General features: G+C 71.4%; 387 protein-coding genes, 17 pseudogenes and 1 riboswitch (2 of these 405 cut by a window edge). Of the genes and pseudogenes, 208 read left to right on the top strand and 196 right to left on the bottom strand.

The genetic code is table 11. The features are described 5' to 3' along the window. Positions 1-452, bottom strand: partial view of a pyridoxamine 5'-phosphate oxidase family protein gene (locus ACQEWB_RS02805; RefSeq protein WP_432826633.1) — the 5' portion only. It extends 19 nt beyond the left edge of the window; only the first 452 of its 471 coding nucleotides appear in the window; it begins with the start codon at positions 450-452; its stop codon lies off the left edge, out of view. A gap of 121 nt (positions 453-573) precedes the next feature. Next, positions 574-1,158 carry a CBS domain-containing protein gene (locus ACQEWB_RS02800; RefSeq protein ID WP_432826631.1) on the bottom strand — a complete coding sequence of 195 codons (585 nt, stop codon included), beginning with the start codon at positions 1,156-1,158 and terminating at the stop codon, positions 574-576. 345 nt (positions 1,159-1,503) lie between these two features. Here ACQEWB_RS02800 and ACQEWB_RS02795 point away from each other — a divergent pair, with 345 nt between their 5' ends. From ACQEWB_RS02795 to ACQEWB_RS02745, 11 genes and pseudogenes are all read left to right on the top strand, one after another. Beyond that, positions 1,504-2,196 (top strand): response regulator, encoded by a 693-nt coding sequence (locus ACQEWB_RS02795; protein ID WP_432826629.1) that lies wholly within the window; start codon positions 1,504-1,506, stop codon positions 2,194-2,196. A gap of 121 nt (positions 2,197-2,317) precedes the next feature. Beyond that, positions 2,318-3,346: a type I glyceraldehyde-3-phosphate dehydrogenase gene (gap, locus tag ACQEWB_RS02790; RefSeq protein WP_432826627.1), complete on the top strand. Its 1,029-nt coding sequence runs from the start codon at positions 2,318-2,320 to the stop codon at positions 3,344-3,346. Positions 3,347-3,466: 120 nt separating this feature from the next. Next, a pseudogene (locus ACQEWB_RS02785) lies at positions 3,467-5,193 on the top strand (sensor histidine kinase). Between the two features lie 304 nt (positions 5,194-5,497). After that, complete coding sequence (locus ACQEWB_RS02780) at positions 5,498-6,634, top strand: GAF domain-containing protein (protein ID WP_432826625.1); 1,137 nt, start codon at positions 5,498-5,500, stop codon at positions 6,632-6,634. Positions 6,635-6,675: 41 nt separating this feature from the next. Next, positions 6,676-8,199, top strand: a complete 1,524-nt coding sequence (locus ACQEWB_RS02775; protein WP_432843621.1) for an aldehyde dehydrogenase family protein — start codon at positions 6,676-6,678, stop codon at positions 8,197-8,199. A gap of 15 nt (positions 8,200-8,214) precedes the next feature. Further along, positions 8,215-8,583: a DUF779 domain-containing protein gene (locus tag ACQEWB_RS02770; protein WP_432826623.1), complete on the top strand. Its 369-nt coding sequence runs from the start codon at positions 8,215-8,217 to the stop codon at positions 8,581-8,583. An 11-nt stretch (positions 8,584-8,594) separates the two neighbouring features. After that, complete coding sequence (locus tag ACQEWB_RS02765) at positions 8,595-9,608, top strand: zinc-dependent alcohol dehydrogenase (RefSeq protein WP_432826621.1); 1,014 nt, start codon at positions 8,595-8,597, stop codon at positions 9,606-9,608. Between the two features lie 38 nt (positions 9,609-9,646). Further along, positions 9,647-10,762: an NAD(P) transhydrogenase subunit alpha gene (locus ACQEWB_RS02760; RefSeq protein WP_432826619.1), complete on the top strand. Its 1,116-nt coding sequence runs from the start codon at positions 9,647-9,649 to the stop codon at positions 10,760-10,762. Beyond that, the gene (locus tag ACQEWB_RS02755) at positions 10,759-11,070 is read left to right on the top strand and encodes an NAD(P) transhydrogenase subunit alpha (RefSeq protein ID WP_432826617.1); all 312 of its coding nucleotides are present in this window, start codon (positions 10,759-10,761) and stop codon (positions 11,068-11,070) included. The genes ACQEWB_RS02760 and ACQEWB_RS02755 overlap by 4 nt, the downstream gene beginning before the upstream one ends. Before the next feature lie 5 nt (positions 11,071-11,075). Beyond that, on the top strand, positions 11,076-12,488 hold the full coding sequence (locus ACQEWB_RS02750) for an NAD(P)(+) transhydrogenase (Re/Si-specific) subunit beta (protein WP_432826615.1): 1,413 nt from the start codon (positions 11,076-11,078) through the stop codon (positions 12,486-12,488). Between the two features lie 199 nt (positions 12,489-12,687). Continuing rightward, the gene (locus tag ACQEWB_RS02745) at positions 12,688-13,551 is read left to right on the top strand and encodes a nuclease (protein ID WP_432826613.1); all 864 of its coding nucleotides are present in this window, start codon (positions 12,688-12,690) and stop codon (positions 13,549-13,551) included. A 4-nt stretch (positions 13,552-13,555) separates the two neighbouring features. Here the strand turns inward: ACQEWB_RS02745 and ACQEWB_RS02740 are convergent, their stop codons facing one another. From ACQEWB_RS02740 to ACQEWB_RS02710, 7 genes are all read right to left on the bottom strand, one after another. Beyond that, entirely contained in the window at positions 13,556-15,181 is a 1,626-nt protein-coding gene (locus ACQEWB_RS02740) for an NAD(P)-binding protein (RefSeq protein ID WP_432826611.1), read from the bottom strand. Continuing rightward, entirely contained in the window at positions 15,178-16,185 is a 1,008-nt protein-coding gene (locus ACQEWB_RS02735; RefSeq protein ID WP_432826609.1) for a thiamine pyrophosphate-dependent enzyme, read from the bottom strand. The genes ACQEWB_RS02740 and ACQEWB_RS02735 overlap by 4 nt, the downstream gene beginning before the upstream one ends. Continuing rightward, entirely contained in the window at positions 16,182-17,423 is a 1,242-nt protein-coding gene (gene porA, locus ACQEWB_RS02730; RefSeq protein WP_432826607.1) for a pyruvate ferredoxin oxidoreductase, read from the bottom strand. Before porA ends, ACQEWB_RS02735 begins: the two co-directional genes overlap by 4 nt. After that, positions 17,407-17,985 carry a 2-oxoacid:acceptor oxidoreductase family protein gene (locus tag ACQEWB_RS02725; protein WP_432826605.1) on the bottom strand — a complete coding sequence of 193 codons (579 nt, stop codon included), beginning with the start codon at positions 17,983-17,985 and terminating at the stop codon, positions 17,407-17,409. The genes porA and ACQEWB_RS02725 overlap by 17 nt, the downstream gene beginning before the upstream one ends. 41 nt (positions 17,986-18,026) lie before the next feature. Continuing rightward, on the bottom strand, positions 18,027-18,911 hold the full coding sequence (locus ACQEWB_RS02720; RefSeq protein ID WP_432826603.1) for a universal stress protein: 885 nt from the start codon (positions 18,909-18,911) through the stop codon (positions 18,027-18,029). A gap of 160 nt (positions 18,912-19,071) precedes the next feature. Then, positions 19,072-19,986, bottom strand: a complete 915-nt coding sequence (locus ACQEWB_RS02715; RefSeq protein ID WP_432826601.1) for a SpoIIE family protein phosphatase — start codon at positions 19,984-19,986, stop codon at positions 19,072-19,074. Next, on the bottom strand, positions 19,986-21,098 hold the full coding sequence (locus ACQEWB_RS02710) for a PAS domain-containing protein (RefSeq protein WP_432826599.1): 1,113 nt from the start codon (positions 21,096-21,098) through the stop codon (positions 19,986-19,988). Before ACQEWB_RS02710 ends, ACQEWB_RS02715 begins: the two co-directional genes overlap by 1 nt. Positions 21,099-21,269: 171 nt before the next feature. On the opposite strand from ACQEWB_RS02710, the gene ACQEWB_RS02705 reads away from it, so the two are divergent. From ACQEWB_RS02705 to ACQEWB_RS02670, 8 genes are all read left to right on the top strand, one after another. Next, positions 21,270-21,992 carry a CBS domain-containing protein gene (locus ACQEWB_RS02705; protein ID WP_432843619.1) on the top strand — a complete coding sequence of 241 codons (723 nt, stop codon included), beginning with the start codon at positions 21,270-21,272 and terminating at the stop codon, positions 21,990-21,992. 139 nt (positions 21,993-22,131) lie between these two features. Then, positions 22,132-22,554, top strand: a complete 423-nt coding sequence (locus ACQEWB_RS02700; RefSeq protein WP_432826597.1) for an Hsp20/alpha crystallin family protein — start codon at positions 22,132-22,134, stop codon at positions 22,552-22,554. A gap of 520 nt (positions 22,555-23,074) precedes the next feature. After that, positions 23,075-23,950, top strand: coding sequence for a universal stress protein (locus ACQEWB_RS02695; protein ID WP_432826595.1), 876 nt, complete (start codon positions 23,075-23,077; stop codon positions 23,948-23,950). A gap of 2 nt (positions 23,951-23,952) precedes the next feature. Then, positions 23,953-24,726 (top strand): HAD family hydrolase, encoded by a 774-nt coding sequence (locus ACQEWB_RS02690; RefSeq protein ID WP_432826593.1) that lies wholly within the window; start codon positions 23,953-23,955, stop codon positions 24,724-24,726. Beyond that, complete coding sequence (locus ACQEWB_RS02685; RefSeq protein WP_432826591.1) at positions 24,723-27,092, top strand: glycoside hydrolase family 65 protein; 2,370 nt, start codon at positions 24,723-24,725, stop codon at positions 27,090-27,092. Before ACQEWB_RS02690 ends, ACQEWB_RS02685 begins: the two co-directional genes overlap by 4 nt. 137 nt (positions 27,093-27,229) lie before the next feature. Continuing rightward, positions 27,230-27,490, top strand: a complete 261-nt coding sequence (locus ACQEWB_RS02680) for an SHOCT domain-containing protein (RefSeq protein WP_432826589.1) — start codon at positions 27,230-27,232, stop codon at positions 27,488-27,490. A gap of 32 nt (positions 27,491-27,522) precedes the next feature. Continuing rightward, positions 27,523-28,512, top strand: coding sequence for an Acg family FMN-binding oxidoreductase (locus ACQEWB_RS02675; RefSeq protein ID WP_432826587.1), 990 nt, complete (start codon positions 27,523-27,525; stop codon positions 28,510-28,512). Between the two features lie 179 nt (positions 28,513-28,691). Next, positions 28,692-29,495 (top strand): universal stress protein, encoded by an 804-nt coding sequence (locus ACQEWB_RS02670; protein WP_432826585.1) that lies wholly within the window; start codon positions 28,692-28,694, stop codon positions 29,493-29,495. A gap of 22 nt (positions 29,496-29,517) precedes the next feature. Here ACQEWB_RS02670 and ACQEWB_RS02665 read toward each other — a convergent pair whose 3' ends face one another. After that, positions 29,518-30,219, bottom strand: coding sequence for a response regulator (locus tag ACQEWB_RS02665; RefSeq protein WP_432826583.1), 702 nt, complete (start codon positions 30,217-30,219; stop codon positions 29,518-29,520). A gap of 211 nt (positions 30,220-30,430) precedes the next feature. On the opposite strand from ACQEWB_RS02665, the gene ACQEWB_RS02660 reads away from it, so the two are divergent. After that, the gene (locus ACQEWB_RS02660) at positions 30,431-31,027 is read left to right on the top strand and encodes an Rv1733c family protein (protein ID WP_432826581.1); all 597 of its coding nucleotides are present in this window, start codon (positions 30,431-30,433) and stop codon (positions 31,025-31,027) included. Positions 31,028-31,049: 22 nt separating this feature from the next. Here ACQEWB_RS02660 and ACQEWB_RS02655 read toward each other — a convergent pair whose 3' ends face one another. After that, the gene (locus ACQEWB_RS02655; protein ID WP_432826579.1) at positions 31,050-31,709 is read right to left on the bottom strand and encodes a CBS domain-containing protein; all 660 of its coding nucleotides are present in this window, start codon (positions 31,707-31,709) and stop codon (positions 31,050-31,052) included. A 43-nt stretch (positions 31,710-31,752) separates the two neighbouring features. Further along, the gene (locus tag ACQEWB_RS02650) at positions 31,753-32,217 is read right to left on the bottom strand and encodes a cyclic nucleotide-binding domain-containing protein (RefSeq protein WP_432826577.1); all 465 of its coding nucleotides are present in this window, start codon (positions 32,215-32,217) and stop codon (positions 31,753-31,755) included. 200 nt (positions 32,218-32,417) lie between these two features. On the opposite strand from ACQEWB_RS02650, the gene ACQEWB_RS02645 reads away from it, so the two are divergent. Continuing rightward, positions 32,418-32,630 carry a hypothetical protein gene (locus ACQEWB_RS02645; protein ID WP_432826575.1) on the top strand — a complete coding sequence of 71 codons (213 nt, stop codon included), beginning with the start codon at positions 32,418-32,420 and terminating at the stop codon, positions 32,628-32,630. Between the two features lie 6 nt (positions 32,631-32,636). On the opposite strand, the gene ACQEWB_RS02640 is transcribed toward ACQEWB_RS02645, so the two are convergent. Further along, positions 32,637-34,331 carry a SulP family inorganic anion transporter gene (locus ACQEWB_RS02640; RefSeq protein ID WP_432826573.1) on the bottom strand — a complete coding sequence of 565 codons (1,695 nt, stop codon included), beginning with the start codon at positions 34,329-34,331 and terminating at the stop codon, positions 32,637-32,639. A gap of 335 nt (positions 34,332-34,666) precedes the next feature. Here ACQEWB_RS02640 and ACQEWB_RS02635 point away from each other — a divergent pair, with 335 nt between their 5' ends. From ACQEWB_RS02635 to ACQEWB_RS02625, 3 genes are read left to right on the top strand one after another with little or no spacing between them, the layout of a single operon-like run. Then, positions 34,667-35,572 carry a universal stress protein gene (locus tag ACQEWB_RS02635; RefSeq protein ID WP_432826571.1) on the top strand — a complete coding sequence of 302 codons (906 nt, stop codon included), beginning with the start codon at positions 34,667-34,669 and terminating at the stop codon, positions 35,570-35,572. Between the two features lie 25 nt (positions 35,573-35,597). After that, a complete protein-coding gene (gene adhP, locus ACQEWB_RS02630) occupies positions 35,598-36,620 on the top strand; it encodes an alcohol dehydrogenase AdhP (RefSeq protein ID WP_432826569.1) in 1,023 nt (340 codons plus the stop codon). 5 nt (positions 36,621-36,625) lie between these two features. Then, positions 36,626-37,498 (top strand): universal stress protein, encoded by an 873-nt coding sequence (locus tag ACQEWB_RS02625; RefSeq protein WP_432826567.1) that lies wholly within the window; start codon positions 36,626-36,628, stop codon positions 37,496-37,498. A 14-nt stretch (positions 37,499-37,512) separates the two neighbouring features. On the opposite strand, the gene ppk2 is transcribed toward ACQEWB_RS02625, so the two are convergent. Next, positions 37,513-38,316 (bottom strand): polyphosphate kinase 2, encoded by an 804-nt coding sequence (ppk2, locus tag ACQEWB_RS02620; RefSeq protein ID WP_432826565.1) that lies wholly within the window; start codon positions 38,314-38,316, stop codon positions 37,513-37,515. A gap of 50 nt (positions 38,317-38,366) precedes the next feature. On the opposite strand from ppk2, the gene ACQEWB_RS02615 reads away from it, so the two are divergent. Beyond that, complete coding sequence (locus tag ACQEWB_RS02615) at positions 38,367-40,751, top strand: phosphoketolase family protein (protein ID WP_432826563.1); 2,385 nt, start codon at positions 38,367-38,369, stop codon at positions 40,749-40,751. 25 nt (positions 40,752-40,776) lie between these two features. Here the strand turns inward: ACQEWB_RS02615 and ACQEWB_RS02610 are convergent, their stop codons facing one another. Beyond that, a complete protein-coding gene (locus ACQEWB_RS02610; protein ID WP_432826561.1) occupies positions 40,777-41,211 on the bottom strand; it encodes a PASTA domain-containing protein in 435 nt (144 codons plus the stop codon). Between the two features lie 436 nt (positions 41,212-41,647). On the opposite strand from ACQEWB_RS02610, the gene ACQEWB_RS02605 reads away from it, so the two are divergent. The 5 genes from ACQEWB_RS02605 to ACQEWB_RS02585 all read left to right on the top strand — a co-directional run bounded on the left by ACQEWB_RS02605 (position 41,648) and on the right by ACQEWB_RS02585 (position 47,412). After that, positions 41,648-44,338, top strand: a complete 2,691-nt coding sequence (locus tag ACQEWB_RS02605; protein WP_432826559.1) for a GNAT family N-acetyltransferase — start codon at positions 41,648-41,650, stop codon at positions 44,336-44,338. Between the two features lie 12 nt (positions 44,339-44,350). Further along, a complete protein-coding gene (locus ACQEWB_RS02600) occupies positions 44,351-45,082 on the top strand; it encodes a CBS domain-containing protein (protein WP_432826557.1) in 732 nt (243 codons plus the stop codon). A gap of 16 nt (positions 45,083-45,098) precedes the next feature. Continuing rightward, entirely contained in the window at positions 45,099-45,608 is a 510-nt protein-coding gene (locus ACQEWB_RS02595) for a flavodoxin domain-containing protein (RefSeq protein ID WP_432826555.1), read from the top strand. A 212-nt stretch (positions 45,609-45,820) separates the two neighbouring features. Then, positions 45,821-46,816, top strand: a complete 996-nt coding sequence (locus ACQEWB_RS02590) for an Acg family FMN-binding oxidoreductase (RefSeq protein ID WP_432826553.1) — start codon at positions 45,821-45,823, stop codon at positions 46,814-46,816. Between the two features lie 2 nt (positions 46,817-46,818). Next, entirely contained in the window at positions 46,819-47,412 is a 594-nt protein-coding gene (locus tag ACQEWB_RS02585) for an Rv1733c family protein (protein WP_432826551.1), read from the top strand. A gap of 91 nt (positions 47,413-47,503) precedes the next feature. Here ACQEWB_RS02585 and hypE read toward each other — a convergent pair whose 3' ends face one another. From hypE to ACQEWB_RS02525, 12 genes are all read right to left on the bottom strand, one after another. Beyond that, positions 47,504-48,538 (bottom strand): hydrogenase expression/formation protein HypE, encoded by a 1,035-nt coding sequence (hypE, locus tag ACQEWB_RS02580; protein ID WP_432826549.1) that lies wholly within the window; start codon positions 48,536-48,538, stop codon positions 47,504-47,506. Next, positions 48,535-49,638 (bottom strand): hydrogenase formation protein HypD, encoded by a 1,104-nt coding sequence (hypD, locus tag ACQEWB_RS02575; protein ID WP_432826546.1) that lies wholly within the window; start codon positions 49,636-49,638, stop codon positions 48,535-48,537. The genes hypE and hypD overlap by 4 nt, the downstream gene beginning before the upstream one ends. Beyond that, a complete protein-coding gene (locus ACQEWB_RS02570) occupies positions 49,635-50,255 on the bottom strand; it encodes a CBS domain-containing protein (protein ID WP_432826543.1) in 621 nt (206 codons plus the stop codon). Before ACQEWB_RS02570 ends, hypD begins: the two co-directional genes overlap by 4 nt. Further along, on the bottom strand, positions 50,248-51,621 hold the full coding sequence (locus tag ACQEWB_RS02565; protein ID WP_432826541.1) for a Ni/Fe hydrogenase subunit alpha: 1,374 nt from the start codon (positions 51,619-51,621) through the stop codon (positions 50,248-50,250). The genes ACQEWB_RS02570 and ACQEWB_RS02565 overlap by 8 nt, the downstream gene beginning before the upstream one ends. Next, on the bottom strand, positions 51,618-52,385 hold the full coding sequence (locus ACQEWB_RS02560; protein WP_432826539.1) for an oxidoreductase: 768 nt from the start codon (positions 52,383-52,385) through the stop codon (positions 51,618-51,620). Before ACQEWB_RS02560 ends, ACQEWB_RS02565 begins: the two co-directional genes overlap by 4 nt. 1 nt (position 52,386) lies before the next feature. Continuing rightward, complete coding sequence (locus tag ACQEWB_RS02555; RefSeq protein WP_432826538.1) at positions 52,387-53,193, bottom strand: FAD/NAD(P)-binding protein; 807 nt, start codon at positions 53,191-53,193, stop codon at positions 52,387-52,389. Further along, on the bottom strand, positions 53,190-53,654 hold the full coding sequence (locus ACQEWB_RS02550; RefSeq protein WP_432826536.1) for a Crp/Fnr family transcriptional regulator: 465 nt from the start codon (positions 53,652-53,654) through the stop codon (positions 53,190-53,192). Before ACQEWB_RS02550 ends, ACQEWB_RS02555 begins: the two co-directional genes overlap by 4 nt. Beyond that, a complete protein-coding gene (locus ACQEWB_RS02545; RefSeq protein ID WP_432826534.1) occupies positions 53,654-54,784 on the bottom strand; it encodes a 4Fe-4S dicluster domain-containing protein in 1,131 nt (376 codons plus the stop codon). Before ACQEWB_RS02545 ends, ACQEWB_RS02550 begins: the two co-directional genes overlap by 1 nt. 195 nt (positions 54,785-54,979) lie before the next feature. Then, complete coding sequence (locus ACQEWB_RS02540; RefSeq protein WP_432826532.1) at positions 54,980-55,237, bottom strand: HypC/HybG/HupF family hydrogenase formation chaperone; 258 nt, start codon at positions 55,235-55,237, stop codon at positions 54,980-54,982. A 6-nt stretch (positions 55,238-55,243) separates the two neighbouring features. Next, positions 55,244-57,532 carry a carbamoyltransferase HypF gene (hypF, locus tag ACQEWB_RS02535; RefSeq protein WP_432826530.1) on the bottom strand — a complete coding sequence of 763 codons (2,289 nt, stop codon included), beginning with the start codon at positions 57,530-57,532 and terminating at the stop codon, positions 55,244-55,246. After that, on the bottom strand, positions 57,529-58,038 hold the full coding sequence (locus ACQEWB_RS02530; RefSeq protein WP_432826528.1) for a hydrogenase maturation protease: 510 nt from the start codon (positions 58,036-58,038) through the stop codon (positions 57,529-57,531). Before ACQEWB_RS02530 ends, hypF begins: the two co-directional genes overlap by 4 nt. Before the next feature lie 79 nt (positions 58,039-58,117). Further along, a complete protein-coding gene (locus tag ACQEWB_RS02525; protein ID WP_432826526.1) occupies positions 58,118-58,948 on the bottom strand; it encodes a universal stress protein in 831 nt (276 codons plus the stop codon). Positions 58,949-59,113: 165 nt separating this feature from the next. Between ACQEWB_RS02525 and ACQEWB_RS02520 the strand changes: the two genes are divergently transcribed. Together ACQEWB_RS02520 and ppdK are read left to right on the top strand one after the other, a co-directional pair. After that, positions 59,114-60,016 (top strand): universal stress protein, encoded by a 903-nt coding sequence (locus tag ACQEWB_RS02520; RefSeq protein WP_432826524.1) that lies wholly within the window; start codon positions 59,114-59,116, stop codon positions 60,014-60,016. A 9-nt stretch (positions 60,017-60,025) separates the two neighbouring features. Continuing rightward, a complete protein-coding gene (ppdK, locus tag ACQEWB_RS02515; protein ID WP_432826522.1) occupies positions 60,026-62,713 on the top strand; it encodes a pyruvate, phosphate dikinase in 2,688 nt (895 codons plus the stop codon). Positions 62,714-62,848: 135 nt separating this feature from the next. Here the strand turns inward: ppdK and ACQEWB_RS02510 are convergent. Further along, positions 62,849-63,127: pseudogene (locus ACQEWB_RS02510) on the bottom strand (DUF6479 family protein); the annotation flags it as partial. A gap of 73 nt (positions 63,128-63,200) precedes the next feature. Here ACQEWB_RS02510 and ACQEWB_RS02505 point away from each other — a divergent pair. After that, positions 63,201-63,572, top strand: a complete 372-nt coding sequence (locus ACQEWB_RS02505) for a ferredoxin (RefSeq protein WP_432826520.1) — start codon at positions 63,201-63,203, stop codon at positions 63,570-63,572. Positions 63,573-63,575: 3 nt separating this feature from the next. On the opposite strand, the gene ACQEWB_RS02500 is transcribed toward ACQEWB_RS02505, so the two are convergent. Beyond that, positions 63,576-64,148 (bottom strand): histidine phosphatase family protein, encoded by a 573-nt coding sequence (locus ACQEWB_RS02500; protein WP_432826518.1) that lies wholly within the window; start codon positions 64,146-64,148, stop codon positions 63,576-63,578. 119 nt (positions 64,149-64,267) lie between these two features. Further along, positions 64,268-64,397, top strand: a riboswitch (cobalamin riboswitch). A 35-nt stretch (positions 64,398-64,432) separates the two neighbouring features. Here ACQEWB_RS02500 and ACQEWB_RS02495 point away from each other — a divergent pair. From ACQEWB_RS02495 to ACQEWB_RS02450, 10 genes are all read left to right on the top strand, one after another. Next, complete coding sequence (locus ACQEWB_RS02495; RefSeq protein WP_432826516.1) at positions 64,433-64,654, top strand: CbtB domain-containing protein; 222 nt, start codon at positions 64,433-64,435, stop codon at positions 64,652-64,654. Between the two features lie 24 nt (positions 64,655-64,678). After that, entirely contained in the window at positions 64,679-65,434 is a 756-nt protein-coding gene (locus ACQEWB_RS02490; RefSeq protein ID WP_432826514.1) for a CbtA family protein, read from the top strand. 156 nt (positions 65,435-65,590) lie between these two features. Beyond that, positions 65,591-66,769: an acyl-CoA dehydrogenase family protein gene (locus ACQEWB_RS02485; protein ID WP_432826512.1), complete on the top strand. Its 1,179-nt coding sequence runs from the start codon at positions 65,591-65,593 to the stop codon at positions 66,767-66,769. A gap of 9 nt (positions 66,770-66,778) precedes the next feature. Next, positions 66,779-67,723, top strand: coding sequence for an oxygenase MpaB family protein (locus ACQEWB_RS02480; RefSeq protein ID WP_432826510.1), 945 nt, complete (start codon positions 66,779-66,781; stop codon positions 67,721-67,723). Beyond that, positions 67,705-69,939, top strand: coding sequence for a tetratricopeptide repeat protein (locus tag ACQEWB_RS02475; protein ID WP_432826508.1), 2,235 nt, complete (start codon positions 67,705-67,707; stop codon positions 69,937-69,939). The genes ACQEWB_RS02480 and ACQEWB_RS02475 overlap by 19 nt, the downstream gene beginning before the upstream one ends. Before the next feature lie 148 nt (positions 69,940-70,087). Continuing rightward, positions 70,088-71,656: a phytoene desaturase family protein gene (locus ACQEWB_RS02470; protein WP_432826506.1), complete on the top strand. Its 1,569-nt coding sequence runs from the start codon at positions 70,088-70,090 to the stop codon at positions 71,654-71,656. 176 nt (positions 71,657-71,832) lie between these two features. Continuing rightward, positions 71,833-74,484, top strand: a complete 2,652-nt coding sequence (locus ACQEWB_RS02465) for a LuxR C-terminal-related transcriptional regulator (RefSeq protein ID WP_432826504.1) — start codon at positions 71,833-71,835, stop codon at positions 74,482-74,484. Positions 74,485-74,550: 66 nt separating this feature from the next. Then, the gene (locus ACQEWB_RS02460; RefSeq protein WP_432826502.1) at positions 74,551-76,182 is read left to right on the top strand and encodes an MFS transporter; all 1,632 of its coding nucleotides are present in this window, start codon (positions 74,551-74,553) and stop codon (positions 76,180-76,182) included. Positions 76,183-76,197: 15 nt separating this feature from the next. Continuing rightward, positions 76,198-76,716, top strand: coding sequence for a hypothetical protein (locus ACQEWB_RS02455; RefSeq protein WP_432826500.1), 519 nt, complete (start codon positions 76,198-76,200; stop codon positions 76,714-76,716). A gap of 126 nt (positions 76,717-76,842) precedes the next feature. Next, on the top strand, positions 76,843-77,040 hold the full coding sequence (locus tag ACQEWB_RS02450; protein ID WP_432826498.1) for a hypothetical protein: 198 nt from the start codon (positions 76,843-76,845) through the stop codon (positions 77,038-77,040). Positions 77,041-77,055: 15 nt separating this feature from the next. Here ACQEWB_RS02450 and ACQEWB_RS02445 read toward each other — a convergent pair whose 3' ends face one another. Then, a complete protein-coding gene (locus ACQEWB_RS02445; protein ID WP_432826496.1) occupies positions 77,056-78,465 on the bottom strand; it encodes a DUF2252 domain-containing protein in 1,410 nt (469 codons plus the stop codon). Positions 78,466-78,792: 327 nt separating this feature from the next. Here ACQEWB_RS02445 and ACQEWB_RS02440 point away from each other — a divergent pair, with 327 nt between their 5' ends. The 6 genes from ACQEWB_RS02440 (at position 78,793) to ACQEWB_RS02415 (ending at position 84,942) form a co-directional block, all read left to right on the top strand. Continuing rightward, positions 78,793-80,160, top strand: coding sequence for a hypothetical protein (locus ACQEWB_RS02440; protein WP_432826494.1), 1,368 nt, complete (start codon positions 78,793-78,795; stop codon positions 80,158-80,160). A 79-nt stretch (positions 80,161-80,239) separates the two neighbouring features. Then, positions 80,240-80,710, top strand: coding sequence for an SHOCT domain-containing protein (locus ACQEWB_RS02435; RefSeq protein WP_432826492.1), 471 nt, complete (start codon positions 80,240-80,242; stop codon positions 80,708-80,710). Between the two features lie 31 nt (positions 80,711-80,741). Further along, the gene (locus tag ACQEWB_RS02430; protein ID WP_432826490.1) at positions 80,742-81,182 is read left to right on the top strand and encodes a DUF7144 family membrane protein; all 441 of its coding nucleotides are present in this window, start codon (positions 80,742-80,744) and stop codon (positions 81,180-81,182) included. A 122-nt stretch (positions 81,183-81,304) separates the two neighbouring features. Beyond that, complete coding sequence (locus ACQEWB_RS02425) at positions 81,305-82,414, top strand: nitronate monooxygenase (RefSeq protein ID WP_432826488.1); 1,110 nt, start codon at positions 81,305-81,307, stop codon at positions 82,412-82,414. Beyond that, positions 82,411-83,964 carry an acyl-CoA synthetase gene (locus ACQEWB_RS02420; RefSeq protein WP_432826486.1) on the top strand — a complete coding sequence of 518 codons (1,554 nt, stop codon included), beginning with the start codon at positions 82,411-82,413 and terminating at the stop codon, positions 83,962-83,964. The genes ACQEWB_RS02425 and ACQEWB_RS02420 overlap by 4 nt, the downstream gene beginning before the upstream one ends. Before the next feature lie 96 nt (positions 83,965-84,060). Then, positions 84,061-84,942, top strand: a complete 882-nt coding sequence (locus ACQEWB_RS02415; protein ID WP_432826484.1) for a hypothetical protein — start codon at positions 84,061-84,063, stop codon at positions 84,940-84,942. A gap of 20 nt (positions 84,943-84,962) precedes the next feature. Here ACQEWB_RS02415 and ACQEWB_RS02410 read toward each other — a convergent pair whose 3' ends face one another. Beyond that, the gene (locus tag ACQEWB_RS02410) at positions 84,963-87,371 is read right to left on the bottom strand and encodes a penicillin acylase family protein (protein WP_432826482.1); all 2,409 of its coding nucleotides are present in this window, start codon (positions 87,369-87,371) and stop codon (positions 84,963-84,965) included. Between the two features lie 106 nt (positions 87,372-87,477). Between ACQEWB_RS02410 and ACQEWB_RS02405 the strand changes: the two genes are divergently transcribed. Next, entirely contained in the window at positions 87,478-88,980 is a 1,503-nt protein-coding gene (locus ACQEWB_RS02405; RefSeq protein WP_432826480.1) for an acyl-CoA synthetase, read from the top strand. A gap of 126 nt (positions 88,981-89,106) precedes the next feature. Beyond that, the gene (locus ACQEWB_RS02400; protein ID WP_432843617.1) at positions 89,107-90,627 is read left to right on the top strand and encodes a metallophosphoesterase; all 1,521 of its coding nucleotides are present in this window, start codon (positions 89,107-89,109) and stop codon (positions 90,625-90,627) included. A gap of 439 nt (positions 90,628-91,066) precedes the next feature. On the opposite strand, the gene ACQEWB_RS02395 is transcribed toward ACQEWB_RS02400, so the two are convergent. Both ACQEWB_RS02395 and ACQEWB_RS02390 read right to left on the bottom strand, forming a co-directional pair. Further along, on the bottom strand, positions 91,067-92,809 hold the full coding sequence (locus ACQEWB_RS02395; RefSeq protein ID WP_432826478.1) for a DEAD/DEAH box helicase: 1,743 nt from the start codon (positions 92,807-92,809) through the stop codon (positions 91,067-91,069). 87 nt (positions 92,810-92,896) lie between these two features. Beyond that, positions 92,897-93,100 (bottom strand): cold-shock protein, encoded by a 204-nt coding sequence (locus ACQEWB_RS02390; protein ID WP_432826476.1) that lies wholly within the window; start codon positions 93,098-93,100, stop codon positions 92,897-92,899. 285 nt (positions 93,101-93,385) lie between these two features. Between ACQEWB_RS02390 and ACQEWB_RS02385 the strand changes: the two are divergent. Both ACQEWB_RS02385 and ACQEWB_RS02380 read left to right on the top strand, forming a co-directional pair. Beyond that, a pseudogene (locus ACQEWB_RS02385) lies at positions 93,386-93,814 on the top strand (alpha/beta fold hydrolase); the annotation flags it as partial. Positions 93,815-93,938: 124 nt separating this feature from the next. Continuing rightward, a complete protein-coding gene (locus tag ACQEWB_RS02380) occupies positions 93,939-94,640 on the top strand; it encodes an alpha/beta fold hydrolase (protein ID WP_432826474.1) in 702 nt (233 codons plus the stop codon). A gap of 11 nt (positions 94,641-94,651) precedes the next feature. Here ACQEWB_RS02380 and ACQEWB_RS02375 read toward each other — a convergent pair whose 3' ends face one another. The 3 genes from ACQEWB_RS02375 to ACQEWB_RS02365 form a co-directional block, all read right to left on the bottom strand. After that, on the bottom strand, positions 94,652-95,023 hold the full coding sequence (locus tag ACQEWB_RS02375; protein WP_432826472.1) for an excalibur calcium-binding domain-containing protein: 372 nt from the start codon (positions 95,021-95,023) through the stop codon (positions 94,652-94,654). Between the two features lie 91 nt (positions 95,024-95,114). Continuing rightward, entirely contained in the window at positions 95,115-96,980 is a 1,866-nt protein-coding gene (locus tag ACQEWB_RS02370; RefSeq protein ID WP_432826471.1) for a sulfatase, read from the bottom strand. A 186-nt stretch (positions 96,981-97,166) separates the two neighbouring features. Next, positions 97,167-98,777 carry an acyl-CoA synthetase gene (locus ACQEWB_RS02365; RefSeq protein WP_432826469.1) on the bottom strand — a complete coding sequence of 537 codons (1,611 nt, stop codon included), beginning with the start codon at positions 98,775-98,777 and terminating at the stop codon, positions 97,167-97,169. 189 nt (positions 98,778-98,966) lie between these two features. Between ACQEWB_RS02365 and ACQEWB_RS02360 the strand changes: the two genes are divergently transcribed. From ACQEWB_RS02360 to ACQEWB_RS02325, 8 genes and pseudogenes are all read left to right on the top strand, one after another. Beyond that, positions 98,967-99,767 carry a crotonase/enoyl-CoA hydratase family protein gene (locus ACQEWB_RS02360; RefSeq protein ID WP_432826467.1) on the top strand — a complete coding sequence of 267 codons (801 nt, stop codon included), beginning with the start codon at positions 98,967-98,969 and terminating at the stop codon, positions 99,765-99,767. A gap of 21 nt (positions 99,768-99,788) precedes the next feature. Further along, positions 99,789-100,730 carry a Zn-ribbon domain-containing OB-fold protein gene (locus ACQEWB_RS02355; RefSeq protein WP_432826465.1) on the top strand — a complete coding sequence of 314 codons (942 nt, stop codon included), beginning with the start codon at positions 99,789-99,791 and terminating at the stop codon, positions 100,728-100,730. Then, a pseudogene (locus ACQEWB_RS02350) lies at positions 100,727-101,775 on the top strand (thiolase domain-containing protein). Before ACQEWB_RS02355 ends, ACQEWB_RS02350 begins: the two are co-directional and overlap by 4 nt. Then, positions 101,772-102,938 carry a thiolase domain-containing protein gene (locus tag ACQEWB_RS02345; RefSeq protein WP_432826463.1) on the top strand — a complete coding sequence of 389 codons (1,167 nt, stop codon included), beginning with the start codon at positions 101,772-101,774 and terminating at the stop codon, positions 102,936-102,938. Before ACQEWB_RS02350 ends, ACQEWB_RS02345 begins: the two are co-directional and overlap by 4 nt. Positions 102,939-103,031: 93 nt before the next feature. Continuing rightward, on the top strand, positions 103,032-103,274 hold the full coding sequence (locus tag ACQEWB_RS02340; RefSeq protein ID WP_123962873.1) for a DUF397 domain-containing protein: 243 nt from the start codon (positions 103,032-103,034) through the stop codon (positions 103,272-103,274). Between the two features lie 116 nt (positions 103,275-103,390). Beyond that, positions 103,391-104,296 carry a universal stress protein gene (locus ACQEWB_RS02335; RefSeq protein WP_432826461.1) on the top strand — a complete coding sequence of 302 codons (906 nt, stop codon included), beginning with the start codon at positions 103,391-103,393 and terminating at the stop codon, positions 104,294-104,296. A gap of 184 nt (positions 104,297-104,480) precedes the next feature. Next, positions 104,481-107,363, top strand: coding sequence for an AAA family ATPase (locus ACQEWB_RS02330; RefSeq protein WP_432826459.1), 2,883 nt, complete (start codon positions 104,481-104,483; stop codon positions 107,361-107,363). A 117-nt stretch (positions 107,364-107,480) separates the two neighbouring features. Then, positions 107,481-107,978, top strand: a complete 498-nt coding sequence (locus tag ACQEWB_RS02325) for a hypothetical protein (RefSeq protein ID WP_432826457.1) — start codon at positions 107,481-107,483, stop codon at positions 107,976-107,978. A 6-nt stretch (positions 107,979-107,984) separates the two neighbouring features. Here the strand turns inward: ACQEWB_RS02325 and ACQEWB_RS02320 are convergent, their stop codons facing one another. Together ACQEWB_RS02320 and ACQEWB_RS02315 are read right to left on the bottom strand one after the other, a co-directional pair. Continuing rightward, on the bottom strand, positions 107,985-109,964 hold the full coding sequence (locus tag ACQEWB_RS02320) for an N-acetylmuramoyl-L-alanine amidase (RefSeq protein ID WP_432826455.1): 1,980 nt from the start codon (positions 109,962-109,964) through the stop codon (positions 107,985-107,987). Between the two features lie 285 nt (positions 109,965-110,249). Continuing rightward, positions 110,250-111,392, bottom strand: coding sequence for an aminoglycoside phosphotransferase family protein (locus tag ACQEWB_RS02315; protein ID WP_432826453.1), 1,143 nt, complete (start codon positions 111,390-111,392; stop codon positions 110,250-110,252). A 247-nt stretch (positions 111,393-111,639) separates the two neighbouring features. On the opposite strand from ACQEWB_RS02315, the gene ACQEWB_RS02310 reads away from it, so the two are divergent. Continuing rightward, complete coding sequence (locus ACQEWB_RS02310) at positions 111,640-113,133, top strand: DNA-binding protein NsdB (protein ID WP_432826451.1); 1,494 nt, start codon at positions 111,640-111,642, stop codon at positions 113,131-113,133. Between the two features lie 72 nt (positions 113,134-113,205). Here ACQEWB_RS02310 and ACQEWB_RS02305 read toward each other — a convergent pair whose 3' ends face one another. Next, positions 113,206-114,633 carry a PP2C family protein-serine/threonine phosphatase gene (locus ACQEWB_RS02305; protein ID WP_432826449.1) on the bottom strand — a complete coding sequence of 476 codons (1,428 nt, stop codon included), beginning with the start codon at positions 114,631-114,633 and terminating at the stop codon, positions 113,206-113,208. A gap of 517 nt (positions 114,634-115,150) precedes the next feature. Here ACQEWB_RS02305 and ACQEWB_RS02300 point away from each other — a divergent pair. Further along, on the top strand, positions 115,151-115,564 hold the full coding sequence (locus ACQEWB_RS02300) for an SsgA family sporulation/cell division regulator (RefSeq protein ID WP_432826447.1): 414 nt from the start codon (positions 115,151-115,153) through the stop codon (positions 115,562-115,564). Positions 115,565-115,703: 139 nt separating this feature from the next. Beyond that, a complete protein-coding gene (locus ACQEWB_RS02295) occupies positions 115,704-117,728 on the top strand; it encodes a phosphocholine-specific phospholipase C (protein ID WP_432826445.1) in 2,025 nt (674 codons plus the stop codon). A gap of 49 nt (positions 117,729-117,777) precedes the next feature. Here the strand turns inward: ACQEWB_RS02295 and ACQEWB_RS02290 are convergent, their stop codons facing one another. Continuing rightward, complete coding sequence (locus ACQEWB_RS02290; RefSeq protein WP_432826443.1) at positions 117,778-118,875, bottom strand: chemotaxis protein; 1,098 nt, start codon at positions 118,873-118,875, stop codon at positions 117,778-117,780. 87 nt (positions 118,876-118,962) lie between these two features. Here ACQEWB_RS02290 and ACQEWB_RS02285 point away from each other — a divergent pair, with 87 nt between their 5' ends. Next, entirely contained in the window at positions 118,963-120,381 is a 1,419-nt protein-coding gene (locus tag ACQEWB_RS02285) for a basic amino acid/polyamine antiporter (RefSeq protein ID WP_432826441.1), read from the top strand. Positions 120,382-120,409: 28 nt separating this feature from the next. Further along, positions 120,410-121,666 (top strand): arginine deiminase, encoded by a 1,257-nt coding sequence (locus ACQEWB_RS02280; RefSeq protein ID WP_432826439.1) that lies wholly within the window; start codon positions 120,410-120,412, stop codon positions 121,664-121,666. On the opposite strand, the gene ACQEWB_RS02275 is transcribed toward ACQEWB_RS02280, so the two are convergent. Next, positions 121,663-122,085 (bottom strand): PaaI family thioesterase, encoded by a 423-nt coding sequence (locus ACQEWB_RS02275; RefSeq protein ID WP_432843615.1) that lies wholly within the window; start codon positions 122,083-122,085, stop codon positions 121,663-121,665. The two genes, ACQEWB_RS02280 and ACQEWB_RS02275, sit on opposite strands and share 4 nt — an antisense overlap. Before the next feature lie 79 nt (positions 122,086-122,164). Here ACQEWB_RS02275 and ACQEWB_RS02270 point away from each other — a divergent pair, with 79 nt between their 5' ends. Continuing rightward, a complete protein-coding gene (locus ACQEWB_RS02270; RefSeq protein ID WP_432826437.1) occupies positions 122,165-122,590 on the top strand; it encodes a MarR family winged helix-turn-helix transcriptional regulator in 426 nt (141 codons plus the stop codon). Between the two features lie 2 nt (positions 122,591-122,592). Here the strand turns inward: ACQEWB_RS02270 and ACQEWB_RS02265 are convergent, their stop codons facing one another. Further along, positions 122,593-124,173 carry an alpha/beta hydrolase gene (locus ACQEWB_RS02265; RefSeq protein WP_432843613.1) on the bottom strand — a complete coding sequence of 527 codons (1,581 nt, stop codon included), beginning with the start codon at positions 124,171-124,173 and terminating at the stop codon, positions 122,593-122,595. Between the two features lie 299 nt (positions 124,174-124,472). Here ACQEWB_RS02265 and ACQEWB_RS02260 point away from each other — a divergent pair, with 299 nt between their 5' ends. Continuing rightward, a complete protein-coding gene (locus ACQEWB_RS02260) occupies positions 124,473-125,147 on the top strand; it encodes a chaplin (RefSeq protein WP_432826435.1) in 675 nt (224 codons plus the stop codon). A gap of 16 nt (positions 125,148-125,163) precedes the next feature. Here ACQEWB_RS02260 and ACQEWB_RS02255 read toward each other — a convergent pair whose 3' ends face one another. The 4 genes from ACQEWB_RS02255 to ACQEWB_RS02240 all read right to left on the bottom strand — a co-directional run bounded on the left by ACQEWB_RS02255 (position 125,164) and on the right by ACQEWB_RS02240 (position 132,083). Then, the gene (locus tag ACQEWB_RS02255; protein ID WP_432826433.1) at positions 125,164-125,892 is read right to left on the bottom strand and encodes a class I SAM-dependent methyltransferase; all 729 of its coding nucleotides are present in this window, start codon (positions 125,890-125,892) and stop codon (positions 125,164-125,166) included. A gap of 7 nt (positions 125,893-125,899) precedes the next feature. Then, positions 125,900-130,195, bottom strand: coding sequence for an aminotransferase class I/II-fold pyridoxal phosphate-dependent enzyme (locus tag ACQEWB_RS02250; protein ID WP_432826431.1), 4,296 nt, complete (start codon positions 130,193-130,195; stop codon positions 125,900-125,902). Positions 130,196-130,333: 138 nt separating this feature from the next. After that, positions 130,334-130,819, bottom strand: coding sequence for a nucleoside deaminase (locus ACQEWB_RS02245; protein WP_432826429.1), 486 nt, complete (start codon positions 130,817-130,819; stop codon positions 130,334-130,336). Positions 130,820-130,859: 40 nt separating this feature from the next. Next, the gene (locus ACQEWB_RS02240) at positions 130,860-132,083 is read right to left on the bottom strand and encodes an MFS transporter (protein ID WP_432826427.1); all 1,224 of its coding nucleotides are present in this window, start codon (positions 132,081-132,083) and stop codon (positions 130,860-130,862) included. A gap of 59 nt (positions 132,084-132,142) precedes the next feature. Between ACQEWB_RS02240 and ACQEWB_RS02235 the strand changes: the two genes are divergently transcribed. The 3 genes from ACQEWB_RS02235 to ACQEWB_RS02225 all read left to right on the top strand — a co-directional run bounded on the left by ACQEWB_RS02235 (position 132,143) and on the right by ACQEWB_RS02225 (position 134,358). Beyond that, complete coding sequence (locus ACQEWB_RS02235; RefSeq protein WP_432826425.1) at positions 132,143-132,517, top strand: MerR family transcriptional regulator; 375 nt, start codon at positions 132,143-132,145, stop codon at positions 132,515-132,517. 74 nt (positions 132,518-132,591) lie between these two features. Continuing rightward, entirely contained in the window at positions 132,592-133,368 is a 777-nt protein-coding gene (locus tag ACQEWB_RS02230) for a GNAT family N-acetyltransferase (protein WP_432826423.1), read from the top strand. A 60-nt stretch (positions 133,369-133,428) separates the two neighbouring features. Then, positions 133,429-134,358 carry an NAD-dependent epimerase/dehydratase family protein gene (locus ACQEWB_RS02225; protein WP_432826421.1) on the top strand — a complete coding sequence of 310 codons (930 nt, stop codon included), beginning with the start codon at positions 133,429-133,431 and terminating at the stop codon, positions 134,356-134,358. 294 nt (positions 134,359-134,652) lie between these two features. Here the strand turns inward: ACQEWB_RS02225 and ACQEWB_RS02220 are convergent, their stop codons facing one another. Further along, positions 134,653-134,916, bottom strand: coding sequence for a GlsB/YeaQ/YmgE family stress response membrane protein (locus tag ACQEWB_RS02220; RefSeq protein ID WP_432826419.1), 264 nt, complete (start codon positions 134,914-134,916; stop codon positions 134,653-134,655). Between the two features lie 296 nt (positions 134,917-135,212). Between ACQEWB_RS02220 and ACQEWB_RS02215 the strand changes: the two genes are divergently transcribed. Then, the gene (locus ACQEWB_RS02215; RefSeq protein WP_432826417.1) at positions 135,213-136,643 is read left to right on the top strand and encodes a hydrolase; all 1,431 of its coding nucleotides are present in this window, start codon (positions 135,213-135,215) and stop codon (positions 136,641-136,643) included. Here the strand turns inward: ACQEWB_RS02215 and ACQEWB_RS02210 are convergent. Then, entirely contained in the window at positions 136,630-139,365 is a 2,736-nt protein-coding gene (locus ACQEWB_RS02210; protein WP_432826415.1) for a glycoside hydrolase family 2 protein, read from the bottom strand. The genes ACQEWB_RS02215 and ACQEWB_RS02210 overlap by 14 nt on opposite strands. A 103-nt stretch (positions 139,366-139,468) precedes the next feature. Continuing rightward, entirely contained in the window at positions 139,469-140,656 is a 1,188-nt protein-coding gene (locus tag ACQEWB_RS02205) for an ROK family transcriptional regulator (RefSeq protein WP_432843611.1), read from the bottom strand. 141 nt (positions 140,657-140,797) lie between these two features. On the opposite strand from ACQEWB_RS02205, the gene ACQEWB_RS02200 reads away from it, so the two are divergent. The 4 genes and pseudogenes from ACQEWB_RS02200 to ACQEWB_RS02185 all read left to right on the top strand — a co-directional run bounded on the left by ACQEWB_RS02200 (position 140,798) and on the right by ACQEWB_RS02185 (position 144,494). Next, positions 140,798-142,252, top strand: a complete 1,455-nt coding sequence (locus ACQEWB_RS02200) for an APC family permease (RefSeq protein WP_432826413.1) — start codon at positions 140,798-140,800, stop codon at positions 142,250-142,252. A 130-nt stretch (positions 142,253-142,382) separates the two neighbouring features. Beyond that, positions 142,383-142,865 (top strand): annotated as a pseudogene (locus ACQEWB_RS02195) (GNAT family N-acetyltransferase); the annotation flags it as partial. Next, entirely contained in the window at positions 142,851-143,618 is a 768-nt protein-coding gene (locus ACQEWB_RS02190; RefSeq protein ID WP_432843609.1) for a phosphotransferase, read from the top strand. The pseudogene ACQEWB_RS02195 and the gene ACQEWB_RS02190, both read left to right, overlap by 15 nt. Before the next feature lie 108 nt (positions 143,619-143,726). Next, a complete protein-coding gene (locus tag ACQEWB_RS02185; RefSeq protein WP_432826411.1) occupies positions 143,727-144,494 on the top strand; it encodes an ArsR/SmtB family transcription factor in 768 nt (255 codons plus the stop codon). Between the two features lie 80 nt (positions 144,495-144,574). On the opposite strand, the gene ACQEWB_RS02180 is transcribed toward ACQEWB_RS02185, so the two are convergent. Both ACQEWB_RS02180 and ACQEWB_RS02175 read right to left on the bottom strand, forming a co-directional pair. Next, complete coding sequence (locus ACQEWB_RS02180) at positions 144,575-145,015, bottom strand: SPW repeat protein (protein ID WP_432826409.1); 441 nt, start codon at positions 145,013-145,015, stop codon at positions 144,575-144,577. Between the two features lie 88 nt (positions 145,016-145,103). Further along, positions 145,104-145,670, bottom strand: coding sequence for a sigma-70 family RNA polymerase sigma factor (locus ACQEWB_RS02175; RefSeq protein WP_432826407.1), 567 nt, complete (start codon positions 145,668-145,670; stop codon positions 145,104-145,106). A gap of 69 nt (positions 145,671-145,739) precedes the next feature. On the opposite strand from ACQEWB_RS02175, the gene ACQEWB_RS02170 reads away from it, so the two are divergent. Then, a complete protein-coding gene (locus ACQEWB_RS02170; protein WP_432826405.1) occupies positions 145,740-146,681 on the top strand; it encodes a MerR family transcriptional regulator in 942 nt (313 codons plus the stop codon). A 20-nt stretch (positions 146,682-146,701) separates the two neighbouring features. On the opposite strand, the gene ACQEWB_RS02165 is transcribed toward ACQEWB_RS02170, so the two are convergent. Next, complete coding sequence (locus ACQEWB_RS02165; RefSeq protein ID WP_432826403.1) at positions 146,702-148,075, bottom strand: cryptochrome/photolyase family protein; 1,374 nt, start codon at positions 148,073-148,075, stop codon at positions 146,702-146,704. A 158-nt stretch (positions 148,076-148,233) separates the two neighbouring features. On the opposite strand from ACQEWB_RS02165, the gene ACQEWB_RS02160 reads away from it, so the two are divergent. Further along, positions 148,234-148,398 carry a hypothetical protein gene (locus ACQEWB_RS02160; RefSeq protein ID WP_432826401.1) on the top strand — a complete coding sequence of 55 codons (165 nt, stop codon included), beginning with the start codon at positions 148,234-148,236 and terminating at the stop codon, positions 148,396-148,398. 3 nt (positions 148,399-148,401) lie between these two features. Here the strand turns inward: ACQEWB_RS02160 and ACQEWB_RS02155 are convergent, their stop codons facing one another. Continuing rightward, complete coding sequence (locus ACQEWB_RS02155) at positions 148,402-149,319, bottom strand: LysR family transcriptional regulator (protein WP_432826399.1); 918 nt, start codon at positions 149,317-149,319, stop codon at positions 148,402-148,404. Positions 149,320-149,456: 137 nt separating this feature from the next. Between ACQEWB_RS02155 and ACQEWB_RS02150 the strand changes: the two genes are divergently transcribed. The 7 genes and pseudogenes from ACQEWB_RS02150 to ACQEWB_RS02120 all read left to right on the top strand — a co-directional run bounded on the left by ACQEWB_RS02150 (position 149,457) and on the right by ACQEWB_RS02120 (position 155,949). Then, positions 149,457-149,540 (top strand): putative leader peptide, encoded by an 84-nt coding sequence (locus ACQEWB_RS02150; RefSeq protein WP_432843607.1) that lies wholly within the window; start codon positions 149,457-149,459, stop codon positions 149,538-149,540. A gap of 128 nt (positions 149,541-149,668) precedes the next feature. Beyond that, on the top strand, positions 149,669-150,790 hold the full coding sequence (sfnG, locus tag ACQEWB_RS02145) for a dimethylsulfone monooxygenase SfnG (protein WP_432826397.1): 1,122 nt from the start codon (positions 149,669-149,671) through the stop codon (positions 150,788-150,790). A 29-nt stretch (positions 150,791-150,819) separates the two neighbouring features. Continuing rightward, a pseudogene (locus ACQEWB_RS02140) lies at positions 150,820-152,092 on the top strand (acyl-CoA dehydrogenase family protein). A gap of 62 nt (positions 152,093-152,154) precedes the next feature. Next, entirely contained in the window at positions 152,155-152,709 is a 555-nt protein-coding gene (gene ssuE, locus ACQEWB_RS02135; RefSeq protein ID WP_432826395.1) for an NADPH-dependent FMN reductase, read from the top strand. Positions 152,710-152,713: 4 nt separating this feature from the next. Then, positions 152,714-153,898 carry an SfnB family sulfur acquisition oxidoreductase gene (locus tag ACQEWB_RS02130; protein WP_432826393.1) on the top strand — a complete coding sequence of 395 codons (1,185 nt, stop codon included), beginning with the start codon at positions 152,714-152,716 and terminating at the stop codon, positions 153,896-153,898. Positions 153,899-153,949: 51 nt separating this feature from the next. After that, positions 153,950-155,095 carry an LLM class flavin-dependent oxidoreductase gene (locus tag ACQEWB_RS02125; RefSeq protein ID WP_432826391.1) on the top strand — a complete coding sequence of 382 codons (1,146 nt, stop codon included), beginning with the start codon at positions 153,950-153,952 and terminating at the stop codon, positions 155,093-155,095. Between the two features lie 113 nt (positions 155,096-155,208). After that, positions 155,209-155,949, top strand: coding sequence for a class I SAM-dependent methyltransferase (locus tag ACQEWB_RS02120; RefSeq protein WP_432826389.1), 741 nt, complete (start codon positions 155,209-155,211; stop codon positions 155,947-155,949). 46 nt (positions 155,950-155,995) lie between these two features. Here ACQEWB_RS02120 and ACQEWB_RS02115 read toward each other — a convergent pair whose 3' ends face one another. After that, a complete protein-coding gene (locus ACQEWB_RS02115) occupies positions 155,996-156,904 on the bottom strand; it encodes a class I SAM-dependent methyltransferase (protein WP_432826387.1) in 909 nt (302 codons plus the stop codon). 73 nt (positions 156,905-156,977) lie between these two features. Then, positions 156,978-158,024, bottom strand: a complete 1,047-nt coding sequence (locus ACQEWB_RS02110; RefSeq protein WP_432826385.1) for an acyl-CoA dehydrogenase family protein — start codon at positions 158,022-158,024, stop codon at positions 156,978-156,980. 99 nt (positions 158,025-158,123) lie between these two features. Between ACQEWB_RS02110 and ACQEWB_RS02105 the strand changes: the two genes are divergently transcribed. The 8 genes from ACQEWB_RS02105 to ACQEWB_RS02070 all read left to right on the top strand — a co-directional run bounded on the left by ACQEWB_RS02105 (position 158,124) and on the right by ACQEWB_RS02070 (position 166,062). Continuing rightward, positions 158,124-158,474 (top strand): YciI family protein, encoded by a 351-nt coding sequence (locus ACQEWB_RS02105; protein WP_432826383.1) that lies wholly within the window; start codon positions 158,124-158,126, stop codon positions 158,472-158,474. Next, on the top strand, positions 158,474-159,670 hold the full coding sequence (locus tag ACQEWB_RS02100) for an RNA polymerase sigma factor (protein WP_432826381.1): 1,197 nt from the start codon (positions 158,474-158,476) through the stop codon (positions 159,668-159,670). The genes ACQEWB_RS02105 and ACQEWB_RS02100 overlap by 1 nt, the downstream gene beginning before the upstream one ends. 59 nt (positions 159,671-159,729) lie before the next feature. Continuing rightward, a complete protein-coding gene (locus ACQEWB_RS02095) occupies positions 159,730-161,124 on the top strand; it encodes an aldehyde dehydrogenase family protein (RefSeq protein WP_432826379.1) in 1,395 nt (464 codons plus the stop codon). 99 nt (positions 161,125-161,223) lie between these two features. Then, a complete protein-coding gene (locus tag ACQEWB_RS02090; RefSeq protein ID WP_432826377.1) occupies positions 161,224-161,586 on the top strand; it encodes an ArsR/SmtB family transcription factor in 363 nt (120 codons plus the stop codon). Beyond that, positions 161,583-162,221, top strand: a complete 639-nt coding sequence (locus ACQEWB_RS02085) for an SRPBCC family protein (protein WP_432826375.1) — start codon at positions 161,583-161,585, stop codon at positions 162,219-162,221. The genes ACQEWB_RS02090 and ACQEWB_RS02085 overlap by 4 nt, the downstream gene beginning before the upstream one ends. A 238-nt stretch (positions 162,222-162,459) precedes the next feature. Further along, positions 162,460-163,824 (top strand): phospholipase, encoded by a 1,365-nt coding sequence (locus ACQEWB_RS02080; RefSeq protein ID WP_432826373.1) that lies wholly within the window; start codon positions 162,460-162,462, stop codon positions 163,822-163,824. A gap of 40 nt (positions 163,825-163,864) precedes the next feature. Continuing rightward, complete coding sequence (locus ACQEWB_RS02075; protein ID WP_432826371.1) at positions 163,865-164,770, top strand: aldo/keto reductase; 906 nt, start codon at positions 163,865-163,867, stop codon at positions 164,768-164,770. 269 nt (positions 164,771-165,039) lie between these two features. Beyond that, positions 165,040-166,062, top strand: a complete 1,023-nt coding sequence (locus tag ACQEWB_RS02070; RefSeq protein ID WP_432826369.1) for an alcohol dehydrogenase — start codon at positions 165,040-165,042, stop codon at positions 166,060-166,062. Between the two features lie 9 nt (positions 166,063-166,071). Here the strand turns inward: ACQEWB_RS02070 and ACQEWB_RS02065 are convergent, their stop codons facing one another. Beyond that, positions 166,072-166,530 (bottom strand): pyridoxamine 5'-phosphate oxidase family protein, encoded by a 459-nt coding sequence (locus tag ACQEWB_RS02065; protein ID WP_432826367.1) that lies wholly within the window; start codon positions 166,528-166,530, stop codon positions 166,072-166,074. A 211-nt stretch (positions 166,531-166,741) separates the two neighbouring features. Next, the gene (locus ACQEWB_RS02060) at positions 166,742-167,857 is read right to left on the bottom strand and encodes a sodium-dependent transporter (protein WP_432826365.1); all 1,116 of its coding nucleotides are present in this window, start codon (positions 167,855-167,857) and stop codon (positions 166,742-166,744) included. 263 nt (positions 167,858-168,120) lie between these two features. On the opposite strand from ACQEWB_RS02060, the gene ACQEWB_RS02055 reads away from it, so the two are divergent. Further along, the gene (locus ACQEWB_RS02055; protein WP_432826363.1) at positions 168,121-168,516 is read left to right on the top strand and encodes a VOC family protein; all 396 of its coding nucleotides are present in this window, start codon (positions 168,121-168,123) and stop codon (positions 168,514-168,516) included. A 43-nt stretch (positions 168,517-168,559) separates the two neighbouring features. Further along, positions 168,560-169,630, top strand: a complete 1,071-nt coding sequence (locus ACQEWB_RS02050) for an adenosine deaminase (RefSeq protein WP_432826361.1) — start codon at positions 168,560-168,562, stop codon at positions 169,628-169,630. Here the strand turns inward: ACQEWB_RS02050 and ACQEWB_RS02045 are convergent. Then, positions 169,612-170,127, bottom strand: coding sequence for a mycothiol transferase (locus ACQEWB_RS02045; RefSeq protein WP_432826359.1), 516 nt, complete (start codon positions 170,125-170,127; stop codon positions 169,612-169,614). The genes ACQEWB_RS02050 and ACQEWB_RS02045 overlap by 19 nt on opposite strands. Positions 170,128-170,144: 17 nt before the next feature. After that, the gene (locus ACQEWB_RS02040; protein ID WP_432826357.1) at positions 170,145-171,038 is read right to left on the bottom strand and encodes a LysR substrate-binding domain-containing protein; all 894 of its coding nucleotides are present in this window, start codon (positions 171,036-171,038) and stop codon (positions 170,145-170,147) included. Between the two features lie 136 nt (positions 171,039-171,174). On the opposite strand from ACQEWB_RS02040, the gene mgrA reads away from it, so the two are divergent. Beyond that, entirely contained in the window at positions 171,175-172,167 is a 993-nt protein-coding gene (gene mgrA, locus ACQEWB_RS02035; RefSeq protein ID WP_432826355.1) for an L-glyceraldehyde 3-phosphate reductase, read from the top strand. On the opposite strand, the gene ACQEWB_RS02030 is transcribed toward mgrA, so the two are convergent. After that, a complete protein-coding gene (locus ACQEWB_RS02030) occupies positions 172,157-173,143 on the bottom strand; it encodes an oxidoreductase (RefSeq protein WP_432826353.1) in 987 nt (328 codons plus the stop codon). The two genes, mgrA and ACQEWB_RS02030, sit on opposite strands and share 11 nt — an antisense overlap. Before the next feature lie 101 nt (positions 173,144-173,244). On the opposite strand from ACQEWB_RS02030, the gene ACQEWB_RS02025 reads away from it, so the two are divergent. Further along, entirely contained in the window at positions 173,245-174,162 is a 918-nt protein-coding gene (locus ACQEWB_RS02025) for an AraC family transcriptional regulator (RefSeq protein WP_432826351.1), read from the top strand. On the opposite strand, the gene ACQEWB_RS02020 is transcribed toward ACQEWB_RS02025, so the two are convergent. Both ACQEWB_RS02020 and ACQEWB_RS02015 read right to left on the bottom strand, forming a co-directional pair. After that, complete coding sequence (locus tag ACQEWB_RS02020; RefSeq protein WP_432826349.1) at positions 174,107-174,439, bottom strand: DUF1905 domain-containing protein; 333 nt, start codon at positions 174,437-174,439, stop codon at positions 174,107-174,109. The two genes, ACQEWB_RS02025 and ACQEWB_RS02020, sit on opposite strands and share 56 nt — an antisense overlap. A gap of 71 nt (positions 174,440-174,510) precedes the next feature. Further along, positions 174,511-174,912, bottom strand: a complete 402-nt coding sequence (locus ACQEWB_RS02015; RefSeq protein WP_432826347.1) for a nuclear transport factor 2 family protein — start codon at positions 174,910-174,912, stop codon at positions 174,511-174,513. A 326-nt stretch (positions 174,913-175,238) separates the two neighbouring features. Between ACQEWB_RS02015 and ACQEWB_RS02010 the strand changes: the two genes are divergently transcribed. The 4 genes and pseudogenes from ACQEWB_RS02010 (at position 175,239) to ACQEWB_RS01995 (ending at position 179,591) form a co-directional block, all read left to right on the top strand. Next, entirely contained in the window at positions 175,239-175,649 is a 411-nt protein-coding gene (locus tag ACQEWB_RS02010; protein WP_432843605.1) for a hypothetical protein, read from the top strand. A 61-nt stretch (positions 175,650-175,710) separates the two neighbouring features. Continuing rightward, a pseudogene (locus ACQEWB_RS02005) lies at positions 175,711-178,049 on the top strand (FHA domain-containing protein). An 8-nt stretch (positions 178,050-178,057) separates the two neighbouring features. Then, on the top strand, positions 178,058-178,603 hold the full coding sequence (locus tag ACQEWB_RS02000; protein ID WP_432826345.1) for a hypothetical protein: 546 nt from the start codon (positions 178,058-178,060) through the stop codon (positions 178,601-178,603). Beyond that, entirely contained in the window at positions 178,593-179,591 is a 999-nt protein-coding gene (locus ACQEWB_RS01995) for a serine/threonine-protein kinase (protein ID WP_432826343.1), read from the top strand. Before ACQEWB_RS02000 ends, ACQEWB_RS01995 begins: the two co-directional genes overlap by 11 nt. 183 nt (positions 179,592-179,774) lie before the next feature. On the opposite strand, the gene ACQEWB_RS01990 is transcribed toward ACQEWB_RS01995, so the two are convergent. Further along, on the bottom strand, positions 179,775-181,043 hold the full coding sequence (locus tag ACQEWB_RS01990) for a streptophobe family protein (protein ID WP_432826341.1): 1,269 nt from the start codon (positions 181,041-181,043) through the stop codon (positions 179,775-179,777). A 162-nt stretch (positions 181,044-181,205) separates the two neighbouring features. Here ACQEWB_RS01990 and ACQEWB_RS01985 point away from each other — a divergent pair, with 162 nt between their 5' ends. Continuing rightward, on the top strand, positions 181,206-182,438 hold the full coding sequence (locus ACQEWB_RS01985; RefSeq protein WP_432826339.1) for a DUF6777 domain-containing protein: 1,233 nt from the start codon (positions 181,206-181,208) through the stop codon (positions 182,436-182,438). A gap of 106 nt (positions 182,439-182,544) precedes the next feature. Continuing rightward, a complete protein-coding gene (locus tag ACQEWB_RS01980; protein WP_432826337.1) occupies positions 182,545-183,000 on the top strand; it encodes an ATP-binding protein in 456 nt (151 codons plus the stop codon). Between the two features lie 55 nt (positions 183,001-183,055). Here ACQEWB_RS01980 and ACQEWB_RS01975 read toward each other — a convergent pair whose 3' ends face one another. Further along, a complete protein-coding gene (locus ACQEWB_RS01975; protein ID WP_432826335.1) occupies positions 183,056-183,943 on the bottom strand; it encodes an RNA polymerase sigma factor SigF in 888 nt (295 codons plus the stop codon). Between the two features lie 95 nt (positions 183,944-184,038). Further along, on the bottom strand, positions 184,039-184,818 hold the full coding sequence (locus ACQEWB_RS01970) for a class I SAM-dependent methyltransferase (RefSeq protein WP_432843603.1): 780 nt from the start codon (positions 184,816-184,818) through the stop codon (positions 184,039-184,041). 87 nt (positions 184,819-184,905) lie between these two features. On the opposite strand from ACQEWB_RS01970, the gene ACQEWB_RS01965 reads away from it, so the two are divergent. Next, positions 184,906-185,313 (top strand): helix-turn-helix domain-containing protein, encoded by a 408-nt coding sequence (locus tag ACQEWB_RS01965; RefSeq protein WP_432826333.1) that lies wholly within the window; start codon positions 184,906-184,908, stop codon positions 185,311-185,313. Between the two features lie 21 nt (positions 185,314-185,334). Here ACQEWB_RS01965 and ACQEWB_RS01960 read toward each other — a convergent pair whose 3' ends face one another. From ACQEWB_RS01960 to ACQEWB_RS01950, 3 genes are all read right to left on the bottom strand, one after another. Beyond that, positions 185,335-185,937 (bottom strand): ClpP family protease, encoded by a 603-nt coding sequence (locus ACQEWB_RS01960; RefSeq protein ID WP_432826331.1) that lies wholly within the window; start codon positions 185,935-185,937, stop codon positions 185,335-185,337. Position 185,938: 1 nt separating this feature from the next. Further along, positions 185,939-186,577, bottom strand: a complete 639-nt coding sequence (locus ACQEWB_RS01955) for a ClpP family protease (RefSeq protein WP_432826329.1) — start codon at positions 186,575-186,577, stop codon at positions 185,939-185,941. Positions 186,578-186,685: 108 nt separating this feature from the next. Beyond that, positions 186,686-187,894, bottom strand: a complete 1,209-nt coding sequence (locus tag ACQEWB_RS01950) for an epoxide hydrolase family protein (RefSeq protein ID WP_432826327.1) — start codon at positions 187,892-187,894, stop codon at positions 186,686-186,688. A 124-nt stretch (positions 187,895-188,018) separates the two neighbouring features. Between ACQEWB_RS01950 and ACQEWB_RS01945 the strand changes: the two genes are divergently transcribed. Continuing rightward, a complete protein-coding gene (locus ACQEWB_RS01945) occupies positions 188,019-188,501 on the top strand; it encodes a VOC family protein (RefSeq protein ID WP_432826325.1) in 483 nt (160 codons plus the stop codon). Positions 188,502-188,533: 32 nt separating this feature from the next. On the opposite strand, the gene ACQEWB_RS01940 is transcribed toward ACQEWB_RS01945, so the two are convergent. Next, the gene (locus ACQEWB_RS01940) at positions 188,534-189,292 is read right to left on the bottom strand and encodes an ABC transporter ATP-binding protein (RefSeq protein ID WP_432826323.1); all 759 of its coding nucleotides are present in this window, start codon (positions 189,290-189,292) and stop codon (positions 188,534-188,536) included. Positions 189,293-189,376: 84 nt separating this feature from the next. Between ACQEWB_RS01940 and ACQEWB_RS01935 the strand changes: the two genes are divergently transcribed. Genes ACQEWB_RS01935 through ACQEWB_RS01925 form a run of 3 tightly spaced genes read left to right on the top strand, consistent with a single transcriptional unit; the run spans position 189,377 to position 191,977 of the window. Further along, positions 189,377-190,414, top strand: a complete 1,038-nt coding sequence (locus ACQEWB_RS01935) for an ABC transporter substrate-binding protein (RefSeq protein WP_432826321.1) — start codon at positions 189,377-189,379, stop codon at positions 190,412-190,414. A 7-nt stretch (positions 190,415-190,421) separates the two neighbouring features. Then, positions 190,422-191,222 carry a class I SAM-dependent methyltransferase gene (locus tag ACQEWB_RS01930; protein WP_432826319.1) on the top strand — a complete coding sequence of 267 codons (801 nt, stop codon included), beginning with the start codon at positions 190,422-190,424 and terminating at the stop codon, positions 191,220-191,222. Further along, positions 191,219-191,977, top strand: a complete 759-nt coding sequence (locus ACQEWB_RS01925; protein WP_432826317.1) for an ABC transporter permease — start codon at positions 191,219-191,221, stop codon at positions 191,975-191,977. Before ACQEWB_RS01930 ends, ACQEWB_RS01925 begins: the two co-directional genes overlap by 4 nt. On the opposite strand, the gene ACQEWB_RS01920 is transcribed toward ACQEWB_RS01925, so the two are convergent. The 3 genes from ACQEWB_RS01920 to ACQEWB_RS01910 form a co-directional block, all read right to left on the bottom strand. Next, entirely contained in the window at positions 191,967-192,881 is a 915-nt protein-coding gene (locus ACQEWB_RS01920) for an SGNH/GDSL hydrolase family protein (RefSeq protein ID WP_432826315.1), read from the bottom strand. The genes ACQEWB_RS01925 and ACQEWB_RS01920 overlap by 11 nt on opposite strands. An 82-nt stretch (positions 192,882-192,963) precedes the next feature. Beyond that, entirely contained in the window at positions 192,964-194,625 is a 1,662-nt protein-coding gene (locus ACQEWB_RS01915) for an ATP-binding protein (protein ID WP_432826313.1), read from the bottom strand. 30 nt (positions 194,626-194,655) lie between these two features. After that, the gene (locus tag ACQEWB_RS01910) at positions 194,656-195,330 is read right to left on the bottom strand and encodes a response regulator transcription factor (RefSeq protein ID WP_432826311.1); all 675 of its coding nucleotides are present in this window, start codon (positions 195,328-195,330) and stop codon (positions 194,656-194,658) included. 235 nt (positions 195,331-195,565) lie between these two features. On the opposite strand from ACQEWB_RS01910, the gene ACQEWB_RS01905 reads away from it, so the two are divergent. Then, the gene (locus tag ACQEWB_RS01905) at positions 195,566-195,961 is read left to right on the top strand and encodes an anti-sigma factor antagonist (RefSeq protein ID WP_432826309.1); all 396 of its coding nucleotides are present in this window, start codon (positions 195,566-195,568) and stop codon (positions 195,959-195,961) included. A gap of 7 nt (positions 195,962-195,968) precedes the next feature. Here ACQEWB_RS01905 and ACQEWB_RS01900 read toward each other — a convergent pair whose 3' ends face one another. The 4 genes from ACQEWB_RS01900 to ACQEWB_RS01885 all read right to left on the bottom strand — a co-directional run bounded on the left by ACQEWB_RS01900 (position 195,969) and on the right by ACQEWB_RS01885 (position 200,584). Then, positions 195,969-196,838, bottom strand: coding sequence for a geranyl diphosphate 2-C-methyltransferase (locus tag ACQEWB_RS01900; protein WP_432843601.1), 870 nt, complete (start codon positions 196,836-196,838; stop codon positions 195,969-195,971). 44 nt (positions 196,839-196,882) lie between these two features. Next, positions 196,883-197,932 carry a family 2 encapsulin nanocompartment cargo protein terpene cyclase gene (locus ACQEWB_RS01895; protein WP_432826307.1) on the bottom strand — a complete coding sequence of 350 codons (1,050 nt, stop codon included), beginning with the start codon at positions 197,930-197,932 and terminating at the stop codon, positions 196,883-196,885. A 16-nt stretch (positions 197,933-197,948) separates the two neighbouring features. Further along, the gene (locus ACQEWB_RS01890; protein WP_432826305.1) at positions 197,949-199,388 is read right to left on the bottom strand and encodes a family 2B encapsulin nanocompartment shell protein; all 1,440 of its coding nucleotides are present in this window, start codon (positions 199,386-199,388) and stop codon (positions 197,949-197,951) included. 188 nt (positions 199,389-199,576) lie between these two features. Further along, complete coding sequence (locus ACQEWB_RS01885) at positions 199,577-200,584, bottom strand: zinc-binding alcohol dehydrogenase family protein (protein WP_432843599.1); 1,008 nt, start codon at positions 200,582-200,584, stop codon at positions 199,577-199,579. Positions 200,585-200,769: 185 nt separating this feature from the next. Here ACQEWB_RS01885 and ACQEWB_RS01880 point away from each other — a divergent pair, with 185 nt between their 5' ends. Continuing rightward, the gene (locus ACQEWB_RS01880) at positions 200,770-201,567 is read left to right on the top strand and encodes a VOC family protein (protein ID WP_432826303.1); all 798 of its coding nucleotides are present in this window, start codon (positions 200,770-200,772) and stop codon (positions 201,565-201,567) included. A 31-nt stretch (positions 201,568-201,598) separates the two neighbouring features. Then, positions 201,599-202,297 (top strand): ribonuclease H family protein, encoded by a 699-nt coding sequence (locus ACQEWB_RS01875; RefSeq protein WP_432826301.1) that lies wholly within the window; start codon positions 201,599-201,601, stop codon positions 202,295-202,297. On the opposite strand, the gene melC2 is transcribed toward ACQEWB_RS01875, so the two are convergent. Both melC2 and melC1 read right to left on the bottom strand, forming a co-directional pair. Further along, the gene (gene melC2 / locus ACQEWB_RS01870) at positions 202,298-203,119 is read right to left on the bottom strand and encodes a tyrosinase MelC2 (protein WP_432826299.1); all 822 of its coding nucleotides are present in this window, start codon (positions 203,117-203,119) and stop codon (positions 202,298-202,300) included. It lies immediately after the preceding gene. Between the two features lie 34 nt (positions 203,120-203,153). Beyond that, complete coding sequence (melC1, locus tag ACQEWB_RS01865) at positions 203,154-203,522, bottom strand: apotyrosinase chaperone MelC1 (protein ID WP_432826297.1); 369 nt, start codon at positions 203,520-203,522, stop codon at positions 203,154-203,156. A 351-nt stretch (positions 203,523-203,873) separates the two neighbouring features. Between melC1 and ACQEWB_RS01860 the strand changes: the two genes are divergently transcribed. The 3 genes from ACQEWB_RS01860 to ACQEWB_RS01850 all read left to right on the top strand — a co-directional run bounded on the left by ACQEWB_RS01860 (position 203,874) and on the right by ACQEWB_RS01850 (position 207,256). Beyond that, a complete protein-coding gene (locus ACQEWB_RS01860; protein ID WP_432826295.1) occupies positions 203,874-205,091 on the top strand; it encodes an FAD-dependent monooxygenase in 1,218 nt (405 codons plus the stop codon). 93 nt (positions 205,092-205,184) lie between these two features. Then, positions 205,185-206,666 (top strand): MFS transporter, encoded by a 1,482-nt coding sequence (locus ACQEWB_RS01855; protein ID WP_432826293.1) that lies wholly within the window; start codon positions 205,185-205,187, stop codon positions 206,664-206,666. Next, positions 206,663-207,256, top strand: a complete 594-nt coding sequence (locus ACQEWB_RS01850; protein WP_432826291.1) for a TetR family transcriptional regulator — start codon at positions 206,663-206,665, stop codon at positions 207,254-207,256. Before ACQEWB_RS01855 ends, ACQEWB_RS01850 begins: the two co-directional genes overlap by 4 nt. Here ACQEWB_RS01850 and ACQEWB_RS01845 read toward each other — a convergent pair. Beyond that, on the bottom strand, positions 207,253-208,983 hold the full coding sequence (locus ACQEWB_RS01845) for a cholesterol oxidase substrate-binding domain-containing protein (RefSeq protein WP_432826289.1): 1,731 nt from the start codon (positions 208,981-208,983) through the stop codon (positions 207,253-207,255). The genes ACQEWB_RS01850 and ACQEWB_RS01845 overlap by 4 nt on opposite strands. Positions 208,984-209,119: 136 nt before the next feature. On the opposite strand from ACQEWB_RS01845, the gene ACQEWB_RS01840 reads away from it, so the two are divergent. Further along, positions 209,120-210,103 (top strand): aldo/keto reductase, encoded by a 984-nt coding sequence (locus ACQEWB_RS01840; RefSeq protein WP_432826287.1) that lies wholly within the window; start codon positions 209,120-209,122, stop codon positions 210,101-210,103. Positions 210,104-210,170: 67 nt separating this feature from the next. Then, the gene (locus tag ACQEWB_RS01835; protein ID WP_432826285.1) at positions 210,171-210,656 is read left to right on the top strand and encodes a DUF6328 family protein; all 486 of its coding nucleotides are present in this window, start codon (positions 210,171-210,173) and stop codon (positions 210,654-210,656) included. On the opposite strand, the gene ACQEWB_RS01830 is transcribed toward ACQEWB_RS01835, so the two are convergent. Together ACQEWB_RS01830 and ACQEWB_RS01825 are read right to left on the bottom strand one after the other, a co-directional pair. Continuing rightward, complete coding sequence (locus ACQEWB_RS01830) at positions 210,616-211,287, bottom strand: DUF2238 domain-containing protein (protein WP_432826283.1); 672 nt, start codon at positions 211,285-211,287, stop codon at positions 210,616-210,618. The genes ACQEWB_RS01835 and ACQEWB_RS01830 overlap by 41 nt on opposite strands. 92 nt (positions 211,288-211,379) lie before the next feature. Then, positions 211,380-212,435 (bottom strand): hypothetical protein, encoded by a 1,056-nt coding sequence (locus ACQEWB_RS01825; protein WP_432826281.1) that lies wholly within the window; start codon positions 212,433-212,435, stop codon positions 211,380-211,382. 172 nt (positions 212,436-212,607) lie between these two features. Here ACQEWB_RS01825 and ACQEWB_RS01820 point away from each other — a divergent pair, with 172 nt between their 5' ends. Next, positions 212,608-214,056: a serine hydrolase domain-containing protein gene (locus tag ACQEWB_RS01820; protein WP_432826279.1), complete on the top strand. Its 1,449-nt coding sequence runs from the start codon at positions 212,608-212,610 to the stop codon at positions 214,054-214,056. On the opposite strand, the gene ACQEWB_RS01815 is transcribed toward ACQEWB_RS01820, so the two are convergent. The 7 genes and pseudogenes from ACQEWB_RS01815 to ACQEWB_RS01785 form a co-directional block, all read right to left on the bottom strand. Next, on the bottom strand, positions 214,048-215,679 hold the full coding sequence (locus ACQEWB_RS01815) for a serine/threonine protein kinase (protein ID WP_432826277.1): 1,632 nt from the start codon (positions 215,677-215,679) through the stop codon (positions 214,048-214,050). The genes ACQEWB_RS01820 and ACQEWB_RS01815 overlap by 9 nt on opposite strands. 187 nt (positions 215,680-215,866) lie before the next feature. Further along, complete coding sequence (locus tag ACQEWB_RS01810; RefSeq protein WP_432826275.1) at positions 215,867-216,826, bottom strand: threonine/serine dehydratase; 960 nt, start codon at positions 216,824-216,826, stop codon at positions 215,867-215,869. 380 nt (positions 216,827-217,206) lie between these two features. Continuing rightward, on the bottom strand, positions 217,207-218,241 hold the full coding sequence (locus tag ACQEWB_RS01805) for a polyprenyl synthetase family protein (RefSeq protein ID WP_432826273.1): 1,035 nt from the start codon (positions 218,239-218,241) through the stop codon (positions 217,207-217,209). Further along, positions 218,241-219,281, bottom strand: coding sequence for a tetratricopeptide repeat protein (locus ACQEWB_RS01800; protein ID WP_432826271.1), 1,041 nt, complete (start codon positions 219,279-219,281; stop codon positions 218,241-218,243). The genes ACQEWB_RS01805 and ACQEWB_RS01800 overlap by 1 nt, the downstream gene beginning before the upstream one ends. Before the next feature lie 204 nt (positions 219,282-219,485). Continuing rightward, entirely contained in the window at positions 219,486-220,163 is a 678-nt protein-coding gene (locus ACQEWB_RS01795; RefSeq protein ID WP_432826269.1) for an AIM24 family protein, read from the bottom strand. Between the two features lie 85 nt (positions 220,164-220,248). Beyond that, a pseudogene (locus tag ACQEWB_RS01790) lies at positions 220,249-221,795 on the bottom strand (CAP domain-containing protein). Between the two features lie 105 nt (positions 221,796-221,900). Next, the gene (locus ACQEWB_RS01785) at positions 221,901-222,575 is read right to left on the bottom strand and encodes a polysaccharide lyase family 7 protein (RefSeq protein ID WP_432826267.1); all 675 of its coding nucleotides are present in this window, start codon (positions 222,573-222,575) and stop codon (positions 221,901-221,903) included. Positions 222,576-222,771: 196 nt separating this feature from the next. On the opposite strand from ACQEWB_RS01785, the gene ACQEWB_RS01780 reads away from it, so the two are divergent. Both ACQEWB_RS01780 and ACQEWB_RS01775 read left to right on the top strand, forming a co-directional pair. Continuing rightward, positions 222,772-224,688 carry a glycoside hydrolase family 97 catalytic domain-containing protein gene (locus ACQEWB_RS01780; protein WP_432826265.1) on the top strand — a complete coding sequence of 639 codons (1,917 nt, stop codon included), beginning with the start codon at positions 222,772-222,774 and terminating at the stop codon, positions 224,686-224,688. Positions 224,689-224,716: 28 nt separating this feature from the next. Continuing rightward, positions 224,717-226,045 (top strand): MarR family transcriptional regulator, encoded by a 1,329-nt coding sequence (locus tag ACQEWB_RS01775; RefSeq protein WP_432826263.1) that lies wholly within the window; start codon positions 224,717-224,719, stop codon positions 226,043-226,045. 22 nt (positions 226,046-226,067) lie between these two features. Here the strand turns inward: ACQEWB_RS01775 and ACQEWB_RS01770 are convergent, their stop codons facing one another. From ACQEWB_RS01770 to ACQEWB_RS01735, 8 genes and pseudogenes are all read right to left on the bottom strand, one after another. Further along, complete coding sequence (locus tag ACQEWB_RS01770; RefSeq protein ID WP_432843597.1) at positions 226,068-226,553, bottom strand: GNAT family N-acetyltransferase; 486 nt, start codon at positions 226,551-226,553, stop codon at positions 226,068-226,070. Next, positions 226,522-227,193 (bottom strand): annotated as a pseudogene (locus tag ACQEWB_RS01765) (alpha/beta hydrolase); the annotation flags it as partial. The pseudogene ACQEWB_RS01765 and the gene ACQEWB_RS01770, both read right to left, overlap by 32 nt. A gap of 139 nt (positions 227,194-227,332) precedes the next feature. Continuing rightward, a complete protein-coding gene (gene nagZ / locus ACQEWB_RS01760; RefSeq protein ID WP_432826261.1) occupies positions 227,333-228,790 on the bottom strand; it encodes a beta-N-acetylhexosaminidase in 1,458 nt (485 codons plus the stop codon). Further along, complete coding sequence (locus ACQEWB_RS01755) at positions 228,787-229,857, bottom strand: ABC transporter ATP-binding protein (RefSeq protein ID WP_432826259.1); 1,071 nt, start codon at positions 229,855-229,857, stop codon at positions 228,787-228,789. Before ACQEWB_RS01755 ends, nagZ begins: the two co-directional genes overlap by 4 nt. After that, positions 229,854-230,867 (bottom strand): ABC transporter ATP-binding protein, encoded by a 1,014-nt coding sequence (locus ACQEWB_RS01750; protein WP_432826257.1) that lies wholly within the window; start codon positions 230,865-230,867, stop codon positions 229,854-229,856. The genes ACQEWB_RS01755 and ACQEWB_RS01750 overlap by 4 nt, the downstream gene beginning before the upstream one ends. Further along, positions 230,864-231,799, bottom strand: coding sequence for an ABC transporter permease (locus ACQEWB_RS01745; protein ID WP_432826255.1), 936 nt, complete (start codon positions 231,797-231,799; stop codon positions 230,864-230,866). Before ACQEWB_RS01745 ends, ACQEWB_RS01750 begins: the two co-directional genes overlap by 4 nt. Further along, complete coding sequence (locus ACQEWB_RS01740) at positions 231,796-232,854, bottom strand: ABC transporter permease (RefSeq protein WP_432826253.1); 1,059 nt, start codon at positions 232,852-232,854, stop codon at positions 231,796-231,798. Before ACQEWB_RS01740 ends, ACQEWB_RS01745 begins: the two co-directional genes overlap by 4 nt. A gap of 25 nt (positions 232,855-232,879) precedes the next feature. Then, entirely contained in the window at positions 232,880-234,484 is a 1,605-nt protein-coding gene (locus tag ACQEWB_RS01735; RefSeq protein ID WP_432826251.1) for an ABC transporter substrate-binding protein, read from the bottom strand. 236 nt (positions 234,485-234,720) lie between these two features. Here ACQEWB_RS01735 and ACQEWB_RS01730 point away from each other — a divergent pair, with 236 nt between their 5' ends. Beyond that, a complete protein-coding gene (locus ACQEWB_RS01730; RefSeq protein ID WP_432826249.1) occupies positions 234,721-236,001 on the top strand; it encodes an alpha-L-fucosidase in 1,281 nt (426 codons plus the stop codon). A gap of 64 nt (positions 236,002-236,065) precedes the next feature. Here the strand turns inward: ACQEWB_RS01730 and ACQEWB_RS01725 are convergent, their stop codons facing one another. Together ACQEWB_RS01725 and ACQEWB_RS01720 are read right to left on the bottom strand one after the other, a co-directional pair. Further along, complete coding sequence (locus ACQEWB_RS01725) at positions 236,066-239,623, bottom strand: NACHT and WD repeat domain-containing protein (RefSeq protein ID WP_432826247.1); 3,558 nt, start codon at positions 239,621-239,623, stop codon at positions 236,066-236,068. 225 nt (positions 239,624-239,848) lie between these two features. Continuing rightward, complete coding sequence (locus ACQEWB_RS01720) at positions 239,849-240,928, bottom strand: LacI family DNA-binding transcriptional regulator (RefSeq protein WP_432826245.1); 1,080 nt, start codon at positions 240,926-240,928, stop codon at positions 239,849-239,851. A gap of 229 nt (positions 240,929-241,157) precedes the next feature. Between ACQEWB_RS01720 and ACQEWB_RS01715 the strand changes: the two genes are divergently transcribed. Genes ACQEWB_RS01715 through ACQEWB_RS01700 form a run of 4 tightly spaced genes read left to right on the top strand, consistent with a single transcriptional unit; the run spans position 241,158 to position 246,803 of the window. Beyond that, on the top strand, positions 241,158-242,339 hold the full coding sequence (locus ACQEWB_RS01715; RefSeq protein WP_432826243.1) for an extracellular solute-binding protein: 1,182 nt from the start codon (positions 241,158-241,160) through the stop codon (positions 242,337-242,339). After that, positions 242,336-243,253 carry a carbohydrate ABC transporter permease gene (locus tag ACQEWB_RS01710; protein ID WP_432826241.1) on the top strand — a complete coding sequence of 306 codons (918 nt, stop codon included), beginning with the start codon at positions 242,336-242,338 and terminating at the stop codon, positions 243,251-243,253. The genes ACQEWB_RS01715 and ACQEWB_RS01710 overlap by 4 nt, the downstream gene beginning before the upstream one ends. An 8-nt stretch (positions 243,254-243,261) precedes the next feature. After that, positions 243,262-244,128 (top strand): carbohydrate ABC transporter permease, encoded by an 867-nt coding sequence (locus ACQEWB_RS01705; protein WP_432826239.1) that lies wholly within the window; start codon positions 243,262-243,264, stop codon positions 244,126-244,128. Positions 244,129-244,154: 26 nt separating this feature from the next. Next, a complete protein-coding gene (locus ACQEWB_RS01700; RefSeq protein WP_432826237.1) occupies positions 244,155-246,803 on the top strand; it encodes a discoidin domain-containing protein in 2,649 nt (882 codons plus the stop codon). Here ACQEWB_RS01700 and ACQEWB_RS01695 read toward each other — a convergent pair. Then, a complete protein-coding gene (locus tag ACQEWB_RS01695; protein ID WP_432826235.1) occupies positions 246,703-247,944 on the bottom strand; it encodes a serine hydrolase domain-containing protein in 1,242 nt (413 codons plus the stop codon). The genes ACQEWB_RS01700 and ACQEWB_RS01695 overlap by 101 nt on opposite strands. A gap of 273 nt (positions 247,945-248,217) precedes the next feature. Here ACQEWB_RS01695 and ACQEWB_RS01690 point away from each other — a divergent pair, with 273 nt between their 5' ends. After that, on the top strand, positions 248,218-250,014 hold the full coding sequence (locus ACQEWB_RS01690; protein WP_432826233.1) for a M4 family metallopeptidase: 1,797 nt from the start codon (positions 248,218-248,220) through the stop codon (positions 250,012-250,014). 55 nt (positions 250,015-250,069) lie between these two features. Here the strand turns inward: ACQEWB_RS01690 and ACQEWB_RS01685 are convergent, their stop codons facing one another. Continuing rightward, the gene (locus ACQEWB_RS01685; RefSeq protein WP_432826231.1) at positions 250,070-250,798 is read right to left on the bottom strand and encodes a hypothetical protein; all 729 of its coding nucleotides are present in this window, start codon (positions 250,796-250,798) and stop codon (positions 250,070-250,072) included. 95 nt (positions 250,799-250,893) lie between these two features. Here ACQEWB_RS01685 and ACQEWB_RS01680 point away from each other — a divergent pair. From ACQEWB_RS01680 to ACQEWB_RS01665, 4 genes and pseudogenes are all read left to right on the top strand, one after another. Further along, positions 250,894-252,063, top strand: a pseudogene (locus tag ACQEWB_RS01680) (ROK family transcriptional regulator); the annotation flags it as partial. Between the two features lie 43 nt (positions 252,064-252,106). After that, positions 252,107-253,903 carry an alpha-galactosidase D gene (locus ACQEWB_RS01675; protein ID WP_432826229.1) on the top strand — a complete coding sequence of 599 codons (1,797 nt, stop codon included), beginning with the start codon at positions 252,107-252,109 and terminating at the stop codon, positions 253,901-253,903. A 20-nt stretch (positions 253,904-253,923) separates the two neighbouring features. After that, positions 253,924-256,290, top strand: coding sequence for a glycosyl hydrolase family 95 catalytic domain-containing protein (locus ACQEWB_RS01670; RefSeq protein WP_432826227.1), 2,367 nt, complete (start codon positions 253,924-253,926; stop codon positions 256,288-256,290). Then, the gene (locus ACQEWB_RS01665; protein WP_432826225.1) at positions 256,287-257,516 is read left to right on the top strand and encodes an SGNH/GDSL hydrolase family protein; all 1,230 of its coding nucleotides are present in this window, start codon (positions 256,287-256,289) and stop codon (positions 257,514-257,516) included. Before ACQEWB_RS01670 ends, ACQEWB_RS01665 begins: the two co-directional genes overlap by 4 nt. Here the strand turns inward: ACQEWB_RS01665 and ACQEWB_RS01660 are convergent. From ACQEWB_RS01660 to ACQEWB_RS01640, 5 genes are all read right to left on the bottom strand, one after another. After that, positions 257,513-260,467 (bottom strand): ATP-binding protein, encoded by a 2,955-nt coding sequence (locus tag ACQEWB_RS01660; RefSeq protein WP_432826223.1) that lies wholly within the window; start codon positions 260,465-260,467, stop codon positions 257,513-257,515. The two genes, ACQEWB_RS01665 and ACQEWB_RS01660, sit on opposite strands and share 4 nt — an antisense overlap. Positions 260,468-260,556: 89 nt before the next feature. After that, positions 260,557-260,910, bottom strand: a complete 354-nt coding sequence (locus tag ACQEWB_RS01655; RefSeq protein ID WP_432826221.1) for a UBP-type zinc finger domain-containing protein — start codon at positions 260,908-260,910, stop codon at positions 260,557-260,559. Then, positions 260,907-262,364, bottom strand: a complete 1,458-nt coding sequence (locus ACQEWB_RS01650; protein WP_432826219.1) for an ATP-binding protein — start codon at positions 262,362-262,364, stop codon at positions 260,907-260,909. Before ACQEWB_RS01650 ends, ACQEWB_RS01655 begins: the two co-directional genes overlap by 4 nt. Beyond that, positions 262,361-264,037 (bottom strand): FAD-dependent oxidoreductase, encoded by a 1,677-nt coding sequence (locus ACQEWB_RS01645; protein WP_432826217.1) that lies wholly within the window; start codon positions 264,035-264,037, stop codon positions 262,361-262,363. Before ACQEWB_RS01645 ends, ACQEWB_RS01650 begins: the two co-directional genes overlap by 4 nt. Before the next feature lie 132 nt (positions 264,038-264,169). Beyond that, positions 264,170-264,526, bottom strand: coding sequence for a VOC family protein (locus ACQEWB_RS01640; RefSeq protein WP_432826215.1), 357 nt, complete (start codon positions 264,524-264,526; stop codon positions 264,170-264,172). A 61-nt stretch (positions 264,527-264,587) separates the two neighbouring features. Between ACQEWB_RS01640 and ACQEWB_RS01635 the strand changes: the two genes are divergently transcribed. Then, complete coding sequence (locus tag ACQEWB_RS01635) at positions 264,588-265,475, top strand: universal stress protein (protein WP_432826213.1); 888 nt, start codon at positions 264,588-264,590, stop codon at positions 265,473-265,475. Here ACQEWB_RS01635 and ACQEWB_RS01630 read toward each other — a convergent pair. The 10 genes from ACQEWB_RS01630 to ACQEWB_RS01585 form a co-directional block, all read right to left on the bottom strand. Further along, complete coding sequence (locus ACQEWB_RS01630; protein ID WP_432826211.1) at positions 265,462-266,697, bottom strand: DUF4032 domain-containing protein; 1,236 nt, start codon at positions 266,695-266,697, stop codon at positions 265,462-265,464. The two genes, ACQEWB_RS01635 and ACQEWB_RS01630, sit on opposite strands and share 14 nt — an antisense overlap. A gap of 41 nt (positions 266,698-266,738) precedes the next feature. Further along, positions 266,739-268,067, bottom strand: a complete 1,329-nt coding sequence (locus tag ACQEWB_RS01625) for an MmgE/PrpD family protein (RefSeq protein ID WP_432826209.1) — start codon at positions 268,065-268,067, stop codon at positions 266,739-266,741. Between the two features lie 20 nt (positions 268,068-268,087). Further along, a complete protein-coding gene (locus ACQEWB_RS01620; RefSeq protein ID WP_432826207.1) occupies positions 268,088-269,695 on the bottom strand; it encodes a thiamine pyrophosphate-binding protein in 1,608 nt (535 codons plus the stop codon). 1 nt (position 269,696) lies between these two features. After that, positions 269,697-270,704, bottom strand: a complete 1,008-nt coding sequence (gene tcuB, locus ACQEWB_RS01615; RefSeq protein WP_432826205.1) for a tricarballylate utilization 4Fe-4S protein TcuB — start codon at positions 270,702-270,704, stop codon at positions 269,697-269,699. Further along, complete coding sequence (gene tcuA / locus ACQEWB_RS01610) at positions 270,691-272,079, bottom strand: FAD-dependent tricarballylate dehydrogenase TcuA (RefSeq protein WP_432826203.1); 1,389 nt, start codon at positions 272,077-272,079, stop codon at positions 270,691-270,693. Before tcuA ends, tcuB begins: the two co-directional genes overlap by 14 nt. Continuing rightward, positions 272,076-273,116, bottom strand: a complete 1,041-nt coding sequence (locus ACQEWB_RS01605) for an ABC transporter substrate-binding protein (RefSeq protein WP_432826201.1) — start codon at positions 273,114-273,116, stop codon at positions 272,076-272,078. The genes tcuA and ACQEWB_RS01605 overlap by 4 nt, the downstream gene beginning before the upstream one ends. Then, positions 273,113-273,973 (bottom strand): ABC transporter permease, encoded by an 861-nt coding sequence (locus ACQEWB_RS01600; RefSeq protein WP_432826199.1) that lies wholly within the window; start codon positions 273,971-273,973, stop codon positions 273,113-273,115. Before ACQEWB_RS01600 ends, ACQEWB_RS01605 begins: the two co-directional genes overlap by 4 nt. Next, positions 273,970-274,731, bottom strand: a complete 762-nt coding sequence (locus ACQEWB_RS01595) for an ABC transporter ATP-binding protein (RefSeq protein ID WP_432826197.1) — start codon at positions 274,729-274,731, stop codon at positions 273,970-273,972. Before ACQEWB_RS01595 ends, ACQEWB_RS01600 begins: the two co-directional genes overlap by 4 nt. Before the next feature lie 2 nt (positions 274,732-274,733). Continuing rightward, positions 274,734-275,678, bottom strand: coding sequence for a DUF6282 family protein (locus ACQEWB_RS01590; protein ID WP_432826195.1), 945 nt, complete (start codon positions 275,676-275,678; stop codon positions 274,734-274,736). A gap of 85 nt (positions 275,679-275,763) precedes the next feature. Then, positions 275,764-276,453, bottom strand: a complete 690-nt coding sequence (locus ACQEWB_RS01585) for a GntR family transcriptional regulator (protein WP_432826193.1) — start codon at positions 276,451-276,453, stop codon at positions 275,764-275,766. 103 nt (positions 276,454-276,556) lie between these two features. On the opposite strand from ACQEWB_RS01585, the gene ACQEWB_RS01580 reads away from it, so the two are divergent. Continuing rightward, positions 276,557-277,348 (top strand): DUF1932 domain-containing protein, encoded by a 792-nt coding sequence (locus tag ACQEWB_RS01580; RefSeq protein ID WP_432826191.1) that lies wholly within the window; start codon positions 276,557-276,559, stop codon positions 277,346-277,348. Between the two features lie 13 nt (positions 277,349-277,361). On the opposite strand, the gene ACQEWB_RS01575 is transcribed toward ACQEWB_RS01580, so the two are convergent. The 5 genes from ACQEWB_RS01575 to ACQEWB_RS01555 all read right to left on the bottom strand — a co-directional run bounded on the left by ACQEWB_RS01575 (position 277,362) and on the right by ACQEWB_RS01555 (position 283,644). Beyond that, a complete protein-coding gene (locus ACQEWB_RS01575; protein WP_432826189.1) occupies positions 277,362-279,101 on the bottom strand; it encodes a tannase/feruloyl esterase family alpha/beta hydrolase in 1,740 nt (579 codons plus the stop codon). A 35-nt stretch (positions 279,102-279,136) separates the two neighbouring features. After that, entirely contained in the window at positions 279,137-280,594 is a 1,458-nt protein-coding gene (locus ACQEWB_RS01570) for a hypothetical protein (protein WP_432826187.1), read from the bottom strand. Positions 280,595-280,887: 293 nt separating this feature from the next. Then, complete coding sequence (locus ACQEWB_RS01565; protein ID WP_432826185.1) at positions 280,888-281,664, bottom strand: MBL fold metallo-hydrolase; 777 nt, start codon at positions 281,662-281,664, stop codon at positions 280,888-280,890. 92 nt (positions 281,665-281,756) lie between these two features. Then, positions 281,757-282,908, bottom strand: coding sequence for an acyltransferase family protein (locus ACQEWB_RS01560; RefSeq protein ID WP_432826183.1), 1,152 nt, complete (start codon positions 282,906-282,908; stop codon positions 281,757-281,759). A 109-nt stretch (positions 282,909-283,017) separates the two neighbouring features. Next, positions 283,018-283,644, bottom strand: a complete 627-nt coding sequence (locus tag ACQEWB_RS01555) for an alpha-ketoglutarate-dependent dioxygenase AlkB (protein WP_432826181.1) — start codon at positions 283,642-283,644, stop codon at positions 283,018-283,020. A gap of 109 nt (positions 283,645-283,753) precedes the next feature. On the opposite strand from ACQEWB_RS01555, the gene ACQEWB_RS01550 reads away from it, so the two are divergent. Continuing rightward, positions 283,754-284,395, top strand: coding sequence for a TetR/AcrR family transcriptional regulator (locus tag ACQEWB_RS01550; protein WP_432826179.1), 642 nt, complete (start codon positions 283,754-283,756; stop codon positions 284,393-284,395). A 13-nt stretch (positions 284,396-284,408) separates the two neighbouring features. Further along, complete coding sequence (locus tag ACQEWB_RS01545; RefSeq protein ID WP_432826177.1) at positions 284,409-286,079, top strand: FAD-binding dehydrogenase; 1,671 nt, start codon at positions 284,409-284,411, stop codon at positions 286,077-286,079. 1 nt (position 286,080) lies between these two features. On the opposite strand, the gene ACQEWB_RS01540 is transcribed toward ACQEWB_RS01545, so the two are convergent. Further along, on the bottom strand, positions 286,081-286,431 hold the full coding sequence (locus ACQEWB_RS01540; RefSeq protein WP_432826175.1) for a DUF488 domain-containing protein: 351 nt from the start codon (positions 286,429-286,431) through the stop codon (positions 286,081-286,083). A gap of 156 nt (positions 286,432-286,587) precedes the next feature. Between ACQEWB_RS01540 and ACQEWB_RS01535 the strand changes: the two genes are divergently transcribed. Genes ACQEWB_RS01535 through ACQEWB_RS01520 form a run of 4 tightly spaced genes read left to right on the top strand, consistent with a single transcriptional unit; the run spans position 286,588 to position 291,365 of the window. After that, entirely contained in the window at positions 286,588-288,012 is a 1,425-nt protein-coding gene (locus ACQEWB_RS01535; protein ID WP_432826173.1) for a M1 family metallopeptidase, read from the top strand. Positions 288,013-288,060: 48 nt separating this feature from the next. Next, positions 288,061-288,819, top strand: a complete 759-nt coding sequence (locus tag ACQEWB_RS01530; RefSeq protein WP_432843595.1) for a L,D-transpeptidase family protein — start codon at positions 288,061-288,063, stop codon at positions 288,817-288,819. 18 nt (positions 288,820-288,837) lie between these two features. After that, positions 288,838-289,545, top strand: coding sequence for a response regulator transcription factor (locus ACQEWB_RS01525; protein WP_432826171.1), 708 nt, complete (start codon positions 288,838-288,840; stop codon positions 289,543-289,545). Further along, positions 289,542-291,365 carry a HAMP domain-containing sensor histidine kinase gene (locus tag ACQEWB_RS01520; RefSeq protein WP_432826169.1) on the top strand — a complete coding sequence of 608 codons (1,824 nt, stop codon included), beginning with the start codon at positions 289,542-289,544 and terminating at the stop codon, positions 291,363-291,365. Before ACQEWB_RS01525 ends, ACQEWB_RS01520 begins: the two co-directional genes overlap by 4 nt. An 11-nt stretch (positions 291,366-291,376) precedes the next feature. Here ACQEWB_RS01520 and ACQEWB_RS01515 read toward each other — a convergent pair whose 3' ends face one another. Continuing rightward, positions 291,377-291,631 carry a WhiB family transcriptional regulator gene (locus ACQEWB_RS01515; protein ID WP_432826167.1) on the bottom strand — a complete coding sequence of 85 codons (255 nt, stop codon included), beginning with the start codon at positions 291,629-291,631 and terminating at the stop codon, positions 291,377-291,379. A gap of 109 nt (positions 291,632-291,740) precedes the next feature. Next, the gene (locus tag ACQEWB_RS01510) at positions 291,741-292,955 is read right to left on the bottom strand and encodes a saccharopine dehydrogenase family protein (protein WP_432826165.1); all 1,215 of its coding nucleotides are present in this window, start codon (positions 292,953-292,955) and stop codon (positions 291,741-291,743) included. Between the two features lie 103 nt (positions 292,956-293,058). Between ACQEWB_RS01510 and ACQEWB_RS01505 the strand changes: the two genes are divergently transcribed. The 3 genes from ACQEWB_RS01505 to ACQEWB_RS01495 all read left to right on the top strand — a co-directional run bounded on the left by ACQEWB_RS01505 (position 293,059) and on the right by ACQEWB_RS01495 (position 297,705). Next, entirely contained in the window at positions 293,059-293,766 is a 708-nt protein-coding gene (locus tag ACQEWB_RS01505; protein WP_432826163.1) for a TetR/AcrR family transcriptional regulator, read from the top strand. A gap of 127 nt (positions 293,767-293,893) precedes the next feature. After that, positions 293,894-295,639 (top strand): esterase, encoded by a 1,746-nt coding sequence (locus ACQEWB_RS01500; protein WP_432826161.1) that lies wholly within the window; start codon positions 293,894-293,896, stop codon positions 295,637-295,639. Positions 295,640-295,836: 197 nt separating this feature from the next. Continuing rightward, positions 295,837-297,705, top strand: a complete 1,869-nt coding sequence (locus ACQEWB_RS01495; protein WP_432826159.1) for an endo alpha-1,4 polygalactosaminidase — start codon at positions 295,837-295,839, stop codon at positions 297,703-297,705. Between the two features lie 7 nt (positions 297,706-297,712). On the opposite strand, the gene ACQEWB_RS01490 is transcribed toward ACQEWB_RS01495, so the two are convergent. From ACQEWB_RS01490 to ACQEWB_RS01475, 4 genes are read right to left on the bottom strand one after another with little or no spacing between them, the layout of a single operon-like run. After that, positions 297,713-298,918, bottom strand: a complete 1,206-nt coding sequence (locus ACQEWB_RS01490; protein ID WP_432826157.1) for an ABC transporter permease — start codon at positions 298,916-298,918, stop codon at positions 297,713-297,715. Next, a complete protein-coding gene (locus tag ACQEWB_RS01485) occupies positions 298,915-299,625 on the bottom strand; it encodes an ABC transporter ATP-binding protein (RefSeq protein ID WP_432826155.1) in 711 nt (236 codons plus the stop codon). The genes ACQEWB_RS01490 and ACQEWB_RS01485 overlap by 4 nt, the downstream gene beginning before the upstream one ends. Then, positions 299,622-300,860, bottom strand: coding sequence for a hypothetical protein (locus ACQEWB_RS01480; protein ID WP_432826153.1), 1,239 nt, complete (start codon positions 300,858-300,860; stop codon positions 299,622-299,624). The genes ACQEWB_RS01485 and ACQEWB_RS01480 overlap by 4 nt, the downstream gene beginning before the upstream one ends. Further along, on the bottom strand, positions 300,847-301,398 hold the full coding sequence (locus ACQEWB_RS01475) for a hypothetical protein (RefSeq protein WP_432826151.1): 552 nt from the start codon (positions 301,396-301,398) through the stop codon (positions 300,847-300,849). The genes ACQEWB_RS01480 and ACQEWB_RS01475 overlap by 14 nt, the downstream gene beginning before the upstream one ends. 92 nt (positions 301,399-301,490) lie before the next feature. Between ACQEWB_RS01475 and ACQEWB_RS01470 the strand changes: the two genes are divergently transcribed. Together ACQEWB_RS01470 and ACQEWB_RS01465 are read left to right on the top strand one after the other, a co-directional pair. Further along, positions 301,491-302,189: a response regulator transcription factor gene (locus ACQEWB_RS01470; RefSeq protein ID WP_432826149.1), complete on the top strand. Its 699-nt coding sequence runs from the start codon at positions 301,491-301,493 to the stop codon at positions 302,187-302,189. Continuing rightward, complete coding sequence (locus ACQEWB_RS01465; protein ID WP_432826147.1) at positions 302,179-303,966, top strand: sensor histidine kinase; 1,788 nt, start codon at positions 302,179-302,181, stop codon at positions 303,964-303,966. Before ACQEWB_RS01470 ends, ACQEWB_RS01465 begins: the two co-directional genes overlap by 11 nt. A 47-nt stretch (positions 303,967-304,013) precedes the next feature. Here the strand turns inward: ACQEWB_RS01465 and ACQEWB_RS01460 are convergent, their stop codons facing one another. Further along, positions 304,014-304,925, bottom strand: coding sequence for a LysR family transcriptional regulator ArgP (locus ACQEWB_RS01460; RefSeq protein ID WP_432826145.1), 912 nt, complete (start codon positions 304,923-304,925; stop codon positions 304,014-304,016). Between the two features lie 66 nt (positions 304,926-304,991). Between ACQEWB_RS01460 and ACQEWB_RS01455 the strand changes: the two genes are divergently transcribed. Next, complete coding sequence (locus tag ACQEWB_RS01455; RefSeq protein WP_432826143.1) at positions 304,992-305,609, top strand: LysE/ArgO family amino acid transporter; 618 nt, start codon at positions 304,992-304,994, stop codon at positions 305,607-305,609. 120 nt (positions 305,610-305,729) lie between these two features. After that, positions 305,730-307,028 carry an MFS transporter gene (locus tag ACQEWB_RS01450; protein ID WP_432826141.1) on the top strand — a complete coding sequence of 433 codons (1,299 nt, stop codon included), beginning with the start codon at positions 305,730-305,732 and terminating at the stop codon, positions 307,026-307,028. Between the two features lie 15 nt (positions 307,029-307,043). On the opposite strand, the gene ACQEWB_RS01445 is transcribed toward ACQEWB_RS01450, so the two are convergent. Beyond that, on the bottom strand, positions 307,044-307,499 hold the full coding sequence (locus ACQEWB_RS01445; RefSeq protein ID WP_432826139.1) for a cyclic nucleotide-binding domain-containing protein: 456 nt from the start codon (positions 307,497-307,499) through the stop codon (positions 307,044-307,046). A gap of 266 nt (positions 307,500-307,765) precedes the next feature. Next, positions 307,766-307,999, bottom strand: coding sequence for a hypothetical protein (locus tag ACQEWB_RS01440; RefSeq protein WP_432826137.1), 234 nt, complete (start codon positions 307,997-307,999; stop codon positions 307,766-307,768). Positions 308,000-308,126: 127 nt separating this feature from the next. Here ACQEWB_RS01440 and ACQEWB_RS01435 point away from each other — a divergent pair, with 127 nt between their 5' ends. The 5 genes from ACQEWB_RS01435 to ACQEWB_RS01415 all read left to right on the top strand — a co-directional run bounded on the left by ACQEWB_RS01435 (position 308,127) and on the right by ACQEWB_RS01415 (position 311,275). Next, the gene (locus tag ACQEWB_RS01435) at positions 308,127-308,567 is read left to right on the top strand and encodes an ATP-binding protein (RefSeq protein ID WP_432826135.1); all 441 of its coding nucleotides are present in this window, start codon (positions 308,127-308,129) and stop codon (positions 308,565-308,567) included. A gap of 204 nt (positions 308,568-308,771) precedes the next feature. Next, positions 308,772-309,632 carry a SigB/SigF/SigG family RNA polymerase sigma factor gene (locus ACQEWB_RS01430; protein WP_432826133.1) on the top strand — a complete coding sequence of 287 codons (861 nt, stop codon included), beginning with the start codon at positions 308,772-308,774 and terminating at the stop codon, positions 309,630-309,632. Positions 309,633-309,660: 28 nt separating this feature from the next. Next, the gene (locus tag ACQEWB_RS01425; RefSeq protein ID WP_432826131.1) at positions 309,661-309,936 is read left to right on the top strand and encodes a DUF5133 domain-containing protein; all 276 of its coding nucleotides are present in this window, start codon (positions 309,661-309,663) and stop codon (positions 309,934-309,936) included. Continuing rightward, entirely contained in the window at positions 309,933-310,799 is an 867-nt protein-coding gene (locus ACQEWB_RS01420) for an ANTAR domain-containing protein (protein WP_432826129.1), read from the top strand. Before ACQEWB_RS01425 ends, ACQEWB_RS01420 begins: the two co-directional genes overlap by 4 nt. Before the next feature lie 44 nt (positions 310,800-310,843). Continuing rightward, positions 310,844-311,275, top strand: coding sequence for a hypothetical protein (locus ACQEWB_RS01415; RefSeq protein WP_432826127.1), 432 nt, complete (start codon positions 310,844-310,846; stop codon positions 311,273-311,275). A 6-nt stretch (positions 311,276-311,281) separates the two neighbouring features. Here ACQEWB_RS01415 and ACQEWB_RS01410 read toward each other — a convergent pair whose 3' ends face one another. From ACQEWB_RS01410 to ACQEWB_RS01365, 10 genes and pseudogenes are all read right to left on the bottom strand, one after another. Then, the gene (locus ACQEWB_RS01410) at positions 311,282-313,525 is read right to left on the bottom strand and encodes an FUSC family protein (protein WP_432826125.1); all 2,244 of its coding nucleotides are present in this window, start codon (positions 313,523-313,525) and stop codon (positions 311,282-311,284) included. An 80-nt stretch (positions 313,526-313,605) separates the two neighbouring features. Then, a complete protein-coding gene (locus ACQEWB_RS01405) occupies positions 313,606-314,979 on the bottom strand; it encodes an NAD(P)/FAD-dependent oxidoreductase (protein ID WP_432826123.1) in 1,374 nt (457 codons plus the stop codon). Between the two features lie 159 nt (positions 314,980-315,138). Continuing rightward, a complete protein-coding gene (locus ACQEWB_RS01400) occupies positions 315,139-317,046 on the bottom strand; it encodes an AMP-dependent synthetase/ligase (RefSeq protein ID WP_432826121.1) in 1,908 nt (635 codons plus the stop codon). Between the two features lie 139 nt (positions 317,047-317,185). Continuing rightward, on the bottom strand, positions 317,186-317,398 hold the full coding sequence (locus ACQEWB_RS01395) for a hypothetical protein (protein ID WP_432844407.1): 213 nt from the start codon (positions 317,396-317,398) through the stop codon (positions 317,186-317,188). Positions 317,399-317,493: 95 nt separating this feature from the next. Further along, a pseudogene (locus tag ACQEWB_RS01390) lies at positions 317,494-317,987 on the bottom strand (glutamate-cysteine ligase family protein); the annotation flags it as partial. Between the two features lie 96 nt (positions 317,988-318,083). Next, on the bottom strand, positions 318,084-320,288 hold the full coding sequence (gene glgB / locus ACQEWB_RS01385) for a 1,4-alpha-glucan branching enzyme (RefSeq protein WP_432826119.1): 2,205 nt from the start codon (positions 320,286-320,288) through the stop codon (positions 318,084-318,086). Between the two features lie 4 nt (positions 320,289-320,292). Then, positions 320,293-321,615, bottom strand: a complete 1,323-nt coding sequence (locus ACQEWB_RS01380) for a maltokinase N-terminal cap-like domain-containing protein (RefSeq protein ID WP_432826117.1) — start codon at positions 321,613-321,615, stop codon at positions 320,293-320,295. Positions 321,616-321,643: 28 nt separating this feature from the next. After that, entirely contained in the window at positions 321,644-323,362 is a 1,719-nt protein-coding gene (gene treS, locus ACQEWB_RS01375) for a maltose alpha-D-glucosyltransferase (RefSeq protein ID WP_432826115.1), read from the bottom strand. 25 nt (positions 323,363-323,387) lie between these two features. Further along, positions 323,388-325,355 carry an alpha-1,4-glucan--maltose-1-phosphate maltosyltransferase gene (locus ACQEWB_RS01370; RefSeq protein WP_432826113.1) on the bottom strand — a complete coding sequence of 656 codons (1,968 nt, stop codon included), beginning with the start codon at positions 325,353-325,355 and terminating at the stop codon, positions 323,388-323,390. A 72-nt stretch (positions 325,356-325,427) separates the two neighbouring features. Next, positions 325,428-325,727 carry a DUF5133 domain-containing protein gene (locus tag ACQEWB_RS01365; protein ID WP_432826111.1) on the bottom strand — a complete coding sequence of 100 codons (300 nt, stop codon included), beginning with the start codon at positions 325,725-325,727 and terminating at the stop codon, positions 325,428-325,430. Between the two features lie 246 nt (positions 325,728-325,973). On the opposite strand from ACQEWB_RS01365, the gene ACQEWB_RS01360 reads away from it, so the two are divergent. Next, positions 325,974-326,477 carry a pep a2 gene (locus tag ACQEWB_RS01360; protein WP_432826109.1) on the top strand — a complete coding sequence of 168 codons (504 nt, stop codon included), beginning with the start codon at positions 325,974-325,976 and terminating at the stop codon, positions 326,475-326,477. Continuing rightward, entirely contained in the window at positions 326,474-328,621 is a 2,148-nt protein-coding gene (glgX, locus tag ACQEWB_RS01355) for a glycogen debranching protein GlgX (protein ID WP_432826107.1), read from the top strand. The genes ACQEWB_RS01360 and glgX overlap by 4 nt, the downstream gene beginning before the upstream one ends. Before the next feature lie 12 nt (positions 328,622-328,633). Here the strand turns inward: glgX and ACQEWB_RS01350 are convergent, their stop codons facing one another. After that, positions 328,634-329,428: a VOC family protein gene (locus ACQEWB_RS01350; RefSeq protein ID WP_432826105.1), complete on the bottom strand. Its 795-nt coding sequence runs from the start codon at positions 329,426-329,428 to the stop codon at positions 328,634-328,636. 161 nt (positions 329,429-329,589) lie between these two features. Here ACQEWB_RS01350 and ACQEWB_RS01345 point away from each other — a divergent pair, with 161 nt between their 5' ends. Next, on the top strand, positions 329,590-329,931 hold the full coding sequence (locus ACQEWB_RS01345) for an ANTAR domain-containing protein (RefSeq protein WP_432826103.1): 342 nt from the start codon (positions 329,590-329,592) through the stop codon (positions 329,929-329,931). Positions 329,932-329,946: 15 nt separating this feature from the next. Here ACQEWB_RS01345 and ACQEWB_RS01340 read toward each other — a convergent pair whose 3' ends face one another. Beyond that, positions 329,947-330,741, bottom strand: coding sequence for an RNA polymerase sigma factor SigF (locus tag ACQEWB_RS01340; RefSeq protein ID WP_432826101.1), 795 nt, complete (start codon positions 330,739-330,741; stop codon positions 329,947-329,949). A gap of 226 nt (positions 330,742-330,967) precedes the next feature. Here ACQEWB_RS01340 and ACQEWB_RS01335 point away from each other — a divergent pair, with 226 nt between their 5' ends. The 4 genes from ACQEWB_RS01335 to ACQEWB_RS01320 all read left to right on the top strand — a co-directional run bounded on the left by ACQEWB_RS01335 (position 330,968) and on the right by ACQEWB_RS01320 (position 333,799). Next, complete coding sequence (locus tag ACQEWB_RS01335; protein WP_432826099.1) at positions 330,968-331,420, top strand: MarR family winged helix-turn-helix transcriptional regulator; 453 nt, start codon at positions 330,968-330,970, stop codon at positions 331,418-331,420. Then, positions 331,417-332,268, top strand: coding sequence for an ABC transporter ATP-binding protein (locus tag ACQEWB_RS01330; protein ID WP_432826097.1), 852 nt, complete (start codon positions 331,417-331,419; stop codon positions 332,266-332,268). Before ACQEWB_RS01335 ends, ACQEWB_RS01330 begins: the two co-directional genes overlap by 4 nt. Next, on the top strand, positions 332,228-333,082 hold the full coding sequence (locus tag ACQEWB_RS01325; protein ID WP_432826095.1) for an ABC transporter permease: 855 nt from the start codon (positions 332,228-332,230) through the stop codon (positions 333,080-333,082). The genes ACQEWB_RS01330 and ACQEWB_RS01325 overlap by 41 nt, the downstream gene beginning before the upstream one ends. Before the next feature lie 192 nt (positions 333,083-333,274). Continuing rightward, a complete protein-coding gene (locus ACQEWB_RS01320) occupies positions 333,275-333,799 on the top strand; it encodes a hypothetical protein (protein ID WP_432826093.1) in 525 nt (174 codons plus the stop codon). 25 nt (positions 333,800-333,824) lie between these two features. Here ACQEWB_RS01320 and hemC read toward each other — a convergent pair whose 3' ends face one another. From hemC to ACQEWB_RS01305, 3 genes are all read right to left on the bottom strand, one after another. Further along, on the bottom strand, positions 333,825-334,760 hold the full coding sequence (hemC, locus tag ACQEWB_RS01315; RefSeq protein ID WP_432826091.1) for a hydroxymethylbilane synthase: 936 nt from the start codon (positions 334,758-334,760) through the stop codon (positions 333,825-333,827). Positions 334,761-334,822: 62 nt separating this feature from the next. Further along, entirely contained in the window at positions 334,823-335,680 is an 858-nt protein-coding gene (locus ACQEWB_RS01310) for a hypothetical protein (RefSeq protein WP_432826089.1), read from the bottom strand. Between the two features lie 41 nt (positions 335,681-335,721). Further along, complete coding sequence (locus ACQEWB_RS01305) at positions 335,722-336,906, bottom strand: MFS transporter (RefSeq protein ID WP_432826087.1); 1,185 nt, start codon at positions 336,904-336,906, stop codon at positions 335,722-335,724. 110 nt (positions 336,907-337,016) lie between these two features. Between ACQEWB_RS01305 and ACQEWB_RS01300 the strand changes: the two genes are divergently transcribed. From ACQEWB_RS01300 to icmF, 3 genes are all read left to right on the top strand, one after another. Beyond that, positions 337,017-338,006 (top strand): DUF5937 family protein, encoded by a 990-nt coding sequence (locus tag ACQEWB_RS01300; protein WP_432826085.1) that lies wholly within the window; start codon positions 337,017-337,019, stop codon positions 338,004-338,006. Between the two features lie 93 nt (positions 338,007-338,099). Then, a complete protein-coding gene (locus ACQEWB_RS01295; RefSeq protein WP_432826083.1) occupies positions 338,100-339,524 on the top strand; it encodes a phytoene desaturase family protein in 1,425 nt (474 codons plus the stop codon). A gap of 114 nt (positions 339,525-339,638) precedes the next feature. Further along, positions 339,639-342,869, top strand: coding sequence for a fused isobutyryl-CoA mutase/GTPase IcmF (gene icmF, locus ACQEWB_RS01290; RefSeq protein ID WP_432826081.1), 3,231 nt, complete (start codon positions 339,639-339,641; stop codon positions 342,867-342,869). Between the two features lie 63 nt (positions 342,870-342,932). Here the strand turns inward: icmF and ACQEWB_RS01285 are convergent, their stop codons facing one another. Beyond that, on the bottom strand, positions 342,933-343,901 hold the full coding sequence (locus tag ACQEWB_RS01285; RefSeq protein ID WP_432826079.1) for a formylglycine-generating enzyme family protein: 969 nt from the start codon (positions 343,899-343,901) through the stop codon (positions 342,933-342,935). Between the two features lie 75 nt (positions 343,902-343,976). Further along, positions 343,977-344,561, bottom strand: a complete 585-nt coding sequence (locus ACQEWB_RS01280; protein WP_432826077.1) for a TetR/AcrR family transcriptional regulator — start codon at positions 344,559-344,561, stop codon at positions 343,977-343,979. A gap of 111 nt (positions 344,562-344,672) precedes the next feature. Here ACQEWB_RS01280 and ACQEWB_RS01275 point away from each other — a divergent pair, with 111 nt between their 5' ends. Then, positions 344,673-345,104, top strand: coding sequence for a tautomerase family protein (locus ACQEWB_RS01275; protein WP_432826075.1), 432 nt, complete (start codon positions 344,673-344,675; stop codon positions 345,102-345,104). Then, positions 345,097-346,107: a zinc-dependent alcohol dehydrogenase gene (locus tag ACQEWB_RS01270; protein ID WP_432826073.1), complete on the top strand. Its 1,011-nt coding sequence runs from the start codon at positions 345,097-345,099 to the stop codon at positions 346,105-346,107. Before ACQEWB_RS01275 ends, ACQEWB_RS01270 begins: the two co-directional genes overlap by 8 nt. A gap of 682 nt (positions 346,108-346,789) precedes the next feature. On the opposite strand, the gene ACQEWB_RS01265 is transcribed toward ACQEWB_RS01270, so the two are convergent. The 6 genes from ACQEWB_RS01265 to ACQEWB_RS01240 all read right to left on the bottom strand — a co-directional run bounded on the left by ACQEWB_RS01265 (position 346,790) and on the right by ACQEWB_RS01240 (position 353,278). Continuing rightward, positions 346,790-347,806: a questin oxidase family protein gene (locus tag ACQEWB_RS01265; RefSeq protein ID WP_432826071.1), complete on the bottom strand. Its 1,017-nt coding sequence runs from the start codon at positions 347,804-347,806 to the stop codon at positions 346,790-346,792. Between the two features lie 71 nt (positions 347,807-347,877). Next, a complete protein-coding gene (locus ACQEWB_RS01260) occupies positions 347,878-349,434 on the bottom strand; it encodes an MGH1-like glycoside hydrolase domain-containing protein (protein WP_432826069.1) in 1,557 nt (518 codons plus the stop codon). Between the two features lie 78 nt (positions 349,435-349,512). After that, positions 349,513-350,289: an NPP1 family protein gene (locus ACQEWB_RS01255; RefSeq protein ID WP_432826067.1), complete on the bottom strand. Its 777-nt coding sequence runs from the start codon at positions 350,287-350,289 to the stop codon at positions 349,513-349,515. 143 nt (positions 350,290-350,432) lie between these two features. After that, complete coding sequence (locus tag ACQEWB_RS01250) at positions 350,433-351,413, bottom strand: ATP-dependent DNA ligase (RefSeq protein ID WP_432826065.1); 981 nt, start codon at positions 351,411-351,413, stop codon at positions 350,433-350,435. Between the two features lie 133 nt (positions 351,414-351,546). Further along, entirely contained in the window at positions 351,547-352,449 is a 903-nt protein-coding gene (locus ACQEWB_RS01245) for an SDR family NAD(P)-dependent oxidoreductase (protein WP_432843593.1), read from the bottom strand. Positions 352,450-352,528: 79 nt separating this feature from the next. Continuing rightward, positions 352,529-353,278, bottom strand: coding sequence for an SDR family oxidoreductase (locus ACQEWB_RS01240; protein ID WP_432826063.1), 750 nt, complete (start codon positions 353,276-353,278; stop codon positions 352,529-352,531). 113 nt (positions 353,279-353,391) lie between these two features. On the opposite strand from ACQEWB_RS01240, the gene ACQEWB_RS01235 reads away from it, so the two are divergent. After that, positions 353,392-354,093, top strand: coding sequence for a TetR/AcrR family transcriptional regulator (locus tag ACQEWB_RS01235; RefSeq protein ID WP_432826061.1), 702 nt, complete (start codon positions 353,392-353,394; stop codon positions 354,091-354,093). Positions 354,094-354,128: 35 nt separating this feature from the next. On the opposite strand, the gene ACQEWB_RS01230 is transcribed toward ACQEWB_RS01235, so the two are convergent. The 3 genes from ACQEWB_RS01230 to ACQEWB_RS01220 form a co-directional block, all read right to left on the bottom strand. Next, entirely contained in the window at positions 354,129-354,812 is a 684-nt protein-coding gene (locus tag ACQEWB_RS01230; protein ID WP_432826059.1) for a response regulator, read from the bottom strand. Between the two features lie 50 nt (positions 354,813-354,862). Continuing rightward, on the bottom strand, positions 354,863-356,050 hold the full coding sequence (locus ACQEWB_RS01225) for a sensor histidine kinase (protein WP_432826057.1): 1,188 nt from the start codon (positions 356,048-356,050) through the stop codon (positions 354,863-354,865). Positions 356,051-356,168: 118 nt separating this feature from the next. Further along, on the bottom strand, positions 356,169-358,379 hold the full coding sequence (locus ACQEWB_RS01220; protein ID WP_432826055.1) for an MMPL family transporter: 2,211 nt from the start codon (positions 358,377-358,379) through the stop codon (positions 356,169-356,171). A 268-nt stretch (positions 358,380-358,647) separates the two neighbouring features. Between ACQEWB_RS01220 and ACQEWB_RS01215 the strand changes: the two genes are divergently transcribed. Further along, the gene (locus ACQEWB_RS01215) at positions 358,648-358,830 is read left to right on the top strand and encodes a hypothetical protein (protein ID WP_432826053.1); all 183 of its coding nucleotides are present in this window, start codon (positions 358,648-358,650) and stop codon (positions 358,828-358,830) included. A 41-nt stretch (positions 358,831-358,871) separates the two neighbouring features. On the opposite strand, the gene ACQEWB_RS01210 is transcribed toward ACQEWB_RS01215, so the two are convergent. Continuing rightward, a complete protein-coding gene (locus tag ACQEWB_RS01210; protein WP_432826051.1) occupies positions 358,872-360,353 on the bottom strand; it encodes an MFS transporter in 1,482 nt (493 codons plus the stop codon). 126 nt (positions 360,354-360,479) lie between these two features. Between ACQEWB_RS01210 and ACQEWB_RS01205 the strand changes: the two genes are divergently transcribed. Both ACQEWB_RS01205 and ACQEWB_RS01200 read left to right on the top strand, forming a co-directional pair. Next, the gene (locus tag ACQEWB_RS01205; protein WP_432826049.1) at positions 360,480-361,700 is read left to right on the top strand and encodes a cytochrome P450; all 1,221 of its coding nucleotides are present in this window, start codon (positions 360,480-360,482) and stop codon (positions 361,698-361,700) included. Continuing rightward, positions 361,694-362,356 (top strand): TetR/AcrR family transcriptional regulator, encoded by a 663-nt coding sequence (locus ACQEWB_RS01200; RefSeq protein WP_432826047.1) that lies wholly within the window; start codon positions 361,694-361,696, stop codon positions 362,354-362,356. The genes ACQEWB_RS01205 and ACQEWB_RS01200 overlap by 7 nt, the downstream gene beginning before the upstream one ends. A 209-nt stretch (positions 362,357-362,565) precedes the next feature. Here ACQEWB_RS01200 and ACQEWB_RS01195 read toward each other — a convergent pair whose 3' ends face one another. Next, the gene (locus tag ACQEWB_RS01195) at positions 362,566-363,630 is read right to left on the bottom strand and encodes an SGNH/GDSL hydrolase family protein (protein WP_432826045.1); all 1,065 of its coding nucleotides are present in this window, start codon (positions 363,628-363,630) and stop codon (positions 362,566-362,568) included. A gap of 76 nt (positions 363,631-363,706) precedes the next feature. On the opposite strand from ACQEWB_RS01195, the gene ACQEWB_RS01190 reads away from it, so the two are divergent. From ACQEWB_RS01190 to ACQEWB_RS01165, 6 genes are all read left to right on the top strand, one after another. After that, the gene (locus tag ACQEWB_RS01190; RefSeq protein ID WP_432826043.1) at positions 363,707-364,447 is read left to right on the top strand and encodes a response regulator transcription factor; all 741 of its coding nucleotides are present in this window, start codon (positions 363,707-363,709) and stop codon (positions 364,445-364,447) included. A gap of 321 nt (positions 364,448-364,768) precedes the next feature. Beyond that, complete coding sequence (locus ACQEWB_RS01185; protein WP_432826041.1) at positions 364,769-366,004, top strand: cytochrome P450; 1,236 nt, start codon at positions 364,769-364,771, stop codon at positions 366,002-366,004. A 52-nt stretch (positions 366,005-366,056) separates the two neighbouring features. Then, complete coding sequence (locus ACQEWB_RS01180) at positions 366,057-366,251, top strand: ferredoxin (RefSeq protein WP_432826039.1); 195 nt, start codon at positions 366,057-366,059, stop codon at positions 366,249-366,251. Further along, complete coding sequence (locus ACQEWB_RS01175) at positions 366,248-367,432, top strand: NAD(P)/FAD-dependent oxidoreductase (RefSeq protein WP_432826037.1); 1,185 nt, start codon at positions 366,248-366,250, stop codon at positions 367,430-367,432. Before ACQEWB_RS01180 ends, ACQEWB_RS01175 begins: the two co-directional genes overlap by 4 nt. 16 nt (positions 367,433-367,448) lie before the next feature. Continuing rightward, complete coding sequence (locus ACQEWB_RS01170; RefSeq protein ID WP_432826035.1) at positions 367,449-368,279, top strand: SDR family oxidoreductase; 831 nt, start codon at positions 367,449-367,451, stop codon at positions 368,277-368,279. A 158-nt stretch (positions 368,280-368,437) separates the two neighbouring features. Then, positions 368,438-368,965: a MarR family winged helix-turn-helix transcriptional regulator gene (locus ACQEWB_RS01165; RefSeq protein WP_432826033.1), complete on the top strand. Its 528-nt coding sequence runs from the start codon at positions 368,438-368,440 to the stop codon at positions 368,963-368,965. A gap of 12 nt (positions 368,966-368,977) precedes the next feature. Here ACQEWB_RS01165 and ACQEWB_RS01160 read toward each other — a convergent pair whose 3' ends face one another. Beyond that, positions 368,978-370,159, bottom strand: coding sequence for an MFS transporter (locus ACQEWB_RS01160; protein ID WP_432826031.1), 1,182 nt, complete (start codon positions 370,157-370,159; stop codon positions 368,978-368,980). Between the two features lie 54 nt (positions 370,160-370,213). Between ACQEWB_RS01160 and ACQEWB_RS01155 the strand changes: the two genes are divergently transcribed. The 4 genes from ACQEWB_RS01155 (at position 370,214) to ACQEWB_RS01140 (ending at position 374,328) form a co-directional block, all read left to right on the top strand. Next, positions 370,214-370,987 carry an AraC family transcriptional regulator gene (locus tag ACQEWB_RS01155; RefSeq protein ID WP_432826029.1) on the top strand — a complete coding sequence of 258 codons (774 nt, stop codon included), beginning with the start codon at positions 370,214-370,216 and terminating at the stop codon, positions 370,985-370,987. Between the two features lie 74 nt (positions 370,988-371,061). After that, positions 371,062-371,442: a DoxX family protein gene (locus tag ACQEWB_RS01150; protein ID WP_432826026.1), complete on the top strand. Its 381-nt coding sequence runs from the start codon at positions 371,062-371,064 to the stop codon at positions 371,440-371,442. After that, positions 371,439-371,906: a peroxiredoxin gene (locus ACQEWB_RS01145; RefSeq protein ID WP_432826024.1), complete on the top strand. Its 468-nt coding sequence runs from the start codon at positions 371,439-371,441 to the stop codon at positions 371,904-371,906. Before ACQEWB_RS01150 ends, ACQEWB_RS01145 begins: the two co-directional genes overlap by 4 nt. Positions 371,907-371,982: 76 nt before the next feature. Further along, positions 371,983-374,328 (top strand): SpoIIE family protein phosphatase, encoded by a 2,346-nt coding sequence (locus ACQEWB_RS01140; protein ID WP_432826022.1) that lies wholly within the window; start codon positions 371,983-371,985, stop codon positions 374,326-374,328. On the opposite strand, the gene ACQEWB_RS01135 is transcribed toward ACQEWB_RS01140, so the two are convergent. Next, on the bottom strand, positions 374,329-374,763 hold the full coding sequence (locus ACQEWB_RS01135; RefSeq protein WP_432826020.1) for a cupin domain-containing protein: 435 nt from the start codon (positions 374,761-374,763) through the stop codon (positions 374,329-374,331). Between the two features lie 112 nt (positions 374,764-374,875). Continuing rightward, positions 374,876-375,739 (bottom strand): helix-turn-helix transcriptional regulator, encoded by an 864-nt coding sequence (locus tag ACQEWB_RS01130; protein ID WP_432826018.1) that lies wholly within the window; start codon positions 375,737-375,739, stop codon positions 374,876-374,878. A 181-nt stretch (positions 375,740-375,920) separates the two neighbouring features. Here ACQEWB_RS01130 and ACQEWB_RS01125 point away from each other — a divergent pair, with 181 nt between their 5' ends. Continuing rightward, on the top strand, positions 375,921-376,697 hold the full coding sequence (locus ACQEWB_RS01125; protein ID WP_432826016.1) for an SDR family oxidoreductase: 777 nt from the start codon (positions 375,921-375,923) through the stop codon (positions 376,695-376,697). A 3-nt stretch (positions 376,698-376,700) separates the two neighbouring features. Here the strand turns inward: ACQEWB_RS01125 and ACQEWB_RS01120 are convergent, their stop codons facing one another. Beyond that, positions 376,701-377,531, bottom strand: a complete 831-nt coding sequence (locus ACQEWB_RS01120; RefSeq protein WP_432826014.1) for an aldo/keto reductase — start codon at positions 377,529-377,531, stop codon at positions 376,701-376,703. A gap of 97 nt (positions 377,532-377,628) precedes the next feature. On the opposite strand from ACQEWB_RS01120, the gene ACQEWB_RS01115 reads away from it, so the two are divergent. Then, on the top strand, positions 377,629-378,693 hold the full coding sequence (locus ACQEWB_RS01115) for a LacI family DNA-binding transcriptional regulator (protein WP_432826012.1): 1,065 nt from the start codon (positions 377,629-377,631) through the stop codon (positions 378,691-378,693). Here ACQEWB_RS01115 and ACQEWB_RS01110 read toward each other — a convergent pair whose 3' ends face one another. The 4 genes from ACQEWB_RS01110 to ACQEWB_RS01095 are packed head-to-tail and all read right to left on the bottom strand — an operon-like array spanning position 378,694 to position 383,304. Further along, a complete protein-coding gene (locus ACQEWB_RS01110; protein ID WP_432826010.1) occupies positions 378,694-380,079 on the bottom strand; it encodes a GH32 C-terminal domain-containing protein in 1,386 nt (461 codons plus the stop codon). Next, a complete protein-coding gene (locus tag ACQEWB_RS01105; protein ID WP_432826008.1) occupies positions 380,076-380,930 on the bottom strand; it encodes a carbohydrate ABC transporter permease in 855 nt (284 codons plus the stop codon). The genes ACQEWB_RS01110 and ACQEWB_RS01105 overlap by 4 nt, the downstream gene beginning before the upstream one ends. A 14-nt stretch (positions 380,931-380,944) precedes the next feature. After that, positions 380,945-381,898, bottom strand: coding sequence for a carbohydrate ABC transporter permease (locus ACQEWB_RS01100; RefSeq protein WP_432826006.1), 954 nt, complete (start codon positions 381,896-381,898; stop codon positions 380,945-380,947). Beyond that, positions 381,895-383,304 carry an extracellular solute-binding protein gene (locus ACQEWB_RS01095; RefSeq protein ID WP_432826004.1) on the bottom strand — a complete coding sequence of 470 codons (1,410 nt, stop codon included), beginning with the start codon at positions 383,302-383,304 and terminating at the stop codon, positions 381,895-381,897. The genes ACQEWB_RS01100 and ACQEWB_RS01095 overlap by 4 nt, the downstream gene beginning before the upstream one ends. A 169-nt stretch (positions 383,305-383,473) precedes the next feature. Here ACQEWB_RS01095 and ACQEWB_RS01090 point away from each other — a divergent pair, with 169 nt between their 5' ends. Next, a complete protein-coding gene (locus ACQEWB_RS01090; RefSeq protein WP_432826002.1) occupies positions 383,474-385,021 on the top strand; it encodes a glycoside hydrolase family 32 protein in 1,548 nt (515 codons plus the stop codon). Between the two features lie 56 nt (positions 385,022-385,077). Here the strand turns inward: ACQEWB_RS01090 and ACQEWB_RS01085 are convergent, their stop codons facing one another. Next, on the bottom strand, positions 385,078-386,301 hold the full coding sequence (locus ACQEWB_RS01085; RefSeq protein WP_432826000.1) for an RNA-guided endonuclease InsQ/TnpB family protein: 1,224 nt from the start codon (positions 386,299-386,301) through the stop codon (positions 385,078-385,080). A gap of 24 nt (positions 386,302-386,325) precedes the next feature. On the opposite strand from ACQEWB_RS01085, the pseudogene tnpA reads away from it, so the two are divergent. The 3 genes and pseudogenes from tnpA to ACQEWB_RS01070 all read left to right on the top strand — a co-directional run. After that, a pseudogene (gene tnpA / locus ACQEWB_RS01080) lies at positions 386,326-386,616 on the top strand (IS200/IS605 family transposase); the annotation flags it as partial. A gap of 279 nt (positions 386,617-386,895) precedes the next feature. Beyond that, positions 386,896-387,441, top strand: a complete 546-nt coding sequence (locus ACQEWB_RS01075; RefSeq protein ID WP_432825998.1) for a HEAT repeat domain-containing protein — start codon at positions 386,896-386,898, stop codon at positions 387,439-387,441. An 87-nt stretch (positions 387,442-387,528) separates the two neighbouring features. Further along, on the top strand, positions 387,529-388,512 hold the full coding sequence (locus ACQEWB_RS01070; RefSeq protein ID WP_432825996.1) for a TauD/TfdA dioxygenase family protein: 984 nt from the start codon (positions 387,529-387,531) through the stop codon (positions 388,510-388,512). Positions 388,513-388,827: 315 nt separating this feature from the next. Here the strand turns inward: ACQEWB_RS01070 and ACQEWB_RS01065 are convergent, their stop codons facing one another. The 5 genes from ACQEWB_RS01065 to ACQEWB_RS01045 form a co-directional block, all read right to left on the bottom strand. Beyond that, complete coding sequence (locus ACQEWB_RS01065) at positions 388,828-389,433, bottom strand: DUF305 domain-containing protein (protein ID WP_432825994.1); 606 nt, start codon at positions 389,431-389,433, stop codon at positions 388,828-388,830. A gap of 86 nt (positions 389,434-389,519) precedes the next feature. Then, positions 389,520-389,921, bottom strand: a complete 402-nt coding sequence (locus ACQEWB_RS01060) for a DUF6153 family protein (protein ID WP_432825992.1) — start codon at positions 389,919-389,921, stop codon at positions 389,520-389,522. A gap of 78 nt (positions 389,922-389,999) precedes the next feature. Further along, positions 390,000-390,212 (bottom strand): hypothetical protein, encoded by a 213-nt coding sequence (locus ACQEWB_RS01055; protein ID WP_432825990.1) that lies wholly within the window; start codon positions 390,210-390,212, stop codon positions 390,000-390,002. Positions 390,213-390,320: 108 nt separating this feature from the next. Next, entirely contained in the window at positions 390,321-390,830 is a 510-nt protein-coding gene (locus ACQEWB_RS01050) for a permease (protein WP_432825988.1), read from the bottom strand. Then, complete coding sequence (locus ACQEWB_RS01045; protein WP_432825986.1) at positions 390,827-391,474, bottom strand: DUF2218 domain-containing protein; 648 nt, start codon at positions 391,472-391,474, stop codon at positions 390,827-390,829. Before ACQEWB_RS01045 ends, ACQEWB_RS01050 begins: the two co-directional genes overlap by 4 nt. A 115-nt stretch (positions 391,475-391,589) precedes the next feature. On the opposite strand from ACQEWB_RS01045, the gene ACQEWB_RS01040 reads away from it, so the two are divergent. The 4 genes from ACQEWB_RS01040 to ACQEWB_RS01025 all read left to right on the top strand — a co-directional run bounded on the left by ACQEWB_RS01040 (position 391,590) and on the right by ACQEWB_RS01025 (position 394,732). After that, positions 391,590-392,165 carry a TetR/AcrR family transcriptional regulator gene (locus ACQEWB_RS01040; protein ID WP_432825984.1) on the top strand — a complete coding sequence of 192 codons (576 nt, stop codon included), beginning with the start codon at positions 391,590-391,592 and terminating at the stop codon, positions 392,163-392,165. A gap of 145 nt (positions 392,166-392,310) precedes the next feature. After that, the gene (locus tag ACQEWB_RS01035) at positions 392,311-392,643 is read left to right on the top strand and encodes a hypothetical protein (RefSeq protein ID WP_432825982.1); all 333 of its coding nucleotides are present in this window, start codon (positions 392,311-392,313) and stop codon (positions 392,641-392,643) included. A 1-nt stretch (position 392,644) separates the two neighbouring features. After that, a complete protein-coding gene (locus ACQEWB_RS01030; protein WP_432825980.1) occupies positions 392,645-393,646 on the top strand; it encodes a tyrosinase family protein in 1,002 nt (333 codons plus the stop codon). A 165-nt stretch (positions 393,647-393,811) separates the two neighbouring features. Beyond that, positions 393,812-394,732, top strand: a complete 921-nt coding sequence (locus ACQEWB_RS01025; RefSeq protein WP_432825978.1) for a LysR family transcriptional regulator — start codon at positions 393,812-393,814, stop codon at positions 394,730-394,732. Here the strand turns inward: ACQEWB_RS01025 and ACQEWB_RS01020 are convergent. Together ACQEWB_RS01020 and ACQEWB_RS01015 are read right to left on the bottom strand one after the other, a co-directional pair. Beyond that, positions 394,729-395,760, bottom strand: coding sequence for an LLM class flavin-dependent oxidoreductase (locus ACQEWB_RS01020; protein ID WP_432825976.1), 1,032 nt, complete (start codon positions 395,758-395,760; stop codon positions 394,729-394,731). The two genes, ACQEWB_RS01025 and ACQEWB_RS01020, sit on opposite strands and share 4 nt — an antisense overlap. A 94-nt stretch (positions 395,761-395,854) precedes the next feature. Beyond that, the gene (locus tag ACQEWB_RS01015; protein WP_432825974.1) at positions 395,855-397,360 is read right to left on the bottom strand and encodes a metallophosphoesterase family protein; all 1,506 of its coding nucleotides are present in this window, start codon (positions 397,358-397,360) and stop codon (positions 395,855-395,857) included. A 120-nt stretch (positions 397,361-397,480) separates the two neighbouring features. Between ACQEWB_RS01015 and ACQEWB_RS01010 the strand changes: the two genes are divergently transcribed. Further along, a complete protein-coding gene (locus ACQEWB_RS01010) occupies positions 397,481-399,745 on the top strand; it encodes a zinc-dependent metalloprotease (RefSeq protein WP_432825972.1) in 2,265 nt (754 codons plus the stop codon). An 890-nt stretch (positions 399,746-400,635) separates the two neighbouring features. On the opposite strand, the gene ACQEWB_RS01005 is transcribed toward ACQEWB_RS01010, so the two are convergent. After that, positions 400,636-402,213 (bottom strand): Na+/H+ antiporter, encoded by a 1,578-nt coding sequence (locus tag ACQEWB_RS01005; protein ID WP_432825970.1) that lies wholly within the window; start codon positions 402,211-402,213, stop codon positions 400,636-400,638. Positions 402,214-402,448: 235 nt separating this feature from the next. Between ACQEWB_RS01005 and ACQEWB_RS01000 the strand changes: the two genes are divergently transcribed. After that, on the top strand, positions 402,449-404,953 hold the full coding sequence (locus ACQEWB_RS01000; protein ID WP_432825968.1) for an ATP-binding protein: 2,505 nt from the start codon (positions 402,449-402,451) through the stop codon (positions 404,951-404,953). Further along, positions 404,953-405,759, top strand: a complete 807-nt coding sequence (locus tag ACQEWB_RS00995; protein ID WP_432825966.1) for a DUF4118 domain-containing protein — start codon at positions 404,953-404,955, stop codon at positions 405,757-405,759. Before ACQEWB_RS01000 ends, ACQEWB_RS00995 begins: the two co-directional genes overlap by 1 nt. Before the next feature lie 3 nt (positions 405,760-405,762). Here ACQEWB_RS00995 and ACQEWB_RS00990 read toward each other — a convergent pair whose 3' ends face one another. After that, positions 405,763-406,305 (bottom strand): hypothetical protein, encoded by a 543-nt coding sequence (locus ACQEWB_RS00990; protein ID WP_432825964.1) that lies wholly within the window; start codon positions 406,303-406,305, stop codon positions 405,763-405,765. Between the two features lie 260 nt (positions 406,306-406,565). Here ACQEWB_RS00990 and ACQEWB_RS00985 point away from each other — a divergent pair, with 260 nt between their 5' ends. The 8 genes and pseudogenes from ACQEWB_RS00985 (at position 406,566) to ACQEWB_RS00950 (ending at position 416,561) form a co-directional block, all read left to right on the top strand. Further along, entirely contained in the window at positions 406,566-408,407 is a 1,842-nt protein-coding gene (locus ACQEWB_RS00985; protein WP_432825962.1) for an APC family permease, read from the top strand. Between the two features lie 71 nt (positions 408,408-408,478). Beyond that, a complete protein-coding gene (locus ACQEWB_RS00980) occupies positions 408,479-408,667 on the top strand; it encodes a hypothetical protein (RefSeq protein WP_432825960.1) in 189 nt (62 codons plus the stop codon). Continuing rightward, positions 408,664-408,753, top strand: coding sequence for a K(+)-transporting ATPase subunit F (gene kdpF / locus ACQEWB_RS00975; protein WP_016434100.1), 90 nt, complete (start codon positions 408,664-408,666; stop codon positions 408,751-408,753). Before ACQEWB_RS00980 ends, kdpF begins: the two co-directional genes overlap by 4 nt. A gap of 8 nt (positions 408,754-408,761) precedes the next feature. Beyond that, positions 408,762-410,426, top strand: coding sequence for a potassium-transporting ATPase subunit KdpA (gene kdpA, locus ACQEWB_RS00970; RefSeq protein WP_432825957.1), 1,665 nt, complete (start codon positions 408,762-408,764; stop codon positions 410,424-410,426). Next, positions 410,423-412,555: a potassium-transporting ATPase subunit KdpB gene (kdpB, locus tag ACQEWB_RS00965; RefSeq protein ID WP_432825955.1), complete on the top strand. Its 2,133-nt coding sequence runs from the start codon at positions 410,423-410,425 to the stop codon at positions 412,553-412,555. The genes kdpA and kdpB overlap by 4 nt, the downstream gene beginning before the upstream one ends. 3 nt (positions 412,556-412,558) lie before the next feature. Beyond that, on the top strand, positions 412,559-413,191 hold the full coding sequence (locus tag ACQEWB_RS00960; RefSeq protein ID WP_432825953.1) for a potassium-transporting ATPase subunit C: 633 nt from the start codon (positions 412,559-412,561) through the stop codon (positions 413,189-413,191). Positions 413,192-413,324: 133 nt separating this feature from the next. Beyond that, the gene (locus ACQEWB_RS00955; RefSeq protein WP_432825951.1) at positions 413,325-414,008 is read left to right on the top strand and encodes a response regulator; all 684 of its coding nucleotides are present in this window, start codon (positions 413,325-413,327) and stop codon (positions 414,006-414,008) included. 1 nt (position 414,009) lies between these two features. Then, positions 414,010-416,561 (top strand): annotated as a pseudogene (locus ACQEWB_RS00950) (DUF4118 domain-containing protein). Here ACQEWB_RS00950 and ACQEWB_RS00945 read toward each other — a convergent pair. Beyond that, positions 416,473-416,849 (bottom strand): annotated as a pseudogene (locus ACQEWB_RS00945) (ABC transporter permease); the annotation flags it as partial. The pseudogenes ACQEWB_RS00950 and ACQEWB_RS00945 sit on opposite strands and share 89 nt — an antisense overlap. Between ACQEWB_RS00945 and ACQEWB_RS00940 the strand changes: the two are divergent. Together ACQEWB_RS00940 and ACQEWB_RS00935 are read left to right on the top strand one after the other, a co-directional pair. Then, a pseudogene (locus tag ACQEWB_RS00940) lies at positions 416,849-417,223 on the top strand (diaminopimelate decarboxylase); the annotation flags it as partial. The pseudogenes ACQEWB_RS00945 and ACQEWB_RS00940 sit on opposite strands and share 1 nt — an antisense overlap. Positions 417,224-417,392: 169 nt before the next feature. Then, positions 417,393-418,814: a DEAD/DEAH box helicase gene (locus tag ACQEWB_RS00935; RefSeq protein WP_432825949.1), complete on the top strand. Its 1,422-nt coding sequence runs from the start codon at positions 417,393-417,395 to the stop codon at positions 418,812-418,814. Positions 418,815-418,839: 25 nt separating this feature from the next. On the opposite strand, the gene ACQEWB_RS00930 is transcribed toward ACQEWB_RS00935, so the two are convergent. The 12 genes and pseudogenes from ACQEWB_RS00930 to ACQEWB_RS00875 all read right to left on the bottom strand — a co-directional run bounded on the left by ACQEWB_RS00930 (position 418,840) and on the right by ACQEWB_RS00875 (position 439,111). Then, entirely contained in the window at positions 418,840-419,475 is a 636-nt protein-coding gene (locus tag ACQEWB_RS00930; protein ID WP_432825947.1) for a sugar phosphate isomerase/epimerase family protein, read from the bottom strand. Positions 419,476-419,735: 260 nt separating this feature from the next. After that, positions 419,736-420,530: an SDR family NAD(P)-dependent oxidoreductase gene (locus tag ACQEWB_RS00925; RefSeq protein ID WP_432825945.1), complete on the bottom strand. Its 795-nt coding sequence runs from the start codon at positions 420,528-420,530 to the stop codon at positions 419,736-419,738. A gap of 123 nt (positions 420,531-420,653) precedes the next feature. Then, positions 420,654-421,744 (bottom strand): annotated as a pseudogene (locus ACQEWB_RS00920) (class I SAM-dependent methyltransferase). A 26-nt stretch (positions 421,745-421,770) separates the two neighbouring features. Further along, complete coding sequence (locus ACQEWB_RS00915; protein ID WP_432825943.1) at positions 421,771-422,949, bottom strand: glycosyltransferase; 1,179 nt, start codon at positions 422,947-422,949, stop codon at positions 421,771-421,773. Beyond that, positions 422,946-423,752: an alpha/beta fold hydrolase gene (locus ACQEWB_RS00910; protein ID WP_432825941.1), complete on the bottom strand. Its 807-nt coding sequence runs from the start codon at positions 423,750-423,752 to the stop codon at positions 422,946-422,948. Before ACQEWB_RS00910 ends, ACQEWB_RS00915 begins: the two co-directional genes overlap by 4 nt. Then, positions 423,752-424,072: an acyl carrier protein gene (locus tag ACQEWB_RS00905; RefSeq protein ID WP_432825939.1), complete on the bottom strand. Its 321-nt coding sequence runs from the start codon at positions 424,070-424,072 to the stop codon at positions 423,752-423,754. The genes ACQEWB_RS00910 and ACQEWB_RS00905 overlap by 1 nt, the downstream gene beginning before the upstream one ends. Next, positions 424,069-428,527, bottom strand: a pseudogene (locus tag ACQEWB_RS00900) (type I polyketide synthase). Before ACQEWB_RS00900 ends, ACQEWB_RS00905 begins: the two are co-directional and overlap by 4 nt. A gap of 1 nt (position 428,528) precedes the next feature. Continuing rightward, positions 428,529-434,726, bottom strand: coding sequence for an SDR family NAD(P)-dependent oxidoreductase (locus tag ACQEWB_RS00895; protein WP_432825937.1), 6,198 nt, complete (start codon positions 434,724-434,726; stop codon positions 428,529-428,531). Further along, on the bottom strand, positions 434,627-435,388 hold the full coding sequence (locus tag ACQEWB_RS00890; RefSeq protein WP_432825935.1) for a nitronate monooxygenase: 762 nt from the start codon (positions 435,386-435,388) through the stop codon (positions 434,627-434,629). Before ACQEWB_RS00890 ends, ACQEWB_RS00895 begins: the two co-directional genes overlap by 100 nt. Before the next feature lie 388 nt (positions 435,389-435,776). Then, the gene (locus ACQEWB_RS00885) at positions 435,777-437,102 is read right to left on the bottom strand and encodes a lipase family protein (RefSeq protein ID WP_432825933.1); all 1,326 of its coding nucleotides are present in this window, start codon (positions 437,100-437,102) and stop codon (positions 435,777-435,779) included. 207 nt (positions 437,103-437,309) lie between these two features. After that, the gene (locus tag ACQEWB_RS00880) at positions 437,310-438,158 is read right to left on the bottom strand and encodes an amidohydrolase family protein (protein ID WP_432825931.1); all 849 of its coding nucleotides are present in this window, start codon (positions 438,156-438,158) and stop codon (positions 437,310-437,312) included. Continuing rightward, positions 438,155-439,111: a hypothetical protein gene (locus ACQEWB_RS00875; RefSeq protein WP_432825929.1), complete on the bottom strand. Its 957-nt coding sequence runs from the start codon at positions 439,109-439,111 to the stop codon at positions 438,155-438,157. The genes ACQEWB_RS00880 and ACQEWB_RS00875 overlap by 4 nt, the downstream gene beginning before the upstream one ends. Positions 439,112-439,325: 214 nt before the next feature. Here ACQEWB_RS00875 and ACQEWB_RS00870 point away from each other — a divergent pair, with 214 nt between their 5' ends. From ACQEWB_RS00870 to ACQEWB_RS00860, 3 genes are read left to right on the top strand one after another with little or no spacing between them, the layout of a single operon-like run. Next, positions 439,326-440,189: a DUF1932 domain-containing protein gene (locus ACQEWB_RS00870; RefSeq protein ID WP_432825927.1), complete on the top strand. Its 864-nt coding sequence runs from the start codon at positions 439,326-439,328 to the stop codon at positions 440,187-440,189. A gap of 17 nt (positions 440,190-440,206) precedes the next feature. Continuing rightward, positions 440,207-442,120 carry an NAD(P)/FAD-dependent oxidoreductase gene (locus tag ACQEWB_RS00865; protein WP_432825925.1) on the top strand — a complete coding sequence of 638 codons (1,914 nt, stop codon included), beginning with the start codon at positions 440,207-440,209 and terminating at the stop codon, positions 442,118-442,120. Positions 442,121-442,173: 53 nt separating this feature from the next. Continuing rightward, positions 442,174-443,520: a cation:proton antiporter gene (locus ACQEWB_RS00860; protein ID WP_432825923.1), complete on the top strand. Its 1,347-nt coding sequence runs from the start codon at positions 442,174-442,176 to the stop codon at positions 443,518-443,520. Positions 443,521-443,527: 7 nt separating this feature from the next. On the opposite strand, the gene ACQEWB_RS00855 is transcribed toward ACQEWB_RS00860, so the two are convergent. Further along, a complete protein-coding gene (locus ACQEWB_RS00855) occupies positions 443,528-446,035 on the bottom strand; it encodes a zinc-binding dehydrogenase (protein WP_432825921.1) in 2,508 nt (835 codons plus the stop codon). A 254-nt stretch (positions 446,036-446,289) separates the two neighbouring features. Between ACQEWB_RS00855 and ACQEWB_RS00850 the strand changes: the two genes are divergently transcribed. Further along, on the top strand, positions 446,290-447,150 hold the full coding sequence (locus ACQEWB_RS00850) for a LuxR C-terminal-related transcriptional regulator (RefSeq protein ID WP_432825919.1): 861 nt from the start codon (positions 446,290-446,292) through the stop codon (positions 447,148-447,150). A gap of 122 nt (positions 447,151-447,272) precedes the next feature. On the opposite strand, the gene ACQEWB_RS00845 is transcribed toward ACQEWB_RS00850, so the two are convergent. The 4 genes from ACQEWB_RS00845 to ACQEWB_RS00830 all read right to left on the bottom strand — a co-directional run bounded on the left by ACQEWB_RS00845 (position 447,273) and on the right by ACQEWB_RS00830 (position 450,969). Further along, positions 447,273-448,031: an SDR family NAD(P)-dependent oxidoreductase gene (locus ACQEWB_RS00845; protein WP_432825917.1), complete on the bottom strand. Its 759-nt coding sequence runs from the start codon at positions 448,029-448,031 to the stop codon at positions 447,273-447,275. 32 nt (positions 448,032-448,063) lie between these two features. Continuing rightward, positions 448,064-449,428, bottom strand: a complete 1,365-nt coding sequence (locus ACQEWB_RS00840) for a cytochrome P450 (protein ID WP_432825915.1) — start codon at positions 449,426-449,428, stop codon at positions 448,064-448,066. Between the two features lies 1 nt (position 449,429). After that, complete coding sequence (locus ACQEWB_RS00835) at positions 449,430-449,981, bottom strand: hypothetical protein (protein ID WP_432825913.1); 552 nt, start codon at positions 449,979-449,981, stop codon at positions 449,430-449,432. A gap of 85 nt (positions 449,982-450,066) precedes the next feature. Then, entirely contained in the window at positions 450,067-450,969 is a 903-nt protein-coding gene (locus ACQEWB_RS00830; RefSeq protein ID WP_432825911.1) for a hypothetical protein, read from the bottom strand. Positions 450,970-451,651: 682 nt separating this feature from the next. Between ACQEWB_RS00830 and ACQEWB_RS00825 the strand changes: the two genes are divergently transcribed. From ACQEWB_RS00825 to ACQEWB_RS00810, 4 genes are all read left to right on the top strand, one after another. After that, a complete protein-coding gene (locus ACQEWB_RS00825) occupies positions 451,652-452,338 on the top strand; it encodes a DUF1996 domain-containing protein (RefSeq protein WP_432825909.1) in 687 nt (228 codons plus the stop codon). Between the two features lie 103 nt (positions 452,339-452,441). Beyond that, positions 452,442-453,014 (top strand): sigma-70 family RNA polymerase sigma factor, encoded by a 573-nt coding sequence (locus ACQEWB_RS00820; RefSeq protein WP_432825907.1) that lies wholly within the window; start codon positions 452,442-452,444, stop codon positions 453,012-453,014. After that, positions 453,011-453,475 carry a zf-HC2 domain-containing protein gene (locus ACQEWB_RS00815; RefSeq protein ID WP_432825905.1) on the top strand — a complete coding sequence of 155 codons (465 nt, stop codon included), beginning with the start codon at positions 453,011-453,013 and terminating at the stop codon, positions 453,473-453,475. Before ACQEWB_RS00820 ends, ACQEWB_RS00815 begins: the two co-directional genes overlap by 4 nt. Beyond that, entirely contained in the window at positions 453,436-453,726 is a 291-nt protein-coding gene (locus ACQEWB_RS00810; RefSeq protein ID WP_432825903.1) for a hypothetical protein, read from the top strand. Before ACQEWB_RS00815 ends, ACQEWB_RS00810 begins: the two co-directional genes overlap by 40 nt. Before the next feature lie 67 nt (positions 453,727-453,793). On the opposite strand, the gene ACQEWB_RS00805 is transcribed toward ACQEWB_RS00810, so the two are convergent. Further along, positions 453,794-454,753 carry an MHYT domain-containing protein gene (locus tag ACQEWB_RS00805; RefSeq protein WP_432825901.1) on the bottom strand — a complete coding sequence of 320 codons (960 nt, stop codon included), beginning with the start codon at positions 454,751-454,753 and terminating at the stop codon, positions 453,794-453,796. Positions 454,754-455,104: 351 nt separating this feature from the next. Beyond that, the gene (locus ACQEWB_RS00800) at positions 455,105-455,677 is read right to left on the bottom strand and encodes a GNAT family N-acetyltransferase (protein ID WP_432825899.1); all 573 of its coding nucleotides are present in this window, start codon (positions 455,675-455,677) and stop codon (positions 455,105-455,107) included. 242 nt (positions 455,678-455,919) lie between these two features. Here ACQEWB_RS00800 and ACQEWB_RS00795 point away from each other — a divergent pair, with 242 nt between their 5' ends. After that, on the top strand, positions 455,920-457,728 hold the full coding sequence (locus ACQEWB_RS00795; protein WP_432825897.1) for a prolyl oligopeptidase family serine peptidase: 1,809 nt from the start codon (positions 455,920-455,922) through the stop codon (positions 457,726-457,728). Positions 457,729-457,914: 186 nt separating this feature from the next. Further along, positions 457,915-459,718, top strand: the 5' portion of a protein-coding gene (locus ACQEWB_RS00790) for a M4 family metallopeptidase (protein WP_432825895.1). It continues 593 nt past the right edge of the window; only the first 1,804 of its 2,397 coding nucleotides appear in the window; its start codon is at positions 457,915-457,917; its stop codon lies beyond the right edge, outside the window.

Genomic DNA, 459,718 nt, shown 5'->3' with positions numbered 1-459,718 from the left:
TTCGCGTCCCGGTCCGTGAGCCGGATCCCGGTGATCAGGTCGGGCCGGATGCGCACGGCGTAGTCCATGGTCCGCTCCACCCAGGGATGCAGCAGGCGTTGATAGCGGGCCAGGTCCCGTGGGTCCGTCACCAGCCGGGCGTAGCCCGTGACGACGACGCTCCAGCCGAGGTGCGTGTCCGGGTCGATGGTGTCGGCCTCGTAGGCCACGACCACGCCCGCGGACGCCGAGTCGCGCGTGTGGGAGGTGAGAGCCGCCCCCTCGTGCGTGCGGATGACGATGTCACCCTGGTCCAGGATGTGGTTGACGGGCCGCACGGTGGGCAACGCGTGCCGGGTGAAGACGACTCTTCCCACCGAGACGCTGCCCAGCAGTCGCAGCGCTTCGTCGCTGTCGAGCTGGACGCTGCGGCGCGGCCCGACCGGGGCCGGCTGGGTGTGATCGAGGCGCATGGGCGGTTTCCGTAGGGCTCGGTGGTCGGTGTCGTCCGGCCATTGGAACCGTGCCGTCACGCTCGCGGTACGGGCCGTTCGGCCCTCGTGCGCGTCCGTCCGGCCCTGCCCGCCGACCGCGTCAGGTCGGCCTGCTCACCACGCCGACCACGCCGTCCACCCGCCACGTCAGCCGGATCAGCGACGTCAGGTCGCTCGGCTGTGCCGAACTGCCGGAGAGCGTGACGACGCCGTCCCGGACCGAGACGTCCAGCGCGCGGCCCGGCCGTCGCGGCGCGCCGCCCAGTACGTCGTCGTAGATCTCCCGGCGGATCTCCTCGTCCGTGCGCAGGAAGACACGCAGCAGGTCGCGGCGGGTGGCGATGCCGATGAGGCGGTCCTCCTCGTCCACCACGGGCAGACGCTCGACACCGTGGCGCTCCATCACGCGCGCGGCCTCCGGGACGCGCTGCTCCGGATGGACCGTGATGGCCGGCGTCGACATCAGGTCTCCGGCGGTCGGGGCGCGCCCGGTCACGGGCCGGGCCGCCTGGCGGCGGATCAGGTCGGTGCCGGAGATCACGCCCACGACCTTGTCGTCGTGGTCGACCACGGGCAGCCCGCTGATCCGGTGCTCGTCCAGCAGCCGTGCCACGTCCTTGAACGGTGTGTCCCGGTGGGCCCCGACGACCTCCCGGGTCATCACCTCGCCGACGATACGGGTCATCACACCCACTCCCTTCCTCGTCCGCCGCGCCGGTGCCCTGTGCGGCAGGACGCCGCCGGACAGGGCACCGGTCCGCTGGTCAGGACAGCCTGCCGAGAGAAGGGGCGCCGGGGGCAGGGGCCGAGTGTCCCGTCGCCGAGGGCCGATCCGCGGGGTCGGCGAGGCGAATGGGCGTCCTGACGGCAGGGACGGCTGGGCGACGGGGCGAGGCACCCCGGAACCAGGGAGTGATGCCGGGGGATCGGGGCCGACCGGCCCTGGCCCTTCGGCCCGCGACTGTGGAGGATCTCGAATCCGAAGCCGGTGTCCGGGATCCGGCGCGGAGCGCACGAGAAGGAGCATCCGATGGCGGACGGCGAACGACCGGGATCCGAAAGCCCGATCCGGGTCTTCCTGTTGGACGACCACGAGGTGGTACGGCGGGGGGTGCGCGACCTCCTCGACGACGAACCGGACATCACCGTGGTCGGCGAGGCCTCCACGGCCGAGCAGGCCATGGTCCGCGTCCCGGCGCTGCGCCCGCGGGTGGCTGTCCTCGACGTCCGCCTGCCCGACGGCGACGGGGTCGGCGTCTGCCGGGAGCTGCGTTCGGCCATGCCCGACCTGGCCTGCCTCATGCTGACCTCGTTCGACGACGAGGAGGCCCTGCTGGACTCGATCATGGCGGGCGCGTCGGGCTACGTCCTCAAGCAGATCCAGGGCTCGGACCTGGTGTCGGCCGTACGCACGGTCGCCGCGGGCCAGTCCCTGCTGGACCCCAGCGCCACCACGAGGCTGATGGCCCGGCTGCGCGGCGGGCAGCAGCAGGAGGAGGAGCCGGACGCGCTGCCCGGTCTGACCGACCGGGAGCGGGAGATCCTGGCCCTGATCGGTGAGGGCCTGACCAACCGGCAGATCGGCCAGCGGCTGTTCCTCGCCGAGAAGACGGTGAAGAACCACATCTCCCGCCTGCTGGCCAAGCTCGGTGTGGAACGCCGCATCCAGGCCGCCGTGATCGCCACCCAGGCCCAGGACCGGCAGCGGCACGAAGGCCACTGAGCCGCCGGGGCCGAACGGCCTCGGTTGGCCCCCGTCCGGCCCAAGCCCCACCCGCCCCGCCGTCAGCAGGCTGGCGGCAGACCCCGGACAGCGCCGGGCATCGATCGGGAGGGCGACGGACATGACTGTGCGCGTGGGCATCAACGGCTTCGGCCGTATCGGACGCAACTACCTGCGCTGTGTGCTGGAGCGGGCGGAGAGCGGCACCGGCACGCCGGTCGAGGTCGTGGCGGTCAACGACATCACCTCGCCGGCCACGCTGGCCCATCTGCTGGAGTTCGACTCCACGTACGGGCGACTGCACCGCACCGTGGAACACGACGACAGCTCCCTCACGGTCGACGGCCACCGCATCGCCGTGACCGCCGAGCGCGACCCGGCCGCGCTCGCCTGGGGCGAGTTCGGCGTGGACGTCGTCATCGAGTCCACCGGCCGCTTCCGCACCCGGGAGCAGGCCGGTGCGCACCTGAAGGCGGGCGCCCGCAAGGTGCTGCTGTCGGTGCCCGGCAAGGAGGTCGACGCCACCCTCGTCATGGGCGTCAACGAAGGCACGTACGACCCGGACGGCCACCACGTCGTCTCCAACGCCTCCTGCACCACCAACTGCGTGGCGCCCATGGTCAAGGTTCTCGACGAGCACTTCGGCATCGTCAAGGGCCTGATGACCACCATCCACGGCTACACCAACGACCAGGTCGTGCTCGACGGCCCGCACAAGGACCTGCGCCGCGGCCGCAGCGCCGCCGTCAACATCATCCCCACCAGCACCGGGGCCGCGCGTGCCGTCGGCCTGGTCCTGCCGGAGCTCGCCGGAACCCTAGACGGCATCGCCGTGCGCGTCCCCGTGGAGGACGGCTCGCTGACCGACCTGAGCGTGGTCCTGGAGCGGCCCGTCACCGTGGAGGAGGTCAACGCCGCGTACCGCGAGGCCGCCGACGGGCCGCTGAAGGGCGTCCTGCGGGTCTCCGACGCCCCGATCGTCTCCCGCGACGTGGTCGGCGACCCCGCCTCGTGCGTCCTGGACGCCCCGCTGACCCAGGCGCACGGCGAACTGGTCAAGGTGTTCGGCTGGTACGACAACGAGTGGGGCTACACCAACCGCCTCCTCGATCTCACCGAGTACGTCACCGCCCGCCTGCCCGGCGCCTGACCAAGGCAGGTGCCACCGGATCTTGCCCCTTCCCGTACCGCCCGCCGCCCTGGAGCGGATAGTTTGGTCACGGCCGATGCGGTCGGCCGACGGCGGTGCGAGGGAGCTGGAGGAACACCGGTGGGAAGCCCCGACGAGTCCCGGGACGCACGCGTACGACTGCCCCAGCTGAGGCTCGACGAACTGCTGGGGGAGCTCCAGGCCCGCCTGGACGCGGCCCGTGGCACGCGAGACCGGGTGCACAGTCTCCTGGAGGCCGTGCTCTCGGTCGGCCGGGAGCTCGACCTCGAGGAGGCGCTGCACAGCATCGTGGAGGCCGCGGCCGCGCTGGTCGACGCCGAATACGCCGCCCTCGGTGTGATCGGCCCCGACGGCAAGCGGCTGTCGGCCTTCCACACGGTCGGGGTCAGCGAGGAGGAGATCGCCAGGATCGGACCGTTTCCCGAGGGGCACGGCATCCTCGGCGAGCTCATCCGCAATCCCGAGCCGCTCCGGCTGGCCAAGATCTCCGAGCACGCCGCTTCCTACGGCTTCCCGGCCCACCATCCGCCGATGAACACCTTCGTCGGCGTCCCCATCCGGGTACGCGACCAGGTCTTCGGCAACCTGTACCTGACCGAGAAGCGCGGTGGCGTGCAGTTCGACGAGGAGGACGAGTCCGTCCTGGCGACGCTGGCCGTGGCGGCCGGTGTCGCCATCGACAACGCGCGCCTGTACGAGGAGTCCAGGCTGCGCGAACGGTGGCTGCGGGCCAACGCGGAGATCACTCACAACCTGATGTCCGGCGGTGCGAGCAGCCGGGTTCTGGGCCTGATCGCCGAGCAGGCCGCGCAGATCACCGGATCCGCCCTGGGGGCGGTCGCGCTGCCCATGGAGGACACCGGCTCGCTCGCCGTGGAGATCGCCGTCGGGATGGACGCCGAGGCGCACCGCGGCCTCGTGCTGCCCATGGACACGAGCCTCATGGGACTGGCCTTCTCCGCGGCCACTCCGGTCACCAGCGAGGACGTCGGCCACGACGAACGGATCTCCCCCGAGCCGCCGCGCTTCCAGGGACTCGGCCCCGCCGTCGCCGTGCCCATCGGCACCGGTGAGACGGGCGCGCGGGGCGTCGTCCTGCTGGCCCGCAAGGCCGGTCAGCCGGCGTACACCGGCAAGGAGACCGAGCCCCTCCAGGCCTTCGCCGCGCAGGCCGCCATCGCGATGGAACTGGCCGAACGCCGACGGGACGCCGAGGAGATCGCGGTGCTCAAGGACCGCGACCGGATCGCCCGCGACCTGCACGACCTGGCGATCCAGCGGCTGTTCGCCACCGGCATGACCCTGCAGAGCGCGGGTCGCTTCATCGAGCACGAGGAGGCCGCCGACCGGGTGGTACGGGCGGTCGACGACCTGGACGAGACCATCAAGATCATCCGCTCGACGATCTTCGGCCTGCGGGCGCGCGAGGGCGGAGCCGGGACGGGACTGCGGGCTCGTGTCGTGCGCGCGGTGGGCGAGGCGGCCCAGGTGCTCGGGTTCGCGCCCAGCGTGCGGATGGAGGGCCTGCTCGACACCGACGTACCGCGGGACGTCGCCGACCACGTCGTCGCCGTACTGTCCGAAGCCCTGACCAACGTCGCCCGGCACGCGCGGGCCGACCGCACCGACGTCGCCCTGGAGACGGACGGCCGGGAGATCCGGCTGACGGTGACGGACAACGGCGTGGGCATCGCGCCCGGAGGGCGCCGCAGCGGGCTGGGCAACATGGCCGAGCGGGCCGAGCAGCTCGGCGGGGCCCTGGAGCTGGGCAGCGGCCCGAGGGCGGCACCGTGCTGCTGTGGCGCGCGCCGCTGACCCAGGAGTAGAAGCCTGCGCCCTGTCGTGACGCGACCCTCCTGACGCCGAGCCCAGGCGGCCCTGCCGCAGGGACGTTCGGCCTCTGCAGCCTTCCGCACGCGCGGGTGAGGCTGATGCTGTCGGCCCGGGAGGACGGCATGCAGGAGGTGACATGAATGCTTCCACAGCGGCCTCGGTGTCCGCGCAGCGCACCGCACACGAGCGGTTCGTGACCGAGCCCGAGGCGGCACGGCAGGTGCGCGGTCTGGTGGCCGACTCGTGGCGGCGCTGCGCCGCCACGGACGTACGGGCGGAGGGGGCCTACTGCCCCCATTGCGCAGGACGCCGGAGGAACTGGCCGCGTGGCGCGGCTCCCATCCGCTGGCCGCGGCACTGCCCCTGTTCCGGGAGCTGCTCGGCGCCGGCGCCGCCGACGACGGGCACCTCTTCGCCGTCGGTGACGCCGACGGCACCCTCCTGTGGGTGGAGGGGGACGGCGCGGCCCTGCGGCGGGCCGAGTCCATGCACTTCGTCGAGGGCGCCGTGTGGTCCGAGGCGCAGGCGGGGACCAACGCTCCGGGCACCGCCCTGGAGTTGGCCCGCCCCGTCCAGATCGTGACCGGCGAGCACTACAACAGCGTGGTCCACGACTGGTCCTGTGCCGCGGCGCCCGTCCGCGACCCGGACACCGGCCGGGTCCTGGGCGTCGTGGACCTCACCGGCGGCGCCAGCATCGCCACACCGCCCGCGTTCGCCGCGGTGCGTGCGGCCGCGCTGGCCGCGCAGGCGGAGCTCGCGCGCCGTCCGGCCGCGCTGCTCGGCCCCGACGCACGGGCACCTTCGGCACGCCTGACCGCGCTCGGCCGGGACAGTGCCGTGCTGGAGACCGATGGCCGCCTGCTCCGGCTCAGTCCGCGGCACAGCGAGATCGTCGCCGCGCTCGCTCTGGCCGGCCACGGGGTGAGCGGAGAACGGCTCGCCGTCGACCTGTCGGAGCGGGAAGTGCCTCCCTCGACACTGCGCGCCGAGATGACCCGGCTGCGCGCCGCGCTCGGCCCCGCCCTGCTCGGCTCGCGCCCGTACGCCCTGCTGTGCACCGTCCACACCGACTTCGGCGAGGTCGCCGACCTGCTGGCGGCGGGCCGGGTGGCCGAGGCCCTGGCCCGCTACCCAGGACCGCTGCTGCCGCGCTCCGACGCGCCCGTCGTGGTCGAGCAACGGCGGGCCCTGGAACAGCAGTTGCGCGGCGCCGTGCTGGCCGCCGGAGACCCCGTGTTGCTGCGCCGCTGGGTCGGCGCCGAGTGGGGAGCCGCCGACGCCGGCGCCTGGCTGACTCTCGCCCACCGGCTGCCGGGCGGCTCGGCACAGCGGGCGGCCGCCGCGGCCCGGGCCCGCGCCCTGGACTCCCGTCTGACCGTCCCACCGCAGGTCACGCCGCGTGCAGCGTGGTTGCAGCGTTCCCACTCCTAGCGTTCGAGCATGACCCGATCATCGTGTCCGGAAAGGGGACGATCATGAAGTACGAGGTTCCCGGCAGGCCCGGCAGTCCGGTGGACGTCGCGCCCCGGTACGAGAACTTCATCGGCGGCAAGTGGCAGGCGCCCAGCACCGGCCAGTACTCCGTCAACCTGTGCCCCGCGACAGCGAAGCCGGTCTGCGAGGTCCCGAAGTCGGGCGCCGAGGACATCGAACTCGCCCTGGACGCCGCCCACTCCGCCAAGGACGCCTGGGGAGAGGCCTCCGCAGCCCAGCGCGCGGCCGTCCTGAACAAGGTCGCCGACGCCATCGACGCCCACCGCGAGGAACTCGCCGTCGCCGAGAGCTGGGACAACGGCAAGCCGGTCCGCGAGACCCTGGCCGCCGACATCCCCCTCGCCGCCGACCACTTCCGCTACTTCGCCTCCGCGATACGCGCCGAGGAGAGCGAGATCACCGAGATCGACAAGGACCTGATCGCCTACCACTTCCACGAGCCCCTCGGAGTGGTCGGCCAGATCATCCCCTTCAACTTCCCGCTCCTGATGGCCGCGTGGAAGCTGGCCCCGGCGCTCGCCGCGGGCAACACCTCGGTGCTCAAGCCCGCCTCCCCGACACCGTGGTCGATCCTGAAGCTGATGGAGGTCGTCGGCGACATCCTGCCGCCCGGCGCGGTCAACGTCGTCAACGGACCCGGCGCCGAGATCGGCAAGGCGCTCGCCACCAACAAGCGCATCGCCAAGGTCGCCTTCACCGGAGAGACCACCACCGGCCGCCTGATCATGCAGTACGCGGCGCAGAACATCATCCCGGTCACCCTGGAGCTGGGCGGCAAGTCGCCGAACATCTTCTTCAACGACGTGGCCGCGAAAGACGACGACTTCCTGAACAAGGCCGTCGAGGGACTGGTGCTCTACGCGTTCAACAAGGGAGAGGTCTGCACCTGCCCCTCCCGCGCACTGATCCAGGAGGACATCTACGAGGAGTTCATGGCCCGCTGCCTGGAACGCATCCGCGCCATCAAGCAGGGCGACCCGCTCGACACGGCGACCATGATCGGCCCCCAGGTGTCGAAGCAGCAGGTCGAGAAGATCGCCTCGTACGTGGAGATCGGCATCGAGGAAGGCGCCGAACTCCTGACCGGCGGCCACCGGCCCACGATCGGCGGCGAACTCGCGGACGGCTACTTCTACGAGCCGACCGTCCTCAAGGGCCACAACAAGATGCGGGTCTTCCAGGAGGAGATCTTCGGACCCGTCCTCGCCGTCACCACCTTCAAGGACGAGGCCGAGGCCCTGGAGATCGCCAACGACACGCTCTACGGCCTCGGCGCCGGCGTGTGGAGCCGCGACGGCGCCCTCGCCTACCGCATGGGCCGCGCCATCAAGGCGGGCCGCGTCTGGACGAACTGCTACCACCAGTACCCGGCGGGCGCGGCGTTCGGCGGCTACAAGGTCTCCGGCATCGGCCGCGAGACGCACAAGATGATGCTCGAGCACTACAGCCAGACCAAGAACCTCCTGGTCAGCTACGGCGACAAGCCGCTCGGGCTGTTCTAGGAGGGGTGCGGCGACATGTCCGAGCAGGCGGAGCAGGACACCGCAGGGCGCGTCACCGCCACGCGTGCGGCGCGCAGGGCCATCGCGGCCCTGTGTGCCGCCCACGGCGGGCCGGTGATGTTCGTCCAGTCGGGCGGCTGCTGCGACGGCAGCGACCCGATGTGCTTCCCCGGAGGTGAACTCACCCTGGGAGACGGCGACATGCTCGTCGGCGTGGTGGACGGCTGCACCTTCCACATGGATGCCCAGCAGTACGAGGCGTTCGGCCGCCCCTCCTACGTCCTGGACGTCGAAGAGGGCACACCGGGCGGATTCTCCCTCGCAGCCGGGGACGGGCTGCACTTCGTGACCCGGGTCAAGGCGCCCCGGAACCAGACCAGTTGAGGAGCTGAACGATGAAGGCAGCAGTCGTCACCGACTTCGGCAAGCCCCTGGAGATCCAGGACCTGCCGACCCCCGAGCCCGGCCCCGGCCAGGTGCTCGTCAAGATGGAGGCCTCCGGCCTCTGCCACACCGACATCCACGCCGCGCACGGCGACTGGCCGGTCAAGCCGCGGCCGCCGTTCGTCCCCGGCCACGAGGGCATCGGCCCCGTCACGGCCGTCGGCGCCGGCGTCCCCGCCGACCTGGTCGGCAAGCGGGTCGCCGTCCCGTGGCTCGGCTCGTCCTGCGGCACCTGCCGCTACTGCGTCTCGGGCTGGGAGACCCTGTGCGAGTCGCAGGTCAACTCCGGTTACTCCGTCGACGGTTGCTACGCCGAGTACGCCGTCGCCGACGCGGGCGCGGTCGTCCGGGTGCCCGACGGCGTGTCGTCCTTCGACGCGGCGCCGCTGACCTGCGCGGGCGTCACCACCTACAAGGCGATCAAGGTCGCCCGCGTGGTCCCGGCCGAGCGAGTCGCCGTCTTCGGCGTCGGCGGCCTCGGCCACCTGGCGCTGCAGTACGCACGCCTCGTCGGCGGCCTGGTCACCGCCGTCGACCTGGAACCCGACAAGCTGGGCCTGGCCCACCGGCTCGGCGCCGACCAGACCGTCAACGCCCGTACGCACGACCCGGTCGAGGAGATCAAGAAGGCCGGCGGCGCGGACGTGGCGGTCGTGCTCGCCGCCGCTCCGAAGGCCTTCGAGCAGGCGTACCGGTCGCTCAACCGCGGCGGACGCCTCGTCATGGTCGCCCTGCCCGCCGACAACGCGGCCATCAACGTGCCGATCTTCGAGACCGTCCTCGGCGGCATCTCGGTCATCGGCTCCATCGTCGGCACCCGCCAGGACCTGACCGAGGTGTTCGCGCTGCACGCGGCCGGACGCACCCAGGTCATCGCCGAGACCCGGCGCCTGGACCAGGTGAACGACTCCTTCGACGAGGTCCTCGGCGGACGGGCCGAGGCACGGCTCGTCTTCGAGTTCTGAGGTCCGGTACCGCCGGACCCAGGGAGAGGCAGCAGATCATGGCAACCGTCACCGTAGGTGCCGTACGGGAGCGTGCGCCCGGCGAACGTCGCGTCGCGCTCGTACCCGAGGCCGTAACCCTTCTGCGCCGTACCGGAATCGACGTGCTGATCGAGGCAGGGGCCGGATCCGGCGCCTGGTTCACCGACGCCGAGTACATCGGGGCCGGCGCGAGCGTCGTGAGCCCCGAAGAGCTGTACGCGCGCGCGGACGTCGTGCTGTGCGTCGGCCCGCCCGACCCGGGGGCCATCGGGCCACTGCGTGCCGGGCAGACCCTGATCGGCCTGCTCGAAGCATTGCACCACCCCGCCCTCGTACAGGAGCTGTACCAGCGCGGAGTGCGTACGGTGAGCCTCGATCTGCTGCCCCGCACCCTCAGCCGCGCCCAGTCCATGGACGCGCTGACCTCCCAGGCGAGCGTCGCCGGCTACAAGGCGGCCGTACTGGCGGCCGACTCCTACGACCGCTTCTTCCCGATGCTGACCACCGCGGCGGGCACCATGCGCCCCGCGCAGGTTCTCGTCCTCGGTGCCGGAGTGGCCGGGCTGCAGGCCATCGCCACCGCGCGCCGCCTCGGCGCCGTCGTCACGGCGTATGACGTACGCCCCGAGTCGCGAGAGGAGGTGGAGTCGCTCGGCGCCCGATTCCTGGACATCCAGCGTCCGCCAGGCACCGAATCGGGCGCCGGACAGGGCGGCTACGCAAGGGAGTTGTCGGCGACTGAGCAGATGGCCCAGCAGGAGGCGCTGGACGCCCACGTCGCCCGTACGGACATCGTCATCACCACCGCCCAGGTACCCGGCCGCAAGCCACCGCTGCTGGTGACCGCGGCGGCCGTCGAGGCCATGAAGCCCGGCTCGGTCGTCGTCGACCTCGCCGCGAGCGAACTCGGCGGCAACGTCGAGGGATCCGAACCCGACAAGACCGTCGTCCTGGACAACGGCGTCACGCTCATCGGTGCCGGACGCCTGCCGTCCGCGATGGCGACCGCCGCGTCCACGGCCTACGCCCGCAACCTCGTGGCACTCCTGCGCCACCTCGTGCCCGACGGTGAACTGATCCTCGATCCGGCCGACGAGATCACGGCCGCGCTCACGGGAGGAGCGTCATCATGAACAACCTCGATCTCCTCACCGCGATCACCGTCTTCGTGCTGAGCGTCCTGGTCGGCGTCGAGGTCATCAGCAAGGTCCCCGCGACCCTGCACACGCCCCTGATGTCCGGCTCGAACTCGGTGCACGGCATCGTCGTCATCGGCGCCATGCTGATCGCGGCCGAGTCGCACACCTGGCTCGGCTACGTCCTCGCCTTCCTGGCCGTGGTGTTCGGGGCCATGAACGTCGTCGGCGGGTACGTCGTCACCGACCGGATGCTGGAGATGTTCAGGGCCAGGCCCCGCAACGACTACAAGGCGGAGGTGTGAGCGCCATGGACACCGTCTCCAACGCCGTGCACTACGTCTTCCTGGCCGCGGCCGTCTGCTTCGTGCTCGGCCTCCACCTGATGAACCACCCCCGTACGGCCCGCCGTGGCAACGCGATCTCCGCCGGAGCCATGGCCGTCGCGATCGCGGCCACGGTGTGGCTGGTGGCCCACGAGGGGACGATCACCACGACCGGCTGGCTCGTGCTGGTCTCCGGCGGTCTCGTCGGCGCCGCGCTCGGCCTCTACGCCGCGCGCGAGGTCAAGATGACCGCCATGCCCCAACTGGTCAGTCTCTTCAACGCGGTTGGTGGCGGGGCGGCCGCTCTCATCGCCGTAAACGATCTGCTCCAGGCCGGCAACCCCGGTGCGCTCGGGGCGCGGGTGTCCGTGCCGGGAGCCCTGGACATCGTCATCGGCGCCGTCACCTTCTCCGGATCGCTGATCGCCGCCGGCAAGCTCCAGGGCGTGGTCTCGGGCGCGCCGGTGGTGTTCCCGGGAGCGCGGCTGCTGAACGTGGTGCTGCCGCTCTCCTTCGTCGCCGGCACGGTCTGGCTGGTGCTGGTACCCGACTCCCGTACCGCCCTGTACGGGCTCGTGGCCGTCGCCCTGCTCTTCGGTGTGACGATGGTGCTGCCCATCGGCGGCGCGGACATGCCGGTGGTGATCGCCCTGCTGAACGCCTTCACGGGATCGGCGGTCGCGATGGCGGGCTTCGTCCTCAACGAGACCGCGCTGATCATCGCCGGCATGCTCGTCAGCTCCTCGGGCGGCATCCTGACCAAGCTGATGGCCGACGCCATGAACCGGTCGATCGCCAACGTGGTGATCGGCGGCTTCGGCACCGGGGACGGCGCGCCGGTCGCGGCGGGGGGAGCACCGGCCCAGGTGCGGTCGGTGTCCGCGGACGACGTGGCGATCCAGCTGGCGTACGCGAGCAAGGTCGTCCTCGTCCCGGGCTACGGCCTCGCCGCCGCCCAGGCCCAGCACGAACTCGGTGCGCTGGCACAGCTGTTGACCGACCACGGCATCGACGTCAGCTACGCCGTCCACCCGGTCGCCGGCCGGATGCCGGGGCACATGAACGTGCTGCTGGCGGAGGCCAACGTGCCCTACACCCAGCTGAAGGAGATGGACGAGATCAACCCGGAGTTCCCACAGGCCGACGTCGCCCTCGTCATAGGCGCCAACGACGTCACCAACCCGATCGCCCGCCGCCCCGGCAACGCCATCTCGGGCATGCCGATCCTCGACGTCGACAAGGCCAGGAGCATCGTCGTCATCAAGCGGTCGATGGGCCACGGATACGCCGGAGTCGACAACGAGCTCTACACCGATCCGAAGACCGGGATGTTCTTCACGGACGCGAAGAAGGGACTGACCGAACTGAAGGCGGCGGTCGGCGAGTTCGTCGGCTGACGCCCGGCCCGGTAAACGCACGGGAGGCCCCCGACGCGGGGGCCTCCTCCTCGTGTCCGCGGGGAGCGACCGGCGTACGACATATCCGAGCGCCCCGTCCGTTGGATGCATGACCTTTGGCCCGCTTACCGCTACGAGCCGGAGCCCCCCGACGAGCCCCCGGTCACAGTGGGTTCACCGCGACCGACAGGGGGACGTCATGCCGATGCTGCTGATCAGGGGCGCATACAAGATCGTCGGAGCGAGCCCGGACGGGGACTCGGTGCGCTTCTACCCGGACGACCCGAACGAGTGGGACCTGCTGCCGGGCCGGAAGGTACGGCGCAACCGGACGGGCGGGGCCCAGCTGCGGCTGGACGGCATCGACACCTTGGAAACGCACTACCGGCCACCGCACGGACCCGAACTCCACCAGCCGGCCCCGTTCGCCGGGCAGGCGGCCCAGGAACTGCTCGACGAGATCGGCTTCCAGAACGTGCAGCGCAACGACCGCGGCATCGTCGTGGCCGCCGCGCCCGAGTCCGTGCCCGGTTACGTCTTCACCCGCAGCGCGGACGTGCACGGGCGGTGCGTGGCCTTCGCGGGCGTCGGCCCGGCGCCGGCCACGAGCGGCACCTTCGTGCGGGTGGAAGTGTCCGACCTGCTCAACACGGTGAACCACCACCAGCTCTCGATGGGCATGGCCTACCCCACGTACTACCGCCAGTTGTTCGTGGACCTGCGCGAGGAGATGACCTCCGCGGCCGGGAAGGCCCGGGACAAGGGCATGGGGCTTTGGGCCGCCGACGCGACACAGGCAGGCGCGAAGATCGCCGGTCTGGGTTCACTGACCGACACCGCGGTGCTGCTGCCCAAGCTGTTCCGCCGACTGGCCGACTACCTCGTACTCGGCGACGGCGACCCCGATCTGGCGGGCTTCCCCGCCTACCTGGCCCAGCGCGACGACCGCCTGCTGATCCTTTCGTCCGGCCAGTGGACGGGCTTCGACACCGTTGTGGACGTCACGGGCGACACCGTGAAACTCACCCACGCGCCCGAGGATCTGGTGTTCGACGAGAGGTAGTCCGTCACTCCTCCGGCACCATGTCGATCGCCCCGCACGGGCACTCGGCGGCGCACAGCCCGCACCCCTTGCAGTAGTCGAGGTCGATGGTGAAGCCCTTGCCCGGCCCCAGCTTGATGATGGCGTTGTCCGGGCAGACGCCGTAGCAGTTGTCGCACTCGAAGCAGTTCCCGCACGACATGCAGCGCCGGGCCTCGAACAGGGCGGTGGACTCGTCGAGTCCCTGCACCACCTCGTCGAACGTCGAGACCCGCCGGGCCACTTCGAGCCTCGGCCGCACGGAGGCCGGGGCGTCGGAGTAATACCAGGTGTTGAGCCGGTCGGCGGAGGCGGGGCCGTGCTTGGGGCCGGGCTCGTACGCGCCGCCACGCAGATACGCGTCGATGTGCCGGGCCGCCTTCTTGCCGTGCCCCACGGCCACGGTGACCGTACGCTCGGCGGGAACCATGTCGCCGCCCGCGAAGATGCCCGCGTGCCCGGTCGTCAGCCCGTCGGCCACCTGCACCATGCCGTGGTCGACGGCCAGGTCCGGCACGTCCTTGAGGAGCGACAGGTCGGAGTCCTGGCCGAGCGCCAGCACCACCGTGTCCGCGTCCAGCTCCTCGAACTCGCCCGTGGGCCGCGGGAATCCGGTCTCGTCGAGCTCCATCCGCTCGATGGTCAGCCGGCCCTCGTCGGCGTGCTTGATGGTGGACAGCCACTTCATCCGCACGCCCTCCTCCAGGGCTTCCTCGACCCCCTCGTCGTGCGCGGGCATCCGGTCACGGTTGCGCCGGTAGACCACCACGGCGTCGGTGGCTCCGAGCCTGCGGGCGGTGCGGGCCGCGTCCATGGCCGTGTTGCCGCCGCCGTAGACCGCGACCCTGCGGCCCAGCAGGGGCGGCCCCTCGCTTTCCATGCTGCCGAGAAGTGCCGCCGCGTCCAGAATGCGGGCACTGTCGCCGGCCGGGATGTAGGTCCGTTTGCCGATGCCCGCTCCCACGGCCAGGAACACGGCGTCGAAGCCGCCCTCCCGCTGCGCGGCGAGCACGTCGTCGACCCGTGTGCCGGTTTCGAGGACGACGCCGAGCGCGCGGATACGGTCGATCTCCGCGTCCAGCACCTCGCGCGGCAGGCGGTAGCGGGGGATGCCGTACCGCATCATCCCGCCGAGCCGGTCCTGGGCCTCACGGACCGTCACCTCGTGGCCGAGCAACCGCAGATGGTACGCGGCCGACAGTCCGGCCGGTCCGGAGCCGACGACCAGAACCCGTTTCCCGGAAGTGGCCGTGGGCGGTGCCACGGTCCAGCCGCGCCTGATCGCCTCGTCGCCCAGGAAGCGCTCGATCGAGTTGATGCCGACGGCGTTGTCGACCTGGACGCGGTTGCAGGCGGTCTCACACGGGTGGTAGCAGACCCGGCCCATCACCGCGGGCAGCGGGTTGTCCCGCATCAACTGGCGCCAGGCGGCCTCGTAGTCGCCGCTCTCCGCGTGGTAGAGCCACTGCTGGATGTTCTCGCCCGCCGGGCACGCCTGGTTGCACGGCGGCAACCGGTCGACGTACAGCGGCCGTTCGGTGCGCCAGGCGCCGGTGTGGTTGGCCAGGCTGGAGCCGACGTTCAAGGTGATCGCGAACGGTTTGTTCTTCACGGCACGTCCTCCTGTGCCAGCAGCCCGAAGCGGGCGATGTTGCGGTCGGCCGCCCGTTGCAGCCGGGCGATGACATCGGTGCGGAGCTCCGGTTCGAAGAGGTGCGCGTACCGCTTCTGCGGGCGCAGGTACTCCTCCACCGGCAGCCGCCGCCGGATCGGTGTGACGTCGGTGACCCCGCCGTCCACGGCCTCGAACACCGGGAAGAGACCGGTCTGTTCGGCCAGCCGCGCGATGCGCACCGTGTCGTGCGACGCCGTGCCCCAGCCCAGCGGGCAGGGCACCAGGACGTGCAGATAGCGGGCACCGCGCACGGTCATCGCCCGGTGTACCTTCGCCTCCAGGTCGCGCAACCCCGCGACGGTTGCCGTGGCGACGTACGGGATCTCGTGCGCCATCGCGATCAGCGGCAGGTTCTTGCCCTGGCCGAAGGGGGCGCCCGGCTGTTCGCCGACCGCCTGCGTGGTCGCCGTACGAGCCGTCGGGGGAGTGGCCCCGGAGCGCTGCACGCCGGTGTTCATGTAGGCCTCGTTGTCGTAACAGACGTACAGGACGTCGTCGTTGCGCTCGAACATGCCCGACAGGCAGCCGAGGCCGATGTCGACGGTGCCGCCGTCGCCGCCCTGGCCGACCACCCGGATGTCGGTGCGGCCCTTGGCGCGCAGGGCCGCGGCCACGCCGGCGGCGACCGCGGGGGCGTTGCCGAACAGGGAGTGCAGCCAGGGCAGTTGCCACGAGGTCTCCGGGTACGGCGTCGAGAACACCTCCAGGCAGCCCGTGGCGTTGACCGCGATCACCTTGCCGTCGGCCGCCCGCCCGGCCGCGTCCAGGATGTAACGGGCGCCGAGCGCCTCGCCGCAGCCCTGGCAGGCGCGATGGCCGCAGGTGAGCGCGTTGGAACGGCCCGGGTCGGCCTGGTCGGACTGCGACTCGGGCCCCAGCAGCCGGTTTCCGGCGGCGAAGCTGCCCACCTGGTAGAACTTGACCTGCTGGACGGTGCTCATCGGTTGCTCCCCACATCACGCAGGATGTTCTCCGCGGACGGACCGGACTGCCTGGACTCGGCCATCCGCGCCAACTCCCGGTCCACCAGCTCGTGGTTGAGGTCCAGGAAGGTCAGCTCCCCGAGCCGCCCGGCGATCGCGTCCTCGAACAGCCGGTGCAGTGACTCCTTGGTGATCGGCCGGCCGCCGAGCCCCGCGACCACGGTGTGGCCGTCGAGCAGGATCCCGGACAGCGCGGTGCGCACGTTCGCCGACACGATCCCGCCGATGCCCACCGCGAACGCCCGCTCCAGCACGACCACTTGGCGCGCCCGGCCGAGCACGGTCCGCACCGCGTTCAGCGGGAACGGCCGGAACGAGGTGATCGCCAGTGCCCCGATCCGCACCCCGCTCTCCCGCATCTCGTCGACGACGTCGCACACCGTGCCGAACACCGAGCCCAGCGCCACGACGACGATGTCGGCGTCCTCGCAGGCGTACGGGTGCACCAGGCCGCCGCTGGTCCGCCCGAAGGCCTGCCGGAACTCGTCGGCCACCCGCGGGATCACCTCCAGCGCCTGCATCTGCTTGGCGTGCGCCAGATAGCGCACCTCGGTGAACGCGTCCGGCCCCACCATCGCGCCGATCGACACGGGGTCGTCCGGGTCCAGGACCTGACGCGGCTCGTACGGCGGCAGGAACGCGTCGACCTGCGCCTGCTCGGGCACCTCGATCCGCTCCCAGGCATGGGTGAGGACGAAGCCGTCCATGCACACCATCACCGGCAGCGACAGCTCCTCGGCCAGCCGGAAGGCCTGCGGATGCAGGTCGGCGGCCTCCTGGTTGTCACGCGCGTACAGCTGGATCCAGCCCGAGTCGCGCTGCGACATGGAGTCGCTGTGGTCGTTCCAGATGTTGATCGGCGCGCCGATGGCCCGGTTGGCGACCGTCATCACGATGGGCAGGCCGAGTCCGGAGGCGTTGTACAGCGCCTCCACCATGTACAGCAGGCCCTGGCTGGCGGTCGCCGTATAGGTGCGGGCGCCCGCGGCGGACGCGCCGATGCACATCGACATCGCGGCGAACTCCGACTCGACGTTGACGTACTCGCACGGCTTCAGCGCCCCGGACTTCACCAGACGGCTGAGCTCCTCGACGATGTGCGTCTGCGGAGAGATCGGATAGGCCGCGATCACCTCGGGCCGGCAACAGGCGACGGTCTCGGCGACCGCGCGCGACCCCTCAGTCTGCTTGAGCATGCGCCTGTTCCTCCCGCTGTGCGTTCTGGACGTGGTCGTACGCCTCGCGGGCCGCGGCGGCGTTGGCCCGCCCCAGTTCGCCCGGGAAGCGCTCGCGGACGGCGGCGGCGAGCGAGTCGATCGTCACGCAGCCGGTGAGCGCGGCGAGGCCGCCCAGCAGGACGGCGTTCGGCACCGGCCGGCCGAAGTGACGTACGGCGAACGCGGTGGCCGGGACGGTGAGGACCGGGCCGGAGAGCCCGGTAAGGCCCAGTTCCGCCGCGGAACGGGGCGAGTTGACCAGTACGGAGCCGCCGGTCCGCAGGCCTTCGAAGACGTTCACCTGATGCAGCAGTGTGGGGTCCTGGACGACCAGCGCGTCGGGCCGCATGACGGGCTCGCGCACCCGGATCGGCCGGTCGTCGATCCGGCAGAAGGCCACCACCGGCGCCCCCGTCCGCTCCGATCCGAAGCTCGGGAACGCCTGCGCGTGGCGGTCCTCCATGAACGCCGCCACCGACAACAGCTCGGCGGCCGTGACGGCTCCCTGGCCGCCACGGCCGTGGATACGAACCTGGAACACGGCACCTTCCCTTCCGGACGGGATCCGCGTCTACGGATGAGTCACTCGTGCGGGACGACGGCGACCGGGCAGCGGACGTGGTGCATCACCGCGTGCGCCACCGGACCGGTGTGGGCGCCGAGCCGGGCCGGACGGTCCCTGCGGCCGACGACCAGCAGGGCCGCCTCCCGCGTGGCCTGGAGCAGCAGCTGGGCCGGGCGCTCGTGCTCCACCCGCGTGCGGACCTCCACCGCCGGGTACTTGTCCCGCCACGGCTGGAGCGCGCCGGCCAGGGCCTGCTCGGCGGTCCGCCGAGCAGCGAGGCTCATCGTGGCCGTCGGCGGGGCGTACGGACTGTGCCACGCGTGCACCACCAGCAGTGGCGCCGAACGCAGCGCCGCGCTCTCGAAGGCGAACGCGAGCAGCTCCTCGCAGGGATGCGCGATGTCCACGCCGACCACGACGTCGCGGTACGTCGTGCGTGTGGACGGACGGCCCTCCGGGTCCGGCAGATGGTCGTCCTCGGCGGACCGGTCGGCCCGCACCAGAACCACCGGCCGGCTCACACGGGCCACCGTCGCGAGTGCGACCGAACCGGCCATGAAGCCGCCGAAGCCACTGAACGCCCGGCTGCCCAGAACCAGCAGCTCGGCCTGCGCACCCTCCTCGATCAGCGCGTCCGCCGCGGGGCGGGCGATCTGCTCGGCGCTCAGGTACACCTGTGGATGGCGCTCGTTGAGCTGGTCCATCGCACCGCGCAGGATCCGCCGCGCCCAGTAACGCGGCGCCTCCAGCTCGGGCAATTGCGACGCGTCGGGGGACAGACCCTCCCACGCGTGCACGAGACGCAGCGGCACGCCGCGCCTGAGTGCCTCCCCGGCCGCCCAGTCGGCGGCGGCGAGGCTCTCACGTGAACCGTCCAGACCTACGACAACGGGGCGAAGCACGGCCGACACCTCCCCGGATCGTTGCCCGCCCACTTACCGGCGGACCTCCGCATCACCAGCTTCCTGGTGGGCGCGCCCTTCCGGGCAGGGGCTGCGTGGCCTCGGACAGGGGCCGAACGTCCCGGTGTCCGGCCGGGTTCGGGAGCCGGCCGGTGCACGCTCACAGTTTCAGCGTGAACCAGGTGGTCTTGCCCTCGTCGGTGGGACGGACACCCCAGTCGGCGGCCAGCGCGCGGACGAGGATCAGACCCCGGCCGGACTCCTCGTCGTCGGCCGCGAGACGGGGCTGGGGGAGGTGCGGGCTGTGGTCGCTGACCTCGACGGTGAGGCCGGTGTCGGTGCGGCGCAGGTGCAGGCCGATCGGGCCGACGGCGTGCTGGACGGCGTTGGTGAGGGTCTCCGACAGCAGCAGGACGGCGTCGTCCCTGGCCGCGGTGCAGTCCCAGGAGGCGAGCGCCTTGTGGAGGAACGCGCGCCCCTCGGGCACGGAGGACGGCACGGCGTCCAGGTCGGTGCTCATGGACGCGAGCGGTGCGGCGGGGAGCTGGGCCAAGAGGAGCGTCACGTCGTCGTTGTGGCTGTCGGCGTCGGGCAGCAGGCCCGCCAGCACGCGGTCGGCGACGGTCTCCAGACAGGCGGTATCGGTGAAGGACTGGTCCAGGACGAGGGCGAGTTCGCTGACCCGGCCCTCGATGTCGCTGCCCGGAGTCTCGATGAGACCGTCGGTGTACAGGACGAGAGTGGCGCCGGGCGGTATGGCCGTGCAGGACTGCTGGTAGAGGACGCCCCCGACGCCCAGGGGAGCGTTGACGGGGGAGTCGAGGCCGCTGACGTCCGCCCCGGGAGCGGCGACGAGGGTCGGCAGATGGCCGGCCGAGCAGACGGTCACCGTGCCGGTGTCCGGGGCGATCACCAGGTAGCAGCAGGTCACGAGCTGGTCGGGGACGTCGAGGTCGGCCACACAGGTGTCCAGAGCCTGCATCAGCTGGCGTGGCTGCATGCCGGTCTTGGCCAGGGCGTGCGCCGCCGAACGCAACTGCCCCATGACCGCGGCGGCTTCGAGACCGCGGCCCATCACGTCCCCATCAGCACACCCACCCGGTCTGCCCCCAGCGGAATGAGGTCGAACCAGTCGCCGCCCACTCCGGCGCCCTGGGTGGCCGGGCGGTAGCGGCTCGCCGTGGCCAGACCGGGGATGGCCGGCGGGGCACCCATGAGGCTGCGCTGCAGCGTGAGGGCGATGTGACGTTGCTGCTCGTACAGCGCGGTGAGTTCGGCCTCGGCGCGCTTGCGGTCGCTGATGTCGCGCACGATGGCGCACGCGCCGACCACCGTGCCCTCGGTGTCCCGGGTCGGCCACAGCGTGACGTCGACGTCCAGCAGCCCACCGGTCTTGGTGACCCGCAGCGTCTCGAAGTGCTCGACCTTCTCGCCACGCCTGAGCCGGTCCTGGAGCGAGTCGATCTCGCCCCGCAGGTCGGGCGGGGCGAGCAGCGAGACGTGTCGGCCGATGACCTCCTCGGCCGTGTAGCCGTACAGACTCTGGGCGGCGGCGTTCCAGTAGGTGATGAACCCGTCGAGGGTCTTGGCGAGGATCGCGTCCTGGGACGACTCGACGAGCGCGGCGAGTTCGTTGATCCGCGCCTCGGCGGCCTTGCGGTCGCTGACGTCCCGCACGGCGGCGGACACCAGGAGCCCGTCCGAGGTCTCCAGCGGGCTCAGGCTGATCTCGACGGGGAACTCGGTGCCGTCCTTGCGCAGCCCGTGCAGATCGAGTCCGGCGCCCATCGGGCGGACCTGGCGGTTGGCGGCGTAGCCGTCGCGGTGCAGGGTGTGCTGGGCGTGGAAGCGGTGCGGCATCAACAACTCGACCGGGTGGCCGAGCAGTTCCTCGCGCCGGTAGCCGAAGAGAGCCTCGGTCTGGGCGTTGACCAGCCTGATCGTCCCGGTGTCGTCGACGATCACCATGGCGTCCGGAGCGGCCTCCAACAGGCCTCTGAACCGCTCCTCGGCGGCCCCCGGCCCGCTCTCCCGCGGTGGCGCTCCGCAGCGGCAGCGACCGGCGTCGCCCACTCCCGCCGATGCGGTCGGTTGCACTCCCACGAAGCTGCCCATGGCCACCCCCAGTTCACCGCGCACGGCGATCCCGGACATCTCAGCGCTCGCGGGCCAGCGGTGCCACCACATGTCACCTACTGTCCGTCACTGCCCGAAACTTTCCGTCGTCGACCCTGGAAAGGTCGACCGGAACCCCTGTAACGGCCCATTCGGCCCATGGCGACGGCGAGCGGGTGCCCGACGCTGAAGGTGTCACGCGGCACGACCATGCCGCGCGGCACGAGCATCCGGGAGGACGCCATGCACGGCACTCCGCACATCGTGAGCGATGTGATGACCCGCACCGTCGTTGCCCTCGGCCGCGGAGCGACGTTCAAGGAGATCGTGAAGACCATGCAGCAGTGGAAGGTCAGCGCCATGCCCGTGGTGGAGGGCGCCAACCGGGTCGTCGGAGTGGTCTCCGAGGCCGATCTGCTGCCCAAGGAGGAGTTCCGCGACGGGGATCCCGACCGGTACACCCAGCTGCGCCGTCTCGCCGACCTGGTCAAGGCCGGTGCCGTGACCGCCGAGGAACTGATGACCGCGCCGGCCGTCACCGTGCCCGCTGACGCCTCCCTCGCCCAGACCGCCAGGATCATGGCCCTGCACAAGGTGAAACGGCTGCCGGTTGTCGGGGACGAGGGCGTCCTGGTGGGCATCGTCAGCAGGTCCGACCTGCTGAAGGTCTTCCTCCGCGACGACGAGGACATCGCCGAGGAGGTGCGGCGCGAGGTCGTCGCCCACGTGTTCCCCAACCCGGTCGAGCCGATCCGGGTCGAGGTGCGCGACGGTGTCGTGCGGCTCACCGGACGGATCCCCGACACCACCCTGGTGCCCGTCGCCGCACGCCTGGTGCGCGCCGTGGAAGGGGTGGTCGACGTGGACTGCGCGCTCATGGGACCGCGCCGCCGTCCGGCCCTCGACCCGGACCTGCCGGATCGTGAGATCACCGCGCCGCCGTCGGGAGTCGGCGGCGCGGCATGAGCCGGCGTCCCAACCGGCGGCTGTCAGGGGGACGTTGGGGCGCCAGGGCCGGTCGGGTCCGGTACGGGTCCGGCCGGCCCACGCGCGCCGCGCGAGGGCGCGGGACGCTGGAAGCAGGGAACAAGAGGAGGAGGGAGACATGACTGGCATGATCGAGCGGCTGCCGGGCTGGCCGACCCTGCCCGACCTGTTCGGCTGGGTCGAGTCCGGCTTCCCGGGGGCGCACACGGTCCCCGGTCTGCACGGTATCCGGATCGAGGAGCACCTGGCGGACGAGAAGTACGTGCTGCGGGCAGAACTCCCGGGCATCGACCCCGCCAAGGACGTCGAGATCACCGTCACGGAAGGCGTTCTGACCCTGCGGGCCGAGCGCAGTGAGGAGACGACACAGAAGCACCGTACGGAGTTCCACTACGGCTCCTTCGCCCGCTCCGTCCGGCTGCCGGCCGGGGCCAAGGGCGACGAGGCCACCGCCGAGTACAAGGACGGCGTCCTGGCCGTCACGATCCCGGTGCCCGAGACGAAGACGGGCACGAAGACCATCCCGGTGCGGCAGGGCTGAGCGCGGGTGGGCGCTCGGTCGGTCCGCGGTGCGCGGCCGGTACGCCGGCCGCGCACACGTCTGCCGGGACCCGCGTACCGGGGAGCAGAGGGAACGGCCATGTCCAGAACAGTGGGCGAGGGGACATGAGAGGCGGGGAGGGCCATCCGCTTCTCGCGGATCCTGATTGCGCGGTGCACGGCCGCCGGCCGTTTCTCCGCGCCCTTAGTCGGGCCCTCCCCGTCACCTCCACCACACCATGTGCGCACCGGACGCACCAGGGCCGTTCGGCCCCCGATCCCGGTCCGGGCCGTACGTACGTCGCGGGTGGTGTCGGGACGGTCACCGGAAGCAGCCCATGTCCTGCCGCGCCGCCGGTGCACCGACCGGCACAGAGACCGAGTGGGCACCGGCCTGGGCCGGGTGGCCCGGGACCCGGGGCCGAACCACCCCTGCTGAAGCCCGGCCGCCGGTGCCACGGTGAGGTCGGAGCTGTGTGCCCGAGCTCTCGCGCGGACCGAAACGAAAGGTGGTGGGGACGATGGAGCTCCCCCTGGTCGTGGGCGTCGACGGATCGGCCGGGAGCCTCGCGGCGGTCGACTGGGCCGTGGCCGAAGCGGTCCGGCACGGCCTGCCGTTGCGGCTGGTGTACGCGTCGCTGTGGGAGCGGTACGAGGGCGCAGTGCCGTCCGACAGCCAGGACCGGCCGTCCGAACAGGCGATGGCGGAGCAGGTCGTGGCAGACGCCGCGGAGCGTGCCCGGCGACGTGCTCCCGAGGTGAAGGTCACCACCGAGGTGATCCCCGAGGAAGCGGTTGCCGCGCTGCTGAGCGAGGGCAACAACGCCTCCGTCCTGGTAACCGGTTCGCGCGGCCGCGGTGAGCTGGCGGGCCTGCTCCTCGGCTCGGTCGGACTGGCCGTGGCGGCGCGCGCCCACGGTCCGGTGATCGTGGTCCGCGGCGACAAGGCGGGGCTGGCCGGCACACACGAGCGGATCCTGCTCGGCGCCGGAGACCCGGCGACCGGCGCGGAGGCGGTGCGCTTCGCCTTCCGCGAGGCCGAGGCCCGTGGCTGCACCCTGGACGTGGTGCGCACGTGGCGCTGCCCCGCGCACGAGAGCGCCGACCACCCGAAGCTGGCCCAGGACCCGGCGCACCGCCACGAGGAACAGGCGTCCGAACTGCTCGACCGGCTGGTCGCGGAGGCGGTCGCGGATCACCCGAAGGTCCGGATGCGCCTTGTCACCGTCGAGGGACCGGCCCGCAAGGTGCTGCTGAACCGCTCGGCCGCCGCCGACCTGGTGATCGTCGGAGCGCAGCGCCGAAAGGGCCACGTCGGTCTCCAACTCGGCCGGGTGGCGCACACGCTGCTGCACCACGCCGACTGCCCCGTGGCGGTCGTGCCCCAGCAGGCGTGAGCATGCGCCACCCCGACGAACCTACGACGTCCCATGACACGCTCGCACCGGTGCTGCGCGACGTCACGGCCGTCGTCTTCGACACCGACGGCGTCATCACCGACTCGGCCCGGGTGCACGCGGCGGCCTGGAAGACGGCATTCGACGCCTTCCTGACGGCCCGTCCGCCCAAGGACCCCGACGCGCGCCGCCCGTTCGACGCCCGGGACGACTACCTGCGGTACGTCGACGGCAAGTCCCGCCTGGACGGTGCCGCGGCCTTCCTCCGAGCCCGAGGCGCCGACGCCTCGGAGGAGATCGTGCGGGCCGTCGCCGCGGACAAGGAGCGGCTGTTCACCGAGCGGCTGCGTGCGCACGGCGTCGACGCCTACCCGGGCACGGTACGGCTGGTGCGTGCCCTGCGCGGCGCCGGGATACCCCGGGCCGCGGCCTCCGCGTCCCGGCACGCCGGTGAACTGCTCGACCGGGCCGGGGTGCTCGACCTGTTCGACGTGCTCGTGGACGGTGGCGAGGCGGCCCGCCTGGGACTGCCGGGCAAACCCCGCCCCGACCTCTTCCTTGAGGCGGTCCGCCGCCTCGGCGCCCCCGCGGGCCGCGCCGCCGTGGTGGAGGACGCGCTGGCGGGCGTGGAGGCGGGTCGCCGGGGCGGCTTCGCCCTGGTGATCGGCGTGGACCGCACGGCCGGCCGGGACACCAGCGGCCGGCTGCTGCGGCACGGCGCCGACATCGTCGTGTCGGACCTCGGAGAACTGGTCGCGGAAGGGGAGCCGAAGTGACGGGCTGGACCTGGGAGTACGAGGGTTACGAACCGGCCGACGAACGCCTTCGCGAAGCGCTGTGCACCCTGGGCAACGGCTGCTTCGCCACCCGGGGCGCGCTGCCCGAGTGCGCCGCGGACGAGGTGCACTACCCCGGCACCTATGTGGCGGGCTGCTACAACCGGCTCACCTCCGACGCGGCCGGCCACCAGGTCGACAACGAGGACATGGTCAATGTGCCCAACTGGCTGCCGCTGCGCTTCCGCCTGCCCGGCGGACCGTGGCTCACCCCCGACACCGCGACCGTGCTGGAGCACCGCCTGACCCTGCACCTGTCCGCCGGGATGCTGGAGCGCCGGACACGTTACGGCCTCGGCCACAGACGGAGCCTGGTGGTGCGTCAGCAGCGGCTGGTGCACATGGCGGACTCCCATCTGGCCGCGCTGCGCACCGAGTTCACCGCCGAGGGCTTCGCCGGCCGGCTCGACGTGGAGGCGGCCCTCGACGGCTCCGTGACCAACGCGGGCATACCCCGCTACCGGGACCTGGACGGCCGTCACCTCACGCACGTGCACACCGGAACCGCCGCGCCGGACACCGTGTGGCTGCGCTGCCGCACCCGCACGTCCGACATCCGTATCGCCATGGCGGCCCGGCTGGACGCCGGAGCGTCCGCCGCGATCAGCCACGAGGATCCGCGTGTCGTCCAGCGGCTGAGCCTCGACCTGGCGCCCGGACGCACCGTCGCCGTCGACAAGACGGTTGCCCTGCACACCTCCCGCGACCCGGCGATCAGCGACCCGCTGTTCGCCGCCGTCGACCGGGTCGGCCGGGCGCCGGGCTTCGACGAACTCCTGGAGTCGCAGCTCACGGCCTGGGACCAGCTCTGGCGCCGGGCCGACCTCCATGTCGCCGGGGAAGCGGGCCGCATCCTGCGGCTGCACCTCTTCCACGTCCTGCAGACGCTCTCCCCGCACACCGCCGACCTCGACGTCGGCGTGCCCGCCCGCGGACTGCACGGCGAGGCCTACCGCGGCCATGTCTTCTGGGACGAGCTGTTCGTACTGCCCTATCTCAACCTGCACTTCCCCGAGGTCTCGCGCGCCCTGCTCCGCTACCGTCACCGCCGCCTCGAACAGGCCTGCACGGCCGCCCGCGCCGCGGGCCGAAAGGGCGCGATGTACCCCTGGCAGAGCGGCAGCGACGGACGCGAGGAGACCCAGCGACTGCACCTCAACCCCCGCTCGGGACGCTGGCTGCCCGACCACTCCCGGCTCCAGCACCACGTCGGTTCGGCCGTCGCGTACAACGTGTGGCAGTACTGCGAGGCGAGCGGCGACGCCGAGTTCCGCGACACCAAGGGCGCCGAGATGCTGCTGCAGATCGCCCGCTTCTGGGCCGACTCGGCCGTCTACGACGAGACCCTCGGCCGCCACCGCATCAAGGGCGTGGTCGGTCCCGACGAGTACCACGACGCATACCCCGATGCGGCGGAGCCCGGCCTCGACGACAACGCGTACACGAATGTCACGGCCGCCTGGGTGCTCACGCGCACCCTGGAACTGCTGCGCACCCTGCCCGAACCACGGCGGCGCGAACTCGCCGAGCGCACCGGGCTGGACGCCGGCGAGATCGAACAGTGGGAGGACGTCTCCCGGACCCTGCACGTGCCCTTCCACGACGGCGTGATCAGCCAGTTCGAGGGCTACGGCGACCTCGCCGAGCTCGACTGGGACGGCTACCGCGAGCGCTACGGCGACATCCGGCGCCTCGACCGGATCCTGGAGGCGGAGGGCGACACCGTCAACCGCTACCGGGCCTCCAAAGAGGCCGACGTGCTGATGCTCGGCTACCTCTTCGCCCCCGCCGAACTGCAGGGCCTGTTCCGCCGGTTGGGGCTCAGGCTGGACGAGGACACTTGGCAGCGGACCGTCGACCACTACCTGCGGCGCACCAGCCACGGCTCCACGCTCAGCGGGCTGGTCCACGGCTGGGTGCTGGCCCGCGCCCGGCGGGCCGAGGCCTGGAAGTTCTGCCTGGAGGCACTGCGGGGCGACATCGCCGACGTCCAGGGCGGCACCACCGGCGAGGGAATCCACCTCGGCGCCATGGCAGGCACCCTCGACCTCGTACAGCGCGGCCTGACCGGTCTGGAGACCCGGGGCCGCGCCCTGTGGCTCGATCCGGTGCCGCTGCCGGAACTCTCCTCGTACGGGTTCGCGCTGCGCTACCAGGGCCACTGGGGCATCCGACTACGGCTGGAACGCGGGCTGTTGGAGATCGAGGTGCCCGCGTCCGACGGCTCGCCGATCGACGTACGGCTGCCGGACCGGGCGGTCTGCCTGCATCCGGGTCAGACGGGCCGACTCGTGCTCGGGGAGTGAGGGCGGGCGGGGCCGCATGGACCCGGACCGAGACCGTACGGCCCATGCCCGCCCGTCGTGGCGGGTGTGAGGCTGACGGTGACGAGGACCGCAGCGTACGAGCCGTCGTGCGCGAGGAGTGACAGGAGGCTGACTCCATGTACTGGAACGGGCACGACATGAACGGCTGGGGCTGGTTCACGATGTCGGTCGGCACCGTCCTGCTGTGGGCCCTGATCATCACGATGGCCGTGCTGCTCTTCCGCACCCTGAACCGGCCCACCGAGCCCCGCCACACCCCTGCCTCCCCCGAGCAGACGCTCGCCGAGCGCTTCGCCCGCGGGGAGATCGACGAGGAGCAGTACCGCCGGGGCCTGGCCGTGCTGCGTGGCGAAGGCCCCACCCTCACCAAACACTGACCCGACCCGCCACCCGAGGGGAGGTGCGCCCCATGCCGGCGCTCCCACTCTCCACCACCCACATCACGGCCCTGGTAGCCGCAGCCACGGCCGCGCCGTCCATGCACAACGCGCAACCGTGGCGGTTTCGCCACCACCGCGCGAGCGGCACTCTCGAACTCCGCGCGGACCTCGGCCGGGCCCTGCCGCACACGGACCCCGGCAACCGCGCCCTCCACCTCGGCTGCGGCGCGGCACTCCTCAACCTCCGGGTCGCGGCGGCCGACAGCGGGCTGCACACCGACGTCCTGCTGCTTCCCGAGCCGGCCGACAAGGATCTGCTCGCCGTGGTGCGGCTCACGGGGACCGACCGTCCCGACGGCGACCTGGCGAGGCTGTTCCCCGCGATCGCCCGACGGCACACCAGCCGCCATCCCTTCGAGGAACGGCCTGTGCCGGACGCCGTCCGGGACGCGCTGAGCAACGCCGCCGACCGGGAGGGCGGGCGGCTGGTCTTCCCGGACCGGTGGCACGTGGAGGCCCTCCTGGAGCACATCCGTGACGTCGAGGGGCGCGACAGCCTGGAGCCCGAGCGCCTTGCGGACGTACGTCGGTGGACCCGGGTCGGAACGGCGGCGGCCGGTCCGGTCGTCGACGGGATCCCCGAGGACGCCTTCGGGCCGAGCGGACGGGGCGGGCTTGCTCCCGTCCGTGACTTCGCGGGCCGCCGTGCCGTGCCGGGCCGTCCCACGGCCGTCTTCGAGACCATCCCGCACCTGGCCCTGCTGGGCACGAGCCGGGACCGCCCCGAGGACTGGCTGCGTGCGGGACAGGCCCTGGAACGGGTCCTGCTGCTGGCCACGCTCGACGGCCTGGCCACCTCCCTCACCTCCCACTCCCTGGAGCGGGAGGACCTGCGCGAACTGGCCCGTGACCCGCGGTCGGCCCTGGGCTTCGTTCACATGGTGCTGCGCCTCGGCTACGGCCCCGCGGGCACCACCACCCCACGACGCCCCGTGCACGAGGTGCTGGACATCCTGTGAACCGCCCGGCGCCGCCCGGCGGGACCGCCGGCCCGACCCGAGGGCCGGTCGGTGGGCGCCCGGGGTCCCTCGGCCCAGTGCGGTACGGGGACGGCAGGCGAAGGCTGGACACCGTAGAGACCGAGAACAGGGAGGGCGGCGGCCGTGTCCGGCCACCCGTCCGGATGAGGAGAACAGCGATGAACGGTCCGGTCGTGGTGGGAGTGGACGGCTCGGCGGTGGGCCTGGCTGCCGTGGAGGCCGCGGCCCGGGAGGCCGAACGACGGGGTGTGACCTTGCGGTTGGCGCACGCGCTGACCTGGCCCACGGAGCAGGTGCCGCCCGGTGTGGCGCCATGGGACCCCGACGGCGCCGGGCTGCGGGACCGGGTCAACGAGGCCCTGGCCGACGCCGAGTGGCGGGCGCGCCGGGTGTCACCGGATCTGGCGATCACCCGTGAGGTCCTCGTCGGTGAGCCCGTGACCGTGCTGGAGTCCGAGTCGCGCGCCGCCTGCCTCGCCGTGGTCGGCAGCCACCGGACGGACGGGATGCGCGGTCGGCTGCACGGCTCGGTCGCCGGGCACCTCACCGCTCACGTGGGGTGTCCCGTGCTGGTGGTGCGGGGCAGGGCCGTCCGGACAGGTCCCGTCGTACTGGCCGACGACGCCTCACCCGCGGCCCGGGTGGCCGCCGAGTTCGCCTTCGCCGAGGCCGCGGACCGGGGCGCCGACCTGGTCGTCCTGCACCTGGCACGCGACCGGCACCATGCTTCGGACGACCTGACCGACCTTCGTGAGAAGTACCCGGACGTCAGGGTGACCGCCCGCTTCGTACGGGGCCGCCGGCACCGGGCCCTCCTGGAGGCGAGCTTCGGCGCTCAGCTCGTCGTGGTGGGGGTACGGCGGCGGGGCGGCACCTCGGCCGCGCTGTCGACCCCCGACGGCCGGTTGATCGTGAGGTCCGCGCACTGCCCCGTGGCCCTGGTCCCCTCCGGCGAGCGGTGACGCCCCCGTGGACGGGCGGTCGTCACCGCGCCGGACGGTCGTCCGGCGCCGGCTGCTCCAGGTGACTCGCGATCACCGCGGCCTGCACCCGGCGCTGGACGCCCAGCTTGGCCAGCAGCCGTGAGATGTGGTTCTTGACCGTCTTCTCCGACAGGTACAGCCGCTTGCCGATCTCACGGTTGGTGAGTCCGTCCCCGATCAGCGCGAGGATCTCCCGCTCGCGCGGGGACAGGCCGGCGAGTTCGGGCGCGACGGCCGGCTCCTCGGTGGGTTCGGCCCGCAGGGAGCGCATCAGTCGGGCCGTCGTGGCCGGGTCCAGCATCGACTGGCCCGAGGCGACGGTGCGCACCGCCGAGACCAGGTCCGAGCCTCTGATCTGCTTGAGCACGTAACCCGACGCACCGGCCATGATCGCGTCGAGCAGGGCGTCCTCGTCGTCGAACGACGTCAGCATCAGCACAGCCAGTTCCGGCATCCGGCTGCGCAGCTCACGGCAGACGGAGATGCCGTCCCCGTCCGGCAGACGCACGTCCAGGACGGCGACGTGCGGTCGCACGGCCGGTGCCCGGACCAGGGCGTGCTCGACGTTCTCGGCGTCGCCGACGACGGAGATGTCCGATTCCGCGTCCAGCAGGTCGGCCAGTCCGCGCCGGACGACCTCGTGATCGTCGAGCAGGAAGACGCGGATCGGATCCTGCGCCGTGAAGGTGCGTGCCTCGGTCATGTCGACCCCTTGTTCCCGGATGTATGACGCACGGACTGCGGGCCGCACGTCACGACGATCATCACTCGCAGGGGCCGAACGCACTAGGGCCGACCGGCCCCACTGGTCGCTGCGGCGCACAGTTCCGTACGGTCACCCCTCCCGCCGGGGGTGATCCGGTGAGACCGTTGATGGTGTCCGTCCTCATCGCGCCCGTGAGGGGGTGTGACCGATGCGGAAGGTCGGCCGAACCAGGGTAGTGGGATGGCGCTGGCGCAGCAATGAGCTGCGGCGGCGCAGCGATGTGGTGGAGGCGTGGATCGTCCTGGGCGCCTGGACGCTCGCGACCGGTGGAGCCGTCGCCGCCGGGATCGTCGGCGCGCAGGCCGCGCAGCACGCGGTGGACGAGGACCGGGCGGGCCGTCGACCCGTCTCCGCTGTACTGGTGAAGACGGTGCCCGGCAGTGGCCGGGACGTCGTCACCGGCATCAGGTACGACAGGGTCCGGGCGACAGTGCGCTGGACCGAGCCCGGCGGCGGGAAGCCCGTCGTGCACATGGGTACGACCGAGGTGAAGCCCACGGCCGAGCCGGGCAGCACGGTGCGGGTGTGGACGGACGGGCGGGGCCGGCTGGTGGCGGCACCCGCGAGTCCCGCCGAGGCGGCGACCCGCGTGGTGCTGGCCGGCAGCGGAGTCGCGCTGGCCGCCGGGCTGACGGTCCTGGGCGGCGGGAGTCTGGTACGGCTGCGGGTGCAGCGGCGGGCCACCGAGGAGTGGGGCGTCGAATGGGAACGGGTCGGACGGGAGTGGGGGCACACGACCGGTTGAAGCGCCCCGGCCCCGCCATGGTTCAGCTCGCGGACCGGTCCGGTCCGTCGAGCGCGAACCGCACGTCCACGACCCCTTCGACCGCCCGCACCAGGCGCGCGGCCACCGGCACCAGCGAGGTGTCGTGGACGCGGCCGCCGAGCGTCACGACCCCGTCTTGGACCTCGACCAGCACGGCCGACGCCGGTGTGGGGAAGAGATAGGCGACGGTCTCCCGCCGGACCTCCTCGGCGATCTCCTCGTCCTCCCGCAGGAACACCTTGAGCAGGTCGGCCCGGCTGACGATGCCCTCCAGACGTCCGTCCTCGTCGACGACGGGCAGCCGCTTGACCCGCGCCCGCGCCAACTCCCGCGCGGCCTGCGCCAGCGTGGCGTCCGGGCGGACGGTGAGGGCGGGGGAGGTCATCAGCTCACCGGCGGCGACCGAACCGGCCTTGGCGAGGTCGGACAGCCGCCGAAGCTGCGTGTAGCGGTCGGGGTCGCTGTCGCGGAACTCCTCCTTCGGCAGCAGATCGGCCTCGGAGACGAGCCCCACCACCCGGTTGCCGCCGTCGACCACGGGCACCGCACTGACCTTGCGTTCCTGCATGGTGCGCACGATGTCCTTGAAGGCGGCCCGGCGGTCCACGGAGGCGACCTCCCGGGTCATCACGTCACTCACGATGTGCGGTGATGCGTGCACGACGCCTCCTCGCCAGGCCGGATCCACGCGGCGGCTGCACGGGTCATCGCGCACTGCCGCTGCCGTACGGGGCGTACAGGTCCAGCAGCCGCACACGGGCGGCCTGTAGCCGGTGGGCCACCACCTCGCCGACCCACTGGGCCAGCGTGCGGCCGAACTCGGGGTCTCGCCGGGCCAGCTCCCGCACGGCCGTGGCGTCGAACTCGTACGCCCGCAGCGGTGAAGCCGCCTCGGCGCCGAGGTGCCAGGTGTGCGGGGTGAACAGCCAGGACCAGCCGACGAGTTCGTTGTGCCCGAGGGACTCGATGACGGCCGCCCGGCGGCCGGGCACGCGCATGTCGAGTTCGACGGTGCCGGTGCGGATGATCCAGAACCGGTCGGCGTGACCGCCCTCCTCGAACAGCCGGCTGCCCTGGGGGAACGACACCTCCCGGGCGATCTCCATCAGCCGCTGCCGGTGCTCGGCGGGCAGGGCCCGCGGCAGGCTCGTGGTTGCCGGAGCGTTCATGGCGTGCCTCCCGTAAAGGCGTACTGGGCTACCGCTCCCAGCGTGGGCGTCCGACGGACGACGGGCCAGGGGCCACCCGGCCCCAGGAACGGGCCGGCCGGCGACCTGCGGCACCCCAGTGGCACCCTGTGCCACCCGGCGTCCGGCGGTTCGATGGTGGTGAGAGAGCCACTCGACACAGCGGAAAGGGGTGGAACACCATGGGTACGACCCTGACTCCGGAGTTCTGGCGGCAGTTCGCCGCCCTCCTGGTGATCGCCATGGCCGTCACCTTCGTGCTCAGCACGGCGCTCGACGCGCTGTACCTGCGTGCGCAGCGCAAGCGCGCCGCGCGGCGGACGGCGTACACCGGGACGACCGGTACGCCGCATCGCCCGCAGCGGACCGCCGGACGCCCGCTGGTGAGGCACTGACGGGTGCTAACTCCCGCGGCTCCACTTCCGGTACGCCGCCACCGCCGTCGGCAGGGTGGGGAAGATGAGATCCCGGCCCACCGCCTCGGCCAGCCCGTACGCCTCCAGGTCGTCCAGCAGGTCCTGCTTCACCCGGGCCAGTGCGAACACGATCCCGCGGTGGGTGAGTTCCCGGCGCAGTGCGTCGACCGCGTCCAGCGCGGTGATGTCCACCTCCACGTTCGCCTCGGTGTTGAGGACGAACCAGCGGACCGGGCCGCGCTGTTCGTCGACGGCGGCCAGCGCCCGGCGGTGGAAGTCCTGGGCGTTGGCGAAGAAGAGCGGTGAGTCGTAGCGGTACACCAGCAGGCCAGGAATGGTGCGGGCCTGCGGGTAGTCGTCCACGTCGTGCATACCGGCCACGCCGGGCACCACGCCCTCGACGGCGTCGTGCGGCCGGGCCACGCGGCTCAGCAGCTCGGCCACCGACAGGCCGACGGCCACCAGCACCCCGTACAGGATGTCGAGGGTGAGCACCCCGGCCAGGCAGCCGAGCGCCAGCAGCAGTTCGCGCCTGCGGAACGAGGCCAGCCGGCCGAAGCCCGCGAGGTCGATCATGCGGACGGCCGCGTACACCACCAGTGCACCCAGCACGGCCGACGGGGTGCGGGTCAGCAGTGGACTGAGGAAGAGCAGGACGGCGAGCACCGCCACGCCCGCGACCAGCGAGTACGCCTGGCTGCGAGCGCCGGCCGAGGAGGCGAGCGCGGTGCGGCTGGCGCTGCTGCTGACCGGGAAGCCGTGCAGACATCCCGCCCCGATGTTGGCCGCGCCCAGCGCCAGGAACTCCTGATCGGCGTCGAGCGGTGGGCCCTCGTCGCCGCCGGTGAAGGCGCGCGCGGTGAGGATGAAGTCGGTGTAGGCGACGATCAGGATGCCCAGGGCCGGCAGCACCAGGCGGGGCAGCTCGGTGAGATCCGGCAGTTCGAGGGCGGGCAGTCCTGCCGGGATCTCGCCGATCACCTTGATGCCGTACTTGTCGTCGAGGTCGAAGGCGACCACGGCGGCCGTGCCCAGCACCACGGCCAGCAGCGGGCCGGGCACCGCGCGGTTCAGCCGGGCCACCGTGAACAGGAAGGCGAGCACGGCGGCGGCGAACAGCACGGTGGCCGGGTGCGCCTGGCCCAGGTGCCGTACGAAGGACCAGAGCTGCGGGAAGAAGGCCGAGCCGGACGTGGGGACGCCGGTCAGCTTGGGCAGCTGGTCCACGATCATGATCAGCGCGACCCCCGCCAGATAACCGATCAACACCGGTCGGGAGAGCAGGTCGGCGACGAACCCCAGGCGCAGGGCCCGGGCCGCCAGGCACAGCAGGCCGACCGTGACGGCCAGACTCGCGGCCATGGCGGCGTAGCGGCCGGGATCGGAGCCCACGAGCGGGCCCACCACCGTCGCCGTCATAAGCGCGGTGGTCGACTCGGGGCCGACGGAGAGCAGCCGCGAGGAACCGAACAGGGCGTAGAGGGCGAGGGCGGGCAGGATGGCCCAGAGCCCGGCGACCGGCGACAACCCGGCCACGCCCGCGTACGCCATCACCTGCGGCACGAGATAAGCGGCCACCGTCACGCCCGCCAGCAGGTCGCCGCGCAGCCATGAGCGGCGGTAACCGGACAGCCAGGCGATCCCGGGCACCGTACGACGCCACCACGAGGCGTGGGACATGGAACTCCTCTCCCTGAGTGCCCCAAGAATCCACCGATCCGCCCTGGTCCGCGAGACCTTGCCGTCCCCGGCGGCCCACCCGTCCCCGCGGAAGGGGCCCTTCACACCCCGGGGAGAGCGACCTTCGGCATCGCGCGGCCGGCGGCGGCAGCGAGCGGAGTGCGGGCAGTCGGCCGCAGATCCTGCCGCCGCGGGAGCGTGGCGGACCCCGTACGCCGGGGCCCGACAGGCGACTGCGTTGGGCCGGTCGGTCCCGGCGGGGGAAATGCGGCCCCTGCGGCAGCGGCCACCCGAGGGCCGACGCTGGAAGCAGATCCCGATCAGGAGGCGGAACCATGGTGCGCACAGTTGTCGCAGGCCTGGACGGCTCGGCCGAGAGCCGTGCCGCGGTGGAGTGGGCGGCGCGTGAAGCGCAGCTGCGCGGCCTGCCGTTGACCATCGTCCACGTGTGGGAGCCCGTCCCCGACCCCATCGCCCAGGCGCCGCTGCTCGGCGCCGAGACCCAGCAGCACTGGAGCGAGCGCATTCCGCGCGAGAGTGCCGAGGGCGTCCGGCTGCGCCACCCCGGTCTCCAGGTGACCATGGAGCAGCCGAGCGGCCGACCCGCCGACGTGCTCGCCAAGACGGCCGAGGACGCCGAACTGCTCGTCCTCGGCTCCCGCGGACTGAGCGGCGTCGGCGGATTCCTGGTCGGCTCCGTCGGCCTGGCCACCATCGCGCACGCCATGCGTCCCGTGGTGCTGGTCCGGGCCGGAGAACAGGCCGCCGACGAGCACGAGCCGGACCCGGCGGGCATCCCGTCGGCCGCCGCGCCGTACCGGCCGGTCGTCCTCGGCCTCGACCCCGCCGCCCCCGACGACTCGGTGATCGAGTTCGCCTTCGACGCCGCCACGCGGCGCTCCACCGTGCTGCGCGTCCTGTACGGCTGGAACCTGCCGCCGTACTACACCTACGGTCTGGCCGGCGACCCGGAGTACCACGACGAGATCGCCCGGCAGCAGTCCGCGGCGCTGGCCGCGGCCCTGCTCCCGTGGCGCCAGAAGTACCCGGACCTGGAGGTCGTCGAGGAGTCCCGCGCGGGCAGCGCGGCCAACTTCCTGGTCGACGTCTCCCGGGACGCCTCGCTGGTCGTCGTCGGCCGCCGCGTCCGCCGCAGTCCGGTCGGCTTCCACATCGGCCCCGTCACCCATGCCGTCCTGCACCACGCCGCTGCCCCGGTCGCGGTCGTCGCCCACAACTGACGTCCATCCCTGAGGAGTTGAACCCATGAAGGCAGCGGTCGTACGAGCCTTCGGCGAGCCCCTGGTCATCGAGGAGCGCCCCGATCCCGAGCCCGGTCCGGGCCAGGTGCGGGTGCGCCTGGAGGCCTCCGGGCTGTGCCACACCGACATCCACGCCGCCCACGGAGACTGGCCGGTCAAGCCGAACCCGCCGTTCGTACCCGGCCACGAGGGCGTCGGCCTGGTCGAGAAGCTCGGCGCCGGCGTCACCCACCTGAGCGTGGGGGACCGGGTCGCCGTGCCCTGGCTCGGCAAGGCCTGCGGACGCTGCGAGCACTGCCTGTCCGGCTGGGAGACGCTGTGCGAGCAGCAGATCAACACCGGCTACGGCTGCGACGGCGGGTACGCCGAGAAGATGCTGGCCTGGGCCGACTTCGCGCAGCCCGTGCCCGAGGGCGTCAGCGCCGTCGAGGCGGCCCCGCTGACCTGCGCCGGCGTCACCACGTACAAGGCGCTCAAGGTCGCCGAGGTCGGGCCGGCCCAGCTCGTCGCGATCTCCGGCGTCGGCGGGCTCGGCCACCTGGCCGTGCAGTACGCGAAGATCGCCGGGGCAACCGTCGCCGCGATCGACGTCACCGACGAGAAGCTCGAACTGGCCCGGGAACTCGGCGCCGACATCACCATCGATGCCCGCAAGGAGGACGTCGGCGAGGTGCTCAGGCGGCACGGCGGTGCCCACGCGGCGATCGCCCTGGCCGTGAACGAGGCCGCGTTCGCCGCCGTCAACTCCGGGCTGCGGCGCGGCGGCAGGCTCGTCATGGTGGCGCTGCCCGCGCACGGCACGATCCAGGTCCCGATCTTCGACACCGTCCTGAACGGGACCAGCGTGATCGGCTCGATCGTCGGCACCCGGCAGGACCTCGCCGAGGTCTTCCAGCTGCACGCGGCGGGCCGCACCAGGGTCATCCACGAGACGCGTCCGCTCACCGCCGTCAACGAGGCCATCGACGAGGTGCTGCGCGGCCAGGTCAAGGCCCGGATCGTGTTCGACCTCGGCACGGGACGGTGAGGACGGTGGAGCTTCCTCTCGTCGTGGGCGTCGACGGCTCCGAGCCGAGCCTGCGCGCCGTCGACTGGGCGGCCGACGAGGCCGTGCTGCGCGGCACACCGCTGCGCGTGGTGTACGCCTCGCTGTGGGAGCGCTACGAGGGCGGCGCGCTCTCGGCGGACCTCGGCAAGCCGTCCGAGGAGGTGCTCGCCGAGGACGTCGTCGACAGCGCCGTCCGGCGGGCCCGCGAGCGCCGGCCGGACCTGAAGGTGACCGGCGAGGTGCTGCCGGAGGAGCCCGAGTACGCCCTCGTACGCGAGAGCCGGCAGGCCTCCGCGCTGGTGGTGGGCAGCCGTGGCCGCAGCGGGATCGCCGAGTTCTTCCTCGGCTCCGTCAGCCTGACCGTGGCCGCGCACGCCGAGTGCCCCGTGATCGTGCTGCGAGGCAGCCACGACAAGCAGGCGGCGCCCGGAATCCAGGGACGGGTCGTGGTGGGCGTGGGGGAGGACGGCACGGAGTCGCCGGCCGTGCGCTTCGCACTCGACGAGGCGCGCCGTCGCGGGGTGGCGCTGGAGGCCGTACGGGCCTGGCGGTGCCCCGCGCACGAGACGACCGACCATCCGCTGATGGCGGGCGAGCCCGCCCGGCTGCACGAGGAGCGCGCGGTGGAGGCGCTGGAGGGAGCGCTGAAGGAGATCCCGGCCGAAACCGACGTGCACCGCCGCACCGTGGAGGGGCACGCCCGCCGGGTGCTGGCGGACGCCTCCCACCGGGCCGACCTGCTGGTCGTCGGGGCCAAGCGCCGCGACGGGCACTTCGGGCTCCAGCTCGGCCGGGTCGCCCACGCGGTGCTGCACCAGTCATCCTGCCCGGTTGCCGTCGTACCGCAGCGGGTGTGAACTCGATGACCGGCTTACAGGCTCGCCGCGTGGTCGGGGACGTAGGTCTGCAGATCACGCGGCGGGCGCTGGTAGCCGGTCGACGCCGGGCGGTCCGGCAGCTTCAGTACGGGCGGCGGGACCTCGTGATAGGGCAGGGAGCCCAGCAGATGCGCGATCATGTTCAACCGCGCCCGGCGCTTGTCGTCGCTCTCCACCACGAACCACGGCGCCTCACGGATGTCCGTGTGCACCAGCATCTCGTCCTTCGCCCGGGAGTACGCCTCCCAATGGGTGATCGACTCCAGGTCCATCGGCGAGAGTTTCCAGCGCCGCACCGGGTCGTCCAGCCGGCGCCGGAAACGGTCCTGCTGCTCGGTGTCGCTCACCGAGAACCAGTACTTGCGCAGCAGGATCCCGTCCTCCACCAACATCCGCTCGAAGATCGGGCACTGCCGCAGGAAGAGCTGGTGCTCCTCCTTGGTGCAGAAGCCCATCACGTGCTCGACCCCGGCCCGGTTGTACCAGGACCGGTCGAACAGCACGATCTCCCCGCCGGCCGGCAGATGCTCCACGTACCGCTGGAAGTACCACTGGGTGGTCTCCCGCTCGGTCGGTTTGGGCAGCGCCGCGATCCGGGCCACGCGCGGGTTCAGGTGCTCGGCGACCCGCTTGATGGTGCCGCCCTTGCCCGCCGCGTCCCGTCCCTCGAAGACGACGACAAGGCGGGCGCCCTCCGCGCGCACCCACTCCTGGAGCTTGACCAACTCCGTCTGCAGACGCAGCAGTTCCTTCTCGTACGTCCTGCGCGGCAGCGTTGCCGCCTTCTTGCCGGCCATGCCGCCTCCACCGCCCGATGAACCCACGTCGATGACTTCCGGAGCCCCTGATGCCCAAGGCCGAACACCAGGACAGCAGCACCGTACTGACCGATGAAGAACTGCGCACCCTGGACCTGCACTGGCGCGCCGCCAACTACCTGTCCGCCGGACAGATCTACCTCATGGCCAACCCGCTGCTGCGTGAACCCCTGCGGCCGGAGCACATCAAGCCGCGGCTGCTCGGCCACTGGGGTACCTCGCCCGGCCTCAACCTCGTCTACACCCACCTCAACCGCGTCATCAAGGCCCGTGGCATCGACGCCCTGTGCGTGTGGGGGCCCGGCCACGGCGGCCCGTCCGTCGTGGCCAACTCCTGGCTGGAGGGCACGTACAGCGAGACGTATCCGAGCGTCGGCCGGGACGGGGCCGGCATGGAGCGGCTGTTCCGCCAGTTCTCCTTCCCCGGCGGGGTGCCCAGCCACGTGGCACCGGAGACCCCCGGCTCCATCCACGAGGGCGGCGAGCTGGGCTACTCCCTGTCGCACGCCTACGGAGCGGCCCTCGACAACCCGGACCTGCTGGTCGCCTGCGTGATCGGCGACGGCGAGGCGGAGACCGGCCCGCTGGCCGCGTCCTGGCACTCCAACAAGTTCCTCGACCCGGTCCACGACGGCGCCGTACTGCCGATCCTCCACCTCAACGGCTACAAGATCGCCAACCCGACCGTGCTGTCCCGGCTGCCCGAGCACGAACTGGACGAGCTGCTGCGCGGCTACGGCCACTCGCCGATCCACGTCACCGGTGACGACCCGGCCACCGTCCACCGGGCGATGGCCGAGGCGATGGACACGGCCCTGGACCGCATCGCCCTGCTGCAGCAGTCGGCCCGGGAGGACGGCGTGGCGGAGCGCGTCCACTGGCCCGTCATCGTGCTGCGTACCCCCAAGGGCTGGACCGGTCCCGCCGAGGTCGACGGGGTGCCGGTCGAGGGCACCTGGCGTGCCCACCAGGTCCCGCTGGCCGGGGTGCGCGAGAACCCGGAGCACCTGCGGCAGCTGGAGACCTGGCTGCGCTCGTACCGCCCCGAGGAGCTCTTCGGGGCCGACGGCCGGCCCGTCGCCGACGTGCTCGCCTGCGTCCCCGACGGCACCCGGCGTCTGGGCGCCACCCCGCACGCCAACGGCGGACTGCTCGTACGCGACCTGCCCGTGCCCTCCCTCGACCGGTTCGCCGTGCCCGTCGACAAGCCCGGCACCAGCCTCCACGAGCCGACCCGCGTCCTCGGCGACCTTCTCGAAAGGGTGATGGAGGACACCGCGGCCCGCCGCGACTTCCGCGTCGTCGGCCCCGACGAGACCGCGTCCAACCGGCTGCAGGCTGTCTTCGACGCCAGCGGCAAGGCGTGGCAGGCCCAGCACCTCCCGGTGGACGAACACCTCGACCGGCACGGCCGGGTGATGGAGATCCTCTCCGAGCACACCTGCCAGGGCTGGCTGGAGGGCTATCTGCTCACCGGGCGGCACGGGCTGTTCTCCTGCTACGAGGCCTTCGTCCACATCGTCGACTCCATGGTCAACCAGCACATCAAGTGGCTGAAGACGTCGAGGCAGTTGCCGTGGCGCGCCCCGATTGCCTCCCTCAACTACCTGCTCACCTCGCATGTGTGGCGCCAGGACCACAACGGCTTCTCGCACCAGGACCCGGGCTTCGTCGACCACGTCCTGAACAAGAGCCCCGAGGTCGTACGGGTGTACCTGCCGCCGGACGCCAACACCCTCCTCTCGGTCGCGGACCACGCGCTGCGCAGCCGGGACTACGTGAACGTGATCGTCGCGGGCAAGCAGCCCTGCTTCGACTGGCTGTCGATGGACGCCGCCCGGGCCCACTGCGCCCGCGGAGCCGGCATCTGGGAGTGGGCGGGCACCGAGAACGGAGGCGAGCCGGACGTGGTCCTCGCCTGCGCCGGCGACGTACCCACCCTGGAGGTCCTCGCCGCCGCTCAGCTCCTCCGCCGCCACCTGCCCGACCTCGCCGTCCGCGTGGTCAACGTGGTCGACATGGCCCGGCTGATGCCGCGCGAGGAACACCCGCACGGCATGAGCGACTTCGAGTACGACGGACTGTTCACCCAGGACAAGCCGGTGATCTTCGCCTACCACGGCTACCCGTGGCTCATCCACCGGCTCGCCTACCGCCGCACCGGCCACCGGAACCTGCACGTGCGCGGCTACAAGGAGTCCGGGACCACGACCACGCCCTTCGACATGGTCGTCCGCAACGACCTGGACCGCTACCGGCTGGTCATGGACGTCATCGACCGGGTGCCGGGCCTGGCAGTGCGGGCGGCGGCCGTACGCCAGCGCATGGAGGACGCACGCCAACGCCACCACGACTGGATCCGCGAGCACGGCACGGACCTGCCGGAGGTGGCGGACTGGACGTGGAACGGCTGAGCAATTTCAATTTCCGCGGTGCGCGTCACTGGGATGCCGGTGACTGCGAATTCTCGGTCTGAAAGGCGACGCGCACCGATGAACCCTTCTGAACGTAGGCGCCCGCCGCGGGGTCCTGAGTCGTTATCGACGCCGACGGATCAGCGGGTCGGCTCTCGGGCGCGATCTCCATTTTGAGGGACGTCCTGCCAAGTATTCGTACCGCCTCGTCCTCCGTCTTTCCGGTGACATCCGGAACGACCTCTGTGCCACCGGCCAACGCGGTGATGACGTCCTGCCTGGCCTGGTCGGCGGACTTGGTCGAGAAGTAGAAGGCGACGGCCGATCCGACCGCGGAGGCGAGCGCGCCGATCAGTGTGCTGCGTGTCCTGGCGTCGTTCACCCCGAACGCCGCCACACAATAGGCGAGAAGCCCGGTGACGAGCGCCAGCGCGATCCAACTGCGGACCAGCGACTTCACCTTCGACCATGTGAGGATCAATCCGATCAGGATGACGGCCCGAGCACGGTGGCGAGGAAAATCGTCGTGTGACTCCAGTTGAGAGTACTGGGTGCGGCCGACGACGCGGCCGGAGTGACGAACATGGCGTGCCTCCTGCGTTCCTGGCGCAGCACAGGATGGAGCCGAATCCGAGAGGTCACCAGACAGGGCGGAACCGAATCTCGAATTCCGAGTGAAGTATCGCTGGATATGCTTAGGGAATTCCTCGTTCCGCCCCTTGCCGCTGTATTTCCGCTACGTCGCCCGTATGGCGCCCGGATATGCCATGGTGCACCGCATCCCGTGATACCGACTTGGGGCCGACCGGCCCTCATGCCGCACCCGGTCAGCCCATGGGAGCCGGGTGCGGCGCGCTGGACGCTTGGAGTGTGAAGACGTCTGGAGGAGATCCGCGATGACGGACGACAAGCCCGGTGCGCCCCCGGTCCACGCCCTGCTCGCCGACGGCACCACCGTGTGCATCCGTCCCGTAGTGGCGGGTGACCACGAGCAACTGCAGGGACTGTACGAGGAGATGGCCCCGGAGAACCTGCGGCTGAGGTTCTTCGGCGCGAGCCGGCGCTCCGCCGAGATGGCGGCCGACCGCGCCTGCGCCGCACCGCACCCCGGATACCGGGCGCTGCTGGCCGAGCGGCAGGGCCAGGTGATCGGGCTCGCCGAGTACGACACCGGCGGCGCCGGAACCGAGGCCGAGATCTCGATCGCGGTCGCCGACGGACTGCATCACCGCGGCGTCGGCACCCTGCTCGTCGAACACCTCGTCTCCGCCGCGTGCGCGGAGGGCATCACGGCCTTCACCGCCGACGCGCTCAGCGAGAACCGCGAGGTGCTCCGGCTCTTCGCCGACCTCGGCCTGCGCACCGCCCGGCGCTTCGAGGGCCCCGAGGTGCGCTGCACCATCGAACTCACCGAGGACGACGGCTACCTCTCCGCGGTGGAGGCACGCGGCCGGGCCGCCGACGTGGCCAGCCTCGAACCCCTGCTGCGGCCGCATGCCGTGGCGGTCGTCGGCGCCGGCCGCAAGGCGGGCTCGGTGGGCCGGGCGATCCTGCACCAGCTGCACGCGGGCGGGTTCGTCCGGCGCCTGTTCGCGGTGAACCCCGCGGCCGGCGCGATCCTCGGCGTGCCCTGCTACCCGTCCATCGCCGCGCTGCCCGTCACCCCCGACCTCGCGGTCCTCGCGGTGCCCGCCGCCAAGGTCCCGGAGACGGCCGAGGAGTGCGGCAAGGCGGGCGTACGCGCCCTCCTCGTCGTGACCGCCGGCCTCGACGCCGGCCAGGCCCGGTCGCTGACCGCGGCCTGCCGCACGCACGGCATGCGCCTCGTCGGCCCCAACTGCCTCGGCGTCGTCAACACCGACCCGGCACTGCGGCTCGACGCCACCTTCGCTGCCGGCCACCCCCGCCCCGGAACGGCGGGCGTGGCCGTGCAGTCCGGGGGAGTGGGCATCGCCCTGCTCGACGGCATGTCCCGGCTCGGCATCGGCGTCTCCACGTTCGCCTCGCTCGGCGACAAGTTCGACGTCAGCGGCAACGACATGCTCCAGTGGTGGGAGAGCGACGGCCGCACCGACCTCGCCCTGCTGCACCTGGAGTCCTTCGGCAACCCGCGGGCGTTCTCCCGCACCGCCCGCCGGGTGACCCGCCGCATGCCGGTGCTGACCGTCGACGCGGGCCGCACCGACGCCGGCCGGCGCGCCGCCGCCTCGCACACCGCGGCCGCCGCCACCCGCACCATGACCCGTGGCGCGCTGTTCACCCAGGCAGGGATCACCGCCACCCGCTCGGTCGGTGAACTCCTCGAGACCGCCGCCCTGTTGCACGCCCAGCCGCTGCCCGCCGGATCCCGCGTCGCGATCGTCACCAACGCGGGCGGAGCGGGCGTGCTCGCGGCCGACGCCTGCGCCGAGGCCGGGCTGGCACTGCCGACACCCACCCCTGAACTGGTCGACGACCTGCTCGCCGTACTGCCCGACGGGGCGGCCGTCGGCAACCCCGTCGACGCGACCGCGGCCGTCACCGAGGAACAGCTCGCGAGCGCCGTGGAGCGGATCATGCGGCACGGCGGCGTGGACGCCGTGCTGGTGGCCCTCGTCCCCACGGCGGTCGCCGCGGCGACCGGCGACGACCTCGTGCGGGCCGTCACCCGCGCTCCGGCCCGGCGGACCAAGCCGGTCGCCGTGATACGACTCGAACAGGCGCTGCCCGTCGAACTGCTCCCGGCCGAGGGCGGCACCGTCCCGTCGTACGCCGAACCCCAGGCGGCGGCGCGGGCCCTCGCCCACGCGGTGCAGCGCGCCGCCTGGCTGGCCCGGCCCAACGGGACCGTTCCAGCCCTCGACGGAGCCGACACGGCCCGCGCCCACGCCGTCGTGGAGACCTATCTGGAGGCGCACCCGGACGGCGGCTGGCTCGACCCGAGGACCTGCGCCGAACTCCTCGGCTGCTACGGCATTCCGCAGTCGCCGTGGGCCTGGGCGGAGACCGAGGACGACGCCGTCCTCGCCGCCGACCGGCTGCGCGGCGCCGACGGCCGGGTGGTCATGAAGGGGTACTGGCCGGGGCTGCTGCACAAGAGCGCCGAGCACGCCGTCCACCTCGACCTGCGCGGCGACTCCCAGATCCGGGCCGCTTTCCGGGACCTGGAGACCCGGTTCGCCGGCCTGCTGACGGGGGTCGTGCTGCAACCGCTCGCCGACCGTGGCACCGAACTGTTCGCGGGTGTCGTCCAGGACGAGGTCTTCGGGCCGCTGGTCCTGTTCGGACTCGGCGGCACCGCCACCGAGGTCCTCGCCGACCACGCCGCCCGGCTCGCTCCGCTCACCGACCACGACGTGCACGACCTGATCACGGCCCCGCGCTGCGCCCCGCTCCTGTTCGGTGCGAACGGGGCGCGGCCCGTCGACCTCGAAGGCCTCGAACAGCTGCTGCTGCGGCTGTCCCGGATGGCGAGCGACCTGCCGCAGGTCGCCGAGGCCGACTTCAACCCCGTACTCGCGACACCGGGCGGAGTCAGTGTGCTCGATGCCCGCGTGCGCCTGCTGCCCCGCAGGCCGCAGGACCCGTATCTGCGCCGGCTCCGCTGAGGAGGAGACACCATGAGGCACAACAAGGTCGGCTCCGTGATGACCACGGAGGTCGTCCGGGCCGAGTACGGCACCCCGTTCAAGGAGGTGGCGCGCCGGCTCGGCGAGCACCGCATCAGCGGACTGCCGGTGGTCGACGAGGACGACAAGGTCATCGGAGTGATCTCCGAGACGGATCTGATGATACGTCAGGCGGACACGCCCGACCCGTACGAACCCAAGAAGCGCTCGCAGCTGGCGAGCATGATGCCGAGTGCCAGGCGGCAGGCCGCGAAGGCCAGGGCGCGCACCGCGGGGCAGTTGATGACCGAGCCGCCCGTCACGGTGCACGCCGACGACACGATCGTCGAGGCCGCCCGGACCATGGCCCAGCACCGTGTGGAGCGGCTGCCCGTGCTCGACGAGGCGCACCGGCTCGTCGGCATCGTCACCCGCCGCGACCTGCTGACGGTCTTCCTGCGGCCCGACGCGGACATCCGCACCGAGGTCGTCGAGGAGGTGCTGGTACGCGCCCTGTGGCTGCCACCGCGCAGCATCGACGTCTCGGTGACCGAAGGCGTGGTCACGCTCACCGGCCACATGGAACGCAAGAGCGAGAAGGAGATCGCCGTCTCCATGACCCGGCAGATCGACGGAGTGGTCGCCGTGGTCGACGGGCTCACCTACCGACTGGACGACGCCAGGATCCAGCCCGACGAACAGGTCGTGCACGGCGTGGCCGACGACTGGCTGCGCAGGATGTGAGAGGAGGCGGACCGTCATGCCCGGCAACGTGCTGGTCGCCTACGGAAGCACGAACGGATCCACCGCGCAGATCGCCGAAGCCGTGGCTGCGGTGCTGTGCAAGGAGGGACTCACCGCGGAGGCGCTCCCGGCCGGGTCCGTCCCCGATGTGACACGCTACGACGCCGTCGTGGTGGGCGGCGGGCTGTACGCCGGACGCTGGCAGAAGGACGCCCGCCGCTTCGTGCGCAGCAACCGCCGCGCCCTGGCCGAGCGCCCGCTGTGGCTCTTCAGCAGCGGCCCGCTCGACGCCTCGGCGTCCGAGAAGGACATCCCGCCCGTGCACGGAGTACGCCGCGCCATGGCCCGGCTGGACGCCAGGGGCCACGTCACCTTCGGCGGCTGCCTGGAGGAGGGCGCCAAGGGCCGGATCGCCCGGTCGATCGTCCGCAACGGAAAGGGCGGCGATTTCCGCGACTTCCCCGAGATCGAGGCGTGGGCGGCGCGGGTCGCCGGCGAACTGCTGGACGAGCAGGCGAAAAACTGACTGCATGCCACCACCTCCCTGAGGGAGGCACATCACGAACATCCGTCGGATTCCCGAGATCATGGCCGAGACGGCGCTCCACCTGACCGCCGTGATCCTGCTGGTCCTCTGCCTCGGCCACCACCCTCCCGCCGCCAGGGCGTAGCCCTCTGATGTCCTGGAGGAAGGCGCGGAGGCTGGAGGTGAACGGTTCCCGAAAGGTGGGATGCACTATGTCGGTCACCTACGAGCAGCCCGGTCGCGCCGCGCTCCATCTGGCGCGCGCCGCCTCCCTCGCCCCATCGCCGCACAACAGCCAGCCCTGGCTGTTCACCGAGGAGGGCCAGGACCACGGCTTCGAGGTCCATCTGGACGGCGGGCGGCGGATGGTGCGGACCGATCCCTCGGGCAGGCAGGCCGTCATCGCCTGCGGGGCGGCGCTGTTCAACGTGCGGCTCGCCGTACGGCGCCTCGGCTTCCGGCCGGTCGTCGACGTCCTGCCGGAACCCGGGAACCCCGATTACCTGGCCCGCGTCGGCTACGCGGCCCATGCCCCGAGCACCCCTGAGGAGGCGCTGCTGGCCGGCGCGATGATCCACTGGCACACCCACCGGGGCCAGTTCGGGGCCGAGCCGGTCGCGCAGTCGACGCTCGACGAACTGTACGAGCAGGCACGGGTGGAGGGCGCCGACCTCCAGGTCGTCGACGCCCCGGAGCAACTGCAGCTCCTCGCCGAGCTGGTGCGCACTGCGGAGGACACGCACCGTGCGGACCACGGGTACGTCGCCGAACTGGCGTGCTGCGTCGGCCCGCAGGGGATACCCGTCCAGGCCTGCCGTCACCACCCCGACGCCACCCTGCTGGCCGGCCGCGACTACCTGGGCATCTCCCACCGGTACCTCGTCCCGGCCCGCAACCGCGGCGGGGGCACCGGTACCGTCGCCGTACTGTGCACGGCCTATGACCGCCGCCCGGACTGGCTGCGGTCCGGACAGGCGCTGCAGCGGGTACTGCTGTACGCGGCGGCCCACGGCGTCATGGCGGCCTTCCACACCCAGCCGCTGGAACTGCCCGCGGTGCGGGCCCGGTTGCGGTCGGAGCTCACCGCCGGCCGGTACCCGCAGATGGTCCTGAGGCTCGGACACGTGCCGCAGCCGCAGACGTGGAGCACGCCCCGGCGTGGGCCCGCTCAGGTCCTCGTCCACGACGACGCCCGGGCACGGTGGTGACGATGGGCCGGAGCGGGAGTGCGACGCCGGGCAGGGTGCGGTGGTGGCGGCTGCGGAGCAATCCGCTCCGGCGCACCGGCCACCTCGTCGAAGCCTGGCTGATCCTGGTGACCTGGACCCTCGCTGTGGTGGCGGCGGTCGTCGCGGGCGCGCTGACCGCGGGTGCCGTCGAACGGGATCTCGACGGCCTGCGCACCGAACGGCACGCCGTGCCGGCCGTGCTCACCGAGGACGCGGACCGGGTGACCAGTGGGGCCGACGGCACGGACGGCGACCACGCGTGGGCCACCGTGCGCTGGACCGCCGCGGACGGCACGACCCGGACGGGTGTCACCCGGGTCGCTTCCGTGAGCCGGGCGGGCAGCACCACCCGCGTGTGGCTGGACGCCAAGGGCCGGCTCGTGCCGGCGCCCGCGACGGCCGAACAGGCGGAGTTCCAGGGGGCCGTGCTCGGCGTCCTGGCCGCCCTGGGTGCCGGCGCGGTGGTGCTGCTCGCAGGACTGGGTGTCCGCGCACGGCTGGAGCGCCGGCTGCTGGAGGAGTGGGACACCGAGTGGGCCCTGATCGATCCGCAGTGGGGCCGGAAGGCCGGGTGACCGGCCCCGAGCGGGATGACGATGACCGGGTGACCGGCTTCGAGTGGTCGGCGGACCCGGCAGATCCGGATTGAATTGAGCAGATCCGGACTCAGCAAATCCGAGGAAGCTGCTCACCCAGTGGCATCTCCACGATCCGCCGGGCACCGACCAGCGTCCGCAGGGTGACCCGCCCGCGCGGCCCGTCCGTCGACACCGCGCCGATCCGTACCGCCTGCGTCCCCTCGGCGACCGACCGCAGCGCGGTGAGCGCCTCCTCGGCGACCGCGGCCTCGACGAAGGCCACCAGACAGCCCTCGTTGGCCACGACCATCGGGTCCAGGCCGAGCAGGTCACAGGCGGCGGCCACCGCCTGGGGCACCGGAACGGCGCTCTCCTCGATCTCCACGGAGACGGACGAGTCCCGGGCGATCTCGTTGAGGGCGGCCGCCAGCCCGCCCCGGGTCGGGTCGCGCAGCACATGGACCGCGGAGCCGAACGGCGCCAGGGCACGCACCAGCCGGTGCAGCGGCCGGCTGTCCGAGGCGATGTCGCTCTCGAAGCCGAGCCCCTCACGGGTGCTCAGCACGGTCGTACCGTGCAGCCCGATCGGCCCGGACAACAGGACGACGTCTCCCGGCCGGGCCAACGCGGCCGACGGGCACAGGAGTTCGTGGCGCTGTCCGACGCCCGTGGTGTTGATGAAGAGACGGTCGGCCGCGCCACGGCCCACGACCTTGGTGTCGCCGGTGACGACGGGCACGCCCACGTCCTGGGCCGCCTTGCCCAACGAGGCCATCACGGACCGCAGTTCGGCCAGTGGCAGTCCCTCCTCGACGATCAGCGACACGGAGAGGGCGAGTGGCCACGCGCCGCGCATGGCGAGGTCGTTGACCGTGCCGTGCACGGCGAGGGACCCGATGTCCCCGCCGGGGAAGAACAGCGGGCTGACGACGAAACTGTCGGTGCTCATCACCAGGCCGGGATGGCCGGGCAGCAGCGCCGCGTCCTCCAGCGGGCCCGTGTCACCGCCCACGGCGGGCAGTACCAGCCCTTCGAGCAGCTCGGCCGTGAGCCGTCCGCCGGCACCGTGGCCAAGGAGCACGACCTCTTCCTCGTGCTTCGGGGTGGGGCATTGGATGCTCATGCCGTGCTCCTCGTCGGAGTGCGTCCGGCCGCGTGGAAGGCGGCGCAGGTGCCCTCGGACGACACCATCGGCGCGCCCAGGGGGTGTCGGGGGGTGCAACGGGTGCCGTACGCCGCGCAGTCGGTGGGCAGCTTCGCGCCGGTGAGGATGGCGCCCGCGATGCACTCGGCGTCCTCGACGGGGCACAGCCCGCCCACGTCGAAGCGGCGGGCCGCGTCGAAGTCCCGGTATTCCGGGGCGAGTTCGAGTCCGCTGTCGGGCAGTGCCCCGATGCCGCGCCAGGCCCGGTCGGTGACCCGGAAGGCGGTGCGCACGGCGTCCTGGGCGTCGGTGTTCCCGGACCGGCGCACGGCCCGTGCGTACTGGTTCTCCACCTCGAACCGGCCGGCCTCCAGTTGCCGTACGGCCATCAGGATGCCCTCCAGCAGGTCCAGCGGCTCGAAGCCGGTGACCACGATGGGCACCTCGTAGCGGGCGGCGATCGGCTCGTACTCCGTCCAGCCCATCACCGCGCACACATGCCCGGCCGCGAGGAAGGCCTGCACCTCGCAGTCGGGGTCCTCCAGCAGCGCCGTCATGGCCGGCGGCACGAGGACATGGCTGACCAGCATCGAGAAGTTCTTCAGCCCCAGGCGTGCCGCGTGCAGCACGGCCATCGCGTTGGCCGGCGCGGTCGTCTCGAAGCCCACGGCGAGGAAGACCACCTCCCGGTCGGGGTGGGCGGCGGCCAGGCGTACGGCGTCCATCGGGGCGTACACCACCCGCACGTCAGCGCCCCGCGCCCGCAGCGACAGCAGGTCGGTGTCCGTGCCGGGTACGCGCAGCATGTCGCCGAAGCTGGTGAGGATCACGCCGGGCCGGGCGGCGATGGCCATGGCCCGGTCCAGGGTCTCCAGCGGGGTCACGCAGACCGGGCAGCCGGGGCCGTGGATCATCCGCATGCCGGCGGGCAGCAACTCGTCGATGCCCTGGCGGACCAGGGTGTGGGTCTGGCCGCCGCACACCTCCATGATCCGCCAGGGCCGGGTTGCCGTCTGCCGCAGCTCGTCCAGCAGGCGCCGGGCGAGGACGGGATCGCGGTACTCGTCGAGGTACTTCATCGGTGCGTGAGATCGAGCCGGATGTCCACGACCCCCTCCACCGCCCGCACCGCCCGCGCCACCACGGGCACGAGCATCCGGTCGGGCAGGGACCCGCCCAGGGTGACCACGCCCTCGGACACGCTCACCGTCAGGGGAGTGGTGACCGGGAGCTGGCCGAGCACGCTGTGCCGGATCTCCCCGGCGATCTCCTCGTCCTCCCGCAGGAAGACCTTGAGCAGATCGCTGCGGCTGACCACGCCCTGCAGCAGGCCGACGGCGTCCACGACGGGCAGCCGCTTGACGTGCCGGCGGGCCATGATGCGGGCCGCCTCGGCCAGCGAGGCGTCCGCGTGCACGGTCACGGCGGGGGCGCTCATCAGTTCGCCCGCGGTCACCGCGCCGGCCTTCTTCCGGGCGGCCGGATCACCCTCCTCGGTGTCCCGGAACTCCTCCTTGGCCAGCAGATCGGCCTCGGAGACCACCCCCACGACCCGGCCCTCGCCCGCCAGCACCGGCAGGGCGCTGACCTTCCACTGGTCGAGCAGTTCGACGATCTCCTTGAAGGGCGCCTCACTGCCGACGGCGACGACGGTGTGCGTCATCACATCGCTCACGGTGTACGGAGATTCAGGCATCGCAGCCTCCCGAAGTGGCTCCCGAGGTGTCTGCCGCCGTACGGACGACGGTCAGGTCGAGGAAGTGGGTGGAGCACGAGATGCACGGGTCGTGGTTGCGGATCGCCCGCTCGCACAGGGCCGTCAACTCGGCGTCGTCCGGGTCGCGTTCGGTGATCGCGCGCTGGGCCAGCCGGCGCAGGTCGTCCTCGATCGCACCCTGGTTCTGAGCCGTAGGCGGCACCATCCGGGCGTCCCTCACGATGCCGTCGGCGTCGAGTTCGTAGCGGTGGTAGAGCATCCCGCGGGGTGCCTCGGTGGCGCCGTGCCCGACGCCCGCGACCGGGGGCACCTCCGTGTACGGGTGCTCGGGTGGCTCGTACGCCTCGATGATCCGCAGCGACTCGGCGACGGCGTACACGCTCTCCACCGCCCGGACCAGGATCGACCGGAAGGGGTTGCGGCACACGGCGCCCTCGCGCGGATCGCCGAGCCCCGCCGCCACGGCCGCCTCCAACGCCACCGGCGACAACCGTGCGCCGCCGATCGCGAACCGGGCCAGGGATCCGGTCAGATGCAGCCGTCCGTCCAGCCGCGAGTGCAGCGCGGTCGAGTGCTCGACATGGGTTTCGACGACGTGCTCGGTGAACTCCCGCACCGGGAAGGACGCGGTGCTGCCGTCCGCGCGCAGCACGGTCGGGGTGCCGCCCTCGATGGCGTACGTGTCCGGGTCGGCCAGCGCCAGCAGGTCGGCCTCGACGTGGCCGTCCGGGAACTCGAAGCCGGCCACCCAGCGCACGGTCTCCCACGCGTCGTCCAGCGCCTGCTTCAACTGCTCGTGCAGCGGGCGCAGTTCCGCCCGCGTCGGGACCCGGTGGAAGCCGCCGAGGCGGACGTTGACCGGATGCACCGCCCGGCCGCCGATCAACTCCATGACGGAGTTGCCGGCCTTCTTCAGCCTGAGCCCCCGCTCCACCTCGGCGCGGTGGGTGCGGGCCAGGTCGATCGCGCTCGCGCGGCCCAGGAAGTCCGGCGCGTGCAGCAGGTAGATGTGCAGGACCTGGCTCTCGATCCACTCGCCGCAGTACAGCAGCCGGCGCAGATCCCGGATCACCGGGTCGACCGTCACCCCGCACGCGTCCTCCAGCGCCGCGCACGCGCTCATCTGGTACGCCACCGGGCAGATCCCGCACACCCGCGCCGTGATGTCCGGCGGCTCGGTGTAGGACCGGCCGCGCAGGAACGCCTCGAAGAACCGGGGCGGTTCGTAGATCTCCAGCCGGGCGTCGGTGACACTGCCGTCGTGCACATGCAGGCGCAGCGCACCCTCGCCCTCGACCCGGGCCAGCGAGCCGACGTGCAGCACTCGGGATCCGCGGTGCGTCACTTGCCCAACTCCTTCTCGAAGGCGGCGGTGTTGAAGGTGTGCAGGAATCGCCCCACGGAGTCCTCGTCGAGGCCGTCGCGGCGCAGCAGCGGGATCAGTGCGGGCAGGTTCACCGAACTCGACGGGCCGAAGCAGCCGAAGCAGCCGCGGTGGTACGCCGGGCAGAGCGCCCCGCACCCGGCGTGAGTGACCGGACCCAGGCACGGCGTGCCGTGGGCGACCGTGACGCACACCGTGCCGCGCCGCTTGCACTCGAAGCACACGCTGTGGTTCGGCACGTCCGGCTTGCGGCCGGCCAGGAAGGCGGTGATCACCTCGATGAGCTGACGGCGGTCGATCGGGCAGCCGCGCAGCTCGAAGTCGACGTCCACATGGGCCGATACGGGGGTGGAGGTGGAGAGCGTGGAGATGTACTCGGGATGCGCGTAGACGGTACGGCGGAACTCGTCGACGTCCGCGAAGTTCCTCAGGGCCTGGATGCCGCCGGCCGTGGCGCACGCCCCGATGGTCACCACGTGACGTGAGACGGCGCGAATGGCCCGGATCCGCTCGGCGTCCGCGGCCGTGGTGATCGAACCCTCGACCAGGGAGAGGTCGTAGGGACCGGGCGCTACCGCGCTGGACGCCTCCAGGAAGTGCGAGATGTCCACCTCGCCCGCCAGCGCCAGGAGTTCGTCCTCGCAGTCCAGCAGGGTGAGCTGGCAGCCGTCGCAGGAGGCCAGCTTGAACACGGCCAGCTTCGGCTTGGTCCTCGTGCCGGCCATCTCACAACTCCCTTACGGAGAGCAGGGGTTCGGCGCTCGCCCAGTCCGCGACGGGGCCCGCCCGGCACACCAGCAGCGACCCGAGCTGACAGTGCCCGCAGTGCCCGGTCGCGCACCGCATGTTCCGCTCCAGCGACACCTGGATCCGGTCACGGGGCACACCGTGGTGCGCGAGTTCGCGGGACGTGGCCCGGATCATCGGCTCGGGACCGCACACGAACGCCGTGGTCTCCTCCGGTTCGAACTGCGCCCGCCCCAGCAGCTGGGTGACCACGCCGACGTCCCCGCGCCAGTCCACCTCGGGCTGGTCCACCGTCACCCCGGTGTAGGCCGTGGCCCAACTCGCCACCTCCGCGCGGGCGATCAGGTCGCTCGGGGTACGTGCCCCGATCAGTATGTTGATCCGCCGGTACGCGTCCGGCTCGGCCAGCACGGCGAGGATCAGTGGCCGCAGCGGGGCGAAACCGATGCCGCCCGCCACGATCAGGACGTCCCGGCCACGCGCCCGCGCCGGCTCCCAACTGGTGCCGTAGGGACCGCGGATGCCGATCACGTCGCCGACCCGTGCCGCGCACAGCCCGGCGGAGACCGCCCCCACCGAGCGGACGGTGTGCGCCAGACCGCCCGTGGCCTGCACCGAACTCACCGACACCGGGATCTCGCCGCGTCCGAAGGAGTGCACCATCGCGAACTGCCCGGGCCGGAACTCGGGGAGCGCGGGCCCCACCGGTTGGAAGCGCAGCGTGACCGTGTCCGCGGTCTCCGCCCGCCGGGCGACCACCCGATGAGGTACGGGGACGGCCGTCATCGCTCGTCCTTCGTCTCGTAGATCCCGTACAGGTCGACCAGCCGGGCGCGGGCCGCGTTCAGCCGGTGGGCCAGCACCCGGCCGACCCAGTGCTCGATCGCGCGCCCGAACTCGGGGTCGTCGAGGCACATCAGACGTATGGCGACCGCGTCGAACTCGTAGGCCTGCAAGCGGGTGACGGCCACCGCGCCGAGCTGCCACACGAACGGCTCGTACAGCCAGGACCAACCGAGCAGGTCGCCGATGCCGAGCGTCTCGACGACCGGCGGGCGACGGCCCGGCACATGCATGTCGAGGGCGGCCGTACCGCCGCGCAGGATCCAGAACCGGTTCGCGTTCCCGCCTTCCTCGAACAGCCGGGTGTCCTGCGGGAATTCGGCCTCGCGGCCGACGCGCAGCAGCCGCTCGCGGTGTTCGGGGGGCAGTGCGTGGTTCATGCGCAGGGCTATCGAGGGAGGCATCAGTCCGACTCCGTTCCGCGTTCGGCCTCCAGCGCGGCCACTTCCTCCGTGATGTCGATGCCGGCCGGGCACCAGGCGATACAGCGCCCGCAGCCGACGCATCCGGAGGTGCCGAACTGGTCGTGCCAGGTGGAGAGTTTGTGGGTGAGCCACTGCCGGTAGCGGCTGCGGGGCGAGCGGCGCACCGAGCCCCCGTGCAGATACGAGAAGTCCAGATCGAAGCAGGAGTCCCAGCGCTGCCAGCGCTCGGTGTGGTCACCGGTCAGGTCGGTGACTTCCTCCGTGGTGGTGCAGAAGCAGGTAGGGCAGACCATCGTGCAGTTGCCGCAGGTCAGACAGCGCTCGGCGACGTCGTTCCAGCGCTCGGCGTCCAGACTCGCGCCCATCAGGTCGCGCAGGTCGACCGGGGGCAGCGAACGGCCCATCCGGTCGCGGGCCGCGTCCACGGAGGTACGGGCGGCATGCTCGGTGGCCAAGTCGCCTGCGCTGCTGGGCACTTGGGCGAGCAACCGGGCACCTTCCTCGCTGCCGGGCCGCACCAGGAACCGGTGCCCGTCCCCGTCCACCACCTCGGTCAGCGCGAGGTCGTAACCGGGATCCGCCGCGGGCCCGCCGCCCATGGAGACGCAGAAGCAGGTAGCACCCGGCTCGGTGCACTCGGCGGCGATCAGCAGCGCACCCCGGCGCCGCTTCCCGTAACCGTCGTCCGCGTACTGTCCGCCGGTGAGCACCCGGTCCTGGATGGCGATGGCCCGCAGATCGCAGGGCCTGACACCGAGAAAGGCGTACGACGGCGCCGCGCTCTCGTGCGCGGTGAAGGACACCTCACCGTCCGCCGTCCGGTCGGCGCTCCACAACTTCTCCCGGGACGGGTGCAGGAAGTTCTTCCAGGACTGCGGCCCCGCGCTGTGCGCGAACGCGGCCCCGTCCTCGCGAGGCACGAGCCGGTACCGCCCGGCCTCCAGCTCGACGCCCCACCCGTAGGGCAGCTCCTCCGCCGAGGCCAGCTCGGCCAGCACGACGGCGCCGTCCCGCACGGTCGGCCCGACGACGGTCCACCCGTCCGCCACGAGCACCTTCACCAGGGCACCGAGCCCATCCCGATCGAGCACGGCCGGGGCTCCACTCATGTCGCTCCTCCTCGTCGCTCGTTCCACACCCACCCTCACCCCCGCCCCCACGGCAGGGCATGGGCCAACCGGCCCCGCCCCATAAGCCGACCGGATCCGCAGCGCGCCCGAAGGGGCGCGGGGAACTGCGCGACAAGCCACGACGAACCCGCAGTCAGGACACGACGAGCAGCCCCCGAAAAAGCCCACCCCGCATCAGGGCAGAGGCTCACCCAACTCCCCCTCCACCGCCCCCGCCATCGCCCGCAGCACATCGAGCGTCCGCCGAGCCTCCCCCTCATCCACCACCGTGATCGCGAATCCGACGTGCACGATCACGTACGACCCCACATCGGCCTCCGGAGTACAGCTCAGACACACCTCACGCCGTATCCCTCCGAAGGAGACCGTCGCCATCCGCAGCCCCGCGTCCTCATGGACCTCCTCGACCCGCCCCGGAATGCCCAGGCACATGCGTCCTCACCTCTCCCCAGCCAGCCGCGCCGCCGCGACCGCCGCCTGCCCGTAACTGATGCCGCCGTCCCCGACCGGAACCTGACCGCCGACCAGCACCCGCAGCCCCTGCGCGTGCAGCCGCCGCTTGACCTCCGTGACCAGCCGCCGGTTGACGAAGCAGCCGCCGCCGAGACAGACGGTCCGCGGCGCGCCCTCGGCCACCGCGCGAGCCACCAGCTCCGCGGTCACGATCCCGAGCGTCAGATGGAAGGCCGCCGCCAGCCGCTGCACCGGCTCCCCGTCCAGCTGCCGTGACAGCAGGTCGGCCAGTGTCGGCGCGGAGTCGTACACCCACAGGCCCTGCGCCCGCACCACCCGATGAGCCAGTGCCGCGGCGTGCTCGGCGCCGGCCGCCGCCTCCAGCAGTACGGCCGCCTCACCCTCGTAACTCACCCGGTCGCACAGGCCGAGCAGCGCGGCGACCGTGTCGAAGAGCCGGCCGGCACTCGACGCCCGGGGGCAGTTGACGCCCCGGGCGACCATGGCGCGCACCGCGGTGACCTCGGCCGGGTCGAGCCGGTCCGTGAAGGGCCGGGCGAGCCACGGATACGGGTGCGGGGAGCCCAGTGTCTCGCCGCCGAACAGCTGCCCGAGCGCCGTACGGGACGGATGCCGCACCGCCGCGTCGCCGCCGGGCAGCGGCGCGGTCGCGAACCGGCCCACGCGACGGTAGCCGCTGAGATCGGCGAGAAGGATCTCGCCGCCCCACAGGGTGCCGTCGTCGCCCAGGCCCAGTCCGTCGTAGGCGACGCCGAGGAAAGGGCCCTGCACTCCGTGTTCGGCCGCACAGGCCGCCACATGGGCGTGGTGGTGCTGCACCGGGATCCGGCGCACCGGCTGTGCCTCGGCCCACTGGGTGGACAGGTAGCCGGGGTGCAGGTCGTGGGCGAGGACCGTCGGCTCGATGCCGGTGAGCCGCTTGAGGTTCGTGTACGACGCCAGGAAGGCGTCGTACGCCGACGCGTCGGCCAGGTCGCCGGTGTGCGGGCCGAGGTGGGCGCGGCCGTCCGCGGCCAGGGTGAACGTGTGCTTGAGCTGGGCACCCGCCCCGGCGACCGGCGTGTTCACGGCGAGCGGTAGCGGGGCGGGGGCGAGTCCGCGCGCGCGTCGGACCGTGATCCGGGTGCGCCCGGCGAACTGCACCACCGAGTCGTCGTAGCGCGACCGGATCGGCCGGTCGTGGGTGAGGAAGCCGTCCGCGACCCCGGCCAGGGTGCGACGGGCCTCGGTGTCGTCGATGGCGATGGGCTCGTCGCTCCGGTTGCCGCTGGTGACCACGAGCGGGCGGGCCAGCTCGTCGAGGAGGAGGTGGTGCAGGCCGGTGGTGGGCAGGAAGAGACCGACCCGGGCCAGGCCCGGGTGCACCTGCGGGGCGAGCGGATCCGCGCCGCGCCGCCGGCGGCGGGCCAGCAGCACCACCGGGCGCTCCGGCGAGGTCAGCAGCTGCTCCTCGGCGGCTCCGACGCGGGCCAGCCGGGCGGCCGCGCCGACGTCGGGGACCATGACGGCGAATGGTTTCGCCGGACGCCTCTTGCGGCGCCGCAGCTCGGCCACGGCCGCCGCGTCGCCCGCGGCGCACACCAACTGGTAGCCGCCGATACCTTTCAGCGCGACGATCCGGCCTGCCTCGACGGCCTCCACCGCGGCCCGCAGCGCCTCCTCGCCCCGCAGGTCGTCCCAGGCCAGCCGAGGACCGCAGACGGGGCAGGCGACCGGTTCGGCGTGGAAGCGTCGGTCCGCCGGATCGGCGTACTCGGCCGCGCACCGGGGGCAGAGGGGGAAGCGGCGCATGGTCGTGCGGACCCGGTCGTACGGCAGATCCTCGATGATCGTGGCGCGCGGCCCGCAGTCCGTGCAGTTGATGAACGGATAGCGGTGGCGACGGTCGCGGGGGTCGCGCAGCTCGGCCAGGCAGGCGGCACAGATCGCCGCGTCCGGCGGGATCTCCCGCGGCGCCGTGTCCGGGCCCGCGGGGGCGCTGTGCCGTACCAGGAAACCCGGACCGTACTCCGGCCGCGGGGCGCCGTCGGTCAGCCGGACGCGGCGGACCCGGGCGAGGGCCGGGGCGTCGGTCCGCAGTCGGGCGGCGAACTCGTCGACGGCGCGGGCCGGTCCGGCGACCTCGCCCTCCACATGCCCGTTGACATTGGCCACCCAGCCGTCCAGGCCGAGGGCGGAGGCGGTGCGGTACACGAACGGCCGGAAGCCGACCCCCTGGACGATCCCCTCCACATGGAAGCGGCGCGCGGTCATGCCGGCCTCCTGCGCCCCGCGCTCTCACCGTGCCGGGCGAGCTCGGACTCGACGGCTCGCACGAGCGGTTCCACGGCCGCCTCGACCGCGGGGGAGAGCCCGGTGCCCAGCGCGCTGTCGGCGCCCTCCACGGCGTACACGACGAGGCGGTCCGGCAACACCCCCAGCGCGCGGGCGAGTTCGACGGCCTCACCGAGGCCCAGTCCGTGCGAGCTGGTCGTCGGCGGCTGCGCCAGGTGTCCGGAGTCGAGTTCGAGGCGGTGCACCCGGCCCGGCGTGCCCGGGTGCGCGTGGGCCGCGTCCACGACCAACGCGAGGCCGACGCCCTCCCACAGTCCGATCAACCGCCCGGGGTCCCCGTCGCAGGTGGCCAGCACCGTGCCCGGTGGCAGCGGTCGCCGCTCGGCGCGCTCCCGCAGCCGGGCGAGCACGGTCCAGCCCACACCGTCGTCACGCCGGAACTCGTTGCCGACGCCGATGACGGCGATGCGTGTACGGGTCCTCATGGTCCTCACGCTGCGCCGGCCCCGTCCGGCACCGCATGGGCCGAACGACCCAAGCGCCGGGGCCGACCCTCCCCGGGAGTCACGCGGGGACGACGGCGAGCGGGCACCGGCAGTTCTCCAGCAGCTCCCGGAACACGGCGTCCGGAGCGGACCGCCGCCCGACCACGACCAGTTCGGCGCCCTCGGAGGCGTGCGTCAGGGCCTCCGCCGGGGTGAACAGCACGACGTCCTCCAGCACCTCGACGTCCGGGTACCGGGTGCGCCACGGCCGCAGCGCGTCGGACAGCAGCTGCACCTCCTGGTCCTCCCAGGTGGCACGGTCCTCCTCCAGGACCGGGAAGGGCGAGGCGACGGCGTGCGCGGGCAGTCTCCAGGCGTACACCGCGTGCAACCGGGCGTCGCGCAACCGGGCCTCCTCGAAGGCGAAGTCGAGCGCGGCGCCGGCCGGATCGCGGACGTCGATCCCCACGGCCACCCCGGCGGACGAGCGCGGCGGACCCTCGTCGGGCGACGCGCCCGGCACCAGGACCACGGGCCCGGCCGAGTCCAGGGCGAGCGCGGCCGCCGTCGACCCCAGCGCGACCCCGGCTCCGCCCCCTTCGCCGCGTCGGCCGAGCACGACCAGCTCGGCATCCTTGCTCGCGGCGCGCAGGACCGGAACCGGAGCTCCGGTGAGGCTCTCGCCCCGCAACCGCAGGGCCGGGTGCCGCTCGACGAGTTCGGCCACCACGTGGTCCGCCACGGCCGTGGGGCGGTACGGCCACTGCTCCACCGGGTCCAGGGACTGCGGCGGTGCCACGTGCACCACGCGCAGGGGCAGGGCGCGCATCAGCGCCTCCCGGGTTGCCCAGTCGGCGGCGGCTCGGCTGCGCGCGGACCGGTCGACTCCGGCGATGATCTCTCGCTGCATGGCATGCCGCCTTCCGGGCCGTGGGCATTCCACGCTCCCGGTGCGGGCCCGGCGAACGCAGGGGCCGAACGGGCCCGGGTTCGAACCCTGGCGGCCCATACCCACCGGTAGGGCGCGGGACGACGCTGGCGGTGAGGAGCAGACCGAGCGCTGGAGGTGCGCATCATGCTTGCGCCTGTCATGGCCGGAGTCGACGGATCGGCCGAGAGCTACGCCGCCGCGGAGTGGGCCGCCCATGAGGCGGTACGCCGGGACCGGCCACTTCGGCTCGTGCACGCCTGGAACTGGCATCCCCGTCGGCAGGACGGCGAAATCGCCACCGCTGCCCAGCGGTACCTCGCGCGGCGGTCGCTGCGCGAGGCGGAGGACCGCATCCGCCGGCACTGCCCCGGTGTCCGCCTGGAGGACGAGCAGGTCGAGGGCCCGGCGACCGGAGCCTTGCTGAAGGCGGCCGGACAGGCCGACATCCTGGTGCTCGGATCGCGCGGACTGAGCGGATTCACCGGATTCCTGGTCGGTTCGGTCGCGCTGGGCGTGGTGGCACGGGCCACCCGGCCCGTCGTCCTCGTCCGGGCCGCCGAGGAGGGGACCGACGGGCACCTTCCGGACGACGGCACAAGCGGATCCGTCGATACCGGACAGCGGGACGTCGTCCTGGGTATCGACCTTGGCGACCCGTGCGACGAGGTGATCGAGTTCGCCTTCGAGGCGGCCCGCTCGCGCGGGGCACGCCTGCGGGCCGTGCACGCCTGGCAGCAGCCGTCCGCGATCGGGCTCGGCCCCGGCGACGTCGCCCTGGTGGACCCTCCGGAGCGGGCCGTGGAATGGCGCGGCTTCCTGGACGCCGTCCTCGAGGTGTGGCGCGAGAAGTACCCCGAGGTCGAGGTCGTCGAGACCGTCACCGAGGGACGCCCGCAGTCCGTGCTGGTACGGGCCGCCTCGGGAGCGGGCCTGCTCGTCGTCGGCCGCCGGATCACCGAACGGCCCGCCGGCCCGCGCACCGGCCCCGTCGCGCACGCCGCCATCCACCACGTCGGCTGTCCCGTGGCCGTCGTACCCCACGAGTGAGAGGCCGACATGAGCAAGCCGACGAAGTACGTGTACGCGTTCGCCGAGGGCGGCCGGGACATGGCCGCCCTGCTCGGAGGCAAGGGCGCCGGTCTCGCCGAGATGACGAGGATGGGCCTGCCGGTGCCGCCCGGGTTCACCGTCACCACCGACGCCTGCAAGGTCTACCTGGCCACGGGTGAGGAGCCGCCCGAACTCGGCGTCGAGGCGGCCCGTGCCCTGGCCGGTCTGGAGCGGGCGATGGGCCGCACCCTCGGCGCGCCCGAGGACCCCCTCCTGGTGTCCGTCCGCTCGGGTGCCCGCTTCTCCATGCCCGGCATGATGGAGACCATCCTCGACATCGGGCTCAACGACCGGTCCGTCACCGGGCTGGCCAAGGCCTCCGGGCAGGAGAGGTTCGCCTGGGACTCCTACCGCAGGCTCATCCAGATGTTCGGGCACACCGTGATGGGCGTGGACTCGGACCTGTTCGAGCGGGCCATCGCCGAACACAAGGCCCGGCGTGCGGTGGCCGACGACCACCTCCTCGACACTAGCGAACTCGCCTTGATCACCGAGGAGTTCAAGGAGATCATCCGCAAGGAGACGGGCGAGGACTTCCCGCAGGACCCGGCCGAGCAGCTCTCCCGCGCCGTCCGTGCGGTCTTCGACTCCTGGAACACCGAGCGCGCCCACGTCTACCGGCACCGCGAACACATCCCCGAGGACCTCGGCACCGCCGTCAACGTCCAGGCGATGGTCTTCGGCAACCTGGGCGACGACTCCGGCACCGGCGTCGCCTTCACCCGGGACCCCGCCACCGGCGAACGCGGCACGTACGGCGACTACCTGCCCGACGCGCAGGGTGAGGACGTCGTCGCCGGCGTGCGCGACGCGCTGCCCCTCAGCGAGCTCAGGACTCTCGACCCGCGCGCCTACGTCGAACTCGGCGACCACCTGCGCACGCTGGAGAGCCACTACCGCGACCTGTGCGACGTCGAGTTCACCGTCGAGCGCGGCAAGCTGTGGATCCTGCAGACCCGCGTCGGCAAGCGCACCGCCGAGGCCGCCTTCCGCATCGCCCACGACCTGCGCGAGGAGAACACGATCACCGCCGACGAGGCGCTGACCCGGGTGGACGGCGCCGGACTGACCCGGCTGATGTTCCCCCGCTTCGACGTGAAGGCCACCGACCAGCCGCTGGCCCACGGTGTGCCCGCCTCACCGGGCGCGGCCGTCGGCGCCGTCGTCTTCGACTCCGCCGAGGCGGTACGCCGTGCCGCCACCGGCGAGCACGTGGTCCTGGTCCGCCGGGAGACCACCCCCGACGACCTGCCCGGCATGATCGCCGCACAGGCGGTGCTCACCAGCCGGGGCGGCAAGACCAGCCACGCCGCCGTCGTCGCCCGGGGCATGGGCAAGGTGTGCGTGTGCGGCGCCGAGACCCTCGCCGTCGATCCGGCCGGCCGCCGCTTCACCACCCCGTCGGGAGTGGTCGTACGCGAGGGTGACACGGTCTCCGTCGACGGCACCGCGGGCACCGTCCACCTCGGCGAGCTCCCGCTCACCGTGTCCGAGGTCGGCCGCGCCCTGGAGACCCGCGCCGCGGCCGGTCCGCTCACCGAGGCCGTGCTCGGCGCGCTCGACCACGCCGACTCCGTACGCCGCCTCCAGGTCCGGGCCAACGCCGACACCCCCGAGGACGCGGCCCGCGCCCGCGGCCTCGGCGCACAGGGCATCGGCCTGTGCCGCACCGAGCACATGTTCCTCGGCGAACGCCGGGCGCTGGTCGAGGCGATGATCCTGGCCCGCGACGACACCGCGCGCGAGGCGGCCCTCGCGGCCCTGCTGCCGCTGCAGCGCGCGGACTTCACCGGAATCCTCGAGGCCATGGACGGGCTGCCGGTGACGATCCGACTCCTTGACCCGCCGCTGCACGAGTTCCTGCCCGACCGTACGGAACTCGCCGTACGCCTGGCCGAGGCCGCCGACCCCGACCCGCGTGACCGTGAACTCCTCGCCGCCGTCGAGCGCATGCACGAGCAGAACCCGATGCTCGGCCTGCGCGGAGTACGGCTGGGCCTCGCCGTGCCCGGCCTGATGGCCATGCAGGTACGTGCCGTCGCCGAAGCGGTCACGGCCCGTCTGCGCGCCGGTGGCGACCCGAAGGCCGAGATCATGATTCCGCTCGTGGGCACGGTCGAGGAACTCCGCCTGGCCCGCGCCGAGACGGAACGCGTCCTCGCCGAGGTCGCGTCCGAGACCGGCACCGAACTCGACTGTCCCATCGGCACGATGATCGAGCTGCCGCGAGCCGCGCTCACCGCCGCACGCATCGCCGAGGCCGCGGACTTCTTCTCCTTCGGCACCAACGACCTCACCCAGACGACCTGGGGTCTCTCCCGGGACGACGCCGAGGCCTCGTTCTTCCCGCTGTACCTGGAGAAGGGCGTCTTCGCGGTGTCGCCGTTCGACTCGATCGACCAGGAAGGCGTCGGACGTCTGGTGGAGCTGGCGACCCGGGCCGGACGCGCGGTCAACCCGCGCCTGGAGACCGGCGTGTGCGGCGAGCACGGCGGCGACCCGGACTCCATCCACTTCTTCCACCGGATCGGCCTGGACTACGTCTCCTGCTCGCCGTTCCGGATCCCGGCGGCCCGGCTGGAGGCGGGCCGAGCGGCACTCGCGCAGGCCACCGAGCGCAGCGACAGCAGGTGACCGGCGCCGCCCGCGCTCAGGTGCGGTCGCCCTTGGGCTTGCCCCTTTGGTCCAGGGCGCCGTGCCGGGGCGCCCGACGTCGGCTCGGCGCCCGTGCGCAGTTGCTCCAGGCGCCCGGGCGCTCCGGGGGGGCGAGTTGGCGTGGCCCGGAAGCTCGTGCGGTGTCAGTCGGTCATCGCCGCGGGGCACCTCGTCGGGCTCGCGTCCCTCCCGTACCTCGCGCACCGGTCCGCCGTCCGGCAGCCTCGGCCGCTCCTTCGGGCCGGGCGGGGTCAGCTCCTGGCGGCGCACCCGGGCGCCGAGCCAGAACGCGCCGAGCAAGAGGGCGACGACCACCACCCCCGCCACGACCAGGCCGCTCCCGAGTGCGCCGCGGCCCGTACGCGTGGGCCTCCATGTGCACCTGCCATCAATGACAGGACGCCGTTCCCGCGACAGACCGTCGTTCCCGGTGTTTGACGCGGTCGGCCCCGGCTACCCGCCCCTTGTGACTACGACGACCCAGCAGGAGCTCTTCCGGTTCCTGGAGGACCGCTTCGCTTGCGCCCAGGCGTGTACCGACTGCGCACGCGCGTGTGCGTTGCGCGCGAGCCTCCTGGATCCGGACGGGACACAGCACCAGGAACTCGCACGACGCAAGGGCATCATGGCCGCGGAGGTGTGCGACGCGACCTGCCGAGTGCTGTCGGAGCAGAACCGGCTGGACGAGGCCGGCCTGCACATGCAGGTGGAGTGGTGCCGCACCGTGTGCCTGGAGAGCGCGCATGTCTTCGACGCGCAGCCGGGTGCCGAGGACGGCGCGAAGGCCTGCCGGGAATGCGCCCAGGCCTGCACGGACTTCCTCGCCACCCTGAACTGACGCTCAGGGGGCTTCGCCACCGAGGGGTCGGCCGAGCCGCACGTTCCAGCGTCCCGACCTGCCGCTGAGTTCGACGGCGGTCAGCGGCGGGACGTCGGTGCGCCAGAAGGCCGACTCCGGTGCCCCGAGCGCCCGCACCACCGCGGCCCGTGCGACCTCGGGTTCGACCACGGCGAGGGTCCGCCCCGGAACGGCCGACCCCAGCCAGCCCTCGACCCGGTCGCACAGGGCCGCCACCGGCTCCCCGCCGTGCGGGGCGGAGCCGGGATCCGACAGCCAGCGGGCCAGCGCCTCCGGCTCCCGCCCGCTCACCTCCGCCAGCGTCTCCCCGCGCCAGCGCCCCGCGTCCAGCCCCGCCAACTCCGGTGCGTCCACGGCGTCGAGGCCGAGCGCGTCGGCCGTCTCACGGCAGCGCACGGTGGGGGAGGACACGGTGTGTACGGCCGCCGGGAGCGTGCCGGCGGCCGCCCGGGCCTGCCGCAACCCGGCGGCGTCCAGGGGGCAGCCGTCGTCGAAGCGGGCCTCCCTGAGGGCCGCCGTGATCGCGGGTGAGATCAAGATCACTCGGCTCGTCATACGTCCATCCCGCGCTCGACATCCCTTCAAGTCCCTTGATCCACCGGCGAAAACGGCTCCCCAAGGGCGCTCACGCCGGTTTCATGCGCTCTTGGCCGCACCCCCGCTTCGCGGTACCTTCTCGTGGATATTGACGACGGCACAGCGGAAGCCGGTGGAATTCCGGCACGGTCGCGCCACTGTATGCCGGGCACGCACCCTGGGTGCGTGCCGGGCGAGTCAGACCCGCCCGTCGTCCTGTTGCACCACCGAGACGGGACGCGAGTTCCCCAGGAGGGCCTGCCATGGCGCAGTCTGTCGCTCAGCCGACCACCACTCCCACCGCCGTACCGGCGAAGCTGCCGATCGGCGCGATCGTCCCCTGGGCGGTCTTCTTCGGCATCCTGATGCTGGTCCTGCTCTACTTCGTCGGCGCCGAGCAGGGCGCCACTTCCGTGATGAGCGGATCCGACGTGCACGAGTGGGTGCACGACGCCCGCCACCTGCTCGGCTTCCCCTGCCACTGACGGCCGGGGAGAACGTACGAGCCCATGAACTCGGCAACCGTCCGCAACCTCCTGGTGCGTGGCATGCTCGCGGGACTCGCCGCGGGCCTGCTCGCCCTCGTCGTCGCCTACTTCCTCGGTGAACCGCGCGTCGACGCGGCCATCGCCTTCGAGGAGGCGCACTCGCACGAACACGGCGTCGAAACCGTCAGCCGCACGATGCAGTCCACCGCGGGCCTGTCCACCGGTGTCCTCGTCTACGGCATCGCGTTCGGCGGCATCGCCGCCCTCGCGTACTGCTTCGCGCTGGGCCGCATCGGCCGCTTCGGGCCGCGCGCGAGCGCGCTGCTCCTGGCGGCCGCCGGCCTGATCGCCGTGTACGTCGTGCCGTTCCTGAAGTACCCGGCCAACCCGCCGTCCGTCGGCGACCCCGACACCATCGGCAAACGGACCTCGCTGTACTTCCTGATGGTCCTGCTCAGCGTCCTGCTCGCGGTCGCCACCGTGATCCTCGGCAAGCGCCTCGCGCCGCGCCTGGGCAACTGGAACGCGACCCTTGCGGCCGGGGCGTTCTTCCTCCTCGTGGTCGGGCTCGCGTACGCGTTCCTGCCCTCCTTCAACGAGGTTCCGAAGACCTTCCCGGCCACCCTGCTCTGGCAGTTCCGGCTGGCGGCCCTGGCCGTCCAGGCGACCCTGTGGACCACCTTCGGGCTGGTCTTCGGACTGCTGGCGGAGCGCGTGCTGGCTCCCGAGCCGGCGCGCGCCACCGCTGCGGCACAGGCAACACCCGTCGCCCACTGAGCACTTCACCGGCCAGGGCCCCCGGAACCGTCGAGATCCGGGGGCCCTGGCCGTTTTGCGCCTACTCCCGTTTCCGTCCGCGACGCCATTCCCAATTTCTGGAACACGTTCTACCGTGTGCGCCGTCAGGACCGGCCTGCGAAGCCTGGAGGCGCCGTGCACCTCGAATACACGCCCGAGCAGCAGCGGCTGCGCACCGAACTGCGCTCGTACTTCGCCGGGTTGGTGCCCGACAACGCCTACGCCCGGCACGGCGACCCGGCCGCCCAGAAGCGCTTCTACCGCGAGACCATCCGCCGCCTCGGCACCGACGGCTGGCTCGGCGTGGGCTGGCCGAAGGAGTACGGCGGGCGCGGCCTGACCGCGATGGAGCAGTTCATCTTCTTCGACGAGGCCGCCCAGGCGGGTGTCCCGCTGCCCTTGATGGCGCTCAACACCGTCGGGCCCACGATCATGCAGTTCGGCACCGACGAGCAGAAGGCGTACTTCCTGCCCAAGATCCTCGCCGGCCGGATCGACTTCGCGATCGGCTACAGCGAGCCCGACGCCGGCACGGATCTGGCGTCCCTGAAGACACGGGCCGTGCGCGACGGCGACGAATACGTCGTCAACGGCCAGAAGATCTGGACGACGAACGGCGACACCGCGGACTGGGTGTGGCTCGCGACCCGCACCGACCCGGAAGCCCCGCCGCACAAGGGCATCACCATGCTCCTCGTCCCCACCACCGACCCCGGCTACTCCTGCACCGTCATCCGCACTCTCGCCTCGCACGACACCACGGCCAGCTACTACGAGAACGTCCGCGTCCCCGTCGCCCGCCGGGTCGGCGCCGAGAACCAGGGCTGGCGGTTGATCACAAACCAGCTCAACCATGAACGCGTCACCCTCGCCGCCCACGGCACCATGGCGATCCGCGCCCTCCAGGACGTACAGCGCTGGGCGATGGAGACCAAGCTCGCCGACGGCCGCCGGGTCGTCGACCTCCCGTGGGTGCGCCGCCGCCTCGCCCAGACCCACACCAGGCTCGACGCGATGAAGCTCATGAACTGGCGCATGGTGCACGCCGTCCAGAACGGCACCCTCACCCCCCAGGACGCCTCCGCGGTCAAGGTCTACGGCTCCGAAGCCCGCCGGGACGCCTACGCCTGGCTGATGGAGATCGTCGGCGCGGCGGGCGAGCTGAAGGAGGGCTCGGCGGGCACGGTCCTGCACGGCGAGCTGGAGCGCGGCTACCGCTCGGCGGTCATCTTCACCTTCGGCGGCGGCAACAACGAGATCCAGCGGGAGATCATCTCGTGGATCGGTCTGGGGATGCCGCGGGTACGGCGTTAGCCTGCCGGTATGGGTGATCCGGGGCTGTTCACACCGAAGTCGGTCACATGGCAGATGCACGCCGACCCCATGATGTGGGTCGCCGGCGTCCGCGCGCTCTACCTCCAGGCGCTGCATCCCCGCGCGGTGCGCGGAGTCATGCAGAACTCCACTGCGTTTAATCGTCAAAAGAGGGGCCGCAAGGACGCCTGGGGCCGGCTGATGCGGACCGCCGACTTCGTCGGCACCACGACGTACGGGACGACCGAGGCCGCCGAGCGCGCGGGGGCCCGGGTGCGGAAGATCCACAGCATGCTCGGGGCGACCGACCCGGACACGGGGGAGCGGTACGGCGTCGACGAGCCCGAGCTGCTGCTGTGGGTGCACTGCGCCGAGATCGACTCCTATCTCCAGGTCGGGCGGCGCTCGGGTTTGAGGCTCACGGACGCGCAGGCCGACCGTTACATAGGTGAACACCGCGTCAGCGCCCGCCTGGTGGGCCTCGACCCCGACGCCGTACCCGCGAACCAGGAGGAGATGGCCGCCTACTTCGAGAAGGTGCGGCCCGAACTGGCCGCCGGGCCCGAGGCACGTGAAGTGGACGACTTCCTGCTCCGCCCGCCGACGCACCCCCTCCTCGTCCCGGCGCGCGAGGTGCTGTGGCGGCGCGTGGCGCAGCTGGCGTACGCCGCCCTGCCGCCGTACGCCCACGAGCTGTACGGCAGACCGGCCCCGAAACCCGACACCGTCACCCTGCAACTGCGTGCCACGGGCAACGTGCTGCGCTGCGTTCCCGCACGTGTGCGTTGGCAACTCCCGCCCAAACACATCATCCGCGCCATGTCACGGCTCGGCCCCGGCTCGCGCCCGGCACCGTACAAACTCGGACGACAGCTCGCCATACTGGACGAGCCAGGGGTGGGCGGGTCGGACAGTTACGGGGGCGATCGCGGGAGATGGGGGACAGCAGGCTGATCCAGGGCCGGTACCGGCTGCTCGATCTGATCGGGCGGGGCGGTATGGGCGAGGTGTGGCGGGCCCGGGACGAGTCGCTGGGCCGGCACGTCGCCGTGAAGTGCCTCAAACCCCTCGGCCCGCACCACGACCAGGCCTTCACCCGAGTCCTGCGCGAACGCTTCCGCCGCGAGGCCCGCGTGGCCGCCGCCCTGCAACACCGCGGGGTGACCGTCGTCCACGACTTCGGCGAGTCCGACGGCATCCTCTACCTCGTCATGGAACTCCTGGACGGCCGCAACCTCAGCCAACTCCTGGAGGACAACAAGCACCACCCGCTCGCCGTCGGCGAGGTCGTCGAGATCGCCGACCAGGTCTCCGCCGCCCTCGCCTACACCCACCAGCAGGGCATCGTGCACCGCGACCTCAAGCCCGCCAACATCATGCGGCTCACCGACGGCACGGTGAAGATCTGCGACTTCGGCATCGCCCGGCTCGGCGCGGACATCGGCTTCACCTCCCGGCTCACCGGCACCGGCATCGCCATGGGCACCCCGCACTACATGTCCCCGGAGCAGATCGGCGGCTCCGAGGTCGACCAGCGCAGCGACCTGTACTCGCTGGGGTGCGTGCTGTACGAGATCGCCACCGGCGCCCCGCCCTTCGACCTGGAGGACGCCTGGGCGATCCTCGTCGGTCACCGCGACACCCCGCCCCAGCCGCCGCGCAGCAGGCGGGCGGAGATCCCCGAGTACCTCGAGAAGGTCATCCTGGACCTGCTGGCCAAGCTGCCGGAGCAACGCCCGCACGACGCCCGGGAGTTGGGCCGCAGGATCAGCATGGGCCGTACGACGCCCATGTACGTGCCGACCGTCGTGACCCCGCAGCCGAACCTGCGTCCGCCGGAGACCTCGCGCGAGGCCCGCCTGCCGTCCTGGACCCGGGGCATGACCACCGGCCACAAGGCCACCGGCGCCGGCCTCGGCACCACGCCTCCCGACGCCGGGGCCGGACTCACCGGCGAGTGGATCCCCCGGCCCGCCGCCGGCCGCGCCGACGAACCCGCGCCCGACCAGCCCGCCGCCCCCTCCCAGCAGGCGATCACCGCACTCGCCGGACGGCACAACGCGGGCCTCAGCCTGGGCCGGCTGGGCCGCTGGGCGGAGGCCGGCGAGGTGCACCGCGGGGTGGCCGCCGAACGGGCCCACCTCCTGGGCCCGGACCACCCCGACACCCTCGCCAGCCGCTACGAGGTCGCCTTCACCCTCAGCCGCACGGGTCGCGCCGCCGACGCGCTGCAGGAGTACAAGCACGTGGCCGCCGCCAGGACCCGCGCGCTGGGCGCCGACCACCCCGACACGCTCGCCGCCCGCCAGGAAATGGCGTACGTACTGGGCCAGTTGGGCCGCCACTTCGACGCCCACCAGGTGTACACGTCGGTGCTCACGGCCCGAGAGCGCGGGATGGGCCCCGACCACCCCGACACCCTGCGCTGCCGCCACAACCTCGCCTTCAACCTCTCCCGGCTCGGCCGCCTGGAGGACTCGTACCGCATGGCCTGCGACGTGGCCGCCGCGCGCGCCCGCGTCCTCGGCGCCGAGCACCCGGACACCCTGGTCACCCGCTACGAAGTCGCCTATGCGCTGGGCCAGTTGGGCCGCTGGCCGGAGGCCCTCCAGACCTATCGCGAGGTCGCCGACGCCCGCGCCCAGGCCCTCGGCCCCGACCACGCCGACACCCTCGCCGCCCGCTACGAGGTCGGCATCAGCCTCGGCCGCCTCGGCCGCAGCGCCGAGGCGCTCGCCCTCTACCGCGAACTGATCGAGGACCGCGCCCGGGTCCAGGGCCCCACCCACGCCGAGACCCTGCGCGCCCGCCACGGCCTCGGCGTCAACCTCGGCCGACTGGGCCGCTGGGAGGAGGCCCTCGCCGAGTCCCGCGACGTCTGCGCCATCCGCGAGCGCGTCCTGGGCCCCGACCACCCCGACACCCTGGTCAGCCGACGCGAGGTCGCCGTCGGCCTGGGCTGGCTGGGCCGCTGGCCCGACGCCCTCACCGAGTACCGCCGGGTCGCCGCGGCCCGCGAGCGCGTTCTGGGCCCCGACCACCCCGACACCCTCGCCAGCCGCAACGACGAGGCCCACTGCCTGGAACAGCTCGGTCGCGGCGCCGAGGCCGTCGAGCTGTACCGCAGGGTCGCGGTACTGCGCCAGCAGCGGGCGACCGGCGGGCGCTGATTGCTCCGCCGGATGTGCCGTCGATCGGCGGCACCACGCAGCGGGACGCTCCGTAAGGGCGTTGCCCAACCGCAGCGGACTGCGCCCTTCCCGGCCCCGCCGCCCCCCACCCCTGGCCGCTGACGATCATCACGTGTTACCAAGAACCATGACCGCACACGAGGGACACCGGACATACGACGCCGTGATCGTCGGCGGCGGCCACAACGGCCTGGTCGCCGCCGCCTACCTGGCCCGCGCCGGACGCTCCGTGCTGGTCCTGGAGCGGCTTGACCACACCGGGGGCGCCGCGATCTCCACCCGCCCCTTCGCCGGCGTCGACGCACGCCTCTCGCGCTACTCGTACCTGGTCAGCCTGCTGCCGAAGAAGATCGTGCGCGACCTCGGCCTGGACTTCCGCGTCCGTACCCGGACCGTCTCGTCGTACACGCCGGTGGAGCGGGACGGCCGGTCGACGGGCCTCCTCGTCGGCGGCGGCGACCGGCGCACCCGGGAGGCCTTCGCACGGCTCACCGGCTCCGACCGCGAGTTCGAGGCCTGGCAGCTGTTCTACGGCATGACCGGCCGCGTCGCCGAGCGCGTCTTCCCGACCCTCACCGAGCCGCTGCCGACGCGCGACGAGCTGCGCCGGCGGGTCGACGACGAGGAGGCCTGGCGGGTGCTGTTCGAGGAGCCGATCGGGGTCGCGATCGAGGACCGTTTCGCCGACGACCTCGTGCGGGGCGTCGTCCTCACCGACGGCCTCATCGGCACCTTCGCCGACGCCCACGACCCCTCGCTGGCGCAGAACCGCTGCTTCCTCTACCACGTGATCGGCGGCGGCACGGGAGCCTGGGACGTCCCGGTCGGCGGCATGGGCGCCCTGACCGACGCCCTCGCCGACGCGGCCCGGAACGCGGGAGCCGTCCTCGCCACCGGTCACGAGGCCGTGCACATCGCCACGGACGGCCGAACCGCAGAGATCACCTATCGCACGGCCGACGGCGAGGGCACCGCCACCGCCCGCCACGTCCTGGTCAACGCCTCCCCGCAGGCGCTCGCCGAACTGACCGGCGACACCCCGCCCGACCCCGCCGAAGGCGCCCAGCTCAAGGTCAACATGCTGCTCAAGCGGCTGCCGAAGCTCCGCGACAGCTCGGTCGACCCGCGCGAGGCCTTCTCCGGCACCTTCCACATCGCCGAGGGTTACCAGCAGCTCGCCACCGCCCACGCCCAGGCCGACGCCGGTGAACTGCCCGCCGCGCCGCCCTCCGAGATCTACTGCCACTCCCTCACCGACCCGACGATCCTCGGCCCGGACCTCGTCGACCAGGGCTACCAGACCCTGACCCTCTTCGGCCTCCACACCCCGGCCCGTCTCTTCGACCGGGACAACGACGCCGTACGCGAGGAGCTTCTCAAGTCGACCCTCGCCCAGCTCGACGCCCACCTCGCCGAGCCCCTCGCCGACTGCCTCGCCGTCGACGCCGACGGCCGCCCCTGCATCGAGGCGAAGACCCCGCTCGACCTGGAGCGCGACCTGCGCCTGCCCGGCGGCAACATCTTCCACCGCGAACTCGCCTGGCCCTACGCCCAGGAGGAGACCGGCCGCTGGGGCGTCGAGACCCGGCACCCGAACGTGCTGCTGTGCGGGGCGGGCGCGGTGCGCGGCGGGGGAGTGAGCGGGGTGCCGGGGCACAACGCGGCGATGGCGGTGCTGGAGTCGGCCGAGGAGTGACCGACGGTCACGGCGCGGCGAACGGCTCCGACGCGTCGGTGAGCTCGTGAGGCAGGACACCTGACCCCGGGCGATAGGGACCATTGGGCCCTGTGCGGTATACGCGTTCGCGAGAAGACTGAGATCCTTGGTGAAAGCAGCGCTGCCCAGGATCACAGACAGTGGCGGTGAGTCTTATGGCTGCGAGCGTCGAGAGAGTTTCGGGACCTGCCCCCGTAGGGGCCGATCCGCTCGGGGACCCGTTCCTGCGGACCCGGTTCGTCGCGCCGCGCCGGCCCGCCACCTTTCTGCGCCGGAAGCGCCTGGTCAGGCATCTCGACCGTGCCCTCCTGACGCCCCTCACGGTGGTCAACGGATCCGCCGGCGCGGGCAAGACCATGCTCGTCGCCGACTGGGCCGAGGGGCTGGCACTGCCGGTCGTCTGGCTCACGGCGGACATGGCCGAACAGGGCCCCGGCATGTTCTGGGCGTACCTGCTCGAGGCGCTGCGCGTCCGCGGTGTGCCGCTGCCGGGAGAGGTCGGCCGCCCCGTGGTGGCCGGCCAGGTCGACGACGCGCTGCTGGCCCGCCTGGCCGCGGGACTGAGCGCCCGTGACCGGCCGGTACTCGTCGTGCTCGACGAGTACGACCGGGTGACCGCCGCGCAGACCGCCGAACAGTTGGAGTTCGTCCTGCACCACTCCGGGGAGGGCATGCACCTGGTCCTCGTCACCCGCAGCGAGCCACCGCTGCCCCTGCACCGCCACCGGGCGGCCGGCGACCTGACCGAGATCCGGAACGCCGAGCTCGCTTTCACCGTCGAGGAGGCGGCGGCCCTCCTGGAGCTGCATGGCCTGCGTCTGCCACAGCAGGCCGTGTCCGCGCTCGTGGACCGCACCGGGGGCTGGGCGGCGGGCCTGCGGCTGTGCGCCCTGGCCGCGCAGGAGAGCCCCGACCCGGAGATCTACCTGAAGGAGTTCGAGGCCGGCCGGAGCGCGGTCGCCGACTTCCTGCTGGCCGAGGTCCTCAAGCGCCAGACGCCCGAGACACAGGACCTCCTGCTGCGGGTCAGCGTTCTGGAACGGTTCCGCCCCGACCTGGTGGACGCCCTGACGGGCCGGACGGACGCCGAGCCCATCCTCGCCCGACTGCACGAGGAGAACGCCTTCGTCGAGGACCTCGGACACACCTGGTACCGCCTCCATCCGCTGTTCGGGGAGATCCTGCGAACGCATCTGCACGTGCGCTGCCCCGGTCTGGAGCCGGAACTCCACCGTCGGGCCGCCCGGTGCCTGCGGCGCTCCGGATCCCTTCCCGAGTCCCTGTCACACGGCGCCGCAGCCGGTGACTGGGAGTTCACCGCCCGCACACTGGTCGACGACCTGGCGATCGGGCAGCTCTTCACGGGACCGGGCTCCGCGGAACTCACCGAACTGTTCTCGCACATGGAAGCCGAGTCCAGCAGCCCGGCGACCGACCTCGTCCGCGCGGCTCACGACCTGTCCCGCAACGACATCGAGCGAGGGCAGGCCCATCTCCACCAGGTTCAGGAGCGGCTGGCCACCGACGCGGACCGGCCGGCCGCGGCACGGCTGAGCTGTGTCCTGCTGGAAGCACTGGCGGCCAGGCTGAGCGGCTCGCCCGAGGAAGCGGAGAGAGCCGCCGAGGCGGCCGAGCGACTACAGCAGGAAGTCCCCGCCCACCTGCTGGACCGACACCCGGAACTCCCGGCCCTGCTCCTCACCCACCTGGGCTCGGCACGTCTGTGGGCCGGGCGCTTCGAGCACGCGCGCACCGCCCTGTCGACCGTGGTCGGCTGCACCCGTGCGGCGTCCACCGCCCTCGCCCGCGAGGAGTCCCTCGGACACCTGGCGCTGATCGACTACCTGAACGGCTGGCCGGGCAGGGCCGAGCACAAGGCACTGGCGGCCCTGACCGAGACGGAGCGGTTCGGTCTGCCCGCGGGGTCCGGTTCCGGCATCGAGCGCCTGGTCCTGGCCGCCGTGGCCGTGGACCGCAACGAACTCGCCCAGGCCCAGTCCTTCCTGGACGAGGCGGCCGACTGCGCGATCCGGGACCCCGTCACAGCGGTGGGCCGCTCCCTCGCGTCCGCACGCCTGCTGCTCGCGCGTGGGGACGCCAAGGCCGCTCTGGCCGCCGCCGACCCGGACGTCCGTGCCGAGATGGACTCGCCCTGGGCGGAGGACCATGTGGCGTTGGTCGCCTCGACCGCCCACCTGGCCGAAGGCCGGCCGGAGGCCGCCGCCGAGGTGCTGCGGAGAGTGTCCGGGGACCAGCCGGCCGGCGCCGTCGGGGCCGCCCGGGTCCAGCTGGCCGCGGGGAACCGCGCCGCGGCGGTACGTCTGCTCGACGAGGTGCGCGCCGCCGGGCGGACCGGACCGGCGGTGACCGTGCGGGCCGCACTGGTGCGGGCGCAGGCGGCGGAGGACGCGGGCGACCCCGTCGCCGCCCGCAGACTGGTCGCGCAGGCACTCGTCGAGGCCCGGCGCGAAAGGCTGCGCCGTCCCTTCCTCGAAGCCACCCCGTGGATCCGGCATCTGCTGGCGGTGCCGCACCTTCAGCAGCTGGCCGCGGGCTGGCTCACGTCGGGTCCGCCGCCGGTTCCGGTCGTGGACCGGACGGCGCCGCTCGTGGTGGAGGAACTGAGCGAACGCGAACACGAGGTACTTGAACGGCTGTCCAGGATGATGTCGACACAGGAGATCGCCGCCGACCTGTTCCTCTCCGTGAACACGGTCAAGACCCACCTCAAGAGCGTCTACCGGAAGCTGGCCGTGAACCGGCGCACCGACGCGGTGCGCCGCGCCCGCGAACTGCACCTGCTGTGACCTCCGCCGACGCCTCACCCGTCATGGGCGAAGCGCCGACGGAGGTCCTCGGGTGCCATGGTGACCATGAGACACTGGCGCGCTCTGATCGTGTTGGGGACGGCCCAGTTCCTGATGGTGCTGGACACCTCGGTCATGAACGTCTCCATCAGCCAACTGGTGGAGGACTTCGACACCGAGGTCACCGCCATCCAGGCCGTCATCACGCTCTACGCCCTCGTCATGGCCGCATTCATGATCATCGGCGGCCGGCTCGGGGACATGCTGGGCCGCCGCCGGGTGTTCCTGCTCGGCATGACGGTCTACGGCATCGGGTCGGCCCTGACCGCGGTGGCACCCACCCTGTGGGTCCTCGCGGTGGGCTGGTCGGTGATCGAAGGGCTCGGCGCGGCCATGGTGCTGCCGGCCATGGCGGCCCTCGTCGCGGAGGCGTACCGCGGGCGGGAGCGGGCCGTGGCATACGGGGTCATCGGCGGACTCGCGGGCGCCGGAATCGCCGTCGGCCCGCTGCTGGGCGGCTGGGTGACGACGTATCTGACCTGGCGGCTGGTCTTCGCCGGCGAGGTCGTCGTCGTGGCCGGTGTGCTGCTCTTCCGCAAGGCGATCGTGGAGGTCCCCCGGGTCGGGCCGCGTCCGCGGCTGGACACGGTCGGCGCGGTGCTCTCGGCGGGCGGGCTGGCGCTGTGCGTGCTCGGCGTGCTGCAGAGCGGCTCCTGGGGCTGGGTGCAGCCCCGCAACGCGCCCTTCACCGTCCTGGGATTCGCACCGACGCTGTTCGTCGTCGCCGCCGGTGCGGCGGTCCTCGCCCTCTTCGCGCACTGGGAGCGCAGGCGGGACGCCCGCGCCGAGGATCCCCTGGTCCACCTGTCCCTGCTGCGCCGGCCCGCACTTCGGTCCGGGCTGCTCACACTGCTGAGCCAGAACCTCATCCTCCTGGGCCTGTTCTTCGCCATCCCGCTGTATCTACAGGTGGTGCAGGGCTTCGACGCCTTCCAGACCGGGCTGCGGCTGCTGCCGGTCTCCATCACCATGCTGGCGGCCTCGACGGTCGCCTCCCGGCTGGGACGGGCAGTGGGGCCGCGCCTGGTGGTACGGCTGGCCCTGCTGACCCTCACGGCGGCGATCGTGTGGCTGCTGGCCACCATCGACCCGGTCATCGACGACGCCCAGTTCGCCGGCGCCATGGCCGTACTCGGGGTGGGCATGGGCCTGCTCGCCTCCCAGCTGGGCAACGTCGTGCAGTCCACCGCCGGGGAGGAGGAACGCAGCGAGGTCGGCGGGCTCCAGTTCACCGCCCAGAACCTGGGTTCCGCGCTGGGCACCGCGCTCATCGGCTCGCTCCTCATCGGCGCCCTGGCGCACGCCTTCACCGCCCAGGTGGAGAGCAACCCCCAGCTGTCGGAGGAGGCGCGCGCGCAGACCAGTGTGGCCCTCGAGGCGGGCATCAGCTTCGTCCCCACCGAGCAGGTGCGCACCGCGGCCGAGCAGGCCGGCCTGCCGCCCTCCGAGGTCGACGCGCTGACCGATTCGTACGCCTCGGCCCAGCTCGACGGTCTGAAGGCGGGGATCCTCGCCGCCGGCGGCATCACCCTCGCCGGCTTCCTGGTCACCCCGGGGCTGCCGGCCGGCCGGACGGGCGGTTCGAAGAAACAGGCGGGTGCCGGTGCGTCGGCCGACGCCCTCGGACCGGTGGGCTGAGCGGGGGAGGCCGCGATGGCACGGACCGACCAAGTCCCGGCTCGGGCGCGGCGCGCCGAGCGCCGGGCCCATGCCGACTACACCGGCGGCGTCTACGGCTCCATGCTCGCCGCTTCGGTGGTGGTCGGGGCGGGCACCCTGGGGTCGTTCCCGCGCCTGGAGCTGGTGCTGCTGCTCCTGCTGACCGGGCTGGTGTTCTGGATCGCCCATGTGCATGCCCAGCTGTTCGGCGCCCGTCTGGCCCGGCAGACCCTGGACCGGCAGGTCGTACTGCGCGTCTGCCGGGAGGAGTGGCCGATCGTCAAGGCCGCCGTGCCGTCGGCGGCCGCCGTGGCCGTCAGCCCACTGCTGGGCCTGGACACCCAGGGTGCCGTCTGGCTGGCGCTCTGTGTCGCCGTGGCCGGTCAGATCGGCTGGTCGGTGGCGGCCGCCCGGCGGGCCGGCGCCGCCTGGCGGCTGGTGGCCACGACGGCCTCGGTCAACCTGATCCTCGGCCTGTTGATCATCGCGTTCAAGATCTTTCTGAAGCACTGAGTCCCGTGGTCGGGTGCGGTGCCGGGGTTCACCTGCACAGGGTGAGGCCCTTCCGGCACCCGTCCACGGACGATGCGTGAGGGGACCCGGACCACGCGTCCCAGGTCGCGCGGGAGAGAGCAGCTCATGCGCTACGAGATCCGCATCGACGGTCATATGTCGACGACCCTGGCTGCGGCCTTCCCCGAGCTGGATCACGTGGTGATGTCCGGTCAGACCGTCCTGTTCGGCCCGGTCGTGGACGAGGCACAGCTGTACGGACTGCTGGAGCGCTGCCAGTCGCTCGGGCTGCGCGTGGTGGAGATGCGCCAGGTGCCCGAGTGACCGGCCCCCCTCGTGTCAGAGCTGCTCCGCGGCGACCCGGCCGGAGTCCACGGCGGCCCGCAGCGCCTCGAAGTCCCGCTCGTTCTGGTCGGCGTAGGACTGGGCGAACCGGACGAGCGCCCCGTCGAAGCGGTCGCTGCGCCCCAGGTACGCGGAGATGGCGACGGGATCACCGGAGCGGGCGTGGGCCCGGGCGAGCGAGCCCCCGCACAGCCGCGCGAACAGGTTCAGCAGGTCCGGCCCCATGGTGTCGGGCCGTGCGATGCCCTTCCAGTCGCGCAGCTGGCGTACGTAGAAGTCGCGGCCCTGCCCGTCGAGTCCGACCACGTGGGTGTGGCCGAGGAAGATGTCGCTGGTCGTCTGGATGAGCCGCTGCCCGGTCACCACCCGGCGGCCCTGGTTGTCGTACGTGTCGCCGCCCGTCTGGGCGGCCAGGACCGACTCCTGCGCCTCTTTGGCCTGCAGCAGCAGGGGATCGTCGTCGTCCCGGCCGAGCAGCAGCAGGATCCAGCAGCGGGTGCCGACGCTGCCGACGCCCACCACCTTCCTGGCCATGTCGACCAGGCGGTAGTGGCGCAGCAGGTGCCGGCGTTCCGAGGACAGCGTCTGCGCGTAGTCGTCCAGCAGCGTCTGGAGTTCCTTCTCGCGGCCCTCCTCGCCCGGGTCCGTCTGCAGGTCGGCCAGCGGTGTGATCAGCGGTGGGTCAGGCGCGATACGGCGGCCCTCGGCGGTGTCCCTGGTGAGCTTCGAGAACGCCTGCATGTAGGTGCGGGTGCGGGCCTGTTCCGTCGCCTGCGCGGTACGGCGCCGGGCCTTCTTGTCCATCGAGGAGGCCAGGAGCTCACGCAACCCGTCGACGTCGTCCTGTGCGTACCAGACGTCCAGCGTGCGCATGCCGGCGAACTCCCGCATCCGCTCCCGGTAAGCCGCTACGCACGTCCGCACGGCTACGTTCTGCTCCTTGGCAGGGAAGCCGTTGGCCCGGGCCGCGATCACGAAACTGGCTGCGAGCCGCTTGACGTCCCACTCGAAGGGCCCGGGAAACGTCTCGTCGAAGTCGTTGATGTCGAAGACCAGATGCCGTTCCGGAGAGGCCAGCAGCCGGAAGTTGAGCAGATGGGCGTCACCGCACAGCTGTACCCGCAGGCCGCTGTTCGGCAGTGCCCCGAGGTCGGTCGCCATGATCGCGGCCGCTCCGCGGTAGAAGCGGAACGGCGACTCCAGCATGCGCCCGTAGCGGATCGGTACCAACTCGGGTACCCGTGTGGCCGACTGATGATCTATCACCGCGACGGGATCCGGCCGCTCCGGCAGCTCCGTGAACCGGCCGTGGACCGAACGGGGCGTCCGTGCGCGCGCGTTCCTGCCGTAAGCCGCCCTTTCCTGTACCGACAGGGCGGGCGTGAACATGGTCGGTGTGGACATGGTTCCACCTCCCGGGTGAAGGCCTCCGACCCCACCCCAACCCGACCCCGGTGGGTGTGGACCACCCGCCGGGGGTGACCCGTCGGCCGACGACGGGGGGCACGCTGGCTCGGTGGGGCCCCGCGCACGGATCGTCGGCGGTCGAGGACCGGCGCCGATCATGCGAGGTGGAGCCATGACCACCGGGTCCGCGGGGCCCCTCCGGCATCGGGTGGGGGTGTCGGGTCGGCCGTTTCCGCCCTCGGCGGGAGCCACGGCCGTCCGCCCCGCCTGCCTGCGGCACCGGCCGTCTCCGGCGGTCGGCCCACACGAGGGGGGGAAGGACCCATGGACCCCAGCAAGGCCTCCGCAGTGCCCGCCTCCGGTGGCTCCACGGCCGCCCCCCATGTCCTGACCGCCGAAGAGCACGCCGAGTTCCAGCGGCTGCGGCGGGCGGCCGGCGTCCGCCATCGGCGCCTGCGCCGCGTCGCCGCCACTCTCCTCCTGCTGCTGACCATGCTGCTCACGCCGCCGGCTCTCGTCGCGGCCTGGGTGCACGACGAGGTGGCCGACACCGACCGGTACGTCGAGACCGTCACACCGCTCGCTGCCGATCCGGCCGTCCAGAAGGTCGTCACCGACCGGTTGACCGACCGCGTGGTGTCCAACATCGACGTCGACGCGATCGCGGCCTCGCTCACCAAGGCACTGGAGGACTCCGGCGCTTCGCCACGTGTCGTGGCCGGCTCCACGGCCATGGCAGGGCCGCTGCGCTCCGCCGTGACGAGCGTCGTCCACCGCAACGTCACCCGGGTGATCACCAGCGATGCCTTCCAGCAGGCCTGGGAGGGCTCCAACCGCCGGGCCCACGCCGCCGTCGTGCACATGCTGACCGGCGACAGGAGCGGCGCCGTGCGTGCCGAGGGCGACACCGTCAGGCTGGACCTCGGCACGGTCGTCGACCAGGTGAGGCAACGCCTCGTCGACGCGGGCTTCGAGAAGGCCGCGGCCATCCCGGACAGCGACCGGTCGATCACCCTGTTCCGCACCGATCAGCTCGGCAGGGCCCAGGACGGTATGCGGCTGCTGGACGTGGTCGGCACCTGGCTGCCCGTGCTGACCGTCGTCCTGGCCGGCTGCGCCGTGTGGGCCGCGCCCGCACACCGGCTGATGCTGCTGATCACGGCATCCGGCATCGGCTTCATGGCGGTGGTGCTGCTCGTCGCGCTGGCCGTCATGCGACGCGTCTACCTCGGTGCCGTCCCACCGGCCACGCTCCCGTCCGACGCCGCCGCGGCGATCTACGACACCTTCGTCCGCTTCCTGCGCGACAGCACCCGTACCCTCCTGGTCGTCGCGGTGATCACGGCGCTCGCCGCCTATCTGTACGGCCCGGGCCGCGTGGCCCGTCGGCTGCGGGCGCTCGCGGGCCGTGGCAGCGCGGCGACGGGCCGGGCGCTGACCAGGACGGGAGTCCACACGGGCGGAGCGGGACGCCGGCTGGACGCCCACCGGTCGTGGACGACCGGAGCCGTGATCGCCGCCGGGGCGCTGGCCCTGGTGTTCTGGAATCACCCCACGGTCGGTGGGGTGGTGCTCGTCCTGTGCCTCGTCATCGTCGTCCTGTTCGGTCTCCAGGTGGCCGCGTCCGCCAGTGAACGGCCCTCGGCCCCAGGGACGCCGGCCCCGCGCTCGGGTCTCACCCGCCCCGGGTGAGGTCATCCGGACTTGCCGTGCGCACGCTGAAAGAGGCAGAAACCGGCTGCCGGGCGGGTGCCCGGGACGGAGGAGAGACATGAGCGCGCAGACCTATCTCGCGTACGACTATCCGCTGCTGAGCGTCTTCTGGTCCATGCTGTGGTTCTTCCTGTGGATCATGTGGTTCGTCCTGCTCTTCCGGATCGTCGTCGACATCTTCCGTGACGACGCCATGAGCGGCTGGGCCAAGGCGGGCTGGCTGGCGTTCGTGATCCTGCTGCCCTTCCTGGGTGTCTTCGTCTACGTGATCGCCCGCGGGAAGAACATGGGCCGCCGGGAGATCGCGCAGGCGCGTGCCCAGCAGGAGGCCTTCGACACGTACGTCCGCGAGACCGCCAAGGGCGGCGGCGCCGGTGGCAGCAGCGTCGACGAGCTCGCCAAGCTCTCCGAGATGCGCTCCCGGGGCGACCTCACGGACGAGGAGTTCCGCACGGCCAAGGACCGGGTTCTGAGCGGCTCCGGTGCATCCGCCGGCTCGGGCTCCCTCAGCTCCTCCTCCAGCCGCTGAGGCGCTGGACGACACGAATCGAGACAGCACCATGACTGCGACACACACGGCACACGCACACACCGCAAAGCAGGGCTGGGCCGGCGGGCTGATGGTCTTCGGGGCCGTGATGCTCCTGCTCGCCGGAATGCTCGACGTGTTCCGGGGCATCATGGCGATCGCCGAGGACGATGTCTTCGTCACGACGCGCAACTACGTATTCCAGTTCGACCTGACCAGCTGGGGCTGGATCCACCTGGCACTGGGCGTGATCGGGATGCTCGTCAGCGTCGGACTCTTCCAGGCGGCGACCTGGGCACGCGTCGCCGGTGTGGCGATCGCAGGCCTCATCATCATCGCCAACTTCCTCTCCCTGCCCTACTACCCGGTCTGGTCGGTCGTGATGATCGCCTTCTCCGGGTTCATCATCTGGGCCCTGTGTGTGGTCAAGCGGGACGACTACAAGGACTCCTTCGGCCAGTCGGGGGCGTGACCTGTAATCACCCCCGTGCACGACCGGCGTCGGCACACCCCGGGTGGGACGGCGCCGCAGAAATCTGATGGAGCGTCAGAAAAAGTCTTCCGTCGGTGGGAGGACTGCGGCATTCTGCGCCCATGCAGACGGAGTTGAGCAAGAAACTGGGAGTCGAGCACGCCATCTTCGGCTTCACGCCGTTCCCCGCCGTCGCCGCGGCCATCAGCCGGGCCGGCGGTTTCGGAGTGCTCGGCGCGGTCCGCTACACCGCCCCCGACGACCTCAAACGCGACCTCGACTGGGTCGAGGCCCATGTCGACGGAAAGCCGTACGGCCTCGACGTCGTCATGCCGGCCAAGAAGGTCGAGGGCGTCACCGAGGCCGACGTCGAGGCGATGATCCCGGAGCAGCACCGGCAGTTCGTACGCGACACCCTCGCCAAGTACGGGGTGCCCGAGCTGGCCGAGGGAGAGGCGTCCGGGTGGCGCATCACCGGATGGATGGAGCAGGTCGCCCGCAACCAGCTCGACGTCGCCTTCGACTACCCGATCCGGCTGCTCGCCAACGCCCTCGGCTCCCCGCCCGCCGACGTGGTGGCCCGCGCCCACGAGCAGGACGTGCTCGTCGCCGCGCTCGCGGGCAGCGCCCGGCACGCGGTCAAGCACAAGGAAGCCGGCATCGACATCGTGGTCGCCCAGGGGTACGAGGCCGGTGGGCACACCGGCGAGATCGCCTCCATGGTCCTCACGCCCGAAGTCGTCGACGCCGTGCACCCGTTGCCCGTCCTGGCCGCGGGAGGCATCGGCAGCGGACAGCAGGTGGCCGCCGCGCTCGCCCTCGGCGCCCAGGGTGCGTGGCTCGGCTCCCTCTGGCTGACCTGCACCGAGGCCGAGCTCACCTCCTCCGCGGTGACCCGGAAACTGCTCGCCGCCGGCTCCGCCGACACGGTCCGCTCCCGCGCCCTCACCGGGAAGCCCGCACGCCAGCTGCGCACCGAGTGGACGGACGCCTGGGACGACCCGAGCGGCCCCGGCACCCTCCCCATGCCGCTCCAGGGTCTGCTCGTCGCCGAGGCCCTCACCCGCATCCAGAAATACGAGGTCGAGCCGCTGCTCGGCACCCCGGTCGGCCAGATCGTCGGCCGGATGACCAGCGAACGCAGCGTCCAGGCCGTCTTCGACGACCTCACCCGAGGCTTCGAACAGGCCGTGGACCGCATGATCCGCATCGCCGGAAGGAGCGGCAAGTGACCAGCACGCCCCCCGCCGGATTCTGGGCCCAGGCCACCAGCGACCCCGACCGCCCGGTGCTCATCGCACCCGACGGCGAGGAATGGACCGCCGGACGCCTGCACGCCGCCGCCAACCGCCTCGTCCACGGCCTGCGCGCCGCGGGGCTCACGCGCGGGGACGCCTTCGCGGTCGTCCTGCCCAACGGCATCGAGTTCTTCACCGCCTATCTCGCCGCCAGCCAGGCCGGCTTCTATCTCGTGCCGATCAACCACCACTTCGTCGGCCCGGAGATCGGCTGGATCGTCGCCGACTCCGGCGCCAAGGTGCTGATCGCGCACGAGCGCTTCGCCGAGCCCGCCCGGCACGCCGCCGACGAGGCCGGCCTGCCGGCCACCCACCGGTACGCCGTCGGCGAGGTCGAGGGCTTCCGGCCGTACACCGAACTCCTCGACGGACAACCGGAGTCGGCGCCCGCGGACCGCGAACTCGGCTGGGTCATGAACTACACCTCGGGCACCACGGGCCGCCCGCGCGGCATCCGCCGCCCGCTGCCCGGCAAGCGTCCCGAGGAGGCCTACCTCGGCGGCTTCCTCGGTATCTTCGGCATCAAACCGTTCGACGACAACGTCCACCTGGTCTGCTCGCCGCTCTACCACACCGCGGTGCTCCAATTCGCGGGCGCGTCCCTGCACATAGGCCACCGGCTCGTCCTGATGGACAAGTGGACGCCCGAGGAGATGCTCCGCGTCATCGACGCCCACAGGTGCACCCACACGCACATGGTCCCGACCCAGTTCCACCGGCTGCTGGCACTGCCGGAACCGGTCCGACGGTCGTACGGCGTCTCGTCCATGCGGCATGCCATCCACGGCGCCGCCCCTTGCCCGGACCACGTCAAGCGGGCGATGATCGACTGGTGGGGCGACTCGGTCGAGGAGTACTACGCGGCCAGCGAGGGCGGTGGCGCCTTCGCCACCGCCGAGGACTGGCTGAAGAAGCCCGGCACCGTCGGCAAGGCCTGGCCCATCAGCGAACTCGCGGTCTTCGACGACGACGGCAACCGGCTGGCGCCCGGTGAACTCGGCACCGTCTACATGAAGATGAACACCGGCGGCTTCGCCTACCACAAGGACGAGGCCAAGACGAAGAAGAACCGCATCGGCGACTTCTTCACCGTCGGCGACCTCGGCTACCTCGACGAGGACGGCTACCTCTTCCTCCGCGACCGCAAGATCGACATGATCATCTCGGGCGGGGTCAACATCTACCCGGCCGAGATCGAGTCCGCCCTGCTCGCCCACCCCGCCGTCGCCGACGCCGCCGTCTTCGGCATCCCGCACGACGACTGGGGCGAGGAGGTCAAGGCGGTCGTCGAGGCGGCCCCCGGCCACGAGCCGGGACCCGACCTGGCCGCGGCGATCCTGGAGCACTGCACCGAGCAACTCGCCGGCTACAAGCGGCCGAAGAGCGTGGACTTCATCGCCGAGATGCCCCGCGATCCCAACGGGAAGCTCTACAAGCGGCGGTTGCGGGACCCGTACTGGGAAGGACGCACCCGTCCCGTGTGACCCCGGGACCCACTGTCGGCCGACGGATTCGAACGCGGCGCGGTGCCGCGGCGTCACAGGAACGGCACCGCAGTCACCGTCGGCCCTGGGGGACCCATGCGCAGGCACACCGCACGCTCCGTCAAGCCGTTGATCCCCATCGCCCTGCTCGCCGGCGGTCTCATCGTCGGCTGCGGCGGCGAGCAGGCCGGCAGCCATGGCACCGACTCCGACTCGACGAGGCACGCCAGGGCCCGCGCGGTCGCCGACGCCTGGGCGGGCTCCCAGGCCGCCCAGCTGTGGGCGAAGGGCTACTTCCCGCTGGCAGAGGTGATCCAGCTGCCCGACAACGCCTTCCACACCGGAGCCGACAAAGAGGCGTACGCGACCCAGAACTTCGTGCTGGACGCCACCCTCCCCACGACCGGGCAGCGCGAGGGCGAGGCGAAGTGGAAGGGCGGCGGCTCGCTGCGGCTGCCGCTGATGAGCGCACGCGAGGCGTACGACAGCGTGGCCCGCGGGGGCAACGACGGACCCCATCTCACCGTGACCGCCGCGAAGTTGGGCGAGACGACCCTGCTCACCAGCCGCGGCCCGGCGACCGTCCCGGCCTGGCTGTTCACGCTGAAGGGGTACGACACCCCGCTCAAGCGGGTCGCCCTCAGCGCGATGAAAGCCCCCAAGGCGCCCATCGCCCCGGCCGCGGAGTCCCCCAGCGACGAACTGTGGCCGCTCCAGCACCTGGTGGAGGTGTCCGACGACGGACGCTCCGTCACGGTGCTCGCCGGGCACGGCGCGTGCGACGACGGCCCCGCCGTGGACGTACTGGAGACGGACGCAACCGTCGTGCTGTCCGCGTCGATCACCGGCGCGAAGGACGGCTCCTGCACCGCCCAACTGCTCTACAAGAAGGTGCCGGTGAAGCTCGCCCGGCCGCTGGGCGACCGCATCCTCCTGGACGCGTTCACAGGCGCGCCGATACCGCCCGGTCGGTCGTGAACCGGACGGTATCGCAACGGTCAGCCGTGCTCGCCGACCCGGACGATCCTCAGCGCGGGCGAGGACAGGACGTCCTTCTCGCAGAAGCGGGCCGTGACCCACTTCTCCTGGGAGAACAGTCGTGTCTGGTCGCTGTAGTGCGGTGAGTCGGGGTTCTCGGACTGGCTGTACGTCAGCAGGGTGCGGGCCACCGGGCAACGGCCGCCGTCCCAGCCGACGGCCTGGATGTGGCTGGAGCCGGTGGTGATCTCCGTGTAGCCACCCTGGGCCGCGTTCCACACCGGCTCGACCTTGTTCCACACGCCGAGCGCCTCCGTGCCGCCCGGAATCGGGATGCGCTGCCCGTTCCGTACGACGAACTGGTGGTCCCCGAGCCGGGAATCGAGCGCGATGCCCGCCGCGCGCAGCTCGCTCACCGTGTCCGCGAGGGCCGTCGCGAAGCCGGGCGCAGCGGTGTTGAGGGTGTTCGGCGTCCGGATCGGGTCCGCCGCCGAGAACGGGACCTTCCAGCGTTGGCCGGGCGACACCGAGGCGTTGAACTTCCGCCAGAAGCGGTCGAAGAGCAGCGCGCCCTTGCTGTCGGTGTCCATGGTCCGGCCCCAGGACGCGAGCACCGGACAGGCCGCCGAGACGTCAACCGCCTTGCCGTCGCTGCCCGTTGCCGTACCACCGGCCAGCGCGGCACACGCCTTCGCCGCGTCGGCCGCGGCCAGGTCGCCCGCCGGCGCCCGGTTGGTGAACTCCTGCTGCTGGAGGTCCTTCACCGTCAGACCACCGCGCTCGGCCATCGCGGACACGTCCTCGATGGCGCCCCGGGTCCGCACCGAGCGCTGCGTGCCGATGCTGCCGAAGATCCGCTCGTAGCCGGTGAGCGGCCGGTCGGCGTTGGTCAGCCAGGCGCTGTCGTTGGAGTTCTCCGCGTACGGGGCGTCCTTGAGCGTGGGCATGCGCGAGGGGCCGAAGATGCCCGGCTGGACGGCGTCGGAGTCGTCGCCGGGAGTGCATTCGGCACGGGAGCCGTCCAGGACCGCGAGGCCCACCGCCGGGTAGGTGAGCTTGCCCAGGTCGGTCGAACACCGGGCCACGAGGTCATCGGTGATCCGGGGCAGCACCTGCGACTGGGAGTACAGGGAGTGGCCCGAGGAGTCCGCGGCGATGGTGTTGACCCACGGGAGCCCCTGGTACTTCTTCAGCGAGGCGAGGACGTCCGCCGTCGAGCGGGCCTTGCTGAAGCCGAGCGAGGTGTCCGCGAACCGCATGTTGGTCGCGTTGGGGTCGTTGAACGCGTACGCCGTCGTGGCGGTCCAGGGCAGCGGCGGATCGCCCTGCGGATCGGCGACGACCGGGCCGTAACGCGTCCACCACTGCGTACGGGTCACGGACGAGCCGTCCTTGACCGCCACCGTCACCGTCCGCTTCGTCATCCGCTCCGGCTTGCCGTCGACCAGATAGACGGTCGGGTCGGACGGGTCGAGGGTGAGCCGGGTGAGGTTGAACGGCACCCCGGTCGCGACGGTGTGGCTCCACGCGACACGGGAGTTGTAGCCGATGGAGATGGTCGGCGAGCCGAGCAGTGACCCGCCGGCGACGTCGAGCTCGCCCGGGATGGTCTGCTGCGACTGCCAGAAGCGGCGCCCGCCGTGCCAGGGATAGTGCGGGTTGCCCAGCAGCAGACCGCGGCCGTTCGCCGTGGTGGCGCCGCTGAAGGCGACCGCGTTCGAGCCCATGTCCGCGTCGGCGGTACGGGCCTGCACGGACTTGATCAGGGCCTCGGCGTCGACGCCCTGAGTCCCGGTCGTCGCACCGGTGGGCGGCTGGGCCCCGGTGATCTCGTCCACGGAGCCGCCCTGGCCGCCGATGACGGAGATGGCGTAGAAACGGGCGGCCACGTCGACCGCGCTGATCGGCTGCACCCAGGCGGCGCCCTTGCACGCCGGGTCGGAGATCCGGTTCTGCTTCAGCCAGGCGTCGTACCCGGCGGCGAAGCCCCGCATCAGGTCCTTCACGTCCCGGCTCGGGCCCAGCGGCACGGGCTGCGCGAGCAGCTTCTCCACCGTGCGGGTTTCTCGGACTCCGCGGAAGTAGAGGTCGCTGGCGAGGTTGGTGGAGGCCGACGACAGCGAGAAGTCGGTCTGCCCGTCGGGCCCGAAGAAGCGCGAGCGGTCGCCGCGGACGGTCGTGAAGCCGTCGGCGAGCGTGCACACCTGGTCGGCGGCCTGCGCCCAACCGGTGCCGAAGCCGAGATTCGCGTAGTCCTTGGCGACGATGTGCGGAATGCCGTACTCGGTGTAGCGGATGACGGCGGACAGTCCGCCGTGCGAGGGGTGTTCCTGGCGGCTCTGCTGCCCGGCCGCGGCTGCCGGCAGCGCGGTCGAGGCGGTGAGTAAGGCGACGGCCGCAACGACCAGTCGTCTCAGGCGGGTGCGCATGGTGCCTCCCAACGTCATTGAGGGAAGGGGCGGTTGAGCGTACCTGTACGGGGTGACCCGCCCAGGTGCTTGACCTGCCTCGGTGACGGACCGAGGATCATGAGTCATGACGCAGGGACAGGGCAGCACGGTTGACGGGGTGCTGCGGCGCAGCGCTCGGCGCACCCCGGCGCGGGTCGCGGTGGAGTACGGCGAGCGCACATGGACGTACGAGGAACTCGACCTGGCGGTCGGCCGCGCGGCGAGTGTTCTGCTCGGTGCGGGCCTGGCCCCGGGCGACCGGGTCGGCGCCTACGGCCACAACTCGGACGCCTACCTGATCGCCTTCCTGGCCTGCGCCCGCGCGGGCCTGGTCCACGTCCCGGTCAACCAGAACCTGACCGGCGACGACCTCGCCTACATCGTGGGCCAGTCCGGCAGCTCCCTGGTCCTCACCGACCCCGACCTGGCGGGCCGACTCGCCGCCGACGTCCGTACGTTGCCCCTGCGCGACGCCGACGACTCACTGCTGGCACGCCTCGCGACGGCTCCCGCCCACGACGGTCCCGAACCGCGCACCGAGGACCTGGTGCAGCTGCTGTACACCTCCGGTACGACCGCCCTCCCCAAGGGCGCGATGATGACGCACCGTGCGCTGGTCCACGAGTACCTGAGCGCGATCACGGCCCTCGACCTCAGCGCCGGCGACCGTCCCGTGCACTCACTGCCGCTGTACCACTCGGCGCAGATGCACGTGTTCCTGCTGCCGTATCTCGCGGTCGGCGCGACCAACATCATCCTCGACGCCCCCGACGGCGACCGGCTCTTCGACCTGATCGAGGCGGGGCGTGTGGACAGCCTGTTCGCGCCGCCGACGGTCTGGATCGGGCTGTCCAACCGCCCCGACTTCGCCGACCGCGACCTGAGCGGCCTGCGCAAGGCCTACTACGGCGCGTCGATCATGCCGGTGCCGGTCCTTGAACGGCTGCGCGAGCGCCTGCCGAAGCTCGGCTTCTACAACTGCTTCGGGCAGAGCGAGATCGGCCCCCTCGCCACCGTCCTGGCCCCCGACGAGCACAAGGGCCGCATGGACTCCTGTGGTCGCCCCGTCCTCTTCGTCGACGCCCGGGTGGTCGACGAGGACGGCAAGGACGTCCCCGACGGCACGCCCGGCGAGATCGTCTACAAGTCCCCGCAGCTGTGCGAAGGCTACTGGGACAAGCCCGAGGAGACCGCCGACGCATTCCGTGACGGCTGGTTCCACTCCGGCGACCTCGCGGTGCGCGACCCGCACGGCTACTACACGATCGTCGACCGGGTGAAGGACGTGATCAACTCCGGTGGCGTGCTGGTCGCCTCACGCCAGGTCGAGGACGCCCTCTACACGCACGAGGGCGTCGCCGAGGTCGCCGTGGTCGGCCTGCCCGACGAGCGCTGGATCGAGGCCGTCACCGCGGTCGTCGTCCCGCGCGGCGAGGTCACCGAGGAGGAGCTGATCGCCCACGCCCGCGAGAAACTCACCGCCTTCAAGGCGCCGAAGCGGGTGGTCTTCGTGGACGGACTGCCGCGCAACGCCAGCGGGAAGATCTTGAAAAGAGAGCTGCGGGACCGGTTTGCGAACGGCGAGTGACAAACGCCACAAGAACAGACGTCATACCCCATGACGTGGCATGACGTCGCAAGAAGCCGCGTTCCGTACCCGATCCTGCCGTCCGTGCTGCCGCCATAGTTCACCGCGCCCTGGAACATGGCTGACATGCGTTGCTGCCTCCCCGCTCCCCTGGCGGCGCTGCCGGACCCCTGTGAAGTGCTCCGCGCCGGCGCGCTGCTCGCGCTGCGCGCCGCCTCCGCCGCCGCCCAGCGCACGCGTCCCCACCCCAGCCACGTCGCCGCCGTCAACCTCGAACTGGTCACCCTCACCGAGGACCGCGCCGTCATCACCTGGTTCACCGGGATCCCCGGCTCCGACGACGGACTCGGCCACATGCTCCCCGCCATCAGCGACGGCGAGGTCGTCTACGGCACCCACCCGGGCCGCCTGAACCGCGTCGCCGGCGAGCACCGGCCCACCGCCCACCACCACGTCGAGCTGACCGGCCTGGAGCCGGGGCAGACGTACTACTACCAGGCCCGTTCCCGGGGCGTGGCCGCCACGGCCACCGCGCTGCACTTCGCGCGCGGCAACGCGGCCGGTACCTCCCGGCACGGTTTCGGCTCGCGCGGCGGCCCGTACGCCTTCACCACGCCGCAGCCCCCGCCCGGCCGCCATCTGATGTCGATCGCGCTCTGCAACGACCTGCACCTCGGCGAGACCACCGCCGGACTGGTGACGGGCATCCCGCTGTTCCGCGGGGTGTCGCAGCGGGCCGGTCTCGCCCCCTACCCGGAGGTCATGAGCCTGGCCATGGTCGAGGAGGCCCGCCGCCGCGGCGCCGACCTGCTGCTGGCCGCCGGCGACATCTCGGCGGGCGGCGCACCGCAGGACCTGGCCGACGCGAGACGCATCCTGGACCGCTTCGGCGATCACGGCCGCGACTACTTCGTCGTACGCGGCAACCACGACCGTCCCGGACCCGAGCACGGCGACAGCGGCGACGCCTTCCGCCGCGGCTTCGCCGGGGACGGCGGGCCCGGGTACTTCGCCCACGACGTGGGCGGACTGCGCATCGTCGGCCTCGACACCTATGAGAAGCGGGGGAACGGCGCCGACTCGGGCGGCCTGGGGGAGGACCAACTCTCCTGGTTCCGCCGCCGGTTGCGGGACAACCGGGAGCAGCCGACGGTCGTCTTCGGCCACCATCCGCTGACCGTCCGGGACTCCGTCTTCCCCGTCGCCGCGGGCCAGCGCCTCAACCGTCGCCAGGCCCGAGCGATCCTCGAGGCCTACGCCGCCGCCCCGGGCGTCTTCCTGCACCACGCGGGCCACACCCACCGCAACAAGCGCACGATCCTGTCGCGGGCCCCGCACGTCACCCTTCAGGAGGTCAGCGCGATCAAGGAGTACCCCGGCGGCTTCGGCCTCCTCCGGATCCACTCCGGCGGCTACGCCCTGAACTTCTACAAGGTCCGCGGCGCGGAGGCCCTGGAATGGGGCGAACGCAGCCGCCGCCTGGCCGGCGGCCTCTGGCCCCACCATGCCCTGGGCCGCGCGGTGACCGACCGCAACACCATGACCCCCCACGACTTCTCCGGCGTCACCCGCCCGATCCCGGCCGCAGCCGGGAGAGACACACAGGGGAGCCCGGTGCTCCCGGTGCAGCGGTCGGCATCCGACTGACCATCAGACCTCGGACGGAACCCGCCACCTCCGCGAGGGCAGGGACACGAGAGCCGCCCCGGGGCTCGTGCCGACATGAGCCGACGGAGCCGGGACGGTTGCCCCGGGCTTCGTGCCGACACAATCTCGTGGAGTTGTGGCGGCTGCCTCGGAGTTCCTGCTGGGGCGAGCCGGGGGAGCTGACGTGGCTGCCCGGGGCCCCGCGCCGACACGAGCCGGTCGACTTGCGACGGCTGCCCCAGAGCCTCGTGCCGGCGCGAACTGAGGGAGCTGTGACGGCAGCCTCGGGGCCTCCGGTTGGGCGAGCTGGGGGAGCTCAGACGGCTGCCTCGGGCCCCCGGCGCTGCCGCGAGCCGGTGGAGCTGCGACGGCCGCCTCGTGGTTCGTGCCGGCACGAACCGGCGGAGTCGGGACGGCCGCCTCGAGGCCCGCGTGAGCGCTAGCCGGCGGAGCTACGGCGGCCACCCCGGCGGTCGGAGGTGCGGCCGCCAGTGCCTGCCGCACCCCGTGTGGCACCGCCGGTCCCGGCAGCCCCACGCGCACCGGATCCGCTCGCCGAGCCCCGACCCGATCCGCGGACGGCCTTGCCGGCACCGGATGCGGAGCCGGACCGGGCGCCTGAGCCGGAGCGGGTGCCCGTGCCGGTGTTTGAGCGGGTGCCGGTGCTTGAACTGGAGCGGGTGGTGGTGCTGGCGGAGCGGGTGCCGGATGTGTTCGACGCAGCGTCCGCGGACCGGCGGGCGGAGCCCCGGCCTCCCGTTCCGGTGGCAGTGCCCGTCGGCGCTCCGGACCCGGTCCCGCTTCGGCGCCGGCGGCTGGACCGCCTGCCGGCATCCGTGGCCGCCTTCGGGCCCTGACGGGACGCCGCGGGCGTCGCCGGCTGCGGAACCTCGATCGTGACCGGCACGCCGGAGGGCTCGCGGGCGCCGGTGATGGTGGCCAGCTCCGTGTCGCTCGACGTGACGCGGGACGTCCGGGGACGGATGCCCGCGTCCGACATCAGCCGGGTCACGTCCCGCTTCTGGTCGGGAAGGACCAGCGTGACCACGCTGCCGGAACCGCCGGCCCGGGCGGTACGACCGCCCCGGTGGACGTAGTCCTTGTGGTCGGTCGGGGGATCGACGTTCACGACCAGGTCCAGGTCGTCGACGTGTATGCCCCGGGCCGCGACGTTCGTCGCCACCAGCGCGGTGACCTGCCCGTTCTTGAACTGCTCCAGCGTCCGGTTGCGCTGCGGCTGCGAGCGGCCTCCGTGCAGCGCCGCCGCGCGCACACCGACCGCAAGGAGCCGCTTGGCGAGTCGGTCCGCCGACCTCTTGGTGTCGAGGAAGAGGATGACCCGGCCGTCACGGGCCGCGATGCGCGTGGTGACGGCCTTCTTGTCGGTCTCGTCCAGGACGTGGAGCACATGGTGCTCCATGGTCGTCACCGCGCCCGCGGACGGATCCACGGAGTGCACCACGGGATCCGTCAGGAACCGCTGCACCAGCCGGTCGATGTTGGCGTCCAGCGTGGCCGAGAAGAGCATGCGCTGTCCGTCGGGCCGTACCCGCTGGATCAGCTTGGTGATCTGCGGCAGGAAGCCCATGTCGGTCATCTGGTCGGCCTCGTCCAGCACCGTGATGCGGACGTCGTCGAGCACACAGTCGCCCTGGTTCACGAGATCGTTGAGCCGGCCCGGGGTCGCCACGAGCACCTCGGAGCCGCGGCGCAGCGCGGCCGCCTGCCGGGTGATGGAGAGCCCGCCGACGACGGTCGTCAGCCGGAGGTTCACCGCCGTCGCGTACGGGGTCAGCGCGTCCGTCACCTGCTGGGCCAGTTCGCGGGTGGGCACCAGCACGAGGGCAAGGGGCGCCTTGGGCTGTGCGCGCATTCCGGCCGTACGGCCAAGGAGCGCGAGCCCGAAGGCAAGTGTCTTGCCGGAGCCGGTTCGTCCGCGGCCCAGCAGGTCACGGCCGGCCAGCGAGTTGGGCAGCGTGGCGGCCTGGATGGGGAAGGGAGTCGTGACGCCTTGCGCGGCCAGCGTCTTGAGCAGGGCCGCGGGCATGTCCAGACCGGCGAAGTCCTCGACGGCGGGGAGTGGGGGAGTCGTGCTTTCCGGCAGCCGGAATTCCCTCGTCGACGGCGCGGACGGGGCAGGCGACGAGGCGCGCCGGTTGGACTTCTGGGGTCTGCGGGACATGCAGGTGTATGCCTTCCTGAAAACAGCACAAACCGGGGTCCGCACCGTGACGGTGCGGACCCCGGCAAGCGGATACGCGTCCGGCGATCAGGCGGGGGTGATGTTCTCCGCCTGCGGGCCCTTCTGGCCCTGCGTGACGTCGAAGGAAACCCGCTGGCCCTCCTGGAGCTCACGGAAGCCCTGGGTGGCGATGTTCGAGTAGTGGGCGAAGACGTCCGGGCCGCCGCCGTCCTGCTCGATGAAGCCGAAACCCTTTTCCGAGTTGAACCACTTGACGGTTCCCTGTGCCATGACTTTCTCCTTCTGATGGCAGAGGCCCCATCCGGAGATGCCGGAAAACAAATAATGCGCCTGCAGGAGGAACATTCCCGTCAGGCGCACATAGTTTCATGGGTACCACAACTGCAACGAGAAAAAGGTAGCACAGTCAGGGGCCCGTTGGCGATCTTGCGAGGTCCCTCGGATCGGCGATTCGCCGGATCTTGCCCACCGCCCGCCCGTGAACCTGGAGACGAGAACTCCGTTGCGCTCTGTTGCCGCCGCCCAGCAGGATCGCCCGTGTGTCGATCTTCAGCACGCCCGACCGGACCCAGCTTGGAGGATCCGGCGACCTACTGGTGCGATCGGCTGGTGGACGACGTGGAGGCGTTGCGCGGGCACCTCGGGCTTGAGCGCATGGACGTTCTCGCGCACTCCGCCGGCGGCAGTCTCGCCCTGCTGTACGCCGCCCGGCACCCGGAGCGGGTGGCGCGGCTGAGGAGCGGCGAGCCGTGGTTCGAGGCGGCCGCTCCCGTCTTCGAGGACTGGCTGGCGGACAAGGCCGACTACGGTCTCGCCATCGCCCCCTTCTTCTACGGCCGCTGGGACGAGACGGCCCGGGAGCAGGAGGTATGTGCCGGTGCGGATGCTTTCCCCAACGCCGAGTTCAGCGTCCAGCCCGGCGTCGGCCACTATCCGTGGCTGGACGACCCCGAGTGGTTCGTGGGACGGGTCGCCGGCTTCCTGGACGGGCAGGTGGAGGCTCCGCCCTGGACCAAGCAGGGACCCGGAACCGTGTCGCGCTTCCGCCCGCGTCTGCCCTCGGCAGATCCGGCACCAGGCCCGCGGCCGCGCCGGTTACCGTCCCCGCATGGCCACCCCACCCCGCACCGTCAAAGCGAACGGCATCACCCTCGCGTACCGCACCTGGGGCCCGGAGGCCGCGCCGCCACTCCTCCTGCTCCACTCCCGCGGCACCGACGGCGCGGACTGGACCCCCGTGGCCGAACGCCTTGCGACGGGCCTGTCCCCGCGCCGTGTGTACGCCCCCGACCTGCGGGGTCACGGCTGTAGCGACTGGCCGGGCGAGTACACGTACGAGGCGATGCGGGACGACGTCCGTGCGTGCCTCGACGCGCTCCGCATCGAACGCGCCGACGTCGTGGGCCACTCGCTGGGCGGCGCGGTCGCGTACCTCCTCGCGCAGCAGGACCCCGACGTCGTACGACGCCTCGTCCTGGAGGACGTACCGGCACCGATCCCTCTCGACCCGCCCCGGCCACTCGCCGAACGGCCCGATGGAGACCTGCCGTTCGACTGGGCGATGATCCGCGAGACGGACGGGCAGCGGAATGCCCCCGACCCTGTGTGGTGGGACCACATGGGGCGGATCACCATGCCGACCCTTCTCATCGGGGGTGGGCCCGGCAGTCTCGTCCCGCAGGAGCAGATCGTGACCCTGGCCGGACTGATCCCGGACGCCCGGCTGGTGACCATCGACGCCGGACATCTGGTGCACGAGAACCGGCCGGAGGAGTTCCTGGCGGTGGTGGAGGGCTTTCTCGCGGATTGAGGGTGCCGCCCTCAACGCCTCCGGAGCCCGGCGGCCCGGCGCCGTCGGCGCAGCATCAGATGACCGGTGGCCAGGCCGAGGCCGAGGACCGTCAGCCCGACCCCGCCCACCACCTCGAAGTCCGCGGGACCGGTGCTGCCACCGAGGCCCGCGTTGACGCCCCGCAGCGGGGCCGCGGTGGAGGTGACGGTGGATGTCGTCGACGATCTGTGCGGGAGCCATTCGCAGGCGATGCCGTCGTTGTCCTCGTCCAGGCGATAGGGGTCGCCGGGGAGACGGTTGAACTCAGCCTGCGCGTCCTCCTGGTAGGTGAAGTCGCTGCAGTCGAGGTCGGCCTTCGCGTGGGCGGCTACGGCCCCTTCAGGCACGGTGAACTCGATCACCGTGCCTGAGACCCTAGGGACGGCGTCCCGTCCGGGCGCGTTCTGATACGCCGTCCGAAGCCCCCCGCGGAACAGCCGTCAGCCGATCGGCTCACCCGCCCTGGGGGCCGTATGCCGTCATGAAACGGTCCCGGAACTGGTTCATGCTCCACTCCGGGGCGTTGGCCGCGGGTTTGAGACCCTCCGTCCAGCCCCAGTCGGAGACGCGGTCCAGCACCTTCGGGTCGCGGGCGACGATGGTGACCGGCACGTCCCGGTTGGCGCTGCCTCCGGTGACCGTCGGGACGGGCTGGTGGTCGCCGAGGAAGACGAGGACGGTGTTCTTGTCGCCGTAGCGCTGCATCCACTCGGTCAGGCTGTCCAGGGAGTACTGGATGGCCTTGCGGTACTCGGTGCGTACGCGCTTCGCGCTCTTCCAGACCTGCGTCGGGTTCGTGCCCTCCTTCTTGATCTTGTAGAAGACCTTGCCGTCCCCGAGGTCCTTCCAGTCGATCATGTGCGCGATGGGGGACCAGGGGTTGTGGCTGGAGGCCAGGATGATCTCCGCCATGATCGGGTTGCGGTTCTTCTTCCCGTGCTCCAGCTTCTGGAAGGCCTCCAGGCTGAACTGGTCCGGCACCGGCGTCCAGCTGAAGTACGGGCCCTGGTAGCCGAGGTGGGTCGAGTCGTAGATGTGGTCGAGGCCGAAGTACTTGCCCTCGGGCCAGGCCTTGCGGACGCCCGGGACGATGCCGACCGTGCGCCAGGCGCCGGTCTTCTGGAAGTAGCTGGTGAGCGTCGCGCGGTCGCTGGTGGTCACGGTCCGGTACCGCTGCTGGTTCTTGATCCACAGGCCGGACAGGAACGTCGAGTGGGCCAGCCAGCTGCCCGCGCCCGTCACCGGCGACCGGAGCCAGCCGCTGCGGGACGCGAAGCCGGCCGCCTTGAGCCTGGCGTCGCCCGCCTTGAGGGTCGCGTCGATCTCCGGTGCCATCGTCGGATCGTCGATGGCCACCCGGCCGTAGCTCTCGATGAAGGTGAACATGACGTCCTTGCCGCGCAGTCCGGTCAGCAACTGGTCGGAGGGGGTGTTGGCGAAGGCGTCGACATCGAGCTGCTTCTTGAAGACGTCGGCGTCCCCGAGGCCCTCACGGACGTACTTCACACGGTTGGTGAGGTACTGGGCGTACCCCTTCGTGGCGAAGGTGACTCCGCCGAACTGCACCCCCACGGTGAAGCAGATGATCCACGCGACGCCCAGGACCAGCGTGGTGCGTACGGCCACCGGGCGGTGCCGGGCCAGTACGTCAGCCATCCGCACCATCGCGAGCGCGCTCACCACGAGCACGGCGACGGCCAGGACGATCACCCCGATGATCGCGAGCAACTCGCCGGAGCGTCCGAACGAGTCCTTCACCCAGTCCGCACCGTCGCTCAGCAGAACCCAGTCGAAGACCAGGTCGAACGGCCGGGCCAGCGTCTGGCGGAAGCCCATGTCGAGACACTTGAGGATGGCGGACAGTCCGAGGAACGCCCCGAGGACCACGGCCGTGATCCGCCGCGCCTTCGACGGCAGCGCGAGCAGTACGGCCGCGAGGAAGATCGCCTCGACGGGGAGGCGGAGGAAGGACTGGACGGTGATCCAGTCGAGGCGGTTGGGCACGAGCAGCACGGCGAGCACCAGCGCCCCGGCCAGGACGGTGGTGCAGATGCGGACACCCGTCGCGACCCGGGGGTACTTGCGCCGCCAGCCGAACCAGCCGGGGCGCGTGGGACGGACGGGGTGAACGGGGGGAGTGGGGCCGGAGGGTTCAGCCGGTTCTGCGGGCGCAGCGGGCTCAACGGGTTCGGGGGCCGCCGACGACTCCGTGTCCTCGGTGTCCCTGGGCTCGGCATCCACTCCCTCAGTGTCCCCGGGATCAGGGCCGTCGCCACCGTCCGCGTCCGGTAGTTGTCGAGGGGGCGTGAGGTGCGACACCCGTAGGTCCTTCCGTGCGAAGCCCGGTGCTGGCGCGGCGGCCCGGGCCTGCAGATTCGGGCCGCCAACCTCGCGTACGGCCCGACGTAACCCTCTGTTCAAACACCCGGGTCAACCGCGCGCAAAGAGTACGCCCGCCGGACTCCGCCCCGCTGCCCCGGCGGGGTCGTGTCCCTGCCGAGGCCCCTACCGGTCGGCGGCCGCCGCCACGTCCTTGGCCCACCGGTAGTCCGCCTTGCCGCTCGGCGACCGCCGTATCGCCTCGGCGATCACCAGCTGACGCGGGATCTTGTACCCGGCGAGATGGCTGCGGCAGTACGACTGGATGTCCGCCAGCGACGGACGTGCCGCACCCTCGCGCAGCTGCACGACCGCCGCCACATGGTTGCCCCACTTCGCGTCCGGCACCCCGGCCACCAGCGCGTCGTACACGTCGGGATGCCCCTTGAGGGCCTGCTCGACCTCCTCCGGGTACACCTTCTCGCCCCCGGTGTTGATGCACTGCGAGCCCCGGCCGAGCACCGTGACGATGCCTTCGTCGTCCACCGTCGCCATGTCGCCGAGCAGGACCCACCGTCGGCCGTCCTTCTCGAAGAAGGTCTCGGCGGTCTTCTTCGCGTCGTTGTAGTAGCCGAGCGGGACGTGACCGCACTGCGCGACCCGGCCCACCTCGCCCACGGCGACCGGCTCGTACGTGGCCGGATCGACCACCTGGGTACGGGAGTTGACGCGGATCCGGAAGGTCTGCCCGGCGCCGGAGTCGGCCGTCGCCGTGCCGTTGAAGCCGGACTCGGACGAGCCGTAGTTGTTGAGCAGCATCGTGCCCGGCAGCAGCTCCTGGAACTGCCGGCGCACGGTCTCCGACATCACCGCGCCCGAGGACGACACGCTGAACATCGAGGAGCAGTCCGTGCCCTTCATGGGCCCGTTCAGCGCGTCGATCAGCGGCCGCAGCATCGCGTCGCCGACCAGCGACATGGCGGTGACCTTCTCCTTCTCGATCGTCCGCAGTACTTCCTCCGGTGCGAACTTCCGGTGCAGTACGACCCGTTGGCCGAAGTTGAACCCGATGAGGGAGGTGAGGGTCGAGGTGCCGTGCATCAGCGGGGGGGTGGGGAAGAAGGTGATGCCGGAGCCGCCGGCCGCGACCCGCTCGGCGAGCTCCTGCGGCTTCCTGACCGGCTCACCGGTCGGCGCGCCACCGCCCAACCCCGAGAAGAACAGGTCCTCCTGACGCCACATCACACCCTTGGGCATCCCGGTGGTCCCGCCGGTGTAGATGATGAACTGGTCGTCGCCCGACCGCACGGGGAACCCGCGTTCCGGCGAACCGCCCGCCTCCGCCTCGGTGAAGGGTACGGCGGCGGCTCCCTCGCCGTCGCCGCCGACCCGCACCAGGTGCCGCAGCTTCGGACACTGCGGCAGCGCGGCCGCCACCCGCCCGTCGAACTCCGCGTCGAAGACCAGGGCCACCAGATCGGCGTCCCGGTAGAGGTACACCAACTCGTCCTCTACGTAACGGTAGTTGACGTTGACCGGCACGATCCGCGCCTTCAGGCAGCCGAACACCGTCTGGAGGTACTCGATCCCGTTGTAGAGGTGCAGCCCGAGATGCTCGCCGGGGCGGATCCCGGCGTCGATCAGATGGTGGCCGATCCGGTTCGCCGCCGCGTCCAGCTCCGCGTACGTCAGCCGGCGTTCGGCCCCCGTGCCCGGATGGTCGACGTACACCAGGGCCTCGCGGTCGGGCACCACGTCGACTACCGACTCGAACAGGTCCGCAAGGTTGTACTCCACCGCTCCTCCTGACCCCGGCAGCCATGAACGAAGACAGACGCGCATCCATCGGTTCGCCGGTCATCAGAGCAAAGGGCACGGCAAGTGGGAAGGGTTCGCGCGAAGAAATCTGACTGTCTGTCAGAAAACTCTTGAAGTGCCTCCCCGGCTACTGCAACCTGTTCTCGTTCCAGGAGAGGGGAGACGGCAATGGGTGGGACGGAACACCTCACCGTGCGGCGCGAGGGCGCCACACTGGTGCTCACGCTCAACAGGCCCGAAGCCAAGAACGCGCTCTCGCTGTCGATGCTGGTCGGTCTGTACGACGGCTGGGTCGAGGCCGACGAGGACGACGAGGTCCGCTCGATCGTGCTGACCGGGGCGGGCGGTGCCTTCTGCGCCGGTATGGACCTCAAGGCCCTGGCCGGAAAGGGCATGGAGGGCGAGCACTACCGGGACCGCCTGAAGGCCGACCCGGACCTGCACTGGAAGGCGATGCTGCGCCACCATCGCCCCCGCAAACCGGTGATCGCCGCCGTCGAGGGCTACTGCGTGGCGGGCGGCACGGAGATCCTCCAGGGCACCGACATCCGGGTGGCGGGGGAGTCGGCGACCTTCGGGTTGTTCGAGGTCAAGCGCGGACTGTTTCCCATCGGCGGTTCGACGGTCCGTCTGCAACGCCAGATCCCGCGCACCCACGCCCTGGAGATGCTGCTCACCGGGCGCCCCTACACCGCCCGCGAAGCCGCCGACGTCGGCCTGATCGGCCATGTCGTCCCCGACGGCACCGCTCTCGCGAAGGCCCTGGAGATCGCCGAACAGGTCAACAGCTGCGGCCCGTTGGCCGTCGAGGCCGTCAAGGCGTCCGTCTACGAGACGGCCGAGATGACGGAGACGGACGGCCTCGCCTCCGAACTCAAGCGCGGCTGGCCGATCTTCGACACCGCCGACGCCAAGGAGGGGGCCCGAGCCTTCGCGGAGAAGCGACCGCCCCAGTACAAGCGTGCCTGATCCTCGAAGGAGGCAGCCCCGATGCCCGAAGTCCTCAAAGCGCCGCTCGCCGTCGAGTTCCCCTTCACCCGCTCCCTCGGCCCCGTCCAGAGCGCCTTCCTCACCGGCCTGCGCGAGCAGGTCGTGCTCGGGGTGAAGACCCGCGACGGCCGCGTCCTCGTCCCACCCGTCGAGTACGACCCCGTCACCGCCGAGGAGATACGCGACCTCGTCGAGGTCGCCCCCACCGGCACGGTCACCACCTGGGCCTGGAACCACGAACCCCGCCGCGGCCAGCCCCTCGACACCCCCTTCGCCTGGGTCCTGGTCCGCCTCGACGGCGCCGACACCGCCCTCCTGCACGCCCTCGACGCCGAAGGCCCCGACGCCGTACGGACCGGAATGCGCGTCCGGGTCCGCTGGGCCGGGGAACGCTCCGGCGCCATCACCGACATCGCCTGCTTCGAGCCGTACGACGGCGAAGCGGTCCAGCCGGAGGGCCACAGCGGCGAGTTCGCGGACGCGATCACCGGCATCGTGGCGCCTGCCCGGCTCGACTACACCTACTCGCCGGGCCGCGCCCAGTCCGCCTACATCCACGCCCTCGGCGACCGGCGGACGGTCGGCGAGCGCTGCCCCTCCTGCCGGAAGGTGTACGTGCCGCCGAGGGGCGCGTGCCCCACGTGTGGTGTCGCCACCGCGGAACAGGTCGAGGTGGGCCCGCGCGGGACGGTCACCACCTTCTGCATCGTCAACATCAAGGCGAAGAACCTCGACATCGAAGTGCCGTACGTGTACGCCCACATCGCCCTCGACGGCGCCGACCTCGCGCTGCACGGCCGGATCGGCGGCATCCCGTACGACCAGGTGCGCATGGGGCTGCGGGTCGAGGCCGTGTGGACCGACGGGGCCCGGTATCCCGACCACTACCGGCCGACCGGGGAGCCGGACGCGGAGTACGAGGCCTACAAGGAGCTGCTGTGATATGTGACATAGCACTGGTCGCCTTCGCCCAGACCGACCACCGGCGCACCACCGACGACCTCTCCGAGGTCGAGATGCTCATGCCGGTCCTGCACGACGTCCTCGGCCAGACCGGCCTCAAGACCGCCGACATCGGCTTCACCTGCTCCGGCTCCAGCGACTACCTGGCCGGCCGCGCCTTCTCCTTCACTCTCGCCCTCGACGGCGTCGGCGCCTGGCCGCCGATCTCCGAGTCGCACGTCGAGATGGACGGCGCCTGGGCCCTGTACGAGGCGTGGACGAAACTCCTCACCGGCGAGGCGGAGACCGCCCTCGTCTACTCCTACGGCAAGTCCTCACCCGGCTCCGTACGCGACGTCCTGACCCGCCAGCTCGACCCGTACTACGTGGCCCCGCTCTGGCCCGACTCCATCGCCCTGGCGGCCCTCCAGGCGCAGGCCCTCATCGACGCCGGCGAGACGGACGAGCCCGCTCTGGCCGCCGTCGGCGCCCGCAGCCGCGCGGACGCCACCGCCAACTCCCATGCCCAGCTGCGGGGTTCGGTACCACAGGGCGACTACCTCGTACGACCCCTCCGTACCGGTGACTGCCCGCCCATCGGCGACGGCGCCGCCGCCGTGATCCTTGCCGCGGGGACCGGGCCCGGGAGCTGTGCGAGCGGCCCGCCTGGATCCGGGGCATCGACCACCGCATCGAGGCGCACAGCCTCGGCGTGCGCGACCTGACCGACTCGCCGTCGGCCCGGCTGGCCGCCGAGAAGGCCGGTGCCTTCGAACGGCCCGTGGATCTCGCCGAGTTGCACGCTCCCTTCTCCTCGCAGGAGGTCGTGCTGCGCAAGGCGCTGCGGCTGGGCGACGAGGTGCGGGTGAACCCCTCGGGCGGGGCGCTCGCCGCCAACCCGATGATGGCCGCCGGACTGATCCGGCTCGGTGAGGCCGCCGCCGCGATCCACCGCGGCGAGTCCGACCGGGCGCTCGCCCACGCCACCTCCGGGCCCTGTCTGCAACAGAACCTGGTCGCCGTACTCGAAGGGGATCCGCGATGAGCAAGGAGCCCGTGGCCGTCGTAGGCATCGGCCAGACCAAGCACGTGGCGGCGCGCCGGGACGTCTCGATCGCCGGGCTCGTGCGGGAGGCGGCCGGGCGGGCGCTGGACGACGCCGAGTTGACGTGGGCCGACATCGACGCCGTCGTCATCGGCAAGGCGCCCGACTTCTTCGAGGGTGTCATGATGCCCGAGCTCTACCTCGCCGACGCGCTCGGCGCGGTCGGCAAGCCGATGCTGCGGGTGCACACCGCGGGCAGCGTCGGCGGCTCCACCACCCTTGTCGCCGCCAACCTGGTCGCGGCCCGCGTCCACGGCACCGTGCTGACCCTCGCCTTCGAGAAGCAGTCCGAGTCCAACGCCATGTGGGGGCTGTCCCTGCCGATCCCCTTCCAGCAGCCGCTGCTGGCCGGGGCCGGCGGGTTCTTCGCGCCGCACGTGCGCGCCTACATGCGGCGCACGGGCGCTCCCGACACCGTCGGCTCCCTGGTGGCGTACAAGGACCGGCGCAACGCGCTCAAGAATCCGTACGCGCATCTGCACGAGCACGACATCACCCTGGAGAAGGTCCAGGCCTCGCCCATGCTGTGGGACCCGATCCGGTACTCGGAGACCTGCCCGTCCTCCGACGGCGCCTGCGCGATGGTGCTGACGGACCGGGCGGGAGCGGCTCGGGCGCCCCGGCCGCCCGCCTGGATGCTGGGCGGGGCCATGCGGAGCGAGCCGACCCTCTTCGCCGGGAAGGACGCCGTGTCGCCGCAGGCAGGCAAGGACTGTGCCGCCGACGTGTACCGGCAGGCCGGCATCGCCGATCCGCGGCGGGACATCGACGCGGTCGAGATGTACGTGCCGTTCTCCTGGTACGAGCCCATGTGGCTGGAGAACCTCGGCTTCGCCGACGAGGGCGAGGGCTGGAAGCTCACCGAATCGGGGGTGACCGAGCTGGACGGTGATCTCCCGGTCAACATGTCGGGCGGGGTCCTGTCGACCAATCCGATCGGCGCCTCCGGCATGATCAGGTTCGCCGAGGCGGCCCTCCAGGCGCGCGGCCAGGCCGGAGAACACCAGGTGGAAGGGGCGCGCCGGGTCCTCGGACACGCCTACGGCGGCGGCTCGCAGTTCTTCTCCATGTGGCTCGTGGGCAGCGAACCCCCGGACTCGTGAGGGTCTCCGGAAAGGTCCCCCTCACGTGGCCTGTTGGCAACAGAAACCGATCGCTAGGCTGGCCGCGGACGACGAATCGGGAGGAGCACGGACGTGGCCGAGAGCACCATCCAGCAGCACCCGCTTGCGGGCTGGGACAAGCCTGAGCTGGACCTCAGCAGCGCCGACTGGCACTCGAGCAGCCGTGGCCTGGGGGATGTCCAGATCGCCTTTGTCGAGGGATTCATCGCGATGCGCAACAGCGGCCGCCCGGAAAGTCCTTCTCTGATCTTCACGCCCGCGGAATGGGGCGCGTTCGTGTCGGGGGCGCGGGAAGGGGAATTCGACCTGACGTGATCCGGAGGTGTCTCACCTGTTTTTCCGGACACGCGACCTTGAACGCCCCTCCGGGGCCGAAGCCTGAGCGAGGCTGACCCTGGGGGGAAGGTCGTATTCCGGAGGTGAGGAACCCCATGAACACCCTGCCGGTCATCGCTGCGGTCGACGGTTCGGACGACAGCCTGCGCGCACTGGACTGGGCCCTGGACGCCGCCCGCAGACGCGGGACGGCGCTGCGGGTGGTCCACGTACGGCAGTACGCCCCCTGGGTTCGGCCCGACGTCCTGGTCGCCGGGCCGCCGGACCTCGACGAGGACCCGGTGCTGGAGCAGGTGCGCGCCCATCTGGCGAGCGTGGCCGACCGGCCGGTCATGGAATACCTCGGTCTGGAGGGCGCTCCGGCCGCGATGGTGCCCGAACTGGGCTCCGCCGCCCAGCTGTTGGTGCTCGGCTCCCGGGGGCGCGGCGGCTTCGCCAGCCTGCTGCTCGGCTCCAACGGCATGGCTGCCGCGCGCGACGCCGAGTGCCCGGTGGTGATCGTGCCCCGGCCCGGCCGCGAGGTCCACGGCGACGACGTGCCGGCCGAGCCCGGCCCGCGCGTGGTCGTCGGCCTCCAGGTGGACGGTCCCGACGAGGCGACCCTCGACTTCGCCTTCGCCGAGGCCGCCCTCCGCGGCGCCCGCCTCCAGGTGGTGGCCGCCTACGCCTGGCCGCTGCAGAGCTGGGCCGCACCCGGCGAACTCGTGCCGATGATGATCGACCAGGACGCCGTCGAGAACGAGACCCGGACCCTCGCCGAGGGCTTCCTCGCCCCGCACCGCAAGAACCACCCCGACGTCCGCGCCGACGCACACGCGATGCCGGGCGACGCGGCCGGCCTGCTGGTCGCGGCCTCCAAGGACGCCGAACTGGTCGTCGTCGGCCGCCACCGCCGCCGCCTGCTCGCACCGGTCCGCATGATGGGCTCGGTCACTCAAGCGGTACTGCTGCACGCGGCGAGCCCGGTGGCGGTGGTTCCGCCGACGCCGGGGGAGGGGTGAAACGGCCCCACACCCTGCGGACCCGGCATCGTGAACAGCCCCGGAACACCACCTCGAACCAGGGTCGGTCAGTAATGGGCGAACCGGGTCGCGCGACCTCGTCGAGGCGTACGCTGAGGTGCCTGTAGGTCACGGTGCGCGCTCGCTCCCCGCGTGGGCGTTCCACCGTGGCAGGGGGTACACCATGGTGCAGCGCATCGTTCGGAGCAGAAGGACGCTCTTCGAGCGTGAGAGCGAACTCGCCGCGGTCGACGAGGCGTTGGGGGAGCTCACCGGTCTGCGCATGGACGGGGCCGAGCCCTCCGACCGCCCGCGCGGCGCCCTGCTCGCGTTCGCCGGACGCGCCGGCATCGGGAAGACCACCCTCCTCGCCGAGGTCCGCCGCCGCGCCGCGACCAGGGGCTGCACCGTGCTGTCCGCCCGCGGCGGCGACCAGGAGCAGCGCGTCGCCTTCCATGTCGCCCGCCAGCTGCTGCAACCCCAGTTCGCCGGCGCCGCCGAGACGGATCTCCGTGCCTCGCTGGGCAGTTGGTACGACATCGTCGGCCCCGCCCTCGGCCTGTGCGCCCCCACCGCCGGCGCCCCGCCCGACCAACAGGGCCTGCGCGACGGCCTGGACTGGGTGCTCACCCATCTCGCCGCGCTGCGCGCCCCGATGGTGCTGGTGCTGGACGACGCCCACTGGGCCGATCCCGAATCCCTGCGCTGGCTCGCCGCGTTCGCACCGCGGGCCGAACAGCTCCCGCTGCTGGTCGTCGTCGCCTATCGGCCCGACGAACTCCCGGACCACGCCGAGTCGTTCAGGGGCCTGCCCGGCCGGGCAGGCGGCCGACCCCTCGACCTGGAGCCGCTCAGCGCCGTCGCCGTCGCCCGGCTCGTCCGCGAGACGCTCGGCGCCCACGCGGACGACGCGTTCTGCCGCGAATGCTGGGCCGTCACCGCCGGAAGCCCCTTCGAGACCGTCGAGTTGATCGCCAAGGTGCGCGACCGCGGCGTCTCCCCGACCGAGGCGGGAGCCCATCTGCTGCGCGACCTGGCCGCCGCGGTCAAGGGCAGCGGCCTCATCGCCCGCCTCGAACGCCTCGGCACCTCCACCGTCCGCTTCGCCTGGGCCTGCGCCGTCCTCGGCACCGAGATCCATCCCCTGCTGGCCGCCGCGGTCGCCGGCCTCGGCCACGAGGAGGCCGCCGACGCGGCCGACGCCCTGCGCGGCGCCCGTGTCCTCACCGGCGCCGACACCCTGGAGTTCGTCCACCCGCTGATCGCCACCGCCGTCTACCGGGCCATCCCGCCCGCCACCCGGGTCGCCCTGCACGGACAGGCCGCCTGGTGCGTGATCAACGACGGCCAGGGCCCCTCAGCCGCCGGCCGCCACCTCCTCGAGACCCACCCCGACGGAGACAACTGGGTCGTGCAGCAACTGCGCGCCGCCGCCGAGGAGACCCTCCGGGCGGGCGCACCCGACGCCGCCCGCAGCTACCTCGCCCGTGCCCTGCGCGAACCCCCGCCCTTCGAGGACCGGGCCGCCGTCCTCTACGAACTCGGCTCGGCCTCCCTGCTAACCGAACCGGCGACCACCGTCAACCACCTCCGCGCCGCCCTCGAAGAACCCATCGCCGACGCCGGCCTGCGCCAGCACATCGTCTACCGGCTCTCCCAGGTCCTCGCCCACAGCGACCGCCTCGCCGAGGCCTCCGACACCCTCGCCCGCGAGATCCCCGTCACCGAGGACGCCCGGGTCAGGCTGCGCATGGTCGCCGAACAGTTCATGTGGGACGCCTTCCGCGCCGACGAACCCGACCACCCCTCCCGCAGCCGCCGCCTCACCAAACTCGCCGACCGCCTCAAGGGCCGCGACCTCACCGAGCGCTACATCATCGGCCTGCGCACCTGGGACGCGGTGCTGCGCGGCGAACCCGCCCACGTCGCCCTCCACCACGCCGAACGCGCCCTCGCCGGCGGCCTCGGCTGGGCCGAGCCCGACCGCGGCTTCGAGGTACCCGTCCTGGTCGCGCTGGCCTTCATGTACGCCGACCGCCCGGGCCGGACCGAGGAACTCTTCGCGGCCGGCATCGCCGACTTCGAACGACAGGGCTGGCGCGGCGCCCACCTCTCCTTCGCCTACACGCTCCTCGCCTACGTCCGCTACCGCCGCGGCCGCCTCGCGGAGGCCGAGGACTTCGTCCGCGCCGGACTCAGGCTCGCCGAACGCGTCGGCCCCGGCACCCCCGCCCACTGGTACGCGGTCGGCATCCTCATCGAGGTCCTCCTGGCCCGCGGCCGCGTGACCGAAGCCGCGCAGACCGCCGAGGACTACTCCTTCTGCGCCCCCTTCCCGGCCGCCGTCGTCTTCCCCGACGCGCAGACCGTGCACGGCGAGCTCCTGCTGGCCCGCGGCCTCACCAAGGAAGCGACCGAGGAACTCTCCGCCGCCGGCCGCCGCCTCGACCCACGCGGCATCCGCAACCCCGCCTGGTGCCCCTGGCAGCTCCACCTGGCCCGGGCCGAGGCCCACGAAACCCCCGAACGCGCGGTCACCACAGCCCTCGAAGCCCTCTCCCGCGCCCGCCAGTTCGGCACCCCGTCAGCCGTCGGCCAGGCCCTGCGCACAGCGGCCGAGGTCTCCTCGGGCTCGGCCCGCGCCAAGTTCCTGGAGGAGTCCGTAACCCACCTGGAACGCTCCCCGGCCGCCTACGAACTCGCCTGCTCCCTGGTGGCCCTCGGCACGGAACTCCGTCGTACCGGACGGCCCGGGGAGGCCGCCGAACACCTCTACCGGGGCCTCGACGCGGCGGTGCAGTGCGGAGCCGACGGCCTGGTCGATGCGGCCCGAGACGAACTCGCCGCGGCGGGCCTACGCCCCCGCCGCCTCCACAGCACGGAGACGGACACGCTGACGGCGCGGGAGCGCACGGTCGCCCACCTGGTCACGGAGGGGCACACGGAGTCGGAGATAGCGAGGCACCTACGCATCGACGAGCCCACGGTCGTACGCCTCCTGTCCGCGGTCTACCGAAAGGTGGGCACGGAGAGCACAGGTCTGGCGGCCGCATTGAAACCCACGTAGCGATGACCCACCTAGGGGCGCGGGGCTGTATCGACTTGCGGCTCCGCCGCGTGGGCGCGACAAGCCCTCGCCAACCCGCACCCGCAACACAACCCCCCGGCCCCGTACCATTGCGGCATGTCGTTCCTCCGCCGCCGCAGCGCAACCCCCGCCGGTCCAGACTTCGACGTCCTGGCCATGGACCCGGGCGACTGGCCCGGCAACCTCGGCGCCGGCCTCCTCCCCGCCCCCGACGGCTCCTGCCAGGGCGTCTTCCTGCGCTACGACCTCTTCGGCGGCCGCGGCCCCGCGATGATCATCGGCAACCTCCCCGAGGGCTCCCCGGCCCGCGAGGTCGCCGAGGGCGAGATCCCCTTCGAGGTCGCCCAGCTGCTGCTCGCGCTGGAGAACGAGGAGGAGGTGACCGTCGTCGGCGTGGAGGACATGCCGGTGATGCAGGGCGACAACCTCATGATCGTGCGCCGCCTGAAGCTCTCCGAGAGCCGGATCTCCTGCGTCCAGTTCGACCGCAGCGACAACGTGCTGGTCACCATCGCCGCCTGGGACCGCCCCATCACCGACGACCTGTACGCCCTGCTGAAGCCGCTCCCGGCGGAGCTTTTCCAGCAGGGCTGATCCGGTCTAGGACACCGACGGCAGCACCCGCACGTCAGCGGCGCGCACGAACTCCACCCGGTGCCCGTACTGGATCTCGTAGTACAGGTCCTTGCCGACCACGACCCTGTGCGAGTCGGTGGTGAAGGTGACCGCGTAGTAGTACTCGCCGGGCACCTTGCCACCGACCACGTAGCGCTGACCCGCCGGGAGCGTGTACGGCAACGGGGACACCGCCTGCACGGGCACTCCCGTCGGGTACGCCGAGGCCTCCGGGTAAGCGCGCCCGTACACCGGAACGCTCTCCAGACCCGCCTTGGGCGTCACCACCAGGCCCTTCGCGGAGACCGCCGTCGGGTCGTTCTTCGGGTTGCGGAACCAGGCCTTCTGGCCGAGGTACCAGATCGCCGTCCAGCCTTTGTAGGTGCCGGCGACCGCGTACTGCTGACCGGTCGAGGCCCGCGAGCCCACGTCGTTCACGTCGATCGTCGAGTCGGCGCCCTTGTGCAGGCCGACGTCCTTGATCAGGGCCGAGCTCTCGTCGTGGTCGGAGTACAGCCGCACCTCGCTCGAACCGTGGGCCGCGCACGGCTCGCCACCGGTGACGCAGCCCGTGTACGTCGGCTGGTTCGTCGCGTAGTCCGGCAGGATCGTCACCAGCCCGCCCTTCTTGCCGGCGGTGCGCTCGAAGGGGTGGCCCAGCAGTTCGAAGTAGTGCCGCCAGTCCCAGTAGGGGCCGGGGTCGGTGTGCATGCCCGGGACGGTCGACGTCGTGGGGCCCGGGACGTTGTCGTGGCCCAGGATGTGCTGCCGGTCGAGCGGGATGCGGTACTTCGCGGCCAGGTACCGCACCAGCCGCGCCGAGGACCGGTACATCGCCTCCGTGTACCAGGCGTCCGGCGCCGCGAGGAAGCCCTCGTGCTCCAGGCCGATCGACTTGGCGTTGACGTACCAGTTCCCCGCGTGCCAGGCCACGTCCTTGGCCTTCACGTGCTGGGCGATCAGACCGTCCGTGGAGCGCAGGGTGTAGTTCCACGACACATAGGTGGGGTCCTGGACCAGCTTCAGTACGCCGTCCCAGGCGCCCTCCGTGTCATGGATGACGATGTACTTGATGCTCTGCGAGGCCGGCCGGTCGCCCAGGTCGTGGTTGCCGTAGTCGTTGTCCCCGAACTCCTCGTAGGGCGCCGGGATCCACTCGCAGGACACCGACTTCGGACACTCGGTGCCGTCGGCGGAGACCGTACGCAGACCGGCCCCCTTGATCTGCGCGGTGTCCGGGGCGAGGCCCGGCTGGGCGGCCAGGGCGACCTGCTGGCCGGCGTCGGTGGTGCGCTCCTCGCCGGTGCGCAGGACGTCGTAGACATCGTTGGCATAGACCGCCGCGGTCGCCGTGTCGTCCGCACCCGAGAAGCGGGCCACCGCCCCGTACCAGTCCGCCGGGTCGTCGCTCAGCGGTTCGCCCAGGTCCTTCTGCGCGGCGGCGAGGAGTGCCGCACCGCCCGCCACGTTGGCGGTCTCGTCGGTACGCAGCTGCTCCGCCGGGATCCCGGTCAGCTCGGCCGCCTTCGGCAAGGTCTTGAGGCGGGCCGGGAGCTGGGAGTCCGTCGGCACCTTGGTGTCGGGGTGCAGGGCCGCGCGGGCGCCGTCGCCGCGGGCGTCCTCCGTGCCCTCGCTGTGGTGCGAGGCGGCGGTGGCGAGCGCGGTGCGGGCGTCGGTGAGGTGCATGGGACCGTAACCGCCGGTCACGCTCGGCGCGCCCGCGTGACCGTCCCAGCGGGACTGGAGATAGGAGACGCCGAGGAGAACACTCTGCGGCACGTGGTACTCGGCGGCCGCGGCGGCGAACGCCCGCTGGAGTGAGCTCGCGGAGGACCCGGCGGTGTTCGCGGCCGGGGCCGCGCCGAGCAAGGGAAGCAGCAGGGCCGCCGAGGCGAGGGCGCCGGCGGTGCGGCGGGTGCGTCTGTGGCCGGGGGCGGACGTGGGGGCGGTGGCGGATCCTCGCAATGCAGCCTCCAGGGACGGACGAGCGTGGCGGGGCGTGCGGGGCCGTGCGGTGGGTCAGTGGTACCGGCTGGCCGACGATCCGTCAATCATGCCCAGAGACAGGCGATTTCCCATGTCAACACGAGGATGGAGGAGTTTCGTGGCGGCGGCTTTCGGGCCTGCGGGGCGTCAGTGGCGTACACCAATGGCCCGTGCAACGACGCAGGTACGAGGAGATACAGGAGCCCGGACATACGAAGGTCCGCGGTGCGCCGCCGTTCTGGCGCACCGCGGACCTTCGCCCCCTCAGCGAGTACCGACCGCCGCGCGTACGGCCCGGCGGGCCAGCTGGCAGTCGTCGTGCAGCCGCCTCAGCAGCAGCCGCTGTTCCTCGCCGGACGGCGCAGCACCCTGGTGGGCCACTCCCGGTGCCGCCGGGGTCGAGTCGTGCATCGAACGCTGCACGGCCGTCTCGTAGGTACGGATCTCGCGGGTCAGCACGAGCATCAGGTTCACCAGGAACGCGTCGCGGGAGGCCGGGCCCGCCGACTGGGCGATCTGGCTGATCTGACGGCGGGCCACCGGGGCGTCCCCGAGGACCGACCACAGCGTCGCCAGGTCGTAGCCCGGCAGGTACCAGCCCGCGTGCTCCCAGTCCACCAGCACTGGACCGGCCGGTGAGAGCAGGATGTTCGAGAGCAGCGCGTCGCCGTGGCAGAACTGGCCCATGCCGTGCCGGCCCGCGGTCGCCGCGATGCCGTGCAGCAGCTTCTGGAGGTCGCCCATGTCCCGGTCGGTGAGCAGACCCAGCTCGTGGTACCGGGAGATCCGGGACGCGTAGTCCAGCGGGGCGTCGAAGGTGCCGGCCGGCGGCCGCCAGGCGTTCAGCCGGCAGATCGCGCCCAGCGCCGCCCTGATGTCGGCGCGCGGCGGGGCCTCGGCCGGGTGCCGCTGGAGCGCCGCCACCCGTCCCGGCATCCGCTCGATGACCAGGGTGCAGTTGTCCGGATCCGCCGCGATCAGCCTCGGCACCCGCACCGGAGGGCGGTGCCGGACGAACGAGCGGTAGGCCGCTATTTCATGGCGGATCCGCTCGGACCACACCGGGGAGTGGTCCAGTAAACACTTGGCGACGGCCGTGCTGCGCCCGGTCGTACCGACCAGGAGCACGGACCGTCCGCTGCGGCGCAGCACCTGGACCGGAGCGAACTCCGGACAGATCCGGTGCACCGACGCGATGGCCGTGCGCAGTTGGGCGCCCTGAGGGCCGGACAAGTCGAGTCTCCCGCTGAGCGGTTGGGTGCCGAGCCCCGGAACGCGCCGGGTCCGGCCCGCACCGAGCACGGGAGCGGCCGCGGGACGCGCGGGGTCGAGGTATGGGCCGCTGCCGCCCGGGCGGGGGTGCAGCGACCGGGGCGGGGCGGACACGGAGGACGATGCTGCGTACATGGGCGAAACAGATCCCTTCGTGTGCCTGCGACGTCAGTGCGCTACCCGGCCCGGCCCCCTCGGGAGCACCCTGGGGAATGGTCCCGTTCCTTCGAAAAAGGCGACCGGGTCGGGGTGGCGCGTTCCTACCTGACACCCGATGACCAGTGGCACACCATCTGGCGCACCCTGGCGAAGCCTGGCGAATAGTCCCGCGGCAACTCTCCCGGAGCTACTGTCAACTCAGCCGAGAACCTGGGGGCTTGACGTGAGCGGACAACCCAACACCCGACTCTCGGACCTGTTCGGTATGGCCGGCTGGTCCAAGGGGGAACTCGCGAGGCTGGTCAACCGGCAGGCGGCGGCCATGGGCCACCCCCAGCTGTCGACCGACACCTCCCGGGTGCGGCGTTGGATCGACATGGGGGAGATCCCCCGCGATCCGGTGCCGCGGGTGCTGGCGGCTCTGTTCACCGAGCGTCTCGGCCGTGTCGTGACCATAGAGGACCTCGGTCTGGTCCGGCACGGGCGTACGGGGAAACGGCAGGACGCCGGGAGTGTGGAACATCCCGACGGTGTGCCGTGGGCGCCCGAGCGGACAGCTGCGGTCCTCACCGAATTCACGGGAATGGACCTCATGCTCAACCGACGCGGCTTGGTGGGCGCGGGTGCCGCGCTCGCCGCGGGATCCGCACTCAGCAGCGCAATGTACGACTGGCTGCACACCGACCCGACTCTCTCCGCCGATGCCCCCCAGTTCGAAGACCCCCTGCACGCCGACCCCGCTGGGTTCGACCGTTACGAGGCCGCCCCCATCGGGTCGCAGGAGATCGAGGAACTGGAGCGCTCGGTGGAGGTGTTCCGGGCCTGGGACGCGGCCCGCGGCGGCGGGTTGCAACGCAAGGCGGTCGTAGGCCAGCTCAACGAAGTGGGCGGCATGCTCGCCTACCGACACCCCGACCATCTCCAGCGGCGCCTGTGGGGCGTCGCCGCCAACCTCGCCGTCCTCGCGGGCTGGATGTCGCACGACGTCGGCCTCGAACCCACGGCCCAGAAGTACTTCGTCATCGCCGCCCACGCGGCCCGAGAGGGCGGCGACCGGCCTCGTGCGGGGGAGGCGCTCTCCCGGGCGGCTCGCCAGATGGTGCACCTGGGCCGGCCCGACGACGCACTCGACCTCATGAAGCTCGCCAAGTCCGGCTCCGGCGAAGAGGTGCTGCCGCGCACCCGCGCCATGCTGTACACCATCGAGGCCTGGGCACAGGCCTCCATGGGCAAGGGCCAGGCGATGCGCCGCACCCTCGGCCAGGCGGAGGACCTCTTCGTCTCCGACCGGGGCGACGTACCGCCGCCGAGCTGGATGCAGATGTTCAAGGAGGAGGACCTGTACGGCATGCAGGCCCTGGCCTACCGCACGCTGGCCGAGCACGAGCCGGGAGCGGCCGCGCACGCCCAGCACTACGCGGAGAAGGCCCTGGCCCTGCGGGTCGACGGACGCCAGCGGTCGAAGATCTTCGACTTCCTGTCCATGGCCTCCGCCTGCTTCATCGCCGACGACCCCGAACAGGCGGACCGGTACGCACGTCTGGCCCTGATGTCGATGGGATCCAACTCCTCCCACCGCACCTGGGACCGGCTGCGCCAGATGTACCGGCTCACCGCCGAGTACTCCAGCTATCCGAAGATCCACGAGCTGCGGGAGGAGATCAAACTGGCGCTGCCCAAGCCGACGTCGAAGGGTGGCAGGAGCGCACGCGCATAGGGGGCTCGTGCGGCTGTCGTCGCTTCACCCGGGGTTGCCCGCGGGGTCAGCCGCTCGCACGGGGTGACTCGCTCACACCACCCTGGCGACGAGCACGCAGGCGTCGTCCTCGCGCTCGGCCTCGCCGAACTCCTCCACGACCATCCGCACGCAGTCCTGTGCGGTCCGCGCCGTAGCGAAGCGCGGGGCCAGGTCGAGGAGCCGGTTCGCCGCTTCCGTGCGGCCACGCCTGGGCACCAGCCCGTCCGTGTGCAGCAGGAGGAGGTCGCCCGCCTCGAGGGTCTCGTGGACCTGCTCGTAGGTGGCGCCCGAGGTCGCGCCCAGCAGGACGCCGTCCGCCGCGTGCAGCCTGCGCCCCGTCCCGCCGCGGAACAGCAGCGGGGCGGGGTGTCCGGCCTGCGCCCAGGTCAGCGTGCGGGTCTCCGGCCGGTAGCGGCAGCAGACGGCGCTGCCCAGGGCCGGTTGCACGGTGGCGTCGAGTAACTGGTTGAGCAGCGACAGCAGTTGACCGGGCTCGGTGCCGGCCATCGCCATGCCCCGCAGGGCGCCGAGCAGCATCGCCATGCCCGAGGTGACGGCTACACCGTGTCCGGTCAGGTCACCGACGCTCAACAGGGTCTGTCCGTCGGACAGTTCGAGCGCGTCGTACCAGTCGCCGCCGATGAGCGCGCTCGTCGACGACGGCAGATAGTGCGCCGCGAGGTCGAGGGACTCGGGGCCCTGGTGCGGGAGCCGCAGGGAGCCACGCCACGGCGGCAGCACGGCCTCCTGCAGCTCGACCGCGAGCCGGTGCTCGGTCTGCGCGCGGTGCTGGTGGCGCTGGAGCGAGTCACGGGTCTCGCTCACCGCCCTCTGGCTGCGGCGCAGTTCGCTGACGTCCCGCAGCACGGCCCACATCGAGGCGGTGCCGCCGTCGGCGTCGAGCACGGGCTCGCCCATCATGTGCACGGTCCGCACCTCGCCGTCCGGGCGCACGATGCGGAACTCGCCGTCGATGGGCTTGGCGTCGACGAGGCAGTCCGTGACCATCGCCGTCAGCTTCACCCGGTCCTCGTCCAGTACCAGGGACGGGAGTTCGTCGAGGGTCAGCGGGGGAGCGGTGGGGGTGCGGCCCAGGATCTGGTAGAGCTCGCCGGACCAACTCGCCTCGTCCGTGAGGAGGTTCCACTCCGCGCTGCCGACCCTGCTGAGCAGTGAGCCGCGGCGGGGAGCGGGGAGTACTGCGCGGGTGGCCGGCGCCGTCTCGACCTCCACCGGCGCGGGCGGCGGTCCGTCCCGCAGCTGCGCCAAGTGGGCGTCCAGGTCGTTGAGTTGATGCAGGGCGAGATCGCACAGCGCGCGCTGCCACCGCTCCTCGGGGTCCGAACCGTCGCCGTGCGCGTCCCGTCGTACGGCGTCCACGTCGCCCCTGAGCCGCCGCGTCTGCGATATCAGCGCATCGACCGAGCCGCGCCCTGGCGGCTGGGCGGCTGGGTGATCCGCAGAGAGGTGGGACGGCATGAGCACTCCGATGCGGGGACGGTTCGACCGGGGCTGAGGGCTTCAGGGACCGTTACGACTGTTGCACAGCCCGCGACGCCCTGTAAGTGATTTGGCAACACACGATCCGGTGGTGCTTCTGGCATATGTCAGCGTCTTCACGGAGTGGTCCGACTGCGCGCATCGCCTACGCGACCTCGTGGGTCAAGTCGTAGGTGAGGTACGTGACTTGGCGCATCGTAGCCGAGGTCGGACACTGGTTCAGCTGTGTGTTCGACGGGTGTTTGTTCTAGGGCGCTTGGTATGTGTAGATCGGGCCGATCCAGCGCTGACGGACGGGTCGGCGGGGTGGTGGGCCCGGGAGCGGGATCCGCGGGGGGTTCTTCCTCGTTCGTAAGCCCAAATCGCAAATGTTCCCTTCGCGGGTGATGCAGGTCACACAAAATGGAAAGCGCTTCCGCGTAATGCGAACGGTGTCTGCGGGGTCGTAACAGCATCGGCAATCGCGCCGACGTCCGACCAAACGGGGAGAACGACCATGGACATCACCCTCGAGCAGCCCGCGCGGGGCCGCCTGATCACTGCCGACGAGCAGGAGCTGCCCGCTCCGGCCACCTTGCGTTACGTCTCCACCGACCCGCTGGCCGTGCACCTCGACTTCCCACCCGACGTGTCACTCGACGGCACGGGCGTCACCTGGACCTTCGGCCGCGCCCTGCTGGAGGAGGGGCTGCGCGGGCCGGCCGGCGGCGGGGACGTGCACATCTGGCCGTGCGGCCGGGCCCGCACGGTTCTGGAGTTCCACTCGCCCTACGGACTGGCCCTGCTCCAGTTCGACACCGCGACGCTGCGCCGCTTCCTGCTGCGCACGTACGCGGTCGTGGCGGCGGGCGAGGAGGAGCTGGGTGACGCCGTCGACCGCGGGCTGAGCGCCCTGTTCGGCAACGTCTGAGCGCGATTCGCCCCACGGAGACCGGCTTTGACTTTTGTTCATCTCCGGGTCGTCCCGCAGGTATGGACCTTGACGATCACTCCGTGCAGCCTTGCGCGCGGTGTGCCGCAGGGGCACTCCTGTGACGAGGACGGGGCGAATGACACCGATCAGCCGAAGAGGCTTCGTTGGGCTCGGCGCCACCGTGGCGGCGGGCATGGCAGTGGGTGCCGGTACTCGTACCGCGGCCGCTGCCCAGAGCGCGGCGACCGGCACGATCTCCGACGTGAAGCACGTGGTGATCCTCATGCAGGAGAACCGCAGCTTCGACCACTACTTCGGGCGCCTCAAGGGCGTCCGCGGCTTCGACGACCGCAGCGGCATCACGCTCGGCGGCGGGTACTCCGTCTTCAACCAGCCCAGTGGCTCGGGCCGGCAGTACCCGTGGAAGCTCAGCGCCACCCCGGCCGCGGGCGGCAAGGACGGCGAGACCCTCGCCCAGTGCAATGGCGACCTGCCGCACTCCTGGTCCTCGCAGCACTCCGCGTGGAACAAGGGCCGTCTCGACAACTGGGTTTCGGGTGTGGGCAACGTGCGCTCGCTCGGCTACCTGGACCGCTCCGACATCCCCTTCCACTACGCGCTCGCGGACAACTACACCATCTGTGACGCCTACTTCTGCTCCACACTCAGCGCGACCGGCCCCAACCGCACCTACCTGTGGAGCGGCAAGGTCGACTCCGCCAGCTACGACGGCGGCGACGAGTCCGGCCTGACCTGGCAGAACTACGCCGAGGCGCTACAGGCCGCCGGAGTGACCTGGAAGGTCTACCAGAACGCCGCCGACAACTACGGCGACAACGGCTGCGCCTACTTCAAGAACTTCGCGAACGCCAAAGCGGGCAACCCGCTCTACGACCGGGGCATGTCGTCCGTCCCCAAGACGACCGGCTCGACCCCCGACGACATAGCCGCCGCGATCAAGGCGGACGTCCTCGCCGGAACCCTCCCGCAGGTCTCCTGGATCGTCCCCAACCAGGCCTTCTCCGAGCACCCCTACGCCCCGCCCGGCGACGGCGCCCACTTCGTCGGCCTCGTCTACCAGGCACTGGCCGCCGACCCGGACGTCTTCGACTCCACCGTCCTGTTCCTCAACTACGACGAGAACGACGGCTACTTCGACCACGTCCCGCCCCCTGCCCCGCCCGCGGGAACGGCCGGCGAGTTCCTGAGCGGAGTCCCGTACGGCTTCGGCTTCCGGGTCCCGATGGTCGTCATCTCGCCCTGGACGCGCGGTGGTTGGGTCTCCTCGGAGGTCTTCGAGCACACCTCGGTCCTGCGTTTCCTGGAGACCTGGACGGCCGCACTCGGCAAGCCCGCCAACTGCCCCAACATCAGCACCTGGCGCCGCAAGGTCAGCGGCGACCTGACCGGCGTCTTCGACTTCGCCAACCCGGTCTACGGCGCCGTGTCGCTGCCCGCGACGAGCGTCATCGGCTACGACACCTGCGGACCGCTGCCCAACCCGGTCCCCACGAACAACGCCCTGCCCGTCCAGGAGTCCGGCACCCGGCCCGCCCGCGCGCTGCCGTACCAGCCGAACGGCTATCTGGACCGGCTGGAGTTCGGCACCTCCGGCAAGATCCTCGCCTGGTTCGCCATGGCCAACCAGGGAGGCGCCGCCCAACGCGCCGCGCACCTCTCCATCCACCCCAACGCCTACCGTGACACCACACCGTGGCAGTACACGGTCGACCCGGGTGGCACGGCCTCCGACTACTTCAACATCGGCTCGGGGTACGGCGACGGCAAGTACGACCTCACCATGGTCGGCCCCAACCGATTCCTCCGCCGCTTCCAGGGCGATGCGACGAAGGCGGGCAAGTCGGTGGAGGTGAGCACCCGTTACGCAGTCGAGCCGGGTACGGGCAAGCTCGCGATCTACTTCAGGATGGTCAACTCCGGCTCCGCGTCGGTGAAGTTCACCATCACCGCCAACCACTATCGCGGCGACGGTCCGTGGACGTACACCGTCGCCGCGGGCGGTTCGACGGAGGACTTCTTCAACGCGGTGGCCTACCAGAGCGGTTGGTACGACTTCACTGTCACCGTCGACTCCGACACGACCTGGTCACGCCGGTTCACCGGGCACCTGGAGTCGGGCACGGCGAGCGTCAGCGGCTGATGTCGAGGGACCGGGGCGCGGCGGCCGTGGAGGACCGCCGCGCCCCCGTTCAGTACCGCAGCACCCCGGCGATCCCACTCGCGTCGCCGAGCATGCCGTCCGGTACGAAGCGGACGTCCGCGCCCGTCTCCAGGCACTGCTCGACGATCTCGTCCACGATGTCCTCGCGCGAGTCGAGGTCTCCGGTGTCGGCCGGGATCAGATGGCCGTCGAGGATGTCCCGTACCGTCACGCGGTAGTTCTCCTCCACGGCGAGCAGCCGTACCCGGCCCTCGCGGGCGCTCTGCCAGACCTCGTCGACGCCGGCCGCGAAGGCCTTGCGGCCCCGGGCCGTTTCGAGCTCCCGGGCGACGGCGTCACTGCTTCTGCGGGCCTCGGCCGCCACCATCGGCCGCACCGCGTGCCACACCGCGTCGGGCGTGCCGTGCGCGAGGCCGCCGTGCGGTACGTGCATGGCCTCCTTGGTGGCGCCGCCGACCTCGTCGAGCAGGGACAGCGCGGCCTGTTCGCCGGTGATGTACAGCGGCCGCGGGTGTTGGCGCAGGACCGTGCCCAGCGCGGCGTCGGCGTCCCGCAGGAAGTGCCGGGTGCCCTCGTCGCGGAAGGCGCTCGGTATGTCGCCGATCTGCTCCTGCCGCTCTGCGTCGAAGTTGTCGAGGGTCCGGGTCAGCGGGAAGCCGCCGGAGTGGTCCTCGACGACCCGGTCGATGCCGCCGCTCCACAGGGTGGCCCGGTCGGGGGAGACCGAGAGCACCCAGAACGGCCGCTCGGCGGCCTGCGCGGAGACGAGATTGCGGGTGAGGAAGGTGTCGGAGAGCACCACGCGCTCCGGCACGCTCCGGGCCAGCGACCAGACCTGGTGCTCACCCGGAGCGGCGAAGATCACCAGACCGTCCTCGGCATGCGCCAGATCCACCTCCGCGAGGGCCTGGTCGAGCTGACGGACCACGTCGGAGCGCCGTTCGCGGCTCACCGCGGGATCGGACTCCAGCTGTTTCTTGGCCTCGGCCACCACATTGCGCAGCCGGACCGGATCCTGGGCGTTTTCGGGCTCTCGGCGGTGCGTCGGCGTCAGTACGGACACGGCGGGATAGGGCCGCGGGCGCCGGAGCTCGGACAGGGTTGAGGGACTCAGGTCGTGCTCCATAACAAGCACGATAGGACTGATTCGCCGATCAGGCATTCGGGGCAATCTCGCCAGGAAATCGGTATAAAACGTTGTTAACGTCACCGGGTGACGCAGGTCGAGAAGGAAACCCGGGCCCCCGAGGCAGCCAAGCTCTCCCTGCCGACGCTCACCACCATGGTGGTCGGCTCGATGGTCGGAGCCGGCGTCTTCTCCCTGCCGCGCCGCTTCGCCGACGAGACAGGTGTGGCCGGCGCACTCATCGCCTGGGCCGTGGCCGGCACCGGCATGCTGATGCTCGCCTTCGTCTTCCAGACCCTCGCCGTGCGCAGACCCGACCTCGACGCCGGTGTCTACGCCTACGCCAAGGCCGGATTCGGCGAATACCTGGGCTTCTTCGCGGCGTTCGGCTACTGGGCGAGCGCCTGCGTCGGCAACGTCACCTACTGGGTGCTCATCATGTCGACGATCGGCGCGATCGCCCCCGCGCTCGGCGACGGCGACACCGTGCTCGCGGTGGTCCTCTCCTCGGTCGGCCTCTGGCTGTTCTTCGCGCTCATCAGCCGTGGCGTCAAGGAGGCGGCGGCGATCAACCGGATCGTCACGGTCGCCAAGGTCGTGCCGATCCTGGTCTTCGTCGTCCTCGCGCTCTTCTACCTCAAACCCCATGTCTTCGCCGAGAACTTCGGCGGCGCCGACTACGCGGGCTCCCTCTTCAGCCAGGTCAGGGGCACGATGCTGGCCACGGTCTTCGTCTTCCTGGGCGTCGAGGGCGCCAGCGTCTACTCCCGGCACGCCAGACGCCGCGAGGACGTCGGACGCGCCACGATCCTCGGCTTCCTCAGCGTCTTCGCGGTCTTCGCCTCGGTGACGATCGTGTCGTACGGCCTGATGCCGATGGAGGAGATCGCGAAGCTGCGCCAGCCGTCCATGGCCGGCGTCCTGGAACACGCCGTCGGCACCTGGGGCAAGGTCTTCGTCAGCGTCGGCCTCATCGTGTCCGTCCTGGGCGCCTACCTCGCCTGGACGCTGATGGCCGCCGAAGTGCTGTTCGTCGCCGCCAAGGACGACGACATGCCGCGCTTCCTCAAGCGCGCCACGGCAGCCGACGTACCCCTGCCCGCCCTGGTGATGACGACCCTGCTCAGCCAGGTCGTGCTGGTCGTCACGATGTTCTCGGACGACGCCTTCGACTTCGCCCTCGACCTGACCAGCGCCCTGACCCTGATCCCCTTCTTCCTCGCGGCCGCCTTCGCCGTGCGCATCGCCCTGCGCGGCCGCCGCGGGGAACTGGCCGTCGCCGTCCTGGCGACCGTTTACACCGCGTTTCTCGTCTACGCGGCCGGCTTCAAGTTCGTCCTCGTCTCGTTCATCGTCTACGCCCCCGCCACCGTCCTGTTCGTGATGGCCCGCAGGGAACAGGGCAGACGGCCGTTCTCGCCGCGTGAACTCGTCGTCCTGGCCGTGTCGGTGGCCGGCGCGGTGCTGGGGATCCTCGCCCTGGCACTGGGCTGGATCAGCCTCTGACCCGCCTCGGCCTTCGGAAAGGTGCACCGTGACCAGTCAAGACACCCGCCCCGCGTACGGCGTCCACTCCGAGGTCGGCAGGTTGCGCAAGGTGCTGGTCTGCGCGCCCGGGCTCGCCCACCGCAGGCTCACCCCGACCAACTCCGACGACCTGCTCTTCGACGACGTCATGTGGGTGGAGAACGCCCAGCGCGACCACGCCGACTTCGTCAACAAGCTGCGCGAACGGGACGTCGAGGTGGTCGAGTTGCACGACCTGCTCGCCCAGACGCTGGCCGTGCCGGGCGCCCGGGACTGGCTCCTGGACCGGAAGATCGTCGCGGGCGAGGTCGGCGTCGGCCTCATCGACTCCACCCGCGCCTACCTGGAGTCCCTGGAGCCCGAGCGGCTCGCCAAGTACCTGATCGGCGGCCTCGCCACCGGCGACCTGCCCGAGGAGTACCGCACCGGATACCTCGCGCTGGCCCGCGAGTCGACCGGTGTCCGCGAGTACCTGATGCCGCCGCTGCCCAACACCCTGTACACCCGGGACACGACCTGCTGGCTCTACGGCGGCCTCACCCTCAACCCGCTGTACTGGCCCGCCCGGCACGACGAGACCCTGCTCATGAAGGCGATCTACACCTTCCACCCCGACTACGCCGGCTGCACCGTGTGGTGGGGAGACCCCGAACTCGACTGGGGACAGGCGACGTTCGAGGGCGGCGACATCATGCCGGTCGGCAACGGGGTCGTCCTGATGGGCATGAGCGAACGCACCTCGCGGCAGGCCATCACCCAGGTCGCCAAGGCGCTCTTCGAGGGCGGTGCCGCCGAGCACGTCGTGGTCGCCGGGATGCCCAGGCTGCGGTCCGCGATGCACCTCGACACCGTGTTCACCTTCGCCGACCGCGACCTGGTGACGCTCTATCCGACCATCATGGACGGCGTCCACACCTTCTCCCTGCGGCCGAGCGACAGGGCGCCCGGCTTGGAACTCACCGACGAGGGCTCGACTCCGTTCGTCGACGTCGTCGCCAAAGCGCTCGGCCTGCCCGAACTGCGGGTCGTGGAGACCGGCGGAGATGTGTACGCCTCCGAGCGCCAGCAGTGGGACAGCGGCAACAACGCGGTCGCCCTGGAGCCGGGTGTGGTCTTCACCTACGACCGCAACACCCAGACCAACACACTGCTGCGCAAGGCCGGCATCGAGGTCGTCACCATCGTGGGCGCCGAGCTGGGCCGCGGGCGCGGCGGCGGGCACTGCATGACCTGCCCGATCGTGCGCGACCCCGTCGAGTTCTAGCCCTTCTCGCCGACCGGCTCGATCACCGCGATGTTCCCCTGCGCGACGGCACACAGGGTCTCCGTACCCGCGCCGTCGACGGTGACGACATCGCAGCGGGTCACCACGCGGGTGCGGCCCGCCCGCACCACCTGGCCGTGGGCGCGCAGGAGTTCACCGGTGGCCGGGCGCAGGTAGTCGATGGTGAAACCGGACGTGATCAGCCCCGCCCCGACGACCGTGCCCGCGGCCAGCGTCAGCGTGTTGTCGGCCGCATAGGAGAGCACCCCGCCGTGCACGAAGCCGTACTGCTGGAGCAGGTCCTCACGGATGTCCAGTTCGAGGGTGGCCGCGCCGGTCCCGAACGCCGTGATCCGGGCGCCCAGCAGCCTGCTGAAGGGCTGTTCCGCCAGGATCTTCCGGGCGAGCTCCAGATCCATCGTCCCGCTCACTCCCTCACCTCACTTCACTGGTGAAGTGAGGGTGGCGCGGCCGGGTGTCCTCTGTCAAGATCGGCCCATGTCCGAGCCCGACCAGCGCCTCTACTTCCTGTTGCAGCGGGCGGCCCACCGGCTGCGTACGGCACAGGACCGCCGCTGTGTGGCCGCCGCCGGCGTCACCACCGCCCAGGTCGGCGCGCTGTTCGCCGTGAAGGACCAGCCGGGCGTCACCCAGCAGGAGCTGGCCCGCACCCTCGGGCTCCGTGAGTCCGCGGTCACCGCGCTCGTCGCCCGACTCACCGCGGCGGGGCTGGTCACGAAGGAGCCGCACCCGCTGCAACACCGGGCCGTGGTGCTGGAGTTGACGGACGCCGGGGCCGAGGCCCTGCGCGCGGCGCAGCCGGAGATCGACCGCTTCAACGCCGAACTGCGGGAGCTGCTTGGCGACGAGGGCTTCGTACGGACCGCGGGGGCGCTGCACCGGCTCGCCTACTGGGAGTCGTGAGCTCACTCCTCGTCGTCCGGCCCGCACGAACTGCCCGTCGGCGGCAGCGAGCCGTACAGCAGGAAGTCGTCGACCTTGCCGTGCACGCACTTCGAGGAGGCGTAACCGGTGTGGCCCTCGCCCTTGTTGTCGAGGACCACGGCCGAGGAGCCGAGCCGCTTCGCGGTCTCCACGGTCCAGCGGTACGGCGTCGCCGGGTCGCCGCGGGTGCCGACCAGCAGCATCTTCGCGGAGTGCACGTCACGCACCTTGTCGCGGATGAAGTCGGTGCCCTTCGGGCGGCCGTAGCACATCAGCAGTTCGGTGAGCCGGTAGCGGCCGAACACGGGGGAGGCCTCGTCGTACTCGGCGCGCAGCCGACCGAGGCCCTTGGTGATCTGGTCGGCGGAGGGGCGGTCGGGGTCGTCGGCGCAGTTCACGGCCATCAGCGCCGCCGGGAGGTTGTCGAGCGGGACGTCGTCGGCGTCGACCAGACCGCCACCGCCGTCGGTCTCGCCCCGGCCGGCCGGCGCCATCCCGCCGGTGGCGAAGCCCATGACCCCGCGGGTGTCGCCGTCCTCGACGAGTTGGGCGAGGGCGCGCTCCAGTGAAGGCCACAACTCCTCGCTGTACAGCGCCTGTCCGATGGCACCCACCAGGTCCTGCCCGGTGAACTGCTGTCCGAAGTCGGTCGGTACGGGGTCCTCGTCGAGCGAGTGGACGAGCTGGACCACCTGGTCCCGGGCGTCCCGCGCGTCCTGGCCGAACGGGCAGGCGATGTCCTTCACGCACCAGTCGACGAAGTCGTCCAGCGCCGTCTGCTGTCCCTCGGCGCCCGCGATGCCCTGCTCGGACATCGGCTCGGTCAGGGTGTCGACCCCGTCGAGCACCAACCGGCCCACCTTCTTGGGGAACTGGGCCGCGTACACCGCCCCCAACCGCGTTCCGTAGGAGAAGCCCAGGTAGTTGAGCTTCTTGTCGCCGAGGGCCTGGCGCATCACGTCCATGTCGCGCGAGGCGTTCACCGTGCCTATGTACGGCAGGACCGGCCCCGAGTGCTTGGCGCACTGGGCGGCCGACTGCTTCAACTGCCGCAGTACGGCCTGCGGATCGCTCGCGTCCGCTTCCTCGTCCGTCGCCGCCGAGACATCGTCGGAGCCGTCGCCGCAGCTGACCGGCGAGGACCGGCCGACGCCGCGCGGGTCGAAGGTCACCACGTCGTAGCCGTTGGTGAGATCCATGAAGTCCTTGCCCCCGGCGGCGAGTTCGGGCACCCCGGCACCACCCGGCCCACCGAAGTTCAGCAGTACCGAACCCCGCTTCTTGCCGGTGGCGCGATAGCGGGCGAGGGCCAGGTCGAGCTTGCCCGTCCGCGGTCTCGCGTAGTCGAGGGGGACCGTGACCTTGCCGCACTGGAGGTCCTCGGGCATGTCGGCGCCCTTGCACTTCGACCACGTGACGTGCTGCCGGTAGAACCGTGAGAGGTCGGGTTCGGTGCCGTCCGAGGCCGTCGCCGGCAGTCCCGCCACCAGCAGGGCGAGACCCACGGCTCCGGTCACCGCGCAGCGCCGGACGGCGGACCGCGTCGACAGCTTGGCCAGCATCAATGCCTCCAGGGACGCCCGCCGCGGACCGGGCGAAACGGCGTCCTCGATCACGATAGGCGGACCCCGCGGGCCCCGCCTCCGGGCGAGCGGGACCGCCCGACGTGCCCTACTCTGTGCGCCCCTCCGGGAGAACAGGACGGTTCTGCTGCTAGTTCGATAACCGTGCCGCTCGATGGGGTGAAAGGCCGATAAGCCATAACTCGGATGGTTCGTATGCGTTTTAAGCGGTGCGGGCGCATGCCCGCCTCCCCGGTGCGGGCAGCCGCCCGCGACCATGTCTGGAAGGTAGGGAACCTATGCGAAGGGTTACCCGAAACGGTGTGATCGCCGTTGCCGCCGCCTCGGGCGCGATGGCGCTGACGGCGCCGGCCCACGCCGACTCCTCGGCGGACGGCGCGACGGCCGGCTCACCCGGTCCGATCTCCGGCAACACCGTCCAGCTCCCGGTCCACGTACCGGTGAACGTGTGCGGGAACACCGTGAACGTGGTGGGGCTCCTCAACCCCACCGCGGGCAACACCTGCGTCGACGAGGGCGGGCACACGTCGCACGGCGGCGAAGGCCGGGCCGGCGGAGCGCACGGGAGCGGAGCACACGGCATCGGAGCACACGGCAGCGGAAAGGATTCGCCTGGTGTCCTGTCCGGCAACGGCATCGAGCTCCCGGTCCATGTCCCGGTGAACGTCAGCGGCAACACGGTGAGCGTCGCCGGCGCCGGGAATGCCTCGGTCGGCAACACGTCCGTGAACGCGCCGGGCGACCACCCTGCCAGGCCCACGCCGAAACCGCCCACCCCGCCCAGGTCCCACTCTCGACCGGGCCCGGGCGTGCGATCCCTCCCCGAGCACCCGGTGGCCTCCCTGGCCCACACCGGCACCGACGAAGCGCTTCCCACGGCGGTGACCGGTGCTGCCCTGATCCTGGGCGGATTCGCGCTCCACCGCCGCTTCCGGGCCCGGGCGACGAACTGACCGCGCCGGAGTCGGACTAGCGGGCCGTCGCGGTCAGCAGCACCATCCCGGAGTCGCCGTAGTCGGGCAGGGTCGGGTCGGTGTCGATGCGGGTGACGGAGAGGCCGTCGGTCAGCGGGGCGAAGACCCCGGTGACGGTCTCCGGGTTCACCGGGCAGCCCGGCCAGCGGGAGGCAGGCCCGATGCGGTAGGTGGGCATGTTCTCCATGAAGGCGGCCACGAGCCACCCGCCGGGGACCACGCACCGCACGAACGCCCGGCAGAAGTCGGCGAACTCCACGAGGTCCTCGGTGGCGCCCTCGGCGACGAAGTGCATGGACGCCAACTCGTAGCCACCGGGGGAGAGTTCGCGGACATCGGCGTGGACGACCTCGACGTGCGCCAGCGCCCCGGCGAGCGTGGGCGGCAGGTCGGGGTTGAGGCTTCGGCACAGCGTGTGGAAGGGCAGCCAGCTGGACTCCGGCCCGCACACGATCTGCCGCTCCAGATAGGCGACATTGCCGGCGCCCGCCTCGACGGCGTCGATCCGGCGGCTCGCGGCGGCCGCGAGGATCAGCGGATACAGGTTGGGGCCCGCGCCGAACTCCACGGAACGGCCGACGGAACCCGGTGCGATACGGCGGTAGAAGGCCGAGTGGTGGGCGATCACGGCCGCGTCGGACGGATGCAGGTCGCGGTAGTTCTCCGCCAGGTAGTCCGCGATCGGCCAGCGGTCCCAGTCCACGTCGTCGTTGTGCGTCGTCATGGCCGGCTCAGCCCTTCGGCTTCAGCGGGAACCGCGCGGCCAGCCGGGTCAGCGTCCCGGTCAGCCGCTCGATGTCCTCGTCGGAGTTGAGCGCCGTGATCTGCACCCGGAAACCGACCCGGTCACGCGGTACGAGGGGATACGCGGCCAGCGTCACGTAGATGCCCTCCTCCCACAGGAACGCCGCCACCCCGTCCAGGTCGTCCGGGTCGGCGAGCGGGATCTCGATGATCGGCAGCCGGTCCCGGTTGAGGGTGCCGACGTCCAGCCCGTCGAGGTGGTCCAGCACCTGGGCCGTCCTGCGGTACAGGTCGGCCCGGAGCTCGTCACCGCGCCGTTCGTTGACGTCGAGGCCGGCCAGCGCCGTGGCCAGGGACGCCGTCGGGGACGGCCCCGAGTACAGATAGGGCCCGGCGGCCGTCTTCAGCCGGTTCTTCAGCTCGGTGGGCAGCGCGAGGAAGGCCAGCAGCGAGGAGTACGCCTTCGAGAAGCCGGCGGCGAGCACGATCCCGTCGTACGACTCACCGGTGTGCCGCACCACCCCGTTGCCGCGCGAGCCGTACGGGCAGGGCTCGCCGGGGCCGCGTTCGCCGATCACACCGAAGCCGTGCGCGTCGTCGACGTACAGCGTCGCGCCCCCGGCCCGGCAGACCGAGGCCAGCGCGGGCAGGTCCGGGACGTTGCCGCTCATGCTGTTGACGCCGTCCAGGCACACCAGCCGCGGCAGGCCGGAGGGCACCGAGGACAGCAGGGCCGTCAGCTCGTCGGGGCGTTCGGCGTGGAAGCGGTGCAGGGTCGCACCCTGACCGCGGGCCACCACACAGCCGTCGTAGACCGTGCGGTGCGCCGTCGCCTCGACGAAGACATGGCCGCCCTCGGCGAGCACTGGGATCACCGAGGAGTGGATCAGGGTGAGCGTGGGCAGCAGCAGCGTGTCCGGCGCGCCCAGCAGCGCGGCCAGCCGGGACTCGATCTCCGGGTACAGGCGGGGGCTGCCCAGCAGCCGGGACCAGCTGGGGTGGGTGCCCCAGCGCCGTACCGCCGGATCCACGGCCCCGATGATCTCCGGGTCCCAGTCGAAGCCGAGGTAGTTGCAGGACGCGAAGTCGGTCAGCCAGTGGCCGCGGCTGCGGATCCGGCGGCCGCGCACCTCGTCCACGACCGCGTCGCTCATCGGGCTGGTCCGTCGCAGATGCTCCAGATCGGTGCGCAGCGCGGCCTGCCGTTCGCGCAGCCCGGGCCGCCCGTCGGAGGCGCGGGCCGGCTGCGGCTCGGCCTCGCCGGGCATGGTGAGCCGTCCCTCGCGCTGCCGCAGCACCCGCTCGCTCTGCTCCACCGTCAGGGGCTTGGCGAACAGGAAGCCCTGCCCGAACCGGCAGCCCATGCTGGCGAGGAGATCCCGCTGCGCCGCGTCCTCGATCCCCTCGGCGATCACCTGGAGGCCCAGCGTGTCGGCGATCCGCACGATGCCCTCGACCAGTGCGACCTGCTGGGCGTCCCGCGTGATGTCGTCGATGAACGTCTTGTCGATCTTCAGTACGTCGATGGGGAAGTCGCGCAGATACCGCAGCGAGGAGAAGCCGGTCCCGAAGTCGTCGACCGCGATGTGCACGCCCAGCTCCTTCAGGTCGCGCAGCACCGCCTGGATCTGGGCGTCGCGGCGCAGCAGCACCGTCTCGGTGAGCTCCAGCTGCAGCGAGCCGGGAGCCAGCCCGGGCGTGCGCAGCGCCGCGCCGACCTGGTCCACGAACCCGGCGTCCCGGAACTGCCGCGCCGAAACGTTCACGCTCACGTACGGCGGGGTGCCCGGCCCGGGCAGCTTCTGGAGCCCGGCGATGTCGCTCACCGCGTTCTCCAGCACCCAGGCCCCGAGCAGCGTGATGTGCCCGGTCTCCTCGGCCAGCGTGATGAACTGCTCCGGCATGACCGGCCGGTGCGGCGCCTGCGGCCAGCGCACCAGCGCCTCGAACCCGACGACCTCGCCGACGGTGATGTCGACGACCGGCTGGTAGCGCAGCGCGAACTCCTTCGCGGCGACCGCCTCGGCGAGCCGGCTCTGCAGGTCGTGCCGCTCGACCATGCGGGTGTGCAGCAGCGGCTGGAAGCGGCGCCACTGCCGCTTGCCGGCCGCCTTCGCCGCGTACAGCGCGAGGTCGGCGTGGCTGAGCAGCTCCTCCGCGTCCGTGCTGTCCCGGGCGGTGGCCACGCCGACGCTGGCGGACACCGTCACCGACTCGTCCGCGAGGTCGAACGGCCTGGTCAGCGTCTGGATCACCTGGGCCGCCAGCAGCTCGGCGTCCAGCGGTTCGCGGGCGTCCTCCATGAGTACGGCGAACTCGTCGCCGCCGAGCCGGGCCGCGGTGTCGGTGCGCCGCAGCGTCTTGGAGAGCCGGTTCCCGACGGAGATCAGGAGGTGGTCGCCGGCGGAGTGCCCGAGCGTGTCGTTGACCTCCTTGAAGTCGTCCAGGTCGATGAAGAGCAGACAGGTCAGCGAGGACTCGCGGCGACCGCGCAGCAGGGCGCGTTCCAGCCGCTCCAGGAGCAGGGTCCGGTTGGGCAGACCGGTCAGCGAGTCGTGGAAGGCCCGCTGGGTCAGCTCGTGCGCCAGCCGCCGCTGCTCGGTCACGTCGCGCAGGGTGACGACCAGACCGGCCACGGTCCGCTCGTCCCGGAAGTCGCTGCACCGGACCTCCACCTCGACGCGGCCGGCCCGGTGCCGTATCCACCAGTGGTCGTGGGTGGCCCGCGGCCCGGTGTCCCGCACGGCCGTCAGCTCCCGCGCCGCGCGGTTGCGGTCCCGCGGGTCGACGAGATCCGGCAGCGCGGCGCCGACCAGGTCGGCGGTGCCGAAGACGGTGATCGCCGACGGGCTGGCGTACCGGATCGTGTTGTCGTCCTCCACGATGAGGATCACGTCCGAGGCGTTGCGGACCAGGGTGCGGAAGTACGCCTCGCTCTCCCGCGCGATGATCTCCTGGCGCAGGGCGATGCGCTCCAGCGCCAGGCCCGCGTGCGAGGCGAGGATCTCCATGGAGCCCCGGGTCTCGGTGAGCGGCCCGGCCGGTGCGGACACCAGCAGCACGCCGGGGACCTCGCCGGCGGGACGGTCGGGCGGGGTCATCAGACAGACCAGGACGGTCTCCGCTTCGTCCGGCTCGGCGGCGAGGTCGGCGCCCAGGTCGCGGGCGTCCACCAGCTGCCCGTGGTACGGCGCCAGGTCCACGGCCCGCGCGGCCGGCAGCAGCAGCGTCCGGTGGCCGAGCACGGTGCCCAGCAGCCGGTCGACGGCCGCCTCGCACGACCTGGCCACCTCCTGCTGGCGTACCGCCGACACCAGGGAGGCGGCCGCCCGGCGCAGCGCCAGTTCCCGCGTCACCGCCTTGCGGTGGGCCACCACCATGCCCGACAGCCGCAGGATGACCAGCAGGAAGAGCAGACCGGAGAACGCGGCGATGACGGCCGCGTCGTGGGCGGAGCGGGTCAGCCCCTCGTAGAGCAGGATGCCCGGCGCGATGAGGGTCGCCACGGCCAGCATGAGCAGTCGGCGCGGGGGCGGCAGCAGGGATCCCTGCTGGGGCTCGGCGGCGGTCAGCTCCACCATCGCCGGGTGCAGGGCCGCCTGTCCCCAGGCCGTGTAGAAGACGATCCAGCCGGCGTCGAGCACCGTGCCCGCCTGCCACATCGAGTTCAGCTGGAGGATCCCGTAGGCGATGTCGAAGCCGAGCAGCGTGAGCGTGCCGACGACCAGCAGCTGCACCGACCGGTTGCGGCCGTTCAGCGTGCTCGGGGTGAGCAGCCGGGCGAGCAGGGCCAGCACGAGCACGTCGCCCAGGGGATAGGCGATGCTGATGGCCCGCTGCTGCCAGGTCAGCCCCTCGATCTCGGTGAGCGGCTGCACCAGGTACACCCACACGGGCAACGCCAGACCCGCCGTGACGATCAGTGCGTCCAGCAGGCTCGGCAGGTCGTGGCCGGCCCAGCGGTAGCGGACCAGCCCGGACAGCCCGACGGCGAAGAGCACGTAGTTGGCCAGGTAGAGGGCGTCCGAGGGCGAGGGGAACGGGTTGGAGGCGTCGAAGTACTGCTCGACGACGTTGTAGTACGTGTCGCCCGCGACGAAGGTGACCAGGCCGGCGGCCAGCACCCACCAGGGCCAGCGGTGGGCGGGCCGGTTCACCTGGACGCCCGCCACCACGGCCGCGGCACCGGACAGTCCGATGACCGCCCACACGGGCGCACGAGCACCGGGAACCGTCAGATAGACAACCGTGGCGACGGCCACCAGCATGCCGTGAGCGGCCATCAGTCGATGTGCCGACAACAAGGGCAAACGCCTCCCCCCGCTGGATCGGAGGAGACCGGGACGTCCACCGGGTCTGGTACTTCCTAGATCGTAGGCATACGACCAAACGGGTGCATCTCGGGAGAAATGGGTCAGGCCTCAGTTCGCCCGCAGATGGAAGCGCCGGTGCAGCGCCCGCACCTCTTCCACGAGCTCCGGCACAGGGCCGTCCACCTCCGCCCCCGGTGCCACCTCGTGCACCGCCAGCGTCCGCACCGGTGGCGCAGGCACCCCCAACTCGGCGAGCCACGACGACAGTTGCTCCGAGGACGCCACGTACACGATCCGCCCCAGGCCCACCCAGGCGTGCGCGGCCGCGCACATCGGGCAGTGCTCGCCGGACGTGTACACCGTCGCGGCGGCCCGTTGCTCGGGCGTGAGGTGAGCGGCGGACCAGCGGGCCAGCTCGAACTCGGGATGCCGGGTGCGGTCACCGGAGGCCACCCGGTTGTGATCCTCGGCGAGCACCGCTCCGTCCGCGCCCACGAGCACCGACCCGAACGGCTCGTCCCCGGCCTCCAGCGCCTCGCTCGCCAGCTCGACACACCGGCGCAGATACGGCAGTTCGGCGTCCTGCACGGCCATCTCGTACGCCCCTCTCGCCGGGTGATCTTCGGAAGGCAGCCTAGGCCTCCCGGCGCACGGCCGGAAAGGCCTCCCGGCGCACGGCCGGAAAGGCGTGCCGGCGCGCCACGGTCACCGTGACGAAGGCGCCCGCGACCAGCGGGAGCGCGGTCCAGGGCAGCGCCCCCGCGCCCAGGTTCGCCAGCACGATCCCGCCGGTCAGCGAGCCCCCGGCGATGCCCGCGTTGTACACGGTGGTCTGGAGCGAGGTCGCCAGGTCCGCGTGGGCGGGTCCGGAGGCGTCGACCAGCGCGGTCTGGATCAGCGTCGGCGCACCGCCGAATGCCAGGCCCCACAGGCCGACCGCACTGAGCAGCACGGCGGGCGGGCCGGCGTACAGCCCGAGCGCGAGCATCACGGTGGCACACAGTGCCAGCGAGGCGAGCAGAGTGAACCGCAGCTGCCGGTCGACCAGGACACCCGTGATCCAGATCCCGACGACCGTGGCCACCCCGAACACCAGCAGCACCACGCCGGTACGGCCGAAACCGGCGTGCGCTGCGAACGGGGCGACGTACGTGTACATCACCTGATGGCCGAGGAGCAGGAACAGCGTGACGGACAGGACGGCCGGCAGACCCGGCAGCACCGCGACCCGCCTGAGCGGCACGCGCGCGTGGGGCGGCTCGCCGGGGAAGCCGGGCACCCGCCACCGCACCCAGGCCACCAACAGCACCGCGAGCCCGGCGAGCACCCCGAAGGCCGCCCGCCAGCCCAGCGCCCCGGCCAGCGCGGTCCCCGCGGGCACGCCCAGCGACAGCGCCAGGGTGATCCCGGCGAGCACCACGGCGATCGCCCGCCCGCGCCGCTCCACCGGCACCATCCGGGCCGCGTAGCCGACGAGCATCGCCCACAGCAGGCCGCCCATGGCCCCCGCCAGCAGTCGCGCGGCGAAGGTGAGGGCGTACGACGGCGACAGCGCGACCACCGCGTTGCTCGCCGCGAATCCCAGCAGCGCTCCGACCAGCACGGGCCGCCGCGGGAACCCGCGCAGCAACGCGGTCAGCGGGATCGCGGCCGCGAAGGAGGCGGCCGCGTACCCGGTGACCAGGAATCCGACCCGTGCCTCAGAGACGCCCAGGGCGAGCGCCATCCGGGGCAGCAGCCCGGCCGGGAGGAGTTCCGTGAGTACGGCGGTGAAGGCGGCCGTGGACAGCGCGAGCAGCCCGGACCAGGGGAGGGGTGCGGGCATGACGGTGCCCTTGACCATGGATGCGGTGGACATGCGACCATGCTCGAACCTTCACATCAGTGTGAAGGCAAGCACGAGCCCGGGAGGCGGGCATGAGGATCGGCGAACTCTCCCGCCGCACCGGCGTCCCCACCAGGCTGCTGCGCTACTACGAGGAGCAGCACCTGCTCAGCCCGGACCGCGCCGGCAACGGCTACCGCGACTACGGAGAGGCGGCCGTCAGGGACGTACAGCAGATCCGCGGCCTGCTCGACTCCGGGCTGACCACCGAGATGATCCGGGCGATCCTGCCGTACCTCTCCGGCCCCGACGAGATCCTGCTGCCCGCCGACCGCCTCACCGAGGAGACCGCGGCACTCCTCCAGGCCCACGTCGACCGCATCCAGGCCCGCATCGACTGCCTGGCCCGCAACCGGGACCGGCTCGCCGCGTACCTGGCGGCTGTCCGGCCGGGCGAGGGCGCGTGAACCGCGTGGACACGGCCGGGTGAAGCGCCGTAAAACTGTTTGCCGCGGCTGCTCCCGGATGCTGGAGTGAGCCCATGGATCATGCCGGCGTGCTCGCCCTCTTCGACCGTGACATGCGTGAAGGCGCCCAGCCGGACGGCCCCGACGCGCGCGTCGAGCGGGTCGGGGGCGTGGTCCGTCAGGTGTCGTCCGCGCAGGGCTGGAACGGCGTCGTCTGGTCGGACCTGGACGCGGCGGGCGCGGTCGCGGCCGTCGCCGAGCAGATCGCCTACTTCTCCGGCCTCGGCCGGGAGTTCGAGTGGAAGCTGTACGGGCACGACCGGCCGGTCGACCTCGGTGAACGACTGCGCGGTGCCGGTTTCACGGCCGAGCCCGAGGAGACGCTGATGATCGCCGAGGTCGCGGCGCTCGACCTCGGCGCCGAGCCGCCCGAGGGCATCCGCCTCCTGGCCGTCACCGACGCGGCGGGCGTCGACCTGGTGGCGGACGTGCACGAGAAGGCCTTCGGCACCGACGGCACCCGCCTGCGCCACCAGCTGCTCGCCCGGCTCACCGGGGAGCCGGACACGGTCGTCGCGGTCGTCGCCCTCGCCGGTGACGAACCGGTCAGCGCGGCCCGCATGGAGCTGGTGCCCGGCACCCGGTTCGCCGGGCTGTGGGGCGGCGGCACCGTCGAGGGCTGGCGCGGCCGCGGGGTCTACCGCGCCCTGGTCGCCCACCGGGCCCGCGCCGCCCAGGAGCGCGGCTACCGCTACCTCCAGGTCGACGCCTCCAGCCAGAGCCGCCCCATCCTGGAACGCCTCGGCTTCGCGGCGCTGACCACGACGACCCCGTACACCTACGTCCCCTGAGCACGGCGACGCGGGCCGCTTCCGCGGGGATGTCACATCCGCGGCCGCCCGATCCGTCGCATGGTCATGACCACGAACCAGAAGAACCAGAGCATCCTCCTCGCGGGCGCCAGCGGCGTCCTCGGCGGACACATCACCCGCGCGCTGACCGAGGCCGGCCACAAGGTCACCGGGCTCGGCCGCGGCAGGGCCAACGGCGTCAGCGCCGACCTCATGGACCGCGACGCGCTGCTGCGCGCCGTGGACGGACAGCACTTCGACACGGTCATCCACGCCGCGACCGCCCTGCGCAAGGCGCCCATGCGCCACAAGGACATGTACGCCACCAACGCGCTGCGCATCGACGGCACCGCCCACCTCATCGAGGCCGCCCAGGCCACCGGCGCCCGCCGCTTCGTCAGCGAGTCCATGGTCTTCGGCTACGGCTACGGGGACTTCGGCGACCACGTGATCACCGAGGACGCGGACCGCTTCGGCCCGCGCGGCGCCACGGCCGAGCTGGAACGACACGTCGAGGGCATGCGCATCAAGGAACAACTCACCCTCGGGGCAACCGGACTGGAGGGCATCGCCCTGCGCTTCGGGCTGTTCTACGGGCCCGGCGGTACCGAGGCCGTCCTCGCCATGCTGCGCAAGCGGCAGTTGCCCGCGCCCGACGACCACGGGCGGGTACTGCCCTGGATCAACCTGCTCGACGCGGCCGGCTCGGTGGTCGCCGCCGTCGAGCGCGGCCGCCCCGGCCAGGCGTACAACGTCACGGACCGCACGCCGCTCGGTTTCCGCGCCCATCTCCTGTGCGCGGCCGAGGAGTTCGGGGTGCCGAAGCCGATGACCGTGCCGCGCTGGCTCACCCGGCCGGTGTCCTACGCGTACACGCTCATGTCGACCAGCATGCGCGTGTCCTCGGCCAAGGCCGAGCAGGAGCTGGGCTGGACACCCCGCTACCCGTCCAGCCGCGACGGTCTCGCCGCGCTGGCGGGCCGAGGTTGAAGTCCCAACGGGGGCCGTTCGGACCGGAGTCGAGGGCCGAACGGTCCCGTGTCACGGTCTGCCGCGACCGGCAGCCTGGTCAGTGGATGCGCCATCCGGGAACGGCCTCCCGCAGCACCCGACACTCCCGCTCAGGATGCTCGGTCGAGGCGACAGGCCCGCCGATCGCCGAGGGGAGCCGCGTCGGCGGGCCTGACCACGGGTGGCACCGACCGCGCCCGGGCGAGGCACACGAAGCCCCCCGCCCAGGCCCGAAACGGTCGCCCGGTCGACGCCGCGACGGCTGCCGCCGGGTCAGCGGCGCACCCTGCTCCGGTCCAGTGCCGCGATACCGAGCGCGGCGAGACCGATCTGGATGAGCCACTCGATCCAGTCGACACCGTTGGTGTCGGCCACGTCGAACGCGTTGGCGATCGCCGCGCCTATCAGCGCGGCCACGATGCCGACGACGATCGTCAGCAGGATCCCGATGTGCTGACGGCCCGGTACGACCAGCCGGCCCAGCACACCGATGACGATGCCGATCACGATGGCACTGATGATGCCCGTAATCTCCATCTCCGCCCCTCTTCGTCAGGACCCCCGCACTAACCGGATGCCCCCTGGAGAGGGGGACAGTCCGTTCCGTTTCAACCAAGGGTCAACGCCGGGTCAATGTCGGGTCCGGTGGGGTGAGGTGGGGCCGGTGACGCCTGTTCAGCCAATGTTCTGCCATGTACCGTTCAACCGATCGGTCGTACGAGTATCGTGCAACCGACTGTCTACGCGCGCAGATATGTCCTGTGTCTACGCGCGTAGGTCTGGTCCCGCACCCGCACCGCTTCGTTCCTCAACCCCACTCGGAGGTACGCCGGATGCTCACCCGCTCCAGACCCCGTCACCGACTCACCACGGCCTTCGCCGCACTCGCCCTGCTCACTACCGGCGGCGCGCTCCAGGCCACTGTCAGTGCCACGCCGGCCCACGCGGCCACCACCTACAACATCCTGTTCGACGACGGCCACGCCGAGGAGGCCGGCAACGCGGACTGGATCATCTCCACCAGCAAGCCCGACCCGCTGTCCGAGGACTCCTCCCCGTCCTCGGAGACGGACTGGACCGGCGCTCTCTCGTCGTGGGGCGTCGACCTTCAGAAGACCGGCAACTACAGCATGAAGACCGCCACGAGTGCCCTCACCTACGGCGGCAGCTCCACCACCGACCTCTCGAAGTTCAACGCGCTCGTACTGCCCGAGCCCAACACGCTGTTCACCACCGCCGAGAAGACGGCGATCATGAACTTCGTGAAGGCCGGCGGCGGTCTGTTCATGATCTCCGACCACACCGGCGCCGACCGCAACAACGACGGCTACGACGCGGTCGAGATCTTCAACGACCTGATGACCAACAACAGCGTCGACTCGACCGACCCGTTCGGCTTCTCCGTCGACACGCTGGACATCAGCTCCGGCTACCCGGCCGCGATCAGCGACAGCACCGACCCGGTGCTGCACGGCTCCTTCGGTGACGTCACCAAGAGCCTGATCGCCGACGGCACCACCGCCACCCTCAAGCCCGCCGACAACTCCAGCGTCAAGGGCCTGCTGTACCGCAGTGGTTACTCGGGCAACACCGGCGCCTTCTTCGCCACCTCCACCTTCGGCAGCGGCCGCGTCGCGTTCTGGGGTGACACCTCGCCGGTCGACGACGGCACCGGCCAGTCCGGCAACACGCTGTACGACGGCTGGAACGACTCCGGCGCCACCAACGCTCCCCTCGCCCTGAACGCCACCGAATGGCTGGCCGGCGCGAGCGACAGCAGCGGCGGTGGCGGGGGCGGCGGCGACGGTACCTGCACGGCCGCCCAGCTGCTCGGCAACAACGGCTTCGAGTCGGGCAACACCACCTGGACCGCCACCAGCGGGGTCATCACCAACTCCAGCAGCGAGGCCGCCCGCACCGGCTCCTACAAGGCCTGGCTCGACGGCTACGGATCGGCCCACACCGACACGCTGTCCCAGTCGGTGACCATCCCGTCCGGCTGCTCCGCGACCCTCAGCTTCTATCTGCACATCGACACCGCGGAGACCACCACCAGCACCGCCTACGACAAGCTGACGGTCACCGCCGGATCCACCACCCTGGCCACGTACTCGAACCTCAACGCGGCCTCCGGATACGTCCTGAAGTCCTTCGACGTCTCCTCCCTGGCCGGCACCACCGCCACCATCAAGTTCAGCGGCGTCGAGGGCTCCACCCTCCAGACGTCCTTCGTCATCGACGACACCGCGCTCAACGTGAGCTGAGCCGACCGGACGGTTCCGGCCCACCCGCCGGAACCGTCCGCTCCGCCGTGTTCCAGCCGGAAACCCTGACGGACGGCGCGGAACCGTGCAGATCCGCCGTCCGGTAGGTGACCGTCAGCGTCACCGACTCGCCGGGCCACAGACTCACCTCGTTGTCCGACCACCGCACGGGCAGCACCGGCCGCCCCTTCGCGTCCACGAGATGTACGTCGGTGAGCAGCGACGGCGTCTTCCCGCTCCCCGCCTGGCTCAGCCTCACGGTCGTGGTGGACGTGCCGTCAGCGGACACCGTCGACGCCTCCGCCGAGACCGGCACCTGCGCCATCGAGGTCAGCCCCTTCAGATCGGCGTAGCTGGTCGTCGGCGTGTAGTACCAGTCCGTGTTGGCCCAGTCGAGCGTGTCCGGCTTGGAGGACAGCCAGTACACGTTCCGGCTGACCTCCTTGCCGGAGCCGTCGGTCAGCGTCAGGCGTGCCAGATAGGTGGTCGACAGTCCGCTGACCGACGCGGGCAGCGTGAGCGCGATGCTGTGCGCGCCGTCTCCGCCCACCTTCAGGCCGGTGACGGTCCTGTCGCACTTCTGGGTGCCGTCGGGGTTGAACAGCGTTGCCCTGGCGGTCAGTCGGTCGGCGGCCGCATGCCGGTTGTCGACGACGACCACCGAGCGGTCGTCGTAGGAGTACTGGACGTGCAGCGGCTCGTTGGCCTTCTTCGCCCCGAAGTAGGCGCCGCCCTGGTCGAGATAACGGTCCATCAGCTGCCAGTGCAGCGAGGTCCAGCCGCTGTTGAACATCCAGTGGACCACGCCGGTCGAGGGCTTCGAGGAGTCGTCGGCGTTGCGCCCGTACGCCTCGAACTGGGCGCGGACGTTCTCGTACTGGGCCAGCTGGGCCTTGCGGACGTAGTCGGTGAGGCTCTTCGGGGCGCCGTAGCGGCCGGTCAGGGCGTTGTCGTACAGCTTGAGGGTGCCGAAGGTCGAGGACGGTGAGCGATGGTACTGCTTGGCGCCCGGGTTCTGCCAGAGCGTGTCGAGTTCGGCCGGGGTCATCATGCGGCGCAGGGTGTCGAGGGTGGGGATGTCCGGGCCCGCGCTGGTCTCGGAGTTGAAGCCGGTGGCGCCGCCCTCGCGCTTGGCGTACCAGTAGTTCGGTGGGATCCAGTCGTACGGGCCCGTCATCTTCATGCCCGAACTCCCCGACTGCGGTGACGAGTTGTCGGACGCGGCCGCCACGACGGGAGTGTTCCAGTCGGCGGACCTCAGCGCGTCGAGGTAGTTCTTCTCGATGGCCGCGTCCGGTGCGAAGTCGCTGCCGATCAGGAAGGAGATGACGCTCGGGTGGTCGCGCAGCCGGGCGGCCTCGGCGGCCATCGACGCCTTGGCGACCGGGTAGTCGGCGGCGGTCCACTTGTCGCCGGACTCGCTGCCGTTGACCTGGCCCTCCCACTTGTCGCAGCACTCCCAGCCGGGGAGCGTGAGGATGCCGTAGCGGTCGGCGAGGTCGAAGAACTCGTCCGGTTCCAGGTGGCCTTCGAGGCGGATGGTGTTGAGGCCCAGGTCGAGGGCGTACTTCAGCCGGTCCTCGACGTATGTCCGGTCCCAGCGCAGGAACTCGTCCGGGGACCAACCGCCGCCCTTGATCAGCAGCTTGCGGCCGTTGACGCGGTACTGGCGGGCGCCGTCGGCATCGAGCGGTGCCTGGACGTCGCGGATGCCGAAGGTCTCGTGCGCCGTGTCGGAGGTGGTGCCGGAGACGGAGGCGGTGAGGGCCAGGTCGTAGAGGGGTTGACCGCCCATGCCGGCGGGCCACCAGACCTTGGGGGAGGTGATGTGGAGGCCGGGGGTGTCGGACGGGGTGAAGGTGACCGTCCTCGTCTCGTGCGCGGCGAGGCTGACGGGCTTCGCGAAGGTCGTCCGGCCGATGCTGCCGGAGACGGTGGTCGTCACCGGTGCGTCGGAGTCGTTGCGGGCCTGCGCCTTCACCGTCAGGTCGGCCGAGCCGAGCGAGGGCACGTCCAGCCTGGTCACCACATGGGCGTCACGCAGGGCGACCGGCCCGCCCCGGCGGACCAGGACATCGCGGACGATGCCCATGTTCTCGTCCGGTGGTGGCTGGAGCCAGTCGATCCAGCCCATCGTGAGGTTCTTGTCCGGGTCGTTGGGCTGGATGCGGAAGGCGACGGTGTTCCTGCCCGAGCGGACCAGCGCGGTGACGTCCAGTTCGTGGTGGGTGTAGGCGCCGGTGACGTCCTTCGCCGTGGCGACCTGCTTGCCGTTGACGTACACGTCGGCCGCCGAGATCACTCCGCTGAAGTCGAGGTAGGTGCGCTCGGAGGTGTCGGCGACCGTGAAGTCCGAGCGGTACCACCAGGGGACCTGGAAGTCGGCCTTGGGGATCTTCTGCTGGTTCGTCGAGTAGAAGGGATCGGCGTACACACCGTTCGCGAGCAGCGCGGCGAGCACGGTCGAGCGGGAACCGGCCGGGTACCAGCCGCTCGCCGGATAGCCGGGGGAGGAGATGTCGGAGGCCGGCACGGAGACCTTGGCGCTCGACTGGATCGCGTAGCCCGTCAGGGCGGTCGAGCTGCCCGGCGCCGACGAGACCCGCGTCGGCCGCTCCGGCGGGGCGGTCCGGTCGCCGTGGGATCCGGGCCGGGAACCGGCGGTCACGGAACCCAACAGGCCGAGTACTACGGCGGCCGTGGCGAGACGGTGTCCGTTCACGGAGACTCCAGCCCCTTCGTAAAGTTAGGAAACTTTACTAACTGTGGTCACGCTAGGGGGCCGGGTAGGGCATGTCAATCACCGTGGCGCGTGTGCGAGTTGGTCAGGACGCGGTCGAGCGGCGCTCGAACACCACGTCACGCGCCGTCCCGAGGGCCGTCGCCACCGCGCCGAGGAGCACCGCGTCCTCGCCGAGCCGGCTGGGCACGACCTTCGGCCGCAGCGGCGTCAGCGCCCGGAGACGGTCGCGCACCGGCTTCAGCAGCAGGTCCACGCTGTGGCCGACGCCGCCGCCCAGGACCACCAGATCCGGATCGAGCACGGCGGCGGCCGCGGCGACCGTGTGCGCGATCCGCTCACCCTCCAGCCGTACGGCCCTGACCGCGGCGTCGTTCCCCTGCCGGGCCGCGTCGAACACCGCCTTCGCGGTGAGCTGCTGCCCGCTCATCCCGAACCGGCGCGCCGCCTCCACCACGGCCACCCCCGATACCGCGTCCTCCAGGCGCTCCGGCTTCTGCTGCCCCGGCCACGGCAGGAACCCGATCTCCCCGGCCAGCCCGTGCGCCCCCGTGAACAGCCGCCCCTCGCTGACCACGCCCATGCCCAGACCGGTGCCGATCAGGATGTACGCGAACAGCCGGCTGCCCGCGCCGACCCCGTAGGTGTACTCGCCGAGTGCCGCCAGATTGGCGTCGTTGTGCACCTCCAGCGGGACGCCCAGCTCCTCCCGCATGCGGTCGAAGAGCCCGGCGCGTCCCCAGCCCGGCAGATGCATCGCGTACCGCACCCGGCGCTGCTTCTCGTCGTACACGCCGGGCGTGCCCACCACCGCGTGCACCACCTCGTCCGGCGCCACGCCCGAACCGGCGACCACCTGCCGGGCCGTAGCCACCACCAGGTCGGCCATCGCGCCCGAGCTGCGCGCCCGGTTGCGCACGTCGGAGCGGGCGACGACGGCACCGTCCAGGTCGGCCACCGCGACCCGCAGCCAGCCGCGGCCGACGTCGACGCCCAGGGCGTAACCGGCCGCCGGATCCGGCGCGTACAGGACGGCCGTGCGGCCCCGCTCGGGGGCGTGCGTGCCGACCTCGTGGACCAGCCCGGCCGCCTCCAGCGAGGCGAGCGCGCTGGACACCGTCGGCTTGGACAGGCCGGTCTCGCGGGCCAGTTGGGCGCGCGACGCGGCACCCGCGGCCCGCAGCCGGTCGAGGAGCAGGCGCTCGTTGGTGCTGCGCAGCCGCTGACGGTTCCAGGGCTGTCCCTGCTGCTCTGCGACGTCGGCGGCGGTCATCGCACCATTCTCACGCACGCGGGCTCCCCTCTTGACGCATCAAGTAAGGCTCCTTAACTTTATCGGCCAGTCAGCCACCGGATACCGGCCCGCACGCCGTACCCCGCCCCCTTCGCACCGCACCCACCTCCAGGAGCCTCCATGTCCGGTAGCCCGCCGCCCAACGGCGGCTTCGTCCGCCGCGTCGGCCTGTTCCAGGCCACCGCCATCAACATGAGCCAGATGTGCGGCATCGGGCCGTTCGTCACGATCCCGCTGATGGTGGCCGCCTTCGGTGGCCCGCAGGCGGTGATCGGTTTCATCGCCGGCGCGGTGCTCGCACTCGCCGACGGGCTGGTCTGGGCCGAGCTGGGCGCGGCGATGCCCGGCTCCGGCGGCAGTTACGTCTATCTGCGCCAGGCCTTCCAGTACCGCACGGGCAGGCTGATGCCGTTCCTGTTCGTGTGGACGGCGATGCTCTTCATCCCGCTGATCATGTCCACCGGCGTGGTCGGCTTCGTGCAGTACCTGGGCTATCTGGCACCGGATCTCACGCAGACCCAGGGCGACCTCATCGGCCTCGGCATAGTCGCACTCGTGGTCCTGCTGCTGTGGCGGGGCATCGAGAACATCGCCCGGATCACGGCCGTGATGTGGGCGGTCATGATCACCTCGGTGGTGCTGGTGATCCTGGCCGCGGCGAGCGACTTCAGCGCCCACCTCGCCTTCACGTACCCGGCGCACGCCTTCGACCTCGGCTCGAACCACTTCTGGCTGGGCTTCGCCGGAGGCCTGACCATCGGCATCTACGACTACCTCGGCTACAACACGACCGCCTACATGGGCGCCGAGGTCAAGGACCCGGGCCGGGTCCTGCCGCGCTCGATCATCCTCTCGATCCTCGGCATCATGGCGATCTACCTGCTGCTGCAGATCGGCACGCTCGGCGTCATCGACTGGAACCGCATGACGGACGCGAAGGACATCGCCTCCACCTCCGTCGCCTCCGCGGTGCTGGAGAAGACCTGGGGCAAGGGTGCCGCCGACACCGTCACCGTGCTCATCCTGATCACGGCCTTCGCCTCGGTCTTCACCGGGCTGCTCGGCGGCTCCCGGGTGCCGTACGACGCGGCCCGCGAGCGTGTCTTCTTCCGTCCGTACGCCAAGCTGCACCCCAGGCACCGCTTCCCGATGCTGGGCCTGGCGACCATGGGCGTGATCACGGCGATCGGCTTCCTGATCGGCCGGCACACGGACCTCGCGACGCTGATCCAGCTGCTCACCACCGTGATGGTGATCGTCCAGGCGCTGTCCCAGATCCTGGCGCTGACGGTGCTGCGCAAACGCCAGCCGGCGCTGAGGCGGCCGTACCGGATGTGGCTCTACCCGCTGCCGAGCATCGTCGCCTTCGTCGGCTGGTGCGTGATCTACGGCTACGCGGACAAGAACTCGCCGGGCCGCCATCCCATCGAGTGGTCGCTGGCCTGGCTGGCCCTCGGCTGTGTCGCGTTCGTGCTCTGGGCCCGCTTCGAGAAGGTGTGGCCGTTCGGCCCGAGGGAGATCACGGAGGAGTATCTGACGCCGGCGGGGGCGGACGCGGAGCCCGCCGACGCCTGAACATGCCGCCGCAACTGCCCTACCTGCGCTAGGGTTTCACCATCCGTGGGCCTCCCCGGCCGGACGACACGTCCGCCGGGGAGGCTTTTCTCGTTCCCGAAAACCGGTCGAATCTCTCGCAGGGAGACCCATGCCCGCCGTGTCCGTCCGCCGCGCAACCGCCGAAGACCGCCCGACCGTGGAGCGGTTGTGGCTGATGTTCCGCCACGACCTGTCCGGATTCATGGGCGTGCTGCCCAACCCCGACGGCACGTTCCGCGGCGAACGGGTCGACGCGGCCTTCACGGAGGCCGGTTGGGCCCCGTACCTGTTCCTGCGCGAGGGACGGCCGGTGGGCTTCGCCTTCGTCCGCGGTCTCGACGGCCCGACACGCGTACTGAACAGCTTCTTCGTGGTGCGCGGCGCGCGCCGGGAAGGCATCGGACTCCACGCGGTCCACGAGGTGGTGGTACGACACCCCGGCCCCTGGGAGGTCGCCTTCCAGTACGCCAACGAGCCCGCCGTCTCCTTCTGGCGCCGGGTCGCCGCCGAACTGGCCCCGGGCGCCTGGTCGGAGGAGACCCGACCGGTACCGGACCGGCCGGATCTCGAGCCGGACGTGTGGATCTCGTTCCGGGCCGGCTCCGTTCCGGGGGAGCAGGTGTTGTACGGCGGTGCCGTGAGCGACGTGGTGCGGGTGCGGGGGACCGTGCGGCGGGCCCCGTCGCGGCGGTCGGAGTTCGTCCGTGAACTGCTGGCGCTGTTCGAGCGGAACGGGTGGAAGGGTGCCCCGTGCCATCTCGGGACGGACGAACAGGGCCGGGACGTCCTCGACTTCATCGAGGGGCAGGCAGCCGTGACGGCCGAGGAACGGGTGGCCGCGCGCACCGACGAGAGCCTCGTCCGGGTCGCCCAACTGGTCCGCGAGTTCCACGACCTGACCCACGGCACACCACTGGCCGGCGCCCACGACGTCGTGTGCCACAACGACCTCGCCCCCAAGAACACGGTGTACACCGTGGTCGGCGGCGTCTGGCTCCCGCATGCCTTCATCGACTGGGACATCGCGGCACCGGGCGAACGCGTCCACGACATCGCCCACCTGTGCTGGCAGTACCTGGACCTCGGGCCGGGGCTGACGGACATCCCCGAGGCGGCACGCCGGATCCGCCTCGTCTGCGACGCCTACGGACTCGGGGAACGCGGCGCGCTCATCGACACGATCCTGTGGTGGCAGGACCGGTGTTGGCGCGGCATCCAGGCCGGGGCGGAGCGGGGCGAGCCCGCGATGGCCGCGCTGCGGGAGCGCGGGGTCGTCGAGGAGGTGCGGGCCGCATGGGAGTTCGTCGGCAGGCACCGGCGGGAGCTGGGTGCGTTTCTGGCGTGACCGCGGCTCCCGTCCGGGGGACGGGACGTCCTCGGCCCACGACCCGACCTTGACATGCAAGCAAATGGCTGCATAACTGTGAGTGTGCGATCAGGGAGTGACTCCGGGATGGACAAGGTCTTCAAGGCGCTGGCCGACGAGACGCGACGACGGCTGCTGGACCGGCTGCATGAGCAGAACGGCCAGACGCTGGGCGAGCTGTGCGAGCACATCGACATGACACGCCAGTCGGTGACCCAGCACCTGGCCGTCCTGGAGGCCGCCAACCTGGTCAGCGCGGTGCGGCGGGGGCGGGAGAAGCTGCACTACCTCAATCCGGTCCCGCTCCACGAGATCCAGGAGCGGTGGATCGACAAGTTCGAGCGCCCGCGTCTGAGCGCGCTGAGCGCCCTGAAACGACGAGCCGAGGAAGCCATGACCGACAAGCCCACATTCGTCTACGTCACCTACATCCGCAGCACGCCCGAGAAGGTCTGGGAGGCGCTCACCGACGCGGAGTTGACCGCCGCCTACTGGGGCCATCGCAACGTCTCGGACTGGAAGCGGGGCTCACGCTGGGAACACGTCCGCACGGACGGCTCCGGCATCGCCGACGTGGTGGGCGACGTCGTGGAGAGTGCGCCTCCGACCCGGCTGGTCACCACCTGGGTCGACCCGCAGAACGAGGGGCAGGAGGACAAGTACTCCCGGGTCACCTTCGACATCACGCCCCACGAGGACATCGTCCGGCTCACCGTGACCCACGAGGACCTGTGGGACGAGGGCGCGCTGTCCGACGTCTCGGGCGGCTGGCCCGCGGTGCTCTCCAACCTCAAGTCGCTCCTGGAGACCGGCACCCCGCTGCCGCAGGATCCGTGGCTGGTCCCCGGCCACTGAGCGGAGGAAGCGGGCGAGCGGACGGCCGGTCCGCACGGCATGCGGACCGGCCGGCTCGTCGTCCTTTCGCGGGAGTGTTCCTACGGCTTCGGAGTGCTCCGCGCCGCCGTACCTGCGCACATCAGCCCCAGGATCAGGGCCAGGGCGCCGATGATGATGTTGTTCAGCGCGACGCCGGCGTCCGGGCTGTCGCCGACGACCCAGGGCGCGATGATCATCCAGACGCCCATCGCGCAGAAGGCCCAGCTCAGGCCGTACATGCGCTCGGGGGCGCGGGTGAATCCGAGGCCCAGCAGACCGATCGCGATGCCGACGATCAGGTTGTGCGTGACGAGCGCGGGCTGGCTCGTCGTGTAGTGGAGTATCCACGGGGATACGGCGCAGTAAAGACCGAGCAGGAACACCGGTCCGTCCACGAGCGCCACATCGCGACCACCGAGCATGCGGGCGTACCGTGCCCGCATTTCGGAAACATCAGGGTGGCTGGTTATGTCACCTCTGGTGGGCGAGACGTTCGCCATGACTCGTCTCCTTCGACTCGCAGCCTGACCGCCTCTGGTGCGGTATGCGGTTAGCGCCGCTTGTCTGCATTCTGCGCTTATTTCTTCTTTATGTGTAGAGATCGTGAGATTCCAGTCGATCGCGCAGCCGGTGCAGGCCGCGCCGTGCGTGGCTCTTGACGGTGCCGAGCGGCCAGCCGGTGCGCTCGGCGATCTGGGTCTGCGTCAGGTCCTCGTAGAACGCCAGCCGCAGCACCCGCTGTTGGGGCGCGGGCAGCCCGGCGAGTTCCTGCCGGAGGAGGACGCGCTCCAGGACCGCTTCCGGGCGGCCCGGCCCGGGATCGGCGAGGAGGAGGGCGGATCCGGCGGCGCCGAGCAGCTCACGGCGGCGGGTGCGGGCCGACAGGGCGTCGGCGACCTTCCGCCTGGTGATGCCCACGAGCCACCCCGCGAACGTGCCCCGCTCGGGCCGGTACCCCGCACCTCCGCGCCACACGCCGAGGAACACCTGTTGCGTGACGTCCTCGGCGTCCTGCGGGTCGCCCAAGGAGTGCCGGGCCAGCGTGTGCACCAGCGTCGACCAGCGGCGATAGGCGACGGCGAGACACTCTTCGTCGCCCGCCGCCACGCCCCGGGCCAGTTCCTCGTCGCCGAGCGACTCCTCGCTGGGGTACATGACGGTCATGGTCCGTGCGAGGTCCCCGAACCCTCCACTTGCATCGATTCTGCGTCGTATAGTCGCGATATGGGCATGATCGGGCACCAGGACGACGAGGAGCCGCCCGGCGCGGTCCTCACGACGGGCGCGCTGGCCCGTCGGCTCGGGGTGTCGCCCACCACGCTCCGCTCCTGGGACCGCAGATACGGCCTCGGCCCCGCCGTCCGCCCCGACGGACGGCACCGTCGCTGGACGACCGGGGACGTGGCGGTACTGGAGCGGATGTGCCGGCTCACCTCGACCGGAGTACCGCCCGCCGAGGCGGCGCGGGCCGCGCTGGCCGGAACCGAGGCACCGGTCGGCCGCCTCGGCTCCCGCGCGGCCGGCGCGCTGCCCCTGGGCGATGTGCGCCAGGAGTGCCGGGGCCTCGCCCGTGCCGCCGTGCGGCTCGACGCGCCCGCCGTGGAGGAACAGCTGACCGACGCCGTCGAGCGGTACGGGGTGACCGTCGCCTGGCAGGAGGTCATGGTGCCGACGCTGCACGCGGTGGGCCGGAAGTGGGCGTCGTCCGGGGACCGTTACGTCGAGGTCGAACACCTCCTGTCCTGGCACGTCTCCACCGCACTGCGCCGCCGCACCCTGCCACCCGGGTCGGCGGACGCCTCGGGCCCGGTCCTCCTGGCCTGCGTGCCCGGGGAGCAACACACCCTGGCCCTTGAGGCGCTCAACGCCGAACTCGGCCGACTCCGGCTGCCGGCCCGCATGTTCGGTGCCGCCGTCCCCGCCGAGGCACTCACCGCGGCGGTACGGCGGCTGGGCCCCACGGCGGTCGTCCTGTGGTCGCAGGCCCGGGCCACGGCGAGCCCGGCCCTGGCCCGGCACATCGGGGCCACCGAGTGGGGGGTGAAGGGCGCCCGCGGGCGCCCGCTCGTCCTGCTGGGCGGCCCCGGCTGGGCCGGGCGTTCCGTGTCCGGCGTGTCGCGGCCACCGGGGCTGCGCGAGGCGCTCGACACGCTGGCCGACCTGTAACGGGCGGGCCTGACTGGAGCTCAGTCGCGCCCGCGCGCCTGCCGGAAGCGCGCAAGCCCTTCGGCGAGGTCCACGATCGGGTCCGGATAGTCGACGGCAGCCCGGTCCAGCCCCCGCAGTTTCCACGGCTCGTGCACCAACGGCCCGTCGAGCCCCGCCAGTTCGGGTACCCAGCGGCGGACGTACCCGCCGTCCGGGTCGTACCGCTTCCCCTGGGCGACCGGGTTGAGCACGCGGTTGGGCCGGGTGTCGGTGCCGGTACCGGCGGTCCACTGCCAGTTGAGCTGGTTGTTGGCGAGGTCGCCGTCGACCAGCAGATCGAGGAAGTGCCGGGCGCCGACCCGCCAGTCGACGTACAGCGTCTTGGTGAGGAAGCTCGCGGTCAGCATGCGCCCGCGGTTGTGCATCCAGCCCTCGTGGCGCAGCTGCCGCATCGCCGCGTCCACCAGGGGATAGCCGGTGCGGCCCGCCCGCCAGGCCTCGATGTCCTCGCGCGCATCGGTCTCCGAGCGCCAACTGTCATTCCGTGTGCGGTAGTCGGCGGTCGCGGCCGCCGGGCGCGCGGCCAGGACCTGGCGATGGAAGTCGCGCCAGGCGAGCTGCCGTACGAACTCCTCCGCGCCCGGGCCGCCCGCCTTCCGAGCCAGCTGGACGACTTCGACGGGGGACAGGGTCCCGAAGTGCAGGTGCGGCGAGAGCCGCGAGGTCGCGTCGCCCGCCAGGTCGTCGTGGCCGGTGTCGTACGAGGTGATGCCGTCCCTCAGCCACGACGTCAGCCGCGCCCTGCCCGCCCGCTCGCCGCCCCGCGCCAGCCCCTCCGACAGGCCGGACAGGCCCTCTCGGGCCGGTGGTTCCTCGGAGCCGATTCCGTCCGGTACGTGCACCGCGCGGGGTGCGGGGAGTACGTCCCTCATCCGGTGGTCCGACCAGTGGCGGAAGTACGGCGTGAAGACCGCGAAGTGGTCCGAGGCCGCCGGGGTGAGCGTGCCGGGCGGGGCGGCCGTGGTCACGGTGTCGTGGACGTGCAGGCGGCGCCCGTCCGCCTCCAGGGCCCGGCGTAGCCGGTCCTCGCGCGTCCGGGCGTAGGCGCTGACGTCCGCGGCGAGGTGCACCTCGTCGGCCTCGGCCTCGGTGGCCACCCGGCACACCTGCTCGACCACCTCACCGGAACGGACGACCAGCCGGCCGCCCCGGTCGCGCAGGCCCGCGTCCAGGTCCCGCAGACAGTCGGCGAGGAACGCCAGCCGGTTGGCGCCCGCGAAGCCGTTGTCCAGCACGGCCCGGTCGCGTACGAACAGCGGCACCACCTGGCGGGTGCCGTCGAGGGCGGCCCGCAGGGGCGGATGGTCGTGCAGCCGCAGGTCGGAGGTGAACAGGACGACCGAGACGTTCATGGTGCTACTCCCGGGAGCGGAAACAGGTCGGTGCTGATCTGCTTCCGCTCCTGGCGGCCCCGCGGATGCGGGGCGCCGGGACATGTTTCTCCCGGTCGGGGGCAGGCGGGTCCTGAGGGGGTCCTGACCGGAACCCGGCTGTGGAGGTGGCTGCCGCTATGGGCGCGAGGGTGTTGGAGCGGTTTTCTGCGGGAGCTCCGCGCGGATCGTGGCCGGCGGAGGAGTACGCGGCGCGCTGCCGGGCCGAGGGCCGGCCCGCGACCGTGGTGATGGACATCAAGTCGGACGCGTTCCTGGTGGTCGTCCCGGTCGACGAGGACTGAGCGTCAGCCCGGCCCGTCGCCGAGCTCACGCGACCGGCGCACGAACACTTCGTACAACTCCTGGGCCGCCCGCGGTACGGATTCGGCCCGCCGGCGCTGGAGCACCAGCATCACCTCGGTGGAGTCGTCGGCGATCGGGCGGTAGGTGATCGCGCCCCGTCGCTCCAGCGGATCGCCGATGACGCTGAAGTCCGGCAGCAGCGTGGCCCCCAGCCCCTCGGCGACCATCAGCTTGCCCATCTCGGCGCCGTCGGTGGAGAACGAGAAGTCGGGGGAGCGGCCGCGCAGCAGCCGGTGCGCGTACCGGTGCATGACATAGCCGGCGCGCATCGCGATCACCGGCTCCGGGCCGTTGAGCACGTCGTCGACCGTGACGGCGGGCAGCGTGGCGAGCGGGCTGTCCGGGTGCAGGCACAACACCGGGCGCCCGCGCAGGAGTTCGGTGCTCTCGAAGTCGGCGGGCAGGTCGTCGCCGTCCAGATGGTTGACCAGACCGAGGTCGAACCCGCCCTCCAGCAGCGCCCGGTGGATCTCGGTCTGCTGGGCGCCCACCACCTCGACCTGCGTCATCGGATTCGCCGTGCGGAAGGCCCGCACCGCCGGGATGAGGAGCGGCACCGTCGCCGCGTTCACCGTGCCGACCCGCACCATGCGACTGATCCGGTGCTGCTCGCCGGCCGCGCCACGCAGCCGGTCGACCGCGTCCAGGACGTTGATGATGTGCGGCAGCAGCTCCCGGCCCTCGGCGCTCATCCGCGCCCCGGACCGCTTCCGCTCCAGCAGGTCGACACCCAGTTCGCGCTCCAGATTGCGCACGGTCTCGCTCAGCGCGGGCTGCGACAGTCGCAGCTCCTCGGCCGCCCGGCGCAGCGAACCGAGCCGGGTGACCGCCGCGATGTATTCCAGCTGCTCTATTCGCACCCTCGGACAATGCGGCGTTCCACAAGCCCGGTTCAAGGGTTTCCCTGTCACATGTTCGTGAAATTCAATGGTCCGGGATACGAGACCGGTCGGGTTTTCCTTGACGGCTCTCGCCGCCGGCTGCCACGATCGACGGCATGAAGATGCGACTGGACCTCACGCGGCGACGCCATGTCGACCTCGCGCGCGTCTCCAGCGCCTCCTGTTGCCGCACGGCCTGATCAGCTCACCGCGATCCGCCGCGCTTTCTCTGTTTCCGCCCCGAATTCACCGTGCCGGTGCCCTTGTCGGCATCGCGCCCATTCCTGAATTCGGCGTGCCGTAAAACATTCCGCAACAGGAGTTCCGCATGCCCGCAGCGCCCGTGAAATTCGCCTACTGGGTCCCCAACGTCAGTGGGGGACTCGTCACCAGCAAGATCGAGCAGCGCACCGACTGGGGATACGAGTACAACCGCGAACTCGCCGTCCTCGCCGAGAACAACGGCTTCGACTACGCGCTCAGCCAGGTCCGCTACATGGCCAGCTACGGCGCCGAGTACCAGCACGAGTCGACCAGCTTCAGCCTCGCCCTCCTCCTCGCCACCCAGCGTCTGAAGGTCATCGCCGCCGTCCACCCCGGCCTGTGGCACCCCGGCGTCCTCGCCAAGCTCGGCGCCACCGCCGACCACCTCTCCAACGGCCGCTTCGCCGTGAACGTCGTATCGGGCTGGTTCAAGGGCGAGTTCACCGCCCTCGGTGAGCCCTGGCTGGAACACGACGAGCGCTACCGCCGCTCCGAGGAGTTCATCCGGGCCCTGCGTCAGATCTGGACCGAGGACCACACCGAACTCGCCGGGGACTTCTACCGGTTGCGCGACTTCTCGCTCAAGCCCAAGCCCCTCAACACCCCCGAGCGCCCGCATCCGGAGATATTCCAGGGCGGCAACTCCACCGCCGCCCGCGCGATGGCCGGCCGGGTCTCCGACTGGTACTTCTCCAACGGCAAGGACTTCGACGGGGTCACCGAGCAGATCGACGACGTACGCAAGTCCGCCGCCGAAGTCGGCCGCAGGGCACCGAAGTTCGGCCTCAACGGCTTCCTCATCGCCCGTGACACCGAGGCCGAGGCCCGTGACACCCTGCGCGAGATCGTCGCGAAGGCCGACAGCGAGGCCGTCGAGGGATTCGGGGCGGCCGTGAAGCAGGCGGGGCAGTCCACCGCCGACCGGAAGGGCATGTGGCAGGACTCGTCCTTCGAGGACCTGGTCCAGTACAACGACGGCTTCCGTACGGGCCTCATCGGCACCCCGGAACAGATCGCGGAGCGTGTCGTCGCCTACAAGAGGCTCGGCGTCGACCTCCTCCTGCTCGGCTTCCTGCACTACCACGAGGAGGTCGAGTACTTCGGCAGGCGCGTGCTGCCGCTCGTGCGTGAACTCGAGGCCCGACTCCCGGATGCGGAGCCCGAGTCCGTCCCCGTTCACGCCTGATCCCCCCACCGCGAAAGAGGTCAACGAGCATGAGCACCGTCACGCCCACCGACTGGCAGACCCTCCCCGCCCCGCGGACCGCCCAGGACTGGATCACCCGCGCCGCCGAGGTCGCCGCCGTCCTCGCCACCGACGCCGCCGAGCGCGACCGCGTCGGCGCGACCCCCTACGCCGAGGTCCAACTCCTCAAGGACGCCGGCCTCGTCACCCTGCTCGGCCCGACCGAGCACGGCGGGGCGGGCCAGGACTGGCCCACGGCCTACCGTGTCGTCCGCGAGGTCGGCAAGGCCGACGGCTCCATCGGCCAGCTCCTCGGCTACCACTACCTCTGGTTCTGGGCCGCCCGCCTGGTCGGCACCCGCGAGCAGTGGGAGCAGGTGGAGGCCGCGGCCAGCCGCGACCGCTGGTTCTTCGGCGGGGCCGTCAACCCCCGTGACAAGGACGTCGTCGTGACCGAGGACGGCGACGACCTCGTCTTCACCGGCCGCAAGTCCTTCTCCACCGGCAGCAAGGTCTCCGACGTCACCGTCCTCGAAGGCGTCCTGGAGGGCACCGACGACCACGTCTTCGCGATCGTCCCCTCCGACAGCGAGGGCCTGACCTTCCACGACGACTGGGACAACATCGGCCAGCGCCTCACCGAGAGCGGCGGCGTCACCATCGACGGCGTCCGCACCCCGTGGGCCTCGGCCGCCGGCTACGTCGACAAGGTGTTCCAGCCGCGCGTCTACAACACCCTCAACGTGCCCACCATCCAACTCGTCTTCGTCAACTTCTACCTGGGCATCGCGGGCGGCGCCCTGGAGACGGCGGCCACCTACACCCGCACCAGGACCCGGTCCTGGCTGCACGGCGGCTTCGATCGGGCGGTCGACGAGCCCTACGTCATCGACACCTACGGCGACCTGACCGCCAAACTCTGGGCGGCCGAGGCCCTCGCCGACGCCGTCGCCGCCGAGGGACAGCAGCTGCACGACGACCCCGACGCGGTCACCCCCGAGGCGCGCGGCGCCTTCGAGGTCAGGGTCGCGGCGATCAAGGCCCGGGCGACGGACGTGGCCCTGGAGATCGGCAACCGGATCTTCGAGGTCACCGGCGCCCGAGCCACCGCCACCTCCGAGGGCCTCGACCGGTTCTGGCGCAACGTCCGCACCCGCCCACCCGTCGCCCGACCAGCCGCCCCTCAACGAGGCGCTTCGCGCCGCCCCTTCCGGATTGCACGACCCCGTCGCCTACAAGCGACGCGAGGTCGGCCGCTGGGTCCTGGAAGGCGAACTGCCCGAACCCACCTGGTACTCCTGACCGCTTCCCCGGGGCGCCCCCTCCTGAACAGGGGGCGCCCCTCCTCCCCGAAAGAGGACCGCATGGCCACCGTCCTGTCCGTCTCCGGCAGCCCCTCCGCCGCCTCCCGCACCAACCGTCTGCTGCGCCACCTGGACAAGCGGCTGATCGCCCAGGGCCACGAGGTGATCCCGCTCGACGTCCGGACCATCCCCGCCGAAGCCCTGCTCGGCGCGGACTTCAAGCACCCCGCCGTCGTCGAGGCCACCGAGCTGTTCGCGCGGGCCGACGGCGTGATCGTCGGCACCCCCGTCTACAAGGCCTCTTACTCCGGCGTCCTCAAGGCGCTCCTCGACCTGCTGCCGCAGTACGCGCTGACCGGCAAGACCGTGCTGCCGCTGGCCACCGGCGGCACCACGGCCCACGTCCTGGCCATCGACTACGCCCTGCGCCCGGTCCTGTCCTCCATGGGCGCGGGCCACATCGTGCAGGGCTGGTTCACCCTCGACAAGGACATCACCGTGCAGGAGGACGGCACGCTGACCGTCGCACCGAGCGTCGGCGACGCGCTGACGCAGGTGGTCGACCAGTTCTCGACGGCCCTGGGCCGCACCTCGCTGCTGGCCGTGGCGAGCTGAGCGCATGACCGCCCACGTCATCGCCGACGACACGGAGGCCCTCGCCGTCGCGGCCGCCCTGGCCCAGGAGTTCCGCGCCGGCGCCTCCGAGCGGGACGCCGAACGCAGGCTCCCGCGCGAGGAGTTGGACCGCCTCTCCGCCTCCGGACTGCTGTCCGTCACCGTCCCCGCCGAACACGGCGGCGCGGACGTCTCCGCGACGACCCTCGCGGAGATCTTCCGGCTGCTCGCCTCGGCCGACGCCAGCCTCGCCCAGATCCCGCAGAGCCACTTCGCCTACGTCAATGTGATCCACCGTCAGGGCACCGAGGAACAGCGGAAGTTCTTCTACGCCGAACTGCTCGCCGGCCGCCGCCTCGGCAACGCCCAGTCGGAGGCGGGCACCAAGCACGTCCAGGACATCCGCACCCGCCTGGAGCCGCAGCGCGACGGCTCCTACCTCCTCACCGGTGTCAAGCACTACTCCACCGGCGCCCTCCTCGCCGACTGGATCCCCGTCCTCGCCCGCGCCGAGGAGGACAAGCTCCATGTCGCCTACGTGCCCCGGGACGCCCCCGGCCTGACGGTGATCGACGACTGGGACGGCCTCGGCCAGCGCACCACGGCCAGCGGCACCGTCCGCCTCGAAGGCGTCGAGGTCCCGGCCGACCGGGTCCTGCCCCACCACCTCACCTTCGAGGGCCCCCAACTCCACGGCGCCATAGCCCAGTTGCTCCACGCGGCCATCGACGCCGGGATCGCCGGAGGCGCACTCGCCGAGGCGGCGGAGTTCGTACGGACGAAGAGCCGCCCCTGGTTCGAGAGCGGTGTGGAGTCGGCCGCCGAGGACCCGCTGCTGATCCAGCGCTTCGGCGAACTCGCCATCCAGGTAAGGGCGTCCGAGGCCCTCCTCCGCGAGGCCGCGCGCACGGTCGACGCGGCCCGCGCCGACCTCAGCGACGACTCGGCGGCCGAAGCCTCGATCGCCGTGGCCGCCGCGAAGGTGCAGTCCGCCGAGGCCGCGGTCGAGGTGGCGAGCGCCCTCTTCGAGGTCTCCGGCACCCGCTCCGCCCTCAACTCCCTCAACCTGCACCGCCATTGGCGCGACGCCCGTACCCACACCCTGCACGACCCGGCGCGCTGGAAGATCCAGCACATCGGCCGCTACGTGCTCACCGGCGCCCGCCCACCCCGGCACGGCCTGCTCTGAAGGACACCGCCGATGACCTGTTCCCCCACACCCGCCTGATCGGAGACACCCGTGTCCCTCACCTTCCACTGGTTCCTGCCCACCAACGGCGACAGTCGTCACGTGGTCGGCGGCGGCCACGGCACCCCCGCCACCGTCTCCGGACGGGACCGGCCGCCGACGGTCGCCTATCTGAGCCAGATCGCCCGGGCCGCCGAGGACCTGGGCTTCGTCGGCGCGCTCACCCCGACCGGCGCCTGGTGCGAGGACGCGTGGCTGACCACCGCCATGGTCAGCCAGAACACCGAACGCCTGAAGTTCCTGGTCGCCTTCCGCCCCGGCTTCGTCTCACCGACCCTCGCGGCGCAGATGGCGTCCACCTTCCAGCGGCAGTCCGGCGGACGGCTGCTCCTCAACGTGGTCACGGGCGGCGAGAGCCACGAGCAACGGGCCTACGGCGACTTCCTCGACAAGGATGCCCGGTACCGCCGTACCGGTGAATTCCTGGAGATCGTACGGGGGTTGTGGGAGGGCAAGACGGTCGATCTGCACGGTGAGTACCTCCACGTCGAGGACGCCAGGCTGGCCCGGGTGCCCGACCCCGTCCCCGAGGTCTACTTCGGCGGGTCCTCGCCCGTGGCCGGAGAGGTCGCCGCCAAGTACGTCGACTCGTATCTCACCTGGGGCGAGCCGCCCGCGCAGGTCGCCGAGAAGATCGCCTGGATCCGGGGGCTCGCGGCCGAGCAGGGCCGCTCCCTGCGCTTCGGTATCCGGCTGCACGTCATCACCCGCGACACCGCCGAGCAGGCCTGGGCCGAGGCCGGGCGACTGCTGGCGGGCTTCGACCCGGAGACCGTGAAGTCCGTGCAGGCTGGGCTCGCCCGCAGCGAGTCCGAGGGCCAGCAGCGGATGCTCGCCCTGCACGGCGGCGGCAGCCGCGACGGCCTGGAGATCCATCCCAACCTCTGGGCGGGCATAGGCCTGGTGCGCGGCGGTGCGGGCACCGCGCTGGTGGGCAGCCACGACGAGGTCGCCGAGCGGATCAGGGAGTACCACGCCCTCGGCATCGACGAGTTCGTGCTCTCCGGCTACCCGCACCTGGAGGAGGCGTACTGGTTCGGCGAGGGTGTGCTGCCGCGCCTGGCCGCACAGGGCCTCTGGCAGCACCCGTCCGGCAAGCAGGCCGCACCCTCCGCGCAGGTGCCGTTCGCGAGCTAGGGCGTGCGCTGCCGAGGCGTGGCGCGCCCGGATGCCCGGGGCGTCCGAGAGCGCCGCGCACCGGTCAGTGCATCGTGTTGACCGCACCCGGCAGGCGGTGCTGGAGTCGGCAGGTGGACAGCATCCCCGCCAACCGGCGGCTCTGGAACCGGATCAGCAGCGCCTACCAGCACGAGCACGACCCGCAGATCGGTGCCGCACCCCGGCTGTGGGGCATGTACTCCGTCCCCGACGCGCACCTGCACGCGCTGGGCGACGTCACCGGCAAGCGCGTCCTCGAACTGGGCTGCGGCGCCGGCCAGTGGTCCAGGGCGCTCGCCGCCGAGGGCGCCACCGTGGTCGGGATCGACCTGTCCGAAGCCCAACTCGCCGCGGCGGCCCGCGAGATGGGAGCGGCCCGCTACCCACTGGTGCAAGGCGCAGCCGAACAACTCCCTTTCGCCGCCGACAGCTTCGACCTGGTGTTCTGTGACTTCGGCGGGCTCAGCTGGGCGCCCCCGCACCTCGCCGTCCCGCAGGCCGCACGCGTCCTGCGCCGCGGCGGGCGCCTGGTGTTCAACGTCGCCAGCCCGTGGTTCGAGGCCTGCTACGACGAAGCCGCCGGCCGCGTGACCACGACGCTCCAGCAGGACTACTTCGGGCTGAACGCCATCGCCGAGGGCGACGGCGCGACCAGCTATCAGCTCACCTACGGCGACTGGGTCAAGGTCCTGCGGGGCGCGGGTCTCGTCATCGACGACCTCGTCGAACCGCGGCCCGAACGCGGAACACCCAACGGCTACAACGAAACCGACCCGGCCGACTGGGCACACCGCTGGCCGGCGGAACTGCTCTGGGTGACCCACAAACCGTGAGCTCCGCCGCGCCGAGACGTGAGGGCATCCCCTCGCCGGACAGGCCCTAGGCGCGGGCGGCGAGTGCCTTGCGTACCGCGCGGGTGACGATCGGGGGCAGCAGGTCGCGGCCGATGCGGCGGGCGCGGGAGGGGCGGCGACGGGGCGCGGGGGCCGTCGGCGCCGGGGGCGCGACCGGCTCGGGGGCGCTGCAGTGGCGGGAGCGCGGGAAGGGCGGCGGCTGCATGCCCTTGTGGGCGCGGGTGCGGACCAGGCAGTGCCCCGCCGCCTCCTGGACGCTCAGACCGACGTCCGCGCGCTCCCTGAGCATCTCGAGGAGCTCCTCCTGCACGGGCCCGGGATCGCCCCAAGTGCCGTACAGCTTCTGGGTGCTGAGGCAGATCGGGTGCAGTCCGCGGTTGAGCACGGCCTCCCAGGTGGCGACCGAGACGCCGGGGGTGTGCTCGGAGCGGAAGTCGTCGAGGACGACGATCCCGTCGGGCAGCAGGAGGTCGTGGGCCGCCGCGATGTCGTCGCGGACGTGCTCGTACAGATGCGAGGCGTCGATGTGGACGAAGCGGCAGCTGTCCGGCGCCACCTCCCGCGGTATCACGGAGGTGGGTGCCTGTATCACCCTGGGCAGCGCGTCGTGGAAGGAGAGGTAGTTCCGTTCGAAGGCCTGCCGGGTGAGTGAAGAGTAGGACTTCGCCGTCTCGGCCCGGTTCGCCCCGTCCGGCGCCTCACCACCGAAGAGGTCGCAGACCGTGAAGTCCTCGCCGTCCTGCCGGTGTTGGCCGAGCAGGATCGCACTCTTGCCCAGGTACGCGCCGAGTTCCAGCAGGTCGCCCCGCCGCCCGCCGGTCTCCTGCCGTTCGAGGAACCAGGTGAACAGGATCTGGTCCAGCGGCGGGAACCAGCCGGGGACGTCCTTCAGCTCGCCGGGCTCTTTGTTGTCGGTTGCCTGTGCGGTCGCCATGAAGCGAGTCTGCTCGCTGAGCAGCGCCCAAACTGACCTTCGGCTGAACGTCCAGTGAACACCCGAGCGTTCCCTAGAAGTCGGTAAGAGAGTCGAGATGTGCCCGCCGCACCTCGGCCGTCTGCCCCTGCACGAGCAGGAACATCCCCTCGCGTGCGAGCCGTTGGGCCGGGCTGCGGAGATCCATGGCGCGACCGCCCTGGGCGACGACCGCCGCGGTGGTGGCGGCACGCATCAGGTCGTACGACCGTGTCTTGAGCGCCAGCCGTTCCTCGACGCGCTCGTGCGGTACGGGGTGCTCGGACAGGTCGTACACCTGTCGCCGCACCTCGTCGAGCCGCCCGCGCAGCGCCCGGGCCGGCTTCGCCTCCCCGGCCTCCTCCAGCAGCCGGAGCGCGGCGTGGGCGACCCCGAACACGGCGGGGGAGGCGTTGGTGTTCCGAGGCCGGTCGGCCAGGGCGAACTTGTCCTGCGGGGTGCGCAGCACCACCGACTCCTCCGGCAGCCGCAGCCCGTCCAGCTCCAGCGAGACCGTGCGGGCCGCGGTGAGCGCCGCCAGCCGCATCGGCGGCGAGGGCCGCAGCCCCGGCTGCTCGCGCGCCTCGGTGAAGGCGAACACGACCTCGTCCGCGTCGGTCACCCCGGCCAGCAGCATCAGGTCGTTCAGGCCCCAGCCCGTGTACCAGGGCACCGTCCCGTCGAAGCGCCACCCGTCGCGCTCGGCCGTCGCCCGCACCGGCACCCGGGGAAAGGCACGCACATGCGCGAACGCGATGCCGGCCAGCAGCTCACCGGTCGCCAGCGGCCGCAACAGCCGCTCCCGGACCGGCAGTTCGGCCTTGGCCAGCATCTTGACCGGTGTGTGGTGCTGGGTCTGCACGAACCAGGTCGAGCAGCAGGCCCCGGCCAGGATCTCCATGATCTCCCGAGCCACCGCGTCGGGGGCGCCCGCACCGCCGTACTCCTTCGGCGCACTCAGCCCGAGCAGCCCCGACCGCCTGATCGCCTCGATGTGGGTTTCCGGTACGCCCTCCTGGTCGACCTGCTCCGCGTGCGGGGCGAGGAGGTCGTCCGCGAGGGTCCGGGCGGTGGCGATGAGCGGGTGCGGTGCGGTGGTCATGGAAAAGATTCTCCCGATCCCGTCGTGCGCGGTGTCGATCCCGAGGTGTGCCGTTCGTGTAGGAGGTGAGACAACAGCTACGACGCCTTGGAGGCCGTCATGACGTACTACCTGCTCAGCGTGGTCACCCCGACCGACGGCACGCCGCCCGGGCCCGACGAGATGGCGGAGATCATGCGCAACGTCGAGGCCTTCAACCAGGAACTGCGCGACGCCGGCGCCTGGGTCTTCGCCGGCGGCCTGCACAGCCCGGACACCGCGACCATGCTGCGGCCCAAGGGCGCCGACGTCCTGATCAGCGACGGTCCCTACGCCGAGGGGAAGGAGTACCTCGGCGGGCTGAGCCTGATCCGGGCCGACGACCTGGACGCGGCCCTGGAGTGGGGCCGGAAGGCGGTCCGCGCCATCGGCCTGCCGGTCGAGGTCCGGCCCTTCGTGGACAGCCACTAGTGGCCGACGCCGTCGACATCGCCGCCGTCTTCCGTGCGGAGTACGGCAGAGCGGTCGCCGTCCTCGTCCGCTTCCTCGGCGACATCGACCTCGCCGAGGAAGCGGTCCAGGACGCCTTCACCACGGCTGTGCAGCGCTGGCCGGAGACCGGCGTGCCGCCGAGTCCGGCCGGCTGGATCATCACCACCGCCCGCAACCGCGCCATCGACCGGCTGCGCCGGGAGGCCACGCGCGACGCGCGACACACCGAGGCCGCCCTGCTCAACACCCCCGACGCACCGGCCGAGGAGGGCCCCGTGCGCGACGACCGGCTCCGCCTGATCTTCACCTGCTGCCACCCCGCCCTCGCGACCCCGGCGCAGGTCGCCCTCACCCTGCGCCTGCTCGGCGGCCTCAGCACCCCGCAGATCGCCCGCGCCTTCCTGGTCCCCGAACCGACGATGGCCCAGCGCCTGGTCCGCGCCAAGGCCAAGATCCGCGACGCCCGCATCCCGTACCGCGTACCCCGCGACGCCGACCTCCCGGACCGCCTCAAGGGCGTCCTGGCGGTCGTCTACCTGATCTTCAACGAGGGATACGGCGGCACACCCGAGCTGTGCGTCGAGGCCCTGCGCCTCGGCCGCCTCCTCGCGGAGCTCATGCCGGACGAGCCCGAGGTCACCGGCCTGTTCGCGCTGATGCTGCTGGTCGACTCCCGCCGCGATGCCCGCCAGGGCCCGCACGGCGAGCTGGTGCCGCTGCCCGAACAGGACCGCGCCCGCTGGGACGCCGGGTCCGTCGCCGAAGGGCAGACCCTCGTCCGTCGCTGTCTTCGCCGCAACCAGCCCGGGCCCTACCAGATCCAGGCCGCCATCCAGGCCGTGCACAGCGACGCGCCGACCGCGGACGCCACCGACTGGGGGCAGATCCGGCAGCTCTACGACCAGCTCATGGCCCTCGCTCCCAGCCCGGTCGTGGCCCTCAACCGCGCGGTCGCCGTCGCCGAGACGGAAGGCCCGGGCCCCGCCCTCGACCTCGTCGACGCCCTGGACCTCGACGGCTATCACGTCTTCCACGCCGTACGCGCCGACCTGCTGCGTCGACTGGGCCGCGACACCGAGGCGCTCGCCGCCTACCGGGCGGCCATCGAAGGCACCGAGAGCCCCGCCGAGCGCGCCTACCTGGAGCGTCGTCGGCGGGAACTCGCGCGAGCGTGACGGTGTGGTTGCGGAAAGTAGTCGGACGCGCGCCGGAATTTATTTTGGTGTATGAAAGGTTGGCATATACATCTGACAGTCGAGACCGCGTCCGCGCGCCACCAGGCCGCACCGCACCAGCAGCGAGGAACCGTGAACCAGCCCACCCCGAGCAGCCCGCCGACGTCGTCGCCCGGCTGCGCGCCACCTTCCGCACCGGCCGCACCAAGCTCGTCGAATGGCGCATCGCCCAGCTGCGCGCCCTGCGCGAGATGCTCACGGAGAACGGCCCCGACCTGGCCGCCGCCCTCCACGCCGACCTCGGGAAGAGTGCCACCGAGGCCGACCGCACCGAGATCGGCTTCACGGTCCGCGAGATCGACCACACCCTCGACCACCTCACCGACTGGCTGCGCCCCGAGCCCGCGCCCGTCCCGGCCCACCTCGGCGCCGACGCGAGCGCCTGGACGCAGTACGACCCGCTCGGCGTCGTCCTCGTCATCGCCCCGTGGAACTACCCCGCCCAGCTCCTGCTCGCCCCGCTCGTCGGCGCCCTCGCAGCCGGCAACGCGGTGGTCGTCAAGCCCAGCGAGCTGGCGCCCGCCACCTCCGCCGCGATCGCCCGGCTGCTGCCCGCCCACCTCGACACCGACGCGGTCGCCGTGGTCGAGGGCGGCATCCCCGAGACCACGGCCCTGCTCGCCGAGCACTTCGACCACATCTTCTACACCGGCAACGGCACCGTCGGCCGCATCGTCATGCGCGCCGCCGCCGAGCACCTCACCCCGGTCGCCCTCGAACTCGGCGGCAAGTCCCCGGCGTTCGTCGACCGCGACGCCGACCTCGACGTCGTCGCCGACCGCCTGGTGCGCGGCAAGTTCCTCAACGCGGGCCAGACCTGCGTCGCCCCCGACTACGTCCTTACCGATCCCGAGACGGCGGCCGCCCTGGAGCCCGCCTTCAAGCGCGCCGTCGAAGCGCTCTACGGCACCGACCCGTCCGCCTCCGGCGAGTACGGCCGCATCATCAACGAGCGCCACTTCGACCGGCTCTCCGGCCTGCTGGACTCGGGCCGCGTGGTCGTCGGCGGCGACGCCGACCGCACGACGAAGTACATCGCGCCGACAGTCCTGGCCGACGTCGACCCCAAGTCGCCCGTCATGCAGGAGGAGATCTTCGGCCCGATCCTCCCCGTCGTCACCGTGTCCGGCCTGGACGAGGCGATCGGCTTCATCAACGACCGCGACAAGCCCCTCGCCCTGTACGTCTTCACCGAGTCCGACGCGACCAAGTCCCGCATCGCCGCCGAGACCTCCTCCGGCGGCCTCGGCCACGGCCTGCCCCTCGCCCACCTGACCGTCTCCGACCTGCCGTTCGGTGGCGTGGGGGAGAGCGGCATGGGCAGCTACCACGGCCGCTACTCGATCGAGACGTTCAGCCACCGCAAGGCGGTGCTGGAGAAGCCCCTGAGCTGATTGCGCTCCATGAAACGCCCGGTCGCGTGCGACCGGGCGCTTTTCGCGCCACAATATCGGCGGCTGCTTATATAAGCGATGGCTGATATATTGCTTCGCATGCATGCCTTCGACGTGCTGGGCGATCCGATACGCCGACGGATCCTGGAACTGCTGGCCGACGGGGAGATGACCTCCGGCGCGGTCTGCGAGGTCATCGGCGAGGAGTTCGGGATCTCGCAGCCCGGGGTGTCACAGCATCTGAAGGTGCTGCGGGAGAACGGGTTCGCGACCGTACGCCCCGAAGGGACGCGGCGGCTGTACGCGGTCAACGCCGAGCCCCTACAGGACATCGACGCCTGGCTCGACCGCTTCCGCCGCTTCTGGACCCCACATCTGGACGCGCTGGCCACCGAACTGGCCCGCGGCAGGCGCGAGCGCCGACTCCGCGGCACCGACGAAACCCCGAGGAGCACCTCGTGACCGACGTGACCCACGACATCAACGACGTACGCCGGCAGGTCGGCAGGCGCACCTTCAAGGCGGGCGAGGCACGCGTGGTGACCGTGTCCCGGTCGTACGACGCCCCACTCGACGACGTGTGGGACGCCTGCACGAATCCCGAGCGCATTCCCCGCTGGCTGCTGCCGGTGTCGGGGGAGCTGCGGCTCGGCGGCCGGTACCAGCTGGAGGGCAACGCGGGAGGCGTGGTCGAGCACTGCGACCCGCCCAAGAGCTTCACCGCGACCTGGGAGTACGGCGGGGAGGTCAGCTGGATCGAGCTCCGGCTCACGCCCGAGGCGGACGGCACGCGCTTCGAACTGGACCACATCGCCCATGTCGACGACACGAAGTGGGCGGAGTTCGGCCCCGGTGCGGTCGGCGTCGGCTGGGATCTGATGGTCAGGGGCCTGTCCCTGCACCTCGGGAGCGGCGGCGCCGCCGTCGATCCGAAGAAGTTCATGGCCTGGCTGGGCTCGGAGGAGGGCCGCCGCTTCGTGACGGACAGCAGCGAGGCCTGGTACGCGGCGAACCTCGCGAGCGGCGAGGGCGAGAAGGTGGCGCGCGAGTCGGCGGACCGGACGACGGCGGCCTACACGGGGGCGGACGGGAGCTGACTTCCGGATCGGAAAGGTGGGTTGGCTGGTCTATACCCTTGACTGGTACAGACCAAGGGGGTTGAGTGTGCCTCCACAACCCCCCACCGCGGCCGTACCCCTTGCCGGGTGCGGCCGTGCTCCGTACCGGAGTTTCACCGGGTGGCAACCTCTACTGCTGACGACGCTTTCTACGTCATGGTGTCATGCACCTGATCATTCGCTTGATCGTTCCGACCGTACTCGGAAGGGCATCACCATGCGCACCCCCCACGTCCTGCTCGCCACCGCGGCGGTGCTCGTCGCCGCGGTCGTGGCACCCTCGGCCGACGCGACCGCCGCGGTCCCGTCGCCGGGCTCCTACTACCTCCAGAGCGCGACGACCGGGCTCAACGCCGCCGACAACGCGGGAGCCGTCGAGCAGCACAGACCCAAGGGCGACGAGGACCGCCAGCAGTGGAGACTCGCGGCGAGCGGATCCTCGTACATCCTGGAGAGCACGAACACGGCGGGCAGTTGCCTCGGCCGTTCCGGGGACCAGGCCCGCACGGTGGCCTGCACCGGGTCCGACGCGGCCTGGGAGATCGCCTCCACCGGTGACGATCAGTACAGCCTCAAGGTTCCGGGAGCGGACCGCTACTTGACCGTGGCCGCCAAGCCCTCCGGGGCCAACTATCCCGCTCAACTGGCCGTAGGCGGCTCGGGCCCGCTCGCCACCTGGTACCTCACCCCCGTCGCCGCCCCGACCGCCCCCATGCCGCCCCAGGACCAACGCACCCTGGACCAGGTCACCTTCCTCACCGCCCACAACGCCTACGCCAACGGAGTCGACGGCGGCTTCGCGCCGCCCTTCGTCAACCTCTTCCCCAACCAGACGCGCGGCATCAACCAGCAACTCGCCGACGGGGTACGGGGGTTCATGCTGGACATCCACCAGACCCCGGACGGCGCGATCCTGTGCCACAACAGCTGCACGCTCGTCAGCAAGCCCGTGGCCCTGTGGGTCGATCTCCAGCGCATGGTCGACTTCCTGAAGGCGCATCCCGACCAGTTCGTCACCGTGTTCCTGGAGGACTACGTCGACCCGGGCGTCCTGAAGTCCGAACTCGCCCGTGTCAGCGGTCTGTCCGACGTCCTCTACCGCCCCGACCGCACCGGAGTCCGGCAGAACGGCTGGCCCAAGCTGGCCGACCTGATCTCGGCCGACCGGCGGCTGCTGATCTTCACCGACCACAGCCGCTCCAGTGACGAGGCGGCGGGCCTGACCCGGGACAGCTTCGGTGTGATGTACCAGCGCGAGTGGACCGTGGAGAACTACTGGTCCATGGGCTCGGGCGTCGGCTCCTCCGACTGGTCCTGCTACAGCCGCTGGTACGACGCCGACACCGACATCCCGCTGACCCGCACCGAGAGCGGCTTCCGTCCGCTGTTCGTCATGAACCACTTCCGGGACGCCGCCGTCGCCGCGACGGCGACGACGGACAACACCAAACTCGCCGACCGGGCGCGGCGGTTCTGCCAGCCGGCCGCCCGGAAGAAGCCGAACTTCCTCGCCGTCGACCGTTACGACCTGGGTGACCCGGCCTCCGCCGTCGACGCCCTGAACTCGTACACGTATCCGTAAAATCCACGCGCTCCGGCACCCGTCGTGTGAAACTCCGCCGGTGAACTCCGAAACGATCACCGCGGACGCCGCGGGCACCTGGGAAATCGGCGACCTGACCGTCAACCGCATCGGCTTCGGCGCGATGCGGCTGACGGGCAGTGCGGCCTTCCACCTCGGCACACCGAGCGACCGACAGCGCTCGGTCGCCGTGCTGCGCAGGGCAGTCGAGCTCGGCGTGAACCACATCGACACGGCCGCCTTCTACTTCTCGCAGCTGAGGTCGGCCAACGAAATCATCAACAGCGCGCTCTCCCCGTACCCGGACGACCTCCTCATCGCCACCAAGGTCGGCCCGCACCGGGACTACTACGGCGAGTGGGGCACCTCGGCCCGCCCCGACCAACTGCGGGGCCATGTCGAGGAGAACCTGCGCCAGCTCGGGCGGGACCATCTCGACCTGGTCTATCTGCGCCGGATGCGCCAGGAGTCGGTGACCGAGCACTTCGGGGCGCTGGCCGAACTGCGCGATGCCGGTCTGATCCGGAACCTGGGCCTGTCCGACGTCGAATCCCGGCATCTCGCCGAGGCGCAGGAGATCGCGCCCGTCGTGTCCGTGCAGAACCGGTACGGGCTGGGCGACCACGCCCCCGCCACCGACGAGGTACTGCGACTCTGCGGCGAACAGGGCATCGCCTTCGTGCCGTTCTTCGCGGTCGCCGGGCAGGGCGGGGCGCGGGGCGCGACGACCGCGCACGACGAGGCGGTGCTCGCCGTCGCCCATGCCCACGACACCAGCCCCGCCCAGGTCCGCCTCGCCTGGACCCTGCACCAGGGCCCCCACGTCCTCGCCATCCCCGGCACCGGCAACCCCGACCACCTCGCCGAGAACGTCGCCGCGGGCGCGCTGCGCCTGACCGACGAGGAACTGGAACGGCTCAACGCCCTGCATCGGGCGGCGGATTGATGCCATGACGCGGCGCGGAGGGTGCGAAGAGGCGGTGCGCCAGAGGTGCGAAGAGGCGGTGCGCGGCGGCGGGTCCGGCGGTGCGAGAACTTCCCCCGGGTTCCGAGGAGTAGTAGAAGCCATACGTGGGCACACCGGCCGTCCCTCGGATGTCCGAGCCGCCCACGGCCGACGGGGCGCTCCTTCCGTCCCGACCGCTCGGCGCGCGCGGCAGGTCCGGAGCTGGTGTGCTGGTCCAGGAACCTCTCGCACCTTCCCAGGAGCAGCGGATGAGTACCTATCGAGTCGCCCAGGTGACCGACGCCGGTGGGCCCTTGCGGATCGTCGAGCGCGAGGTGCCGCGGCCGGGCCCCGGCCATGTGCGGATTGCCGTCGAGGCGTGCGGGATCTGCCACAGCGACGCCGCCTTCGTGAACGCCGCGCTGCCGGGCATCCGGTTCCCGGTGGTCGCCGGGCACGAGATCGCCGGGCGGATCGAGGAACTCGGTGACGGAGCGGGGCAGCAGGGCTGGCAGCCGGGCGACCGGGTGACCGTAGGCTGGTTCGGCGGCAGCTGCGGTCACTGCACACCTTGCCGACAGGGCGACTTCGTCGTCTGCGACAACCTCAAGGTGCCGGGCTGGGCCTACGACGGCGGCTTCGCCGAGAAGACGATCGTGCCCGTCGACGCGCTGGCCCGGATCCCGGAGGCCTTCTCGGCCGGCGACGCCGGACCCATGGCCTGCGCGGGCGTCACCGTGTTCAACGGGCTGCGCCGCAGCTCCGCCCGCCCGGGCGACCTCGTCGGCGTACTCGGCATCGGCGGCCTCGGCCACCTGGGCGTGCAGTTCGCGGTGGCCATGGGCTACGAGACCGTGGCCATCGCCCGGGGCGCCGACAAGGCGGACTTCGCCAAGCAGCTCGGCGCCCATCACTACGTCGACAGCTCCACGGACACCCCGGTCGCGGAAGCCCTCCGATCCCTCGGCGGCGCCAAGGTCGTCCTGGCCACCGCCAGCAACTCCGCCGCGATCACGGCCACCGTGGACGGGCTCTCCCACCGCGGCGAACTGGTCGCCATCGGAGCCGACCCCCAGCCTCTGGGGATCAGCCCCAACCAGCTGCTCATGCGCGGCCGGATCATCCGCGGCCACCCCTCCGGCACCGCACAGGACGTGCAGGACACCCTGGAGTTCGCCGCCCTGCACGGCATCCGCCCGATGACCGAGTCCGTGCCGCTCGACCAGGCCGACGCGGCCTACCAGAAGATGCTCGCCGGCGCCGCCCGCTTCCGCATGGTTCTCACCCCCTGACCCGCCCCCTCAGACCACCCAGGCACCGTCCCGCATGAGATGGCGCCCCGACAACTCGTGCACCCCGCGCCACGCCTGAACGGCGCGGGGCCGCACCCGGAAGAACGCGTACGAGGCGCTGTCCGCACGGGGATCCCAGCCCGTCTTCGCCACGAACGCGTCGACGGCCGCCACCGGTACCTCCTCGCGGGCGAACACCGCCACCTCGCCGTCGACGAGCACGACGTCCTGCGTGTCCCCGAGGGCGAGCCGCGTGCGCCCGCCGTCACGCAGATTGCGCCCCGTGGGGTTACCGGTCCGGGTGCACACCCAGACGGACTCCCCGTCCCACACGAACCACAGAGCGACCAGACAGGGCAGCCCGTCCGCATCGGCGGTCGCCACCCAGACGTCCATCTCCCGCTCCAGCCGGGCCAGTACGTCCCGCTTCCGCTCCTCGGCACCACGAGCTTCCTCGACGATCTTCATACCCGCGACGCTACCGGCCGGGGCCCCACCGCACCTCGGGCCGCAGCCCTCCTCCCCGAGGCCTAGGGCCGGCCCTTCGGATCAGACCAGCGGATCAGAGACCAGCCCGCGCCCCGGGGCCGGCCTGAGCCCGAGCTGAGATCCCCCCGAACCCAGCCCGAGTGGAGACTCCCGGGACCCAACCCGGAGCTGAGATGCACCCGGACCCGGGTCACTCCCGCAGTCTCCGCGGGAAGCGACTCCGCCCATTGCCGAATCCCCGCACCACCCGCCCCGCCGCCACCTTCTGCAGCAGCCCGTACGCGAGCACCGGCAACAGAATGTGCGGCCGGTCCGGCAGCGTCGTCGTGATGAGCACCGCGCTCGCGCTGCTGTTGTTCATCCCGCAGGCCAGCGTCACGGACGCGCCCGCCCTCGCGTCCAGCCGCAGAGCACGGACGGCGACCCGGCCCAGGCCGAAGGACAGCCCGCACACCGTCGCGGCGACGGCCAGCGCCCCCACCAGCAGCACGGGACGCGGATGCCGGAGGAAGGGGCCCAGGACACCGCTCGCGTTGACGTACGTCAGCAGCAGGGAGGCCGGGAGCGCGGCGGCCACGGCGGCGTCGACGAGCCCGCCCGACATGCGCCGAGGCAGCAGCAAACGGCACAGCAGACCCGCGCCGCAGGGCAGCACGACCGAGGTGAGGGCGAAGGCGTTCCCGGCGACCTGCGCGGCATCCGCAAGCCGCCCCGCGTAGTCGCCGCGCAGCAGCGGACACAGGAGGGTCAGAGTCAGGGGCACGGTGAGCGGGCTGACCAGCGTCGAGGCCAGCACCAGGCCCACGGCCGTCGGCTGGTCGCCGTCGCCCTTCGCCGTCCACACCGTCGCCCCGGCCGCCACCGGCATCGCGACGACGAGGATCATCGCGGCGACCATGCCGCTGCCGCCGTCCTGGTCGGGGGAGTGCCGCAGCAGCAGGGCCACCCCGGGCAGGATCAGCAGCGGCGCCAAGACATGCAGCACGAGCCCGGCGACCAGCGCCACCGGCCGCCGTAGCAACAGCCGCAGCTCATGCAGGGGGACCTGGAGCCCGGCACTGAACAGGACCAGCCCGAGGAGCAACTGCGGTGTGCTGAAGGACAGTTCAGCGAGTCCGGTCGGATGCGGCCGGCGCAGCCACAGTCCGGGAGCCGGCAGCAGTGCGGCGGCCGCGTAGGCCAGGGAGATCGCCGCGCCGAGGCGGCGCCTGAGCAGGGCGTACAGGCGCGATCGGCCTCCCGGTGAGGTGTGCGGGCGCGATCGGGGCCGGTCGTCGGTGATGTTCGTCTCGGGGCGGGGACACATGGCGGCGCTCTTCCGTCGTGGGGCATGGGCGGGGACGGAGCGCCGGTATCGCGGAAAGGGGCGTGTGGACGTCAGGCTCGGCGGTCATTTCCGGGGCCCCTTTCGTGGTGTGCGTGCGGGCACGGCCGTATGCGACGACCGTGCGACTACAGAGATGTAGTCGGTCTACCGAACTGTAGACGACGGCGCCGACAGAGCGGACTGGCGTCCCCGAGGTTTTACGTATAACCTCACCCGTCAACCGCTCCCTCCGAAAGGTCACGATGAGACGCGTCGCCCTGGTCACCCTCGTCGTCGACGACGACTACGACGAGGCGGTCCGCTTCTACACCGAGGCCCTTGGATTCCGGCTCGTCGAGGACACCCCGCGCCCGGACGGCTCCCGCTGGGTCGTCGTCGAGCCGAGTGCGGAAGGGCAGGGCACCGCTCTGCTGCTGGCCCGCGCCAAGGGCGACGTGCAGCGCGGCCGGGTCGGCGACCAGACCGGCGGGCGGGTCGGGTTCTTCCTGCATACCGACGACTTCGCGCGCGACCACGCCCGTATGCTCGCCGCCGGCGTGACCTTCCTGGAGCAACCGCGCCACGAGTCGTACGGCTCGGTCGCCGTCTTCCAGGACCTGTACGGAAACCGCTGGGACCTGCTCCAGCCCGCCGACTGACGACTTCGCCCCTTCCCCACCGTCCTGCCGAGGAAAGACCGCCATGACTGCTACGCGCGTAGACGCCGACATCATCCGCCGCCTGCCCAAGGCCGTCCTGCACGACCACCTCGACGGCGGCCTGCGCCCCGCCACCGTGGTGGAGCTCGCGGCGGCGGTCGGACACACCCTGCCCACCACCGACCCGGACGAGCTGGCCGCCTGGTATTTCGAGGCCGCCAACTCCGGCGATCTCGTGCGCTACATAGCCACCTTCGAGCACACCCTCGCCGTGATGCAGAGCCGCGAGGGCCTGCTGCGGGTCGCCGAGGAGTACGTCCTCGACCTCGCCGCCGACGGTGTCGTCTACGCCGAGGTGCGCTACGCCCCCGAGCTGAACGTCAACGGCGGGCTGACCCTGAACGAGGTCGTGGAGGCCGTCCAGGAGGGGCTCGCGGCGGGCATGGCCAAGGCGGCCGCCGCCGGTACGCCGGTCCGCGTGGGCACCCTGCTGTGCGGCATGCGCATGTTCGACCATGTCCGAGAGGCCGCCGACCTGGCCGTCGCCTACCGCGACGCGGGCGTCGTCGGCTTCGACATCGCCGGCGCCGAGGACGGCTTCCCGCCCGCCGACCACCTCGACGCCTTCGAGCACCTGCGCCGCGAGAGCGTCCCGTTCACCATCCACGCCGGCGAGGCGCACGGCCTGCCCAGCATCCACCAGGCGCTTCAGGTGTGCGGCGCGCAGCGCATCGGTCACGGCGTGCGGATCACCGAGGACATCGTCGACGGCAAGCTCGGCCGGCTCGCCGGCTGGGTGCGCGACCGCCGGATCGCCCTGGAGATGTGCCCGACGTCCAATCTCCAGACGGGCGCCGCCACTTCGATCGCCGAGCATCCCATCACGGCGCTGAAGGACCTCGGTTTCCGGGTCACCCTCAACACCGACAACCGTCTGGTGTCCGGCACGACGATGACCCGGGAGATGTCCCTGCTGGTCGAGCAGGCCGGCTGGACGGTCGAGGACCTGCGCACGGTCACGGTGAACGCCCTGAAGAGCGCGTTCATCCCGTTCGACGAGCGCAGGGCCCTCATCGAGGACGTCGTCCTGCCGGGTTACGCGTCCGCGCTCTGAAGCAGCCCGCGCACATAGGCGGCCTGTCCGACGTGTTCCAGATCGTCGGACAGGACGCTCACCAGCCGTACGCCCAGGCTGACCGGCGGATCCCAGCGCTCGTCGACGATGCGTTCGAGATCCCCGGCGGTCAGCCCGCGCAGGGCCCGCAGCGACTGCTCGTGCACGGCGTCGTAGTAGCCGGTCAGCAGGTCGGCCGAGTCCACCCGTACCTTGGCGACCTCGGCCGAGCCGTGGCCGTAGCCGGTGTCGTGGCGGGGCAGGTCGAGGTTGAAGCGCTTCTGCCAGTCCTGGGTGAGCCACACCTGGTCGAGGCCGAAGGCGTCGGCGACATGGTCGTCCTGGACGCGGGTGAGATGCCAGATCAGCCAGGCGATGGAGTTGGCGTCGTCGGTGAGGCGGGTGTGGAGGGCGTCCGGGCCGAGCCCCTGGACGGCGGCGTGGACTTCTTCCTGGATGCGGGTGAACCCGTCGATGAGGATGTCCTTGGCATGCATCCCTCCACCATCGCGCATCAGAGTCCTTCGTGCGTCCCCTGTTCCAGAAGCGCCATCAGCGCCCGGGCCGCCGGACTGGTCGCCTGCTGCGGCGGCAGTAGGGCCACCGTCTCGTAGACCGTCTCGCCGGTGCCCTTCACGGGCAGCGCGGTGAGCGCCTCGCGCTTGTGCCGGAAGTGCCGGGGCACCACGGCTATCCCGAGGTTCTCGTCGACCAGGTCCAGGAGACTGTGCACGTCGTTGACCTCCAGCGCGACGGTCCGCCGTACGCCCGCCGCCGCGAAGGCGGTGTCGGTGGTGCGGCGCGGGCCCCAGTCCGGGTGGAAGTCGACGAACACCTCGCTGCCCAGCTCGTCCGGCGTGACGGCCGCGCCGGCGGCCGCCAGCGGGTGGGTGGGATGGCACAGCACGGTCATCGGCTCGGCGGTCAGCGACACCGAGCGCAGCTGGTCGGTGTCCGCCTGCGTCCGATAGGCGAAGGCGAGGTCCAGCCGTCCGGCCGCGACCTCCTCGGCCAGCGCGCCCGAACCCGCCTGGCGCAGCCGGATCTCCACGTCCGGGTGCCGGTGCCGGAACGCGGCCAGCAGCCGCGCCACATGCACCCCCGCGATGCACTGCTCGGTGCCCAGCGAGAGCGTGCCGCGCAGCACCCCCTGCACGGCCGCGACCGCCTCGTGCGCCGCCCGCACCTGCGCCAGGATCCGCTCCGCCTCGCACAGCAGGGCGCGCCCCGCCTCCGTCAGCGTCACGCGACGGGTGGTCCGTACGAACAAGGGCGTCTGCAACTCCCGCTCCAATGCCCGGATCGAGGCCGACAGGCCGGACTGGGACACCAGGAGCCGTTCGGCGGCCCGGGTGAAATGCTGGTCCTCGGCGACCGCGACGAAGTGCTGGAGATGGCGGAGTTCCATGATTGAGCAGCCTAGTCGCTGAGTTCCATCGCATTCTCCTGTTGGACCACTGCCCGCAGGTCGCGAAAGAGTGGGTGCTGGTTTCCCAGGAGATCCGGGAACCGGAAAACCGTGTGCCAACCCCTCTGGAGTCGCGTTGTACACCGCACACCCCGACCGTTACGCGGACCTGCCCTACCGGCGCACCGGCCGCAGCGGCCTGAAGCTCCCCGCGATCTCGCTCGGCCTGTGGCACAACTTCGGTCCCGACCGCCCGGTCGAGACCCAGCGGGCCATCCTGCGTCGCGCCTTCGACCTCGGCGTCACCCACTTCGACCTGGCCAACAACTACGGCCCGCCGCCCGGCGCCGCCGAGTCCGCGCTCGGCGGGTTCCTGAAGACGGACTTCGCGCCGTACCGCGACGAGCTGGTGATCTCCACCAAGGCCGGCTATCTGATGTGGCCCGGCCCGTACGGCGAGTGGGGTTCGCGCAAATACCTGCTGTCCTCGCTGGACCAGAGCCTGACCCGGATGGGCCTGGACTACGTGGACATCTTCTACTCGCACCGCCCCGACCCGGAGACTCCCCTGGAGGAGACGATGGGCGCCCTGCACTCCGCGGTCCAGCAGGGCAAGGCGCTGTACGTCGGCGTCTCCAACTACTCGGCGGAGCAGACCCGCGAGGCCGCCCGCATCCTCGGCGAGCTCGGCACCCCGCTGCTCATCCACCAGCCCCGCTACTCGATGCTCGACCGGCGCCCCGAGGACGGCGGCCTCCTGGACGCCCTCGACGAGCTCCAGGTCGGCTCCATCGCCTTCTCCCCGCTGGAGCAGGGCCTGCTCTCCTCCCGTTACCTCGACGGCATCCCCGAGGGCTCGCGGGCGGCGAGCGACAGCCCCTTCCTCAACTCGGACGCGGTCACCGAGGACCTGGTGGCACAGCTGCGGGCCCTCGACGAGATCGCCAAGGGCCGCGGTCAGACGCTGGCCCAGCTGGCCCTCGCCTGGGTGCTGCGCGGCGGCCGCGTCACCTCCGCACTGGTCGGCGCGAGCAGCGCCCAGCAGATCGAGGACAGCGTCGCGGCCACCCGCAACCTGGACTTCGACGCCGACGAGCTCGCCCGCATCGACGCGATCGTCAAGCCGTAGTCAGCCGCTCGCTGACCTCCCAGAGGCGGGCCGCCGCCTCTGGGTCCACGGCGTTCGGCAGTACGCCGGGCGTCTCCTCGCCCTCGTGCCAGGCGGCCTCGGTCTCGGGTGTCACCAGCGGGCTGATGTCGCAGTTCTCGCAGTAGACCCCGCCGAGGCCGGCCAGCTGCGGGTCGGTCGCGCACCAGACGCTGGTGGCGGCGCCCTGCTGGACCGTCTTCCACTGGCGGTCGGGGTCGATGACCGGGTTGCCGTCCTCGTCGACCGTGCCCGAGGCGCGGACGATCTCCGGGTCGATGTGCTTGATCAGCCCGGTGTCGATGATGATTCCGGGGTGCACGGAGAAGGCCCGCACCCCTTCGGCCCGCCCGCGCCGGTCCAACTCGACGGCGAACAGCGCGTTGGCCGTCTTCGACTGGCCGTAGGCCGCGAACGGCTCGTATGGCCGGTGCTCGAAGTGCAGGTCGTCGAAGTCGACACCGCCGAAACGGATGCCCCGCGACGCCACGGCCACGACACGCGCGCCGTCGGCCGCCACCAGCGCGGGCCACAGGCGCCTCACCAGTTGGAAGTGGCCCAGGTGGTTGGTGGCGAACTGCGCCTCGTAGCCGCGCGCGTCCCTGGTGAGCGGGGTCGCCATGATCCCGGCGCTGTTGACCAGGATGTGCAGCGGGCGCCCCGAGGCCAGGAACTTCTCCGCGAAGGCGTCGATCGACGCCGGGTCCAGCAGGTCCAGGTACTCGACCTCGGCGTCCGGTACGTCCTTGAGCGCGGCCCGTGCCCGCTCCAGGTCGCGCGCCGGTACGACGACCTCGGCGCCGGCGGAGCGCAGCACCCGGGCCGTCTCCAGGCCGATACCGGAGTAGCCGCCGGTGACGATCGCGACCTTCCCGGTCAGGTCGACGCCCTTGATCACCTCCTCGGCGGTGGACGCGGCGCCGAAGCCGGAGGGGAGGGGCTGCTGTGGGGTGGACATGGTGCGTAACTCCTCTGTGTGAGCTGTCCGTGCCACCGTAGATCTGCGTTTCCGTACGATGAATGCTTGAGAATCCGCATTACTTGCGTGATAGTTCGAGCATGTCCGCAGACCCGCTCTCCGATGCCCTTGCCGTCGCCGGCGCCCGCAGCGTGTTCTCCGGCGGGTTCACGGCCGGCGGCGGGTGGGCCATCCGGCTGGAGGGGCGCGACAAGCTGAAGGTCAACGCGGTGGTGCGCGGCCGCTGCCTGATGGTCCCGCCGGGCGGCGGGGAGCCCCTGACGCTGGTCGAGGGAGACATCGTCGTTTCCGACGGCAGGCGGCCGTACGTGCTGTGCAGCGCGCCCGGCATCGAGCCGGTGAGCTCCGACCAGGTGGAGATGGACCCCGGCACCCGCATGGGACGTCTCGATGCGGGTGAGGAGGTCGCCTGTGTCTCCGGGCACATCGACCTCAGCCGGGACAGCGGCGATCTGCTGCGCCGGGCCCTGCCCGAGCTGATCCAGGTGCGGGCCGACGCGGCCGAGGCGCCCGTTCTGCGCTGGCTCGTCGGGCAGCTGATGGGTGAGATGAAGACCCGCCGGGCCGGCGTCGAGTTCGCCTCGGACCAGCTCGCCCAGCTGATGTTCGTCCAGGTGCTGCGGGTCTGCCTCACCGAGGCCGAGGGCCTGCCGCCCGGCTGGCTGCGCGCACTCGCCGACGAGCGGCTCGCCCCGGCGCTGCGCCTGATGCACGGCGACCCGGCACACCCCTGGCAGCTGGAGGAGCTGGCCCGCGCGGCCGCCATGTCCCGGACCACCTTCGCCGTACGGTTCAAGGAGGCGGCCGGGGTGCCGCCGCTGACGTACCTGCTGAACTGGCGCATGAGCCTGGCCGCACGTGCCCTGCGCCAGGACACGGCCCCGGTCGCCGCCCTCGCCCGTTCCGTCGGCTACACCTCCGAGAGCGCCTTCAGCAACGCCTTCAAACGGGCGGTCGGCGTCGCGCCCCGGCGCTACCGCGAGGCGGCTCGGAGCTGAGCCGCTCCTCCAGGCGCACGGTCACGGTGTCGCCCTCGCCCTTGCCGATGACCTTGCGGATGTCCGCCTTCACGGGCAGCTTGTGCGTGCCGTCCCCCAGCGCCATGAAGGAACTCCGGAACGGGTGCCCGTCGATCGTGCCGCGGACCTTCACGAGTCCGCGCGTACCGAAGAACTCCACGGACTTCGGCCAGACGAGATAGGTCCAGCCGCCCTCGTTCGGGCTCTTGCGCAGGACCGCGGTGAACTCCTCGTCCAGTCGGATGCTCGTAGGCATGTCGTCTCCTCCGCTCGCGGTGGGCGTGTACTCAAGAGACCACCGCGAGCGCGGAAACTCATCGTCGGCGCTCAGGCCCCGGCCGGCACGCGGTCCAGGAAGCCGAGTACGGAGCGGATCCGGCCGTCGGCGTCCAGCGTGATCACGTCGAAGCCGGCCACCGGGGCCGAGCCTCCCCCAGAGGGGGTGCCCCCAGTTTCGTTCACGAGCTCCCAGGAGAAGCGCGCCGTGTCGTGGTGGCCGTCCACGGTACCGGCCGACCGGAAGGCGTAGCCCGGGAACTGCTCGTGGGCCCCGGCGATCACCGCCGCGATCTCGTCGTGCCCGGCGACGTCGGCGAGCGGGTCGGTGTAGGAGCCGTCCGCGGTCCAGGCGGCGGCCACCGTCTTGGCCAGCTCCTCGGGCCCGACGGCGTTCCAGGCCTCGAAGTAGCGGGCGACGGCGATCTCGTAACGGTCGGTGTTCGCGGACATGGGCGATCAGCCTCCATCGAGGGGGTATTTGCTGGTCAGGGCCGGGATTCGCGCTCCGGCGACCCGGTACGACAACCATGCCCGCGGCGCCCCGTGCGGTCGATTACCCCTCGGGTAATGGCGGCAGGGGCCACTTTTCGGCCAACAGCCCCTGTGAATATGCCAGGAGACTGGCCGGAAAGACGTGGTGACAGTGTTTCAGTAGTGAACATACTCATCAGTCATAGGGACTTCACGGCGAGCAAAGACGCCGTCACGCACAGCACATGAGCCGCAGGGAAAGCGAGGCCGCCGACCGGCGAACGAGCCACGGGGGAGTGTGGAACGTGCACGACGAGTTCTTATGCCACGTCACCGCGTACGGCGTCTGCGGCGGCGAGCGCATCGGGGTGCCCCTCGGTACCTACCGGGCCCCCACCCTCGCCCTCGCCCTGTGGTGGCTGCGCGACCGTGCGATCTGGATCGCCGACCGGCTCGACCCGCAGCCGGAGGCCGAGCACTTTCCGCCGAGCTCGCTCGTCCCGGTCGCCGACACCGTCCCGGACGTACCGGCGGTGCTGCGCAGATGGTGCGGTGATGACAGCCAACAGGAGCTGGTGGCCGACGAGTTGGCGGCCGGCCGACTGGTGCGCCTGGCCATCAGCGACGAGACCACGGAGTACGAGCTGATGGCCGAGTCCATCGACGCCCTGCGCATGCAGCGGGTCGTCCCGGCGCTCTTCCTGCCCGTCGGCTGACCGGAGGCGGCGCCCACCGCGCACCAGGCGCGCATGTGGACGAATCGGTAGAATTTCCCGCATGGCAGAGCGGCCGGTCATGCCGACTGCGCCCGAACTCGTCCTGGAGACGGATTCGGGCTCCACGGTGATGACCCCGAGCCACGACTACCACGTGGGCCGCGACCCGCTCAGCGACATCGTCATCGACGACGCCCGGGTCTCCTGGCACCACGCGGTGCTGCGGCCCGAGGCCGACCACTGGACCATCGAGGACGAGAACAGCACCAACGGCACCTTCGCCGACGGCCGCCGTATCCACGAGTGGGGCGTCGGCCCCGGCTCCGTCATCCGCTTCGGCAACCCGTCCGACGGCCCGTGTGCCGTGCTGGCCAGCCTCCCGGTACCGGTCCGCGAGCGCCCCTCGAGGGTCTCGATGCCGGGCCTGACCGGCACCTTCCGGCAACCCACCACCGTCCGGCCGCTGCCGACGCGCACCGTCCGCATCGGCCGTGCCGCCGACAACGACCTCGTCATCGACGACCTCGTCGTCTCCCGGCACCACGCCGAACTGCGCGCCCTACCCGACGGCACCTACGAGATCGCCGACCTCGGCAGCCACAACGGCACCTTCCTCAACGGCGCACCCGTCACCGCCGCCCCCTCGGCCCCGGTGACGTCGTCGGCATCGGCCACTCCGCGTTCTGCCTGGTTGGCGACCAGTTGCAGGAGTACGTCGACACCGGCGAGGTCTCCCTCGACGTGCAGGACCTCGCGGTCGCCGTCGACCGCGGCCGCAAGACGCTGCTCGACCAGGTGTCGTTCCCAGTGGGGGAGAAGTGCCTGCTCGCGGTGGTCGGCCCGAGCGGCGCCGGCAAGTCGACCCTCCTGGGCGCACTGACCGGGCAGCGGCCCGCCGACCACGGCACCGTCCTCTACGACGGCCGCGACCTCTACCGCGACTACGCCGAGCTGCGCCAGCGCATCGGTCTGGTCCCGCAGGACGACATCCTGCACGCCCAGCTCACCGTCCGCAGCGCCCTGTCCTACGCCGCCGAGCTGCGTTTCCCGCAGGACACGGCGAAGGCCGAGCGGCGCGCCCGCGTCGACGAGGTCATCCGCGAACTCGGTCTGGAACAGCGCGCCGACCAGCCCGTGCACAGCCTCTCCGGCGGCCAGCGCAAGCGCGTCAGCGTCGCCCTGGAGTTGCTGACCAAGCCCTCGCTGCTCTTCCTGGACGAGCCGACCTCCGGTCTGGATCCCGGCATGGACCGCTCGGTGATGCACATGCTGCGCGGCCTCGCAGACGACGGCCGTACCGTCATCGTGGTCACCCACAGCGTGCTGAGCCTCGACGTGTGCGACCGGCTGCTGGTCCTCGCGCCCGGCGGCAAGGTCGCCTACTACGGGCCGCCCGAGGACGCCCTCGCCTACTTCGGCTTCGAGCAGTGGCCGGAGGCGTTCGAGGCCTTCGAACGGGACCAGGACCGTGACTGGAAGGGCGACTTCAGCCTCTCGCCCTTCCACCAGCGCTACGTCACCGAGGCCACCGCCCAGCCCCGCGTGCCCCGCTCCGGCCCGGTCGTGATCACCCCGCCCGCCCGACCGCGCAGCCGGGGCGCCCAGCTCGGCACGCTGATCCGCCGCTATGCGGCCGCCCTCAGCGCGGACCGAACCTTCCTCGTCATCATGATCGCCCTGCCGTTCGTGATGGGTGCCATGGCCCGCGCCCTCGCGGGCAGCAAGCTGACCCAGGAGACGGCGATGAACGCGCTGCTCATCCTGTGCGTCGGCGGCGTCCTCACCGGCGCGGCCAACGCCGTGCGCGAACTCGTCAAGGAACGCAGCATCTACCAGCGCGAGCGAGCCGTGGGCCTGTCCAGATCGGCGTACCTGATGTCGAAGGTCGTCGTCCTCGGGACGATCACCGTGCTCCAGGCGGTGGTGCTGACCCTGGTGGCGCTGCTGGGCGTCGACCTCAACGCACCCGGTGGCGAAGGCGTGTTGATGCCGCCCCTTGTCGAAATCACCGTCGCCGTCGCGCTGTTGGCCTTCACCGCGATGATGCTCGGCCTGCTGGTCTCCGCACTGGTGCGCAAGGAGGAGGTGACGATGCCGCTGCTCGTGCTGCTCGCCATCGTCCAAGTCGTCTTCTGCGGCGCCCTGCTGAAGCTGCACGGGGTGCCCGGCCTGGAGCAGCTCTCCTGGCTGGTGCCCTCGCGCTGGGCGCTCGGTGCGATGGCCGGCACCGTCGGGCTGTCCCGGATCGTGCCGGGCGAGCTGACCTCCGACCCGCTGTTCAAGCACTCGGCAGGGGTGTGGCTGCTCAACATCGCCATGCTGGTCGTGCTCTCCGCGCTCTTCGGCTACGTCGTCTCCCGGCTGCTGCGCCGGCACGAACCCGCCGTGCTGCGGAAGTAGGCGCCGCGATGACCACTCCCGGCTTCCGGCCCACCCACGTCGTCCCCCAGCACGGCATGCCCGCCTGGGAGAGCCCCGACCCGGCCCGGCCCACCGTCCCCCTCGACCCGCTGCTGCCGGTCCAGCTCCTCGAGCGGCGCGGCGACTGGGCGCACGTACTTTGTGCCAACGACTGGTCGGCCTGGGTCGACGGCCGCTTCCTGGTCGCCGTACCGCAGGACCCGCCCGCCACCGGCGGCCCCGAGGCCCGCACCGCCGATCCGCGCCCCCTGCTCGCCCGCGCCGAACAGACCCTGGCCCACTACCGGACGGTGGTCGAGGAACTCGCGGGCGGCGGCCTGGACGGCGAGTCCTTCCGCGTCCGCACGCGCGGACTGCGCATCGGCATCGTCGTCGACGGCGAGAACGTCTGGCTGTACGACACCCAGCACGGCCGCTGGGTGTACGGCGACGGGAAACGCCTGAGCACCTACGCCGCCGACGACGAACCCCGCGCCGCGGCCGCGGACCCCGGCCACGCCCCCACCCAGGTCGTGACGCCCGATGGCCCGTGACGCGAGCCTGTTCTCCGGCCGCCCCTCCGAGCTGATCGGCAGACAGGTCGCCGGGTACCGCATCGAGCGTGAGATCGGCCGCGGCGGCATGGCCGTCGTCTACCGCGCCCTCGACCTGCGCCTCGAACGCACCGTCGCGCTGAAGCTCCTCGCCCCCGAACTCGCCCGCAACGACACCTTCCGGCTCCGCTTCACCCACGAGTCCCGGGCGGCCGCCGCGATCGACCACCCGCACATCGTGCCGGTGTACGAGGCCGGCGAGACCGACGGTGTCCTCTACATCGCCATGCGTTATGTCGAGGGCAGCGACCTGCGTCATCTCCTGGACCGGCGGGGCCCGTTGGCGCCCTCGGCCGCCCTGCGCATCGCCGCCCAGGTGGCCTCGGCGCTGGACGCGGCGCACGAGCACGGGCTGGTCCACCGGGACGTGAAGCCCGGCAACATCCTGGTCGCCCGCGGCACCGACAGCGACCACCCGGAACACGCCTACCTCACCGACTTCGGCCTCACGAAGAAGTCCTTGTCCCTGACCGGTTTCACCAGTGTCGGCCAGTTCGTCGGCACCCTCGACTACGTGGCCCCCGAGCAGATCTCCGGCCGCCCGGTCGACGGCCGCTGCGACGTGTACGGCTTCGCCTGCGTGGTCTACGAGTCCCTCGCCGGCCGCCCGCCCTTCCGCCGCGACGACGACATGGCCCTCCTGTGGGCCCACCAGTACGACGACCCACCCCCGCTGACCGAATTCCGCCCCGACCTCGCCCCCGAGACCGACGCGGTCTTCGCGAAGGCCCTGGCCAAGCCCCCGGACGACCGCCACGACTCGTGCCGGGCCTTCGTCACGGCTCTGCGAGCGGCGACGACGGGCGACATACCTCCGGACCACCCGCCGACCGAGGTGGACATGAAGGTGGTGCCAGGGGAGGTCCGCCCGCAGCCCCCGCCCCGCTGGGCGGAACCGGTGTTCAGACCTCCTGACCCAGCCCGCTGAGCGGCACCGGCCGTGCGACCGCCTTGCGCCGGCGGATACGCCAGCCTCCCCAGCCCCTTGGAACGGACCCGTACCCGGTCGCCGTCCGCCTCCTCGACCACCACGTCGGTCACGTGATGCGCCACCGGGTTTGCCGCCCCCCGGCGCCGGCGCCGCCTCGCGCCACGCCGCGCACCGGCCTTCCTACTCCTTTTCGGCCGCCCCGCGCCGCCGCACCGGCCGTGCCAGCAGCGCGCCCAGGAACCCCGTCACCAATCCCCACAGCACCGCGAGACCCAGCGCCGACCAGATCCTCGGCTTGAGGAACAGGTCGCCGGACAGGTCTCCGCCGAGGTCGCCGATGCCGAGGACCGAGAGGCCGTAGTGCGCGGAGATACGGCACAGGAGGCAGATCATCAGGACCGTCAGGGCCAGGGCGAGCGCCATGTGCAGGGCGTGTTGCCAGGCGCGGACGCGGGCGGGGGAGCGGGCCGCCATCACGAAGGCCGCCGCCAGGAGGAGGACAGCGTCCACCGCGACGAGCCACCACACCCGGCTGTCGTAGTCGGAGAGGGTGCTCAGGTTCAGGGTGGAGACGTCCTTCGTGCGCAGCACCTCGTCCAGGACGTGCGGCATGGGCAGGCCGAACGGGCCCTGTACCCGGCCCGTCCAGGTGGCGCCCAGGCCGAGCGTCAGCGCGAGCCAGACCAGGTTCGGCAGGCCCAGCAGGATCACGGCCAGTGTCTCGACGCGGTGGCCGCGGGCGACCGCGGTGACCAGGCCGATGACGATGCCCAGGGCGACGTAGGCGAGCAGCAGGACGACCATCGCGTACGCGGCCGGTCGTACCGACTCCTGGAAACGCAGCAGCCGCCCCGGCAGCGGCGCCCCGCGGCAGACCAGCAGGGCCAGCAGCAGTACGCCGGCCAGCCAGAGGAGGCCGAAGAACAGGGTCGGCGGTACGTCCGTCCTGAAGCCGATCTTCGGGGACACGCCGAACAGGTCACCGATGTCGCTGACGGTGCCTTTGCCGAGGGAGAGCGTGAAGTTCTGGCGGGCCGCGAGGGCGAGGCCGAGCAGCGCGAGCACCCACAGGACGGCGATCCGGGCTGCCCAGCCGGCCAGCTCCGGGGCTCCGGCGACCGCCCGGTGCCGCAGCGGCCGTAGAAAACCCGCCGCCAGGACCAGGGCCCCGACCAGCGTGACGGAGAGCGGGATCACGGTCAGCCCGGCGTCGGACTTGGCCAGCCCGCCGGCGTTCCCCGACAGCTCGATCGTGCCGCCCACGGCCGTGACCACCGTCGCCGTGACCACCCGCGGGAACGCGCCGTCCGGCAGATCGCCCGCCCCGGCCGCCCACAGCCCCAGGGCGGCGACCACCCCCATGGCGATCAGCGTGGCCAGCACCGCGGCCAGGGCCTGGAGCCAGCCATGGCGGGCCACGGCCTGGTCGGAGGGGGTTCGGGGGCTCACTCTTGCCACGCTAAGCAGCGCAAGCGCCCTCCGCCCGCCGGGAGGTCCGTCCGCGTCGGCTTGCGGGCGGCACCGGACCGGAGCACACAATGGGATGGTTATCAGGCAAAGCGGCTTAACTCGGGGCAAGTCGCTGGAAACCCGCGTCGGGAAGAAGAGCTCGTGAGCGTCGAACCGCCGTCGTCCGGCCGCCCCACAGGACCCCCCTCCGGCCCGCTGTCGGGCCCCTCCCAGCCACCCTCGGGCCCGCCCTCGCAGCCTCCGGGCAGCGGCGGCGGCATGCCCTCGCCGGAACCCCACCGCCCCTGGTGGAAGTCCGCGCCCCGGGTCGCCGTGCTCACCACCGCGGTGGTCGCCGCCGTGGTGCTGGCGGTCGTGTTCACCCGGTCCGACGGCGGCTCGGGCTCCGGCGGCTCCGGCTCGGGCGAGGTCTTCCTGCAGTCCGCGAGCAAGACCGGCCCCGACCCGTTCACCGCGTCCACGGCCAAGGACAGTTCCGCCGCACCCGTCTCCGCCGCCCCGGCGAGCGAATCGGCGCCTGCCAACGCGGTCCGGGGAGTCGACGGCGGGGCGGCCGGCCTCTACGGCGGCACCCGCAACGTCTCCAGCTGTGATGTCGAACAGCAGATCAAGTACCTCCAGGCGGACCCGGCCAAGAACCAGGCCTTCGCCTCCGTCGAGGGCGTCCAGCCGGCCCGGGTCCCGGCCTACCTGCGCTCCCTCACCCCCGTGCAGCTGCGTATGGACACCCGGGTCACCAACCACGGCTACCGCAACGGCGCCGCCACCACCTACCAGGCCGTCCTCCAGTCCGGCACCGCCGTCCTCGTCGACGGCCACGGCGTGCCCCGCGCTCGCTGCGCCTGCGGCAACCCGCTGACCCCGCCCGTCGCCCAGCAGACCGCGCCGAAGCGGACCGGCGACTCCTGGGCGTCGTACCGTCCCTCGAACGTCGTCGTGGTCACGCCCGCACCGCAGATCATCAACATCTTCGTGATCTACGACCCCGACGACGACGCGTGGATCGCCCGCCACCGCGGCGACACGGGCCACCACGACCGGCCCACCAAGCCGCCCGTCGAGCCCTCGCCGTCGGTGAGCGTGACCACTCCCACGCCGTCGACGACACCGCCGTCCACCTCGCCGTCCCCGTGCGCCTCCTCGCCCAGTGCGAGCACCGGAACGCCCACCCCCTCCACGACCCCGTGCCCGCCGACGTCGACCGCCCCGTCCTCGTCCACGCCCAGTTCCCCGTCACCGTCCTCCTCACCGCCGACGACGTCGCCGGAATCCTCCGCTCCGGAGTCACCATTGGCATCCGACACCACGGACACCGCGTCGACGTCCACGACGTACAGTGCTCCGGTGTCGTCCGCCACCTCACCCTCGCTGTGAGCGGAAGCGGACACATCGGGCCGCACTGGGGACTGCGGAGCCCGGCTCGGGGTACGAGCACTGGTGCAGCAGAGTCCGGCCAGTCCGGCTTCCGAGAGAGAAACGCATGAACGAGCACGTGGGCGGGGCAGTGATACCTACTGGTTTCGACGTGCCCGTGGAGCCGTTGCGGCGGGCCGCGCACTACACCGGTGAACCCGGATGCATCGCCGAGGCACGGTCGTTCGCCGCGCATTTCGTGGGCAGGCTCAGAACCGAGTGGTGCGCCACGATCGACGACCGGGCCGAGGACGAGGTCCTGCTGGTGGTGAGCGAGCTGGTCACCAACGCCGACCGGCACAGCAACGGCCCGTACATCCTGGAACTCGAAGGCACCGACGTCGCCGTGACGGTGTGCGTCTACGACAGCAGCGGGGCGCTGCCGCGCCGCTTTCCGCGCGATCCCGAGCGCGTCGGGCGGCACGGCCTGGAGATAGTGCACGCGCTCGCCACGCGGGTCACCGTGGAACGGGTGCCGGTCGGCAAGCGGGTGTCCGCGGTGGTGGGCCTGTACGGCGAGTGACCGCCGCGATCGCTCGCGGCGGTCACCTCTGCGCGTCCGGTCTGCGCGTCCGGGGTCAGGCGCAGCCGAGTTCGCCCAGCATGCCCTTGCGCAGCCGCGTGATGATCCGCTTGATCAGCCGGGACACATGCATCTGCGAGCAGCCGAGCCGTTCGCCGATCTCCGCCTGGGTGGCCTCCTCCACGAACCGCATGTGGAGGATCTGCCGGTCGCGTTCGCCCAGTTCGGCCATCAGCGGAGCCAGCGACTGGAAGTCCTCGACCAGGCGCAGTCCGTCCTCCTCGACACCGATGAAGTCGGCCAGCACCGCCTCGCCGCCCTCGGGTCCGTCGCCGGTCAGGGCGGCGTCCAGGGACGAGGAGTTGTAGCCGTTGGAGGCGATCTGCGCCTCGATCACCTCGTCCTCGGAGATGTTCATGAGCGTCGCGAGCTCGGCGACCGTCGGGTCACGGTCCAGCCGGCTCGCCAGCTCCTCGCGTGCCTTGGCCAGCTCCACGCGCAGCTCCTGGAGCCGGCGCGGTACGTGCACGGCCCAGGTGGTGTCCCGGAAGAACCGCTTGATCTCGCCGACGATGTACGGCAGCGCGAACGAGGTGAACTCGACCTCGCGGGCCAGCTCGAACCGGTCGATCGCCTTGATCAGGCCGATCATCCCGGTCTGGACTATGTCCTCCATGTCGTCACCGCGACCGCGGAACCGGCCGGCGGCGAAGCGCACCAGCGAGATGTTCATCTCGATGAGCGTGTTACGTGCGTACTGGTATTCGTGGGTGCCTTCCTCCAGCTCGGCGAGCCGCTGGAAGAACTGGCGGGACAGCTCCCGCGCGTCGCGCGGCGCGACCGCGCTCGGTTTCTCGATGCCCGGGAGTGATCCGTCACCCGTGCCGGTACCAGGGGTCAAGTGGACGACTTGTGCCTCCGACCGATTCACGGCGGTATCCATTACCTCTCCCACGTAGGTCACGGTCAGACGTGTGTCTGCCTCGGGTCCTCGTGCTGCGGGTACCCAGGCTGCGCCGGGCCATGCATGGAGACTCCTCATCTCACGGTACGGGTGGCCACGATCAGTTCGTGGAGGTAACGCTTGGTGATACGGCCGTCGTGGCGCGACTCGATCAACTGCCGCAGACAGCCCAGCAGTCCCTGCCTCGCCGTTTCGTCCAGCGCGCGGTGCCCCGAGTAGGTGAGCAGGACGTCGATGTACTGGTCGGCGGTGTAGGAGACGTCCTGCGTGTGCCGTGTCGCGACGACGGGGTCGAAGAGCGGGGAGTCTTCCAACTCGGCGGTGCCCACGGGGATTTCGGAGGCGGGCTGAAGGCGCAGGCCGGGCGGGGTGGCCGGATCCCAGCGCTCGTAGCAGCCCTGGGCCAGGGCGAAGAACTCCTCGGTGCCGCCGGCCACGTGCTCGGTGCGGACGAGGGCGAGACGGCCGCCTGGGCGCAGCGCGCGGGCAGTCTTGACCACTCGTACCGCCGGGTCGATCCAGTGGAAGGCGGTGGCGCACACGACCAGGTCGAAGGGCTCGGCGGGGAGTTCCCAGGACTCGAAGGCCGCGTTCCGCACGTCGACCCGGGGGAAGCGGGCCAGTCGCCTTCGGGCCACCGACGCCATCGCGTCGCCCAGTTCCACCGCCGTCACATGGCAGCCGAACTCCGCGAGCGGAACGGTGAGTTGGCCGGTGCCCGGGCCGATCTCCAGGACCCGGCTCTCCGGGCCGAGGCCGGTCACGCGGGCCAGGTCCTCGACCAGTGGTCGCGGGTAGCGCGGCCGGGCCCGGTCGTACAGCTCGGCCACCTCGTTGAACGTCTCCCGCAACACCGTCACCACGCCCTCCGCCTCCGGGATTCCACCCAGGGCAGAATGCCGATCTCTTCCCTTCCGGGCGAGGGAATTTAGGCTGAGGAGGTGAGCAGCCAAGCGCCGAACGAAGCCCGCGTCATTCCTCTGCGCCGCCCGCAGGCCGAACGGCCCGCCGCCGCGCCACCGGCCCCGCCGACGCCCGCGCCGAAGGAGCCCCTGTGGCGCGACCTGGTCGGTGACGTGCTGCGGCGCGAGCGCCTCGCGCAGGAGCGGACGCTCAAGGACGTGGCCGACGCCGCCCGGATCTCCATGCCGTACCTCTCCGAGGTCGAGCGGGGCCGCAAGGAGGCCTCCTCCGAGGTTCTCGCGGCCGCCGCCCACGCCCTGGGACTCGGCCTCGGCGACCTGCTGTCGCGGGCGCAGGGAGAGCTCGTCCGGATCGACAGCCGGCGGGTCAACCGGAGCCGGGGCGCGTCCAATTCGCCGTACAACGGTCTGTGCCTGGTGGCCTGACGGCGTTCCGGAGCCGGTGGCTCAGGCCGTCACGAGACGCCGGCTCACCACCTCGTCGGCCAGCCCGTACGCCACCGCCTCCGCGGCGCTGAACACCTTGTCGCGGTCCATGTCGGCCCGCAGGGTCGCGATGTCGTGCTGGGTGTGCCGGGCGAGCACCTCCTCGACCTGGGAGCGGATCCGGACCATCTCCTTGGCCTGGAGTGTCAGGTCCGAGATCGCACCCCGGCTGCCCCCGCTGGCCGGCTGCCCGAGCAGCACGCGCGCGTGCTCCAGCACGAACCGCCGCCCGGGATCCCCGCCCGCCAGCAGCACCGCCGCGGTGGACGCCGCCTGGCCGACGCAGAACGTCGAGATCGGCGCCTGTACGAAGGTCATCGTGTCGTAGATCGCCATGAGCGAAGTGAACGATCCGCCGGGCGAGTTGATGTAGATCGCGATCTCGTTGTCCGGGGCCGACGACTCCAGATGGAGGAGTTGCGCGATGACGACGTTGGCGACGCCGTCGTCGATCTCGGTGCCGAGGAAGATGATCCGCTCGGAGAGCAGCCGGCTGAACACGTCGGAGGAGCGCTCGCCGTTCGCGGTCCGCTCGACGACGTACGGAATCGTGTAGTTCCCCATGTCACAGCCCCATCCGTCGCTTCGAGGCGGCCGGGCGGACGTCCGCGAGGGAGTCCACCACGTGGTCCACCATGCCGTACTCCCTGGCCTCCTCGGCCGTGAACCAGCGGTCGCGGTCGCCGTCCCGGGCGATGGTCTCCGGTGTCTGGCCCGTGTTCTCGGCGATGAGCCGTTCCATGGTCCGCTTGCTGTGCTCCAGGTTCTCCGCCTGGATCTCGATGTCGGCGGTGGTGCCGCCGATGCCCGCCGACCCCTGGTGCATCATGATCCGCGCGTTCGGCAGGGCGTACCGCTTGCCGGTCGCTCCGCCGCAGAGCAGGAACTGGCCCATGCTGGCCGCGAAGCCCATGGCGAGCGTCGAGACGTCGTTCGGGATCAGCCGCATGGTGTCGTAGATGGCGAGCCCCGCGTACACCGAGCCGCCCGGGCTGTTGATGTACAGGCTGATGTCGGTGCGCGGGTCCTCGGCGGACAGCAGGAGCAGCTGGGCGCAGACCCGGTTGGCGGAGACCTCGTCGACCTGGGTACCGAGGAACACGATGCGCTGGCCGAGGAGTTGGGTGGCGAGGTGGTCGTCGAGCCGGCTGGGCGGGGTGTCGCCCTCCTCGGCCCGCGGCAGGAGTGTGGTGAGTGGAGTCATCGGTTCTCCCGTTGAGTGGTGATGCCGTCGACTCCACTCTTGGCCCGGGCAGGCCCGCCGATGCGGTTTCTCTGCCCGCGGCAGATTCGCCACCGGCAGAGCGGCCCTTCAGTTCTTCTCGCCCAGCTGCCGGAAGAAGGCCCGTACGTCCTCCACCAGCAGGTCCGGCTCCTCCATCGCCGCGAAGTGACCGCCGCGGTCGAACTCGGTCCAGCGGACGAGGTTCTCGGTCCGCTCCGCCTTGTGCCGCAGCGGGATCTGGAGTTCGGCCGGGAACAGGGCGAGCGCCGTGGGCGCGGTCGACGGCTCGGTGGGCCGGGCGACCCGGGGGTCGCCGCTGTCGGCGTGCGCGCGCTCGTAGTAGATGCGGGCGGCCGAACCCGCCGTACCGGTCAGCCAGTACAGCATCACGTTGGTGAGCATCCGGTCCCGGTCCACCGCCTCCTCGGGCAGCAGCGAGGAGTCCGTCCACTCCTGGAACTTCTCGACGATCCAGGCCAGTTGGCCGACGGGAGAGTCCGACAGGGCGTACGCCAGGGTCTGCGGGCGGGTGGAGTGCAGGATCGCGTAGCCGGTGCCCTCGCGCGACCACTCGCTCCACCGGCGCCAGGACAGCACGGTCCGCTCCTGCTCCTCGGTGTCGAGCTCGTCCAGCTCCTCCTGCGTCGGCTCGGTGGCCTGCTGCGCGCCCGGCAGCAGGTTCAGATGGACGCCGATCACCCGGTCGGGGTGGGCGCGGCCCAGTTCACGGGAGATGGCCGAGCCCCAGTCGCCGCCCTGGGCGCCGAAACGCTCGTAGCCCAGTCGCCGCATCAGCTCGGCCCACGCGTCGGCGACCCGGCCGGCCTCCCAGCCGGTGTCGGCGGGCGGCCCGGACAGTCCGAAGCCGGGGATGCTCGGTACTACGACGTGGAAGGCGTCGGCCGGGTCGCCGCCGTGCGCGGCCGGATCGGTGAGCGGGCCGACCACGTCCAGGAACTCGACGATCGAGCCGGGCCAGCCGTGCGTGATGATCAGCGGGGTGGCGTCCGGCTCGGGGGAGCGGACGTGGGCGAAGTGCACGTTCGAGCCGTCGATCGTGGTGGTGAACTGCGGCCACTCGTTGAGCCGCGCCTCGGCGGCCCGCCAGTCGTAGGAGTGGCGCCAGTGCCGGACGAGCTCGCGCAGATAGTCCGCCGGTACGCCGTACGCCCACCCTGTGCCGGGCAGCTCGTCCGGCCAGCGGGTGCGGTCGAGGCGGTCGCGCAGGTCGTCGAGGTCCTGCTGCGGGATGTCGATGCGGAAGGGGCGGATGCGGTCAGCGGCGGGTGACGTCATGATCCCGAGCCTAGTTCCGGGGCGGAACGCGGCCACATGGATTAATCGGCCGCCCGGCCGATGAGTTTCGGGACGAGGATCGGTCGACACAGACAACCGCGTTTCCACACCCCGGGAGGTACTCATGACCACCGACGGATTCACCACGTGTCTCTGGTTCGACGGCCAGGCCGAGGAGGCCGCGCACTACTACGTCTCGGTCTTCAAGAACTCCAGCGTCGGGCGGGTGACCCACTACACCGAGGGCGCCATGCAGCCGGCCGGGACGGTGCTGACCGTCGAGTTCGTCGCCAACGGCCACAAGTTCGTGGGCCTGAACGGCGGCCCGCAGTTCAAGTTCACGGAGGCGATCTCCTTCCAGGTCTTCTGCGACAACCAGGAGGAGATCGACTACTACTGGACCAAGCTCACGGAGGGCGGCGGCGAGCCCGGCCCGTGCGGCTGGCTCAAGGACCGCTTCGGCGTGTCCTGGCAGATCATCCCCGAGCGCCTCGACGACATGATCAGCGACCCGGACACCGCCAAGTCCTCCCGGGCGATGCAGGCCATGCTGAAGATGCACAAGCTCGACATCGCGGCCCTGGAGAAGGCGTACGCAGGCGAGTGACCGACCGCCGAACGGCCCGGTGGGCCGCGGAGTCAGGTCTCGCTGTCCAGTAGCAGCGCGTGCAACTCCGCCGCCCGCCGGGCCAGTTGCCCGGCCTGTCCGGGCTCGGTGCGGGTGCGCGGCCGGGGCAGCGGGACGTCCAGGACGGTACGGATCCGGCCGGGGCGGGGCGTGAGCACCACGACCCGGTCGGCGAGCAGGACCGCCTCGTCCACGGAGTGGGTGACCAGCACGACGGTGGACGGATGCGCACGGTGCGTCCGCTGCAACTCGGCGCACAGCTCGTCCCGGGTCAGCGCGTCCAGCGCGGAGAACGGCTCGTCCATCAGCAGCACCCGGGGACGCTGCATCAACGACCGGCACAGCGCGACCCGCTGCTGCATCCCGCCCGACAGCTCGTGCGGCAGCCGCCGCTGGAAGCCGTCGAGCCCCATCGCCGAGAGCAGCCCCAGCGCCCGGTCGCGGCCGCCGCGGCGCCCGTCGCCGTGGATCTCGGCAGGCAGCAGTACGTTGTCCAGCACCGACCGCCAGGGCAGCAGCGCCGGGCGCTGGAAGAGGAAGGCACAGTCCCGGCGCGGCCCGGTGACGGCCCGGCCGGCGACCGACACCTCGCCCCGCGAGGGCGGCAACAGCCCCGCGATCAGCCGCAGCAGCGTCGACTTGCCGCAGCCGGAGCGGCCGACGACGGCCACGAACTCCCCGTCGGCCGCCGCCAGATCGATGCCCCGAAGCGCTTCGACGGATCCGCGTCGATGCGTGAACTCCTTGGAGACACCCCGTAGTTGGATCATGCGTCGACTCCAGCCGGAAGCCCTGCGCGGAGTACCGAAAATCGCTCTGCTGGATTGTGACATGCGCGCGTAAAATTTGGCCGTATGATCAGCGCCCGGCGCACCGCAGCGGTGTTGTGCACGGCAATCACGCTTCTGGCCGCCGCAGCCTGCGGCTCCTCCGGATCGTCGTCGAAGGACGCGAGTTCGGCCAAGGACCACCTCGTCTACGTCACCGCCTTCGGCGCCGCGGGGCGGGACGCCTTCGCCTGGGTGGCCCAGCAGAAGGGCTACTTCGAGCAGGCCGGCCTCGACGTGCAGATCGAACTCGGCAAGGCCACCGGCGAGAACCTCAAGGCCCTGGCCTCCGGGAAGGCGCAGTTCGCGAGCCTGGACCTGACCGGAGCGATGATCTCGGCAGGCGCCGAGAACTCCACGGCCTACCGGGACTTCCGCGCCGTGCTCGCCATCCACCAGCGCACCCTCGTCTCCGTCATGGCGCTCCAGGGCTCGGGCATCCGCACCCCGAAGGACCTCAAGGGCAAGAGCATCGCGGCCGCGGCGAACTCCGTGAACCAGCTGCTGTTTCCCGGCTATGCCAAGCTCGCCGGCATCGACACCGCGGGCATCCGCTGGATCGCGGTCCAGCCCGTCCAGCTGGGGCCGGCCCTCGCGAGCGGAAAGGCCGACGCGCTCAGCACCTTCCTGATCGGCCGGCCCACCATCGAGAAGGCCACCGTGCAGGCCAGGTCCAAGCGGGTCGTGGTGTTCCCCTACAGCGACTACCTGCCCGACCTGTACGGCAACGCGACCGTCACCACGGCCTCGATCGCCACGAAACAACCGGACCTGGTCAAGCGCTTCCGCGCGGCGATGCTCAAGGCGCTGAAGTACACGATCCAGCACCCCGAGGAGGCCGGAAAGCTGCTGCACGCCAAAGAGCCCGCCACGGATGCCACGGCCGCGACCCAGGAGATCGAGCTGATGACACCCTCCGTGACGGCGGAGGGGCAGGCGTCCGTCGGCCTGATCACCGGCGCCCGGATGAAGAAGGCCATCGCGAGCCTTCAGGACGCGGGCCTCATCCGCGCCGGAATGACACCGCAGGACTTCGTGGACTTCGCGGCCATGAAGGCGAGTTGACGGCCCGGTGGAGCCCCCGCTCTCGTACGCCTTCGACAACGACGACCCGGCGGCCACGGACCGCCACAGCCAACTCCCGGCGATCCTGGACGAGTTCACGATCTCGCGGCTGAGCTCCCTGGGCGACCTGAGCGGTCGGCGCTGCCTGGAGACCGGGGCCGGGGGAGGCAGTATCGCCGGCTGGCTGGCCGGTGCCGTGGGGCCGGGCGGGCGGGTGCTGGCCACCGACGTCAACCTCCGTCATCTGCCGCCGGAGCCGCCGTACGAGGTGCTGCGGCACGACCTGGAGACGGAACCCGTGCCGGACGGGCCGTGGGACGTGATCCACGCCCGGCTGGTACTGCTGCACCTGCCCGGGCGGGAGGGTGTGCTGCGCAGGCTGGCCGAGGCGCTCGCGCCCGGTGGCGCACTGGTGGTGGAGGACTTCGCGTCGACCTTCCGCAGACTCGTGCTGGCCGCCCCCACCCCCGAGGCCGCCGACCTGATCGAGCTCTACCACACCGTGCTGGTCGAGCACGTCCTGCCCGCCCACGGCAACGACCCCGCCTGGGCCTGCCGGGCACCCGCCGCCATGCTGGAAGCGGGCCTCACCGACGTGGACACCGAGATCCACGCCCGCTCCTGGCCCGGTGGCACGGCGGGCGCGCTGCTGGTCGCCGCGAACATCGCCCAGGCCCGGGCGGACTTCCTGGCCGCGGGCGTGACGGACGCCCAACTCGACGGGATGATCCGGCTGGCCAAGGACCCCCGGCTGATCGTGCGCATGCACTTCACCTACTCGACCATCGGCCGCAGGCCGTCCGCGTGAGACGCGTCCTGGCCGCCGGGCCCCCGGTCCTGGCGGCCGTGTGCGCCCTGGCCGCCTGGTGGCTGGCGACCGTCGCCTTCGACATCCGCCCGTTCCTGCTGCCCTCGCCGCCGGACGTCGTCGACGCCTTCGACCGCCTGCCCGGGTATCTGCTCCGGCAGACCTGGCAGACCCTCGCGGAGACCGCGATCGGCTTCGGGCTCGCCGTGGCGGCGGGGCTCGCCACCGCCGTGCTGCTCACCGCCTCGCGCGCCGTGGAGCGCGCGGTGATGCCGCTGCTCGTGGCCGTCAACGCGGTGCCCAAGATCGCGGTCGCGCCCCTCCTGGTGGTCTGGCTCGGCTTCGGGACCGCGCCGAAGGTGTTCATGGTGGCGCTGCTCGCCTGGTTCCCGGTCGTGGTCGCGACCATGGCCGGTCTGACCTCCGTGCCCCTGGAACTGACCGAGCTGGCCCGCTCATTGACCGCGTCCCGCTGGCAGACGTACCGCAAACTGCGCATCCCCTGGTCGCTGCCCCAGGTCTTCACCGGCCTGCGGCTGGGCGTCACCCTCGCCGTCGTCGGCGCCGTGGTCGGCGAGTTCGCGGGCGGCGACCAGGGCCTCGGTTACGTCATCGTCGCTTCCGGCACCAACGCCGACACCCCCCTGGCCTTCGCCGCGATGGCCCTGCTCAGCGTGGTGAGCGTGCTGCTCTTCTACCTTGTCGTCCTGCTGGAGCGGCTGCTGCTGCCCTGGGCTCGCGAGGTCACGGGCTGAACTTCTTCGCGATCACCCCGGTGATCTCCCGCGCGATGCGCAGGATGCCGGGGGAGCGGGCCGGGCACGGCTTCGGCGTCGACGTCGTCGGGGCCAGACAGAAATGCAGGTAGTCCTTGTCGAGGTGGAGGGCGGTGCGGTCGCGGGAGGGCTGGGTGCAGTAGTCGGGGTGCTCGTGCTCGTAGGAGGTGCACGGGAGGTACTGGGTCCAGGTGTAACGGGCGCCGGCCGGGCTGACGGTGGCGCCCGCGTCGGCGACCAGGTCGCCCGAGGCCGCGGCCTGCTGCTCGTACATCTCGTTGACCCGTCGCACCCGGTCCGGCGTGATCGGGTCGGGACCCTGAAGCACCCACACGATCTTCGGCCGCTTGCCGCCGCCCGCGTCGGCGATCTGCTCGGCGAGCCGGGCGAGGTCGGCCTTGTAGCGGGTGAAGTACCGCTGCTGGGAGGCGTTGTAGGTGATGCCGTCCATGCACCACGTGTAGCCCCACGCGTTGCCCCAGAACTGGAGCACCACATAGTCCGGGTGGAGCGAGCGCACCAGCGCGGCCGCCTTGTCCGCGTCCGGCACGAGCGACTTCGCTCCCGTGCCCTCCAGGTAGTCGCACAGGGTGGTACCGGAGTACGGGGCGCTCCTGTACGTCGCGTTGAGATCCGTGCGGAGCTGTTGGCCGAGCACGTTCTGGGCCTCCATCGCGAGTGAGTCGCCGAGATACAGCACCCGGGGTCCGACGGCCGGCACGCTCGGGGAGGAGGCCGGCGCCCGCTGGTGGGTCGTCGTCGCGGACGCCCCCGGTAGGGCGGGTGAGGGCGGCGCGGACTCCGGCCCGGACGACGGGTCGCCGCACGCGCCGAGCAGCAGCACTCCGGTCAGCAGCACGCCCACGATCCACGGTGTCCGCATGCAGCAACTCCCGCCCCGGCAACCGAAAACGGCTCCCCAGGCAAGCACAGCCGGGCACAAGGGGGAAGATGTGCAACGCAGTTCACGCCTCGCCCAGCCGCTCCAGGAGCTCCAGGAGGTCGGTGAGGGGCAGCGGTTTGGCCAGGTGGGCGTCGAAGCCGGCCGCCCGGGACAGCGCGCGGTCGGTGCCGTGGCTGAACCCGGAGACCGCGATCAGCCGCAGCCGGTCGCCGTCGGGCCGCGCGCGCAGGGCACGGGCGACCGTGTAGCCGTCGATGTCCGGCAGGCCCAGGTCGCACAGCACGACGTCGAAGGGCTCGCCCTCGGTGACGGCCAGGGCGTCGTCGCCCGTGTGCACCGCCGTGACCCGGTGGCCCTGGCGCTCCAGGAGCGTGCGGTAGGTGGCCGCGAGGTCGGCGTTGTCCTCGACGATCAGGATGGCCAGCCGACTCGGTGCCGGGCGGACCGCCACCGGGCGGGGCTGCTGCGGGGCCGCGGAGTCGGTCGTGGGCAGGAGCACCGTGAACGAGGCGCCCTTGCCCGGCCCGTCGCTGTGCGCGGAGACACGGCCGTCGTGCAGCTCCACCACCGTCCGCACCACCGCCAGCCCCAGCCCGAGCCCCTCCGGAGTGTCCGGACCCGCCGGCGCGGCCCGCATGAACACCCCGAACAGCTCCTCCGCCTGCGCCGGTTCGAAGCCGATGCCGTCGTCCCGCACCGTCAGCCGGGCCCGGTCGCCCTCGGCGGTCAGCCCCACCTCGGTGTGCCCGCCGGGCCGGGTGTACTTGAGCGCGTTCGACAGCAGGTTCGTCAGCACCTGGGCCAGCCGCAGCCGGTCCCCGTCCACCACCACCGGCTCGGCCGGCAGTACGACGCCCAATGTGCGGCCCTCGTGCCCGAACAGCCCGCGGATGTCGGTGCACGCCCCGTCGACCACGGACCGCAGATCGACCGGATCCCGCACCAGCTCGAGCCGCCCGGTCACCGCCCGGGTGCCGTCCAGCAGGTCGTTGCTCATCCGGGCCAGCGTGCCCAGCTGCCGCTCCAGCACGGCCAGCGCCGGATGACCCTCCGGCATGTCGAGGGCGAGCAGTTCGGTGGCCGCGGTGGCGGCGGCGAGGGGATTGCGCAGTTCGTGCGAGAGCGTGGCGATGAACCGGTCCTTGGCCCGCTGCTCCTCCCGCAGCCGTCGCCCCGCCGCGTCCAGCTCGGCGTTGGCGCGGCTCAGCTGCTCGTTCACCTCACGGATCTCCCGCGCCCGCACGAACAGGTCGATCTCCATGCCCTCGGCCCGCATCTGCGCGTCGGCGACGGCCCGCTGCTGCTCCCGTCCGACCTTGCGCAGGTGCACGAACTCCGTGACGTCCTCGACCCGGTGGATGATGTACCTGAGCTGCCCGTCGGCATCCAGGACCGGCGTGTTGACCGGGCTCCACCACCGCTCGGCGAACGAACCCTCCTCACCCGTCGGGATGTCGTAGCGCTGGAGCGCCATGGTGTCCGTACGGCGGCTCTCCACCACGGTCTCCAGTGACCGGCGCAGATTGGCGACCCCGTCGGCGGACGGGTCCTCCGGGTTGTCCGGGAACACGCTGAAGACGGGCCGGCCGACGATGCCCCGCTCGGTGCGGGTGGCCGTGAGGTAGGCGCGGTTGACCTCGACGATGGTGAAGTCGGGGGTGAGGACGAGCAGCGGGGACAGCGTCGCGTCGAACAGGCACCGGAAGTCCGGGTCGTCGGGCATCGTCGGACCTCCGGGGCCGAAGCAGGGGACTCAGGGATCGAGGCGGTAGCCGTAGCCGCGGACGGTGACGATGCGCGGGGCCGGCGCGGGGAGCTCCGCGAGCTTGCCGCGCAGCCGGTACACGTGCTCCACGACGGTCGCGGGCTGCTGCCAGGAGGCGCCCCAGATCCGGTCGAGGAGCTGCTCCGAGGAGAAGACCCGGCCGGGCGCACCGGCCAGCAGCTCCAGCAGCGCGTACTCCTTGGGCCGCAGCGTCAGCAGGACGCCGTCGACGGAGGCCTGGCGCGCGCCGGTGTCGATGAGCAGGGAACCGGCCCGCAGCACGGTCGGTACGTCCGGCGGTTGCGAGCGGCGCAGCACCGCGTGGATACGGGCCACCAGCTCCCGCTGCGAGAACGGCTTGACGAGGTAGTCGTCCGCACCGATCTCGAGGCCCGCCACCCGGTCGGCCTCTGCGCCGCGCCCGCTGACCACGATGACCGGGAGCCGGCTCGTGGACCGCAGCGCCCGCAGCAGCTCCAGGCCGGAGCCGTCCGGCAGCCCCAGGTCGAGGACGGCCAGATCGACGCCGCCCTCGTGGAGGACGGACTTCCCGGCGCGCGCGTCCATGGCCCAGCTGACGGTGAATCCCGCGCGTTCCAGATAGGAACGGCACATCAGTGCGAAGTCGGGTTCGTCCTCGATCAGCGCCAGGTGCGGACGCATTCCGCATCACCCGGCCCATCTTCCGTTCGCCCGTTGTGAAGCTCATGAGCGGACGTTGATGTCCCGACCATGTGGCGAAGGTAGAACAGTAAATGCCCACGGTTCAAGGGGGAGCCGCCCGGGGGGAGTTCCGGCGCGGGCGCGTACGGTGCGGGGATGCCACCACCGACGTACGCACCCGCGCCGGAGCGTGCGCCCCGGCGTGAGGGGCGCACGCACGGAACGGGACCGCACTTTGCACAAGAACACCCTGGAACCCGCCACCACGGTCTCGTGGCCGCCACCGCCGGACGACCACGGACTCCTGAGCGCCGCCGACGGCCTGCTGATCGCCGAACTGCGCGGTGACATCGACCTGGCGACCGCCTCTCACCTGAGGTTCTGGCTGGACTCCGTCGCCGCCCTGCGCGCCCCGGCGTACGCCGTGGACCTGCGCGCCGTCACCTTCATCGACTCCACCGGCCTGAGCCTGCTGCTGCGGATACGCCGCCGGGTGCTGGACGACGGCGGCCGGTTCGCCCTCGTGTGCGCCGCGCGCACCGTCCGGGTGCTGCGCGCCCACGGCACCCTGGACGTGCTGGATCCGGCGGTCTCCCTGGACGAGGCGGTCGCCCGGCTCGCCGGACCCTGACCCGGTCTCACACCCGGTCGGCCACGATCATCAGATACTGGAAGCTGCCGTTCCGGTACGCGCTCAGGAACGTGTCCTCGATACCCGTGACCAGGTGCTCGGCCTCCCGGCGCAGCTCCCAGTACGGGACGGTGTCGGCGGTGAGGTCCTGTACGTGGACCGGGACGAGACGGTTGCGGGCCATCGCCCGGAAGTACTCCGAGCGCGGGTGGATGTCGCAGATGTAGTGGGCGTTGATGAGCGACACCTCGCGCGAGGCCCGCCCGTACGTGTCGTTGTAGCAGCCGGTGATGACGACATACCGGCCACCGCGGCGCAGCAGCCGGGCGTGCTCGGCGAACAGTAGCTCCAGCTCGACGTACATGGTCGACTCGTTGTTCCAGGACGCCGCGTAACCGCCGGTCTCGAAGCCGGTGTCGAGCATGTTGCGGTGGTGGTAGCGGACCTTGTCGTCGATGTCCCTCTTGCGGGCCTGCTCGTTGGCGAACGCGGCCTGCTTGGCGGAGATCGTCACGCCGTCGGCATGGCAGCCGTACCGCAGGTTCGCCACCACGCTGCCGCCGCCGCGTCCGCAGCCGGCGTCGAAGACGCGGTCGGCGGGAGAGAGGGGGCCGAGCCGGGAGGCGAGGAGTTCGGCCTGGGCGTGTTCGAGGCGGTGCAGTTCGGCGGTGATCCGCTCCCGGCGCAGGGCGGGGTCGGTCTCGTCGAGGACGGAGAGGTCGGCCCCCCCGATGCCGTAGTGGTGGTGGTAGAGGTCGTCGAGCCTGCCGAGTTCGAGGTTGACCGGGTTCTCCTCGGCGTTCCAGTAGTCCGCGACGCGGGTCTGGTACGTGGACTGGGCCGGCAGGTTCCTGGTACCGGCGGGGGCGATGGTCAACGGTGACTCCTTGTCGTCCTGCTGATGGTTCATCGGAGCTGCGCCTACCAGTAGTTGGGAAGGTGGTAGCGATGGGTGTTGGTGGAGTGCCACTCGTGGTTGCCGGCCACCCAGTCCGACAGGCCCTGGGCGTAGCGCTCCACGAGGGGCGATGCGGCGGCTAGGACGGCGGACTCCTCCTCGAAGGCGGTCATGATCTCGTTGTGGATCTCGACGGACCTCAGATAGGCGGCCTTGAGCCCGCACCGCTCGTTGGCGGCGACGACCTGCGGCAGGTTGAGGTGGTCGGGATCGCTCGCCAGTTCCTTGGTGAACGAGTACAGGTCGTTCATGACGGTCGTCGCGTTGCAGGCCAGCGCCGTGATCCGCTGGATCTCGGGGCGGGCGTACACGGCCTCGGGCAGCTCGTAGCCGTCGACGGCGTCGACGATCGACAGACAGGGCCGGAAGTTGTTGAACTGCCGCATCACCAGGTACTCCCACACCCGGGGCACGAACCGCGTCTCCATCCACGCGGCCTCGGCGAGATATCCGAGGTGGAGGCGGGCGATGTCGTGGACGAAGCGGTCGGTCTGGCTGGGGGTGGCGAAGGCGGCGTAGTCCTTCATCGCCCAGTGGTACGAGCGCAGCGGACCGTCGGCCTGCACACCCTCGCGCCACCGCGCCTCCAGCGACGGCGTGCCGTGGAACGGGTCGATCGCCGCCTGGGCCAGGATCAGCGGGCCGCCGAGCCCACGGCGAGATCCGCCGCGGCCCTCGTCCTCCTCGCAGTAGCAGCTGTCGACGAGGTTCTCGGCGAGCAGCAACTGCCCGGCCACGGTCAGCCGTTCCAGATCGACCGCGCCCGGATGCTGGAGGACGACGGCCCGCCCGAACTGGAAGCCGGAGAAGTCCCCCTTCCAGGCGGCCGGGAACAGGTCCAGGCCGCGCGCCCAGGCCTCCAGCCGGCGGTCGATCTCAGCGGCCTTCTCCGGGTCCGCGGGCGGGACGGGCCGGTACTTGAGCCCGGGGACCGCCCCGCCGCGTCGGGTGCGCACGGTGGCGGCCAGGTTGGGCGGGCCCGGCAGGGACAGGGCGGACGTGGGCGTGCTCATTCCGTTCTCCACCGGGTCAGTCGGCCGTCCGGCCGATCTGGACGTTCTCCAGGATTCCGGCCGCGTCGGGCACGAGGATCGCCATCGAGTAGTAGGCGGTGACGAGGTAGCTGATGATCGCGGCCGCGTCGACGCCCATGAACCGCACGTTCAGGCCCGGCTGGTACTCCTCCGGGATGCCGGTCTGGTACAGGCCGATCACGCCCTGGTCGGACTCGCCGGTGCGCAGCGCGATGATGCTGCTGGTGTGCTGCGCGCTGATCGGGATCTTGTTGCACGGGAAGATCGGCACTCCCCGCCAGGCCGGAATCTCATGACCGTCGACGTTGGCCGTACCCGGCACCAGGCCGCGCCGGTTGCACTGCCGGAAGAACGCGGCGATCGCCTTCGGATGGGCGAGGAACACCTTGGTCCTACGGCGCATGGCCAGCAGCTCGTCCATGTCGTCCGGCGTCGGGGGGCCGGTGAACGTGCTGACGCGCTGCCCGTAGTCGATGTTGTGCAGCAGCCCGAACTCCCGGTTGTTGACCAGCTCCCACTCCTGGCGCTCGCGGATCTCCTCGATGGTCAGGCGCAGTTGCTGCTCGGTCTGGTTCATCGGGTCGTTGTAGAGGTCGGCGACCCTGGTGTGGACCCGCAGCACGGTCTGGGTGAGCGACAACTCGTACTCGCGCGGGGCGAGTTCGTAGTTCACGAAGCCGCCGTTGATCGTCGGCTCGCCCACATGGCCGGCCTGCACGGGCACGTCGGCCTCGCCCTTGCGGTTCATCGGCAGCCTCTGCTGCTCGGCGAACGCCTCCAGATGCGCGGCCAGTGACGGCACCCGGTCGATGAACTCCCGTACGACGTCCCAGGGCAGCACCAGCAGCACGCCGGGCGTCTCCGCCCGCACCGAGCTCAGCCAGAGCGGGTCGGACTGGCCGATCGCCTCGTCGCCCATCTGGTCGCCGTCCGCGACCACACCGACGATCTCCTCCTCGCCGTACTTGCCGGCCGTGTACCGGGTGAACCTGCCGTGGACGACCAGATAGTTCTCCGTGACCGGCTGCCCGGCCTCGAACAGGACCTGTCCGGCGCGAACTTCGCGTACCCGGAAGCGGGTGGAGATCTCCCTGAGGACATCGATGTCGGGATAGCCGCGCAGCACCGGCAGTTCGGTGAGCGTCTCCGGGATGACCCGGACGTCGTCGGCGCCGTTCTGGTCGAACTGGACCCGGCCGCGCCCGATCCTGAGCTGGAGACGCCGGTTGACCCGGTAGGCGCCGCCCTTCACGTCCACCCACGGCAGGGACTTGAGCAGCCATCGCGAACTGATGGCCTGCATCTGGGGTTCGGACTTGGTGGTGGTGGCGAGCTGGCGCGCCGCCTGGGTGCTGAGACTGGTCAGCTGCGCCTCGGCGGACTCGGCGGCGGGATCGTCGGTGGCGGGGCCGGTGGCGCTTTCGGGGGCGGACACATTCCCTCCCTGGGATGCACATGGCGATGTGACAGGTGCGCACCGCATGTACAAGGCAAACAGTCGTGAGAGGGGCCCGGTACGGCGCGAATGGGGCGGTTTCGCGTCCCGAACCGCCAAACCCGTCGATCGAGGCACACCGCACCGAGCGCGGTGATCGCGCGCTGGTCGCGCACCTCCCGGAGCGCTCAGCCGAGGTCGTTCACCAGTACGGCCGCCCCGTCGAACCGCCCGGCCTTGAGGTCCCGCAGCGCATCGTCGGCCCGTGACATGGGGTAGGTGTGCGTGGTGGCGCGTACGCCGTGCTCGGCGGCCAGGGTGAGGAACTCCCGCCCGTCCTCACGGGTGTTGGAGGTGACGCTGCGCACCTCCTTCTCGTAGAAGAGGTCGGTCTCGTAGTGCAGCGGCGGGATGTCGCTGAGGTGGATGCCCGCGACGGACAGGATTCCGCCGCGATCGAGGGCCCGCAGCGCGACGGGGACCAGGTCGCCGACCGGGGCGAAGAGGACGGCGCCGTCCAGCGGCTCGGGCGGCATCGCGTACGCGTCCTGCGCGGAGGCCGCGCCGAGGCCCAGCGCCAGCCGCTGTGCCGCCTCCCCGCGCGTGAGGACGTGCACGGTGGCGCCCTCGGCGAGCGCCACCTGTGCACACAGATGAGCGCTGCCCCCGAAGCCGTACAGCCCGAGCCGCCCATCCGGCGGCAGCGCGGCCCGCCGCAGCGCGCGGTAGCCGATGATCCCGGCGCACAGCAGCGGCGCGAGCGCCACGTCGCCCAGGGCGCCCGGCAGCCGGTACGCGAACGCGGCCGGCACGGTCGTGTACTCCGCGTAACCGCCGTCGGCGTCCCAGCCGGTGTACCGGGAGGCCGGGCACAGGTTCTCGGCCCCGCGCGCGCAGTACGCGCACGTGCCGTCCGTACGCCGCAGCCAGGCCACCCCGACCCGGTCGCCCTCCGCGAACCCGTCGACCCCCGCCCCCAACCCGGCCACCACGCCCACCACCTCGTGTCCGGGCGTCACCCCCACCCGGCGCACCGGCAGATCCCCCTCGGCGACATGCAGATCCGTCCGGCACACCCCGCACACGCGCACCCGCACCAGCAGCTCGTCGTCGGCGGGCTCCGGAACCGGCTTCCGTACGAGTCGGAGGCCGCCTTCCTCGACCTCCCCCGGCGTCACCACGGACCACGCGCGCATCGTCCCGTCCGTCATCCCGCACCCCGTCCGTGACCTCGAAAAGACTCGGCGAAGCCTCCGAGAAGGCTTCGGGAACGCTCCCCGTCCAGTGTGGAACGGACCGCACCGTTCGGCGCGCGGTTCGCCGGGCGGATGACTAGCGTGAGGAAACGGACCATCCACCGATTCGGGAGAGGGCCGCGGTCATGGCCGTACAACCTTTGGGAACACCCTGTTGGGCCGACGCGATGTTCGGTGACGTCGAGGGAGCGAAGAGCTTCTACGGTGACGTCCTCGGCTGGACCTTCGGCGAGGCGTCGTCGGAGTACGGCAACTACACCCAGGCCTACGCCGACGGCAAGGCGGTCGCCGCGGTCGTACCGCCGATGCCGGGCCAGGAGGGGCACTCGCAGTGGTGCCTCTACTTCGCTTCGCCGGACGCCGCCGCCACGGCCGCCAAGGTCCGGGAGAGCGGCGGCCAGGTGCTGATGGAGCCGATGCAGGTCGGCGAGTTCGGCACCATGTGCATCGCGGCAGAGCCGAGCGGCGCCGTGTTCGGGGTGTGGCAGGCCGGCGTCCACGAGGGCTTCGAGGCGACCGCCGTGCCGGGCGCCTACGGCTGGGCGGAGGTCTTCACCCGTGAACCCGAGAAGGCGGACGCCTTCTTCAGCGCCGTCTTCCCGTACTCGGCGCAGCAGATCGTCGACGACAACGTCGACTTCCGCCTCTTCAACCTCGGCGACAACACGGTCCTGGGCCGTATGAAGATGGGCGACGAGTTCCCGCCCGAGGTGCCGTCCTACGTCAACGTCTACTTCGTCGTCCCCGACTGCGACGAGGCCGTCGCCAAGGCGACCAAGCTCGGCGGCATCCTGCGCTTCGGCCCCATGAGCAGCCCCTACGGCCGGTTCGCGGCGCTCAGCGACCCGCAGGGCGCGAGCTTCTCGGTGATCGACCTGTCCAAGGCCGAGGGCGAGCTGCCGAAGACCGAGGCCGTCTCCTAGGCGGCGACCGGAGGCCCCGTCCGTCCGTGGCATGATCGAGCCCATGCGTGAACGTGTGGTGGCCGCGTGCGACGGGGCCTCGAAGGGTAATCCCGGTCCGGCGGCCTGGGCGTGGGTGGTCTCGGACGACTCCGAGACCCCGGCCCGCTGGGAGGCCGGACCGCTCGGCAGGGCCACCAACAACGTCGCCGAACTCACCGCGCTGGAACGCCTGTTGGCCTCGACCGACCCGGGCGTCCCGCTGGAGGTCCGGATGGACTCCCAGTACGCCATGAAGGCGGTCACCACCTGGCTGCCCGGCTGGAAGCGCAACGGCTGGAAGACGTCCGGCGGCAAGCCGGTCGCCAACCAGGAGCTGGTCGTCCGCATCGACGAACTGCTCGGCGGCCGCTCGGTCGAGTTCCGTTACGTCCCCGCCCACCAGGTGGACGGGGATCCTCTCAACGACTTCGCCGACCGCGCCGCCAGCCAGGCCGCCGTGGTCCAGGAGCCCGCGGGCAGCGACCTCGGCTCCCCGGAGCCGCCGCCCTCCCCGGACACCCCGAAGAAGTCCGCCGCCCCGCGCCGGAAGGCCGCCGCGGGCAAGCAGCGCACCGGCTCCTCGTCCCGCACCATCAACGCGAAGTTCCCCGGCCGCTGCCTGTGCGGCCGCCCCTACGCGGCCGGCGAGCCCATCGCCAAGAACGACCAGGGCTGGGGCCACCCGGAGTGCCGTACCGCCGAGGCCTGATCAGGCGTCGAAGGTGTAGAACGCGGTGTGGTCGAGCAGTTCGGCCGGACGGACGTCGTTCCACGGCTTCATCGTCTCGCCGAGGTCCACGACGTCCGGCGTGCCGCCGGTCGGGAGATAGCCTGAGCCGGGGTGCCGCCGCTGCCACTCGGCCCACAGTTTGTCGACGTAGGCGTGGTGGAGCCAGAACACCGGGTCGTTGGGGGAGACGCCGGTGGCCATCTGGCCGCCCACCCAGACATGGACGCGGTTGTGGAGGTTGACGCCGCGCCAGCCCTCGAGGTGGTTGCGGAAGCCGTCCGAGGCACTGTTCCACGGTGCCATGTCATATATCACTGTAGACAGCACCGAATCGACCTCCGCCCGCGTAGGCAACTCCCGCACCCCCGCCCCGAGCTGCCGCCGCAGATAACTCCGCCCGTCCACCCGCACGTTGATCGGCCAGTTCCCGCCCGAAGCCGCGAACGCCCCGTCCATCACCTGCCCGTCCCGGCTCCGCCCGGTACCGCCGAGGAAGTCCGGCGCCCACAGCGAGGAACGCGCCGAACGGTCGCTGCTCCAGTCCCAGTACGGCAGGGCCACCGACGCGTCCACCGACTGCAACGCGCCCTCGAACTCCAGCAGGAATCTCCGGTGCCAGGGCAGGAACGACGGCGAACGATGCCCGGTGCGCTCGCCGTTGTCGGTGTCGCCGAGGATGAACGCGTTGTGCGTCGTGACGAAGGCGTCGTAACGGCCGCTGCGCTTCAGCTCCAGGACGGCGGCGACGAAACGCCGCTTCTCTTCGGCGGACAGTGTGGCCTGGTTCTTGCGGACGGTCATGATGCGGGTGCTCCCAAGAGGCGTGCGGGACGGGTCAGTTGGCGGGGAACGGCAGGAGTGCGGCGCCCTGTAGCTCGTCGACCGCGGCGCGGGCGGCGGCGCGTGGCGTGGGCACCGGGTCGTAGTGGCTGACGACGCTGATCCAGGTGCTGTCGGCGTTCTGCATCACGTGCAGCTCGACGCCGTCGACGAACACGGCGTATCCGGCGCCGTGGTGGTGGCCGCCCCCGGAGGCGGGTCGGCCCTGTATCCGGCGGCCCCGGTAGACCTCGTCGAAGGGCTCGGGGGAGCCGTGGTGGTGCTCGGCGGCCGGGGCGGCGGGCGCGAGGGCCGCGTTGGCGGCGGCCGTGGCGCTGAGGGCGGCCGCGGCGGTGAGCGCGCGGCGGCGGGTGAGTTCCGGCATGCGGGAGCTCCCTGGGTTCGTTGGGTTGACGACCCGGTATGCCTATCGGCCCAGCGGAGAGCGGGAGAAATCCGGCGAAGGTGGTTGGCCGCGATCAGGGCAATTGCCTAAATGTCGTGCAAGGTTGAACGAAGATGACCTTGCCTGGAAAGGCTCCCGATCACCCCGGAAGGGGGAATTCCTTCTCCTGAACCCCGTGATTCGGGTGGTCTTTCTCGGGTGCGAGGGTCGCCGGTGGCCTGCCTCACCTCGGGAAACTGACGCGAACCGGATCACCGCCCCGCCGTCCATGGGTCCTGCTACTCTGCGTTGCCAAATGACCGCTTTGGGTAATTCCGGCAACTCCTAGGGGTGTGCGTGAAGGTCGCCTGCGTCGGCGGCGGGCCCGCCGGCCTGTATCTCTCGATCCTGCTGAAGCGGCAGGACCCGTCCCACGACATCACCGTCCACGAGCGCAATCCGGAGGGATCGACCTACGGCTGGGGCGTGACCTACTGGCGCGGTCTGCTCGACAAGCTCCACGAGCACGACCCCGAGTCGGCCCGTGCCCTGGAACAGCACTCCGTCACCTGGAACGAGGGTGTCGCCCGCGTCCGGGACGTGGCGACCCGGCGCGGCAGCGACGAGGGCTTCGGCATCGGCCGCCACCGGCTCCTGGAGATCCTCGCCGCACGGGCCCGATCGCTGGGCGTACGGCTGGAGTTCGAGCACGAGATCACCGAGGGGAACCTGCCCGCAGCCGACCTTGTCGTGGCCGGCGACGGTGTCCACAGCGCCCTGCGCACCGCCCATGCCGGCGAATTCGGCAGCGAGATCAGCCCCGGCCGCAACCACTACATCTGGCTCGGCACCACCAAGGTCTTCGACGCCTTCACCTTCGCCTTCGTGGAGACCGACCACGGCTGGATCTGGTGCTACGGCTACGCCTTCAGCCCCGAGCGCAGCACCTGCGTCGTCGAATGCGCCCCCGAGACCTGGACCGGCCTCGGTCTCGACACCGCGAACGAGGCCGACGGACTCGCCCTGCTGGAGAAGCTCTTCGCCGACACTCTGGACGGCCACGCCCTGATCGGCCGCTCCTCCGTCGACGGCGCCGCCCAGTGGCTGAACTTCCGCACCCTCACCAACCGCACCTGGTCCCGCGGCAACCTGGTCCTGATCGGCGACGCCGCCCACACCACCCACTACTCCATCGGCGCCGGCACCACCCTCGCCCTGGAGGACGCGATCGCCCTGGCCGACGCCCTGCGCGACGAACCCGACCTCCCGCAGGCCCTCGCGGGCTATGAGCAGGAACGCAAGGCCGCTCTCCTGTCCATCCAGAGCGCGGCCCGCTACAGCGCCCAGTGGTACGAGAACCTGCCCCGCTATATGCATCTGCCCCCGGAGCAGATGTTCGCCCTGCTCGGCCAGCGCCACTCGCCCCTGCTGCCGTACGTCCCGCCCCAGCTGTACTACCGCATCGACCGGGCGGCCGGGCAGCTGGAGGCCCTGCGCCGGTTCAAGCGCTGGCTCGGGCCGCGGATCGCCCGCACCGTCCACGCGCGGTCGCTGGCCTCCCGGAAGTAGCCGACGACGGATCGCCGCTTGGGTGAATGGCAATTCACCGCTATGGTGAATTGCCATTCACCTTTTCTTTTCGCGTCGTCCGCAGGAGTGCCGATGGACCAGTCAGCACCGATAGCCGTGCCCTCCGGGGCGAGGGCCCTGCGGGACCGGCTGACGGTCCCCGTGCTGGCGTTCGGCGGCATCCTCATGGCCGTCATGCAGACGGTGGTCGTGCCGCTGCTGCCCGACCTGCCCCGGCTGACCCACTCCTCGGCGGGCACCGTCTCCTGGATGGTCACGGCGACCCTGCTCTCCGGAGCCGTCCTCACCCCGGTCCTAGGCCGCGCCGGCGACATGTACGGCAAGCGGCGCGTGCTGATGGCGGCCCTCGGTCTGATGACCGTCGGCTCGGTGACCTGCGCGCTCTCCTCGGACATCGGCGTCCTCATCGCGGCCCGCGCCCTGTCCGGCGCCGCCTCCGCCGTCGTACCGCTGTCCATCAGCATCCTGCGGGACGAACTGCCGCCGGAGCGCCGGGGAGGCGCGGTCGCGCTGATGAGCTCGACCGTCGGCATCGGCGCCGCGCTCGGCCTGCCCCTCGCCGCGCTGATCGTGCAGTACTCGAACTGGCACATCATGTTCTGGGTGACCAGCGCCCTCGGCGCCCTGGGCACGACGGCGGTCTGGTGGGCGGTGCGCGAATCGCCCGTCCGGGAGCCCGGACGCTTCGACGTGCTGGGCGCGGTGGGGCTCGCCGTCGGACTGGTGTCCCTGCTGCTCGGGGTCTCCCAGGGCGGGCAGTGGGGGTGGGGGAGCCCGCGGGTCCTGGCGCTCTTCGCCGGCGCCGTCGGCGTACTCGCCCTGTGGTGGTGGCAGCAGCTGCGGGCCGAACGGCCGCTGGTTGACCTGCGGTTGGTGAGCCGGCCCAGCGTCGGACTGTCCCATGTGGCCGCGCTCTTCACCGGCTTCGCGTTCTACGCCAACTCGCTGGTGACAGCGCAGCTGGTGCAGGCGCCCGAGGCCACCGGATACGGGCTCGGGCTGTCCATCGTGGGCACCGGCCTGGTCCTGCTGCCCGGCGGCTTCATCATGCTGCTCTTCTCGCCCGTCTCGGCCCGCATCTCGGCCGCCCGCGGGCCGCGCATCACGCTCGCCGTCGGCGCGTTGATCATCGCCCTGGGGTATGCGGTGCGCATCGCCGACAGCCGCGACCTGTGGATGATCATCGTGGGGGCGGCGGTCGTGGGCACCGGCACCACACTCGCGTACTCGGCCCTGCCCACCCTCATCCTGCGCGCCGTCCCGGCCGGGCAGACCGCCTCCGCCAACGGCGTCAACGTGCTGATGCGCACGATCGGCCAGGCCACCTCCAGCGCCGCCGTGGCCGCCGTCCTGGTGCACCACACCAGCCCGGTCGGCGGAGCGGCCGTCCCGACGCTGCACGGATATCTGCTGGCGTTCACCATGGCGGGCATCGTCGCCCTCGCCGCGAGCGCGACGGCGCTGACCATCCCTGGCGACGCCGGCAGCCGCGGGACACGCCGTGCCCGCGGCCATGCACGGGACGCCCGCGACGAGGCCTTGGAGGGAGCATGAGCGGCGTGAGCACTTCCCCCACCGCGGCCGCCCCCGCCCGCCGCGACGCCGAGGCCACCAAGGCGGCCATCCTCAGGGCCGCCCGCCATCTACTGGCCCGGCACGCCCATGCCGACATCACCCTCAAGGCGGTCGCCGAACGCGCCGGTGTCAGCGCCCCGTTGATCCTGAAGTACTTCGGCAACAAGGACGCGCTCTTCGCCCGTGTCATGTCCTTCGAGGCCGACGCCGACGCCCTGTTGGACGCCCCGACGGCCGAGCTGGGCCGGCACATGGTCCGGCATGTGCTGGTCAGTCAGTCCCGGCAGGGCGCCGACCCGTTGCTGCGCATCGTCTTCGCGCCGCTGCACGGGGAACAGGGCGACATCCTGCGCGCCAACTTCCGCACCCAGGTCACCGAACGCCTCACCGCGCGGCTGGACGGCCCCGACGCCGGCCTGCGCGCCGAACTCGCCGTCGCCGCCCTGCTCGGCCTCGGCGTGATCTACGGCATCGTGCGCGGCACCCAGGTGCGGGCCACGGACGTCGACGACATCGTGGCCCGGTACGCGCCTCTCGTGCAGGCACACCTCACGCCGGGAGCCGACTAGCCGAACAGCCGGTCCAGGAACCCGTTCCCGAACACGCGGTGCGGGTCCAGCCGGTCCAGCGTTCCGGCGGCCTGCCCCCACACCGCCTCGCCGAAGGACGCCGGAATGGCCGTGCCCAGCACCTCCTCGTCGCTCCAGACGGAGTCGTCGGTGTAGGCCCAGCCCTTGGACCACTCGACCCGGGTGAGCGCGTGCTCCCCGTCGTAGGTGCTCAGCAGGAACTGTTCGAGCTCCCGCAGGAAGGTCTCCGCGTACGGTGTGCCGGGCAGCGTCAGCACGTCCAGCCACACGGTGGTGTCCCACTCGGGGTGCGCGTCGCTCGGCCGCAGTGCGGACAGCAACGGGGCGCGGGCGCCGTCCAGTTCGGCGTGGGCCGGGTCGTCGAGGCCGGTCACCCGGATCTCGACCGACCCGTTCACCGGGAACCGGCCGAGCGCCGAGTACACCGCCAGCCGCTCCCGGTAGTAGGACGTGAACTCGGAGACGACGCGCTGCACTTGGTCCCGCGTCGTGAGCACCGCGTAGCCGTTCGCGGTCACCCGCAGCGTGGTCGGCTTGATGTAGAGCAGCGTGTTCTTGGACGGCCCCCAGATGTCCGCGGACAGCGTCGCCACCAGCCCGAGCGCAGACACGTCGTACTGCGCGTTTCCGAGCACCGGAGCCAGATACCAGGCCGCACCCGAAGTCATCCGCCCGACCAGGTCCGCCACCACGGTCGGCACGTTGTCGGAGAACGGGTAGTTGTACGGCGATGTCACGTGCCGCGAGGTGAGCGGCCGGGTCGGCGACACGCTCCACACCTTGAACCACGGGATCTCGGTGAAGGCGAACCAGATCGCCTCCACCCGCCCCGCCTCGTCCAGGAAGCTCGCGAGCGTACGCCCGTCCGAGCCGGGCGCCGCGAAGAGTTCGGCGGCCGGGATGTCCGTACGGCTCACACACCGCAGATTGACGTTCGCACCCACCCGCAGCACCACCTCGGTCACCAGCGCGCGGCCGAGATGGGTGAGCAGGGCGGCACAGTCCGCCTCGTCGCGGTCGTACGTCCGCAGCACGTACGCCCCGGCGTCCTCGTCCCACACGACCGCCGTCAGCGACAGCACCCGATTGCTGAGCGAGCCGTACGTCTGACCGGGCAGCCGCTCCTCGCCCTGCGCCGGTACGGCGGTGCCGTGCGCGTCGATGGCGAGGGCGCCGCCCAGCGTGAGGTCGCCCGGAGCGGGGGCGGCCGTGACGCCCAGGCCGTGTCCTTCGAGGTAGGTGAGCAGAGCCTCCAAGGTGACGCCGGTGCCGGCCCGTACGGCGGTCGGCGAGTCCAGGGACAGACCGGTGAGGTGGGTGGAGGTGTCGACCAGGAGGACACGCGAGTCCGATGTCTCGCCCTCGGTGATCGTGAGCGGCGACCAGCCGTGCGAGGAGCCCCGGGCACGGGCCGTCCAGCCGTTCTGCCAGGCCCAGTTGACGACGTCGACCACCTGGTCCGGGCCGGTCGGCGCGCAGGCCCACAGACCGTCGGCGGTGATCTCGCCGACCCAGTTGCGGTATGCCGAGCGGTACAGGGTGACGCCCTCGGGGAAGTCCGGGAGTTCCTGTGCCGCGACCGCCGGATCGGCGGCGATCAGGACGGGGGCGGCAGCCAGCGCGGCGGCCGAGAGGAGGAAGCCACGGCGGGTCCAGGACGGGTCGGCCGCCTCTGACGGGTGGTTGCGCAGTGAACGATCAGTCACGGGGTCACGCTAGGCGCGAGTTGACACGAGTCGGCCATCTGTCGGGTCGTATCACCCGTGTGAGTGAATGATTCACAGGTGGCGGGCCGGAGCGCCCGATTCCGTGCGGGGGCGTGACGGATGACAGACTGACGCCATGGACGAGCGCACTTTCGGCAGGTCGGGTCAGCATGCTTCCGTCGTCGGTCTCGGCACGTGGCAGCTGGGTGCCGACTGGGGAGACGTGGACGACAAGGAAGCCCTGGCGGTGCTGGAGGCGGCGGCCGAGTCGGGGGTGACCTTCTTCGACACCGCCGACGTCTACGGCGACGGGCGCAGCGAGCAGACGATCGCCGCCTTCCTGGCCGGCCGGCCGGACCTGCACGTGCTGGTGGCGACCAAGATGGGGCGCCGCGTCGACCAGATCCCCGAGAACTACGTCCTCGACAACTTCCGCGCCTGGAACGACCGTTCGCGCCGCAACCTCGGCGTCGACCGCATCGACCTGGTCCAGTTGCACTGCCCGCCGACGCCCGTCTACTCCACCGACGAGGTCTTCGACGCCCTGGACACCCTGGTCGAGGAGGAGCGCATCGCCGCGTACGGCGTCAGCGTGGAGACCTGCGCGGAGGCGCTGACCGCGATCGCCCGCCCGGGTGTCGCGAGCGTGCAGATCATCCTCAACGCGTTCCGCATGAAGCCCCTGCGCGAGGTCCTGCCGGCCGCCCAGGAGGCCGGCGTCGGCATCATCGCCCGCGTCCCGCTCGCCTCCGGCCTGCTGTCCGGCAAGTACACCAAGGACACCGTCTTCCCGGAGAACGACCACCGCACCTACAACCGGCACGGCGAGTCCTTCGACGTCGGCGAGACCTTCTCCGGCGTCGACTACACCACGGGCGTCGAGGCGGCCGCCGAGTTCGCCGCCCTCGCCCCCGAGGGATACACCCCGGCCCAGCTCGCCCTGCGCTGGATCATCGACCAGCCCGGTGTGACCAGCGTGATCCCCGGTGCCCGCTCCCCGGAGCAGGCCCGCGCCAACGCGGCCGTCGCCAGGCTCCCCGAGCCGTCCGGCGAGACCCTCGCCGCGATCCGCGACCTGTACGACAGCCGGATCAAGGACCAGGTCGAGACCCGCTGGTAGCACCGGCGGCCGGGCGGTGGCGACCGCCCGGCCGTTTGGCCGATCGGCCTGCGGTTACCCGGACCGCATGGCCGAGACGATGTCCCGGACGGGCCGCGACGAGAGCCAGGAGGAGCGCGCCGACCGCATGTGGGTCGAGCTCATCCAGGAGGTCCGCGTCGCCCAGACCGGGGTGCAGATCCTCTTCGGCTTCCTGCTCACCGTGGTGTTCCAGCAGAAGTACGCCTCGCTGGAACAGACCGACAGGACCATCTACATCGTCACGGTCGTCCTGGGCGCCGCCGCCACCGGCGCGCTCATCGGCCCCGTCTCCCTGCACCGCCTGGTCTCCGGGCGGAAGGTCAAGCCGCAGGCCGTCCAGTGGGCCTCCCGGATGACCTTCGTCGGCCTGCTGCTGCTTCTCGCGACCATGGCCTCCTCGCTCCTGCTGATCCTGCGGGTGGCGACCGACAACGGGATCGTGCCGTGGATCGTCGCCCCGGTCGTCGCCTGGTACGCGCTGTGCTGGTACGTCATCCCGCTGTGGACCCGGCGCCGCCATACGACGCGGTGACGCCCGGCCCGTCCAGCTGACGGTCGTGCACGCGCGAGAGCACCAGCACCGAGACGGTGGCGCCGATCAGCGCGCAGAACATGTCCCACTGCGTGTCCCACACATCGCCCTGCGTGGCCAGGAACGCGTCCGCCGAATGCCCGCCGGTCACCGCCGCCAGCCACTCCAGCATCTCGAAGACGGCGCTGAAGGCAAGGCACGCACACACCGTGAGCGGCGCCAGCCAGCGGCTGCCCCGCAGCGGCGAGGTACGGCTGAGCAACTCCCTTACCAGCACCGCCGGTACGAAGCCCTGCATGAGGTGCCCGAAACGGTCGTAAGGATTGCGGTCCAGGCCGAAGGCGTCCCGCACCCAGTCGCCGAGCGGCACCTGCGCGTAGGTGTAGTGGCCGCCGACCATCAGCACGAGCGCGTGGAAGGCGAGCAGGCAGCACAACAGGTTCGTCAGCGGGAAACGGCGCCAGGTGAACACCACCAGCGGCAGCCCGACCAGCACCCACACCGTCTCCAGGAACCAGGTCGTCCGGTCCTTCGCGCCCCAGACCGACACGGCCATGCCCAGGACCACCAGGGCGGCGAGCACGGCGGGCAGCTGCCGTCGCGGGACGGCGGAGTGCGCAACAGCAGTCATGGGGGCTCCTTTTCGTGGAGCCCCCATGCTGGTGGAGCGGGTGGGAGGCGGCATGAGTACGGCTACTCAGCCCCGCCCGGGTACGCGAACGCTCAGTCCTTCGCGCCGCGCAGCGCGGTCAGGCAGCCGGCGATGGCCTGCTGGAGCTCCTCGAGGCGCTGCACCATGTCGTCCTCGACGAACTCCTCCACATCGTCGAAGGTCAGCTCCTCGAACGCCTTCGTCGCCTTCTGCAGGCTGCTGTAGAACTTCGTCCGCCGCTCCTGGACGCGCAGTTCGGGATCGGCCTCGACCGTCTCGGCGACCAGGGTCTTGAGGGTGTCGTAGGCCTCGCTGGCCCACTCGCCGGTGTCCTCGTCCTCGTCCAGCTCGTCGATGAGCGACAGGTGCCGCTCCGCCTCCTGACGGAGGTCGACGGGCGCGTCGATGGTCTGCCCGGCCGGGGTCTTGACCTGTCCGGACTCGGCGATCTGGCGGACGTAACCGATCCGGTCGGCCGAGCGGCTCTCGGTGGCCACGGCCTTCTTCAGGTCGTCGGTGCGTACGACGTCACGCGCCAACTCGGCCTGGAGTTCCGGGTCTTCGCGCACCCGGTCGAGGAGCGCCTGGCGGGCCGCCCGTGCGGTGGAGGGGTCGGCGAGGATCGCGGCGCGCAGCGCGGTCGGGTTCTCGGCGACCTCCAGGGCCTTGGTCGGCCGGATGCCCTCGGCCTCGGCGGCCTCGGCGATGGCGGTGCCGCGCTCGGACGTGGCGCTGTTGCGGGAGACGTAGTAGCTCAGCCACACGTCGGCGTCCGGCAGCTCCACCTCCTGGCCCGGCGCCAGCGCCTCGAACTGCGGCACCAGACCGTCGTCGGCCGCCCGGTCCCAGGCCTTGTAGTAGCGCATCACACGCTCCGCGGAGCAGCCGGCCAGCTCCGCGAACTCCTTCGCGGACACCTTCGGCGTCTCCTCGGCGCCCTGGCCGCCGGGCCGGACGCTGCGCGCCACCATGAGGCCGAAGGCCCAGCCGCCGGTCCGCGCGTACACCCCGAACTCACGCGCGTCCCGCGCCACGAGGTCGGACAGCGGCGCGGGGGACGTCTCGGGTGCGTCGGACGTCACCTCAGGCGTCTCGGATGTCTCGGACGGGTCGATCGCTAGGGTCACCGATGACTCTCCTGTGCAAAGCTGGTCGGACTGGAGAACGTGCAGACCGGCAGCCTATCTGCGCCCCTTGGTCATGGTTTGCCAAGGGCCCCGCGTCGGCGCGCTGGGTGCCGGCCGAACGCTTCGTGCGGCAGCGTCTTCTCCGCTGCCGGCCCTGGGAGAGGATGCCGTCATGAGCGCCCGCCCGCTGCCTTCCAGCGCCCCCGCCGCCCAGGGCGTCGACGCCGCCGGTGTCCACGCCTTCCTCGATGCCCTCGAAGCCGCCCCGGACATCGAACCGCACAGTCTGATGATCCTGCGGCACGGCCGTCTCGTGGCCTCCGGCTGGTGGGCGCCGTACACCCCGGACCGTCTCCATCTCCTGTACTCGCTGAGCAAGAGTTTCACGGCCACGGCCGCCGGGCTCGCCGCAGGCGAGGGGCTGCTCGACTTCGACGATCCGGTGATCTCGTACTTCCCGGAGTTCGAGGCCGACATCACCGACCCGCGCAGCCGGTCGATGCTGGTGCGGCACGTGGCCTCCATGGCCAGCGGGCACGAGCAGGAGACCTACGACCGGGCCCGCGCGCTCGACCCCGTCCATCCGGTCAGGGGGTTTCTGCTGCTGCCCCCGGACCACGATCCCGGGACCGTCTTCGCCTACAACCAGCCCGCCACTTTCGCGCTCGCCGCCATCGTGCAGCGGGTCACCGGACAGTCGCTCAGCGGATATCTGCGGCCCCGGCTGCTCGATCCCCTCGGCATCGGCGAGGTGGCCTGGCTGACCGGCCGGTCCGGTCTCGAGCTGGGCTTCACCGGGCTGCACGGCACGACCGACGCGATCGCCCGCCTCGGCCAGCTGTACCTGGGCGAAGGCGTCTGGGAGGGCGAGCGGTTGCTGTCGCGGGAGTGGGTGGCCGAGGCGACCCGCGTGCACATTCCGACCGAGGGCGCCATGCAAGACCAGGGGGACCGGGGGGATTGGCAGCGGGGCTACGGCTTTCAGTTCTGGCGCTCCCGGCACGGGTATCGCGGCGACGGGGCCTACGGCCAGTTCTGTCTCGTCCTGCCCGAGCACGACGCCGTGATCGCCATGACGGCGGCGACCGAGCAGATGCAGAAGGTGCTGAACCTGGTCTGGGAGCACCTGCTGCCCGCCTTCGGGCCCGAGCCCCTGTTCGGCCGGGAAGCGGACGACACGGCCCTGCGGGACCGCCTCGCGCTGCTCGCCCTGCCACCGTCCGAAGGCAAGCCCGCCCCGCCGGAGCGCGCATCGGAGTGGACCGGCGCCGAGTTCACCCCGGCCGGGGGCCTGTGCGTCGACCAGCCGAAGCTGACCTCGGTCGTCGTGCGGCCGGGCCCGGACGGCTGGACCGGCACGCTCACCGAGGACGGCCGACCGCTGGAGTTGCCGGTCGGTGAAGGGGGTTGGACCGTCGCCGAGGAGCCGCTGCCCGTCGCCGTGAGCGGTGGCTGGGCCGACGCGGACAACCTCGCCGTGGAGCTCGTGTTCCTGGAGACACCGCACCGACTGACCGTCAGCTGCTCGCTCCCGGAACGGACTTTCACGGCACGCTGGTGTACGACGCCCCTGCACAGCCCCCCACTGCGCGCGATGCGCGCACCCCGCGCGTCAGTCTGACTCCACCCGGAAGGTCCGCAGGACCGTCTCCAGGGCCTGGCGGTTCGCGGAGTCGTTCCAGTCGGCGGCCGGAGTCGTCCAGCGCAGCGAGAACCCGCGGCCGCCACCCAGCAGGAAACCCCGGCCGAACGTGCGGACCTGAGTGCCGTCGTCCTCGGAGAGCCACTCCATGTCGGCGGCCTTGCGGCCCTGGTACGTCGTCGCCTTGATCTCCCCGATCTGCTTGAACCCGGCGTCCTGCTCCAGCCCGGGCTCGACGTCGTCACGCCAGATGGCGACGGGATCGGGGCCCAGGACGGTGCTGTACGTGACCGCCAGGGTGCGCGGATCACCGTCCGCGCCGAAGGTCACCCGGGTCGACAGGTCGCCCACCTTCGAGGTCTCCAACCGCTTCCAGCCCTTGGGCAGGGCGACGGAGAAGCCCTCGGCGGCGGTGTAGCGGTGGAAACCCGGGGGCAGGGCGGAGGCCGACGGGGACGCCGGAGCGGAGGGCGACAACGATGCCGTCGGGGAGGCGGTGGTGGGCGACGCGGATGCCGACGGTCTGGTGTCCCGGCCGTCCGTGTTGTTGCCCGGCGTTGAAGCGGTGGCTGACGCGGACGGTCGCGGTGCTGATTCGGTCGAGGACTTGTCGAGGCCGGGCAGTTGATCGGTGGCGGCGAGCGCGGCCACCGCGACGGTGACCACGGCCAGCGCGGTACCGGCGGCCATGGTCAGTCTGCTCCACCCGGGGGCCGCGTGGACGGCGGCCGTGTACACACCGCGCAGCCGCGGCCGGGGTACGGCTCCCGCGAGGGCGCCGGGATCCTCGGTCACGACCCGGGTGAGCGCCTCGCGCACCACCAGGCGGGTCAGCCGCTCCCGGGAGTTCTTGCGCAGCAGCCCCTGCACGGTCGTGGTGAGCGGACCGGCGTGCAGCGGGGCGCGCAGCGGCAGCCGGTCGACGCCCTTGAGCGTGGCCTCGGGCCGGTCCCGCTCCCGGAACGGCGGGCGTCCCTCGGTCATCGTGTAGAGCATCGCGCCGAGGGCCCACAGGTCCGCCGCCGGGCCGATGCGCTCGTCGCGGGCCTGTTCGGGGGAGGCGTACGACGGTGCGGTCAGCCGGGGTGCCAGCGTGGCGCCGGCCAGTCCGAACCCGGTGACCACGACCGACCCGCGGTCCCGCACGAACACCTGGCCGGGGCTGAGCTCGCCGTGCGTGATGCCCTCGCCGTGCGCCGCCTCCAGCACGTCGAGCACCTCCAACCCGATGCGCGCCGCCCGGACGTAGTTGAACGTGCCCTGCTGGGCGAGGAGTTCACCGAGCGGTGTGCCGTCGATCCATTCGGTGACGATCCACAGCGCGCCGTCCTGCTCCACGGCGTCCACGACCGTGGCGACAGCTCCCGGACACAGCAGCCCCATGGTCTCGGACATCCGGATGATGCGGGCGCTCGCCCGTATCCCGCTCTCGCCGTCCGGGTCGGACGGCAGGGTCATCTGGGTGAGCAGATAGGGGCGCTGGGCGTCGACGTCCTTGCCGTACCAGCAGACCCGGTTCGTCTCGCGGTGGACGACATCCACGAGCCGGTACCTCCCGGCGACCAACTCGTGCGTGAAGACATGCGCCTTGACCATGGTCATCCCTCGCTGAACCCCTGGCTCATTCCTTACACAGAGGTACGCGGGGTGCGACGGGGTGTGTTCAAAGGATCCGCAAATCATGGGCGGCCAACGGCTTTTGTTCACACGCCCCTCGCCGAATTCGGGGAACTCCCCTTTACCTGACCACAATTCAGGACCGGGCATTCAGGTGGACAGTGAAAGCAACTCAGCGCAGCCCGAAGCGCTCCGCCCACCCCATGACGTCGCCGGTCGTCGCGTTGCCCCCACACACGACCAGCCCGAGCCGCGCGCCCTCGCCGACCCGTTCGAGGACCCGGCGGGACGCGGGCAGCAGACAGCCGGCGGCCGGCTCGGCCCACACCTTGGCGTGCTCGGCGAGGTCGAGGGTGCCCTGCACCGCCTCCCGGTCCGGCACCACCAGCACCTCGTCGACCTGCGCGGACACATGGTCGTACGTCAGCCGGGACACGGACGGCGCGCTGAGCGTCGACACGATGGAGGACAGCTCGACCGGCACCGGCCCGCCCGCCGCCAGCGCCCGAGACATGGCCTCGGCGCCCCCGGTCTCCACGCCCCAGATCCGCACCTCCGGCCGCAGGGCCCGCAGCGCCGTCGCCACACCGGCGATCAGCCCGCCGCCCCCGACACTGACCAGGACGTCGGTCAGCTCCCCGGCGTCGGCGGCGAACTCCAGTCCGACGGTGCCCTGTCCGGCGATCACCTCGGGGTCGTCGAAGGGGTGGACCAGCGTCAGCCCCTCCTCCTGGAGCCGGGTCATGAGCGCGAACGCCCCGGCCATGTCGTCGGTCATCCGCACCGAGGCACCGGCCGCCTCCGCGATCTCGACGGCCCGCGCGGGCGCCGAGCGCGGCATCACCACCGTGGCCTTCACGTCGAGGGCCGCGGCCATCACCGCGAGGGCGATCCCGTGATTGCCGCCGCTGACCGCCACCACCCCGGCCGCCTTCTCGCGCTCGCTCAGCGAGAGCAGCTTGGCCGTCGCGCCGCGGGACTTGAACGAGCCGGTGCGCTGGAGCAGTTCGAGCTTGACCGTGACCGGGACGCCGAGCAGCGTGCTCAGGCCGGGACTGGGCAGCGTTGGCGTACGCACGACGTGTCCGGCGATGCGCTCGGCGGCGGCTTCGACGTCGGAGATCCCGATCAAGGCACTCACCTTCCGGCACGGGTGACGGACCGCACCATTCGCACCCTGACGCGGGGGACGGCCGAGGTCAAACCGGATACGCACGGCCCACAGGGGCGCCGACCACGCCCCGGCGACCTGAGACTCGCGGTGCGGACCGGGCGGCGGCGACTTGCGACACGCGGTGCCGATCGTGGGCGGGTGACCTGTGGGTCGCGGTGCGGACTGCGTGGCGGCGACTTTGCGGCTTGCGGTGCCGATCGTGCGCGGGTGAGCTGTGAGCCGAGGTCCGGACCGCCCGGCGGCGATTTGCGACCCGCCGCGCTGATCGTGCGTCGGTGGCCCGCGACCCGCCGTGGCGACCTGCGGCGACGAGGAGGGCAAGGACATCCGGCGATACGTCAGACGTCGCGCCGCAGCAGGTAGCTCAGCAGGGCCCGCAGCTCGTCGCCGGCCCGTCCCTCCAGCGGAACCTCGGCGAGAGCCGCCTCCACGGCGGTGATGTGCCGCCGGGCTTCCGCGAGTGCCGTCGACCGGCCGCCCACCGTCTCGATCAGCTCGGCCGCCTCCGCCGGCGCGTCGCCGCGATCCAGCAGCACGGCCAGCCGCCGGGTCTCTGGCGTCGGCGAGTCGAGCGCGGCCAGCACCGGGTACGTCTTCTTCCGCTCGCGCAGGTCACCGTGCACGGGCTTCCCGGTGACCTCGGGGTCGCCCCAGATCCCGAGCACGTCGTCCATGATCTGGAAGGCGATTCCCAGATGCCGCCCGGCCCGGTCGAGGGCGGCGACCGTGGCCGGTTCCGCGCCGCCGAGCAGGGCGCCGAGCGCGGCCGCGCACCCCAGCAGCGCGCCCGTCTTGTGCTCGGCCATCGCCCGGTACTCCGGCGGCCGCACCCGTTCCGGCCCGGTCCAGGGGCGCGTGGCGAACAGCAGGTCGTCGGCCTGCCCGCGGACCAGGTCGCCCAGTGCCACCGACAGCACCCGCACGGCCCGCGGCCCCGCCGGAGCCGCGGCGAGCGTCTCCACGGCCAGCGCGAACAGGGCGTCACCCGCGAGGACCGCGGGTCCCGTGCCGTACGCCTTCCACGCCGTGGGGCGACCGCGGCGCTCCGGGTCGCTGTCCATGATGTCGTCGTGCAGCAGCGAGAAGGCGTGCACCAGCTCCACCGCGACCGCCGCCGGCACCCCGGCCGATCCTGGCGCGCCGGCTGCCTCCGCCCCGAGCACGGCCAGCGCCTGGCGCAGCCCCTTTCCGCCGGACGCGACGGTGGGCGCACCGCCCACCTCGCACCAGCCGAAGGAGTACGCGGCCATCTCACCCACCCACGGATGCAGCCGCCCGACCGCCTCCACCAGCGCGGGCCGCACCAACTCCCGGCAGCGGTGCAGGACTCGGGGAGTATCGGTGGGTGTTCGCAGGACCGAGGGAAGCGTCATCACCGTACGACCTCCGCCGCCACGCCGAACTCCTCCTGTGCCCGCGCCACCATCTCCCGGGCATGCCGCAATCCGATGCGGTCCAACTCGTCGGCCAGTTCGTCGAGTTCGGCCGCGGTCTCGGCGCGGTCGCGGCCCAGCCGGGCCAGCGACTTGGCCAGCCCGAGCCTCGACAGGGCCTCGCCGCGCGGCTCGCGCATCGCCCGGAACTCCGCCAGCGCCTGCTCGTACAGGTCCCGCGCCTCGGTGTAACGCCCGGCCCGGTACAGGACGTTGCCGCGCATCTTGTGGTTGTAGGCCAGAGCGCTGGACAGCCTCATCGCCCGGCAGGTCGTCTCCGCCTCGGACAGCAGCGCGAGCGCCCGCTCGGTGTCGCCGTCCCGCACCGAGACGACATCGGCGAGGCCACGCAGTGCCCAGGCGTGGCCGCGCCGGTCCTCGGCGCGCGCGGCGATCTCGGCCGCCTCCTCGAACAGCGCGTAGGCCGTGTCGAAGCGGCCGGTGTTGCGGTGGATCTGCGCGATGCCCTCCAGAGCCCACACCGTGTGCCGCGCCTCGCCGCGCCGCCGGGCCTCGGCCAGCAGTTGCTCGTGCAGCCTGGCGACGGCCTCGTAGTCGCCCTGGATACGGCCCGTCTCGGCGAGACCCGCCAGCGAGTAGCCGCGTACGACGACGTCGCTGCCCAGTTCGCCGAGTTCGGCCGCGAGCCCGAGCAGCCGCCGGGCCAGCGCGAAGGCGCCGCGCTGCCGGGCCAGGGTGCCGCCGCTCCACAGCGCCCAGGCCATCGCCGCCGTGTCCCCGGCCGCCCGGGCGGCGCGATAGCTCGCCTTCCAGGCCCGGTCGGCGTCCCCGATCTGCCCCAGCCTGCGATGGGCCTCGGCCACCGCGAGCCCGGACCGCGCCGCCTCCCCGGTCCGGCCGGCCCGCTCGGCGGCCTTCAACTCCCTTGTCCCGGCGGCGAGTACGTCGGTCAGCGAGGAGTTCACGGACAGGGTGGTGAGGGCGCCCTGATACTCAGGGGCGAATGCCTTGCCGTACATGGATCCCTTTCGGTCCGTATACACACTGTGTATACATGGAGCGTATGCACCGCATGTATACATGGTGTGTATAGAGCGTCGAAAATTAGGCCCTGACCCTTGGTGGGGGCCAGGGCGTCACCTGTTGCCGATCAAGACGTCATGTGTTGTCGAGAGGTTGCTCGTGAGTCGCAGATCACGTGCCGAGGGCTCGAAGACAGGCTCTCAGTGCTGCTGGGCCTTCTGCGGCGTGGCCTCGCTCGGCCGTACGACGACGTACCCCTCGCCCTGAAGCATCAGCTGCACGGCCTCGCCGGAGCCGCCGCGCAGCATCGAGCCGATGGACTGCGAACGGTGCAGGGAGGTCTGCAGACCGGCCGTCCAGCCGACCACCGCGTCCGTGTCGACGAACACCGGGTACTGCGGCGAGACCGGGATGACCAGCGGGTTGCCCTCGCACACCAGCCCCAGCCGGCCCTGTCCGGTGAAGACGCTGTTGAACAGGCCGCCGCCCGCGATGCCGGCGCCCTTGACGGTGGAGATCCTGTACGACAACGAGGCGTCGAAACACAGCACGTTGCGGCCGTTGACGGTGAACTCGTCGCCCGGGTCGACGTCCACGATGAAACAGTTCTGCGCCTCGTGCGCGAACCAGGCCTCGCCCTGCCCGCGCACGGTCATGAGCGGGAGGCCCTCCCCGGTGACCGCGCGCTTGAGCATGCCGCCCACGCCCTGGCCCTTGCGCTCGAACTGGAGGTTGCCGCGGTAGGCGATCATCGCGCCCTGGCGGGCGAGCATCTCGCCGTTCACGGCGTACTTGATGCACTTGGCGTTCTCGACGGTCATGCCCGGCTGTGCGGCCGGCTGGACCATGTGCTCACTGGAAAAGAGGGAACCCTTCATGCGGGCATCCTGGCCCGGACGAAGTCATTCCGCCAAGATCGCGGACGAGAGTGGTCGTCGGGGCGGTCCGGACGGTCTCCGGCCTTCAGGCGCCGAAGAGTTGGGTCCAGTACGTTCCGGCCGCGCCGCCGCCCGCGAAGCCGATGCCGATGTGGGTGAAGTCGGGCTTGAGGATGTTGGCCCGGTGGCCCGGGCTGTTCATCCAGCCCTCCACGACCTCGGCGGGGGAGCGCTGGCCGCAGGCTATGTTCTCGCCGATCGAGCGACGGGTGGAGCCCGCGCGCGCCGCCCGGTCCCACGGCTGGCTGCCCTCGGGGGAGGTGTGGGAGTAGAAGGCGCGGGCCACCATGTCGGCACTGTGCGCCTGCGCGGCCGTGGTGAGCACCGGGTCGACGGCCAGCGGAGGCAGACCGGCCGCCCTGGCGCGCTCCCCGTTGGTGAGGTCGACGACTTCGGTCGCCGTGCGGGCCAGGTCAGCGGGACCGAAGGGGTGGCCCACAGCGCCGTCCAGAACATGTCGCCGGAGCGGGGGTCGGCGACCTGCCCCAGACCGGCGTGGACGAAGGCCGGGTCGTGCAGGGTCCGCCGGGGCTGCTCGTTGCGCAGGCAGTACTCGACGAACTCGGCGGGCGTGCGCGGCCCGGAGACCAGGTGCTCGCCGACGGTGATGTACGCGTATCCGGCGGCCGTGACCCGCTGGTAGACCGAGACGCCGTCCGCGCTCTCGACGCCGAGATGGCCCACTGCGGCCATGGCGGCGGCGTGCGCATGGGCGGCGGCCATGAGGCGGGCGTCGAGCGAGACCGGGCCGGAACCGGCCCTGGTGCGGGCGGAGTTGACCGGGCCGAGGAAGCCGCCGTGGTCGGGGGACGGGGATGGGTGCGAGGCAGCCGTGCCGGGCAGGAGCCGCGGGTCGGGAGGGGGCGCTGTGGGGGAGTGGGGCCGGGGGCCGTGTGCAGATGGTGCGGGGGACGCAAGGTAAGGGCTGCGCGCTGGGGGCGCCGAGCCGAGCCCGGGTGTCCGCGGCGCCGGGATGACGGGGCGGGGCGTCGGAGTCCGTCGCCCCGAGGGCGCGGCCCCGGCACCTTGGGCCGGCGGCGCCACTGCCCCGGCCCCGCGACCTTGCCCCGGCGACCCCGGTGACCCGGCCCCGTCGTCGATGACGTCGACCCCGAAGTCCCGTGCGATGCCGGCGAGTCCGTCCGCGTACCCCTGCCCCAGGGCCCGCAGCTTCCAGCTGTCGCCCCGCCGGTAGATCTCCGCGAGCAGCAGCACCGTCTCCTGCTGCGGTCGCGGCGGCGCGAACCGGGCGAGGGGGCGACCGCCCGGTCCGGTGACCTGGAGGGTGGGTGCGGGCAGGCGGCCCAGGGGAGTGCCGGGGTCGGCCGGGCTGACGACCACCGTGAGCCGGGTGGCTCCCGGGCGCAGCCTCGTCGGGTCGACGGTGAGGGTGTCGCCGTCGAGGCGGGCGCCCGGGGCCGAGGGCTGGTTGTAGAAGACGAAGTCGGCGTCGCCCCGGACCTTGCCGCCGTCGTCCGTGATCAGCGCGGACACGTCGAAGGGTCCGGGCACCCGGACGGTCACGGCGCCGCCCGGAAGGGGCATGTTGCCCCCGGGGACCAACTCGCTCATGCCGCCGCCCTGGTGTGTGCAGTGTCCGCCCCCTGGTGGGGTTGTCCGGAAAACGTCCACCTGGGCGCCAGGGTTCCCGGCACGGTTCGGGAGCTCGGAGCCCCCTCAGCGAGTCCAGTAGCGGATGTTGCGGAAGCGCGCCTCGGCCCGGCCCGAGCCGTGGTTGTACACGCCGTTCTTGAAGTAGCGGGTCGCCGGACCCCGGTCGGCGACCGTCAGGGCGAGGGCGTCGTCGAGGTAGACCTTGACCGTGCCGGTCCCACTGCTCGCGGCATGGGCGATCTTGACGTTGAACCAGGTGTCGTACGCGTTGGTCCTGAGCACCGTGCCGTCGTAGCGCCGCACGGTCCCGCCCCCGGTGTCGTACACATTGAGCATGATGTCGGTGGCCGGCGTGCCCGAGGGATGCACGCTGCGCAGGATCTGGACGAAGGACGCCCCGTCGGTGCCGGACGGGAGGTACACGTCGGCGTCCCACATGTGGTCCCCGGTGGTGTAGTCGACCTTCCAGCGCATCTCGGTGCGCGGGTCGGTGGAGCTGCCCTCCTCGAAGGGTTCGTCGGTGGCGTACACCCACATGCGGTCGACGCCGCCGCTGGAGCTGTGCCGGTCGCTGAGGTCGAGGTTCCAGGGCTTCTGCCAGCTGTACGTGAACGAGGTCCGCGTCCAGCCGTCGGTCGGGTCCGCGGCCGCGGCGGCCTGCGCGGTGCACGGCAGTGCGAGCGCGGCACCGCCCGCCAGCAGGCCCGCCCCGGTTCGTAAGACCGATCTCCTGTTCATCGCGTCTCGCCCTTTCCGGTGAGTGAGTGGACGGCGAACGCAGAGAACCCCAAGACATCGGAGGAGTCAAGGAGTTGGGCGTGATTGGGGAGACTCCAGGACTGTTGACAGGCGTACAAGGCATGTCTAGGTTCCCCGATACACCCGATGTATCGATGATCCGTCCGGTTCGGCACGTCAACACGGGAGGCTTCACATGGCGGTTCCGATCAGGACCGCGGTCGCCGCGCTCTGCGCCGGGCTGGCGGCCACACTCTGTACGACCGGGCCGGCGCGGGCCGGCCAGAGCGACACTTCCCCCGAACACGTCTGGTCCCTCTCCGGCCCCGAGCGTGCCGCGGCCGCACACGAACCGCTCGCACGGGTCTCCCTCGACGACACCACCGGCGCACTGAGCCTCTCCGTGTCCCGCGGCGGCCGTACCGTCATCGAGCCGTCACCCGTCGGAATCGTCACCCAACAGGCCGACCTCTCCAAGGACTTGCACTTCCTGCACCGCAAGGACCGGCTCGTCGAGGAGCGGTACCGGACGAAGTCCGGCAAGCGCCTGGACCGTCAAGTCCGTATGAACGAGACCCGGTTGTCGTTCGCCACGGCCGCCGGCGCCCGGCTCGACCTCGTCGTCCGAGCCTCCGCCGACGGTGTCGCCTACCGCTATGTCCTCCCCGCCGGGTACGGCGATGTCCTCGGCGAGAGCTCCGCGTTCAACCTGCCGCCGGACGCGAGCGCGTGGCTCGGTACCTACCGGGTCGACAACGAGGGCCAGTTCAACCAGTACACCGCGGCCACCGCCCCCACCGGCGAGTACTCCGACCAGGCGCTGTTCGCCACCGACGGCGGGTACACCCTGCTCGCCGAGTCCGACCTCACCGGCGCCTACTCCGGCGCCCGGCTCGCCCACGACCAGGGCACCGGCACCTACCGCATCAAGCTCGCCGACGACCGCGTCCACACCGACGGCCGACTCACCACCCCCTGGCGGGCGATGGTCACCGGCGACCTCGCCACCGTCACCCGCTCCACCTTCACCGACGACCTCGCCCCGGCCTCCAAGGTCCGCGACACCTCCTGGATCCGTCCCGGCACCGTGCTGTGGACCTGGCTCGCCGGCGGCAAGGAGGCCGGCCAGAGCCTCGCCGCGCAGAAGGCCTACGTCGACTATGCCGCCGAGCGGGGCTGGCCGTACGAAGCCGTCGACGCCGGCTGGTACTTCAAGAGCGACGAGTGGGACACCACCGACCCGAACTGGCAGACCGACAGCTGGCTGCCCCAACTCGTCGACTACGCACGGGCCAAGGGCGTCGGCATCGTCGTCTGGATCCACCAGCGCGACCTCGACACACCCGAGGAACGCGCCCAGTGGCTGCGCACCCTGGAACGCTGGGGCGTCAAGGGCGTGAAGATCGACTTCATGAACTCCGAGGCACAGCCCATGCTCCAGTGGTACGACGCCATCCTCAAGGACACGGCCGACCACCACCTCATGGTCGACTTCCACGGCTCGACGATCCCCAAGGGCATCCAGCGCACCTGGCCCCAGGTGATGACCCTGGAGGGCGTCGGCGGCGAGGAGAAGCGCACCAACACCGCCGTCCACCTCACCACCCTGCCCTTCACCCGCAACGTCATCGGCTCCATGGACTTCACCCCCGGCGCCTTCCAGCGCGTCGGCCTGCGCCCCAACTCCGACGCGGCCGAGGTCGGCCTCACCGTCGCCTACGAGTCGGGTCTCCAGATGTTCGCGGGCACCCCCGAGTCGTACGACGCCCGGCCGCTGGCCCGCGCCTTCTTCGACCAGGTCCCCGCCGCCTGGGACGACACCCGGCTGCTCGCCGGAAAGCCCGGACAGGAGGCCGTCCTCGCCCGCCGCAGCGGCGACCGCTGGTTCCTGGGCGGGGTGTACGCCGGAGCCGCCCGCACCGCCGAGGTCCCGCTGGCCATCGGACCCGGTCGCTGGCTCGTCGAGACCGTCCGGGACGGCGCCGACGGACTCGTCCAGGACCGCCAAGTCCTGCACGGTGGAGAGAAGTTGAGCGTCGACGTCGTCGCGGGCGGCGGCTTCGCCGGGATCGCCTGCCCCTGGCGCCCGGGCGTCACCACCTGCTATCGCTGAGCTTCGTCGCCGTGAAGGGTGGTGGAAGGTGAGTCCGTCGATCGGAGTGGTCGTTCACGCGAGCCGCCGCGGGGTCTTCGAGGAGGCCGTCGAACCGCTGTCCGGGATCTCGTTGAAGTGGGTCACCTACGGGCACGAGCAGGAGATCCGCCCCCGCGTCCGACGCCTGGTCGACGGACACGGCCTGGACGGGCTGCTGTTGGGTGCCGTCCCGTATCGCGCCTGCCGTGACCTCCTCGCCCGCAGCCTCCCCGTCGCCGTCATCCGCAGCTCCGCCCTCGACCTGGCCCTCGCCTTGTCACAGGCGCAGGCCCGCGGTTGGCAGCCGGTTCCGGTCAGCATCGACACCTTCGACCACGAAGTCGTCTCCGAGGTCACGGAGTCGGTGCACCTGGACCGCACCCGCGCCAGCTGTCTGCCGTACGCCGACGACCAGACCATCGACGAGATCTGCGCCTTCCACCACCGGTCGCTCGAAGACGGTGAGGGTTACGTCATCACCGCACGCACGGCGGTGCTACGGCAGCTGCGCGGAACCCTGCGGGTGCTGAACGGCTCGCCCACCCCGTCCAGCATCCGCGCGGAACTCCACGAGCTGGCGCTGCGCATCCGCTCCGAGCGGGCGGGCGCGGCGGCGTTCGCGGCGGGCATCTTCCGCCTCAACGGACCTGGCCAATCGGGTGACTTGGAGCGCAGCCGCACGGGTCTGCTACGTCTCCTGCGGGCCACGCCCGAACTCGCCGACGCCTGGATCGAGGACCGGGGCCGGCGCGGCGTCGTGGCCCTCGGACGCCGGACGCTGTTCGAGCGCCTGACCCGCGACTGGCTGGTCCTCCCCGTACTGGGCCGGGCCCAGGAGGCACTCGGCGTGGAGGTGGCGGCCGGCTTCGGCGTGGGGGCGTCGGCCCGTTCCTCGGTGCTGCTCGCCGAACGGGCCGTCGGCCGCGCCGAGTCGGAGAACCGGCCGTGCGGCTATCTGATGGAGGACGGCGGACTGGTGATCGGCCCGATGGGGCCGGGAGGACAGCAGCCGAGCCCGTCCTGCCGCGAACAGGACGACCGTATGCGCGAACTCGCCCGGACGATCGGCCTGAGCCCGGCAACGTTGTCAAGACTGGCCGCCATCGAACACGACCTGGCCGGACGCCCGGTCACCCCGAGTGAACTCGCCGACGCGATGACCATCACCGATCCCAGTGGCCGCCGCCTGATCCGCAAACTCCACGCCCACGGCCTGATCACCTCGGAGGGCTGCACCCAGACCCACCGGAAGGGCCGCCCGACGGGCCTGTATCGGCTCGCGATCGACGCGGCCCTTACTGGTTCCGGCGAGGGGCATCCCCTGTCGGCCGTCTAGGCGCGCAGGACGGGAGGCCGGTTCAGAGCTCGCGCGTCCGGATGTGCACATGGCCGGCATCGGGATAGGCGGGTGGCGCCGCGGGCAGGATCGCGGCCAGTTGGTACCCTGACTTCTGCGCGACCCGGCAGGATGCCGCGTTGTCCACCTGGTGGAGGAGTTCGAGGCGGGTCAGTGTCTCGCCGGGGAAGCCGGTGAAGGCCCATTCGGTGAGCGCCTCCAGGGCCCGCGGCGCCACTCCGCGACCGCGCGCGTGCGCCGCGGTCCAGTAGCCGACCTCGGCGGACCCTGTCCCCGGTTTGACGATCTTGAGCACCATGTGACCCGCCAACCGGCCCCTGGGATCCGCGGATTGAGCTTCTACGACGGCGTACGCGAACCGGCGTCCCGCCTCCCACCCCTCCTGCTGGACCGCGATCCACTGGGCCGCCCTCGCCTCGTCGGCCACGGTCGCGGTCGTCCATCGGCGCAGGGCGTCAGACCTGCGCCGCCGCGGCCTGGCCGAGATGGTGGACGAAGAAGCGGACCGCGTTGTCGGACTCGAACCTGGGCAGTTCCTTGTGGGCGCCCGAGTTGGCGCGCAGCGTCTTCTCCTTCGAGGCGAAGGCGTCGAACAGCGCGAGACCGGACTCGCGCGCGATGTGCTCGTCGTCCCACTGAAGCAGGTACTCGACCGGGATGGTGATCTGCTGCGCCGACTCGGCCAGCGCATCGGGCCAGTGGAGGCCGAACACCGCGGCGGTGATCCTGGGATCGGCCGCCACGAACGGCACACCGGTCGCCGTGCCCATGTTCAGACCGAAATAGCCGACTGGCCCGTCGGCGCCGATCTCCGGCAGCTGCTGGAGGGCGTCCAGGGCCGTCTGCCACTCGGGTAGCGCGCGCTCGGCGAGGTGGGCGTTGTAGCGGACGACGATCTCGCCGACGGGCTCACCCGCCGCCATCGCCTGCTGCATCGCGGCGATCTCCTGCTCGTCGTAAGCCGTCCGGGGCCGGCCGCCGTGCCCCGGGGCGTCGATGCAGGCCACGTGGAAACCGGCGCCGGTCACCAGGAGCCGAGCCCGGCCGACCATGGCCGGTGACTTGCGGTGGTTGCCGCCGCCGTGGCCCATCAGCACCAGGGGTGCCCGCCCGGGGCCGGCGGCGGGGGGTCTCCGCAGTGAAGTGCACAGTATTCATGGGGTGTTGCCTTTCGGGAGTGCCTTGTGGTCGAGGCGCTCCCGGCGACAGCTAAGTCGGTCGACGGGAAAGCCAGCAGCCTGATCGCCGTCCGGGCCAACCTTTTTGCTAGAGCAGCGCTTCGGCAACGGCTCGTAGATTGGCCCGGCCCCGCCCGTAGACGCACAGACCGTCCGCGGCCTCCGTCTCCGCGTCCGGCAGACCGGTCGCGATCAGGAGGGCGTCGGGACGGCCGGTGAGGAGAGCCGTGCGGACCGCGGCCTGCCAGGGATGCAGGTCCGGGTCCTCGGTGGCGATCAGCAGCGGTCGCCCCTGCGCCCGCCGCAGGATGTCGGTCACCTCGACGGGGCCCTGCGTGGCCGCGATGCCGTCCGTGCCGGGCATGACCTCACACAGGATGCCGACGAGATCCGTACGGGCCCATTCCAGGGCGGGTTTGGGGCGCCGGTGCAGGTCGACGACGAAGGGGTCGATGACTGGGCCGGGCAGCGGCTTCCACCGGATGGCCTGGCGGGCGGCGCGCAAGCCCATGTCCTCGGCAGGTCCGAACTCGGCACTTGGGGACGGCGGTTGCGCGAACCGCTCGGCCAACGCGTCGACGCGGCGGGCGGATTCGATGACCCGGCCGGGGTCGAGCCTGCCGTCCGCCATCGCGTCCAGAAGCGCGTCGCGGCAACGCAGCCACAGTCCCGGATCCGGGCGCGCGACGATCAACTGGTCGGCACCCGCGGCGATCGCGGCAACGGCGCCCGCCGCTTCCCCCACTCCGTCGGCGATCGCCTTCATCTCCAGGGCGTCGGTCACGACCACACCCTGGAAGCCGAGCTCCGTGCGCAGGAGGTCGGTGAGGATGCGGCGACTGAGGGTGGCGGGGGCGTCGGGATCCAGTGCCGGGTAGACGACGTGTGCCGTCATGAGGATCGGTGCGCCCGCGGTGATGGCGGCCCGGAAGGGCAACAGGTCCGTCTCGCGCAGGACTTGCTCGTCGCGTGCGTCGACGGCGACCCCCAGGTGGCTGTCCACCGTGGTCGAACCGTGCCCCGGGAAGTGCTTGGCACACGGAGCCACCCCGGCCGCCAGCGTGGCCTCGATCCAGGCGGTCACGTGCCGGGCCGCGTGGACCGGATCGGCGCCGAACGCCCGGGTTCGGACGATGGGGTTGGCGGCGACCCGATGCACATCGGCAACCGGCGCGAAGCTCACGGTCACCCCGCACGCGGCCAGATGCCGGGCGAGCGCGTCCGCGACTGCGGCGGTGAGCTCGGTGTCGTCGGCGACGCCCAGCGCCCAGTTCCCCGGCGTCTCCGGCGCCCCGGCCCGGGCCAAGTGGCTGATACCGCCGCCCTCTTGGTCGACGGTGATCAGTAGACCGGGACGCAGCGAGCGCAACTCATCGGTTAGTTCACGCAGTTGGGCTTGACCCGAGACATTGCGGGTGTGCAGGATCACCCCGCCGAGCCCGGCGTCGGTCAGCCGTTTCAGCTCGTCGGGGAGGGCGGTTCCGTCGAAACCGAGGACGAGGCAGCGGTTGGCGGCCTCGACCAGATCGCGGGGGAGCGTGGTCACGGAGTCATCTCCCGAGTCGTCGTATGCCCGTGTGCGTCGTCCTCGTCAGGGTCCAGCAGCAGTACGCAGGCAGCCCAGTGACGTTCCGTCACATCGACACGTGGAGGTGCTTCGGAGCTGCACGAGGGCCGCGCCAGCGGACAGCGGGGATGGAAGCGGCAGCCGGTGGGCGGGTGGACCAGGTCGGGCGGCTCCCCGTAGTCGTCCTCGGCGGCATCCGGCGCCATGCCGTCGAGACCGCCCGTGCGGCGGCCCGCCAGGAACTCCATGCGGTCGGGATCCGGCGTCGAGTCGAGCAGCAGCCGGGTGTACGGGTGGGCCGGGGTCTGGGTGACGTCCTCCGCGGTGCCGTACTCGACGATCTCCCCCGCGTACATCACCGCGATCTCGTCGGCGAAGTACCGGGCGCCCGCGATGTCGTGGGTGATGTACAGCATGGCCAGGTGCTCCTCGTCGCGGAGGGCGGCGAGGAGGTTGAGGATCTCCAGGCGGATGGAGACGTCCAGCATGGTCACCAGCTCGTCGCCGAGCAGAACCTCGGGTTCGACGGCCAGGGCGCGGGCGATCGCGACGCGCTGGCGCTGGCCGCCGGAGAGTTCGTGCGGGAAGGCGTCCAGGAACCGCTCGGGCGGGGTCAGGCGCACGCGTTCCAGCAGGGCGCGCAGGCGCCGCTCCAGGTCCTCGCGGTCGGTGACCGCGCCGTGCAGCCGCAGCGGCCGTTCGAGCAAGTACCGCACGCGGTGCAGGGGGTTGAGGGAGCCGAACGGGTCCTGGAGCACCATCTGGACCCGGCCCGCGTAGGCACGACGGGCCCGGCGGCCGCGGGCCGAGGCCGGCTCGCCGCCCAGCAGGACGCGTCCGCTGGTGGGCTCCTGGGCGAGGGCGAGTGTCCTGGCGAAGGTGGACTTGCCGCTGCCGCTCTCGCCGACCAGGGCGACGGTACGGCCGGGGTGCAGCCGCAGCGAGGCGTTCTCCAGCGCGTGCACGATCTCACCGCGGGCTCGGTGCACCGGGTAGTGGACAGTGACGTCGACCGCCTCCAGCACGGGAGCCTGCTCGTCGCTCATCCTCGCCCTCCAGTGGTCGGCGCCGGCAGCTCCCCGGCATGGATGCACGCCACCGCGCGGAGCGCGCCCTCCCCGGTGAGCGCGGGCACCGCCTCCCCGCACTCCGGTGTCGCATACGGACACCGCGGCTGGAAGGGGCAGCCCGGCGGAAGACTGCGCAGGTCGGGAGGGTTGCCGGGGATGCCGTTCAGTCGGCGCATCGGTCCGCGCAGCGGTGGGAACGAGTCGCGCAGTCCGCGTGTGTACGGGTGCTTCGGGTCCCGGTACAGGTCTCCGGCGGGCCCGCTCTCCACGATCCGCCCGCCGTACATCACGGCGATACGGTCGGCTATTTCGAGGAGCAGGGACAGGTCGTGCGTGATGAAGACGACCGAGAAGCCCAACTCCCGCTGCAACCTGATCACTTGGCGCAGGATCTGCCGATGCATCACCACGTCCACAGCCGTCGTCGGCTCGTCCATCACCAGCAGATCCGGCTCGCACACCAACGCCAGAGCGATGGTGGCACGTTGCCGCATTCCGCCGGAGAGCTCGTGCGAGTAGCTGTCCAGTCGGCCGGTGGGGATGCCAACGAGTTCCAGCATGTGCGCGGCGCGTTCGCGTGCCTCGGCTCTGGGGATACGGTGGTGGGCGCGCAGGGCGTCGGTGAACTGGGCGCTCAGCCGGGCCACCGGGTTGAGGGCGTTCATCGCGCTCTGGAAGACCACCGCCGTGTGCTCCCACCGAGTCCTGCGCAGTTCGCGGGCATCGGCGTGGAGGAGGTCGACCGGGTCGCCCGAGCGCGGGTGGAGGACAGCGCTGCCCGAGCGGACGACCGCGGGTGGGCGCAGCAGCCGCAGCAGAGCGTTGACCAGCGTGGTCTTGCCGCTGCCGCTCTCCCCGGCGATGCCGAGGATCTCGCCCCGGCGGAGTTCCAGGGACACCCGGGAGACCGCGGGCAGGGGCTCGGCCGCCGTGCCGTAGTCGACGCTCAGGTCCCGTACGTCGAGAAGCAGATCACCCGGGCTCAACGTGCCGCCTTCCGCGAGGACTTGGGGCGGCGGGCGCCGCGCAGCCGTGGATTGGTCAGTTCGTCGATCCCGAAGTTGACGAGCCCCGCGGCCGCGCCCAGCACGGTGATGGCGACGCCGGGCGGCACGAACCACCACCACGCCCCGGAGACCATCGCCTGCCGCTGCTGGGCGAAGTAGAGCATCGTGCCCCAGCTGACCGTGTTGATGTCGCCGATGCCCAGGAAGTCGAGGCCGGAGACGGCGAGAATGGAGGTGACCAGCGAGAGCATCAGCGTCGCCGAGATCACGGGCAGCAGGTTGGGCAGCACCTCGACGAGCATGATCCGCAGATTGCTCTCGCCGAGCAGTCGGGCACCCACCACGAAGTCCCGGTTCCGCAGCGACAGCGTCTGCACGCGTTTCGAGCGGGCGCCCCAGGCCCACCCCGTCAGCCCGATGACCAGCGCCACCGCGAACGGCCCGCCCCGCCCCCGCAGATACCCGGCGAGGATGATGACCAGCGGCAGTCCGGGCAGCACCAGGAAGACGTTGGTGAGGGCGCCGAGCACGGAGTCGACCGTCCCGCCGTAGTAGCCGCCGATCAGGCCGACGGCCACCGACAGCGTGGTCGAGACGACGGCCGCGAGGGCGCCCACCAGGAGGGACGTCCTGGTCCCGACGACGAGCTGGGCGAGGACGTCGGTGCCGTCCTGGGTGGTGCCCAACGGGTGGGCTGAGGAAGGGGGTTGGAGGACCACGCCGGTGAGTTCCGTGGGGGAGAGGCCCAGCAGCGACTCCACGACCCACGGGCCGACGGCGGCGACAAGCACGTACACCCCGATGATCGCGAGTCCGACGCGGGCCTTGCGGTTGGCGGGGATCAGCTTGCGCAGAGCCGCGCGCCAGGTCAGCCGGCCGACCGTGGGGGTGAGCGGGGCGGTGAGCGTCATGCGTCCTCCCGGGTGCGCGGGTCGAGCAGGACGTAGACGGAGTCGGCGATGAAGTTCGCGACCAGTACGGAGAGCGAGATGATCAGGAACAGGGCCTGCATCAGCGGATAGTCGAGGTTCACGACCGCCTGGTAGAAGAGGTAGCCGATGCCGGGATAGGCGAACACCGCCTCGGCGAGCAGCGAGCCGCCGACGACCGTGCCGATCGAGATGGCCAGACCCGCCACCTGCGGCAGCATGGCGTTGCGGGCCGCGTACGCCAGCAGGATCCGCCCACGGCCAAGTCCCTTGGCCTCGGCCAGGGTCACGTAGTCCTCGGCCACCGTCGTGATCATCATGTTGCGCATGCCGAGCAGCCAGCCGCCGACCGAGGAGACGATGATCGTCGCGGCCGGCAGGAAGCCGTGCGCGATCACGCTGGTGACGAACGTGAGGTTGAAGCCCGGTTCGAGGTTGAGGTCGTAGCCGTTCTGCGACGGGAAGACCGGCAGGTTCACCGACAGGAGCAGGAGCAGCATGGTGGCGACCCAGAAGTACGGCATCGAGCCGAGGAAGGTCGCGAGCGGGGCCATGACGCTGTCCAGGCGGCTGCCGGGCCTGGCGCCGGAGACGATGCCGAGGCCGGTGCCGAGCAGGAACGCGAGGACCGTGGTCAGGCTCACCAGACCCAGCGTCCAGGGCAGGCCCTGCGAGATCATCTCGCTGACCGGCTGCGGGAAGTACGCGGTGGACACGCCGAAGTCGAGATGGGCGAGCTGGTCGAGGTAGTGCAGGTACTGCTGCCACAGGTTCTGGTCGGGGACGCCGAACAGCGCCCGGATGGACTTCTCGGTCGCCGCGGAGACCTGGGAGCGCTGGGCGAGCTTGTTGAGGATGACGGAGGCCGGGTCCCCCGGCATGAGCCGGGGGATGACGAAGTTGAGGGTGATCGCGACGGCGGCGGTCCCGAGGTAGAAGCCGAGCCGGCGCACCAGGACCCGGGCCCGGCCGCCGCGCCTGCGTCGCGCGGCTGTCGAGGTGCGGATCTCACCGACCGGCAGTGTCGTCGCCGTCATTGCCCCAACTCCTGCGCGAAGGCCATCACTTCACCGGCTTCAGATGCGCGAGCACGTTCTCGAACGCCGGTCCGCCGTTCCAGGGCGCACAGATGTCGTACGGGTTGTCCTTGCTGGGGAATCCCGTCCAGTTGCGGGCGCTCCAGGCACAGCCGGCGGTGATGTTGGAGAGGGTCACGAACGGCACCTGGTCGACGATGATCTTCTCCAGCTTCCGGGTGAGAGTGATCTGCGTCGACTCGTCGCCGGTGTTCGAAAGCTGGTCGAGCAGCTGGTCGGTCGGTTTGTCACGCCAGCGCAGGTAGTTGTTGGTCTGCGCCTTGCCACCGTTCGCCGTGCCCGCGAACTCGCTGTTCAGCAGCGGGTTGTAGATCTGCCAGGGCACCGCGCCGTACGCGATGCCGTACGCGGCGAGGTCGAAGTCGCCCTTGGCCCGGGTGTCCGTGTAGGTGCTGCTGGCCAGCGTCTGCACGTTCACCTTGATGCCGATCCTGCCGAGCTGGTCGGCGATGATCCGGGCCCGCTGCACGGAGTCGGCGAAGTCGGCGACCTCGATGTAGCTGAGGGTGAGCTGCTTGCCGTCCTTCATCGCCTTTCCGCCGCTGAGGGTGTAACCGGCCTGCTGGAGCTGGGACTTGGCGGCCGCGAGATCGGTCTGTACGGCGTCCTTGTACGCCGGGTCGAGCCACTTCCCCTGCGTCGCAGCGTCGAGGCCGGTCTGGCTGATCGGGTCGGCGCCGAGCTGCGTGACCAGTTGGATAAGCTGCTTGCGGTCGATCGCCAACTCGACGGCCTTGCGCAGATGGACGTCCTTGAGCGCACCCCGGTCGTGGTTGAAGACCAGGATCAGCGATCCGTACGTCGGATAGAAATAGCCGTTCTTCGCCGGGTCCTTGTCGATGTACTGCTTCTCCAGATTGGGTATCGCGCCGCCGCTCAGATCCTCCTGGCCGCTGGTCAGCTGGGAGAGTTCGGTGGCGGAGTTCACCACGGGCAGCCGGACCTGCTTGACCTGGATCTTGCTGCGCCAATAGTCGTTCCTCAGCGACAGCGAGATCTGCTGCGGGTCGAACCGCTTCAGCGTGTACGGGCCGCTGCCCACCGGATCGGGATTGGTGTAGGTGACGGGATTCTTACCCGTCCAGTATTTCTGCGGCACGATGTACTGCTGGAGAATCGACGCGACCTGTGTGAAGGCGGGCTTGTCGAAATGGAAGACGACCGTCTTCTCGCCCTGCGCGGCCACCGAGGTGAAGGAGACTCCGTAGGAATTGAGCGCGGGCGTCTTCTTCACCAACTGGAAGGTGAACACCACGTCATTGGCGGTGACCGGTTTCCCGTCGCTCCAGGTGGCCTTCTTGTTGATGTCCACCGTCAGCGTACGGCCGTCCGACGAAAGTTTCTGCGCGGAGGCGAGCCATGGTTCGAATTCGCCGCCCTTGAGGACATCGACCCCCATGAGCGACTGGTACATGTAGATCCTGGTTCCCGGAGATGCGTCCCCGGTGCTGGTCAGCGGATTGAAGTTGCGCTGAAGCACGGTTTTGCCGGATGCGTAGTTGATCATCATCGAGCCATTGCCCGAATTCGCCGAACCGCTGTCCTGGCAGGCGGTGAGTGCGAGGCTCATCACCACGACGACCGCTGCCGGACCGGTTCGGAAGGAATGCCTGAGCCGCACGGCTGACCTCCCGTCTCGGTTGCCGAATTCTGCGAACGGCGGACGCCGGGTGTCAAGTGACAAACGGAAAACGGCGATATATGAACCTGGTTCGTAAAGACAATTGAACCAGGTTCATATATGGCTGGAGGGTTTCAATGGTTGCCGCGACAGGGGAAGAATGGCCCTCAGTCGAACCGGAGGAAATGAAATTGACCGTGACCGGCTGGATGCGCGAGGCGAGGTTCGGCCTCTTCGTCCACTTCGGCGTCTACAGCATGGCCGCACGGCACGAATGGGTGCGCAGCTACGAGGAGATCGGCGACGCCGAGTACCAGAAGTACGTCGACCACTTCGACCCCGACCTGTTCGACGCCGCCGACCTCGCCCGCACCGCCCGCGCGGCCGGCATGCGCTACGCCGTACTGACCACCAAGCACCACGACGGCTTCTGCCTCTGGGACTCGGCGCTCACGGACTACACCTCGGCGAAGGTCTGCGGCCGGGACCTGGTCGCCGAATTCGTCGCCGCGATGCGTGCCGAGGGCCTGAAGGTCGGCTTCTACCATTCCCTCCTCGACTGGCACCATCCCGACTACGTCATCGACGGCGTCCACCCGCTGCGCGACGCCCCGGACCTGGCCGCCCTCAACTCCGGTCGCGACATGGGCGGATACCGCGCCTACCTGCACGCCCAGGTCGAGGAACTGCTCACCTCGTACGGCCAAGTGGACCTGATGTTCTACGACTTCACGTTTCCCTGGAACCGCGGCGGACTGCCGGGCAAGGGCCCGGAGGACTGGGGCTCACCGGAGCTCCTCGCGACGACCCGTGCCCTCCAGCCCGGCATCGTCGTCAACAACCGCCTGGGCATCCCGGGCGACTACGTGACCCCCGAGCAGTACCAGCCCGACCGCCCCTTGACCGACGAGAACGGTGTCGAGGTCATGTGGGAGGCGTGCCAGACCCTCAACGGCTCGTGGGGGTACCACCGCGACAACCTGGAGTTCAAGGAACCCGGAGACCTGGTGCGCATGCTCGTCCAGTCGGTGTCGAACAACGGCAACATGATCCTGAACGTGGGTCCCGACGGCCGGGGCAACCTCGAGCCTCGGGCCCGTTCCATCCTGCGCTCCATCGCGGACTGGATGCGGCTGCACGGCCGCGCCGTCCATGGTGCGGGTCCCGCCCCGTTCGTCCGGCCCGCCCACGGCGTCTACACCCTCCGCGACGACCGCCTCTATCTGCACCTCTTCGCCTGGCCGTTCCGACATGTGCACCTGCCGGGGCTGGCCGGCCGAGTGGCCTACGCCCAACTCCTCAATGACGGCAGCGAAGTGGGCCTGAGCGTCCTCGACAGCACTCCCCAACCGCACGCCAACCTGGCGCCCCTCCCACAATCCGACGGCACGCTGACCCTGACCCTCCCGGTCACCCGCCCCGACGTACTGCTCCCCGTCGTCGAACTGTTCCTGACGGAGTCCTGAAGGCTGTCCCGCAATGATCACAGACTTGGCGTGGTCGGCAACGGCCGTGGAACGCGGTGGATCGTCACGGAGCTCGGGTCCCGGGGGCCGGCCCCGACGTCGTCTCGGGGAGCAGGTGAGCGCGGCGTTCCTCGGGTGTGAGTGAGCGGAAGATCCGGCCGCGTGCCGCCGACAGCAGGGCCTGGGTGTCGCCCTCGGCGGCCCAGACGCGGATGGTGCGGTCCTCTGCGGCGGAGACCACTCGACGGCTGTCGGGGAGCCATGCGACGCAGTTGCACCGGCTGCGGTGGATGCCGATGATCCGGCCCTCGCCGCCGCGCCGCGGATTCCACAGGCGGACCGTGTGATCGGTGGAGGCGGTGGCGAGCGCGCGGCCGTCCGGTGACCAGGCGACCGCGTGCACCCGGGCCTCGTGGCCCTGGAGCACGTGCTGGAGGGTGCCGGTGGCGGTGTCCCAGACCCGTACGGTCCAGTCGCCGGAGCTGGTGGCGAGCCGGGTTCCGTCCGGGGACCAGGCCACCGCGTCGACCCAGCTCTGATGGCCGGTCAGGCGGTGGAGCAGGCGCTGCGCGGCGAGGTCCCATATCTGCGCCGTATGGTCGTCCGATCCTGTTGCCAGCAGCGTCCCGTCGGGTGACCAGGCGAGGGCGCAGATCCACTGGGAGTGATCCGCGTACTGCCCGAGGACCGTGCCGTCCGTCGGATCGAGGACGGTGGCGCGGTGGTCACGTCCCGCGACGGCCAGCCGGGTCCCGTCGGGGGACCAGGCCAGGGCCTCGACCGTCTCGTGCCCGGTGAGGACGGTCCGGTGCTCGGGACTGTTGAAGGGCTGCCAGATCCTGACGGTGTTGTCGTCGGAGCTGCTGGCGAGCCGGCGGCCGTCAGGAGCCCAGCGCAGCGCTCTCATGCCGGCGGTGTGCCCGGTCAGGGTCCTGACCTTCTCGCCGTCGTCGGTCCGCCAGATCCGTACGTTGTGATCGATGGCGCCGCCGGCCAGGTGACCGCCGTCGGCGGTGATGTCGAAGCCGAGGACGGGGCCGGGGTGTTCGGCTATCTGAAGCAGTTCGGTGCTGCGCGTGCCGACGGTCCATATGCGGGCCGTGCCGTCCTCGGCGCCGGTGGCGACGCGGTCGCCGCGAGGTGACCAGGCGAGCGCCTCCACCCGGTCCGTGTGGCCGCACAGATGGGCGAGTTCGTCCCCGTGGGCAAGTGTGCGCACGTGCACCTCGGACCCGCGTGAGGCGATGGCGAAGCTGTCGCCCTGCGGGGAGCACCGCAGATTGATGATCAGCGCGTCCGGCCCCTGAAGGGTCCGCCGCAGTTCTCCGGTCCTGGCGTCCAGGACTCTCACCCGCTCCTCACCGGAGAGCAGACAACTGCCGTCCGGTGTCCAGGAGACGGGGGTGGCGTGGTTGTACGAGCGCTCGATGACCCGCTGCGGGCTTCCGGTGGCGACATCCCAGATGATGTACGACCGGTCGTAGGCGGCGGAGAGCAGCCGTGTGCCGTCCGGTGACCAGGAGAGCCGGTAGATCTCGTTGCGGTGGCCGGCCAGTACGGCGGTCGGCTGCCAGGTCGTGGTGTCGAAGAGCCGGATGTGCCGGTCCCGGGAGCAGGCGGCCAGCAGGGAGCCGTCCGGGGACCAGGCGATGTCGCGGACCGTGTCGCCGAAGGCGTCGAGCACGGTCACGGTCTCGCCGGTGACGGGATCCCACACCCGCGCGGTGCGGTCGCGCGAGGCGCTGGCGACCCTCCGTGAGTCCGGCGACCAGTGCACCGCCACGACCCCTCCGGCGTGTCCCTCCAGGAGTACGGCGGGCGCACCCGAAGCCGCGTCCCAGATGCGGGCGGTCCCGTCCAGCGACCCGGTGGCGATCCATGCCTCGTCGGGGGACCAGGCCACGGCGCGGACGCCGGCGGTGTGGCCGGTGAGTACGGCCTGGGTGTGGTTGTGGGCGAGCGAGGCCAGCAGTGCCCGGACGGCGGTGGCGGTGGGCGGGCACTCGGCGAGAGCGGCGGACGCCAGGAGGGTGCCCAGCTCCGGTTCCCGCTCGGCGTTCGCCAGGACGTACTGGCCGATCGACTCGGAGACCCGGTGCAGGAAGTCCCGGTCCTGGCTCCGGGAAGCCGTGACCAGTTCCTGCATGTCCGCGGTCGCCTCCCTGGCGGACTCCAGGCCCGCCAGCCATCTTCGGGCCAGGGCGAGCCGCTCCCCGGTGAGGAGGTAGTCGGGGCTGCGTCCCGAGGACCGCCAGTCGGACGCCCAGCGTTCCAGTTCGCTGCGGCTCTTCAACTGCTCGGCACGGACCGCCACTTGCTGTTGCAGCGGCGGCCACTGACGGAACAGGGCCTCGTGCGCGGCCTGGAGCACGGGAGCCCCGTCGAACTGGGTGACGACCAGCAGCCTGGCCTTGTCGAAGGGGCGCAGGATCTCCCGTTCCCGGTCCGACAGGCCGGCGATCGGCACCCGGCGCTTCACCGGTTCGCCCGCGTCCATCCCGACGAGAAGCAGCAGCACCGCGAGGACGGTGTCCGCGCCGAACTGCTCCACCACGGAGGCGAAGACCTCGTCGGCCTGGCGGGCGAGGGCGCCGGTGACGCCGCCGAGGGACAGATAGCTCTCCGTGGTGGCGAGTCGCGCGTCGCCTATCGACAGGTAGAGCTCCCGTAGCAGGTAGGCCAGCAGGGGCAGGGCGTCCGCGGTGCCGGTGTCCTCCACGATCCGCGCGACCAGTCCGGGTTCGAAGGTGATCCCGGCCAGTCGTGCGGGCTGCTCGACGACGGCGACGAACTCGGCCGTGCTCATGACGCCGAGCGCCATCGGCGAGGTGAACAGCTGCGGCTGGCCACCGGAGAGGAAGTCCTGGAGGAACTCCACCCGCAGAGTGGCCACCACCCACAGCCGGCGGTCGGCCGCCAGCGCCGCCGAGACACCGGCGAGGAACCGCTCCCGGTCGGCTTCCGGAGCGAAGGTGATCAGCTCCTCCAGCTGGTCGATCACCAGCAGCGTGCGACCCGGCAGCACGCCACCTGTCGCACGTGACCTGTGCACGTCCGCGAGATCGCCGTCCCGCAGACGACGGGCGACGTCCTCGCGGTCGCGCCCGCTCGCCTGCGCCAGGCTGTCGGCCAGACCCTCCAACGGGTCGGTACCGGGCACGATCACGGGGAGGACCGTCCACCGCGACTTCAGCAGGCGCGGCAGGACCCCGGCATGCACCACGGAGCTCTTGCCGCTTCCCGACATTCCCGTGATGCCCACGAACCTGTCCTGTGGGTCCGGGGTGGCCGCGTTCAGGCGACGGATGATCCGGGCGACCTCGGTGTCCCGCCCGAAGAACACGGCCGCGTCCTGCTGCCCGAACGCGGCGAGCCCCGGGTAGGGGGTGTGCTGCGGGTCCCAGGCGGGGCGCGGCGCCGCGGGGTGCGCCTGCCGGTGCACCACCACCTGACCCACGATGGTCACGCCCAGCAGGACGACGACCACCACCGGCGCGATCCGGCCGAGAGACCGGACGGTGGGCGACTGGACGGCGTTCGCCGCGAAGTTGACGGCGACCTCCATCAGCGTCGCCGAGACCAGAACCGTGATCTGCAGAGCCAGAGTCGACCGTTGCCGCATACGCTTCCCCCCGGTTGGTACGGGCTGCCCGGCCCATGGCCGCTCAAAACGCGACGATGACGAAGGCCGCCGAAGCGATCCCCGACGGCGGCGGATCGTTTCGTGATCCCCCTGCGCATGAACGAGGGGTTCGACGAGCAGGCGCTCCTGCAGCTGCATGAGGAGATCGGACAGTGCGGGACAGCGTGGAGGGGAGCAACCCACGTGCCGAAGCGTGCCGCGTTTTCAGGAGGCCGGGGTGATGGTGTCGGACTCCCGCCCGCCCGACGGCGGCGCGCTGCTCTCCCGCACCACCAGCTCCGTCGCCACCTCCACCCGCGTGGTCTCCGGCTCCTGCCCGGCCAGCAGCCGCAGCACCATGCGGGCGGCCAGTGCCGTCATGTCGGCGATGGGCGTCCGCATGGTCGTCAGCCGCGGGGTCACCCAGTCCGCGAACGGCAGGTCGTCGAAGCCGACCACGCTCACGTCGTGGGGGACGCGCAGTCCCAACTCGGCCGCCGCACGATAGGTGCCCAGCGCCTGGTGGTCGCTGCCCGCGAAGATCGCCGTCGGCCGGTCGGTCGACGCCAGCAGTTCCAGGGCGTGTCGATGGGCCAGACCGTGCGTGAAGTCGCCGTATCGGACCAGTCGCGGATCGAAGGGGAGCCCGGCCTCCGTGAGCGCCGAGCGGTAGCCGTCCACGCGTGCGCGTGACGTCAGCCGGCGCTCCGGGCCGCTGATGACGGCGATGCGCCGGTGGCCGAGCTCGATGAGATGGCGGGTCGCGGCCAGCCCGCCGGGCCAGTTGGTCGCGCCCACCCAGGGGATGCCGGGCGCGGGTTCGTCGATCGGCGCGACGAGGGCGTACGGGATGCCGAGACCGGTGAGGTCCGTGTGCTGCTCGGGGGTGAGTTCGGGGACGACGAGGATCGCGCCGCGGGTGGGACGCGTGGCCAGCGAGTCGAGCCACTGCCGTGCCCGTTTCTGCCGCCCGTGCGTCGCCGAGACGACCAGGCCCATGCCCGCCTCGTGCAGCACGTCCTCCGCGCCACGTATCAGCTCGACCGCCCACGGACTGTCCAGCTCGTTGATGACGAGGTCGATGAGCCCGCCGGGCGGCGCCGCGGTGGCCGCCGGCCGCTGCCGCGCGAGATAGCCGTGCTTCTCCAGCAGCCGCTGCACCTTGGCCCTGGTCCCGGCCGATACATCGGACCTGTCGTGCAGCACCTTCGAGATCGTGGAGACGGAAACCCCGGCCTCATCGGCGATTTCGGCCAGCGTTCGCCGCCGCGCCTCACCTGATCCGGTCCGGACTGTTGACGTCATCGGATGAATCTCCTACGTTTCCGGGGCGACCGCAGATTGCGAAAACTATCGCAATCCAACCCTCCGGCGTAGAGGTGGCAGGTGGTTCTCGATGAAGGGACGGCGTCCGGGCCGGAGTCGGCGGACCGCATCGCTGGCAGCCACTGTCGCGGTGCTACTCGCCGGCTGCGGCGGCACCGGAGGAGGAAGCGGCAACTCGGGTGGCGGCAAAGGTGAGTTGCTGGTCTGGGTGGACAACACCCGTACCCCCGCGGCCCAGCAGTACAAGAAAGCGCACCCCGATGTGAGGATGCGGATCGTCACCATCCCGCCGGACGCGGGCTACGTCCCCACCAAGGTCTCCCTCGCCAACCGCACCAAGAGCGGCTGGCCGGACGTCGTCTTCCTGACCAACCCGGCCGAGGCGGCGACCCTCGCGAGCGACAGGTTCGGTTACGCCGCCCCGCTCGACGGCCTCGTCCCGAACTCCGTCCGCGACGGCTTCGCCCCCGGCTCCCTCGACACCTGCACCTTCGGCGGCCGGACCTACTGCCTGCGCAACGACATCGCACCCACCGTGCTCTGGTACGACGCGAAGCTCATGAAGAGTTACGGCTACCAGGTTCCCAGCACCTGGGCCGAGTACCAGCAGACCGGACTCAAGGCCGCGAAGGACCACCCCGGCACCATCGTCGGAGCGATCAACGGCAAGTACGGCGCGGGCACCTACTTCGGCAGCAGCGGCTGTCCCACCCGCGACACCCTCAGCCTCACCAAGGTCCACATCGACCTCACCCAGTCGAACTGCACCAGGGTCGCCGACCTCCTCCAGCCGATGGCCGAAGCCAAGGCGGTGACGACCGTCGTACCCACCGACCCGGCCTTCGCCAAGCTCGGCAAGGAGAACAAGATCCTCATGCTGCCGGGCCCCGCCTGGTTCGGCGACTTCATGTTCGGGCCCGCCTTCAAGATCCCCAAGGGGCGTATCTCCGCGGCCCCCATGCCCACTTGGCCCGGCGAGACCAAGTCCTACGCCGGTCAGGTCGGCGGCGGCGCCTTCCTCGTCTCCGCGCACGCCGGCGACCGTACGAAGGAAGCCGTGGACCTGGTGCGCTGGATGACCACCAACGTCAACCTCCAGGCCGAGCAACCCACCTACCCCGCCTACACGGCGGCCGCCCAGAAGTGGGGCGAGGCCAAGTCGAAGGACGCCTACTACGCCTCCGACCCGATGCCCGCCCTCACGGCCGCGGCGAACGCCCTGCGCCCCGGGTTCGGCGCCGTCCGCTTCGAGGCCGACTGGCAGGCGAGCTTCAACGACACCGTCGGCAAGGCGGCCGACTCCGGCGGCGATCTCGAGAAGGCGCTGACCAGCTGGCAGGACAAGCTGGACGCAGCGGCCAGGACCAGCGACTACACGGTCGGCCGATGACCCTGACCATGAGCCGACCGCGGGCGGACGTCGGCACCCCGACCGCCCGGTCCCGGCGCCGAGGCCGCACCGCCGCCGTATGGATCCTGCTCGGCCCCTACGCCCTCTTCCTCGCCGTCTTCGGGATCGCACCCGCCGGATACGCCCTGTGGACCTCCTTCGTCCACGACGGCTCCTTCTCCGGCGCACGCAACTGGTCGGCCGTGTTCGACGACTACCGCCTCGGCGAGGCGGCCCAGCACGTCACCCTCTACCTCCTCCTCTGGCTCCCGGTCCTGCTCCTGACCGTCCTCTCGCTCGCCTTCACCCTGCACGCCCGGCCGGGCAGGGTGTCCGGTGCCCTCCAGCTCGTCTACTACCTGCCGGGTGCGGTCACCGGCTCCGCGGCCGCCCTGCTCTGGCTGTTCATGATCAGCCCCGGCAACAGCCCGTTCGGACCACTCCTGAAGCTGATGGACGTGCACTCCGCCACGGACGCGCTCTCCGGCGGCAGCCTGATCGCCGTGCTCGCCGTGATGGGGGTCGCGGTGCACGCGGGCGGCTGGATCGTCGTCCTGTACGGGGCGCTCACCGCGCTCCCCAAGGACGTCCTGGAAGCGGCCCAGGTCGACGGCGCCTCGGCCTGGCGCACCATGTGGCACATCAAGCTCCCGATGGTCCGCACCTATGTCGCCTTCGTGCTGATCTCCAGTTTCGCCGCCGGCAGCCAGGTCTTCGTCGAACCCACCGTGCTCGGCACCGGCGCCCCCGGCCAGATCAGCCCCACCTGGTCCGTCAACCAGCTCGCCTACGTCTACGCCACCCAGGACGGCGACTTCGGCAAGGCCGCCGCGCTCTCACTGGCCATGCTCGCGGTCGGACTGCTGGCGGCGTGGATCGTGATCACCCGCACCCGTATGTACGGCACCGGGTGAGGGCGCCGATGACGGTCGTCTCCCGGGGTGCCCGCGCCGTCTTCCTGCTCGGCGCGGCCGTATTCTTCGGACTCCCGCTGCTCTGGCTGCTCCTCGCGCCCACCCGCACCGCCGACGACCTCACGACCGGCGCACCCCTCGGCTTCGGAGCGCTCGGCAACGTCGGCGACGCCTGGTCGCACCTGATGTCGTACAACGACGGAGAGATCACCCTCTGGATCGGCAACTCCGTCCTCTACGCGGTCGCGAGCGTGGTCCTCGCCCTGCTGCTCTGCGTCCCCGCGGGTTACGTCCTCGCCAAGCACGACTTCGCCGGCCGGCGCACCCTCCTGACCCTCTCCGTCGTGACGATGATCCTGCCCCCGGCCGCCCTGGTCCTGCCTTTGTATCTGGAGATGTCGGCGGTCGACCTCACCGGCACGGTCTGGGCGGTGATCCTGCCGCTCTCCTTCTACCCGTTCGGCGTCTACCTCGCCTTCCTCCACTTCCAGGCCAACCTGCCGGACAGCCTGCTCGATGCCGGACGCGTGGACGGCGCGGGCGAGTTGCGGCTGTTCTGGTCGGTGGCGGTGCCCCTGGCGCGCCCGGCGATCGCGCTGATCGCGTTCTTCGGGTTCGTCCGCTGCTGGACCGACTTCTTCCTGCCCTTCGTGATGCTCTCCGACGACCGCACCTTCACCCTCCAACTCGGCCTGATGTCCCTGCTCCAGTCCACCGGCGCGGTCAACAACTCCAGCGGCTTCGCCGACCTCGACATCCACCAGCCGGAGGCAGCGCTCGCCGGTCTGGTGGCCTGCGCGCCGCTGCTCGTCGGGTTCGTGCTGGCGCAGCGCTTCCTGCGGACGGGGCTGCTGGCCGGAGCGGAGAAGGGCTGAGCCATGACCGACCACTGGAGACGGACATGAGACTGAGACAACTGCCGGTAGTGGCCGCCGTGACGGCGCTGTTGGCCTTCCCGGTCCAAGCGCACGCGGCGGGCCCCGGCCACACCTATCAAGTGGCCCCATGGGGCAGCGATCACGCGTACGGCTCGGCGTCGAGCCCCTTGCGCACGATCAGCGCCTGCCTCTCCCGCGTCCACCCCGGCGACACCTGCCTGGTCCACCGCGGCACCTACCGCGAGCAGGTCACCCCGCCCTCCGGTACCAAGGACGCCCCGATCACGATCGCCGCGTACGGGGACGGCCCGGTGACCGTCGACGGGACCGAGCCGGTGACCGGCTGGCAGGACGTCGGCGACGGACTGGTCGCCGCCGACACGAACCTGCCGCTCGACCCCGACTTCAACGCGGTGTTCCTCGACAACGACCGTGCGGCGGAGGGCCGTTGGCCGAACTCCGGCTCGGATCCGCTCAACACCACGTGGGCCGAGGCCGACCCCACCTCCACCGACCAGCACATCGACGACACCGACCTGCCGGACGCCGACTGGACCGGCGCGACGGTACACCTGTGGGCCGGCTCCAACCCCTGGGCCCAGCAGACCGGCAAGGTCACCGAGACCTCACCCGGCAAGCTGGACTTCAAGGGTGGCAACTACCGCTGCCCGCCCCTCTGCATGGGCAACCAGAACTACCGCAACTACTACCTCGTCGGCTCGAAGGCCGCCCTCGACCAGCCGGGGGAGTGGTACTACGACAAGGCCGCCCACCGGCTCTACATGGTCCCGCCGAAGGGCGGCATGACCGGCCACACGGTGACCGCCAAGCACCGCCTCTGGGGCGTCGACCTCGGCAACAGCTCCTACGTCACCGTCCGCGGCCTGGACCTGTGGGGTACCTCCCTGCGAACGGGCACGTCGAGCACGGGAGTTGTGGCCGACGGGCTGCACGCCACGTACATCTCGGAGTTCTCGACTCTCCCGATGCCACCGGACAGCGACCTCGCGATCCCGCCCTTCGAGGGGCACATCGTCGCCTCCCGCATCCTCGACTCGGGCGTGCAGATCCTCGGCACCGGCAACACCCTGAAGAGCAGCGAGATCTCGCAGTCCGCCGGTGACGGGGTCCTGGTGCGCGGCACCGGCAACACGGTCACCGACAACTACATCCACGACGTCGGCTGGATGGGCAGCTACACGCCCGGCATCGAGATCAACGGCAACGACCACACCGTCACCCACAACACGATCCGCCGCACCGGACGCGCCGCCATCGACACGGCCTGGCAGCTCAACGGGACCGAGTTCCACGGCAACCGCATCGCCTACAACGACATGTCGGAAGCCATGCGCACGTCGCGGGACGGCTCGCCCTTCTATGTCTGCTGCAGTCTCGACGGCACCGGCACCTCCATCGACCACAACACCTCGCACGACGCCGACGGTCAGGTCGGCTTCTACGTCGACAACTACTCCGGCCACTTCCTGCTGCACCACAACGTCGCCTGGAACACGGGCAGTCGGGGCACGTTCTTCAACGGCCACACAGGCCCCAGCATCGCCAACCAGGACCACAACTCCAGCTACGGCATCGGCATCAACGGCAACTCGGTGCTGCTGAGCGGCGCGACCGACGCCTCCGGCTCGTACATCAGCAACATCGTCGGCCCGAAGCCGATCACCGCGACCCAGACCGGGGACCCGCTCCCCGTCGTCCGCTCGAACCTCATCACCGACACCCCCGGCTACACCGACGCCGTCAACGGTGAACTGTGGCCCGCCGCAGGCTCACCCGCCATCGACGCGGGGGAGACCATCGACGGCATCACCACGGACGTGCGGGGCACGGCACCCGACATCGGCGCCTACGAGTACGGCGCGCCCATCTGGTCCACCGGCTGCGACCTCCCCGGCTGTCAGCAACGCGTCCGGCACGGCGCCTGGACCGCGACCGCGAGCGACGGCACCGACGCCTCCGCCGCCGTCGACGGGGACATCAACACCCGCTGGACGGCCGTTGCCGCACAGACTCCCGGCCAGTCGCTGACCGTCGACCTGGGGGAGCCAAAGACCTTCGGCCGGCTCTCGCTCGACGCCGGCCGCGACACCAGCGGACAACCGTACGGCTTCTCGGTGTCCGTCAGCCGCGACGGCACGGACTGGAGCGGGACCCTCGCCCGGGTCGCGGGCCGGTCCTTCACGCAGGACGCGGTCTTCCCGACGCAGACGGCCCGTTACGTCCGGATCACCCTCACCACGAGCGGCCCCGCCAACTGGGTCGTCAACGACCTGCGCCTGTACGGCGACGGGCCCGACGCCTCCGCCACGCTCCAGGCCGAGCAGGCGACGTCGGTGCGCGGGGTCGAGCGCGGAACGGCGGCCACGGGTGTGTTGGGCTCGGGCGACCGGGTCGGCTTCCGGCGCGCGGGCGTGCGCGGCGACCGGTTCACGGTCCGCCTCGCGTCCGCCTGCGACGCCGGGTGCTCGCTCCAACTCCGGCTCGACACCCCGCAAGGACCGGTGGCCGCAACCCTGCCGCTGCGGGCCACCGGCTGGGCGGAGCAGTCGGTCACTCTGTCCCGTCGGCTGTCCGGAGTTCACTCCCTCTACCTGGTCGCGAAGGGAGGCCCTCGGGTCGCACGCCTGGACTGGCTGACGATCCGACCGTGACGGACCGCGACTTCGCCTGCTTGCCGCAGAACGCCGACTCCAGCGTGCCCAGCATCGTGTTGAGCACCGACCCGTTGTTGGAGGTGTTGGCCACCGCGGCGAGGCTGCGGCGGCCGTCCTTCGTGGCGAAGGCGTACGTGTAGTAGCCCTGGACGGCACCCGTGTGGCCGTACACCGAGACCCCGCACGAGAGGTCACGGCGGCGCAGCCCCAGCCCGTACGCCTGGGTGCTGTTCACCGGGATCATCCGCTCCATCTGCCTGAGCTGGGCGGCCGAGGTGAGTCGTCCGCCCAGCAGCGCGGACAGGAACCTGTTGAGGTCGTGGGTGCTGGAGATGATCGCGCCGGCGCTCTGCGCCCAGGACGCCGTCTGCCGGGTGGCGTCGATCAGGGCGGCGCCCGCCTTGTCGGGGGTGAGGTAGCCGTTGGCGTGGCGGCCGGGGATCCCGGTGTCCGGGTGGACGTAGAAGGTGTCGCGCAGCTTCAGCGGCTTGATGATGCGGTTCTCGTACTCGGTGCGTACGGAGTGGCCGGTCAGCTTCTCGATGAGCAGGCCGGCTACGACGAAGTTGGTGTTGGAGTACGAGTACGCGGCGCCGGGCCGGTTGGTGCGGGCGTGCCGCAGGGAGCGGTTCACCAGCTGGCGGTAGGTGAAGACCCTGGTGCGGACCGCCTCGAAGCCGGCGACCGAGCGCGCGAACATGTCGTTCGTGTAGTCGTACAGACCGCTGCGGTGGCCCAGCACCTGCCGCACGGTGATGGAGCGGTCGGGCAGCAGGCCCGGCAGATAGTGGTCGACCGAGGCGTCCAGGTTCAGCTTCTTCTCGTCCACCAGCTGCATCAGCACCACCGCCGAGAACACCTTGGTGACGCTGCCGATGCGGAACCGGTCGGCGTTGCCGATGGCCCGTCCGGTGCGGCGGTCGGCGAGGCCGACGGCCGTGGTCCGGACCGTGCCGCGGTCGTCGACGCGTGCGATGGCTCCCGGCGCGCCCTGTGCGAGCGCGGTGCGCAGTACGCCCTTGAGGCCGGTGATGTCCGGTTTCGGCAGTGACTCGGCCGGGGCGGCGTGCGCCGGGACCGCGAGCAGGGAGAGCACGACCGTCCCCAGCAGGGCGCTCTTGGATGCGAGATGAGTCACATTCACGCGAGGCAACTTTCTTCCGTCTCGTCACATCTCCGTAGTCGACACACAGTTGGTCACTCGTTGCTCATCCGCTGATCACTGTGCGACATGGATTTGCAAAGTATTGCCATATTTCGCTCTGAAAGCGACGATTTCGGCTTTACATGTCCATGACTCATCCGAAAGGGTTTGGTTCCGGGGCCCGACCAGCCCCCATGGCGCTCAACGGCGCCATGCCTCAGGGCGGTTGGTGATCCCGGCCGCCTTGCGAGGAAGGAACCCTCACCAGTGCGTAGACCGCACATACGCAGCCTGGCGGTCGCCGTCGCCGTGACGACGGCCGCCACGGGCCTTGCGGGCACCGCTTTCGCCGGGCCGGACGCGGGGGCCGGCCAGGCTGCCGTCGCCCAGTCCTCGGCGGCGTCCGTGGTGTCGGCGGCCCATGCCGCCGCCTTCGCCCACGCCTCCGCGACCGGTGTCTCCCAGGGCGACGAACTGCACGCCACGGACGTCATGCTCGACCCCGAGGGCGCGCGGCACGTCCGGTTCACCCGGACCCACCAGGGCATGGCGGTGCTCGGCGGCGACCTCGTCGTCCACCTCACCAAGCAGCTGTCGTACGCGGGCGTCACCCGCGCCGCCGACCACACGGTCAAGCCGGCCACCACCGACGCCAAGCTGTCCGCCACGCAGGCCGAGCAGAAGGCCGCGTCCGTCGCCAAGGGCGACGCGGGCACCGCCCAGCTCGTCGTCGACGCCCGCGACGGCGCCTCCGCGCTCGCCTACCAGGTGACGGTCGCCGACAGCGGCACCACCGAGGGCGGCGGCTCCCGGACGGTCGTCGTCGACGCCGTCACCGGCAAGGTGCGCAGCAACACGCCGGACAGCGACGAGTTCCTCTCGCCCGAGCTGCTGGAGACCCTGCGCGAGCGCGGCGAGGTGGCGGACCCCGCCACCGGCGTCGGCACCCTGTCCGCCGGCCTCACCTCGACGTCCGCGGCGGCCGCCGCGAGCGCCTACCCGAAGACGGCCAACGGCACCGGCAAGTCGCTCTTCGTCGGCGTGGTCCCGCTGAAGACCACCCAGACGGCCCGCACCACCTTCCAGCTGAAGGACCCGACGCGCTACGGCACCGAGACCCGGGACGCCAAGGGCAGCTACACGGAGAGCTTCAGCCGCGGCACGAAGATCACCACCAAGAACGACGTCTTCGGCAACGGCGCCACCTCCAGCCGCAACAGCGCCGCGGCCGACGCCCAGTACGGCATCACCAAGACCCTGGACTTCTACAAGAAGACCTTCGGTCGCAAGGGCATAGCCAACAACAGCAAGCCCGCCAAGGCGATGGTCCACTGGGGCAGCAAGATCGCCAACGCCTTCTGGGACCCGACCTGCGGCTGCATGCTGTACGGCGACGGTGACGGCGACATGTTCAAGAAGCCGCTGGTGGCCCTGGACGTCACCGGCCACGAGCTGACCCACGGAGTCGTCGACGCCACCGCCAAGCTGGAGCCGACCCGCGTCGACTCCGACGGCAACCAGTACGGCGAGCCGGGCGCGCTGAACGAGTCCCTCGCGGACATCTTCGGCTCGAACGTCGAGTTCTTCGCCAACAACGCGAAGGACAAGCCGGACTACCTCATCGGCGAGGAGATGGGCCTGGACCAGAAGTTCCTGCGCCGTCTCGACCACCCCTCCCTCGATGTGCTCGAAGGCACGATCGACTACTGGTCGACGCAGACGTACGACACCGAAGTGCACGCCGGCTCCGGTGTCTCCTCGCACGCGTACTACCTGCTCGCCGAGGGCAGTGGCAAGAAGACGATCGGCGGCGTCCAGTACGACTCGCCGACCTACGACGGCTCGACCGTCAAGGGCATCGGCCGCACCAAGGCCACGGCGATCTTCTACCGCGCCCTGACCCGCTACATGGTCTCCTCGACCGACTTCCACGACGCGCGCACCGCGACGCTGAAGGCGGCCAAGGACCTCTACGGGCTCAACAGCACCGAGTACCTGACGGTGAACCAGGCCTGGGCCGCCGTCAACGTCACCACCGCCAACACGCCGGCCGCGCACCGCTGACCCGCGGAGCGCGTGCACCGGTCCGGGCGCCCCGGCCACGAGCGGGGCGCCCGGATCAGATCCACTGCTCTTCCACCTCCTGCGCCACCGAGAACACGGTGTCGCAGGAGGGACAGCGCCCCTCGCCGAAGACGTACGTCAGCGCCCGGGCGACCTCCGGCTGTCCCGCCGCGACCGCCTCGCCGTACAGCCGAGCGCCGAGCCCCGCCAGCCGCTCCGGCGCCGCCGGTGTCAACTCCCCTCGGGCCTGCGGGGTTTGCCCGCCCACATAGTCCTCGGCGGAGACGAACGTCCCGTAACCGCCGAAGGCCACGTACAGCCCCGCCTCGCACTCCGGGCACTCCAGCTGGAACTCCTCGCTGTTCACGCCCTCCAGCGCCTCGGACCAGACACCGACGCCTTCGAAGGCGAGGGCCGACTGGACGAGGTTCACGAACACGGGTCCCGTGTGGCCGGGCACGGCCAGCATGTCGCGCGTGACGTCGAGCAGTTCGCCGATCTCCCGTGCGTGACGAGGCCTCCGATCCTCCCCGCCGACGATGATCGCGCCCGCCAGAACGACGGCCTGGAACGGCTCGCCAGGCGCCCGCCCCCGCGCGATGTCCGCCAGCACCGGCAGCGCCGCCCAGCTCGCGTCGTACACCGACCCCTGATGGCACAGCGTCGCCCACAACTCGCCCCACACCGCGTCGTCCTCGGCGCCGCCGAGCCGCGCGAACAGGCCGGGTATGTCCTCCGCGCTGCCGTAGGCGTGGGTCAGCTCGGCCCAATCGATGGTCGTCATGGGGCGATTGTGCCGGGCGGGACTGACAGTGGGGTCACAGACGAATCCTGCTTCTTTTATTGACGGCGGAAAAGAAGGGCTCTAGGTTCCCGGACATGCGCCCGACCCCTCGCGTCGAGACGTTCCCGGCGAACACGCCGGCCGTCTCGCAGATCTTCACCACGGTCCTGTCCCAAGGGCCCCTGACCCGGCTGGAGGTGGCCCGCCGGGCGGGGCTGTCCCCGGCTGCCGTCACCAAGGCGGTCCGGCCCCTGATCGAGGCCGGCTACCTGGTGGAGGACGCGGCCGAGGAGGCCCGCCCGGCGCTCGGCCGGCCCGCCAACCCGGTACGGGTCGACGGTGGACGGGCGCTGTTCGTCGGCATCAAGGTGACCGGCGGCGAGCTCATCGGCGTACTGGCCGACCTGTGCTGCCGGATCCGGGTCGCCCGGCACGTCCCGCTGGCGGACCGGACCACCGAGTCCGTGCTGTCCCAGCTGACCGAACTGACACACCAACTGCTCGCCGAGGCCGGGGAGTTCGACGCCCCCGTGCTCGGCCTCGGGGTCGCCGTCTCCGGCGACGTCGACCGCGCCGAGGGCGTCGTCCGCTACTCGCCCTTCCTCGACTGGCGGGACGTGCCGCTGGCCGAACTCGCCGCCATGACCACCGGGTTGCCGGTCACCGTCGAGAACGACGTGCGCGCCCTGACCGTCGCCGAGCAGTGGTTCGGGGCCGGCGTGGGCCTGTCCGACTTCGCCGTGGTCACCGTCGGCACCGGCATCGGCTGCGGCCTCGTCGTGCACGGCCGGGTGATCGCCGGCGCGCACGGCGTCGCCGGCGAGATCGGCCATGTCACCGTCGACCCGACGGGACCTCCCTGCCACTGCGGCAACCGCGGCTGCGTCGAGGCGATCGCGGGCGAGGCCGCGATCCTGCGCCGGATCCGCGAGGCCACGGACATCGATGTCGCCGACACCGCCGAGGCCGTGGAACTCGCCCGCCAAGGAGCCGCCGGAGCACGCGAGGCGTACGCCAGGGCGGGGGAGGCGATCGGCCGGGGCATCGCCACCGTCGCCAACCTGCTCGGCCCCGAACGCGTGATCATCTCCGGTGAGGGCCTCGCCGCCTACGACCTGTTCGCCGAGCAGATCCGCAGTGCCTTCGCCGCGGCCGCCTTCGGCTCCGCCGCGCAGTGCGACGTACAGACCCGCCCGCTGCCCTTCGAGGAGTGGGCCCGCGGGGCCGCGGCCACCGCGATCCAGTCCTTCATCACCCCGACGACCCGCACCCGAGCCGCTGAACCAACTCCCCTTGGAGGTACGACCCATGCGGTCATCCTCGTACTCCGTCATGCCCGTGCGCGCCCTCAGAGCCGCGGTGGTCCTGGCCCTCGCCGCAGGCGCCGTCACCGTCACCCCCGCGGCCCACGCCGAGACCACCGCCCCCGCCCTCGCCGCCAAGCCCTATATGGGCTGGTCGAGTTGGAGCATGCAGTCGTCCAAGTACCCCGGCCTCAACCCGGACGGCGACTACAGCTACCTCACCGAGGCGAACGTCGACAAGCAGACCGACGCCCTGGCGAGCAAGTTGAAGAAGTTCGGCTACGAGTACGTCAACATCGACGCCGGCTGGTGGATGGACAAGACCTGGAAGACGGGCTACGACCAGTACGGCCGGCAGCAGGCCGACCCGGTCCGCTTCCCCAGCGGTATGAAGGCCGTCGCCGACCGCATCCACTCCAAGGGCCTCAAGGCCGGCATCTACCTGCCCGTCGGCCTGGAGAAGGGAGCCTACGGCGACGGGAAGACACCGATCTGGAACGCCGACGGCTGCACCACCGCCGACATCGTCTACGGCGACCTGCGTACCACCAACGGCTGGGACAGCGCGTACAAGATCGACTTCTCCCGGCCCTGCGCGCAGAAGTACATAGACTCGCAGGCCCGGTTGATCGCGGGCTGGGGCTACGACTTCCTCAAGCTCGACGGCGTCGGCCCCGGGTCCGGGAAGAGCGGTGACCAGTACGACAACGTTGCCGACGTGGCCGCCTGGAGCAAGGCCATCGCCGCCACCGGCCGTCCGATCCACTTCGAACTCTCCTGGTCCCTGGACATCGGACACGCCGCCGACTGGAAGAAGTACTCCCAGGGCTGGCGCGTCGACACCGACGTCGAGTGCTACTGCAACACCCTCGTCAGCTGGGAGAACTCGGTCGACGACCGCTGGGACGACACTCCCGGCTGGACCAAGTACGCCGGGCCCGGCGGCTGGAACGACCTGGACTCCCTCGACGTCGGCAACGGCGAGATGGACGGCCTGACCAAGGCCGAGCGGCAGAGCTACGCCACCCTGTGGGCCATCGCCAAGTCCCCGCTGTTCACCGGTGACGACCTCACCCGCCTCGACTCCTACGGCCTCTCCCTCCTGACCAACAAGGAGGTGATCGCGCTGAACCAGGGCGCCACGCCGCCAGCACGCCCGATCACCCCGTCCGACCCGCAGCAGGTGTGGGCCGCGAAGAACCCCGACGGCAGCTACACCGTCGCCCTCTTCAACCTCGCCGACAAACCCGCCGCCGTCTCCGCGAACTGGGCGTCCCTCGGCTTCACCGGCAAGGCCGCCGTCCGTGACCTGTGGAACCACGAGAACCTCGGCAGCTTCAAGGACAAGGTCACCGAGGCCCTGCCCGCCCACGGCTCCCGCCTGTTCACGGTCACTCCACACGGCAGCGCGCTCGCCTTCACCGGCTACGAGGCCGAATCCTCGGCCAACACCCTCGCCGGCAACGCCTCCGTCGCCGACTGCTCCGCCTGCTCGGACGGCAAGAAGGTCGGCAACCTCTACCTCGGCGGCAAGCTCACCTTCAACGACATCGTCGTCCCCAAGGCCGGCACCTACCAGGTGAAGATCGCCTACGTCAGCGGTGACGCCCGCTCGGTCGCCGTCTCGGCGAACGGCGGCGGCGCCACGAACCACAAGTTCCCCTCCACCGGCGACTGGGGGACGGCCGAAACGGTCAGCGTGCCGTTGACCCTCAAGGCCGGCTCCAACACGGTCACCTTCGACAGCGGCAACAGCTACGCGCCGGACATCGACCGGATCGACGTACCGAAGTCGTCCTGAACGACCGACCAGGAGCCGCCATGACCACCGACCCTTCCTCCATGCTGCCCAGACGCGACCTGCTCGCCCTCGCCACGGCGACCGGAGCGGCCCTGGCCGGTCTGCCCGCCTTCACCGCCTCGGCCGCACCTCGGCGGCCCGCGAACCTGCCTGCGATGCAGGCGAGTTCACCGCTGGAGCTGTGGTGGCAGGCCCCCGCCGACGACAACTCGATGATCGAGCAGGGCCTGCCCGTTGGCAACGGCCGACTCGGCGCCCTCGCCGGCAACGACTCCGGGCGCGAGGTCCTGCTCGTCACCGACGCCACGATGTGGACCGGCGGGCTGAACGACACGCTCGACTCCGACGGCCAATTCCCCTACGGCCGAGCCGACTTCGGCTCGTTCACCCTGCTCGGCCGGCTCACCGTCGACCTCCCCGACCACGACCTGGGCGCCGTCTCCGGCTACCGCCGTACCCTCGACCTCGCCCAGGGCGTGCTGACGACCTCGTACGACCGCTCGGGCGTGACCTACCGGCGGAAGATCTTCGCCAGTCGCCCCGACGACGTGATCGTCCTGCACTTCACACAGAGCGGGGGAGGCCGCTACACCGGCACCGTCACACTGGAGGGCACTCACGGCGAGGGCGCCGGGGTCTCCTTCGGCGCCGCGTTCCCCAACGGCCTGAAGTACGGCGCCGCCGTCACCGCGTACGGCACCGGCGGGCGCGTCACCGTCAGCGGCACGCACATCGACTTCGCCGGCTGCAAAGACCTCACCGTGGTGGTGAGCGGCGGCACCGACTACGCGCCGGACGCGGCCAAGGGCTACCGCGACCCGTCCCTCGACCCGCGGAAACTCGCCCGCACCAAGGTCCGCGACGCGGCCGCCCACTCGGCGGACACCCTGCTGCGCACCCATGTCGCCGACTACCGCGAGGTGTTCGGCGTGTTCGACCTCTCACTCGGCACATCGAGCGCCGACCAGCGCTCCCTCGACACCTGGGAGCGGATCCGGGCACGGGCCCGCGAGGGCGTGCCCGACCCCGAACTCGAAGCCGCCTACGTGCAGTTCGGCCGCTACCTGATGATCTCCGGCTCGCGCGGCAGCCTGCCGCTGGGCCTCCAGGGGCTGTGGCTCGACGGCAACGACCCCGACTGGATGGGCGACTACCACACCGACATCAACATCCAGATGAACTACTGGATGGCCGACCGGGCGGGCCTGTCCTCCTGCTTCGACGCCTTCACCGACTACTGCGTCGCCCAGGTCCCCTCCTGGACCGACCTGACCCGCCGCCTCTTCAACGACCCGCGCAACCGCTACCGCAACTCCACCGGCAAGAACGCCGGTTGGACCGTCGCCATCTCCACCAACCCGTACGGCGGGGGCGGCTGGTGGTGGCACCCCGCGGGCAACGCCTGGCTGTGCAACACCCTCTGGGAACACTACGAGTTCACGCGCTCGCGCACCCACCTGCGGAAGATCTACCCCCTTCTCAAGGGCGCCTGCGAGTTCTGGGCGGCGCGGCTGCTGACCACGACCCTGCCGGGCACCTCCCAGGAGGTCCTGATCGCCGACAGCGACTGGTCGCCGGAGCACGGCCCGCTGGAAGCCAAGGGCATCACGTACGCCCAGGAACTGGTGTGGGCGCTCTTCGGCAACTACTGCGTCGCGGCGGCCGAGTTGCGGCAGGATGCCGGTTACGCGGACACGATCGGCGGCCTGCGCAAGCGCCTGTACCTGCCGCAGGTGAGCCCGAAGTCCGGCTGGCTGGAGGAGTGGATGTCACCCGACAACCTCGGCGAGACCACCCACCGCCACCTGTCCCCGCTCGTGGGCCTGTTCCCCGGCGACCGCATCCGCCCCGACGGCTCCACCCCGACCGACCTCGTGGCCGGCGCCACCGCCCTGCTCACCGCGCGCGGAATGGAGAGCTTCGGCTGGGCCAACGCCTGGCGCAGCCTGTGCTGGGCCCGCCTCAAGAACGCCGACAAGGCCTACCAGCTCGTCGTCAACAACCTCCGCCCGTCCACCGACGGCAGCAACGGCACCGCCTCCAACCTCTTCGACATCTACGAGGTCTCCCAGGGCCGCGGAATCTTCCAGATCGACGCCAACTTCGGCACCCCGGCGGCCGTCACCGAGATGCTCCTGTACTCCCGCCCGGGCCACCTGGAACTCCTCCCCGCCCTGCCCGGCGCCTGGTCCGCCTCCGGTTCACTCGTCGGTGCCCCGGCCCGCGGCGGCTTCCTCGTCGACCTCCACTGGCGGGACGGCAGGCCGACCGAGGCACGCATCCGCAGCGTCGGCGGCCGTACGACGACGGTGGCGTACGGCGGCTCGTCGCGCACCGTGACCCTCCGGCCCGGCGGGTCGGTCACGCTGAAGGACCTCGCCCGGTGAGCGCCCGTTTCGTCAGGGCCTGCCGGCTGGCCGTCCTGCTCCTGCTGGCCGGTGCCGTGCAGGCCGTGCCGGTCCATGCCTCGGCCGACCGGTTCCAGATCGTGGGCGCGCCCGCCGATCGTCGTGACGTCGTCACCTGGGGTTCCAGCGCCGACCGGATGGGCGACGGCGTTGCCGACCGCGGCTACCGGCTGGTCGTGCACACCAGCGTCGGCGGCAGCGGACTGCGGGTCCGCCTCTCCAACGCCTTCGGGGACCGGCCGGTGACCTTCGACAGCGTCTACGCCGGTGTCCAGCAGACGGGCGCCGACCTGGTCCGGGGCAGCAACCACCGCCTGACCTTCGAGGGCGCCCGCTCCATCACCGTCCCCGCGGGCGCGGTCGCCCTCAGCGACCCGCTGCCCGGCCGGGTTCCCGCCGCGACCGACCTCGTCGTCAGCATCCACTCACCCGACGCGGCGGGCCCGGCGACCGGCCACTGGATGGCCATGCAGACGTCCTACGTGACCAGTGGTGACCACACCGCCGAGGAGAGCGCAGCCAACTGGTCGGAGACGACGGGGTCGTGGGCCTACCTCGACGCCGTCTCCGTACGACCGCCCGCGGGCACCGCAGCCGTCGTCGCCCTCGGCGACTCCATCACCGACGGCTGGCAGTCCACCACCGACCTGAACCGCCGCTGGCCCGACTACCTCGCCCGCCGCCTGGCGAAGGCGGCCACCGACATCAAGGGCGTCGCCGACGAAGGGATCTCCGGCAACAAGGTCCTCGCGGACGGCGCCGGGCAGAGCGCGCTGAACCGCCTCGACCGTGACGTCCTGTCCCAGCCGGGCGTCCGCACCGTCTTCCTCTTCGAGGGCGTCAACGACATCAAGGCCCACACCGGCGTCACCGCCCAGGACCTGATCGCCGGCTACCGCGAGATCGCCGAGCGGGCGCACGCGGCCGGCAAGTGCGTCGTCGGCGCGACCGTCGCCCCCTTCAAGGGCTGGTCCGAATGGGATCCGGGCGCCGAGGCCGTACGCCAGGAGGTCAACACGTACCTGCGCGGCAGCGGCGACTTCGACGCCGTCACCGACTTCGACCACATCCTGCGCAACCCCTACGACCCCGAACGGATCCTGCCGTTCTTCGACGGCGGCGACCATCTGCACCCCAACGACAAGGGGATGCAGGCGATGGCCGACGCGGTGGACCTCAAGAGCCTCGACTGCGACAACCCCTAGGACGACGCCGTCCGCTCGGGCGCGATCAGCCCCTCCCGGTAGGCGATCGCCACCGCCTCCGTACGGCTGGCCGCGCCCAGCTTGGCCAGGATGTTGGAGACGTGCACGCTCGCCGTCTTGCCGGTGATGAACAGCTCCTCGCCGATCTGCCGGTTGCTGCGCCCGCGGGAGAGGAGCCGCAGCACGTCCTGCTCGCGGGCGGTGAGCGGCGAGGTCCGTGTCCCGTCCGGCGGGGCGTCGGCGAGGCGCCCGCGTCGGATCAGCCCGTCGAGCCGCTCCAGCAGGGGAGCGGCACCGAGCCGCTCGGCCACCGATCTCGCCTCGCGGGCCTGCGCGGCCGCCTCCTCGCGCCGCTCGGCCGCCAGCAGGGCCTCGACGTACCGCACTTGGCAGCGGACCCGCTCGTACACATCGCCGAACGCGAACGCGGTCATCGCCTTCTCCCAGGCCGCCGTGTCCGGCCCGGACACGGCCCGCACCCACTCGGCCTCGGCGCGCGCGAGCCAGGCCTGTCCCTCGGGTCCCTGCGGCACATCGCCCTCGCCGTGCAGAGCCGTCCGGCGGGCGAGCTCGACCAGCTCGTCGGCGGTGTCCTTCCAGCGGTGGGACTCGTCACCGGCCTGCCGCAGCTCCATGGACGCGTCGGCCACGGCCGACAGCGCGAGCGCCACGAGCCGGACCGTGACATGGGGCAGCGCGCCCGAGTCGTCGGTCAGCGCGTCGATGCTGACCCGGGTCCGCTCCACGGTCGCCTCCGGATCGCCCTGCAACACGGCGGCCTCGGTCAGCGCGATGCCCGCGACCATCGCTGCCATCCAGTCGAAGTGGCCCTCCAGCAGCGCCCGCGCACGCTCGGCGGCCCCCAGGTCACCGCGGGCCAGCGCCACGAACAGGGCGGGCCCCACCGCGTACCCGCCGGACGAGGGCAGCACCGCGGCGTCGGTCGCCGCGGCCCGCACGCACTCGTCCCAGCGACCCAGCGTGTACAGCACCAGCAGATGCAGATACCGCATCTCCAGCGGGTACACGGAGGACAGCAGCCCGGCCTTGCGGGCTCGCTCAAGACCCTCGGTCACCCAGGGCAGACACGCTTCCAGATCCCCGGACTCGAAGCAGCCGACGGCCAGGTTGAACAGGGCGCGCATCTCCACCGGCGTGCTCCCCGCCCGCCGCGCCAGCTCCCGCGCCTCCTTGAGCCGCTCGCGTCCCTCGACGGTGCGACGGCCGCCGCCTTCCAGGATGGCCAGCGAGATCAGCAGATCGGCCTGCGCGTCCGGCACCCCCAGCCGCTCGGCGACGCCGAGGGCCTGGCGGGCGACCCGCAGCGCGGTCTCGCCCTCACCCATGTGCCGGGCCGCCAGGACATGCGTGGCCGCGGCCCACACCCAGGTCCGGGTCGGCGGTTCGGCCGGGATCATGGAGAGGGCCTCGCTGCTGTAGGCGAACGCGGCCGTCAGGCTGTCGACGCTCATCAGATTGCCGGCCAGCGTGTACCGCACCCGGGCGGCGAGTTCGGAGTCCGCGTCCTGACCGATGCCGGCCAGCGCGGACCGGGTCAGGGATACCGCCCGATGCAGCTGACCGGCGTGCGCGGCCGCCGCCGACGCGCGCAGCGTGAGCGTGACCCGGTCGACGCCCTCGCCGGAGGGCCGGGCCGCCGGGTCCACCGACGCCCACAGATCGAGGGCCGTTTCGAGGTGCCGTAGCTCCTCGGCGGGCGCACCTACGTGCTGGGCGTGCCGCGCGGCCTCCATGGAAGCGGCCAGCGCCTCGGGCAGATCATGGCTCTCGCGATAGTGATGGGCGCGCTCGGCGGCGCTCTCGGCCGGATGCCCACGTCCTTCGAGCAGCCGGGCGAACGCGCCGTGCAGCCGGGCCCGCTCACCCGGCAGCAGATCCGCGTACACCGCCTCCCGGGCCAGCGCGTGCCGGAACGCGTAGGTGTCCCCGCCCCCGGCGACGAGGAGCTGCCGCCCGATCGCCTCCCGCAGCGCCGACTCCAGCTCGTCCTCCGGAATCCCGACCGCGTCCCGCAACAGATCGTGCTCCACCCGCCGCCCGGCCACGGCAGCCGTCCTCAGCACCTGCTGGGCGGTGTCCGAGAGCGCCTCGATCCGGATGAGCAGCACATCCGCCAGACCACTGGGCACCCCACCCGCCCCCGTATCGGTGGCGGCGACCAGTTCCTCCGCGTAGAACGCGTTGCCCTCGGCACGCTCGACGATCCGCCGCACGGTGACATCCGGCAACGGCCGCTCCTGAAGCGCCCGCACCAGCTCGGCGACCTCGGGATCGGCCAGAGGCCGAAGCTCGAGCCGCTCCACGGCGGGCAGCCGCACCAGTTCGGCCAGCAACGGCCGCAGCGGATGACGTCGATGCAGGTCATCCGCACGATAGGAGGCGAGGAGGGCGAGCCGATGAGTGGGAACACCCCCGGCCGCCCGCTGCAGAATGCCCCGACTGAGCAGGAACCGCAGCAGATCCCGGGACGACTGATCGGCCCAGTGCAGATCCTCGAGCACCACCAGCAGCGGCGCGATGTCGGCGACCTCGGCGAGCAGCCCGGCGACCCCCTCGAAGAGCCGCAGCCGTCCACCCGAGTCCGCCGCGGAGTCCACCCCCGACCCGAGCAACCGCCCCACCACGGGATACGCATCCACCACCGAGGCGAACCGCTCGTCCCCGGCAAGCATCCCGAGAATCTCGGTGAAGGGCAGATACGGCAGTCCCACATCCCCGAGATCGACGCAGTGCCCGGTCAACACGGTCATCCCGTCGGCAGTGGCCCGCCCCGCGACCTCGTCCAACAGCCGCGTCTTCCCCACCCCGGCGTCCCCGGCCACCAGGACGGCCCCCGCCTCACCGCCCCGGGCACGCTTCAGCACGTCAGCGAGGCGTCCGAGGTCCTCACGACGACCGATGAGCGGAGTGATGAAACCGGTTTCAGACACGCACCCATCCTGTCACGCACCACTGACAGCACTTTTTCGAGAACGGAGACTTCAGGGGGCGCAAACAGCACCCCCCACCCCTTAGGCACTCAAGACCGCAAAACCCGAGCCCAATCCTCCGGCACCCGCCCCGCAGGACCGGGCGCCGGCTGATCCACCGGATGACTCGCAGGCGCCGCAAGCTCCGGCCCCTCCTCGTACAACTGCGAACTGGAGAAGTCCCAGAACCACCCCTCACCCGGCTCGAAACTCCGGATCACAGGATGCCCGGTGGCCTTGTAATGAGCCGTCGCATGCTTGGCAGGCGAATCGTCACAACAACCAACGTGCCCACACTCCGCACACCGCCGCAGATGGAACCACCACCCGCCCACCTCGTCGCACTCCACGCACCCCGTGCCACTCGGCGGAACACTCGGGTCGATTCCATTCGCACTGCTCATACGGACTCCTCGGAGGTCTCGTCGGCCGCGGCGGTGAGCGGAAGCAGAACCTGGAACCGGGTGTCGCCGGGCTCGGACTCCACCTGCAAGGTGCCGTGATGCTTGTTCACGACGATCCGCCAGGAGATGTCCAGCCCCAGCCCGGTCCCCTCACCCACCGGCTTGGTGGTGAAGAAGGGATCGAAGATCCGGCCCCGGATGTCCGCCGGCACCCCGGGTCCCGTGTCGCGGAACTCGACCAGCAGCTGATCCCGCTCCAGCGCCGTCCGCACCGTCAACGTGCCTTCGCCACCGGCGCTGTTGATGGCATGCACCGCGTTGTCGATGAGGTTCGTCCACACCTGGTTGAGCTCGGCCGGGTAGGCCGGAACCTTCGGCAGCGTACGGTCGTAGTCCTTCACGACCTGGATCCGCGAGCCGATCTTGCCCGACAGCATCAGCAGTGTGCTGTCGAGGAGTTCGTGGACGTCGGCGTTCTGGTAGGGCGCGCGGTCGAGCTGGGAGTACTGCTTGGCCGCGTCGACCAGGTGCGAGATGCGCGTGGTCGAGTCCTCGATCTCGTCCATCAACAGCTCGGTCTCAACCGTGTAGTTGAGCCAGCCGATGGCCCCCGGCAGGATCTCCGGGTCCACCGCGGCCGCGACCTGGTCCAGCCAGTCGATGTCGAGGCCGGCCTGCACGAAGGTGGGTGCGAGCCGCCAGCCGTCCGGGATGCCGTGGTCGTCGAGCCAGTCGGTGACGGCGTCCTCGCGGTCCGCGGCCTCCAGCGGGCTCAACGTCGGTGCCTTGGCAACGCGTTCGGCGGTGCGCTCCTGCACCTCGATGAGGTTGGCGAGCGCCTCGCGCGGATACGGGCCGGAGGAGATGACGGCCAGCTTGTGCCGCATCTTGCCGACCCGCTCCCGCAGGGTCGCCGTGGCCCGGACGGCAGCCGCCGCGGGGTTGTTGAGCTCATGCGTCAGCCCCGCCGACAACGAGCCCAGCGCCAGCAGCCGTTCCCGCTGCCCGATCGCCCGCTGTGTGCTCTTCGACCCGAAGAACAGCCCCTCCAGCAGATGCACCGCCATCGGGAACCAGTCCTGCATGACGTTCGCGAACGTGTCCGCGGGCATCACGAAGAAGCGCGAAGTGTCCGTCACCCGCATGGAGTTGTTGTAGACCTGCCGGACCCGGTCGCCGAGGTAGGACTGCATGGCGCCGCAGTACACCCCGGGCTGCGCGGTCCGGGTGACCTCCACGTCGTCACCGCCGACCCGCCGCGACAGCACGAGCCCGCCCTCGATCATGACGTAGAAACAGGTGGCCGGCTCGCCCTCGGTGTACACGGGCCCGGGCTCGAACTTCTCCACCCGCCCCTCGCTGCACAGCCGCCCCAGCTGTTCCGGGGTGAGCTTCTCGAACAGGAACAGCGACCCGATCTCCTGCGGGCTGCAGGGCATCAACTGCCCGCTCACGACTGCTCCAGATACCGGTGTACGAGCATCACGGCCATGGCTCCCTCTCCGACGGCGGACGCGACGCGCTTGGCGGACTCGGCACGTGCGTCGCCCGCCACGAACACGCCGGGAATATTGGTCTCCAGGTGGTACGGCGGCCGGTCCAGCTCCCAGTCCGCCGGCGGCCGCCCGTCCGCGGTGAGGTCGGGCCCGGCCAGGATGAACCCGTGCTCGTCGCGCAGCACCGTCCCGTCCAGCCAGTGGGTCAGTGGGGCGGCGCCGATGAACACGAACATCCACTGCGCGTCGACCAGTTCGGTCTGCCCACTGTCCATGTCCCGCAGGGTCAGCTGCTCCAGGTGGTCGGAGCCGTGCGCGGACTCGACGACGGTACGCGCGCGTACCGAGATGTTCGGCGCCTCGTTGATCTGCTGGATCAGGTAGTACGACATCGACGCCGACAGGTCGGCACCGCGCACCAGCAGCGTCACCGACTTGGCGCCCCGGGACAGGTACATCGCCGCCTGTCCGGCCGAGTTGGCGCCGCCCACGATGTACACGTCCTGCCCCTGGCAGGAGGACGCCTCGGTGAGCGCCGAACCGTAGAACACCCCGCAGCCGGTGAGGTCGTTGCAGCCGGGCGCCTCCAACTGCCGGTAGGACACGCCGGTCGCGAGGATCACACTGTGCGCGGCGACCGCGGACCCGTCCGAGAAACGCACCGTGCGCGCGGCCCCGTTCACCTCGAGCCCGGTCACCTCGCGCGCGGTGAGGACCTCCGCGCCGAACTTGCCCGCCTGACGCCGGGCCCGCTCCGTGAGCTGGGCGCCCGACACGCCGTCCGGGAAGCCGAGATAGTTCTCGATCCGCGAGCTCTGCCCGGCCTGGCCACCCGTCGCCGACCGCTCCACGAGAACGGTCCGCAGCCCCTCCGAGGCCCCGTACACCGCGGCCCCCAGCCCGGCGGGTCCGCCGCCGATGACGACCAGGTCGTAGAAGTCCGCCGCCGGTGTCGTCGCCAGCCCGACCCGCGCGGCCAGCTCGGGGGCCTCCGGCTCGACCAGCGGATCCCCGTCCGGCGTGATCACCAGCGGCAGCCGCTGCCCGTCCGCCCCGGCCGCCGCAAGGAGCCGCTGCCCCTCGGGCTCCTCCGCCGAGTACCAGCGGTACGGCACCTGGTTGCGTGCCAGGAACTCCCGCACGTCCGAGGACCGCGCCGACCAGCGGTGCCCGACCACCTTGGTGCTGGGCACCGGCCGGAAGTCACTGCACCGCCACGCCTCCAGCAGGTCGTCCAGGACCGGATAGAGCTTCTCCTCCGGCGGATCCCACGGCTTGAGCAGGTAGTGGTCCAGGTCCACGACGTTGATCGCGTCGATCGCCGCGCTGGTGTCCGCGTATGCCGTCAGCAGGACCCGCCGTGCCCCCGGATACACGTCCAGGGCCTGCTCCAGGAACTCGATGCCGTTCATCTGCGGCATGCGGTAGTCGGCCAGGATCACGGCCACGAGGTCACCGCGCAGCTTCAGCTCCCGCAGCGCGTCCAGCGCGGACTCGCCGGACTCCGCGCGCACGATCCGGTACGACTCGCCGTAGCGCCGTCGCAGATCGCGGGCGACCGCCCGGGACACTCCGGGATCGTCGTCCACGGTCATGATGACGGTCCGCGCTGCGTCGGACGCCTGTGCCATACGTCTCCCACCCCGAGTGGTCGGACCGACGGCGTGGTGAGCCCTGTCGCAAAGACGGTCACCGCGCCGGCTCCCGCCCATCGTATGTTCGATCGTCCCGCTTCGCTCCGGTATAACGCTTGCGGCGAACGCTCAGGGGCGCCGCGAGGAGAGCACGCAGAACTCGTTCCCCTCCGGATCCGCCAAGGTCACCCAGGACTCGTCGCCCGTCTGTCCGACGTCCGCATGGCGTGCGCCCAGCGCCAGCAGCCGCTCGACCTCCGCGTCCCGGTCGTCCGGGCGGAAGTCCAGATGCAGGCGGTTCTTGATGGTCTTGCTCTCCGGCACCTGGCCGAAGAGCAGTCCTGGCAGGCGGTCCTTCTCGGGCCGGATCTCGAACTCGTCGGCCGAGTCGTTCACCACGACCCAGCCGAGCGCCTCGGCCCACCAGCGTCCCAGCGCGACGGGGTCGGCCGAGTCGACGATCACTTGCTCCCATTCCAAGGCCATGGGCCGAGCCTAGTGAAGACTGGGCCCGAGTGACCTGACCACGAGACTCGGAGGCAGCCCCATGACCCGCCCGATCACCGCAGGCGTCGACGGAACCGACGAGAGCATCGCGGCACTGGACTGGGCGGCCCGGGAGGCGGTCCGCCGCGGGCTCCCGCTGCGGGTGGTGCAGGCCTGGCGGTTCCAGCCGTACGAGGCGATCGACGCGGCGGACCCGGACACGCAGGCCGAGTGGGTGCGGGACGCGGTCGCCGAGGCCGCCCGTACCGTCCAGGGCCGGCACTCCGGTCTGGAGGTGACCACGGACGTCCTGGAGGGCGAGGCACCCGAGACGCTGGTCGGCGCCGCGGCGGAGGCCGAGATGCTGGTGCTCGGCGCGCGTGGGCACGGACCGGTCGTCGGGTTCCTGCTCGGTTCCGTCGGCCAGCAGGTGATCGCCGAGACCACGCGGCCGGTGGTGCTGGTCCGCGCCGACGACCAGCCGCCGGCCGAGGCCGCCGGCCGCGAGATCATCGTGGGCCAGGAGGGAGACCCGGAGGACAGTGCCGAAGCGCTGCGGTTCGCCTTCGAGACGGCGGTCGCCCGCGGGGCCGGGGTCCGTGCGGTGCGCGTCTGGACGCTGCCGCCGGTGTTCGCGTACAGCCCCGGCTCGATGAAGCTCCTCGACGAGGCGGGCGGCCTGGAGCCGTACGAGAGGAAGGCTCTGTCGGCGGCGCTCCAGCCGTGGCGGGAGCGCTTCCCGGACGTGCCCGTGGTCGAGCACCTGGAGATGGGCAGCGCGGGGCAGGTGCTGCTGTCGGTCGCCGGCCGGGCCCAGTTGGTGGTCGTGGGCCGCCGCGCGCGCCGTACGGCCGTGGGCGCGCGGATCGGCTCGGTGGCGCACGGGGTGCTGCACCACGCGCCCTGCCCGGTGGCCGTCGTCCCGCACGACCGGGTCACTCCGGAGTGATCGGCTCCAGGGTCTCCCGCGCCTTGGGCAGCACGTTCTCGATGTAGTCCGCGACCGCCGTGTCCAGGCCGATGTCGTGCTGGGCGCGTTCGGACAGGTACCAGCGGTGTTCGAGGAGCTCGTGGTAGATCTCGGCCGCGTCCATCGACCCGCGCTGCTCCAGCGGCACGGCCCGGACCGTGGGCCGGAAGACGTCCCGCACCCAGCGGTGGGCGAGCACCTCGGGGCGGGCGGCGAGGGGGTCGCCCGGGGCGTAGTCGTCCTGGGTGGCCATCCAGCTCTCCAGGTCGTTCAGGAGCCGCCGGGCCTGGTTCTCCTCCGTGTCCAGGCCGGTCAGCCGGAGCAGCTGGCGCTGGTGGTGACCGGCGTCGACGACCTTGGGCACGAAGGTGACCGTGTCGCCGTTGGAGGAGTGCTGGATCTGCATCTCGGCCACGTCGAAACCGAGCTCGTTCAGGCGCCGGATCCGGCGCTCGATGAAGTGGTACTTGCCCGCCGGATAGACCGAGGTGCGGGTCAGCTCGTCCCAGAGGTCGCCGTAGCGGGCGCAGATCTCCATGCCGAACTCGATCGGGTCCACGGAGGGGTGCAGCGCCCCCGACGCCTCCAGGTCGAGCAGCTCGCCGCTGATGTTCACGCGCGCGAGATCGAGGTCGTACTCCCGCTGCCCGGTGCTCAGTTGGGGGTGCAGATCACCGGTCTCGGCGTCCACGAGGTACGCGGCGTAGGCGCCCGCGTCACGCCGGAACAGGGTGTTGGAGAGCGAGCAGTCGCCCCACGCGAACCCGGCCAGGTGCAGCCGCACCAGCAGCACGGCCAGGGCGTCCATGAGGCGGTGCATGGTGGCCGGCCGCATCGTCGTCTCGAACATCGAGCGGTACGGCTGCGATCCGCGCAGATGCCGGGTGATGAGCACCGGCTCCAGCGGGGCGCCCTCGCCGTCGTTGCGGCCGGTGACCACGGCGAGGGGGTCCACGGCGGGGATGCCGAGCCGGTCCAGGTCGCGCAGCAGCTCGTACTCGCGCAGGGCGGGCCGCTCGGCCAGCTCCTTGACGGCTATCACCTCGTCGCCGGCGCGGGCGTAGCGCACCACGTGCCGGGAGATGCCGCGCGGCAGCGGGACCAGGTACTCGTCGGGCCAGTCCACCAGCGGCAGGTGCCAGGGCAGGGCCAGCAGGAGCGCGGGATGCTCCGGGTTCGTAGCGCTGATCTGCAGTGCCATGGCTCGCGTGTCCTTGCCTCGCGGGTGATCGTCACCTCACCTTAGAGGCTCTCCAGATCGCTCATCCGCGCGAGTACGGGCAGTTTCCACAGCGCGTCGGCGATCGACTCGGCGCGAGGGCGGCCGAGGAACGCGGGTACGAGCTCGTCGAACTTCTCCTTCAACTCGTCGTCACTCAGAGGATCGTCGGGGTCTCCCTTGCGGGTCAGCCGCAGTCGTTCGCGCGAGGTGCCGTGCCGGTCGGTGATCCGGACCCGGGCGGCCCGGCGGCCGGGGGCCAGCTTGTCCAGCTCCGGGTCGACCCGGGTCGTGGTGCGCGCCATGAGGGTCCGGATCAGGGGATCGCGCAGCGCCTCGGGCGCAAAGGCGCGCAGCCGTACGCGGCCCAGTACCAGAGCGGCGGCCACCGTGTAGGCCAGGCTGAACCTGGCCTCCTCGGGCTCGACGGGATCGGCGCGGCCGGCGACGCGGGTCGCGGTCTCGTACGTGTCGATCTCGATGCCGGCGATCTCCTCCACCCGTATGCCGTCGGCGCGCAGTTCGATCGCCGCGTCGATCGCGGCGAAGGTGTGGCCGCAGCAGGCGTGGTACTTCACTGTCGTGGCCGTGACGCAGAACGGATCACCCAGTCCGGAGACCGAGAGCCCGGTGATCCCGGCGGTCGCGACGCCGAAGCCGGCCGGCCCCTCCAGCACGTCCAGGGCACCGGCGAGCCCCTTCCCGGCGGCGAGTGCGGCCATCACCCCGGCCTCGGCCGCGTGCCCCGCGTGCAACGGTTTGCCCGTGGACGGCGAGCGGAAGGTCTGCTGGAGGCCGGCGGTCATGGTCGCGGCCAGCGCGAGCGCGCCCGCGAACCGGTCGGCGTCCAGCCGGAGCAACTCGGCGGCCGCGGCCGCCGCGCCGAAGGTGCCGACCGTTCCGGTGGTGTGCCAGTTGCGGTAGTGCTCCGGTCCCACGGCGAGCGCGATCCGCGCGCCGACCTCGTACCCGATGGTCACGGCACGCAGGAAGTCCTCACCGGAGGAGTCGAGTTGGTCGGCGACCGCGAAGGCGGCGGCGATGGTCGGGGCGCCGGGGTGATAGAAGGCGTCCCGGTAGATGTCGTCGAGTTCGGCGGCGTGCGCGGCGGTGCCGTTGAGCAGCGCGGCCGTGCGTACGTCGGTGGCCCGGCCGGAAGGGATCAGCCGCGCCGGTCCGGGGCCGGGGACGAGCGCCTCGGTCAGAGCGCGGGCGGCACGCGTGTCGGCGCCCGGGACCGTGGCCGAGACCCAGTCCACGGTCGCGCGCACCGCCGCGTGCCGCACGTTCTCAGCGAGCGGCGTCGCTCGCTGAGCTACCGCGAACTCGGCCAGTTCCGCGACGACCGTCATGTCGGCTCCTCCAAGAGCTGCTAGAACTGCGCCTCGTACTGGGCCGGGTCGATGCGCGCTTCTATGAGCAGGGGCCTGGTCAGGTCCGCCAACCCGGCCGTCGCCTTCTCCAACTCCACCACCGACGTCACCCGCACTCCGTCGCACCCCATCGACCCCGCGAGCGCGAGCAGGTCGATGTCGTCCAGCCGGGTCGCCGTGCCGGGATAGCCGAGCGCGCGCTGCTTGAGCTCGATGCGGTTGAGGCTGCCGTCGACGAACACCACGACCGCGAGCCGCAGTCGACGTGCCGCGGCGAGCCGGAGTTCGGTCGCGGCCATCGCGAAGCCGCCGTCCCCGATGAGGGCGACGACGGGAACGTCACCGAGGGCGAGCTGCGCGCCGATGGCCCCGGGCAGCCCGAAGCCCATCGAGGACAGGCCGTTGCTCATGAGGACGCTCCGCGGCCGACTGGCCTGCCAGCCCTGCCCGACGAGGAGCTTGTGCGAGCCGACATCGCAGGTGGCGACGGTTTCCGGGGGAGTGGCGGCGCGTACGACGTCGATGACGTCGGTGGGGTTGAGACGACCGGCGACCCGGCCCGCGTAGTAGGCCGTGCGCAGCCGGTCCCGGTGGGCCGCGATCTCCCGTTCCTGCCAACGGGGTTCGCCCCACCACCCCTCCGCGAGCCAGTCCAGGCTCGCGGAGACGTCTCCCACCACCTCGCAGTCGCTGGGGTAGACCTGGTCGACGTTGGGCGTGGTGTCGACGTGCAGCACCGGTACCGCCACGGACCACGGCCTGATCAGCTCGACCGGATCGAAACCGGCGGCGACGACGAGGTCGCTGCCCGCGAGGAAGTCCCACAGCACCTGGTTGCACGCCATGTCGAGGACACCGGCGAAGAGTGGATGGTCCTCCGGGAACACCCCTTTGGCCATCGGGGACACCACCACCGGGGCCCCGACCCTCTCCGCCAGCCCGATCAGGGCTTCGGACGCCCCGCACCGGGTCGCGGCCGCCCCCGCCAGCAGCACCGGGCGCCGGGCCGAACGCAGCAGTGACGCCGGGTCCGGTCCGCCGACGGCCCGTTGCACCCGTACACCTCCCGCGGCCCCGTCCAGCGGGGGCGACTTGACGACAACGTCCGCAGCGGGCGCGGCGAACGTCTCGGCGGAGCCGGTGAGATGGACGGCGCCCGGCCGTTCGGCGACGGACAGGCGCAGCGCCTTGCGCAGCACCGCGTCGGCGGACCGGGGGTGAATGCGTCCGGCCCACTTGGTGACCGGCGAGAACAGCAGCTTGTGGTCGACGACTTGGTGAGTGACCAGGTCCTCGCGGCCGGCGTCGATCTGCCCGGAGATCGCGAGCAGCGGCACGCGGTCCCAGGTCGCGGCGGCCACCCCGTTGACGATGGAGGTCGAGCCGGGCCCCAGCGTCGACAGACAGACACCGGGCCGCCCGGTCACCATCGCGTACGCCTCGGCCATGAACACCGCGGTGCCCTCACGGCTGCCGAGCACGATCTCGACGTCGAGGGCGCGCATCGCCTCCATCAGCTCGATGATCGGGTCGCCCGGGTAGGCGAACACGAACCGGGCCCCCGAGGCACGGACGTGCTCGGCCACCACCGCGGCGGTATTGCCCATGTCAACGCTCCAGGTTGTCGTGGTGGATGGACAGCATCCGGAAGATCCAGTGGACGAACTTCGTGTACGGGGAGACCCCGAACGCCGTGGCGACCGCGCCCACATGGAGCAGGAGCAGCGGCCCGAAGACGACGGTCTCCCGCAGCAGCAGGGTGAGCATCCCGGTCGCGGCGAGCACGAGCAGCGCCCACAGGAACCCACTGCCGCCGGCGCGCACCCACAACCCGGTCCCCCCGACGAGCATGGCGATCCCGCCGACACTGCCGCTGATCACCGGCACGGACAGCCAGGGGTACGGCGGTTGCGCGCCGAGCACGTTCTGAAGAACCGCCGCCGCCGCGGTCGAGAGGGCGCAGAGCCCGAAGCCGTACAGCAGTACCAGATGGAATCCGCGCCGGCCGGGTACCTCGCATCCCGCGCCGCCTCCTTCCATGTGCCGCAGCTGCACGGACTGTAGAAACGTCGTCCGCCAGACCCGGAGGCGCAACAGGTCGGCGAGACGGCCGTGGACATCGCGCCAGTACCGCAGCGCGGCCCAGCCGAACACACCGGTCGCCCACAGGCTCGGCGCCCCCACCGCGATCAGCAGCGGGACGTGCGGAAGGATCTCGTACGGGTCACCGGGCCGGTCCGCCACGACGAACCACCGGTCGGTGAACAGGCGTGACAGCAGGGCGAGTGCGAGGCAGACGGCGGCGAAGGCGAGGCCCGTGCCGAGCCGCCCCGGTGCGCGGTGCGGCCAGACGTAGCGGCGGTACGTGTCCGCTCTGACCTCGGCGAAGACGCTCGGGGGAGCCACCGCGAACTCGTGCGGCGGGGCGTACATGCACGCGCTGAGGCAGTCACCGCAGTCGTGGCAGAGGTTGGCGAGGTGGGTGATGTCCTGGAGTTCCAGTGTGGTCCGCAGCTCCAGCGCGGGCCAGACCGGGCAGTAACCGGCGCAGTAGCGGCACGAGTTGCAGACGGTGAGCTGACGCCCGGCCTCGTCGAAGAGGTCATCCGAGGGCATGGCGGGCCGCCTCCCGTCCCGCGATACGGCCCCACACGGTGCCGATGGTCATTCCGAACCCGGCGAGGTAACCGGTGGAGAGGATGTTCCCGGACATGATCTCCCCGGCGGCGAAGACGTTCCGGAAGACCCCGCCGTCCGCCCGGCGGACCCGGGCCCGGTCGGTGACCGCGACGCCGAGGTAGGTGAAGGTGATCCCGGGGCGCATCGGTACGGCGAAGTAGGGCGGCGTGTCGAGGCGCCTGGCCCAGTTGCTCTTCGGCGGGTCGAGCCCGGCGGTGGCCCTGCCGTCCGGCCGGGCCATGGTGAAGTCCCGGGACGGAGCGCCGCCCCGGTCGACCGCCGTGTTGAAGGCGCCGACGGTCTCGGCGACGGCCCGCTTGTCCAGGCCGAGCCGCTCGGCGAGCTCCTCGACCGAACCCGCGGTGTAAGGCCCGTACATGGGCGGCAGGAAGGTACCCTGCGCCTTCGCGTCCCACAGGGCGTAGGCGATCTGGCCCGGCTGCCCGGCGATGTTCCGTCCCCAACTGGCGTACCGCTTGGGCCAGATGTCCTCACCCTCGTCGTAGAAGCGGCGGCCGTCCCGGTTGACCACGATGCCGAACGGGATGGAGTCGATGCGGGTGGCGATCCCGCCGTCGTACTTCGGGCCGCGGGCGTCCACCGCGACGGCGTGGAAACCCCGTTCCTCGCCCGCCTGTTGGGCGCCCGCGTCCAGTAACTCCCGCAAGACACCGCCGTCGTTGTACGAGGGCCCGCGCACGTGGAAGCCCTGGGCCGCCGCGCCCCAATAGCGGCCCAGCCAGCCGAGGTTGGCCTCGAAGCCGCCGCTCGCGCAGACCACGGACGCGGCCGGGATGCGGCGACCGTCGTCGGTGTGTACCGCGGTGCAGGTCTCACCGGCCCATTCGAGGCGGGTGACCCGGCTGTCGTATTCGATGGTCACCCCGGACCGTTCGGCGGTCCGGTAGTAGGAGTTGAGCAGCGCCTTGCCGCCGCCGAGGAAGAACCTGTTGGTGCGGGCCAGGTTCAGGGTGCCGGACAGCGCGGGCTGCCAGTGGGCGCCGTGGGCGGCCATCCAGGCCGGCGCGGACACCGACTCGCGCACGGTCAGCTCGGCGAGCCGCTCGTCGCTCGGACCTTCGCCGACTCCGCAGAGGTCGCGCCAGAGTTCGGCGAAGGGGTAGGGGCCGGTCGTGAACCCGTCGCCGGTGTCGTGCACGCACCGGATGTTGCGGGTGTGCCGGCTGTTGCCGCCGCGGAAGTGGGTGGGCGCGCGTTCCAGCAGCCGCACCCGGGCGCCGGTGTCGGCGGCGGTCAGCGCGCTCACGACTGCCGCGTTGCCACCGCCGACGACCAGGACGTCGGTGCTCACGTCTCGCGCAGGTTCGAGGGGACGAGGGTGTCGTAGTCGGGGGTCTTGGTGATCAGGCCGGCCGACTTGTGGAAGGTGACGGCGGCGTCGAAGGAGGAGCGTTTGAAGGCGTTGGTCGCCGGGATCTCGCTCCTCAGCAGGGGGAGGAGTGCTTCCAGGGTGGCGTCCGGCATTCCGCTGCGGTACTCGGAGAGCAGCTTCTTGACCTCCGCCGTGTCGTTGCCGCGGATGTCCGTCTTGGCCCGCACGAGCGCCCGCTGGAAGGCGGCGAGTTCCTTGGCCTTCTTCTTCTGCACGCTCCGGGTGGTGAAAAAGACCCCGTGGGAGACGTCCACCAGGCCGGGAATGTCGCCCCGGCAGGGGGAGATGTACAGGGTGCCCGTGCCGGCCCCCTCCGCCTGCTGGGCCAGTGGCTGGGCGAAGGAGAGGGCGTCGACCTGGCCGTTCTTCAGCGCCCCGAGCGCGGCGGTGGGCTCGCTGCCCAGGTTGACCAGTTCGGCGTCCTTCTTCGCGTCCAGACCGACCTTGGCGAAGAGGTAGATGACGAGGGCCTCGGTGCCGCTGCCCGGTCCGGTGATGCCGATCTTCTTGCCCTTGAGGGACTTGGTCCGCTCCTCGAGCGAGGCGCTGACCGCGGCCCCCTTGAACTTCTTCCCGGTGATGATGTCGATGTAGTACTTGTCCACCAGGTCGGCGACCAGGCGGATGTCGTCCTCGATCTCCGACAGTTTGAAGACGTCGGTCATCACCCCGCCGCCCACCTGGATGCTGCCCGACTTCAGGGCGGCCGCCACCTTGGAGCCGTTGCCGAGGATGGGCGGCTCGTCGAAGGTGACGCCTTCGTCCTTGAAGTAGCCCTTCTTCGTCGCCACGAACAGCGGGAAGAAGGCGATCGACTGACTGACCTGCCCCACCGACAGCTTGCCGACCGCCGTCGCACCGGCGGACCCGCCGCAGCCCGTGCCGGCCAGGGCGACCGCTCCGGTCGCCAGCAGGCCCTTGACGAGTTGCCGACGGTTCATCTCCACTCTGGTCATTTCCGGCCCTCCAGTGGCTTCCAGCGGTTGGCCCTGCGGTCGATGAGGCTGACGATCAGGTTCAGGACGGTCGCGATCACGGAGAGGACCACGAGTGTGGCGAAGACGCCGGCCGTGTCGAAGTTGGCGGCTGCGTCGCTGATCAGGTAGCCCAATCCCCGGTTGGACGCGACCAGTTCACCGATGACCGCGCCGATCAGCGAGTACGGGACGGCGACCTTGAGTCCGGTGAGCAGCCCGGTCATCGAGCCGGGCAGGACGACTTTCAGTACGACGTCACGGCGTCGGCCGCCCATCAGCCGTACCGCGTCGATCAGTCCCCGGTCGACCTCCCGCACGCCCACGGCGGTGTTGAGGAACACCAGGAAGAACACGGTGACGGCGGCGAGCAGCACCTTCATCTGCAGGCCGATGCCGAACCAGACGATGAACAGTGGTGCCAGCGCCACCTTCGGCAGCGAGTACAGCGCCACGATGAACGGGTCGACCATGCGGTAGAAGGTCGGCAGCGAGGCGAGGACGAACCCGGTGACCGCGCCGGACACGGCGCCCAGCGCGAACCCGAGGACGACCTCCTTGAGCGTGACCCAGGTGTTGGACCAGAGCAGGCCGTCCCGCTGCCAGTCGCCCAGCCGGCGCGCCACGTCGAGCGGCCGGCTGGTGAAGGTCAGGTCGAACACCCGGCCCGCGCACACCTGCCAGGCGACCAGCAGCACCACGGCGAAGACCAGCCGACCGCCCCAGATGATCACCGTACGGCCGTGCTTCTCCCACCAGGTGCGGTTCAACGCGACGGTGACCGACTCCCCGGTCGTCCGCTCGGCGTTCACGGGTTTCTGCTCGTCGACCGTCTTCATCGCGCCTCCCGGAGCGCCGCGGTCATCTCCTTGTGCAGGCTGACGAAGTGCGGATCCACCCGCAGTTCGTCGGCGTCGCGCGGCCTGGGCAGATCGATCTCCTTGTCCAGGAGCACCTTTCCGATCCGGCCGAGCACCACGATCCGGTCACCGAGCAGCAGCGCCTCCTCGATGTCGTGGGTCACGAACACCACGGTCTGCCCGCTGTCCTGCCACAGCCGCAGCAGCTCGGCCTGGAGGACGAAGCGGAGCTGCGCGTCCAGCGCGCCGAACGGCTCGTCGAGAAGCAGGACCTCCGGATCGCCGGCCAGCATCCGGGCCAGGCTCGCGCGGCGCCGCATACCGCCGGACAGCTCGCGCGGGTAGTGCCGCTCGAAGCCGGTCAGCCCGACCCGCTCGACGAGATCCGTGGCCCGCCTGCGCCGCTCCTTGGCATCGACTCCCTTGATCTCCATGGGCATCTCGACATTGCGGACCACGTCGCGCCAGGGCATCAGGGTGTCGGACTGGGTCAGATAGCCGACCTCGGTCCGCGGACCGGACACCGGCGCGTCCCGGTACGTCACGGCACCCGAAGTGGGCGACATCAGCCCGGACATCATGTTCAGCAGGGTCGACTTGCCGCAGCCGCTGCGACCGAGCACGGTGACGAAGCAGCCCTCCTCGATCCCGAGGCTCAGATCGCGCAGCGCCAGGATCCCCAGGTCGTCCTTGACGAACTGCTTGGTCAGCCGGGTGACTTCCAGCACGCTGCCCATCGTCAGCGCCGTTCCTTCGTCGCCCCGGCCAGCCAGACGGTGTTGTCCACGGCCATGGTCCGTATCTCGTGCTCGCTGAAGCCCGCGGCCAGCAGCCGGTCGGCCAGCAGCGCCAGGCCGTCCTCCACCGGAGGGTTGAAGGGCTGTCCCAGGTCGCTGGAGAGCACGGAGTACTCCGGGCCGACCGCCCGGATGTTCTCCAGCCACAGGTCCCAGGAGACCTTGCCGGTGTACGGCGTGGTGAAGCACCTCTCCAACAGGGCTCCCTTGGCGGCGAGTTGCCGCTGGCGTTCCACGCCGACCCGCTGGGAGGTGAACTCCGGATGGGTGATCACCATCCGCCGTACGCCCTCCTCGGCGGCCGTGTCCACGACGGCGGCGATCTCGTCGGAGCTGAGATGGCCGGTGGCGAGGGTCATGTCGTGGGCGGCGATCACCCGGAGCACCTGCCGGGTTGCTTCCAGTACCGCACCGTTCGGCGCGAGCACGTCCACCGGGTCGGCCGTCATGCCCGCGGCCCGCAGCTCCTCCTGTAACTGCATCCACATGGGCGGTGTGGCGCCCTCGGGGGTGTCGGCCGTACAGGCCCGCTCGTTGGCGCTGTCCACGGTCGGCAGCCAGACGAACTGCGCGCCGCCGCGGCCGGCGATCTCCACGGCGATCGGATTCATGCCGCCCACCGAGGCGTTGAGGGTGATCGCGCCGACCGCGCCGAAGCCGGGTACGGCGGTTCGGACCACCTCGGCCCGTTCCGCGGTGGGCACGTAGTGCGACTTGAGCACGAACCCCGACAGGCCGACCGCACCGAAGCGGTCCGCGAGTGTCAGGTCGTCGATGCGACGCTTCATCAGGTCGGGTGCGATGTGCACATGGATGTCGTAGGCCCCCGCGACGAGTCCGCGGGCGCGGTCCGAAGGTGTCGGATGTGTGGCTGGTCGATCGGTCATTCCGAACTCCCTGTCGCCAATTTAGTGAACCGGATTGTTAACAATCACCGCCATGGCGTCAATGGGTTGCGCAGAAAGTGTTCCGCTACGGCGTTCCGGGGCTCGCCGCGGGCGTGCCGGTGCCCGGCAGGGCCGTACCGCGGAGTGCCTGGATCACGCTGTCGAGGTGCTGCCGGGTGGCCCGTTCGGCGGCCACCGGGTCGCGGCTGCAGATGGCGTCGATGATCGCGAGATGCTCGGGCAGCGAGACGGAGGGCCGCCCCGGTTGCATGGCGAGCCGGAACTGGTGGCGGACGGCCTGGCCGCGCAGTCGCTCGATCACGCCACCGGCCGTGCGCTGCCCGCTCATCTCCAGCATGCGGCGGTGCAGCCGGTTGTTGAGCTGCGAGTACGTCATCACCGCACCGGTCTCGACCGCGGCACCCATCCCCTCGCGGATCTCGCGCAGTTCGGCGATCTCGGCCTCGGTCACCCGCTCCGCGGCCTTGGCCGCACAGAGCCCCTCGACCGCCATCCGGACCTCGAGGATCTCGATCGCCTCGGCCAGGGACACCGCGCGGACCCGGGCACCCCGATGAGGGATCCGCTCGACCAGCCCTTCGTTGCCGAGTTGGAGCAGCGCCGAGCGGACGGCCCCGCGGCTGGCCGCGAACCGCTCCGACAGGTCCGTCTCCACGAGCCGTTGATCCGGTACGTAGTCCCCGCTCACGATCGCCGCGCGGATGGCCTCGACGACCGGGCCGGGCGGGGACGGGACTTTGTGTGCACCCGACACGGGACCCCCTCTTCCTGTGAACTACCTGAATGGCGACAATATTGTTACCAATTTCCGGGAGATGTGGCGCCCCCGCTGCACAGGACGACGAGGAGCAGTACCCATGGAATCCGTTGCCACCGAGGGGCTGCGTGTCGCCGTACTCGGTCTCGGGGAGGCAGGCGGCGCCATCGCGGGCGACCTGGCCGCCGCGGGCGCGCACGTACGGGGCTTCGACCCGAAAGTGCAGGCCCCGCCGGGCGTGGTGGACACCGGCGGCGACGCGGAGGCGGTGCTGGGCTGCGACCTCGTACTGAGCGTCAACAGCGCCTCGGACGCGGTGGACGCCCTGCGGGCGGGCCTCGCCGGAACGTCCCCCGACTGCCTCTGGGCCGACCTCAACACCGCCTCGCCCGCGCTGAAGAGGCGGCTCGGGGAGATCGCCGCGGGCGCCGGCATCGGCTTCGCCGACGTGTCCTTGATGGCGACCGTGCCCGGCAGGGGACTGCGCACGCCGATGCTGGTCTCCGGACCGGGGGCCGAGCGCTACGCAGCGCTGCTCGGCCCCCTCGGGGCGCACGTCGAGGTGCTCGACGGTCCGGCCGGGCTGGCCGCCGAGCGCAAGCTGCTGCGCAGCGTGTTCTACAAGGGCCTGGCGGCCGCCGTGGTCGAGGCCCTCGACGCGGCCCGGGCCGCGGGCTGCGAGGACTGGCTGCGCGAGGTCATCGCCGAGGAGCTGACGAGGGCGGGCGGAGCGACCGTGGACCGGATGGTCGACGGCAGTCATCGGCACGCGGCACGCCGGATCGTCGAGATGCAGGCAGCCGCCGACATGCTCGACGATCTCGACGTACCCCCGCTGGTCTCCACGGCCAGCAGGGACGTGCTGCGTCGGCTCTCCGGTCCGCCGAAGTGAGGGACCGGCGGGTTCAGTTCTTGCCCTGGCGGGTCACCCACTTCCCGTTCTCCCAGCCGCTGACCGTCTCGTAGCCGGAGCGGAAGGAACCGAGGTAGTCGACGGCCAAGTGCTGCTCGGCGGTGGACAGTCGGGCCGTGTAGCTGGAGGCGTCGTCGTCCGAGCCGCCGGTGGTGTTCACCGCGACGTACGGGAACGGGTAGACGGGCCGGGAGGCGGTGGCCGTGCCGCTGCTGTCGATGTCCTGGCTGAGCAGACTGTCGGGCGCCTTGTCCGCCGTGACCCAGTCCACGATCGCCGACAGCGCGTCGATGCTGTCCGGCCCCTGGCCGCCGCCGCAGTGGGCGACTCCCGGCAGCAGGAACAGTCGGGCGAAGTCCGAGGTCTTCGACGCGCCGCCCATCGCCTTTTGGACCGCCTTGTAGTACGCCATCGCCGCCACGGAGGAGATGTTCGGGTCCGCGAGCCCCTGCCAGACGATCAGCTTGCCGCCGGCCGCCTTGAACGCCGACAGGTCGGGGTCGGTCGCGTCCATGGTGCCTTCGTTGAGCCGCATGAGCTGCTTGTACGCGGCCGTGGTGAACTTGACGTCCTTGTAGGACAGTTCGGGGTGGGCGTCGGGGTAGAGCAGATACCGGACCCGTTCGTTGACGTTGGTCTTGTTCGAGGTGGAGCCGGTCGTGGTGGTCGGGACGATCACACCGGCCCAGTTGAGTTCGTTGCCGCGCAGCTGCCAGCCGGGGTAGAGCAGCTTGCCGTCGCTGTTGCGTGGGCCCGAGTACAACTTCCGTACCGTGGTCACCTGTTCGGACGTCAGACAGAACGCGTCGGCGGTCGAGGTCTGGCCGTCGGCGCACTGGATGCTGCCCGGGTCCCAGGTGCAGGCGAGCGGGTCCTCGATGATGCCGTCCGAGCCGGCGTCGCAGCCTTCGAGAACCGCTTCGTGGAGTGGCTCGAGGTCGCTGGTGACGAGCGTGGCGTTGGTGCCGTCGGCGAAGACGGCCTGCGCGTTCCAGGCGTGCTGGAAGGTGTGCGCGGTCCAGTTGTTGGCCGGCGCGCCGGCGATGATGCCGTCGAAGTCGGTCGGATAGCGCTGGGCCTCGGTGAGCGCCTCGTGGCCGCCCTGTGAGCAGCCGTCGTAATAGGAGTGGCCGGCGGACTCGCCGTAGAAACGCTTGATGATCTCCTTTGCCACGACCGCGAGTTGGTGCTCGGACTTGTAGCCGAAGTCGACCTTCAGGGTCGGGTCCGTGCCGAACAGGCCGGAGGACATGCTGGTGCCGAAGTGGCCCTGGTCGGTGCCGCCCACGGCGAAGCCGCCGCTCGTATAGGAGGTGCAGCCGGTGGACGCGGGGGCGGAACCACTGGCCACCACACCGCAGTTGCCGCCGCAGCCCACCTGGAGGTAGTTGCCCTGCCAGGTGCTGGTCGGCAGCCGCAGCACGAACTGGATCTGCGGGGCGATGAGTCCGGTGATCGAGCAGGCTTCCCAGTCGCCGAGCGGATTGTCGTCGGCGGACAGGACCGTCGCCGAGCCGATCTGGGTGGGGGCGCCGGTGATGCCGTTCAGGTCGAGCTGGGCGACTTCGGAGCAGCTCAGCGCGGGGGAGATGGTGCTGCTCGCGGTCACGGCGGTCGCCTGGGCGGTGGAACCGTCGCCCGGCACGAACGCCGTGCCGACGACGAGGAGGACGGTGGCCGCCAGGGCTCCGGCGAGCCGCCGGGGCCGCAGGCGTTGCAGGAGGGGATGCACGGGTGGTCTCCAGGTGGGGGAGGTCGGAAACGCGGCTATGCGACGGTGAGGGTGAGCGCGCCGGAATACGTGCTCCCGGGCGCGAGCGTGGTCACGGCGCCGTCGACGGACGGGCTCAGGGTCCGGCCGGGCGGCGCCTGCACCGTCGCGTCCGTGTCGACGACCAGCCTCGTCAGATACGACTTACCGGTGACCGTCCATGCCGACCCCGCGCCCAGCGTCACGATCACGCCGTTGTCGATCGCGGGCCGCGTCGTGTTGGTGAGGTGGTTGATCTGCTCGTGGTTCGCCGCGGAGATGGACGAGACGGCGTGCCGGGACGCGGACGCGGAGACGACGCCCGCGGGGCGGGTGCGCGCGAAGGAGAGCACGAGGTTCTTGCCGGTGCGCATCGCGTTGTAGAAGTCGCCCTTCAGCTCGATGTCGGTGAAGGAGGCGGTGGCGTCCGTGGTGTGCACGGTGGTCGGGTCGAAGGTGTCGTCCTTGTCCGGGTCGCCGGTGGGCTCGGTGCAGACGCCGTCGGGGGAGCCGGGATCGTCCGTCTCCATGACCTGGACGAGGACGCCGTTGCCGGTGTGCAGCCGGGCGCCCTGCGAGCCGTCCACGGTGACGGTGACCTGCTTGGCCTTGTCGAGGAACATGGTCCCGGCGGTGCTGAACCGGGTACCGCCGCCGATGTCCACCGATCCGCCGTCACCGCTGTGCCACATGACGCCGCACCCACGGGACTCGACGATCGACGCCCTCGGCCCGATCGCGTCCGACTCCCGTGCAGTCAGCCCCAGATCGAGCTCACTGTCGAGTGCGACCACGGCCTCGCGCGTGCTGTCGGCGAAGGTGACGGAACCGCCGGTGGAGATGGCCGCGAACGTCGCCACGTCGAAGTGGGTGCCGAGGAAGAGGTCCGTCTGGCTGCCGCCGTCCGCGTAGGTGCCGTAGCCGGAGTCGCCGGTGATCGTGGCCGAGGTGTTCTCGCCGAGGACGTCGTCGGGCAGTCGGCCCTCGCGGGTGCGGATGCGGGAGTTCTTGACGATCACGTTGGCGCCGTAAGTGGTGAAGTCGCAGCGCCCGTTGCCGTCGAAGGTGATCCGTGGCCGCGTCAGGGTGTACGAGGCGCCCTCGGCGGCATAGCAGCCGTTGAACGCCTCGCCGGTGGACGACAGGGAGACGTCCCTGGCCCAGGCGTGGGTGAGCCGGCCGCGGTGGAAGGTGGCGCCCGCGAAGGTCTCCGTGTGTTCCAGGGCGGGGGTGAGGACGATGTCGCCGCGGTAGGTGCCCGCCGCGATCAGCGTCGTCGTGCCGTAGGTTCCGTCCAGCACGGAGCCGGTCTCGACCCCGTTCACGGTCAGGGAGAGGAGGTGTCCGTCCGGCGCGGTGAGTACGGCGCCGTCCTCGACGACGAGGACGGCGAGCAGGGCGCGCACGCGTGAACGCATCGCCACCCCGGGCTCTCTCGGGAACGGTTCGGTGGCACGGGTGTTGAATTCCGGCATGCGCAACTCCCTTGCACCCCATGGCTGTTCATGGGGCGGTTGATCGATCGGGTGTGGCAGGGAGTGAAGCAGCGGCCGGGGAGCCGTAGAAGGCGGTGGTGCCTGTGAATTCGGGGGCGGGTGCGGTCGACTCGGGTCGGTGGGCGCGCCGGAACGCTCTGCGACTGCGGTCGAGACCGCAGTTCAGAGCCGTGCTCGCGGGAGCGGACAGGCCTCCGGTGCACCGTCCGCCGCAGAGCCATGGGTATCCCGGATGGGAACCATTCCCCGCACCCTGAGAGGGCGGTGTCGGCTCAGGAACGCCGGGCCGGTCCGGAAGAAGGACTCCGTACCAGTTCCCGTGCGCGCTGTGCCGCCTCCCGTACCGATCCGCGGTGCTCGCCACCGTGCCCGGGCAGCAGCAGGTCGCCGGCCAGGTCGGCCAGGACGTCCAGGGAGGTGATGGCCCGGGCGCGTTCGTGGTGGAACATGTCGGGCAGCAGCTGCGGTCCCTGGAGGCGGGAGGTCGGGTGGCCGGTGACCAGGGCGTCGCCCGAGATCACCACCCCGGCGTCCGGGAGGTGGAAGGCCACGTGCCCGTCGGTGTGGCCCGGCGTGTGCACGGGCACCGGCCGGCCGGGCAGGTCCAGCGGGCCCGGCGCCGGGAAGGTCTCGGGGGAGCCGACCGGGACCTTGGCCGTGCCGCCGGAACGCAGCGCGTGCACCGCCCAGGGCAGCACCCCAGGCCGCCAGCTGTTCGCCGCCACCTGCCCGATGGTCACCTGGTGCAGGAACTCCCGCCGGGCGTGCGGCACTTCGGCCTCGTGCAGGTAGACGGGCGTGTCGTAGGTGCAGCGCAGGAACTCGGCCGAGCCCAGGTGGTCGTTGTGGGCGTGGGTGATCAGCACCGCCGCCACGGCCTCCGGCGAGCCGCCCACCGCGGCCAGCGAGTCGAGGACCTGCTGCCGGTCCCCGGGGTAACCGGTGTCGATCAGGGTGAGTTCGTCCCCCTCGCTGAGGATCACCCAGTTGGTGTTGCTGCCGTGCACCAGATGAATGCCGTCGGCGACTTGCCGCACGTCTGCCCGCATGACCGACCCCGAGTCCAGAGTTCCTGTCCGACAGCATCAGCAAAGCAGAGCCCGGCCGGACCGGAAGCATCGGGTCCGCGCCAAATTCCTGTTCAGGGACGCATCCCGAACAGGAACCGCGTCACCCGCGTCCGCCGCACCCCGTACTCGTACACGACGAGGATCACCGCGAGCGAAGCGGCCACGATCGCCGCGTACTTGACCAGGATCGGAGCGTTCCAGCCCACCACCCCGTAGGCGAAGGCGACGACGACCGGCTGGTGCAGGACGTACAGCGGAAGCGCGGCGATCGTGAGATATCCCAGGACGGGGCCGGGCCGCGTCCGCGGCTGCCGGTCCAGCAGCCCGAGGATCGCCGTCACCCAGCACCAGCCCGCCGCCGAGAACAGCACCCGGGTGACCACCGCGAGTGGGGTCCACGCGGTGAACGGATCGTCCTCCGCCATGAAACCCGGCGCCGTCGCCCCGAACAGGACCAGCCCGGCCACCCCCACCGGAACGGCGATTCGACGCAGGGCGGCCCGCACACGTTCGTCGTCGGCGAGGGCGTACCCGAAGAGGAAGAACAGCAGATAGGCCCAGCGGTTCCAGCCCGCGAAGTCCTCCTCCAGGCCCAGCAGCGCGTTGACCACGGCGAGCGGCAGCACGAACAGGAGGAGCAGCGCGGGCCGCCGTTCCACCGCCCGCGCGACGCGTTCCGCGCTCGCCGCGAGGGGAACGGCGACCGGGGCGAGCAGCAGGCAGAAGGCGAGGAGCAGCACGACGAACCAGAGATGGCCGGTCTCGAAGTACCTGCCGTCCAGGACGAACGGGAAGTCGCCCAGGTCGAGATGGACCGTGAGGAAACGCGGCCAGAAGTGCCGGTACGACTCGTGGTAGCCGGGGTCGGCGGCGCGCAGCCGCAGCCACTGGGGGAGGGGGCAGAGCAGGACCGTCGCGAAGACGAGAGGTACGCCGAGGCGCAGCAGGCGTTCGCGGGCGAAACCGCGCGGGCCGCGGCGGCGCAGCGAGTGCCGGGCGCCGAGACCCGCGACCAGGAACAGCATCGGCATCGCCCACACCACGCCGAACCCGGCGAACACGGTGATGACAGGTGTCGTACCGGCGTTCTTGACGTAGAAGTCGTCGTCCGGGTCGAACACCAGGGCCGCGTGGAAGAAGACCAGACCGACCACGACCAGGGCACGCAGTACGTCGAGTTCGAAACGGCGGACGGGCGCTGCGCGTTCGGTCTCCGCGGTCATGCGGCCCAGTGTGGGAGCAGGACCGGTTTCCGCCCAGAGGAAGGGCGGCCTCCGGCACCGTCCGCCGGAGGCCGCCCCCGCGTACGCCGGAAGCGGCCGCCTCTCCGCCTCAGCGCACGCCGTTCGGCCGGAACTGGATGCTGATCCGCGGCCCCGCGGCCCGCGTGCTCTTGGGTACGCAGTGCTCCCACGTCCGCTGACAGGAACCGCCCATCACGATCAGGTCCCCGTGCCCGAGCGGCCGGCGCACCGACTCGCCGCCGCGCACCGGACGCAACAGCAGGTCCCGCGGTGCCCCGACGGACAGGATGGCGACCATCGTGTCCTCCCGCGCACCTCGCCCGATCCGGTCCCCGTGCCAGGCCACACTGTCCCGGCCGTTGCGGTAGTAGCAGAGCCCCGCCGTGGTGAACGGTTCGCCCAGCTCCTCGGCGTAGCGCGCGGTCAGCGCGGCACGCGCCTCGTCGAGGAGCGGGTGCGGCAGGACGTCGTCCACGTCGTAGAACGCCAGCAACCGCGGTACGTCCACGACCTGGTCGTACATCTTGCGGCGCTCCGCGCGCCACGGGACCTCCGTGGCGAGCTGTTCGAACAGGGCGTCCGAGCCGCCGAGCCATCCGGGCAGCACGTCGATCCAGGCGCCGAGGCCGAGCCGCGTCCGGCGTATCCCGTCGAGGGGGCCGAGGCGGAGCTGGTCGGTCTGGTCGAAGAGGGAGCCCTGGAGGTGCGTGCTCATGTGTCCAGCGTACCCCTTATTCGAAAATATGTTCCCACTCAATTTGTGTCAGCGGCTTTCGATACATCGATGTATCGGATACATTCCCGTATCGAACGGAGGGTCGGACATGGTGGCGGAGGAGACGGTGCGGCGCGTGACCAGGCGCCGGGTGCGCACGCGTGCCAACCTCCTCGACGCGGCCTTCGCCGTGTTCGCCGCCAAAGGGTTCGGACGCGTCTCGATCGAGGAGGTCTGCGAGGCCGCCGGCTACAGCCGGGGCGCCTTCTACTCCAACTTCGACAGCCTGGACGAGCTGTTCTTCGCCCTCTACCGCCAGCGCGCCGACCTGATCGCCGAGCAGGTGGCTGGCGCCCTCGCCCTCGACGGCCCCGACCTCGACGTACCGGCCGCCGTCGACCGTGTCACCGAGGTGCTCCTCCTCGACCGGGACTGGCTCCTGGTCAAGACGGACTTCCTGGTGCACGCCGCCCGCGATCCCGACGTCGCCCAGACCCTCCTGGAGCACCGGGCGCGGCTGCGGCAGGCCATCGCCGACCGCCTCGCACGCGCGCGTGGCTTCACCGAACCCCCTGCTGTACTCGGTGACGCCGAGGGCGCGGCCCACGCCGTGGTCGCCGCCTACGACGGAGTCACCGTCCAACTGCTGCTGGACAAGGACGTGGACGGCGCCCGGGTCTGGCTGAAACAACTGCTCACCGCGCTGCTGACCGACGGCAGCGGCACCCCCCAACGAGACCCCCACCAGTAAAGGAACGGTCGCCATGGATGCGGACGTCATCGTCGTCGGAGCGGGCCTCGCGGGCCTGGTCGCCGCGCACGAACTCACCAGCCGGGGCAGGCGGGTCGCCCTCGTCGACCAGGAGAACGGTGCCAACCTCGGCGGCCAGGCCTTCTGGTCCTTCGGCGGGCTCTTCCTCGTCGACTCGCCGGAGCAGCGCCGCCTCGGCATCAAGGACTCCATCGACCTGGCCTGGAACGACTGGCAGGGCAGCGCCCAGTTCGACCGGGCCGACGACGAGGACTCCTGGGCGGTGCGCTGGGCGCGCGCCTACGTCGAGTGGGCGGCGGGGGAGAAGCGGTCCTGGCTGGAGAGCCATGGCATCAAGTTCCTGCCCACGGTCGGCTGGGCCGAGCGCGGGGACCTGCGCGCCGACGGCCACGGCAACTCCGTACCCCGCTTCCACGTCACCTGGGGTACCGGCACCGGCGTCGTCGAACCCTTCGTCGACTCAGCCAAGCGGGCCGCCCGCGAAGGGCTGCTGACCTTCTACCACCGCCACCAGGTCGACGAGCTCGTCGTCGAGGACGGCACCGCCCGCGGTGTGCGCGGCACGGTCCTCGCCCCGGACGACTCGGCCCGCGGCGTCGCCTCCAACCGCGACCGCGTCGGCGACTTCGAGCTCACCGCCCAGGCCGTCGTCGTCACCACCGGCGGCATCGGCGCCAACCACGACATCGTCCGCCGCTACTGGCCCGAGCGGATGGGCACCCCGCCCGCCGAGATGGTCACCGGCGTGCCCGCGTACGTCGACGGCCGCATGCTCGACATCAGCGCCGAGGCGGGCGTCCGCCTGGTCAACCGCGACCGCATGTGGCACTACACCGAGGGCCTGCAGAACTGGGACCCGATCTGGCCCGGCCACGGCATCCGCATCCTGCCCGGCCCGTCCTCGCTCTGGTTCGACGCCCTCGGCCGCCGCCTGCCCGACCCGTGCCTGCCGGGTTACGACACCCTGGGCACCCTCAAGCACCTGCGCACCACCGCGGACATCGCCGAGTACGACCACTCCTGGTTCATCCTCACCCAGAAGATCATCGAGAAGGAGTTCGCGCTCTCCGGGTCCGAGCAGAACCCCGACATCACCGCCAAGGACAAGGCCGCGGTGCTGAAGAACCGCCTCGGCAAGGGCGCCCCGGGCCCGGTCGACGCCTTCCTGCGCAAGGGCGCCGACTTCGTGACCGCGCCGACGCTGGAGCAACTCGTCACCAAGATGAACGAGTTGACCGACAAGCCGCTGCTCGACGCGGCCGACCTGCGCCGCCAGATCGAGGCCCGCGACCTCCAGATGGCCAACCCGTACAGCAAGGACTCCCAGGTCCAGGGCATCCGCAACGCCCGCCGCTACATCGGCGACCGCCTCGGCCGCGTCGCCACCCCGCACCGCATCCTCGACCCGGGCGCCGGACCCCTCATCGGCGTCAAGCTGCACGTCCTGACCCGCAAGACCCTCGGCGGCATCCAGACCGACCTCGACTCCCGGGCCATCGGCACCGACGGCACGCCGATCGAGGGCCTGTACGCGGCCGGCGAGGTGGCCGGCTTCGGCGGCGGCGGCGTCCACGGCTACAACGCCCTGGAGGGCACCTTCCTCGGCGGCTGCCTCTTCTCGGGCCGGGCGGCCGGACGGGCGGCGGCCAAGCAGACGGCCTGAGTCAGTCCCTCAGGAGCCGCACCAGCACCGAGGTGTGGCTCCGCTCGGGGTCCTTCGCCGAGGTCAGCAGCGTGACGGGCCCCTCGCGTACCAACTCCCGCACATGATCGAGGAGTTCGGCGGCCTCCGGAGCGGCCAGCTCCGCCTCGTAACGGCTGCTGAACTCCTCGTACGACCCCTCGCTCGCGTGGTACCACTTGCGCAGCTCGTTCGACGGAGTCAGGCCCTTGGGCCACTCGTCGACCCGCGCCGCGTCCTTGGAGACGCCGCGCGGCCACAGCCGGTCGACCAGGACACGCACACCGTCGTCCGGCTCGGGCGGTTCATAGACGCGGCGCACGCGAACACTCACGGTCGGGCCCTTCTGACGGCGTGGCGGATGCTGCCGAGCGTAGTGCGCGGCAACCGGATGACGCTGGGTGACTTGACCTGAATGAGGAGGAGCCCGGACCGCGAGGGCACCTAGCCTTGGGTCGATTGATCACCCGTTATCCGTCCAGGAGGACATGTGAGGCAATCCCGCCGAAAGTCCGTCAGACCCGCAACGGTCCTCCGCCGTGAGGCCCTCGTCGCGACCGTCCCCGTCGCCGTGGCGGCCCTGCTCGCCGCGGCCGGACCCGCGTCGGCCGGCACCGTCGGCACGGCCGGCGTCGGCGACCCGTACTTCCCGCTCGCCGGGAACGGCGGCTACCACGTCGACCACTACGGCCTGACGCTCCGTTACGACACCGGCAGCCGCCACCTCGACGGCACCGCCGTACTCACCGCCCGCGCGACCCAGCGGCTGACCCGCTTCGATCTCGACTTCAACGGGCTGGAGATCACCGGCCTGACCGTCGACCACGCCAAGGCCGATTACCGCCGCGACGGCCAGGAACTCGTCGTAACCCCGAAACGGTCGCTGCACCCGGGCCAGGAGTTCCAGGTCAAGGTCGTCTACAAGGGCACCCCCAAGCAGGTCACCGACCCCGACGGTTCGGCCGACGGGTGGATCCCCACCGACGACGGCGCCTTCGTCGCGGGGGAGCCGCAGGGCGCCATGACCTGGTTCCCGGCGAACAACCACCCCAAGGACAAGTCCTCGTACGACATCACGATCAGCGTGCCCAAGGACCGCACCGCCGTCTCCAACGGCGTGCTGGTCGGACAGCGCACCGCCCACGGGTACACGACCTTCCACTGGCGGCAGGTGGAGCCCATGGCCGCCTACCTCGCCACGGCGACCGTCGGGAAGTTCCAGGTCGAGCAGTACACCACCCGCGACGGCCTGCGCGTCTACAACGCCGTCGACCCGCGCGAGGCCTCCGCCGCCGCGCCGGTGCTGAAGAAGCTGCCGTCGGTTCTGGAGTGGGAGAGCAAGGTCTTCGGGCCTTACCCGTTCCGCGCCGCCGGGTCGATCGTCGACAAGGCCGAGAGCGTCGGATACGCGCTGGAAACCCAGTCCCGGCCGCTCTACGACCGCGCGCCCGACCTGAGCACCCTCGTGCACGAGAACGCCCACCAGTGGTTCGGCGACTCCGTCTCCCTCACCACCTGGAAGGACATCTGGCTCAACGAGGGCTTCGCGACCTACGCCGAGTGGCTCTACAGCGAGCAGCACGGCGGCGACAGCGCGCAGAAGACCTTCGACGCGCTCTACGCCCTCCCCGCGAGCAACGACCTGTGGGCGTTCCCGCCGGGCGACCCCGGCAGCGGAGCGAACATCTTCGGCACGCCCGTCTACGCCCGCGGCGCGATGGCCCTGCACGAACTCCGAAAGGCCGTCGGCGACCGGACCTTCTTCCGCATCCTGCGGGCCTGGGCCGGCGGGCACCGGAACGGGAACGGCACCACCGCGCAGTTCGAACGGCTCGCCGAGTGCGAGTCGGGCAAGAGCCTTCACTCCCTGTTCAACACCTGGCTCTACGCACCCGGTAAGCCGAACAAAGCCTGAAACCTGACGAGTTCCTCACATGTCTCGGTCACAGTCGATCCCGTGATCATGAATAGTCGCCGCACCGTCCTGCTCGCCGCGTCCCTGCTCCTCACGGGATGCGGCGGCGGGGCCGTGGCCTCCTCGGGCCGTCCGGCCGAAGGCGCCACCGCGGAACCCAGCACCCCCGACGTCAGTCCCCTCCAGACGTCCAAGCCCGAGATGTCCGCGGAGGCCGCCCGGGTGCAACTGCCCGGCCTGGGACCGAAGACCCTCGCCGAGGTCCCCACCGACGCCCGGCAGGCCGTCCTCGTCACCGGACGGGGCGGCAACTCCCCGAAGTCCACGGTCGTCCTCCACACGCGGACCACGACCGGCTGGCAGGCGGGCGAGGCCTGGCCCGCGCACAACGCCCTCAGGGGCTGGTCGGACAACCACATGGCGGGTGACCTGCACTCGCCCGTCGGTGTGTACGGCCTCACCGACGCCGGCGGTCTGCTGGCCGACCCCGGGACCAGGCTGCCGTACCACCAGGACGGCGGCTTCGTCTCGCCCGGCACCGGATTCGAGGGCGAGCCGCTCGAAGGCTCCTTCGACTACGTGGTCGCCATCAACTACAACCGCAAGCCCGGCACCTCACCCCTGGACTGGACCCGCCCGCTCGGGTCGGGCCGCGGCGGCGGCATATGGATCCACGTCGACCACGGCGGCCCCACCCACGGTTGCGTCAGCATCGCCAAGAACCACATGAAGGAGCTGCTCCGGGCGCTGGATCCGGACCTGCATCCGGTCGTCGTCATGGGCGACGCCGCGTCCCTGGCCCGCTGACCGCTTAGGATCCGCCGGGTGTGCGCACATGTACTGGTCGCAGAGGACGACGAGATGCAGGCCGAACTCATACGCCGCTCCCTGCTGGCGGAGGGTCACACGGCCACCGTCGTCCATGACGGCGCGGCCGCGCTGGACGCCGCCCGCCGGCTCAGACCCGACCTGGTCGTCCTCGACCTGATGCTGCCCGTCGTCGACGGGTTCGGGGTGTGCCGGGTGCTGCGCGGCGGGGACCCCGCCCATGCCGACATACCGGTGCTGATGCTGACCGCCCGCTCCGAGGAGGACGACCTCCTGCTCGGCCTGGAGCTGGGCGCCGACGACTACATGACCAAGCCGTACAGCCCGCGCGAGCTGATGGCCCGGATACGCACGGTTCTTCGGCGCAGCGGGCGGAAGACCGCCGTACCGGAGAACCCCGTCGTACGGGCGGCGGGTCTCGCCGTCGATCCGGAGCGGTACGAGGTGCGCTGCGACGAGGAACCGATCGAGTGCACGCCGGCCGAGTTCCAGATCCTGCTGGCCATGACGGGGGAGCCAGAACGGGTCTTCACCCGGCGCCAGTTGCTCCAGTGCACCCGCGGCTTCGACCGGGCGTCCACCGAGCGGGCCGTCGACGTGCACATCATGAACCTGCGCAAGAAGATCGAGGCCGACCCGCGCAAGCCTGTCCGGCTGCTGACCGTGTTCGGGGTCGGTTACAAGCTCAGCGGCGGCCGCGGGTGAAGCGCCGCATCCCCCTGCGCAAGCGGCTGCTGGTACGGCTGCTGATCACCTCCGCGCTCATCGCCGTCTGCTCCGTGGCCGCGACGACCTGGCTCGCCGTGGAGATCACCACCCGCGCCCTGCGGGAGGAACAGGGCCAGGACCTCGCCGACGACATGAAGATCCTGGCCGAGCTCAGCGGGTACGCCGCCACCCACCCCCAGTGGAAGGGCGTCCAGTCCGTCGTGAGCGATCTGGCCGAGCGGACCGGCCGGCGCATAGCGCTGACCACCACCGACCGCACCCTGATCGCCGACTCCGCCGCCAAGGGCACCTCCCTGCCCCTCGGCGCAGCCGCCACCGTCGACCCGCTGCGCACCGACACGTACACGCAGCCCGGCGCCCAGCTGACCGGCGTCGACCCGCGTGCCGTGGGCCCGTACCGGCTCACGGCCGGGGAGCGCGGCGAGCTGGACGCGTACGGCAAGAACATGCGCAACTGCTACGCCCAGCACGGCATCGACACGAAGATCGAACACAGCCCGAGCGGGCGTCCGCTCCTGCTCGACTCGGACGGCAGCGACGCCTCCACCCTGCTGACCGAGGAGTGCGGCTACGGGTTCAGCAAGCCCGTCCCCACCGAGCAGAAGGCACTGAGCGCACTGACCGTCATCGCCCGCGCCTGCCTGGGGAAGGACAGCTCGGGCCGGGAGATACCGCTGTACCTCTACCTCAACCCGACCAACAAGAACCCGCTGAACCGGTACGTCATCGCCAAGTACGACAGCGCGCGCGACACGCCGTCCCTGAAGACGGTGCAGAACTGCACCGAGCAGGCACTGCGCACCCAACTCGCCCCGTACGTCGCCCCCGCGGCCGACCTTTACCTCGGCGGCGGCGACACCACCCCGCCCCGGTTCGACATGTCCCCGGCCAACAAGGCGAAGATCGTCGGCGTGGTCGGCCTCGTGCTCGCCGTCACCGTCGCCGTCACGGCAGTCGTCGCCACCCGGCTCGTACGACCCCTGCGCGCGCTGACCGCGGCCGCCCAGCAGCCGCCGGAACTGCACGTCCGGGTGCCGGTGACCACCCGCGACGAGACCGGCATCCTGGCCGAGGCCTTCAACGACCTGACCGAGCGCCGCGAACGCCTGGAGGAGCAGCGCAAGGCCATGGTCAGCGACATCGCGCACGAACTGCGCAGCCCGCTCACCAACATCCGCGGCTGGCTGGAGGTCACCCGCGACGGAGTGGTCGACCCGGACCCCGCGCTGCTCGGCTCCCTGCACGAAGAAGCCCTCGTCCTGCAGCGCATCATCGACGACCTCCAGGACCTCGCGGCCGCCGACGCGGGCACCCTGCGCGTGCACCGCGAGCCCGTCCGCGCCGACGAACTCCTCGCCCAGGTCGCCGCCGCCCACCGCGTCGCCGCCGCCGCGGCCGGAGTCGACGTGCGCACCGAGACCGACGAGGAGTGCTGGCTCGACGCCGACCCGGTCCGCATGCGGCAGGCCCTCGGCAACCTCGTCTCCAACGCCCTGCGGCACACCCCGCCCGACGGCACCGTCACCCTCGCCGCCCGGCGCGACGGGGAGGAGATCGTCTTCACCGTCGCCGACACCGGGGGCGGCATCGCCGCCGAGGACCTGCCGCACGTCTTCGACCGGTTCTGGCGGGCGGAGAAGTCCCGCAGCCGGCGCACCGGCGGCAGCGGGCTCGGGCTGCCCATCGTCCGCCACCTGGTCGCCGCGCACGGCGGCACGGTCACGGCGGCGAGCGAACCCGGCGCCGGCGCGGTGTTCACGCTGCGGCTGCCGGGAGCCCCGCTGCCGGAGGGGTGAGCCGGACAGGCCTATCCGTTACGGGCCTGTGCCGCCCGTCGTCGCCGTTGCAGCAGGCGCCGTTCGTTCTCGTTGGTGCCGCCCCACACGCCCAGGCACTCGCCGGTCTCCAGTGCCCAGCGCAGACAGCGTTCGCGCACAAGGCAACGGCCGCACACCGCCTTGGCCTGCTCCATCTGCAACAGTGCCGGGCCGGAGGTGCCGATCGGAAAGAAGAGGTCGGGGTCCTCGAACCGGCACGCGGCCGCGTCCCGCCAGTCGTCCATCAAAGTCACCTGCGATCGAAATCGTATGTGCCCTCGCGAATGGCTTACTCGCTTCCGGGTCACCTGTCGATGCGCGAGTGAAACAACGGAGTCCTGGGAGTGGTACGGATCACTGCTCGCGCAGGCCCCACGGGGAGCCGTACTCGGTGAGCAGGTCCAGGAACGGGCGGGCCGGAAGCGCCTCCGGGCCGAGGACGCCCGAGCCCGACCAGGCGCCGGTGGCGAGGAGTTCGAGGGCGACGACCGGGTTCAGCGCGGTCTGCCAGACCACCGCCTGGCTGCCGTACTCGGCCATCGACCACTGGTTGTCGACCACGTGGTAGAGGTACACCTCGCGCGGCTCGCCGTCCTTGGTGCCGCGCACCCAGGTGCCCGCGCAGGTCTTGCCGTGCATCCGGTCGCCCAGCGTCGCCGGGTCGGGGAGACAGGCCGCGACGACGTCCCGGGGCGAGACCGCGACCGCTCCGCCGGCGCTCGGCACCGTGACCGGCTCGGTGCGGTCCAGGCCGAGCAGGTGCAGCGTCTTGAGGGTGTCGATGAACTCCCGGCCCAGGCCGTACTTGAAGGTGACCCGGCGCGCGTCCACCCAGCGCGGCACCAGCAGCACCTCCTCGTGCTCCACGTTCACACACTCCACCGGGCCGATGCCCTCGGGGAAGTCGAAGATCTCCGGCTCGCTGAACGGCTCCGTGGTGAACCAGCCGCGGTCGGCCTCGTAGACCACGGGCGGGTTGAGGCACTCCTCGATCGTCGTCCAGATGCTGAAGGAGGGGGCGAAGTCGTAGCCGTCGACGGTGAGGTTCGCGCCGTCGCGGACGCCGATCTCCTCGATCTCGTCGAAGAGCTCGTCGGCGGCGTAGCGGGCGAAGACGTCCGACAGCCCGGGCTCGACACCCATGCCGACGAGGGCCAGCGCGCCCGCCTTCTCCCACTCCTCGGCCTGCGCGAACTGGTCGTCGCCGAGCTTGACGCCGCACTCCTCGTAGGGGCGCTCGGCGTGCGGGTGGGAGAGGGACATCGCCATGTCGAGGTAGTTGGCGCCGGCTGCGCGGGCTGCCCGGAACAGGGGCAGCACGAAGCGCGGGTCGGTCGCGTTGAGCAGGACGTCGCAGCCGTGCCGGCGCAGCAGCTCCGCCACCGCGCTCTCGTCGCTCGCGTCGACGCGCTCGGCCAGGAAACGGCCGTCGTCGACCGCCGCGACCGCGGCCTCGGCGCGCGCCGGGTCGTAGTCGGCCACCACCATCGCCTCGAAGAACGGGCGCCGGGCCGCGATCCGGGTGATGGCGGTGCCCACACCGCCGGCTCCCACGAGCAGTACACGCATGACAGATCTCCCTGTCCTCAGGATGGATGACGAGGGGCCCCGCCGCAGATACAACGCCGCCGGTTCACGTAAGGTCAATGGCGTTGGCATAAGGAGGCCCGCCGTGCCCAAAGCGGTCGTGCCCGAGGAGAAGCGGCGCAGACGCCGGCCCACCAAGAGCGGCACCGTGCTGTCCGAGACGCTGATCGTCGAGACGGCGCTGCGGATGCTGCGCGAGCACGGCAGCGCGGGCCTCACCGCCCGCCGCCTCGGCCTCGCCCTGGACGCCGACCCCAGCACCCTTTACCGCTACTTCCGCGGCATGGACGACCTCACCCTCGCCATCGGCGACGCGCTGATCGGCCAGGCCCTGGACGGCTGGCGGCCGACGGGGGAGTGGCGGGCCGACCTGCGCGCCGTCGGACTGCGCATCCACGCCGCCTACGTCGCCCACCCCCAGGCCGCGGTACTGACCACGAGCCGCGTCACCGGCCGGGCGAACGAACTCGCCGCCGACGAGGCCGTGTTGGACGTCCTGCGCACGGCCGGCTTCCCCCTCCCGGACACGGTCCGCGTCTACCACGCCTTCATCGACCAGACGCTGGCCTTCGCCGCCCTCGACGCCGCCTCCCTGACCCTGCCGAGCGCCGCCCTGCACGCCGACGAGGCCATGTGGCGCTCGACGTACGCCCGCCTGCCCCGCACCACCCACCCGCGCATCGCCGAGGCTGCACCCCTGCTGGCGGCCCGCATGGTCGACAGCGCCTACCCGACGGCACTGGAGATGCTGCTGGACAGCGCGGAGGCGCGGCTGCGGGCGCTGGGCGGCTGAAAGTGAGTGGGTGCCGAACCCACCAGTGATCCTTCTAACATAATTTTCATCGAAATTGTTAACAATCCTGGGGCTCCTTGCCTACAGTCTGGGCTCGACGCAACCCGCTGTGTAAGGAGGCCTACAGGTGGAGATCAACCGCAGAACTGTCATCCGGAGCGCCGCGGCCCTGGCCGCGTTCGGAATCGCCGAGGGCACGGCAGGCACCGCCTTCGCCGGCACCTCGTCGTCGAGCAGTTCGTCGGACACGTCGTCGGCGTACTCGCTGGAGTTCGATCCCACCGCCTGGTCGTACGACGCGACCAACGACGTGTACTACCAGATCGGGAAGGTGTACGTCGCGAACCCGGCCGCGACGGACTACGAGAACCTGTCGATATACGTGCCCGGTGCCTATCTGACGGCCACCGCGAACAGCGACGGGACCACGTACACCGCGAAGGCCGACCCGAAGGGCACCGTCGGCGACTACTCGGGACGCACGGCGCCGATCGTGATCCCGGTCAACACCCCCGGCTACGCCCACCAGTCACCGGCCACGTCCTACAGCTACACGAGCGTGTCGCAGTACCTCGAGGCCGGGCACATCTACGTGTGGCCGGGCCTGCGCGGCCGGGACAGCTCGACCAGCACCCGGTCCGACGCGGCTCCCTGGGGCGTGACCGACCTCAAGGCCGCGGTCCGCTTCCTCCGGTACAACCGGAGCGTCCTGCCCGGCAGCACGGACGACATCGTCCTGTTCGGCATGAGCGGCGGCGGCGCCCAGGACACCGTGGCGGGCACGTCCGGCGACAGCCCCCTGTACTTCCCGTACCTGCGCTCGATCGGCGCGGCGATGGAGGACGCCCACGGACGTCCCCTCAGCGACGCGGTCAACGCCGTGATGGCCTGGTGCCCCATCACCAACCTGCAAGAGGCCAACCTGTCCTACGAGTGGAACATGGGCCAGTTCGCCTCGACGAGCACGCGCGCCTCCGGGACGTGGACCAGCGCCTACTCCACGGACCTCGCGAAGGCCTGGCCCAAGTACCTCAACCGCCTCGGCCTGCGCGACGAGCACGGCCGGCGTCTGGCGTTGACCGAGTCCGACAGCGGCGTCTACCTGGCGGGCAGTTACTACGACCACCTGATCAAGGTGATCACCACCTCGCTGAACAACTTCCTCGCCGACAACACCTTCCCGTACACCATCACCACGCAGGGCGGGCCGCCCGGATCGGGCCAGACGGGGACGTCGACCACGTACGAGACGGTCGACGACTACATCGCCTACCTCAACTCCGCGAGCACGTGGGTCACTTACGACTCGGCGACCAACACCGCCACGGTGTCCGGCCTCGAGGGCTTCGTCAACAGCCAGAAGAACGCGAACAAGCCGGTCGGCGCGTTCGACGGGTACTCACGGGGGCAGGGCGAGAACAGCGTCTTCGCGATGGGTCTCAATGCGCCGTCGCACTTCGCGCCGCTCACGCGTGACGTCATCAAGGCGAACGAGGCGACGTACGCCACGTACTCCGACTGGAACACCGCCTACGGCTCCGCGGCGTACGACAGCGACTTCGCGCAGAAGGACAGCGTCGGCAAGGACATGGGCTGGCGGGCCGACGCGTACAACCCGCTGTACTTCCTCTCGCCCGCCTTCGCCGGCTACCGCCGGTCGCAGGTGGCCCGTCACTGGCGCATCCGCACCGGCATCATGCAGGGCGACACGGGCAACACGACGGAGATCAACCTCCGGTTGGCCCTGGAGAACTACGGTATCCGCGACGTCGACTTCGCGACCGTGTGGGCCCAGGCCCACACCATGGCCGAGCGCACCGGCGACGCGACGACGAACTTCATCAGCTGGGTGGCGTCCGTCACCAAGAAGTGACGACCGCCCGGGCGCCCGACCGCCGAAACCCGGCCGGGCGCCGGGGACTTCCGCCATGACGTACGGGATGCCGAACGCCCTGGAGGCCGGCGTTCCGGCGCGGGTGGGGGAAGTGTCGGAAGTGGCGGGGGCGCCATATTAATGTGATCTACCAGAACAGCTTTTCGAGGTAGACACTTTGGGAAAGGTGCCCCGTCATGTCGCTGAGCCCCGGCGATCCGGAGTCCATGGGCGGCTACACGTTGGTCGACCGGCTCGGCAGTGGCGGAATGGGTGTCGTCTACCTGGGCCTCTCGGAATCGGGGCGGCGGGTCGCGGTCAAGGTCGTGCACGCGCCGTACGCGCAGGACGAGGAGTTCCGGACCCGCTTCCGGCAGGAGGTCGCGGCGGCCCGCCGGGTGAGCGGGGCGTTCACCGCCCCGGTGGTGGACGCCGACCCCGACGCCCAACAGCCGTGGATGGCCACGCTGTACGTCCCGGGCCGCACGCTGTCGGACGTCGTGGCCAAGGAGGGCCCGCTGCGCGGACGCGCACTGCGCGTGCTCGCGCTGGGCCTGGTCGAGGCGCTGACGGACATCCACCGGGTGGGTATGGTGCACCGGGATCTGAAGCCGAGCAACGTCCTCATGGCCGAGGACGGACCCCGCGTCATCGACTTCGGCATCTCGTACGCCGTCGACAACGAGGCCCTCACCGTCACCGGCCGGCTGATCGGCACACCGCCCTTCATGTCTCCCGAGCAGTTCGCCGCGCCGCGCGAGGTCACCGGGGCCTCGGACGTCTTCTCACTGGGGTCGCTGCTGGTCTACGCGGCCACCGGTAACCGGCCGTTCGACGGAAGCAGCCCGTACCTGACGGGTTACCAGGTCATGTACGAGGCGCCGGAGCTGTACGGAGTCGACGAACCGCTCCGGAGCATCGCCGAACGCTGCCTCGACAAGGACCCGGCCGCCCGGCCCGGGCTCGACGAACTGCGCCGTCTGCTCCGGGCGTTGCCGGATTCCGCCGCGCCGGTCGCACCGATTGCTCCGCTGGCGACGGCGGCGGAGGCGCCCGACTCCGTGGAAGCCGACACTCGGATGTCCCGGGGCCGCGCGGTGCCACCGGCTCCGGCCGTCGACGGCGGGACGACGGAGACGGGCGGCCGCCGAACCGGTCACGGACGCCGCCGCCGGCGCGTCCTCGTCGGCATCGCGGTGGCCCTGGCGGTCACCGGGGTGAGCATCGCGGCGGTGCGCATGGGGTCGGACCACGACAGCGCCTCCTCTTCCTCTTCCTCGTCCGGCGAGGCCGGGTCCACCGCGCCCTCGCCGTCCGCGTCAGCGCCCTCCGCGTCCGCGCCCGCGTCGGCCGCCAAGGTGACGCTGCCGCCGAAGCATGTGCAGTGGGACTACCAGATCGGCGGCGCGTACGCCCCGGCGGCCGGAGTGCGGGTGGTCGGTCGCGACCACGACAGCGAGCCCGCGCCGGGTGTGTACAACATCTGCAACATCAACGCCTTCCAGGCGCAGGAGGACGAGGAGCGCGACTGGGCCGCCGACCTGCTGCTGCGCGACGCCAAGGGGAACGTCGTCTACGACAAGGACTGGGGCGAGGCGATCCTGGACATCCGTACGGCGGCGAAGCGGCAGCGCATCGCAGCCAAGCTGAACACCTGGATCGACGAGTGCGCGGCCAGGGGATACAAGGCCGTCGAGCCCGACAACTACGACGTCTCCACGCGCTTCCCGACGTATCTCAAGGCCGACCAGGCCGAGGCGCTGATGAAGCTGCTGGCGACGCACGCCCATGAGAAGGGCCTGGCCGTCGCGCAGAAGAACGCCGTGGAACTCGTGGCCGACCGTAAGTCCGTGGGTCTGGACTTCGCCGTGGCGGAGGAGTGCGCCGAGTGGAACGAGTGCGGGGAGTTCGCCGAGGCGTTCGGCGGCAACGTGCTCGTGATCGAGTACACGGCGAAGGGCATGGCGCAGGCCTGCTCCGGCTGGGGCAGCACCCTCAGCGTCGTCCGCCGCGACGAACTGGTCGTACCCCAGGGCGCGAACGGCTACGTCCACCAGACCTGTTGAGAGCTCACTACGTCGTCGCGAGCGCTTCCGTCGGGGTCAGCCGGGCCGCGCGGAGGGACGGGTAGACACCGGCGAGCATCCCGATCAGGATCGCGCCGAGGAACCCGGCCGTCACCGAGGTGAGCGGGACGACCGGCGGCCAGTGCTGGTGGGTGGCGTAGGCGACCGTGGCCAGGGTGCCCAGTACGGTGCCGACCAGGCCGCCGAGTGCCGACAGGACGACGGACTCGGTGAGGAACTGGGCGCGTATCTGGCCCCGGTTGGCGCCCAGGGCGCGGCGCAGGCCGATCTCCCGACGGCGTTCGAGGACGGAGATGACCATGGTGTTGGCCACTCCGATCCCGCCGACGAGGAGCGCGACCCCGGCGAGCCCCAGGAAGAGCGCGGAGTAGGTGGACTCGGTGGCCCGTTTGGCGGCCAGCGCGTCGGACGGGCGGCTGACCTGGACCACACCGGGCAGTTCGGGGTTGATGGTGGCGGGTAGCACGGCGCGTACGGCCTCGATCTGCGACTCCTTCGCCTTGAGGTAGATCACGGTCGGATGGCCGTCGAACTTCAGCAGGGTGCGCGCGGCGTCCCAACCGACCAGGACCGAGCGGTCGATATCCGGTGACAGGGGTGTCTTGTCCAGGATGCCGATCACCGTGAACCAGTGGCGGTTGATGTAGATCTGCGGGGCGGACTGCCCGGTGGTGATCTTCGGAACGCCGAGACGGGAGGCGGCGACCGAGCCGAGGACGGCGGTGGGGAACCTCTCCGTGGTCGCGCCGAGGAATCGGCCCGATCCGACCTCGGCGTTGATCGCCCGGAGGACGTCGAGCCGGGCGGCCAGGACGGTCAGCCCCGTGTAGTCGTCGGCGCCGAGGCGGTCGTTGCGGAAGACCTCCGTGTGGGTGTTGGCGACCGCACTGGCCACCGTGACCGGCCCGATCCGCCGGGCCATGTCCACCGATTCCGGTGGCAGCAGCACCGGTGGGTCCTGGTGGGCGGGCACGGCCTGGAGCATGTTGGTGCCCAGCGCGGAGAGCCTCTCCATCAGGGCCTTCTGACTGGACGCCGGGATTCCGGTGACGACGATCAGGGTGGCGATGCCGATCGAGATACCGAGCGCGGACAGGGCCGCCCGCACCTTGCGGGTTCGGATGCCCAGCAGCCCCAGACCCAGGATGTCCAGCGGTGCCAGCCGCACCGGTCGCGTCGAAGTGATGGTCATGTCCAGCTTTCCGTACGGGCGGGGGCGTCGGTGCGGGTGTCGGAGCGAAGGCGGCCGTCGCGGATCTCCACCCGGCGGGGCAACTGGGCCGCGATGTCCCGGTCGTGGGTGATGACCGCGATGGTGGTCCCCTCCTGGTTCAGCGCCGTCAGCAGATCCAGTACGGCCACGCCGTTGGCGGAGTCCAGCGCGCCCGTCGGCTCGTCCGCGAGCACCAGGACCGGCCGGTTGACGAGCGCGCGGGCGATGGCCACCCGCTGCCGTTCACCGCCGGACAGCTGCGGCGGCAGATGCCGGGAACGGCGGGCCAGCCCCACCCGGTCCAGCGCCTCCAGGGCCAGCGCGCGGCGCTTGCGGCGCGGCACACCGGCGTACAGCAGACCGGTGGCGACGTTCTCGGCGGCGGTCAGCCCGTCGGTGAGATGGAACTGCTGGAAGACGAAGCCGAGTCGGCGGCCGCGCAACGCCGACAACCTGCGGTCGGAGAGCCGCGCGACGTCCTGGCCGCCGATCTCCACGGTGCCGCCGGTCGGCCGGTCCAGCGTGCCCATGATGTTCAGCAGCGTCGACTTGCCGGACCCGGACGGGCCGACGATGCCGAGCAGTTCACCCTGCTCGACGGTGAGCGAGACCTCGTGGACGGCCGTGACACCGCCGGGGTACACCATGCTCGCGCCCCGCACCGCCAGTACCGGGGGTGCGCTCATGAGGTGGTCACCACCTTGGTCCCGGCGCCGATGCCGTCGCCGCTGACCTCGACCAGGCCCTTGGAGAACATCCCCGTCTTCACCGCCACCAGCCGGCCGCCCGGCAACTGGACCGCGTAGCCGCCCTCGCGCAGCGCCATCAGAGCGCCGATGGGCACGGTGAGCACGCCCTTGCGGGTCTCCGAGGTGAACTTCACCTGTACCGGCGCGGAGTTCAGTCCGCGCACCGCCGCGGTGTCGCGCAACGTGATGCCGACGGTCAGCCGGGGCTGCCCGGAGGTGTCGTCCCCGCTCGAGGCGTCGCTGGTGCGGACGGCGGTGCCGATGGAGGCGATGGTGCCCCGGGCCGTGGAGGCGTCGGGCAGGCTCACCGTCACCGCGTCGCCCCGCCGCATCGAGCCCGCGTCGGACGGGTCCACCGGGACGGTCACCGACTTGGTGGTGGACGTGACCGTCATCAGGGCCCCGTCGGCCGCGTCGGCGAGCTGCGCCTGTACCCCTTCGACCCGTACGGCACCGGACAGCACGGTGAGGTCGCCGACACCCAGAACTCCGGTGGACGGCATGCCGGTTGCGGTCTGCCACCTCTTGATCGCGGCGATGAGGTCGGCGGTCAGGACACCGTCGCCGTGCTGGACCTGGACGGGGGCGGTGGAGGTGGGGGAGGGGGCCTCGGGCGGGCCGCTCGACGCGGGCGCGGGCGAGGCCGTAACCGAGGCGGCGGTCGCGCCGGTGACCGGCTGCGGCGTGACCCACGTACCCACCGAGGGCTGTACGCCGATGTCGTACCCGAGTTCCCGGAGGTTGTCGGCCACCGTCCGCACGTCCGGCCCGCTGGTGCCCCTTGCGTCCAGGGTCCGGTACAGCGGTGTGCTGCCGTAGAAGACCGGCACCGGCACGTTGTCCACGCGGTAGAGCGGCCGGCCCCGCCGCACAGTGGTCCCCGTCGTCGGGAGCCAGGTGATCAGGCCTGCCTTGCCGCCCTTCACGGTGGTCGCGCGACCGTAGCCGAGGGTCCCGTCGAGCGTCTGGGCGTTGGACAGGTCGCTCCTGGTCACCACGGCGGTCGCGGTCCGCACGGCGCCACCGCTCTCGGTGTCCGGCTTCCCGTCGTCGTTCTGCCAGGCGGTCACGGTCCACGCGCTCGCCACCACGACCGCCAGCGCCACCGTCCCGACGACCACCCGCCGTCCGCGCGGTGGGCGGGCGCCCTCGGTGTCGTTACTTGTCTCCACCGAACGCCTTCACCTGACAACCGACCATGATCGAGTCGTAGTTGGGGGCGTTCAAGCTCGCCCCGTCCTCCAGGCCCCAGCCCCGGTCCGTGACCACGCTCTTGATGCCGTGCTTGTTCATGCACTGCACCATGGCCCGGGTGTCGTCGTCGAAGTCCGGGTTCTTGGCCGGGTCCAGCTCCGGCGGATCGAGCGGCAGCTTCCCGGCACAGGCCTTCACGCCGGGGGCGTTCGGGTGTCTCTTGTACGTCTTGTCCACCCCGTGCTCCTTGAGACAGGCCGTCCAGCCGTCCCACATGCGGTTGACGTCGTCCTGGGTGCTGTCCAGCCGGATCTGCGGCCGCCCCGCGTCGGGATCGGCGGTGCTCGCGCCGGCCGAACCGCCGTCCGCCGCCGGGGAGGTGAGCGAGGCGACCTCGCCCTGACCGCCCTTGTCCGTGTCGTCGTTTCCCCCGACGCCCCCGCACGCGGTGAGGACGACCAGGCCGGCCGCGCCGACGGCGGTGAACACCGCGGCTCGTTCGAAGAGCTTCAACATGGCGCAGACCATGGCCCGAAGTTATGACGATCCTGTCAGGACGCCGTCAGAAAGCCGTCTGACCTGATCCCCTCGTGCCTACTCTGACCCCCATGAACGCCCGTGTCCTCGTGGCCGAGGACGACACCAAACAGGCCGAGGTGATCCGCCGCTACCTGGAGCGGGAGGGCCACACCGCCCTGCTCGTCCACGACGGGCGCGCGGCCCTCGACGAGGTGCGGCGCCACCGGCCCGACCTGCTGGTCCTCGACGTGATGATGCCGGTCGTCGACGGTCTGGACGTGTGCCGCATCCTGCGCCGCGAGAGCGACCTGCCGGTGCTGATGCTGACCGCGCGCAGCACCGAGGAGGACCTGCTGCTCGGCCTGGACCTCGGCGCCGACGACTACCTGACCAAGCCCTACAGCCCGCGCGAACTGATGGCCCGTATCCGCACGTTGCTACGGCGCACTCGCATGGCCGCCGCCCCGAACGACCCGGTGCTGCGGGTCGGTGCCCTTGCCGTCGACCCCGTCCGCCGGGTCGTCGAGATCGAGGGACGGCAAGTGGCCTGCACCCCGGGCGAGTTCGACGTCCTCGCGACGATGGCCGCCGAACCGGAACGGGTCTTCACCCGGCGCCAGTTGCTGGCCGGCACCCGTGGCGACGACCGTTACATCACCGAACGCACCATCGACGTGCACGTCCTGAACCTCCGCAAGAAGATCGAGCCCGTACCCCGGCAACCGGTCTATCTCCAGACGGTGTTCGGAGTCGGCTACCGCCTCGCCGACGGCAGCCGTGGACGCTGAGCGCGTCGCAGTCACCAGGGACCGGCTGCCGTTGCGGCGGAGTCTGCTGGTCCGGCTGCTGGCCGCGTCGATCACCATCGCCGTGTGCTCGGTCGCGGCCACCGCCTGGCTCGCCGCGCGCACCACCACCAGCGCCATCCAGCAGGAACAGGGACAGGTCCTCGCCGACGACGCCGAGATCTACGACACCCTCATCGGCTACGCCGCCGACCACACCGACTGGTCCGCGGTGACACCCACCCTGAAACGGCTGACCGAGCGGACCGGCCGCCACATCACCCTGACCACCCAGGACCGCCGGCCCATCGCGGTGTCCGGCACCGCGACCACCCTCCCCACCAAGGCCTCGGCCCTGCTCGACCCCCTGCGGGCCGACCCGGCCCTGCTGCCCGGCGTCCAGGCGGACGGCATCGACCCGCGAGCGGTGGGTCCGTACCGGCTGCCGGGAGCGGAGCGCAAGGAACTGCGCGTCCGGGTGGTCAAGTTGCAGGCCTGCATGCGCGGCGCCGGTATCTCCGCCGGAGTCACCGAGGAGCCGAGCGGCAGGCCCTCCCTCGTCCTCACCGGGGACAGCAACATCCGCCGGAAGGCCGGCGAGGTGTGCGAGCTGTACACCCTCGACGAACCCACCCGCACCGAGAAACAGGCGCTCGACCGGCTCAACACCCTGGTCGCCGGCTGCCTGAAACGCCAGAATCTCGGCCCCGCGCAGGTCGGCCTCGACTTCGCCCCCTCCGGGAAGGACACCGAGGCCGTCCAGCGGTGCATCGACACCGCCCGCCGCGAACAGCTCGCCCCGTACGTCGCCCAGCCCGCGCTGCTGTTCGTCGCCACCCCGACCGGAGCGGTGGCGGCACCCGGCTTCGACCTCTCGTCCGCCAACACGGGCCGGGTCGCCGGTGTCGCGGCTCTCGTCCTCGTCCTCACCGTGGCCGTCACCGTCACCGTGGGCAGCCGGCTGGTGAGACCCCTGCGGGCACTGACCGACGCCGCCCGCCGCCCGGCCCAGCAGCATCAGCGGGTACCGGTGACCACCCACGACGAGATCGGTCATCTGGCCGCCGCCTTCAACGACCTGGCGGAGCGCCGCGAACGGGTGGAGGACCAGCGCAAGGCGATGGTCAGCGATGTCGCCCACGAACTGCGCACCCCGCTCAGCACGATCCGCAGCTGGCTCGAAGCGGCCCAGGACGGACTCGCCGCCTCCGACGAGGCGTTCGTCGCCTCCCTGCTCGAGGAGGCCCTGCTGCTCCAGCACATCGTCGACGACCTCCAGCACCTGGCCCAGGCGGACGCGGGCCGACTCCGGCTGCACCCCGAACCCCTGCGCCTGCGGGAGCTCCTCGACCACGTCACCGCGGCCCACCGCGGCGGTGCCGAGACCGCCGGCGTCACGCTCACCACCCGCATCGAGGACACCCCCGTCCTCCACGCCGACCCCGCGCGCCTGCGCCAGACCATCGGCAACCTGCTGTCCAACGCCATCCGGCACACCCCTCCCGGCGGCACCGTCACCCTGCGCTCCCGCAGCGTGGGCGACGAGATCGTCATCGAGGTCGCCGACACGGGCAGCGGTATCGCCGCCGCCGACCTGCCCCGCGTCTTCGACCGCTTCTGGCGCGCCGACAAGTCCCGCAGCCGCCAGACCGGCGGCAGCGGCCTGGGCCTGGCCATCGTCCGCCAGCTCACCGAGGCCCACGACGGCACGGTCGCGGTGACCAGCACCCCGAACACGGAGACGATCTTCACACTGCGCCTGCCCCGCACCTCGGACTGAAGCCGTTCGACGGCACCGGACGGAAAGCGGTAGGCCGGGGACGTCGCTCACGCCCCGCGCAGCGCCTCTCCGGCAGCCGTCACCACCGCTTCCGACACCGCCGCGAGTGCCGGCGAATCCAGCTTCCACTGCTGCCAGTAGAGGGGAACGTCGACCGACTGCTCCGGCGCGAGATGGACGAGACGGCCCGAGCCCAGCAGGGGCTCGGCCTGGACCTCGGGCACCAGCCCCCAGCCCAGACCGGCGGCCACCGACTCGGCGAAGCCCTCCGAGGTCGGCACGTAGTGGCGCTCCGCACTGGCCCCGCGCCGGTCGTGCCGCAGCCGGCGTACGAAGGCGTCCTGGATGTCGTCGCTGCGGTCGAAGGCCACTGTCGGGGCCACGGCGAGGGAGTCCCGCAGCGGCCCGGTGAGATGCTCCCGCGCGAAGTCCGGGTTGGCCACCAGCACGTACCGCATCCTCCCCAGCACGCGCACCGAACAGCCCGTGACCGGCTCGGGCGACGAGGTCACCGCGGCCATCACCAGCCCCTCCCGCAGCAGCGACGCCGTGCGGGTCTCGTCCTCGCGGCGCAACTCGAAGCAGAGCCGCGGCTCGTGCCGTACCCGGGTGAGAGCGGGGAGGAGCCAGGTGGCGAGGGAGTCGGCGTTCACCGCGATCGACACCCGGGTCGGCTCCCCGGTGCCGCTCATCCCGAGCTCGGCACGCGCGTCGCGCTCGAGCCGGGCCAGCTGGCGGGCGAACCGCACCACCACCTCGCCCGAGTCGGTGGCCCGCACCGGCTTCGTCCGCATCAGCAGCACCCGGCCCGTGCGCTGCTCCAGCGCCTTCACCCGCTGGCTCACCGCCGACGGCGTCACATGCAGGGCGGCGGCCGCCGCGTCGAAGGTGCCTTCGTCCACCACCGCGAGCAGCGTCCGCACCTGGTCGAGGGGCAGCTCGGTCAGTTCTGACTTCACGAGAGCTAAGGATACGTAAGAATCTTTAGCTGTGCGTCAGGACGCGGCTTCCCTAGCGTCAATGACATGACCAACGCCCTGACCGCCGCGGCCGCCGGATTCGGCACCGGCCTCTCCCTCATCGTCGCCATCGGCGCCCAGAACGCCTTCGTCCTGCGCCAGGGGATCCGCCGCGACGCGGTGCTCGCCGTGGTCGGCATCTGCGCCCTGTCCGACGCCGTCCTCATCGCGCTCGGCGTCGGCGGCGTGGGCGCGGTGGTGGTGGCGTACCCGCAGGCGCTCACTGCGGTCGGCTGGATCGGCGGCGCCTTCCTGCTCTGCTACGGCGCCCTGGCCGCCCGCCGGGTGTTCCGGCCGGGCGACGGCGCCCTGCGGGCCGAGGGCGACGCGGCCGGCTCGCGCAGGCGGGCGGTGCTGACCTGTCTGGCGCTGACCTGGCTCAACCCGCACGTCTACCTCGACACCGTGTTCCTGCTCGGCTCGATCGCCGCCCACCGCGGCCCCATGCGCTGGACCTTCGGCCTCGGCGCCGCGACCGCCAGCCTGTGCTGGTTCGCCGCGCTCGGCTTCGGCGCCCGGGCGCTGAGCCGCTTCCTGGCCAAGCCGTCCGCCTGGCGGGTGCTGGACGGGCTGGTCGCCGCGACGATGATCGCGCTCGGCGCCCTGCTCCTCGTAAGGGCGTGAAAACCTCATGAAGGCGAGCCGCCGAAGTCCACAACCTGAGAATGCGCGTCCCGAACTCTCGGACGCTGCTGGGATAGTGAACCCTGGACCCGAAAGATGTATCGAGCAACCAGGACGCGCGTGGACACCAGCGAGAGCAGCACCGAACCCCAGTCACCGGCCCCCGCCGCGGAGGAACCTCCGCGGCGCGGCTGGCGCCGCTGGGCCATGGACACCCGTCCGCTGCGCATCCCCGCCTACCGCCGCCTGTGGTCCTCGACGATCGTCACGGCGGTCGGCAGCCAGCTCACCGCGGTCGCGGTGCCCAAGCAGATCTACGACATCACCGGTTCCTCGGCCTGGGTCGGCGCCGCCAGCCTCGCCGGGCTGCTGCCGCTGATCGTGTTCGCGCTGTGGGGCGGCGCGGTCGCCGACACCATGGACCGCCGCAAGCTGCTCCTGATCACCAACAGCGGGATCGCCGTCACCTCGCTGCTGTTCTGGCTCCAGGCCGTCACCGGGCTGGAGTCGGTGGCCGCGCTGATGGTCCTGCTCGCCATGCAGCAGGCGTTCTGGGGCCTCAACGCCCCGGCCCGCAACGCCTCCATCGCCCGGCTGGTCCCCGAGGGGCAGCTGCCCGCCGCCAACGCCCTCGGCTCGACCGTCATGCAGACCGGCCAGGTCGTGGGCCCGCTGCTGGCCGGCGCCCTGATCCCGGTCATCGGCCTGCCCGAGCTGTACCTGATCGACGCGCTCGCACTGTGCGTCACCGTGTGGGCGGTCTACCGGCTGCCCTCGCTGCCGCCCCTCACCGGTACCGCGGTCCGGCGCGCGGGGGTACGGGCGATCGCGGAAGGCTTCCGCTACATCTCCATGCACAAGGTGCTGCTGCTCTCCTTCCTCGCCGACATCATCGCGATGGTCTTCGGCATGCCCCGCGCCCTGTTCCCGCAGCTCGCCGCCGAGACGTACGGCTCCTACGGCGAAGGGCTCGCGCTCGGCCTGCTGTTCGCGGCGATCCCCATCGGCGCCGTCCTCGGCGGGCTGTTCTCCGGCAGCTTCTCCCGGGCCCGCCGGCACGGACCGATGGTGATCGGCGCGGTCGTCGCCTGGGGGCTGGCGATCACCGGCTTCGGGCTGAGCGGCAACCTGTGGATCGCGGTCGTCTTCCTGGCCGCGGCCGGGGTCGCCGACATGGTCTCGATGGTGTTCCGCGGCGCGATCCTGCTGTCCGCCGCCACCGACGAGATGCGCGGCCGGATGCAGGGCGTCTTCACGGTCGTCGTCGCCGGCGGCCCGCGCCTGGCGGACGTCCTGCACGGCACCGCGGGTTCGGCCTTCGGCCCGCGCACGGCGGTGGCCGGCGGCGGACTCCTGGTCGTCGCCGTGATGCTGACCCTCGCCCTCGCGGTACCCGCCCTGCGCCGCTACCGCATCTGATCCGCCGGACAGGCCCTACAGTGCGCCGCGCCGGTGCGTCGCGTACTGCTCCATGAGCTTGCCCCGTGTCATCTCCAGCCGGTGCGCGAGGATTTCGGCGACGCTGCGCACCAGCACCACCCCGAGCTGCGGATCCTCCTCGCACAACTGCAGCACCTGCGCCGCCTCGAACTCGTAGGCCCGCACGGGGCTGAAGGCCTCCGCGCCGAAGTCCCACTCGTGCGGCGGGAACAGCCAGGACCAGCCGAGCAGATCGCCCGCGCCGAGGCTCGCCACGGTCACCCGCTGCAACGAGTTGACCCGTTGGTCGAGGGAGACCGCCCCCGAGCGGACCACCCAGAAGCGGTCGGCCCGGCCGCCCGCCTCGAAGATGCGGGTGTCCTCCGGGAAGGAGACCTCCCGGGCGAGCGTCATCAGGCTCTGGCGCTGGGGTGGGGGAAGGGCGGTCAGCAGCTTTATCGCTTTGGTCATGACGCGGGGCTCCTCGCCGGCGTGGGTTCCGGTGTTTCCCTACGCCCATTTCAGCCGCTGCGGGCGCTGTGAGCACCTCGGCGGACGACAGTTCCGCGAAAGAGGCCGAAGACATGAAAAAGCCCTGGCTGGACGGGGGAGGCCAGCCAGGGCCGTAAGCGGTGATGTCGGAGGACCGATATGGTCCACTCCGTCACCACGTATGTATGAACGGTAAACCATCAACGGGGCTTTCGCGTAGTTCTAAGCGGGTCACGTGACCTGTTTCACTCGGAAGTTCCCGCGCGCGCCGTGCGCTTGCCCGGGGTCAGGATCTCGTCCAGCACCCTGACCACGACCTCGTAGGCCAAGGTCCGCACGGCGGCGTCCTGCGCCGGGTCGGGGTTGCCGGCCCCGAACTCGTCGCTCCGTGCCCGCCAGGTCAGTTGCTCCTGCTGTGCGCAGGACCGGGCCCGCTGGAGGCGACGCAGCAGCTCGCCTGAGTCCACGACATCGGTCATGACGTCCGCGTACCCGCATTGCGCCGAAGAATGACCGGTGCGCCGCCGCCCGACGGAAGGTTTGTCCCGGCCTGCCCCGGTGAGGCGTAGAGGAGAGGCCCAGTCAACGCGTACAGGGAGCCAGGCGATGTGCAACGAGCACAGGACCGAGACCATCGTCGAGACGGGTTCCAGGGGCTTCGGGACGACACGGCTGTGCAGGCCCGCCGAGGCGCGTCGGGCCGTGGAGCGGGTGGTGGCCGAACGCTGCCGGGCCGCCCACCTGCCGTGCGACCCGGCAGCCCTGGGCGACGCCCTGCTCGTCGTCTCGGAACTCACCACCAACGCGATCCTGCACGGCGGCGGGATCACCGACTTCCGCGTCGATGTCGCGGGGCCGTGGCTGCGGGTGTCGGTGAGTGACCGCAGCGACGAGATGCCCGTGGCCAGGGCCCCGCTCGACGCGCGCGACCGGCAGCGCACCGGCGGGCGCGGCTGGCCCATCGTCTGCAGGCTGGCCCGAGCCGTCCGGGTGTCCGAGCTTCCCGCCGGCGGCAAGTGCATCACCGCCGAGGTGGCGCTCTCCTGAACCTCTCTTCCTGAACCTCTCTTCCGGAACTTCTTTTCCTGCGTCCCGGGTTTGTCCCGTCGGGGTCAGGGCAGATGGATTGTCGTGCTTCGGACCGGAGGCGCCCCTGCGGGAGCGGTATGGCTTCCCCGGGCCCTCCCATCGGTCCGGGCTGCGTACTTCCCGCGGTGAGTCCCTGAAACCCACGTTCAGGAGCGATTCCGCATGCTCATCGACATGTCGACAAGCCGTCCCGGCACTCGGACCCGCCCGGCCGCCCGGCGCAGGCGGCGGCACGACGACGCCCCCGACACGGCGGACCTCTTCGCCCGCCTCGCGCACCTCCAGGACGGCCCCGAGCGGGATGCCGTCCGCGAAGAACTCGTCACGGCCTGGCTGCCCATGGCCCATCGGATCGCCGGCCGGTTCCGCGACCGCGGCGAGTCCGTCGAGGACCTCCGCCAGGTCGCCGCCCTCGGCCTCGTCAAGGCCGTCGACCGCTTCGACCCGGAGCGGGGCGCCTTCGAGAGCTACGCCGTGCCCACCGTCACCGGCGAGGTCAAGCGGCACTTCAGGGACCGCATGTGGGCGCTGCGGGTGCCCCGCCGGGTCCAGGAACTGCGCAACAAGGTGCGCGTCGCCCGCCGCGAACTCACCCAGACGCCGGGCAGCCCCGAACCCTCCGCCGCGGACCTGGCCGCCCACACCGGACTCACCGAGGACGAGGTGGCCTGCGGCCTCGAGGCCCTGGAAAGTTTCAGCACCCTGTCGCTGGACGCCGAGCTCTCCGGCGACGAGGACGGATACAGCCTCTCGGACGCAGTGGGCGAGCCGGACACCTCCTACGACGTCGTGATCGACCGTGAGTCGGCCAAGGAGGGCCTGCGCCGGCTGCCCGAACGCGAGCGCGCCATTCTCTACATGCGCTTCTTCGAGGACATGACGCAGAGCCGGATCGCCGACCTGCTCGGCATCTCCCAGATGCACGTCTCCCGCCTGATCAGCCGCAGCTGCGCCCAGGTCCGCGCCGAGGCGATGGCGCAGCCCGAACGGCGCGGCACCGGACAGCGCCGTGTCGCGGCCTGAGACCGCCGGTGAACGAGGAGGGAGAGCCATGCCGATCCCCCACCCCGCCGTGCTGCGCAAGCTCGTCGAGGAGTACGAGGCACTGCGCGCCGAGGAGGCCGAGAACGGCCGGGGCCGGGCGACCCCACGGGCGCGGGACCTGGCCTACACCCTGTGCGTGTCGACCGGCACCCGTGACGTGCGACGGGCCCTCGACGCCGCCCACCGCCTGCTCGCGGCCACCCCGGCCGACGGGTCCTGCCCCACCGCACCCCTCGCCATGAGACCCGAGCCGACCGCGGACGAAGGAGTACCCAGTACATGACAGCCACCGGAGACGGGGCCGCCGACGGGAACGCGGCTCGCGACGAGGTGGAGAGGCTGCGGGCCGAGGTGCGCGAGCTGCGTGCCCGGGCCCGCACCCATCCGCTGATCTCGCGGGCACAGGGCATCCTTCAGGAACGTTACGAACTGCCCGACGGCGACAGCGCCTTCGCACTGCTTCAGCGCACCTCCCAGCGGTTCAACGTCCGGATGCGGGCGCTGGCGGCCATGGTGGTAACCGTGCCGCGCCCCGACGGGGGCGACCGGCTGTGGTTCCCGCGGCGCGTCCGCCAGCCCGAACCGGACCTCACCTTCGCACCCACGCACCGGCCGGAGCCGGGCAACCGCGGGGCCGTCCTGAGCGCCGTACTGAGCCAGACGCTCGCCGTGGTCGGCACCGACATGGGCAACGTCCAGCTCGCCGACCGGGTCAGGGGCGGCCTGCACATCGAGAAGCACACCGGTCTCAGCGAGGACTTCGTCGACTTCTTCGAGCACGTCGGCGAGGAGGGCACGTCCTGCGCGCTGGCCGCCCGTGACCTCACCCAGGTCACCGTCCGGGACGTGGAGAGCGACCCGGTGTTCAGCGAACCGGCCCGGGCGGCGATCCTGGCGGCGGGCAGCCGGGCCTGTCACAGCGTGCCCCTGACCACCGCGGCGGGCCTGTGCGTCGGCATGGTCTCCGCCCACGCCGAGCAGCCCCTGCGCGGTCTGACCCGGGCCCAGCTCAAGGAGCTGGACGTGGTGGGCGCCGAGGTCGGCCGGTGGCTGGCCTGGCACGATCGCACGGTGGTGCTGGACGCCCTGGAGTATCTGCATGCCCTGGGCCGCAGCCGGCGGGGGACACGAATGCGCAGGAGCTGACCGGGACCGGGTCTGAGGCGCGTGAGGCGGGGAACACGGACGGGATGAACGAATCCGAGTTTCCACCCGAGCACCGGCCCGTCGACCTGTACCTCGGCCTCCTGCGCAACCGGATGGACACGGAGGACTACCGGCAGCTGCTCGACGTGGTCGAGCCGGTCCTGCGGGCGCTGGCGGAGCAGCGGTTGTCCTCGCTGGACTTCGCGCTCGACGGCGGCGAGGCGGACGAGCTGTCGCAGGAGCTGCGCGACGAGGCCGCCCTGGTCATCGCCGCCGCGGTCACCGGGCGGCTGGACAACGAGGTCGTCGAGATCCAGGTGGCGGAGACCGGGCCGGTGAGGGTGATCACCGACGCGGACACCGCCGCCGACCCGGAACGGCTCGGCGAGATCGCCGACTACATCCGGGACCGACACCGGCAGAACGAGGAGTTGCGCGGCATCGCCGAGGTCAGCGACCTGCCCACCGACTTCTGAGGCCGCTCACCGCTTCGGCGCCCGCACCGGCACCTTCAGCGGTCGCGCGAGACCGACCACCGCCTCGTCGAGCCGCTGCAGATGCCTGAGCACACGGTCGGTGATGCGGCCGTAGCGCGAGGTGCCGGGGACCTCGACCTCGAGGAGGGCGGCGAGGCTCGCCCCCGTCTCCACCTCGACGGCCGCCCGCCCGTCCGTGACGCGTGCGGCGATCGCCCCGATGTTGTGCAGGATGCGCCGCCCGGCCCGGCGCAGCCGCGGATCCGCCGCGATCGACGGATGGGTGGGCAGCAGTTCCGCCATCGCGGCCAGGGAGCGTGCGTGGTACGCGCAGGTCTCCAGGAGCGCGACCACATAGCGCGCGGTGTTGCGCCGGCCCCGCAGCGGGGTGATGGGGTGGGTGAGCGGCTTGGTGGCGGCCCGCAGGTCGGCCAGCGCCTGGTCCAGGTCCCGTGACGCGTCGAGCAGCTCGACCGGCGGCCCGCCGCTGAGCTGGTCGACGGCGGCCTCCGTGACGTCGCCGAGCCGGTCGAGGACGGTCACCAGGAGATCGTTCGTACGGCGGTCCGTGTGCACCGGCAGCACGAACGCGGCCGCGATGATCCCGCAGGCCGCGCCGAGCGCCGTCTCCTCCACCCGCAGGACCAGCACGGACAGGCTGTAGGTGTGCAGCAGCGTGTACAGCACGCCCAGCGCGGCCGTCACGAAGAACGACATCAGCGTGTACGACAGCGGTGCCGTGTAGAACATCGCGAACACGCACACCAGCACCAGCGCGAACGCCGGCCAGGTGTGATGGCCCACCAGGCCCGCGAGCAGCAGACCCGCGACGACGCCGAGGACGGTGCCGAGCAGCCGCCGGTAGCCCTTGACCAGGATCTCGCCCGTGGAGGCGGTGTTGATGAACACGATCCAGCAGGTCAGCACCGCCCAGTACCAGCGCTGGCTGGACAGGAACTCGCCGCCGACGATGGCCAGCGACGACCCCACCGCGACCTGCACGGCCGCCCGCGTGGTGGGCCGGTCCAGCCCCGCCGGCGTCTCCTGTGCGGCCTCCTCGCCCGCGTCGATCGCGGCGTCCTCGGCGTCCAGCTCCTCCCGCGAGCGCGCCGTGGACGGGGTGTCGTCCGACTCGTCCTGCGGGCCGTCCAGCGCGATGCGCAGACCGAGGACAGAGCGGGCGGACTCGCCGATGCCGCGGAAGACGTCCTGCACGGCGGGCGAGGCCTTCGCCAGGTTCTCCTCGTCCCGGTAGCCCAGCAGCCGGTTGCGCACCTGCGCCAGACCGGTGCCCGTGCTCCCGGAGACCGGCCGCAGCACGAGGAGCCGTAGCGCCTCCAGGTCCCGGCGCAGGGCCGCCGTCGCCTCTTCCCCGTCGGGCAGCCGGCCGCCCTCCGGCACGGGCGCGCCCGGAAGATGCAGGGTTAGCGTGTCCGCCCGCTCGGCGCTGCGCGCGGTGAGCAGCAGCAGGCCGAGGCGTTCGGCGGCGATCTCGGCGTCCGCGACACGACGCTGGACCAGCCGGGCCACGGCCGCGTCCGCGGTGCCGTCCTCAAGGCGGCCCTGGATCATCATCGCCGTCTCGTGCAGCCGGGCGGTGCCCTCGCGCAGCGCCGCCAGCGCCTTCTCGCTCTCGTCCGCTCCGGCGTCGAGGAGTTCGAGCTGTGCGGTCACCAACTGGGCCAGCCGCGCCCGGAAGGCGTCGCGCAGCCGCTCCAGGATCCCCGCGGGCGTCTCCGGTACGAGCACGAAGCGGGCCAGCGCGCTGGACGCGAAGGCGACGGCGATGACTCCGCACAGCGCCGGCAGGGCGGAGACGGTGGCGCCGACGAACAGGGACACGAAGTAGATCTGGAAGCCGATCAGCCCGAGCGCGGTACCCCGGTCTCCGAACCGCCGGACGTAGACGGCGCAGAAGATGAGCGCGACGAAGAACAGGTCGCCGGCCACGACACGGGAGTGCAGCACCGCGCCCAGCGACACGGAGGCCAGCGCCACCGGAAGGCCCAACGCGAGCGTGACGGCCTGGGCACCCCGCTGCTTCTCCCGGATGGCGAAGGTGGCCACCATCGCCGCGATGGCCCCCGCCACCAGATGGGACACGTCCGCCCGCAGCAGGGCGAGCACGGCCAGCGTGAGGGCGATCGCGGCCACCGTGCGCAGGCCCGCGGCCAGCCGCAGCAGGCCCGGATCGGAGGCCACGACACGATCGCGCAACCGCGCCCGGACCGACCCAACCGCTGTCCTCACGCCGCCGTACTCGCTCCCGTTGTCACGTCATGATCCGGATCTCAGCATGACACGACGCGACCGGACGGCCCGTACCCGTCTCATTCCTTCCGGTCGGCGCCCTCGACGTGGGCTCGCACCTGTTCCGGTGTCAGGTAGGCGTCGGTGAACTCGAAGTCCTTGAGCCGCGCCGCCTTGCGGGCCTGGAAGCCGGTGCGCACGAAGTCGTCGCCGGCCAGCGCGTTGAGCGTCCAGTTCGTCGCGACGCGGACCTTGGCCACGTTCGTGCGCAGCGCCGCCCAGTGGTAGCCGCGGGCCGCGAACTGGGCGGGGATGCCCCGCAGTTCGATGCCGAGCGGCTTGGAGACGGCGTCCGTACCGCCCAGGTCGACGACGAGCCCGAGGTCCTTGTGGACGTACGGGCTCAGCGGCTTCCCGCGCAGGGTCGCGATGACGTTGTCGGCGACGTGCTTGCCCTGCCGCATCGCGTGCTGTGCGGTGGGCGGGCAGATCGCGCTGTCGTCGTCCTTGGCCTTGTCCGGCACCGCGGCGGAGTCGCCGAGCGCGAAGACGCCGTCCTGCCCCGGCAGGGTCATCTCGGTGCTCACCGCGAGCCGGCCGCGGACCGTCTCCGCGCCGAGCGTGGCGATCAGCGGGCTGGCGACCACGCCGGCGGTCCAGATCAGGGTGCGGGTGGGCACCACCCGGCCGTCGGTGAAGGTGACCTCCTCGGGGCCCGCCTTCGCGATGGACACGCCCAGCGAGACGTCGATGCCGCGCCGGGCCAGGATCTCCATCGCGCTGCGACCGAGCTTGTCGCCCATCTCGGGCATCAGCTTCGGGGCGATGTCGATCAGATGCCACTTGATGAGCGACGGATCGATACGCGGGTAGCGCTTGACGGCCCCGTGGGTGAGCTTCTGCAGACAGGCCGCGGTCTCGGTGCCGGCGTAACCGCCGCCCACCACCACGAACTGCAGCCGGGAGGCACGCTCCGCCGGGTCCTCGCTGGCGTCGGCCAGGTCGAGCTGGGAGATGACGTGGTCGCGGATGTAGGCGGCCTCGGCGAGGGTCTTCATGCCGAAGGCGTGCTCGGTCAGACCCGGGATGTCGAAGGTGCGGGTGACGCTGCCGGGGGCCAGCACGATGTAGTCGTACGGCTCGTTGACGATCTTGTCGGTGATGGTGCGGACGACGCACACCTTGGACTTCAGGTCGACGCCGATGGCGCCGCCCGGAATGATCCGCGTGCGGTACTTCTTGCTGCGCCGCAGGGACACGGCGATCGACTGCGGCGTCAGCACACCGGAGGCGACCTGGGGGAGCAGCGGCAGGTAGAGCTGGTAGGCGAAGGGCGTCACCAGGGTGACGTCCGCCTCGTCGGGCGCGAGTTTCCGCTCCAGCCGGCGCACGCACTCCACACCGGCGAAGCCCGCGCCAACCACCAGGATCCTGGGTCGTGTCACGTCGTTCATCCCTTTCTGCGGCTCCAGGCGGTCTGCATCCAACGCTCTTCGCATGCCCTGGATCGCTGCACGCACCACATCGATCCCACCGTGCCTCCAGCCGTTCCGCCAGCTGGGTGCGGCAGGCAGACGAACGCGTCGAGGACAACCTTGCCGTTCATGGGCCGATCAGCGGAAGACGTTGTCCGCCTCGTCCCAGCTCGACAGCTCCTCCATCGCGCTCTGCCGCGGCTGGCGGGTGCGGGCCTGGTACATCGCGTCGATCTCGAACGCGTAGTGCTTCACGATGGCGTCCCTGCGCAGCTTCATGGACGGCGTCATGAGCCCGTTGGCGGTGTCGAACTGGTCCGGCAGCACCCGGAAGACCCGGATCGACTCCGAGCGCGACACGGCGCTGTTGGCCGCGGCCACGGCCCGCCCGATCTCCTCCCGCAGCGCGTTCTCCTCGCGGGCCTGGTGGCTCGGGGTGTCGCTCTGCAGCGACAGCGAACCGCGCCAGTACGCGACGAACTTGGGATCGAGGGTGATCAGCGCGCCGACGCAGGGACGGTTGTCGCCGACGACGACCGCCTGGTGGATCAGCGGATGCATCCGCAGCCGCTGTTCCAGGGCGGCCGGGGCGACGTTCTTGCCGCTGCTGGTGACGATGATGTCCTTCTTGCGGCCGGTGATCGTCAGATAGCCCTCGGAGTCCAGCCGTCCCAGGTCCCCGGTGGCCAGCCAGCCGCCGCGCAGCACGGATCGCGTCGCCGCCTCGGCATTGATGTAGCCGTGGAACACCGACGGCCCGCGGACCAGGATCTCGCCGTCGTCGGCCACGATGATGTCGTTGCCCGGCAGGGCCTGCCCGACGGTTCCCGACATCTCCCGGCCGAGTGGCTGCGCGGTGACGCCGCCGGCTGCCTCGGTGAGGCCGTACCCGTCGTTGACGTAGATCCCGATGCCCTCGTAGAAGAGGGAGAGTTCGCGGCTGAGGGAGGAGCCGCCGGACGTCGCCCGGACCACCCGGCCGCCGAGCGCGGCGCGCAGCTTGCGGTACACCGTCCGCTCGAACAGGGCGTGTTGCAGCCTGAGATCGAAGCCGGGGCCCGAACCGCCGCCCAGCCGCTGCCGTTCCAGCGCCGCCGCGAAGTCCCGTGCCGTGTCCGCGGCCCGCTCGAACAGCGCCCCGCGGCCCGCCTCCTGGGCGGTGCGCAGGAAGTTCTTGTAGATCTTCTCCAGGAGTGAGGGGACCGCGCACAGATAGGTGGGGCGGAAGGTGCGCAGGGAGGCCGACAGCGCCTCCTCGCTCATGTCGGGCTCGTGCGCCATCTGCATGCCGCCGCGGATGCACAGCGTCTGGACGAGCAGGCCGTACACATGGGAGAAGGGCAGGAAGGCGAGCACCGTCGCCTGCCGTTCGCCCGGGGGGACCACGGTGTGGCCCCAGCCGCGCAGGAGTACGTCGCAGGCGCTCGCGAGGTTGCGGTGGCTGAGCGCACAGCCCAGCGCGCGGCCCGTGGTCCCCGAGGTGTAGCTGATGGCGGCCGCCGAGTCCGGCAGCACGATGCGGCGCAGCGAGTCGACGGTCGCGAGGGGGATGAACTCGCCGCGCCGGACCAGGTCGTCCATGGCGCCCGCGTCCAACTGCCAGACGTGCCGCAGCAACGGCAGCGATCCGCACACCGAGCCGACGGTCATCACCGCCTGCTCGTCCTCCACCACCACGGCCACGCAGGCGGCGTCCCTGAGTACCCATTCCACCTGGTCGCGCGAGGCGGTCGGATAGATCGGCACGACCTCGGCGCCGACGGCCCACAGCGCGTGACTGAGCACCGTCCACTCGTAACGCGTGCGCGCCATGATCGCGACGCGGTGGCCCGGCGAGATCCCGGACGCGATCAATCCCTTGGCCAGATCCACCACTTCGTCCCGCACCTCGACCGCGGTCACCTCCTCCCACGTGCTGGAGGAGGGGTCGGTGCGGCGGGCGAGGAGCGGAAGGGTGGGGTCGAGGGCGGCGGTGTCGAAGATGGTGTCGGCCAGTCCGCCGGTCAGGGGTGAAATGGTCGGGGGAGCGAGGGCGACGTCGCGCATGCGCTGCTCCTGAACTGTACGGAGGGTGACCACGTCGACGAGTTCCGTTGTCGACGGTGCTCGAATCTAGCCCAGGTGGGAGCGGATGGTGACCGGAACGTGCGAAGTGACGGACCTGTGATGATCTCGCGATGTCGGATCACTCCCGGGTGTGGCGCGCGCACGCCGTGACGACCTCGCGCAGACTCCCCGTCCGCTCCAGCAGACCGCGCTGGACCTCGACGCCGGTACCGCCGTCGAGGAGCAGTGCGCAGCCCGTGCGGGCGCGCTCCAGGTCGCCGCTTTCGGCGAGCGCGTCCCCGACGTGCTCCAGCAGTCCGGCGACCACCGTCCCGGCGGGCAGTCGGCGCATCGTCGCGGGGTGGAGCAGCTCGCCGGTGAGTCCGGAGCGGGCAGCCGGGCGTCGATGTAGACCATGCCTTCGTCGAGGATCACCCCGCTCGCCACCATGTCGGCCATCAGCCGGTGGTAGCGCTCGGCGGACCCGAACACCTCGGTCGGCCCGGCCGACGGCCGGCGCGGCCACACCCGGCTGCGGTAACCGGCGTAGGCGGTGTCCCTGCCCTGCCAGAAAGGGGAGTTGGCGCTGAGCGCCGCCAGCACCGACAGCCAGGGCCGGATGCGGTCGAGTACGGCGACGCCCTCCTCGTCGGAGTCGACGGCGACATGGACGTGACAGCCGCACACGAGCTGTTCCTGCGCGGCGAGCTCGCGAGCGCGGCGACCGTGCAGCCGATCCCGCCCGCGTGCCGGGCGGCCTCCCGGCGGCAGCGGACGATCTCGGCGGCCAGATCCGCCATGTCGGCCTGGGGATGCGTGGCGAACTCCAGCATCTGCCCGTACCGCTCTTTCTCGAACACCCCCGCGTCGGCGCCGTCCTGCGTCGCACGGGCGAGCACCGCGGCGGACAACGCCCTCGGCTGACCGGTCTCCGGGTCCACCAGGAGGAGTTCCTCCTCCGCTCCGACGGTCCGCGCCTGAGGCCGCCTTTCTCCGACGCCGCCCTGCGATACGACGCCCGAGTACCCCGGTGATCGTCACTTCAACGGGGTCAGCCACACCGTCGCGAGCGGCGGCAGGGTGAGCGAGATCCTTCCCGACTCCGGCTTGAGGTCGTCGGGGTTGGTCACGTCGCCGCCGCCGTACCGTGCGGCATCGGTGTTGAGGACCTCCCGCCAGGCGGGCACGTCCTCGGGGACGCCGAGGCGGTAGCCGTCGCGCACCACCGGGGAGAAGTTGGAGACGGCGAGCAGCGGGCTCCCGTCGGCGGCGAACCTCAGGAAGGCGATGACGTTGTCCTCGGCGGCGTCGGCCGTCACCCACCGGAACCCGCCCGGATCGATGTCCCGCTGCCACAGCGCCGGTGTCCGCGTGTACACCGTGTTGAGGTCGCGGACGAGATCCCGCACCCCGCGGTGGTCGGCCTCCGCGCCGTAGCCGGGGTCGAGCAGCCACCAGTCGGGCCCGTGGGTCTCGGACCACTCCGCGCCCTGCGCGAACTCCTGCCCCATGAAGAGGAGTTGCTTGCCGGGATGGGCCCACATGAAGCCCAGATACGCACGGTGACCGGCCCGCTGCTGCCACCAGTCGCCCGGCATCTTCGACACCAACGACCGCTTGCCGTGCACGACTTCGTCGTGCGAGATCGGTAGCACGTAGTTCTCGCTGTAGGCGTACACCATCGAGAAGGTCATCTCGTTGTGGTGGTACTTGCGGTGCACCGGCTCGTGCGCCATATAGCCCAGCGAGTCGTGCATCCAGCCCATGTTCCACTTCAGGCCGAACCCCAGACCGCCACTGTCGGTGGGCCGGGTCACCCCGTCCCAGGCCGTCGACTCCTCGGCGATGGTCACCACGCCCGGCGCCCGACGGTACACGGTCGCGTTCATCTCCTGAAGGAACGCCACCGCGTCCAGATCCTCCCGCCCGCCGTGCACATTGGGCGTCCACTGGCCCGAGTCACGCGAGTAGTCGAGGTAGAGCATGGACGCCACCGCGTCCACCCGCAGCCCATCGATATGGAATTCCTCGCACCAGTAAACGGCGTTGGCGACAAGGAAGTTGCGCACCTCGACCCGCCCGAAGTCGAACTCGTACGTCCCCCAGTCGGGATGCTCGGCCCGCCGCGAGTCCCCGGGCTCGTACAGCGGATCCCCGTCGAAGCGGGCCAACGCCCAGTCGTCCTTGGGGAAATGGGCGGGCACCCAGTCCATGATCACGCCGATGCCGGCTTGGTGCAGGGCGTCGATCAGATACCGCAGATCGTCCGGAGTGCCGAGCCGCGAGGTCGGCGCGTAGTAGGAGGTCACCTGATAGCCCCAGGAAGGGCCGTACGGGTGCTCGGCGACTGGCATCAGCTCGACGTGCGTGAAGCCCAGCTCTTTCACGTACGCGGGGAGCTGGTCGGCGAGTTGACGGTACGTCAGCCCCGGTCGCCAGGACGGCAGATGGACCTCGTACACGGAGAACGGCGCCTCGTGCACGGGCGTGTCCCCGCGGTGCGCCATCCACTCCGCGTCGCCCCACTCGTAGTGCGCGGCCGTCACCACCGACGCCGTAGCGGGCGGCACCTCGGTGCCGCGAGCCATCGGGTCGGCCTTGAGGAAGCGGCCGCCGTGGCGGGAGGTGATCTCGAACTTGTAGCGGGCGCCCTCGCCGATGCCGGGCACGAACAGCTCCCACACCCCGGAGGCGCCCAGCGACCGCATGGGCAGGGCGGTGCCGTCCCAGCAGGTGAACTCCCCGGCGACCCGGACCCCTTGGGCGTTCGGCGCCCACACGGTGAACCGGGTGCCGGTCACGCCCTGGTGGGTCATCGGCTCGGCGCCGAGCGCCTTCCACAGCTGCTCGTGCCGGCCCTCGCGGACGAGGTGCAGGTCCAGCTCGCCGAGGGCGGGCAGAAAGCGGTACGGGTCGGCGGCCTCGTGCTCACCGTCCGCGTACGTCACCAGCAGCGTGTACGCGGGGATTTCGGCGAGGGGCAGCAGGCCGGAGAAGATCCCGTCCCCCTCCGAGGCCAGCTTGTGCCGCTCCCCGGCGACGACGACACTCACCGCCCGGGCGTACGGCCGCAGCGTCCGGAAGGCGATGCCGCCCGCGACCGGGTGGGCGCCGAGCAGCGCGTGCGGGTCGTGATGTCTGCCGGTCAGCAGCCGTTCACGGTCATCGGTGGCCAGGGGCGGGGCGGTCGCGCAGAGCGCGGGGCCGGACGGCTCGGGGAGCGAGGTGTCGCGCAGGGCCATCGCTTCAGCCTCCTCTCACGGCGAGACGCTCGATCGCCGCCATGGGTACCGGAAGCCAGTCCGGACGGTGTCTGGCCTCGTACAACACCTCGTACACTGCCCGGTCCGTCTCATAGGCACGCAGCAGACCGTGTTTCTTCCGCGGGTCCCAGCCGGCCCGGTCGGCATAGCCCGCGCAGTAGGCCTCGCGGCAGCGGCGCGCCCATTCCGGACGCCAGGGGCGGCGCTGCCGGGCCGCGTAGTCGAAGGAACGCAGCATGCCCGCGATGTCCCGCACCGGGGAGTGGGTGCTGCGCCGCTCGGCGAGCGGACGGGACGGCTCGCCCTCGAAGTCGATGACGAACCAGTCCCGGCCGGCCCGCAGCACCTGCCCCAGGTGCAGATCTCCGTGGATGCGCTGGGCCGGCGGGCCGGGATCGCAGGCGACGAGCGCACCGAAGGCGGTACGCAGCCCGGGCACGTACGGGCGCAGCGCGGGCACGGTGTCGGCGGCGGCGTCCAGGCGCTCGGCCATCGCGGACGCCGTACGCACCCCCTCGTCGTGGGCGCCGGTGGGGAAGGAGGCGGCCAGCGCGAGGTGCACCTCCGCCGTGGCCTGCCCCAACTCACGCGCCTCCGCGGTGAAGTCGTCGCCCGCGGCGAGCGCCCGCAGAGCCAGCGCCCAGCCGTCCGAGGCGTCCCGCAGAAACGGCTGGAGCACTCCCAGCGTCATCTCCTGCGGATACGTCGTCCGGAACCACGCCACCGGCGCGGGCACCCGCCCGCAGCCCTGCCCGGCCAGCGCGCCCGGCACCTCCAGATCGGGGTTGACGCCGGGCTGGACGCGCCGGAACACCTTGAGGATGAGCTCGTCGCCGTACACCAGCGAGGAGTTGGACTGCTCGGCCTCCAGGACCCGGGGCACCAGCCCGGAGGGCACCGGCACGGACGGATCGGCCTCGAAACGCAACGGACCCGCGCCGCCGGGACTGCGCAGCCGCTCCAGGAGCAACTGCGCCGACCGGGGCTCCTGCAAGGCGTCGAACACCGTCATCCCGGCCAGCGGACCGGCCTCCGCCCTGCCGATCAGCGCCCGGCCGTGCCGCGGCGACAGATGCTGCCGTACACCGAGCAGCAACTGGTAGCAGTCGTCCCCCGCGCGCACCAGCAGATGCAGACAGCCCGGGAACAGCTCGGTCAGCGACAGCAGTCCGAGCTCGGTGACGGGCCGGTCCTTGCCCGCGAACCAGCGCTGCCTGGGCAGCCACTCCCGCAGCAGCCCGGAGAGCGAGGCCATGGGGTCGGTGACGACGGCAGGTCTCGGTCGGACGAACGCGGTGTTCGCCATGGTGACGCGTCCTTTCCTCGGCGCGGGCTCAGGCTCGGCGGCCGATGCGGGATGCGACTCGGGTGAGCCGGAACCAGTAGAAACCGTGACCGGCCAGGGTCAGCAGATACGGCAGCTCACCGATGGCCGGGAAACGCACCCCGCCGATCAGCTCCACCGGATGGCGCCCGTCGTACTCGCGCAGATCGAGCTCGGTGGGCTGGGCGAACCGCGAGAAGTTGTTGACACACAGCACGAGGTCGTCGCCGTACTCACGCAGGAAGGCCAGGACCGCCGGGTTGGACGACTGGAGCTCGGTGAACGAGCCGAGTCCGAAGGCGGGGTTCTGCTTCCGGATCTCGATCATGCGGCGGGTCCAGTGCAGCAGCGAGGACGGCGAGGACATGGAGGCCTCGACGTTCGTCACCTGGTACCCGTAGACGGGGTCCATGATCGCGGGGAGGGAGAGGCGCCCCGGATCACAGGAGGAGAAGCCCGCGTTGCGGTCGGGCGTCCACTGCATGGGGGTGCGTACGGCGTCGCGGTCGCCGAGCCAGATGTTGTCGCCCATGCCGATCTCGTCGCCGTAGTAGAGGATCGGTGATCCGGGCAGCGACAGGAGCAGGGCGGTGAACAGCTCGATCTGGTTGCGGTCGTTGTCCAGGAGCGGGGCCAGCCTGCGCCTGATCCCGATGTTGGCGCGCATCCGCGGGTCCTTGGCGTATTCGGCCCACATGTAGTCGCGCTCTTCGTCGGTGACCATTTCGAGGGTGAGCTCGTCGTGGTTGCGCAGGAAGATGCCCCACTGGCAGTTCGACGGGATGGCGGGGGTCTTGGCGAGGATTTCCGAGACGGGGTAGCGGGATTCCCGTCGTACGGCCATGAAAATCCGTGGCATGACGGGGAAGTGGAATGCCATGTGGCATTCGTCGCCGCCGCTCTGGAAGTCGCCGAAGTAGTCGACGACGTCCTCCGGCCACTGGTTGGCCTCCGCCAGCAGCACGGTGTCCGGATACATCGAGTCGATCTCTCGGCGGACACGCTTCAGGAACGCGTGGGAGGCCGGCAGGTTCTCGCAGTTGGTGCCTTCCTCGGCGTACAGATAAGGCACGGCGTCGAGACGGAACCCGTCGATGCCCAGGTCCAGCCAGAAGCGGAGGGCGGCCAGGATCTCCTCCTGTACCGCCGGACTCTCGTAGTTGAGGTCGGGTTGGTGGGAGAAGAAGCGGTGGAAGAAGTACTGTCCCCGCACCGGGTCGAAGGTCCAGTTGGAGGCCTCGGTGTCGACGAAGATGATGCGGGCGTCGGGGTACTGCTTGTCGTCGTCGGCCCACATGTAGTAGTCGCCGTAGGGCCCGTCGGGGTTCTTGCGGGATTCCTGGAACCACGGGTGCTGGTCGCTGGTGTGGTTCATGACGAAGTCGATGATGACGCGCATGCCGCGGTGGTGGGCGGCGTCGACGAATTCCACGAAGTCGGCGAGGTCGCCGAACTCCGGCAGTACGGCGGTGTAGTCGGAGACGTCGTAACCGCCGTCCCGCAGGGGGGATTTGAAGAAGGGCGGGAGCCAGAGGCAGTCGACGCCGAGCCATTGGAGGTAGTCGAGTTTCGCGGTCAGGCCTTTGAGGTCGCCGACGCCGTCGCCGTTGCTGTCCTGGAAGGAGCGGACGAGGACCTCGTAGAAGACCGCGCGCTTGAACCAATCCGGGTCGCGGTCCTTGGCGGGGGTGTCCTCGAAGGTGTCCGGGACGGGTTGGTTGACAGTCATGAGGCTCTGACCCTCCGATCGGTGACTACGCGGACGACCGCTGGACGTGGAGCACGTGTGCCGGGTTCCGTCCGGGTTCCAGGCGCACATAGTTGTTCCTGCCCCAGTGATAGGTCTCACCCGTCAGTTCGTCGTGCGCCGACACGAATGCGTGCTGTTCCAGGCCGAGTCGCGGCATGTCCAACGAGACCGTGGCCTCCTGGGTGTGGTGAGGGTCGAGGTTGGCGACGACGAGGACCGTGTCCGGGCCCGAGGTCTTGCTGTACGCGATGACCATGTCGTTGTCGGTGGCATGGAAGCGCAGGTTCCGAAGCCGGTGCAGGGCCGGGTGACGGCGCCGGACGGCGTTGAGTCGGGTGATGAGCGGAGCGATGCTGCGGCCTTCGCGTTCGGCCGACTCCCAGTCACGGGGGCGGAGTTGGTACTTCTCCGAGTCCAGGTACTCCTCGCTGCCGTCGCGCAGCGGGACGTTCTCGCACAGCTCGAATCCACTGTAGACGCCCCAGGTGGGGGAGAGGGTGGCGGCGAGGACGGCGCGGATCTCGAAGGCGGGGCGGCCGCCGTGCTGGAGGAACTCGTGCAGGATGTCGGGGGTGTTGACGAAGAAGTTGGGCCGCATGTAGGCGGCCGTCTCGGTGGAGAGTTCGGTGAGGTAGTCGGTGAGTTCCTGTTTGCCGGTGCGCCAGGTGTAGTAGGTGTAGGACTGCTGGAAGCCGGTCTGGGCGAGGGTGCGCATCATCGCGGGGCGGGTGAAGGCCTCGGCGAGGAAGATCACGTCGGGGTCGGTGCGGTTGATCTCGGCGATCACGCGTTGCCAGAACAGGACCGGTTTGGTGTGCGGGTTGTCGACGCGGAAGATCCGTACCCCGTGCGACATCCACAGCCGCAGCACGCGGAGGGTTTCGGCGATGAGGCCGTCGAGGTCGGTGTCGAAGGCGATGGGGTAGATGTCCTGGTACTTCTTGGGCGGGTTCTCGGCGTAGGCGATGGTGCCGTCGGGGCGGTGGTGGAACCAGTCGGGGTGTTTTTGCACCCAGGGGTGGTCGGGGGAGCACTGGAGGGCGAAGTCGAGGGCGATCTCCAGGCCGTGTGCCCGGGCTTGCTGCACGAACCAGGCGAAGTCCTCGATGGTGCCCAGTTGGGGGTGGACGCTGTCGTGGCCGCCTTCGGGGGAGCCGATGGCCCAGGGCACGCCGACGTCGTCGGGGCCGGCGGAGAGGGTGTTGTTGGGGCCCTTGCGGTAGGTGGTGCCGATGGGGTGGATCGGGGGGAGGTAGACGACGTCGAAGCCCATCGCGGCGATCGCGGGCAGGCGTCGGGCGGCGGTGCGGAAGGTGCCGTGCGGCTGCTCGGGGGTGCCTTCGGAGCGGGGGAAGAACTCGTACCAGGCGCCGTACAGGGCGCGTTCCCGTTCGACCAGGAGGGGGAGGGTGTCGGAGGCGGTGACGAACTCCCGTAGCGGATGCGCGGCCAGGACCGCGTCCACCTCCGGCGTCAACGCCGCCGCCAGCCTCGCGTCGACCGCCATCGAGTCGTCGCGCAAGGCCTCCGCCGCCGCCAGCACCGCCGTACGCCCCTCGTCCGCGGGCACTCCGGCCGCCGCGCGCTCGAAGAGGTCGGCGCCCTCCTCCAGGACCAGGCCGACGTCGATGCCGGCCGGGATCTTGATGCGGGCGTGATGACGCCACGTGGTGACCGGGTCGCCCCAGGCCTCGACGCGGTACGTCCAGTGGCCCTCGGAGGTCGGCGTGACCTCGGCGCCCCAGCGGTCGGTGCCGGGGGCCAGTTCACGCATCGGCGTCCACGGGCCGTGGCAGCCGTCGGGGCCGGTCAGGACGACGTTGGCGGCGACCGCGTCATGCCCCTCGCGGAACACGGTCGCGGTGACCTCGAAGGTCTCGCCCGCGACCGCCTTCGCCGGACGCCTGCCGCATTCGACCACGGGGTGGACGTCACGCACCGGGATGCGGCCGATGGCCGGAGTCGTACTCATGGATCTCACCTCCGCCGTGCTGGGGACCGGGCCCGCCTGCCCGGTCGGGGATACGAGCCGCGTCGGGCGCAGTCACCTGCCCGCGGGGGAACGCCGGTACGGTGCCGGCGAGACGCTCCGGAGAACGGCGCCGGTCGGCGGCCGCTCGTCCTGCTCCCGGAGATAGGCGACCAGCGTGGACCGCAGATAGCGCTCGGCGGCGTCCGCGGCCTCGCGCGCACAGCGCTTGCCCATCAGCACGCACAGCGTGTACCCCGAGTCCTCGAAGGTGGTCCGCACCGTGCGGTCGGCGGGCGAGGCGAGCATGAGGCGCTCCCAGGCCCGGTACCGCCGCAGTTGCCGGGCCACTTCGGCTTTGGCCGGTAGCAGCATGACGCCGTTCACCTTCCGGGTCGGATCCGCACGCGCACAGAGGTCTTCACACATGGTGCACGGGCGACCACGCAACGTCTTGTTGGGTGTTCAACCACCTCGGTGGTGCTCTCGTGTTGCACGAATGGCGTAGCGCTCCCACTCTTGAGGTGACTCAGGAGCGACCAGTGCTCACGCTTCGCGTTCGGGGCTCGTCCCGCAGGGGCGAGAAGGAGCGAGGGAATCGCCGGTGAGGAGCCAACGACGATGAACACCGCAGTGCCCTGCTACTACCACCTCGACGTGGAAGTCAGTTCCGAGCGGGTCGGCCAGGTCAACCGCATCCTGGCCGCTCACCTCCGGCTCTGGGACCTCGAGACACTGGTCGAGCCCGTCTGCCGCAGCGCCGAGCTGCTGCTGAAGGCCATCGACGAGCACGCGACGGACAAGGCCACCTCGATCGAGATGTGGTGGAACGGCCAGCACCTGATCACGGCCGTGGGGGAGAACGACTGCGACCTGCGGCCCGACCAGGACCTGCGTTCCTGCCTGGAGCGCATCGCGGCGACCAGCGACGGCTGGGGCTGCTGTGCCACGGACACCGGCAGCAAGGTGATCTGGTTCTCGCAGCGGGCCCGAGCCGGCGAGCGGATGCCCCTGGTGCCGGTGGCTCCCGCGCCGAGCCTGCGCGAGGTGCGCCAGATTCCGCGCGAGGTGCCTGCCGACATCCTGCCGGGTCCGGCGAGCGGTGTCCTGGAAGCCGCCCGGTGACGGCGAAGCGCCGCCGCAAGGCAGGGGTGCCCGTGTGGAGCGGGCACCCCTACCCGTTGGGCGCCTCCTTCGACGGCAAGGGCACCAACTTCGCCCTCTTCAGCGAGGTCGCCGAGCACGTCGAACTGATCCTCGTGGGCGAAAAGGGCGGCGAGCGGTGCGTCCCGGTCACCGAGGTGGACGGCTTCGTCTGGCACTGCTACCTGCCCGACATCGGCCCCGGACAGCGCTACGGCTACCGGGTGCACGGCCCCTGGCACCCGGAGCTGGGCCACCGCTGCAATCCGGCGAAGCTGCTCCTCGACCCGTACACCAGGGCGGTGGACGGCCAGATCGACAACCACGCCTCACTCGTCGAACGCGCACCGGACGGCCCGTCCCGGTCCGACAGCGCCGGCCACACCATGCTCGGCGTGGTCACCGACCCGACCTTCGACTGGGGCGACGACCGGCCACCACGACGGCCGTACGCCGACAGCGTCATCTACGAGGCCCACGTCCGCGGCCTGACCCGCACCCACCCCGAGGTCCCCGCCGAACTCCGCGGCACCTACGCCGGTCTGGCGCATCCCGCGGTGATCGAGCACCTGACCTCGCTGGGCGTGACGGCCGTCGAGCTGATGCCGGTGCACCAGTACGTCCAGGACGGCGTCCTCCAGGACCGCGGGCTCTCCAACTACTGGGGCTACAACACGATCGGCTTCTTCGCCCCGCACAACGCCTACGCCGCCCGCGGCTCGCGCGGCGGGCAGGTCACCGAGTTCAAGTCGATGGTGAAGGCGCTGCACGCGGCCGGCCTCGAGGTGATCCTCGACGTCGTCTACAACCACACGGCCGAGGGCAACGAGAAGGGCCCCACGCTCTCCTTCCGCGGCATCGACAACGCCTCGTACTACCGCCTGGTGGACGGCGACTGGGGCCACTACTACGACACCACCGGCACCGGCAACAGCCTGCTGATGCGGCACCCCTACGTCCTGCAACTGATCATGGACTCGCTGCGCTACTGGGTGACCGAGATGCACGTCGACGGCTTCCGCTTCGACCTCGCGGCCACGCTGGCCCGGCAGTTCCACGAGGTGGACCGGCTGTCGGCGTTCTTCGACCTGATCCAGCAGGACCCGGTGATCAGCCGGGTGAAGCTCATCGCCGAGCCCTGGGACGTCGGTGAGGGCGGCTACCAGGTCGGCAACTTCCCGCCGCTGTGGTCGGAGTGGAACGGCAGGTACCGGGACGCCGTACGCGACTTCTGGCGGGCCGAACCGCACACCCTCGGCGAGTTCGCCTCCCGCCTGACCGGCTCCTCCGACCTGTACCAGCACAGCCGGCGGCGCCCGCGGGCCAGCGTCAACTTCGTCACCGCGCACGACGGCTTCACCCTGCGCGACCTGGTGTCGTACAACGAGAAGCACAACGAGGCCAACGGCGAGAGCAACCGGGACGGCGAGAGCACCAACCGCTCCTGGAACTGCGGTGCGGAGGGCGACAGCGACGACCCCGCGGTCCTGGACCTGCGCGCCCGCCAGCAACGCAACCACCTGGCCACGCTGTTCCTCTCCCAGGGCATCCCGATGCTCTGTCACGGCGACGAACTCGGCCGTACCCAGCGGGGCAACAACAACGCCTACTGCCAGGACAGCGAAGTCTCGTGGGTCGACTGGCGGTTGACCGAGGAGCAACGTGAACTCACCGACTTCACGCGTTACGTCATCGCCCTACGGGCCGCCCACCCCGTGCTGCGCCGCCGCCGCTTCTTCCGCGGCGACACGGCGACCCGCGCCGACCAGCCCCTGCCCGACCTGGTCTGGCTGGCTCCCGACGCCCGGGAGATGACGGAGGAGGACTGGCACCACCCCGACGCCCACTCGGTGGCGGTCTTCCTCAACGGCGACGCGATCGCCGAACCCGACCCGCAGGGCCGCCCGGTGGTGGACGACTCCTTCCTGCTCCTGCTCAACAGCCATTGGGAACCGGTGGAGTTCCAACTCCCGGACCTCGACTACGGAGAACGCTGGACCCCCCTGATCAACACGGCCGCCCCACAAGGCCCCCCGGACGAGACGGAACACAAGGCGAACGCACGGCTGTCGGTCGAGCGACGCAGCCTGGTCCTCCTGTCGAGGCCCTCGCCCAGAGCCCTGTAGTCACACTCCGGGTCATACTCCGACGACCGTGAACTGCGCCCCGTCCGCGTCCCGCAACACCGCTTCGTCGCCGCCCTTCGACAGCACACTCCCCCCGAGCTTCTCCGCGGCCCGCACGCAGGCCGTCACGTCCTCCACCGTGAAGTGGATCTGCCAGTGCGGCCGAATGGTCGGATCCGGCGCGGCCCCCAGTGCCCCGGACTCGATGCGCGCCACCACGACCCCCTGGCTGCGCAACACCACCTCGCCCCCCTCGTACCGCACCTCACAACAACCGGGCCGCCCACTCGCCCAGTCCAGAACCTCGCCGTAGAAGATCGCCGCGTCGAAGGCGTCGCGCGTATGCAGGCGGATGAACGTCGGCGCCGCCCGCTGCCACTTCTCCCAGTCGGCGAACAGCTCCCCCTCCCAGACCCCGAAGGTCGCCCCGTCCCGGTCGGCCAGCAGCGCCGCCCGACCCGGCGGGAAGGAGAGCGGCCCGACCGCCGCCGTGCCGCCGCGTTCCTGGGCCCGGGCCGCGGCCTCGTCCGCACTCGGCACGGCGAAGTACGGCGTCCATGCCACCGCCATCTGCCACATCGAGGCGAGACCGGCGATCCCGGCGACCGGCGTGCCGCCCACCATCGCGATCCGGAAGCGGTCGCCGAGCTTTCCGGAGCGCCACTGCCACCCCAGCACGGCCCGGTAGAACTCCTCCGTCGCGTCGAGGTCACGGCTGGTCAGGCTGACCCAGCAGGGCGCGCCGAACACGGAGTGCGAGGAGACGACGTTCCTCGGGCCGCTACGGCGTGTCATGTCGTGGTTCATGGCAGTCGCGTCCTGGTCTCGTCGGACCGGCGGCCACCGGTCTGCTACCAGTGTCCAACCGGAACCGCCCCGTGCGCCTGCCGAGTACCCTGGAGGCGGCACCGAAACGGGCGTGTCGCCCGTGCGCGGCCCACTGGCACAGGGCCGGGGGAGTGACGACGATGGAACGCGTGGCAGCAGGAGCGCGGGAACCCGCCGACGGTACGGACCGCATCTTCGAGCTGGAAGAGGAAGTCGACCAGCTGAGGGCGGCCGTCGCCTCGCACGCCGTCGTGGACCAGGCGATCGGGATGGTCGTCGCGCTCGGCCGGGTGACCCCGGACCAGGGCTGGGCCGTACTGAAGGACGTCTCGCAGCACACCAACATCAAGCTCCGCAACGTCGCGGAACTGATCCTGATCTGGGGACGCAGCGGGGAGATGCCCGCCGGGATCAGCGCCGAGCTGGAGGACGCCCTCGACCGCCACGGCCCGACGCAGATCCCCGAGGGCCCGCCGGAGTGAAGCCGCCCGGGGGTGTCAGCCGGCCCCGGCGACCAGCTCCTCGCGCAGCTGGGCGAAACAGCCGCTGAGCAGCCGGGAGACGTGCATCTGCGAGATGCCCAGCTGCTGGGCGATGCGACTCTGGGTCATGCCCCGGAAGAACCGCAGGTAGAGGATGGTGCGCTCGCGCTCGGGGAGCGCCAGGAGGTAGGGACCGACGGACACCCGGTCGACGACCACGTCGTACGCAGGATCGGGCCCGCCGATCGCGTCCGCCAGCGCGTAGCCGTCGGTGCCGGGCATCTCGGCGTCCAACGACAGCGCGGAGAAGCAGTCCAGGGCTTCCATGCCGGTGCGCACCTGGCTCTCGGTCAGCTGTGCCCGATCGGCGATCTCGGCGACGGTCGGTGCCCGCCCCGACGTCGTCTGCGAGAGCTCCTTCGTGGCCTGCCGGACACGGTTGCGCAGGTCCTGGACCCGGCGCGGCACGTGCAGCGTCCACATGTGGTCGCGGAAGTGCCGCTTGATCTCGCCGGTGACCGTCGGTACCGCGTACGCCTCGAAGGCGTGGCCGCGGGCCGGGTCGTAGTGGTCGACGGCCTTGACCAGACCGAGCGCCGCGACCTGGTGGAGATCCTCGAGATTCTCGCCGCGCCCCTTGAACCGCACCGCGATCCGCTCCGCCAGGGGCAGCCACGCCCGGACCAGCTCGTCCCGCAGCGCCTGACGCCGGGGACCGGCGGGCATGCGGGCGAGCCGCTCGAAGGCCTCGGCCGTGTCGGGGGCGTCGTCGTGCGGGTGGGGTTTCGTTCTGCTGGTGGTGATGCGCATCGCGCGCACCTCCCTCAGAGGTGCCGTTGGACGGACACCGTGGGAGGCGCGGGCTCGGACCTGCGGAGACATCCGGGGCCTTGCCGGCTCCCACGGATGTGCCTCCGGTCCGAAGCACGTAATGCGCATGCCCGGCATTCGGGCTTTCGAAACAAATAGGTCATTACGCCAATGCTTGACCGCCCCTTGGGTTCATTACCTCTGCTACAGAGGTAATCTTCCCGGCGTGGAACCGGAAACCTTCCCGGACGAGCTGATCGACGCCCTCATCGGCGTCCAGCGGCTCCTCCGCCGCCGGCTGCGCCGGCGGATCGCACCGCAGCTGCGCGGCGCCGAGGTCGAGCTGCTGCGCCTGGTCGTGTCCCGGCCCGGCATCGGAATCTCGGACGCCGCCAAGGAGCTGCACCTGGCCGGCAATTCGGTGTCGACACTGGTCAACCAGCTCTCCCGGCAGGGCTATCTGGTCCGCGAGACCGACCCCGCCGACCGACGTGCCGCCCGGCTGATGCCGACCCCGGCGGCCGAGGCGAGGCTCGCCGAGTGGCGCAAGCTGCGGGCGGAACTCGTACGGGACGGGCTGTCCGGACTCGACGAGGCGGACCGGGAGGCGCTGCGCGCGGCGATCCCGGCGCTGCGCAAACTCGCCGACAACCTGCACGAGGAGGCCGAGGAGTCATGACGCGGGACGGGAACACGGAGGCCGTCAGCTGCACCGGGCTCGCCTATTCCTTCGGCGAGACCAACGCGGTGGACGGGCTCGATCTGTCGGTGGCGGAGGGCGAGGTCTTCGGCCTGCTCGGCCCCAACGGCGCCGGGAAGACGACCGCGATCCGGTGCATCACCACCCTGCTCCCGGTCCCCGCCGGAATGGTCCGCGTCTTCGGGAACGACACGGCCGGCGACCGCATGGCGGTACGGCGTCTGCTCGGGTACGTACCGCAGCAGCTGTCCGCCGACGCAGGGCTCACCGGGCGGGAGAACGTCGCCCTGTTCGCCCGCGTCTTCGACGTATCCCGCCGCGAACGGGACCAACGGGTCGCCCAGGCCCTGACCGCCGTCGACCTCACCGACGCCGCCGACCGGCTCGCCAAGACCTACTCCGGCGGCATGATCCGCCGTCTCGAACTCGCCCAGGCGCTGGTCAGCGCGCCCCGGCTGCTGATCCTCGACGAGCCGACCATCGGGCTCGACCCGATCGCCCGCACCGGCGTGTGGGAGCACATCAACGCCGTACGCGCCGCCACCGGCATGACGGTCCTGGTGACCACCCACTACATGGACGAGGCCGACCAGTACTGCGACCGGGTCGGCCTCATGCACCGCGGCCGCATCCGGGCCCTCGGCACCCCGGCCGAGCTCCGGGAGGGGCTCGGCGAACGCCGGCGCGCCGCCGGAGGAGCCGTCGGCCAGTCGCTGCCCACCCTGGAGGACGTCTTCCGCGAGGTCGCGGGCAGCGGTCTCGACGACAAGTCAGGAGATTTCCGCGATGTCCGAAGCGCCCGTCGCACCGCCAACCGCGTCGGCTGACCCGGCGGCCGCCATATCCCTGCTGCTGAAGGCACCCGAGCCGCGCGCGGGCTGGCGGCTGCTGCCCGCCCGGGTGATCGCGATGTGCGCCGTCGAACTGCAGAAGCTGCGCCACGACCGCACCGAGCTCTACACCCGGGCCGTGCAGCCCGCGCTGTGGCTGCTGATCTTCGGTCAGACCTTCACCCGTATCCGGGCGATCCCCACCGGCGGCATCCCCTACATCGACTACATGGCACCCGGCATCATCGCCCAGTCCGCGATGTTCATCGCCATCTTCTACGGCATCCAGATCATCTGGGAGCGCGACGCCGGCATCCTCAACAAGCTGTTGGTCACGCCCACTCCACGATCGGCGCTGATCACCGGCAAGGCCTTCGCGGCCGGCATCAAGTCGCTGGTCCAGGCGATCGTCGTGGTGGTCATCGCGGCACTGCTCGGTGTCGCCCTGACCTGGAACCCGCTGAAGCTGCTCGGTGTCGCGGCCGTCGTGGTCCTCGGCTCCGCCTTCTTCTCCTGCCTGTCGATGACCATCGCCGGCATCGTGCTCAGCCGCGACCGCCTCATGGGCTTCGGACAGGCCATCACCATGCCGCTGTTCTTCGGCTCCAACGCCCTCTACCCGGTCTCCGTCATGCCGGGCTGGCTCCAGGCGGTCAGCAAGGCCAACCCGCTCAGCTACGAGGTGGACGCCCTGCGCGGCCTCCTCCTCGGCACGCACGCGCACGTGGCGCTCGACTTCGGCGTCCTGGCCGTCGCCGCCGCGCTCGGCATCGCCGCCGCCTCCTCGCTCCTCGGCCGCCTCGCCCGCTGATCAAGGGCCGGAACGTGATGTGCGGCACGCACGCGCCCGCGCATGCGAGGGGCGCTTCGGGGATTGTTCCTGCGCACGGCTTGATCAGCGATCAAAGGGGGTGAATTCGCTGGCCACAGCGCATTCTGCTCATTTGACAGTGCACTGAGCACACAGATAGGAAGCAGCTCACTGAGGGCGAAGAGGTGGACTGTGTACGAGCCGAACGTGGTCGGGGACTGGCAGGAGTACGACGAGCATGCCGGTCTGCGTGTCCGCGTCCACCGGCTGGAAGCCACCGAGCCGCCCCGGGGACGGGACGACGCCGCCGAGGGGCTGACGTACTTCAGTGTCCGTGTGACCGTCGAGAACCGCGGCAGCCGGCACTCCACCATCCACCTGGAGGACGGCCAGATCGACGTGCGGATCGGGCCCGACGGCGAGGCCGCGTTCATCGACTGGCGCAACTCGCAGTTCATCGAGGGCTTCGACGTCTACCCGCTGCGCCGGGCCACGGCCGTGCTGTACGCGGCCGGCCCCGAGGCCTCGCTGGGCCAGGTCGACGTCCAGATCCAGCTGCGCGTCGACGACGACTGGGCCGAGCGCCGGCTGTGGGCGGGCGGCATCGGACTGCACGAGGAGACCGTCGGCGCCCACGCCTGCCCCGGCCGGGACGGCGGCCTGGCCCACCAGGTGAGCAACTTCCTGCGGGACCAGGCGGAGGAGGGCACCGCCTGAGCGGTGCCGACGCACGGCCCTCGGCTCAGTGCGGGATGCCGTCGATGAGCTCGCGGGCGCCCTGACGCAGCAGCGCCACGGCGACCGAGGTGCCCAGCGTGGCCGGATCCAGTCGGCCCGCCCACTCGTGGGCGTTGAGCCGCGTCTTGCCGTCGGGGGTGAACACACAGGCCCGCAGCGAGAGTTCGCCGCCGTGGTCCACGTGCGCGTACCCGGCGATCGGGCTGTTGCAGTGGCCCTGGAGGACGTGCAGGAACATCCGCTCGGCGGTGGCCTCCCGGTGCGTGTCCGGATCGCCGAGCCCGCTGACCGCGTCGATCAGCTCGGTGTCGCCCTCCCGGCACTGAAGGGCGAGGATGCCCGCGCCGATCGGCGGCATCATCGTCTCCGGCGAGAGCACCTCGGTGATCACGTCCTGGCGGCCGAGCCGGTCCAGCCCCGACATCGCCACCAGCAGCGCGTCGGCCTCGCCGGCCGCCAGCTTGGCCAGCCGCCGGTTGACGTTCCCGCGGAACGGCACGCACTCCAGATGCGGGTGGGTGGCCGCCAGTTGGGCCGTACGACGCACCGCGGAGGTGCCGATCCGGGTGCCGTCCGGGAGCTCGTCCAGGGTGAGGCCACCGGGGTGCACGAGGGCGTCGCGGATGTCGTCCCGCTTCAGGAACGCGGCGAACGTCGTGCCGGCCGGCAGCGGTCGGTCCGCCGGCACGTCCTTGACGCAGTGCACCGCGAGGTCGGCCTCGCCCGCCAGCAGCGCGGCGTCCACCTCCTTGGTGAACGCCCCCTTGCCCTCCACCTGGGACAGATCGCCCATCCACTTGTCACCGGTCGTCTTCACCGGCACGACCTCGGTCCGCACACCGGGATGCAGGACCGCCAACTCGGCGCGGACACGCTCCACTTGGGCGAGTGCCATGGGCGAGTCGCGGGAGACGATACGGATGAGTTCAGGGACGGACATGCGGACACGATAGACCTCCCGGAAGGGGTGGCTGTGCCGTACTGCTCCAATCGGGACGCGGATCACGCCGTCGGCAGCCGCCAGCCGAAGGGGAAGAACTCCTCCTGCCAGCGGGGCGTTTCGGCCATCTCGGCGGCCTTGACCGGGGTGCGCAGCAGGCAGCGGTGACGCAGGAGTTCCCAGCGCTCGTCCGGTGTCAGCAGGGCGCCGGTCCAGGGCACGTCGATGCCCTCGCCGTTCGCGCAGACGTTGACCTCGTCGCCGGTCGCGGTGCGAAGGTCGACCCGGAAGTCCGTACGCCACTGCGAGTTGTGGCCCCAGCCCTGGGACAGGTCGACGGTCGGGCGGTGCCGGCGTCGATGGCTCCAGTAGAGCGGGGAGCGGTCGGCCACCCCTCGCTCGGCGTGCCGGACCCCGGCCCGCACTCGGACTCCGGCCCGGTTGAACAGCAGGCTGCCGTGCCGCAGTCCGGGCCAGACGAGGCCGGTGATCCGGATCGGCTCGTCGGGATCCTCCGTCTGGTCGACCTCCACGATCTCGTGCAGGAAGGGGTCGAAGGCCTCGGTCTCCTCGAACGGGGTCATGCCCAGGCGGCCGAACAGCTCCAGGTACTGGGCCGTTGTCACGGTCGCCGTCGACGGCTCGTCCGGGTCACCGGGTGGCTGGCAGGGCAGCAGGAGCAGATCGCTGACGCGGCTGAGCGCGTACAGCTCCCACAGAGGGTCCTGGCATCGCCCGTCCAGGCCGTCGGCGGTCGTCCGGACCAGCAGTGCGACGCCCTCGACGAGTTCCTCGCGGTACGCCCCTTCCGCCCGCGCGAGCCACGGTTCCAGCACGGCCGTGTACGCGTCCGGCCCGGTGTGGTCGTGCAGCGCCTCGAACAGCTCCCGCGCGTCGTCCCATGTCTCTTCCCCGTCCATGCGCGCACAGTAGCGACACCCTGTACCGGTGATCCACGCGTTTACGGCGACTCCGCGACCGAGGCGGGCACCCGGGCCTCGGGCCAGGTCAGCACCGCGAGCGCGCCCACCGTGAGCAGGCCGCCGACCAGGAACGTGCCCCGTACGCCGACGACGGGCAGCAGGCCGCCGCCGAGCAGGGCTCCGGCGGCCACGCCCACGTTGAAGGCCATCGAGTTGGCCGCGAGCGCCGTCTCGGTGCGGCCCGGAGCCAACCGCAGCACCTGGCTCTGCGAGGCCATGAAGAAGGGCGCGACCGAGGCGCCCAACAGCATGAACAGCGCGACCGCCGCCACCTGGCTGCCGCCGCCCGCGTACAGGCCGAGCAGGGCCACCGCCTGCGTGACCACCGGGACGATGAGGGTGCCGCGCGGGAAACGGTCGAGCAGCGGCCCCGCGAGCGCGACACCGGCCAGCGCCGCCGCCCCGAACGCGAACAGCACACCGCTGACGGCGTCCTCGCCGAACCCGCCGACCTCGTCGAGGAAGGCGACGACGTATGTGAACGCCGCGAACACCCCGGTCACCGACAGGGCGCTGGTGGCGACGACGGCGAGGAACCGGCGCCGGTCCGGGGCGGCGCCGTACGCCGCGTGGTTCTCCTCGGGGCGGGAGGTCGGGAGCAGGGCCGCTACGACGACGAGGGAGACGAGCGCGAGCACGCCGAGCACCACGAACGGCGTCCGCCAGCCGCTGTGGCCGCCGAGCCAGGTGCCCGCCGGGACGCCGCCCACCGTGGCCAGCGAACCGCCGACCGACAGCAACCCCATGACCCGGCCACGCCGTTCGGGCGGGAACAGCCCGACCGCGACCGGCCCCACGACCACCCAGAACGCGGCCTGCGCGAGCGCCGTGACCACGCGTGCGGCCAGCAGCAGCCCGTACGAGACCGCGTGCAGCGCCGACGCCCAACTGGCGACGGTGAGCAGTCCGAGGAGGCCGGCGAGCAGATACCGGCGGGGCATCGAGCGGGTGACGCGGGCGAACGGGAGGGACACGGCGGCCACGGTGAGGCCGTATCCGGTGACGAGGACGCCGACGGCGCCGAGCGACACGTGCAGGTCGGCCGCCATGAGCGAGAGCAGGCCCACCGGGAGGTTCTCGGTGGTGTTGAAGGTGAACGTCGCCAGCATCAGCGCCGCGACGACGGCGCCCCTGCGCCACGCGGCCGGACGTACGCTGCCCATCCAGGTGCCCTCCGGGGTGTCGGGAACAACGGGGGCAAGCGTGCCGGGCCCGGGGAAGGGCTTCTACTGTTTCGCTCCTGACCGAATCGGAATCGCGTACGGAGGTCGCCTTGCCGCTGACCCTGCACCTGGGCTCGGACGACCTGACCCGCTGCCGGTTCGCGATCTCGCCGCTGTGCCAGACCCATGAGGCGCTGCGCATGCTGCGCCGCCCGGCCAGGCGCGGCTACCACCGGGCATGGCTGCGCCGTATGGACCGCACCCTGGCCGGCCTCGACCTGTCGCCGCTGTGGCTGTTCGTCCCCCGCCCCGGCGGCTACACCCCCGACTTCCTGGGCCCGCCGCCCGAGGAGCCGTACCCCTCCATCGACGACGAACTCGCCCGGATGCGCGCCACCGACCCCGCCCTGGCCCGCGCCGAGATGGCCCGCTCACTCGCCTGCACGCCCGGCCTCGCCGAGTCGCCGCAGGGTCGTATCGCCCTCGATGACCCCGCCGGAAGCGTCCGCCGCCTCGCCGACCTCACCGAACTCGCCTGGCACGCCCTGCTCGCCCCGGACTGGCCACGCCACCGCGCCGTCCTGGAGGCCGACATCGCCCACCGCGCCCGCCGGGCCGCCGACGGAGGCCTGGACGCGCTGCTCACCGGGCTGCACCCCACGGTCGACTGGGCCGCCCACACCCTCACCCTGCGGCTGTACGGGGAGCAGGCGGACGCGCAGCCGCCGGACGGGCGCGGCATCCTGCTCATGCCGAGCGTGTTCGTGTGGCCGGACGTCGTGAGCGGCTTCGCCCGCCCCTGGCAGCCGACGGTCATCTACCCGGCCCTGGGCATGGGCCGCCTCCACACCGCCCCGCCGGGACACCCGCCCGCCGCCCTCGCCCGCCTGTTGGGCCGCCAACGCGCCGCGCTCCTTGCCGACTTGACATTCCCCGCCGCGACCACGGAACTCGCCGACCGGCACGGCCTGGCACCGTCCACGGTGTCCGCCCATCTGACGGCCCTGCGGGAGGCGGGACTCCTCGGGGCACGGCGCCAGGGGTACTACGTGCGGTACGAGCGGACGGCGCTGGGGAACGCGCTGGTGGCAGGGGGATAGGGCGGGCGCCGTGCAGGTGGTCGTACCACTGCCGAACTAGCATCGACAGGGAGCAGCGAGTCGGTCGCCGCACCCTCGCCACGAGGAGCCCCCATGAGCACAGCCGTCGTCGTGGGCAGCGGGCCCAACGGGCTCGCGGCGGCCGTCCGGCTCGCGGGCGAGGGCATCGACGTCACCGTGCTGGAGGCGGCGGACACCATCGGCGGCGGCACCCGCACCAGCGAGCTGACGCCGGGCCTGCTGCACGACCACTGCTCGGCCATCCACTCCATGGCGGCCGGTTCGCCCTTCCTGCGCACCCTCGGCCTGGAACGGTTCGGGCTGCGCTGGTGCCTGCCGGAGATCGACTGCGTGCACCCGCTCGACTCCGGCGCCGCGGGCGTGCTGCACCGGTCGGTGCGGCGGACCGCCGAAGGGCTCGGCCGTCCCGACGGGGCCCGGTGGGAGCGGCTCTTCGGGCCGCTCGGCGAGCACTTCGACGCGCTGGCCGAGGACTTCATGGGCCCGCTCACCCGCGTACCGCACCACCCCTTGCTCCTGGCCCGCTTCGGCGTCCAGGCGCTGCTGCCCGCCTCCGTGCTGGCGCGGCTGTGGCGCACGGAGGCGGCCCGGGCGCTGTACGGCGGTGTCGCCGCGCACGCCTTCCGGCCGCTGCACCGGCCCGCGACGGCCGCCATCGGGGTGTCGATCATCGCGTCGGGGCACCAGTACGGCTGGCCGGTGGCGGCGGGCGGCTCCCGCGCGATCAGCGATGCGCTGGCGGCCCTGCTGGGGGAGCGGGGCGGCCGGATCGAGACCGGTGTCCGGGTGCGGACGGCGGATCGACTCCCGCCGTCCGACGTGGTGTTGTTCGACCTCACGCCGAGCGCGGTCGCCGATGTCCTCGGCGACCGGCTGCCGGCCCGGGTGGCCCGCGCCTACCGCCGGTACCGGCACGGGCCGGGCGCTTTCAAGGTGGACTTCGCGGTCGAGGGCGGGGTGCCCTGGACCCACGAGGCGGCCCGGCGAGCGGGCACCGTGCACCTCGGCGGCACCTTCGAGGAGGTCGCCGCCGCCGAACAGGACGTGTGCCTGGGCCGGATGCCCGCGCGGCCGTTCGTCCTCGTCGGTCAGCAGTACCTGGCCGACCCGCAGCGCTCCGCCGGAGACGTCCACCCGGTCTGGACGTACGCGCACGTGCCGTACGGCTACGACGGTGACGCGACCGAGGCGATCGTCGGGCAGCTCGAACGGTTCGCGCCCGGCTTCCGCGAGCGAGTCGTCGGCAGGGCGGTGCGCGCGCCGGCCGCCTTCGAGGAGTACAACCCGAACTTCGTCGGCGGGGACATCGTCACCGGCGCCAACACCGTCCGCCAACTGCTGGCGCGCCCACGCCCCGCCCTGGACCCGTACGCCACGGGCGTACCCGGCATGTTCATCTGCTCGGCCGCCACGCCCCCGGGCGCCGGGGCGCACGGCATGTGCGGAGCGCATGCGGCCGAGTCGGCGCTGCGGTACCTGCGGAGCGCGCGCGGGTAGGGCGCCCAGGAGCCTGTGCTTCTCGTCACAGCGTGCCGCTTGCCATCGAATTACTAGGACGTCCTACTATTTATTTCACCGGCGCTCCGTGACTCGTCTTGGGAAGGCCCCGCCATGAGTGATCTGCACCGCCCCGTGCACCCCGTCCGTCTCGTCACGGCTTCGGCCCTCTTCGACGGGCACGACGCGTCGATCAACATCATGCGGCGGATCTTCCAGTCCCAGGGCGCCGAAGTGATCCACCTCGGCCACAACCGTTCCGTGCGGGAGGTCGTGGACGCGGCGCTGGAGGAGGACGCGCACGGCGTTGCGGTCTCGTCGTACCAGGGCGGGCATGTCGAGTACTTCGAGTACCTCGTCCAGTCGCTGCGCGAACAGGGCGCGGAGCATGTGCGGGTGGTGGGCGGTGGCGGCGGTGTCATCGTGCCGGAGGAGATCGCCCGGCTGCGGGGGAGCGGGGTGACCATCTTCTCGCCGGAGGACGGCCAGCGGATGGGGCTCACCGGGATGGTCAACTCGGTCGTGCGGGACTGCGACTTCGACCTGTGGGACGGCAAGCCGGCCGATGTCGCCGCCGTGCTTGCCGGTGACCGGTTCGCGATCGCCCGGGCCATCACGGGCGCGGAACTCGGCAAGCTGCCCGAGGACTTCGTGGCGCAGTTGCGGGCCGCGGCCTCGGCGCGAGTGGTACCGGTGCTGGGCATCACCGGCACCGGCGGCTCCGGCAAGTCGTCCCTCACCGACGAGTTGGTACGCCGGTTCCGGGTCGACCAGCAGGACAAGCTGCGGATCGCGGTGATCGCCGTCGACCCGACCCGGCGGCGCGGCGGCGGCGCGCTGCTGGGCGACCGGATCCGGATGAACTCCCTCGACGGCAACCGGGTGTTCTTCCGCAGCCTGGCCACCCGCGGCAGCCGGGAGCTGCCCGAGCACCTGTCGGACGTGATCGACGTGGTGAAGGCCGCCGGGTTCGACCTGGTGGTCGTGGAGACGCCGGGCATCGGCCAGGGCGACGCGGCGATCGTGCCGTTCGTGGATGCCTCGCTGTACGTGATGACGCCGGAGTTCGGCGCCGCCTCGCAGCTGGAGAAGATCGACATGCTCGACTTCGCCGACGTCGTGGCGATCAACAAGTTCGAGCGGCGCGGCGCCAAGGACGCCCTGCGTGACGTGGGCCGCCAACTGGTGCGCAACCGCGAGGCGTTCGGCAAGCGGCCGGAGGACATGCCGGTGTACGGCACCTCGGCGGCCACCTTCAACGACGACGGCGTCACCGCACTCCACCAGCACCTGAAGACCGTCCTGGCCGACAAGGGCCTGCCGCTCGTCGAGGGCGCGCTCGCCCCGGTCGACGTACGGCACTCCTCGTGCATCCGCCAGGTCGTACCGGCCGACCGGGTCCGCTACCTCGCCGAGATCACCGACACGGTCCGCGCCTACCACTCCGCCACCGGCCAACTGGCCGATGCGGCACGGCGGGTGCAGCGTCTCGCGCTGGTCGAGGGAGAGCTCGTCGACGCCGGCCTGGACGCCCAGGACGTACGGTCCCTGCTGGCGGAGGCGCGTCGGCAGCTGCCGTACGAGATCACCCGGCAGATCGAGAACTGGCCCGCTGTCATCGCCTCGTACTCCGGCGACGAGCAGGTCGTGAAGATCCGCGACCGGGAGATCCGCACCAAGCTCACCCGCGAATCCCTGTCCGGCAACAAGATCCCGAGGGTCGCGCTGCCCCGGTTCACCGACCACGGCGAGCTGGTGCGCTTCTGGCGTGCGGAGAACCTGCCCGGCCAGTTCCCCTTCACAGCCGGGGTGTTCCCCTTCAAGCGCGACGGCGAGGACCCGGCCCGGATGTTCGCGGGCGAGGGCGACCCGTTCCGCACCAACCGGCGCTTCAAGCTGCTCTCCGAGGGCCAGCCCGCGACCCGCCTGTCCACCGCCTTCGACTCGGTGACGTTGTACGGCCGCGACCCCGGCGAGCGCCCCGACATCTACGGCAAGGTCGGTACCTCCGGCGTCTCCATCGCCACGCTCGACGACATGAAGGCGCTCTACGACGGCTTCGACCTCGTCGCGCCGACGACCTCGGTGTCGATGACGATCAACGGGCCCGCGCCGACCATCCTGGCCTTCTTCCTCAACACCGCCGTCGACCAGCAGCTCGAGAAGTTCCGGGACGCCGAGGGCCGCGAGCCCTCGCCCGAGGAGACGGCCGAGCTGCGCGCCCGGGCGCTGGCGACCGTGCGCGGCACCGTGCAGGCCGACATCCTCAAGGAGGACCAGGGGCAGAACACCTGTCTGTTCTCCACCGAGTTCAGCCTGCGGATGATGGCCGACATCCAGGAGTGGTTCATCGCGCACCAGGTCCGCAACTTCTACTCGGTGTCCATCTCCGGCTACCACATCGCCGAAGCCGGCGCGAACCCCATCAGCCAGCTCGCCTTCACCCTGGCCAACGGCTTCACCTACGTCGAGGCCTACCTCGCCCGCGGCATGCACATCGACGACTTCGCGCCCAACCTGTCGTTCTTCTTCTCCAACGGCATGGACCCCGAGTACTCGGTGCTGGGGCGAGTGGCGCGCCGGATCTGGGCGGTCGCGATGAAGGAGAAGTACGGTGCCAACGACCGTTCCCAGAAGCTGAAGTACCACGTCCAGACCTCCGGACGCTCCCTGCACGCCCAGGAGATGGACTTCAACGACATCCGCACGACGCTCCAGGCGCTCATCGCCATCTACGACAACTGCAACAGCCTGCACACCAACGCCTACGACGAGGCCGTCACCACCCCCACCGAGGACTCCGTGCGCCGGGCCCTCGCCATCCAGCTGATCATCAACCGGGAGTGGGGCCTGGCGATGAACGAGAACCCCCTCCAGGGGTCGTTCGTCATCGACGAGCTGACCGACCTGGTGGAGGAGCAGGTGCTCCAGGAGTTCGAGCGGATCAGCGAGCGCGGTGGCGTGCTCGGCGCGATGGAGACCGGCTACCAGCGCGGCCGTATCCAGGACGAGTCGATGCTGTACGAGCAGCGCAAGCACGACGGCTCGCTGCCCCTGATCGGCGTCAACACCTTCCGCAACCCGCACGCCGACACCGCCGAACCCGCCGTCGTCGAACTCGCCCGCGCCACCGAACAGGAGAAGCACTCCCAGCTGGAGCGCGTCCACGACTTCCAGGCCCGCCACCAGGAGCCGGCCCACGCGGCCCTGGCCGCCCTCAAGGACGCGGCGGTCAGCGGCGACAACGTCTTCGCCGTCCTCATGGACGCCGCCCGGGTCTGCTCGCTTCAGCAGATCACCGACGCCTTCTTCGAGGTCGGGGGTCAGTACCGCCGCAACGTCTGAGAGGACGACCGTCGAGAGCGGTTCCCGTCGGCGGCGGGCCGATCCGCCGCCGGTCACATCCGCTCAGCGTGTCGCGTCCCGTACGCAGCGGAACCCGGTGTGGCCGCTGGAGCTGTCCGGTGTGTTGGCGCTGCGCGCGGCGACGCGGTAGCGGTTGCAGTAGGAGCGGTGGCACATGTGGGAGCCGCCCCGGATGACCCTGTCGGTGCCGGCGGCCGGGCCGGTCGGGTTCATCGCCGTACGACCGTCGTGGTCGGTGGACCACCAGTCCGCGCACCACTCCCACACGTTGCCGGACACGTTGTACAGGCCGTACCCGTTGGGCTCGAAGGCGTCCACGGGGGCGGTGCCGCGGTAGCCGTCGGCGGCCGTGTTCTTGGTGGGGAAGGTGCCGCGGAAGATGTTGCAGCGGTGCTCGCCGTCCGGGTCCAGCTCGTCGCCCCACGGGTAGCGTCGCTGCTCCAGGCCGCCCCTGGCCGCGTACTCCCACTCCGCCTCGGTCGGCAGCCGCTTGCCCGCCCATTGGGCATAGGCGTCGGCGTCGTGCCAGGACACGTGCACCACCGGATGGTCCGCCCGCTCCTCGACCGAGCTCCCCGGGCCCTCCGGCCGGTTCCAGACGGCCCCGGCCACCGCGCACCACCACGGGGTGTGCTCGGGACGCGGGGCACCGCGGCGCAGCACGCCGGGCAGGAAGGAGGCGAAGACGTACGACCAACCGATCCGCTCGGCGTCGGTGACGTACCCGGTGTCGGCGACGAACGCGGCGTACCGCTCGTTGGTGACCGCGTACGCGTCGATACGGAACGGGTCCAGCCGCACCGCCCGCACCGGCCCCTCCCCGTCCGCCGGGAAACCCTCGGCGTCCTCGGCTCCCATGAGGAACTCGCCGCCCGGCAGCAACACCGTCCCGTCGGTCCCGGCCTCGGCGCGCCGCTCGGTCGTGGGGGAGGGCAGCCGTCGTACGGACTCGGCCGGACGCCCGGCCGACGGCATGCAGCAGCGGCCCGGTGGGGTGGGCTGATCGGCCATCGCTTTCCGGCACCTTCTCTCGTCGCGACGCCCGATCCTCTCAGGCGTACCTGTCGAGGTGACGGGTGCCCGAGGTCAGTCCCCGATCGCGGCCGTGATCAGCGACTGCAACTGCTCCGCGGTGTCGTCGAGCGGCTGGGCGCTGCGCTTGGCGCGGCACATGGCCACCGTCCCCTCCACGGCCGCGACCACGAGCGTGGCAAGCTGCCCCGCCTGCTTCGCCCCGACGCCGTGCTCGCGCAGCGAGCCGGCCAGCAGGCGCTCCCACTCGGCGAAGACCTCGGCCGCGGCCGCCAGCGCGGCGGGCGTCTCGTCGTCGACCGGCTCCTCGATGGAGACGGCGAGGACCGGGCAGCCGGCCCGGAAGTCGCTGTCCACGACGATCTTTCGCCACAGAGCCAGGAAGCCCCGCAGCCCGGCGACCGGCCCCGCCGCCAGCTCCTTGCGCAGGACGCGCGCGGTCCACGCGCCCGTGTAGCGCACGGCCTCGGTCGCCAACTGCTGCTTCCCTTCGGGGAAGTAGTGGTACGTCGAACCGAGCGGCGCCCTGGCGTGCTTGGCCGTATCTCGGATGCTCGTCGCGTTCAGGCCGCGCCTGCTGATCATGTCGGCGGCGCCGGCCACGATCCGCTCGCGCGCCGACGGGCTGGGCTCGGTCACGTACGAGATCCCTTCTGACCCCACTGGCTATAACGACCGTCATAGTCTAGCGTGACCCCCGACTATAACGACTGTTATAGCCCTGCGCTGATCACGAAAGAGGTACGCCCCATGCCGATGATCCGCCTCACGGCCCCGGCCGGTGCCCTGACCGAGGAGGGCCGCGACAGCATCCAGCGGGACCTCGCCGCGGTGCTGCTCCGCTGGGAGGGCGCGCCCGACACCGCGTTCTTCCGCGCCCAGGCCTGGAGCTATCTCGTCGAGCTGCCCGAGGGTGCCCAGACCACGGCCGAGGACGACGCGCCGCGCTTCCTGGTGGAGGTCACCGTCCCGCAGGGCGCCGTGTCCGAGCGCCGCAAGGCCGGCCTGGTCGAGGAGGCGACGAAGACCGTCCTGTCCGCCGCCGGACTGACCGCCGATGACGCCCTGCGGGTCTGGGTGCTGGTGCATGAACAGCCGGACGGCACCTGGGGTGCCGGCGGCTCGGTCATCCGGTACGCCGACCTCGTGGCCCTCGCGAAGGGACCGCGGGCCGATGCGTGAACTGACCTACGTCGCCCGGCATTCGGTCGAGTGGCGCGAGGCCCCCGACCCCGGGCTCCGGTCCGACCAGGAGGCGATCGTCGCCCCGGTGGCGGCCACCTCTTGCGACGTCGACTCCGCGATCCTGGCTGGTCACGGCTTCATCGAGCCTCCCTTCGCCATCGGGCACGAGTGTGTGGCTCGGGTCGTCGAGCTCGGTGACGGGGTGACGTCCGTCGCCCCCGGCGATCTGGTCGTCGTCCCCTGGTCCATCAACTGCGGCACCTGTGACCGCTGCCGGGCCGGACTCACCGCGCACTGCGCGTCCGTGCCGTACATGGCCATGTACGGCGCCCCGATCGGCGGCAGTTGGGGCGGACTCTTCTCGGACCTGGTCCGCGTCCCCTACGCCGACGCCATGCTCGTCCCCCTGCCCGCAGGCCTCGACCCGGTCGCGATGGCCTCGGCCGGCGACAACTGGTCCCTCGCCTGGCGTCTGGTCGCACCCCATCTCAAGGCCCGCCCCGGAGCACGGGTGTTGGTCGTCGCCCGCGGCAGCATCGGCCTGTACGTCTGCGACATCGCCCGCGCGCTGGGCGCCTCAGAGGTGCTCTACGTCGATCCCGACCCCGAACACCGGGCCCTCGCGCGGGACTTCGGAGCCGGTACCGCCGAGTCCCTGGAGCCCTTGCCGCAGGGTTTCGACATCGCAGTCGAGGCCACCGGCCGGGTCGACCAGCTGGCCCTGGCCGTGAAATCCCTTGCTCCGGAGGGGATCTGCGAGAGCGCGGGCAACCACTTCCGCCCCGGGGAGCTGCCCCTGCTCGACATGTACCTCACGGGTGTCACCCTGCGCGTGGCCCGCGACAACGTCCGTGCCCACATCCCCGACGCCCTGGAACTCGCCGCCTCCGGCAAGGTCGACCCGGGGCGCGTGGTCTCCCATGTCATCGACTGGGAGGACCTGCCCGACGCCCTGCCGGGGCAGCGCCTGAAGCCCGTCTTCGTCCGGGCGGACGGCTGACTGCGACCAGCGGTATCCCGCTGACGTGAACGCGTAGTCTAGGAACCCCGCGAGCGGGCGGGTGCCGTCTTCGGCGACCCACTCCTCGGGGATCAGGACTCCGCCTACTCCTGGTCGTCGTTGTCGGTGACGTCGACCAGCGGCTGGACGCCTGACGCAGCGCGGGCCAGGGTTCCAGGTCGGCGCACCGCCCCAGCTCCCGCCGGATGAGCTCACCGTTGGCCGCGGCGTCGATCGGCGCCGTGCCCTTCGAACAGCTCGATCGCGGTCGCGGCGATCTGCCGGCGCAGGGGGACGAGCGCTCCTGGACGACGGCCTGCTTCCGCGCAAGTTCCGCATCCGTCACGCGATTGGTGAGGGTCCCCGGAACCGTGAGCGAGCGGCCATGGGCCCTGATGACACGAAGGTCCGACCAGGTGCCGCTCCGTGAGACCCGCTGCCGCTCCTCGATGCGCGTGACCTCGCTCCAGGGGGCCACACGCCTGCTGACGAAGGTACGGAATTCCAACTCCGTCGTGGTCAGGAGGACCTGCCCGTAGATCGAGTTGACCGTGCTCAAGAGCACGACTGTTGAAGCCGATCCACGCCTCGGGCACGTCCATGACAGTACCGACGCACACTCGAACAACGACCACCCTGGCTTGACGAGTTACGTGCCCGAGGTGTCTGTGCGGCCACGGCGCTACACCAACGGCTCGCTCAGCTCGATCGCCCGCCGGGCCGCCGCCAGGGCCTGTTCGTCGCCGACGTCCATGGCCGTGTCGGTGAGTTTGATGACGTGCTCGTCGCCGTGTGCGAGCGCCTGTTCCAGGACCTCTTCCGCCGTCAGACGGGCCGGGGGCCGGTAGGCGACCGGGGTGGCGGGGGCGTACAGCGCGGTGACCGCCGCGGACGCCGTCCAGGCCGCGTGGAGGCTCGGCGCCCACAGTTCGCGGGGCAGTGAATCCAGCGTGCGCAGCACCGCGTTGGGTGCCGTCGCCGCGTGCACGAGCATGGTCTCCTCGCCGTGACCGTGGGTCGCGTACCGGTGCGTGGCGGCCCGTACGAGCTCCGTCAGGCGCTCGCGGGCGGTGTCCGGATCGGTCACCTCGCCCGCCCAGAGCGGGAGTTGGTGTACGGCGGCCAGCCGGGCCGGGAAGCCCTGCGGTCCCTCGGCGATCGCGGGAACGGCGTTGAGCGAGGCCGCGGCCGTCGGCGCGCCGGGCAGGGTGGTGATGCCGGAGACGGGGTGGTGGCGGGCCGCCCAGTAGCCCAGGGCGTGGGCGAGCTCGGTTCGGCGGGGTGCGTTCTCGCCGGATTCCAGGGTGCGCACGGCGTGCCCGGCCCGGATCACCGGATGGGTGGACCCGCCGTACATGCCCGGCAGCAGGCGCGGCCACCACTCGGCGAGGACGCCCCGCCACGGACGCTCCGCGAGCGTGCGCGAGAAGTGGTCGATCCAGTCCGCCGCCCGGCGCGGATCGCCCAGCGCCGCGGGCCAGTTGGCGTCCGTGACGGGTGCCACCCGGTCGGGGAAGTCCTCGAACTTGTCGCGGTACAGGTCGAGCCAGCGGTGCACGGCGCCCGCCTGCCCGTGCGCGGCGAGCGCCTCGACGACCATGGGAGCGTGGTTCGTGAGCCGGCCGAGACGTTCCGGTCCGGTGGCGTGGACTCGTTCCAGGGCTTCTTCGAGCTGTCCGGTCGTGGCGGTGGTCTCCATGGACACGACACTAGGCACCGGTCCACGGCACGGGATCGGGCGCGGGAAGGAAGCGCGGCAGGCTTCCGGTCCTAGACCCCGAGGACCAGATCCACGCTGCGGTGTCCGGTTCCGTCGGCGGACACGACGGGCGCGGCGGCCCGCCCGTCGATCGTGCACGACCTCACCCGGCTGCCGCCCCCGGTGAGGGTGAGGTCGAGCGTCATGTTCCGGTAGCGCAGGCCGCGCAGGCTCACCGCACCCCACCGCGGCGGCAGACACGGCCGCAGTCGTACGGCGTCCTCGGTGAAGGCCAGCCCGAACAGACCGTCATGGACGAGCCGCAGGTACGCCGTCGCCGACCAGGTCTGGTCCGGCTGCGAGACGAAGTGTTCGGACCGCCCGCCGCCGCCCTCCTGCCAGCCGCCGTCGACCGCGCCGGTCACGGAGTCGTACAGCTCGTAGAAGTCGTTGCCGCTCGCCGCGACCAGCGCGGCGAACCGGTCCACGGCCCGCTCGAACCGGTCGGTGCGGCCGGCGTCGGCGGCCGCGTTCCCGTACAGCCCGTGCACCATCGGCCACACCATGACGTTGTGCCGTCCCGGTCTGCTGTCGTCGAAGCGCGGGAAGTGCGGCCACACGTTGACGATGCCGTGCGGCTGCCAGTGCGTGCGGTCGAGGATCAGACGGGCCCGTCGCTCGTCGGCCACCCCGCACAGAACGGACAGGGCGAGTCCGGCACCCTCCTGGGAGGTGTCGACGTGTCCGTCACCGCGGACGAAGTAGGCGTACGTCCCCGCGTCCTCCCGCCACAGCTGCCGGTCGACGGCCCGCCGGAGGTGCGCCGCCTCTGTCCGCAGCGACGCCGCCCGCGTCGGCTCACCCACGGCGTCGGCCATGTCCGAGAGCGCCGAAAGGGCGCCGTAGTAGAGGCAGTTCGTCGACAGGCACATCAGATGGCCGGTGCCGGGGTGGTCGAGGACGAAGGACGAGTGCACCTGGGCGGAGGCGGGCGGGCTCGGGTAGCCGGAGATGCCGTCGTTCATGAAACCGGGGCCCCGGAACAGGCCGTAGGAGGCGTCGAAGTCGAGGGTCCGGCGCGCGGTGAGGGTGTTGGCGGCGGTCTCGTAGGCCTTGGCCAGGAAGGCGCGGTCGCCCGTGACCCGGTAGTGGTGCCGGGCGGCGACGATCCACACGACCTGGTCCCACCACTGATCGTCCTGCTGCACGACGAGCCCGTCCGGACCGCGGTCCACCACCGACCAGAGCGTGTTGCGTCCGACGGCCGGCGCGAGCAGGCTCACCGCGCTCCACGCGTTCACAGCCGCGTCCCGCGTCCACCGCTGCGGCGCGGGATACCCGCCACCGGCCCGTACGACGGTGCCGGGCGGGTAGGCGAGCAGCCCCGCCCTGTCGTACACCGACGGGGCCGCGGCGATCGTGTGGGGGCCGGCCAGCATCGCCAGGGCGGTCGAGTAGAGGTCGCCGAGCCGGTGCTGGACGGCGGGGTCGGCGAAGGTGAGGGTGGGCATGGTGTACCCGTTCCCCTGGGCCGCCGCCCGCGCACTCGTGGCACCGAGGACCGTCACCGCGGCCAGGAAACCCCGCCGGGAGAGCCGCCCACGGCTGCTCCGTTCCTCGACCGGCATGCTCCGTCCCTCCTGTCTCCCGGAGCCAGGATGACCCCGGGAGCTGTGGAACGAGCGCGGCGGTGAACGGTCGCGGGATCAGGCGTTCGGGTCGAACGCGATTCCGGACGGCTTCGCCGAGGAGAGGTGCGCGGCGAAGTTGGCGTCCTTGAGGCCGAAGTTGGCGCTGCCGAAGTCGTACGCGCTGAGCTTGTCGCGCAGGCCCGCGGGGTAGCCGTTCCAGCCGACCAGCGGCGGGTACTGCCAGGTGTGCTTGTCGTTCTCCGGCGGCTCGTCGCCCGAGTTCGCCAGCCGGAAGCAGTGCGTGCTGATGCCGTCCTTGTGGTAGACGATCTTCGCGTGGCTGCCGTCGAAGCGGACCTCGGAGGCCGCGTGCACGGTGAACGAGCCGTGGTTGGACGTCGACACGTACTTGACCTGGCCGTCCTGCACCCAGACCACCACGTGCTCCCAGTCGTGCCGGTGCCCGCCGATGCTGCTGCCCGAGACGGCCTGGTCCTTCTCGAAGTACAGGCCGTACATGTAGGCGCACCAGCCGTTGTTGCACTTGTAGCGCGAGTAGCTGTTGGTGTTGTCCAGGTCGGACGCGTCATGGCACTCGCCGCTGAGCGAACCGGTCGGCTTCAGGCCGCCGTTGATCGTGCCGTCGGGCCCGATCGCGGGGGTGGAGTAGCAGCCGTCCGTGTCGTAGTCGAAGGCCGGCTGGTACGTGAACTCGGCGGCCTCGGCATTGGCCTGCAGCGCCTTCGGCGGCGCCGCGAAGGCGGCGGACGGGAACGCCACGACGAGCACGGCGGCACCGGCCAGACCGGTCAGCCATCTCCTGCGGTTCGCCTTGAACTTCGATGACGACACTGCGTCCTCCTCCTGGTCCGGGCGCAGCCCAACGGCTGTGGGGGGCAAGGGAGTTCAGCATCGCGGCTTTTCACTTCCGGGCCAAGAGGTCACAGGCGTACCAGTGGTGAAGCACAGTGCAATATTGCGGTGGTGACGGGATGTCAGGCCTCGTCCTCCGGGAGGTCGGCCGCCGCCTCCTCCGGTGCGAGGTCGGGCCGCAGCCGCAGCCAGGAGGGCTGGCGGAGCAGACCGGCCCGGGTACGGGTGCTGTAGCGGACCTCGCCCACCAGCCGCGGGACGACCCAGCGCGCACCGGCGACCTTGGGGACGGGGTCGAAGGGGCACACGTCCGTCGCGGCGGCCGCCAGCAGCGCGGCCAGCTGGGTGCGCTCGGCCTCGCTCCAGCCGGTGCCGACATTGCCGACGTAGCGCAGCCGGCCACCGGCCCGCTGCCCGACCAGGACGGCGCCGGGCAGTGCCGACAGCCGCCTCTTGCCGGGCACCCAGCCGCCCACCAGGACGTCCTCGCTGTGCATGTTGCGGATCTTGATCCAGGTGCGGGAGCGCACCCCGGGCTCGTAGACCGAGTCCAGCCGCTTGCACACCAGCCCCTCCAGACCGTGCTCCCGGGTGGCCCGCAGGGCCTGTTCGCCGTGTCCGACCAGCGCGGCGGGCGTGGACCAGAACGGGCCGTCCAGCCCGAGCCCCTCCAGCAGCGCGCGCCGCCGGGCGTAGGTGAGCGGGGTGAGGTCCTGGCCCCCGAGATGCATCACGTCGAACAGCACGAGGTGGACGGGCACCTCGGCCGCCTGACGCGCCGCCTTCCCCGGCGAGTGCACCAGCCCCATCCGGGACTGGAGCAACTGGAAGTCCGCGCGGCCCTGTTCGTCGAGCGCCAGCACCTCCCCGTCCAGCACGGCGGGAGTCACCCCCAGTGCCGTGCCCAGCGGGCGCAGCTCGGGATAGGCGCCGGTGATGTTCTCGCCGGACCGGGCGCGCAGCAGCACGCTGCCGTCCCCTTGGAGGTAGGCCACCACACGCTGGCCGTCCTGCTTGGTCTCATAGGCCCAGCGGGCGTCCTGTGCTGTCGGCGGGAGGGTGCCCGGCGTGGCGAGCATCGGCGGGATCTGGGGGAGCGTCACGGGGTGAGATGTCGACGGTGACGCCTGCCGCCACGCGCCGGGGCCACCGGTTTCCCCTGAACGGGCGCTGCCCGAAGGCCGGCCCGCCGCCCAAGGGCTGTCGAAACGCGAGCTTCCGCAGCGGCCGCAGGGCCTACAGACTGCTCGACGGCGTCAGCAGGTCGTCGAGTCCGACCCGGCGGAAGAACTCCACCCGGATGCGGTCGGCCACTGCGGACACCACCTCGCTGCCGTCCCGGCTCGGGTCCACATGGACCCGGAACGGCCGCTCGCCCGAAGGGAGTTCGATGCTGCGCACGACCGCGGCCGCGACCTCCGCCACGTCGGCGTCCGGCGGTATCAGCCGGGCCAGCCGCTCGTTCACGTCGTCCATCAGCGCCTTGTACCGGGCGTCGTAGTCGGCCGCCCGTTCACCGTCGGCCGGAGTGCCCGCGTGGGCGAAGTGGTTCGTCCCCGAGGTGAAGGCGCCGGGCACGACGATCGTCGTGTCGATCCCGAACCGGACGACCTCGGCCGCGTAACTGACCGCGAGGGCGTCCATGGCGGCCTTCGCCGCGAAGTACGGGGCGAGGAAGGGCGGGCAGCCGCCGCGTGTGCTGGAGGAGCCGATCCATACGAGGTGGCCGTGCCCCTGCTCGCGCAGCCGGGGGAGTGCCGCCCGGTTGACGCGCTGGGTGCCGAGCACGTTGGTGTCGTAGACGTCCGCCAACTGCTCGGGCGTGAACGCCTCGGCCGGACCCAGCACCATGTGCCCGGCGTTGTGCACCAGGACGTCGAGGCGGCCCTGCTCCTCGACGACCCGGGCGACGGCCGCGTCCGCGCTGTCCTGCCGGGTGACGTCGAGCTCCACGGCGCGCAGGTCCACGCCGTGCTCGGCCGCGTGGGCGGCGAGGTCGGCGGCGGCCCGGGCGTTACGGGTGTCCAGGGCGCGCATGCCCGCGTAGACGGTGTGGCCGTGCGCGGCGAGCGCGCGGACGGTGAGGGCGCCGAAACCGCTGGAGGCGCCGGTGACGAGGACGACCTTGCCGTCGTTCATGACTGTCATGACTGTTCCTCACTGTTCCTCTCGAATCCTCTGGATGGGGTCGGCCGCGCCCGGTGCGGGCGACGAGCCGTCAGATGATGCCGCCGTTGGCCCGCAGCACCTGGCCGTTGACCCAGTGGCCCTCGCCGCCGACGAGGAAGGCGACGACGGCCGCGATGTCCTCCGGCGTGCCGAGCCGCTCCAGCGGCGCCTGCGTGGCCAGCCGGGCCACGGTCTCCTCGTCCTTCCCGTCCAGGAAGAGGTCGGTCGCGGTGGGGCCGGGTGCCACCGCGTTCACGGTCACGTCCCGGCCGCGCAGCTCCCGGGCGAGGATCAGCGTCAGGGCCTCGACCGCGCCCTTGCTCGCCGCGTAGGCGCCGTAGCCCGGGAAGGCGAGGCCCACCACCGAGCTGGAGAAGTTGACGAGCGCTCCGCCGGGCAGCAGCCGGCGCGCCGCCTGCTGGTCGACGACGAAGGTGCCGCGGATGTTGGTGCGGTACACGGCGTCCAGGTCGTCGAGGTCGAGTTCCGCGACAGGGGACAGGGGCATCCGGCCGGCCGCGTGCACGACCGCGTCGACACCGCCGTACGTGGCCTCCGCCAGGTCGAACAGGGCGGCGACCTCGGTCTCGTCGGCGACGTCCGCACGGGCCGCGTACGCCGTACCGCCGGCCGCCGCTATGCCGGCCACGACCTCGTCCGCCGCGTCCTTGTTGCCGGCGTACCCGACGACGACCGCGAACCCGTCGGCGGCGAGCCGCTGGGCGACCTGCCGTCCGATGCCGCGCGAACCGCCGGTGACGATCGCGACACGCCGGTCCTGCTGGGGCTGAGTGGTCATGACTGCATCCTTTGTTAGCGCTGTTACGGTTGACTCGTATCGACGATAACACAGATTCGTAGCGACGGTACAGTCAATTCGTATCGGCGCTACGGATGGCGTACCTTTGACCCATGGATGCGAGGGAAAAGATCCTGGAAGCGGCCACGGAACTGCTGGCCAAGGCGCCGGTCGCCGATGTCTCCACCCGTGCGGTGTGCGAGAAGGCCGGGGTGGGCGCGCCGATGCTCTACCGGCTGTTCGGCGACAAGGCGGGGCTGCTGGCGGCCGTCGTCGACCGGGGGTTCGAGGAGTACCTCGCCTCCAAGCGGGCGGCCCGGCCCAGCGGAGATCCGGTGGCCGATCTCAGGAGCGGCTGGGACAACCACATGCGCTTCGCGCTGGACCACCCGAACCACTACCGGCTGATGTACTCACCCGAGCTGACGATCCCGCCCGCCTCCGCACAGGAGGCGCACGCCCTGCTGCACGAGATCCTGGAGCGCTGCGCGGCCGCCGGACGGCTCACCGTGCCGCCGGCCCTCGCCACCCGGATGATCATGTCCGCCAATGTGGGGGCGGCCCTGTCCATGCTCACCAGGCCGGAGCAGTACCCCGACCCGCAGTTCGCCGAGCGGCTGCGCGACTCCGTGCTCGGCACGCTGACCCGGCCTGCCGAGGGCGAGCAGGCGGGGGAGCGGGACGGTCCGGACAGGGCCTTGCCCGTCGCCGCCGCCACGCTGGCGGCCCGCTTGCGTGCCGAGCAGTCCCCGGTGTTCACCCCGGCCGAGTCCGCGCTGCTGGAGCAGTGGCTGGACAAGCTGTCCGCGGGCTGACGCCGCGCGCCCGGCCGGCGATGCGACGTGCGCTCTCAGCGCTCGCCGGGCGGCGGGGCCTGCACGAGCCCCGACTGGTAGGCGATGACGACGAGTTGGGCGCGGTCCCGGGCGCCCAGCTTCGTCATCGCGCGGTGCACATGGGTGCGGACGGTCAGCGGGCTGACGTAGAGCTTCTCGGCGATCTCCTCGTTGGAGTGGCCCTCGGCCACCCACGCCATCACCTCCCGTTCCCGGGCCGTCAGCGCGGACAGATCCTCGGACACGGCCAGGCGTGCGCCCTGCGCCGGGGCCGTCAGGAAGCGGGCGATCAGCACGCGTGTGGCGTGCGGCGACAGCAGCGACTCGCCGGACGCGACCGTGCGGATGCCGTCCAGGAGGGCGTCGGCGGTCACGTCCTTGCCGAGGAAGCCGCTCGCGCCGGCCCGCAGCGCCTGGGCCACGTACTCGTCGATCTCGAACGTGGTGAGGATCAGCACGCGTGTGCCGGACAGTTCCGGGTCGGCGCAGACGACGGTCGTGGCGGCCAGGCCGTCGGTGCCGGGCATCCGGATGTCCATCAGGATCACGTCGGGGCGGTGGATGCGCGCCAGGTCGACCGCCTCGGCGCCGTCGGTGGCCTCGGCGACCACCTCCATGTCCGCGCAGGAGTCGATCAGGATCCGGAACGTGGCCCGCAGCAGGGCCTGGTCGTCGGCGAGCAGCACGCGGATGGTCATGGTGTCCGTTCTTGTCGTCTCATGGCTCGCGTTCCTCAACTGGCTGAGTGTCACGGAGCGGTCGGGTACAGGGGGAGCCGGGTGGTGACCTCGAAGCCGCCCTCCAGCCGGTGACCGGCCTGGAGTGCGCCGCCGACGGACCGGGCACGCTCACGCATGCCGATCAGCCCGAAACCGTGGCCCGGGGCGGGCTCGGCGGGCGCGACGGAGGTGCCGTCGTCGGTGACGGTGATCGTCAACTGGTCGTCGCCGTAATGGAGACGGACACACACCGCTTTCGCCTCGGCATGCTTGGCGACGTTGGTCAGCGCCTCCTGCACGATGCGGTACGCCGTCAGGTCCACGCCGGGCGTCAGCGCCCGGGGCGCGCCCTCCGTGGTCACCCGCACGGTCAGACCCGCTCCGCCGAACGCGTCCGTCAGGTCGGTCAGCCGGTCCAGCCCCGGACTCGGGGCCAGCGGCGCGTCCGGGTCGTCCCCCTGGCGCAACACGGCCACGGTCGCCTTCATCTCGCGCAGCGCCGAGGACGTCGTACCGGCGAGGCCGGTGAGGATCTTCTGGACCTGCTCGGGGTGGGTGCGGGCCAGATGGGCGGCCGTACCGGCCTGGGCGTTGGCCAGCGCCAGATGGTGGGCGACGACGTCGTGCAGCTCGCGCGCGATGCGCATGCGCTCCTCGGCGACCCGGTGCCGGGCCTCGTCCTCCCGGCTGCGCTCGGCGTACTCGGCACGGGCGTGGACGGCCTCCAGATAGGCCTCCTTCATCCGCACCGTGCTGCCGGTCGCGACCGGCAGCACCAGCCAGGCGGCCGGACCGAGGGTCTTCAGCGGCCAGGGGTGGTCGTTGGGGTCGATGGCGAAGGCCGGGATCACCACCGCGAACAGGGTGCCGAAGAAGAACAGCCGGGTGTTCCTGCGGTCGGTGTCGGTGGCGAGCCGGAACAGGGCGAGCATGACCGGGCCCAGCAGCAGCGGGGTGAGCAGATGGCCCAGCGCGGCGGCGCCGGCCGCCGCGAGTCCGGTCACCGTGACCACGGTGCGGGGGTGGCTGCGCTGCCAGAACAGGGCCGCGCAGGAGACGGCCGCCAGTGCGATGGTCGGCAGCACCGAGTCGTTGCGGTGTGCGCCGGGCACCTGGATCTCGCTGCCGAAGAGGAAGGCCGCGAACAGGAGCGCGGCCGTCATGGTGTCGACGGTGCGGACGTGGTCGTCCGCGTAGCGCTGCCAGGGGATGCTCATGGCATTTCTCCGGTCGTGGTTCCTGGGGCCATGGTGGTCGATGCCCGCCGGGAACGGCGGACGAGGGTCGCCCGTGTCCGTCGACACGGGCGACCCTCCCGGGGGGATGGGGCGAGGGTCAGAGACGGGCGGCCTCCTGGGCGGTCGGCTCGGCCGGGGCCGGATCGCCCGGGTCCTTGCGGGTCAGCCCCTCGCCCTCGACGTCGACCACGGGCAGCACCCGGTCCAGCCACCGCGGCAGCCACCAGGCGGCCTTGCCGAGCAGGGCGAGGACCGCGGGCACGAACGCCATCCGGACGACGAACGCGTCCAGCAGCACGGCCGCCGCCAGACCGAATCCGATCATCTTGATCATCGACTCGCCGGCCCCGATGAAGCCCGCGAACACCGCGATCATGATCAGGGCGGCGGCCACGACGACCCGCGCACTGTGCCGGAAGCCGGTGGTGACCGCCTGGCCGGGCCGGTCCCCGTGGACGTAAGCCTCCCGGATCCGGGAGACGAGGAAGACCTCGTAGTCCATGGCGAGGCCGAACACGATGCCGACCAGGAAGATCGGCATCAGGTTCATGATCGGCCCGGTCTCCGACACGCCGAGCAGATCGGCGCCGTACCCCCACTGGAAGACCGCCACCACCGAACCGAGTGCCGCGAGGACGGAGAGGAGGAAGCCGAGGGCCGCCTTGAGGGGGACCAGGACGGAGCGGAAGACGACCAGGAGGAGGACGAAGGCCAGGCCCACCACGACCATGAGGTAGGGGATCAGCGCCGACTGAACCTTCTCGGAGACGTCGATGTTGAGTGCGGTGGTTCCGGTGACGGTGAAGGTCGCGCCCGTCGAGGAGTCGATGGCCGGACGGTCGTCACGGATGGCGTTGACCAGGTCCTGGGTCTTCTTGTCGCTCGGGCCGGTGGACGGCGTGGCGGAGAAGACCGCAGTGTCACCGGCCTTGTCGTAGCGGGCCGCTGAGACGGACACGACCCCCTGCTCGCCCGCGATCTTCTCCGAGATCGTCTTCACCGCGGCCTTGGAGTCCCCAGCATCCGTGGTGTCCACGACGATCGTCAGCGGCCCGTTGAAGCCGGGGCCGAACCCCTCGGCGAGGGCGTCGTAGGCGCGTCGCTCCGTGGTGGACGTCGACTTCACCTCGTCGCCGGGCATGCCCAGTTGCAGATCCGTCACCGGCAGGGCCAGCGCGCCCAGGCCGACGACGCTGAGCAGCAGTACGGCGGCGGGCCGGCGCAGCACGAACCGTGCCCAGCGGCTGCCGCCGTTGGTCTCGCTCGCCTCCTCGATACGGCCGCTCCTGCGGGCGGAGCGCGCGAGGACCCGGTTGGGCCACCAGCCGAGCAGCGCCGGGACCAGTGTCAGCGAGATCAGCACGGCGATCATCACCGCGCCCGCCGCGGCCAGGCCCATCTTGGTGAGCATCGGAATGCCCACCACCGACAGGCCGGCCAGCGCGATCACCACGGTGAGCCCGGCGAAGACGACCGCCGAGCCCGCGGTGCCGGTGGCGAGCCCGGCCGCGTCCCGCGGGGTGTGTCCCTTGGCGCGTTCCTCGCGGAACCGGGAGACGACGAACATGGCGTAGTCGATACCCACCGCGAGCCCCAGCATCGTGGCCAGCGTGCCCGTGGTGGACGACAGCCCGAAGGCGCTGGCCAGGGCGAGGATCGAGGCCATGCTGATGCCGACGCCGACCACCGCGGTCAGCAGCGGCAGCCCGGCCGCGGCCAGCGAACCGAACGTCAGCAGCAGCACCACCGCGGCGATCCCGATACCGATCGCCTCGGCCGTGCCGCCCGCCGCCGGCTGCTCGGCGAGTGCCGTACCGCCGACCTCCACGGTCAGCCCCGAGTCCCGGGCCTGGTCGATCGCGGTCTCCAGGTGCTTCTTGCTCGCGTCCGTCAGGTCGTCGGCCTTCTCCCCGAAGGAGACCGTCGAGTACGCGGTCGAGCCGTCCTTGCTCACCGCCTTGCCCTTGAACGGGTCGACGGCGGAGGTCACCTGGGAGCCGTCCGCCGCCTCGCGCACGAAGTCCTCGATGGCCGACCGGTGGGCGGCGGCGGTCACCTTCTGCCCGTCGGGCGCGACGAAGACGACGCGGGCGCCGGCCGCGTCGGCCTGGGTGCCGGGGAAGCGCTGCTCCAGCAGGTCGAACGCCTTCTGCGACTCGATGCCGGGCATGGTCGAGGTCTGGTCCTCGGCGGCGGGGGCGGTCGCCGCACCGACGCCGACGCCGACCAGCACCGCCACCCACAGCAGAACGGTCGACAGGCGTCTGCGGAAGGCCAGTCGGCCCAGACGGCACAGAAATGTGGCCATGAAACGGAGGTCTCCCCATCTGATCTCGGGTACCTCCCCAGACTCCCGGGACGGGTCCGTCACGTCGTCGTGCGTCTGCCGACAATCGCGGCTACTGAGAACGCAGTACGGGGCCGCGCGCCCGTCATCCCCGAGCACGACAGCACCGTCGAAGCGGTGGTGAAGCGGGCTACACCACGGGTTCGGGAGCGCGCTCCATCGAGTCGGCGGGCCCGCGCCGGAAGGGTTGTCGGTGCACCAACAATCCACCGTACGAAAGGAAACCTCCATGAAGTCCCTGCTGGCATCGCGGCCCGTGCTCTGGTTCCTGTTCCTGTTCAACCTGGCCGTCGCCGCGGTGGCCCCCTTCGCCGTCGACGGGGCGCAGGGCGTGCTGACCTGCGTCGGCATGGGAGTCGTCTCCCTCGGGGCGGGGGTCAGCCTGCTGCGGACCCGGAACAAACCGGCCTGAGGGCCGCCGACCGTCGGCCGGCGGCCCTCAGGCGAGGAGGCTCAGCCCACCTTGGAGGCGTCGGCCGACACCTCGGCGACCGCGGGAACCGCCGCGGTCGCGGTGACGGGACGGCGGCGCGGGATGAACGACGCCACGGCGAAGGCCAGCAGGGCGGCGCCCGCACCGATGGCCATGACGACCTTGAAGCCGTTCTCCGAGGGCAGCGAATAGCCGCCCAGGCTGATCGTCATCTGGGACAGCACGACACCGGCGATGGCACTGGCGCACGACGTACCGATCGAACGCATCAGCGTGTTGAGGCTGTTGGCCGCGGCCGTCTCCGACGGGTCCACGGCGCCCATGATCAGGGCGGGCATCGCGCCGTATGTGAAGCCGATGCCTGCACCGATGACGCAGGACACGAGGACCAGCTGCCAGACCTCGGACATCAGCAGGATGTTGAGGCCGTAGCCGAAGGCCACGATCAGGGCGCCGATCATCAGCGTCACCTTCGGGCCCTTGGCCTTGGAGACCGCGGCGGAGACCGGGGCGAGGGCCATCATCACCAGGCCGCACGGCGCCATCACCAGACCGGTGGTCAGCAGCGACCTGCCCAGGCCGAAACCGGTCTGGGCGGGCAGCTGCAGCAGCTGGGGGAGGACCAGGGACATCGCGAACATCGAGAAACCGATCGCGACCGAGGCCAGGTTGGTGACCAGCACCTGACGGCGGGCGGTGGTGCGCAGATCGACCAGCGGCTCACTGGTGCGCAGTTCGAAGAAGCCCCACGCGACGAGCACCACGACGGCCGCCGCGAACAGGCCGAGGGTGGTGCCGCCGGTCCAGCCCCAGTCGGCACCCTTGGAGATCGCGAGCAGCAGACAGACCAGCCCCGTGGCCATGCCGATGCCGCCGACCACGTCGAAGCGGCCGCCGGTACGCACCGCGGACTCCGGCACGAACAGCACCACCAGCACCAGCGCGATGGCACCCATGCCGGCCGAGCTCCAGAACAGCATGTGCCAGTCGAAGTGGTCCGCGATCAACGCCGCCGTCGGCAGACCCAGGGCACCGCCCACGCCGAGCGAGGCACTCATCAGCGCGGTCGACCCGGCCAGCTTCTCGGCGGGCAGCTCGTCGCGCATGATGCTGATGCCCAGCGGCACCACCGCCGACGCCATTCCCTGCACCGCCCGCCCGACGATCATCGGCACCAGCGACTCGCTGAGCGCGCAGACGACCGAACCGACCACCAGCAGGACCACGCTGAGCAGCAGCATCCGCCGCTTGCCGAACATGTCGCCGAGCCGGCCCACCACCGGCGTCGCGACCGCGCCGGCGAGCAGCGTGGCGGTCACGGCCCAGGCGGTGTCCGACGCGGGAGCGTCCAGGAGCTTGGGCAGCTCCGGGACGATCGGGATGACCAGGGTCTGCATCAGCGAGACGACGATGCCGGCGAAGGCCAGCACCGCCACCACGGCGCTCGACCGCGGAGCGGCCGCATCGCCCGGGTTCGCAGGTCTGGACAGGGCGTCGGACATGAAGGGTCCTCCATGGGGGACGGTGAGGGGAGTCGGAATCTCCGCCGGTTTAAGTCAGGCGCTTGACTTACCTTAAGGGCTCGGTTTGCCTGATCGTGCAGCGACCGCCGGATCGGAGGAGGGCGTATGTACCCGAGCGAGAACCGACAGCCCCTGAGCTATCCGTTGCACGGCAGTACGGCGCTGGAGGCGCCCGACGAGTGGGACGGACTGCACGAGCAGTGCCCGTTCGCCGAGGTGACGCTGCCCAGCGGGGACGCGGCGACGCTGCTCACCCGGCACGAGGACGTCCGGCAGGTCCTCGCCGACCCTCGCTTCAGCAGCGTGCTGCGGGCCCGGGGCGCGGCCCGCATCTCGGACGAGGAGTCCGGCGGGGTGTTCGGCAGCGACATGGCGATGGCCATCCCGGCCCACGGCGAGGCGCACCAGCGCTGGCGTCGGACGGTGGGCAGATGGTTCACCGCCGAGCGCATCGCCTCGCTGCGGCCGGGCATCGAGGCGATGGCCGAGAAGCTGGTCGACGACATGGTGGCGCACGGGCACCCGGCGGACCTGCGGACCCGCCTCGCCTACCCGCTGCCCGTGTGGGTGATCTGCGACCTCCTGGGTGTGCCGGCCGCGGACCACGACCGGTTCGCGTACTGGTCGGACGTGATGCTCAACCTCACCCGCTACAAACAGGACGAGATCGAGCAGGCGCAGGACGACTTCGTCGACTACCTGGCCGCGCACGTCTACACCAAGCGCGAGACCCCGAGCGCCGATCTGCTCAGCGACCTGGTCATCGAGTGGGACCCCGACGGTCTCCCCATGTCCGAACGGGAGTTGGTGTTCACCGGGCAGGCACTGCTGGTCGCCGGGCACGAGACCACCACCAACGTCATCGGCAAGACGGTGGCCCTGCTCCTCGCCGACCGCCGCCGCTGGGAGCGGCTGCTCGCCGACCGTTCGCTGGTGCACTCGGCGGTCGAGGAGGCGCTGCGCTTCGACCCGGATCCCGGCATCGGCGTGCCCCGCTATCTCGACGAGGAGGCAGAGGTCGCCGGCCATGTACTGCCGTCAGGTACGACGGTCATGTGCTGTACGGCGGCCGCCAACCGGGACGCGACGGTCTTCGACACGCCCGGCGAGATGGTCCTGGACCGCAGCCCCAACCCCCACCTGGCCTTCGGCACCGGACCCCACTCCTGTCTGGGGCAGGCGCTGGCCCGCGCGGAGCTCCAGTCCGTCCTGCACGTGCTGTTGCGTAGGCTTCCGTCGCTGGAACTCGCCGCACCGGCGGCGGACCTGCGACGGCTCGAGGGGCTGGCCGTCGGAGGGCTGAGCGAAGTCCCGGTGCGGTGGTGAGGATGACCGGCAGCAGGACGGTACGGGCGGAGCAGGTCAGCGCGACCCGGGAGCTGATCCTGACCGCGGCCGAGCGGCTGTTCGCCGAGCGCGGAGTGAACGCGGTCTCCAACCGCCAGGTCAGCGAGGCCGCCGGACAGGGCAACAACACCGCGGTCGGCTACCACTTCGGGACCAAGGCCGACCTGGTCCGCGCCATCGTCCGCAAGCACACGGTCCGCATCGAGGAGATCCGCGCCGAGCTGCTGGCCGGGATCGGCGACTCCACGGAGGTACGGGACTGGGCGGACTGCCTGGTCCGCCCGATGCCCGAGCATCTGGGCCGGCTCGGCGGTCCCACGTGGTTCGCACGGTTCTGCGCGCAGGTGACGACCGACCCGGCGCTGCACCAGATCATGCTGGAGGAGTCCCTCGCCTCTCCTTCCCTGCGCGAGTGCATCGACGGCCTGAACCGCTGCCTGCCGGACCTGCCCCCGGAGGTCCGCGCGGAACGCGGCGAGATGGCCCGCCACCTGATCGTCCACATGCCCGCCGAACGCGAACGAGCCCTCGCCGAGGGCCGCCCCACCCCCCGCTCCAACTGGCACGACGCCGCCACCGGCCTGTCCGACGCGATCATCGGCCTGTGGCTGGCACCGGTGGCGCCGGGGCGGTGAGGGCGGCGGGGCATGTGGCCGGACGGGTGTGCCGCCGGGGCGCTGACGGTCGGTGGCGGCTCGGCCGGCCTCACTCCGAGGCCGCCGGCCGCACCCGGAGGTCTCCGGTCCCGCGCCGAGGTCGCCGGCCTCGCTCCGAGGTCGCCGGCCCCGCGCTGAGGTCTCCGGCTCTGCGCCCCCTCAGCCGCCCGCCGCGCTCCCGCCCGCCCTCAGTCCCCCGTGCCGAGCGTCTTCAGTACCGCGTCGGCCATGCCCCGTTCCCCCCGCTCGTTGGGGTGGACGGCCGCCGCGGCGGCGCGGGGGATGAGGGGCTCGATCCAGCGTTCGCCTCGGGTCGAGCAGGCGTCGCGGCCCACGGAGGGTGTGTACGTGTCGACGTAGCGGACGCCCGCGGTCTTGGCGCGGGCCCGCAGCATCGCGTTGAGCTGCTGCTCCTTCTCGTGCAGATAGGAGACGTCGCCCGGCGCCAGCCCCATCGCCCGCCCGCAGCCGGAGCTCTCGGCGGGCAGGATCGCCGGGTACCCGACGACGTAGACACGGGCCTCGGGCGCCCGCTGCCGGACCTCGCCGAGCGCGCGGGCCAGCTGCTCGTCCGCCGCCTTGATCTTCTCCTGCACCTCGTCGGTGCCCCCGGACACATAACGCTCACGGCAGGGTGCGTCGGCGTCGCCGTCGTCGGCCCGACTACCTCCGCCGAGCGCGTAGTAGACCACCCCCTGCTTCACACACTGCTTGATCATCGAGCTGAACCCGATGTCGTTCCCACCGATCCCGAGGGTGACCAGGCGTGTCTCGTCGGACAGGGCCGACAGCTGGGCCTGGTTCGCGCCGTCGTCGGTGCCCTGGACGTCGGTCAGGTTGCCGATGGTGGCGCCGGTGCAGCTCACGTCCTGGAAGTCGGCGGATTTGAGGCCGAGTCGGCGGGCGACGAGCGAGGGGTAGTTGCGGTCGGAGCGGTCGCAGCCGGCGGGCTCGCCCTTCTGGTCAGGGATCTCCGGGCCGGCCGTGTAGGAGTCGCCCATCGCGACGTACGGGCCCTTCGGCGCGGGCCCGTCCGAGTCGTCGTCGTGGTGCGCGATGCCGACCACGGTGCCCAGCACGCCGAAGGCGAGCAGCCCGGCCAGCCCGGCTCGTACAGAGTTCTTCATCGTCAGGTCCTGCTCTTCCGTCTCGGAGGTGTCCGGCGCCGCGATGCGGTGAACGCGGCAGGTCGCTCGGCCGGGGGAGAGGGCGGCTGGACAACCGAGCAGGAAGGGGTTGCTTGCGTAAGGCAAGCATAGTTAGATTACTTGAGTCAAGCAATGGATTGATTTACTTGAGTTAGGCAAGCAGAACGGTAGGGTGACCGACATGCCTTCCTCGTCGCCGAACGGCACCATCAGTGAGCGACCGGCCCTGGCCCGCGGTGCGGGGCAGCACGTCCTGGTCGTCGCGGGCGAACCGGACCTGGCCGAACTGCTGTCGACCACCTTGGAGTTGGCGGGCTACCGGATCAGTCTGGCCGACACCGGCACCGAGGCGGTGTTGCGCGCCGGGCGGCACCGCTATGACCTCGTCGTCCTCGACGCCACGCTGCCGGACGTGCCGTCCCTGGGCAGGGTGCGCCGCCCGCCCGCAGCCCACCGTCCGCCGGTGCTCTTCCTGACGGAGTACGACTCCCTGAACCGGCTTCTGCCCGAACTCGGCCTGGGGGAGAAGGACTACGTCACCAAGCCGTTCCGGGTGGCCGAGGTCCTCGCCAGGATGCAGGTCCTGCTGCGCGGCCCGCACCCCGGCCCGCGCCGGGACGCCGCACTCGCCTACGGCGACCTGGCCCTGGACGACGCCCGATGTCAGGCGCGGCGCGGGGGGCGGGCGCTGGACCTCACCCCCGCCGAGTACCGGCTGCTGCGCCACCTCCTCGTCAACTCCCACCGGGTGCTGTCGAAGGAGCAGATCGGCCGTTACGTCTGGGGCGACTTCCGCGGCGGCAACGCCATCGAACAACTCGTCTCCCGCCTGCGCCGCAAGGTGGATCAGGAGGAGCCCGCGCTGATCCACACCCGCCGGGGCTTCGGCTACTGGCTGGGGAGGGCCGACGTGGAGGCCTGAAGGGGCCTGTAGCAAACACTCGGGGACGGGTGTGCGAATTTCCTGGAGGGCGGTGCCGCACCGCCCTCCATGGCATGTGCGGGGCCGGTGTCGGACTTCTTACGCAACCTTCAACTTCCTTTGTGTGTAGGGACGTTGTCATGCGCCCGCTTAGTCGGTGGAGCCCTCAACTTGCAATGTGATCTGGGTCACGTCAGCTTTCTGTCAGCTGCCTGTCCGGAGTGCGTCAGCCCTCTCTGTTTGCATGTGCTCATCGAGGCCTCGACCCCTTCGCCCCGGCGCTCCGCCCCGACCGGAGCCCCCCACCACCGAGGAGAAACCATGGCCGACACCCTGGCCGCCGCCGTGGACGACACGACGGACACGGTCCCCGAGTTCCCGATGCCGCGCGCCTCCGGTTGTCCCTTCGACCCGCCCCCCGCCCTCCAGGCGCTCCAGGAGAAGGGCCCCCTGGTCAAGGTGCGGCTGCACGACGGCAGCGAGCCCTGGCTCGTCACCCGCTACGCCGAGCAGCGCGCGCTGCTCGGAGACGCCCGGGTCAGCGCCGACAACGCGATGCCCGGCTACCCGAGCAAGGGCGAGGGCGGGGACGACGGCGAGGACAAGTTCAGCTTCATCATGTTGGACGACCCCGAACACGCCCGGCAGCGCCGGATGGTCACGGCGCCCTTCGCCATCAAGAGGATCGAGGCCCTACGGCCCACCGTCCAGAAGATCGTGGACGGGCTGATCGACGACATGCTGGCCGGACCCCAACCGGTCGACCTCGTCGAGGCGTTCGCCCTGCCGATCCCCTCCCTGGTCATCTGCGAACTGCTCGGCGTCCCCTACGACGACCACGAGTTCTTCCAGGAGAACACCAAGACCATGGTCCACCGCGACGCCAGCCCCGCGGAGCGCGGCCAGGCGGTCCGGGCCATCGCCGAGTTCCTCTCCGGACTGCTCGTCGAACGGCGTGCCGAACCCCGGGAGGACCTGCTCTCCAGCATCGCCGGACGCGTCACCGCGGGTGAGATCGACCACCAGCAGGCCACCGAGATGGCCCTGCTCATGCTGTTCGCCGGCCACGAGACCACCGCGAACATGATCGCCCTCGGCACCGCCGCGCTCTTCGAACACCCGGACCAGCTCGCCCTGTTGCGCGAGTCCGACGACCCCAAACTCGTCGCCTCCGCGGTCGAGGAACTCCTGCGCTACCTCAACATCACCCACCTCGGTCGCCGCCGCGCGGTCGCCGAGGACATCGAGATCGCCGGGCACGTCCTCAAGGCCGGCGACGGCCTCATCTTCACCAACGAGATCGCCAACCGCGACCCCGAGGTCTTCGCCGACCCCGACCGGCTCGACATCACCCGCGACGCCCGCCGGCACGTCGCCTTCAGCTTCGGCGTCCACCAGTGCCTGGGCCAGCCCCTGGCCCGGATGGAGCTCCAGGTCGTCTACGGCACCCTCTACAAGCGCATTCCGACGCTCCGGCTCGCCTGCCCTCCCGAGGACGTGAAGTTCAAGCACGACGCCTTCATCTACGGCGTGCACGAACTGCCCGTCGCCTGGTGACGGCTCCCCGTCCCACGACAGACCGACAACCGCGACAACAAAGGGGATTGACATGAAGGTGGAGCTGGAAGCCGACAAGTGCGTGGCCTCGGGGCAGTGCGTACTCGCCGCGATGGACGTGTTCGACCAGGACGACGACGGGATCGCGGTCCTGCTCGCCGAGCAGCCCGGTCCCGAACTTCTCGACGACGTCAAGGAAGCCATCGCGGTCTGCCCGGCCGCCGCGATCCGGCTGATCGAGCAGTGAACCGGATCGTCGTCATCGGAGCCTCGGCCGCCGGCCTCGCGGCGGTCGAGACGCTCCGGCGGGAGGGGTACGAGGGCGCGCTCACCCTGGTGGGCGACGAACCCGTCGCGCCGTACGACCGCCCGCCGCTGTCCAAGCAGGTGCTGTCCAACGAGTGGGCGCCCGAGCGGCTCGAACTGCGGCCCACCGACGACCTGACCGCCCTCGGCCTCGACCTGCGCCTCGGCGTGGCCGCGACCGGCCTCGAACTCGCCGACCGCACCGTGCGGTTGGCCGACGGGACCGAGCTGCCGTACGACGGACTGATCGTGGCCACGGGCGTACGGCCGCGCCGGCTGCCCGGTGAGGGCGCGCATGTGCTGCGTACCCTCGACGACGCCCTGACGCTGCGGGACCGGCTCGGCCCGGGGCTGCGGCTGGTCGTGGTCGGCGCCGGGTTCCTCGGCGCGGAGGCCGCCGCGGTGGCCTGGCGGCTCGGCGCCCGGGTGACCCTGCTCGAACCGGCGCCGGTGCCGATGGCCCACGCCGTCGGCACCGAGGTCGGCGAGATGCTCACCGGCGCCCATCTGGAGCGGGGCGTGGACCTGCGCTGCGGGGTCGGCGTCAGCGAGGTGACCGAGGACGGGGTGCTGCTCACCGACGGCCGGGTGATCGACGCCGACGAGGTGCTGGTCGCCGTCGGCTCACAGCCCAACACCGAGTGGCTGGAGGGCAGCGGGCTGGCCGTCGGCGACGGCGTGGTGTGCGACGAGTACTGCGAGGCCGCGCGCAACGTGTACGCCGCCGGTGACGTCGCCCGCTGGTACAACCCGCTGTTCGGCGTCTCGATGCGGATCGAGCACCGCACCAACGCGGCCGAACAGGGCATGGCCGCCGCCCGCAACCTGCTCCGCCCGGATGCTCGCAAGCCGTTCGCGCCCGTGCCGTACTTCTGGTCCGACCAGTACGACATGAAGATCCAGGCGTACGGCTATCTGCGCGGCCACGACGAAGTCGCCGTCGTGGACGGCGACTTGGGCGAGCGGAAGTTCGTCGTCGCGTACCGCACCGGCGACCGGGTCACCGGCGCCCTCGCGGTCGGCATGCCGCCCAAGGCCATCCGGCAGTGGCGGCAGGCGATCGCGGCCGGCGCGGCCTGGGACGAGGCCGTGCGCACCGAGGTCTCCCCGACGGGGGCCTGAAGCAAGGAGGTTGTCCATGGTGGGTCTTCCGTACGGCGCGCGCGACGACGTGGTCGTGGTCGTCGGGGCGGGCGGCATCGGAACGGCGGTGGCACGCCGTGTCGGCAGCGGCCGCACGCTGCTCCTCGCCGACGCCTCGCGCGGTCAACTCGACCGCACGGTCGCCGCGTTGCGCGCCGAGGGGTACACGGCGCGGGGCACGGTGATGGACGTGTGCGAGCGCGCGGCGGTACGGAAGCTCGCCGAGGAGGCCGCGGCCGAGGGGAGGATCGCGGCCGTCGTGCACACCGCGGGCGTCTGCGCGGCGATCGCCTCGGCGCACACCAACTTCGAGGTGAACATGGTCGGCACGGCCCATGTGCTCGACGAGTTCCAGACCGTCGCCACCCGCGGCACCTCCCTCGTCTGCCTCACCTCCATCGCCGGCCACTACGGCTCCCTGACCCCGGACGACGAGACCGCCCTGGCCGCGACGGCGACGGAGGAACTCCTCGATCTCGACGTCGTCGCCAGGGTCGGGGACGACCCGGTGCCCGCGTACATCGTGTCCAACCGCGCCGCCCAGATCCGGGCCCAGGCCGCGGCCCTCGCCTGGAGCCTGCGCGGCGCCCGGGTGAACACCGTCAGCGTCGGCGTCGTGTCCACGGCGATGGCGCGGGCCGAGTCCCACTCGGTGTACGGCGAGCACGTGGCGAAGTCGCTGGACGCCTGCGGAGCCGGCCGCGCCGCGACACCGGCGGAGATCGCGGACGCGGTGGCCTTCCTCGCCGGCCCCGAGTCCTCGTATCTCAACGGTACCGACCTGGTCGTCGACGGCGGCATGACCGCGTGGATGGGCTGGCACTGAACGACCTCACAAGGGGAGGCGGGACCCCGGGCGCATCTATGCCCGGGGTCCTTGTGCATGGAGGTCGTACGAGCGTCGTACTGCCTTCGTAGTACGTGAGCTAAACGTACGCAGTAGATTACTTGAGTTACGCAATCAAGATGAGTAAAGTGGATCCCATGTCCACACCACGGCTCCCCGAGATCCCCGACACCCCGGCGTCCGACGAGGTCATCGAGATCGAGCGCGCGCTCACCCGCATCACCTACCTGAGCACCCGGGCCCGCCAGCACGACCGTCTGATGGCCCTGGCCGGCGTGCCGCTGGACCGGGCCGCCGTGGCGCTGCTGCGGCAGGTCGCCGACTCGGAGCCGCTGCGGCCGGGGGAGCTGGCCGCCCGGCTCGGTGTGGAGGCCTCCCATGTCACCCGTACCGTGCAGCAGTTGCAGAAGACCGGATACGTCACCCGGGTCCCCGACCCCGACGACCGGCGTGCCCAGCGCATCGAGCTCACCCAGGCGGGACGGCAGGCCATAGACCGCGTCCGTGACGCCGGCGCCCGCGGTATGCAGGTGGCGCTGTCCGAGTGGTCGCCGGCGGAGCTCGGCCAGCTCGCCACCCTCTTCCACCGCATGGTCGACGACTTCCTCGCCCATGCCATCGACGACGAGAACGAACCGGCCGTGGCCCCGGCGGCCACCGTCTGACGAACGCCGGCCTCAGGCCGACTTCGTGCGGGGACGCGGCCCCGGCGCAGGTGCCCGCTCCACCGGCGGGGCGGGCTCCCGCAGACCGCACAGCAGGAGCCGGCCCACGGCGGGCAGCGCGAGCAGCGGGAGCAGGGCCGTTCGCAGCGAAGTCGCGTCGGCCAGTGCCCCGATCACCGGGGCGGCGAGCCCGCCCACACTCACCGCGAGCCCCAGCGTGACCCCGCTCGCGGTGCCCACCCGCCGGGGCAGGAAGTCCTGGCCGAGCGTGACGTGCAGCGCGAACGGGACGTACAGCGCGACCGAGGTGAGCGCGACGAAGAGATAGACCGCCGGCCCGGGGACCAGGACCACGCCGGCCACCGCCAGGACCGTCAGGACGTACGAGCGTCGTACCACCGGCACCCGCCCGTACCGGTCGGCCAGCCGGCCCCCGGCCACCGTGCCCAGGGCGCCGCCCGCGTACAGCACGACCAGCGCCGCCGTGCCCGCCGCCTCCCCGCCGCCCGTCCGCTGGCGGACGTACAACGAGACGAAGGCGCTCAGCCCCACGAAGACGACCGACCGGCAGACGATCGCAGCGGACAGCCGCAGGAACGACGGCCAGTCGTCCGTGCCGGAGGCCACCGTGGGGCCCGCGCCCGGGCCGCGGCGCGCGGACGAGCGTACGGCGGCCGCGCACAGGGCGGCTCCCAGGAGCGCCGGGACGATCAGCAGGGGAGTGGCGTGCAGGCCGCCGGTCGCGACGACGGCGGCGACGAGCAGGGGCGCGGCCGCGAAGCCGATGTTGCCGCCGAGGGAGAACCAGCCCATCGCCGTGTTGCTGCCGCCCGCAGCCTCGCGCGCCGCCCGCGCGGCCTCCGGGTGGTAGGCGGCGACACCGATCCCCGTGACCGCGGCCGCCGCCAGGGTCAGTGCGTACGAGCCGCCGATCCCGCACAGGGCCACGCCCGCCCCGCCGGTCAGCGCGCTCAGCGGCAGCAGCCAGGGCATCGGCCATCGGTCGGTGAGCGCACCGAACAGGGGCTGTACGACCGACGAGAGGAGGGAGGCGGCCAGGACGATGCCGGACGCGGCGGCGTAGGTGTAGGCCCGCTCCGAGACGAAGAACGGTACGAGTGCGGCCACGGCGCCCTGGTAGACGTCGACGCAGGCGTGGCCGAGGGACAGGAGGGTGATGGGTCGTGTCGTCACCCTGCGATCGTCGACGCGCCGGAGTGTGTCCCGCTTTCGATAAACTGCCTACTTGTGTCGAACATCCGCCACAACGTCGAGCCGCCCGTCCGTCACCTGCCCAAGGCACCGACCCGGACCAGGAGCCTGGCGGCAGGGGAGAGCGTCGACGCGCACCGGCACGACGAGCATCAGATCGTCTACGCGGGCTCGGGTGTCCTCGCCGTGACCACCGACGCCGGCACCTGGTTCGCGCCCGGCACCCGCGCCATCTGGGTCCCCGCCGGCGCCGTGCACGCCCACCGCGGCCACGGCCACCTCAACGTGCACTTCGTCGGTCTGTCCGCCGACGACAACCCCCTCGGCCTGGACGCCCCGACCGTACTCGCCGTCGGCCCGCTGCTGCGCGAGCTGATCCTCGCCTACACCCGTGACCCCGACGACGACACCCCTGAGCGCCGCCGTCTGCTGGCCGTCCTGCGCGACCAGTTGCGCGCCTCGCCCCAGCAGCCGATGCGCCTGCCCACGCCCACCGACTCACGTCTGGCCGCGGTCTGCGCGCTCGTCCACGCGAACCCCGGCGACCCGCGCACCCTCGCCGAGCTCGGCGCCGCGACCGGGGCCGGCGAACGCACCCTCAGCCGCCTCTTCCGTGGCGAGTTCGGCATGACCTTCCCGCAGTGGCGCACCCAGTCCCGCCTCTACCACGCCCTGCGGATGCTGGCCGACGACATCCCCGTCACGAGCGTCGCCCACCACTGCGGATGGTCCTCCGCGAGCGCCTTCATCGACGTTTTCCGTCGCTCCTTCGGCTATACGCCGGGCACCTACAACCGCCGCTCCCAGTAGGGGAACAGGCCGCTGCACGAGCTGGATGTACCGTCCAGTAATATCGCGCGGCAGGCCCACCGGAGGAGGAACCGTTGACCCGGTCCGAACGCTCGCCCCTGCTGCTCGCCGGCCTGCTGGCCACGGCGGGTGTCGCCCACTTCGCCTCACCACGCCAGTTCGACGCGACCATCCCGAGCGCCCTGCCGGGCACGCCCAGGACATGGACGTACGCCAGCGGAGCCGTCGAACTCGCCCTCGCCGCCGGCATCGCTCTGCCCCGTACCCGCAAGGCGTCGGCGCTCGCGGCGGCCGCGTTCTTCGTCGGGGTGTTCCCCGCCAACGTCAAGATGGCCGTCGACTGGCGCAACCGCCCCGCGCCGCTCAAGGCCGCGGCCATCGGGCGGCTGCCGTTGCAGCTGCCCCTCGTGCTGTGGGCGCGCAGTGTCGCCCGGAGCGGGGAGGCGCAGGCATGAGCGAGCGAGTGAACGTCGGCGACCGGATCGACGACTTCGAGCTGCCGGACGAGACCGGCACCCCCCGCACACTGTCCGGACTCCTCGCCGACGGGCCGGTCGTGCTCTTCTTCTACCCGGCCGCCATGACCTCCGGCTGCACCGCCGAGGCCTGCCACTTCCGCGACCTGGCCGGTGAGTTCGCGGCCGTCGGCGCCCGGCCCGTCGGCATCAGCGGCGACTCCGTGGAGCGCCAGCAGGAGTTCGCCGGCAAGAACACCCTCGGCATGCCGCTGCTGTCGGACGCCGACGGGACGATCCGCGAGCGGTTCGGCGTGAAGCGCGGCTTCAACCTGGCGCCGACCAAGCGGGTCACCTTCGTCATAGGCCAGGACCGCACGATCCTGGAGGTCGTCCGCAGCGAGCTGCGGATGAACACCCACGCCGACCGGGCGCTCGCCGCGCTGAAGGCCGCACAGAAGTGACGGGCGCGAGACGGAGGGCCTCCCCGGTCCTCCGTTTCGGTTGTACCAGTGCGACAAAAGCACCATCCTGAGGGATATGGAGCAAGCCTCCGCCGTGGCGATCGTCGATGCCCGGGGCATCGTGACGGGGTGGAGCGAGGGCGCCCGGCAACTGACGGGATACCCGGCCGAACAGGCCGTGGGACGCGCGGTGCGGGAGCTGCTCGCCGAGGACCCGCCGACCGGCGCCGTCGCGGCCCTGACCGGCACCGTCGTACTGCGCCACCGCGACGGTTCCGCCGTCACGCTCCGGCTCCGGGCCTGCCCCGTGCTGGGCGCGGACGGCCAACCGGCCGGCTACACGGTCACCGCCGAGCCCCCGGAGGACCGCGCGGCGGCCCTGGCCGGACAGGCCTTCCAGCAGGCCTCCATGTCGATGTCGGTCTTCGACACCCGCCAGCACTACCTGCGCCTCAACGACGTCGCCTGCCGGGTGATGGGCGTACCCGAGGAGGCCCTCCTGGGCCGGCACTTCCCGGAGTCCGTCGAGGACGCCGAGCACAGCCGCGGCTTCCTGGCCAACCTGCGCCAGGTGGCCGAGACCGGGCTGCCGGTCCGCTACGAGAGCTTCACCGGCGCGCCCGCGCTCAACCGGGAGCACGCCTGGAGCATCGAGATGTGGCCCCTGAAGGACGCCGTCTCGGGCGAGACGAACGCCGTCGCGCTCGCCGCGTTCGACAGCAGCGAGCAGTACTGGGCCCGCCGGCGCCTGGCCCTGCTCAACGAGGCCGCCGCCTCCATCGGCACCAGCCTCGACGTGGTGCGCACGGCGGAGGAACTGATCGAACTGCTCGTCCCCGGATACGCCGACTTCGCCAGCGTCGACCTCCTCGACTGGGTGCTCGGCACCGACGAGCGGCCCGCGCTGCCGGGCGCCGACATCGTGCTGCGCCGCGTCGCCCATGGCTCCGGCACCGACGGCACGCCCGAGGCCGCCGTGCACGTCGGCGAGACGGACGTCTACCCCTCGTTCACCCCGCCCGCGAAGGCCCTGCGCACCGGGCGTGCCGTCGTCAACCAGGCGGGCGAGCCGGACTTCGTGCGCTGGGTCGCCGAGCGCAACGCGCGGGCCCCGGAGGGCCGCCGCCACCGCACCGGCGCCCACTCGGTCCTCGCGGTGCCGCTGCGCGCTCGCGGCACCACGCTCGGCGTCATGGCCTGCGTCCGCATGGGCAACCCGGACGACTACGGCGAGGACGACGCCGTCCTCGGCGAGGAACTCGCCAGCCGCGCCGCCGTCTGCATCGACAACGCCCGCCGCTTCGCCCGCGAACGCACCACCGCCCTGGCCCTCCAGCACAGCCTGCTGCCGCGCGGGCTGCCCGGCCAGGCCGCCGTCGAGGTCGCCCACCGCTATCTGCCCTCCGGTTCGCTGGCCGGTATCGGCGGCGACTGGTTCGACGTGATCCCGCTCTCCGGCAGCCGCGTCGCCTTGGTCGTCGGGGACGTGGTCGGCCACGGCATCCCCTCCTCCGCGACCATGGGCCGCCTGTGCACGGCCGTGCGCACCCTCGCCGACGTCGACCTGCCGCCGGACGAGCTCCTCACCCACCTCGACGACCTGGTCACCCACCTCGCCTCGGACGACGGCGGCGACGAGGTCGCGGAGCTCGGCGCCACCTGCCTGTACGCCGTCTACGACCCGGTCTCCGGCCGCCTGACCATGGCCGCGGCCGGCCATCCGCCGCCCGCCTTGCTACTGCCCGACGGCACGGCGAGCCTCGTACCGATCGCGGCCGGGCCCCCGCTCGGCGTGGGCGGCCTGCCCTTCGAGGCCACGGAGATCGAACTGCCCGAGGGCGCGGTCGTGGCCCTCTACACCGACGGCCTGATCGAGGACCGCGACCGCGACGTCGACCACGCCACCGCCGAGCTGTGCCGCGCCCTGACCGCCCCCGCGGACACCCTCGACACCCTGTGCGACGCCGTCCTGAAGGCCGTACTCCCGGAGGAACCGAGCGACGACGTGGCGCTGCTGCTGGCCCGCACCCGCGCGCTGGGCGCGGACCAGGTCGCCACCTGGGACATCACCCCGGACCCCGAACGGGTCGCCGCCGCCCGGCAGGCCGCCACCGAGCAGCTCACCGCCTGGGGCCTGGACGAGGCCGCGTTCGTCACCGAACTGGTCGTCAGCGAACTCGTCACCAACGCCATCCGCTACGGCGCGCCCCCCGTCCAGCTGCGGCTGATCCGCGACCGCACCCTCATCTGCGAGGTCTCCGACGCCAGTTCCACCTCACCGCACCTGCGCCGGGCGCACGCCTTCGACGAGGGCGGTCGCGGACTGCTGCTGGTCGCCCAGCTCACCCAGCGCTGGGGCAGTCGGCAGACCGGCAGCGGCAAGACGATCTGGGCCGAGCAGCCGCTGCCGCCGCCGCTGTGATCACTGGAAGGAACAGCCCGGGTTCGGGACATCCTCCGAGTACGGCGCGCCGTGCGGCAGGACGTACAGCACGTCCAGGACCAGCGGCGTGTCGCCCTCGTTCCGGCCGAGGTGGACGTCGCTCGGCCCGCCCGGCTCACGGACCACGGTGCCGGTCCTGTACACGCCGTCCTGCTTGCAGTCCGCGTGGTAGTGGGTGAGCGTGCCCTGCTGGACATAGCCGTAGACCGGACCGTCGTGGTAGTGCCAGCCGGTCGCCTGGCCCGGCGGGACGGTGATCTCCCGCACCACGTAATCGGTGTCCCCGATGGTGGTGGTGCTGATCAGCCTGGCGGTCACCCCCGGCCCGGCCGGAGTGGCCCCGGCGGTGCCGCAGGTCAGGACGGTGCCGGTGACGATCGCGCCGACGACGGCGGTACGGAGCGCGGTGCGCATGCGGAGAGGCCTCCCGGGACGAGGAACGAAGATCGCGTACGGCCGTGAACATAGAGGCCGCGCAGGCTTGTTGGGGCCGGAATCACGCAATCCGTCGCTCAGATCCCCGAGTTCACCCCGGCGACACGCCACTGGCCTCCGGCGCGCTCCAACTGCTCAGCAAACGCAGGGCCTTGGCGCTCTCGGAGCCGGGTTCGACGTTGTAGACGCACAGCGTCTGCTCGGCGTCGCCGGGGACCTGGAAGGACTCATAGGAGAAGTGCAGCTCGCCGACGAGCGGATGGATGTAGTGCTTGGCGCCGTGGGTGCGGCGCAGCACCCGGTGGTCGTTCCACCAGCCCGGGAACTCGGGGGAGAGCAGCATGAGTTCGCCGACGAGGTCGGCCAGCCGGCGGTCGTCGGGGTAGCGGCCGGCTTCGAAGCGCAGGATGGCCACCGTCTCAGCGGCGATCCTCGCCCAGTCGCCGACCGTCTCCCGGGCCCGCGGATCGAGGAGGTAGTAGCGGGCGAGGTTGCGCCGGTTCGCGGGCAGGGCGTCGAAGTCGGTGAGCACGGACTTGGCGAGGTGATTGGCGGCCAGCACGTCGGCACGACGGCCGAGGACGAACGCGGGGACGTGGTTCAGGGTGTCCAGCATCAGATACAGGCCGGGCCGCACCCGCTGGGGCCGGGCGGGGGCCCGCCGGACGGTGTGCGGGCCCGGCTGGAGCAGGTCGCCGAGGTGCTCGCGCTCGGACGCGTCCAGCCTCAGCGCGCGGCCCAGGGCGTCGACGACCTCGGTCGACGGGTTGCCGGCCCGTCCCTGCTCCAGGCGCGTGTAGTACTCGGTGCTCACCCCCGCGACGCGAGCCACCTCGTCCCGACGCAGCCCCGGCACGCGACGCACCCGCCCGTCCGACGGCAGCCCCGCCTCTTCGGGGGTGATGGCGGCGCGTCGTGAGCGGAGGAAGCCGGCGATCTCCTTGCTGCGGTCCATGGCTCCAGTGTGACCGCGCCGAGCAGCCCCGGCCCTCGCACAAGTGGCCCTGCCGGTACCTGCCCGAGGAGGGCCAGGTATGGCCGCCCGACCGGGGCGGGGCGCTGGTGTGCTGGATGTGAGCCGGGACCGACCGGCCGCAACACCCGCCCCCGTTCTCCACCTCCGGAAGGTGCACCTCATGTCCACGCAACTCACCGCCACGCCGCTCCAGGGCCGTGTCGCCGTCGTCACCGGCGCCTCCAGCGGCATCGGCGAGGCCTCCGCCGAGAAGCTGGCCGCACTCGGCGCCCACGTCGTCGTACTGGCCCGGCGGTCCGACCGGCTGACCGACCTGGTCGCCCGGATCGAGAAGAACGGCGGGAGCGCCACGCCGATCGCTGCGGACGTCACCGACAAGGCGGCCGTCCAGGCGGCGGCCGACCGGGTCGCGGCCGAACTGGGCGGCGCCGACCTGGTGTTCAACAACGCCGGTGTCATGCTGCCTGCCCCGGTCGAGGAACTGCCCACGGACCAGTGGCAGCAGCAGATCGACCTGAACGTCACCGGCCTGATGAACGTCGTCGGCGCCTTCACCCCGCAGCTGGTCGAGACCGCCGGTGAGCGTGGGGTGGCCGACCTGGTCAACACCTCGTCGATCGCGGCGCGGAACATCTTCCCCAACTTCGCCGTCTACTCCGCCACCAAGGCGTACGTCACCCATCTCTCCCGGCACCTGCGCGTCGAACTGGGCCCGAAGAACGTGCGTGTCTCGGCGATCGAGCCCGGCATCGTCGGCACCGAGCTCCAGAGCCACGTCACCGACCAGGGCGCCCTGGACTGGCTGGAGGGTTCCAAGGGCGCGATGGAGTGGCTCACCCCGCAGGACGTCGCCGAGACCATCGGCTTCCTGGCCGGGCTGCCGCCGCGGGTGAACCTCCAGCAGGTCACGATCATGCCGACCGCCCAGGCCTCCTGACCGTCAGAACTCCTCGTGCACCACCGGATCCCCGCCGAGGCGGCGATGGGCGCGGTCGGAGACGGCGCGTAGCTGGGCGGGGCCCAGGTCGAAACCGAAGACATCGAGGTTCAGGCGCTGACGCTCGGGGTCCGACGACTTCGGGATGGGCACCGCGCCCAGCTGGGTGTGCCAGCGCAGGACGACCTGGCCGGGCGTCACCCCGAAGGCCTCGGCGACGCTGATCACCACGGGATCGTCGAGCAGGCCGGAGCCACGGCCGAGCGGACTCCAGCTCTCGGTGACGATGCCCTTGGCCGTGTGGAACTCCCGCAGCTCCTCCTGCGGGAAGAGCGGGTGCAGCTCGATCTGGTTGACCGACGGCAGCACGCCGGTCTCCTTCTCCAGCCGCTCGATGTGCTCGACGGTGAAGTTGGACACGCCGATCGAGCGGACCAGTCCGTCCTCCCGGAGCTTGATCATCGCCCGCCACGAGTCGACGTACCTGTCGACGCGGGGGAGCGGCCAGTGGATCAGGTACAGGTCCACGTACTCCAGCCCGAGCCGGCGCCGGGACTCCTCGAAGGACGCGAGGGTCTCCTCGTAACCGTGATGGCGGCCCGGGAGCTTCGTCGTCACGACGACCTCCTCGCGCGGGACGCCGCTGCGGGTGATGCCGAGGCCGACTCCGGACTCGTTGCGGTAGTTGGTGGCCGTGTCGACCAGGCGGTAGCCCAGGCCCAGTGCCTCGGACACGGCGCCCTCCGCCTCCCCGTCGCTCATCGGCCAGGTGCCCAGGCCGATCGCGGGGAGCCGAGTGGCGTCGTTGAGCGTGTGCGTCGGGATGCTGACCACGGTGGGACCTTTCCCTCGACTGTGCCGGACCTCCAGCCTCACGGATAGGGTGAGACTTGATCAAACGCACTGGTGGGGGATGAGGACAGCGGACGGCATGAGCGGCACCGAGGAGAAGCGGCCGGCGGGATCCGGGCGTCCCACGTCACGGGACGTCGCCCGGCTTGCCGGGGTGTCGCACACCGCGGTCTCCTTCGTGTTCAACGGACGCGCCGAGGGCAACCTCTCGCCCGCCACCCAGGAACGCATCCGGCAGGCCGCCGCCCAGCTCGGCTACCGCCCCGACCCCGTCGCCCGCGGCCTGCGCAGCCGTCGTACGGCGGTGATCGGCCTGGTCACCGACGAGATAGCGTCCTCGCCCTTCGCCGGCCGGCTGCTGCGCGGCGCCATGGAGACCGCCTGGGCCAGCGAGCACCTCGTCCTGACCGTCGACTCCGGCGGCGACCCGGCCAAGGAGGACGCGGCCGTCGCCGAGCTCCTCGACCGGCGCGTGGACGGCATCATCTACGCCGCCATGTCGCTACGACGGGTCCGGGTGCCCGAGGGCCTGCACCGCACCCACTCCGTCCTCGCCAACTGTCTGCCCGAGGACGACTCCCTGCCCGCCGTCGTCCCCGCCGAACGCGCCGGCGGCCGTACGGCGGCCCGGCTGCTCCTGGAGGAGGGGCACCGCCGGGTCGCCATGATCGGCGGCCAGGACGACATCGCCTCGGCCGAGCGGCTGCGCGGCTTCCGGGACGCCCTGCGCGCCGAGGGCATAACCGTCGCCAAGGACTGGGCCCTGCGCACCGGCGGCGAGATCTCCAGCGGCTACGAGGGCGCGATCCGGCTCCTCGACGGCGTTCCCCCGGACCGGCGCCCGACCGGCGTCTTCTGCTACAACGACCGGGTCGCGGCGGGCGTCCTGCACGCCGCGACCCGGCTCGGCATCGCCGTCCCCGGCGACCTCTCGGTGGTCGGTTACGACGATCAGGAGCACATGGCCGCGTACCTCACCCCGCCCCTCACCACGGTCGCCCTCCCGCACCGCGCGATGGGCGAGGCGGCGGCCCGTCTGCTCCTCGACTCCATAGACACCGGCCGCACGCCTGCCGCGACCACGCGGCGCATCGCCTGTCCCGTGATCAGCCGGGCGTCCGTGGGGCCGGCTCCCACCTGGTGATCACTCGGCCGTCCGGGTGATCAGCTCCCACCCGGTGACCCCGGCCGCGAGCCCGGTCACCGCCAGCTCCGGCACGTCGTCCGGCCGCCGGTAGACCCGCTCGGTGACCGTGGCTTGGTCATCGACGAACAGTTCCAGCAGCGAACCGTCGACCAGCACCCGTACCTCCGCGGCGGGGGCCCGCACGACGATCGGCGCCGACCCGTCGATCCTCGAACGCGGCCAGTCACCGCGATCCAGCGTCACGGTGCCTTCGTCCGGGTCCAGCACGACCGTCAGCTCAGCCCCGAAGGCGGACCGCAGCAGACTCACGGTGGTGCGGCCGCGCGCGGTCACCACCAGGTCGTACGACCCCGGGAGCGCCACCTGGCCGCCGGGTGCCGTGACGAACGGCTCGGGCGCGCGCAGGAGTTCGAGCTCGGGGGCCGGTACGACACGCGGGGTGCCGTCGGGACGCGTGTCCACGACCCTCGGCGCGGTGAGGACTCCGGCCCAGCCGGCCCGGTCCACTTCGCTCTGCTCCCGCGCCTCCCAGGACCAGCCCCACATCAGGGTCCGGTCCGGCTCCTGGAGCACGGCGGGGGCGTAGAAGTCCCGCCCGTGGTCGAGCAGGCCGCCCGTCCGCGTCTCGAACCGCAACCCGCCCTCGGCGGAAGGTTCCAGACGACCCGTCAAATAGCCGGTGCGGCAGGGGTGTCCGTCCCACAGCGACAGCACGAGCACCCACTCGCCGCCGGACGTCCGGTACATCTGCGGGCACTCCCAGCCGACCGCCTTGTCGCCGAACACGTCCGCGGCGACAGGGTCGTTGCCGTCGAGGAGCACCCCGGCGAACCGCCAGTCGGTCAGCACCTCGCAGTCGTACAGCAGGACCGACGCGGTCCCGTCCGCATGTCCGCCACCGACGAGTGCCCAGCGCCGCCCGCCGCTTCGGAACACGAACGGGTCGCGGAACATCACCACGTCCAGGTCGGCCGGCGGACCGGTCACCACCGGCGCGGGCAGCGGCTTCCAGTCGGTGAGCGTCTCGTCGTCCGGGACCACCGCGCGGGCCAGGCAGATCGTGCCCAGACCGGTGTGGTGGCGGTCGATGCCGGTGTACACGGCCGTCGGCACACCGTCGTCGTCGACCACACAGCCCGACCAGCAGCCGCCCTCGTCGGGGCCGCCGGGCGTCGGGGTGAGCGCGACCGGATGGTGCTCCCAGTGCGCGAGGTCCGGGCTGGAGACATGGCCCCAGTGGACGTTCGCGTGCACCGGCGCGTCAGGGTTGTGCTGGTAGAAGAGGTGGTAGCGGTCCCGCCAACGGAACGGCCCGTTCGGGTCGTTGATCCAGTTGGCGGGCGGACGGACCCTGAAGCGCGGCGCGTTGGGGTCGTGGCTCAACGGTTGACTCCTGCGGAGGTGATGCCCTCGCGCAGAGGGCGCTGGCCGACGACGAACACGGCGACGGCGGGGAGCATGGACAGGACGACACCGGCCAGGACCACCGAGATGGAGCCGGTGCCCAGGTTGCCCTGGAGCGAGACCAGGCCCAGCGGCAGTGTGTAGTTCTGGCCGGAGGTCTCGAGGATCAGCGGCCGGAAGAACTCGTTCCAGTGGTAGTTGAAGGCCAGTACGCCGACGATCGCGAGGCCCGGCGCGGCCAGCGGCGCGTACACCGACCGGAAGATCCGCCAGGGCCCGGCGCCGTCCAGCATGGCCGCCTCGCCGAGGTCCTTCGGCATGCCCAGGAAGTACTGGCGCATCAGGAAGGTGCCGAACGCGGTCGGGAAGGCCGGGATGATCAGACCGAGCAGGGTGTCGGTCAGCCCCATCGACTTCAGCACCAGGAACACCGGCACGATGGTGACCTGCAACGGCACCATCATCGTCGCCAGCACCAGCCCGAACAGGGGCTTCTTGAAACGGAATTCGAGGCGCGCGAAGGCGTAGCCGGCCAGGCCCGCCGTGATCATCTGCCCGACCGCGATCAACGCCGTCACCAGCGTCGAGTTGAGGGCGAGCAGCCACACGTCGAGCTGGTCGAAGACCCCGCGGTACGCCTCGGCCGTGGGATGCGTCGGGATGATGTGCGGGGGCAGGTCGAAGGACTGGGCCGGGGTGCGCAGCGAGGTGGAGACGGTCCAGATGACCGGGCCGAGGGTCAGCAGCGCGCACACGGCCAGCGCGGCGATGCGTGCCCACGGCCCGAGCGAGTACCGGGCACGGCTCAGGGACAGACTTGCTTGGCTCAAGGGACTCACCCGGCTCACTGGTAGTGGACGAAACGCCGGCTGAGCCGGAACTGGAGGGCGGTGACCGCCATGATCAGCACGAAGAGCAGCACGCCCACCGCGGAGGCCTCGCCGAAGCGCAGCTGCTCGAACGCCGTCTCGTAGATGACCATCACGACGGTGCGGGTGGAGTCTCCGGGCCCGCCGTTGGTGAGGACGTACGGCTGCTCGAAGACCTGGAGCGCGTTGATCACCCCGACCACGGTCGCCACCAGCAGGGTCGGAGACAGCAGCGGCAGCGTGATGTGCAGGTGCTTGCGCAGCCCGGTCGCGCCGTCCAGCGAGGCGGCCTCGTGGACCTCCTTGGGGATGTTGTTCAGACCGCCGATGAACAGCAGGAACGAGAAGCCGAACTGCTGCCACACGTACACGATGATCACGGTCGCGAGCGCCGCGTGCTCCGAGGTCAGCCACGGCACCGGCGCGATCCCGACCAGCCCGATCAGCCAGTTGACGACTCCGAAGTCCTGGTTGAACAGGTACTTCATCACCACGGAGATCGACGCGGCGGACAGCACCAGCGGGAAGAAGAACGCCGAGCGGAACACCGACCGCAGCCAGATCGGCATCCGCCCGTTCAGGGTCAGCGCCAGCGACAGGGCGATCAGCAGCTGCGCCGCGACCGCGAAGACCATGAAGACGAGCGTGTTCAGGAAGGACACCCGCACGGTCGAATCCGTGAAGACCTCACGGTAGTTGGCCATCCCGGCGAAGCTCGGCGAGTCGATCACGTTCCAGTGGAAGAGACTCAGCACGACCGAGCCGACGATCGGCACGACCGTGAAGACGACGATGCCGACGACCGTGGGCGCCAGGAACAGCGCGGCCAGCAACCGGGTGCCGCGAGTGCGCGGGGGCGAGGGCGGCGACGCGTCGACGGCGGGGGTGGCGGCCCGGGGCCGTACGGACGGAACCTGGGTGTTCGTCATACGTCACGCTCCATGGCCTTCTCCAGATCGCCCTGCATCCGGCGCAGCGCGGGACGCACCGAGCGCGGGGAGGCCAGGGCGGTGCCGGTGTACTTGAGCAGCACCTCGGTCACCTCGGCGACCTGCGGCGGGGCGGGGATCGGTCCCGTGTCGGGGAACTTGTCGAGGGTGTCGTAGAAGACCTGCCAGTGCTGCGGGCCGGACTCCTCGTACCGCCCGGCGGTCAGCATCGAGCGGCGCGCCGGGGTGGTCTGGTTGGTGTCGAAGAGGCGCATCAGGGTGTCCCGTCGGGCGGCGTACTTGATGAACTCCCAGGCCTCGTCCTGCTTCTTGGAGGTGCGCAGCAGCGCGTAGCCGGCCGCGCCGAACTGGTGGCGCTGGGTGCGCCAGCGCGGGAAGTACTGCACGTCGTAGGCGTCGGCCTTCATCCCGGCGAGGTGCAGACCGCCCGCCCAGAAACCGCCCGCCGGCGTGACGCCGACGCGGCCGGTGGAGAACACGCCGACGAGGTTCTGGCCGTTGCCGCCCTCGGGGCGGGTGCACAGGTTCTCCTGGATGAGGGAGGCGAGATAGTCGTACGCCTCCTCGACGCGGTCGTCCGTGGCCTGCGGAGTGGTCCAGCGGAAGCCGCCGCCGCGGCCCTCACGGTCGGCGGCCGGATAGAAGGAGTCCCACAGCCAGGCGCCGCCCGGCGCCTTGGACTCGGTGAGCAGGTTGGTGCCGTTGGCGAAGAGCCAGGGGACCACGCCGCCCCACAGGCGGTTGGTCCAGAAGTACGGCGTGAACTGGGCGCCGCTCGACTTCTTCATGTCCCGCAGGAGTGCGGTGAAGTCGTCGCGGGTCCAGTCGGGGGCGGGGAAGTCCGCGCCCGCCCGCTTCAGCACCTGCCGGTTCAGGTACATGTCGGCCGCGTTGAACTCGACCGGCAGCTGGTAGAGCCGCCCCTCGTACATCATCGACTCGACCAGCGACGGGTGGACGTCGGCGAAGTACTCCTTGAGCTCGGCCGCGTCCCGCTTCACGTAGTGGTCGAGCGGCACGCCGAGGCTCTTGGCGAACAACTGCACGCCCTCGGTGGCGACGTAGACCAGGTCGGGCGCGGTGCCCGCGGCGATCTGGGTGAGGATCTTCGCGAAGAAGTCCGACCAGTCGACGGCCTGCACCGCGTTGATCCGGAGCTTGATGTCCGGATGCACTTTCCTGAAGCCCTCAGTGAGCGTGCGGATGGCCTCCGGCCCGTAGGCGGGGCCGAGGGTGGCGACGGTGAGGGAACCGTCGTCGCGGCCGGGGATGTCGGCCCCGGTGAGCCGGTCCCAGCTCGCGGCGGTGCCGGCCAGGGCGGCGGCCCCCGCCCCGTAGGCGCCGTACCGCAAGAGCATGCGGCGAGAGAGGTGCGAGTCGGTCATCCAACATGCCTAACTCGTGTTAGATCAGGGTTGATGCCCCAGATGATGGGAAGCCCGCCGTGGTGCTGTCAAGGGTCGTGCACCCCTTGACCTTTAACGAGTTAGGTCGCACAGTCCTGCATCACATGAGCCGCCGTTCTCAGCTCGACGACGAGAGGAACGAAGAGTGATGCGTGGGATGTCCAGGAGAGCCCTGCTGGCCGGCACGGGCGCCGGCACGGCCGCCGCACTGCTGCCCGCGGCGCCGGCCGCCGCCAAACCCAAGGCGGTGAAGGCGGGTTGCGCCAGCTACCGGGCCGGCTACCACTTCACGGTCCCGGACGCCTGGAAGAACGACCCGCAGCGGCCGGTCTGGATCGACGGCGAGTACCACTACTACTACCTCTACAACGCCGACTACCTCAGCGGCGTCGTCGGCACCGCCTGGCGCCTGGCCACCAGCACCGACCTGGTCTCCTTCACCGACGGCGGAGTCGCGGTGCCGAAGGACACCACGTCCAACGGGGACGTCTGGTCCGGCTCAGCGGTGGTCGACACGGGCAACACCGCCGGGTTCGGGGCGGGCGCGGTGGTCGTTGTGGTGACCATGTCGCCGGGCGGCGGCACCGACCACCAGGAGCAGTTCCTGTACTACTCCACGGACGGCGGTGGCACCTTCACCAACTACGGCACCGACCCCGTCCTGCCGAACCCGGGCGTGGCCGACTTCCGCGACCCCAAGGTGATCCGCGACGAGGACCGGAACCAGTGGGTGATGGCGCTCGCGGAGAACAACAAGATCGGCTTCTACCGATCGACGAACCTCAAGTCCTGGACCTACACCGGCGGTTTCATCAAGGACGGCATCGGCGTCCTGGAGTGCCCCGACCTGTTCCGCCTCACCGCCGACGACGGCACCGCCAAGTGGGTGCTGGGCGCCAGCGCGAACGGCCTCTCGTCCGGACAGCCCAACACGTACGCTTACTGGACCGGCACCTTCGACGGCAGCGGCTTCACCGCCGACTCCACCGACCCCCAATGGCTCGACCACGGCTGGGACTGGTACGGGGCCGTCACCTTCGAGAAGCGGAACGCGAGCGGGGTCCTCGACACGACGGCCCGGTACGCCCTCGGCTGGCTGAACAACTGGGCCTACCCGAACACCACGCCCACCATCGACTGCGACGGCTTCGACGGCACCGACTCGATCGTCCGCGAGGTCGGCCTGAAGCGCGCCTCCTCCGGCGCCTACTACCTCGCCTCGCAGCCGATCGCAGCCCTCGACTCGTACGTCTCCCGGACCGTGAACCTCGGCGACCTGACCGTCGACGGCACCCGCGTCCTGGACTACACCGGCATCTCCTACGAGGTGACCACCGAGATCACCTGGGACCAACTCACCGGCGCCGGACTGCAGTTGCGCCGCTCACCCGACGCCGGCCGGCACATCGACGCCGGCATCTACGGCGACTACGCCTTCCTCAACCGCCGCAGCACCGTCAACCCCGACACCAGCGGCGACCGCCAGGAGAGCCACAGCCCGTTCGACCGGTCCGCGGGCACGGTGAAGCTGCGCGTCCTCGTCGACCGCACCTCCGTCGAGATGTTCGTCGACGACGGCCGGTACGTGCACTCCTCGGAGGCGTTCCCGTACCTGATCGACACCGGGCTGGCCCTGTTCACGATCGAGGGCTCGGCGGTGTTCCGGAACACGGTGATACGGGAGTTCACGGTTTGACTTGCTCCTCGGGCTGAAAGCCGAGGATTCTGGCCTTCTCTTCCGTTGCTGTGCCGCTATGCGGCACGGGGTTTGGGAGGGAATCCTCGGCTTCCTGTTTCTTCACGCTGTGCCGGGACGAGTCCTGGTCTTACCGGCGCTCCGCAGGCCGTGACCGCCAGTCCGGCGGCCTTCTTGATGTTGATCGCGGCGTTGGTGTCGCGGTCGTGAGTGGTGCCGCAGGTGGTGCAGGTCCATTCCCGTACCTGGAGGGGTTTGGGTCCGTCGCGGTGGCCGCAAGTGGAGCACACCTGGCTGGTGGGCTCGAACCGGTCGATCTTGACGAAGGTGCGGCCGTACCGCTGCGCCTTGTAGGCGAGCATGTCCACGAAGGTGGACCAGCCCGCGTCGTGGACGCTCTTGGCCAGCCGGGTGCGCGCGAGTCCCTTGATCGCCAGGTCTTCCACGCCGATCGCTTGGTTCTCGCGGATCAGCTTCGTGGAGAGCTGGTGGAGGAACTCGCGGCGCGCATCGGCGACCTGCGCGTGCGCGCGGGCGACCGTCAGGCGGGCCCTCTCGCGGTTCTTGGATCCCCTTTGCTTGCGGGACAAGTCCCGCTGAGCCTTCTTCAGCTTCTTCTCGGCGCGGCGCAGGAACCGCGGGGAGTCGATCTTCGTGCCGTCGGAGAGGACCGCGAAGTGGATCAGTCCCAGGTCGATGCCGATGCTCGTCTCGGCATCGGGCATGCGCTCGAGGTCGGCGGCCGGGTCGGTGTCGATGACGAAGGACGCGAAGTACCGTCCGCCCGCATCCTTGATCACGGTGACGGAGGACGGCGTGGCGGGCAGAGGGCGGGACCATTTCATCTTCACCGCGCCGATCTTGGGCAGGTTCAGCCGCCCGGTGTGATCGAGGCTCCAGCGGGCGTTGGCCGTGAAGCGGATCGACTGGCGGGCGTCCTTGCGAGACTTGAAGCGCGGCGCACCCACCTTCGGGCCCTGGCGTGCGCCCTTGAGGGAGGCGAAGAAGTTCTTGTAGGCGGATTCGGCATCCCGCAGAGCCTGCTGGAGCACGACGGCGGAGACCTCGCCCAGCCAGGACCGTTCCGCGGTCTGCTTGGCCTGGGAGATCAGGCGTGCGGATAACTCGCCGATCTTAGGGAACGGCTCTCCCGCCGCTCGGGCGTCCTCGCGGGCGAGCACGGCGTCGTTGAACACGACGCGGGCGCACCCGAATGCCCGGGCCAACGCGGCGGCTTGACCATGATTCGGGTACAACCTGAAGCTGTACCGAAGCTGCATGACGGCCACGATACTTACTTGGGTATGGCCGAGATGCAGAAGAGTAGGAACTGGTCGGCACTGCACTTTCGTGATGCAAATCCACTTGGTGCTCTGACCAAGTTCCCGCACAACGTGTTTTCTGGTACTCATCTGACGCGCATGGAGGAGATCATGCGGTCGGTGTGCGGAGATTTCGAGTGCGAACTGGTGGAGTTCAACGGGGAGCGCAACCACGTCCACATCCTGGTCAACTTCCCGCCGAAGGTTGCCGTGACCAAGCTGGTCAACTCCCTCAAGGGCGTCTCCTCCCGCCGTCTGCGCCAGGAGTTCCCCCAACAGAACCGGCCTGTGTGAGGACCACCCCCGCTCCGCGCGGACCGGGCTGTCACGGCACTCCGCGCCGTGGGTGATGACGACGCGATGCCCGGCTCTGCTGGACGGGTATCCGCGACGCTCCGCCTCGCTACGACAAGATTCGCTTCACCACCGGCCTGAAGGCCGATGCACTGCAAATGAATCCCGGTAGGGCCCCACGCCGTAAAAGGGTTTGAGGCCTTGGGAGTCGAGGGCACACACTCGACTCGTCTCGTCGGACCGAGGGGAAGGGATTCGATGCCGACGAACGAGGCCCTCATCGACGCGCTGGGCAGCGAGCCACGCCGCCCGGACGCCTTCCGAGATCTGATGCGACGCGGCCCGTCGGCCGTGCCGGACATCCGCCGCGGGCTCGGGCATCCGCTGCCGAGGGTGCGGGAGGAGTGCTGCCGACTGCTGGACCAACTCCTCGTCCCCGAGGCGGTGGACGACCTGATCGCCATGGTCGACGACCCCGACGCCCGGGTGCGGGTGGCCGCGCTGCACGCCCTGTCCTGCGACCGCTGCAAGCCGGACGCGGACGCCTGCCGTCCCGACCGTGCCCTGATCGAGCCGCGCGCGATCCGGATCCTGCACGACGACCCGGACCCGCAGGTCAGGACCCGGGCGGTCGAACTCGTCGCCCTCTGGGTGCACACCGACCCGCAGGCTCTCGCCGCCCTGCTGCGCGCCCGCGACGAGGACCCCTCACCGGTGGTGCGCAAGAAGGCGGGCTGGTACACACCGGGCGGTCCCATCCATCGCCGCACCGCACCGAAGCCTGTACGTGCGTCCCGGGCTTGAGAGTTACGAGGCCCTGTCGCCACGGCGTGCGAAGACTGACACGATCTTCGTGAGACCGGAGTGGACGACTGATGGAGGGCGGCGCGCATGTCGACGGACCGGGGCACGGCGGCGGGGTCCGCCGAGAGCGAGCAGGCGGTAGGGATCGAGGTGCGGCCGGTCGCCGGGCACATCGGGGCCGAGATCGCAGGTGTCGACCTGGCCGGCGGCCTCGATGACGCCGTGGTCGCCGCGATCCGGGCGGCGGTGCTGCGATGGAAGGTGGTGTTCTTCCGCGGGCAACGGCTGGATCACGCCGGGCACGTGGCGTTCGCGCGTCGCTTTGGCCGGCCGGTCGTCCTGGGTAAGCGGGGGAGCGCCTCGCCGCCCGACTTCCCCGAGGTGGAGACGACCGCCGACCGGCTGGAGCTGGGCGGGAAGTTCGGCATGGAGCACGACGAGTGGCTACGGCGCCGACGGCACACCCTGCTGCGAGGCTGGCACTGCGACCATGGCGCCCGCGTCGACCCGCCCGCCGCGACGATCCTGCGCGCCGACACCGTGCCGCCGTACGGGGGCGACACGACCTGGTCGAACCTCGCGGCCGCGTACGCCGGACTGTCCGCCCCGGTACGGGAGTTCGTCGACGGGCTGCGGGCCGAACACCGGCTCGGCGTCGGCTACCAGCCACGGCCCGGCGACGACTCCTACCTGCGCCACCTGCTGGACCACCAGGTCGCCTCCGAGCATCCGCTGGTGCGGGTGCACCCGGAGACGGGGGAGCGGGTGCTGTTCGTCAACGGCTATTACGTCGAGCAGATCACCGGACTCTCCCGGCCCGAGAGCAGCGCCGTCCTCGACATGCTCCTGGAGCAGGCGATCCGCCCCGAGTACACGGTCCGCTTCCGCTGGGAGCCCGGCAGCGTGGCCTTCTGGGACAACCGCGCCACCATCCACCTCGCACCCAGCGACAACGCCCACCTCGACTTCCCCCGGATCATGCACCGGGTGATGCTGACCGGTGATGTGCCGGTCGGGGTGGACGGGAGGGGGTCGGAGGCGATTGCGGGGACTGAGGCGGGGCGTTGGTAGTACGCCGACATCGGCACGGGCCGGGGTGACGGAGGGAGCTTGGGCGCCGCTCGGAATGTCACGTCGATGCAGGTAGAGGGCCACAGAACCGCACGCTCGTGGAGCTGGTTTCGATTCCTCGGATGAGGGCGCGGGCCGAACCACCGTTTGGTCGCTGGCTGCGCTGTGGCCGGTTCGCCGGCGAAGTGGCGGGCGGCCCGCTGACCGGCCGGTGTGCGGGAGAGCTGCGGGTGGGTTTCCACGCAGTTCGTGCGCTCCGGGTGCGTCAGCGGGCCGATCGGGCAGCGGGTGCGGAACCGGCAGCCGAGGGGCGGATCAGTTCTTGCCGAGAAGCTTGTTCATCTCGGTGATCTCGGCGGTCTGCGCGGTGACGATGTCGGCGGCCATGGAGGTGGCGGGGCCGTACTCGCCCTTGTTCTTCTCCGTGGTGGCCATTGCGACGGCGCCCTTGTGGTGGTCGACCATCATGGTCAGGAACATGGTGTCGAAGCCCGTTCCGGACATCTTCTCAAGATGGCTCATGTCCTTGCTGTCCATCATTCCGGCCATACCGGAGTCCGCAGACTGACCCATGCCTGGCATCGAGGACGACATGTCCTGGCCCCACGACTTCAGCCAGCCGTTCATGGTCTGGATCTCCGGGTCCTGTGCCTTCTCGATGCGTGCGGCGAGGTCCTTGACCTTGGCGGAAGAGGCCCGGTCGGCGGCCAGCTTCGCCATCTCCAGGGCCTGCTGGTGGTGCGGGATCATGCCCTGGGCGAAGGCCATGTCCTGCTCGTTGTGGGCGGCGGCGCTCGACGCGGCCGAGGACGACGAGGAGGCGGAGTCACCGTCGTTGCCGCAGGCGGCCAGGACGAGAGCGGCGGTGACAGCGGTGGCCGTGAGGCCGGCGCGGCGGGCGAGGGTACGGGTCTTGCGCATGCTGGAACTCCTGCTGTGGGAAGGGGATCTGGGCGTGCCGAGAGAACACCGCGCCGGTGAGTGACGGGCGCGGCGGTGAACGGCTTCTAGATCCGCAGGAGTTGGAGTTCCGCCAGGGACGGTGGGGCGCGGGCGCCGTCCGGAGCCGTGAGCGCGTAGGAGCACGCGATGTCAGCCCGTACGGGGACGGCCATCGGGTCGGGAGCGAGGGCGGGCAACGTCGGCCCGCCGGTCACCGCGCCCGACACGCAGTTCGAGTCGGCGTGCTGGACGTGGCCCCCGCCGCAGTCACCGTCTCCGGAGCAGTCATGGGGGACGCTGACCACTGCTGTCGCGTGCTGCGGCTCGACGTGTGCGGCCTCGTGTCGGTCTAGGTCGCAGGGTACGAGGGCGTGCATGGCCAGCAGCCCCGCCATCACCCCGAGCACGAGCAGCGCCCGCCATCGCGCGACCGGCGGTCGCGGAGGGTGCTGCTGCGGGCTCGTCATCGTTCTCATCCTGGGTCGGCGTGCGGGGTGGTTCAGTCGTGGTGTCCGTTGTGCATACGGGTGTCGGCGTGTTCGTGTTCAGAGTGTTCGGGTGAGCCGCCCATCATCCGCAGCATCGCCGGACCGCCGGCGAGCCAGAACGCCGAGGGCGAACTCGACCACGTAACCGGCGAAGGCCATCGCCGCGAAGAAGGTGACCAGGAGGAAGGCCGCCATGCGGGCGCCGTAGTACTGCCGGTGGATGTTGAGGATCGGCAGGATCAGCAGGTCCGCGAAGATGAAGGCGATCACGCCGCCGAAGCTGATGCCACCCTGTCGGTTTGGCGGCGAGCGGGTGGTCCGTCAGGAAGAGGGCGTTCCAGAAGCCGTCCGGCACCCACGCGGCGATCGCGTCCGCGATCAGTAGCCCGGCCACCAGGTCGCGCGGGATCGCGGCCACTCCACGACGAAGATGTGCGACACGGACGTGTAGCCGTCCCGCGAGAACAGCCGACGGGCGAAGCCGCCGTCGCCGCCCACCGACACGTCCGTCACGGCGTGGCCCTCCATGGAGCCGGCGATCCCGCGCGCGGCCTGCTCGCGGACCTCGTGCAGCACTCGCCCGCGCAGGAATAGCCGGAACAGCACGGCGAGTACGACGATCATGAGCGGTCCGCCGACGAACTCGACGGCGGTGAACTGCCGGCCCATCAACAGGGCCATGATGATGCCGAGTTCGATGACCAGTTTGGTGGAGGCGATCTCGAAGGCCATGGCCGCGGTGAAGTCGGCGCCCTTGCGGAAGAGCGAGCGGGCGAACGAACGGCGCACCGTCGCCCGCACGACGGCGGACAGCGTGAAGCCGAGGATCAGCGCCCAGGTGACCTCCCAGGTCATCGAACCGGCATTGGCCAGCGGGGGGTCTGTCATGTGCGGGGCTCCGGTTCCTGCCGGGTGCGACGGCGACCTCGACGCACGGCAAGACCGCCGACGATCCCGATCTTCACCACGACGGCTGACACCAGCAGCCCGACGGCCAGACCGGTCCACCGCGTGTCCGCCAGAACCGCCCCGCCCAGTCCCATGTGCACCGCCGCGACGGCGACCAATGCGGCTGTGGCGGCCACTCCGGTCCAGCCGTGTCGCCGGCGCCGCCCCGCGCCCGGTGACGGAGCCGGCGTATCGGTCCCGGCGTTCCCGGCGTTCGCCTCGGACCGCCGCCAGTCCACCTTCAGCGGATCGCGCCTGCTGAACCTGGTGATGTGCGAGGTGACGAGGTCCTGCACTCGCCGCAGACCCTCCTCGTCGGGCGACTGGGCACGCAGCACCAGTTCGCCGGGCGCCGTGCGCAGGGTGCAAGTGCCCCATGGGAGGCGGACCGTGCCCTGGCTGTCGGTCCATTCGACGTGGATCTGGTCGGGGCGGACCTCCGTGGACGGCTGAGGGTCTCCTGTGCCGTGGTTGCGCGGCCGGTGGCCGCCCAGGTGACGGCCTTTGTTGTCGAAGTGTTTGCAGAGTTGTACGAGGTAGCGGCTGGGGCGCTCGGTCTCGACATGGGCTTCGGCGGTGAACATGGGCTTCCTCCGCTCGGTCGCAGATGGATCGGGCTGGACGGTGCCAGCTTTATCGAGACATTGTGTCGCTGTCAATCCACTCTGTATCCACCTCGGCAGGCCGTATCCTGGTGAGGTGCCGAAGCTGTGGAACGAGACCATCGAGGAGCACCGGCGTGCGGTCCGTGACGCGGTCCTGGAGACCACGGCGGCGCTGGTGACCGAACACGGGCTGCGTGCCGTGACGATGTCGAAGATCGCCGAGGAGAGCGGCATCGGCCGGGCCACGCTGTACAAGTACTTCCCGGACGTCGAATCGATCATGGCGGCCTGGCACGAGGGCCAGATCGCCGGGCACCTCCACGAACTCGCCGAACTCGGGCACGGCCCCGGCAGCCCCGGCGAGCGGCTGGAGCTGGTGCTGGAGGCATACGCGTTCATCCAGAGGCGTCGCCACGGCCACGGGCCCGAACTCGGGGCAATGTTGCACCGGGGCGAGCATGTCCGGGGGGCGGAGCGGCATCTCCATCTCTTCCTGCGGGAGTTGCTCGCCGAGGGCGCGCGGACCGGCGACGTACGGAACGACGTCTCGCCGGACGAACTCGCGAGCTACTGCCTGCATGCCCTCGCCGCCGCCGGCCCGCTGGCCTCCAAGGCGGCGGTCGGACGCCTCGTCGCGGTGGTTCGGAGCGGCCTGCGTCCGCCGGGCTGACGCGCCGGTCCCGGGCCCGTTTCGCGTGCTCGGGCGGGTGACCGGAGACGGCGGAGATGCGGTGGGCGGTCTCCGGCGGGATGGTGGAGACGGAGGACGTCCGCAAGCCGGTCCCGCAGGAATCGCCGCTGCCAGGAGGTCCGCAATGGATCCAGTCATCGACCCGTCCGAACTCGCCGCCGCCGCGGAGCCGCACGGACTCGGAACGTATCTCTCCGGACTGCCCATGCCTCCCATGCATCATGGGCACGGCCCGGCGAAGAGCGTCCGCACGACGGAGTACGAGGGGCATCGGATCGTTGTCACCACCTCGTACGAGGTCACGGTGGACGGGGAGCCGGTGAAGGCCGACTTCCAGGTGGACGACGACGGCACGCTGTACTGCCACGGCCTGCCCAACTACCAGTTCGCCTCCGCGCTGGACACCGTCCGGGCGCTGGTCGCCAACTACCCCGACCGCTTCCGGGGAGGTGCCTGAGATGGCCGTGGTCCGCAAGAACTTCGTGACCGACCAGACCTCACGGGACGACTACGTCCGTGGCGTCGGCCTCCTGAAGCGGGAGGAAAGCCAGTTCAGCACCGCCGACTTCAACATCCCGGGCCCGACCGTACCCGTGCACACGTACGACCTGTTCGTCATCTGGCACGGCCTGACGATGATGACCCCCGTCCCACCGGGCGGGAACCCGCTCGTGCGGAACGCGGCACACCGCGGGCCGGTCTTCCTGCCCTGGCACCGGGTGATGCTCGCCGTCCTGGAAGCGAACCTTCAACGGGTGCTCGGCAAGGCCGGCTTCGCGCTGCCCTACTGGGACTGGGCGGCCGACGGAGACCTCGGCTCGCCGGCCGGCGCCACGATCTGGACGCCCGGGTACATGGGCGGCCAGGGAACCCCCGTCGCCGACGGTCCGTTCGCATTCGACCCGGCCGATCCGGACAGCTTCAGGGTCCGCTTCGAAAGCGACCTCAACGGGATGCTCGTACAGACCGAGCGGGGGCTGAACCGGGACTTCGGACGGGCCTTCCCCGCGGGCTGGCCGACCCTGCCGACCAGCGCGGAGGTGAAGAACGCGCTCGCCTTCACACCGGTCGGCGGCAGCCCGGCGGACCGGTACGACACCCTCCCCTTCAACGCCTCCTCGGAGGGCTTCCGCAACCGGGTCGAGGGCTTCGTGCCCCGCACGCCGACCCAGCCGGTCCACCTGCACAACCAGGTCCACCTCTGGGTCGGCGGCGACATGACGCCCGCCACCTCCCCCAACGACCCGGTGTTCTTCCTGAACCACTGCAACGAGGACCGGATCTGGGAGGGCTGGATGAACCGCTACGGCCGTCTCTACGCCCCCGACATGACAGCCCCGGCGGCCACCTTCAAGGGCGAGCGAATCGACGACCCGATCGTCTCCCCGCTCGGCCCGACCGGCACGCCCAGGAGTGTTCTGGACATCTCAGCGATCTACACGTACGACGTGCTGCCCTGAGGATCCGTGTTTCAAGGCGACCCCAACTCCCTTGCGTACGGCGCGACGACGATCCCGTCGATCATGGTGCATATAGCCGATGGTTATGCTGCATGAGGAGGATCTCTGCCGTATGTGCAGGGAAACCTCCGATGCGGGCGGCGTGAGCGAGTGGAGTGATAAGACATGGCTATGGTCGATCGCCTGAATCTCGAAGGGCTCCGGTATGCGCAGGCGGTCGCCGAGACCAAGTCGTTCAGCGCCGCCGCACGCGCCTACGGCGTGACGCAGCCCGCCCTGTCGAACGGCATCGCCAAGCTGGAGGAACGTCTCGGGGGCAAGCTGTTCGACCGGTCGCCGCGCGGTGTGACCCAGACGGCGTTCGGCGCCCGGATCCTGCCGTTGATCGAACATGCCCTCGGCGCACTCGACGCCGTCGCGGCGGAGGCCAGGCGGCTGAACGACCCCGGTGAGCAGAAGATCCGGATGGGCGTCTCGCCCCTGATCGCCGCACAGCTGGTCGCCCGGGCGTTCAGCATGGTCCGCGACCTTCCCGTACCCCGCGACCTGGTGCTGCGCGAGGCGAACATGCAGGACCTGCGGGAATCGCTGCTGGCCGGGCGGCTCGACATCATTCTGATCCCGGCCGTCGCGGCGATGCCGCGCTTCGAGCACCGGGTCGTCGACGTCGAGCCCATCGTCGTCGTCAGCCCCGAGCGCGAGCCAGTGGCGGACGTTGATGCAGACGTAGAGGTAGACGTTCCGGTCGAACTCGAAGAGGCCGGAAAGGAGCAGTTCATCCTTGTCCCGGACGCCTGCGGCCTGACCACCTTCACCAACCAGCTCTTCCAGGCCCGCGAGATGCCCCTGCACACCTATCCGGGGGAGGCCGCCAGCTACCAGGTGTTGGCGGACTGGGCGAGGCTGGGCCTGGGTTCGGCGATGGTCCCCCGCTCCAAGCTCGCCTCGCCCGACGCTCCGCACCGGCCGCTGATGGACCAGGGCCGCGAGGTCCAGATCTCCTTCGAGGCGGTCTGGAGCGCCGACTCCCCGCTGGGCGCGGACCTCCTCCACCTGGCCGACAGCCTCGCGGCCGCCCGCCGTTAGCCGTTGCTGTGCCAGCCCAGCGCCGGCCCGAGCTTCGTCGCCATGTCCGTCAGGATCTGCACATAGTCCTCGTGCCCGAAGGTGAACGGCAACGCGAAGGCCACCTCGTCCACCTCGCGGAACGCGGCGTGCGCGTGCAGCCGTTCGGCGATCTCGTCCGAGGTGCCCACCAGGTCCGGGGCGAAGAGGAGCCGGGCGGGACCCTGCGGTGATGTCGTACGCGGGGTGCGCTTTGCCGCGTACTCCTCGTACCTGGCCCGCTGGTCGGGCGAGGCGGAGTCCGTCGGGATGACGACCAGGCCCTGCGAGACGCGGGCGTTCTCGCCGTCGGGGTGGGCGGCACGGAAGGCGCGGATGTGGGACAGCTGGATCTCCGCGAAGTCGAACTCCGGCCCGTCCGTAGCCTCCGCCTTGACCACGCTGCTGGTCAGGAAGTTCATGCCGTGCTCACCGGCCCAGCGCGCCGAACTCAGACTGCCGCCGCCGTACCAGAGCCGCTGCCCGAGCCCGGGCGAGTGCGGCTGCACCTTGTCCGAGAACACCTCGAAGCCCTCGACACCGCTGAAGTCGGTCGCGCTCTTGCCCCGCACGAAGTCCAGCAGCCGCCGCACCCGCCCGTAGGAGAAGTCCTCGGCCTCGGCGGTGTCCGGGTAGAGCGCCTCCTTGACCTGCTCGAAGTGCATCGGCGGCCCCACGCTCACGCCCGGGTTGATCCGGCCCCCGGAAAGGATGTCGACCGTCGCCAGGTCCTCGGCCAGCCGCAGCGGGTTCTCCCAGCCCAGCGGGATGACCGCGGTGCCGAGTTCGATGCGGCTGGTGCGCTGCGAGGCCGCCGCCATCACGGCGACGGGGGAGGAGATGCCGTACTGGAGATGCCGATGGCGCAGCCACGCGCTGTCGAAACCGAGACGCTCGCCCAGCTCGATGATCTCCAGCGTGGACTCGTGGCCCCGCCGCGGATCCGCCTCGTCGAACAGGCCGATGGTCAGGAAGCCCAGCTTGCGCAGGGGACGAGAGGTCGGCGGCACGGGTTCCTCCGTGGTTGCTTGATGAATCAAGTATTACGGCAGTGCCAACCCGCCGGTCCCGCGAACTGTTCCCTTCACCACGGTCGAGATCAGGTCAGGTCAGCGGGATGGTGACCTCGTCCTCCACCGGCGGATCGATCTCCTGCGCGCGGTTGCCGGTGGCCGCGTAACAGCGCAGTCGGACCGCCTCCGGCGTGACGTCCAGCCGCAGGAAGCACTTGAAGAAGGGCGGGCTGTAAGTCGCCGAACCCGGCGAGAACAGCTGCGTGTAGATCTTGCGCACCGGGAGGCGGAAGCGCGAGGTGCGGTCGGGGCGGCCACCGGCGCCGAGGAGACCGGCCACCAGTCGGGTACGGCGGGTCACGCGCGCCGGGGCGCCCGGGGCGCGGGTCGGGGCGATGCCCAGGCGCTCGGCGATCACCGCCATCGCCTCGGCCTCGGTGAGGGTGAAGAAGCGACGCAGGCGCAGCCGGTGGCCGTAGAGCCGGCTGTAGAAGGCGAGGGAGTCGCCGCGCAGCGGATAGCAGCGGAACTGTTCCTCGGTGACGTTCGCGATGTCGACGCGCGGGATGGTGTGCGTGGCGTGCATGAACGCCCCGCCGCCGCCCGAGACCACGTACTGGATGGTGCGGCCGTCCACCTGGACCGGATAGCGCTGGTAGTTGTGGATGTCCCCGCCGATCGCCGCCACGTAGTGGTGCTCGGGGGCGCGGACGATGTCGTCGACCGTGCCGCCGCCTCCCTCGATCGTGCAGGGGTGGTGCTCGCCGTCCACGTACAGCGGCGAGCCGGTGATCAGGATCTTCGGACGCGGGCCCTTCGACACCTCGCGCAGCCAGGCGCCCTGTTCGGCGTCGATGGTGCCGAGCAGGCCCGTGTCTATGCCTATGAGACGTATGGGTCCGGTGTCGATGGCCCAGTACGGGCCCGGCTGGACGGCCTGCTGCGTCGGCGTGGACCGCAACTCCCGTGCCTTGTCGAGGTGTTGACCGTCCGCCTTGCGTGGGCGGTGCCACAGGAGCGAGCGCAGCCACGCCCGGCTGAGGGGGCGGGACGCGGGCTCGGGAGCGAGCGGCGGGGCGTCCGCGCAGAACACCCGCATGAACGCGCCGAGATCCTCGTACCAGTCGTGGTTCCCCGGGATCGCGTAGATCGGCGCCGGATAGTCCTGGTACGGCCGGAAGAACTTGGTGCCGTAGTCGTCGGCGCTGCCCACCGGGTAGATGACATCGCTGGCGATCACGGAGAAGTGCGTGCCCTGACTGACCTTCAGAAAGCCCGGCACGACGGCGTATTGGGAATCGTCGCCCTCGCCGGTGTCGCCGATGACCATGAACGAGAAACGGTCCGGGTCCGCGCGCCGGATCACCTTGTCGGCGGGTGCGCCGGCGGCCTCGCGCTGCGCCACCCACCGGCTCCGGGTACGGCCGGTCGGGTCCCCGAACCAGGAGGCAAGCACACCGTTGCGGGCGGCCCACAGCGTCCTGGGATCGAGCCAGGAGAGCTTCTCGACCTTGGGCGGCATCAGCCGCTTGTACTCGCCGCGCTCGGCGGCGCCCCAGCCGGCGCCTTCGGCGGTATCGCGTGAAGAGTCAGACACCGGGGCACCGTAGCAACGATCAAGTGACGGACGGACAGGGGGTGGTACGCCCGGCTCGGCGGCCGGTGCCCCGGGCCTGAGAGGATCACCGGCGAGCACTGCCCCTCCGAAAGGCCACGTATGCCCGCCGACTTCATCGACCTCGTGCCCGACCCGGAGCAGGACCGGTTGCTGCTGGGCATCCGCCACTTCGACGAGCCCTTCCTGCTCACCGTTTCGCTCTCCCAGGGTCTGGGATCGAGCGAGCTGTGGCTGGACCGGGGGCGTGCGGGCAAGGCGCGGCTCGCGGAGTTCCGTCGGGTCGGCGACCGGGTGCTGTTCGTCGTACGGAACAAGCACTTCCTGACGTCCGGCGACGCGGCGGCCGTACGCGCCGGGCAGGAGTCCTTCGCGCTGTCCGTCGTGTGGAGCGGGCCGGTGCTGCGCGAGGAGGGCGGCGCGGTGGTCGTGGACGCCGGCGGGCTCGTGGCGGCCGACCACGACCGCGTCGCCGACCACCTGTTCGAAAAGGATCAGGGGGAGTACGCCGTCGACGGGGCGTGCAGCCTGCCGCTCGTCGCCGACAGCCGTACCGGGCCCGCCGCCACCCGACTGCCCGCGCTGCTCACCTTCCGTGGACCGGGGCGCGGCTCGGCGGTCCGCGCGGTCGCCGCGGACCCGCGCGCCCTGACCCTGGTCCAGCAGCTCAACCTGGTCCGACTGCCCGCCGACCCGATGCCCGCCCGCCGCTTCCACCCCAACTCCGGTGGCTACGGCGTCGGTTACGCCGACCACGGCAACGTCGGCCTGCGCGACACCCAGGTCAAGGTCCAGCCCCGCTTCCGAGTCGGCGCGGACCGCGCCCCGATCGTGTTCCAGGTCGACCCGGCGATCCCGGAGCCCTTCCGCTCGGCGGTGATCGAGGGCGGCAACTGGTGGCAGGAGGCCTTCGCCGGCATCGGACTGCCGGGCGCCTACCGGGTGGAGGCGGGGAAAGTCGACTTCGACCCGTACGAACCGGGCGTCAACGGTGTCGTGTGGGTGCACCGGGCGGGCCGTGGCTGGTCCCTCGGGCAGGGGCTGACCGACCCGCGCACCGGCGAGATCCTGCACGCTCGGGTCCGCCTCGGCTCCCAGCGCGTCGAGCAGGTACGCGCCCTCGGCGAGGCCCTGCTCGCCCCCTACGGCCACCCGGACGAGGCCGAACGGCTCGTCGCCGTCGAGGAGTTGGTCCTCGCCCGGCTGCGTCACCTCGCCGCGCACGAGATCGGCCACGCGCTCGGTTTCATGCACAACTTCGCCAGTACGACCCACCCGAAGCCGTCCGTGATGGACTACCCGCACGCTCGTGTCCAGGTCACCGAGGACGGCCGTATCGACCTCTCGGCCGCCTACACCACCGGCCTCGGCCCCTGGGACCACTTCCTCGTCGACCACACCTACGGCGACCACGAGGATGCGGCGCTGGCGGAGTTGCGCGCGGCTGCGGCTCGCGCGGGCCTGCACTTCATCGCCGACGAGGACGCCCAGGGCCCGGAGGCCGCCCATGCCGAGGCCGTGCCCTGGGTGGCGGGACGGGACCCGCTGGAGGGGCTCTCGACGATGACACGGGCGCGGCGCATCGCGCTGGAGGGCTTCGGTCGCGGGGTGCTCCCGCCCGACCGCCAGACCGGTGAACTCGAGGAACGCGCCGTCCTGTTGCACCTCCTGCACCGCCACGAGGTGACCGCGGTGGCCCGCCTGATCGGGGGAGTGCACTACGGCTACGGCCTCGCCGGTGACGCCGGGCAGGGCCCCCGGCCCGTCGACGCGACCACCCAGCGCAGAGCGCTGACCGAGCTCGCGCACCTCCTGCGCGCTGAGCAACTCGCCCTGCCGGAGGCCGTGTTGAGTGCCCTCACCCCGCCCGCCATCCGCTACGGGCGCACCGACCAGTACCTCGACAGCGACGCCGGTCGTGTCTTCGACCCCTTCGCCGCGGTCCGTGTCGCCGTCACCCTGGTCGTCGAGGCCCTGCTGGAACCGGCCCGCCTCAACCGCCTTGCCTGGCAGCACGCGGCCGATGCCGCGGTGCCGGGCGTCACGGAGCTCGTCGAGGCGCTGCTGGACGCGACTTGGCGCCGCGCCGACCCGATCCCGGCCGAGGTTCCGGGCGGTACGGCGGTGCAGCTCACGGCCGACTGGACACTCGTGAACCATCTGCTGACCGTCCTGAAGGACGGCACCCTGCACGCCCCGGTCCGCGCCGAACTGCGTGGCACCCTGCGCCGGTTCGCCACGGAACTGCGAGAAGGAGTGGGGGACGGCCGGCGTGAGGCGGCCGACCTGATCGACGGCTTCCTCGCCGACGCCGACTCGGTACGCCTCGATCCGCTGCCGCGGGTGCCGCCGGGGGCGCCGAACTGAGAGGGCGCGGCCACCCTTGAGTCACTCGGCAGTGCGTTCGCCGAGCTGCTCGATCGCGGTGGCGTTGCCCCGCTCGGTGAGACGTCGGAGTTCGCCCGTGTTCTCCCGTGAGGCCATGAGTCGGAAGCGATCGTCGCGCCGGCCGAGTTCCTCGCCGAGCGCCTGCCCGCGCTACGGCCGTACGAGGAGCTGATCGGCCGAGCGCTGGAGAACGACTGATGCCGCCTTCGACGCCGAGTACACCTCGGCGCGCTCCACGCTCTCCGCGCAGCTCGCGGCCGTACTGGCTCTCGGCGTGCTGTTGCCGGCCGTGCTCGGCGTTCTGCAGTGGTACCTGGCGTGCAGTTTCCGGCGAGTCCTCAACCCCGGGGCGGTGGCCGCCACCGGTCCCAGCAGCTGTACGGCCTGAAGGGCGCGACCCTGTCGACGTACGACTCGGAACTGGCCACCAGCTGGCAGGCGTACGAGAGCGACCACCAGGACCTGCGGTTCAGCGGCGACTTCCGGCGCGAGCTGGACAACATCACCTTCCCCCGGCGAGCGGGCCGCGGCGGAGAAGACGGTCGAGACGTACGCCGTCTACCAGCGCGACGACCGGAGGATCCGCGCGCTAATGGCGGTCGGCAAGGAGCGGGAAGCAGTCGAGTTCTGCATGGACTGGGAGCCGGGCATCAACCGCGCCCACTTCACGTCCTCGGTCGTCGCGGGACGTCGACCGTCGGGAGTCTGCTCATGTGGGGGAGCGGTGCTCTGTTCGCCGCAGCCGTCCTCACGGCCCTCGGCCTGCGCCCGGGACTGGCGGAGTTCCGCTGACATACAGCGTGGCACGGCAACCCGGCCCCCCCCCCACACACACCCGCACTCGAAGAACCGGCCCCTGTCGTGGAGCGCTACGCGTCCGACAGTCGCGCTTCCTCCAGGTCGAGCGACCGCTGAAGCCTGCGGCGGGTGGTGTCGCTGATGGTGTGGGTGTCGTAGAGGCGCTGGAGTTCGCTCGTCTCGACGGCGATCAGGTCGCGGCGGAGCTGGCGGTAGACCCGGTCGGCGGATTCGGTGGCGGCGCGGTGGGTGCCGTTGTTCTCGGCCAGGCGGTCGCGGGCGTCGTCGAGGCGGGCGGTGAGGCCGCGGCGGAGCCGGTCGAGGACGACATCCGGTACGACCTCCAGCTCCGCGAGCTCCTCGATGCGGGCGAGGCCGGCGTGGGCCAGGCGCGAGCGGGCCTCGGCCTCCTCACGCGCGGTGTGGGCGGGCTCCAGGGCGATGCCCGAGGCGCGGACGACCGGGGCCAGGGTGAAGCCCTGCACGACGAGCGTGACGACCACGACCGAGGTGGTCAGGACCAGGACCAGCGGCCGGTCGGCGAGCGGGGTGCCGTCCTTCATGACCTCCGGGATGGACAGGGCGGCGGCCAGCGGCATCACCCCACGGGTGCCCGCCCAGGTCAGCACCATCGGCACCCGCCAGTTGAGACGGCCGATCCCGCCCTTGCGCTGCACGACCGCCGACAGCGGCGCCAGCCACAGCAGCCGTACGGCGACGAGCGTGGCGGCGACCGCGAGGGCGTACAGGGGCCACGCACGGTCGCCGTCGGCCAGCGCTCGCACCTGCGCGGGCAGGGCCAGACCGATCAGCGAGAACACCACGCTCTCCAGGAGGAACACCACCGTGCCGTAGACGGCGTGCAGTTGGAGTCGGATGCGGGCGTTGGTGAGCCGGTCGCCCCGTCCGCCGAGGACCACCCCGGCCACCACGCAGGACGTCACTCCGGAGGTGTGCGCGGCCTCCGCCAGCAGATAGGCGGTGTACGGGGTGACCAGGGCGATCACCGTCTCCAGGACCGGGTCCTCGGTGCGGCGCCGGATCAGCGTGACCACTCCGGCCACCCCGGCGCCGATCACCGTGCCACCGCCCGCGAGCACCAGGAACTCTCCTCCGGCCGCTCCCCAGTTCGCGGCGGCGGAGGCCACGGCGATGCCCGCGGCCACCCGGACCAGCACCAGTGAGGTCGCGTCGTTGAACAGGCTCTCCGCCTGGACGAGGACCTGCACCCGCGGGGGCAGCGCGAGCCGTCGCCCCAGCGCGGTGACCGCCACCGGGTCGGTGCTGGCCAGCACGGCGCCCAGCACGAACGCCATCTGCCAGGACAGGGGAGTGGCGAGTGCGGCCACCGCTCCCACGGCCGCCGCGGAGGCGAGCACCAGCCCTATCGCGAGCACCCCGACCGGCTTCCACACCGCCCGCAGCTCCCGCCACGGCATCTCCTCGGCGCTGGCGTACAGCAGCGGCGGCAGCACGACCAGGCCGATGACCTGCGGGCTGATCTCGATCTGCGGGGTGCCCGGCAGCAGCGCCACCGAGAGACCGGCGACCACGAGCAGGGAGGGCGCGGGAATGCGCCACCGGCGCGCGAACGTGGCGACCACCGTGGCGAGGACCACGAGGGCGAGAACCGTACCGACGCTGCGCATGCCGTCCCCCTGGGGCTTACGGAGAACCACTGTGGTCCCCGGCCGACCAGACTTCCCGGCACACCTGGCGTCATCCTATCGGGCGCAGGTTACGTCAAGACGGTGTCAAGGTCCGCGGGACCGGCGCCAAGAAGCCGCTAACAACCCCGCCGATCGCCGTGCGGACCGGCTTCCTTGGGGGAGGAGGCCCTCTGCGCAAGGGAGTTGGATCAGTGAGCGGAGCACGTCGGCTGCGATGAGTGACGTACGGCCCGGACGGCTGAAGGTCTACCTCGGGGCGGCTCCGGGGGTCGGCAAGACCTACCGGATGCTCGACGAGGGGCGTCGTCGCGCCTCGCGCGGGGCGGATGTGGTGGTGGGGTTCGCGGAATGCCACGGGCGTCCGCACACGCAGGCGATGCTCGACGGTCTGGAGACCGTCGCCCGGGCGTCCTGCGCCTATCGCGGCGGTCGGTTCGAGGAGATGGACCTGAGCGCGGTACTCGCCAGGCGCCCGCAGGTCGCGATCGTCGACGAGTTCGCCCACAGCAACGTCCCCGGCGACGGCCGCAACGCGAAGCGCTGGCAGGACATCGAGGCGCTGCTCGACGCCGGCATCGATGTGATCACCGCGCTGAACATCCAGCACCTGGAATCCCTCAACGACGTCGTCGAGAAGATCACCGGGGTGCCGCAGCACGAGACGGTGCCCGACGAGCTCGTACGGCGTGCCTGGCAGATCGAGCTGGTGGACATGCCCCCCGAGGGGCTGCGCCGGCGTATGGCACACGGCAACATCCACGCGCCGGAGAAGGTCGACGCGGCGCTCGCCAACTACTTCCGGCCGGGCAATCTGACGGCGCTCAGGCAGCTGGCGCTGCTGTGGACCGCCGACCGGGTCGACGAGGCGCTGCAGGAGTACCGATCGCAGCACGGCATCGGCCGGGTGTGGGAGACGCGGGAGCGGGTGGCCGTCGCGCTGACGGGTGGGCCGGAGGGCGACACACTGATCCGGCGCGCCGCCCGGATCGCCGACAGGTCGGCGGGCGGCGACCTGCTCGCCGTACACGTGACCCGCAGCGACGGGCTCGCGGCCGGGGTCTCGCACGCCTCGCTCGCCCGGCAGCGCAGGCTCGTGGAGGACCTCGGCGGCAGCTATCACTCGGTGGTCGGCGACGACGTGGCGGGCACCCTGGTGGAGTTCGCCCGCGCCGAGAACGCCACGCAGCTCGTGCTCGGCACCAGTCGCCGCGGCCGGCTGGCACGGTTCCTGACCGGGCCGGGCACCGGGGAGACGGTCACCGAGCTGTCCGGTGACATCGACGTCCACCGGGTCACCCACGAGCAGGCCGGACGCGGCACCCTGCTGCCGTCGAGGCGGCGCACACTGTCCACGGCGCGGCTGATCGCCGGTCCGGTGGCCGGGCTGGTGCTCCCGGTGCTGCTGACGGTCGTCCTCGCCCAGCTGCGCGGCACGCTGAACCTGACCAGCGAGGCCCTGCTGTTCCTGCTCGCCGTGGTGGGCGTGGCCTGCATAGGCGGGGTCGTCTCGGCGGTGATCGCGTCGGTGACGGCGTCGCTGCTGCTGAACTACTGGTTCGTCCCACCGATCGGCCGGTTCACCCTGGACGACCCCAACGCGCTGTTGGCCCTGGGGGTGTTCGCGGTCGTGGCGGCCACCGTGGCCGCGGTCGTGGACCGGTCCCTGCGCCTTTCGCGGCGCTCCGCGCGGGCGACCGCCGAAGCGGAGACCATGTCGTCCCTGGCCGGCAGCATCGTGCGCGGTGAGGCGACCATTCCGGCCCTGCTGGAGCGGACGCGCGAGACCTTCGGCATGGAGTCGGCGGACCTGCTGGACGAGCCGCCCGACGAGGCGGGCGTGACGGCCGTTCCCGCCGGTCCCGGCGCCTGCCTCGCGCTACGGGGCCGCACCCTCTCGTCGTCCGAACGACGGGTGCTGGCCGCGTTCGCCGCACACGTCGGATCGGCGGTGGAGCGGGCCCGGCTCGCGGAGGCCGCAGCCGAGGTGGAGCCGGTGAAGGCCGCCGACCGGCTGCGGACGGCCCTGCTGCGGGCCGTCGGCCACGACCTGCGCACCCCGCTGGCAGCGGGCTGGGCGGCGGTCACCTCGCTGCGCAGCCGGGACGTCGAGTTCTCCGCCGAGGACCGCGACGAACTCCTCGCCACCGCCGACGAGTCCATGGCCAAGCTGAACCGCCTGGTGGAGAATCTCCTCGACCTCAGCCGGCTGGAGGCGGGCGCGCTCACCCTGAACCTGCGGGCCGCCTCTCTGGAGGAGGTGCTGCCGGTGGCGTTGGCGGACGTCCCCGACGTGGAGGTCGCCGACCTCGAGGAGATCCCCGCGGTGCTGGCCGATCCGCCGCTGCTGGAACGGGTCATCGCCAATCTGGTCGGCAACGCCGCCCGGCACACACCGCCGGGAAGGAAGGTACTGGTCACGGCAAGTGCCCTGGCGGGCCGGGTGGAGCTGAGGGTCGTGGACCGCGGGCCCGGCCTGCCCACCGACGGCCGGGACCGGCTCTTCGAGCCCTTCCAGCGGCTCGGCGACACCGACAACACCACCGGCCTGGGCCTCGGGCTGGCCCTCGCCCGGGGCCTGACCGAGGCCATGAACGGCACCCTCAGCCCCGAGGACACTCCCGGCGGCGGCCTGACCATGGTCGTCTCGCTTCCGTTCGCCGGGGAGGCCGGGCGACCCGTGGGTGCCGAAGCGACCGAGCTGTACATGGGAGGCGCGTGATGAGCACTGTGACCGGCACCTGGAAGCGGCACCTCACGGGAGGGCACCGTGCCACGCCCCGGACCTGGGTGCTGCGGGACCGGCTGGCCCTGCCGGCGGGCCTGGCCGCCCCGTTCCTGGCGGCCCTTGCACTCGTCCCGCTCCGGACGGACTTCTCGCACACGAACTCCGCGCTCCTCCTCGTCGTGGTGGTCGTCGCGGTGGCCGCCCTGGGCAGCCGTACGGCGGGGGTGGTCGCGGCCCTGTCGGCGACGGCCTGGTTCGACTTCTTGCTCACCCGGCCGTACGAGACGTTCGACATCACCGCCACCGCGGACGTCGAGACGGCGGTCCTGCTGCTGGTCGTGGGCGTGATCGTGTCCCAACTCGCTGCACATGCAAGGCGGTTGGAGGTCATCACGGTCACGGACGCGGCTCACCTGGCCCGCGTCCACCGGACGGCGGACCTCGCGCAGTCGGCCAACTCCGCGAACACCGTGGTCGATCACGTCCGCCGGGAACTCACCGACCTGCTCGGTCTGCGCGCCTGCCGCTTCGAGTACGGCACCCTCCTGGGGCAGCCACCGCGCCTGGAGAAGGACGGCGGCGTGACGGTCGGACGGCGCTCGTGGGACGTGGACGCCGCGGGCTGGCCGGAGGGCGAGATCGAGCTGCGCGCCTACGGCAACGGTCACTACCTCGGTCGCTTCATGCTCACTCCAGGGCCGGTCCCGACACCCCCGCTCCAGGCGCGGCTGGTGGCGGTGACGCTGGCCGACCAGACGGGGTCGGCGCTGGATACGGCGGGACCGGCCGGTAAGGGCTGACCCTCACTCCAGACCGGAAGCCCTGAACACGGCACGTGCGGTCTCCCGGTCCACGCGCAGGGCGAGGTGCCGCAAGGCCGTCGCACCGCACAGCAGCGAGCCGTCGGCGGCTGCCTTCCGCGCGCCCTCGTCCAGGCGGGACCACAGCTGCGGATTGCGTACCAGCACCTCGGGGTCGATCTCGACGCGGCCGCCCAGAGCGTCCCGCAGCAGAAGCCGTTGGGAGACGCCGTCCAGACAGCGGACCGTCACCAGCAGATCCGTCCGCACCCGGCGCTCGCGCACGAGCCCGCGCGAGGCCAGCCAGTTGCCGCCCGCGGACACCCGGGCGGGACACAGGAGGACGAAGAGCAGCCCGGTGAGAGCGAACCACAGGAGGGCACGCCACGGAGTGATCCGGCCCGAGCCCCAGTCGATCAGCAGCAGGAGGGCGAGCAGTACGCCGGCACAGCGGACGGCGGCCCACAGCTCCCGCTTCCAGTCGCGGTCGCCCACCGTCTCGTCAGCTCCCCCGGGTCCTCCGCGCACGTCGTCACGGCGTCCCATGGCGCCGACGGTAGTGAGCCGGGGATCCCGATCGGCACGTCTTGATGCGGTCCTGACGCATCCCCGACGGATCTCCACGCCTCGGTGGCACCCGGCGGTCGAACGGACCATACGCGCGTCAAGGTCTCGTCAAGGTCGGCCGGTTGGGCGCGAAGATGCCGCAAGGAGCAGTCGGACCCGGCCGGAATCGGACCGAACCTGGGTGCAGCCGCGCACCCTTCAGTCTCGTGCGCGGGCGAAAGAAGAAGGAGCACGTGCCCATGTCCGTCCTGACCACCGAGCCGGATGCCGTCCCCGCCGGCGAGGAGCCGCCTGATACCGGTGAACGCCACCGGCTGACCGCCGTCACGGGCCTGGCCGCGCTGTCGCTGGACGCGATGGCGTCGGTGGCGTACGGACCCGAGGCGATCGTGCTGGTACTGGCCGCCGCGGGTGCGCACGGCCTGGGCTTCACCCTGCCGGTCACGCTGGCCATCGCCGCGCTGCTGGCGGTGCTGGTCGCCTCGTACCGGCAGGTGATCGCGGCCTTCCCGGACGGTGGCGGCTCCTACGCCGTGGCGAAGACCCACCTGGGTGCGCGGACGAGTCTGGTGGCGGCGGCCTCGCTGGTCCTGGACTACGTCCTCAACGTCGCCGTCGCCGTCACGGCCGGTGTGGCCGCCCTGACCTCCGCCTTCCCGGCCCTCTACGACGACCGGCTGTGGCTGTGCCTGTCGGTGCTCGCCCTGGTCACGGGCGTCAACCTGCGGGGGATCGTGGAGTCCGCCAAAGCGTTCATCGTGCCCACGGCCGTCTTCGTCGGTTCGATCTTCGTGCTCGTTGCCGTCGGTCTGTTCCGGTCCGCGCCGGTGAGTACGGCGACGGCGGCGGGCCACGCCTCCGTGCTCGCCGACAACGCCACCAGCGTGGGTGCGCTGCTTCTGCTGAAAGCTTTCGCCTCGGGCTGTGCCGCGCTCACCGGCGTGGAGGCCATCGCCAACGCCGTGCCCTCCTTCCGCGTCCCACGCGTCAAACGCGCCCAGCGCGCGGAGGTCGCCCTGGGCGCCGTCCTCGGCCTGATGCTGATCGGCCTGTCGGTACTGATCGGCCGGTTCCACCTCCAGCCGGTCGAGGGCGTCACCGTCCTTGCCCAGCTGGCGGACGCCTCACTCGGCCACAACTGGGCTTTCTACGTCATCCAGTTCGCGACGATGATCCTCCTGGCGCTGTCTGCGAACACCTCGTTCGGCGGGCTGCCGGTGCTGCTCAAGCTGCTGGCCCGGGACAACTACGCACCCCATGTGTTCGCCCTGAAGGCCGACCGTCAGGTGCACCGCCACGGAGTCCTCGCACTCGCCGTCGTCTCGGCCGCGCTGCTGGTCTTCTCCGGCGGAGACACCAACACCCTCGTGCCGATGTTCGCCATCGGGGTCTTCGTCGGCTTCACCATCGCCCAGGTGGGCATGGTCCGGCACTGGCGCGTCGAGCGCGGACCGGGGTGGCGCGGCAAGGCGCTGCTCAACGGCTTCGGCGCGCTGCTCACCGGTGTCGCGACCGTCGTCGTCACGGTGAGCAAGTTCGAGGAGGGCGCCTGGCTGATCGCCCTCGCCCTGCCGCTGCTCGTGATCGCCTTCGAGACCGTGCACCGCGCGTACGGCCGGATCGGCGAGCGGCTCGGCCTCGGACGGATCCCGGAGACCCCGCACCGCGAGCGTTCCCTGGTGATCGTCCCCGTCTCCTCCCTGTCCAGGCTGACCTCGCAGGCCCTGACCGCGGCCGCCTCCCTCGGCGACGAGGTCCGCGCGGTGACCGTGTGCTACCCCGACGCGGAGGACCGGGCCCAGTTGCACGCCCTGGAGCGCTCCTGGGCCGAGTGGGACCCGGGAGTGCCGCTGGTCAGACTCACCTGTCAGCGGCGCAGCCTGGGCCGCCCGATCGCCGGGTACGTCCGCGAGGTGGCCGCCGCCGAGCCCGGCACCCAGGTCACCGTGCTGATCCCGGAGGCCGAGCCGGAGCGGCTGTGGCAGCGGCTGCTGCAGAACCAGCGGGGCGCGGTCGTCGCGCATGCCGTACGACGGGAAACGGACGCGGTGATCTGCCGGCTGCGATTCCGGCTGCTGTGAACCGGATCACCGCCGGTCACGGCCACCTGCTCACTGGTGGAGGGCGGCGCCGTAAGAGTCCCGTCAAAGCCGTGGGGGCTGCCGTAAGGGACCCGTCAACGGGTGGCCGGATCCGGTCACGAAGGCTGTTTCCTCTAAACGTCCGTATCAACCGAACCTCACTCCAGGAGTTCGCGATGGCCGATCTGGCCTTCGTCGTCACCGTGCTCGCGGGTTTCGCGCTGGTGGCCCTCGTCGCCAAGGGGGTGACGAAGCTGTGACCGCCGAGAACATCGTCGGCCTCGTCGTGGCCGTCGCCCTGCTGGGTTATCTCGTCCTCGCCCTGATCTTCCCGGAGAGGTTCTGAGCCACGACATGGGTCCCGTACTCGCAGGCGTCCTTCAACTGGTCGCTCTCATAGGCGCGTTGGCGCTGGCCTATATCCCCCTCGGCAACTACATGGCCAAGGTCTACTCCTCCGACAAGCACTGGCGGGTCGAGAAGTGGACGTACAAGGCCATCGGCGCCAACCCCGACGCCGAGATGACCTGGCCCGCGTACCTGCGCGGCGTCCTCGCCTTCTCCGCGGTCAGTGTCCTCTTCCTCTACCTGCTCCAGCGGATCCAGGGCGTTCTGCCCGGCTCGCTCGGCTTCGACTCGGTGAATCCGGCGCAGTCGTTCAACACGGCCGTGTCCTTCGTGACCAACACGAACTGGCAGTCGTACTACGGCGAGCAGACCATGGGTCACATCGTGCAGACCGCCGGTCTGGCCGTGCAGAACTTCCTGTCGGCGGCCGTGGGCATCGCCGTCGCCGTGGCGCTGGTGCGCGGGTTCGCGCGCTCGCGCACCGGTGAGCTGGGCAACTTCTGGGCCGACCTGGTGCGCGGCACCCTGCGCATCCTGGTGCCGGGCGCGGCGATCGCCGCCATCGTGCTGGTGGCGTGCGGAGCCATCCAGAACTTCTCCGGCATCCACGAGGTCGGACAGTTCATGGGGGGCTCGCAGCAGTGGAACGGCGGGGCGGTCGCCTCGCAGGAGGCCATCAAGGAGCTGGGCACCAACGGCGGCGGCTACTTCAACGCCAACAGCGCCCACCCCTTCGAGAACCCGACGCCGTTCACCAACCTCTTCGAGATCTTCCTGCTCCTGGTGATCCCGTTCTCGCTGACCCGCACCTTCGGCGTGATGGTCGGTTCGGTGAAGCAGGGTTACGCGATCCTCGCCACGATGTTCACCATCTGGCTGGGTTTCGTGGCCCTGATGATGTGGACCGAGTTCGCCCACCACGGTGCGGCCCTCCAAGCCGCGGGTGGGGCGTACGAAGGCAAGGAGGTCCGCTTCGGTGTCGGCTCCTCGTCGATCTTCGCGGTGTCGACCACTCTTACCTCGACGGGTGCGGTGGACTCCTTCCACTCGTCCTTCACCGGGCTGGGCGGCGGGGTCGCCATGCTCGGCATGATGCTCGGCGAGATCGCGCCCGGCGGTACCGGCTCCGGTCTCTACGGCATGCTGATCATGGCGGTCATCGCGGTGTTCATCGCCGGTCTGATGGTGGGTCGTACACCCGAGTACCTGGGCAAGAAGATCGGCTCCCGCGAGATCAAGCTGGCCGCCTGCTACATCCTGATCACCCCGGCACTGGTGCTGGTCTTCACCGCCGCCTCGATGGCGCTGCCGACCCCGCCGAACTCGATGCTCAACTCCGGGGCGCACGGCTTCTCCGAAGTCCTGTACGCGTTCACGTCGGCGTCGAACAACAACGGCTCCGCCTTCGCCGGACTGAACGCGAACACCGACTGGTACAACACCATGACCGGACTCGCGATGCTGCTGGGCCGCTTCCTGCCCATGATCTTCGTCCTGGCGCTGGCCGGCTCGCTCGCCGAGCAGAAGCCCGTCCCGGTGACCGCGGGCACCCTGCGCACCGAGAAGCCGCTGTTCACCGGCCTGCTGGTGGGCGCGATCCTGATCATCACCGGTCTGACCTACTTCCCGGCCCTCGCGCTGGGCCCGCTGGCCGAGGGGCTGGCGTCATGACCACCCGTACAGAGAAGTCAGAGGACTCCATGTCCACAGCCACTCCGACCCGGGCGCCGCACAGCGACGTACCCACCGGGCACAAGGCTCCCGAGGGCCGCGTCGGTGCGGGCCTCTTCGATCCCAAGCAGCTGCTGAAGTCGCTGCCGGACGCCTTCCGCAAGCTCGACCCGCGAGTCATGGTCAAGTCGCCCGTGATGTTCGTGGTGTGGATCGGCTCCGTGCTGACCACCGTCTTCTCCTTCAAGGACCCGGGGGACTGGTTCGGCTGGGCGATCAGCGTCTGGCTGTGGCTGACCGTCGTCTTCGCCAACCTCGCGGAGGCCGTGGCCGAGGGCCGGGGCAAGGCGCAGGCCGACACGCTGCGCAAGGCCAAGACCGACACGGTGGCCCGCCGGCTGGTGGGCGACCGCGAGGAGCAGGTGCCCGGCACCGAGCTGAAGATCGGCGACCTGGTCGTCTGCGAGGCCGGCGACATCATCCCGGGCGACGGTGACGTCGTCGAGGGCGTCGCCTCGGTCGACGAGTCGGCGATCACCGGTGAGTCGGCGCCCGTCATCCGCGAGTCCGGCGGGGACCGCAGCGCCGTCACCGGCGGTACGAAGGTGCTCTCCGACCGGATCGTCATCAAGATCACGACGAAGCCCGGCGAGACCTTCATCGACCGGATGATCAGCCTCGTCGAGGGCGCCGCGCGGCAGAAGACGCCGAACGAGATCGCGCTCAACATCCTGCTGGCCTCGCTGACGATCGTCTTCCTGCTCGCGGTGGCCACGCTGCCGCCTTTCGCGGACTACGCCGGCACGCATCTGACGATGGTCGTGCTGGTCGCGCTGCTGGTCTGCCTGATCCCGACCACGATCGGCGCGCTGCTCTCCGCGATCGGCATCGCGGGCATGGACCGGCTGGTGCAGCGCAACGTACTCGCCATGTCCGGCAGGGCAGTCGAGGCCGCCGGTGATGTGTCGACCCTGCTGCTGGACAAGACCGGCACCATCACCCTCGGCAACCGCCAGGCCGCCGAGTTCGTGCCGGTGAACGGCACCACCGAGGCCGAACTCGCCGACGCGGCCCAGCTGTCGTCGCTGGCCGACGAGACGCCCGAGGGCCGTTCCATCGTCGTACTGGCGAAGGAGAAGTACGGGCTGCGCGAGCGCAGCCAGGGAGAACTCGCCGGCGCCGAGTGGATCGCCTTCACCGCGCAGACCCGGATGTCGGGTGTGGACGCCGACGGACGCAGGATCCGCAAGGGTGCGGCCGGATCGGTCATCACCTGGGTCCAGGAGCAGGGCGGCGCGGTCGCCGAGGACGCTGACACGCTGTCCAACCGGATCTCCGAGGCCGGCGGCACCCCGCTGCTCGTGGCCGTGGAGGACGAGGGCGGTGCCCGCATCCTGGGTGTGATCCATCTGAAGGACGTCGTCAAGGAAGGCATGCGGGAGCGGTTCGACGAGCTGCGCCGCATGGGCATCAAGACCGTCATGATCACGGGCGACAACCCGCTGACGGCCAAGGCGATCGCCGAGGAGGCGGGCGTCGACGACTTCCTCGCGGAGGCCACTCCCGAGGACAAGATGGCGCTCATCAAGAGGGAGCAGGCGGGCGGCAAGCTGGTCGCGATGACCGGTGACGGCACGAACGACGCGCCGGCGCTCGCGCAGGCCGACGTCGGCGTGGCGATGAACACCGGTACGTCGGCCGCCAAGGAGGCCGGCAACATGGTCGACCTCGACTCCAACCCGACCAAGCTCATCGAGATCGTCGAGATCGGCAAGCAACTCCTCATCACCCGGGGCGCGTTGACCACGTTCTCCATCGCCAACGACGTCGCGAAGTACTTCGCGATCATCCCGGCGCTGTTCGCGGCCGTCTACCCGGGCCTGGACAAGCTCAACATCATGAGCCTGTCCTCGCCGGACTCCGCGATCCTGTCCGCCGTCATCTTCAACGCGCTCATCATCATCGCGCTGGTGCCGCTCTCCCTGAAGGGCGTGCAGTACCGGCCGGTGAGCGCGGACAAGATGCTGCGGCGCAACCTGACGATCTACGGCATCGGCGGGCTGATCGCGCCCTTCATCGGCATCAAGCTCATCGACCTGCTCATCTCCCTCATCCCCGGAATCGGCTGAGCCATGAACAACTCCGTATCCAGCACGGTCCGGTTGCTCGGGGCGGGCCTGCGTGCCCTCCTCGTGCTGACCCTGGTGACCGGCGTCATCTACCCACTGGTCGTCACCGGTGTGGCCCAGGCGCTGTTCAACAACAAGGCGAACGGCTCCGAGATCAAGTACGAGGGCAAGGCCGTCGGCTCCTCGCTGATCGGCCAACAGGGCTACGGCCTCGACTACTTCCAGTCCCGTCCGGCGAACGGCCTCGGCACCAACTCGGTCAACACCCAGTACAAGCTGATCCTTTCGGGCGCGACCAACCTCTCCGCCGACAACAAGAAGCTCGTCGCGGCGGTCGAGGAGGCGAAGGCAAAGGTCGTCAAGGACAACTCCGTGCCCGGCTACACGGTCAAGGCGTCCCAGGTCCCGGCCGACGCGGTCACCTCCTCCGGCTCCGGGCTGGACCCGGACATCTCCCCGGCGTACGCGCGGCTCCAGGTGCACCGGGTCGCCGAACGCAACCACCTCACGGTCGCCTCGGTCGAGAAGCTGGTCAAGGACCACACCGACGGCCGCACGCTCGGCTTCATCGGCGAGCCGCGCGTCAACGTCCTGGAACTCAACATCGCGCTCAAGGACCTCGTGGCCAAGAGCTGATGGGATTACGTGACACGAGCGGGAGTTGGCGGCCGGGCGGCGTCCCGTTGCCGTCAACTCCCGTAGCCATGACGCAGGTTGCCTCGCGTCCGGCGCCTCCCGGTCCGACGTACGACAGGAAGGGCACGCATCCATGACCCGGGTGCTCGTGGTGGAGGACGACCCGCAGCTGGTGCGGGCCCTCGTGATCAACCTTCAGGCCCGGCGGTACGGAGTGGACGCCGCGCCCGACGGGGCCACCGCGCTGCGGCTCGCGGCGGCCCGTCAGCCGGACGTGGTCATGCTCGACCTCGGGCTGCCCGACATGGACGGCGTCGACGTGATCAGGGCGCTGCGCGGCTGGACCCGCGTGCCGGTCCTGGTTCTGTCGGCCCGGCAGGCGTCCGACGAGAAGGTCGCGGCACTGGACGCCGGCGCCGACGACTACATCACCAAGCCCTTCAGCATGGACGAGCTGCTCGCCCGGCTGCGGGCGGCGGTCCGCCGTACCGAGGACACACCGCTCGTCCCCGAGACCACCTTGGTCGAGACGGACGACTTCAGCATCGACCTGCTCGCGAAGAAGGTCGTACGGTCGGGTCGCGACGTACGTCTGACCCCGACCGAGTGGCACCTGCTGGAGATCCTCGTGGTCAACCCCGGCCGGCTGATCACGCAGAAACACCTCCTCCAGGAGGTGTGGGGTGTCTCGCAGAGCAACAAGACCAACTACCTGCGGGTCTACATGGCCCAGCTGCGCCGGAAACTGGAGACGGACCCCTCCCACCCCCGCTATCTGATCACCGAGCCCGGCATGGGCTACCGCTTCGAGGGATGACATGGCACGCGGCAGGCTCCGGATCTACCTCGGCGCGGCACCCGGCGTCGGCAAGACGTACGCGATGCTGTCCGAGGCACACCGCCGTATCGAGCGGGGCACCGACTGCGTGGTCGCCTTCGTGGAACACCACCGCCGGCCGCGCACGGAGGTGATGCTGCACGGCCTGGAGGAGATCCCGCGCCAGGAGCTCGAGTACCGGGACACGGTCTTCACGGAGATGGACGTCGACGCGGTGCTGGCGCGCCGCCCGCAGGTGGCGCTGGTCGACGAGCTGGCCCACACGAACGTCCCCGGCTCCCGGAACACCAAGCGCTGGCAGGACGTGGAGGAGCTGCTGGCCGCCGGCATCGACGTCGTGTCGACCGTCAACATCCAGCACCTGGAGTCGCTCGGCGACGTCGTCGAGTCGATCACCGGCGTACGGCAGCGGGAGACGGTGCCGGACGAGGTCGTACGACGGGCCGACCAGATCGAGCTCGTCGACATGTCCCGGAGGCCCTGCGCCGCCGTATGGCCCATGGCAACATCTACAAGCCGGACAAGGTCGACGCGGCCCTGTCCAACTACTTCCGGCCCGGAAACCTCACCGCCCTGCGGGAGTTGGCGCTGCTGTGGGTCGCCGACCGGGTCGACGAGTACCTGAACGAGTACCGCAGCGAACACCGCGTCTCGACGATCTGGGGTTCACGGGAGCGGATCGTGGTCGGGCTCACCGGCGGCCCGGAGGGACGCACGCTCATCCGGCGCGCCGTACGCCTGGCGGAGAAGGGTGCCGGCGGCGAGGTCCTGGCGGTCTACATCTCCAGCAGCGACGGGCTGACCTCCGCCTCCCCGAAGGAACTCGCCGTGCAGCGCACGCTGGTCGAGGATCTCGGCGGCACCTTCCACCACGTCGTCGGCGACGACATATCCGCGGCCCTGCTCGACTTCTCCCGTGGCGTGAACGCCACCCAGATCGTCCTCGGCGTCTCCCGCCGCCGGAGTTGGCAGTACGCCTTCGGTCCCGGCGTCGGTGCCACGGTCGCCCGCGAGTCCGGACCCGACCTCGACGTCCACCTCATCACCCACGACGAGGCCGGAAAGGGCCGCGGACTGCCGGTCGCGCGCGGAGCCCGCCTCGGGCGCTCCCGGGTGATCTGGGGCTGGCTCGTCGGCGTACTCGGCCCGGTCCTCCTCACCTGGCTGCTCACCAGCGTCACGCCGGACGTCGGCCTCGCCAACGACATGCTGCTGTTCCTCACCCTGACGGTGGCGGCGGCCCTGGTGGGCGGCCTGTTCCCCGCGCTGGCCTCCGCGGTCGTGGGTTCGCTGCTGCTCAACTGGTACTTCACCCCGCCCGTCCACACCCTCACCATCGCCGATCCCGAGAACATCGTCGCCATCGCGATCTTCGTCGGGGTCGCCGTGTCCGTGGCATCGGTGGTGGACCTGGCGGCCCGGCGCACCCACCAGGCGGCCCGGCTGCGCGCCGAGTCGGAGATCCTCTCCTTCCTCGCCGGGAACATCCTGCGCGGCGAGACCACGCTGGAGGCCCTGCTGGAGCGGGTCCGCGAGACCTTCGGCATGGATTCGGTGGCCCTGCTGGAACGGACCGACGAGACGACACCGTGGACCTGCGCCGGCAGCGTGGGCCCGCAGCCCGCCGGGATTCCCGAGGACGCCGACGTCGACGTACCGGTCGGCGACCACATGGCCCTCTCCCTGCGCGGCCGGGTGCTGCCGGCCTCCGATCGCCGGGTGCTGGCCGCGTTCGCCGCCCAGGCCGCAGTCGTCCTCGACCGCCAGCGCCTTCAGCGCGAAGCCGACCGGGCCAAGGAACTGGCCGAGGGCAACCGCATCCGCACCGCGCTGCTGGCCGCCGTAAGCCATGATCTGCGCACTCCGCTCGCCGGTATCAAGGCAGCCGTGTCGTCGCTGCGTTCCGACGACGTCGAGTGGTCCGAGGAGGACCGGGCGGAGCTGCTGGAGGCCATCGAGGAGGGCGCCGACCGGCTCGACCACCTCGTCGGGAACCTCCTCGACATGTCCCGCCTGCAGACCGGCACCGTCACCCCGATCATCCGGGAGACCGACCTCGACGAGGTGGTGCCCATGGCGCTCGGCGGGGTCCCCGAGGACAGCGTCGAGCTGGACATCCCCGAGACACTGCCCATGGTGTACGTCGACCGGGGGCTGTTGGAGCGGGCCGTCGCCAACGTCGTCGAGAACGCCGTCAAGTACAGCGCGCCGGGGGAGCGGGTCCTGGTCTCCGCGAGCGCCCTCGCCGACCGGGTCGAGCTCCGGGTCGTCGACCGGGGACCCGGGGTCCCGGACACGGCCAAGCGACAGATCTTCGAACCCTTCCAGCGGTACGGCGACTCGCCCCGCGGTGCCGGAGTCGGACTCGGCCTCGCGGTCGCGCGCGGCTTCGCCGAGGCCATCGGCGGCACCCTGGACGCCGAGGACACACCCGGTGGCGGGCTCACCATGGTGCTGGCGGTACCGACTGCGCCGGAGCGCGAGCACCCGGAGCAGCCGGACCTGCCGGCCCCTGTTTCGGGTCGCGGTTGAACTTCGCCGTGGACGAGGAGCAGCCGAGCACCGCCAGCCCCAGGCACCAGCCGACGGCCAGCCACCCGTTGTGGCCGATCTCCGTGCCGAGCAGCAGGCCGCGCAGGGTCTCGATGGCCGGGGTGAAGGGCTGGTACTCGGCGATCGGCCGGAACCAGCCCGGCACGCGTCCACCGGCACGAAGGCGTTGGACAGCAGCGGCAGCACCATCAGCGGCAGAGCGTTGTTGCCGGCCGCCTCGGGGTTCGGACGGGACAGGCCCATTCCGACCGTGACGCAGGTGAGCGCCCGAACGAGATCCGGGTGGCGGCCACGGCATCGCCCACCGTCCCGGTGAGGGGGCCCTCGACCTGACCGCGTCGGCCACAGGGTCCGTATGGAACTGGCGGTTGCCTGCGCTGCGGCCGGACTCCCGGTCCCCCGCCTGATCAACGAGCCGGGCAGGGCGATCGTGGGCCCCGCCGGCATCGGGCTGTATCGCGTCCTGTCCGTGAAGCACACGGGCGCCCACCCGGAACAGTCCAGCGGCCCCTGCCCGCCTTTCCGGCGGCTGGCGCCACCACCTGTCCATGACCTCCGGCTACAACCTGGCCTGCCGCCCGCCGATGGTCGCCGTACGCGACGGCATCGCCCGCCTCCTCGTCCGCCGCGAGTCCCTGTAGGGCATCCGAAGCCGCGACGTGGGCCTGGACGTGGGCCCGGGTCGTCTGTCCCGTGCTAGCGTGGGACGTTTGCTGGTCGCTGTGCCGGTGCCCTGTTCGGGGTTCCTGGCCGGTGGCCGCGTCCCCGCCGCGCCTTCCTCGGTACGGTCCCTTCGGAGGAAGGCTCTCTGTGAGCGAATCAGCACGTGCTGAGGCCCGGCAGCAGGATCAGGTGTCCGAGGCGTCGGGCAACACGGCGGCATTGCCGCCGGTGGCGTCCTTCGCGGAGCTGGGGCTGCCGGCCGAGATTCTGCGGGTGCTGGACGAGCACGGCGTGACCGTGCCCTTCCCGGTTCAGGCGGCGGCGCTGCCGAACGTGCTCGCCGGACGGGACGTCCTGGGCCGGGGCCGCACGGGATCCGGCAAGACGCTTGCCTTCGGCCTGGGGATGCTTGCCCGGACGGCCGGGCGGCGCGCGCAGCCCAAGGAGCCGCTGGCGCTCGTTCTGGTGCCGACCAGGGAGCTGGCACAGCAGGTCGGCGAGGCGCTCACGCCGTACGCCGAGGCACTGCGGCTGCGACTCGCGACCGTGGTGGGCGGAGTGTCCATCGGACGGCAGGCCGCCGCGCTGCGGGACGGCGCCGAGATCGTCGTCGCCACCCCCGGCCGACTGCACGACCTCATCGGGCGCAAGGGCTGCCGCCTTGGGCGGGTGCGCATCACGGTCCTGGACGAGGCCGACCAGATGTGCGACATGGGCTTCCTGCCGCAGGTCACCGAGATCCTGGACCAGGTGCGCCCCGACGGGCAGCGGATGCTGTTCTCCGCCACCCTCGACCGGGACGTCGACCAGCTGGTGCGGGACTACCTGCGGGACCCCGCCGTGCACTCCGTGGACCCCTCGTCCAGCGCGGTCTCCACGATCGACCACCACGTCTTCGTCGTGCACGGCCCGGACCGGTACGCCGTGACCACGGAGATCGCCGCCCGGGACGGCCGCGTCCTGCTATTCCTGGACACCAAGCACGGTGTCGACCTGCTCACGCGGCACCTGCGGGCCAGCGGCGTGGCCGCTGCCGCCCTGCACAGCGGGAAGGCCCAGCCGCAGCGCACGCGGACCCTGGCCCAGTTCAAGAACGGCCAGGTCACCGCATTGGTGGCGACGAACGTCGCCGCACGCGGCCTGCACATCGACGACCTCGACCTCGTCGTGAACGTCGACCCGGCCACCGACCCGAAGGACTATCTGCACCGCGCGGGCCGCACGGCACGGGCCGGCCGCTCCGGCACCGTCGTGACCCTCGTCCTGTCGGGACAGCGCCGTGAGACGAGTCAGGTCATGGCGGACGCCGACGTCGCCCCCAAGGTCACCAAGGTGCGGTCCGGTGAGGCGGAGCTGAGCCGCATCACCGGCGCCAAGGCTCCCTCCGGAGTGCCGCTCGACGGCGGGCCGACCCAACCGCGACCCAAGAACCACAACGCTCCGTTCCGCGGCCTGGGCAGTACCAAGGACGCGACGAGCGGTTCCGGCGGCAGGTCGTCCCGCAAGAGCAGCGATGCCCGCAAGCTCGCGGAGGCCCGCAAGGCGGCCCGGGTGCGGCGCGGCGGCTGAGACCGGCTTCCCGCACTGCCCCCGCTCACGGCCGCTGACCCTGGGCTTCGGCATCACCGGCGATTCGTCGGCTCCGGGCTCCTGCCACGATCCGGCGGCTGCCCTCCAGGACCCGCCGAGCGCGCTCCTCCGGCGAGACGCCGGCCTGTTCGAGGCGGCGCAATGGAACCTCCGCGCTGACGGTCACACCCTGCGGTACAAGCGACAGGATCTCCTCCAGGGGAAACTCTCCGTCTCCGGGGACGGCACGGTCGTTGTTGGCCTCGTCGAGGTAGGCCGAACAGCTTTCGGACGCGAGAAGGCCGTCGCTCAACTGGCAGTATCCGATGAGTTGTTGGTCGATCCCGCGTAGGTCGGCCGGTCCCTCTCCGGCTCGTACGAGGTGGAGGGTGTCGAGGAGGACCCTGAGGTTCGGCTGGTCGAGTTCCTCGAGGAGCGCGACCGCCGCCGCCAGCGACGGCACGTGGGAGAGCGGGGTGAATTCGAGCAGTACGTCGACCTGGGAGGCCCGGGCGACGCGGCAGAACTCTCCCAGCAGATCGATGATCGGGCCCGGATCGCGCGGTGCGTCCAAGTCGGGCTCGTAGGCGCAGGTGTTGGCCACCGGGGCACCCATGTCCGAGAGGACGTCGAGCTGCCGCCTGAGGTCGTCCAGCCCCACCCTGGGGCGAGGAGGAATCCGTCCCCCATGGCGATCGGGATGCCGAGCGCGTCAAGCCGCCCCACGGCGTCGCGCAGGCCCCGCCGGTCGAGGGCGCCCGAGTGCCTGACGCTCAGACAGACAGACGGACGTGGCACCGCCCGCGGCGGCGGCGGAGACGAACACGGGGAGCGGTTCCTGGCGAAGGGACAAATGCTCGAGGCCGACTTCCACATGGAGCGGCTCGCTCCTATAAAGGGTACTCATTGCAGCCTTTCCTGTCAGGCGCCGAGCATCTGAAGCCCGCCGTTCACCGCGATCAGCTGACCCGTCATGAATCGGGCCCCGGGACTCGCCAGGAACACCATCACGGGGCCGAGATCCGCCTCCGGGTCGCCGAGTTCGCCCCGGAGAGGCATGGCCGTCTGAAGGCTCTGCTTGAACGCTGCGGCCCGCTCCTCGCCCAGGTGTTCCCACAGTCGATCGGCGCCCGTCGTCCGCACCGCCGGTGCCAGGGCGTTCACCGTGATCCCGTACCTGCCCCACGCCGAGGCCACCGATCGGGTCCAGGCGTGGACGCCGGCCTTGGCCACCGCGTAGTGCGGGGCGAGCGGGTTGCCGCGCACGCCCTCGCCGGAACCGAGGTTGATGATCTGCCCGCCGCTGTGCCGCATCCGCTCGAACGCGGCCTGGTTGGTGAGCACCGTGGACCGCAGGTTGACGTCGAGGATCATGTCGAGTTCGTCGTCGGACAGCGTCTCCGGCGTGCCCGGCCGCCAGGTTCCCGCCGCGTTGAGCAGCACATCAAGACCGCCCAGGGTCGAGGCGGCCTGCTCGAACGCCTTGTCGACAGAGTCGCGGGAGCGTGCGTCGCAGGCCAGCCAGTCGCAGCGTGCCTCGAGTTCGGCCGGTGGCGGAGTCGAGTGGAACAGGCCCACGACGCGTGCCCCGGCGGCGAGGAACGTGGACACGGCCGCTGCGCCGATTCCGCCGGCCGCTCCGGTCACCAGTACCCGCCGTCCGGCGAGCGGGCGGTCCGGCGGCGCCGCGGTCGTGGATCCTGTCGCTTCGGTCACGCGCACTCCTCCGTCAAGGCGTCGGTAGCCCGGACCCGCTCCGAGGACGGGCCCCGCGCGCCTTCCTGAACTCGCCACACTGTAACCGCGAGAGACGTGAATTGAGTATCCTTAGTTATGGAATCAGTCCCGCCGCGCCACCAGCCGGTACGCGTTCGACAGTCCCAGCCGGTGCGAGAGGGACGGACGGCGTAGCGGTCCAGGGTGTGGGCGATGAGGAAGGCCGGGATGCCGGTCAGGAGGACGGCGGCGCGCAGGGCCCGGCGGAGGGCGCCGGGGGGTTCGGGGAGCCAGGGGAGGTCCTCACGCGGAGCGGTCGCGTCGAGGGTGAGCCATACGGCGGCCAGGAGGTCCACCGGGTCGTGCGGTTCCGCGTGCTGCTCCGCGACGACGGTGAAGCCGAGGTCGGACAGGCGGCTGCGCAGGTTCTCCACCGGGATGAAGTGCAGATGCTGCGGCTGAAGCCAGGGAAGCCACCAGCGGCCCAGTAGGCGGGCGTAGTGGCTGTCGGGGTCCGGGACCTCGATGAGAAGGTGGCCGCCGGGACGGATCGCCCGGTGCGCGGCCCGTAGCTCCAGACCGGGCTGGATGCTGTGCTCCAAGTAGTGGAACATGCTGACGACCTCGTAGTGGCCCGCGAACTCCGGTGCCATCTCGGGGAACGAGCCCCGGTAACCGCGCTCCACCCGCCCGGCCCGCTCGGCGAGTTCGGCGCCGTCGGTGAAGTCGAGGCCGTCGAAGGCGGTGTCCGGGAACACCGTCCGGGCCGCCTCGCAGAAGTGGCCGTGGCCGGTGCCGACGTCCAGCCAGTTCTTCGGCGCCTCGGTGAACGGGCGTAGCGAATCGGCGCGTTGCTCGTACATCTCCGTCCGGCCCGCGAAGGTGTTCCCGAGCTTCTTCTCGCCCAGACCGTCGTAGAAGTCCCGGTAGTAGAACTCCAGGCCGGCCTCGCTCAGCCGGGGGTTCTGGAACGTGTGCCGGCACCGGCCGCAGCGATCGAGCACGAAGGAGCCGGGCTTGTGCTGGAGCAAGTCCTTGGTGCGCAGACGGGTTTCGAGGTCCGCCGAGCCGCACCAGGGGCAGGTGGTGCGACGGTCCTCGAAGAAGCGGTCCAGGCCGTCGGCGAGGTCGGCCCGGTAGCCGGGCCTCAGCGCGGCGACCTGCGCGGCGCGGTTCGCGGTCGGCGGCGCGGGTGACTCGGGAGCCTCGCTCACTGATCCTCCTCCAGGCTTCACGTCCGTCACGGACGCGCCAGTCGTTCCAGGTGAGTTGCCGCCGCCCCGGCGCCCCCGGCCGCACGGAAGGCCGTACGGATCCGGTCGGCGGATGCGCGGTACTGCGGTTCGTCGAGTACGGCGTCCAGGGCCGAGCCCAGCTTTGCGGCGCTCACCCGGCCGAAGCGCACGCGGACACCCGCTCCGGCGTCGGTGACCTGGCCGGCGACGACCGGCTGGTCGTCACGGATGGGGGCCACCACGAGGGGGACGCCGTGCCAGAGCGCCTCGCAGACCGTGTTGTGCCCGGCATGGCAGACGACCGCGTCGACCCGTTCCAGCAGCAGGAGTTGGGGGACCGACGGCGCGACCAGCACGTCCTTGTCGTCACCCGGTTCGCCCAGCACCCGTCCGGGGTCCACGACCACCCCCTGCACCCGGTCCGCCCGCTCCCGCAGCACGGTCACGCACTCGGTGAGGAAGCGGGCGCCGACATCGGCGTTGGCGGTCCCGAGGGTGACCAGGACCTTGGCACGGGACGGGTCGAGCCAGTCCCAGGGGAAATCGACGGCGGCCGAGGGACGCGGCGCGACGGCCGGGCCGACCCAGCGGATCCGCCCGCCGGTGAACGGCGAGTCACCGGCCAACTCCCTTGTGCTGAAGGTGAGAACGAGATGCGGAGAGAAGCGGGGATCGTCCTGGAGCGCAGGGTCGCCGATACGCTCCCGGAGCCCTCTCAGCTGCCCGTCCAGCCAGAGAGCCACCTTCGGGATCCCTGCCAGTGCGTCCGTGAACTCCGCGGAGGTGGTCGCCGAAGTGGCCCACGGCAGCCCCAACCGCTCGGCCACCAGGCCCCCGGCGAGGGCCTGTTGATCCGCCACGACCGCGTCCGGGGCGAACTCCCGCACCGCCGCCCGCACTCCGGGCGCCATCTCGTCGGCGAGCGGCACCAGGAAGCGTTCCCACAGGAACTTCAGCGCCTCGGGACCGCGGATCTCGGGCGGCCGTACGCTGTCCCCGTTTCCCGGCACCGGCCCGGCGCACGGGAACACCCGGGCCGCGTCCCCCGCCAGCCTCCGCACGAGTCCGGGGTCGGCGCACGCCCATGCCATCGCGTGGCCCCGGGCGGCGAGTTCTGCCGCGACCCCGGCCGCGGGGTTGATGTGGCCGACCAGGGGCGGTACCACGAAGAGGAACCGGCTCACCGCACCCTCGCCGCCGCGGTCCCGAGGATCAGCTCCAGGATGTGGCCGCCCACCACCCCCGCCGCCTCCACCAGCACCGAGTGCTCGTGCCCCGGCACCACCACGGTCCGGCAGTCGGGCAGCAGCTCCTCCAGCCACGGTGCCAGCAGGGCGAGATCGGAGTCACCGCCGTACACCCCGAGGACAGGACAGGTCACGGCGCCGATCTGATCCTCCGTCAGTACCCGGCTGGCCGGGATGTCCTGGGCAAGGCTCGTCTCGCGTGCGAGCCGGGCCGCGCCCTTGGCGAGGCGGGCGGTGTTGTGGCTGCGGTGCACGGTGATCCAGGCGAGCGCGTCGTCCTCGTTGAACGCCAGTTGGTGCAGCACGCGGTGGAGGATGTCGCCCAGCTTCCCGGCCCAACTCGCGGTCGCGGGCTCGGACTCGATCAGCGAGACGCTCGCCGTCCGCTCCGGATGGCGGGCCGCGTAGCCGAACGCGACCGTGCCGCCGTAGGAGTTGCCGACCAGGTGCACCGGGCCGGTCACCTCCAGGTGGTCCAGCAGGTGTTCCAGGTCGTCGATGTTGTCGTCGAGGGTGTAGCCGCTCGCCGGGCGCCCGCTGCGCCCGTGGCCGCGCAGGTCGTACATCACGACGTCGAGGCCCGCGGCGGCGAACGGCGGGGCCACGGTGAAGTAGTAGCTGGCCAGGCTGTCGGTGAGCAGCCCGTGCACGAGGACCACCGTGGCGGTGGGGGTACGGCCGTCCCGGGGCCCCATGCGCTGGACGTGCAGCCGCAGCCGGCCGGTGTCGACGAACGCCATCAGCCCGCCGCTTTCAGGCTCTGCACCACGTACTCGACGAGCCTGCCGACGGTCAGTTCGATGATCTCGTCGAACTCCATCCCGGCCAGGAACTCGGCGAAGTTGACCTGCTTGCCGTACTTCTCATCCAGCAGCCCGGCCAGGGTCACCAGGTCGATGCTCTCCAGCTCCAGATCGCGGTTGAAGGTGGTCGCCATGCCGATCTCGACGTCGTCGAGGCCGTACTCGTCCTCCAGCAGCCGGGCGAGCAGGGAGGAGATGTCGGCGAGGACCGTCGCCTCGTCGGCGGGGGCGGAGCTGGGGTGGGGGGTGGTGGTCATCGGTCGTACGACTCCTCGTTCTCGTCCTGCGGACCGGGACCCGTCGTCCAGGCGACGACGTAGTCCCGGCCGGGCAGGGTGGGGGATTGGTGGTGCGCTCATGGCGCACGGTGTATGCGGGCGCTCGACGGCCGGACACCAACAGCGCGCCCTCGCCCGGGACTTCGAGCACCGTGAAGTCCCGCGGCCGTCCGCCGAACCCGGTGCCCTCCGCCTTGGCGACGGCCTCCTTGGCGGCCCAGAAGCGGGTGAACCACAGGGCTTCGGGCTCGCCGGTCTCCTCCACCAGGCCGTGCAGGAGCCGGAGTTCGGCGGGAGAGAGGGCGGTGGCGAGGGTCGCCGGGGCGCGTTCGACGACCTCTTCCAGGTCGATGCCGGGGCCGGGGCCCGGCCGGTGCGGTCGTACGATCGCCACCGCCGACTCGGCGCGGTGGGCCAGCGAGACGTCGAGCGGCGGCAGCGTCCGGCCGTGCAGGCCGGTCACGTACGGGCGGCCGGCCTCGTCGTTGCGCACGCGGATCTCCGCCGGGAAGACCGGGCCCTCGCCGTGGTCCCACAGCCGGCGCCGCACCGCGTCCTTCACGGCGATCCGGCCCAGCAGCCACTGCCGCCGCCCACGCGGGGCGTGCCCGGCGTACTGCGCACGCTCGGCGCCGCTGAGCATGTTGCGCATCGTCAGGTCGCGCGAGGCGAGGTCGGGCCACCGTTCGTGCAGCAGACTCCAGCCGCCCGGGCGGGGCTCGGAGAGCGTGTTGCGGTCCGGGAAGCGCTCGACGGGACGGGTCTTGGGGTCGTTGTCGAAGCGCCGGTCCTGCCAGCCGGTGAGCTCCGCCCACACCCGGCCGCCGACGGTCAGCCGGACGTCCGCCTCCAGGACGGTGTCCGTGAGGGAAGTGATCCGCACCAGGCACTCCACCTCGACACCGGGGCCCGGGTGGGGGCCGTGGAAGCGCATCTCCCGCATCTGGACCGGGAAGACGACCGTCCGCTCGGTACGCGTCGCCATGATCCAGTAGCCCAGGATCTGGCCGACGTTGTCGAGCAGCGCGCCCGGCGCCGACGGGGTGGTGATGACACCGCGGATGTGCTGCTCACCGATCCCGGAGAGCTCGGTGACACCCTGGAACGCCGGGCCGTGGAACATCCAGCGCTCTTCGTACAGTTGGGCGGCGGTGTGGTCGGGGATCCGCTCCTCGGCGGTGTGGGGGCGTGCCGGGGGAGCGGGCGGATAGTGGGCGGCCAGTTCCACCACGGCCCGCGCGCCGGGACCGAAGGCGACCGCCCGCCGGTCCGGGCCGTCGGGGGTCACGGTCACCGGCACGTCCACGGGCGGAGTCGCCGTAAGCCACTGGTCGAAGCGCGCTCCGTGCACGGCAACCGCCCGCATCCCGGGGGCCGTTGCCTCGGCCGCGTCCATCATGTGCCGCACGATCGTGGTCGCGGGGACGACCGGCCACCGGTCGGCCACGTCGGGCCAGTCGGCGCGCTGCGGGAAGAAGCAGTGGTCGAGGAGGTACGGCATGGTCTCGGGGGAGACGTGGACCGTGGTGCGGTGCTGGGCAGGAGCTTCGGGTACGACGGGTGCCGTGCGGCGAGGCGCGGTGAGGAGCGCGGTCGCGGTGTCGGCCGTCTCCCGCAGCAGCGCGGAGAGCTCGGCGGCGATGGGGGAGTGCGTGACGAGAGCACCGAGACGGTCAACAGCCTTTACTGGTACGGAGTTTGGTGCACGAGGAGTCCGCAGCTCCGCGCGCAGTTCCGCGAGGGCCGTGTCCTCCAGTGACACCAGCGCCCCGCCCAGGTCGAGCCGAACCGGTGGCCTTTCCCGTCGTACGGCAGACGCACGGCCAGTGGACGCGGACGGCGGCAGGTCAGGGGCGATCTCCACCCCCGTCGTCCACAACGCGGCGGCCACCCGCCGGAGTTGGGCCAGCCCCGACCGGTGCGGTGAGTTGGCCGCGACGACCAGATGGTCCCGTCCGCCCAGCGTGTCGTCGATCAGGGAACCGAGCTGACCCGTGCCCACCTGGACGAAGACGCGGTGACCGGCCGCATACAGGGCCTCGACGAGCTGTCGGAAGCGGACCGGCTCCAGCAGGTGGCGGACGAACAGCTCGCGCACCGCCGCCTCGTCCGTCGGATACGGCGCGGCCGTCGTCCCGGACCACAGGGGGACCGTCGGCGGATGCAGCCGGAAGCGGTTCGCGGCGGCCTCGATGGGGCCGAGGTAGGACTTCAGCATCGGTGTGTGGAAGCCGGACCGGAACGGCAGCACCTGACTGATCACGCCCTCGGCCCGGAAGGACCGTACAAGATCCTCGACGGCTTCGTCCGGACCGCAGACCATCGACTGACCCGGCGCGTTGTCGTGCGAGAGCACCACCCCGGCCTCGGCCCAGCCCTCCTCCAGCGCGGCGAGGACACGGTCGGCCGACGCACCGATCGCCCCGAAGGCCAGCCCGGGGACGGTGAGTTGATCGGGGTCGAAGGTCTCCATGAAAGCGTCGATCTCGGATCCGGCGTACACCCCGGCCGCCATCATCGCCGTCCACTCGCCGACGCTGTGCCCGGCGACCGCGTCCGGCCGCACGCCCATACGGCGCAGGGCCGCGTCCAGAAGCTGGCCGATGTTGACGACACCCAGACCGTGGCGGCCGATGTCGCCGACCCGCGCCTCGGCCGCCGTACGGATCGGTGGAAGACCGAAGTGGGCTGCCACGTCGTCGACCCGGGGGTCGAAGTCGCCCTCCAGACCAGGGAAGACGAAGGCCAGGCCACCGGTGAGGGGGCGGGGTGCGAACCACACGTCGCTGCGGCCCTGCCAGGCCCGTCCCTTCGCGACCGCGCGCCGGGCGAGGGCGAGCCGCTTCGGAGTCGGGTCGACGATGGCGAGCCGCGAGCCGCCCGTCTCCGCTCGGCTGTGCGCTGAGGCCAACAGGGCGCTGTCGTCGGCCGCCAGGAGGTCTGCGAGCCCTGAAGGGTTGTCGGCGGCCAGTGCCAGCACCCGTTCGGGCTCGGTGACGGTCACCGGAGCCGGTCGGCGGACCCGCTGTGCGGTGGGTGCCTCCTCCAGCACGACGTGGGCGTTGATCCCGCCGAACCCGAACGCGTTCACCGCCGCCCGCCGCACCTCCGCTCCCTCCCACGGCGCCGCCTTCTCCAGGGGGCGGAACCGGGTCGCCGCCAGTGCGGGGTGCGGGTCGTCGCAGTGCAGGGTCGGCAGGAGCATGCCGTGGTGGACGGCGAGGGCGGCCTTGACCAGGCCGGCGACTCCGGCGGCGGGCATGGTGTGGCCGATCATCGACTTCACCGAGCCGATGACCGGCCGGTCGCCAGGGGCCCGAACACCTCGGCCAGCGTGGCGAGTTCGGCCGCGTCCCCCGCCGGGGTCGCCGTACCGTGCGCCTCCAGGAGCCCGAGAGCACCCGGTGCCGCGGGGTCGAGGCCCGCTGCCCGCCAGGCCTGCCGCACCGCGTGCGCCTGCCCGGCGGAGTCGGGGTTGACCAGGCTCGCCGCCCGCCCGTCGCTCGCGACCCCGGTGCCCCGGACGACGGCGTAGATCCGGTCTCCGTCGCGCTCGGCGTCCGCGAGGCGCTTCAACACCACGACTCCCGTGCCCTCGCCGATGAGGATGCCGTCGGCACCGCGGTGGAAGGGCCGGATGCGCTGGCTCGGGGAGAGTGCGCGCAGCTGGGAGAAGACGCTCCAGAACGTGATGTCGTGGCAGTGGTGGACCCCGCCCGCGAGCATCAGGTCGCAGCGTCCGGAGTCCAGTTCGGCTATCGCGTGGTCGACCGCGACCAGCGAGGAGGCGCAGGCCGCGTCCACCGTGTAGGCGGGACCGCGCAGGTCGAGACGGTTGGCGACCCGGGAGGCGGCGAGGTTGGGGACCAGACCGATGGCCGACTCGGGGCTGTCCGGGCCGAGCCGCTCGGTGAACGCCTGCCGCACGCGGTCGAGCTGGCCGAGGCTGAGGTCGGGCAGCAACTCGCCCAGGGTGCGCACGAGTTGGCCCGCCGTACGCACGCGCTGGTCGAGCCGGACCAGGCCGGGGGTGAGATAGCCGCCCCGGCCCAGCACGACGCCGACCCGCTGGCGGTCGGGCAGCCGGTCCTCGCCGCCCGCGTCGGCGAGGGCCTGCGCGGCCACCCGCAGCGCGATGAGCTGGTCGGGCTCGGTCCCGGCCACCGAGTTCGGCATGATCCCGAACCGGGTGACCTCGACCTCGGCCAGCCCGTCCACGAACCCGCCGCGCCGGCAGTAGACCCGGTCGGCGGCGGGAGCCTCGCCGGCGGCGTCCGGACGGTAGTAGGCGTCGGTGTCCCAACGGCCCTCGGGCACCTCGGTGATGGCGTCGGTACCGTCGAGCAGGTTGCGCCAGTAGGCGTCCAGGTCGGGGGCGCCGGGCAGCAGGACCGCCATCCCCACGATCGCGGTCGCCGGTCGGGAGGCGCTCATCTCACCAGCCCGACGCGGTGTAGACGACGGCCCGGACGGCCTCGTCGCCCCAGGCGAGCTCCCGCAGCAGCGCCGCGGTGCCCTCCTCCGGGTCGATCAGACTGATCCCGCGCCGGGCGTACTCACGGCCCAACTCCGGTGTCACCATGCCGTGGTGGCCGCCGGTGGGCGCCCACGGCCCCCAGTGCACGGTCAGCGCACGGCGACCGGTGCGGGCGCTCCAGTCGGCGCCGAGGCTCTCCAGGGCGTCGTTGGCGGCGGCGTAGTCGACCTGCCCGCGGTTGCCCAGGACGGCGGAGATACTGCCGAACAGCACAGTGAAAGCCGGCCCGTTGGGCAGTTCCGCCAGGGCCGACAGCAGGGTCCCGGCGCCGTCCGTCTTGGTGCCGTAGACCCGCTGGAAGGACTCGGCGGTCTTCTCCGAGACGAGCCGGTCCTCGATCACCCCGGCCGCGTAGACGACCCCGTCGAGGCGGCCGTGCTCGGTGTAGATCTCCTTGATCGCCTGGAGGGCGGCATCGGGTTCGCGGAAGTCGACCGAGTGGTAGCGGGCCGTGCTGCCGAGCGCCGTCAGCTCGGCCAGGGTGGCGGTGATCTCCCGCTGGGCCAGCAGGAGTTCGGCGGTCCGGTTGATCTCGGCGGGCGACCGGCCGCCCTGCGCGGCGAGGGCCGCGCGGAGCTCGGCCGGCGTGCGGGCGGCGGCGGTCGCCGCCTCCTCGGGTCCGGCCGACGCGGGCGTACGGCCAAGGAGTTCGATTCGGCACCGGGAGGCCGCGGCCAGTGCGGCGGCGAACTTCGCGGTGATGCCCCGCGCGCCGCCCACCAGCAGCACTACCGAGTCGGGGCCGAGCCCGAGCGCGGCGGCCTCGGCCGCGCCGTCCCCGGCCGGACCGGCGCCGGCGGTGGCGATGGTGCCGAGCGGTGTCTCGGTCATCTCCAGACCGTGGCGCCCGGCGGCGGTACGGACCACGACCGGGGCCGTGTCCTCGGCCGCCAGCTCGGCGAGGAGAGCGTCGGCGACGGCGGCCGGGGTCGTGTCGTCGATGTCGACGATCCTGGCGAGGGCCTCCGGGTACTCGCGCTCCACCGTGCGGAACAGGCCGTGCAGGCCCGCCGCGCGCAGACGGGGTCCGGTGCCGCCGACGGGGCGTACGGCGATCAGGCGGCGCGAAGAGTGCCGTAGCGCCGCCTGGATCACCGGAAACGCGTGCGGCAGCACGGCCGGGCCGGCGGTCGCCAGCGGGTCGAGGAGCAGCACACCGTCCAGCCGGCCGTCGGCCTCGGCGACGAGGTGGTCGGAGGCGCGGACGGCGACCTCCGCGCCGTGGACGCCGAGTCGGTCGGCGACCTCGCGGGCCACGGACCCGGTGTCGTCGTCGCCGAGGAGGAGGAAGCGCCGACCGGTGAGTGCGGGGGCCGGGCCGTCCTGGTGGGGGAGGAGGACGGGCTTGAGCTGGAAGCGCTTCGGGGCCCGCCCAGGGGTCTCCTCGGGAGCCTGCGGTTCCGGTTCGGGAGCGGCGGCGGTCCCGGTCAGCCGGGCCGACAGCCAGTCCGTCACCGAGGCCGCCGTACGCGCCTTCGCCAGGTCCTCCAGCTCGGCGTCGTCCAGCACGGTCACCTCCCCGCCACCGACGCCCAGCCGTTTGGCCAACTCGCCCGCGATCTCGGCCCGTTTGATGGAGTCGACGCTGAGGTCCGCCTCCAGGTCCAGGTCGGGCTCGATCATGTCGACGGGGTAGCCGGTACGGTCGCTGATGATCTCCAGGACGAGGCCGAGGACATCGGTCCCGGCGGGCGAGGCGGGGGCGGGATCTGCGGCCGACTCCGGTTGGGGCTCAGGGAGTTGGGGCACGGCGACGGGCACGACCGGGGCCTCCGGCACCGCGAGTGCCGGTACGGGTGCCATGGGCACAGGGGCGGCCGGCACCCACTGCCCGGCCGCCGCGCCGCCGAAGTACGTCAGCAGGACGTCCCGTTGCGCGGCGACCATGTCCCGGCTGGTGCGCAGGAACTCGGCCACCAGGGCGTCCCTGTTGACCTGACCGGGCTGACCGCTCGGGTCGGCCGGGAGATTCGTCGTCACTGTCGTCTCCGCTACACGTCGGGCCGGTGCGAGCGCACCGGGAAGGAGGTCTCCGGCCGCGGTCCGGACCAGGTGGCCGTCGACCGTCCAGCCGGGACGTCGGGGCGCGGGCGTCTTCGTCGCGTCGACGGCGTCCCGCCCCTGGAAGAGCCATCCGGTCCGCACCGGCACCCCGGCCACGGCGAGTCGGGCGAGGGCGTCGAGCCAGCCGCGCAGCCCGCCGCCGGGGCGCGGCTCACAGGCGACGACCTGGTGCGGGCGGTCGCCGAGGATCTGGCCCACCAGCCGGGTCAGTACGGTGCCGGGGCCCGCCTCGACGAAGATCCGCGCCCCGGCCTCGTACATCGCCTCGATCTGCGCGACGAAGCGGACCGGGGCACCTATCTGGGCGGCGAGTTCCGCGCGGACCTCATCGGGGTCCTCGGCATAGGGGGCGGCGGTGCGGTTGGACCACACCGGGAACTCCGGCGGTCGCACGGGCGTGTCCGCGAGCACCCCGGCGAAACGCTCGCCCGCGCTCGCGACCAGCGGGCTGTGGAAGGCACAGGCCACCGGGATCCGCTTGGCGCCGAGTCCGGCTTCGCGGAGCAGTCGTACGGCGGTGGTGACTGCGTCGGTCGGGCCTGAAATGACCGTCTGGCGGGGTGAGTTGTGGTTGGCGAGAACGACGGATCCAGGGGCGCCGGTCTCCCGCAGGGCCCGTGCCACGTCGTCCGCGTTCGCGGCGACGGCGGCCATGGTGCCCGGGTCGGCCTCGCCGGTGGCACTGTCGGCCCCGGTGGCGCCGGTGGCCGCGAGGATCGCCGTCGCCCGCTCGGCGCTCAGCGCCAGCAGCGCCTCCGGGTCGATCGCCCCGGCCGCGCACAGCGCCGCCAGCTCGCCGTAGCTGTGCCCGGCCGCCATGTCGGGCCGTACACCCGCAGTCGTGAGCAGTGCGTACGCTGCGAGGGAGGTGATGCCGAGGGCGGGCTGGGCGACCCGGGTGTCGGTGAGATCCGCCTGCTGCCGGTCGCGGCCGGCGTCGTCGAAGGCGGTCGGTGGGTACAGGGTGTCGGCGTGGTCGCGGCCGAGGTGCAGATAGTGCTGCAACTCGGGGAAGGCGACGAAGACGTCGGCGAGCATGCCGGGGCGCTGACTGCCCTGACCGGGGAAGAGGAAGGCGACCTTGCCGGGGCACGGGGCATCGGACCGCCCGGCGTCGGAGGCCTGGGCCGTTACGGTGCGTCGGTCCGCGAGCCGGGATCCCTCGGCATCTGCTGCTGCCGTCGGCCCTTCCGCCGCGAGGTGAATCCCGGCCCCCGGGTCGTGCTCACCCGCCAACGCCCGCCGCAACTGCCCTGCCAGTCCCGCCACTTCGGTGGCGACGATCGCCACCTGCACCGGCTCCTGTCGGGCGTCCGACTTTCGGGACGCGGCGAGGGCCAGGTCCCGCAGCCGCCACGGGGAGCCGTCGGCCTCGGCCGCCTCGAGGACGGTCTCGATGGCCCGGCGGGCCCCCGCCAGGTCCGCTCCACGGAACGTGAGCAGCTCGGCGGGCCATGCGTCCAGGCCCTGCGCGGGCGGCACCGCATCGCCGTAGGCCGCGATGACGGCGTGGAAGTTGGTGCCGCCGAAGCCGAAGGCGCTCAGGCCCGCGAGCCGTTCGGCGGGCGGGGTCGCCCAGGGGCTGGCCCGGGTGTGGAAGACGAAGGGGTTCTCCGTCTCCTGCCAGGCTGCGTTGGGGCGTTCGATGTGCAGTGTGGGCGGCTTGACCCCGGCGTGCAGGGACAGCACGGTCTTGATCAGGCCGGCCAGACCGGCGGCACACTTCGTGTGCCCGATCTGCGACTTGACCGAGCCCAGCGCACAACTGCCCGCTGTGGCCCCGGACTCGGTGAACACCTCGCTGAGGATGGTCAGTTCGGTGCGGTCGCCGACCACGGTCCCGGTGCCGTGCGCCTCCACGAGGCCCACCTCGGCCGGGGAGACCCCCGCGTTGCGGTAGGCCCGGTGGAGCGCGGCCCGCTGGCCCTCCGGCCGGGGCGCGGTCAGGCCCAGCGAGCGGCCGTCGCTGGAACTACCGACGCCCTTGATCACGCCGTAGATCCGGTCGCCGTCCCGCTCGGCGTCGGCGAGGCGCTTCAGGACCACGCAGGCGACTCCCTCGCCCAGCGCGATGCCGTCCGCCGAGCCGTCGAAGGCCCGGGAGCGGCCCGTGGGGGAGAGGGCGTGCACGGAGGAGAAGAGGACGTAGTCGTTGATGCCGTTGTGCAGGTCGGCGCCCCCGCACAGCACGACGTCGCTGGTCCCGCCTACGAGTTCCTTGCACGCCACGTCCACGGCGGCCAGCGAGGACGCGCAGGCCGCGTCGACCGTGTAGTTCGCGCCGCCGAGGTCCAGGCGGTTGGCGACCCGGCCGGAGATGACGTTGGCGAGCATGCCGGGGAAGGAGTCCTCGGTGAGGTCGGGGAGCTGCTGTGCGAGGCCGTCGGGGACCTTGCCGTAGTAGGAGGGCAGGACGGCCCTGAGCGTCGTCGCGTTGGAGAGGTCGCTGCCGGCCTCGGCGCCGAAGACCACGGAGGTCCGGGAACGGTCGAACTCCCGTCCCCGCTCGCCGTATCCGGCGTCCTCCAGCGCGCGCCGGGCCGCTTCGAGGGCCAGCAGCTGCACCGGTTCGATGCTCCGAAGAGAGGTCGGCGGGATGCCGTACCGCAGCGGGTCGAAGGGGATCTCGGGGAGGAACCCGCCCCATTTGGAAGGGGTGGCGCCGGTGCCGTCCCCGGACCAGTGCACGGCCGGGTCCCAGCGCTCCGGCGGGACCTCGCGGACCGCGTCCCGGCCGCCGAGGACGTTCGCCCAGAAGGTGGCGAGGTCGGGGGCGTCGGGGAACATGCAGGCCATGCCGACGACAGCGATGTCGAGCGGGGCCGGCGCGGGGGCGGTCTCCAAATCCTCGTCTGGGCCCAGGAGTTCACTGGAGCGGGCCGCGAGGAAATCGGCTGCGCCCGCCGTCACCGCACGGTGCAGCTCGGCCACCGTCGTGGTCGCCGAGCGCAGCACGGCGACCTCGCCGGCCATGAACATCCCCTCGGCGAGCTGGCGTTCCTCGTCCACGGCGACCAACGTGCCCTCGGCGTCTCGCTCGACGCCCTTGCTGGCGATCCGCAGACGGCCGACGTTGAGCCGTTCCAGCTCCTCCCACACCTGCCGGTCGGGCACGCCCCGCTCCCGCAGCGCAGCCTCGAACTCCCGGAAACCGTCGCTGAACGCGCTCGGCACACAGCGGGTGGCGTGGCCGGGGGCGGTCTCCAGGAGGGCGGTGCGAGTCGCCCGTACCACCCCGTCCTGGAACAGCGGCTGGATCGCCCCGCCCCGCACCGCCTCCTCGGTGAAGAGGTAGGCGGTGCCCATCAGTACGCCGACCGAGGCGCCCCGCGCGGTGAGCGGGGCGGCCAGCGCCGTGATCATCGCCGCGGAGCGCTCGTCGTGGATGCCGCCCGCGAAGTACACCTCCAGGCCGTCCACCGCCGAGAAGTCCTCCAGGACGGCGAGTTGGGCCTCCCACAGCGGGAAGCTCGCGCGGGGGCCGACGTGGCCGCCGCACTCCGAGCCCTCGAAGACGAAGCGGCGGGCGCCCGCCTCCAGGAACTGGCGCAGGAGCCCGGGGGAGGGGACGTGCAGGAAGGTGCGGATCCCGGCCGCTTCCAGCGCGGCCGCCTGGGAGGGGCGGCCGCCGGCGATGATCGCGTGGGTGGGCCGTGTCTGCCGTACGGCTTCCAGCTGGGCGTTCCTGGTCTCCTCCGGCGCGAAGCCGAGGATCCCCACGCCCCAGGGGCGGTCGGCGAGGGCTTCTCGGGTCTCCGCGAGCATGGTGCGGGTCTGGTCGCCGGATGCCAGGGCGAGGGCGAGGAAGGGGAGGCCGTCGGCCTCGGCGACCGTCGCGGCGAAGGCCGGCCGGTCGCTCACGCGGGTCATGGGGCCCTGGGCGATGTGAAGGTCGGCGGGCGGGTTCCGCAGGGCTTCCTCGATCGCGGTCGTCAGCGCGCGGACGGCTGTGCCGGTGTCCTGCCAGCGTTCGGCGAAGCGGGCCGCGAGGAAGCCGTCCTGGCCCATGGGCAGTGCGATGGACGCAGCCACGCGACCCTTGGGGGTGGGAGGACCCGTCGCCCGTCCACGACGCGCGTCTCCGAACCGTCCATCGTGCGCAGCGAGGCCGCCACCGATTCCGGCACCGCGGACTCCCGCAGCAGAGCCAGTTGGGTGTCCAGGACCACCCCCGCGGCCCCGCCCGCAACCGCGGCGGCCGCCGTGTGCGGGCCGATGCCTCCGCAGGCCCAGACCGGGATGTCCACGGTGGACAGCAGCTGTTGGAGCAGGACGAACGTGCTCAGTTCGCTCACCCGGCCACCGCTCTCGTGGCCGCGGGCTATCAGGCCGTGGGCCCCGGCGCGGACGGCCGCGAGTGCCTCGTCGAGGTCGGTGACCTCGGCCAGGACACGGCAGGAGGCGGGGACGTCCGCGAGGGCCAAGGGAGCATCCGGGGCCAGGACCACCGTCGTGGGCCCCTCCGCCAGCTCCGCGGGGGCGATCCGGCAGCCGGGGCCCACGCGGACGCCGTACGCCCCCGGTGCCCAACGGCGCAGCCGCGCCAGGGACTCTCTCGCCCTGCGGTCGCCGGAACCCAGGTCAAGTATGCCGAGGGCGCCGGCTCGGCCGACAGCGGCGGCGAGTCTCGCGTCCGGTTCGTTGAAGGGGGTGATTCCAATGATCAGGTCTTCGGCGCGCAGGGCAGACGTCATGGTTCTCCGAATGAACGGTGAAACTGCACGGTGGGGGTACGGCCTGCAAGACGAATCAGCGCTAAAGCAGGCAGCCATATCTGCGGAAACCCGTAAAGCAACTGATTGAAAGCTAGCCCACATATTACCCACGGGTCAACGCTGGTCACCTGTTTCACGGGGATGTCGTACCGGCGCAAATCCGCCTGGACCGCTCGGTCTAAACGTCCGGAAATTCGGCTATTTCCTGTTGGGGTCCGCCCGTATTCACTTGTGTCTCATGTTGTGGAAACACGCCGGTAAGGATGGATGGACTGCGTAAACATTGAATGTCGACGCCTATGACTTGAGATGCCGAAGGGCGGGCGGCGCACAGGGTGCGCCGCCCGCCCTTCGGCCGTTCGTCCGGTCAGGGTTGCAGGGGCATGGACCAGCAGTTGGAGGTGGCTGCCTTGCCGCCGAGCCGGTCGGTCAGCCAGGCGATGGCGTCGCCCTGGTCGGTGAGGAGCGGGGCGAAGTGGTTCAGGAGAGCGCTTCCGACGCTCGGCAGTACGACGGGCTTGTACGTGACGTCGGCTCCCTTGCGGCACCAGTCGACGGCGAGCTGCCGCGCCTGGGCGTGCGGAACGAGGTTGTCGCTGACGCCCGTTGCCAGCCGGACGGGCCCGGACGGCTTGAGCGTGCCGATGCGCTGGCTGTCCAGGAAGGCCTGCAACGCGGGCGTGGCGGCGATGATGTCGCTGATGGACTGGCCGTCGGTCGTCCACTTGGTGCTCTTCGAGTATGCGTAGCCGAAGAGCGCGTCCCCGACGCACATGGTCGACAGGTCGCTGAGGGCGGCCTTGCCGGCGGCGTTGAGGTGTGCCTCGGCGATGGGCTTGAGCGAGGGGTCGGACTGGAGGAAGCCGTTGAGCGACCAGCCCAGCGCGCCGGCCAGTTCGCTGCCGTCGATGGCCTTGGTGACCGAGGTCAGATCCGCGGGCGGCGCGCCCGCGTAGGTGCCGGAGAGGGTGACGTCGGGGGCGTAGGACGCCTGGAGTTCGGCTGCGGAGGCCGTTGCTCCACCACCCTGGCTGTAGCCGAACAGGCCCACCGGGGACGCGGCGGTGACGGAGGCGCCGTCGACCTCGCGGGCGGCGCGGACCGCGTCCAGTACCGCATGGCCCTCGTCGACCCGGTTGACGTACGTGTGCAGCCGGTCGGTCGCGCCGAGGCCGACGTAGTCCGTGACGACCACCGCGATGCCCTTCGCGAGGAGGCGGTAGACCGCCAGGTCCTCGTAACCGACGGACGTGGTCTGGCCGTTGAACGTCAGCGGGTGTTCGAGTCCCAGGGACGCGGCGCACTGGTCGCCCTGCCCCATGGTGCCCGGGGCCACCGCGACCAGGGGGCGCGGTCCGTTGCCCTTCCAGGCGGCGGTCGGCTCGATGTAGGCGCCGGTGACGGCCACCGGCTGACCGCCCGAATCCGTGGACCTGTACATCAGGCGGGTCGCGGTGCCGGGGAGCGGCCCGTCCAGGCCGGGCAGGCTGAGGGCGAGCGGGAGGGCCTCGGTGCGGATGAGGGAGCCGTTGGCTGCGGGCAGTTCGGTGGGCGGGTTGTAGAAGGCGGGGATGGTGACGCCCCGGGAGACCACCTCGTCCGACGCCGTGGCGGCGGTGTCCGTGAGGGCCTGGGCGCCGAGGCAGGCGGCGGCAGTGACTGCCGCGGCCAGTATTCGTCTGCGTGCGGGCATGGCGAACCTCCTGTGAAGCGGCCGGCAGAGAGGTGCAGGGGTGATTGCGGCACGGGAGCGCGGCCGTCCCACGGGCCGGCTCTTGCCGCAGTGAAGTGGTTCGCCAAAACCCTACGCACGAGTAGGTTACTCGTGGTAGCACCGCGTAGGTTACGGTTCGGTAATTTGACAGATTGTCTAACTGGAGTGCTGGAGCCGTAGTCGCGGTCAGGTTGCTGACGGATCGCTCGGCCAGTCCAGCCAGTCCAGGGCCGCGTCTCCCATGATCCACCGGAGGTCGTCCGCGCCGAGGAACGACAGGGCGTCGGTGAACAGCTCCACGTTCTCGCGGTAAGGGCACGGCAGTCGGGTCCAGTCGCTGCCCCACAGCATCCGGCGCGGACCGAAGGCGTCGAACACGCGCTCCAAGGGCTCGTGCAGGTCGAGGAACGGAAACGGCAGCCGCGAATGGCAGGGGACTGCCGTGGCCTTGACGGCGACCCGTGGATGCCGCGCCAGCGCGAGCAGATCCGTGAGGTGTGCGAACGCCTCGGGGGACTTGGCATCCACCGGCACGGCCAGGTGGTCGACGATCAGGCGCAGGTCCGGGAAGCGCCGGGCGACCTCGCCCAGGGCGGCGCTCATGCCGGGTGCGTAGACCATGACCGGCAGCGCGGCGGCGTTCGCCGCGGCCCAGAACCAGTCCAGTTCGCCGGCCCGGAACAAGGACCGCCAAGGGTCGCGATGCAGTGTCAGCCGGACGCCCAGGCTGCCCGGCCGGTCCCGCCAGCGGGCCAGCGGCTCCGCGTCCGCGGCGGAGGCCAGTGGGATACGGCCCATCACCGCCAGCCGGTCGGGATACCGGGCCGCGGCCGCCCATGCCAGATCGTTGCGGTCGCCCTCCCAGGACGGCGGCACGAGAACCGCGCGCCGCACCCCCGCGGCGTCCAGCACCGCGAGGGTCTCGTCCACTGTGACCGGTCCTGATCGGTGGGCGGTCGCCGCGCCACCCGGCGGCCACGGCCGGGCCGGGGTGTCGGCACCCCAGATGTGGACCTGCGCGTCGACCAGTCTCATACCTGCGCGGGCACGCAGCGGTGCGGTGACAGGTCGCTGATGTACTTGGCCTCGATGCCCGACTTGTTGAGGTAGTCCAGGCAGAGCGCGACCCGCTGGACACGCTGACGGATGGTGTTCTCGTTGACCGGGTCGTGCGGGTGGGACTGGGCGCTCGCCCCGATCTTCAGCATCATCGGCGCGCAGATCTGCACCAGTTCGGGCACCTCGTAGAAGCGGATGAAGCCGCCCTTGCTGCCGTAGACGTCCGTCGGCAGGTCGATGGTCAGCTGCGGGGAGCCCCTGCGGATCTCCTGGAGCACCCCGAGCCCGAGGTCGTGGGTGGTGGTGACGCTGTCCGCGCCGTTCTCGGCGTAGATCCGCGAGGTCATCGGGTTCGACACGATGCAGTGCGAGGACGCCTTGAGCATGAGGTCGGCGGGCAGTTCGCCGGCCGCGCGCATGTCCGACAGCAGGCGGATGACGCCGAGGTCGTACGAGATCAGGCCGCGGCAGCCCAGCTCGGTCAGCCGGTACGCCTCCTCGACGCTCTGCGCGATCGCGTCGTTGTTGTTGATGCGCCGGCCCTGGGAGGCGCCGAACCCGCCGCGGTAGAAGGCCGCTTTACGGTCGTACTCCGGGCGCGGGCCGAGCGCGAACACCATGCCGACGCCGTTGTCACGGCACAGGTCGAGCATGTCCTTGACCTCGGCGTCGGACAACAGCATCGCGCCCAGCGTCTCGTTGAAGCGGGTGACCGGCAGGTCCTCGGCCTGCAGCAGGCGGAGCGTCGCGTCGAGCACCTTGAAGCTGTTGACGACCGGGATCTCGACGCCGTAATGACCGCCGTCCGCGAACTCCTCTCCGGAGGGCTCGAGTTCGATCTCGTCGCTGTAAGGCAGGCCGTTTTCCCTCAGGTACCGGCGGGCCCGTGATGCGCCGCGGGTTATGGCGGATCCGAAGTCGCTCGACATGTTTTCCCTTTCTGAATCTGAACCCGAAGTGATTCCAGTAGCGCGATCCGAGGCTAGCGGCGGTGTTCGGCACAGCGCGGAGTCCCGCGAATCTGTAGCCGAATCTCCGGTCCGCGCAAGCCGCCGAGTATCCGAAGGATTCGATTTCTCGACATCTGTTTTCCTGCCAGGTACTCGTAGCTGCAACGGACTTCGGGCCATGAGGAGGGCACGGATGAGCCATGCCAATACCGCGACCGTCGGCCTGCTGCACCCCGGCCGGATGGGCGCCGGGTTCGGCGGCGCACTGGCCCGCGCGGGTCACCGGGTGCTGTGGTGCCCGGCGGACCGAAGCGCCGCGACCGCGCGGCGGGCCGCGGAGTTCGGCCTGGAGGCGGTGGACGACCTGGCGCAACTCGCCGCGCACAGCGACGTGATCGTCTCGATCTGCCCACCGCACCACGCGCCGCAGGTCGCCGCCGCGGTCGCCGGGACCGGATTCCGGGGACTTTTCCTCGACGCCAACGGCACCACCCGCGCGGTGCTGCTCGAGCTGGCCGGAAAGCTCTCGGCGACGGACATCCGAGTCGTCGACGGCTGCGTCATCGGACCCTGTCCCCAGGACGCTCCGGGCGTCCGCCTGCATCTCGCCGGCGACAAGGACGACGTAGCGCGGATCGTCTCGCTTTTCGACGGAACCGGAATTCGGGCGCTGGACACCGGCGGCCAACTCGGCGCCGCCTCGGCCCTCAAGACGTCCTACGCCACGTATCAGAAGGTCGCCTACGTGCTGGCAGGCATCGCATACGCATACGCGGACGCCCACGGCGTCATCGAACCGCTCATCGGGGAGGCCTCGTTGATAACCCGTTCGCCTTTGACCGAAGTACTCGAGGACGAAATGCTGCCCAGCGTCGCGTCACGCGCGTGGCGATGGGGGCCCGAACTCACGGAATGCGCCGAGGCCTTGCGCGAGGAGGGTCTCCCCTGCGACGTCGCCGATGCCGCGGTGCGGGTGCTGGAGCGCTGGTTCCCGGCCCGAGACGCGTTCGACGGGGACACCCGGCGCGCCCTCGACCTGCTGGGCGGCCGGCTGTGAGCGCGGCGGAGGAGTCCGTGCGCGCGGAAGCCGTGGTCGTCGGGGCCGGGCTGATCGGCATGTTCACCGCCCTCTCGCTGGCCCAACGGGGCATCGACGTCGTGCTGATCGACGACATCGTCAACCAGAAGCGCAGCTTCAAGGTCGGGGAGTCGTTCCTGGTGTCCACGGCCCTGCCGCGCACCATCGGCCGGCTCGACAAGTTCCTCGACGAGGAGTGCTTCGTCAAACTCGGGGTCTGGTTCACCGAGGGCATGGAGGGCGCCGAGACCTTCGCCCCACGCAGCGAGTGGAGCATCGCGCCGCTCAGCGAGCACACCCTCACCCAGTCGTCGGAGGACCACCGGGACCACTACCTCTTCAAGAGCGCCGAGGACAAACTCTGGTTCCGCTGCCTGGCGGTGGACCAGCAGATCGTGCGCCCGGAGGCCGAGGACGAGATCCGCGCCACGGTGCGCGCCCACCCGCACATCCGCTTCCTCGACAGCGCACGGGTCGTGGACGTGCACGTCGAGCCCGACGCCCCCAACACCGTCCGCTGGGCCGACCGCACCGCCTCGACGGACGGAGAGGTGGTCGCCGACTGGATCGTGGACTGCTCCGGGCGCAACCGGATGCTCGCGCGCAAGTTCGGCCACGCGATCGAGAAGGAGATCATCGCGCAGGACGGGTTCCAGACCACCTCGATCTGGGGCCAGTTCAACGACATCACCGACGAGCAGTTCGCGCCGGTCTGGGAGTACAAGGACCCGAACGGCGGCTCGACCCCCCGCGACAAGTACACCGTCCACCTGTGGGGCGAGGGCTACTGGATCTGGGTCATCCGCCTGTCCAAGGACCGCATCAGCGTCGGCGTGATCTTCGACCAGCGGATCCCGCTGCCCGGCGCCACGCCCCGTGAGCAGTTCTTCGGTCTCATCGACCGCTATCCGGTGCTGCGCGACGTGCTGACCGAGGAGCGGCTGCTGGAGTTCCGGATGTACCGCAACACCCAGTACATGACCGACACGTTCGTGCACCCCGACGGCTACGGCATGGTCGGGGACTCCTCCTCGATCATCGACGCCTACTACAGCCAGGGCATCGGCCTCTCCTGCCAGCAGCTGTGGCACCTCACCAACGTCATCGAGTCGCACGTGCACGGCGGCACGCTGGAGCGCGCGTACATCGACCGGATCAACCGCAACGCGCGGCAGGACTGGCTGATGATCCGCAACATGCTGCGCGACAAGTTCACGCACGCCATCCAGGACCCGCGCTACTTCCTGCTCACCCATCTGCTGGACCTGGTCGTGCTCTGGTCCACCGGAACCGCGCGCTCCGACTTCGCCAGCTGGCTCGTGCGCACCGACGGCGAGACGAAGCGCGAGGGCACGCGGGAACGGCGATTGCGCCGCCGACTGAGCAAACGCCTGTTCTACAGCAGGTCCCAGCCATGGGCCTGGCTGCCGCCCGAGACCGTGCAACGGGTCCAGTCCCACCTGCAACGGAAGATCGCCGAACGGGCGCGCTGGCGGCTGGACCACGACAGCGAGGTCCCCGGCTTCCACTGCCAGATCTCCATCGCGCGTCCGCTGCCGCGCCTGTGGCGCGCGTTCACGACCCGCGCGACGGACGTCGTGGACATCTCGCCGCTCGACCAGATCGCCCCCACGGCGATACGCCGGCCTTCAGCCCGACGCCCCTTGGCGCACCGGCTCCCGATGAGCGTCAACACCCGCCTGACCTGGGTTCTCAATCTGCGCACCCACGGGGTCATCGGCATCTTCGTCTACGGCTACCTGCTGGACGCGGCGGACACGGCGGTACGCAAGGCCCGCCACCGCCTCTCGGGCGGTCGCCCGGTCACGGCCCCGGCGGACGGCACCGGCACAGCAGAGGCGGAGGTGCCCGCCGAGCAGCTCCCGCCCACCGCCACGACCCCCTCATGACAGCCTGACCTGCCCGAGTACGGCAGTCGATCACCCAAGGAGACAGGTCCACGATGCTCGACGACTCGACGACCGCCGCGGTCCTCGCCGCGCTCGCCGTGGCCGCGTTCACCTGCGCGCTGTTCGGCGCGGGGGCGCGGGCACTGCGGCAGCCTCCGGTGATCGGACAGATCCTCGCCGGGATCGCGCTCGGCCCCAGCCTCCTGGGCCGGCTGCCCGGGGATCCGACCGCGCGGCTGTTCCCGGCGCACGTCCTGCCGTACCTGGGCATGCTCGGGCAGGTCGCCGTGACGGTCTTCATGTTCTCCGTCGGACACGAACTGACCGCCCACCGCCGCCAGGCGGCCGGCCGAACCGTGGCCGCGGTCTCCGTCGGCGCCCTCGTGGTGCCGATGGGCCTGGGCGCCGCCCTGGCCGTGCTGGGGCGTGCCTCGTTGGGCGCCGCCGGTGAACCGGGGGCCGGCAGCGGCACGTTCGTACTCTTCATCGCGGTGGCCGTCTCCATCACCGCGCTGCCGGTGCTCGCCGCGATCGTCCGGGACCGCGAGCTCGACGGCACCCGCACGGGCACGGTGGCGCTGGCCGCCTCGGGCCTGATGGACGCGGTGGCCTGGCTCACCCTCGCGGCGATCACGCTCGGCGCCCGAACCACGGGCGGGCGGCGGGACGGGATACAGCAGGTGGGCCTGCACCTCCTCCTGCTGCTCGCGCTCGCCGTGGCGCTGCTCGGTGTCGTCAGGCCGCTGCTGCGCCGCTGGATGCGCAACCCCGGGACAGCGCCGTACCAGCTGCCCGTCGCGTTCGCCCTCGCCGCGGGGTCGGCGGCGGCGACCACCGCCCTCGGGCTGCACGCTGTCTTCGGCGGTCTGCTCGCGGGTGCCGCCATGCCGCACCTGCGGGAGCGCCCGGATCCGAGCGCCGATCCGAAGTCCGATCCCAGGTCCGATCGCACCCCCGTCCCCTTCCTGACGGCCTCCATCCACGCGGTCGAGACCCTGCTCCTCCCGCTGTTCTTCGTCACCACCGGTCTCGCCCTCGACGTCGGATCGCTGCGCCTCGGCGACTACGTCCTCCTCGTGGTCGTCTGCGCCGTCGCCTGCGCGGGCAAGCTCGGCGGCGGGTACCTCGGCGCCCGCCTCGGTGGCCTGCCCCGGCAGCCGAGCGCGACCGTGGCCGTCCTGCTGAACACGCGTGGCCTGACCGAACTCATAGCCCTCAACCTCGGCCTGGCCTCGGGCATCATCCACGAGCGCCTGTTCACCGTCCTGGTGCTGATGGCCGTCATCACGACGCTGATCACGAGCCCGCTCCTGAGCGTCCTCGGGCACCGCGCGAAGCCGCGACGGGAGCCCGGGTCCCACCCGGTCGAGCCCGCCGCGGCTTCGACTTCGGCACGGTGAGCCGTTTCTACGGGACGAGGACGGGCTTGATGACCCGGCCCGCCAGCATGTCCCGTTCGGCTTCGTTGATCTTGCTCAGTGGATAGGTCTCGATCAGCCGGTCGAACGGGAAGCGGCCCTGCTGCCACAGGGCGATCAGCTCAGGAATGAAGTCCTGCGGCACCGAGTCGCCCGCGACGATGCCGGTGAGGGTCTTGCCGGTGCCCAGCGTCAGGGTGTCGATCTCCAGCGTGCCGTTCAGCACGGCGACCAGCCCCATGGTTCCGGTGGTCCGCAGGGCGGCGATCCCGGCGGAGACGACCGCCGGGACACCCGTCGTGTCGAGGCCGTACTGGACGCCACCGCCGGCCGCCTTCCGGATCTGCTCGGTGAGGTCCGGCACATCGCCGCGCAAGGTGTCGGTGGCGCCGAACTCGCGGGCCAGGGACAGCCGTTGGTCGTTGAGGTCGACCGCGACGATCCGGGTCGCGCCGGCCACCCGGGCGGCCATCACGGCGGACAGGCCGACGGAGCCGACGCCCAGGACCACGATGCTCGACCCCGCCTGGACCCGCAGGGAGCGCAGCACCGCGCCCGCACCGGTCTGGACGCCGCAGCCGAGCGGCCCGAGCTTCTCCAGGGGCAGGGACGAGTCCACGACCACCACGTTGCGTGCCGTCGCGATGGCGTGGGTGGCCAGGGAGGACTGGCCGAACCAGCGGCCGGCGATCTGCTTCCCCTCGCTGTCCCGGAGCGTCGTCGACCCGTCCGGACGGACCCCGACCAGGTTGCGCGGGGTGAAGGTGTCGCAGCAGGTCGGATGCGCCGCACGGCAGTTGGCGCACTCGCCGCAGGAGTCGAAGGAGAGCACCACGTGGTCGCCGGGCCTGATGCCCGCCACCCCGGCGCCGACGGCTTCAACCACGCCGGCGCCCTCGTGGCCGAGCACCATCGGCCGCACCGCCGCGTACATCTCGCCGCGGGCCATCCCCTCCGTGTGGCACAGCCCCGTACCGGCGATCCGCACCCGCAGTTCGCCGGGCCCGGGTTCGGTGAGCCCGACCTCCTCCAGCGTGTAGTCGCCGTCGGCGGAGCGCAGCACCGCCGCGGTGGCCCTGGTCATGCTGTCGGTGGGGTCGGGGACCCGGGTGAGGTGGAAGTAGAAGTCCACCGGTTCCCCCTTCTTGTCCATGATCCCGAGCATCACGTCGTCGGTGAGCCGGCGGAAGTGGTCGACGATCGGCAGCTGGTCGTAGACCATCGCCGCCGACTGACGGCCGTGGAAGACGACCTGACGGATCGTCGCGAGCCCCATCTCCTCGAAGGAGTAGACGGTTCCGTCCTCGCGGGTGCACAGCAGGGGCTCCACGTGCTCCTCGCTCACGAAGCGCTTGCCGTACCACCGCATCTGCTCCATCAGGCCGGCGTTCTCCGTGCCCCGCTCGAACCAGCCGCCCTTCCACGTTCCCTTGAGGAAGTCGGCGTCGACCGGCTCCAGCCGGTCGTAGACCCCTTCCAGGGTGGCGTTGTCGCATTCGCCGTTGGCGGCGACGATCTCCAGGATCCGTTCCACGGAAGTCATCTCTCGGGTTCTCCTGACTGTGGGTTTCTCCACGTCGGTCGACTCGGTGGCGTCATGGCGCGGACGGACCGGGTCGAAGTGTTCGTACATGCGGGTGTGCCAGAGCAGCACTCGTTCCAGGGCCACGGCCGGGCCGTACCCGGTCGCGGTGAGCGGGGCCAGTTCGACGCGGCAGTCCTCGAAGCTCTCGGCGGCGGCGCGGCGCGCCTGCTCCTCGCTGAGGCCGATGGCCAGGGCGTCGACCTGTCCCTCGGCCTGCTCGCGCCGGTGGCCGCGCAGGTCGTTCACGAGGCGCACGGCCTTGGCGGCGTGCCGCAGCGCACCGCGCAGGACGGGGAGCCGCCGGGACAGGTCGGGCTCGTCCATCAGCGCCCACAGCGCCGCCAGTTGCTGCTCCACGCCGATGGACCAGGAGGCGTAGAGCAAGTAGGTGTCGAGCCGCGGGAGTTCACCGCGGCCGGCCGCCTCCGCGGCCTCCCTTTCGAGCCACATGCCGGTGAGGGTCTCCTGCATGCTGTCCTGCCAGAACGCCTGCAGGTCGGAGCGCCCGGCGCGGTGCAGGTTCGTGCTGATCTCCGCCAGGGCGAGGGCCATCGGGTCGTCCGGGGCGGCGGGACCGCCCTCGACGATCCGACGCCAGTCGTCGATCCGGGCGGCGAGCCGCTCGGGGGCCGCGCCGGGATCGTCCAGCACATTGTCCAACGCCATGAGCCACATGGTGAGTTGGGAGAGCTGGTAACAGTGCGCGGCGGGCAGCCAGGGGGCGAAGAACACGGCCTGGAGACACATCAGCGGTACGAGAGCCCGGTCGACGGGCAGATCGAGTTCGCGCACCCAGGCGTCGAGACGCGGCATGTTGCCCATGGCGGTGGAGCAGTTGTCCGCGATGCCGAGGATCTCCTGCGGCGGATGGCCGACGGCGGCGCCCGCCCGGGGCACTGTCCCGGTGCTCATCCGAGGTCTCCCTGGCTGAGGAGTCGGCGTCCCGCCTCGGCGCGCAGGCAAAGGTCCGGGCCGAATTCGACCGGGTGCGCAAACTCACTCGAACCTGTGGACTGATTCGTCCGTGCCCATGGCAGGTCCATGGGCACGGCGCACGCTCCTGGCCCGCACATGGCACAGCAGTTCCTTCTCTTCCGCGCGCGAGCGTCCGGCACCGGCGCCGGTACACCCGCCCGCCGAACCGCATGTTTGCCAGAGGAGTCGGCATGGCACATCCCCCGCTGCGGACCGAGCGACCCTTCGGTCAGGTCCGGCCCCCAACGACGACCGGTGCCAGGAACAACATCCGGTCCGACGCACACCCGGGCGAGGGGCGTAAGGCCACCTCCGTCGCCGCCGCACCCCACGGCTCCGGAACGCAGCGCGACGAGGCGATCACGGTCGGCATAGCCGATCACGAGATCCTGGTACGGGGCGGTATCAGGGCGATGCTGGAACGCGCCGAGGGAATCCGCGTCGTGGGCGAGGCCCAGGACCCCGGCGCGGTCGTCGCACTGGTCTCGCGCGACCGGCCGGCGGTGCTGCTCATCGACGGCGCGATGGCCGGCACCCAGGGAGCGCGGGTGATCGGCGTGCTGCGCCGGCTGGCGCCCATGACCGCCGTCGTGGTCCTGGCCCCGTCCCCGGAGGGCAGCCAGCTCGACCGGGTCCTGCGGGCCGGGGTGGCGGGGTGTCTGCTCAAGAGCGGCGACCCGCAGGACATCGTGGGCGCGGTGCGGGTGGCGGCCGCCGGGGGAGCGGTGCTGGGCCCCGAGGTCGCCAAGCGGGTGCTGGAACGGGTGGCGGAGATCGACACCGACCGCATCGAGCTCGCCCGCGAGCTGATCGGCGGCCTGACCCGGCGGGAACGGGAGGTGCTGGCGCTCGTCGCGCAGGGCATGGCGAACGTGGAGATCGGGCGGGCCCTGCATCTGAGCGAGGGAGGCGTCAAGGCGCACATCAGCCGTCTGCTCACCAAGCTCGAGTGCGGCAACCGGGTGCGCGCCGCCCTCATCGCGCACGACGCGGGACTCACCGGCGCGAGCACGGAGGTCCCGGAGCCGGGCAGCCGGCGGCGAGGCGCCTGATCCCACCGGACGGGGTCGGCCCCACCCGCCGGCCCCGCACGTCGGTTCTTTTCGTACGACCCTCACCTCGCACCACCTGTCCATATCCGCTGCCGTTCCCGCCGTGGCCGCTCGTCGCCGTCTCACTTGGCCAGATAGCCCCCGTCGATGACGTGATCACCGCCGGTGAGATAGGCGGCATCGTCGGAGACCAGGAAGCCGATCAGCCGGGCGACCTCCTCCGGCTGGGCAGGTCTGCGCAGCGGTACGGCGTCGAGCAGGCCGTCCGTCGCACCTGGGGGGAGGGCCGCCACCAGCGGGGTGTCCACCAGTCCCGGCGAGACGGAGAGCACCCGGATGCCCGAACCGCCGTACTCCCGTGCCGCGGTACGGGTCAGCGCGAGCACCCCCTGCTTGGCGGCGGCGTACGCCCCGTGGTCGCGGAATCCCGAATGCGCGGCGATCGACGCCAGGTTGACGATCGCACCGCCACCGGCGGCGACCATGGCCGGGAGTTGGTGGCGCAGGGCGTGGAAGACCCCGTGCAGGTTGACCCCGATGACGTTGTCGAAGTCCGTGACGGGGTACGCGCCGAGGGGCTTCAACGGGCCGTTGATCCCGGCGCTGTTGACGGCGATCCGCAGCTCGCCGCCGAGATCCGTCGCCTCGGAGACCGCCTTCTCCATCGCCCCGGGGTCGGTGACGTCCAGCCTCCGTGCCCGTGCCCGCCCACCCGCGGCGGTGATCTCCGCGGCGACCTCGGCGGCCCCCTCCTCGTCGAGATCGGTGACCAGCACCGGTGCGCCCCGGGCGGCGAGCAGCCGGGCGCAGGCCGCCCCGATGCCCGAGGCCGCCCCCGTCACCATGGAGACCCGGTCACGGAGCGGGAAGTCGTCCGTCATGTCCTTCGGTCCTTCCTGTACGCGAGCCGGGTTCATGGCCGGCCGGTCCGGCGCGCGGTGAGTGTCACGGGGACCCGCTCCGGGCGGATCACGGTGCCGACTAGGGTCCGCACGGGTTGCCCTGGGGCCGGTGCCCACTGCCAGCGGCCGGCGAAGCAGGCCAGGGCGATGGTGAGTTCGGCCCAGGCGAACTCCTCGCCGACGCAGAGCCGGTTGCCCGCTCCGAAGGGCAGATAGGTGCCGCGGGCGGGCTTGGCGGCGCTGCCGGACCAGCGCTCGGGGGCGAAGCGGTCGGGGTCCTCGTACAGGCCGGCGTCCCGGTGGAGGGCGTAGGGGGAGAAGAACACGTCGGTGCCGGTGGGCAGTTGGGCGCCACCGAGGGCGAGCGGTTGGATCGTGCGGCGCATGGAGAGCCAGGACACCGGGTGCAGGCGCAGCGTCTCGGTGAGGATCTGCCGGGTGTACGGCAGTGAGCGCAGGTCCTTGAAACTGGGCGGCCGTTCGCCCAGGACGGTGTCCACCTCCTCGTGCAGCCGGGCCTGTATGTCGGGACGCAGGGAGATCTCGTGCACCGCGTAGGCCATGGCGGCGCTGATCGTGCCGGTGCCGCTGAGGAAGAGGGTGATCAGCTCGTCCGCCACCTGGCCGTCGGTCATCGCACCGTCCGGACCGTCCGCCAGCAGCAGCATCGACAGCAGATCGCCCCGGTCGCCGCCGTCCGCCCGGTAGGCGTCGATGATCCGCTGCTGGGCGGCGCGCAGCCGGTCCAGGGGGCCACCGTCCGGCGGGCGCCAGCGCGGAAGCAGGGGGACGCGTTCCGCCCAGGCCTGGAGCGGTGAGAGGGCCAGCCGCATCGAGCGGTACTTGACGGAGAGCCATTCCTTGACGGCGGCGTGCAGTTCGGGGCCGGGATCGGTGGCGAACAGGGTGCGCAGCAGGATGTCCATGGTGAGCCGGTTGATCTCCGGCACCATGTCGAACACCGCGTCGGCCCGCCAGGCGGCGGCCCGCAGAGCGGACCGCTCGGACATGATGTCCGTGTAGCGCTCGATGCGTTCGTGGTGGAAGCCGGGCTGGATCAGCCGGCGCTGGCGGCGGTGGAAGTCCGCGGCGGAGGTGGTGAGCCCGTCGCCGAGCGGTCCCCGCAGGGTGTCGAACATCGCTCCCTTGTCGAATCCGCGGGCCTGGGTGGCGAGCACCTCGCGGATGAGGTCGGGGGAGTTGACCACGTAGACCGGGCGCGGGCCGATGGAGATCCGCACCATGGGGCCGTAGCCGCGCAACTCCCGCATGAAGGCGAGCGCGTCGGTGTTGAGCCGTCGGCCGTGGCCGGTCAGCGGGCGGTGGCCGCCGGCAAGGGGTACGGCGGGCGGGACCGTCCGGAACGCGATGCCCATCTCAGAGACCTCCATGGGTGCTGAGGTGGCGCCGGCCGGCGAAGAGGCCCATCGCGGCGAACGCCTGGGTGTGGGTCTGGTAGTGGGTGAGCAACGGCCGGGGGCCGTACATCAGGGGCTGTCCGGGCCAGGTGCCGTCAGGCCGTTGAGCGGCGGTCAGGTGATCGAGTCCGGCCGCCCAGCGTTCCCGGTCCAGCACGCCGCCGCTCTCCAGGGCGGCCAGTGCCAGACCGGTCGCCGCCGGGGAACTGGCCTCGCCCCGCTCGGCCGGCCAGCCGCCGTCCGGGTTCTGGGTCTCGGCCAGGGCCACGGCGGCGTCGTGCGGACCGTCGCCCCGCGCTGCGAGCGCCGCCAGCACCTCGGCGGTCGCATAAGGCAGGCCGTGGTACCAGCCGGCGTGCCAGCGGCCCTGGCGGCGAAACCTCTCCTCCAGCCAGCCGCGGGCCTCGTCCCGGGCGATGAGATGTGTGCCGGAGTGCAGGTCGAGGGCGGTGACCACGTGGGCGACCACGTCCTCGACGGGCGGGTCCCGGCGGACTGCCAGGTACGCCACAGTCCGTCGCCCAGTCGCTGTCCGGCCAGGTGGTCCAGGCCGCCGGTGAGCGTCTTCGCGGGGACGGCCGCGTTCCGCAGCGCGATCAGGGCCGCGCTGGTGGTGTCGTTGTCGGACTCCAGCCGGGAGCGGAACGGCCAGCCGCCGTCGGGATTCTGCGCCTCGACGAGGAAGGCCACCGCTCGTGGCAGGGCATGGCGGTCGAAGACCGGTTCCCCCGGAAGACGCGGGTCATCAGCGTCGTGTCCCAGACGTCGCTGGAGGTGAAGCGCCAGGTGCCGTCGGGCAGTTGACTGCTCAGCAGGTACTCGGTGCAGCGCCGGGCCGCCGTGCCCTCGGGATCGCCCGCCCGCAGGGCCAGCAGGGCCAGCCCGGTGCTGACGGGATTGCCGAAGAAGTCACCGGCGGCTGACTGCTCCCCGGCGATGCGGCGGGCCGCCTCCCGGGCCCGTTCCCGGTCGGCGAAGTGGGCCTCCACCAGGGCGTGCGCGGACCAGAGTTCCACCCGGGTCCAGCGTTTGAGGCGGTCGGCGCGCGACCAGCCGGCACGCAACGACGCCCGCAGCCGGATCGCGTCGCCGCCCGCGGTCTCCCGGCGCGCGTGCAGTGCGACCGTCTCCAGCAGGCGAGCCCTGCTGGCAAGCGCCGGCTGGGCGAAGGAAGGATGGCGCAGATCGATACGGCCCTCCCCGCCCAGGGCCAAGGACCGCAGCGCGGTCTCGACCGCCAGCGCGGCGGGGTGGTGTCGCTGGGGTGCGGCACCGCGCAGCCAGCCGAGGGCGGCGGCCGTCGCCGCCCGGGCGTCGGGGTGTGCCGCGCCGGTGAGGGCGAGAGCCGCCAGCGCGGTCTCGGTGATCCGGGGATCCGGGTCCGAGACCCACGAGCCGTTGTCGTGCTGGGCGGACAGGGCCTGCCAGGCGGCGAGTGCCACGGCCCTGTCGACCCGTTCGGAGGTGAGTGCTGTTGTTGCGAGCCCTGCTGAGGTCATGACTGCCGCTCCGCTCGCGCAGGCGATGCTGCCGGTCGACGGTGGTCTGGGGAGAGGCCGGTGCGGGATCGCCACGAACATCCCCACCACGTTTCCCGTCAGCCCCGGCGGTGCGCCTTTGCGGTCTTTCGTTTCACTCGCAGTCGGCGAAGGGTGGCCGATCGGCCCGGCCGACACCGGCCACTCGGCTCTGTCCGCTCCCGCCGCCGAGTCCGGTAACTGCCCTGCGGATCAAGGGAGTGAGGTTCACCGGCTGACCGGCCGTTCAACACGGGGCACCGCCAGGGCGAATCGAGGAGCAGATTCCGCCATGGTTCAAGGGTGAACTTGATTGGTCTGGACAACCCTGTCACTCTGCTCGTGTGTGGACCCGACTTTTCGGACTCAGAGCCCGTCTCCTCCGCATCCTCGTCCCCGCGGTGGTCGGCGTCTTGGCCGTCCTGGGCGCCGGTTTCATCATCACCGGCCGACCCGCCGTGGCCGTGGCGATGGCCGCACCCGCCGCCGACCGCTACGTCGGCATCGGCGCGGTCCCACGGGCCGTACCGCCCGCGCTCGGACCGGACGCCTCCACCGGCGACTACACCGAGGACTGCGGACGCAACCTCGACGCCCACCGCAACGCCGACAACCTCGTGGTGTCCCGGGCGTCACGGGCTCGGCCCATCACATCCACGACTACGTGGGCAACGTGTCGACCAACGCCATGTCCAGCAACGCCGAACTGGCCGCGGCCCGCACCACCTGTGTGGGCGGCGACCGCTCCACGTACTACTGGCCCGTGCTGCGCAGGCTGGATCGGATGGGCGCCGACCAACACGCGGTCGGCGGCGGCCTGGACGACAACATGGGCCAGATCCTGACGCCGTCCTCGGTCGTGATCGAGTTCCGCGGCAACCCGGTGAGCAAGGTCGTCGCCATGCCCCGGTTCCTGCGTCTGATCACCGGCGACCCTGTCGCCCTCTACACCGGCGGCGCCAACGTCCGCGCCCAGTGGGGCTGTTCCGGCCACCGGGACCGCTTCACCACCAAGTACGCGTTGTGTCCCGCGGGCAGCGGGCCGACCCGCACCCTGGACTTCCCCAGCTGCTGGGACGGTCTGTCCACCGACAGCCCCGGCCACCGCACCCACGTCGTGTTCCCGTCGGCCGACGGCGTCTGCCCGCACGCCACCTTCGCCGTTCCGCAGTTGCGCATCACCCTCACCTACTCCGTGCCGCGCGGAGTCCGGTACGCGGTGGACTCCTTCCCGGAGGAGAAGCGCGACCCGAGCACCGACCACGCCATGTTCATCAACGTCATGACGAGTCGTCAGATGTCCGCGCTGGTCGGCTGCCTCAACGCCGGCCGCCGGTGTCACGCGGCCTGACCCGGGCCGGGCACCCGGCGAGGAAAAACCCGACCTGATCGAACCGGCCCCGGCTGCCGTCCGTGTACCACGCGTCGGCCCAGAAGAGGACGGGAGGAAGCGGATGGCGGCGCTGTGGTCCCGCGCGCGGGACAAGCAGAGAACGAGCGACGAGGTGCTCATCCGGTCCCTGTACGAGGAACACGGCAGAGCTCTCATCGCCTACGCCCTGCGGCTCACCAACGATCACGCCGCCGCCGAGGACGTGGTCCAGGAGACCCTGATCCGCGCCTGGAAGAACCAGGAGTCGCTGCTCAACGGCAAGGGCTCGGTGCGAGGTTGGCTGCTCACCGTGGCCCGGAACATCATCACCGACCGGTACCGGGCCAGGGCTTCGCGGCCCACCGAGGTCGCCGAGTCGGTGAACACCGCCGCGGTGGAGCGGGACCACGCGGAGGGCGTGGTGGACTCGATGCTCGTGATGGAGGCTCTCGACCGGCTCTCCCCGGACCACCGGGACGTGCTCAACGAGCTCTATTTCCAGGGACGCAGCGTCGCCGAGGCGGCCGAGGCCCTCGGAATACCTCCGGGTACCGTGAAGTCCCGATCGCACTATGCCCTGAAGCAGTTGCGGGACCTGTACAGGGACCGACCCACGGCAGCGAAGCTCGTCGCGTTGAAGGAGGTGGCGGCATGAGCATCAAGGAACACGACAGCGCACTGCTCGGCGCCTACGTCCTCGGCACGCTCGACGAGCGGGAGGTACGGACCGTCGACGAGCATGTGGCCTCGTGCGACAGGTGCCGTGAAGAGCTGGACGAACTGCGGGAGTTGGAGACGGCGCTCGACGAAGTGCCGCCGGAGGCGTTTCTCGACGGTCCGCCGGAGGGCGGGGACCTGCTGCTCCAGCGCACGCTCCGGCAGGTGCGCAACGAACGTACGGGTGAGATCCGTCGGCGTGGCGCCCTGCTGGCCGCGGCGGCCGCGGTCGCGGCGGCAACCGTCCTCGGCTGCGGGGTGCTGATCGGAAAGAGCATGGGCGGCACCGGCACCGAGGTCGCGGACCCCGCACAGAGCTCGGTCTCGGCACCCGCCACCCTGCCCCCGCCGGAACGAAGGTGGCCTCGGGCACCAGCACCGCGACCGGCAGCCGGATGACGGTACGGGTGACCCCGGCCGCCTCCTGGGTCAGGGTCAACGCCTCGGTGGCAGGCATCCCGGTGGGCGAGCACTGCCGCCTGATCGTGGTGAGCAGGGACGGCCACCGGGAGATCGCGGGCAGCTGGGTCGTCGCGGACGAGGACAAGGGCGCCAACCTCGACGGCTCGGCGGACATCCCCGTCGACGACGTATCCCGGATCGTCGTGGAGAACGGCAGGGGCAAGGAGTACGTCTCCCTGAAGGTCTGAGCCGCTGTCCGCTCGGCGCCTCCTGGGCGGCACCGAGTTGTACGGCGTTGTACGGCCCCGCCCCGGCTCAGCGCTCGCGCGAGCGTGGCGGGGCCCAGCGGGGTGCCGACTGCGGGGTGCCGTACGGAGCCTGCGGGGACTGTGCGGGCGGGGCGGGAGCGTACGCGTTCTGCCGTGACCGTGCGGTCCTCGCGGGGCCGTCGAAGAAGGGCTCGCCGGAGAGCGGCGCGGTCTCCCGTGTCTCCTTGGCCGTGCCGGCTCGCCGGGACGCCGCGGCCTGGTTCCACTCGCCGTCGCCCAGCACCAGCAGCGGGTCGAACATGACGACCACGCCGGCCAGCAGCAGGAAGACCGCCGGACCGAGCAGCATGGGGAGCAGCAGGGAGGTCGGTGAGTCGCCCGCCCAGGTGCTGTTGCCCTTGCCGTGCACATGGACGCTGACGGCGGCCATCGCGGTGTAGTGCATGCCGGACACCGCGACGCCCATCACCAGGCTGGCGCCGAGGCTGGTCACGAAGCCGCGGACGGTGACGGCCGCCCAGAGCGCGGCGGTCGCGGCGATGATCGCGATCGCCACCGACAGGAGGACCGTTGCGGTGTTGTACTCGATGTCGCCGTTCAGCTCCATCGCGGCCATGCCCAGGTAGTGCATCGCGGCGACACCGAGGCCGGTGACGGTGCCCGCGACGGCCAGCGTGCCGCGGCCCGCGCCCCGGTATCCGACGATGAACACGCCGATGCCGACCACGACGATCGACACCGCCAGGCTGAGCAGGGTGAGGCCGGCGTCGTAGCGGATGCCGGTCTGCTCGACCTGGAAGCCGAGCATCGCGATGAAGTGCATCGTCCAGATCCCGCAGCCGATCGAGGCGGCGCCGAGCGCGAGCCAACCGGGCTTCCAGGACTGTTCGTTGAGCAGGGACCGGACGATGCAGCGCAGTCCCAGCGCCCCTCCCAGGCAGGCCATGAGATAGGCCGCCACCGGGGTCACCGCGCCATAGCGGAACCCGTCAACCGTGCCTTGCATGCCAACTCCCCCAGAGCCATGGCAGATTGTGGAGCAAGGTTTACGGGTGAGGCACACGTAAAATCAAGGGATTACCGTGGGTAACTGACTAATTCTCAACTATCAACGGTTCACTCTGGTCGCGCGGCGGCTAGTTCCGGCCATGATCGGTCGATGCGGGACAGTGCCCCGACGTCGTCATACCCACCCTCCTCCGCACCGGCAGCCACCGCATCGCACCGGCCACCTGCTGGCCCGCCTTCTCGTCGGACGTTCGCGCCGTGGCCGGATCCGTGGGGTGCGTGCCGGTCCGCATCCGGTCCATCGCCGTCCGAGAACGCGTCCCCCGGCGACGGCTGACCCTGCGGCGCCTCAGCGCAGCTCAAGCCGCATCAGCACGCGGGGGTGACCAGCCAGCACCGACTTGGTCTCGGTGGCAAGCGCGAACCCCGCCTGCTCGAAGTTCTTCCGGATCCCGGCGTACGCCATCGTCGTGTCGACCGCACCCGCCCCGCTGTCGAGCGGATACGCCTCGAGGGCCGGAGCCCCCTGCGCACGGGCGAAGTCCACGGCACCTGCGATGAGGGCGTGCGAGATGCCCTGACCCCGGTGGCCGGGACGTACCCGGAGGCACCACAGCGACCAGACCGGCAGGTCGTCGAGGTGCGGAATCGTGCGGCTGCGTGCATACGTCGTGTCGGCGCGCGGCGCCACCGCCGCCCAGCCGACCGGCTCGGCACCGTCGTAGGCGAGCACCCCCGGAGCAGGTTCCGCACGGCACAACCCGGCGACGTACTCCCCGCGGGCGGGCCCGCGCAGCTCCTTGTCGAGCTTCGACGGGATCCGATGACTCAGGCACCAGCAGACGGTGGCCCCCGGCGACTTGGGGCCGATCACGGCACGGACGTCCTCGAAGACCGAAGCCGGACGAACTTCAATGGTCATGACGCCACGATGGCACGCCGGACCCGGTAGCGGAGGTGCGTGGCCTCCGGAGTGTCGATCACCTGCACGATCTCCGTGGGCAGACGGTCGGTGGTAGGTGCCGTGCGTGCGGCACCGTCCTGTACTTACGCTCCCGCGCCGGTGACGATCCGAGCGCCTGCCTCTGGGCACTGGACCTCGTCGCCGGCGAGGAGCACCTCCTGGCGGATCCATTACGGCTGCTCGGGAACCGTCGATCCGGCATGGAGTCGTACGCCACCGACCGCACCGCCGGCCTGATCACCTTCGCCCTGGACGGCGAGCTGTGGGCGGTCCGCCCAGGTCGGACAGCACCGCAACGCCTGCCTGTGCCGGGCCCGGTCTCCGACCCACGCCCCGACCCCACCGGCCATCGCATCTCCTATGCCGCCCAGCGCGCCCTGCGCGTCACGAGGGCGGACGGCGGAGCCGACGTCGCGCTGGCCCAACCGGACAGCCCCCAGGTCGAGTTCGGAGCGGCCAAGCACACCGTCGCCACTTCGCCCGACGGCGCGCGTGGCCACTGGTGGTCCCCGGACGGCACCCGTCTGCTCGTCGCCCGCACCGACTCCACGGCGGTCCCACCTTGGCCGGCGATCGACGGGGAAGACCCCAAGCCGCCCTTCTCGGCGGTCGGTTGCCCCAATCACGACACCACGCTCTGGGTCGCGGAGCTCAACGGCTCACTCACGCAGGCGCGTTGGGACCGGAACGCGTTCGAGTACGTCGTCGGCGCCGGCTGGGACTCCCACGGCCCCTACGCCGTCGTGCAGACCCGCGACCAGCGCACCGTTCGCTTCCTCGCGATCGACCCCGTCGACGGCCGGACAGAGATCCTGGAGGAGCAGACCGACGACCGCTGGGTCCACCTCGTTCCGGGACTCCCCGCCCGCACCGCGTCCGGCACCCTCCTCTCGCACACCGACCGTAACGGCACCCGTCACCTCACCGTGGACGGCGTACCGGTCACACCACAAGGACTCCAACTCCGGGCGGTACTGGGCACGGACGGCGACCAAGTGCTCTTCACGGCCTCCGGCGAGCCCACCGAGACGCAGCTGTGGAGCCACGATCCGGTGCGCGGCCTCCGACAGCTGACCTCCGCCCGGGCGCTGCACTCGGGCGTACGACGTGGTGGCACCCTCCTCCGAGTCGCCCGTGGTGCCGACCGGCCCGGGGGACGAGCTGAGGTATGCAGGGGAGGTCAACGCCCCGTCCCCATCACCTCGTACGTCGAACAGCCCGTCCTCGACCTGCACATGACCCGCCTCGTCCTCGGCCCCCGCCGCCTGCGTGCCCGGCTGCACCTCCCGTCCTGGTACCGCCCCGGCCGCGGACGCCTGCCCGTGCTGGCCGACCCCTACGGCGGAGCGTCCCACCAGCGGGTCACGGCCGAGCTCGGCTGGCGGGAGCTGCTGTCGCAGTGGTTCGCCGAGCAGGGTTTCGCGGTGCTGGCCGCCGACGGACGCGGCACACCCGGGCGTGGGCCGGACTGGGAGCGCGAGGTCCACGGCGATCTCTTCGGGCTCGCCCTCGACGACCAGGTCACCGCGTTGCACGAGGCGGTGCGGCTGTGTCCCGACCTCGATCCGGAGCGTGTCGGCATCCGCGGCTGGTCCTTCAGCGGGGCGCTCGCGGTCGCCGCGGTCATGCGCCGGCCGGACGTCTACCGGGTGGCGGTGGCCGGGGCGGGGGTCACCGATCAGCGGCTGTACAACGCGCACTGGCGCGAGCGGTTCCTCGGGCAGCCCGCGCGGTATCCGGAGCGGTACGAGGCCTGCGATCTGGTCCGTGAGGCGCCCCGTCTGACCAGGCCCCTGCTGCTGATGCACGGCCTCGCCGACAGCAATGTCCCGCCCGTCAACACCCTCCGTCTGTCGGAGGCTCTGCACGCCGCCGGGCGCCCCCACGAGGTTCTGTTCCTGCCGGGCGTCGGCCATCAGCCGATGGGCAGCGCGGTCACCGAGAAGCTGTTGGAGCGTCAAGTCCGTTTTCTGCAGGACCATTTGGGTGTCACACGCACAGAGGGATAACCCTCGATTGCCGCGGACGCTGGTGACATGGACTGGTCAAACCTGCCACCATCCCCCAACCGCCGCACAAACCCCCACGTTCTCAACACAGCCGGTCCCGCACAGCTTCGGCTCGTCCCGGTCAGCACACCCGTCTGCCCGGTCTGTCACCGGCCGCCCCACGCGGCCAACGCAGTAGGAGAACGAGTGAGACGCATCCCCCGCAAGCGGACCGCGGTAGGAGCCCTGGTCTCCACCGCAGCCTTCCTCGCCGTCGGCATCCAGTCGGTTCCGGCGACCGCCACGCCCGCGGCCCCCCACCCAAGTCCCCTGCGCGCCGGGGGCCTTGAGGCCAAACTGACCCCGGCGCAGCACAAGGCACTGGTCAAGAGCGCGGAGCAGAAGAGCTCCGCGACCGCCCGCTCCATCGGCCTCGGGGCCAAGGAGAAGCTGGTCGTCAGGGACGTCGTGAAGGACAACGACGGCACCCTGCACACCCGTTACGAGCGGACGTACGCCGGTCTGCCCATCCTCGGCGGCGACCTCGTCGTGCACACCCCGCCCGCCTCCCTCGCGGCCGGTACGGTGAGCACGACGTTCAACACCAAGCAGACCATCAAGGTCGCCTCCACCACGGCCACCTTCACCAAGGCGGCCGCCGCGACCAAGGCCCTCAAGGCCGCGAAGGCCCTCGACGCCGTGCGGCCCAGCACCGACAGTGCCCGCAAGGTCATCTGGGCGGGCAGCGGCACCCCGAAGCTCGCCTGGGAGACGGTGGTCGGCGGCCTCCAGGACGACGGCACGCCCAGCCAGCTGCACGTCATCACCGATGCCTCCACCGGCAAGGAGCTGTACCGCTACCAGGCCATCAAGACCGGCACGGGCAACACCCAGTACAGCGGCACGGTCACGCTGAACACGACGCTGTCGGGTTCGACGTACCAGCTGTACGACACCACGCGCGGTGGCCACAAGACGTACAGCCTCAACAACGGCACCTCGGGCACCGGCACCCTGATGACGGACTCCGACGACGTCTGGGGCACCGGTTCGGGCTCGAACACGCAGACCGCCGGCGCGGACGCGGCCTACGGCGCCCAGATGACCTGGGACTTCTACAAGAACACCTTCGGCCGCAGCGGCATCAAGAACGACGGCGTCGCCGCCTACTCGCGCGTCCACTACAGCACGGCGTATGTCAACGCCTTCTGGGACGACGACTGCTTCTGCATGACGTACGGCGACGGCTCGGGCAGCACGCACGCGCTGACCTCGCTGGACGTGGCCGGCCACGAGATGAGCCATGGCGTCACCTCGAACACGGCGGGCCTGGAGTACAGCGGTGAGTCCGGCGGCCTCAACGAGGCCACCTCGGACATCTTCGGCACCGGTGTGGAGTTCTACGCCAACAACTCCTCCGACGTCGGCGACTACCTCATCGGCGAGAAGATCGACATCAATGGCGACGGCACCCCGCTGCGCTACATGGACAAGCCGAGCAAGGACGGCGGCTCCGCGGACAGCTGGTACTCCGGTGTCGGCAACCTCGACGTGCACTACTCCTCGGGTCCGGCGAACCACATGTTCTACCTGCTCTCCGAGGGCAGCGGCACCAAGGTCATCAACGGCACCACCTACACCAGCACCACCTCCGACGGCGTCGCTGTCGCCGGCATCGGCAGGGCCGCGGCCCTGCAGATCTGGTACAAGGCGCTGACGACGTACATGACGTCGAGCACCACATACGCCGGTGCCCGGACCGCCGCGCTCAACGCGGCCGCCGCGCTCTACGGCACCAGCTCCACCCAGTACGCCGGTGTCGGCAACGCCTTCGCGGGCATCAACGTCGGCAGCCACATCACCGTGCCGACCAGCGGAGTCACGGTCACCAACCCGGGCAGCCAGTCGTCCACCGTCGGTACCGCGGTGAGCCTGCAGATCTCGGCCAGTTCCACCAACAGCGGCTCCCTGACCTACGCCGCCAGCGGTCTGCCGACCGGCCTGTCGATCA

This window comes from Streptomyces sp. CA-249302 (assembly GCF_050936785.1).
Taxonomy (GTDB): Bacteria; Actinomycetota; Actinomycetes; order Streptomycetales; family Streptomycetaceae; genus Streptomyces.
This window is presented reverse-complemented; position numbering and strand designations above follow the sequence as displayed.

Coding starts and splice junctions, on each gene's coding strand:
- ACQEWB_RS02800 (WP_432826631.1), bottom strand. CDS start 1,158: ATGACCCGTATCGTCGGCGAGGTGATGACCCGGGAGGTCGTCGGGGCC.
- ACQEWB_RS02795 (WP_432826629.1), top strand. CDS start 1,504: ATGGCGGACGGCGAACGACCGGGATCCGAAAGCCCGATCCGGGTCTTC.
- gap (WP_432826627.1), top strand. CDS start 2,318: ATGACTGTGCGCGTGGGCATCAACGGCTTCGGCCGTATCGGACGCAAC.
- ACQEWB_RS02770 (WP_432826623.1), top strand. CDS start 8,215: ATGTCCGAGCAGGCGGAGCAGGACACCGCAGGGCGCGTCACCGCCACG.
- ACQEWB_RS02765 (WP_432826621.1), top strand. CDS start 8,595: ATGAAGGCAGCAGTCGTCACCGACTTCGGCAAGCCCCTGGAGATCCAG.
- ACQEWB_RS02760 (WP_432826619.1), top strand. CDS start 9,647: ATGGCAACCGTCACCGTAGGTGCCGTACGGGAGCGTGCGCCCGGCGAA.
- ACQEWB_RS02755 (WP_432826617.1), top strand. CDS start 10,759: ATGAACAACCTCGATCTCCTCACCGCGATCACCGTCTTCGTGCTGAGC.
- ACQEWB_RS02750 (WP_432826615.1), top strand. CDS start 11,076: ATGGACACCGTCTCCAACGCCGTGCACTACGTCTTCCTGGCCGCGGCC.
- ACQEWB_RS02745 (WP_432826613.1), top strand. CDS start 12,688: ATGCCGATGCTGCTGATCAGGGGCGCATACAAGATCGTCGGAGCGAGC.
- ACQEWB_RS02735 (WP_432826609.1), bottom strand. CDS start 16,185: ATGAGCACCGTCCAGCAGGTCAAGTTCTACCAGGTGGGCAGCTTCGCC.
- porA (WP_432826607.1), bottom strand. CDS start 17,423: ATGCTCAAGCAGACTGAGGGGTCGCGCGCGGTCGCCGAGACCGTCGCC.
- ACQEWB_RS02715 (WP_432826601.1), bottom strand. CDS start 19,986: ATGGGCCGCGGTCTCGAAGCCGCCGCGGTCATGGGGCAGTTGCGTTCG.
- ACQEWB_RS02710 (WP_432826599.1), bottom strand. CDS start 21,098: ATGTGGTGGCACCGCTGGCCCGCGAGCGCTGAGATGTCCGGGATCGCC.
- ACQEWB_RS02705 (WP_432843619.1), top strand. CDS start 21,270: ATGCACGGCACTCCGCACATCGTGAGCGATGTGATGACCCGCACCGTC.
- ACQEWB_RS02700 (WP_432826597.1), top strand. CDS start 22,132: ATGACTGGCATGATCGAGCGGCTGCCGGGCTGGCCGACCCTGCCCGAC.
- ACQEWB_RS02695 (WP_432826595.1), top strand. CDS start 23,075: ATGGAGCTCCCCCTGGTCGTGGGCGTCGACGGATCGGCCGGGAGCCTC.
- ACQEWB_RS02690 (WP_432826593.1), top strand. CDS start 23,953: ATGCGCCACCCCGACGAACCTACGACGTCCCATGACACGCTCGCACCG.
- ACQEWB_RS02680 (WP_432826589.1), top strand. CDS start 27,230: ATGTACTGGAACGGGCACGACATGAACGGCTGGGGCTGGTTCACGATG.
- ACQEWB_RS02675 (WP_432826587.1), top strand. CDS start 27,523: ATGCCGGCGCTCCCACTCTCCACCACCCACATCACGGCCCTGGTAGCC.
- ACQEWB_RS02670 (WP_432826585.1), top strand. CDS start 28,692: ATGAACGGTCCGGTCGTGGTGGGAGTGGACGGCTCGGCGGTGGGCCTG.
- ACQEWB_RS02665 (WP_432826583.1), bottom strand. CDS start 30,219: ATGACCGAGGCACGCACCTTCACGGCGCAGGATCCGATCCGCGTCTTC.
- ACQEWB_RS02660 (WP_432826581.1), top strand. CDS start 30,431: ATGCGGAAGGTCGGCCGAACCAGGGTAGTGGGATGGCGCTGGCGCAGC.
- ACQEWB_RS02650 (WP_432826577.1), bottom strand. CDS start 32,217: ATGAACGCTCCGGCAACCACGAGCCTGCCGCGGGCCCTGCCCGCCGAG.
- ACQEWB_RS02645 (WP_432826575.1), top strand. CDS start 32,418: ATGGGTACGACCCTGACTCCGGAGTTCTGGCGGCAGTTCGCCGCCCTC.
- ACQEWB_RS02640 (WP_432826573.1), bottom strand. CDS start 34,331: ATGTCCCACGCCTCGTGGTGGCGTCGTACGGTGCCCGGGATCGCCTGG.
- ACQEWB_RS02635 (WP_432826571.1), top strand. CDS start 34,667: ATGGTGCGCACAGTTGTCGCAGGCCTGGACGGCTCGGCCGAGAGCCGT.
- adhP (WP_432826569.1), top strand. CDS start 35,598: ATGAAGGCAGCGGTCGTACGAGCCTTCGGCGAGCCCCTGGTCATCGAG.
- ppk2 (WP_432826565.1), bottom strand. CDS start 38,316: ATGGCCGGCAAGAAGGCGGCAACGCTGCCGCGCAGGACGTACGAGAAG.
- ACQEWB_RS02615 (WP_432826563.1), top strand. CDS start 38,367: ATGCCCAAGGCCGAACACCAGGACAGCAGCACCGTACTGACCGATGAA.
- ACQEWB_RS02605 (WP_432826559.1), top strand. CDS start 41,648: ATGACGGACGACAAGCCCGGTGCGCCCCCGGTCCACGCCCTGCTCGCC.
- ACQEWB_RS02600 (WP_432826557.1), top strand. CDS start 44,351: ATGAGGCACAACAAGGTCGGCTCCGTGATGACCACGGAGGTCGTCCGG.
- ACQEWB_RS02595 (WP_432826555.1), top strand. CDS start 45,099: ATGCCCGGCAACGTGCTGGTCGCCTACGGAAGCACGAACGGATCCACC.
- ACQEWB_RS02590 (WP_432826553.1), top strand. CDS start 45,821: ATGTCGGTCACCTACGAGCAGCCCGGTCGCGCCGCGCTCCATCTGGCG.
- ACQEWB_RS02585 (WP_432826551.1), top strand. CDS start 46,819: ATGGGCCGGAGCGGGAGTGCGACGCCGGGCAGGGTGCGGTGGTGGCGG.
- hypE (WP_432826549.1), bottom strand. CDS start 48,538: ATGAGCATCCAATGCCCCACCCCGAAGCACGAGGAAGAGGTCGTGCTC.
- hypD (WP_432826546.1), bottom strand. CDS start 49,638: ATGAAGTACCTCGACGAGTACCGCGATCCCGTCCTCGCCCGGCGCCTG.
- ACQEWB_RS02570 (WP_432826543.1), bottom strand. CDS start 50,255: ATGCCTGAATCTCCGTACACCGTGAGCGATGTGATGACGCACACCGTC.
- ACQEWB_RS02560 (WP_432826539.1), bottom strand. CDS start 52,385: ATGGCCGGCACGAGGACCAAGCCGAAGCTGGCCGTGTTCAAGCTGGCC.
- ACQEWB_RS02555 (WP_432826538.1), bottom strand. CDS start 53,193: ATGACGGCCGTCCCCGTACCTCATCGGGTGGTCGCCCGGCGGGCGGAG.
- ACQEWB_RS02550 (WP_432826536.1), bottom strand. CDS start 53,654: ATGCCTCCCTCGATAGCCCTGCGCATGAACCACGCACTGCCCCCCGAA.
- ACQEWB_RS02545 (WP_432826534.1), bottom strand. CDS start 54,784: ATGAGTGGAGCCCCGGCCGTGCTCGATCGGGATGGGCTCGGTGCCCTG.
- ACQEWB_RS02540 (WP_432826532.1), bottom strand. CDS start 55,237: ATGTGCCTGGGCATTCCGGGGCGGGTCGAGGAGGTCCATGAGGACGCG.
- hypF (WP_432826530.1), bottom strand. CDS start 57,532: ATGACCGCGCGCCGCTTCCATGTGGAGGGGATCGTCCAGGGGGTCGGC.
- ACQEWB_RS02530 (WP_432826528.1), bottom strand. CDS start 58,038: ATGAGGACCCGTACACGCATCGCCGTCATCGGCGTCGGCAACGAGTTC.
- ACQEWB_RS02525 (WP_432826526.1), bottom strand. CDS start 58,948: ATGCAGCGAGAGATCATCGCCGGAGTCGACCGGTCCGCGCGCAGCCGA.
- ACQEWB_RS02520 (WP_432826524.1), top strand. CDS start 59,114: ATGCTTGCGCCTGTCATGGCCGGAGTCGACGGATCGGCCGAGAGCTAC.
- ppdK (WP_432826522.1), top strand. CDS start 60,026: ATGAGCAAGCCGACGAAGTACGTGTACGCGTTCGCCGAGGGCGGCCGG.
- ACQEWB_RS02500 (WP_432826518.1), bottom strand. CDS start 64,148: ATGACGAGCCGAGTGATCTTGATCTCACCCGCGATCACGGCGGCCCTC.
- ACQEWB_RS02495 (WP_432826516.1), top strand. CDS start 64,433: ATGGCGCAGTCTGTCGCTCAGCCGACCACCACTCCCACCGCCGTACCG.
- ACQEWB_RS02490 (WP_432826514.1), top strand. CDS start 64,679: ATGAACTCGGCAACCGTCCGCAACCTCCTGGTGCGTGGCATGCTCGCG.
- ACQEWB_RS02480 (WP_432826510.1), top strand. CDS start 66,779: ATGGGTGATCCGGGGCTGTTCACACCGAAGTCGGTCACATGGCAGATG.
- ACQEWB_RS02475 (WP_432826508.1), top strand. CDS start 67,705: ATGGGGGACAGCAGGCTGATCCAGGGCCGGTACCGGCTGCTCGATCTG.
- ACQEWB_RS02470 (WP_432826506.1), top strand. CDS start 70,088: ATGACCGCACACGAGGGACACCGGACATACGACGCCGTGATCGTCGGC.
- ACQEWB_RS02465 (WP_432826504.1), top strand. CDS start 71,833: ATGGCTGCGAGCGTCGAGAGAGTTTCGGGACCTGCCCCCGTAGGGGCC.
- ACQEWB_RS02460 (WP_432826502.1), top strand. CDS start 74,551: ATGAGACACTGGCGCGCTCTGATCGTGTTGGGGACGGCCCAGTTCCTG.
- ACQEWB_RS02455 (WP_432826500.1), top strand. CDS start 76,198: ATGGCACGGACCGACCAAGTCCCGGCTCGGGCGCGGCGCGCCGAGCGC.
- ACQEWB_RS02450 (WP_432826498.1), top strand. CDS start 76,843: ATGCGCTACGAGATCCGCATCGACGGTCATATGTCGACGACCCTGGCT.
- ACQEWB_RS02445 (WP_432826496.1), bottom strand. CDS start 78,465: ATGTCCACACCGACCATGTTCACGCCCGCCCTGTCGGTACAGGAAAGG.
- ACQEWB_RS02440 (WP_432826494.1), top strand. CDS start 78,793: ATGGACCCCAGCAAGGCCTCCGCAGTGCCCGCCTCCGGTGGCTCCACG.
- ACQEWB_RS02435 (WP_432826492.1), top strand. CDS start 80,240: ATGAGCGCGCAGACCTATCTCGCGTACGACTATCCGCTGCTGAGCGTC.
- ACQEWB_RS02430 (WP_432826490.1), top strand. CDS start 80,742: ATGACTGCGACACACACGGCACACGCACACACCGCAAAGCAGGGCTGG.
- ACQEWB_RS02425 (WP_432826488.1), top strand. CDS start 81,305: ATGCAGACGGAGTTGAGCAAGAAACTGGGAGTCGAGCACGCCATCTTC.
- ACQEWB_RS02415 (WP_432826484.1), top strand. CDS start 84,061: ATGCGCAGGCACACCGCACGCTCCGTCAAGCCGTTGATCCCCATCGCC.
- ACQEWB_RS02410 (WP_432826482.1), bottom strand. CDS start 87,371: ATGCGCACCCGCCTGAGACGACTGGTCGTTGCGGCCGTCGCCTTACTC.
- ACQEWB_RS02405 (WP_432826480.1), top strand. CDS start 87,478: ATGACGCAGGGACAGGGCAGCACGGTTGACGGGGTGCTGCGGCGCAGC.
- ACQEWB_RS02400 (WP_432843617.1), top strand. CDS start 89,107: ATGCGTTGCTGCCTCCCCGCTCCCCTGGCGGCGCTGCCGGACCCCTGT.
- ACQEWB_RS02395 (WP_432826478.1), bottom strand. CDS start 92,809: ATGTCCCGCAGACCCCAGAAGTCCAACCGGCGCGCCTCGTCGCCTGCC.
- ACQEWB_RS02390 (WP_432826476.1), bottom strand. CDS start 93,100: ATGGCACAGGGAACCGTCAAGTGGTTCAACTCGGAAAAGGGTTTCGGC.
- ACQEWB_RS02380 (WP_432826474.1), top strand. CDS start 93,939: ATGGCCACCCCACCCCGCACCGTCAAAGCGAACGGCATCACCCTCGCG.
- ACQEWB_RS02360 (WP_432826467.1), top strand. CDS start 98,967: ATGGGTGGGACGGAACACCTCACCGTGCGGCGCGAGGGCGCCACACTG.
- ACQEWB_RS02355 (WP_432826465.1), top strand. CDS start 99,789: ATGCCCGAAGTCCTCAAAGCGCCGCTCGCCGTCGAGTTCCCCTTCACC.
- ACQEWB_RS02345 (WP_432826463.1), top strand. CDS start 101,772: ATGAGCAAGGAGCCCGTGGCCGTCGTAGGCATCGGCCAGACCAAGCAC.
- ACQEWB_RS02335 (WP_432826461.1), top strand. CDS start 103,391: ATGAACACCCTGCCGGTCATCGCTGCGGTCGACGGTTCGGACGACAGC.
- ACQEWB_RS02330 (WP_432826459.1), top strand. CDS start 104,481: ATGGTGCAGCGCATCGTTCGGAGCAGAAGGACGCTCTTCGAGCGTGAG.
- ACQEWB_RS02325 (WP_432826457.1), top strand. CDS start 107,481: ATGTCGTTCCTCCGCCGCCGCAGCGCAACCCCCGCCGGTCCAGACTTC.
- ACQEWB_RS02315 (WP_432826453.1), bottom strand. CDS start 111,392: ATGTACGCAGCATCGTCCTCCGTGTCCGCCCCGCCCCGGTCGCTGCAC.
- ACQEWB_RS02305 (WP_432826449.1), bottom strand. CDS start 114,633: ATGCCGTCCCACCTCTCTGCGGATCACCCAGCCGCCCAGCCGCCAGGG.
- ACQEWB_RS02300 (WP_432826447.1), top strand. CDS start 115,151: ATGGACATCACCCTCGAGCAGCCCGCGCGGGGCCGCCTGATCACTGCC.
- ACQEWB_RS02295 (WP_432826445.1), top strand. CDS start 115,704: ATGACACCGATCAGCCGAAGAGGCTTCGTTGGGCTCGGCGCCACCGTG.
- ACQEWB_RS02290 (WP_432826443.1), bottom strand. CDS start 118,875: ATGGAGCACGACCTGAGTCCCTCAACCCTGTCCGAGCTCCGGCGCCCG.
- ACQEWB_RS02275 (WP_432843615.1), bottom strand. CDS start 122,085: ATGGATCTGGAGCTCGCCCGGAAGATCCTGGCGGAACAGCCCTTCAGC.
- ACQEWB_RS02270 (WP_432826437.1), top strand. CDS start 122,165: ATGTCCGAGCCCGACCAGCGCCTCTACTTCCTGTTGCAGCGGGCGGCC.
- ACQEWB_RS02265 (WP_432843613.1), bottom strand. CDS start 124,173: ATGCTGGCCAAGCTGTCGACGCGGTCCGCCGTCCGGCGCTGCGCGGTG.
- ACQEWB_RS02260 (WP_432826435.1), top strand. CDS start 124,473: ATGCGAAGGGTTACCCGAAACGGTGTGATCGCCGTTGCCGCCGCCTCG.
- ACQEWB_RS02255 (WP_432826433.1), bottom strand. CDS start 125,892: ATGACGACGCACAACGACGACGTGGACTGGGACCGCTGGCCGATCGCG.
- ACQEWB_RS02250 (WP_432826431.1), bottom strand. CDS start 130,195: ATGGCCGCTCACGGCATGCTGGTGGCCGTCGCCACGGTTGTCTATCTG.
- ACQEWB_RS02245 (WP_432826429.1), bottom strand. CDS start 130,819: ATGGCCGTGCAGGACGCCGAACTGCCGTATCTGCGCCGGTGTGTCGAG.
- ACQEWB_RS02240 (WP_432826427.1), bottom strand. CDS start 132,083: ATGTCCACCGCATCCATGGTCAAGGGCACCGTCATGCCCGCACCCCTC.
- ACQEWB_RS02235 (WP_432826425.1), top strand. CDS start 132,143: ATGAGGATCGGCGAACTCTCCCGCCGCACCGGCGTCCCCACCAGGCTG.
- ACQEWB_RS02230 (WP_432826423.1), top strand. CDS start 132,592: ATGGATCATGCCGGCGTGCTCGCCCTCTTCGACCGTGACATGCGTGAA.
- ACQEWB_RS02225 (WP_432826421.1), top strand. CDS start 133,429: ATGGTCATGACCACGAACCAGAAGAACCAGAGCATCCTCCTCGCGGGC.
- ACQEWB_RS02220 (WP_432826419.1), bottom strand. CDS start 134,916: ATGGAGATTACGGGCATCATCAGTGCCATCGTGATCGGCATCGTCATC.
- ACQEWB_RS02215 (WP_432826417.1), top strand. CDS start 135,213: ATGCTCACCCGCTCCAGACCCCGTCACCGACTCACCACGGCCTTCGCC.
- ACQEWB_RS02205 (WP_432843611.1), bottom strand. CDS start 140,656: ATGACCGCCGCCGACGTCGCAGAGCAGCAGGGACAGCCCTGGAACCGT.
- ACQEWB_RS02200 (WP_432826413.1), top strand. CDS start 140,798: ATGTCCGGTAGCCCGCCGCCCAACGGCGGCTTCGTCCGCCGCGTCGGC.
- ACQEWB_RS02185 (WP_432826411.1), top strand. CDS start 143,727: ATGGACAAGGTCTTCAAGGCGCTGGCCGACGAGACGCGACGACGGCTG.
- ACQEWB_RS02180 (WP_432826409.1), bottom strand. CDS start 145,015: ATGGCGAACGTCTCGCCCACCAGAGGTGACATAACCAGCCACCCTGAT.
- ACQEWB_RS02175 (WP_432826407.1), bottom strand. CDS start 145,670: ATGTACCCCAGCGAGGAGTCGCTCGGCGACGAGGAACTGGCCCGGGGC.
- ACQEWB_RS02170 (WP_432826405.1), top strand. CDS start 145,740: ATGGGCATGATCGGGCACCAGGACGACGAGGAGCCGCCCGGCGCGGTC.
- ACQEWB_RS02165 (WP_432826403.1), bottom strand. CDS start 148,075: ATGAACGTCTCGGTCGTCCTGTTCACCTCCGACCTGCGGCTGCACGAC.
- ACQEWB_RS02160 (WP_432826401.1), top strand. CDS start 148,234: ATGGGCGCGAGGGTGTTGGAGCGGTTTTCTGCGGGAGCTCCGCGCGGA.
- ACQEWB_RS02150 (WP_432843607.1), top strand. CDS start 149,457: ATGAAGATGCGACTGGACCTCACGCGGCGACGCCATGTCGACCTCGCG.
- sfnG (WP_432826397.1), top strand. CDS start 149,669: ATGCCCGCAGCGCCCGTGAAATTCGCCTACTGGGTCCCCAACGTCAGT.
- ssuE (WP_432826395.1), top strand. CDS start 152,155: ATGGCCACCGTCCTGTCCGTCTCCGGCAGCCCCTCCGCCGCCTCCCGC.
- ACQEWB_RS02130 (WP_432826393.1), top strand. CDS start 152,714: ATGACCGCCCACGTCATCGCCGACGACACGGAGGCCCTCGCCGTCGCG.
- ACQEWB_RS02115 (WP_432826387.1), bottom strand. CDS start 156,904: ATGGCGACCGCACAGGCAACCGACAACAAAGAGCCCGGCGAGCTGAAG.
- ACQEWB_RS02110 (WP_432826385.1), bottom strand. CDS start 158,024: ATGACCACCGCACCGCACCCGCTCATCGCCACCGCCCGGACCCTCGCG.
- ACQEWB_RS02105 (WP_432826383.1), top strand. CDS start 158,124: ATGACGTACTACCTGCTCAGCGTGGTCACCCCGACCGACGGCACGCCG.
- ACQEWB_RS02090 (WP_432826377.1), top strand. CDS start 161,224: ATGCATGCCTTCGACGTGCTGGGCGATCCGATACGCCGACGGATCCTG.
- ACQEWB_RS02080 (WP_432826373.1), top strand. CDS start 162,460: ATGCGCACCCCCCACGTCCTGCTCGCCACCGCGGCGGTGCTCGTCGCC.
- ACQEWB_RS02070 (WP_432826369.1), top strand. CDS start 165,040: ATGAGTACCTATCGAGTCGCCCAGGTGACCGACGCCGGTGGGCCCTTG.
- ACQEWB_RS02065 (WP_432826367.1), bottom strand. CDS start 166,530: ATGAAGATCGTCGAGGAAGCTCGTGGTGCCGAGGAGCGGAAGCGGGAC.
- ACQEWB_RS02060 (WP_432826365.1), bottom strand. CDS start 167,857: ATGTGTCCCCGCCCCGAGACGAACATCACCGACGACCGGCCCCGATCG.
- ACQEWB_RS02055 (WP_432826363.1), top strand. CDS start 168,121: ATGAGACGCGTCGCCCTGGTCACCCTCGTCGTCGACGACGACTACGAC.
- ACQEWB_RS02050 (WP_432826361.1), top strand. CDS start 168,560: ATGACTGCTACGCGCGTAGACGCCGACATCATCCGCCGCCTGCCCAAG.
- ACQEWB_RS02045 (WP_432826359.1), bottom strand. CDS start 170,127: ATGCATGCCAAGGACATCCTCATCGACGGGTTCACCCGCATCCAGGAA.
- ACQEWB_RS02040 (WP_432826357.1), bottom strand. CDS start 171,038: ATGGAACTCCGCCATCTCCAGCACTTCGTCGCGGTCGCCGAGGACCAG.
- ACQEWB_RS02030 (WP_432826353.1), bottom strand. CDS start 173,143: ATGTCCACCCCACAGCAGCCCCTCCCCTCCGGCTTCGGCGCCGCGTCC.
- ACQEWB_RS02025 (WP_432826351.1), top strand. CDS start 173,245: ATGTCCGCAGACCCGCTCTCCGATGCCCTTGCCGTCGCCGGCGCCCGC.
- ACQEWB_RS02020 (WP_432826349.1), bottom strand. CDS start 174,439: ATGCCTACGAGCATCCGACTGGACGAGGAGTTCACCGCGGTCCTGCGC.
- ACQEWB_RS02015 (WP_432826347.1), bottom strand. CDS start 174,912: ATGTCCGCGAACACCGACCGTTACGAGATCGCCGTCGCCCGCTACTTC.
- ACQEWB_RS02000 (WP_432826345.1), top strand. CDS start 178,058: ATGACCACTCCCGGCTTCCGGCCCACCCACGTCGTCCCCCAGCACGGC.
- ACQEWB_RS01995 (WP_432826343.1), top strand. CDS start 178,593: ATGGCCCGTGACGCGAGCCTGTTCTCCGGCCGCCCCTCCGAGCTGATC.
- ACQEWB_RS01980 (WP_432826337.1), top strand. CDS start 182,545: ATGAACGAGCACGTGGGCGGGGCAGTGATACCTACTGGTTTCGACGTG.
- ACQEWB_RS01975 (WP_432826335.1), bottom strand. CDS start 183,943: ATGGATACCGCCGTGAATCGGTCGGAGGCACAAGTCGTCCACTTGACC.
- ACQEWB_RS01960 (WP_432826331.1), bottom strand. CDS start 185,937: ATGGGGAACTACACGATTCCGTACGTCGTCGAGCGGACCGCGAACGGC.
- ACQEWB_RS01955 (WP_432826329.1), bottom strand. CDS start 186,577: ATGACTCCACTCACCACACTCCTGCCGCGGGCCGAGGAGGGCGACACC.
- ACQEWB_RS01950 (WP_432826327.1), bottom strand. CDS start 187,894: ATGACGTCACCCGCCGCTGACCGCATCCGCCCCTTCCGCATCGACATC.
- ACQEWB_RS01945 (WP_432826325.1), top strand. CDS start 188,019: ATGACCACCGACGGATTCACCACGTGTCTCTGGTTCGACGGCCAGGCC.
- ACQEWB_RS01940 (WP_432826323.1), bottom strand. CDS start 189,292: ATGATCCAACTACGGGGTGTCTCCAAGGAGTTCACGCATCGACGCGGA.
- ACQEWB_RS01935 (WP_432826321.1), top strand. CDS start 189,377: ATGATCAGCGCCCGGCGCACCGCAGCGGTGTTGTGCACGGCAATCACG.
- ACQEWB_RS01920 (WP_432826315.1), bottom strand. CDS start 192,881: ATGCGGACACCGTGGATCGTGGGCGTGCTGCTGACCGGAGTGCTGCTG.
- ACQEWB_RS01915 (WP_432826313.1), bottom strand. CDS start 194,625: ATGCCCGACGACCCGGACTTCCGGTGCCTGTTCGACGCGACGCTGTCC.
- ACQEWB_RS01910 (WP_432826311.1), bottom strand. CDS start 195,330: ATGCGTCCGCACCTGGCGCTGATCGAGGACGAACCCGACTTCGCACTG.
- ACQEWB_RS01895 (WP_432826307.1), bottom strand. CDS start 197,932: ATGAGCACGCCCACGTCCGCCCTGTCCCTGCCGGGCCCGCCCAACCTG.
- ACQEWB_RS01885 (WP_432843599.1), bottom strand. CDS start 200,584: ATGCGCGCGTGGTCCGTGGTGACGCCGGGGGAGGTCGAGGAAGGCGGC.
- ACQEWB_RS01880 (WP_432826303.1), top strand. CDS start 200,770: ATGGCCGTACAACCTTTGGGAACACCCTGTTGGGCCGACGCGATGTTC.
- ACQEWB_RS01875 (WP_432826301.1), top strand. CDS start 201,599: ATGATCGAGCCCATGCGTGAACGTGTGGTGGCCGCGTGCGACGGGGCC.
- melC2 (WP_432826299.1), bottom strand. CDS start 203,119: ATGACCGTCCGCAAGAACCAGGCCACACTGTCCGCCGAAGAGAAGCGG.
- melC1 (WP_432826297.1), bottom strand. CDS start 203,522: ATGCCGGAACTCACCCGCCGCCGCGCGCTCACCGCCGCGGCCGCCCTC.
- ACQEWB_RS01855 (WP_432826293.1), top strand. CDS start 205,185: ATGGACCAGTCAGCACCGATAGCCGTGCCCTCCGGGGCGAGGGCCCTG.
- ACQEWB_RS01850 (WP_432826291.1), top strand. CDS start 206,663: ATGAGCGGCGTGAGCACTTCCCCCACCGCGGCCGCCCCCGCCCGCCGC.
- ACQEWB_RS01840 (WP_432826287.1), top strand. CDS start 209,120: ATGGACGAGCGCACTTTCGGCAGGTCGGGTCAGCATGCTTCCGTCGTC.
- ACQEWB_RS01835 (WP_432826285.1), top strand. CDS start 210,171: ATGGCCGAGACGATGTCCCGGACGGGCCGCGACGAGAGCCAGGAGGAG.
- ACQEWB_RS01830 (WP_432826283.1), bottom strand. CDS start 211,287: ATGACTGCTGTTGCGCACTCCGCCGTCCCGCGACGGCAGCTGCCCGCC.
- ACQEWB_RS01820 (WP_432826279.1), top strand. CDS start 212,608: ATGAGCGCCCGCCCGCTGCCTTCCAGCGCCCCCGCCGCCCAGGGCGTC.
- ACQEWB_RS01815 (WP_432826277.1), bottom strand. CDS start 215,679: ATGACCATGGTCAAGGCGCATGTCTTCACGCACGAGTTGGTCGCCGGG.
- ACQEWB_RS01805 (WP_432826273.1), bottom strand. CDS start 218,241: ATGACGCTTCCCTCGGTCCTGCGAACACCCACCGATACTCCCCGAGTC.
- ACQEWB_RS01800 (WP_432826271.1), bottom strand. CDS start 219,281: ATGTACGGCAAGGCATTCGCCCCTGAGTATCAGGGCGCCCTCACCACC.
- ACQEWB_RS01795 (WP_432826269.1), bottom strand. CDS start 220,163: ATGAAGGGTTCCCTCTTTTCCAGTGAGCACATGGTCCAGCCGGCCGCA.
- ACQEWB_RS01785 (WP_432826267.1), bottom strand. CDS start 222,575: ATGAACAGGAGATCGGTCTTACGAACCGGGGCGGGCCTGCTGGCGGGC.
- ACQEWB_RS01780 (WP_432826265.1), top strand. CDS start 222,772: ATGGCGGTTCCGATCAGGACCGCGGTCGCCGCGCTCTGCGCCGGGCTG.
- ACQEWB_RS01755 (WP_432826259.1), bottom strand. CDS start 229,857: ATGAGCGACGAGCAGGCTCCCGTGCTGGAGGCGGTCGACGTCACTGTC.
- ACQEWB_RS01745 (WP_432826255.1), bottom strand. CDS start 231,799: ATGACGCTCACCGCCCCGCTCACCCCCACGGTCGGCCGGCTGACCTGG.
- ACQEWB_RS01740 (WP_432826253.1), bottom strand. CDS start 232,854: ATGACGGCGACGACACTGCCGGTCGGTGAGATCCGCACCTCGACAGCC.
- ACQEWB_RS01735 (WP_432826251.1), bottom strand. CDS start 234,484: ATGAGCCTCGCACTCACCGCCTGCCAGGACAGCGGTTCGGCGAATTCG.
- ACQEWB_RS01730 (WP_432826249.1), top strand. CDS start 234,721: ATGAAATTGACCGTGACCGGCTGGATGCGCGAGGCGAGGTTCGGCCTC.
- ACQEWB_RS01725 (WP_432826247.1), bottom strand. CDS start 239,623: ATGCGGCAACGGTCGACTCTGGCTCTGCAGATCACGGTTCTGGTCTCG.
- ACQEWB_RS01720 (WP_432826245.1), bottom strand. CDS start 240,928: ATGACGTCAACAGTCCGGACCGGATCAGGTGAGGCGCGGCGGCGAACG.
- ACQEWB_RS01710 (WP_432826241.1), top strand. CDS start 242,336: ATGACCCTGACCATGAGCCGACCGCGGGCGGACGTCGGCACCCCGACC.
- ACQEWB_RS01705 (WP_432826239.1), top strand. CDS start 243,262: ATGACGGTCGTCTCCCGGGGTGCCCGCGCCGTCTTCCTGCTCGGCGCG.
- ACQEWB_RS01700 (WP_432826237.1), top strand. CDS start 244,155: ATGAGACTGAGACAACTGCCGGTAGTGGCCGCCGTGACGGCGCTGTTG.
- ACQEWB_RS01685 (WP_432826231.1), bottom strand. CDS start 250,798: ATGACGACCATCGATTGGGCCGAGCTGACCCACGCCTACGGCAGCGCG.
- ACQEWB_RS01675 (WP_432826229.1), top strand. CDS start 252,107: ATGCGGTCATCCTCGTACTCCGTCATGCCCGTGCGCGCCCTCAGAGCC.
- ACQEWB_RS01670 (WP_432826227.1), top strand. CDS start 253,924: ATGACCACCGACCCTTCCTCCATGCTGCCCAGACGCGACCTGCTCGCC.
- ACQEWB_RS01655 (WP_432826221.1), bottom strand. CDS start 260,910: ATGAGCAGTGCGAATGGAATCGACCCGAGTGTTCCGCCGAGTGGCACG.
- ACQEWB_RS01645 (WP_432826217.1), bottom strand. CDS start 264,037: ATGGCACAGGCGTCCGACGCAGCGCGGACCGTCATCATGACCGTGGAC.
- ACQEWB_RS01640 (WP_432826215.1), bottom strand. CDS start 264,526: ATGGCCTTGGAATGGGAGCAAGTGATCGTCGACTCGGCCGACCCCGTC.
- ACQEWB_RS01635 (WP_432826213.1), top strand. CDS start 264,588: ATGACCCGCCCGATCACCGCAGGCGTCGACGGAACCGACGAGAGCATC.
- ACQEWB_RS01630 (WP_432826211.1), bottom strand. CDS start 266,697: ATGGCACTGCAGATCAGCGCTACGAACCCGGAGCATCCCGCGCTCCTG.
- ACQEWB_RS01625 (WP_432826209.1), bottom strand. CDS start 268,067: ATGACGGTCGTCGCGGAACTGGCCGAGTTCGCGGTAGCTCAGCGAGCG.
- ACQEWB_RS01620 (WP_432826207.1), bottom strand. CDS start 269,695: ATGGGCAATACCGCCGCGGTGGTGGCCGAGCACGTCCGTGCCTCGGGG.
- tcuB (WP_432826205.1), bottom strand. CDS start 270,704: ATGCCCTCGGATGACCTCTTCGACGAGGCCGGGCGTCAGCTCACCGTC.
- ACQEWB_RS01605 (WP_432826201.1), bottom strand. CDS start 273,116: ATGACCAGAGTGGAGATGAACCGTCGGCAACTCGTCAAGGGCCTGCTG.
- ACQEWB_RS01600 (WP_432826199.1), bottom strand. CDS start 273,973: ATGAAGACGGTCGACGAGCAGAAACCCGTGAACGCCGAGCGGACGACC.
- ACQEWB_RS01595 (WP_432826197.1), bottom strand. CDS start 274,731: ATGGGCAGCGTGCTGGAAGTCACCCGGCTGACCAAGCAGTTCGTCAAG.
- ACQEWB_RS01590 (WP_432826195.1), bottom strand. CDS start 275,678: ATGACCGATCGACCAGCCACACATCCGACACCTTCGGACCGCGCCCGC.
- ACQEWB_RS01580 (WP_432826191.1), top strand. CDS start 276,557: ATGGAATCCGTTGCCACCGAGGGGCTGCGTGTCGCCGTACTCGGTCTC.
- ACQEWB_RS01570 (WP_432826187.1), bottom strand. CDS start 280,594: ATGCCGGAATTCAACACCCGTGCCACCGAACCGTTCCCGAGAGAGCCC.
- ACQEWB_RS01565 (WP_432826185.1), bottom strand. CDS start 281,664: ATGCGGGCAGACGTGCGGCAAGTCGCCGACGGCATTCATCTGGTGCAC.
- ACQEWB_RS01560 (WP_432826183.1), bottom strand. CDS start 282,908: ATGACCGCGGAGACCGAACGCGCAGCGCCCGTCCGCCGTTTCGAACTC.
- ACQEWB_RS01555 (WP_432826181.1), bottom strand. CDS start 283,644: ATGAGCACGCACCTCCAGGGCTCCCTCTTCGACCAGACCGACCAGCTC.
- ACQEWB_RS01550 (WP_432826179.1), top strand. CDS start 283,754: ATGGTGGCGGAGGAGACGGTGCGGCGCGTGACCAGGCGCCGGGTGCGC.
- ACQEWB_RS01545 (WP_432826177.1), top strand. CDS start 284,409: ATGGATGCGGACGTCATCGTCGTCGGAGCGGGCCTCGCGGGCCTGGTC.
- ACQEWB_RS01530 (WP_432843595.1), top strand. CDS start 288,061: ATGAATAGTCGCCGCACCGTCCTGCTCGCCGCGTCCCTGCTCCTCACG.
- ACQEWB_RS01515 (WP_432826167.1), bottom strand. CDS start 291,631: ATGGACGACTGGCGGGACGCGGCCGCGTGCCGGTTCGAGGACCCCGAC.
- ACQEWB_RS01510 (WP_432826165.1), bottom strand. CDS start 292,955: ATGCGTGTACTGCTCGTGGGAGCCGGCGGTGTGGGCACCGCCATCACC.
- ACQEWB_RS01495 (WP_432826159.1), top strand. CDS start 295,837: ATGTCGCTGAGCCCCGGCGATCCGGAGTCCATGGGCGGCTACACGTTG.
- ACQEWB_RS01490 (WP_432826157.1), bottom strand. CDS start 298,918: ATGACCATCACTTCGACGCGACCGGTGCGGCTGGCACCGCTGGACATC.
- ACQEWB_RS01485 (WP_432826155.1), bottom strand. CDS start 299,625: ATGAGCGCACCCCCGGTACTGGCGGTGCGGGGCGCGAGCATGGTGTAC.
- ACQEWB_RS01475 (WP_432826151.1), bottom strand. CDS start 301,398: ATGTTGAAGCTCTTCGAACGAGCCGCGGTGTTCACCGCCGTCGGCGCG.
- ACQEWB_RS01470 (WP_432826149.1), top strand. CDS start 301,491: ATGAACGCCCGTGTCCTCGTGGCCGAGGACGACACCAAACAGGCCGAG.
- ACQEWB_RS01455 (WP_432826143.1), top strand. CDS start 304,992: ATGACCAACGCCCTGACCGCCGCGGCCGCCGGATTCGGCACCGGCCTC.
- ACQEWB_RS01445 (WP_432826139.1), bottom strand. CDS start 307,499: ATGACCAAAGCGATAAAGCTGCTGACCGCCCTTCCCCCACCCCAGCGC.
- ACQEWB_RS01440 (WP_432826137.1), bottom strand. CDS start 307,999: ATGACCGATGTCGTGGACTCAGGCGAGCTGCTGCGTCGCCTCCAGCGG.
- ACQEWB_RS01435 (WP_432826135.1), top strand. CDS start 308,127: ATGTGCAACGAGCACAGGACCGAGACCATCGTCGAGACGGGTTCCAGG.
- ACQEWB_RS01430 (WP_432826133.1), top strand. CDS start 308,772: ATGCTCATCGACATGTCGACAAGCCGTCCCGGCACTCGGACCCGCCCG.
- ACQEWB_RS01425 (WP_432826131.1), top strand. CDS start 309,661: ATGCCGATCCCCCACCCCGCCGTGCTGCGCAAGCTCGTCGAGGAGTAC.
- ACQEWB_RS01420 (WP_432826129.1), top strand. CDS start 309,933: ATGACAGCCACCGGAGACGGGGCCGCCGACGGGAACGCGGCTCGCGAC.
- ACQEWB_RS01415 (WP_432826127.1), top strand. CDS start 310,844: ATGAACGAATCCGAGTTTCCACCCGAGCACCGGCCCGTCGACCTGTAC.
- ACQEWB_RS01405 (WP_432826123.1), bottom strand. CDS start 314,979: ATGAACGACGTGACACGACCCAGGATCCTGGTGGTTGGCGCGGGCTTC.
- ACQEWB_RS01400 (WP_432826121.1), bottom strand. CDS start 317,046: ATGCGCGACGTCGCCCTCGCTCCCCCGACCATTTCACCCCTGACCGGC.
- ACQEWB_RS01395 (WP_432844407.1), bottom strand. CDS start 317,398: ATGCGCCGACTGCCCGCCGGGACGGTGGTCGCCGGACTGCTGGAGCAC.
- glgB (WP_432826119.1), bottom strand. CDS start 320,288: ATGGCCCTGCGCGACACCTCGCTCCCCGAGCCGTCCGGCCCCGCGCTC.
- ACQEWB_RS01380 (WP_432826117.1), bottom strand. CDS start 321,615: ATGGCGAACACCGCGTTCGTCCGACCGAGACCTGCCGTCGTCACCGAC.
- treS (WP_432826115.1), bottom strand. CDS start 323,362: ATGACTGTCAACCAACCCGTCCCGGACACCTTCGAGGACACCCCCGCC.
- ACQEWB_RS01370 (WP_432826113.1), bottom strand. CDS start 325,355: ATGAGTACGACTCCGGCCATCGGCCGCATCCCGGTGCGTGACGTCCAC.
- ACQEWB_RS01365 (WP_432826111.1), bottom strand. CDS start 325,727: ATGCTGCTACCGGCCAAAGCCGAAGTGGCCCGGCAACTGCGGCGGTAC.
- ACQEWB_RS01360 (WP_432826109.1), top strand. CDS start 325,974: ATGAACACCGCAGTGCCCTGCTACTACCACCTCGACGTGGAAGTCAGT.
- ACQEWB_RS01350 (WP_432826105.1), bottom strand. CDS start 329,428: ATGAACCACGACATGACACGCCGTAGCGGCCCGAGGAACGTCGTCTCC.
- ACQEWB_RS01345 (WP_432826103.1), top strand. CDS start 329,590: ATGGAACGCGTGGCAGCAGGAGCGCGGGAACCCGCCGACGGTACGGAC.
- ACQEWB_RS01340 (WP_432826101.1), bottom strand. CDS start 330,741: ATGCGCATCACCACCAGCAGAACGAAACCCCACCCGCACGACGACGCC.
- ACQEWB_RS01330 (WP_432826097.1), top strand. CDS start 331,417: ATGACGCGGGACGGGAACACGGAGGCCGTCAGCTGCACCGGGCTCGCC.
- ACQEWB_RS01325 (WP_432826095.1), top strand. CDS start 332,228: ATGTCCGAAGCGCCCGTCGCACCGCCAACCGCGTCGGCTGACCCGGCG.
- hemC (WP_432826091.1), bottom strand. CDS start 334,760: ATGTCCGTCCCTGAACTCATCCGTATCGTCTCCCGCGACTCGCCCATG.
- ACQEWB_RS01310 (WP_432826089.1), bottom strand. CDS start 335,680: ATGGACGGGGAAGAGACATGGGACGACGCGCGGGAGCTGTTCGAGGCG.
- ACQEWB_RS01305 (WP_432826087.1), bottom strand. CDS start 336,906: ATGGGCAGCGTACGTCCGGCCGCGTGGCGCAGGGGCGCCGTCGTCGCG.
- ACQEWB_RS01295 (WP_432826083.1), top strand. CDS start 338,100: ATGAGCACAGCCGTCGTCGTGGGCAGCGGGCCCAACGGGCTCGCGGCG.
- icmF (WP_432826081.1), top strand. CDS start 339,639: ATGAGTGATCTGCACCGCCCCGTGCACCCCGTCCGTCTCGTCACGGCT.
- ACQEWB_RS01285 (WP_432826079.1), bottom strand. CDS start 343,901: ATGGCCGATCAGCCCACCCCACCGGGCCGCTGCTGCATGCCGTCGGCC.
- ACQEWB_RS01275 (WP_432826075.1), top strand. CDS start 344,673: ATGCCGATGATCCGCCTCACGGCCCCGGCCGGTGCCCTGACCGAGGAG.
- ACQEWB_RS01270 (WP_432826073.1), top strand. CDS start 345,097: ATGCGTGAACTGACCTACGTCGCCCGGCATTCGGTCGAGTGGCGCGAG.
- ACQEWB_RS01265 (WP_432826071.1), bottom strand. CDS start 347,806: ATGGAGACCACCGCCACGACCGGACAGCTCGAAGAAGCCCTGGAACGA.
- ACQEWB_RS01260 (WP_432826069.1), bottom strand. CDS start 349,434: ATGCCGGTCGAGGAACGGAGCAGCCGTGGGCGGCTCTCCCGGCGGGGT.
- ACQEWB_RS01245 (WP_432843593.1), bottom strand. CDS start 352,449: ATGAACGACGGCAAGGTCGTCCTCGTCACCGGCGCCTCCAGCGGTTTC.
- ACQEWB_RS01240 (WP_432826063.1), bottom strand. CDS start 353,278: ATGACCACTCAGCCCCAGCAGGACCGGCGTGTCGCGATCGTCACCGGC.
- ACQEWB_RS01235 (WP_432826061.1), top strand. CDS start 353,392: ATGGATGCGAGGGAAAAGATCCTGGAAGCGGCCACGGAACTGCTGGCC.
- ACQEWB_RS01230 (WP_432826059.1), bottom strand. CDS start 354,812: ATGACCATCCGCGTGCTGCTCGCCGACGACCAGGCCCTGCTGCGGGCC.
- ACQEWB_RS01225 (WP_432826057.1), bottom strand. CDS start 356,050: ATGAGCATCCCCTGGCAGCGCTACGCGGACGACCACGTCCGCACCGTC.
- ACQEWB_RS01220 (WP_432826055.1), bottom strand. CDS start 358,379: ATGGCCACATTTCTGTGCCGTCTGGGCCGACTGGCCTTCCGCAGACGC.
- ACQEWB_RS01215 (WP_432826053.1), top strand. CDS start 358,648: ATGAAGTCCCTGCTGGCATCGCGGCCCGTGCTCTGGTTCCTGTTCCTG.
- ACQEWB_RS01210 (WP_432826051.1), bottom strand. CDS start 360,353: ATGTCCGACGCCCTGTCCAGACCTGCGAACCCGGGCGATGCGGCCGCT.
- ACQEWB_RS01205 (WP_432826049.1), top strand. CDS start 360,480: ATGTACCCGAGCGAGAACCGACAGCCCCTGAGCTATCCGTTGCACGGC.
- ACQEWB_RS01190 (WP_432826043.1), top strand. CDS start 363,707: ATGCCTTCCTCGTCGCCGAACGGCACCATCAGTGAGCGACCGGCCCTG.
- ACQEWB_RS01185 (WP_432826041.1), top strand. CDS start 364,769: ATGGCCGACACCCTGGCCGCCGCCGTGGACGACACGACGGACACGGTC.
- ACQEWB_RS01180 (WP_432826039.1), top strand. CDS start 366,057: ATGAAGGTGGAGCTGGAAGCCGACAAGTGCGTGGCCTCGGGGCAGTGC.
- ACQEWB_RS01170 (WP_432826035.1), top strand. CDS start 367,449: ATGGTGGGTCTTCCGTACGGCGCGCGCGACGACGTGGTCGTGGTCGTC.
- ACQEWB_RS01165 (WP_432826033.1), top strand. CDS start 368,438: ATGTCCACACCACGGCTCCCCGAGATCCCCGACACCCCGGCGTCCGAC.
- ACQEWB_RS01145 (WP_432826024.1), top strand. CDS start 371,439: ATGAGCGAGCGAGTGAACGTCGGCGACCGGATCGACGACTTCGAGCTG.
- ACQEWB_RS01140 (WP_432826022.1), top strand. CDS start 371,983: ATGGAGCAAGCCTCCGCCGTGGCGATCGTCGATGCCCGGGGCATCGTG.
- ACQEWB_RS01135 (WP_432826020.1), bottom strand. CDS start 374,763: ATGCGCACCGCGCTCCGTACCGCCGTCGTCGGCGCGATCGTCACCGGC.
- ACQEWB_RS01130 (WP_432826018.1), bottom strand. CDS start 375,739: ATGGACCGCAGCAAGGAGATCGCCGGCTTCCTCCGCTCACGACGCGCC.
- ACQEWB_RS01125 (WP_432826016.1), top strand. CDS start 375,921: ATGTCCACGCAACTCACCGCCACGCCGCTCCAGGGCCGTGTCGCCGTC.
- ACQEWB_RS01115 (WP_432826012.1), top strand. CDS start 377,629: ATGAGCGGCACCGAGGAGAAGCGGCCGGCGGGATCCGGGCGTCCCACG.
- ACQEWB_RS01100 (WP_432826006.1), bottom strand. CDS start 381,898: ATGACGAACACCCAGGTTCCGTCCGTACGGCCCCGGGCCGCCACCCCC.
- ACQEWB_RS01095 (WP_432826004.1), bottom strand. CDS start 383,304: ATGACCGACTCGCACCTCTCTCGCCGCATGCTCTTGCGGTACGGCGCC.
- ACQEWB_RS01090 (WP_432826002.1), top strand. CDS start 383,474: ATGCGTGGGATGTCCAGGAGAGCCCTGCTGGCCGGCACGGGCGCCGGC.
- ACQEWB_RS01085 (WP_432826000.1), bottom strand. CDS start 386,301: ATGCAGCTTCGGTACAGCTTCAGGTTGTACCCGAATCATGGTCAAGCC.
- ACQEWB_RS01075 (WP_432825998.1), top strand. CDS start 386,896: ATGCCGACGAACGAGGCCCTCATCGACGCGCTGGGCAGCGAGCCACGC.
- ACQEWB_RS01070 (WP_432825996.1), top strand. CDS start 387,529: ATGTCGACGGACCGGGGCACGGCGGCGGGGTCCGCCGAGAGCGAGCAG.
- ACQEWB_RS01065 (WP_432825994.1), bottom strand. CDS start 389,433: ATGCGCAAGACCCGTACCCTCGCCCGCCGCGCCGGCCTCACGGCCACC.
- ACQEWB_RS01060 (WP_432825992.1), bottom strand. CDS start 389,921: ATGACGAGCCCGCAGCAGCACCCTCCGCGACCGCCGGTCGCGCGATGG.
- ACQEWB_RS01050 (WP_432825988.1), bottom strand. CDS start 390,830: ATGACAGACCCCCCGCTGGCCAATGCCGGTTCGATGACCTGGGAGGTC.
- ACQEWB_RS01045 (WP_432825986.1), bottom strand. CDS start 391,474: ATGTTCACCGCCGAAGCCCATGTCGAGACCGAGCGCCCCAGCCGCTAC.
- ACQEWB_RS01035 (WP_432825982.1), top strand. CDS start 392,311: ATGGATCCAGTCATCGACCCGTCCGAACTCGCCGCCGCCGCGGAGCCG.
- ACQEWB_RS01030 (WP_432825980.1), top strand. CDS start 392,645: ATGGCCGTGGTCCGCAAGAACTTCGTGACCGACCAGACCTCACGGGAC.
- ACQEWB_RS01025 (WP_432825978.1), top strand. CDS start 393,812: ATGGCTATGGTCGATCGCCTGAATCTCGAAGGGCTCCGGTATGCGCAG.
- ACQEWB_RS01010 (WP_432825972.1), top strand. CDS start 397,481: ATGCCCGCCGACTTCATCGACCTCGTGCCCGACCCGGAGCAGGACCGG.
- ACQEWB_RS01005 (WP_432825970.1), bottom strand. CDS start 402,213: ATGCGCAGCGTCGGTACGGTTCTCGCCCTCGTGGTCCTCGCCACGGTG.
- ACQEWB_RS01000 (WP_432825968.1), top strand. CDS start 402,449: ATGAGTGACGTACGGCCCGGACGGCTGAAGGTCTACCTCGGGGCGGCT.
- ACQEWB_RS00995 (WP_432825966.1), top strand. CDS start 404,953: ATGAGCACTGTGACCGGCACCTGGAAGCGGCACCTCACGGGAGGGCAC.
- ACQEWB_RS00990 (WP_432825964.1), bottom strand. CDS start 406,305: ATGGGACGCCGTGACGACGTGCGCGGAGGACCCGGGGGAGCTGACGAG.
- ACQEWB_RS00985 (WP_432825962.1), top strand. CDS start 406,566: ATGTCCGTCCTGACCACCGAGCCGGATGCCGTCCCCGCCGGCGAGGAG.
- kdpA (WP_432825957.1), top strand. CDS start 408,762: ATGGGTCCCGTACTCGCAGGCGTCCTTCAACTGGTCGCTCTCATAGGC.
- kdpB (WP_432825955.1), top strand. CDS start 410,423: ATGACCACCCGTACAGAGAAGTCAGAGGACTCCATGTCCACAGCCACT.
- ACQEWB_RS00960 (WP_432825953.1), top strand. CDS start 412,559: ATGAACAACTCCGTATCCAGCACGGTCCGGTTGCTCGGGGCGGGCCTG.
- ACQEWB_RS00955 (WP_432825951.1), top strand. CDS start 413,325: ATGACCCGGGTGCTCGTGGTGGAGGACGACCCGCAGCTGGTGCGGGCC.
- ACQEWB_RS00910 (WP_432825941.1), bottom strand. CDS start 423,752: ATGGCGTTCGTCGACACCGGCCGGCTGCGGCTGCACGTCCAGCGCATG.
- ACQEWB_RS00905 (WP_432825939.1), bottom strand. CDS start 424,072: ATGACCACCACCCCCCACCCCAGCTCCGCCCCCGCCGACGAGGCGACG.
- ACQEWB_RS00890 (WP_432825935.1), bottom strand. CDS start 435,388: ATGACGTCTGCCCTGCGCGCCGAAGACCTGATCATTGGAATCACCCCC.
- ACQEWB_RS00885 (WP_432825933.1), bottom strand. CDS start 437,102: ATGCCCGCACGCAGACGAATACTGGCCGCGGCAGTCACTGCCGCCGCC.
- ACQEWB_RS00880 (WP_432825931.1), bottom strand. CDS start 438,158: ATGAGACTGGTCGACGCGCAGGTCCACATCTGGGGTGCCGACACCCCG.
- ACQEWB_RS00875 (WP_432825929.1), bottom strand. CDS start 439,111: ATGTCGAGCGACTTCGGATCCGCCATAACCCGCGGCGCATCACGGGCC.
- ACQEWB_RS00870 (WP_432825927.1), top strand. CDS start 439,326: ATGAGCCATGCCAATACCGCGACCGTCGGCCTGCTGCACCCCGGCCGG.
- ACQEWB_RS00860 (WP_432825923.1), top strand. CDS start 442,174: ATGCTCGACGACTCGACGACCGCCGCGGTCCTCGCCGCGCTCGCCGTG.
- ACQEWB_RS00855 (WP_432825921.1), bottom strand. CDS start 446,035: ATGAGCACCGGGACAGTGCCCCGGGCGGGCGCCGCCGTCGGCCATCCG.
- ACQEWB_RS00850 (WP_432825919.1), top strand. CDS start 446,290: ATGGCACATCCCCCGCTGCGGACCGAGCGACCCTTCGGTCAGGTCCGG.
- ACQEWB_RS00845 (WP_432825917.1), bottom strand. CDS start 448,031: ATGACGGACGACTTCCCGCTCCGTGACCGGGTCTCCATGGTGACGGGG.
- ACQEWB_RS00840 (WP_432825915.1), bottom strand. CDS start 449,428: ATGGGCATCGCGTTCCGGACGGTCCCGCCCGCCGTACCCCTTGCCGGC.
- ACQEWB_RS00830 (WP_432825911.1), bottom strand. CDS start 450,969: ATGACCTCAGCAGGGCTCGCAACAACAGCACTCACCTCCGAACGGGTC.
- ACQEWB_RS00820 (WP_432825907.1), top strand. CDS start 452,442: ATGGCGGCGCTGTGGTCCCGCGCGCGGGACAAGCAGAGAACGAGCGAC.
- ACQEWB_RS00815 (WP_432825905.1), top strand. CDS start 453,011: ATGAGCATCAAGGAACACGACAGCGCACTGCTCGGCGCCTACGTCCTC.
- ACQEWB_RS00805 (WP_432825901.1), bottom strand. CDS start 454,753: ATGCAAGGCACGGTTGACGGGTTCCGCTATGGCGCGGTGACCCCGGTG.
- ACQEWB_RS00800 (WP_432825899.1), bottom strand. CDS start 455,677: ATGACCATTGAAGTTCGTCCGGCTTCGGTCTTCGAGGACGTCCGTGCC.
- ACQEWB_RS00795 (WP_432825897.1), top strand. CDS start 455,920: ATGGAGTCGTACGCCACCGACCGCACCGCCGGCCTGATCACCTTCGCC.